The organism is Alteribacillus iranensis, assembly GCF_900113025.1.
Lineage (GTDB): Bacteria > Bacillota > Bacilli > Bacillales > Marinococcaceae > Alteribacillus_A > Alteribacillus_A iranensis.
In genome coordinates this window covers 1-461,373 of sequence record NZ_FONT01000001.1, presented here as the reverse complement: position 1 = coordinate 461,373, position 461,373 = coordinate 1, and the positions used below count along the sequence as shown (strand labels likewise).

General features: G+C 41.2%; 464 protein-coding genes, 8 tRNA genes, 1 other RNA gene, 2 pseudogenes, 6 riboswitches and 3 other annotated features (1 of these 484 only partly in view). Of the genes and pseudogenes, 84 read left to right on the top strand and 391 right to left on the bottom strand.

The features are described 5' to 3' along the window. From BM095_RS02335 to BM095_RS02310, 6 genes are all read right to left on the bottom strand, one after another. Positions 1-2,496, bottom strand: the 5' portion of a protein-coding gene (locus BM095_RS02335; RefSeq protein WP_091656857.1) for an AAA family ATPase. Its footprint begins 933 nt before the window's first position; 2,496 of the gene's 3,429 nt are visible here — the first part of the coding sequence; it begins with the start codon at positions 2,494-2,496; its stop codon lies off the left edge, out of view. Next, positions 2,496-3,662, bottom strand: coding sequence for an exonuclease SbcCD subunit D (locus BM095_RS02330; RefSeq protein ID WP_091656854.1), 1,167 nt, complete (start codon positions 3,660-3,662; stop codon positions 2,496-2,498). The genes BM095_RS02335 and BM095_RS02330 overlap by 1 nt, the downstream gene beginning before the upstream one ends. A gap of 11 nt (positions 3,663-3,673) precedes the next feature. Continuing rightward, positions 3,674-7,354 (bottom strand): helicase-exonuclease AddAB subunit AddA, encoded by a 3,681-nt coding sequence (gene addA, locus BM095_RS02325; RefSeq protein ID WP_245757777.1) that lies wholly within the window; start codon positions 7,352-7,354, stop codon positions 3,674-3,676. Then, the gene (gene addB, locus BM095_RS02320; RefSeq protein ID WP_091656851.1) at positions 7,351-10,839 is read right to left on the bottom strand and encodes a helicase-exonuclease AddAB subunit AddB; all 3,489 of its coding nucleotides are present in this window, start codon (positions 10,837-10,839) and stop codon (positions 7,351-7,353) included. Before addB ends, addA begins: the two co-directional genes overlap by 4 nt. Positions 10,840-11,518: 679 nt before the next feature. After that, positions 11,519-12,793, bottom strand: a complete 1,275-nt coding sequence (gene odhB, locus BM095_RS02315; RefSeq protein ID WP_091656848.1) for a 2-oxoglutarate dehydrogenase complex dihydrolipoyllysine-residue succinyltransferase — start codon at positions 12,791-12,793, stop codon at positions 11,519-11,521. Positions 12,794-12,807: 14 nt separating this feature from the next. Further along, positions 12,808-15,645, bottom strand: coding sequence for a 2-oxoglutarate dehydrogenase E1 component (locus BM095_RS02310; RefSeq protein WP_091656845.1), 2,838 nt, complete (start codon positions 15,643-15,645; stop codon positions 12,808-12,810). Positions 15,646-16,060: 415 nt separating this feature from the next. Here BM095_RS02310 and BM095_RS02305 point away from each other — a divergent pair, with 415 nt between their 5' ends. Further along, positions 16,061-16,837: an HAD family hydrolase gene (locus BM095_RS02305; protein WP_091656842.1), complete on the top strand. Its 777-nt coding sequence runs from the start codon at positions 16,061-16,063 to the stop codon at positions 16,835-16,837. Positions 16,838-17,369: 532 nt separating this feature from the next. Beyond that, entirely contained in the window at positions 17,370-18,701 is a 1,332-nt protein-coding gene (locus BM095_RS02300) for a YjiH family protein (protein WP_091656840.1), read from the top strand. A 53-nt stretch (positions 18,702-18,754) separates the two neighbouring features. On the opposite strand, the gene BM095_RS02295 is transcribed toward BM095_RS02300, so the two are convergent. The 5 genes from BM095_RS02295 to BM095_RS02275 all read right to left on the bottom strand — a co-directional run bounded on the left by BM095_RS02295 (position 18,755) and on the right by BM095_RS02275 (position 22,781). Beyond that, a complete protein-coding gene (locus BM095_RS02295; RefSeq protein WP_091656837.1) occupies positions 18,755-19,066 on the bottom strand; it encodes a hypothetical protein in 312 nt (103 codons plus the stop codon). Between the two features lie 334 nt (positions 19,067-19,400). Further along, positions 19,401-20,093: a hypothetical protein gene (locus BM095_RS02290; protein WP_091656834.1), complete on the bottom strand. Its 693-nt coding sequence runs from the start codon at positions 20,091-20,093 to the stop codon at positions 19,401-19,403. Positions 20,094-20,501: 408 nt separating this feature from the next. Next, positions 20,502-21,674, bottom strand: a complete 1,173-nt coding sequence (locus BM095_RS02285) for an alpha/beta hydrolase (protein WP_245757776.1) — start codon at positions 21,672-21,674, stop codon at positions 20,502-20,504. 389 nt (positions 21,675-22,063) lie between these two features. Then, positions 22,064-22,459 (bottom strand): type II toxin-antitoxin system PemK/MazF family toxin, encoded by a 396-nt coding sequence (locus tag BM095_RS02280; RefSeq protein WP_091656832.1) that lies wholly within the window; start codon positions 22,457-22,459, stop codon positions 22,064-22,066. A gap of 55 nt (positions 22,460-22,514) precedes the next feature. Next, positions 22,515-22,781, bottom strand: coding sequence for a hypothetical protein (locus BM095_RS02275; protein ID WP_091656829.1), 267 nt, complete (start codon positions 22,779-22,781; stop codon positions 22,515-22,517). A gap of 762 nt (positions 22,782-23,543) precedes the next feature. After that, positions 23,544-23,727: riboswitch (Lysine riboswitch) on the top strand. A gap of 154 nt (positions 23,728-23,881) precedes the next feature. Here BM095_RS02275 and dapA point away from each other — a divergent pair. Continuing rightward, positions 23,882-24,769, top strand: coding sequence for a 4-hydroxy-tetrahydrodipicolinate synthase (gene dapA / locus BM095_RS02270; RefSeq protein WP_091656827.1), 888 nt, complete (start codon positions 23,882-23,884; stop codon positions 24,767-24,769). Positions 24,770-25,027: 258 nt separating this feature from the next. Beyond that, positions 25,028-25,261, top strand: a complete 234-nt coding sequence (gene yidD, locus BM095_RS02265) for a membrane protein insertion efficiency factor YidD (RefSeq protein ID WP_091656824.1) — start codon at positions 25,028-25,030, stop codon at positions 25,259-25,261. On the opposite strand, the gene BM095_RS02260 is transcribed toward yidD, so the two are convergent. The 5 genes from BM095_RS02260 to BM095_RS02240 form a co-directional block, all read right to left on the bottom strand. Then, a complete protein-coding gene (locus BM095_RS02260) occupies positions 25,258-26,184 on the bottom strand; it encodes a DMT family transporter (protein ID WP_091656821.1) in 927 nt (308 codons plus the stop codon). The two genes, yidD and BM095_RS02260, sit on opposite strands and share 4 nt — an antisense overlap. Before the next feature lie 22 nt (positions 26,185-26,206). Further along, positions 26,207-27,568: a TRAP transporter large permease subunit gene (locus BM095_RS02255; RefSeq protein ID WP_091656819.1), complete on the bottom strand. Its 1,362-nt coding sequence runs from the start codon at positions 27,566-27,568 to the stop codon at positions 26,207-26,209. Between the two features lie 236 nt (positions 27,569-27,804). Next, complete coding sequence (locus BM095_RS02250; protein WP_091656816.1) at positions 27,805-29,022, bottom strand: M24 family metallopeptidase; 1,218 nt, start codon at positions 29,020-29,022, stop codon at positions 27,805-27,807. Between the two features lie 163 nt (positions 29,023-29,185). Beyond that, positions 29,186-30,628 (bottom strand): aldehyde dehydrogenase family protein, encoded by a 1,443-nt coding sequence (locus BM095_RS02245; RefSeq protein WP_091656814.1) that lies wholly within the window; start codon positions 30,626-30,628, stop codon positions 29,186-29,188. Between the two features lie 132 nt (positions 30,629-30,760). Continuing rightward, positions 30,761-31,951, bottom strand: a complete 1,191-nt coding sequence (locus BM095_RS02240; protein WP_091656811.1) for a M20 metallopeptidase family protein — start codon at positions 31,949-31,951, stop codon at positions 30,761-30,763. 313 nt (positions 31,952-32,264) lie between these two features. Here BM095_RS02240 and BM095_RS02235 point away from each other — a divergent pair, with 313 nt between their 5' ends. Next, the gene (locus BM095_RS02235) at positions 32,265-33,980 is read left to right on the top strand and encodes a PucR family transcriptional regulator (RefSeq protein WP_091656808.1); all 1,716 of its coding nucleotides are present in this window, start codon (positions 32,265-32,267) and stop codon (positions 33,978-33,980) included. A gap of 272 nt (positions 33,981-34,252) precedes the next feature. Here BM095_RS02235 and kapB read toward each other — a convergent pair whose 3' ends face one another. From kapB to BM095_RS02220, 3 genes are all read right to left on the bottom strand, one after another. Beyond that, a complete protein-coding gene (gene kapB / locus BM095_RS02230; protein WP_091656805.1) occupies positions 34,253-34,615 on the bottom strand; it encodes a sporulation phosphorelay system protein KapB in 363 nt (120 codons plus the stop codon). A 135-nt stretch (positions 34,616-34,750) separates the two neighbouring features. Further along, complete coding sequence (locus BM095_RS02225) at positions 34,751-35,530, bottom strand: NRDE family protein (RefSeq protein ID WP_091656802.1); 780 nt, start codon at positions 35,528-35,530, stop codon at positions 34,751-34,753. Between the two features lie 2 nt (positions 35,531-35,532). After that, a complete protein-coding gene (locus BM095_RS02220) occupies positions 35,533-35,964 on the bottom strand; it encodes a DUF2203 domain-containing protein (protein WP_218151602.1) in 432 nt (143 codons plus the stop codon). 300 nt (positions 35,965-36,264) lie between these two features. Between BM095_RS02220 and BM095_RS02215 the strand changes: the two genes are divergently transcribed. The 4 genes from BM095_RS02215 (at position 36,265) to BM095_RS02200 (ending at position 40,316) form a co-directional block, all read left to right on the top strand. After that, positions 36,265-37,239, top strand: a complete 975-nt coding sequence (locus BM095_RS02215; protein ID WP_407639132.1) for a toxic anion resistance protein — start codon at positions 36,265-36,267, stop codon at positions 37,237-37,239. A gap of 43 nt (positions 37,240-37,282) precedes the next feature. After that, positions 37,283-38,206: a hypothetical protein gene (locus BM095_RS02210; RefSeq protein ID WP_091656793.1), complete on the top strand. Its 924-nt coding sequence runs from the start codon at positions 37,283-37,285 to the stop codon at positions 38,204-38,206. Positions 38,207-38,311: 105 nt separating this feature from the next. Continuing rightward, on the top strand, positions 38,312-39,250 hold the full coding sequence (locus BM095_RS02205) for an MBL fold metallo-hydrolase (RefSeq protein WP_091656790.1): 939 nt from the start codon (positions 38,312-38,314) through the stop codon (positions 39,248-39,250). 79 nt (positions 39,251-39,329) lie between these two features. Beyond that, entirely contained in the window at positions 39,330-40,316 is a 987-nt protein-coding gene (locus BM095_RS02200) for a DUF2777 family protein (protein ID WP_091656787.1), read from the top strand. 827 nt (positions 40,317-41,143) lie between these two features. Here the strand turns inward: BM095_RS02200 and BM095_RS02195 are convergent. From BM095_RS02195 to BM095_RS02180, 5 genes are all read right to left on the bottom strand, one after another. Continuing rightward, positions 41,144-41,401, bottom strand: a complete 258-nt coding sequence (locus tag BM095_RS02195) for a hypothetical protein (RefSeq protein WP_091656784.1) — start codon at positions 41,399-41,401, stop codon at positions 41,144-41,146. Positions 41,402-42,414: 1,013 nt separating this feature from the next. Next, complete coding sequence (locus BM095_RS02190) at positions 42,415-42,666, bottom strand: hypothetical protein (protein ID WP_091656781.1); 252 nt, start codon at positions 42,664-42,666, stop codon at positions 42,415-42,417. 141 nt (positions 42,667-42,807) lie between these two features. Continuing rightward, the gene (locus BM095_RS16815; RefSeq protein WP_281243856.1) at positions 42,808-42,930 is read right to left on the bottom strand and encodes a hypothetical protein; all 123 of its coding nucleotides are present in this window, start codon (positions 42,928-42,930) and stop codon (positions 42,808-42,810) included. A gap of 142 nt (positions 42,931-43,072) precedes the next feature. Then, a complete protein-coding gene (locus BM095_RS02185) occupies positions 43,073-43,264 on the bottom strand; it encodes a hypothetical protein (RefSeq protein ID WP_245757775.1) in 192 nt (63 codons plus the stop codon). Between the two features lie 71 nt (positions 43,265-43,335). Next, a complete protein-coding gene (locus tag BM095_RS02180) occupies positions 43,336-44,613 on the bottom strand; it encodes a hypothetical protein (RefSeq protein WP_091656776.1) in 1,278 nt (425 codons plus the stop codon). A gap of 107 nt (positions 44,614-44,720) precedes the next feature. On the opposite strand from BM095_RS02180, the gene BM095_RS16810 reads away from it, so the two are divergent. Together BM095_RS16810 and BM095_RS02175 are read left to right on the top strand one after the other, a co-directional pair. After that, on the top strand, positions 44,721-44,846 hold the full coding sequence (locus BM095_RS16810) for a hypothetical protein (RefSeq protein WP_281243855.1): 126 nt from the start codon (positions 44,721-44,723) through the stop codon (positions 44,844-44,846). Further along, the gene (locus tag BM095_RS02175) at positions 44,843-45,520 is read left to right on the top strand and encodes a hypothetical protein (protein WP_091656773.1); all 678 of its coding nucleotides are present in this window, start codon (positions 44,843-44,845) and stop codon (positions 45,518-45,520) included. The genes BM095_RS16810 and BM095_RS02175 overlap by 4 nt, the downstream gene beginning before the upstream one ends. 91 nt (positions 45,521-45,611) lie before the next feature. On the opposite strand, the gene BM095_RS16465 is transcribed toward BM095_RS02175, so the two are convergent. The 9 genes from BM095_RS16465 to BM095_RS02135 all read right to left on the bottom strand — a co-directional run bounded on the left by BM095_RS16465 (position 45,612) and on the right by BM095_RS02135 (position 52,443). Next, on the bottom strand, positions 45,612-45,752 hold the full coding sequence (locus BM095_RS16465) for a hypothetical protein (protein WP_177194656.1): 141 nt from the start codon (positions 45,750-45,752) through the stop codon (positions 45,612-45,614). 162 nt (positions 45,753-45,914) lie between these two features. Further along, entirely contained in the window at positions 45,915-46,745 is an 831-nt protein-coding gene (locus tag BM095_RS02170) for a nucleotidyltransferase domain-containing protein (protein ID WP_090085136.1), read from the bottom strand. A 47-nt stretch (positions 46,746-46,792) separates the two neighbouring features. Beyond that, the gene (locus BM095_RS02165) at positions 46,793-47,143 is read right to left on the bottom strand and encodes a type II toxin-antitoxin system RelE/ParE family toxin (RefSeq protein WP_091656771.1); all 351 of its coding nucleotides are present in this window, start codon (positions 47,141-47,143) and stop codon (positions 46,793-46,795) included. After that, entirely contained in the window at positions 47,127-47,393 is a 267-nt protein-coding gene (locus BM095_RS02160) for a hypothetical protein (RefSeq protein WP_091656768.1), read from the bottom strand. The genes BM095_RS02165 and BM095_RS02160 overlap by 17 nt, the downstream gene beginning before the upstream one ends. A 90-nt stretch (positions 47,394-47,483) precedes the next feature. Then, positions 47,484-48,326: a site-specific tyrosine recombinase/integron integrase gene (xerA, locus tag BM095_RS02155; RefSeq protein WP_091656765.1), complete on the bottom strand. Its 843-nt coding sequence runs from the start codon at positions 48,324-48,326 to the stop codon at positions 47,484-47,486. A 243-nt stretch (positions 48,327-48,569) separates the two neighbouring features. After that, on the bottom strand, positions 48,570-48,932 hold the full coding sequence (locus BM095_RS02150; RefSeq protein WP_091656763.1) for a hypothetical protein: 363 nt from the start codon (positions 48,930-48,932) through the stop codon (positions 48,570-48,572). A 400-nt stretch (positions 48,933-49,332) separates the two neighbouring features. Next, complete coding sequence (locus tag BM095_RS02145) at positions 49,333-50,814, bottom strand: PH domain-containing protein (protein WP_091656760.1); 1,482 nt, start codon at positions 50,812-50,814, stop codon at positions 49,333-49,335. After that, positions 50,765-51,247, bottom strand: a complete 483-nt coding sequence (locus BM095_RS02140; RefSeq protein WP_091656757.1) for a PH domain-containing protein — start codon at positions 51,245-51,247, stop codon at positions 50,765-50,767. The genes BM095_RS02145 and BM095_RS02140 overlap by 50 nt, the downstream gene beginning before the upstream one ends. Before the next feature lie 44 nt (positions 51,248-51,291). Beyond that, entirely contained in the window at positions 51,292-52,443 is a 1,152-nt protein-coding gene (locus tag BM095_RS02135) for a conserved virulence factor C family protein (protein WP_091656754.1), read from the bottom strand. A gap of 157 nt (positions 52,444-52,600) precedes the next feature. On the opposite strand from BM095_RS02135, the gene BM095_RS02130 reads away from it, so the two are divergent. Further along, positions 52,601-53,329, top strand: coding sequence for a metallophosphoesterase family protein (locus BM095_RS02130; protein ID WP_091656751.1), 729 nt, complete (start codon positions 52,601-52,603; stop codon positions 53,327-53,329). A gap of 69 nt (positions 53,330-53,398) precedes the next feature. Here the strand turns inward: BM095_RS02130 and BM095_RS02125 are convergent, their stop codons facing one another. From BM095_RS02125 to ilvA, 3 genes are all read right to left on the bottom strand, one after another. Further along, entirely contained in the window at positions 53,399-53,719 is a 321-nt protein-coding gene (locus BM095_RS02125; RefSeq protein WP_091656749.1) for a thioredoxin family protein, read from the bottom strand. A gap of 76 nt (positions 53,720-53,795) precedes the next feature. Then, positions 53,796-54,557 (bottom strand): DUF3891 family protein, encoded by a 762-nt coding sequence (locus BM095_RS02120; RefSeq protein WP_091656746.1) that lies wholly within the window; start codon positions 54,555-54,557, stop codon positions 53,796-53,798. An 85-nt stretch (positions 54,558-54,642) separates the two neighbouring features. Further along, positions 54,643-55,890 carry a threonine ammonia-lyase IlvA gene (gene ilvA, locus BM095_RS02115; RefSeq protein WP_091656743.1) on the bottom strand — a complete coding sequence of 416 codons (1,248 nt, stop codon included), beginning with the start codon at positions 55,888-55,890 and terminating at the stop codon, positions 54,643-54,645. Between the two features lie 277 nt (positions 55,891-56,167). On the opposite strand from ilvA, the gene BM095_RS16460 reads away from it, so the two are divergent. From BM095_RS16460 to BM095_RS02095, 4 genes are all read left to right on the top strand, one after another. Next, positions 56,168-56,344, top strand: a complete 177-nt coding sequence (locus tag BM095_RS16460) for a hypothetical protein (protein ID WP_177194655.1) — start codon at positions 56,168-56,170, stop codon at positions 56,342-56,344. Positions 56,345-56,617: 273 nt separating this feature from the next. Continuing rightward, positions 56,618-56,923 (top strand): phasin family protein, encoded by a 306-nt coding sequence (locus BM095_RS02105; protein ID WP_091656737.1) that lies wholly within the window; start codon positions 56,618-56,620, stop codon positions 56,921-56,923. A 44-nt stretch (positions 56,924-56,967) separates the two neighbouring features. Further along, positions 56,968-58,644 (top strand): ABC1 kinase family protein, encoded by a 1,677-nt coding sequence (locus BM095_RS02100; protein WP_091656734.1) that lies wholly within the window; start codon positions 56,968-56,970, stop codon positions 58,642-58,644. Between the two features lie 36 nt (positions 58,645-58,680). Next, positions 58,681-59,283 carry a trimeric intracellular cation channel family protein gene (locus BM095_RS02095; RefSeq protein ID WP_091656732.1) on the top strand — a complete coding sequence of 201 codons (603 nt, stop codon included), beginning with the start codon at positions 58,681-58,683 and terminating at the stop codon, positions 59,281-59,283. A gap of 109 nt (positions 59,284-59,392) precedes the next feature. Here BM095_RS02095 and BM095_RS02090 read toward each other — a convergent pair whose 3' ends face one another. Together BM095_RS02090 and BM095_RS02085 are read right to left on the bottom strand one after the other, a co-directional pair. Next, positions 59,393-59,776, bottom strand: a complete 384-nt coding sequence (locus tag BM095_RS02090; RefSeq protein ID WP_091656729.1) for a DUF302 domain-containing protein — start codon at positions 59,774-59,776, stop codon at positions 59,393-59,395. Positions 59,777-59,838: 62 nt separating this feature from the next. Continuing rightward, positions 59,839-60,285, bottom strand: a complete 447-nt coding sequence (locus BM095_RS02085) for a VOC family protein (RefSeq protein ID WP_091656726.1) — start codon at positions 60,283-60,285, stop codon at positions 59,839-59,841. A gap of 183 nt (positions 60,286-60,468) precedes the next feature. Here BM095_RS02085 and BM095_RS02080 point away from each other — a divergent pair, with 183 nt between their 5' ends. Genes BM095_RS02080 through BM095_RS02070 form a run of 3 tightly spaced genes read left to right on the top strand, consistent with a single transcriptional unit; the run spans position 60,469 to position 63,352 of the window. Beyond that, on the top strand, positions 60,469-61,905 hold the full coding sequence (locus tag BM095_RS02080) for an MFS transporter (protein ID WP_091656722.1): 1,437 nt from the start codon (positions 60,469-60,471) through the stop codon (positions 61,903-61,905). Positions 61,906-61,964: 59 nt separating this feature from the next. Further along, positions 61,965-63,152, top strand: a complete 1,188-nt coding sequence (locus tag BM095_RS02075; RefSeq protein ID WP_091656719.1) for an amidohydrolase — start codon at positions 61,965-61,967, stop codon at positions 63,150-63,152. Then, positions 63,128-63,352, top strand: coding sequence for a hypothetical protein (locus tag BM095_RS02070; protein WP_091656717.1), 225 nt, complete (start codon positions 63,128-63,130; stop codon positions 63,350-63,352). Before BM095_RS02075 ends, BM095_RS02070 begins: the two co-directional genes overlap by 25 nt. Before the next feature lie 408 nt (positions 63,353-63,760). Here BM095_RS02070 and BM095_RS02065 read toward each other — a convergent pair whose 3' ends face one another. The 4 genes from BM095_RS02065 to BM095_RS02050 form a co-directional block, all read right to left on the bottom strand. Beyond that, positions 63,761-64,594: a sulfurtransferase gene (locus tag BM095_RS02065; protein WP_091656714.1), complete on the bottom strand. Its 834-nt coding sequence runs from the start codon at positions 64,592-64,594 to the stop codon at positions 63,761-63,763. 25 nt (positions 64,595-64,619) lie between these two features. Further along, a complete protein-coding gene (locus BM095_RS02060) occupies positions 64,620-64,988 on the bottom strand; it encodes a YppE family protein (protein ID WP_091656711.1) in 369 nt (122 codons plus the stop codon). Between the two features lie 46 nt (positions 64,989-65,034). After that, positions 65,035-65,520: a helix-turn-helix domain-containing protein gene (locus BM095_RS02055; protein WP_091656709.1), complete on the bottom strand. Its 486-nt coding sequence runs from the start codon at positions 65,518-65,520 to the stop codon at positions 65,035-65,037. 164 nt (positions 65,521-65,684) lie between these two features. Beyond that, complete coding sequence (locus BM095_RS02050) at positions 65,685-65,945, bottom strand: DUF370 domain-containing protein (RefSeq protein ID WP_091656706.1); 261 nt, start codon at positions 65,943-65,945, stop codon at positions 65,685-65,687. Between the two features lie 163 nt (positions 65,946-66,108). On the opposite strand from BM095_RS02050, the gene recU reads away from it, so the two are divergent. Together recU and BM095_RS02040 are read left to right on the top strand one after the other, a co-directional pair. Beyond that, positions 66,109-66,717: a Holliday junction resolvase RecU gene (gene recU / locus BM095_RS02045; protein WP_091656704.1), complete on the top strand. Its 609-nt coding sequence runs from the start codon at positions 66,109-66,111 to the stop codon at positions 66,715-66,717. A 63-nt stretch (positions 66,718-66,780) separates the two neighbouring features. Then, entirely contained in the window at positions 66,781-69,567 is a 2,787-nt protein-coding gene (locus BM095_RS02040; protein WP_091656701.1) for a PBP1A family penicillin-binding protein, read from the top strand. 170 nt (positions 69,568-69,737) lie between these two features. Here BM095_RS02040 and BM095_RS02035 read toward each other — a convergent pair whose 3' ends face one another. The 15 genes from BM095_RS02035 to BM095_RS01965 all read right to left on the bottom strand — a co-directional run bounded on the left by BM095_RS02035 (position 69,738) and on the right by BM095_RS01965 (position 87,295). Then, positions 69,738-73,310, bottom strand: coding sequence for a dynamin family protein (locus tag BM095_RS02035; RefSeq protein ID WP_177194654.1), 3,573 nt, complete (start codon positions 73,308-73,310; stop codon positions 69,738-69,740). A gap of 73 nt (positions 73,311-73,383) precedes the next feature. Continuing rightward, on the bottom strand, positions 73,384-74,046 hold the full coding sequence (gene nth, locus BM095_RS02030) for an endonuclease III (protein ID WP_091656695.1): 663 nt from the start codon (positions 74,044-74,046) through the stop codon (positions 73,384-73,386). Positions 74,047-74,061: 15 nt separating this feature from the next. Then, positions 74,062-74,754, bottom strand: coding sequence for a DnaD domain-containing protein (locus tag BM095_RS02025; protein WP_091656692.1), 693 nt, complete (start codon positions 74,752-74,754; stop codon positions 74,062-74,064). 142 nt (positions 74,755-74,896) lie between these two features. Then, positions 74,897-76,081, bottom strand: a complete 1,185-nt coding sequence (locus tag BM095_RS02020) for a pyridoxal phosphate-dependent aminotransferase (protein ID WP_091656689.1) — start codon at positions 76,079-76,081, stop codon at positions 74,897-74,899. A gap of 160 nt (positions 76,082-76,241) precedes the next feature. Then, positions 76,242-76,718, bottom strand: coding sequence for a hypothetical protein (locus tag BM095_RS02015; RefSeq protein WP_091656687.1), 477 nt, complete (start codon positions 76,716-76,718; stop codon positions 76,242-76,244). Positions 76,719-76,736: 18 nt separating this feature from the next. Beyond that, the gene (dinG, locus tag BM095_RS02010; RefSeq protein WP_091656684.1) at positions 76,737-79,535 is read right to left on the bottom strand and encodes an ATP-dependent DNA helicase DinG; all 2,799 of its coding nucleotides are present in this window, start codon (positions 79,533-79,535) and stop codon (positions 76,737-76,739) included. Between the two features lie 180 nt (positions 79,536-79,715). Next, complete coding sequence (gene panC / locus BM095_RS02005; RefSeq protein ID WP_091656682.1) at positions 79,716-80,558, bottom strand: pantoate--beta-alanine ligase; 843 nt, start codon at positions 80,556-80,558, stop codon at positions 79,716-79,718. Further along, on the bottom strand, positions 80,555-81,397 hold the full coding sequence (gene panB, locus BM095_RS02000; protein WP_091656679.1) for a 3-methyl-2-oxobutanoate hydroxymethyltransferase: 843 nt from the start codon (positions 81,395-81,397) through the stop codon (positions 80,555-80,557). The genes panC and panB overlap by 4 nt, the downstream gene beginning before the upstream one ends. A gap of 383 nt (positions 81,398-81,780) precedes the next feature. Beyond that, on the bottom strand, positions 81,781-82,740 hold the full coding sequence (locus tag BM095_RS01995) for a biotin--[acetyl-CoA-carboxylase] ligase (protein ID WP_091656677.1): 960 nt from the start codon (positions 82,738-82,740) through the stop codon (positions 81,781-81,783). Continuing rightward, positions 82,730-83,890 (bottom strand): CCA tRNA nucleotidyltransferase, encoded by a 1,161-nt coding sequence (locus tag BM095_RS01990; RefSeq protein WP_091656674.1) that lies wholly within the window; start codon positions 83,888-83,890, stop codon positions 82,730-82,732. Before BM095_RS01990 ends, BM095_RS01995 begins: the two co-directional genes overlap by 11 nt. 13 nt (positions 83,891-83,903) lie before the next feature. Continuing rightward, complete coding sequence (bshA, locus tag BM095_RS01985; RefSeq protein WP_091656672.1) at positions 83,904-85,022, bottom strand: N-acetyl-alpha-D-glucosaminyl L-malate synthase BshA; 1,119 nt, start codon at positions 85,020-85,022, stop codon at positions 83,904-83,906. Then, positions 85,019-85,723: a bacillithiol biosynthesis deacetylase BshB1 gene (bshB1, locus tag BM095_RS01980; RefSeq protein ID WP_091656669.1), complete on the bottom strand. Its 705-nt coding sequence runs from the start codon at positions 85,721-85,723 to the stop codon at positions 85,019-85,021. The genes bshA and bshB1 overlap by 4 nt, the downstream gene beginning before the upstream one ends. Continuing rightward, positions 85,720-86,133 (bottom strand): methylglyoxal synthase, encoded by a 414-nt coding sequence (gene mgsA, locus BM095_RS01975; protein WP_091656667.1) that lies wholly within the window; start codon positions 86,131-86,133, stop codon positions 85,720-85,722. Before mgsA ends, bshB1 begins: the two co-directional genes overlap by 4 nt. An 11-nt stretch (positions 86,134-86,144) precedes the next feature. Then, entirely contained in the window at positions 86,145-86,951 is an 807-nt protein-coding gene (gene dapB, locus BM095_RS01970; protein ID WP_091656664.1) for a 4-hydroxy-tetrahydrodipicolinate reductase, read from the bottom strand. Continuing rightward, positions 86,951-87,295 (bottom strand): nucleotide pyrophosphohydrolase, encoded by a 345-nt coding sequence (locus BM095_RS01965; protein ID WP_091656662.1) that lies wholly within the window; start codon positions 87,293-87,295, stop codon positions 86,951-86,953. The genes dapB and BM095_RS01965 overlap by 1 nt, the downstream gene beginning before the upstream one ends. A 126-nt stretch (positions 87,296-87,421) precedes the next feature. On the opposite strand from BM095_RS01965, the gene BM095_RS01960 reads away from it, so the two are divergent. Further along, positions 87,422-88,297, top strand: a complete 876-nt coding sequence (locus tag BM095_RS01960; RefSeq protein ID WP_091656659.1) for a YitT family protein — start codon at positions 87,422-87,424, stop codon at positions 88,295-88,297. A 219-nt stretch (positions 88,298-88,516) separates the two neighbouring features. Here BM095_RS01960 and BM095_RS01955 read toward each other — a convergent pair whose 3' ends face one another. The 42 genes from BM095_RS01955 to BM095_RS16450 form a co-directional block, all read right to left on the bottom strand. After that, a complete protein-coding gene (locus BM095_RS01955; protein WP_091656657.1) occupies positions 88,517-89,194 on the bottom strand; it encodes a zinc metallopeptidase in 678 nt (225 codons plus the stop codon). A 110-nt stretch (positions 89,195-89,304) separates the two neighbouring features. After that, positions 89,305-90,126 carry a sporulation protein YpjB gene (locus BM095_RS01950; protein ID WP_091656654.1) on the bottom strand — a complete coding sequence of 274 codons (822 nt, stop codon included), beginning with the start codon at positions 90,124-90,126 and terminating at the stop codon, positions 89,305-89,307. Positions 90,127-90,267: 141 nt separating this feature from the next. Next, a complete protein-coding gene (locus tag BM095_RS01945) occupies positions 90,268-90,876 on the bottom strand; it encodes a DUF1405 domain-containing protein (protein WP_091657835.1) in 609 nt (202 codons plus the stop codon). An 86-nt stretch (positions 90,877-90,962) separates the two neighbouring features. Further along, entirely contained in the window at positions 90,963-91,838 is an 876-nt protein-coding gene (locus BM095_RS01940; RefSeq protein ID WP_091656650.1) for a menaquinol-cytochrome c reductase cytochrome b/c subunit, read from the bottom strand. Positions 91,839-91,892: 54 nt separating this feature from the next. Further along, positions 91,893-92,567, bottom strand: coding sequence for a menaquinol-cytochrome c reductase cytochrome b subunit (qcrB, locus tag BM095_RS01935; protein WP_091656648.1), 675 nt, complete (start codon positions 92,565-92,567; stop codon positions 91,893-91,895). Between the two features lie 14 nt (positions 92,568-92,581). After that, positions 92,582-93,082: a QcrA and Rieske domain-containing protein gene (locus BM095_RS01930; RefSeq protein WP_091657832.1), complete on the bottom strand. Its 501-nt coding sequence runs from the start codon at positions 93,080-93,082 to the stop codon at positions 92,582-92,584. A gap of 143 nt (positions 93,083-93,225) precedes the next feature. After that, a complete protein-coding gene (locus BM095_RS01925) occupies positions 93,226-93,690 on the bottom strand; it encodes a YpiF family protein (protein WP_091656645.1) in 465 nt (154 codons plus the stop codon). A gap of 46 nt (positions 93,691-93,736) precedes the next feature. After that, positions 93,737-95,002, bottom strand: coding sequence for a tetratricopeptide repeat protein (locus tag BM095_RS01920; RefSeq protein WP_091656643.1), 1,266 nt, complete (start codon positions 95,000-95,002; stop codon positions 93,737-93,739). A gap of 929 nt (positions 95,003-95,931) precedes the next feature. Next, positions 95,932-97,032, bottom strand: coding sequence for a prephenate dehydrogenase (locus BM095_RS01915; protein WP_091656640.1), 1,101 nt, complete (start codon positions 97,030-97,032; stop codon positions 95,932-95,934). 48 nt (positions 97,033-97,080) lie between these two features. Then, entirely contained in the window at positions 97,081-98,187 is a 1,107-nt protein-coding gene (gene hisC, locus BM095_RS01910; protein ID WP_091656638.1) for a histidinol-phosphate transaminase, read from the bottom strand. A gap of 47 nt (positions 98,188-98,234) precedes the next feature. Then, positions 98,235-99,041, bottom strand: coding sequence for a tryptophan synthase subunit alpha (gene trpA / locus BM095_RS01905; RefSeq protein ID WP_091656635.1), 807 nt, complete (start codon positions 99,039-99,041; stop codon positions 98,235-98,237). After that, positions 99,038-100,237 (bottom strand): tryptophan synthase subunit beta, encoded by a 1,200-nt coding sequence (gene trpB / locus BM095_RS01900; RefSeq protein ID WP_091656632.1) that lies wholly within the window; start codon positions 100,235-100,237, stop codon positions 99,038-99,040. Before trpB (BM095_RS01900) ends, trpA begins: the two co-directional genes overlap by 4 nt. Continuing rightward, the gene (locus tag BM095_RS01895; RefSeq protein ID WP_091656629.1) at positions 100,230-100,874 is read right to left on the bottom strand and encodes a phosphoribosylanthranilate isomerase; all 645 of its coding nucleotides are present in this window, start codon (positions 100,872-100,874) and stop codon (positions 100,230-100,232) included. The genes trpB (BM095_RS01900) and BM095_RS01895 overlap by 8 nt, the downstream gene beginning before the upstream one ends. After that, on the bottom strand, positions 100,855-101,628 hold the full coding sequence (gene trpC, locus BM095_RS01890) for an indole-3-glycerol phosphate synthase TrpC (protein ID WP_091656626.1): 774 nt from the start codon (positions 101,626-101,628) through the stop codon (positions 100,855-100,857). Before trpC ends, BM095_RS01895 begins: the two co-directional genes overlap by 20 nt. Then, positions 101,621-102,646: an anthranilate phosphoribosyltransferase gene (gene trpD, locus BM095_RS01885; protein ID WP_091656624.1), complete on the bottom strand. Its 1,026-nt coding sequence runs from the start codon at positions 102,644-102,646 to the stop codon at positions 101,621-101,623. The genes trpC and trpD overlap by 8 nt, the downstream gene beginning before the upstream one ends. After that, on the bottom strand, positions 102,615-104,156 hold the full coding sequence (trpE, locus tag BM095_RS01880) for an anthranilate synthase component I (protein ID WP_091656621.1): 1,542 nt from the start codon (positions 104,154-104,156) through the stop codon (positions 102,615-102,617). Before trpE ends, trpD begins: the two co-directional genes overlap by 32 nt. Before the next feature lie 232 nt (positions 104,157-104,388). Then, positions 104,389-104,763 (bottom strand): chorismate mutase, encoded by a 375-nt coding sequence (gene aroH, locus BM095_RS01875; protein ID WP_091656618.1) that lies wholly within the window; start codon positions 104,761-104,763, stop codon positions 104,389-104,391. Continuing rightward, positions 104,760-105,851 carry a 3-dehydroquinate synthase gene (aroB, locus tag BM095_RS01870; RefSeq protein WP_091656615.1) on the bottom strand — a complete coding sequence of 364 codons (1,092 nt, stop codon included), beginning with the start codon at positions 105,849-105,851 and terminating at the stop codon, positions 104,760-104,762. Before aroB ends, aroH begins: the two co-directional genes overlap by 4 nt. Before the next feature lies 1 nt (position 105,852). After that, on the bottom strand, positions 105,853-107,025 hold the full coding sequence (aroC, locus tag BM095_RS01865; RefSeq protein ID WP_091656612.1) for a chorismate synthase: 1,173 nt from the start codon (positions 107,023-107,025) through the stop codon (positions 105,853-105,855). A 716-nt stretch (positions 107,026-107,741) separates the two neighbouring features. Next, entirely contained in the window at positions 107,742-108,185 is a 444-nt protein-coding gene (gene ndk / locus BM095_RS01860) for a nucleoside-diphosphate kinase (protein WP_091656609.1), read from the bottom strand. A 95-nt stretch (positions 108,186-108,280) separates the two neighbouring features. Next, on the bottom strand, positions 108,281-109,252 hold the full coding sequence (gene hepT, locus BM095_RS01855; protein ID WP_091657830.1) for a heptaprenyl diphosphate synthase component II: 972 nt from the start codon (positions 109,250-109,252) through the stop codon (positions 108,281-108,283). Positions 109,253-109,395: 143 nt separating this feature from the next. Further along, positions 109,396-110,097, bottom strand: coding sequence for a demethylmenaquinone methyltransferase (locus BM095_RS01850; RefSeq protein WP_091656607.1), 702 nt, complete (start codon positions 110,095-110,097; stop codon positions 109,396-109,398). Positions 110,098-110,120: 23 nt separating this feature from the next. After that, entirely contained in the window at positions 110,121-110,927 is an 807-nt protein-coding gene (locus BM095_RS01845; RefSeq protein WP_091656604.1) for a heptaprenyl diphosphate synthase component 1, read from the bottom strand. Between the two features lie 338 nt (positions 110,928-111,265). Beyond that, positions 111,266-111,484 (bottom strand): trp RNA-binding attenuation protein MtrB, encoded by a 219-nt coding sequence (mtrB, locus tag BM095_RS01840; protein ID WP_091656602.1) that lies wholly within the window; start codon positions 111,482-111,484, stop codon positions 111,266-111,268. A gap of 25 nt (positions 111,485-111,509) precedes the next feature. Beyond that, positions 111,510-112,079, bottom strand: coding sequence for a GTP cyclohydrolase I FolE (folE, locus tag BM095_RS01835; protein WP_091656599.1), 570 nt, complete (start codon positions 112,077-112,079; stop codon positions 111,510-111,512). A 570-nt stretch (positions 112,080-112,649) separates the two neighbouring features. Further along, positions 112,650-114,131 (bottom strand): stage IV sporulation protein A, encoded by a 1,482-nt coding sequence (gene spoIVA / locus BM095_RS01830; RefSeq protein ID WP_091656597.1) that lies wholly within the window; start codon positions 114,129-114,131, stop codon positions 112,650-112,652. 423 nt (positions 114,132-114,554) lie between these two features. After that, complete coding sequence (locus tag BM095_RS01825; RefSeq protein ID WP_091656594.1) at positions 114,555-115,283, bottom strand: hypothetical protein; 729 nt, start codon at positions 115,281-115,283, stop codon at positions 114,555-114,557. Between the two features lie 36 nt (positions 115,284-115,319). Then, entirely contained in the window at positions 115,320-115,514 is a 195-nt protein-coding gene (locus BM095_RS01820) for a DUF2768 domain-containing protein (protein WP_177194653.1), read from the bottom strand. A 277-nt stretch (positions 115,515-115,791) separates the two neighbouring features. Next, positions 115,792-116,049: a stage VI sporulation protein F gene (locus BM095_RS01815; RefSeq protein WP_091656589.1), complete on the bottom strand. Its 258-nt coding sequence runs from the start codon at positions 116,047-116,049 to the stop codon at positions 115,792-115,794. A gap of 70 nt (positions 116,050-116,119) precedes the next feature. Next, positions 116,120-117,163 (bottom strand): NAD(P)H-dependent glycerol-3-phosphate dehydrogenase, encoded by a 1,044-nt coding sequence (locus tag BM095_RS01810; protein ID WP_091656586.1) that lies wholly within the window; start codon positions 117,161-117,163, stop codon positions 116,120-116,122. Next, on the bottom strand, positions 117,163-117,825 hold the full coding sequence (gene plsY, locus BM095_RS01805) for a glycerol-3-phosphate 1-O-acyltransferase PlsY (protein ID WP_091656583.1): 663 nt from the start codon (positions 117,823-117,825) through the stop codon (positions 117,163-117,165). The genes BM095_RS01810 and plsY overlap by 1 nt, the downstream gene beginning before the upstream one ends. Positions 117,826-117,852: 27 nt before the next feature. After that, positions 117,853-119,166, bottom strand: a complete 1,314-nt coding sequence (gene der / locus BM095_RS01800; protein WP_091656581.1) for a ribosome biogenesis GTPase Der — start codon at positions 119,164-119,166, stop codon at positions 117,853-117,855. A gap of 274 nt (positions 119,167-119,440) precedes the next feature. Continuing rightward, positions 119,441-120,046, bottom strand: a complete 606-nt coding sequence (locus BM095_RS16925; protein ID WP_456061737.1) for a YphA family membrane protein — start codon at positions 120,044-120,046, stop codon at positions 119,441-119,443. Positions 120,047-120,394: 348 nt separating this feature from the next. Continuing rightward, the gene (rpsA, locus tag BM095_RS01795) at positions 120,395-121,549 is read right to left on the bottom strand and encodes a 30S ribosomal protein S1 (protein ID WP_091656578.1); all 1,155 of its coding nucleotides are present in this window, start codon (positions 121,547-121,549) and stop codon (positions 120,395-120,397) included. A 128-nt stretch (positions 121,550-121,677) separates the two neighbouring features. Beyond that, positions 121,678-122,271 (bottom strand): lysophospholipid acyltransferase family protein, encoded by a 594-nt coding sequence (locus BM095_RS01790; RefSeq protein WP_091656576.1) that lies wholly within the window; start codon positions 122,269-122,271, stop codon positions 121,678-121,680. Beyond that, entirely contained in the window at positions 122,268-122,945 is a 678-nt protein-coding gene (gene cmk / locus BM095_RS01785; protein ID WP_091656573.1) for a (d)CMP kinase, read from the bottom strand. The genes BM095_RS01790 and cmk overlap by 4 nt, the downstream gene beginning before the upstream one ends. A 377-nt stretch (positions 122,946-123,322) precedes the next feature. After that, positions 123,323-124,672: a germination protein YpeB gene (gene ypeB, locus BM095_RS01780; RefSeq protein ID WP_091656572.1), complete on the bottom strand. Its 1,350-nt coding sequence runs from the start codon at positions 124,670-124,672 to the stop codon at positions 123,323-123,325. 25 nt (positions 124,673-124,697) lie between these two features. After that, positions 124,698-125,714 carry a spore cortex-lytic enzyme gene (gene sleB / locus BM095_RS01775; RefSeq protein ID WP_091656569.1) on the bottom strand — a complete coding sequence of 339 codons (1,017 nt, stop codon included), beginning with the start codon at positions 125,712-125,714 and terminating at the stop codon, positions 124,698-124,700. A 173-nt stretch (positions 125,715-125,887) separates the two neighbouring features. Then, positions 125,888-129,337 (bottom strand): methionine synthase, encoded by a 3,450-nt coding sequence (gene metH / locus BM095_RS01770; protein WP_091656566.1) that lies wholly within the window; start codon positions 129,335-129,337, stop codon positions 125,888-125,890. A gap of 19 nt (positions 129,338-129,356) precedes the next feature. Continuing rightward, complete coding sequence (locus BM095_RS01765) at positions 129,357-131,186, bottom strand: bifunctional homocysteine S-methyltransferase/methylenetetrahydrofolate reductase (RefSeq protein WP_091656564.1); 1,830 nt, start codon at positions 131,184-131,186, stop codon at positions 129,357-129,359. A gap of 32 nt (positions 131,187-131,218) precedes the next feature. Beyond that, a complete protein-coding gene (locus tag BM095_RS01760) occupies positions 131,219-132,322 on the bottom strand; it encodes a methionine biosynthesis PLP-dependent protein (protein ID WP_091656561.1) in 1,104 nt (367 codons plus the stop codon). Between the two features lie 222 nt (positions 132,323-132,544). Beyond that, positions 132,545-132,651: riboswitch (SAM riboswitch) on the bottom strand. A gap of 61 nt (positions 132,652-132,712) precedes the next feature. After that, positions 132,713-132,880: a hypothetical protein gene (locus BM095_RS16450; protein ID WP_177194651.1), complete on the bottom strand. Its 168-nt coding sequence runs from the start codon at positions 132,878-132,880 to the stop codon at positions 132,713-132,715. Positions 132,881-133,207: 327 nt separating this feature from the next. Here BM095_RS16450 and BM095_RS01755 point away from each other — a divergent pair, with 327 nt between their 5' ends. Then, entirely contained in the window at positions 133,208-134,188 is a 981-nt protein-coding gene (locus tag BM095_RS01755; protein ID WP_091656558.1) for an asparaginase, read from the top strand. On the opposite strand, the gene BM095_RS01750 is transcribed toward BM095_RS01755, so the two are convergent. The 5 genes from BM095_RS01750 to yhfH form a co-directional block, all read right to left on the bottom strand. Then, on the bottom strand, positions 134,189-135,172 hold the full coding sequence (locus tag BM095_RS01750) for a YpdA family putative bacillithiol disulfide reductase (RefSeq protein WP_091656555.1): 984 nt from the start codon (positions 135,170-135,172) through the stop codon (positions 134,189-134,191). It abuts the gene before it with no gap. A 59-nt stretch (positions 135,173-135,231) separates the two neighbouring features. Beyond that, positions 135,232-136,509 (bottom strand): Glu/Leu/Phe/Val family dehydrogenase, encoded by a 1,278-nt coding sequence (locus tag BM095_RS01745; protein WP_091656552.1) that lies wholly within the window; start codon positions 136,507-136,509, stop codon positions 135,232-135,234. A 103-nt stretch (positions 136,510-136,612) separates the two neighbouring features. Next, a complete protein-coding gene (locus BM095_RS01740; RefSeq protein WP_091656550.1) occupies positions 136,613-137,164 on the bottom strand; it encodes a hypothetical protein in 552 nt (183 codons plus the stop codon). A 95-nt stretch (positions 137,165-137,259) separates the two neighbouring features. Beyond that, entirely contained in the window at positions 137,260-138,021 is a 762-nt protein-coding gene (locus tag BM095_RS01735; RefSeq protein WP_091656547.1) for a metallophosphoesterase, read from the bottom strand. Between the two features lie 198 nt (positions 138,022-138,219). Continuing rightward, a complete protein-coding gene (yhfH, locus tag BM095_RS01730; protein ID WP_407639116.1) occupies positions 138,220-138,351 on the bottom strand; it encodes a protein YhfH in 132 nt (43 codons plus the stop codon). A gap of 288 nt (positions 138,352-138,639) precedes the next feature. Here yhfH and BM095_RS01725 point away from each other — a divergent pair, with 288 nt between their 5' ends. Continuing rightward, on the top strand, positions 138,640-138,867 hold the full coding sequence (locus BM095_RS01725; protein ID WP_091656542.1) for a hypothetical protein: 228 nt from the start codon (positions 138,640-138,642) through the stop codon (positions 138,865-138,867). Here the strand turns inward: BM095_RS01725 and BM095_RS01720 are convergent. The 3 genes from BM095_RS01720 to BM095_RS01710 are packed head-to-tail and all read right to left on the bottom strand — an operon-like array spanning position 138,862 to position 141,685. Beyond that, a complete protein-coding gene (locus tag BM095_RS01720) occupies positions 138,862-139,116 on the bottom strand; it encodes a hypothetical protein (RefSeq protein ID WP_091656540.1) in 255 nt (84 codons plus the stop codon). The genes BM095_RS01725 and BM095_RS01720 overlap by 6 nt on opposite strands. A 27-nt stretch (positions 139,117-139,143) precedes the next feature. Further along, complete coding sequence (locus tag BM095_RS01715; RefSeq protein ID WP_091656537.1) at positions 139,144-140,637, bottom strand: RecQ family ATP-dependent DNA helicase; 1,494 nt, start codon at positions 140,635-140,637, stop codon at positions 139,144-139,146. Beyond that, entirely contained in the window at positions 140,621-141,685 is a 1,065-nt protein-coding gene (locus tag BM095_RS01710; RefSeq protein WP_177194650.1) for a helix-turn-helix domain-containing protein, read from the bottom strand. The genes BM095_RS01715 and BM095_RS01710 overlap by 17 nt, the downstream gene beginning before the upstream one ends. Positions 141,686-141,849: 164 nt before the next feature. Here BM095_RS01710 and BM095_RS01705 point away from each other — a divergent pair, with 164 nt between their 5' ends. Both BM095_RS01705 and BM095_RS01700 read left to right on the top strand, forming a co-directional pair. Further along, entirely contained in the window at positions 141,850-142,104 is a 255-nt protein-coding gene (locus tag BM095_RS01705) for a ferredoxin (protein ID WP_091656532.1), read from the top strand. A 120-nt stretch (positions 142,105-142,224) separates the two neighbouring features. Further along, on the top strand, positions 142,225-142,713 hold the full coding sequence (locus tag BM095_RS01700) for an inorganic diphosphatase (RefSeq protein ID WP_091656529.1): 489 nt from the start codon (positions 142,225-142,227) through the stop codon (positions 142,711-142,713). A 534-nt stretch (positions 142,714-143,247) separates the two neighbouring features. On the opposite strand, the gene BM095_RS01695 is transcribed toward BM095_RS01700, so the two are convergent. Further along, positions 143,248-144,315: a M14 family metallopeptidase gene (locus BM095_RS01695; protein ID WP_218151601.1), complete on the bottom strand. Its 1,068-nt coding sequence runs from the start codon at positions 144,313-144,315 to the stop codon at positions 143,248-143,250. Between the two features lie 337 nt (positions 144,316-144,652). Here BM095_RS01695 and serA point away from each other — a divergent pair, with 337 nt between their 5' ends. Then, positions 144,653-146,284 carry a phosphoglycerate dehydrogenase gene (serA, locus tag BM095_RS01690; RefSeq protein WP_245757774.1) on the top strand — a complete coding sequence of 544 codons (1,632 nt, stop codon included), beginning with the start codon at positions 144,653-144,655 and terminating at the stop codon, positions 146,282-146,284. Between the two features lie 171 nt (positions 146,285-146,455). Here serA and BM095_RS01685 read toward each other — a convergent pair whose 3' ends face one another. The 24 genes from BM095_RS01685 to BM095_RS01570 form a co-directional block, all read right to left on the bottom strand. Continuing rightward, positions 146,456-147,589 (bottom strand): DnaD domain-containing protein, encoded by a 1,134-nt coding sequence (locus BM095_RS01685; protein ID WP_091656523.1) that lies wholly within the window; start codon positions 147,587-147,589, stop codon positions 146,456-146,458. A 1,080-nt stretch (positions 147,590-148,669) separates the two neighbouring features. Next, complete coding sequence (locus BM095_RS01680; protein ID WP_091656520.1) at positions 148,670-149,245, bottom strand: cob(I)yrinic acid a,c-diamide adenosyltransferase; 576 nt, start codon at positions 149,243-149,245, stop codon at positions 148,670-148,672. Further along, entirely contained in the window at positions 149,220-149,693 is a 474-nt protein-coding gene (locus BM095_RS01675) for a bifunctional adenosylcobinamide kinase/adenosylcobinamide-phosphate guanylyltransferase (RefSeq protein WP_177194649.1), read from the bottom strand. Before BM095_RS01675 ends, BM095_RS01680 begins: the two co-directional genes overlap by 26 nt. After that, positions 149,645-150,253: a histidine phosphatase family protein gene (locus tag BM095_RS01670; RefSeq protein ID WP_177194648.1), complete on the bottom strand. Its 609-nt coding sequence runs from the start codon at positions 150,251-150,253 to the stop codon at positions 149,645-149,647. Before BM095_RS01670 ends, BM095_RS01675 begins: the two co-directional genes overlap by 49 nt. Then, positions 150,211-151,014 carry an adenosylcobinamide-GDP ribazoletransferase gene (locus BM095_RS01665; protein ID WP_091656510.1) on the bottom strand — a complete coding sequence of 268 codons (804 nt, stop codon included), beginning with the start codon at positions 151,012-151,014 and terminating at the stop codon, positions 150,211-150,213. The genes BM095_RS01670 and BM095_RS01665 overlap by 43 nt, the downstream gene beginning before the upstream one ends. Next, a complete protein-coding gene (locus BM095_RS01660) occupies positions 151,011-152,516 on the bottom strand; it encodes a cobyric acid synthase (protein WP_091656508.1) in 1,506 nt (501 codons plus the stop codon). The genes BM095_RS01665 and BM095_RS01660 overlap by 4 nt, the downstream gene beginning before the upstream one ends. After that, on the bottom strand, positions 152,482-153,084 hold the full coding sequence (locus BM095_RS01655; RefSeq protein WP_177194647.1) for a bifunctional adenosylcobinamide kinase/adenosylcobinamide-phosphate guanylyltransferase: 603 nt from the start codon (positions 153,082-153,084) through the stop codon (positions 152,482-152,484). The genes BM095_RS01660 and BM095_RS01655 overlap by 35 nt, the downstream gene beginning before the upstream one ends. Next, the gene (gene cbiB / locus BM095_RS01650; protein ID WP_091656502.1) at positions 153,057-154,031 is read right to left on the bottom strand and encodes an adenosylcobinamide-phosphate synthase CbiB; all 975 of its coding nucleotides are present in this window, start codon (positions 154,029-154,031) and stop codon (positions 153,057-153,059) included. Before cbiB ends, BM095_RS01655 begins: the two co-directional genes overlap by 28 nt. A gap of 14 nt (positions 154,032-154,045) precedes the next feature. Continuing rightward, positions 154,046-155,512, bottom strand: a complete 1,467-nt coding sequence (locus BM095_RS01645; protein WP_091656500.1) for a heme ABC transporter ATP-binding protein — start codon at positions 155,510-155,512, stop codon at positions 154,046-154,048. A gap of 16 nt (positions 155,513-155,528) precedes the next feature. Next, positions 155,529-156,572: a FecCD family ABC transporter permease gene (locus BM095_RS01640; RefSeq protein WP_091656497.1), complete on the bottom strand. Its 1,044-nt coding sequence runs from the start codon at positions 156,570-156,572 to the stop codon at positions 155,529-155,531. Next, positions 156,553-157,545, bottom strand: a complete 993-nt coding sequence (locus BM095_RS01635) for an ABC transporter substrate-binding protein (protein ID WP_091656495.1) — start codon at positions 157,543-157,545, stop codon at positions 156,553-156,555. The genes BM095_RS01640 and BM095_RS01635 overlap by 20 nt, the downstream gene beginning before the upstream one ends. Positions 157,546-157,723: 178 nt before the next feature. Then, positions 157,724-157,923: riboswitch (cobalamin riboswitch) on the bottom strand. Between the two features lie 55 nt (positions 157,924-157,978). Further along, positions 157,979-158,710 carry a class I SAM-dependent methyltransferase gene (locus BM095_RS01630; protein ID WP_091656492.1) on the bottom strand — a complete coding sequence of 244 codons (732 nt, stop codon included), beginning with the start codon at positions 158,708-158,710 and terminating at the stop codon, positions 157,979-157,981. A 109-nt stretch (positions 158,711-158,819) separates the two neighbouring features. After that, entirely contained in the window at positions 158,820-160,607 is a 1,788-nt protein-coding gene (locus tag BM095_RS01625) for an ATP-binding protein (protein WP_091656490.1), read from the bottom strand. Continuing rightward, a complete protein-coding gene (locus tag BM095_RS01620; RefSeq protein ID WP_091656488.1) occupies positions 160,607-161,323 on the bottom strand; it encodes a response regulator transcription factor in 717 nt (238 codons plus the stop codon). Before BM095_RS01620 ends, BM095_RS01625 begins: the two co-directional genes overlap by 1 nt. Before the next feature lie 338 nt (positions 161,324-161,661). Further along, positions 161,662-162,849 carry a cytochrome c biogenesis protein CcsA gene (ccsA, locus tag BM095_RS01615; protein ID WP_091656486.1) on the bottom strand — a complete coding sequence of 396 codons (1,188 nt, stop codon included), beginning with the start codon at positions 162,847-162,849 and terminating at the stop codon, positions 161,662-161,664. A gap of 21 nt (positions 162,850-162,870) precedes the next feature. Further along, positions 162,871-164,505: a cytochrome c biogenesis protein ResB gene (locus tag BM095_RS01610; protein ID WP_091656484.1), complete on the bottom strand. Its 1,635-nt coding sequence runs from the start codon at positions 164,503-164,505 to the stop codon at positions 162,871-162,873. A 100-nt stretch (positions 164,506-164,605) separates the two neighbouring features. Beyond that, complete coding sequence (locus BM095_RS01605) at positions 164,606-165,328, bottom strand: pseudouridine synthase (protein ID WP_091657825.1); 723 nt, start codon at positions 165,326-165,328, stop codon at positions 164,606-164,608. Positions 165,329-165,737: 409 nt separating this feature from the next. Beyond that, a complete protein-coding gene (locus BM095_RS01600) occupies positions 165,738-166,268 on the bottom strand; it encodes a spore maturation protein (RefSeq protein ID WP_091657822.1) in 531 nt (176 codons plus the stop codon). Next, positions 166,268-166,861, bottom strand: coding sequence for a nucleoside recognition domain-containing protein (locus tag BM095_RS01595; RefSeq protein WP_091656482.1), 594 nt, complete (start codon positions 166,859-166,861; stop codon positions 166,268-166,270). Before BM095_RS01595 ends, BM095_RS01600 begins: the two co-directional genes overlap by 1 nt. A gap of 1 nt (position 166,862) precedes the next feature. Beyond that, the gene (locus BM095_RS01590; RefSeq protein ID WP_245757773.1) at positions 166,863-167,993 is read right to left on the bottom strand and encodes a D-alanyl-D-alanine carboxypeptidase family protein; all 1,131 of its coding nucleotides are present in this window, start codon (positions 167,991-167,993) and stop codon (positions 166,863-166,865) included. 204 nt (positions 167,994-168,197) lie between these two features. Further along, positions 168,198-168,548, bottom strand: a complete 351-nt coding sequence (gene spoVAE, locus BM095_RS01585; RefSeq protein WP_091656480.1) for a stage V sporulation protein AE — start codon at positions 168,546-168,548, stop codon at positions 168,198-168,200. Next, positions 168,545-169,567 carry a stage V sporulation protein AD gene (gene spoVAD, locus BM095_RS01580; RefSeq protein ID WP_091656478.1) on the bottom strand — a complete coding sequence of 341 codons (1,023 nt, stop codon included), beginning with the start codon at positions 169,565-169,567 and terminating at the stop codon, positions 168,545-168,547. Before spoVAD ends, spoVAE begins: the two co-directional genes overlap by 4 nt. Before the next feature lies 1 nt (position 169,568). Further along, on the bottom strand, positions 169,569-170,039 hold the full coding sequence (spoVAC, locus tag BM095_RS01575; protein ID WP_091656476.1) for a stage V sporulation protein AC: 471 nt from the start codon (positions 170,037-170,039) through the stop codon (positions 169,569-169,571). A gap of 8 nt (positions 170,040-170,047) precedes the next feature. Beyond that, complete coding sequence (locus tag BM095_RS01570; protein WP_091656474.1) at positions 170,048-170,485, bottom strand: hypothetical protein; 438 nt, start codon at positions 170,483-170,485, stop codon at positions 170,048-170,050. Between the two features lie 194 nt (positions 170,486-170,679). On the opposite strand from BM095_RS01570, the gene BM095_RS01565 reads away from it, so the two are divergent. After that, positions 170,680-171,423 carry a DUF421 domain-containing protein gene (locus tag BM095_RS01565; RefSeq protein ID WP_091656471.1) on the top strand — a complete coding sequence of 248 codons (744 nt, stop codon included), beginning with the start codon at positions 170,680-170,682 and terminating at the stop codon, positions 171,421-171,423. Between the two features lie 424 nt (positions 171,424-171,847). Here the strand turns inward: BM095_RS01565 and scpB are convergent, their stop codons facing one another. Further along, complete coding sequence (gene scpB / locus BM095_RS01560) at positions 171,848-172,432, bottom strand: SMC-Scp complex subunit ScpB (protein ID WP_091656468.1); 585 nt, start codon at positions 172,430-172,432, stop codon at positions 171,848-171,850. Next, the gene (locus BM095_RS01555) at positions 172,429-173,175 is read right to left on the bottom strand and encodes a segregation and condensation protein A (protein WP_091656465.1); all 747 of its coding nucleotides are present in this window, start codon (positions 173,173-173,175) and stop codon (positions 172,429-172,431) included. The genes scpB and BM095_RS01555 overlap by 4 nt, the downstream gene beginning before the upstream one ends. 618 nt (positions 173,176-173,793) lie before the next feature. Between BM095_RS01555 and BM095_RS01550 the strand changes: the two genes are divergently transcribed. Then, a complete protein-coding gene (locus tag BM095_RS01550) occupies positions 173,794-174,288 on the top strand; it encodes a DUF309 domain-containing protein (protein ID WP_091656462.1) in 495 nt (164 codons plus the stop codon). 162 nt (positions 174,289-174,450) lie between these two features. Here the strand turns inward: BM095_RS01550 and BM095_RS01545 are convergent, their stop codons facing one another. From BM095_RS01545 to BM095_RS01425, 26 genes are all read right to left on the bottom strand, one after another. Beyond that, positions 174,451-174,840 carry a GNAT family N-acetyltransferase gene (locus tag BM095_RS01545; RefSeq protein ID WP_091657816.1) on the bottom strand — a complete coding sequence of 130 codons (390 nt, stop codon included), beginning with the start codon at positions 174,838-174,840 and terminating at the stop codon, positions 174,451-174,453. 240 nt (positions 174,841-175,080) lie between these two features. Beyond that, a complete protein-coding gene (ribH, locus tag BM095_RS01540; RefSeq protein ID WP_091656460.1) occupies positions 175,081-175,554 on the bottom strand; it encodes a 6,7-dimethyl-8-ribityllumazine synthase in 474 nt (157 codons plus the stop codon). 38 nt (positions 175,555-175,592) lie between these two features. Beyond that, the gene (locus tag BM095_RS01535) at positions 175,593-176,801 is read right to left on the bottom strand and encodes a bifunctional 3,4-dihydroxy-2-butanone-4-phosphate synthase/GTP cyclohydrolase II (protein WP_091656457.1); all 1,209 of its coding nucleotides are present in this window, start codon (positions 176,799-176,801) and stop codon (positions 175,593-175,595) included. Between the two features lie 33 nt (positions 176,802-176,834). Next, positions 176,835-177,485 (bottom strand): riboflavin synthase, encoded by a 651-nt coding sequence (ribE, locus tag BM095_RS01530; protein ID WP_091656454.1) that lies wholly within the window; start codon positions 177,483-177,485, stop codon positions 176,835-176,837. Further along, complete coding sequence (gene ribD / locus BM095_RS01525; protein ID WP_091656452.1) at positions 177,470-178,582, bottom strand: bifunctional diaminohydroxyphosphoribosylaminopyrimidine deaminase/5-amino-6-(5-phosphoribosylamino)uracil reductase RibD; 1,113 nt, start codon at positions 178,580-178,582, stop codon at positions 177,470-177,472. The genes ribE and ribD overlap by 16 nt, the downstream gene beginning before the upstream one ends. Before the next feature lie 436 nt (positions 178,583-179,018). Beyond that, positions 179,019-179,163, bottom strand: a riboswitch (FMN riboswitch). Between the two features lie 55 nt (positions 179,164-179,218). Then, a complete protein-coding gene (locus BM095_RS16805) occupies positions 179,219-179,350 on the bottom strand; it encodes a hypothetical protein (RefSeq protein ID WP_281243854.1) in 132 nt (43 codons plus the stop codon). After that, complete coding sequence (locus tag BM095_RS01520; protein WP_091656450.1) at positions 179,351-179,785, bottom strand: peptidylprolyl isomerase; 435 nt, start codon at positions 179,783-179,785, stop codon at positions 179,351-179,353. Positions 179,786-179,810: 25 nt separating this feature from the next. Next, the gene (lysA, locus tag BM095_RS01515) at positions 179,811-181,130 is read right to left on the bottom strand and encodes a diaminopimelate decarboxylase (protein WP_091656447.1); all 1,320 of its coding nucleotides are present in this window, start codon (positions 181,128-181,130) and stop codon (positions 179,811-179,813) included. 146 nt (positions 181,131-181,276) lie between these two features. Next, the gene (locus BM095_RS01510) at positions 181,277-182,797 is read right to left on the bottom strand and encodes a spore germination protein (protein ID WP_407639131.1); all 1,521 of its coding nucleotides are present in this window, start codon (positions 182,795-182,797) and stop codon (positions 181,277-181,279) included. A gap of 30 nt (positions 182,798-182,827) precedes the next feature. Next, positions 182,828-183,250: a stage V sporulation protein AB gene (locus tag BM095_RS01505; RefSeq protein ID WP_091656444.1), complete on the bottom strand. Its 423-nt coding sequence runs from the start codon at positions 183,248-183,250 to the stop codon at positions 182,828-182,830. Further along, the gene (locus BM095_RS01500) at positions 183,217-183,855 is read right to left on the bottom strand and encodes a stage V sporulation protein AA (protein WP_091656442.1); all 639 of its coding nucleotides are present in this window, start codon (positions 183,853-183,855) and stop codon (positions 183,217-183,219) included. The genes BM095_RS01505 and BM095_RS01500 overlap by 34 nt, the downstream gene beginning before the upstream one ends. A 288-nt stretch (positions 183,856-184,143) precedes the next feature. After that, the gene (sigF, locus tag BM095_RS01495) at positions 184,144-184,893 is read right to left on the bottom strand and encodes an RNA polymerase sporulation sigma factor SigF (protein ID WP_091656439.1); all 750 of its coding nucleotides are present in this window, start codon (positions 184,891-184,893) and stop codon (positions 184,144-184,146) included. 11 nt (positions 184,894-184,904) lie between these two features. Next, positions 184,905-185,345 (bottom strand): anti-sigma F factor, encoded by a 441-nt coding sequence (gene spoIIAB / locus BM095_RS01490; RefSeq protein ID WP_091656436.1) that lies wholly within the window; start codon positions 185,343-185,345, stop codon positions 184,905-184,907. Then, positions 185,346-185,696: an anti-sigma F factor antagonist gene (gene spoIIAA, locus BM095_RS01485; RefSeq protein WP_091656434.1), complete on the bottom strand. Its 351-nt coding sequence runs from the start codon at positions 185,694-185,696 to the stop codon at positions 185,346-185,348. Positions 185,697-185,826: 130 nt separating this feature from the next. Next, complete coding sequence (locus BM095_RS01480; protein WP_091656431.1) at positions 185,827-187,014, bottom strand: D-alanyl-D-alanine carboxypeptidase family protein; 1,188 nt, start codon at positions 187,012-187,014, stop codon at positions 185,827-185,829. Positions 187,015-187,392: 378 nt separating this feature from the next. Continuing rightward, a complete protein-coding gene (locus BM095_RS01475; protein ID WP_091656428.1) occupies positions 187,393-188,694 on the bottom strand; it encodes a pyrimidine-nucleoside phosphorylase in 1,302 nt (433 codons plus the stop codon). A gap of 36 nt (positions 188,695-188,730) precedes the next feature. After that, positions 188,731-189,552 carry a purine-nucleoside phosphorylase gene (locus BM095_RS01470; protein WP_091656426.1) on the bottom strand — a complete coding sequence of 274 codons (822 nt, stop codon included), beginning with the start codon at positions 189,550-189,552 and terminating at the stop codon, positions 188,731-188,733. Between the two features lie 4 nt (positions 189,553-189,556). Continuing rightward, positions 189,557-190,387 carry a purine-nucleoside phosphorylase gene (locus BM095_RS01465; RefSeq protein ID WP_091656423.1) on the bottom strand — a complete coding sequence of 277 codons (831 nt, stop codon included), beginning with the start codon at positions 190,385-190,387 and terminating at the stop codon, positions 189,557-189,559. Between the two features lie 5 nt (positions 190,388-190,392). Continuing rightward, entirely contained in the window at positions 190,393-191,586 is a 1,194-nt protein-coding gene (deoB, locus tag BM095_RS01460; protein ID WP_091656420.1) for a phosphopentomutase, read from the bottom strand. 53 nt (positions 191,587-191,639) lie between these two features. Next, entirely contained in the window at positions 191,640-192,527 is an 888-nt protein-coding gene (xerD, locus tag BM095_RS01455; RefSeq protein ID WP_091656417.1) for a site-specific tyrosine recombinase XerD, read from the bottom strand. Positions 192,528-192,553: 26 nt separating this feature from the next. After that, positions 192,554-192,760 (bottom strand): DUF4227 family protein, encoded by a 207-nt coding sequence (locus BM095_RS01450; protein WP_091656415.1) that lies wholly within the window; start codon positions 192,758-192,760, stop codon positions 192,554-192,556. A 174-nt stretch (positions 192,761-192,934) separates the two neighbouring features. Further along, a complete protein-coding gene (gene fur, locus BM095_RS01445) occupies positions 192,935-193,429 on the bottom strand; it encodes a ferric iron uptake transcriptional regulator (RefSeq protein ID WP_091656412.1) in 495 nt (164 codons plus the stop codon). 100 nt (positions 193,430-193,529) lie between these two features. Further along, on the bottom strand, positions 193,530-194,171 hold the full coding sequence (spoIIM, locus tag BM095_RS01440) for a stage II sporulation protein M (RefSeq protein WP_091656409.1): 642 nt from the start codon (positions 194,169-194,171) through the stop codon (positions 193,530-193,532). A gap of 68 nt (positions 194,172-194,239) precedes the next feature. Beyond that, positions 194,240-194,782, bottom strand: a complete 543-nt coding sequence (locus BM095_RS01435) for an NUDIX hydrolase (RefSeq protein WP_091656407.1) — start codon at positions 194,780-194,782, stop codon at positions 194,240-194,242. Positions 194,783-194,817: 35 nt separating this feature from the next. After that, complete coding sequence (locus BM095_RS01430; RefSeq protein ID WP_091656404.1) at positions 194,818-195,894, bottom strand: DUF3866 family protein; 1,077 nt, start codon at positions 195,892-195,894, stop codon at positions 194,818-194,820. Between the two features lie 145 nt (positions 195,895-196,039). Then, entirely contained in the window at positions 196,040-196,567 is a 528-nt protein-coding gene (locus BM095_RS01425; protein WP_245757771.1) for a TlpA family protein disulfide reductase, read from the bottom strand. Between the two features lie 170 nt (positions 196,568-196,737). Here BM095_RS01425 and uppP point away from each other — a divergent pair, with 170 nt between their 5' ends. After that, on the top strand, positions 196,738-197,571 hold the full coding sequence (gene uppP / locus BM095_RS01420; RefSeq protein ID WP_091656399.1) for an undecaprenyl-diphosphatase UppP: 834 nt from the start codon (positions 196,738-196,740) through the stop codon (positions 197,569-197,571). A gap of 251 nt (positions 197,572-197,822) precedes the next feature. Here uppP and trpB (BM095_RS01415) read toward each other — a convergent pair whose 3' ends face one another. The 11 genes from trpB (BM095_RS01415) to mce all read right to left on the bottom strand — a co-directional run bounded on the left by trpB (BM095_RS01415) (position 197,823) and on the right by mce (position 209,500). After that, complete coding sequence (gene trpB, locus BM095_RS01415; RefSeq protein ID WP_091656396.1) at positions 197,823-199,004, bottom strand: tryptophan synthase subunit beta; 1,182 nt, start codon at positions 199,002-199,004, stop codon at positions 197,823-197,825. Between the two features lie 24 nt (positions 199,005-199,028). Further along, positions 199,029-200,654 (bottom strand): citramalate synthase, encoded by a 1,626-nt coding sequence (gene cimA, locus BM095_RS01410; protein ID WP_177194646.1) that lies wholly within the window; start codon positions 200,652-200,654, stop codon positions 199,029-199,031. 134 nt (positions 200,655-200,788) lie between these two features. Then, complete coding sequence (locus BM095_RS01405; RefSeq protein WP_091656394.1) at positions 200,789-201,457, bottom strand: phosphatase PAP2 family protein; 669 nt, start codon at positions 201,455-201,457, stop codon at positions 200,789-200,791. A 213-nt stretch (positions 201,458-201,670) separates the two neighbouring features. Next, entirely contained in the window at positions 201,671-202,114 is a 444-nt protein-coding gene (locus BM095_RS01400) for a YaaR family protein (RefSeq protein WP_091656391.1), read from the bottom strand. Positions 202,115-202,210: 96 nt separating this feature from the next. After that, a complete protein-coding gene (locus BM095_RS01395) occupies positions 202,211-203,614 on the bottom strand; it encodes a flagellin N-terminal helical domain-containing protein (RefSeq protein WP_091656388.1) in 1,404 nt (467 codons plus the stop codon). Between the two features lie 17 nt (positions 203,615-203,631). Then, complete coding sequence (gene fliS / locus BM095_RS01390) at positions 203,632-204,054, bottom strand: flagellar export chaperone FliS (RefSeq protein WP_091656385.1); 423 nt, start codon at positions 204,052-204,054, stop codon at positions 203,632-203,634. Positions 204,055-204,070: 16 nt separating this feature from the next. Next, positions 204,071-204,364, bottom strand: a complete 294-nt coding sequence (locus BM095_RS01385; RefSeq protein WP_091656383.1) for an EscU/YscU/HrcU family type III secretion system export apparatus switch protein — start codon at positions 204,362-204,364, stop codon at positions 204,071-204,073. Next, positions 204,361-206,568 carry a hypothetical protein gene (locus BM095_RS01380; RefSeq protein WP_143083164.1) on the bottom strand — a complete coding sequence of 736 codons (2,208 nt, stop codon included), beginning with the start codon at positions 206,566-206,568 and terminating at the stop codon, positions 204,361-204,363. Before BM095_RS01380 ends, BM095_RS01385 begins: the two co-directional genes overlap by 4 nt. Positions 206,569-206,832: 264 nt before the next feature. Further along, positions 206,833-207,933 carry a DNA polymerase IV gene (locus BM095_RS01375; protein WP_245757770.1) on the bottom strand — a complete coding sequence of 367 codons (1,101 nt, stop codon included), beginning with the start codon at positions 207,931-207,933 and terminating at the stop codon, positions 206,833-206,835. A 16-nt stretch (positions 207,934-207,949) separates the two neighbouring features. Then, on the bottom strand, positions 207,950-209,071 hold the full coding sequence (locus BM095_RS01370) for a M20/M25/M40 family metallo-hydrolase (RefSeq protein WP_091656377.1): 1,122 nt from the start codon (positions 209,069-209,071) through the stop codon (positions 207,950-207,952). 18 nt (positions 209,072-209,089) lie between these two features. Continuing rightward, positions 209,090-209,500, bottom strand: coding sequence for a methylmalonyl-CoA epimerase (gene mce / locus BM095_RS01365; protein WP_091656374.1), 411 nt, complete (start codon positions 209,498-209,500; stop codon positions 209,090-209,092). Between the two features lie 137 nt (positions 209,501-209,637). On the opposite strand from mce, the gene prli42 reads away from it, so the two are divergent. Next, positions 209,638-209,730: a stressosome-associated protein Prli42 gene (gene prli42, locus BM095_RS16445; protein WP_177194645.1), complete on the top strand. Its 93-nt coding sequence runs from the start codon at positions 209,638-209,640 to the stop codon at positions 209,728-209,730. A 37-nt stretch (positions 209,731-209,767) separates the two neighbouring features. Here prli42 and BM095_RS01360 read toward each other — a convergent pair whose 3' ends face one another. The 12 genes and pseudogenes from BM095_RS01360 to BM095_RS01310 all read right to left on the bottom strand — a co-directional run bounded on the left by BM095_RS01360 (position 209,768) and on the right by BM095_RS01310 (position 220,299). Next, entirely contained in the window at positions 209,768-210,325 is a 558-nt protein-coding gene (locus BM095_RS01360; protein WP_245757769.1) for a L,D-transpeptidase, read from the bottom strand. A gap of 20 nt (positions 210,326-210,345) precedes the next feature. Then, on the bottom strand, positions 210,346-211,377 hold the full coding sequence (locus BM095_RS01355; protein ID WP_091656372.1) for an aromatic acid exporter family protein: 1,032 nt from the start codon (positions 211,375-211,377) through the stop codon (positions 210,346-210,348). 250 nt (positions 211,378-211,627) lie between these two features. Beyond that, positions 211,628-211,702 (bottom strand) — tRNA-Arg (locus tag BM095_RS01350). Between the two features lie 200 nt (positions 211,703-211,902). Next, a complete protein-coding gene (locus tag BM095_RS01345; RefSeq protein WP_091656369.1) occupies positions 211,903-212,259 on the bottom strand; it encodes a hypothetical protein in 357 nt (118 codons plus the stop codon). Between the two features lie 408 nt (positions 212,260-212,667). Next, on the bottom strand, positions 212,668-213,087 hold the full coding sequence (locus BM095_RS01340; RefSeq protein WP_091656366.1) for a BrxA/BrxB family bacilliredoxin: 420 nt from the start codon (positions 213,085-213,087) through the stop codon (positions 212,668-212,670). Between the two features lie 87 nt (positions 213,088-213,174). Then, positions 213,175-214,158, bottom strand: a complete 984-nt coding sequence (locus BM095_RS01335; protein WP_177194644.1) for a metal ABC transporter solute-binding protein, Zn/Mn family — start codon at positions 214,156-214,158, stop codon at positions 213,175-213,177. A gap of 285 nt (positions 214,159-214,443) precedes the next feature. Beyond that, the gene (locus tag BM095_RS16895; protein ID WP_407639130.1) at positions 214,444-215,262 is read right to left on the bottom strand and encodes a dihydrolipoamide acetyltransferase family protein; all 819 of its coding nucleotides are present in this window, start codon (positions 215,260-215,262) and stop codon (positions 214,444-214,446) included. 5 nt (positions 215,263-215,267) lie between these two features. After that, positions 215,268-215,709 (bottom strand): annotated as a pseudogene (locus BM095_RS16890) (biotin/lipoyl-containing protein); the annotation flags it as partial. Between the two features lie 14 nt (positions 215,710-215,723). After that, the gene (locus BM095_RS01325; RefSeq protein WP_091656357.1) at positions 215,724-216,707 is read right to left on the bottom strand and encodes an alpha-ketoacid dehydrogenase subunit beta; all 984 of its coding nucleotides are present in this window, start codon (positions 216,705-216,707) and stop codon (positions 215,724-215,726) included. Next, positions 216,707-217,711 (bottom strand): thiamine pyrophosphate-dependent dehydrogenase E1 component subunit alpha, encoded by a 1,005-nt coding sequence (locus BM095_RS01320; RefSeq protein ID WP_091656354.1) that lies wholly within the window; start codon positions 217,709-217,711, stop codon positions 216,707-216,709. The genes BM095_RS01325 and BM095_RS01320 overlap by 1 nt, the downstream gene beginning before the upstream one ends. A 31-nt stretch (positions 217,712-217,742) precedes the next feature. Continuing rightward, on the bottom strand, positions 217,743-219,164 hold the full coding sequence (gene lpdA, locus BM095_RS01315; protein ID WP_091656351.1) for a dihydrolipoyl dehydrogenase: 1,422 nt from the start codon (positions 219,162-219,164) through the stop codon (positions 217,743-217,745). A gap of 34 nt (positions 219,165-219,198) precedes the next feature. Continuing rightward, positions 219,199-220,299, bottom strand: a complete 1,101-nt coding sequence (locus BM095_RS01310; protein ID WP_091656348.1) for a Glu/Leu/Phe/Val family dehydrogenase — start codon at positions 220,297-220,299, stop codon at positions 219,199-219,201. A 348-nt stretch (positions 220,300-220,647) separates the two neighbouring features. Between BM095_RS01310 and BM095_RS01305 the strand changes: the two genes are divergently transcribed. Beyond that, positions 220,648-220,908: a DUF2627 domain-containing protein gene (locus BM095_RS01305; RefSeq protein WP_091656346.1), complete on the top strand. Its 261-nt coding sequence runs from the start codon at positions 220,648-220,650 to the stop codon at positions 220,906-220,908. 253 nt (positions 220,909-221,161) lie between these two features. Here BM095_RS01305 and BM095_RS01300 read toward each other — a convergent pair whose 3' ends face one another. The 31 genes from BM095_RS01300 to BM095_RS01145 form a co-directional block, all read right to left on the bottom strand. Continuing rightward, entirely contained in the window at positions 221,162-221,986 is an 825-nt protein-coding gene (locus tag BM095_RS01300; RefSeq protein WP_143083163.1) for a hypothetical protein, read from the bottom strand. Next, a complete protein-coding gene (locus tag BM095_RS01295; RefSeq protein ID WP_091656340.1) occupies positions 221,959-222,630 on the bottom strand; it encodes a glycosyltransferase family 2 protein in 672 nt (223 codons plus the stop codon). The genes BM095_RS01300 and BM095_RS01295 overlap by 28 nt, the downstream gene beginning before the upstream one ends. Beyond that, on the bottom strand, positions 222,627-223,721 hold the full coding sequence (gene steA / locus BM095_RS01290) for a putative cytokinetic ring protein SteA (protein WP_091656338.1): 1,095 nt from the start codon (positions 223,719-223,721) through the stop codon (positions 222,627-222,629). The genes BM095_RS01295 and steA overlap by 4 nt, the downstream gene beginning before the upstream one ends. 464 nt (positions 223,722-224,185) lie before the next feature. Further along, positions 224,186-225,160 carry an HNH endonuclease gene (locus BM095_RS16720; protein WP_245757768.1) on the bottom strand — a complete coding sequence of 325 codons (975 nt, stop codon included), beginning with the start codon at positions 225,158-225,160 and terminating at the stop codon, positions 224,186-224,188. A gap of 130 nt (positions 225,161-225,290) precedes the next feature. Further along, positions 225,291-225,698 (bottom strand): hypothetical protein, encoded by a 408-nt coding sequence (locus BM095_RS01280; protein ID WP_091656335.1) that lies wholly within the window; start codon positions 225,696-225,698, stop codon positions 225,291-225,293. Between the two features lie 431 nt (positions 225,699-226,129). Further along, positions 226,130-226,930, bottom strand: a complete 801-nt coding sequence (gene spo0A, locus BM095_RS01275; protein ID WP_091656333.1) for a sporulation transcription factor Spo0A — start codon at positions 226,928-226,930, stop codon at positions 226,130-226,132. Between the two features lie 383 nt (positions 226,931-227,313). Further along, the gene (gene spoIVB / locus BM095_RS01270; RefSeq protein ID WP_091656330.1) at positions 227,314-228,555 is read right to left on the bottom strand and encodes a SpoIVB peptidase; all 1,242 of its coding nucleotides are present in this window, start codon (positions 228,553-228,555) and stop codon (positions 227,314-227,316) included. Positions 228,556-228,674: 119 nt separating this feature from the next. Further along, on the bottom strand, positions 228,675-230,396 hold the full coding sequence (recN, locus tag BM095_RS01265; RefSeq protein ID WP_091656327.1) for a DNA repair protein RecN: 1,722 nt from the start codon (positions 230,394-230,396) through the stop codon (positions 228,675-228,677). A gap of 13 nt (positions 230,397-230,409) precedes the next feature. Next, on the bottom strand, positions 230,410-230,859 hold the full coding sequence (gene ahrC / locus BM095_RS01260) for a transcriptional regulator AhrC/ArgR (RefSeq protein ID WP_091656324.1): 450 nt from the start codon (positions 230,857-230,859) through the stop codon (positions 230,410-230,412). Between the two features lie 183 nt (positions 230,860-231,042). Next, complete coding sequence (locus BM095_RS01255; RefSeq protein WP_091656322.1) at positions 231,043-231,849, bottom strand: TlyA family RNA methyltransferase; 807 nt, start codon at positions 231,847-231,849, stop codon at positions 231,043-231,045. Positions 231,850-231,852: 3 nt separating this feature from the next. Then, the gene (dxs, locus tag BM095_RS01250; RefSeq protein ID WP_091656319.1) at positions 231,853-233,742 is read right to left on the bottom strand and encodes a 1-deoxy-D-xylulose-5-phosphate synthase; all 1,890 of its coding nucleotides are present in this window, start codon (positions 233,740-233,742) and stop codon (positions 231,853-231,855) included. Positions 233,743-233,768: 26 nt separating this feature from the next. Beyond that, positions 233,769-234,365, bottom strand: a complete 597-nt coding sequence (locus BM095_RS01245) for a hypothetical protein (protein WP_091657801.1) — start codon at positions 234,363-234,365, stop codon at positions 233,769-233,771. Positions 234,366-235,224: 859 nt separating this feature from the next. Next, on the bottom strand, positions 235,225-236,112 hold the full coding sequence (locus BM095_RS01235; protein WP_091656314.1) for a polyprenyl synthetase family protein: 888 nt from the start codon (positions 236,110-236,112) through the stop codon (positions 235,225-235,227). Continuing rightward, positions 236,109-236,351 carry an exodeoxyribonuclease VII small subunit gene (locus BM095_RS01230; protein WP_091656312.1) on the bottom strand — a complete coding sequence of 81 codons (243 nt, stop codon included), beginning with the start codon at positions 236,349-236,351 and terminating at the stop codon, positions 236,109-236,111. The genes BM095_RS01235 and BM095_RS01230 overlap by 4 nt, the downstream gene beginning before the upstream one ends. Beyond that, positions 236,351-237,739, bottom strand: coding sequence for an exodeoxyribonuclease VII large subunit (gene xseA / locus BM095_RS01225; protein ID WP_177194643.1), 1,389 nt, complete (start codon positions 237,737-237,739; stop codon positions 236,351-236,353). The genes BM095_RS01230 and xseA overlap by 1 nt, the downstream gene beginning before the upstream one ends. 2 nt (positions 237,740-237,741) lie before the next feature. Further along, entirely contained in the window at positions 237,742-238,602 is an 861-nt protein-coding gene (gene folD, locus BM095_RS01220; protein WP_091656309.1) for a bifunctional methylenetetrahydrofolate dehydrogenase/methenyltetrahydrofolate cyclohydrolase FolD, read from the bottom strand. Positions 238,603-238,618: 16 nt separating this feature from the next. Next, positions 238,619-239,014: a transcription antitermination factor NusB gene (gene nusB / locus BM095_RS01215; protein ID WP_091656306.1), complete on the bottom strand. Its 396-nt coding sequence runs from the start codon at positions 239,012-239,014 to the stop codon at positions 238,619-238,621. Between the two features lie 106 nt (positions 239,015-239,120). Further along, positions 239,121-239,513: an Asp23/Gls24 family envelope stress response protein gene (locus BM095_RS01210; RefSeq protein WP_091656303.1), complete on the bottom strand. Its 393-nt coding sequence runs from the start codon at positions 239,511-239,513 to the stop codon at positions 239,121-239,123. Positions 239,514-239,542: 29 nt separating this feature from the next. After that, entirely contained in the window at positions 239,543-239,944 is a 402-nt protein-coding gene (locus tag BM095_RS01205) for a hypothetical protein (protein ID WP_091656300.1), read from the bottom strand. 528 nt (positions 239,945-240,472) lie between these two features. Then, a complete protein-coding gene (locus BM095_RS01200) occupies positions 240,473-241,072 on the bottom strand; it encodes a SpoIIIAH-like family protein (protein ID WP_091656297.1) in 600 nt (199 codons plus the stop codon). 2 nt (positions 241,073-241,074) lie between these two features. Next, the gene (gene spoIIIAG / locus BM095_RS01195) at positions 241,075-241,725 is read right to left on the bottom strand and encodes a stage III sporulation protein AG (RefSeq protein WP_091656294.1); all 651 of its coding nucleotides are present in this window, start codon (positions 241,723-241,725) and stop codon (positions 241,075-241,077) included. After that, the gene (gene spoIIIAF, locus BM095_RS01190; RefSeq protein WP_091656292.1) at positions 241,722-242,357 is read right to left on the bottom strand and encodes a stage III sporulation protein AF; all 636 of its coding nucleotides are present in this window, start codon (positions 242,355-242,357) and stop codon (positions 241,722-241,724) included. Before spoIIIAF ends, spoIIIAG begins: the two co-directional genes overlap by 4 nt. Positions 242,358-242,360: 3 nt before the next feature. Continuing rightward, positions 242,361-243,563: a stage III sporulation protein AE gene (gene spoIIIAE, locus BM095_RS01185; protein ID WP_091656290.1), complete on the bottom strand. Its 1,203-nt coding sequence runs from the start codon at positions 243,561-243,563 to the stop codon at positions 242,361-242,363. A gap of 14 nt (positions 243,564-243,577) precedes the next feature. Further along, a complete protein-coding gene (spoIIIAD, locus tag BM095_RS01180; RefSeq protein WP_091657796.1) occupies positions 243,578-243,973 on the bottom strand; it encodes a stage III sporulation protein AD in 396 nt (131 codons plus the stop codon). A 12-nt stretch (positions 243,974-243,985) separates the two neighbouring features. Then, positions 243,986-244,192 (bottom strand): stage III sporulation protein AC, encoded by a 207-nt coding sequence (spoIIIAC, locus tag BM095_RS01175; RefSeq protein WP_091656288.1) that lies wholly within the window; start codon positions 244,190-244,192, stop codon positions 243,986-243,988. Between the two features lie 41 nt (positions 244,193-244,233). Beyond that, on the bottom strand, positions 244,234-244,746 hold the full coding sequence (spoIIIAB, locus tag BM095_RS01170; RefSeq protein WP_091656285.1) for a stage III sporulation protein SpoIIIAB: 513 nt from the start codon (positions 244,744-244,746) through the stop codon (positions 244,234-244,236). Continuing rightward, on the bottom strand, positions 244,743-245,660 hold the full coding sequence (gene spoIIIAA, locus BM095_RS01165; protein ID WP_091656282.1) for a stage III sporulation protein AA: 918 nt from the start codon (positions 245,658-245,660) through the stop codon (positions 244,743-244,745). The genes spoIIIAB and spoIIIAA overlap by 4 nt, the downstream gene beginning before the upstream one ends. A gap of 695 nt (positions 245,661-246,355) precedes the next feature. After that, positions 246,356-246,913, bottom strand: coding sequence for an elongation factor P (gene efp / locus BM095_RS01160; RefSeq protein ID WP_091656280.1), 558 nt, complete (start codon positions 246,911-246,913; stop codon positions 246,356-246,358). Between the two features lie 68 nt (positions 246,914-246,981). Next, positions 246,982-248,052 carry a M24 family metallopeptidase gene (locus tag BM095_RS01155; RefSeq protein ID WP_091656277.1) on the bottom strand — a complete coding sequence of 357 codons (1,071 nt, stop codon included), beginning with the start codon at positions 248,050-248,052 and terminating at the stop codon, positions 246,982-246,984. Beyond that, positions 248,045-248,485: a type II 3-dehydroquinate dehydratase gene (gene aroQ, locus BM095_RS01150; RefSeq protein ID WP_091656274.1), complete on the bottom strand. Its 441-nt coding sequence runs from the start codon at positions 248,483-248,485 to the stop codon at positions 248,045-248,047. The genes BM095_RS01155 and aroQ overlap by 8 nt, the downstream gene beginning before the upstream one ends. 78 nt (positions 248,486-248,563) lie before the next feature. Further along, positions 248,564-249,022: a YqhR family membrane protein gene (locus BM095_RS01145; RefSeq protein ID WP_091656271.1), complete on the bottom strand. Its 459-nt coding sequence runs from the start codon at positions 249,020-249,022 to the stop codon at positions 248,564-248,566. A 347-nt stretch (positions 249,023-249,369) separates the two neighbouring features. Here BM095_RS01145 and BM095_RS01140 point away from each other — a divergent pair, with 347 nt between their 5' ends. After that, complete coding sequence (locus tag BM095_RS01140) at positions 249,370-249,759, top strand: SA1362 family protein (protein WP_091656269.1); 390 nt, start codon at positions 249,370-249,372, stop codon at positions 249,757-249,759. 45 nt (positions 249,760-249,804) lie between these two features. Continuing rightward, entirely contained in the window at positions 249,805-250,587 is a 783-nt protein-coding gene (locus BM095_RS01135) for a phosphatase PAP2 family protein (protein WP_091656266.1), read from the top strand. A 7-nt stretch (positions 250,588-250,594) separates the two neighbouring features. Here the strand turns inward: BM095_RS01135 and BM095_RS01130 are convergent, their stop codons facing one another. The 3 genes from BM095_RS01130 to BM095_RS01120 all read right to left on the bottom strand — a co-directional run bounded on the left by BM095_RS01130 (position 250,595) and on the right by BM095_RS01120 (position 255,115). Continuing rightward, positions 250,595-251,485 (bottom strand): patatin-like phospholipase family protein, encoded by an 891-nt coding sequence (locus BM095_RS01130; protein ID WP_091656263.1) that lies wholly within the window; start codon positions 251,483-251,485, stop codon positions 250,595-250,597. Positions 251,486-251,723: 238 nt separating this feature from the next. Next, complete coding sequence (gene mntR / locus BM095_RS01125; protein WP_091656261.1) at positions 251,724-252,152, bottom strand: transcriptional regulator MntR; 429 nt, start codon at positions 252,150-252,152, stop codon at positions 251,724-251,726. Between the two features lie 395 nt (positions 252,153-252,547). Beyond that, complete coding sequence (locus BM095_RS01120) at positions 252,548-255,115, bottom strand: vitamin B12-dependent ribonucleotide reductase (protein ID WP_091656258.1); 2,568 nt, start codon at positions 255,113-255,115, stop codon at positions 252,548-252,550. Between the two features lie 406 nt (positions 255,116-255,521). On the opposite strand from BM095_RS01120, the gene dat reads away from it, so the two are divergent. Continuing rightward, positions 255,522-256,358, top strand: a complete 837-nt coding sequence (gene dat, locus BM095_RS01115; RefSeq protein WP_091656256.1) for a D-amino-acid transaminase — start codon at positions 255,522-255,524, stop codon at positions 256,356-256,358. Between the two features lie 292 nt (positions 256,359-256,650). On the opposite strand, the gene BM095_RS01110 is transcribed toward dat, so the two are convergent. After that, positions 256,651-257,487: a lipoate--protein ligase family protein gene (locus tag BM095_RS01110; RefSeq protein WP_091656254.1), complete on the bottom strand. Its 837-nt coding sequence runs from the start codon at positions 257,485-257,487 to the stop codon at positions 256,651-256,653. A gap of 210 nt (positions 257,488-257,697) precedes the next feature. Between BM095_RS01110 and BM095_RS01105 the strand changes: the two genes are divergently transcribed. After that, positions 257,698-258,075, top strand: coding sequence for a rhodanese-like domain-containing protein (locus BM095_RS01105; RefSeq protein WP_091656251.1), 378 nt, complete (start codon positions 257,698-257,700; stop codon positions 258,073-258,075). 190 nt (positions 258,076-258,265) lie between these two features. Next, on the top strand, positions 258,266-259,378 hold the full coding sequence (locus BM095_RS01100) for a polysaccharide deacetylase family protein (RefSeq protein WP_091656249.1): 1,113 nt from the start codon (positions 258,266-258,268) through the stop codon (positions 259,376-259,378). Positions 259,379-259,436: 58 nt separating this feature from the next. Here BM095_RS01100 and BM095_RS01095 read toward each other — a convergent pair whose 3' ends face one another. Beyond that, positions 259,437-260,090: a DNA-3-methyladenine glycosylase family protein gene (locus BM095_RS01095; protein ID WP_091656247.1), complete on the bottom strand. Its 654-nt coding sequence runs from the start codon at positions 260,088-260,090 to the stop codon at positions 259,437-259,439. 290 nt (positions 260,091-260,380) lie between these two features. On the opposite strand from BM095_RS01095, the gene BM095_RS16305 reads away from it, so the two are divergent. Then, on the top strand, positions 260,381-260,686 hold the full coding sequence (locus tag BM095_RS16305) for a YheC/YheD family protein (protein ID WP_143083162.1): 306 nt from the start codon (positions 260,381-260,383) through the stop codon (positions 260,684-260,686). Then, positions 260,673-262,010, top strand: coding sequence for a YheC/YheD family endospore coat-associated protein (locus BM095_RS01085; RefSeq protein WP_091656243.1), 1,338 nt, complete (start codon positions 260,673-260,675; stop codon positions 262,008-262,010). The genes BM095_RS16305 and BM095_RS01085 overlap by 14 nt, the downstream gene beginning before the upstream one ends. A 46-nt stretch (positions 262,011-262,056) precedes the next feature. Here the strand turns inward: BM095_RS01085 and BM095_RS01080 are convergent, their stop codons facing one another. The 5 genes from BM095_RS01080 to gcvT form a co-directional block, all read right to left on the bottom strand. After that, positions 262,057-262,518, bottom strand: a complete 462-nt coding sequence (locus BM095_RS01080) for a CotY/CotZ family spore coat protein (RefSeq protein WP_091656241.1) — start codon at positions 262,516-262,518, stop codon at positions 262,057-262,059. Positions 262,519-262,726: 208 nt separating this feature from the next. Further along, positions 262,727-263,941: an ATP-grasp domain-containing protein gene (locus BM095_RS01075; protein ID WP_091656240.1), complete on the bottom strand. Its 1,215-nt coding sequence runs from the start codon at positions 263,939-263,941 to the stop codon at positions 262,727-262,729. Between the two features lie 589 nt (positions 263,942-264,530). Further along, positions 264,531-266,003: an aminomethyl-transferring glycine dehydrogenase subunit GcvPB gene (gene gcvPB, locus BM095_RS01065; RefSeq protein ID WP_091656236.1), complete on the bottom strand. Its 1,473-nt coding sequence runs from the start codon at positions 266,001-266,003 to the stop codon at positions 264,531-264,533. Further along, positions 266,000-267,349: an aminomethyl-transferring glycine dehydrogenase subunit GcvPA gene (gcvPA, locus tag BM095_RS01060; protein WP_091656234.1), complete on the bottom strand. Its 1,350-nt coding sequence runs from the start codon at positions 267,347-267,349 to the stop codon at positions 266,000-266,002. Before gcvPA ends, gcvPB begins: the two co-directional genes overlap by 4 nt. Before the next feature lie 14 nt (positions 267,350-267,363). Next, positions 267,364-268,464, bottom strand: coding sequence for a glycine cleavage system aminomethyltransferase GcvT (gene gcvT, locus BM095_RS01055; protein WP_091656232.1), 1,101 nt, complete (start codon positions 268,462-268,464; stop codon positions 267,364-267,366). 138 nt (positions 268,465-268,602) lie between these two features. Further along, positions 268,603-268,702: riboswitch (glycine riboswitch) on the bottom strand. Positions 268,703-268,705: 3 nt separating this feature from the next. Continuing rightward, positions 268,706-268,799, bottom strand: a riboswitch (glycine riboswitch). A gap of 127 nt (positions 268,800-268,926) precedes the next feature. Here gcvT and BM095_RS01050 point away from each other — a divergent pair. Then, on the top strand, positions 268,927-270,522 hold the full coding sequence (locus BM095_RS01050) for a DEAD/DEAH box helicase (RefSeq protein ID WP_091656231.1): 1,596 nt from the start codon (positions 268,927-268,929) through the stop codon (positions 270,520-270,522). 16 nt (positions 270,523-270,538) lie between these two features. Then, positions 270,539-271,333, top strand: a complete 795-nt coding sequence (locus BM095_RS01045; protein WP_177194642.1) for a YqhG family protein — start codon at positions 270,539-270,541, stop codon at positions 271,331-271,333. 64 nt (positions 271,334-271,397) lie between these two features. Here the strand turns inward: BM095_RS01045 and BM095_RS01040 are convergent, their stop codons facing one another. Then, entirely contained in the window at positions 271,398-271,568 is a 171-nt protein-coding gene (locus BM095_RS01040) for a DUF2759 domain-containing protein (protein ID WP_091656228.1), read from the bottom strand. A gap of 191 nt (positions 271,569-271,759) precedes the next feature. On the opposite strand from BM095_RS01040, the gene BM095_RS01035 reads away from it, so the two are divergent. Next, positions 271,760-272,395 (top strand): MBL fold metallo-hydrolase, encoded by a 636-nt coding sequence (locus tag BM095_RS01035; protein ID WP_091656226.1) that lies wholly within the window; start codon positions 271,760-271,762, stop codon positions 272,393-272,395. A gap of 152 nt (positions 272,396-272,547) precedes the next feature. Here BM095_RS01035 and BM095_RS01030 read toward each other — a convergent pair whose 3' ends face one another. The 10 genes from BM095_RS01030 to comGA form a co-directional block, all read right to left on the bottom strand. Then, positions 272,548-272,787, bottom strand: coding sequence for a DUF2626 domain-containing protein (locus BM095_RS01030; RefSeq protein WP_091656225.1), 240 nt, complete (start codon positions 272,785-272,787; stop codon positions 272,548-272,550). Between the two features lie 183 nt (positions 272,788-272,970). Next, entirely contained in the window at positions 272,971-273,159 is a 189-nt protein-coding gene (locus BM095_RS01025) for a YqzE family protein (protein WP_091656223.1), read from the bottom strand. 30 nt (positions 273,160-273,189) lie between these two features. Beyond that, complete coding sequence (locus BM095_RS01020) at positions 273,190-273,567, bottom strand: hypothetical protein (RefSeq protein ID WP_143083160.1); 378 nt, start codon at positions 273,565-273,567, stop codon at positions 273,190-273,192. After that, positions 273,546-274,025, bottom strand: a complete 480-nt coding sequence (locus tag BM095_RS01015) for a competence type IV pilus minor pilin ComGF (RefSeq protein ID WP_091657793.1) — start codon at positions 274,023-274,025, stop codon at positions 273,546-273,548. The genes BM095_RS01020 and BM095_RS01015 overlap by 22 nt, the downstream gene beginning before the upstream one ends. Further along, on the bottom strand, positions 273,961-274,314 hold the full coding sequence (locus BM095_RS01010) for a prepilin-type N-terminal cleavage/methylation domain-containing protein (RefSeq protein ID WP_091656220.1): 354 nt from the start codon (positions 274,312-274,314) through the stop codon (positions 273,961-273,963). The genes BM095_RS01015 and BM095_RS01010 overlap by 65 nt, the downstream gene beginning before the upstream one ends. Then, on the bottom strand, positions 274,298-274,747 hold the full coding sequence (gene comGD / locus BM095_RS01005) for a competence type IV pilus minor pilin ComGD (RefSeq protein ID WP_091656218.1): 450 nt from the start codon (positions 274,745-274,747) through the stop codon (positions 274,298-274,300). The genes BM095_RS01010 and comGD overlap by 17 nt, the downstream gene beginning before the upstream one ends. Next, a complete protein-coding gene (comGC, locus tag BM095_RS01000) occupies positions 274,744-275,052 on the bottom strand; it encodes a competence type IV pilus major pilin ComGC (protein WP_091656216.1) in 309 nt (102 codons plus the stop codon). The genes comGD and comGC overlap by 4 nt, the downstream gene beginning before the upstream one ends. Continuing rightward, entirely contained in the window at positions 275,049-275,195 is a 147-nt protein-coding gene (locus BM095_RS16440) for a hypothetical protein (RefSeq protein ID WP_177194641.1), read from the bottom strand. The genes comGC and BM095_RS16440 overlap by 4 nt, the downstream gene beginning before the upstream one ends. 17 nt (positions 275,196-275,212) lie before the next feature. Further along, entirely contained in the window at positions 275,213-276,241 is a 1,029-nt protein-coding gene (comGB, locus tag BM095_RS00995) for a competence type IV pilus assembly protein ComGB (RefSeq protein WP_177194640.1), read from the bottom strand. Continuing rightward, complete coding sequence (comGA, locus tag BM095_RS00990) at positions 276,234-277,283, bottom strand: competence type IV pilus ATPase ComGA (RefSeq protein ID WP_091656212.1); 1,050 nt, start codon at positions 277,281-277,283, stop codon at positions 276,234-276,236. The genes comGB and comGA overlap by 8 nt, the downstream gene beginning before the upstream one ends. Positions 277,284-277,518: 235 nt before the next feature. Here comGA and BM095_RS00985 point away from each other — a divergent pair. Then, positions 277,519-277,593, top strand: a tRNA-Gln gene (locus BM095_RS00985). Positions 277,594-277,738: 145 nt separating this feature from the next. Here BM095_RS00985 and BM095_RS00980 read toward each other — a convergent pair. The 10 genes from BM095_RS00980 to rpmG form a co-directional block, all read right to left on the bottom strand. Then, the gene (locus BM095_RS00980; RefSeq protein WP_091656210.1) at positions 277,739-278,794 is read right to left on the bottom strand and encodes an MTH1187 family thiamine-binding protein; all 1,056 of its coding nucleotides are present in this window, start codon (positions 278,792-278,794) and stop codon (positions 277,739-277,741) included. Further along, complete coding sequence (locus tag BM095_RS00975) at positions 278,791-279,483, bottom strand: hypothetical protein (RefSeq protein ID WP_143083159.1); 693 nt, start codon at positions 279,481-279,483, stop codon at positions 278,791-278,793. The genes BM095_RS00980 and BM095_RS00975 overlap by 4 nt, the downstream gene beginning before the upstream one ends. Positions 279,484-279,579: 96 nt before the next feature. Continuing rightward, on the bottom strand, positions 279,580-280,998 hold the full coding sequence (gene aspA / locus BM095_RS00970; RefSeq protein WP_091656207.1) for an aspartate ammonia-lyase: 1,419 nt from the start codon (positions 280,996-280,998) through the stop codon (positions 279,580-279,582). 144 nt (positions 280,999-281,142) lie between these two features. Next, complete coding sequence (locus BM095_RS00965) at positions 281,143-282,114, bottom strand: ROK family glucokinase (RefSeq protein ID WP_091656206.1); 972 nt, start codon at positions 282,112-282,114, stop codon at positions 281,143-281,145. Between the two features lie 41 nt (positions 282,115-282,155). Further along, positions 282,156-282,344 (bottom strand): YqgQ family protein, encoded by a 189-nt coding sequence (locus BM095_RS00960; RefSeq protein ID WP_177194639.1) that lies wholly within the window; start codon positions 282,342-282,344, stop codon positions 282,156-282,158. 16 nt (positions 282,345-282,360) lie between these two features. Beyond that, positions 282,361-282,864, bottom strand: coding sequence for a hypothetical protein (locus BM095_RS00955; RefSeq protein WP_091656203.1), 504 nt, complete (start codon positions 282,862-282,864; stop codon positions 282,361-282,363). A 65-nt stretch (positions 282,865-282,929) separates the two neighbouring features. Continuing rightward, the gene (locus BM095_RS00950; protein WP_091656201.1) at positions 282,930-284,486 is read right to left on the bottom strand and encodes a rhomboid family intramembrane serine protease; all 1,557 of its coding nucleotides are present in this window, start codon (positions 284,484-284,486) and stop codon (positions 282,930-282,932) included. Positions 284,487-284,677: 191 nt separating this feature from the next. Continuing rightward, positions 284,678-284,860 (bottom strand): hypothetical protein, encoded by a 183-nt coding sequence (locus BM095_RS16300; protein ID WP_143083158.1) that lies wholly within the window; start codon positions 284,858-284,860, stop codon positions 284,678-284,680. Positions 284,861-285,227: 367 nt separating this feature from the next. Beyond that, positions 285,228-285,782, bottom strand: a complete 555-nt coding sequence (locus BM095_RS00945) for a 5-formyltetrahydrofolate cyclo-ligase (protein WP_091656199.1) — start codon at positions 285,780-285,782, stop codon at positions 285,228-285,230. A gap of 185 nt (positions 285,783-285,967) precedes the next feature. Then, the gene (gene rpmG / locus BM095_RS00940; RefSeq protein WP_091656198.1) at positions 285,968-286,117 is read right to left on the bottom strand and encodes a 50S ribosomal protein L33; all 150 of its coding nucleotides are present in this window, start codon (positions 286,115-286,117) and stop codon (positions 285,968-285,970) included. 271 nt (positions 286,118-286,388) lie between these two features. Between rpmG and BM095_RS00935 the strand changes: the two genes are divergently transcribed. Continuing rightward, positions 286,389-286,739, top strand: coding sequence for a hypothetical protein (locus BM095_RS00935; protein ID WP_091656196.1), 351 nt, complete (start codon positions 286,389-286,391; stop codon positions 286,737-286,739). 88 nt (positions 286,740-286,827) lie between these two features. Then, complete coding sequence (locus BM095_RS00930) at positions 286,828-287,277, top strand: endolytic transglycosylase MltG (protein ID WP_091656194.1); 450 nt, start codon at positions 286,828-286,830, stop codon at positions 287,275-287,277. A 341-nt stretch (positions 287,278-287,618) separates the two neighbouring features. Here BM095_RS00930 and BM095_RS00925 read toward each other — a convergent pair whose 3' ends face one another. From BM095_RS00925 to BM095_RS00870, 11 genes are all read right to left on the bottom strand, one after another. Next, positions 287,619-289,631, bottom strand: a complete 2,013-nt coding sequence (locus BM095_RS00925) for a peptidoglycan D,D-transpeptidase FtsI family protein (RefSeq protein ID WP_091656193.1) — start codon at positions 289,629-289,631, stop codon at positions 287,619-287,621. Positions 289,632-289,733: 102 nt separating this feature from the next. Continuing rightward, entirely contained in the window at positions 289,734-291,017 is a 1,284-nt protein-coding gene (locus BM095_RS00920; RefSeq protein WP_091656191.1) for an MFS transporter, read from the bottom strand. A 331-nt stretch (positions 291,018-291,348) separates the two neighbouring features. Next, on the bottom strand, positions 291,349-291,960 hold the full coding sequence (locus BM095_RS00915; protein ID WP_091656189.1) for a superoxide dismutase: 612 nt from the start codon (positions 291,958-291,960) through the stop codon (positions 291,349-291,351). 571 nt (positions 291,961-292,531) lie between these two features. Beyond that, positions 292,532-292,626, bottom strand: a tRNA-Ser gene (locus tag BM095_RS00905). Positions 292,627-292,679: 53 nt separating this feature from the next. After that, a tRNA-Ile gene (locus BM095_RS00900) sits at positions 292,680-292,756 on the bottom strand. 18 nt (positions 292,757-292,774) lie between these two features. Beyond that, positions 292,775-292,850 (bottom strand) — tRNA-His (locus BM095_RS00895). A 15-nt stretch (positions 292,851-292,865) separates the two neighbouring features. After that, positions 292,866-292,942, bottom strand: a tRNA-Met gene (locus tag BM095_RS00890). 3 nt (positions 292,943-292,945) lie between these two features. After that, positions 292,946-293,020: transfer RNA gene (locus BM095_RS00885), tRNA-Asn, on the bottom strand. Between the two features lie 155 nt (positions 293,021-293,175). Continuing rightward, positions 293,176-294,801 carry a Na/Pi cotransporter family protein gene (locus BM095_RS00880; RefSeq protein WP_091656185.1) on the bottom strand — a complete coding sequence of 542 codons (1,626 nt, stop codon included), beginning with the start codon at positions 294,799-294,801 and terminating at the stop codon, positions 293,176-293,178. Positions 294,802-295,086: 285 nt separating this feature from the next. Next, positions 295,087-295,725 (bottom strand): NfeD family protein, encoded by a 639-nt coding sequence (locus BM095_RS00875; protein WP_091656183.1) that lies wholly within the window; start codon positions 295,723-295,725, stop codon positions 295,087-295,089. 113 nt (positions 295,726-295,838) lie between these two features. Next, positions 295,839-296,732 carry a DUF1002 domain-containing protein gene (locus BM095_RS00870; RefSeq protein ID WP_091656181.1) on the bottom strand — a complete coding sequence of 298 codons (894 nt, stop codon included), beginning with the start codon at positions 296,730-296,732 and terminating at the stop codon, positions 295,839-295,841. 105 nt (positions 296,733-296,837) lie between these two features. On the opposite strand from BM095_RS00870, the gene BM095_RS00865 reads away from it, so the two are divergent. Further along, the gene (locus BM095_RS00865) at positions 296,838-297,218 is read left to right on the top strand and encodes a hypothetical protein (protein WP_091656179.1); all 381 of its coding nucleotides are present in this window, start codon (positions 296,838-296,840) and stop codon (positions 297,216-297,218) included. 802 nt (positions 297,219-298,020) lie between these two features. Beyond that, positions 298,021-299,124, top strand: coding sequence for a flavodoxin-dependent (E)-4-hydroxy-3-methylbut-2-enyl-diphosphate synthase (gene ispG / locus BM095_RS00860; RefSeq protein WP_177194681.1), 1,104 nt, complete (start codon positions 298,021-298,023; stop codon positions 299,122-299,124). Between the two features lie 55 nt (positions 299,125-299,179). Here ispG and BM095_RS00855 read toward each other — a convergent pair whose 3' ends face one another. The 7 genes from BM095_RS00855 to BM095_RS00825 all read right to left on the bottom strand — a co-directional run bounded on the left by BM095_RS00855 (position 299,180) and on the right by BM095_RS00825 (position 304,197). Continuing rightward, positions 299,180-299,569: a DUF4190 domain-containing protein gene (locus BM095_RS00855; protein WP_091656174.1), complete on the bottom strand. Its 390-nt coding sequence runs from the start codon at positions 299,567-299,569 to the stop codon at positions 299,180-299,182. Positions 299,570-299,685: 116 nt separating this feature from the next. Continuing rightward, positions 299,686-300,111, bottom strand: a complete 426-nt coding sequence (locus BM095_RS00850; protein ID WP_091656172.1) for a Fur family transcriptional regulator — start codon at positions 300,109-300,111, stop codon at positions 299,686-299,688. Between the two features lie 54 nt (positions 300,112-300,165). Further along, positions 300,166-300,999: a metal ABC transporter permease gene (locus BM095_RS00845; RefSeq protein WP_091656170.1), complete on the bottom strand. Its 834-nt coding sequence runs from the start codon at positions 300,997-300,999 to the stop codon at positions 300,166-300,168. A gap of 16 nt (positions 301,000-301,015) precedes the next feature. Continuing rightward, complete coding sequence (locus BM095_RS00840) at positions 301,016-301,861, bottom strand: metal ABC transporter permease (RefSeq protein WP_091656168.1); 846 nt, start codon at positions 301,859-301,861, stop codon at positions 301,016-301,018. Between the two features lie 3 nt (positions 301,862-301,864). Continuing rightward, on the bottom strand, positions 301,865-302,635 hold the full coding sequence (locus tag BM095_RS00835) for a metal ABC transporter ATP-binding protein (protein ID WP_091656166.1): 771 nt from the start codon (positions 302,633-302,635) through the stop codon (positions 301,865-301,867). Positions 302,636-302,829: 194 nt separating this feature from the next. Then, positions 302,830-303,051: an ATP-binding protein gene (locus BM095_RS00830; RefSeq protein WP_281243852.1), complete on the bottom strand. Its 222-nt coding sequence runs from the start codon at positions 303,049-303,051 to the stop codon at positions 302,830-302,832. A 12-nt stretch (positions 303,052-303,063) separates the two neighbouring features. Further along, a complete protein-coding gene (locus BM095_RS00825; RefSeq protein ID WP_177194638.1) occupies positions 303,064-304,197 on the bottom strand; it encodes a histidine kinase dimerization/phospho-acceptor domain-containing protein in 1,134 nt (377 codons plus the stop codon). A gap of 225 nt (positions 304,198-304,422) precedes the next feature. On the opposite strand from BM095_RS00825, the gene BM095_RS00820 reads away from it, so the two are divergent. Next, on the top strand, positions 304,423-304,680 hold the full coding sequence (locus BM095_RS00820) for a DUF2624 family protein (protein ID WP_091656161.1): 258 nt from the start codon (positions 304,423-304,425) through the stop codon (positions 304,678-304,680). 74 nt (positions 304,681-304,754) lie between these two features. Here the strand turns inward: BM095_RS00820 and BM095_RS00815 are convergent, their stop codons facing one another. Then, positions 304,755-305,651, bottom strand: a complete 897-nt coding sequence (locus tag BM095_RS00815) for a deoxyribonuclease IV (RefSeq protein WP_091656160.1) — start codon at positions 305,649-305,651, stop codon at positions 304,755-304,757. Positions 305,652-305,667: 16 nt separating this feature from the next. Continuing rightward, a complete protein-coding gene (locus BM095_RS00810; RefSeq protein ID WP_091657790.1) occupies positions 305,668-306,948 on the bottom strand; it encodes a DEAD/DEAH box helicase in 1,281 nt (426 codons plus the stop codon). A gap of 148 nt (positions 306,949-307,096) precedes the next feature. Between BM095_RS00810 and BM095_RS00805 the strand changes: the two genes are divergently transcribed. Together BM095_RS00805 and BM095_RS00800 are read left to right on the top strand one after the other, a co-directional pair. Next, the gene (locus BM095_RS00805) at positions 307,097-307,498 is read left to right on the top strand and encodes a YqfQ family protein (RefSeq protein ID WP_245757767.1); all 402 of its coding nucleotides are present in this window, start codon (positions 307,097-307,099) and stop codon (positions 307,496-307,498) included. A gap of 145 nt (positions 307,499-307,643) precedes the next feature. Beyond that, positions 307,644-308,588: a 4-hydroxy-3-methylbut-2-enyl diphosphate reductase gene (locus BM095_RS00800; protein WP_091656158.1), complete on the top strand. Its 945-nt coding sequence runs from the start codon at positions 307,644-307,646 to the stop codon at positions 308,586-308,588. A 226-nt stretch (positions 308,589-308,814) separates the two neighbouring features. Here the strand turns inward: BM095_RS00800 and BM095_RS00795 are convergent, their stop codons facing one another. The 36 genes from BM095_RS00795 to gpr form a co-directional block, all read right to left on the bottom strand. Beyond that, complete coding sequence (locus BM095_RS00795) at positions 308,815-309,936, bottom strand: Nif3-like dinuclear metal center hexameric protein (protein ID WP_091656156.1); 1,122 nt, start codon at positions 309,934-309,936, stop codon at positions 308,815-308,817. Then, on the bottom strand, positions 309,920-310,651 hold the full coding sequence (locus BM095_RS00790) for a tRNA (adenine(22)-N(1))-methyltransferase (protein WP_091656155.1): 732 nt from the start codon (positions 310,649-310,651) through the stop codon (positions 309,920-309,922). The genes BM095_RS00795 and BM095_RS00790 overlap by 17 nt, the downstream gene beginning before the upstream one ends. 97 nt (positions 310,652-310,748) lie before the next feature. After that, a complete protein-coding gene (locus BM095_RS00785; protein ID WP_091656153.1) occupies positions 310,749-311,102 on the bottom strand; it encodes a c-type cytochrome in 354 nt (117 codons plus the stop codon). A gap of 391 nt (positions 311,103-311,493) precedes the next feature. Next, positions 311,494-312,609 carry an RNA polymerase sigma factor RpoD gene (rpoD, locus tag BM095_RS00780; RefSeq protein WP_091656152.1) on the bottom strand — a complete coding sequence of 372 codons (1,116 nt, stop codon included), beginning with the start codon at positions 312,607-312,609 and terminating at the stop codon, positions 311,494-311,496. A 128-nt stretch (positions 312,610-312,737) separates the two neighbouring features. Beyond that, the gene (gene dnaG, locus BM095_RS00775; RefSeq protein ID WP_091656150.1) at positions 312,738-314,564 is read right to left on the bottom strand and encodes a DNA primase; all 1,827 of its coding nucleotides are present in this window, start codon (positions 314,562-314,564) and stop codon (positions 312,738-312,740) included. Positions 314,565-314,579: 15 nt separating this feature from the next. Then, positions 314,580-314,999, bottom strand: coding sequence for a DUF188 domain-containing protein (locus BM095_RS00770; RefSeq protein ID WP_177194637.1), 420 nt, complete (start codon positions 314,997-314,999; stop codon positions 314,580-314,582). A gap of 144 nt (positions 315,000-315,143) precedes the next feature. After that, positions 315,144-315,956 carry a pyruvate, water dikinase regulatory protein gene (locus tag BM095_RS00765; RefSeq protein ID WP_407639129.1) on the bottom strand — a complete coding sequence of 271 codons (813 nt, stop codon included), beginning with the start codon at positions 315,954-315,956 and terminating at the stop codon, positions 315,144-315,146. A gap of 46 nt (positions 315,957-316,002) precedes the next feature. After that, on the bottom strand, positions 316,003-316,641 hold the full coding sequence (locus BM095_RS00760; protein WP_091656145.1) for a helix-turn-helix transcriptional regulator: 639 nt from the start codon (positions 316,639-316,641) through the stop codon (positions 316,003-316,005). A gap of 177 nt (positions 316,642-316,818) precedes the next feature. Beyond that, on the bottom strand, positions 316,819-318,906 hold the full coding sequence (gene glyS, locus BM095_RS00755) for a glycine--tRNA ligase subunit beta (protein ID WP_091656143.1): 2,088 nt from the start codon (positions 318,904-318,906) through the stop codon (positions 316,819-316,821). Beyond that, positions 318,893-319,789, bottom strand: a complete 897-nt coding sequence (gene glyQ, locus BM095_RS00750) for a glycine--tRNA ligase subunit alpha (RefSeq protein ID WP_091656142.1) — start codon at positions 319,787-319,789, stop codon at positions 318,893-318,895. Before glyQ ends, glyS begins: the two co-directional genes overlap by 14 nt. 87 nt (positions 319,790-319,876) lie before the next feature. Then, positions 319,877-320,051, bottom strand: a binding site (T-box leader). A gap of 78 nt (positions 320,052-320,129) precedes the next feature. Continuing rightward, positions 320,130-320,876 (bottom strand): DNA repair protein RecO, encoded by a 747-nt coding sequence (recO, locus tag BM095_RS00745; protein WP_091656141.1) that lies wholly within the window; start codon positions 320,874-320,876, stop codon positions 320,130-320,132. Between the two features lie 30 nt (positions 320,877-320,906). Then, positions 320,907-321,047, bottom strand: coding sequence for a YqzL family protein (locus BM095_RS00740; protein WP_091656140.1), 141 nt, complete (start codon positions 321,045-321,047; stop codon positions 320,907-320,909). Positions 321,048-321,159: 112 nt separating this feature from the next. Further along, on the bottom strand, positions 321,160-322,062 hold the full coding sequence (era, locus tag BM095_RS00735; protein ID WP_091656138.1) for a GTPase Era: 903 nt from the start codon (positions 322,060-322,062) through the stop codon (positions 321,160-321,162). Then, positions 322,059-322,460: a cytidine deaminase gene (locus BM095_RS00730; protein ID WP_091656136.1), complete on the bottom strand. Its 402-nt coding sequence runs from the start codon at positions 322,458-322,460 to the stop codon at positions 322,059-322,061. Before BM095_RS00730 ends, era begins: the two co-directional genes overlap by 4 nt. Before the next feature lie 19 nt (positions 322,461-322,479). Beyond that, complete coding sequence (locus BM095_RS00725; RefSeq protein WP_091656134.1) at positions 322,480-322,872, bottom strand: diacylglycerol kinase family protein; 393 nt, start codon at positions 322,870-322,872, stop codon at positions 322,480-322,482. After that, positions 322,856-323,326 carry an rRNA maturation RNase YbeY gene (gene ybeY / locus BM095_RS00720; protein WP_091656133.1) on the bottom strand — a complete coding sequence of 157 codons (471 nt, stop codon included), beginning with the start codon at positions 323,324-323,326 and terminating at the stop codon, positions 322,856-322,858. Before ybeY ends, BM095_RS00725 begins: the two co-directional genes overlap by 17 nt. A gap of 50 nt (positions 323,327-323,376) precedes the next feature. Continuing rightward, positions 323,377-324,369 carry a PhoH family protein gene (locus BM095_RS00715; RefSeq protein ID WP_091656131.1) on the bottom strand — a complete coding sequence of 331 codons (993 nt, stop codon included), beginning with the start codon at positions 324,367-324,369 and terminating at the stop codon, positions 323,377-323,379. Beyond that, positions 324,366-325,556 (bottom strand): sporulation protein YqfD, encoded by a 1,191-nt coding sequence (gene yqfD, locus BM095_RS00710; RefSeq protein WP_091656130.1) that lies wholly within the window; start codon positions 325,554-325,556, stop codon positions 324,366-324,368. Before yqfD ends, BM095_RS00715 begins: the two co-directional genes overlap by 4 nt. Further along, the gene (gene yqfC, locus BM095_RS00705) at positions 325,549-325,857 is read right to left on the bottom strand and encodes a sporulation protein YqfC (protein WP_091656128.1); all 309 of its coding nucleotides are present in this window, start codon (positions 325,855-325,857) and stop codon (positions 325,549-325,551) included. Before yqfC ends, yqfD begins: the two co-directional genes overlap by 8 nt. 399 nt (positions 325,858-326,256) lie before the next feature. Next, positions 326,257-326,814: a hypothetical protein gene (locus BM095_RS00700; protein ID WP_091656127.1), complete on the bottom strand. Its 558-nt coding sequence runs from the start codon at positions 326,812-326,814 to the stop codon at positions 326,257-326,259. A 19-nt stretch (positions 326,815-326,833) separates the two neighbouring features. Then, positions 326,834-327,847 (bottom strand): flotillin-like protein FloA, encoded by a 1,014-nt coding sequence (gene floA, locus BM095_RS00695; protein WP_091656125.1) that lies wholly within the window; start codon positions 327,845-327,847, stop codon positions 326,834-326,836. A 27-nt stretch (positions 327,848-327,874) separates the two neighbouring features. Beyond that, the gene (locus BM095_RS00690) at positions 327,875-329,209 is read right to left on the bottom strand and encodes an NfeD family protein (protein WP_407639114.1); all 1,335 of its coding nucleotides are present in this window, start codon (positions 329,207-329,209) and stop codon (positions 327,875-327,877) included. A 120-nt stretch (positions 329,210-329,329) separates the two neighbouring features. Then, positions 329,330-329,503, bottom strand: coding sequence for a 30S ribosomal protein S21 (gene rpsU / locus BM095_RS00685; protein ID WP_091656122.1), 174 nt, complete (start codon positions 329,501-329,503; stop codon positions 329,330-329,332). Positions 329,504-329,616: 113 nt separating this feature from the next. Then, positions 329,617-330,276, bottom strand: a complete 660-nt coding sequence (gene deoC / locus BM095_RS00680) for a deoxyribose-phosphate aldolase (RefSeq protein WP_091656121.1) — start codon at positions 330,274-330,276, stop codon at positions 329,617-329,619. Positions 330,277-330,295: 19 nt separating this feature from the next. Further along, positions 330,296-331,630 carry a tRNA (N(6)-L-threonylcarbamoyladenosine(37)-C(2))-methylthiotransferase MtaB gene (gene mtaB, locus BM095_RS00675; protein WP_091656120.1) on the bottom strand — a complete coding sequence of 445 codons (1,335 nt, stop codon included), beginning with the start codon at positions 331,628-331,630 and terminating at the stop codon, positions 330,296-330,298. Positions 331,631-331,635: 5 nt separating this feature from the next. Next, entirely contained in the window at positions 331,636-332,379 is a 744-nt protein-coding gene (locus tag BM095_RS00670; protein WP_091656118.1) for an RsmE family RNA methyltransferase, read from the bottom strand. A gap of 15 nt (positions 332,380-332,394) precedes the next feature. Continuing rightward, on the bottom strand, positions 332,395-333,327 hold the full coding sequence (gene prmA, locus BM095_RS00665) for a 50S ribosomal protein L11 methyltransferase (RefSeq protein ID WP_091656116.1): 933 nt from the start codon (positions 333,325-333,327) through the stop codon (positions 332,395-332,397). A 36-nt stretch (positions 333,328-333,363) separates the two neighbouring features. Then, a complete protein-coding gene (gene dnaJ / locus BM095_RS00660) occupies positions 333,364-334,482 on the bottom strand; it encodes a molecular chaperone DnaJ (RefSeq protein ID WP_091657785.1) in 1,119 nt (372 codons plus the stop codon). 320 nt (positions 334,483-334,802) lie between these two features. Then, positions 334,803-336,638 carry a molecular chaperone DnaK gene (dnaK, locus tag BM095_RS00655; RefSeq protein WP_091656114.1) on the bottom strand — a complete coding sequence of 612 codons (1,836 nt, stop codon included), beginning with the start codon at positions 336,636-336,638 and terminating at the stop codon, positions 334,803-334,805. A gap of 34 nt (positions 336,639-336,672) precedes the next feature. After that, on the bottom strand, positions 336,673-337,254 hold the full coding sequence (gene grpE, locus BM095_RS00650) for a nucleotide exchange factor GrpE (RefSeq protein ID WP_091656111.1): 582 nt from the start codon (positions 337,252-337,254) through the stop codon (positions 336,673-336,675). Between the two features lie 42 nt (positions 337,255-337,296). Then, the gene (hrcA, locus tag BM095_RS00645) at positions 337,297-338,331 is read right to left on the bottom strand and encodes a heat-inducible transcriptional repressor HrcA (RefSeq protein WP_091656110.1); all 1,035 of its coding nucleotides are present in this window, start codon (positions 338,329-338,331) and stop codon (positions 337,297-337,299) included. A gap of 173 nt (positions 338,332-338,504) precedes the next feature. After that, entirely contained in the window at positions 338,505-339,656 is a 1,152-nt protein-coding gene (gene hemW, locus BM095_RS00640; protein ID WP_091656108.1) for a radical SAM family heme chaperone HemW, read from the bottom strand. Between the two features lie 28 nt (positions 339,657-339,684). Then, positions 339,685-341,508 carry a translation elongation factor 4 gene (lepA, locus tag BM095_RS00635; protein ID WP_091656106.1) on the bottom strand — a complete coding sequence of 608 codons (1,824 nt, stop codon included), beginning with the start codon at positions 341,506-341,508 and terminating at the stop codon, positions 339,685-339,687. A gap of 281 nt (positions 341,509-341,789) precedes the next feature. Continuing rightward, positions 341,790-342,068 carry a hypothetical protein gene (locus tag BM095_RS00630; RefSeq protein ID WP_091656105.1) on the bottom strand — a complete coding sequence of 93 codons (279 nt, stop codon included), beginning with the start codon at positions 342,066-342,068 and terminating at the stop codon, positions 341,790-341,792. Further along, complete coding sequence (gene spoIIP, locus BM095_RS00625) at positions 342,065-343,222, bottom strand: stage II sporulation protein P (protein WP_091656103.1); 1,158 nt, start codon at positions 343,220-343,222, stop codon at positions 342,065-342,067. Before spoIIP ends, BM095_RS00630 begins: the two co-directional genes overlap by 4 nt. Positions 343,223-343,342: 120 nt before the next feature. Then, positions 343,343-344,455: a GPR endopeptidase gene (gpr, locus tag BM095_RS00620; RefSeq protein WP_091656101.1), complete on the bottom strand. Its 1,113-nt coding sequence runs from the start codon at positions 344,453-344,455 to the stop codon at positions 343,343-343,345. Positions 344,456-344,615: 160 nt separating this feature from the next. Here gpr and rpsT point away from each other — a divergent pair, with 160 nt between their 5' ends. Beyond that, a complete protein-coding gene (gene rpsT / locus BM095_RS00615) occupies positions 344,616-344,882 on the top strand; it encodes a 30S ribosomal protein S20 (RefSeq protein WP_091656099.1) in 267 nt (88 codons plus the stop codon). A gap of 208 nt (positions 344,883-345,090) precedes the next feature. Here the strand turns inward: rpsT and holA are convergent, their stop codons facing one another. After that, positions 345,091-346,155, bottom strand: coding sequence for a DNA polymerase III subunit delta (holA, locus tag BM095_RS00610; RefSeq protein WP_177194635.1), 1,065 nt, complete (start codon positions 346,153-346,155; stop codon positions 345,091-345,093). 316 nt (positions 346,156-346,471) lie between these two features. Between holA and BM095_RS00605 the strand changes: the two genes are divergently transcribed. Beyond that, complete coding sequence (locus BM095_RS00605; protein ID WP_407639113.1) at positions 346,472-346,618, top strand: YqzM family protein; 147 nt, start codon at positions 346,472-346,474, stop codon at positions 346,616-346,618. A gap of 258 nt (positions 346,619-346,876) precedes the next feature. Here the strand turns inward: BM095_RS00605 and BM095_RS00600 are convergent, their stop codons facing one another. From BM095_RS00600 to BM095_RS00590, 3 genes are all read right to left on the bottom strand, one after another. Next, positions 346,877-349,147, bottom strand: a complete 2,271-nt coding sequence (locus tag BM095_RS00600) for a DNA internalization-related competence protein ComEC/Rec2 (RefSeq protein ID WP_177194634.1) — start codon at positions 349,145-349,147, stop codon at positions 346,877-346,879. A gap of 303 nt (positions 349,148-349,450) precedes the next feature. Further along, positions 349,451-350,737 (bottom strand): homocysteine synthase, encoded by a 1,287-nt coding sequence (locus tag BM095_RS00595; RefSeq protein ID WP_091656092.1) that lies wholly within the window; start codon positions 350,735-350,737, stop codon positions 349,451-349,453. Between the two features lie 91 nt (positions 350,738-350,828). Further along, complete coding sequence (locus tag BM095_RS00590) at positions 350,829-351,461, bottom strand: helix-hairpin-helix domain-containing protein (protein ID WP_091656090.1); 633 nt, start codon at positions 351,459-351,461, stop codon at positions 350,829-350,831. 99 nt (positions 351,462-351,560) lie between these two features. Here BM095_RS00590 and comER point away from each other — a divergent pair, with 99 nt between their 5' ends. Continuing rightward, positions 351,561-352,397 (top strand): late competence protein ComER, encoded by an 837-nt coding sequence (comER, locus tag BM095_RS00585; RefSeq protein WP_091656088.1) that lies wholly within the window; start codon positions 351,561-351,563, stop codon positions 352,395-352,397. 252 nt (positions 352,398-352,649) lie between these two features. Here comER and BM095_RS00580 read toward each other — a convergent pair whose 3' ends face one another. The 8 genes from BM095_RS00580 to BM095_RS00545 are packed head-to-tail and all read right to left on the bottom strand — an operon-like array spanning position 352,650 to position 357,725. Next, on the bottom strand, positions 352,650-353,405 hold the full coding sequence (locus BM095_RS00580; protein ID WP_091656087.1) for a class I SAM-dependent DNA methyltransferase: 756 nt from the start codon (positions 353,403-353,405) through the stop codon (positions 352,650-352,652). Between the two features lie 12 nt (positions 353,406-353,417). Further along, the gene (gene rsfS / locus BM095_RS00575; RefSeq protein WP_091656085.1) at positions 353,418-353,774 is read right to left on the bottom strand and encodes a ribosome silencing factor; all 357 of its coding nucleotides are present in this window, start codon (positions 353,772-353,774) and stop codon (positions 353,418-353,420) included. Between the two features lie 9 nt (positions 353,775-353,783). Further along, positions 353,784-354,365: a bis(5'-nucleosyl)-tetraphosphatase (symmetrical) YqeK gene (gene yqeK, locus BM095_RS00570; RefSeq protein WP_091657784.1), complete on the bottom strand. Its 582-nt coding sequence runs from the start codon at positions 354,363-354,365 to the stop codon at positions 353,784-353,786. Beyond that, positions 354,343-354,936 (bottom strand): nicotinate-nucleotide adenylyltransferase, encoded by a 594-nt coding sequence (locus tag BM095_RS00565; protein WP_091656084.1) that lies wholly within the window; start codon positions 354,934-354,936, stop codon positions 354,343-354,345. Before BM095_RS00565 ends, yqeK begins: the two co-directional genes overlap by 23 nt. A 12-nt stretch (positions 354,937-354,948) precedes the next feature. Then, the gene (gene yhbY, locus BM095_RS00560) at positions 354,949-355,242 is read right to left on the bottom strand and encodes a ribosome assembly RNA-binding protein YhbY (protein WP_091656082.1); all 294 of its coding nucleotides are present in this window, start codon (positions 355,240-355,242) and stop codon (positions 354,949-354,951) included. Continuing rightward, complete coding sequence (aroE, locus tag BM095_RS00555; RefSeq protein WP_091656081.1) at positions 355,229-356,098, bottom strand: shikimate dehydrogenase; 870 nt, start codon at positions 356,096-356,098, stop codon at positions 355,229-355,231. The genes yhbY and aroE overlap by 14 nt, the downstream gene beginning before the upstream one ends. Then, positions 356,098-357,204, bottom strand: a complete 1,107-nt coding sequence (yqeH, locus tag BM095_RS00550; protein WP_091656079.1) for a ribosome biogenesis GTPase YqeH — start codon at positions 357,202-357,204, stop codon at positions 356,098-356,100. Before yqeH ends, aroE begins: the two co-directional genes overlap by 1 nt. A gap of 5 nt (positions 357,205-357,209) precedes the next feature. Continuing rightward, on the bottom strand, positions 357,210-357,725 hold the full coding sequence (locus tag BM095_RS00545; RefSeq protein WP_091656077.1) for a YqeG family HAD IIIA-type phosphatase: 516 nt from the start codon (positions 357,723-357,725) through the stop codon (positions 357,210-357,212). A gap of 354 nt (positions 357,726-358,079) precedes the next feature. On the opposite strand from BM095_RS00545, the gene BM095_RS00540 reads away from it, so the two are divergent. Further along, positions 358,080-358,232 carry a sporulation histidine kinase inhibitor Sda gene (locus tag BM095_RS00540; RefSeq protein ID WP_091656075.1) on the top strand — a complete coding sequence of 51 codons (153 nt, stop codon included), beginning with the start codon at positions 358,080-358,082 and terminating at the stop codon, positions 358,230-358,232. Between the two features lie 37 nt (positions 358,233-358,269). Here the strand turns inward: BM095_RS00540 and BM095_RS00535 are convergent, their stop codons facing one another. Then, on the bottom strand, positions 358,270-358,476 hold the full coding sequence (locus BM095_RS00535) for a hypothetical protein (protein ID WP_091656073.1): 207 nt from the start codon (positions 358,474-358,476) through the stop codon (positions 358,270-358,272). Between the two features lie 204 nt (positions 358,477-358,680). On the opposite strand from BM095_RS00535, the gene BM095_RS00530 reads away from it, so the two are divergent. The 8 genes from BM095_RS00530 to BM095_RS00495 all read left to right on the top strand — a co-directional run bounded on the left by BM095_RS00530 (position 358,681) and on the right by BM095_RS00495 (position 364,888). Continuing rightward, positions 358,681-361,089, top strand: coding sequence for a Na+/H+ antiporter subunit A (locus BM095_RS00530; RefSeq protein ID WP_091656071.1), 2,409 nt, complete (start codon positions 358,681-358,683; stop codon positions 361,087-361,089). Further along, the gene (locus BM095_RS00525; protein WP_091656070.1) at positions 361,086-361,508 is read left to right on the top strand and encodes a Na(+)/H(+) antiporter subunit B; all 423 of its coding nucleotides are present in this window, start codon (positions 361,086-361,088) and stop codon (positions 361,506-361,508) included. The genes BM095_RS00530 and BM095_RS00525 overlap by 4 nt, the downstream gene beginning before the upstream one ends. Further along, on the top strand, positions 361,508-361,849 hold the full coding sequence (locus BM095_RS00520; RefSeq protein WP_091656068.1) for a Na(+)/H(+) antiporter subunit C: 342 nt from the start codon (positions 361,508-361,510) through the stop codon (positions 361,847-361,849). The genes BM095_RS00525 and BM095_RS00520 overlap by 1 nt, the downstream gene beginning before the upstream one ends. Next, positions 361,842-363,326, top strand: a complete 1,485-nt coding sequence (locus BM095_RS00515; protein WP_091656066.1) for a Na+/H+ antiporter subunit D — start codon at positions 361,842-361,844, stop codon at positions 363,324-363,326. Before BM095_RS00520 ends, BM095_RS00515 begins: the two co-directional genes overlap by 8 nt. 6 nt (positions 363,327-363,332) lie before the next feature. Beyond that, complete coding sequence (locus BM095_RS00510; protein ID WP_091656064.1) at positions 363,333-363,809, top strand: Na+/H+ antiporter subunit E; 477 nt, start codon at positions 363,333-363,335, stop codon at positions 363,807-363,809. An 8-nt stretch (positions 363,810-363,817) separates the two neighbouring features. Next, positions 363,818-364,090, top strand: coding sequence for a Na(+)/H(+) antiporter subunit F1 (locus BM095_RS00505; RefSeq protein WP_407639128.1), 273 nt, complete (start codon positions 363,818-363,820; stop codon positions 364,088-364,090). A gap of 7 nt (positions 364,091-364,097) precedes the next feature. Further along, positions 364,098-364,433 (top strand): monovalent cation/H(+) antiporter subunit G, encoded by a 336-nt coding sequence (gene mnhG, locus BM095_RS00500; protein ID WP_091656060.1) that lies wholly within the window; start codon positions 364,098-364,100, stop codon positions 364,431-364,433. Between the two features lie 182 nt (positions 364,434-364,615). Then, positions 364,616-364,888 (top strand): HU family DNA-binding protein, encoded by a 273-nt coding sequence (locus tag BM095_RS00495; RefSeq protein ID WP_091656058.1) that lies wholly within the window; start codon positions 364,616-364,618, stop codon positions 364,886-364,888. A gap of 128 nt (positions 364,889-365,016) precedes the next feature. Here BM095_RS00495 and sigK read toward each other — a convergent pair whose 3' ends face one another. From sigK to BM095_RS00485, 3 genes are all read right to left on the bottom strand, one after another. Further along, positions 365,017-365,727, bottom strand: coding sequence for an RNA polymerase sporulation sigma factor SigK (gene sigK, locus BM095_RS00490; protein WP_091656056.1), 711 nt, complete (start codon positions 365,725-365,727; stop codon positions 365,017-365,019). Between the two features lie 264 nt (positions 365,728-365,991). Continuing rightward, entirely contained in the window at positions 365,992-366,117 is a 126-nt protein-coding gene (locus BM095_RS16800) for a hypothetical protein (RefSeq protein WP_281243851.1), read from the bottom strand. A gap of 177 nt (positions 366,118-366,294) precedes the next feature. Then, complete coding sequence (locus BM095_RS00485; RefSeq protein ID WP_091656054.1) at positions 366,295-366,486, bottom strand: hypothetical protein; 192 nt, start codon at positions 366,484-366,486, stop codon at positions 366,295-366,297. Between the two features lie 187 nt (positions 366,487-366,673). On the opposite strand from BM095_RS00485, the gene BM095_RS00480 reads away from it, so the two are divergent. Continuing rightward, the gene (locus BM095_RS00480; RefSeq protein ID WP_245757766.1) at positions 366,674-367,297 is read left to right on the top strand and encodes an NUDIX hydrolase; all 624 of its coding nucleotides are present in this window, start codon (positions 366,674-366,676) and stop codon (positions 367,295-367,297) included. A gap of 295 nt (positions 367,298-367,592) precedes the next feature. Here BM095_RS00480 and mtnN read toward each other — a convergent pair whose 3' ends face one another. The 17 genes from mtnN to BM095_RS00395 form a co-directional block, all read right to left on the bottom strand. Beyond that, entirely contained in the window at positions 367,593-368,288 is a 696-nt protein-coding gene (mtnN, locus tag BM095_RS00475) for a 5'-methylthioadenosine/S-adenosylhomocysteine nucleosidase (RefSeq protein WP_091656053.1), read from the bottom strand. A 39-nt stretch (positions 368,289-368,327) separates the two neighbouring features. Beyond that, entirely contained in the window at positions 368,328-369,011 is a 684-nt protein-coding gene (locus BM095_RS00470; protein WP_091656051.1) for a YrrS family protein, read from the bottom strand. A 322-nt stretch (positions 369,012-369,333) separates the two neighbouring features. Then, the gene (greA, locus tag BM095_RS00465) at positions 369,334-369,810 is read right to left on the bottom strand and encodes a transcription elongation factor GreA (protein ID WP_091656049.1); all 477 of its coding nucleotides are present in this window, start codon (positions 369,808-369,810) and stop codon (positions 369,334-369,336) included. Between the two features lie 86 nt (positions 369,811-369,896). Then, entirely contained in the window at positions 369,897-370,538 is a 642-nt protein-coding gene (locus BM095_RS00460) for an O-methyltransferase (protein ID WP_091656047.1), read from the bottom strand. Between the two features lie 14 nt (positions 370,539-370,552). Then, positions 370,553-371,680 (bottom strand): endolytic transglycosylase MltG, encoded by a 1,128-nt coding sequence (gene mltG, locus BM095_RS00455; protein ID WP_091656045.1) that lies wholly within the window; start codon positions 371,678-371,680, stop codon positions 370,553-370,555. 180 nt (positions 371,681-371,860) lie between these two features. Then, entirely contained in the window at positions 371,861-372,148 is a 288-nt protein-coding gene (locus BM095_RS00450; RefSeq protein WP_091656044.1) for a DUF1292 domain-containing protein, read from the bottom strand. 14 nt (positions 372,149-372,162) lie between these two features. Beyond that, entirely contained in the window at positions 372,163-372,591 is a 429-nt protein-coding gene (gene ruvX / locus BM095_RS00445; protein ID WP_091656042.1) for a Holliday junction resolvase RuvX, read from the bottom strand. Then, entirely contained in the window at positions 372,588-372,860 is a 273-nt protein-coding gene (locus BM095_RS00440) for an IreB family regulatory phosphoprotein (RefSeq protein ID WP_091656040.1), read from the bottom strand. The genes ruvX and BM095_RS00440 overlap by 4 nt, the downstream gene beginning before the upstream one ends. Before the next feature lie 88 nt (positions 372,861-372,948). Then, positions 372,949-375,588 carry an alanine--tRNA ligase gene (alaS, locus tag BM095_RS00435; protein ID WP_091656038.1) on the bottom strand — a complete coding sequence of 880 codons (2,640 nt, stop codon included), beginning with the start codon at positions 375,586-375,588 and terminating at the stop codon, positions 372,949-372,951. 391 nt (positions 375,589-375,979) lie between these two features. Then, positions 375,980-376,186: a binding site (T-box leader), on the bottom strand. A 93-nt stretch (positions 376,187-376,279) separates the two neighbouring features. Further along, positions 376,280-377,341 (bottom strand): AI-2E family transporter, encoded by a 1,062-nt coding sequence (locus BM095_RS00430; protein WP_091656036.1) that lies wholly within the window; start codon positions 377,339-377,341, stop codon positions 376,280-376,282. Between the two features lie 193 nt (positions 377,342-377,534). Continuing rightward, positions 377,535-377,765: a hypothetical protein gene (locus BM095_RS00425; protein ID WP_245757765.1), complete on the bottom strand. Its 231-nt coding sequence runs from the start codon at positions 377,763-377,765 to the stop codon at positions 377,535-377,537. A gap of 37 nt (positions 377,766-377,802) precedes the next feature. Then, positions 377,803-380,088, bottom strand: a complete 2,286-nt coding sequence (gene recD2, locus BM095_RS00420) for an SF1B family DNA helicase RecD2 (protein WP_091656034.1) — start codon at positions 380,086-380,088, stop codon at positions 377,803-377,805. A gap of 14 nt (positions 380,089-380,102) precedes the next feature. After that, positions 380,103-380,762 carry a tetratricopeptide repeat protein gene (locus BM095_RS00415; RefSeq protein ID WP_091656032.1) on the bottom strand — a complete coding sequence of 220 codons (660 nt, stop codon included), beginning with the start codon at positions 380,760-380,762 and terminating at the stop codon, positions 380,103-380,105. 61 nt (positions 380,763-380,823) lie between these two features. Beyond that, positions 380,824-381,936: a tRNA 2-thiouridine(34) synthase MnmA gene (gene mnmA / locus BM095_RS00410; protein ID WP_091656031.1), complete on the bottom strand. Its 1,113-nt coding sequence runs from the start codon at positions 381,934-381,936 to the stop codon at positions 380,824-380,826. Between the two features lie 58 nt (positions 381,937-381,994). Next, positions 381,995-383,125, bottom strand: coding sequence for a cysteine desulfurase family protein (locus BM095_RS00405; RefSeq protein ID WP_091656029.1), 1,131 nt, complete (start codon positions 383,123-383,125; stop codon positions 381,995-381,997). A 13-nt stretch (positions 383,126-383,138) separates the two neighbouring features. Beyond that, a complete protein-coding gene (gene cymR, locus BM095_RS00400; RefSeq protein WP_091656027.1) occupies positions 383,139-383,558 on the bottom strand; it encodes a cysteine metabolism transcriptional regulator CymR in 420 nt (139 codons plus the stop codon). Next, a complete protein-coding gene (locus BM095_RS00395) occupies positions 383,491-384,192 on the bottom strand; it encodes a YczE/YyaS/YitT family protein (protein ID WP_091656026.1) in 702 nt (233 codons plus the stop codon). The genes cymR and BM095_RS00395 overlap by 68 nt, the downstream gene beginning before the upstream one ends. Positions 384,193-384,402: 210 nt before the next feature. On the opposite strand from BM095_RS00395, the gene BM095_RS00390 reads away from it, so the two are divergent. Then, the gene (locus BM095_RS00390; protein ID WP_091656024.1) at positions 384,403-385,674 is read left to right on the top strand and encodes a replication-associated recombination protein A; all 1,272 of its coding nucleotides are present in this window, start codon (positions 384,403-384,405) and stop codon (positions 385,672-385,674) included. A 74-nt stretch (positions 385,675-385,748) separates the two neighbouring features. Then, positions 385,749-386,324, top strand: coding sequence for an RsfA family transcriptional regulator (locus tag BM095_RS00385; RefSeq protein WP_091656022.1), 576 nt, complete (start codon positions 385,749-385,751; stop codon positions 386,322-386,324). A gap of 60 nt (positions 386,325-386,384) precedes the next feature. Here BM095_RS00385 and ssrS read toward each other — a convergent pair. Next, positions 386,385-386,567, bottom strand: a non-coding RNA gene (ssrS, locus tag BM095_RS00380) — 6S RNA. A gap of 155 nt (positions 386,568-386,722) precedes the next feature. Here ssrS and BM095_RS00375 point away from each other — a divergent pair. Next, positions 386,723-387,019 carry a hypothetical protein gene (locus BM095_RS00375; RefSeq protein ID WP_091656021.1) on the top strand — a complete coding sequence of 99 codons (297 nt, stop codon included), beginning with the start codon at positions 386,723-386,725 and terminating at the stop codon, positions 387,017-387,019. A 189-nt stretch (positions 387,020-387,208) separates the two neighbouring features. On the opposite strand, the gene aspS is transcribed toward BM095_RS00375, so the two are convergent. The 11 genes from aspS to BM095_RS00315 form a co-directional block, all read right to left on the bottom strand. After that, on the bottom strand, positions 387,209-388,993 hold the full coding sequence (gene aspS / locus BM095_RS00370; RefSeq protein ID WP_091656019.1) for an aspartate--tRNA ligase: 1,785 nt from the start codon (positions 388,991-388,993) through the stop codon (positions 387,209-387,211). Continuing rightward, positions 388,990-390,273: a histidine--tRNA ligase gene (hisS, locus tag BM095_RS00365; protein WP_091656018.1), complete on the bottom strand. Its 1,284-nt coding sequence runs from the start codon at positions 390,271-390,273 to the stop codon at positions 388,990-388,992. The genes aspS and hisS overlap by 4 nt, the downstream gene beginning before the upstream one ends. A 121-nt stretch (positions 390,274-390,394) precedes the next feature. Next, positions 390,395-390,633 (bottom strand) — a binding site (T-box leader). A gap of 48 nt (positions 390,634-390,681) precedes the next feature. After that, positions 390,682-391,128, bottom strand: coding sequence for a D-aminoacyl-tRNA deacylase (gene dtd, locus BM095_RS00360; protein ID WP_091656016.1), 447 nt, complete (start codon positions 391,126-391,128; stop codon positions 390,682-390,684). Between the two features lie 33 nt (positions 391,129-391,161). Further along, complete coding sequence (locus tag BM095_RS00355) at positions 391,162-393,366, bottom strand: RelA/SpoT family protein (protein WP_091656014.1); 2,205 nt, start codon at positions 393,364-393,366, stop codon at positions 391,162-391,164. A gap of 338 nt (positions 393,367-393,704) precedes the next feature. Then, complete coding sequence (locus BM095_RS00345; protein WP_091656011.1) at positions 393,705-394,220, bottom strand: adenine phosphoribosyltransferase; 516 nt, start codon at positions 394,218-394,220, stop codon at positions 393,705-393,707. Further along, positions 394,210-396,579: a single-stranded-DNA-specific exonuclease RecJ gene (gene recJ / locus BM095_RS00340; RefSeq protein ID WP_091656009.1), complete on the bottom strand. Its 2,370-nt coding sequence runs from the start codon at positions 396,577-396,579 to the stop codon at positions 394,210-394,212. The genes BM095_RS00345 and recJ overlap by 11 nt, the downstream gene beginning before the upstream one ends. A 111-nt stretch (positions 396,580-396,690) precedes the next feature. After that, positions 396,691-396,993: a LapA family protein gene (locus BM095_RS00335; RefSeq protein ID WP_091656008.1), complete on the bottom strand. Its 303-nt coding sequence runs from the start codon at positions 396,991-396,993 to the stop codon at positions 396,691-396,693. Next, positions 396,990-397,913 (bottom strand): cation diffusion facilitator family transporter, encoded by a 924-nt coding sequence (locus BM095_RS00330; RefSeq protein ID WP_091656006.1) that lies wholly within the window; start codon positions 397,911-397,913, stop codon positions 396,990-396,992. The genes BM095_RS00335 and BM095_RS00330 overlap by 4 nt, the downstream gene beginning before the upstream one ends. An 89-nt stretch (positions 397,914-398,002) precedes the next feature. Continuing rightward, positions 398,003-398,950 (bottom strand): protein translocase subunit SecF, encoded by a 948-nt coding sequence (gene secF, locus BM095_RS00325; protein WP_091656004.1) that lies wholly within the window; start codon positions 398,948-398,950, stop codon positions 398,003-398,005. Next, positions 398,940-400,241, bottom strand: coding sequence for a protein translocase subunit SecD (gene secD, locus BM095_RS00320; RefSeq protein ID WP_091656003.1), 1,302 nt, complete (start codon positions 400,239-400,241; stop codon positions 398,940-398,942). The genes secF and secD overlap by 11 nt, the downstream gene beginning before the upstream one ends. A 170-nt stretch (positions 400,242-400,411) precedes the next feature. After that, on the bottom strand, positions 400,412-400,738 hold the full coding sequence (locus BM095_RS00315) for a post-transcriptional regulator (RefSeq protein WP_091656001.1): 327 nt from the start codon (positions 400,736-400,738) through the stop codon (positions 400,412-400,414). A 376-nt stretch (positions 400,739-401,114) separates the two neighbouring features. Between BM095_RS00315 and spoVB the strand changes: the two genes are divergently transcribed. Continuing rightward, positions 401,115-402,659, top strand: coding sequence for a stage V sporulation protein B (gene spoVB, locus BM095_RS00310; RefSeq protein WP_091656000.1), 1,545 nt, complete (start codon positions 401,115-401,117; stop codon positions 402,657-402,659). Positions 402,660-402,662: 3 nt separating this feature from the next. Here spoVB and BM095_RS00305 read toward each other — a convergent pair whose 3' ends face one another. Further along, positions 402,663-403,319, bottom strand: a complete 657-nt coding sequence (locus BM095_RS00305) for a DUF421 domain-containing protein (protein ID WP_245757764.1) — start codon at positions 403,317-403,319, stop codon at positions 402,663-402,665. A gap of 156 nt (positions 403,320-403,475) precedes the next feature. Here BM095_RS00305 and BM095_RS00300 point away from each other — a divergent pair, with 156 nt between their 5' ends. Then, a complete protein-coding gene (locus BM095_RS00300) occupies positions 403,476-403,844 on the top strand; it encodes a TIGR04086 family membrane protein (RefSeq protein WP_177194633.1) in 369 nt (122 codons plus the stop codon). Positions 403,845-403,898: 54 nt separating this feature from the next. On the opposite strand, the gene yajC is transcribed toward BM095_RS00300, so the two are convergent. From yajC to safA, 10 genes are all read right to left on the bottom strand, one after another. Beyond that, complete coding sequence (gene yajC, locus BM095_RS00295) at positions 403,899-404,150, bottom strand: preprotein translocase subunit YajC (RefSeq protein WP_091655996.1); 252 nt, start codon at positions 404,148-404,150, stop codon at positions 403,899-403,901. Positions 404,151-404,230: 80 nt separating this feature from the next. Further along, entirely contained in the window at positions 404,231-405,370 is a 1,140-nt protein-coding gene (gene tgt / locus BM095_RS00290; protein WP_091655994.1) for a tRNA guanosine(34) transglycosylase Tgt, read from the bottom strand. Then, the gene (gene queA / locus BM095_RS00285; RefSeq protein WP_091655992.1) at positions 405,358-406,413 is read right to left on the bottom strand and encodes a tRNA preQ1(34) S-adenosylmethionine ribosyltransferase-isomerase QueA; all 1,056 of its coding nucleotides are present in this window, start codon (positions 406,411-406,413) and stop codon (positions 405,358-405,360) included. The genes tgt and queA overlap by 13 nt, the downstream gene beginning before the upstream one ends. A gap of 67 nt (positions 406,414-406,480) precedes the next feature. Further along, complete coding sequence (locus BM095_RS00280) at positions 406,481-406,699, bottom strand: DUF2905 domain-containing protein (protein ID WP_177194632.1); 219 nt, start codon at positions 406,697-406,699, stop codon at positions 406,481-406,483. Further along, on the bottom strand, positions 406,692-407,696 hold the full coding sequence (ruvB, locus tag BM095_RS00275; RefSeq protein WP_091655990.1) for a Holliday junction branch migration DNA helicase RuvB: 1,005 nt from the start codon (positions 407,694-407,696) through the stop codon (positions 406,692-406,694). The genes BM095_RS00280 and ruvB overlap by 8 nt, the downstream gene beginning before the upstream one ends. Before the next feature lie 37 nt (positions 407,697-407,733). Beyond that, positions 407,734-408,339, bottom strand: coding sequence for a Holliday junction branch migration protein RuvA (gene ruvA, locus BM095_RS00270; RefSeq protein ID WP_091655988.1), 606 nt, complete (start codon positions 408,337-408,339; stop codon positions 407,734-407,736). Between the two features lie 88 nt (positions 408,340-408,427). Next, complete coding sequence (locus BM095_RS00265) at positions 408,428-408,700, bottom strand: BofC N-terminal domain-containing protein (RefSeq protein WP_091655985.1); 273 nt, start codon at positions 408,698-408,700, stop codon at positions 408,428-408,430. A gap of 77 nt (positions 408,701-408,777) precedes the next feature. Continuing rightward, positions 408,778-409,530, bottom strand: a complete 753-nt coding sequence (locus BM095_RS00260) for a YebC/PmpR family DNA-binding transcriptional regulator (protein WP_091655983.1) — start codon at positions 409,528-409,530, stop codon at positions 408,778-408,780. Positions 409,531-409,663: 133 nt separating this feature from the next. Next, the gene (locus BM095_RS00255; RefSeq protein ID WP_177194631.1) at positions 409,664-410,446 is read right to left on the bottom strand and encodes a YhcN/YlaJ family sporulation lipoprotein; all 783 of its coding nucleotides are present in this window, start codon (positions 410,444-410,446) and stop codon (positions 409,664-409,666) included. A gap of 75 nt (positions 410,447-410,521) precedes the next feature. Then, positions 410,522-411,523: a SafA/ExsA family spore coat assembly protein gene (gene safA / locus BM095_RS00250; RefSeq protein WP_091655981.1), complete on the bottom strand. Its 1,002-nt coding sequence runs from the start codon at positions 411,521-411,523 to the stop codon at positions 410,522-410,524. A gap of 154 nt (positions 411,524-411,677) precedes the next feature. On the opposite strand from safA, the gene BM095_RS00245 reads away from it, so the two are divergent. Continuing rightward, positions 411,678-412,262 carry a transcription repressor NadR gene (locus tag BM095_RS00245; RefSeq protein WP_091655979.1) on the top strand — a complete coding sequence of 195 codons (585 nt, stop codon included), beginning with the start codon at positions 411,678-411,680 and terminating at the stop codon, positions 412,260-412,262. 11 nt (positions 412,263-412,273) lie between these two features. Here the strand turns inward: BM095_RS00245 and pheA are convergent, their stop codons facing one another. The 3 genes from pheA to obgE form a co-directional block, all read right to left on the bottom strand. Next, positions 412,274-413,146 (bottom strand): prephenate dehydratase, encoded by an 873-nt coding sequence (gene pheA / locus BM095_RS00240; protein WP_143083174.1) that lies wholly within the window; start codon positions 413,144-413,146, stop codon positions 412,274-412,276. 81 nt (positions 413,147-413,227) lie between these two features. Beyond that, complete coding sequence (locus BM095_RS00235; protein WP_091655977.1) at positions 413,228-413,680, bottom strand: ACT domain-containing protein; 453 nt, start codon at positions 413,678-413,680, stop codon at positions 413,228-413,230. 89 nt (positions 413,681-413,769) lie between these two features. Next, positions 413,770-415,053, bottom strand: coding sequence for a GTPase ObgE (gene obgE, locus BM095_RS00230; protein WP_091655975.1), 1,284 nt, complete (start codon positions 415,051-415,053; stop codon positions 413,770-413,772). Between the two features lie 219 nt (positions 415,054-415,272). Between obgE and BM095_RS00225 the strand changes: the two genes are divergently transcribed. Further along, the gene (locus BM095_RS00225; protein WP_091655974.1) at positions 415,273-415,521 is read left to right on the top strand and encodes a hypothetical protein; all 249 of its coding nucleotides are present in this window, start codon (positions 415,273-415,275) and stop codon (positions 415,519-415,521) included. Positions 415,522-415,564: 43 nt separating this feature from the next. Here BM095_RS00225 and hemY read toward each other — a convergent pair whose 3' ends face one another. The 5 genes from hemY to BM095_RS00200 form a co-directional block, all read right to left on the bottom strand. Further along, positions 415,565-416,959 carry a protoporphyrinogen oxidase gene (gene hemY, locus BM095_RS00220; RefSeq protein WP_091655972.1) on the bottom strand — a complete coding sequence of 465 codons (1,395 nt, stop codon included), beginning with the start codon at positions 416,957-416,959 and terminating at the stop codon, positions 415,565-415,567. A 20-nt stretch (positions 416,960-416,979) separates the two neighbouring features. Beyond that, positions 416,980-417,909, bottom strand: a complete 930-nt coding sequence (hemH, locus tag BM095_RS00215) for a ferrochelatase (RefSeq protein WP_091655970.1) — start codon at positions 417,907-417,909, stop codon at positions 416,980-416,982. 13 nt (positions 417,910-417,922) lie between these two features. Continuing rightward, positions 417,923-418,963, bottom strand: coding sequence for a uroporphyrinogen decarboxylase (gene hemE / locus BM095_RS00210; RefSeq protein WP_091655968.1), 1,041 nt, complete (start codon positions 418,961-418,963; stop codon positions 417,923-417,925). A gap of 371 nt (positions 418,964-419,334) precedes the next feature. Continuing rightward, complete coding sequence (locus BM095_RS00205) at positions 419,335-421,494, bottom strand: transglycosylase domain-containing protein (RefSeq protein WP_091655966.1); 2,160 nt, start codon at positions 421,492-421,494, stop codon at positions 419,335-419,337. 119 nt (positions 421,495-421,613) lie between these two features. Next, complete coding sequence (locus tag BM095_RS00200; RefSeq protein WP_091655964.1) at positions 421,614-421,967, bottom strand: hypothetical protein; 354 nt, start codon at positions 421,965-421,967, stop codon at positions 421,614-421,616. A 311-nt stretch (positions 421,968-422,278) separates the two neighbouring features. On the opposite strand from BM095_RS00200, the gene BM095_RS00195 reads away from it, so the two are divergent. After that, positions 422,279-422,995, top strand: coding sequence for a cytochrome c biogenesis CcdA family protein (locus BM095_RS00195; RefSeq protein WP_091655962.1), 717 nt, complete (start codon positions 422,279-422,281; stop codon positions 422,993-422,995). Between the two features lie 115 nt (positions 422,996-423,110). Next, positions 423,111-424,274, top strand: coding sequence for an amidohydrolase (locus BM095_RS00190; protein WP_091655961.1), 1,164 nt, complete (start codon positions 423,111-423,113; stop codon positions 424,272-424,274). Between the two features lie 106 nt (positions 424,275-424,380). Here BM095_RS00190 and BM095_RS00185 read toward each other — a convergent pair whose 3' ends face one another. The 3 genes from BM095_RS00185 to BM095_RS00175 are packed head-to-tail and all read right to left on the bottom strand — an operon-like array spanning position 424,381 to position 427,102. Beyond that, the gene (locus BM095_RS00185) at positions 424,381-425,130 is read right to left on the bottom strand and encodes an EcsC family protein (RefSeq protein ID WP_091655959.1); all 750 of its coding nucleotides are present in this window, start codon (positions 425,128-425,130) and stop codon (positions 424,381-424,383) included. A gap of 11 nt (positions 425,131-425,141) precedes the next feature. Next, the gene (locus tag BM095_RS00180; protein WP_091655958.1) at positions 425,142-426,362 is read right to left on the bottom strand and encodes an ABC transporter permease; all 1,221 of its coding nucleotides are present in this window, start codon (positions 426,360-426,362) and stop codon (positions 425,142-425,144) included. Continuing rightward, the gene (locus BM095_RS00175; protein ID WP_091655957.1) at positions 426,362-427,102 is read right to left on the bottom strand and encodes an ABC transporter ATP-binding protein; all 741 of its coding nucleotides are present in this window, start codon (positions 427,100-427,102) and stop codon (positions 426,362-426,364) included. The genes BM095_RS00180 and BM095_RS00175 overlap by 1 nt, the downstream gene beginning before the upstream one ends. 388 nt (positions 427,103-427,490) lie before the next feature. On the opposite strand from BM095_RS00175, the gene BM095_RS00170 reads away from it, so the two are divergent. The 5 genes from BM095_RS00170 to BM095_RS00150 all read left to right on the top strand — a co-directional run bounded on the left by BM095_RS00170 (position 427,491) and on the right by BM095_RS00150 (position 431,053). Next, positions 427,491-427,919 carry an HIT family protein gene (locus BM095_RS00170; RefSeq protein ID WP_091655955.1) on the top strand — a complete coding sequence of 143 codons (429 nt, stop codon included), beginning with the start codon at positions 427,491-427,493 and terminating at the stop codon, positions 427,917-427,919. Positions 427,920-427,947: 28 nt separating this feature from the next. Then, the gene (gene serC / locus BM095_RS00165; RefSeq protein WP_091655953.1) at positions 427,948-429,033 is read left to right on the top strand and encodes a 3-phosphoserine/phosphohydroxythreonine transaminase; all 1,086 of its coding nucleotides are present in this window, start codon (positions 427,948-427,950) and stop codon (positions 429,031-429,033) included. Positions 429,034-429,356: 323 nt separating this feature from the next. Next, positions 429,357-429,695 (top strand): YtxH domain-containing protein, encoded by a 339-nt coding sequence (locus BM095_RS00160; RefSeq protein ID WP_091655952.1) that lies wholly within the window; start codon positions 429,357-429,359, stop codon positions 429,693-429,695. Between the two features lie 72 nt (positions 429,696-429,767). Further along, positions 429,768-430,355, top strand: coding sequence for an HTH-type transcriptional regulator Hpr (locus BM095_RS00155; RefSeq protein WP_091655950.1), 588 nt, complete (start codon positions 429,768-429,770; stop codon positions 430,353-430,355). Between the two features lie 149 nt (positions 430,356-430,504). Continuing rightward, complete coding sequence (locus tag BM095_RS00150; RefSeq protein WP_091655948.1) at positions 430,505-431,053, top strand: DUF3267 domain-containing protein; 549 nt, start codon at positions 430,505-430,507, stop codon at positions 431,051-431,053. Between the two features lie 142 nt (positions 431,054-431,195). Here BM095_RS00150 and BM095_RS00145 read toward each other — a convergent pair whose 3' ends face one another. Then, a complete protein-coding gene (locus tag BM095_RS00145) occupies positions 431,196-431,774 on the bottom strand; it encodes a YpmS family protein (RefSeq protein ID WP_177194630.1) in 579 nt (192 codons plus the stop codon). A gap of 131 nt (positions 431,775-431,905) precedes the next feature. On the opposite strand from BM095_RS00145, the gene BM095_RS16710 reads away from it, so the two are divergent. Continuing rightward, complete coding sequence (locus BM095_RS16710; RefSeq protein ID WP_091657767.1) at positions 431,906-432,085, top strand: hypothetical protein; 180 nt, start codon at positions 431,906-431,908, stop codon at positions 432,083-432,085. Between the two features lie 71 nt (positions 432,086-432,156). Here the strand turns inward: BM095_RS16710 and BM095_RS00135 are convergent, their stop codons facing one another. Continuing rightward, a complete protein-coding gene (locus tag BM095_RS00135) occupies positions 432,157-432,240 on the bottom strand; it encodes a YjcZ family sporulation protein (protein ID WP_091655945.1) in 84 nt (27 codons plus the stop codon). 137 nt (positions 432,241-432,377) lie between these two features. Between BM095_RS00135 and BM095_RS00130 the strand changes: the two genes are divergently transcribed. Then, positions 432,378-433,262 (top strand): peptidylprolyl isomerase, encoded by an 885-nt coding sequence (locus BM095_RS00130; RefSeq protein WP_091655942.1) that lies wholly within the window; start codon positions 432,378-432,380, stop codon positions 433,260-433,262. 169 nt (positions 433,263-433,431) lie between these two features. Here BM095_RS00130 and BM095_RS00125 read toward each other — a convergent pair whose 3' ends face one another. The 10 genes from BM095_RS00125 to BM095_RS00080 form a co-directional block, all read right to left on the bottom strand. Then, positions 433,432-433,713 (bottom strand): sporulation YhaL family protein, encoded by a 282-nt coding sequence (locus BM095_RS00125; protein ID WP_091655939.1) that lies wholly within the window; start codon positions 433,711-433,713, stop codon positions 433,432-433,434. Between the two features lie 73 nt (positions 433,714-433,786). Then, positions 433,787-435,130, bottom strand: coding sequence for a sensor histidine kinase (locus BM095_RS00120; RefSeq protein ID WP_091655937.1), 1,344 nt, complete (start codon positions 435,128-435,130; stop codon positions 433,787-433,789). Beyond that, complete coding sequence (locus BM095_RS00115; protein WP_091657765.1) at positions 435,127-435,810, bottom strand: response regulator transcription factor; 684 nt, start codon at positions 435,808-435,810, stop codon at positions 435,127-435,129. The genes BM095_RS00120 and BM095_RS00115 overlap by 4 nt, the downstream gene beginning before the upstream one ends. Positions 435,811-435,850: 40 nt before the next feature. Further along, positions 435,851-438,679, bottom strand: coding sequence for an ATP-binding protein (locus tag BM095_RS00110; protein ID WP_177194629.1), 2,829 nt, complete (start codon positions 438,677-438,679; stop codon positions 435,851-435,853). Then, a complete protein-coding gene (locus BM095_RS00105; RefSeq protein ID WP_091655931.1) occupies positions 438,676-439,893 on the bottom strand; it encodes a metallophosphoesterase family protein in 1,218 nt (405 codons plus the stop codon). The genes BM095_RS00110 and BM095_RS00105 overlap by 4 nt, the downstream gene beginning before the upstream one ends. Positions 439,894-440,094: 201 nt before the next feature. Further along, positions 440,095-440,460, bottom strand: coding sequence for a hypothetical protein (locus BM095_RS00100; RefSeq protein ID WP_091657761.1), 366 nt, complete (start codon positions 440,458-440,460; stop codon positions 440,095-440,097). Positions 440,461-440,583: 123 nt separating this feature from the next. Then, entirely contained in the window at positions 440,584-442,092 is a 1,509-nt protein-coding gene (locus BM095_RS00095; protein WP_091655929.1) for a coproporphyrinogen III oxidase, read from the bottom strand. Between the two features lie 312 nt (positions 442,093-442,404). Continuing rightward, complete coding sequence (locus tag BM095_RS00090) at positions 442,405-443,244, bottom strand: HAD hydrolase family protein (protein WP_091655926.1); 840 nt, start codon at positions 443,242-443,244, stop codon at positions 442,405-442,407. 195 nt (positions 443,245-443,439) lie between these two features. Further along, positions 443,440-443,802 (bottom strand): YlbF family regulator, encoded by a 363-nt coding sequence (locus BM095_RS00085; RefSeq protein WP_091655923.1) that lies wholly within the window; start codon positions 443,800-443,802, stop codon positions 443,440-443,442. A gap of 76 nt (positions 443,803-443,878) precedes the next feature. Further along, on the bottom strand, positions 443,879-445,018 hold the full coding sequence (locus BM095_RS00080) for a DUF445 domain-containing protein (protein ID WP_091655920.1): 1,140 nt from the start codon (positions 445,016-445,018) through the stop codon (positions 443,879-443,881). Positions 445,019-445,235: 217 nt separating this feature from the next. Here BM095_RS00080 and BM095_RS16435 point away from each other — a divergent pair, with 217 nt between their 5' ends. Then, positions 445,236-445,403 (top strand): hypothetical protein, encoded by a 168-nt coding sequence (locus tag BM095_RS16435; protein ID WP_177194628.1) that lies wholly within the window; start codon positions 445,236-445,238, stop codon positions 445,401-445,403. A 210-nt stretch (positions 445,404-445,613) separates the two neighbouring features. Here BM095_RS16435 and BM095_RS00075 read toward each other — a convergent pair whose 3' ends face one another. Beyond that, positions 445,614-445,823, bottom strand: a complete 210-nt coding sequence (locus BM095_RS00075; RefSeq protein WP_091655918.1) for an alpha/beta-type small acid-soluble spore protein — start codon at positions 445,821-445,823, stop codon at positions 445,614-445,616. Positions 445,824-446,101: 278 nt separating this feature from the next. Between BM095_RS00075 and BM095_RS00070 the strand changes: the two genes are divergently transcribed. Further along, on the top strand, positions 446,102-446,647 hold the full coding sequence (locus BM095_RS00070; RefSeq protein WP_177194627.1) for a LemA family protein: 546 nt from the start codon (positions 446,102-446,104) through the stop codon (positions 446,645-446,647). 27 nt (positions 446,648-446,674) lie between these two features. On the opposite strand, the gene BM095_RS00065 is transcribed toward BM095_RS00070, so the two are convergent. Beyond that, entirely contained in the window at positions 446,675-447,226 is a 552-nt protein-coding gene (locus tag BM095_RS00065) for an LOG family protein (RefSeq protein WP_091655914.1), read from the bottom strand. A gap of 134 nt (positions 447,227-447,360) precedes the next feature. Between BM095_RS00065 and BM095_RS00060 the strand changes: the two genes are divergently transcribed. Then, the gene (locus tag BM095_RS00060; protein WP_091655913.1) at positions 447,361-448,584 is read left to right on the top strand and encodes an aminopeptidase; all 1,224 of its coding nucleotides are present in this window, start codon (positions 447,361-447,363) and stop codon (positions 448,582-448,584) included. A 103-nt stretch (positions 448,585-448,687) separates the two neighbouring features. Further along, complete coding sequence (gene pdxK / locus BM095_RS00055) at positions 448,688-449,506, top strand: pyridoxine/pyridoxal/pyridoxamine kinase (protein ID WP_091657759.1); 819 nt, start codon at positions 448,688-448,690, stop codon at positions 449,504-449,506. Between the two features lie 99 nt (positions 449,507-449,605). On the opposite strand, the gene BM095_RS00050 is transcribed toward pdxK, so the two are convergent. The 6 genes from BM095_RS00050 to glpK form a co-directional block, all read right to left on the bottom strand. Then, on the bottom strand, positions 449,606-450,328 hold the full coding sequence (locus BM095_RS00050) for an amino acid ABC transporter ATP-binding protein (protein ID WP_091655911.1): 723 nt from the start codon (positions 450,326-450,328) through the stop codon (positions 449,606-449,608). Continuing rightward, entirely contained in the window at positions 450,325-450,987 is a 663-nt protein-coding gene (locus tag BM095_RS00045; RefSeq protein ID WP_091655910.1) for an amino acid ABC transporter permease, read from the bottom strand. Before BM095_RS00045 ends, BM095_RS00050 begins: the two co-directional genes overlap by 4 nt. A gap of 262 nt (positions 450,988-451,249) precedes the next feature. Continuing rightward, a complete protein-coding gene (locus tag BM095_RS00040; protein ID WP_091655908.1) occupies positions 451,250-452,125 on the bottom strand; it encodes a transporter substrate-binding domain-containing protein in 876 nt (291 codons plus the stop codon). Positions 452,126-452,255: 130 nt separating this feature from the next. After that, complete coding sequence (locus BM095_RS00035) at positions 452,256-453,668, bottom strand: SpoVR family protein (RefSeq protein WP_091655906.1); 1,413 nt, start codon at positions 453,666-453,668, stop codon at positions 452,256-452,258. Between the two features lie 313 nt (positions 453,669-453,981). Continuing rightward, positions 453,982-455,721: a phospho-sugar mutase gene (locus BM095_RS00030; RefSeq protein ID WP_091655904.1), complete on the bottom strand. Its 1,740-nt coding sequence runs from the start codon at positions 455,719-455,721 to the stop codon at positions 453,982-453,984. Positions 455,722-455,751: 30 nt separating this feature from the next. Beyond that, the gene (gene glpK / locus BM095_RS00025) at positions 455,752-457,257 is read right to left on the bottom strand and encodes a glycerol kinase GlpK (protein ID WP_091655902.1); all 1,506 of its coding nucleotides are present in this window, start codon (positions 457,255-457,257) and stop codon (positions 455,752-455,754) included. A 123-nt stretch (positions 457,258-457,380) separates the two neighbouring features. Here glpK and BM095_RS00020 point away from each other — a divergent pair. Then, a tRNA-Pro gene (locus BM095_RS00020) sits at positions 457,381-457,457 on the top strand. Positions 457,458-457,729: 272 nt separating this feature from the next. On the opposite strand, the gene BM095_RS00015 is transcribed toward BM095_RS00020, so the two are convergent. The 3 genes and pseudogenes from BM095_RS00015 to BM095_RS00005 all read right to left on the bottom strand — a co-directional run. Next, on the bottom strand, positions 457,730-458,743 hold the full coding sequence (locus BM095_RS00015; RefSeq protein WP_091655900.1) for an HIT domain-containing protein: 1,014 nt from the start codon (positions 458,741-458,743) through the stop codon (positions 457,730-457,732). 310 nt (positions 458,744-459,053) lie between these two features. Beyond that, positions 459,054-460,220 carry a sporulation protein YhbH gene (yhbH, locus tag BM095_RS00010; RefSeq protein WP_091655898.1) on the bottom strand — a complete coding sequence of 389 codons (1,167 nt, stop codon included), beginning with the start codon at positions 460,218-460,220 and terminating at the stop codon, positions 459,054-459,056. 234 nt (positions 460,221-460,454) lie between these two features. Further along, positions 460,455-461,373, bottom strand: a pseudogene (locus BM095_RS00005) (transposase); the annotation flags it as partial.

The window sequence follows — 461,373 nt, the reverse complement described above, 5'->3', positions numbered from 1 at the left end:
ATTTTCCCATTTTTTTGTTGCTTCTTCTGCTCGTTCTGCACGCTTCGCTATTTCTTTTTCCTTATTCTGCCACTTCGAACGTTCCGTATGCATCCAATCTATTAAAACTTGAATATCTTTCTGTCCTAGTAATCGTTCCAGCTCTCCTTCTTTTTCTTTTACTAATGTCGAAAACTGTTTATATTTCGTATGGCATTCGGCATGCTGAACGGTTTTTGTTTGCAAGACTGTCTTCGTTTCTTCGCATTGTTGCTCTAGTTGATAAATGTGACGTTGACCTTCTTCCGCTCTTCGTTTGAAAGTCTCACATTGTTGTTCTCTGTCCCTTACTTTGTCATATTCAGCGTCTAGCGTATCGTACGTAAAGGAAGGAAACTGCATCTTCCAGTTTTCTAACTCACGTTGAAAGTTGGCTTCTTCCTCGGCAGTCTCCTGTCGCAGCCTCTCATAGTGGACGGTTAAATCTTCTACTTGATAGTTATATCTTTGTTTTTGTTCGTCTGCTTTTCTATAAGCGTCTATATCATCATTCACCAATTGGCTCAGTTTACTAATTGTCTCTTCTTCTTTTTTCCATTTGTTTAACGTATGATTTAATGTTTCCTGCCATGAATCTTCTGTGATGTCCACTTCCCTTTCTGGGGAGGTACGGTCTATGTTATCGTTTGTTATTACTTTGTCTGTTTTGTCTAAGTAACTGGTTATATGTTGAGACATTTGTTCAAGCTCTAACATTTTTTCTTTCGTTGAAAACTGTGTTTTTTGTAAAACAGTTAACCAATACTCCAGTGTCTTTTGATGGGTTTGATTATCTTCACTAGCTGCAGCCGCTTCTGAAAAATGTTCTGCCGGATATGGGTGGGAGGGGGATCCGCATACCGGGCAAGACGTCCCCTCTTTAAGTGATTTTGATAATACAGCTGCCATTTCATCGAGCTGTCGTTTCTTCTCTCTCTCTCTTTCCGCTTCGAGAGTCTTCTCAACATGTGAATACAAACCTTCTAACCATCTATTTAATTCTGCTGCTTCCTCGTACCAGTTAAAGACTTGATTAAAACGATTCTGCACGTTTTTTTCCGTTTTCTTGCACTTTTCCTCTGCCTCTCGGAGTTTTGTTTTCTCCGCTTCCAGCTCTGACTGTCGTTTTTTACACTCTTCCTTCCGTTTATCAATATTTGTTTCTAAATAACGTAAGTGTTGTTTCTCTTCTTTTGCTTTGATCAACCTATGTTTTTCTTCGGAGGAAACGTACATATGGTTGTATTGGGCGTGAAATTGCTCTACAGCATGTTTATATTTCTTTACATTGCTCTCTTCTTTCTCCAGGGAGGCATTCCACTTGTCTATTTCTTGCTCGATCTTATTCAAGTCATCTCTTGCTACATCTCGTTGTTGCCGATACTCTTGTTTTTCCCTCTTTACTTTTTGGGCCTGTTCCACAGATTTTTCCGTCTCGTGAAGGACATTCATTGCTTGTTCTTTTTCTTCTTTCAATTGTTCCATCTCTTGAGAGAGACTGTTATACTCCTGAACGGATTGCTCATAATTAGTTTGAGCGGCCACTAATGTTTTTTCCCATTTTTCAAGCTCATCCCGGTTGGTTATAAGTGAGTCCGCTAACGGCTTTACTTTCGCTGCCATGTCTGATTGTGCCAAGAATGTTTTATACTCTTCTATTTGATCATCTTTTTTCAAGTGATAATTTAAATGGTTTTCTGCATCGATTTTCTCTTGCTGCCACGTCCACAGTTGTCTCGTTTGCTCCCACTCTTCTTCAATCTTTTTTTTCTTATGCTGGTATTCCTTCAATCGTTCAGCCCAGTAATTACACGCTTCTTTCACTCGTTTATACGCATTCTCCGACGTGTCACCCATTCCATGCTGTTCGGCGGCAAGCCGATCTTTCTCATGATCGGCTTCTCGAAGCTTTAATTTTATATTGTTTAATAGTTGATCTCCATATTTTTCTAAGCGAAACAAACGCTGCAGCATTTTTTTCCTTTCATTTCCCCGGAGATGCAGGAATTCGGAAAATTTACCTTGAGGCAAAACGACAGCTCTCGTAAAATCATCAATGGAAAGACCTAGAAGAGATTCGATATATTTATCTACTTCTTGCTTCTTGTCTGCTATCACAACAGGGTCTCCTGTAGAATCCAGTAACCGGCAAACGGAGGTTTGAACATTATGTTCACTCGAGCGTTTAAACGTCCGCTCCACCGTATAACGTGCTGCATTTTTTTGTGGTCCCAATTCAAACGTTAAAGAAACAGATAACGTATTTTCGGAATGGTTCATTATTCCCTGTGTATTATTCAGAGCTCTTTCTACTTTTCCATAGAGGGCGAGGGTCATGGCATCTAACAGGGAAGATTTCCCACTTCCGGTCGGACCAAATATCCCAAAAACACCGCCTGAGCATATCATAGAAAAATCTACCGTCTGTTTTTCTCGAAAGCTATGTAACCCTTTTACTGTTAGACGAATTGGACGCATCAGTCTTCCTCACTTTCTTCTTCCTCTATTAATTCTAAGAAGAGACGGGTGAGCTCATCCGTTGGCTGGGCTCCCCCCGTTTGACGCTCATAAAACCGCTGGAATAAATCTTCCATTGATAATTCTTCTCTCTCTCTTGTAGATGAGCTTTGTTCCATTCCTAGAAACACAGGATGTATGTGAATAATACCTTCGTGGGCTTTTCTAATATGATGGATTTGTTCTAGAGAAGGAGTATCATGTAAATGAATTTCTACATCGACCCACGCCTGTTTATCTTTTTCTTCAGCTAACCATTGATACACTTCTTCTAATCCATGAACAGCTTTCCAGCGAACCAATGGTTTTCCAGAGGACAGAGGGATTTCCTCGATATGCGGCGTACTCCCGGGTTTTACATCCACAACTGTAACAGATTTAGCATATCCGCTCTCAGAGAAGCTAAAAGCTAAAGGAGAACCTGAATATCTTGCTATTCCTTTTGATCCTTTAAGTGTTTGTGGTCGATGTAAATGCCCTAACGCAGTGTATTGTACATTGTCTGGAAGGGCATCCACTGTGACAGTATACGCTCCCCCTACTTCAATAGGTCTTTCCGAATCACTGGCAGCCCCTCCCGCTACGAACAAATGACTCATTGCCATCCCTACATGATTTTTTTGGAATGATCGGGTCAACTCATGAAACATATAACGAATTTTTTCATTATATGCTTCCCTAAGCCCTTCTTCTTCTGGTTCTTTGCTAAATAAATCTCCCATTCTTGATTCTGATGGATACGGAAGAGCTCCTATTTCAAGTACTTCTTCACCTACCGGTATGCGAACAGGTGTCATGGTTGGATAACCTAAAATATAAATTCCTTGATTTTTAGCTATTGATCGAACTGCAGATATTCTTGCCGGGTGGTCGTGATTTCCGGCAATAATTACAACGGAGACATTGTACACTCTATTCAATCGAGCAATTGTTTCGTAAAACATCTCTTCTGCGGCTGCAGGAGGATTTACCGAATCAAACACGTCTCCTGCCATTAATAAAACATCGATAGCTTCACTTTTAATAATCTGTTCTAACTCTTGGAAAAAAGCAATATACTCTGGAATTCTGCTCCTTCCTTCTAACGTACGGCCTAAATGCCAATCTGCCGTGTGAAGCACTCGCATGATTATCTCTCCTATTTTTGCATGTTGATGGTATAGCCACCATCAAATGCGTATATATATGATTCATGAACTTTTTCTCCCCAAATGGTAGAGATCGCTTCTGTATATAGGTCTATTTGGGGTTGGTAGCGGGATTTTATCATTTTTTCGCCATACTCCCGATTACCAGGAAACCTGCTTTTTACAGCGTCTGTCTTATAATCCAGGAGAACGAGATTTCCAGCTCGGTCACGAAAGATACAATCCACAGTACCTTGTATGAACATCGTGTCCTTCCCGTTTTCTGAGGGTCGGTTTAAACTAAACGGTAATTCTCTATATACTTCTACCGCATGAAGCAGTCTATCTCCCAAAGAAGTACGGAAGAAATTAGAAATGTCCTCCCCTTCTATTAACTGCGCTTGTGGTTCTGTCAATAATTCCTTTTGGACCAACTCCTCCAAAAAGTCATCTAAAGCCTCAAAAACATACTTCGCTTCTAAAGGAATATGTTCTAAGACGGTATGCATCGCTGTTCCTTTTTCGACCGGACTCACGTTTTCTTTCTGTAAAAAGAGGGGGCGTTCTGCATAACTAGACGAAAATGAAAACCGTTGAGAGGGTTCACTGTATTCATCAGGGAGCTGGCGCTTAAACTCACTCACTGTTTGTTTCGAGCGTTGCGTCAGTGAGCTTGGGTAAGGATATTCCCATTCCAATTGCTTCTCTACGTCTGCATAATATGGACTTTCCTCTTGCACGGGAACCAGTTGAGTAAGAGCAAGCTTCTTACCTTCATCCAATACTTTTTCTTCCTCTTGTTTCTCTTGTAATTCCTCGGAATCAATGAAAGAGAAAGCCCACTTGGCGGGGTGAAAGTATATCTCTTTATTTCCATACGTCCCTTCTTCATTTCCCCACTCCTTTACGGAATGATGACGAAAAACGCTTGGACCGAGCCAGTCAGCAAACGATTTCGCTTTTAATCGGTCCATAACAGGCAGCTCGGTTTCTTCTAACTTATTAAAGCGCTGCCAGTTCTGAAATGTTTTCTCAGGTTTGGTTATTGTTCCAACCAAAATTATTTTCTCTTTCGCTCTCGTCATCGCAACATAGAGAGCTCGCATTTCTTCAGCAATCTGTTCTCGATATAAGCGATTTTTTACTGCTAAATAGGGAAGGGAATCTTTTATCACACGCAGGTCGGGTTGAATTGTTTTCACACCGATTCCTAAATCTTTATGGAAAATCATACGTTGTTTTAAATCCCTCATATTAAACTGTTTATTCATCCCAGCAATAAAAACGACAGGGAACTCTAAACCTTTGCTTTTATGAATAGTCATTAATCGGACAACATCTTCTTGCTCACCAAGTGCTCTCGCTGTCCCTAAGTCATCTCCGCGTTCTTGCATTCTCTCAATAAAACGAAGAAAACGAAACAACCCTCGAAACGATGTTTTTTCATAAGATCGTGCACGGTCATACAAAGCTAGTAGATTTGCTTGTCTTTGTTTTCCTCCGGGAAGCCCTCCTGCAAAATCATAATAACCCGTTTCTTGCATGACATCCCAAATGAAATCCGACAATGATTCGTGGCGGACTTTTTCTCTCCATTTACATAACCTCTGATAAAAAGTCTGAGCTTTATCCTGCCACGAAGACACAGGTCCTTCTTCAACTGCTAATTTTAGTGCGGAATAAAACGATCCATACTTGTCCATTAACCGAAGTTGAGCTAATTCTTCCTCATTCATTCCTGTAATAGGAGAACGGAGAACCGCTGCGAGAGGGAGATCCTGATATGGATTGTCGATCGTTTTGAGTAAAGATAACATGACATTAATTTCCACGGTTTCAAAATACCCTTCGGTTAAGTCTGCATATACAGGAAGACCTTCTTTATGAAATTCCTCAAGAAATGTGTTAGCCCATGGCATAGATCTCATGAGAATGACGATATCTCGATACGTTAAGAGTCGCATTTGCTTTAAATGTTTGTCATACACCTGATGCTTAGAGTCGATTAAGTCTTTAATTCTTCGGGCTATATAACGTGCCTCTAATTGGGCTGTATCACTGTCCTCTTCTTCTGTCTCCCTTGTTTCATCAGTGGTGTCTAACTTTTTACCTTTGTTAACGAAAACTGTTTCTAAGGCAGGCTCAGATATTTCTTCATAATCTTTATTTCCCGCTTTTAATTCTGCGTTTTCGTCATATTGAATTTCGCCCGCCGGCTCATCCATCAGCTGTTTAAAAATGAAGTTAACACCGTCCAAAACCTCTTTACGGCTACGAAAGTTTTGATCTAAATCTATTCTCCATCCCGGTGTACCATCATTTCGGTTATACGTTTTATATTTATTTAAAAAGATCCCCGGCTCTGCGAGACGAAAGCGATAGATACTCTGTTTAACATCACCTACAAAAAAGGATTGGCCTTTTTGAGTTACGAATTGGAGGATAGTTTCTTGAATATGATTAATATCTTGAAATTCATCGACAAGTACTTCCTTAAATCGTGATTGATAGTGAGACGCTGCTTCCCTTTGAGGGTCTGACAGGATTTGAAGACAAACATGCTCTAAATCAGAAAAGTCCATAAGAGCTAGTTCTTTCTTCTTCTCTTGATAGCGTAAAGAGAAAGTTTTTACCGTTTCTATCAATATTCGAACTGGCTTCCTCATCTGTTGCATATCCTTTAGAAAATCAGAAGGAGGCTGAAAAAAGACATCCGATTGTAACGCATTCATATCCTCTTTTACTGCTTTTCGAAGTTCCTTCACTCTTTCTTTTAGATCGTCACGCACCTCTTCACTTTTTTTAATTGATTTTAATCGTCCAAAAGAAAGAGATTGAAAGGTTTCATACATCGTTTCCCAGTCGGTACTATTCAATATGTTCCTTAGTTCCCATTCATCCGCTTCGATGGTTTCGTAATATGCTTGAGGTCCATGTTCTGATAGGCAAGTTTCTTTTGCTTCTTGAAGCAAGTCGAGAGCTGCATTCAGTCGTTCTGTAATATCTGCCATCACTTCCTGACCCCACGTCAATTGTTCAATAGATGTGTCTTCGTTGATTTCATATGCCCTTGCCATCTTTTCCAACCAAGCTTCTGGGTCCGGGTGGGATCTAGAAAACCGATGTACATCCAATACTGCCTTTCGAAATCCTTCGTCATTCCGATCATTCGTAAAACAATCGGCTGCTAACAGGAAATCATCGTTTCCTTCCTGACTGTATAACTCTTCTAGTAATGCTTCGAGTATTTCCTCTCTCATCAATTCGCCCTCTATGTCGTCTACTAAGCGAAACTGAGGATCTATATTCACCTTATAATAATATTTCTTAATAACAGCCATACAGAAAGCGTGAATAGTAGATATTTGAGCCTTGTTTAATAAAGCAAGCTGTCTTCTAACATGCAGGGAGCCAGGGCGTTTATTAATCTCTCTTTCTAATGCCTCTCCAATCCGATTTTTCATTTCAGCTGCTGCAGCATTCGTAAAAGTAACAATGAGTAATCTATCTACATCTAGAGGATCATCGCCTTCTGTGATGCGATGAATGATCCTTTCCACTAAGACAGCTGTTTTTCCACTCCCAGCTGCAGCCGAAACTAAAAAGTTCGTGCCCGTACTAGAAATTGCCTCCCATTGACCATCCGTCCACATCGCCCCTTCAGGCTTTGGGAGTTTTTTCACCGAAGTCATCTATCTTCCTCCTTTTCCTGCCCTTTAAATATCTGTTGCTCAGCTTCTTTCTCGTCCGCATGCAACACCCGGTACTGATTGGCTGCAAAAGAAGTATCAAATTGACAAACAGAGCGGAACGAACAAAAACTACATGGCACATTTTGTTTATACTTGTAGGGTTCAATACGAGTGGTTCCTTTCATAATTTCCCACCCTGTGTCTTGCAGCTTTTGACGAATATAGTTACGTAATTCATCAAATCGATCTGCTTCTAGGACAGACGATGATGAATAAAAGGATCCATCTTTCTTCCTGGCAACCGGAACAACTTGAGAATAACCGGTCTTTAATTGTTGATCCATGAAATGAACAGACTCTTCATCTGCAGAAAGTAACCCTTTCATTTTAAAACGTTTTAATAGTTCTTTTTCCATATTCCACTCATTGATCTGTTTCGCCTGAATGTATGGATTATGAACGTGAAAATAAAGAACACCCGCCGGCTTTGTCATGGCCCCCAGCCAACTCTCTGAATAGGTCAATACGACGTCTAGGTACACTAGCATTTGTAATGCTAAGCCATAATATATGTCCGCTAAGCTGACATTTTTTTCACTTGATTTATAGTCAATGACACGAACGTATACTCCATTTGTGCCTTCTGCTTTATCCACTCTGTCAATCCGGCCAGCGACTTCCATCATCGTTCCATCCGGCAGCGTAAATTGAAGAGGAGGTAATTCAGCTTCCGATCCAAATCCAAGTTCTATCCCTGCCGGTGAAAAGCCTGAGACTCTCGCTTGTTTACTTAAAATTTCAGAAGCCTTAATCACTGTATCTTCCAGTTTTTTATGGAGATACTTATACTTACTGGAACTCAAAAGAATTTCCCTTTGGATTTTGGGAGCGAGATGACTCACACATTCTTTCGCGAGGCTTGCACATTCTTCTGATGTAAGCGACCCCCAATTTTTTCCATGTCCCATCAGGTGAGCAGTCATTTCTTTTAATGCGGCGTGGAATAACTGGCCAATATCTGGTGCTTCTAACTTGTAAATATCTCTTTCTTTTAGTCGCAACCCATAGGAAGCGAACTGAGAAAACGCACATGATTCAAATTGTTCAATTCTCGATACACTTGCGTTGAGTTTTTCTCCGTACAACCGCTTGCTCGTATCTGGCTGAAGTGATACCGGTTCGTTTTTATAAAACAGACTGCTCATAGCGATAGGAAACGATGCTTTCTCACCTTTTTCCGCGTGCCAATTATATACATCCCACCAAACGGAAGAAATCGGATACCCTTTTTTCCATAGCTGAAGTTGATAGGTGAGAAAAGAAATCGTTTTCCGAAAGGGACCGATAAATTTAAGCTGAGATCTCTCATCGTACTCATTCGGTTCATTAAAAAGCAGTGATTCTTTTATATCCGGAAACACTTCTTTCATTTGATTAATAACAAGAGAAGGTTGTAAGGTTTTTCCTTCTTCATCAGCTAAAGGGTAATGGATATACAATTTATCATTTGCTAAACTCAACGCCCGATAAAGAAGGAATTGTTCATTTAAGAGCCTTCGACTTGAATTTTCTGCGAGTTCCATCCCTTCCTTCTCAAACCAGTCTCGATCGTCGTCGCCAAGAATACCGTCTTCCTCAAAGGTAGCGGGCAGAATTCCTTCATTCACGCCTAATAAAAATAAGACCTGTACATTAGCTAGACGTGAGCGTTCCAAGTCCGCAAATGTTACTTGATCAATCGCTGGAGGGACCAATTTAAATGACATAGACTCCAGTCCCGTCTCCATCACTTTCTGGAACATTTGCAAGGTCATCTTCTCTGTCCCGGCAACTTCAACAATTTGCTCAAGCAGCTCAACGATTGCTCCCCATACTTGCTCGTGCTCACTCACTTGTACAACATTATCATTCTCCGCTGCCTCATCTCTCATCTTTTCTATCTTTTGGGGAATCCTTTGTTCTTCTAGAAATTCAAATAAGATTCTAGCAAAGCCCTCGACCGTTTTTTGCTTTTTCAACCGTTTCTCAAACCTTAAAATAGGAGAAGCGAATTTATTACGCAAATGATTAATGATACGTTTCATGTCAGAATTATCAACGTAGCTAGCTTCGTCGTCTACAAGCGTTCGCTGGTTGTTATAGTCCCATGGTTCTTCTTGTTTCCAATGCTTTTCTTTTATTCCGTAGGCCAAAATGTAATTTTCTAATATATCCACTTCTTCTCTGCCCTCTTCCCAGTCATCCTCAATGGAAAAAAGCATATCTGTTTTCAAGGTACGAAACAGAGGTTCATACCTCCATCTTTCTGTTACCGTTTCTAACAGCGAACGAATAAATTCTATGACTGGATGGTGAATCATCGGTCTCTGTTGGTCTGTGAATACAGGGATATCGTAATCACGAAAAGAAGATTGAATCAGCTCTATGTAGTCACTCATATTTCGTGAAACTACAGCAATGTCTTTATAACGGTAGCCCTGTTCGCGAACAAGGCTCTTAATTTCACGCGCCACTGCTTCTATTTCTGTACGCCTATTTACTGCCGGCTGAATGGTAACCGCCCCCTGTGATTCCAAGGGTACCACTGGTCGTTGTTCAAACGTTTCTTCCAAATAACGAATAGAAGCGTGCTTCCTGTCATTTTGTCCCGCTTGAAACATGATGGTTTCTTCAATCTCACATTCCGTTTCTTCACACAGGTGAGTTAATTTATTATAAGTCTGACCGGTTTGGAAAAAAAGATCGAGAGGATTTAATTCCTCTTCCTTTGGTTTATCTAATGTTAAAGCAATGGTTGTGTGTCTCCCTTTTTTCATTAACGCTTGTAAAACGTTTAATTCCTGAGGTGTGAAAGAATGGAAGCCGTCAACAAAGATTTCAGCCTCTTCTAAGAAGGATGATTCACTTATTTTATTTGCCGAAACCATTAAATAATCTTCAATTCCCGCATAACGTCCGTCTAACGTGTGCTCTATTTGCTTCCAAACTGTTACAATATCGTGTAATTTATCGAAAAGTACATGGTTGCGAGTTTCCTCTTCATCAAGGAAAGCTAACTTATTGGACAGCGCATCAATCGTTATATCTTGCCTTTTTAATTCGGTAAGCAGTTTTTCAAACTGCTCCACAAAACCAAACTTGTCTGCAGATTTTTTATATACACGTAAATGATCCTTTTCTTCTTCTAGCACCTTTCGGATAAGCATGTTTATGGCATTTTTCTGCAGTTGTGTTCTAGTGATTCCGCCTGTCTCTTTTAGAGTTCGCCAGGCGAGTCTAGAGAAACTTAATACGTGGACACGCGTTAACCCAGTTTTAACTTTCGAGATGAGATCTAATTCTGCTTGAAAAGTCATCTGATCGGGAACTAAGTAAATAATAGATTTATGACTAGACGGGTTTTCCTTTTGCAGTTCTACCATTTTTTCTCTCATTGTCCGCGTCTTCCCTGTCCCTGTTCTACCTATATAAAATGTTACTCCCACAGTAAATACATCCTTTCAGAGAGACAAATAACAAACCATACGTTCGGTTTCTTTTCTTATATTGTATATAAACTAGACAAAAAGAAAAAGACTTGACTCTTATGTGATTCTTCTTGGTCTGACTGTGCATAGCATAAGCGTCCTGACTTGTCCGCTGGTGTCGTATAAGAAACGGAGACGATTTTTAGAGAAAAGATGAGTCTGTGAGTTCCGTGTGTGGCTGGGCGCTACACGATTTATAAGCGTTATATGTCTCTATCTTCTATACAAAAGAAGGTTCTGTAAAATTTGCTGGGGTTATTAAACATTTTGCTCTACGGGTTGGCTGACTCTACAGGCTCGCTTGCACCACAGGCACAAGGGCGACATCAGTTCAAGCTACGCTGCGCTTGCTTTCACTGTGTCTTCTTAGCCGCGGGCAACGCTTCAACTTCCTCGGCAGCGCACCGCTGCCTGCGGGATTTTCAGCTGTTGCTTCGACGCACACGACGTGCTAGTGTCGGCGTTGGCCACAGGACGTGGCCGTGTTTAGCCGACGTCCCGCAGGCGTCTCACCTGTTCGCCATCAACCTTATTTAAGAAATGGTAGAATTTAATCCTATTCACCCCAATATTTGTTTTAGAACCCAAAAGAAAAAGACTTTCCCCGATAATGTAATCAGGGAAAGCCGTATCTTTTTTATCCTTCGAGTAAGAGGGACTCTGGATCTTCGAGTAATTCTTTCATTTTTACTAAGAAGCTGACAGCCTCTTTGCCGTCTACAATTCTATGGTCATAAGATAGAGCCACATACATCATTGGACGGTTTTCCATTTTTTCTTGGTCGATAGCGACAGGGCGCCATTGTATTTTATGCATCCCAAGAATACCTACTTGAGGGCCGTTAAGAATTGGAGTAGATAATAAAGAACCAAACACACCACCGTTTGTAATAGTAAACGACCCACCTTGCAAGTCGTTCAACGTCAACTTGTTATCGCGAGCTTTTTTGGAAAGATTTACTACTTCCTGTTCCAGCTCTGCAAATGATTTTCTATCTGCATCGCGCACAACGGGCACGACAAGGCCATCATCTGTTGATACTGCCATACCAATGTCATAGAAGTTTTTCTGAATGATTTCGTTACCTTGAATCTCAGCATTGAGATAAGGAAAATGTTTTAACGCTGCAATGACTGCTTTCGTGAAGAAAGACATGAATCCTAGTCGAACATCATGCATTTCTTGGAAAGACTCTTTTCTTCTCTTCCTTACATCCATGACTGCTGTCATGTCAATTTCGTTGAAAGTAGTGAGCATGGCAGACGTTTGTTGTACATCCACTAATTTGTTTGCAATGGTTTGACGACGGCGGGACATACGAATACGTTCCACTGGTTTTCCAGCGAATTCATCCTTAGCTGGTGCAGTGTTTTCTTTTTTCTTTTCCGTCGTTTCGTTACTTTTTGCGGCTGCTTTATTGCTCTCATAATTTTCTACGTCTTCTTTTCTGACACGGCCTAACGGATCTCTAACCGGTACTTCTGTAAGGTCGATGCCTTTTTCTCTTGCCAGCTTTCTCGCAGCAGGGGAAGCTACCGGACGTTGAGCGGTGGATTCTTCCTCGTCCTTCTCTGCTGGCTCTGCTTTTTCTTCAGGTTCTGACTCTTGTTTTTGCTCTTTTTGTTCGGGCTTTTCTTTTTCTTCAGCCGGAGCTTCTGTGGATCCGCCACCTTCACCACTTTCATCAACTACAGCAATAACCTCTCCAACTTCAACTGTGTCTCCCGGCTCTTTCAACAATTCTTTGATCGTTCCAGATTCCTCTGAGGCAATTTCTACGTTAACTTTATCTGTTTCAAGTTCAGCTATATTTTCCCCTTTTTCGACCTGTTCACCTGGTTGCTTCAGCCACTCTGCAATAGTTCCCTCGGTAATCGATTCTGCAAGTTCTGGTACTTTTATCTCTGCCATGGAATAAATCCTCCTTATTCTTTCCCTGTAAGTGCTTCGTTAACAATGCGGCTTTGCTCAGCTCTGTGTGTTTTCGGATCCCCTTCTGAAGGACTGGAACGTCTCCGTCTTCCGATATATCTCGTTTTCACACCATCAGGCGCTACTTCGCGAAGCAAAGGCTGGATGTAATGCCACGCTCCCATATTTTGTGGTTCTTCTTGTACCCATTTAAATTCTTTTACATTCTTATATCTGCTGAGAATTTTCTTGATTTCCTTTTCAGGGAATGGATACAGTTCTTCAATCCGTACAATATGGAGCCATTCTGGCGTATTTTCCTCATCTAATGCTTCATGCATATCTATTGCCACTTTACCTGAAGCAAAAATAAGACGCGTTACTTTATCTGCCTCTTTTCCCGTTTTTGGTTCTTCTAACACCGCTTGAAAACGGTTACTAGAAAACTCTTCTGCATGGGATGCTACGTTTTGATTACGCAGTAAGCTCTTCGGCGTCATTAATACGAGAGGTCTGACTTCCTCCGTACCGAGAATTGCTGCTTGACGACGAAGTAAGTGGAAATATTGAGCAGAACTTGTCAAGTTAGCAACATTCCAATTGTTTTCCGCTGCTAGTGATAAGAAGCGTTCCAATCGAGCACTGGAATGTTCCGGACCCTGTCCTTCATAGCCGTGCGGCAGAAGCATAACCATACCAGATTTTTGCCCCCATTTCGCACGCCCGGCAGAGATAAATTGGTCAAATATCACTTGTGCTGCGTTTGCGAAGTCACCGAATTGCGCTTCCCACAATACAAGAGTGTCTTCTGCATGGACATTATACCCGTATTCAAACCCTACAATAGATGCTTCTGACAGTGGACTGTTATGGACTGCGAACGAAGCCTTTGCAGAGGAGAGCATATGGAGTGGAGAATAAATGTCCCCATTATTGTGGTCATGCAGTACGATATGTCGCTGGGCAAACGTTCCTCTTTGAGAATCCTGACCGGTCAGGCGTACCGGAGTACCATCCGAGACAATAGTAGCGAAAGCAAGTGTTTCTGCATGTGCCCAGTCAACTTTCCCATTGTCTTGAAACACATCCGCTCTACGCTCCAAGATCTTTTTCAACTTCGGAAAAACTGTAAACCCATCTGGCCAAGTAATCAATTCTTTGTTTATCTTCTTTAATTCCTCAGCCTCATAGCCTGTCTCCACCTCTGGAAGTCTTTTTTCGACTTCTTCAGGGATTTCTATTTTCTCCGGGCTTTCCGATTTATTCTTGGATACTTTCTCGTACTGCTCTCTAAGCTTTTTGTTTGCTTCTTCTTTCAGTTGTTCTGCTTCTTCGTTCGTTAAGACATTGTCTCCCGCTAACGCTTCTGCATAAATCTTACGAACGGTAGGGTGTTTTCTGATTATCTCATAAAGTTGAGGCTGGGTCGCAGCTGGTTCATCCATTTCATTATGCCCAAACCTTCTATAACCAATTAGATCAATAACAAAATCCTTACTAAAGCGCTTCCTGTACTCGTAAGCTAATTGAATCGCAGCCATACAGGATTCAGGATCATCCGCATTAACGTGGACAATTGGAATTTCATATCCCTTCGCAGGATCACTGGCATAAGTTGTTGACCGGGAATCATGTGTATCTGTCGTAAAGCCAAGTTGGTTATTTGCAATCACATGAAGCGTTCCGCCTGTTTGATATCCTTTAATACGGCTCATGTTCAACGTTTCAGTCACGATGCCCTCGCCAGGAAAAGCTGCATCCCCGTGTATAAGTACAGCAACCGACTTTGAGGTATCCTGTTGAGGAAAACCTGCTTGCGAACGATCCTCTTGTGCCGCACGTGAATAACCTTCAACCACAGGATTAACGAACTCAAGGTGACTTGGGTTGTTTGCAAGCGTAATCCTAGCATCGAAAGACTCTTGTTCTATTTTTTTGTCTGCACCTAGGTGATACTTCACGTCGCCTGTCCAGCCATAATTTATACCGATAGATCCTTCGGAAGGGACAAGTTTTTTATTAGGCGCATGTTGAAACTCAGAAAATATGAGGTCATACGGTTTTCCGAGAACGTGTGCCAGTACACTTAGGCGGCCTCTGTGAGCCATTCCGATCATCACATTTCGCGCCCCATCTTGAATCGATTCTTGCGCGAATTCGTCAAGCATTGGCACTAAGGAATCCAGACCTTCAATCGAAAATCTTTTTTGCCCCACAAATGTTTTGTGTAAAAATTGTTCGAACGTCTCAACGTCTGTCAAACTCTTAAGGAGCTTTCGGCGCTTCTCTTCTGATAAAGAGTTATATAAATTTCCGGATTCCACTTGCCGGTTCAACCAACGATGTTCGTCTACATCATGGACATGATCAAATTCAAAAGCTATCGATTTTGTATACATCTCTTTCAAATGATTGATAGCTTCAAGACCATTCTCAATATGACTTGGCGCATCCGGGCAAATAATATCGACAGGAAGTTGTTTTAAGTCCTCTTCCGTCAATCCATATTCGCTTATTTTTAAAAACGAACTAACATCACTTGGCTCCTGCAGCGGATTCATGTCTGCAGATAAATGTCCGTGAATACGTATATTTTCAGCAAGTTTTACTGCTGCTGCAATTTTATTAACAATAGTGGCATCTGGCTTTGCATCAGTTACCGTTGGGGCAGCTCCATTTATAGGCCTTTCCCTTTCACTCGGCGGACCATATTGATCAAACCACTCTCTAGTTTCTTGGTCTACCGACTCGGGATCTTCTTTATATTGTTCATACAGGTCCATTAAATAACCTAGGTTTGGACCATAAAATTCCTGCCATGGCTCTTCGTGCTTGGCTGAATTACTGCTCATCTGGTTTATACCTCCACCTGCATTGATATTGTCCTGGTTGAAATGTTATGTAACACTTTTCATTTAATCATAATGCTAACCCCTATGCGATGTGATCTACCAATCACTCCCCTCAGCCCTATATGTTAATTGAAATTAATGGAATGTATAAATTCACATTCTATCTTAACACGTTGGAAACGTGTTCTCAAAAAGGGTACTCAAAAAAATGTCGAGTGAAGTCATAGAAGTAATTTCCGGAAATAAATGACGATATTTTTTAGAGTACAAGTGTAAATGTGACAATTATGTGCCTTCTACTGTTATTGTACAACAATTTTAGCATAATTAAAGGGCTTCCATACATTTTCTTTAATGCTTTCCTTATCTTACAGCGTTATAATGTAACTGTTAAATATGAAAGGAGTTGGCGAAATTGAAAGCACTTTTCTTTGATTTAGATGATACTTTACTATGGGATAAAAAAAGTATAAAGGAATCATTGCGCGCAACTTGTTTAGAAGCCGAAGAACAAACAGGCATCCACCACAAAGAGTTAGAAAAAACAGTCCGCGAGGAAGCAGCGTCCTTGTATGCTTCCTATGATACATATGAATTTACTAAATCAATCGGTATTAATCCTTTTGAAGGGTTGTGGGGGGACTTTACGGACGATATAAATATCGGCTTTCGAAAAATGAATGAGATCATTTATGATTACCAAGAGAAAGCGTGGACTCATTCTCTATCAAAACACGGAGTATCTGACTCCCCACTCGGATCAACATTAGCCGAACGTTTTCGTTTTCATAGAAGAAAGCTTCCATTTATCTATGCGGACACGTTTGAAGTTTTGGCAGAACTAAAAGAAAACTACCGCCTCCTGTTATTGACTAATGGAGCTCCATCCCTCCAACAGGAGAAATTGAATATGACTCCCCAACTTGTTCCATTCTTCGAATATATCGTGGTCTCCGGAGCATACGGGATAGGGAAACCAGCACCTTCTATATTTGAACATTGTTTAGACTTAATGCAATTATCTTCAGATGATGCACTGATGATCGGGGATAATTTACATACTGATATTTTGGGCTCTAATCGTGCTGGCATGAAAAACATTTGGATAAACAGAGAAAAGAAGGAACCAAACAAAGACATTCCATTTACTTGGGAAGTACAATCCCTTTCTGAAATTCCTGGCTTATTGTAAACAGAGTTATCTTTACGGGGCTGTTGTCAAACTATATAGATTTTGACACAGCTTCCTTGCTTTCCTATCGCTTTCTTATTTCCATCACAAAGACATAGGTTACATTCTCATACGATTATTACCCTTAAGAAATTTAACAGGAACTCACGATTACTTTCATTTCATTACAACCCCATTTCATCCAAGTATTAACTTCGCCACGCTATTTTTCGTAACCAACCTTACTACCACTATGTCCAACTTCTCCGTCTGCTTTTTTCAATTAATTGCTAAAAGAAGTTCTTAGAAATACAGGGTTAATGTGCCCGGACGATCTTCTAACTTCTGTTATAACTATTTTTTGATTATTATTTATTTAATAATTACGGTACGTGAAATTTCAGTCTCTCTTTTTTCGTGTTTTTCTATTAAAAAGCTTTTATTTTTATTTAAAAGATGTTATTTTTATTCAGTCGAGATTTTATAAAAACCAGTTTTTTATGTACTGTCCATATTAATCACATACATTACTTATTCATTATGAGGTGACAACATGAGTTTTAAAATGTCTACGGAAGGAAGCGTCTTTCGCTTTATTATTCCTTCATTAGTCGGTGTCTTTCTGTTCATGATTCCTCTGTCCATAAATGACGAGATTACGATACCTGTTGCTTGGCTGGCCGGTTGGGTTCAAGGAGCAGCAGGACCTTACTTGCCAGCGATAGCCGTTTTATTTATGTTTATTTCTGCCATAGGTTCCTTCATCGTTAAAATAACAGGATCCTCCTCAAAGTTGGCAATGACTCTTTTCGATGTTTCTTGGTTTTGGGTTATTATACGTTTTGTCGGTTTTGTGATGTCCGCACTCGTTATATTCCAAATCGGTCCGGCAGCTGTTACGTCTGAAGCTACGGGAGGAATGTTGTTATTTGACTTGATTCCTCTTCTTATTACTGTATTTCTATTCGCAGGATTTTTACTGCCTCTCTTATTGAATTTTGGTTTGCTGGAATTTTGCGGGGCGCTATTAACACCTATTATGAGACCTTTATTTACGCTGCCTGGACGCGCGGCCATTGATAGTGCAGCTTCCTGGCTCGGGGATGGAACAATCGGTGTTTTATTAACAAATCAACAATATGAGGAAGGTCATTATTCAAAGCGTGAAGCTGCAGTGATAGGAACGACTTTTTCTGTTGTTTCTATTACTTTCAGCATTGTCATTTTAGCAGAAATGGACTTGATGTCTTATATCCTTCCTTACTATTTTGCCATTGTGGCTGCCGGTTTTGTAGCTGCGATTATAATGCCGCGTATTCCTCCTTTATCAAGGAAAAAAGACGATTACTATACAGGCGACCGCCAATCGGGAGAACAACGTCCTTCTCATATTAATGCCTTTTTATGGGGTGTGAGGCAAGCAACTATGCGAGCTGCAACTACTAGTTTCTCTACACTGGGCAAGGGAGGCCTTAAAAACGTCTTAGACATGTGGATCGGAGTGCTTCCGATTGTTATGGCTTTTGGTACAGGAGCCGTTATCGTTGCGGAAACAACTCCATTCTTTTCTATTATTGGGGCTCCGTTCGTTCCTATTTTAGAGTTGATGCAAGTACCTGAAGCGGTTTCTGCTTCGGAAACGATGCTTATTGGTTTTGCTGACATGTTTCTTCCAGCTATCTTAGGCTCTGGCATCGAAAGTGAGATGACCCGCTTTATTATCGCCGCTTTATCCGTAACCCAGCTAATTTATATGTCTGAAGTGGGTGGTTTACTATTAGCATCAAAAGTACCTGTTCATCTTTTGGATCTTATTTTGATTTTCCTAGAACGCACGGTTATTACGCTTCCTATTATTACTCTCATTGCTCATTTCGTATTTTAAAAAAGCTCTTAAGAACAAAAAAACTGGATGCCGCGCTTGGGCATCCAGTTTTTTTATGCTTCTGTACGCTTCTTCCCGTACCATTCATCCAGCACTTTCGCGTCCATTACTTTGTTTGTAATGAAATTTTGCTGTTGTTCCTTAAAATTCTCCTGCCACGGAACATCCAATTCCTCAGCTAATTTAACGATCGTTAACAGTTCCTGCCAGGCTACATAACGCTTATACCAGAAAAACTGTGGCTGTTCGTTCATATAAGGATATAAATCATCAAACTCGGTGTGCTTACAGTCTATCGTACGTTCGAATTGAGTTTTTGCGTCCTTCAGCTTCTCCTGAAAGAAATCAGGGATGTTCTTTTCCACCTTTATCTCCCTCCCAAAACCGCTTAAAGTCTATCAACTTTATTTATAATTCTATTTTGACACAAATTTCACGAAACGAAAAGTACTTTGCTTTCAATCACAGAAACTTCTAACACATTTATTATGTAAAAAATCCCATAGCGTGAAACTTGTGTTTTGTGTTTACTTACTTCTTGCATGCTTTGTTAAGACGGCATCCAAATGGCAGCGGAAGTGGAAAGGTTCTCACTAAGAAATTACATCCTCTCCATCGACACCCTGATATGACCGTAATGGAGAGGCTTCACACATCCCAATATTTATTTTCAGAATCTAGCCCGAACCTCTGATTTAATCAACCAATACCTTGCATTCTTTTTTCGAGTCGTACCAGTTTATAATCATCCTCGTGCAGTTTCCCAACTGTTTTAACGAGCTTTTTAAGTTTTTTATTCGTATAATCGGAAGCCAGCAATCCTTTGTTGATCAAATATTTATTTAAAAAATCGATACGGCCGCTTTCAAACTTATTATGGTCTTCTACGACTTCCAAATATTTAAGCAATGCCTCTTCGAGCGATTGACCTTCCATAGCAAAGTCTCCGTATCGATCCATATAACGACGATAATTGTTTTCAGACAATTTATTTAAAAGTGCAGATAAAAATTTATTTTCATTACCTCTCCATTTAAATCCTTTCTTTTCAAGCAAACGAATAAAAATAGACAAGTCTGAGTGATAAAAATCTAACGCCAGTCTCATTTCACTGGTCAAACTGAGAGAGATTGGTGTTCTGCCCTGCGAGCGTGCCAAAAGTCTTTGGTAAAGGGAACGCGACACATCAGGATTTAACAAAAATGAAGGATGAATGGTATCTAAATATTTGTCGATTTCATGATGAAGCATCGTGTTCATTTCTTCCTCTTCCTGCATTTTTTTCAATGTTTGAGCACGCGTTTGTTCGGCATATTCCTCTATACGCTGCTGGGTCTCCACCGCCCACTCCGCTCTTTTTTGATTGAATCTTTCTCTCATTGCCTTCAACATTTGAAAGCCTCCCTCCATATCTATATTCTTATATCCTTCTGCCAAGGATATTTTCTTTTTATCTCTAACTCCAAAAAAGAGTTTATCACATCATTATCAAAAAGAAAATAGAGTATTTTAAAGTTTTTCGTACAAATATAGACTTATATTGCTCTTATCTATAATCATTAAGTGTTAGAACGTTAAATAGCTCCTAAGGGTAAATAATCAGTGAATTTCACAGTGTATTTTTTGCTATTAGAATCATTCATTTTCTTATCTAAATAAAGGAGAACCACTGGAAAAGTGTAGTGTCACAAAAAAGAAATGCCCCTCCCTCGCCTGCATTGTTCAACAATTTCTATTGAACCCTGCAAGAGGAAAAGGCATTTCTCTTATCACCGTTTTCCACGTAACCAATTTTCCTTACTACATATCGCCCACGTAATGAAAGGTGCTTTTTCCGACCAAGAAAGCTGCAATCACAAAAGCTTCAGCTTCTTCTTTTACACGGTCCCACCCCGAAGGCGCATGTTTTACTGTAAGCTCATACTCTTCTTGAACAGATACCTTATTGTGCTCCGTCTCTTTTAAAAAGCGAACAGAATCTTGCAACGCAGAATCTCCGCTTTTCATAATTTGATATAATGATATAAATCCATGCATGACTCCGTTATAACGAACGGTTTGAACAGGTACTCCCGCTTCGTGCAATTTTTCTCCGTACAATTCCCCTTCGTCTCGAAGTGGGTCAAATTGAGCAGTAATGATGAGAGCTGGCGGTAGGTCATCCAAGCTTTCCGCTTCCAACGGAGAGGTATAAGGATGCTTCCACATGCTTGCTTCAGGTGTATATGTTTCTCTCGCCTCCATCATGACTTGCCTGGACAAGAAATAATAGCCGCTGTCAAAGGTTGCACGTGATTCAAACGGAGTATCTTGAAATGTTGTTAATGGATAGTATAAAATTTGTGCAAATAATTCCGGGCCGTTCTCATTTCTCGATTTCAATGCGGTCACAGTAGCCAAGTTACCACCTGCACTATCTCCGGCTATCGCTATTTTATCTGGATCTCCTCCGAACTTTTCCGCATTTTCGAAAGCCCAGACTAATGTTTGATAACTGTCATTAACGGCTGAAGGGAAGATATGATCCGGCGCTAAACGATACGATGGACTAATAACGACCGCACCTGTTCTAGCGGCCAGCGTTCGTATAATATTATCGTGTGTATCTACATTTCCGTAACCTTCCATGAAAGCCCCGCCGTGCAAATAGATAAGGACCGGCGCATTTTCCGTATTAGAATAGTGATATATCCGCACTGGTAACTTATTGTTATTAGCGCTTGAGGAAATGAACATATCCTTCTTAACCATTTCGACCCCTGTATTCCCTTTACTAGTCGGTGTTAAAAATTCAGGTATCGCTACGTCTATATCTACCGGTACTAAATTATTATTAACGGCATGTAAAATAACTGCTGTTTTTGAAGGCAGCTTACCGTGAGCGGTTCGCGACCAATCATCCACAGACAAAGCCACTGCAAGACTGAGGATTAACATGACAAGGATACTTATTTTAAATCCTTTTTTCCACACAGCTGTCTCCTCCTGATTGTCTATCTTTCTATGTATATTATATCAAACAAACCAATAGTTTTTGACACTCATTTGACATTTTCACATAATCATAGTCTCTGTCATGCAACAATAGGTACAGAGAAACTTAATGGATGGTTGTAGAAAATATTTCTATTCCCTAAAGGTGCCACTTCAGCAAGTGTAGAGCCATAAGAAAAGCGCAAGCGCTCTGGCTTGCACAGGACGTGCTGACTCTACATTGGCTGGTAACAACGTACTGACTTCTGCGTTGCAACCCCAGCAAATTTTACAGAACCACTATATAAAAAAAGAGACGACCAACATGGCCGTCTCTTTTTTACGTGTGAATATGTATGCAATGATTCATGAAGTTTTTCTACTACATGTTACACTTCTTTTAAGCCGAGACTGATTTCCAGTCCTTCTTTCACTCGTTCCATTGTTTCTTCGTCCAAATGGGTAATCTTGTCTGTAAGTCTCTGCTTGTCAATTGTACGTACTTGCTCAAGCAGTATCACGCTGTCCCGGTCAAATCGGTGCTTCGCCGCATCAATTTCCACATGGGTGGGCAGTTTTGCTTTTTTAATCTGCGCTGTGATAGCAGCTACAATAACGGTAGGGCTGAACCTGTTCCCGATATCATTTTGTATTACAAGAACAGGTCTCACACCGCCTTGCTCTGAACCGACTACCGGTGAAAGATCCGCAAAAAATACATCGCCGCGCTTTACAACTTTTTTGGATTGGTGATGATTGTGATTCGTATCACTCAACTCATCCATTCACCTCCTTCACCGGTTCCGTTAACAGGATATGCCGAAAAGGAGAATTATATTCCTATTCTGCAGCCAAGATTGCTCGTTCCCCTGTCTGCAGAGCTTCTTCTTCCGCTGCAGCAAACTCATTGCTAATCTCTGCATTAATTTGAGCCATCTCCAAATATCCTTGTTTCATCTCATTTCTTAACTCTGCTGATTTTTTTTGTTGAATTTGCTCTTGGAGTGCCTCACGGAATAACATATCCTTTTCTTCTTCTGTAAGGTTCTCGATTTCAGAATAAAGTTCTTCTGGAAGTTCTAATTCGATCTGCTGTACTTGAGACATACCTGGACGGCCCCCCATGCATGGTTAATATCCATCACTCATTATAAATGATTTCCTGACCGAAATAAATCATAAATTAAAATAAATTGTTTTTCCTTCTGTTGATTTTTGTCAATTTGTTTCTCAACCTCTCGAACGTCATCACTTTTTTTCAATCCCACTATCATTAAAAAGTTGAATGCGCTTCCTGATTCTGAACCAAGCAGTACCTCCCCAAACTCAAAAGATGTGCTGTTAACAGGCTTCTAGAAATCGGAGGGCATCTCTCTACTTGGAATATCTTCGACACAAAGCCAGTTTAACCTGCAAAAAATAAACTTTTTTATGGATAATTGAAAGAAAAACTATCTACTAAAATATTTTTCGACACAAAAAGAGACAATGAACATAATGCCATATTGCTATGGTGGTTTTCGATTATACTAAAATGTAGACATGTGTCGTTATTTCGTTAGGTCTGTATCAAAAGATCATACAAAATGACCTTTTGACTGCCTATTTTCAGTTCTATAAGCTTACTTAGTCCCTTTCGTATAAATGGCTCTTCAGGTATGCTTGCACCACGGGCACAAGGGCGACATCAGTTCAAACGACGCTACGCTTGTTTGTTTTTTATTAATGAAATGTTTATCAACCCTTGTTATGTGGAACACCTTTTGTACATCACAAAAAAAATTATTTCGTTTTTCAATTGCATTCTATACTTTTAAGTGATATGGTTAACATTAACAAGAAAAAATATTATCCTACTTCTTAAATAGAAGTGAGGTTAGAGGCGCGAAGACCATGAGTAAGTAATAGGAGGATGAATGAGGTCCGTTGAATATTACTGAAAGGGGAATTTGCCGAAGCATGCAGCTACTCATTAGTTGTAGGCTGGTTCCGTATTGAAGAAATGCGGAACTGTCATATAGCATGTGATGCTATATGGAGGGCTATCTCACGCATAACGGTTCTGCGTATAATCCAGAGCGTTCATGCAGCAATGAGGTCCCTCTCATTGCTGCGTTTTTGCGTTGAGGACTATGCAAAAGGAGAACCGGCCCTCATCCTTTTGAAAAAATATCAGAGAGAGATCTCTTAGCAGAGGGTGATGTAAAATGAATTTCGGAAGAATTAGTACAGCAATGGTAACTCCATTCAATGAGCAGGAAGAAATCGATTATAGTCAAGTGACAAAGCTAGTTAATCATCTCATCGCAAATGGGACTGAGAGTCTCGTGGTTGCTGGTACTACAGGTGAGTCCCCGACTCTATCGAATGAAGAAAAGCTGACGTTATTTGAACATGTTGTAAATATCGTTAACGGTCGTGTTCCTGTTATTGCCGGCACTGGCTGTAACAATACAAGAGCTTCTCTTGAGCTCACAAAACAAGTGGAGAAAATTGGCGTAGATGCTGTAATGCTAGTAACACCTTATTACAACAAACCTTCTCAAGAAGGCATGTTCATGCATTTTAAAACTGTAGCAGAAGCTACCCATCTCCCAGTTATGCTTTATAATATACCAGGACGCAGTGCCGCTGGCCTTACTCCTGAAACAGTTGTTCGTCTCGCTGAAATTGAAAACATTATCGCTGTTAAAGAAGCGAGCGGAGATTTAGAGGCTATGTCATATATTATTGAAAATACGGATGATAACTTCCTCTTATATAGCGGAGACGATAGTCTCACTCTCCCTATTTTATCGATTGGCGGAACAGGAATCGTGTCCGTTGCATCCCATGTAATAGGAAACCGTATGCAAGACATGGTCCAAAGCTTTTTCAACGGCTATCCAGAATATGCAGCTAAGCGACATAGAGAGCTGCTTCCCGTCATGAAAGCAATGTTTATGGCTCCGAACCCTGTTCCTGTAAAAGCAGCTCTTGAAATGGAAGGTATTATCTCTGGTGATGTAAGGCTGCCAATGATCCGTCTGTCCGAGGAAGAAACGAACAGTCTTAGAAGCACACTGAGACCAAAGAAAACTATTTTTGTCAGCTAAATATAAAAGACTTTCTTTTGTGAACGCCCCCACCTCCTTTCTTTCAAGGACGGGGGGCCTTTTCTTCTTACAATAAGGTCCTGAGGAGTATTCGTGAGCTGGTGGACAGCCGTCACGTTGGCTTGTTCTCTTCATGAAAAGTGAAGAATGATACTTTGTGATGGATCTCTAAACCGCTAAAACACTTCTAACAAAAAAGGACTGTTTCTTCTCGATTGGATGAAGAAGCCAGTCCTTTTCTTATGGAGGAATCCCTAAATGAAAAAAATAATTCTAGGGCATATTACATTTTACCGTAAATGGATCTCCCCTCTCACCCCGCCAAGCTGTCGCTTCTATCCTACATGTTCTCAATACGGGTTAGAAGCTGTGGAGAAATTCGGGGTATGGAAAGGAGGGTGGTTGACCATCAAACGAATTTGTAAATGCCATCCCTTCCATCCGGGAGGCGTAGATCCTGTTCCGGAAAAAGATGGGAAAGACCGCCCTTAACTTGCAATCTTTCTATGATGGAACCATTTCTGCTCGACGTACCCTGTTCCTAACAATACGCCGATCACAATGATAATAAACCCAATCCACTGGGCCGCTCCCACATTTTCGTTTAAAAGCACAGCTGAGCTGATTAGCCCAAAAAAAGGGACGAGATTGTTAAATACTGCTGTTTCTCCTGCTCCTATTTTTTGAATGGAGCGATTAAATAATTGATGGCCTAACGCTGTAGCAAAGACAGAAGAACCTAGAAACACGAGCCAAACATATAGAGGCGCTTCAAATACCCTTAAGAATCCCCCAGGTTCCGCCCATACGCTGTACATCCCTATCCCTAGAGCCCCTGCAATAAACATACATCCTGTTAACAATCGGGGCTGCACTGTGTTTGTCGCTTTCTTAATATAAATAAAACTTGCGGCCTGTACGAACATTGCCAGAAATACGATGATATCACCAATAGATAAAGCACCTATGCTGCTTCCAGTCCCTGCTGCATTAATAAAAAATACACCGATAAAACCAAGCAGCACTCCAAACAATCGCCATTTTGTCAATCGATCACCAAGGAACAGTACAGCAAGAATGGAAGTGGTTAAAGGAACTAACGCTAATATTAACGACGTATTCACCGCGGATGTCAGTGTCAGTCCATAAGCAAGCAGCAAGTGATGCGCCGTTACTCCCAGTCCAGCAGCAATAAGCATGTATTTCCATTCTGTGGCCTTGAGCTTTTTCCATTCTCTGTTCCACGTGATAATCACGACGATGACAAGCCCCGCCGCTAGTACGCGCAAAGCTTGCATACTTGCAGGAGGCATATGATCAACAAGCACTTTTAGTGCCACTACATTTAACCCCCATAAGATCATAACCGCTACAACGAAGAAATAATTTAACCACACACTGTCACGATTTATCATCTATATCCCTACTCTTCCTCTTCTACATGAAGGTGTTCATTACGGTGAGAACTCCTGTAAAAATAATTAATAAAACGAGAATAAAAGGTGCGTTATACTTCATGACTTGAAATGGTTTTTCGTTCATTAAGTGGGAAGCCATAAGAACAGACCCGGAAAAAGGAGTAACTTGGGTAGCCAATGTCCACGCGCACAACAGCAATACCCCCATAAAAGCAGATGATACTCCAAACGCTTCAGGTGTTAAAGAACTTCCAATCCCTAATATGATAATGACAGGGTGAATGCCTAAGAGAGCTAACAAAATCACACTGCCAATTAAAAAAAGGATAAATAAGGGGATCATGCCTTGAGACATCGTCCAAATCATGTGCGAGAGCCAATCTCCCGCTTTACTTCTCGACAAGGCCTCTCCGAAAAAACCAGCTGTAATAAATATTCCTATCTCATTATATATACGTGGAAACGAAGTGCGTACATATTCGGATGCCTCTTGTATATAAGAACGGAACTGTCTAATACACAGCGACCATACTAGCGGATAAACCACTGCGAGAATAGATACGACAGTAAGCATATTGACAGGAAGGATTGCTTCGAAAACGAACGAAAATAATAACAAAAGCACAATATATAATACGAATTTATGTAGTGATGATGATGTGGAATCGCTCATAGAATCTGCTGCAACCTGATTTGTGATCACTTCCTCCTCCTTAAAACGTGTCACAGGAAAGAAGCAAAGGACCACTAGTATGTATATCAGTGATATCGCAATCCCATACCCTCCTACTTGACTCCAAGTTAAATCGTAGAGAATTAAAATTAATCCTACATTCACGAAATAAGGAGACCAAAGCATACAAAATCCAAACCCTCTTAAAATCGTCATTCCTAATTTCTTGTTTTCAAAGGATGAAAAACTCTCCGCTCCAATCTTGTAGACGAGCGGCATCGATCCAAGATTTAAAAGCCACCCCATGGACGCTGTTAATAGAAATCCGAGTCGATAGGGGTGTGATTTTTTTCCCCTCTCTCGTTGAAGGAGTGTACGTTGTAAATCCTGTAAATAACCGGCTTCCGACATAAACGTTCCAAATAAAGGAATGAGAACAAACAATGCGATTAAGTTAAGATTTTCTCCGAAACTGAACAAAATTTCTCGTAAGGGGGGCCGATAAAATAAAAAAAGCACACTCCCTACCAACAATAGAAGCGTAACGACTATTTTATTTCCACTTTTCATCCGACGCCACGCAAAAAGAAGCAGTACGACTGCCAAACTACTATATAAAATAGCTAGAAAGTGAGCAGATACAAATACGTTCACCATATATAAAAGGACAGCAACAAATGAAGTTATTCCTAGGTATGTGTCTTTCATTTACTGGTCTTCCCTTCTGTCATTCTCTTCCATCATATCAAATGTGAAAGAAACTGAACAGGTAGAAACACGGATAGCACCACCGTCTGCCTATGACAAGCAAAGGTTGCCGAGTACAGTATGCTGACCGTCACCGCAGGAGGTAAAATGATTGGGAGAGGAAGTGTTCAAAATAAAGATAGAAACATTTTTCTTAAAAAAACCTTCCCTGCAGCGATATGCCGCAGAAAAGGTCACTAAGAGCCAGTTTGTTCGTGTTCCGTATTGATAACAGAAGAGATTTTCGAAGGTTTCTTGATATATAACTCTCTTGGAACGTTGGCAAAAGTTTCGCAGCCATTTTCCGTAATTCGAATGGATTCTGTAATTTCTACCCCATAATTATCAAGCCAAATTCCCGGCATGAGGTGGAATGTCATATTGGGCTGCATTATTGTCCGATCTCCTTTTCGAAAACTAACGGTGTGTTCTCCCCAATCAGGCGGAAAACTTAAACCGATAGAATATCCCAGCCGCGACTCTTTATAATAGCCTCGTTTTGCAATGGTTTTGCTCCAAACGGACTCCACTTCTTCCGCAGTTATTCCTGGTTTTATCGCATCTAATGTCGTTTCAATTCCTTCTTGCACGACATCTGCCAACTCTTTTACTTTAGACGGTGCCTCTCCAATCGCCATCGTCCGAGCAAGTGGTGTATGATACCGTCTATAACAACCCGCAATTTCTATCGTTAAATAATCTCCTTTTTTGTAACGCCTATCCGTCCATGTTAAATGAGGGCTTGCTGTGTTTTCACTAGTAGGAATCATCGGGACGATAGACGTATAATCTCCTCCAAATTCGGAGGTTCCACTTATTTGAGCTTGGTATATAGCGGCCGCGACATCGTTTTCACGAATACCTACATCTGCTGTGTAATAAGCAGCATGCGTGGCATTTTCGACGATACGGGCTGCTTTTTTCATACATTCAATTTCTTGATCAGATTTTATTAATCTCACCCAGTTGACGAGAGTGCTGAAGTTTCTAAATTCCGCATTAGGAAGTCCTTGAACGATTCGTTCGTAACACATAGCAGTAAAGTAAAATGAATCCATTTCAAGTCCAATTTTCCGATTGCCTTGCCCGATTTCATTCAAAATATTCGCGACAAAGTCCATCGGGTGTTTAATTGTGGATTGGACGAATTCATCCGGGTAAGGAATGATATGGCTTTCATCAAGCCATGTTGTCACTCTGGCGCTGTGAGCATCCATCTGTCTGCCAATCCAAATAGGCTGCTCCTCATCAATCATCACCACTAATATTTGATGAACGTAAAAGGACCAAGCATTATATCCGGTTAAATAATACATGTTTGATGGATTCGATATCAGAAGGACCTCGACACCATATTCCATCATCTTCTGCTTTGTGTGATTCATTCTCGTTAAATATTCTTCCTTAGTGAACATTCATTCCACCCCTTTCTTTGGTGTTCCACATACAAGGACTTAGTTATTCTTTTTGGGAATGTCGAGGCTGTATCAAAAGGTATGTTCCCGTTACCATACAGTATTTTTCCTGAAAGGGTGATCTTATCGTTTTGGTTTCAACCTTTGATACAGCCCCCGCTAATTATTCTTCCGTTATTTTAAAACAAACTAACCTTTCTTCTGACATTTCTCGGATGGCAAATTCGACTCCCTCTCTTCCTAATCCGGAGCCTTTCACCCCGCCGAATGGCATGGCGTCTATTCTGAAATCACTACTGTCATTTATCATAACGCCGCCCACATGGAGTTTTTTCGCGGCTTGTAATGCGGAGTTCACGTTATTCGTGAAAATCCCTGCTTGTAAGCCATAATTCACATCATTTGAGCGCTCAATCGCTTCTTCCAAGTCTTTCACTTTAAACAGAAGGACTACAGGGCCAAAGATTTCTTCTTTCACAAGAAGCGCATTTTCAGGTGCTTCCTCTACTACCGTAGGTTCATAGAAAGCACCGCGGCGAACGCCCCCTGTAAGAATGGAAGCACCTTGCTCCTTTGCTTCTTGCACCCAGCTTTCGATTCTGCGGGCTTCTTTTTCATTGATTAACGGTCCCATATCAGAACTGTCTGAGAGCTTATCTCCCATTTTCACATCCCTGACATGCTTTAAAAATTCTTCTCTCAATGAATCATAAACTTCTTCTTCCACATACATCCGTTGCACACTCAAACAGTTCTGGCCAGCTGCTGCAAATGCTCCGGAGGCGGCCGCTGCTGCTGCTAATTTTAAATCCGCATCTTTGCGCACGATAAAAGGCGAGTTCGATCCGAGTTCCATTGATATCTTTTTTAAGCCAGCTTTTTTCGAAATCATTTCACCCGTTTCATAACCGCCTGTGAAACTAATCATATTCACGTCTTTGCTTTCAATTAATGAATCTCCTATATCCCTGCTTCGACCCGTAATCACTGTCAATACTTTTTTCGGGAGTCCCGCTTTCATAAATGCATCTGCCATTTTTAATGCGCTTAAAGGCGTTTCTGTCGCCGGCTTTATAATGATCGCATTGCCGGCTGCAACGGCAGGCCCTAATTTATGAGCAACTAAGTTAAGGGGGTCATTAAAAGGAGTAATGGCCGCCACTACTCCAACAGGGAATCTAAAATAGTAGCCCATCCGATCCTTATTACCAGGCATTTGATCGAAGTTGACAGATTCTCCTGTCAGTCTTCTCGCTTCTTCTGCACTGAGGCGCAGCGTCTCCGCAGCTCTTGTCGTCTCCCCGCGTGCTTCATTAATTGTTTTTACTCCTTCTAGAGCTATGGTGCGGGCAAAGTCTTCATGGTGCTCTTCAATATAAGAAGCAGCTTTATTCAAAATGTCCATTCGTTCACGTACTGACATGTTAGCAGCAATGTCGGAGCCTTCTTTTGCTAATGTAATCGCTTTCTCAATATCTTTTTTAGAGGCAGCTGGGACGGAATCAATCCATTCATTGTTCTCGGGATTTAAGACGTCTATCTTATCTTCTCTTTCAACCCATTCTCCTGCCAGAAGCATCTTTTTTCCCGCTAGTTTCATTGCCATTCGTTCCGCCACCTTTCTGTAAAATAATCTATCCATGAAATGTTCAAGCGACTGTAACACTGTGTCCGCGTCTTTTGTACGAATTAGAAACTGTGGTGTGCTCCTTCCCTTTTACTCATTCTGTTAATCTCATCATTTCACAACTTTCAAGGCTGCGTTTGCCATAAGAGTGACACCGACTGGTAATATATCTTCCTGTATATCGAAACGTGGCATATGAAGCCCTCGATCCTCCTTCTGATCGAAACCCGCTCCTAAAAACAACATTGCTGACGGTACTTTTTCAGCCATATAACCGAAATCTTCTCCACCTAGTCCGTATGGTTCATTTCTAATCTCAAAGTCGGGAAAAGCGTCGGTAATGGCGTCATGAAAAATGCGCACCGCGTGCTTATCATTATTTAAGGCTGGTTCTCCTTTCTCGATTTCCAGCTCATAGGAACCACCCATTGACTCCACTAATGAAAAGGCATCTTCTAATTGTTTTCCCAGTTTATCTCTTGTTTCTTTTCCATAACTTCTTATGGTTCCTTGAATATAGACTTTGTCTGGGATAACATTCGTGGATGATCCCGCTTTTATTTCTCCCATGCTGATCACAGCCGGAGATAAAGGAGATGTCTGGCGGGAGACAATGCCTTGTACGGCTTGAATGACAAAAGAGAGCATCCAAATTGGATCTGTACCAATATGAGGATAAGCTCCATGCCCACCGCTCCCATGAATCGTTCCTTCAAATGTATCCACGTTTGCCATACTAGGACCTTCATGCAATTTCACTATCCCTGGTTTTTCTTCCGGATCCATGTGCAGCGCAAACGCTGTTTTCACATCATCCAGTAAACCTGATTCTATAAAATAAGGAGCTCCTGACTTCCCATGATCATCTGTATCTTCCTCGGCGGGTTGGAAAAGAAATTTAACAGTGCCGGAAAAGTCGGTTTGAGACAAAAGGTGAGCTGTCCCAAGAAGTATTGCCGTGTGGGCATCATGTCCGCAAGCATGCATCACACCGTTACAGGAAGAGGAGAACGCGTGCTCATTTTCTTCTTGTATAGGAAGAGCATCAATATCAGCTCGAAGCGCCACCACTGGACCTTCTCCTTTTTTCATTACTGCACAAACACCAGTGGTGAGCCCTACTTCTTCTCTTCCTGAATATAGTTGCAAACCTTCTATTTTTTGAAGTTCATTTATAATAAATGCCGTTGTGTGTTGTTCTTGAAAACTTAATTCTGGGTGGTGGTGTAAATGACGCCGCCATTGTTGTAATTGGTCGTATAATTGATTAGCCTTTTGATAAAGTGGATGTATTGAATACATTCTCATCTCCCTCCTTTTACAGAGATGTGAGGCCTTTTCATTCTTTTCCTCTACTTGTTATCTTATTAAACTGCAGATTTTTTTCCATTCATCATTTTGTATGAAACTAAACCTTCATTACCAGACAACATGAATAATGATTATCTCTTCAAAATAGTTGTTTGTGATAGAATATTAAGAAAAGCAGAAGGCGCCTGCATATCGGCGACAAGCGCTGGAGAAGGTGTTGTCATTCGGAATCCAGCGCCGCTAGACAATACGTCTTTTTAACGTTTGGGGTAATACATATAAGATATAGGGAAGGAGGATCACCATGTTTACCGTCTCTGATATGCTGAAGCTCCCAATTATGCAGCAATCCTTTCTCCACACAGAAGCACGAACTGGTTTACAAACACCCATTGAATGGGTTTCTATCATAGAGCTTCCCGTAGAGAATTTCGTAAGAAAAAACGAAGTTGTCTTAACGATGGGGTTAGGTTGCGAAGAAGACAGCACAAAGCTGTTAACGTTTGTGAAAGAAGTGATTGAGGCAGAAGCGGCTGCTCTCATCATAGCTACAGGGCGATATTTGCAGAAGCCGCCAGAACAAGTCATCGCTTTTTGTGAAGAACAAGGATTCCCATTGATTGAGCTCCCATGGGAAGTAAGGTTTGCTGACGTAAGCCATGCGATATCCAGCGCTCTTCATCAGCATGAAAAGAGCCTGGTCCACTACTCAGATAAAGTTCGCAAGGAAATGCTCGAATTCATTTTGAACGGGCAAGGTATGAAACAAATTACACTTTACCTAGAAAAGATGCTTCATATGCCAGTTCTCGTTACAGATCGGAGAGGAAACATCAAAACGAAAGGAAAACACGCAAAAGCACTTGAAGAAAAATGGCATTCCCATTTGCTTCAATATGGTGATCCACTTTATTTTGAACGGACTGATCAAAACGAAGAAATTGTATCTTTCCCTCATAACATGAACTGGATAGAAAGCGAGGACAACTGTGCCATTCTGCAATTGACTGTCCAAAGTGCTCGTGAAATCCAAGGTTTTATTCTGATCGAATGGCCGGCTCACTTAGCCGAGAATGACGTCTTTCAAGAAAAAATACTCATTCTGTTAGAACATGCTGTGACCTCCTCTGCTTTATGCTTCCTTCATGATCAGGCCGCTTTAGAAACAGAAATGAGGCTGAGGGATGATTTTGTTTGGAGCTTGGCGAAAGGAAAATTCGACTCAGACGATACTGCACTGTCACGAGCAAAATCACTTGGCTATAATTTAAACGTTCCTTATTTGTGTTTGATTGCGAAACCTGAGAACTTGCAAGCCCTTCATTCGCAAGAACCAGCCACGAACCTTTCCTATGAAAATTGGGTATCACAAATAGGGAACACGATGGAAGAAGAGGTGTATCACACAGGAAGGACCATGCATGTAGAAACCATGTCAACCTTCCAAAAAGAAGAGCTCGTTATTTACGTGGAAACCTTATCCGAAAAAACGATCGAAGCGGCCTATCCTTTTATTGAATTGCTTCAATACCGTTTAAATCAAAGGCTTCCTAAGCTCGTGATATCGTGGGGAGTCGCGAAAACCTACGGAAAGCATTTATTCCACACAGGTTTTCAGGAGGCTTCTTCCGCCTTAGATATAGGTCGGAGACAAAAAGGGAAAGGATATATTACAACGTTTGCTGATACCCGGTTTGACCGTGCGTTACTTGCACTCACCGAAAATGAAGAATTGAGAACGATTACCGATGTGATTATAGCTCCGCTTCTCCATTATTCAAGGAGTCGCGGAATTGATTTAGTTCACACTTTCACTGTATATAACCGGCACAAAGGGAACGTGAGTAAAACAGCGCGAGATTTAAGTTTGCATCGCCAGTCTTTGCTATATCGCCTTCGGAAAATCGAATCGTTGACAGGCTGTCGTTTGGATGACGCCGATGATTTGTTTCTCATTGATTTGTCGGTCAGACTTCACACTGTGACGAATGGAAATGTAATTGAAAACCATTCCTTTTGAGAATTTAGTTTCTCGTTGAAATCGCCTTTTTCACAAGAAACTTTTACTGTGTTTGCAAGGCAGAAGCTAATATATCCTGTACAAATTAATACCCGATGTCTTGTAGGAGAAACAGCCGAGACACACATAAAAACGGAAGCCGTCCCTCTACTCATAAGGGAGCACCGTTCAAAGAGGAACAGCGGAAAGTCCATACTCATGTTCCTCTTGTTCGGTGGTAAGCACGTTAGGTTTTTCTAATAAGACACGCCATGTATAGGCTGCCTTCCATTCTATAAGTGGTAGTCTTGCTTTAGTGTTTCGATGTTTTTCAATGCTTTTTCTCCGTACTCATTCTGTTCATTCTTTAATTTCTCCTCTAACCGATCGAGAGCCTCCCGTAAAGACGCTTTGTAATCAGGTACTTCCCCTTCGTACTCTTGTGCCAATGCTGTAGGCACCCACACCTTTTCGTTTTCAGCTAACGCTTTACGTTCATGAAACAAAGGGACATCCGTGCTTTTTGGATGGTGCAAATCCCCCTGATTCGGATGTTTAGAAACAGCAAGAACTTTTATTAGTGTTTTGTCGCCTTTTTCCTCCATTGGTTCTCCTATGTAGATCCCTGATTTATATGGAGCTTGTACTTTCTTCATTTTGGACCTCCTTGTTGATTAGATTTAGTATGTTACGCTTACTTGTCTCTTCTCTACCTTAACAAAAAATAGCTAATACTTTTATCATATTAAATACGGTACGTGAAATTTATAATACCACTGTGAGGAAAGATGTCATTCCTCACTAGTTTTTTCTCTTGTATTCCAAGTCAGTCTGTTTTTGAACAAAAACTCCCCGTTTTCCCCAAATGTTCTTTCTTCCATTAACGCAAACCCGTCATTTCTCACAGCGAACACCGTTTGTGCTCTTGTACCATACCCACTCATATTAATAAAAATAGGAGATAAGCTATGTTCCAACTCTTCCCCTACTCCTGTATCAGGAAGCTCATTTTTCGGGGCATTCTCTCTGTCAGAGAGCATATCAAATAATTCATTGACTTTTAACTCATGGCTTGAATGCTCGATAATCTCAGAAAAGCGTTTCTTTGCTTTGTTTACTTTTGGCCATGGGGTGTTGAGCGCTGCATTACTCACTCCGTAAATTCCAGGGGACACCGATGTCATTTCTTTTTGCTGATTGGTAGCATAAGATAACTCCTCGCTTCCCCCTGCAATAAAATTAAAGCCGGCATACCTGTCACCCCCAAGCTGGACGGATGTTAAATAATTGGCAGGCTCCTCTGCTTCTAAAAAACCTGTCACTAGTTCTCCTCGCGATCGTGAGAAGAATGCTTCTTCTCTTTTTCGTATATTTGTTACAGCCGCAAACCTTCCTTCTTTTGTTACTCCCATCCATGTGCCGCCTTTTTCTTCGTCTCTGCCCGCGATGATATTGCCTCCCTTCCATTGATGAAGAGGAGAAGCAGGGCGCTGATAAAATTCATCTCGATTCGCCGCAACGACGAGCGGGAATGTTTCTGAAGCTTGAAAGCTAAATACAATCAAACACATGCTTATTCCCCCAATTGATCATCATCTGTTGCAAATATTTTCTTTCTGTTTTCATAAGAGGTAGAAATTTCATGGTAATGCGTAACATATTCTTCTCCTTGCTTCCAACATAAAAATACTTCTTTCCCTTCCACAATAGCAGGAAAATCTACGAGTCCATGAGACACGCTTTTAATATAAATATTTTCATGTTCAAGCTGACGAATCAAGCTATCTGCTTCGATTTGCAGAAATTCAATGGATGATTCAAGGATAAAAATATCATCTTTTATTTTTCGGCTCTCTTCTAACTTTGATTTTTTTAACGTTTGCAGATGATTATAAGTAGATCGTAACTGACGCTGCAACAGTTGAAGATGAGCGAGTTCTTCTCTCACAGCTGGAAGCTGTTCATTCGCCTCTTCAATAGAAAAATACTTTTTAAACACAGCCACCTCTCCCCTTCTCATATCGTTTCACTCGTTACTTTTCTATCATCTAAAAATTTGCTTTATTCTTCTTTCTTTTCTAATAAGTTTTATTATTATATGATATCGCATTCTTTCATAAGAGGAAAGAAAAGACGAACGTCGTCAATAAATGCTATAATAAGGCTAACACTTGCTATTAATAGATTCATTTAATATAAATGAAGTTTCGAGACGAAAGGAGAGCTAGTTGTGGAAGAATACAACTATCCTCAAGAAGAAAATAAGGAGCAAACGAAACAAGCTGAAGAAAAAGCTAAACAATTTTTGGAAAGATTTAAATCCGCTTCTGATGCTGATGAATTGCTGTCAGCGTTAGGAGGTCTTGGTGAAACAGAGCAAAAACAGGCCGGTGATTCTCTCGAAGCTTTAAAAAAACCAGTCCGTGAAATGATGAACCAAAAAGATAATCAGCTTCCTGATAAACTGCATGAATTAAAAGAAATTGTCAGTGAACTGGAACCTGATGAATATTTGCGGAAAACGAAATGGAAAGAGACCTGGAATAAATTATTACGCCGTAACCCACTAGAACAGTATGCCAGGAAGTATGAAACGGTGGAAGCTCAAGTAGAGAATATTATTGAAGGATTGCTTGCAGGACGCGATCGAATCCAAGAAGATAATGTGATGCTTGAACAATTAAAAGATACGGCAAAAACACGAATAGCGGACTTAGAGCAACAAATTCAAACAGGAAAAACGTTAAATGATATGCTCGAGAGCGAAATGACGAAAGAAGAGTGGCGGGACAATCCCGTTTCTTTACAAAAAGGGCAACAAAAAGTTATTTCACGAATAAAAAATATGACGCAAGCTGTCATGGTTCTGCAGCAATCCCTTGCTTCTGTTGATCTCATCTTAGAAAACAATGAGAAACTAGAAGAAGCTATATTTAATGCCATTACTATGACTAAAAATATAATTACCGTAACAGCCTCCATTCAACTGGCGCTGGGTAATCAACGCAAGGTCATTCAGGCTGTTCAGAGTGTGAATGAGGCTACAGAAAATATGATATTGAACAACGCAGAAATGCTCAGAAGAAATACAGAAGACACACTTAAAACACTTGAAGAGCCTGCTGTTGCCATTGAGACATTCAGAAAAGCTTATGAAGATGTGTATTCAGCCATTCAAATGACAGAAGAATCGAATGAACGAATTGTTTCTTCGGGGAAACGATTCATTTCTGAGTTAGATGAACTGAATAAACAAATGCAAACAAAGCTGCTTGAATAATACGTGTTTAAATCGGTACCTTGCGAAAAAGAAGGTGTTCAGTATGGATAAAAGTTGGCTTAGTCATCCATGGATTGAACGATTTCTCCCTGATCATCTGCGTCCCGTGGATGATCATATTTTTTCAGATGCCCATGGAACGGAGATAATAACAGAAACAGAAGCTGCGCTAAATCGTTTAATCCAATACGGGGAGCAAGTAAAGGGCGCTCAAACCTTTAAGAAAAATGGAAAAACCTTTCAGTTTCGTCTGAAGATTAATCAAAAACGAATGAGATTGCTCTCTTATGAAACGCCAAAGTCGGAAGCGGCAATAAAAAAACGTATTATCATTGAGTATACTCGTAAGGCTTACGCTCCGAAAAACAGTCAAAAAAGATTTAAAGAAGCGACGGTACAATACATTAAAAATGGCCAAACCTATGTAAGAAGCATCCAGAAATCACATTTATTTCAAAACGTGTTTCATAAATTGGAAGAGCTCGATGATGCTTTACTAGGTAAATTAATGAAGCGAGATGACGCGCCGCTCTCCCCTCCTCCCGTCCGGTCTGAGGAAAAACCAGTGATCAATACAACCGAAGAACCTAAACAACTCTTACGCGCTATTGAAACGTTGTATCACGAAGAATGGAGAGGGCTGGACAGTATTCTGCTTAATCGCCTGGATCACCTCCTTCAAGAAAGTCGGCAAATAATAGAAATGTTTGATGAGCTTGATATTGAAGAGAGATATATGCTTAAGCGCATGCTTCAAAAGGATATTCCTTCTTTAATAGATACGTATCATTCCTTAACAAACGAACAAAAGCAAGTGAAAAAAGAACAATTATACGAAGCGCTGATTAAAATGGAATTAAAACTAAAAGCCATAAGAGAAAAGACAGAACAACAAAACGCAGAAAAGATGGAACAACTATTAAAATTAAACGATAAAAGGTATTCTAGCCGGAGTAAGCATCACTAAGAGAAGAGTGAAAGACACATGATTACCAGAAGCACGCAGTGAAGATCAGATGATGACTGATCAGGCGTGAGCGATCTCGATTCTTAAATCGAAAGGAGGATCTGAATGAGCCAGCACAAACCAACCGAGTTGATAGATGATATTTGGATATCAGATGGCTTCGATTTACACATGCCGGGACGGACAGGCACTTATATTATAAACGAAGAAGAATTAGCCATTATTGATACAGGACCAAGTCTATCAGTTCCCTACATTAAAGAATCTATTGAATTTCTAGGAAGAGATTTGACGGATGTTCGATATATTATCGTAACTCATGTTCACTTAGACCACGCGGGCGGAGCGGGGTTGCTCATAAAAGATTGCCCAAACGCCAAAGTAGTCGTCCATCCACGAGGAGCAAAACATCTTGCTCACCCTGAACGGCTCATTCAAGGTGCGAAGGCCGTTTACGGAAGTCAGTTTGATTCTTTTTTCGCTCCCGTCTATCCTGTAGATGAAGATAAAATAATGACCGCCTCTCATGAAGAGACAATTTCATTATCTAAAGAAAGAACCTTAACATTTTTAAATACACCGGGTCATGCTAATCATCACTTTAGTATGGTTGATTCGAAATCAAAAGGAATTTTCACGGGAGACACCATCGGTATTCAATATTATGAAGGAAAACGGCTAGGAAAGGAAATGTATGTTCCTACTACTTCCCCTAACCATTTTGATCCAGACAAAATGCTTGAATCTCTCTCCCTCCTTCTCTCTTATAAGCCGACTCGAATATTTTTCGGTCATTATGGAATGACAACTCATATTTCAGAGGTAAAGCGGCAAATAGAGAGCTGGATCCCTATCTTTATGGAGCTGGGATATGAGGCATACGAAAAAGGAGAAGATCATACATTTTTAGCAACCCGCATCCACCGTGCTGTGAGTAATCACTACGGTATTGATCATTTAACAGATGATCATTTGTTACATCAAATCATACAATTAGATGCACATATATCCGCTATGGGTATTATTGATTATATTAGGAAATAGAGTCCTATTGCCGGCTCGTATTGTTTTACGTATAATGTAATGAAATAGCGCAACAACCTATGTAAAAGTGAGGGTTTCCATGAATCGTACAGAAGCGTTAAAACACATTGGAAGTACTATACTTATTGATAAAGGAAAAGAAGGTACTTATTTTGGCCGTTTAGAAGAAGTATTTACTCCTCCCAAAAAGACATGGTCAGGAAAAGTCACTATATTGGGAGTCTCCGAACCTCCTGATTTAGAACATGCCCATTCCCTTCAGGAATTAAAAAATGCTACCGTAACCGTTCCTGGCTCCAAAATAAAAAAGTCAGAAATGGAATGGGATCTCTCTTATGAAGCATCGGCGTGTCAGGCTGTACAACAAGTGATTGATGATATACATAAACAGGTAGAAACGTATAACCAATCAGCAGCACAATGGAGAGAAATAGGTTCTCAATTTGGGGCTATGGACGTGGAAAAGACACCAACGGAAGAAAATACCCCACTTCCTGATGAGCCTTATGTATACTACCGTGTCCGTCAAAGTAAAGAGAGTGTGTATCTCGAAGAAGAAATTAATCGAGAAACATTAGAATTAGAAGGATGCCCGTTTGAATTTGAAATTCAATATAAAGGGAAGTGGATTGCAGCTTCTTATGCTTATGCTCTTACATTTGAAGACAAAAAAGGGAAGAAACATCAAGTGAAAGAATATGATTGGGTGCGTATTCATACGAATCAATTCGATCCTTTTACTATTCTGCTTAATGAATTAGAACAACCCGCTCGAGAAAGCTTTATGCGCGACTTACAAGCATTCGGCTTCACTACAAAACATATGGTCGACTGCCATAATCGGTTATTATATGAACTGTTGCAGGCAGAAGGGATGGCCTCATTCAAAGGCGTTAATTTCATCACTTTCAAAAAAACAGGGAAGACATTGTTTGTTCAGCATCACTATGAAAGAACATTATACGAAGATCAACCTGATTTTGTTTACGATCGGTTTGAATGTACGACAGACGAAGGGAAAAGAAGGATCGCCACCTATACGAACGCTTATACAAAAGGCCATTAAGAAAAGCGCAAGCGCCTGCTCAGACGCGACAGGTTCTGGAGGGGCAGCAAAGAAAGGTGCTTTTCCTTTCATTGTCTGCACCGAAGAAACCCAGAGCGTCTGGGCGCTGGAGCTAGACATTAAGAAAAGCGCAAGGCCCCGTCTAACGGTGACGAAGCGAGAGATGGGCCGAGTAAAAGTGTCGCCTCGGAGCGAGTTAAAACCGATCGCAAGAAAAAACAAGTACTTGAAAAGTAATGGGATCGGTTTCGGAGTACAAAACACCAAACAACAGCGAAATCACCACTCTTATTGTTTATAAAATAACACTGCAAGGTAAAGTGGAAATATCACAGTAAAAAGGAGCTTGAAAAACAAGCTCCTTTTGTTATTAATTACATGACCCTTCTTCCTTGTTAAAGAACAGCACCCTGTTGATTTAAAAATAAGAACCATTAGGAAAAAGAGTATTTACTATAATTAAGGCTATGACAAAGAAGGTGTATAACCAAGCAATTCGCTTATTACTCTTTGGCACCTTTTTGTTTTTAAAGACTATAGTAAATTTAGCATACCCAGTGGGTGACATAACACAGTACAGTATACAGAAAATACCATTTTACTTCGCCGTGGCCGTGTAAACACCACCACAATCATGGAATTTATTAGGCTTTACCTCATCCGATTATTTCAGAGAATTCATATGTACAATGAATTTATTCAACAAACTGGCCCATACATGGCAAATTTGGACTTGTCATTCATTCCGCAAGTGTGCCCGAATCTTTAGCATTATTTTAGAGTCTATTTCACAAAAAAGCACGGCGCCCGTTTCCTGAAGGTTCATGCTATTTTACTGAATCCACGATTTCCTTTGCATCTATCAAGGACAAACCGTACCTTTTTCTCAATGATTTAACGGTTTTGACTTCTGTTGAACTTTTTAATATTTCCTTTGCTTCATTTTTCATATCATCATATTCTCCAGTCTTCTCTAAAAGCCGAACGTTTTCTCTTTTCAGTACCCTATTTTGACGCATTAAACTGATACACCAACCTAAAAGTAAAAGCATAATTAGTATTGAGCTTACCTCTGACGAAAGCATTTAAAATACCTCCTTATAACATAATTCTAACAAATTCTTGTTCAACACATATTCCTTATTACGAAAAAGCGCCCGATTGCGGTATAATTTTTCTAACCTCTTTTGTTGTTTTTAAATCCAAACACCTCATTAAGAAGGATACAAAAAAGAGCAGTTACTCCTAAAATTATAAAGTTACTAGCTTTAGGTAAATCTAAGATAAATATCAGAAGTATGAGATTGGGTGCTTAACCTCATCCAAATATGCGTCCGTTAATTTAATAAGGACCATTAGGAAAATAGGATATTTACTATGACTAAGGCTATTACAGAGAAGCCGTATAATGACCAAGCGATTCTCCTATTACTCTTAGGTGCCTCTTTGTTTTTAAGGACCCTAGTAAGGTTATAGGTTAAAAATATAATTGCTATCATGGAGACCAAAACCAATCCACTCATTTTATTATCACCTCCAATTTGTTTGCCTTGTTATTAAACAATCCTGCCCGTTTACTTAATATCATCCGACCCAATTCCAGGTGTGTGCGTTAATTAATAAACGAAATAGACGCTTTTCTCCTTGAAAAACGCCGAAATAAAACATTTCGCATAAAAGAGTAAATTTCTTCCTCGTTTAGAGACTGCAAGATTTTATCTGTATTTAATTCCATGAATTGAACTCCCCTCTTTTTATCCCTTTTATAAACCTTGCTCCATAATCTGGCCCAACAATAGCGAATCGTGCGCCGCCTTTTCGGGAATGGCACCAGTTTTAGTTATTAGTTTTGGTAGCAAGTCTCATAATCGTCTTTCATTAGCAAACTTTTACAAGCCAAACCATTTCCGTAATAAATTTCTTTACCGATTTCTAATTCGATGCTTCTATTTGAAGTTGGATAATCAGGGGAATCATTTAGAGTGTACAGTGTATACTCATCCAGCCATTCCATTGAGAACTCTTTCTTTATCGGTCATACATGGTTAATCTTCTTTTCTGGCGCTGATGGGCTAAACACACTGGTTTACAAATCATGTCAAAAAGACTTAGATAGCCTCTCGAGAACGAATTGTACATGAAAGAATATGAAGGACGCGACAGCCCCTAGCAAGGTACCAAACCATATCCCCTCCATCACATGTGTGGAAGACATGGTATTAGGAAAAACAAACATACACAAAATTCCTGTAACGATGCCCGCTCCTTCTCTACAAACTACAAATACTGCAGTCATACCCGCTATTACAACAGGTAATAAAGTAAGCGCAATATCCAAAGCTAAACCCATATTAGAATCTCCTCCTTTCATTTTTTAATTGATTCAATTTCAACAATTTATTCCACAAAAAGGACCTTAAAAGCAGTGTTGACGCTAATACTCATTTCTGATTAGCACCAGTTAACCGATTAAATCAATAAGGAATACGTGTTATTCTTTATTCTCTAAATCATTAATTCTCATTTCAAGTTCTTTTACTTTTTTAGTGTTAGTCACTGCTGTAGTAAAGGCAATTACACCGAAAGTGAATCCAATAATTCCGAAAGTCTCCATACAATTCCCCTCCATTAAACAAAAGAAATAGCGCAATTCTCACTCTAGTAAAGCGCCCTTTTTGCTGGAAATAGAACTTATTTAGAACCAAAAATCCCAATTGATTATTTCTCCTATCAGTTCACAAAATAACATGGCATTTCTATTCTCTTTTTTCACGCTTTAATGCGTCCACGTACTCTTTACCCTCCGCTAGTGATAGACCTAAAGTGTCTCTTGCCTCTTTGACTGCTCGAACTTCCCGTCCTTTATGTATAAGTTTCCGCAGATTATCATTTATTGGATTCTCCTCCCCCACCATCTGGCGAGCCAGCTGATCTAAGGTAGATTTCATCCCTTTCATGCGTCCTTCCAGTCTTTGGACAGTTATATGTAAGTATAAGATGAGGAGTGATAACACTGCATTTAAAAAAGAGACAAGTTTTCCAATAAGAGTATCTTGCCGTTCGCTGCGTGCACACCGTAAGCACAGTCGATTTTTCCGCACAATATATACTGGCGTGTCTCAAAATCATAGACATACACCGGGGTAATCGTCACTTTCTGCTTCAGCGTCTCGTAAGCTACTTCTTCACTAATTGTTATTTTTTCAGGTTCCTCATAATCCTTATATAAGTCCATGAAGAACTCATTATCGATATAATTCACAGCGCACAGCCTATCTGAGTCGAGGATGACTTTCACCTTTCGCTCAAAAACCCGGTTGTCTGGATTGACAAGTTTTAGCGTGGCAAGAACATATCCTTGATCCCGATGTAGTGTCTTAAGAATCCATTTTCCACTTTCCTGTGGGAATTCTTGACTCATTAAGGTAATAACAGCATGAACAGCTCGTTCTTGTTCCTTGTCGGTAATTGGAAACGTATCAGGGTGTGGTTCACCGGAGAAGGCTTGTTCTTTGCTCACTTCTTCCTGTACACAAATGGTGGTACATTCAAAGGCCTCCTTTAATGGAGATTCCCATGCCAACAATTGATCTACCACCAAATAAGATCTCCTTTCAACAATAAACTCAAAAGGGATCGTCGTTTGAGCCTCATTCGTCACATAAAGTTCCTCTATGCCATACACGGGGATAACTCTCTCTTGCTCGGCTGAAGGAAACTCTATGAGTTGCAGCTGCTGTTTAGCAAACGACTCAACTTCCTCCCATTTTAATGAGAACGTTTCCTTCTGTATCTTTTCTTCTGATGGAAAATGACCGTCCACCGAAAATAGAGTCAGTTTCCCCTCCTCGTCAAAGCGGACCTCTATCGAACCGGAAGGAGAAACTTTTATTTCATCGATACATTCCTCAAATCGATACTCGTTTTCTTCTTCTTTGACAAGCTGAAACTGCCTCTTATATACCAAGCCTGTTTTTTGTTCCAGGCCCTTGATGATGGCCTGCCTATTTATATCTTTAAACTTAGCTCCATTCGCATAAGACTTACCGCCGACAAAAATAACACTTTTCAATTGATGTGTATGTATGTTGATATCAACGACAGCCGTTCCCTCCGGATTGAGTCCGTCTTCTTCGCGTTCTTTCACATAAGGTGGAAGCCACTCCATCCCTAATAGATAAATCGTTTCATTGAAAATATTTACCGATCGGCGAATGTCATAGGTAAGCAGGTTGTAATGATGTAAGCCAAGGGTTGTTTTCGTATATTCGATTAACTCTGCTATTCTTTCATCCAAAAAAAAGCCCTCCTATGTAATCAAGTCATATGTTGAAAACTTGTAGAATCTCAGTCAAACTTTTGAAGTACAACATAAATGATTGTAACATGCTTGGGGTTGATTCGATGATTGCCGCGATGTATGAGCGCAGAATGAAAGTAGCGGGGATTTTTGCAGCTGTCATCTTTTTTATCGGTTTGGTTGTGCTTTCGATCGATTGGCCCGATTCGTCGGAAATTGGTTCAATATGACTTCCATCGGTATAGTCGGCTTATTTATGGCGGGTATTGCAGTCTCCAGCTGGCAAAAATTCATGGAGATAAAAGATATTCACGTTTCTGAATCAAACAAGACCGTCATAGTATTAGACCACCTTGTTCTTAAAAAGGACGTTCACTTCTTTCCTCGTCTTCTTCTGTTTGAAAAGCAAGGATATTTCGTCGGTACCGTAAAGCCATTACCGATTCCTTTTCTTCTTTATCCTGTCAGCCTGTTGCTGCGTGACTCCCTTATGATGATGCTACCACTTACCTATGGAGTATTTTCTAATGAGGACAACTTGCTGTTAACCTTTAAGAGGAAAGGAATGAAGCAATCGAGAGTTACTATACATGCGCAAGAGGAAAGGCTCGGGAAATACAAAAAATTGAAGAGTCTGATCAAAGTGAAGGGGACTCTCAAAGATGCAATTGGAAAAGTCATTTTACCCACAGAAATTAAAGGGTTCTCCGGTGATTTTACCCTGCAAGACGAAGAAGGACAACGGGGGGGCCATTTTTACAATGGATATTTCCCGCACGAATACACGAAACTTTTTCGCGATGTAGACAACGATATCATGGATCTGAAAGACAATCTATCCCGTAATCATAAGATACTTTTAATAGCGATGATCTGTTTTATTTTCCTCGAGCGCAGCAGGTAATATTAACCCTTGTTGTCATACTTAGACAACACAATTTGTGTCAAGGGAATACACACCGTCTGAACGTTGCGGCCATGAATGGAAGAGGAAGCTAGCCCCAATGTTTAAACAGGCCAAAAATACCTCGAAACACGAGGCGAATGGGAATGATAATAAGCTCAGGGATAAACAAGAGGACATCAACCACCCAATCCCATTTTCCTTCTTTTCTTACCTTTTTGCTGTTTGTCATTTTCTTTTACCTCTCCCTTCTATCACTTTAAGGGCTTATTAACACGAGTAAAATTCCCAATACTTCCCATCCTACCGACACACAAGAATTTAAAAACCTTCATTGTAACCATAAATATGGCCCTTTACATTTACTACATCATTGCGCCCGTTTGCGGAATATTTATAATGCTTCAGTTTCAGAAATTAATTCTTTTAAGTTGTTTACAGCTTGGTTTGTTTTATCTTTATCCGTTGAAAGAAAGGAAACAATTTCATCAATACGTTTTTTATAGTTTATAGGTTTTATTGAAAAATCTTGAATCATGGCTACAGCTTTCTTTTCGTTGATGCAATACACCTTGTTTTTTGAAAAGATAACTTGATTCAAGCAAGAAATACTCCGAAAACAATGCCCCATCACGTATGAAATGTCGTCTTTATTCGCATTGGCTTCCATAAACATCAGGGAAAAAGAAGCTTCAAAGGAAAAATATTGAATCATCGCTTCTTGAAATTTCTCGGGATAAGGTTCTGTTTTCTTTTTTAATTCACTTAACGTACCTTCAGGGTCAGATAAAACATTACAAACAGCTAATTCCCCCATATACATGGCATTCAAATAACCGTGAGGATGTCCTGTTTGATAATGAATGGATACTAGACCTGATAAACAATCGTCAATAACTTTACTGACTCGTTTAATATCACGAAAGATAAGATCTACATGATAACCCTGTATAACTAACCAGCCACCTCCATTTATCCATTCGCCCCATTCACCTAAAGAAGTAATTAAATGCTCTTTTTTATCGTCATTAAGATTAAACGCTGCTTTTTCTATATCATTGGTATTAAACCCTTTTGATTCATCATAGTAAATTCCAATATCTATATCAGAATCTGGACTATGAGTTCCTCTTGCCCTAGACCCACCTAATACAACTCCTACTACACCTGGCAGTCCATCTAGTTCCTGTTTTATGTCTTGAATTATATTATCGACAGTTGCCATTATATTTCACTCCAATTTAAATTCAATAATCTGGCCCGTTTCTTGAATTATTTTATTCGTTTTCGTTTAGAACGAGATGGCAAAATGTTAATGACATCAATATCTTCTTCATTTTCGTTAACCGCATAAAAAACCACATAATTTAACATTCGATGCCGTCCCTTTCCATATGTAAGACAACGCAAACCTTTAAATGATCCCTGCTCAACCATCTTTCCGGCATATGGAAAAGAAGATAACAGACGTTCAATTTCGTCAATTATGTTATCTTCTTTGGAAAACCACCATTCAAGCACATCTTCGCCTTGCTCTGCAAAGAAGGCTTGAATTTGATCTAAACACCTATTAAATTCATCTGTAAAATAAACCGAAAATTTATGATTATTGTCTTTGGTCATACCGCCGCTCCTTTAATTCGTTTGCGGTATACCTTTTCATGTCTGGATTATCAAGATATCGTTGGAGCGATTCTTTTAATTCTGGATAGGATTCAATTTCCTTCTCCAAATTGCCGATATCTTCATCTGCCAAATCAGTATCATGAACTTCAAGCGAGAACAGTTTTCCATTAGCCACAAACATAGCCTCATCTTTATCATCTAATGCATTTGCAAGTTCCTTTTGTACATTTTTGCTTAATGCACCCATTTTTATCACCCCAAAAGATTCTTTTTTTAATTATAACATACGTAATGGTTGTCTCGGATATCATCAATAAATTTACTTTTCAGTTTCCATTTAAAAATACTTGTTATAGAAATCATATCTTAATTTTCCACTGAGATGGGCGTAAATTCTTGTCGTTTCACTCTTTTCATGACCAAGCAGGCTTTGGATCACTTCTAAAGGCGCACCATTGTCAATCATGTGTGTAGCATAACTATGACGTAATTGGTGCGGATGAATTGTTTTGTTTATTCCAGCACGTTTTGATATACGTTTAACAATATATCTCAAGGAATCTACACTCATACGTCTTTTCGGTTTACGCACTGTAACGAAAAGACAAGGCTCATCATCGTCCCGTTCATCCAGATATCTCTTCAGCCAAATTGCACAGCGTACATTAAAATATACTTCTCTTTCCTTATCGCCTTTACCATGCACAATTACTGAGTTCCCTATGAAATTAATATCATCTTGATTTAATTTCGCAACTTCTCCAATTCGGCATCCAGTAGAATAAAAAAATTCAAATAAGGCTTTCTCCATTGATGTATGGCATCCTTCACGGAGATGCTCAATTTCATGTTCTGAGAGAAACTTGGGAATCCGTTTGCCCAACTTGGGTTCTTTTAATTTTGCTGCAGGATTTTTTAAGATAAAGCCCTCTTCATGGGTCCATTTAAATAATGACTTAATGAACCGTACACGATGACCCAAACTAGATGGCTTTAAGTATTCTGCAGCTTCTCCCAAGTATAGTTTCAAATCTTCCGTTGTAATATCGTCCATCCTGCTATCATCAAAATATTGCTTCAAAAGATTACATTGAAAGCCATACATCTTAAGAGTAAGGGAAGAATAGCCTTCAATTCGTTTATCAGACTGATAATTTTCCCATGCTTCGGACAACAACATATTAACCACACTCCCATACTATGAATCAACCAATTTGATTTCCAGTATGTTCATTGGATCCAGCCTTTATTCAACAATCGATCTATAATGTGAAATTTGATCTCTTCCCTTTCCAGTCTATTACAGGGAAAAGAAATTTAGTGACAAAAAACCTAATCCTAAAAGTCGTTTTAGAAGGATTAGGCTGTGCAGTTATTCAAGAATTGCGCCCGTTTGTGGAACAGTGAGAATCGCCAAACAAAATTATTTAAGATGTTTATCCAAGGATTCAATTGCCAGTTTGAGTGCTATTAAACGTCGCTCATTTAATGTTTTTTGAGAGCTACCCTCTTTTGCCTTTGCTATCTGCTTTTCGATAGATGGAATGAGACCTTGTAGAACTTCTTTGGAGGTCAATGTAGTGTCTTCGTCATAGGAAAAGTCTTTCCCATACCAAGTACCATTAAGGCTATCCAATCCAACTTTTACAGCATTTTTTCTCTTTCTGACAAGGGTTGTATTTGACCCTTTCTCTGTCATACTTTTATAAGCGTTTGAAAGTTTATTAAAAGTTGATTCCAAGGATTTAATCGAAAAATCTTTGGTTTCTTGATTAACAATCTTCATCTCGAACCTCACTTTCGTTTTAAAGTAATTCAATAGTTAATATTAGACAATCTGGCCCGATTGTTGAACAACTTCATTCCTTAATTTTAACATATATATCCAGAAACCATTCTCAACAACATGAAAATCAACAATGCAATTGACCCTCTGTTTAACATACTAATCCGATAAGAGACAATAGGTTATTTCATCTTGCTCAATAGGGTGTTCTTCCTATGCTAACTATCGTTTATTTTAGAAGCGAATCGCTTTTTGGCAATAAAAATAAGCAGCCCCATTATTTCTAATTGGACTGCTTATTTGTGTATTATTCACCATGTGATAGCAAGTCTCACCTGCTCAACATCCCGAATAGTGATGAGAAAAAGGCAACCTGTATGAACAACATGATAAATAAATGTTATTCATTTTTAGACGAACGCAAGTTGCCGATATACCAGTCTACTGCATCGTCCCTCTGCCTCTCGTCAATATCCTTGATCAGGAATGTTTTTCCGCCACTTGTAGCTAGGATTTGAGCGGAAAGGGAATATAACTTCTTCGGTTCTTGAAAAAGGGACTGACTATTTGTTAACGATTGGATCCTTCGCTTCGGGAGGACATTGCAGGACAGGTTAACATGTCGAGTTTGCAAGATACAATGCGCGTCGTTAAACAAACAACCGCTGTCTTTATAACGTTGCCAGCCAAAATAAGTAAAAAAGATAGGTACAAGCAAGTATAGCCAGCCATTTGGCACCCAGAAGAGGAAAGGAACGGCTAGCACCCACCATAAAATCGAAGTGCGAAATATATATCGTCTAGCTGCCACTTTTGGCAGCTTATTTATGTGATCTGGAAATTGGGCTTCAGGCAGTAAGTGCTCCATTACGTAGGAAATATCTTTCTTTGTTCCCAAGGGTAACAAAATCGTTGAAAGGTTTTCCTCCTTCGAACCTCCGCCTGCGCTATCTACATAGATTGCCCACATCCCAAACAATTGACGAATGGGATTTGTGACATAACGTACACTCGTAATTCTTTCGAGTTGTAAGGTCAATTGACGCCTTTCTAATATGCCGCGCTCAATGGTTAATTCTTGTTCTGTTTTGCTGATTTCAAAATTACCATATTGGAAAAATGTGATAATAACAGAAATTCCCCAAGCGACAACTGCAATGGTTAGAAAAATAATAATAAGAGCTGCTGTGCTAAATGCCACCAGTGTGCCAACTGTCTTTTCATAGAATTGCTGAGGAATAAATTGGTCAACCTGACTTAACAAAGCTGCCGCCGCTGAGAAGACAAGACCAACTTTTCCAGAGGTCAGTCCAGAAGCGACAATCAATCTGCCCGGAACACGGTATCGAAAAGTAGATGTGAAGGGCTCTTCCTCTTGTTCCTCTTTGCTATCGTCTGTTCTTTCACCATTTCCGAGTCTTCTTTTAAGACTTTCTGCCTCCGTTAAAGAAATAGAAACAAGCTCTACTTCGGGTTCTGTTCCCCCTCCTGCTGTTTCTATTTTCACCTTACACACACCAAATAATCGATGAACGATTCCGGTGGTGATATCAACGGACTGCACCCGATCTTTTCTAATAAAACGGTTTTTCTTAACCAAAATGCCTTGCTTTATTCGCAATTCGTCATCTTCCATACGGTAACGGAAACTTAACCAATACACCACACTGTATATAAAGAGAGAGAGTAAAATGGCTGGGAATAACCACCGCGAGAACGAGAAAGAAGATCCTGCCCCACCTGCAAAAAAAGATAAAAATAAAGGAATAATAAACTCTTTGACTCTCGTAATAAATGTGATGGGTATAGAAGTAGCGTGAAGTTTTTTCCAATTACTCATGGTTGTTTTCATCCATTCCGGCCAATTCTGCAATTTGGTCACGAAGACTGCTCCCCAGTTCTTCTGTCAGCGCAGGGATCTCGTGGACACCAGCAGCCGTCGATATGGTGACAGCCGTCAACTGATACCTTTTGTAAATAGGCCCTTGTTCTGTGTCTACATGCTGGACACGTGTCATCGGAATGAGAGTGTGTTTCACGATAAAAATACCACGTAAGAGTTCTATTTCCTTTTCAAACACTTCGTACCTCCACGATTTCCACCGGAGTTGAGGCCAAATGATAACCCGGGCCACTCCATACAGCAAAACGACGGTTACGGCTCCCCACATCACCATATTTGCAAGAGGATGATCGTTCATAAAAAAATAGGCGATGACGAGTATAAAAAGTAAGAGGGATGTCTCTATCATCCCTTTTATACGCCATACGGAAAGCGCTTTTCGTGAAATTCGGTTTGCTGGCTTTCGTCTCACAGTACCTTTATCCTTTCCTTTTCCATCGCAATAACGTAAGGAGTTTAATTATTTTTCTTTGCCTTCTTCTTCTCTTCCAGCATATCAGTCATTTGTTTCCAAACGGATCCCTTGGCTTCTTCTCCACCTTCTATTCTCTCTAATGCCATTTTTGCCTGCATCGCCACTTCAAATTCAGGATCATCTGCTGCTTCCCTTAGCGCATCTACTGCTGTTTCATCTCCTACTTCATAAAGAAACATAGCGGCCCGCCAACGGACGAGCTTGCTCGAATCTTTTAAAGCTTCCACCATGGCCGGAACCCCTGCTTTATCCCCCAGGTCTGAAAAGCAGTCTCCTGCCGTCCGGCGTACGGTAACCGATTTATCTTGGAGGGCTTGGCGAAGTAATGGAAGAATAAGCGGTTTTTCAACCATTCCAATACAGACTACTGCTTGCCTTCTCACAGAAGCTTTTTCATCATGCAAGGCCTTTTCAAGAACAGGCAAGTCATCTTCACTAGGGTCCATTTGCTCCAAAGCTGCATACCGATTTCTCCAGTCCGGATCGTCCAGCATCTCAGCAGTTACTTTAATATATCGTGGTTGGTCTTGGGTTTCTTCATTCTTACCATGTTGTGCTTTATTTACAAGCCGATCCAGACGTTCATTGGAGTATGCAGCATCTACTTCTTCAGCTACCTCTTTTCCGATTGCGTCCAGGTCATTTCCATATCGAACACCGTGATCCACCCACTGCCGCTCCATGACAATGTTGTCGTCGTCTTTCTGTGCTTTAAACGCCGCGTCTTGAAAACGGGTGGGCAGCCCTTCTCTCTTCTCTTCTTCTCCAGCAACCAATTTCAACTGCATCGGGATTCCTTTAAACGTTTGCAGCTGAATTTGCACTTCACCAAAGGCTTCTTCTTTTTCGGTCGCTGCGCTAGAGGAATCAGTGTTTTCTTCACCAAATGCCGCTCTCACTTGAGGCAGAATAACTTTCCAGTCTACTTTGGAATGTCTTTCTACCGCCATAAAGTCAGCTACATGATATACCCCTTTTATTCCTTCAATGTCGAATAATGTTTGAATCATTTCTGGTGCTTCATCTTTATTTTTCAGTGAGTAATTGTTACTCGTTCCCGAAGGAAGTGTTGTATTTAACGTAAGCTTCATTGTATTTGGACTCGGGGTCGGTTCTATGGAGATAATTTTCATGAATAAGACTCCTTTCCATAAACTAGCTGAAGATATTGTAACACACCCCTTGTCGTTTACTAAACGAAACAGCACATGGGTTATATTGTGTCGAATGTATGTTGTATAATAGAATGATGGAATGTTCCAAACATACATACAATGAGGAGGGATTCTTGTGCAAATTGCTTTATTATCTGATATACACGGAAACGCCAGAGCATTAAAAGCGGTTTTAAAAGAGCTAAAAATGCAAAAAATTGATCAATTATATGTGTTAGGAGATCTGTGTTACCGGGGACCTGAGCCTAAAAATTCGTTGGAAACCGTCCGTTCTTATCCTGCAAAAGTTTTAAAAGGAAATGCAGATGAGTGGATCGTCCGCGGGGTAAAGAAAGGAGAAGTTCCTGACAAGGCTTTGGCTCTTATGAATCAAGAGAGAGAATGGGCATTGGAACGATTAACTTCTGATGATTTACATTATCTCGAGCAATTGCCGGAATTTTTTGTGGACGAGTTAAGTGACGAGGTTACAATGCATGCTTTTCATGCCACCCCGGACAGTTTATTTGATGTTGTTCCTGCAGATGCTTCGGATGACACCTTAGAAAACCAATTAAACACGCGCGAAGAAGCAAATTTAATCGTCTATAGTCATGTTCATACCCCGTTCATACGTAAGATTGGAGACAAGACGTATATTAATACAGGAAGCGTAGGCCTTCCTTTTGACGGCGACCCGCGGCCATCCTATGTTCTTGTAAACATTCATGAAGGGGACATTTCTGCTTCGATTGAAAGGGTAGAGTATGATAATGAAAAAGTCATGAGGCAGTATGATGCAAACGACTATCCGAATAGCGAACAAATGAAACATGTTATTCAAACAGGACAGAAACCAGGCTAGAATAGAGGATCCTGAAAAAAAGGGGAATTCTTTTAGAACCTACTAAAAGGTTCTGCCGGAATCCCCTTGTCATTTGTTTTGAAACAATGGGTAAATTCGTTCTATTAAAGAGGGCAGGGAATGAAAAGCATAAATCGTTTTAATATTTTCTCCATCTTGAAAAACCTTTAAACAAGGGACACTCGTTACTTTCTCCCGCTGCATAAATTCCGGAATGATATTCGCATTCACCTTCACCATCTGGACATCCCGCAGCACTTCTTCTAACGGGATCAGCATTTGCTCTGCTCTCTTGCATGTCCCACATAACGGCGTATATAAAAATAATAGGAGTGACTCTTCGTTTCGTATCAAGTCCATGAGTGATGATTCTTCTGTGATCTCTTTCATTAGTTAAACTTCCTTTACTTTCTTATAATGGTATGCTTACTACTGAGTGCAACACTGTTGTGTTTCCTACATTTCCTCAACAGAATGTTAGAACTCTCTCGCAGCTCTCAGCATTGGCAAAAGCAATCTCCAATCCATCTCGTTCTATCGTTCTTTTCCTTACTTTCTTTCCTTGTATGCTGACAGTGACTCGACGTTTGAGTGGGAACGGTTGTAACGTGATTTCCTGGTTCGTTCGGTATAATGGATAAATGACATCTTCATTCAAAAACGGAAAAGTATGACGGAAACCATGCTTGAACCAGTTTATTTCTTCCTCTTTCGCTGCCCCTGGTTTATTCATACAGGCGTACAATGATAAGTCATCACAAAACTGTAAGAGGGAGAGATGCCATTCCTCCTTTCTTCCTTCCATTTCTTCTTCTATTAATTCTTTTCGCAGCCATTTTTGTCGTTTTTCTTCAGATCGCAAAAATATCTGTCCTTCCTTCGACGAGCTTTCTCCGAAAAACGAAGAATAGTGCAAGCTGACAAGCAATCCACTGTACTTGTGCATCGCAGTCACTTCTTCTATCCCTTTTTGATAAGCGGCCAGTTTTTTTGTTTCAGGATAGTCCGTGAAGGAGTGAGGGGCCCCTTTTTCCATATTTATGGTTGGAGATTGATCTAATGGGATCCAGGCACGATCATGGTGACGTATCGCTTGTAACACTTCTTCATAAAGCGGTTCTTTTTCTAATGCAGCATCGCCCCATTCTTTAGCAAGACACCAGGATACACGTGCATGTTCGTGTTGATCTATCAATTCATAATAATCCCCAAAATCATTAACAATCACGAGCGATCCCTCCTCATCAAATCCATTGACTCCATTTTAACCACTCTCTTCTGATTTCTAAAAGAAAAACCCTCCGTATGGAAGGTTAAATTAAGAAATTGAATAGACTTTCTTCTTTATTGATCTCATGATAACGAAAACCTTTGCTTCTCATCCTGTCAATAAGCGGCCGATAATCTTTGCTATCTGCCAGTTCAATTCCAACTAAGGCAGGTCCCTTTGTTTTGTTATTCTTTTTATTATACTCAAACCGAGTGATGTCATCATTCGGTCCCAGCACTTCATGAAGAAACTCGCGAAGCGCCCCTGCACGCTGCGGGAAATCGACGATAAAATAGTGCTGCAGCCCTTCATATCTCAGTGATTTTTCTCTCATTTCTTCCATCCGTCCGATATCGTTATTGCCGCCGCTCACTACACATACGATGGTTTTTCCTTTGATCTCATCTTTGAAGAAATCTAACGCTGAAATTGGCATAGCCCCTGCCGGTTCTGCAACGAGCGCGTTTTCATTATATAATTGAAGAATGGTGGTACAAATTTTTCCTTCCGGCACGAGTGAAATATCGTCTACGACAGTTTGACAAACTTCAAAAGGAATATCTCCCACTCGTTTCACGGCAGCTCCATCGACAAATTTGTCAATATCCCCGAGTTCCACCACTTCATTTTTATCCAACGAAGCTTTCATACTAGCTGCTCCGGCAGGCTCTGTTCCAATGATTTTCGTATCAGGTGAGATAGACTTAATATATGTTCCGACTCCAGAGATTAATCCTCCCCCACCGATGGAACAGAAAACATAATCAATATGTTCTTCAATGTCATTCATGATTTCCATGCCGACTGTTCCTTGTCCAGCAATGATTTTTTCGTTATTAAAAGGATGAATAAAAGCCATTTCATTTTCTTCACAAAACGTAATTGCTTCTTGGTAGGAGTCATCAAATGTATCGCCCGTTAAAATAACATCGACATACTCTTTGCCAAATAGTTTCACCTGACTTACTTTTTGACGAGGTGTCGTCGTTGGCATAAATATTTTTCCTTTTACTTTTAAGGCCTTACAGGAATAAGCCACTCCTTGAGCATGGTTTCCTGCGCTTGCGCATACGACACCATTTTCCATTCGTTCTTCCGGGAGACTATGCATTAAATGGTAAGCCCCTCGTAACTTAAAGGAACGAACCACTTGTAGGTCTTCTCTTTTTAAATATACATTTGCACCGTATCGCTCAGATAACACTTGGTTTTTCTGTAGCGGTGTGTGTGTAACCACATCTTTTAATGTTTGATTGGCAATGATAATATCTTCGATGTGAATTTTACTCATATTTCATTTTCCTTTCCAATGATAAACTAACTAACGCCTACTCTGTGTTTCAAACGAAACGAGAAGATTTCTTTTCCAATTTAACCGATACCTAAGTAGTGGTACTTCAACAGTTAACAGTGTAACATACCCATTAACACTTCTACCTCTATTAGGATAACAAAAATTGAAGAACAATTGATAATTTATAGGTCAAACTATATAATAAATGGGGATAACATATTTGTTTGTATATTTATTGGTGTACATACTATTATAAAAGAAGAGGTGGTTAATGATGAATAAATGGTTGACTGCATTGTTTGCAGCTCTAGCTGTTGCACTAATCCCTTCCCAAGCGTTTGCCGCAGAAGCCAGCTGGGAAGACGCTGAACCATTGTTTCTTACGATTTTAATTGTACTTTCTATTGCTTCCCTTCTCTATTTCATCTATTCGATGATCCGGAATGTGTAATAGTAAGTAAAGTACAAGCATCCTGAAGAAGACCTTAACAGAACGGTTCACTATCTGTTAAGGTCTTTTTTCTAATATCAGAATTTATAAAATCACAAACGTCAACAGTGTCTGCTAAGTACGCGAACGTCCTGTTTGCAACGCAGAAGTCAGCCCTTCCCAGGGCGCTTGCGCTTTTCTCGTTTGCTCCTCTTAATGTTTAATCCCATACTATTTGGTAAAATAAAGTAAGGAAACATAGTATAGTAGAAACTTCTTAAAGGAGGAGTCTTCATGAATGACATGTTAAAAAAAGGATTTTTTCTTGGCCTTGGGGTAGCGGCGTATGGCCGGGAAAAAATACAAACCTATGTAGATGAGCTCGTATCAAAAGGTAAGCTAACTCCGAGAGAAGCAGAAGAATGGAAAGAAGAACTGATTCAAAAAGGACAGGATACAGAAAAAGAGTGGTCTCAGCAAACGAAAACGAAAATGCAGAAATCCTTTAAAGAAATGGGACTGGCTACAGAAGATGATATCAATCGATTAGAAGCGAAATTGATGGCAATAGAGAAGAAACTCGAAGAAGGAGAAAATTAAAGATTTCTTACATTCGAAAGCCGTCATAGGGAAAGGAATCCATTATGTCTCTTACACAAAGTTTAAAGCATGCCAACAGATACCGTAAAATAGCTGCAACTTTGGCTCGCCATGGTTTCGGTTATATCCTTCAAGAAGTAGGTCTATTTCATGTGTTATCCTTGCCGAAACGTCTTACCGCTGACCCTGGCGACACGAACCTGCATTCCATTGGGAGACGACTCCGACGTGTTTTGGAGGAATTGGGCCCCACCTTTATTAAACTCGGCCAGCTTATCAGCACAAGAAAAGATATATTTCCTCCTTCTATTATTGAAGAGTTAGAAAAACTCCAAGATGATGTCTCTTCTTTTCCTTTTGAACAAGTAAAACAAATTATTGAAAGTGATTTAGGCTATTCATTGGAGGACATATTTGCGGACTTTCAAGAAGTACCGTTAGCAGCGGCTTCGATCGGGCAAGTGCATGTGGCGACTCTTCACGACGGACGTAAGACAGCGGTCAAAGTCTCGAGACCTCATATTAAAGATACTATTGAAACAGATATCGATATTTTACGTGATCTTGCCAAGTTGTTTACACAGCGTTTTCACTGGGCACGGTTTTATCGGCTGCAAGATTTAGTGGAGGAATATGTGGACGCCATTCGCGATGAAACAGATTACTACGTAGAAGCGCGCAATACAGAAAAAATGAAAACGATTATGAAAGACTGTCCCCATATCGTTATTCCCGAAGTCATGAATGAATATTGCAGCCGACGTGTTTTAACGATGACATTTATCGATGGGATAAAATTGTCGCACATGGATGAGGAGCATACAGATATCAATAAACCGTTATTAGCCCGCTCTTTAATAAATGCCTTTTTGCATCAAGTCCTTATTCATGGGTTTTTTCACAGTGATCCTCACCCGGGAAACATCATATTTGTCGATCGAGAAACGGCATCTTTCATTGATTTCGGCCAAATTAGCCGTCTGAATAAGACGATGAGAGCCCAATTTATTGATTTCGTCATTGCTATGACTAGAAAGCAACCTTCCAAAGTCGCAAACTCTATTTTTGAAATGGCAGACGTGCCAAATGAGTTGGATAGCGATCAGTTAGAAGAAGATGTGGAATACCTACTAGAGAAATATTATGACAGACCCCTTCAAGACGTTCGCTTCGGCGAAGCAGTCAACGACATTTTTTTCACAGCTCAGCGTTATGAGCTGCAAATTTACAAAGAGTACACGATGCTTGCGAAAGCCCTTATTACACTTGAAAGTGTCATCGAATATCTTGATCCCGACTTAAGTATTGTGGAAGTAGCTGAGCCTTACGGAAAAATGCTAGCGAAAGAAAAATTAAACCCAAAAGATACTTTGCAAAAATGGTGGGAAGAGAGTCAAAAACAAAAAGAATATTTATTCGATCTTCCGCGAGAGCTGCGTGACACGCTAGCGAAGCTAAATAAAGGCCACGTCGGCGTAGAAATGCAGATTCCAAAAATTAATATATTTTTAAATAAATTGGATCGGATCAGCAACAGGCTTTCCTTCAGCATTATCTTGTTAGCTTTCAGCATTATCATGGTCGGTCTTATTATTGGATCCACCTTTGGAGATTCTTCATCCCCGCTTGTGCGCCTTCCCGTTATTGAAGTTGGCTTTATCGTCTCTTTCCTGCTGTTTTTATGGCTCCTTTATGCTATCTTCAAATCAGGAAGATTTTAGCCTTAACTGCTCGCGCAGCGGAAGGGGAATACACGTATGACATGGGATGTATTGAACATCATTGGTACCATTGCTTTTGCTCTAAGTGGAGTTTTTGTCGCCATGGAAGAAGAATATGATTTAATGGGAGTTTATATATTGGGGTTCGTCACGGCTTTCGGAGGCGGAGCCGTTCGTAACTTATTGATCGGAGTTCCGATTACGACGCTTTGGGACCAAGGTCTTTTATTTATTATCGCTTTTCTTATTATGACCATCGCCTTTCTTCTTCCTTCCTATCTCCTCGAAACATGGTCACGTTGGGGCGTCTTTTTTGACGCGATTGGTTTAGGGGCTTTCGCCGTCCAAGGCGCTATGTATGCGGCAGAAATGAACTTACCGTTAAGTGCTTCTATCGCGGCTGCCGCCTTAACTGGCACAGGTGGCGGAATGATACGTGATTTATTAGCCGGAAGGAGGCCATTAGTTTTAAAGAAAGAGGTTTATATCGCTTGGACGACACTAGCTGGAATTTTTGTAGGTGCCGGCTGGATACACTCCATGCCGGGGTACTTAATCATTTTAGCGTTAATTGTTATGTTCCGAATGTTATCTGTTCGCTATCATTGGAGTCTTCCCCGTCGGCGTATTAATATGTAAAAACAAGTTTTAGAAACAGACAACGGATAAATAACATAAACCCTCACATAAAAGACCCTTAAGACGAAGCATTCCTCGTCCAAGGGTCTTACCTTTCCCGCCGTTTTTGTTAAACGGAGCGATCCATACATTCCATTAAACGGTCTTCTATATCCTTTGCAAATTCTTTAAGAGAGTCATCGTTGACCATTTCAATTAATGATGTAGGCCTGGGCATGCCAATTTTTGTCGTCTCTTTATCTTGATACACAACGATTTTGCATGGAAGGAAATAACCTACCATTTGATTTTCGGATAATACACGCTGCGCTTCTTTCGGGTTGCAAACTTCCAGGACATGATAAGGTTGATCGAATTCAAACCCTTTGCTCTGTAATGTCTCCCTAATATCAAAATGCCAAAGCACCCCGAAGCTTTCTTCTTTTAAGCTTTTTTCTAAAGATGAGATCGTGTCTTCGATGGACTGATTGGTTTCCACTGTATAATGAAACATATCTTCACCTCCTGTTTCATTTCCATTCTATTTGTTCCCTGATCGCTATCCTTTCAATCCCCCTAATTTTCCCTGTTTTCCTTTTTTTGTTCCTCCCAAAGCCGGAGTCGCTCTTCCTGACTCACTTCTTTATGTATTTGATGCAGCATCCACATGTAACCGAAAGGGTCCAAGAAGATGGCATTCGACACACCATAGTCAGGCAGTTCTGTTACAGGCTGTATTTCTGTAGCACCTGCATCCATTGCCTTTCTAAATGTGTCTTTTATGTCTGGCACCATCACATTCACCCAACTTGTTTTTGGATCATCCGGTGTAGGTGCGATTAAATGAAACGCGGGGTTCTCATCTAATAGATGAAAGCGAACATCATATAAGGTAAAAATCACTTCACTTTCGCCGCGGGAGACATCGGAAACCTCTATTCGCTCGATATCAAATATACGTTCGTATAATTCCAATGCTTTCACACTATCTTTGACAACCATATCTATTTCTACTCCAACCATTACAAGTACACTCCTCTTCTAAGTACCATTTTGAACAGCGGTGCCTTTTACATTCTCGACAGCTTCATTTCCCACTTATCATTGTACAACAGGTCATCTTAACACAAGCCCATAAATTTCGAGAAAGAGGTACACAATAAACGTATACTTTTACTGCCAGTCATTTATATAAGGGGAGATACGATGAGTACCACAACTTATAAAGGCACCAATCAATTAATTATTGGAATCGTATTTGGAGTCATTACGTTCTGGCTCTTTGCCCAAGCGATGGTCAACATTGTTCCCGCTGTCCAAAATGATTTGGGAATTAATATGGGTACGTTAAATATTGCCATCAGTCTCACGTCTTTGTTTTCTGGTCTGTTTATCGTCGTAGCTGGTGGGTTAGCTGATCGATTAGGACGGAAGAAAATCACTTATATCGGCTTGATTTTAAGTGTAATTGGTTCTTTATTGCTCGTGTTGGCTCAAGGGGCCTTTCTTTTAATCATCGGACGTGTATTACAAGGGTTGTCGGCGGCATGTATCATGCCAGCAACCATTGCTTTAATGAAAGCTTTCTTTGAAGGCGAAGAACGTCAACGTGCACTAAGTTACTGGTCCATCGGGTCTTGGGGAGGGTCTGGTATCACTTCATTCGCCGGTGGTGCCATTGCCACCTATATGGGCTGGAGATGGATTTTCGTTTTTTCCATTATATTTTCTTTACTCGCTATGTGGTTGATTAGAGAAGTTCCAGAAAGTAAGGCAGAAACAAATCATGCCTTTAAATTTGACTTTGGCGGCTTAACCATATTTATTATCGCTGTCTTAGCATTGAACATTGTTATTACACAAGGTGAAAACTTGGGATGGACTAATCCCATTACTCTTTTATTAGCAGCTGTTGTCATTGTTGGCACTTTTATTTTCGTTCGTTATGAAAAAAATCGAGAATTGACGCCTCTTATTGATTTTAAGTTATTTAAAAACAAACCTTACACAGGTGCAACCATTTCAAACTTCTTTTTGAATGCGGTCGCAGGGACACTCATCGTTGCCAATACGTATGTCCAAGTCGGTCGAGGATTTACAGAGTTTCAATCAGGTATGCTGTCAATCGGGTATTTAGTAACCGTCCTCGCATTGATTCGTGTCGGGGAAAAAGTCATGCAGCGAGTGGGGGCAAGAAATCCGATGATTTTGGGGACGATTTTCACTTTAATTGGTGTCGCAATTATGGGACTCACTTTTCTACCCGATCTGTGGTACACCATTGTCGTGTTTCTTGGATTTATCCTATTCGGGTTAGGCCTTGGTTTATATGCCACACCTTCTACAGATACAGCTGTCGCATCGTCACCAGATAATAAAGTTGGGGAGGCCTCTGGTATTTATAAAATGGCCAGCTCCTTGGGGAATGCCTTTGGGATCGCGATTTCTGGCACCATTTATGGTGCGGTAGCTGCCTTCAGTTCCGTGGAAGTTGCGGCCACCGCAGGTATTATTACGAATGTTATTTTTGCTGTCGTGTCTTTGATCTCCATTATTGCTCTTGTTCCGAAAGAAACGGGCGGCCCCGAAACGACATCTCCACGGCAAAGTACAGCCCATTCTACTGATCCTGCGTTGGAGTAAGAAATCCTTTTGTTTATGCTCACCACAGGACTTAGTTACAGATAGAAAGGAATGAGACAATGAGAGAAAAGTTAATGGAAATGCTGGAAACCCGTAAAGACGAAATGGTGGAAATTCGTCGTTATTTACACGAAAATCCAGAGCTGTCATTTAAAGAGGAAAAGACAGCTCAATATATTGAGGATTTTTATAAAGATAAGGAAGTAGACATCGAAACGAATGTAGGGAATGGACATGGTATCATTGTTACCATTAAAGGCGGATCGGACGGTAAAACAATAGGAATTCGTGCTGATTTTGATGCATTGCCTATTAAAGAAGAAGCCGACGTACCATTTAAATCTAAACATGATGGTGTCATGCATGCCTGTGGACATGATGCCCATACCGCCTATTTGCTCATATTGGCTGATTCCCTTATCAAGTGTAAAGACGAAATAAAAGGCACAATAAAGATCATACACCAGCACGCTGAGGAAGTTCCTCCTGGTGGCGCAAAAAGCATCGTAGAAAGTGGGAAACTAGAAGACTTAGACGCCATATTTGGTATTCACGTTTTACCTTTGGATCAAGCAGGAACAGTCGGGTATCACAGTGGTTATTCATTTAATGGCCGGACGTATTTTAAATTAGTAATCAAAGGGAGAGGCGGGCATGGCTCTTCTCCCGACAAGGCCAATGATGCAATCGTTGCAGGCAGCCATTTTGTGACAGCGATCCAAACGATTATCAGCCGTAGAATAAATCCGATGACAGCTGGAGTCATCACGGTCGGTTCTTTTGATGGGAAAGGAAGCTTCAATGTTATCAAAGATACGATTGAAATAGAAGGAGATATTCGCTATTCCAATAATGAGGTACAACAGGTGATAAAAAAAGAATTTCATCGAATGGTACATGGGTTAGAAGAAATGTTTGATGTGTCTTGTGAACTAACCTATACGCCAGATTATCCGCCTTTATATAACGATCCTGAGTTAACAGAGTTTGTCGCAGAAGTGCTAAAACAAACAGAGGATAAAGACATTAAAGACGTAAAAGAATTTCCAAAAATGGCCCCCTCCGATGACTTTGCATATTACTTGGAGAACACACCTGGCTCTTATTTTTATATTGGCTGCACCCCAAAAGGTGTCGAGGAACCATACTTTAATCACCATCCAAAATTTGATATAGACGAAGACGCAATACTTGTAGCAGCAAAAGCTGTCGGCCATGTAACATGCAGCTATTTCGAGAGAAGCTAGGTTTTGTAGATGAAAGGGCTGTATTAAAAGGTCACAAAAATGACCTTTTGCGTCCTTTTTTCAATGATGTAAGAAAGAAGATTAGAGATGAGCGGCAGGCGGCCTCTCCAGCGGGAAAAGCAACAGCTGAAGATCCCACAGGAGCGGTCTTTGCTCATGAGGAAGCTGAAGCGTTGCCCGCGGAAAGCGTCCGCCGATAGCGAATCTCTTTTTCCATTAAAACGCCAAAACTTTTGAAGAAAACCTATACGAAGATGGTGGCGGCAAACCGCTGCAAAAAAGCCAACTGCCTAAGCTGTTTTAAAAAATGAGGCTGGGACAAAACTAGAATAGTCAACTCTAAAGACGAACGATCACATGTTGAAGGAGTCACCCGTTTCATAAACGCAGTGTATGAGCGTAGTCAAAATACGTAGACTCCAGCGGGAACAGCACGAGCTGAAGATCCCGCAGGAAAGCCGTTTTCGCTTTCCGAGGAAGCTGAAGCCGTGCCCGCGGAAAGCGAAGTATTTTGACAAAGCGACAACATAAGTTGTTCGGATTTATCTTTCATTTAAATACTTTTGTCCCAGCCTCTGTAACATGTAGAGCTTCTGACAGCCCCTCTTTTATTTACCATCTTCTACTGGTAAGTCATCATACGTAACCCAATCACTCCAGCTTCCTACGTACACGCGAGCATTGTCGTACCCCGCTTCTTTAAGAGCCAGCACGTTAACACAAGCTGTGACGCCGGAACCGCAATAGGAGATAATCTCTTTTTTGTCTAAAATATCTTGGAAATAATCTTTTAACATTTCATCTTTTTTCCAAACACCGTTTTCATCCAGAATATTTTTCCAAAAATAATGCTTTGCACCGGGAATATGTCCTGGTTTGCCATCCACTTCATCCTTCTTCCCGCTAAATCTCTCCTCATCCCGAGCATCAATAATCGCAACATCCTCGTCATGAAGCGCTAGTTTCACTTCTTCTAATGGTGCTTCTTGGTTTGCCTCAATATGTGGCTGGAACGTTTTCTTTGGTGGCGTTTTCATTTCTTGTTCTACTGGTTTTCCTTCGTTTTTCCACTTTGTAAAAGGCCGATCCAACACAAACACTTTCTCATGTCCTACGTATTGCAGCATCCACCAAAACCGGGCTGCCATCATTCCTCCTTGATCATCATAAGCAATGACGATTGTCTCATTATCAATACCCGCTTCAGACAATTTGTCCGTGAATGTTTCCATATCAGGGAGAGGATGTCTGCCGCCATGCGCTTCTTTTTTCCCTGACAAATCTTGCTCTAAGTCAAAATAAACAGCATTTGGAATATGACTCTCTTTGTACTCTTTGTACCCTCTCTCGCTGTTATCCAGGTAAAAACGACAATCTACGATACGGACATTGTTATCGTCTATCCGTCCTTCAAGCCAATCTGAAGACACAATATAACCCATCTCTATCTTCCCCTCTGTATGTCTTTTAGTATTTTTTGCGAATGTCATTTTGAATGCCGGACATGATGTATTCGATCGATTGTATCATTTCCCGAAAGCGCTTTTTCTTCGTGTCACTTTGAAAAGCCAAAACGGAGGAAATTAGCAAATTTTCATGCGTATCATCAATTTGTTTGATATAGAAGTAATCTGGCTTTTCCTCGACAATCCATTGTTCTGCAAGCGGCTTCCATTCATCGGCGCTTTCTTTAACTTTATCGGCAAACGGTTTTACTTCTGCAAAAAAATCAGGGGAGTAGTCTGGGTTTTCTGACACTTCCATATGGGTCTTCAGTGCTTGTTGATTATATTCCTGGAGCTCTTCCGTTATCTTCATTAATTTATTAATATCCATGTTGTGTCCCCCCTGTCTGTTATATTAACAGTGGGACGTGAACCAATCAAACGGAAAAGATTCCAGCCAGGAAATGCTTATCTTTCTTAGAGCTTTCCTTTTGTTTCTTTTTCCTGTCCCCTCCCTCTTCACGTTCGCTCTCCAGGTCGTCAAGCCGCGCTTCTATTTTCTCCAATTTTTTGTTTAACTCTCTGACTTCCCGTCGTTGCTCCATTAATTGAAAACCGATAATTTCATCTGCCTTGTTTGCTATCAATTTCTCCAGTATTTCTATTTTTTCTTCTACCTCATCCAATCGATTTATCGCTATGTGAGATGCCACGTTCGTCGTTTTTTTGTTATTTTCCATATTCTCTTGCATGTGTTGTTTGATTTCAGAAAATTGCTTTAACTGATCTTCTTGAAAATAGTAATGCCCATTGGCGTTCACAGAGTATGGCACTTCAAATTTGCGCACCCAATTCAATACAGTACCAGGAGAAACATTAAAATACTGAGCCACATCTTTCGTTTTGTACCACACTTTATCCATCCCTATTCCCCCTTACTGGATAAAGAATCATTGTTCCTAGAATACTGTTTCGACGGGCGTTTCGGAAAGCCTTTCCTCCTGACAGAACTAGTGGTTATTCGATGAAGTCAGTGCATCTACTATATATACTTACAAAAAAAGACCCCGGCTCAAGCTGCCGAGGTTTAATTGGAACTTTCTTCTATGTTTTCATGAAGCCGTTGTGCGACCGTTTCCGGTTGAATAGCAGATAAAAGAACATGGTCACTATCCGCTAAAATAATGCTTCTTGTTTTTCTTCCATTTGTAACATCAATCAGCATTTTTCTCTCACGGGCTTCTTGAATCAATCGTTTTGTTGGAGCTGAATCTGAACTGACAATCGATACAATTCGATCTGGAGGCATCATATTGCCAAATCCAAGATTAACTGGTTTTTGAGACATATTTATTCCTCCTTCCCCTCTATATCTAATCGTAACACGTTTATCCCTAGGATTGTCCAATAATTCGGTAGCATAGTTCTTTTTTCTGTTCTTTCCTAAATAAAATTATGCTAATATATAGTGATGGCATTTTGGAGAAAAGTACCGGAAGGACGGTGTTCATATGACGATACGCTATCCAGGCGGAAAAAAATACTCTCCCCGTTCTGATAAGTTAAACTCGAGGTTAGCTCAAAAAAAATCACTGCAATATGCCAATCGAGGAATGACACTTGAGGAAGATTTAAATGAAACTAACCTTTATTATAGACAGATAGGCCGTGCCGTTATTCATAAAAAACCTACGCCTGTTCAAGTTGTCCAAGTAGATTATCCGAAAAGAAGCGCTGCTAAAATTACCGAAGCTTATTTTAAACAGCCTTCTACGACTGATTTCAACGGTGTGTATAGAGGCAAATATATTGATTTCGAAGCAAAAGAAACAAAGAATAAAACATCATTTCCTTTTGGGAACATTCACGCACACCAAGCTGAGCACATGAAGAACGTACAAGAACATGGTGGGTTGTCGTTTTTGATTATACGATTTTCACAATTTGAAGAGACGTACTTATATGATGCTTCTCATTTTTTACAATGGTATTTCGAGCAATCCGAGCGTAAATCCATCCCGAAACGAGAGATTGAAAAGGCAGGTCATTTCATACCGACAACCTTCCGGCCTCGCCTGGACTATCTTTCTATCTTGGATCAATTTTATTTATCAATGTAACGTTTGCTTGAAATATGTCGACCAAAACATTGAAAGGCAGAAGTGCGGAAAGGAAGAAAGAGCATGAGCGACAATTATCGTTCACGAACTGAACGACGCAAGGCACAAGAAACTACTAAACGTAAAAATAAACCAAAAAAGACAAAATCAAATAAACCAATATGGAAGAAAATTGTTATTTCATTATTGATCGCCCTCGTTTTACTGATGGGAGCGGGTATCGCAGGAGCGGCTATTATTATAAGTGGAGCGCCTCCTCTCGACCCCGATGAACTCGTGTTTTCGCAGGCAGCTGAGATATACGACCAAAATGACGAAGAAGTAACAAGACTCCAATCAAGTGAAAATCGGGATTTAGTAGATATAGACAATGTACCGGAGCACGCGAAAGCTGCTTTTGTGGCGGTGGAGGATGTTCGATTTTACGATCATTTTGGAATCGATATAAAACGCTTATTCGGTGCCGTTGCAGCTAACTTTACAGAAGGTTTCGGCGCGGAAGGTGCAAGTACGATTACCCAACAGGTAGTAAAAAATGCGTTTCTATCACAAGAAAAAACAATTACCCGTAAAGTGCAAGAACAGTATCTTGCTGTCCGTCTGGAACAACAATACAGCAAAAATCAAATTCTGGAAATGTATTTGAACTTAATTTATTTCAACAAAGGTGCTCACGGAATCGGTGAAGCTGCCAGCGTTTATTTTAATAAATCCGACGTCTCTGAACTGACGATTGAAGATGCAGCGCTGCTCGCAGCCATTCCGAGACGCCCAAGCTATTATGACCCGACGATAAACCCACAAGAAGCTAAAGATCGCCGTGATATGATTATTAACCTCATGGTAGAGCATGGTTTTATATCAGAGCAAGACGGTGAGACAGCGAAACAGGTTACGATAGAACAACAAATAGATTTCAATCCTCCACAGAATGATCCTGTTTACGACTCCTTCATCAGTCAAGTACAAAGCGAGTTAGAACAAATAGATGGAATTACCACGAATGACTTGTATACAGCGGGTCTTAAAGTTTATACGACGTTGGATACGGATGCGCAGAAATATGCTGAGCAAGTGATCCAAACGAATGAATATATCAGCCATTATCCAGATAGTGAAGAGTTCCAAGTAGGTTTTACTTTGCTTGATACAGAGTCAGGGGCAATTAAAGCGATGGTCGGAAACAGGCAAAGCCAAGATGTTTCAAGAGGCTTTAATTACGCAGCCAGATCTTCCGCCCAGCCAGGCTCCACGATAAAGCCTATCCTTGACTATGGACCGGCCATCGAGTATAACAAGTGGTCGACGTACCACCAAATTGAAGATAGCCCCCATCAATATTCCAACGGGGGAGACATTCGAAACTATTCCGGTACTTACTCTGGAAATGTCAGTATGAGAGAAGCTTTAGTCCGTTCCCTAAATATACCTGCTGTAAAAGCTCTTCAGCAAACGGGACTTGAGCGTGCAGGTGATTTTGCAAGAAATCTGGGGATACCAGTTGAACAAGTGTATGAATCTTACGCTCTCGGCGGCTTCTCAAATGGCGTATCCAGTCTTGACATGGCTGGAGCTTATGCTGCATTTGGAAATGGCGGAATGTACACAGAGCCATACACCGTCCGCAAAATTGAATTTCCTGACGGCAGAGTGATGGAACTGGAGCCGTCTTCCGAACGAGTAATGCAAGATTACACCGCGTACATGATTACGGACGTCTTAAAAGACGTTGTAACGGACCCAAGAGGTACCGGACGCGCAGCCAACATTCCAGGCTTGCCACTCGCCGGTAAAACAGGAACGACTAATTTTACGAATGAAGAACATCAGAAATTTAACATTCCAGCTGGCGGCGATCCTGACGTTTGGTTTACAGGCTATACTACGCAATATACCGCTGCTGTCTGGACTGGTTTTAGCGGCAATCGCGGTGAAAACTATTTAATTAATAATGAAAGCAATATTGCTAAAGAGGTTTTTAGACTTATTATGAGTCATGTCTCTGAAAATGTGGAGACCCCGGACTTCACCAAGCCGGAATCGGTGGAAGAAATAGCGATTGACGTCAATACCGGAAGACGCGCTAGTGCGTTTACTCCTTCTAGTCAGACGGTTACTGAACTCTTTGTAAAAGGAACCGGACCAGAAGCCATTCCTCAACCAGAGGAGGAGGAAGAGGATCCTGAATCGGAACCAAATGAGATTACAGGGTTAAACGCTGTTTACGAGGAAGAGTCGGATACCATCCAAGTCACTTGGAACTACAATCAAGAGGAGTTAGAGGAACTTGCATTCCAAGTCGAGCATCAAGTAGACAATAGCGGCTATGAAACGATAAGTACGCAAAATGAAATGTCCTTTTCTTTAACAGGTCCAGAACAAGGTACGACTCACCGCTTCCGGGTTACCGTCATTGACGGGGAAGGACCAAATGCCAGTACCTCTGCTGAAGTACAAGTAAATGTACCTGACCCTGATGCTGAGGAAGAAACCGAGGAAGATGAAGAAGAAGGAAATGACGAAGAGGAAAATCTTGAAGATGAGAATCCGTCAAATGGGAACAATGAAGGAGACGACCCAGAAAACGGTCAAAACGAAAATGGGAATGATTCTCCTAATAACGGAATTAACAACCCCGGAAATTCTCCAGATGGTAATTCAGACAACGAGAACGATGATAATGATAATAACGGGGAGACGAATAATGGAAACAACGGACCATCCTCAGGAAATGGAAACAATGGAAATAACTCCAATCAAGAGGAAGAGGACGATACTAATATGAATTCAAATTCAGACTCCGAAGACGATGATGTTTCCACCAATGCGTTCCCCTCTCGTTCAGAATAAACAACAGCAAGAACCGGATCTATATCAAATAGCCTAACAGAAAAAGCCATGGCGCCATCCGTTGAGATGGTACCATGGCTTTTTCGATGTTGTGCATGATGCGTGTGTCTTTCCGTCTTGGTTGGTTGCTTGGTAACCGGTTTAGACGAGATCTCTCTCGTCCGGATTCTTTAACGTTGGCTTAAATACGAATACTCTTCTTCCAAATCAGAAGCCCGAGACGGATCAAGCATCCATTGCGCTTTTTCTAATTCTTTGTCTGCTTCTTTTGTCAATAACGTACGCCCTAACTCTGATATTTCTTTCACACTTGTTTCGATGGAAGCTTGCGCCTCTTGTTCGAACGTACTGACGAGTTGATGAGTCTTTCCCTGCACAAGTTCTGTAAGCTTTTCCTTAAAATCGAGGACTTTCCTGTTTTCAAAGAAATCTTTATTTGATTTAAACATGGACATCAAGGTGTCTTTATCGATCGATAAATCATCTTGGACCGTCCATGTTCCACTCAAATCCACAGGAAGGTCAGGAGCAAAAATGGATAATTCCTCGCTTCGATGGTTGGAAAGGAATGTTTCCATATATTTTGCCGTTTCCCGTTTTATGAGCTCTTCGAGACGAATGAAAATGGTTTCTTGTTCTTGTGAAATATATTGTCTCGTAAATCCTTCTATTTCTTGCAAGGCTCCTTCCAATTGTAACTTCTGCTGTTTTTTCGTCGTTCCCGAGAGAACAGCCGGATTGACCGCATGTGAAAAGTAATCTTGCATGATAAAGCCCGTGCGCTCCTTCAAGAATGAGCTCTGTTGCTCTATTTCTTCACGGAGAGAGGACAGCACAGACGACGTATCAAATGCAGCAATGCGTACTTTGAAAGCAGCAACTTCTTCTTCTTTGTTTTTCAAGATGCGCTCTACGTTCGCTTTATCACTTCGTAAGGCGGTGAGCATCTCTTTCATTTGTTTAGTTAAGCTATCCCAACGTGCCTGGATTTTCTGGAGATGATGAAGCTTTAATTCATCCCACGTTGTCATTCTGAAATATTCTTCAAAATCTAAAAAGGCCTGACCGGTTACGGATGCCTCTTCATCCTGTTGTTTCGCTCTTAATCCTTCTTTACTAGATAACGTGAATAGGCGCGGATCTTCTATTCCGTTTCTTACTAGTTGGTCGCGAACGTGTTGTTTCACGCCATTTCTTTCTTGAGCACTATTAGCTAAGTCTGCTGCATTAATGACGAAATAAAGTTTGTCCGATTCAAAGTTTTCATTAGCTCGCCCAAGTTGTTGTAAAAACACTTGATCGGCTTTCGAAAAAGCATGGTTGTAGTAAGTCAAGTAAATGATGGCATCTGATTTCCTTAAATGCTCAAATGCTACATTGGTGTGTCTTCCGTGAATGGAGTTCACACCTGGGGTATCAATAAGCTCTAACCCTTTTTTCGTCCATTCACAGTCATAAAACACCGTTACTTCCTGAATCATACAAGCTTTTTCTTCTTGTGCGACCCACTCTTTTAACTCTGTAAGAGACACTTTAATTTCTTTTCCTAGCTCAGCGACTCTTCGACGAATGCTTTGTTGCAACGTAAATAAATAATCGGTATACGTCTTTTGATAACTGTTCAATTGATTACCATTCGGTTTTTTCCAGTCTTCAATGGATGAGAGTGTTAATGAGCTACCCAATTCACGCGCAACGGCTTGAATTTCCTCATCTAAAAAGCTCTCACTTTTTGTTTGGATAATGACCGTACCGTCCGGATTCTCTTTGGTTCCTTTTTTAATACGATTCACGGCCGCTGTAGTAGGGTGCGGGGAAACGGGCAAAGTCATATCACCCAGCATAGCGTTAATAAAACTTGACTTCCCTGCACTAAACGCACCAAACAATGAAATGACAGCATGATTGTTGTCATACTGATCCAACAGACGCGAAAGCTCCTTTTTCTCTTCCATAAAAACAGGGCGATCTTGAAATTCTTTTATATACTTCCGAATGGATGATAAAAAAGAATCGTCGGTTTGGATCTCTTTTTCAGGCAGCACTACCGCATCCTCTTCTACTGCGATAACACTTTCCTCTTCTTGAGACACATAAATTTGTACAGACGAGTCTTCGGGATAACCATTGGTTGCTGCCTCTTCTAATGATTTTATAAAATCCTTCGTCCGCCCATGTGTTTTCAGCCATTCCTCACTGACTCGCTTTTTGTCCTCTAGTTTATCTTCTATCCGTTTCCATTCATCAAGGTAAGACTGATAAATAGAAGAATCTTCTAACTTATCTTCAAGCTCTTGTTTTCTTTCTTGAAATTTCTCAGTTATCGTATTTTCATATTCTTGAAACAGCTCCTCGGTCTGCTGTTTCACATTTTTAATTATTTCAGCACTTACATTCTCTGTAAACGTAAATACAAAATTTCTATCTATTTCTGACTCAGATGAAAAACGTTGTAATAATGCTTCATCTGCAGTGAAATCTATTTGCTGCGCTTGTTCTTCATATTTCTCTTTATCGGTTAGATAGGAGGGATCTGCCTCCATAAGCATAGAGCGTACATGGAACAATAATTGAGTTTTGATTTTTTCATTTAATTCTTCAAGCAGAGCCTCTGTTCTTCTTTGTTTTTCAGCTTCTGTTTTTCCTTTTGTAAAAAAAGTACCTACTTTGAATTTTTTCTGCTGGCTCTCCAACCATAAACGTGCTTTTTCTGTTGTTGTATATGGGAACAACTGAGCGTTTTGAAATAGTTGGTTTCTCTCTTTGTATATCTTTTGCACGGCTTCTTGTTTTTCTGATTCCACATTTTCAAGTGAGTGAGCCCACGTTTCACTTTGCTTTACATCGGCAGGATCAATTCCTTTTTGTTCGAGAGATGCTTCCCACTCCTCGTATGCCTCTAATCTTTCCTCTTCTATTTTATCGAGAAGATGAAGAACAGCTCCTTCTTCAAGCCGGTGTAAACTATCCGTACGCAACGTATCGCTATGATATATTAATGATTTCAAATAATACTCTAATTCTTCATACTGGTTAAATGGATGATCTTCATGCTTCATGGACGTAAAAAATATTTCAAGAGGCTTTATTCCATATTGAACGAGCATATTACGTACTGCATTTTCAAAGGACTGAAGTGTTAGTTCTTTGTCATCGTGCTTATCTATTTGATTAATCACTAGAAGGATCGGCTTGTTTTCGGTAGAAAGTTGTTGTAAAAATTGAATATTGGTTTCCGATTGGACATGGTTATAATCAGTGACATACACAATCATGTCAGTCGTTAACAATTGATCCATCGTGACACGTTGGTGATTGTCATCGGTTGAATCTACACCAGGTGTGTCTAAAATCTTGCCATGACTGGATAAAAAAGGAAGCGGAGCAGAAATAGTAATCCCATGTACTGCTTCTCCATCCATCCCCCAGCGTTTTGCTTGGTCCCAAGGGATTTCTTCTGACCAAGCCTGTGTTTCTCCATCGGCTTTTGTGATTTCTAGTCGCACTTCACCGTTAACAATAGAAATGATATTGGCACTGGTAGGTATTGGGCTTGTCGGCAGCAGTTCATTACCTAACAATCCATTTAACAATGTCGATTTCCCTGCTGAAAAGTGTCCGCAAAAAGCGACTTCGAAAAATGGATGCTCCGCTTTTTTATCGAGCATGTGCAATCGTTTCTCATCCTCTTCATAAAACGGTAACCTAGACAGAGAAGATGTCATTAATTCCGTTTTTTCCATCTTATTCCCTCTCCCTATTCGCTGCTTGCAAATGGAAAAACGCATGGTACCAGACTATTGCTCCGAAAAGCAATCATTCCATAGCAGCTTGTCTCTTTTTCATTCTTTTTTTCCCTTCCCGGCACATATCTAAAAGTGGACATACCGGGCATTGTGGTGACTGAGCTTTACAATGATAGCGTCCGAAAAAAATCAGGCGATGATGTGTGACCGACCATTCTTCTTTCGGAACCTTTTTCATTAAAGTGTTTTCTACCTCACGAACATTATCTTTCCAACGACATATTCCTAACCTTTTCGACACCCGTTCTACATGCGTATCTACAGCAATAGCTGGCACGCCAAAAGCAACCGATGCCACCACATTAGCTGTTTTCCTGCCGACACCGGCAAGTTCCATCAATTCTTCTTTTGATTCGGGTACTTCCCCATTATATTGCTCAATCAGTGATTTTGAAAGTTTTTTAATATTTTTTGCTTTATTCCGATATAAACCAATGGATCGAATGTCCTGTTCTAATTCCTCTTGAGACACCTCTACATAATCTTCAGGTGTTTTATATTTGTTGAATAAATCAGGTGTCACTTTATTAACAAGTGCGTCTGTACATTGGGCTGATAATACAACAGCAATTAATAACTCAAACGGATTGGAGTGATGAAGTTCACACTCTGCGTCAGGAAACATTTCTCCAATCATGGTAACAGCTTCAGAGACCTGTTTATTTGTGAGCATCTTTCTTCTCCTTCGTCACGTTTCATCTAACCAATTAATATTAGGATATTTTGGTATGGCTTCCTTTTTTTCACGGCGGCTAGCTTGCTGATGACGCCGAAATTTCTCACTATACTCTCTAGCATCGTGTGTCGTCCGGACTCCATTTTTATGCCACTCATGTAATATTCTATCCATATAGCGTAAGTTCAACTTGCCAGATAGAACGGTTTCCCGCAATGCTGCTTGAATGATATCAGGGTCATATTTGTCTTGGTCAAGCCATACTTTAATCGTTTCGCACTCCATCGGAGACAGCGGTCTTGAGAATTCCTGTTCAAATATTTCGTATAGCTCTCCGTCTCTCCTGACAGCTGCTTCTTCTTGTTCTGAGCCGATATACAACTGCAACACTCTTTCATACAGAGGGGACAGCGAATATGTCTCAAACATGACAGCATCGTCATCTTGGTTTTCATCCATTTTAAGAAAGTTTCTTTTGATGAGACTCATCAGTACTTCAGAACATTTACTTTCTGAAATAGACATACGATCCGCTAATTCCGCGGGAGTTGGAAAAGGATGGTTGTCTTCAATGAAACGATGGATGTGTAATAGAAGCATCATTTCACTGTCTTTTAAACCAATTTTGGCATAATGATCTAAAAGAAGTTTCGGTACCGTCGTGTGGCCATATTGTAACAGAGGAATAATGTTCGTGCTCTCCATTCCGTCGTTCTCCTTTCCAACCCTTTTCACAAATCATCATTTCTTATATAACACGAAGGAACTTCTGCTGCAGCAGAAGCCCCTTCTCCGTTCTAATCATTCTTCTCTATACACGAAGTAAAACCGAGTAATGTTTATTTAATTATTTCGCATGGGTTTTCACGAAGTTCGCTATTCTATCCAATGCTTTTTCCAGTAAATCTAACGAAGTTGCGTAAGATAAACGAATATTGTCTGGAGCTCCAAACCCGCTTCCAGGTACGACAGCTACTTTTTCTTCCTCTAACAGTGCTTTTACCCAGTCATCTACGGAGTTGAAGCCACAACGATCCGCTGCCTCTTTTACATTCGGGAATAAATAGAAGGCACCTTTCGGCTTCACACAAGCAACGCCAGGAATTTGAATGAGCTTTTCATATACCCGGTTTAAACGTTCTTCAAAGGACTCTCTCATTTTCTCCACTGAGCCATCGTCTTCTGTATAAGCTGCGATGGCACCATACTGAGAGCTTGTAGTTGGGTTTGATGTGGAGTGGCTCGCCAGACTAGTCATCGATTTGATTAGTTTTTGACTGCCTGCTGCGTACCCAATTCTCCACCCCGTCATGGAATGAGATTTAGATACACCGTTAATGACAACCGTGTTCTCTTTCAGATCTTCTGAAATCTCTGCAATGGTATAATGTTGTGCCCCGTCATAGACAAGCTTTTCGTATATTTCATCGGACACGATTACTAAATTATGTTTGAGCGCAGCTTCTCCAATCGCTTTCAATTCTTCTTTTTCATACATACTTCCAGTTGGATTGCTTGGAGAGTTAATAATAATAGCTTTGGTTCGGCTTGTGACTGCTTTTTCAAGTTGGTCCGGAGTAATTTTAAAATCATTTTCTTCCAATCCATTAATATATACAGGTTCTCCGCCAGCAAGCTTCACTTGTTCCGGGTAGCTGACCCAATATGGAGTTGGAATAATGACTTCATCCCCTTCGTCTAACAGGGCTTGGAACAACGTATATAATACGTGTTTCGCTCCTGTACCGACCATAATTTCTTCTCGACTATATTCGAGACCTTGATCTTCCTTAAATTTAGCGATGATGGCATCTTTTAATCCAGGGAGACCGCCGGAAGGAGTGTATTTTGTTAATCCGTCACGCATCGAAGCTACTGCGGCATCAATAATATAATCAGGTGTGTTAAAGTCAGGTTCACCTGCCCCCAAACCAATAATATCATGCCCTTCTTCTTTCAATGCTTTCGCTTTTGCTGTAATAGCAAGTGTTGGAGACGGGCTTAAAGTTGAGACTCTTTTTGATAATTGCATATGTTTGTTCCTCCTTGTATTTGAACGCTGGTGCTCCACTGCTCGTTAGTCAATATGCTAAGTGTAGTAAAACGATGAACTGAATTCAAGGTTGGTCTCCTTCTATATTTTATCATGGCGGGCGATTCTTATCGGTGACCACGTTGAACCAATGACTTCTTTACGTTTCCTTTATGCTATAGCGCTTTATAAAGGATCCATCTTTCATTTTAATATAGTAGAAATGTAAACGCTCGTCTTTCTCGAATGTCATTTCATAAATGGCTTCACCGTTTTCTATACCAGGCTTTACACTTCTGACTTGCTGTAGTGAAAATTGTTCTTTCACTTGTTGTACCGCATTCTCTACACTGATACCTTCCTCTTTATTCATGATGCGGACAACGTTGTCTTCTATGACAAATACCCAGGCCTCATTTCCCTCTGTCGTCACCGAAGACCCTGTGTATACCGCTTGATCACCGTAATAATAATATACTTGATGAACAGTGCTGATTTCATCGTTTTGCAGCATGATGTTTTCTGCTGTTTTCATTTCTTCAGCAATTACTGACCGGGCTGATATATAGAGAACGGTGACCAAACAAATCACCAAAACGATAGCAATCCCACCGCTCCACCATACCCACTTTTTCATAAAGGTCTTCCTTTCATATTAAGTCAAGTAAAAGTCCGCTAATTCATTTAATATAGTATCTGTCTGTTCGTAGCTAATTGGTAGTTGTGGAATCGAAGCCAAAAACTCTTTTCCGTAATTGGACTCCATTATCCGCTTATCTAAGACAATCACAGTGCCTTTATCTTGTTCATGCCTGATTAATCTTCCGAATCCTTGTTTAAAGCGAAGGATCGCATGAGGAAGCGACACATCCTGAAATGGTGAACCTCCTCGTTTTTTCACATTCTCCATCTTTGCTTCTATGAGTGGATCATCAGGCGGGGAAAATGGCAGCCGGACGACAATAATGCACCGTAAATCTTCACCGGGAATGTCTATTCCTTCCCAAAATGCATTGGTACCTAGTAAAATTGCATTTTCATTCTGTTTAAACGTTTTGATTAACTTAGAGCGGCTGCCAGACTTTACACCTTGCCCAATAATCGAAAACTCGCCAGTGTCATCCCAATGTTTTAGTTGGTAATACGTCTTTTTCAACATCTGAAAAGATGTAAAAAGCACTAACATTTTTCCTTGAGTAATAGAAGCAGCATGATAAATGAACTCTGCAGTTTCTTGAATAAACTCTTTTTCACCATCTTTAATGGCTGCGATATCTTGTGGGATGAGTAACTTAGCATTTTTTTCATAGTGGTACGGCGATGGAATTCGAAGCGTCATCGGAGCAAAATCGTTCAACCCCCACTCCTCTATCATATAACGGAATGAATTGTTTACTGTTAACGAGGCAGATGTTAACACGACACTATTTTTCTTTGCAAAAAAACGATCCGCTAACACTTCCGACACATCAAGCGGTCGAGCTAAAAGATAAGCAGCATTCGCCGCCCCTTTATAGTCACTTTCTATCCAGTATACTTCATTCGGGCGCTCTTCCAACAATAATGACTCAAGGGTCTCACACGCGCTCCATGCTGCTTCATAAGCGGTGTGGAATTCTGATAGAATTTCTTTCACGTTTTGATGGATATCTTCCTTGTTAGAAAGATAGTCGTGAAAGTGTTCCCACTCCATTCGTTCCTCATGTAAAAGGGCTGTGTATCGCTCCATAGATTCCCTAATATATACCCATTCCCTACTGTTCATTTTCGATGGGTAATACCGTAGAGAAAAACGCCCGACATCCGTTCGGCTCTTTTCTGTATTGTTTTTACAAGACTGGGCCACCAACCGGAACAACTCGTCTATTTCATATTTCATCAAGAGGAAATGATCTTGTCTTCTTTGATACCAGGATGTTGAAAAATGATGGTAATCGGTCTGTTCATACACCATTAAACGATGAAATAAACCTGATTCTTTTTGGACACCTATTTTATTTAGTATTTGGTTCATACTAAAATAGTCCATCCCTCTTCCAAGATAGACAGACGCTAACTCACCAAGATGATGAGCTTCATCTATAATCACATATTTGCTTCGAGGAAGCACCCCATTGTTGTTGGAGAGATCACTAAATAACAAGGCGTGATTTGTTATAATAACATCCGCATGTCTCGCTTTCTCTTTCGCGCGATGATAAAAGTTTTTTTCCAGCCAGGGACGGGAGGACTCCATATATATCGTTTCATCGCTTTTTACTTTTTCCCAAAAGGTGCTGCTTACCCCGCCGGCAATGTTAATTTCCTCGACATCGCCTGTGTCCGTCTCTAAAATCCAAACGAGCGATTGTGCAAGCCCTAACGCTTCCTCATACGTAGAGGGGGAGACGGTTAAGAGCTCTTTTAACTTTCTCAAACAAAGATAATGATGCCTCCCTTTCAGCAGTACGCTTCTGAATGGGAAAGGAAGCGTTTTTTGTAAGAGAGGAATCTCTTTGTACATGAGCTGATCTTGAAGAGTAATCGTATGAGTGGAGATGACAACTTTTTCTCCTGTTGATTTGGCAAAGTAAAGGGCCGGCACTAAATAAGACAATGTTTTTCCGGTACCTGTCCCCGCTTCTATCAGAGCATGTTCTTGATCATAAAAAGCAGTCTTTACCGCTTCCGCCATTTTTACTTGTCCATCTCTTTTTTCGTAATCTTCCCAGACGGAGGAAAGGAGACCTCCCTCCACAAAAAAAGAACTTTCTCCTTTTAACTCATAATGAGCCGGTGTCTCCCTCTCTTCCTGCCTTTTTATGGCCAATCCGCGAAATAGGTCATGTTCTCTTATCGCATAAGCTTGTTTTTGTTCATAAGAGGTGGATAGCAAAGGACCGATATCACTGTCCAACACATGGGCAATAGAATGTAACTGCTTCCGCGTCGTTTTTGGCAGCGACATGATTTTATGCTTCAATCTGAGCCAAAGCTCCGCTGTCACGAAAGCATCGCTGTCAGCCTGGTGAGGGTTATGGTGCTGAATGTCTAACCAATCAGCTAATTGAGAAAGCTGATATCCAGGAGCGGAAGGATATAAAATGCGTGCCCATTCTACGGTATCTATCACTGGACCGTGAAAAGCGGGAAACCCTGCTTGCTTAAACTCTTCATTTAAAAAATTTAAGTCAAACGACACATTATGTGCTACAAATACAGCATCTTTCAAAATGGAGAGGAGCTGAGGTGCAACCTCCGAAAAGACTGGCGCGTCTTCTACATCCTGTTGAGAAATACCAGTTAATTGCTGAATAAACACAGGTATATGTTGAAACGGTTGTATGTAAGTCGAAAAAGTATCGGTAATCTCATCTCCTTCGATGATGACTGCTCCGATCTGGATTATTTTGTCTCCTTTTTGTGGAGCATTTCCTGTTGTCTCTGTATCAATGATGACATATTTATTCAGCATGATTTCACCCCAGCTATTCCATAACTATTTGTACGTTTCCTCCTTAGAGGAAGGCAAACGACGTTGCTTCTTGCTAACATTAGGAAGATATGCTTTCTTACTACCAAAGAAGGATGCGTCTCTCGTGAGAAATGATACGGATCAAGGAATGAAGAGACACGTAACTTATGAGACATCCCTCTATATATCTATAATGATATTATCAATGAGGCGTGCTTTTGAAAACTGCAAAGCGGCCGCTATTATGACTTGCTTATCTTTCAGCTCTTTCGTTAAGGAGGGAAAAGATAATATCTCCAAATAATCGACTGTTCCTGAAGTAGCGTTATGTAAAGACCTCTTCATTTCTGCTTCCAATTCCGTAATATTCGTTTCACCGGAACGTAAACGGTCTTCTGCTATTTTTAGATGAGAGAATAACGTCGTTGCATCCTCTCTTTCCTCCGAAGTTAAATTTTTATTTCTAGAGCTCATGGCCAACCCGTCTTTTTCACGGATAGTGGGAGATGCTATTACTTCCACTGGTAAATGAAAATCGTTCACCATATTTTTTACGACAGCCACTTGCTGTGCATCTTTTTGACCAAAATAAGCCCGATTCGGTCGCGTTAACAAAAATAACTTCAGTACAACTGTAGCTACTCCATCAAAATGTCCTGGTCTTGATTTACCACATAACACATCTGTTCCTTTTATGACGCTGACCTTATTATAGGGTGGCTGAGGATACATTTCAGCTACTGGCGGTACAAAAAGGACATCGGTCCCTTCTTTTTCAGCCAGTGCTTTGTCCATGTCGATGGTACGAGGATACGCATCATAATCTTCGTCTGGGCCAAACTGCAGAGGATTTACAAATATACTCACAATGACCATGTCATTTTCCGTTCTCGCTTTCCTGATTAAGGAAAGGTGCCCTTCATGGAGGGCACCCATTGTCGGGACGAAACCAACTGTTTTGCCGTCTTTTTCCCAGTTCAGTCGTTCCGCCTCCAACTCTGCTTTCGTCGTTACATATTTCATTTTGCTGGTGTTCCTCCATAGAGCTTGACTGCAGTTTCCTCATCCATAGTAAATGCATGGCTCTCCTCTGGAAATGAACCACTTTTGACATCCTCTACATAGCCTTCTAATGCCTTTTTTATCACACTTTGAACATTTGCATACTGTTTTACAAATTTCGGTACAAATCCATCGGTGTAACCTACGACATCGTGGTAAACAAGCACTTGGCCGTCCGTCTTATGGCCGGCCCCGATCCCAATCACAGGAATGGTTAATATATTCGAAATATGATCAGCAAGCTGCCAAGGTACACATTCCAATACAAGAGCAAAAGCCCCGCTCTTCTCAGCTTCTATCGCTTCATCAATTAACTGGTTAGCGGCTTGCTCTGTTTTTCCTTGTACTTTATAGCCTCCTAGGACACCTACAGATTGAGGGGTGAGTCCTAAATGAGCCATAACCGGCACACCCGCTGCTGTTAAACGTTCTATGACCGTAAAGGTCTCCCCGCTTCCTTCTATTTTTACCGCCTGTACGCCCGCGTCTTGCAATAACTTCTTCACGGCAGCCAGCGTCTCAGAAAAATCACCGGCATACGTGAGAAAAGGCAGGTCGGTTACGATAAAAGTATCCGGAGCCCCTCGTCTGGCAGCACGCGAATGGAGTAACATATCCTCCAATGTCACAGGGATTGTCGAATCATACCCTTGAACGACCATGCCAGCGGAATCTCCTACGAGAATTAAGTCTACCCCTGCTTCTGCCGCCGCTTTTGCAGCAGGTGCATCATAAGCGGTCATCATAGCAATAGGGTCACTGTCCTGTTTCATTTTCAAAAATGAACCTACGTTTTTCATCCGTTTCCTCCTCCTCTCGGAGAAGCAGAAGATCATGCAGCAGATAGCTGTTTTCTCTTCCGTCTCCGTCCCTGTCCTTTCGGATCAAGGCGTTTTATCATTTATGTTTTTTCGTCAGTGCCATTCAAATGTGATATGGCCTGACTTCTTAAGTATAACAAAATTTTACTGTCCGCGTGAAACAGGTATCGTCTTTGTATGTGTCACGTTTTTCATGAAGTTCTTTTGCTTCCCCAACCAGCGATATGAATTTGACAATTCATCGGCTTCAGAACCGAAAAAATCATGAGTCCTTCAGCAAAGACTCATGTTTGATGTAGAAGAAGGAAGTCAAAGTTTCCTCATCCTATATGTTTCATGGAGAGATCATGAAAACATTTACTCTATAATGAAATGTCAGCGCTATAGATGTGTTCAATCTCTCCGTCCTCTTTTTTTAACAGAAGAACCCCATCATCGGTAATTCCTACAGCCGTGCCAATGAGGGTTTTCGTTACGGTGGTCGCTTTGATTTTTTTACCGATCGTAAATGTTAGAGCTTCCCATCTCTTTTTTACATCTAGAAATCCATGCTTTAGATAATGATGATACCAGTATTCATAACGGGATAATAGTATCGCGATGAAGTCAGCTCTTGAATACGTCGTACCTTCAGATTCTTGCTTTAAGGAAGTCGCAATGTCAGATAGCTCTTCTGGGAATTCCATTTGATTAATATTGATCCCAATTCCCACAATCACCGCTTGAATTCTATCAGGATCTGACTGCATCTCAGTAAGGATACCAGCCACTTTTTTCCCATTCAGCAAAATATCATTCGGCCATTTTATTTGCGGTTGCAAGCCTGTTGCTTCGGTTACCGCTTCTGTGACAGCCACGGCTGTTAGTAATGTTAGTTGAGGAGCTTCCTGTGGCGGAATAGGAGGGCGTAAAATCAAGCTAAACCAAAGCCCGCTTCCAGGGGGTGATTCCCATTTTCTTCCCAGTCTTCCTTTCCCCTTCAACTGACGGTCCGCTACAATGATCGTTCCTTCGGCTGCTCCTTTTCTTGCGGCTTCGTGTGCTTCCTCTTGGGTAGAGGTGACTTCATTTTTATAAATAATTTCTTGTCCTAATGTTTGCGTTTGTAACTTTGCTTTTATTTCATCTTCCCCCGCCCGGTTTGGGTCATTCAACAGCCGATAGCCTTTCCGTGGTACTGCTTCAAGCTCGTATCCATTTTTTCTCAATTCCTCCATATGCTTCCATACAGCTGTTCGGGATATACCGAGCTGTTTACTAATTTCTTGACCGGAGATATAACCATTTGTTTGTCTTAGCAACTGTAATAATTTACTTCTCATGTTCGCAGTTCTCCTTTAAATATTTCAGTAAAGCCGTCTTTTCATTCTTTACGATACCATGTACGACAGCTTTCTCGGCACAGTCCAGCAAGTGACCGATTTTTTCTTTTTTTATGAAATCAAAATGGTTGATAATATCTCTTCCATCCACAGCCATATCCCTTTTACTCCTGATAGGTAACTGCGAAAGAGCATGTGTCACATCTGTTATTCTATTTGTGTTTTCCTTGTTATGAAGCCACTGATGTACAGCTTCAGCATCCAAAGCGGCTTCCCCCATTTTGTAAATCATATACTGGCCCCAAGGAATCTCTTCCGAATATGTGAGAACCGTTTTCAAAATGGATTGCACGTTGCGTTTTTGATCATTGGAAAATCGCCATGCCGAAGTTTTGGCAACTGCCTCGTTTCCATACATACGAAGAAGGAATGCTGCCCATCTGGTATTTTCCGATCGTAAGCGAATCAAGTACCAAGTTGTCGATATGGTAGAAGGGGAAGAGGTCTTCATCGTTTCAGGTAAAAACGAAGCTACCTTTGCCTCTTCAAAATGAGTTAGGGCGGTTTTATGAAATTCTCCTAATAAAAGCTTCCCTACTTCCGCATGAATCCGTTCTTTGGCCACTTCCTGCAATTTTGTTAATCGCTGAATCATCGCCTTCCATGTCTTCTTTTCAATCGTATAACCGAACTCAGATTGAAACCGGAAGGCTCTTAATATACGCAGCGGATCATCTGTAAAAACCTTTTCCGGATCGTGAGCGTTGATCCGTTGACGTTCTAAATCCTGTAAACCATGAAGAGGATCAATGACTTCCCCATTTTTATCCATTGCCAATGAATTCATCGTAAAATCCCGCTTCGATAAATCCTCTATAAGAGTGACAGCCCCTTTCCGGAACGGCGTCACTTCAAACAGGCAATCATCCCAGCGGACAATGTAAATGGGGAAACGACGAGATGCCCGGATAGCTTTTGGAAAAAGTGCTTCAATCTCACATTCGGATGCTTTGGTCACCACATCAAAATCTTTCACTTCCCGCTCGAGGAGCAGGTCGCGGACAGCTCCTCCTACAATGTAAGAAGCAAACCCTTTCTCATCAAAATAGGAAATGAATTGCTGCGCGATTTTCCAGGCCTCTCTGTCCATATCCTAGACCACCTTATCGGTTATAGATGGATTCATACTGCTCCACGATCCGTTCTGAAGAAAACACTGTCTTTGCCCGTTTTACCGCGTTCGTGGAGAAGTATTTATACGTCTCTTCTTCATTTAACAGAGCAGCTCCCAGCTGTCCCGCTTGTTCTGCAGCACCTACAGGTACAATGTAACCATCTTCTTCATGGGTAATCACTTCAGGAATCCCACCAGCGTTCGAACCTATCACAGGCACCCCGCACGCCATCGCTTCGAGGGCCGCTAACCCGAAGCTTTCTTTTTCTGATAGGAGGAACATCAAATCGGAAATATGTAAATAATCCTCTATGTTCTTTTGATTGCCTAGAAAAAGGACTTGATCACTTATGCCTAATTCTTCAGCTTTTTGACAGGCTCTTAGCCGGTCCGGCCCATCCCCAACCATCAAAAGCACAGCCGGGCAATCTTTTTTCAAGACGGCAAAAGCTTCAATGACATCGAGCACTTTTTTGACAGGCCGAAAGTTAGAAATGTGAATGACTACTTTCTCTTGGTCGGTAATCCCATACGCTTTCTTTAAATCGGAGCCAACCGCTCGCGGGTAGTATATTCTATCGTCTATAAAGTTATATATCGTTTCGATAGGCTTCGTCGTTTGAAGCATGTCTTGTGTTTCTTGAACGAGTGCTTTCGACACTGCCGTTACTTCATCAGAACGATCGATCGCATAACGAATAATTTCCTGTAAAGACGGATCGTGTCCTAAAACAGTGATGTCTGTGCCATGCAAGGTTGTCACTACTTTCACTTCATCGTCCACCATATCTTTCGCAAGCAAAGCACAAACAGCATGAGGGACGGCATAATGGACATGCAAAACATCCAGCTTTTCCCGTTTAATCACTTCAGCCATTTTACTGGCAAGTGTTAGAGAGTATGGTGGATATTGAAAAATCTCATATTGATTTACTTCTACTTCATGATAATAGATATTAGGATAAGGTTTATTCAGCCGAAAAGGCAACGCTGTCGAAATAAAATGAATGTCGTGCCCTTTTTCTGCCAATAATTTTCCCAACTCAGTGGCTACTATACCTGAGCCGCCGACAGTTGGATAGCAAGTTATTCCTATTTTCATGATCAGCTTCTCCTTTGCGGAATCGACGAAAAAACAAATGGAGCATCAACTTTAAATCCTTCAGCAGCCTGCACTCCAGCTTCTCTGCCAAACAACATATCTCTTGATCTGACACGTTCTATATATCCATTCGTTAATGGCGTCTCTACACTGTTTTTATCTTTTACAAATTGACTTTGGTAACAGAGAAGAGCTTTTTCTTTATCGGTCTGCCACCTCGAGATATCTACATAAAAATCTGGCTGGTGAAATCCGTTCACAAAATAATAGTAAAACGATGGAGTTTTATGAGCAGGAACTTCTATATCAGGATACCTGCGAATGCCTGCGTCAAACAGCGCCTCTCTGACAAGCTGACCGCATTGTCCATGGTCTGGATGCCGATCTATTTCATAGGGAGCAAAAATAACGTCTGGTTTTAATTCCCTGATTAATTGGATCAAAGCGCGATAATCAGTATGATCTTTTGATAATCCACGGTCAGGAAAGGACAACTGGTATCTTTTAGCCACCTGTAAAATGGCAGCGGCATCTGAGGCCTCATTTTGTCTTTTTTCGACTGTGCCATTCGAGGAAAGCTCTGCTTTTGTTAAGTTACAAATATACACAGTATCCCTAGCTGCTGTGTGGGACGCGATGGTCCCTCCCATTCCTATTTCTACATCATCCGGATGGGCCCCGATAGCAAGTATCGTTCGCTTTGTCATGTCACATCTCCCTCGCTGCCATACAAATCTCTGAAGTCCATTAACCCTTGTTCCAAACCATTTACGAGTACTTCAGCTGTCGCCATATTGGTTGCCGCGGGTACATTATGTACATCACAAATACGCAATAGAGCTGTAATATCCGGTTCATGCGGCTGCGCTTCCAATGGATCTCTGAAAAAAATCAATAAATCTAGTTTCCCGCTAGCTGCAAGAGAACCGATTTGTTGATCGCCACCGAGAGGTCCTGACAAATGCTTATTTATCGAAAGACCTGTTTCTGTTTCCAGGCGCATACCTGTCGTTCCCGTCGCATGGAGAACGTGGTTTGAGAGAAGAGGTTTATAAGCTTGGACAAAACGGATCATGTCTTCTTTTTTTTTGTCATGTGCAATGAGTGCAATATTCAAAAGCCTCTCCCCTATTCCATAATGTTTTCTAAACCGTATACTAATGTTTTTAACCGCACCACATTATCCACGGCAAGCCTGACTCCAGGCATGAAAGATTGCCTGTTTATTGAATCATGACGGATGGTTAGCGTTTGACCGGCTCCCCCAAACAATACTTCCTGATGGGCTACTAAACCAGGTAAGCGGACACTGTGGATATGAAGGCCGTTCACTTCAGCACCTCTTGCTCCTTCCATGTCTTCTTTTTCATCCGGATGACCTTGTTGTTTCGGTGTTCTCACTTCATTAATCAAAGCGGCTGTTTTTGCGGCTGTACCGGATGGTGCATCTAGTTTGTTATCATGGTGCATTTCCAAGATTTCAACGTCTGGAAAGTATTTAGCCGCCATTTGTGAAAATTTCATCATTAACACAGCTCCGACAGCAAAGTTAGGAGCAATAATAGCACCTATTCCTTTTTCTTCTGCCTTTTTACGGGATTGTTCAATTTCTTCTTCGTTGAAGCCCGTAGTTCCGATAACAGGGCGGACACCATGATCAAGAGCGATACCGAGGTGTTTTTTTCCAGCTTCTGGTGTCGTTAAGTCTACGAGCACATCCGCCTCTACCTGATCTAAACATTTTTCCAAATCATCGAAAACAGGCGCTTTATCATCAGGCATTCCTTCCAAGTCTTTTATTTGGATACCATCGTTTTTAGAGTCTACTGCTGCTGCTAATTCAAAGTGGTCGGTTTCATTCACTAACTTGACCGCTTCCATTCCCATTTTCCCACGTGGTCCTGCCACCACGACTCGAATTATATTCTCTGCCATTACTCTTCATCTCCTTCTGTTTCTATCTTTGTCCAACGGTCTTTATCTCTCGTTCGAAATTTATCCATCACTAAGTCAAACGCTTCATCCAGGTCGATATGTAGAGAATTTGCAAAACAAATCAATACGAACAGGATGTCTCCCATCTCCTGTTCTAAGGATTTCTCTGATTCTGTTGATTTCTTTGGCTTTTCGCCATAATAATGATTAATTTCTCTAGCCAGTTCTCCTGTTTCTTCAGACAGTCTTGCAAGCATGGCAAGCGGGCTGAAATACCCTTCTTTAAACTGTCCAATATAATGATCTACTTCTTTTTGCATCTCTTGCATGGACTTTGAATTCATCTTATCCCCGCCTTCTTTCTTATCGTATCGAATTCTATTTCGTTTGACAATTGAAAGGAACAGTTGTTACGTCTTCTTCTTTTTTCTATAATAGCTCTACATAGATGGAAAAAAGGAGGATCCTGTATGTTGCTCTGGAAACATGCCAAAAACATAGCTTTTATCATCCTCGGTTCCGCCATTATGTCTTTTGGTCTCGTTTATTTTAACATGGAGAATAATTTGGCTGATGGCGGTTTTACAGGCATTACATTAATTTTATATTTTATATTCACTATAAATCCTGCCATATCTAACTTAGTATTAAACATCCCGCTGTTTTTCATCGGTTGGAAGCTACTTGGAAAAACGGTTTTCGTTTATACGGTAATCGGTACATTAAGCATTTCATTATTTTTATGGTTGTTCCAGGACTACCCGTTACTAAACCTTCCTTTGCATGAAGATATGACGCTGGCAGCACTATTTGCCGGTGCCTTTCTCGGTACAGGGTTAGGAATAGTATTCAGATACGGAGGAACGACCGGGGGTGTCGACATTATCGCTAAGCTTGGTTTTCATTACTTTGGCTGGAGCATGGGGCGTACCATGTTTGTCTTTGACTCCCTTGTCATCATAAGTTCTCTTATATATTTGGATTATCGAGAAATGATGTATACCATATTGGCGGTGTTTATCGCCTCTAAAGTGATCGATGTCATTCAGCAAGGTGCTTATTCTGCAAAAGCTGCCTTTATCATTTCAGAGAATACGGAAGAAATTTCGGAAGCGATCTTAAAAAAAATGGAACGAGGGGCTACTCTCTTGCAAGGAAAAGGGACGTTTACTGGGTCAGAAAAAGAAGTGCTGTACTGTGTCGTGGGCAGAAATGAATTAATTCGCCTGAAAAATGTAGTCGAACAGCTGGATCCTCATGCTTTCGTCACTGTCAATGATGTCCAAGACGTTATGGGAGAAGGGTTTACGATGGACGAAAACAAAAAGCCTTTGCGAGTTACGTAGATAATCATTCCAGAACCAAACAATAAAAAAACTGCTCGTCCTTTTATAGACCGAGCAGTTATTCCGGAAAGATAAGAAAGCATTCATGGAGTGATGTCTAGCTTCAGCGCCTACTCGCTCGAGGTCACTTCAGGCCTTTGCAGAAGCCGAAAAGCGACTTCTGTCAAAGTCCTTCCAGTGCTTGTCGCTCGTGAGCTAGGCGCTTTCGCTTTTCTTTTTTTATTCTTCGTTCATCAAGAAATACATATAAACAAACCGTACAAGCTCTAAGACAGCAACTAATGCGGCAGCTACATAAGTGAGTGCGGCAGCATCTAATACTTTTCGGGTTTCTCTCTCTTCTTCGTTACGGATGATACCGGTAGAGACGATTTGTTCCATCGCCCGATTTGAGGCATTGAATTCAACAGGTAAGGTAACAAGTTGAAACAGAACGGCTGCCGCCATGAATACGATACCAGCCAACAGCATACCGCTTGCCTGGAACAAAATCCCTCCTAAAATGAGGAAAAAGGAGAAGTTCGACCCTAAATTCGCGACTGGCACTAAAGCATGTCGGAAACGAAGAAAAGCATAATCCTCTGCGTCTTGAATAGCATGTCCAACTTCGTGGGCAGCCACTGCCTGCCCTGCTACACTATGACCATAATAGTTATCTTCAGACAGACGAACCACCTTAGCTCTAGGATCATAGTGGTCACTTAATTGACCTTTCACAGGTTCTACTGAAACATCAAAAATTCCATTATCTTGTAAAATTTTTCGTGCGACTTCCGCTCCTGTCATGCCGGAAGAATTCGTGACTTTCGAATATTTATTGTACGCTTTTTTTACTTTTACTTGTGCCCAAATGGGGATGATCAATAATGCGGCTATATACAAGATCCAAATTCCCATTTCCTGCCTCCTTGGAAATCTTTTTATTATCCTCTTCTATTATTTTATTTAGTACGTCAAAGAAAGTCAACGATGATGCCTCAACGATTTATGATCAAATATTGAAAATTTCAGTCTCTTAATTGCTGCCTGCTTTTCTCCCCTTTGTATTTTTTCCAACCCGTGTAAGTTAATGAAGAGACAATCACACTACCAATCGTAATAATAACCAGCCATAAAGATGGATCTACATTCGACTTCTCATAGTCCCCGTTAATTAATTGGGTTACCTTTTTTCTTAATTCTTTAATGTCTTGAGGGTCCTCTTTTTCTATCCATTTGGAGTGATTATCTAAATAGCTCAGGTACGATGCAAATGGAGCATATCCTTCTTCCTCACCAATGTACACAGCTGAACGGATCACTTCGAATTGACGGCGCCACTCCTGATAGGCTTGTAAAGCGGCTTCTTTCTGACCTTGCATGAGATGATCCTCTACTTTATCAAGTATCGTTAATGAGTGCTCGGCATATTTCTTCCATAATGGATGGTGTTCACTGATAGCAGCGTCTAAAGCTAAACGAAACGAAGTCGCATAACGGAGACGAATATGCTGGGCTGCATCCACACTAGTCACAGACTCACTCGTCCGTTCAAATGCCCTCAATAGCTCAGCCATTTGATGAACATTCAATTGATGGGCTTCAAAATTCACCGTTGGCCACTGTTCTTTCATCCAATTGTAAATCTGTTTCGCTTCTTCATATTCCCCGTCTTTTATTAGTTGCTCTAATACTTTCGCCTTTTCAGCAACCGTATTTAATTTCGTCGTTTCACTCGTCTCTTCAGCTATAGTTTGTCCTAATCCAAGCATAAATACTAGCCCGCCACAGACTAGGACACGACAAACGAATTTACAACTTTTCAACACACTGCAGCCGGTGTCATTCATAAAAAAACCCCTCCTATCTCCTTGTCCTATTCTATGATTTAGCGGACAAGAGTAGACCGGAAGGATGAGAGGGAAATTCTATTTATTGTGTCATTGTCTGTATAACGATGATGCCAAGCTATTCTCAAGTATCGTGTTCTGCTATGATAGCTTTCCTGGCTGATGAGGCAGAGAATACATCGTACGCTCTTTTTTAGCTCCAAGAAACCAAGTGACAGCGACGGAGAAAACACTCAGCCAAAACGTAAAATAACCGATGTGGGCAATAGAATCGACGATAGCAGAAGACACCCATGGATACATACCGTACACATAATCAATGATGTCATTATGAACAGTCCAAAGCGCCACAACGATCAGCTGCCAATTTTTAATTCTGTAATAAGGAGCGAAAAGTACTGCCTGTAAGGCCATACCAAAATGAGAAGCGATCAACATATAGTTTTGCCAACTCAGCTCCGCACCGGCTATCCCGGCAGAAATATTCATCGCAACAGCCCACAGACCATACTTTATGAGTGTAACAGAAGCCAATGCTTCGATCAGGCCATTGTTTTTTTTCAATAAAAATAAAAACAATACAATACAAAAAAACAGGCTTGCCGTTGGACTATCAGGAACGAAGATGAGAAACACAGGAGGAGTTATTTCTAGTTGCGCTTTATACCACCAATATCCGTAGATGGTACCAAGTACATTAACGATCAACAATGCCGCAATCATCGTTGGCATTCCTAAAAAGCGAATCATAAGGCCCAATTTTACTCACACCCATCTACATATTCATTCGTAAAAAAACAGCTGTCCCAATAAATGGAACAGCTACTTTTGAATGATTATTCTTCCGTTTCTTCTTCAGCTTCCCCGTCTTCGGCAGTCTCTTCACCTTCAGCGTCATCGCCTCCGGTTTCGTCTCCACCGTCAGGGCTGCCGCCGTTCGCAATATACTGTGCAAGAGTCTCCAGATCTTCTTCACTTCCATCATACTGACCTGGAGGCATCTCACCGATACCGTCAACAGCAATTTCTTTAATCGTTTCTACGTCATACTGAGTGTCAAATAGAGGTGGTCCTGCAGAGCCTGCTCCTTGAAGCTGATCCCCGTGACAAGCAATACAGCCTTGGTCCGAATAAATTTGATAACCATCTGCTTCTGTATCGACTTGATCTGCTAATTCAGCCTCTTCTTCATCAAGCATTTGACCCTGTTCTGCTGCTGCTTCCCAGTCATGGTTCTCCACTGATTCCCATGTCAAGTAAACAGTAGCCAGAACACCGATAAACATCAATGCAGAGGCAATAGGGCGGCGTGATGCCCGTCTTTCCGGGCCATTATCAAGCCATGGCGCTAATAATAAAGCACCAAAAGCAAGCCCTGGAATAACTACCGTCCCAATTACGTTAAAATCACCGGATGCATATTCATACTTCAACAATTGATACAAGAATAAAAAATACCAGTCCGGCAGTGGAATATAACCGGAGTCTGTTGGATCCGCCATCCGCTCAAGCGGTGATGGATGTGCAACAGTCAAGCATAAATAACCGACCAAAAATACGGCCCCGACCATCCATTCTTTCAGAAGAAAGTTTGGAAAAAAGGCTTCCGTTTTCCCGGGGTATTCCGAATAGTCTTTTGGTATGTTTGGTTTTCTTCCTTCAGCAGGAACACGGGAATCCCCGACAAATTTCATACCTTTTCCACGCTGCATCGGTTTCCCTCCTTATTTGTGTGCTAATCCGAATATGTTTACGTGCTGCTTCTATTATAGTGGTCCTGCGATACCTTGTCGGCGGATCATTATAAAGTGAACAGCCAACAATCCAAGCAAAGCTCCCGGAAGGAAGAATACGTGGATCGCAAAGAAGCGTGTGAGAGTTTGTGCACCAATGATTTCCGGATCCCCGGCTAGCAGAGTTTTTGCTAGGTCACCAATGACTGGCACACTTTCCGCAATCTGTAGTCCTACTACGGTTGCAAAGTAAGCTTTCATATCCCAAGGTAATAAATACCCTGTAAATCCTAGACCTAGTAATAAGAAAAACATAAGTACACCGACAACCCAGTTTAATTCCCTAGGCTTCTTATAAGCACCAGTGAAGAATACCCGTAATGTATGTAAAAATACCATTACTATGACCAAACTTGCCCCCCAATGGTGCATCCCGCGCACGATCATGCCAAATGCCACTTCACCTTGTAAGTATTTGACTGATTCGTAGGCGTTAACGATATCGGGTACGTAATACATTGTCAAAAACATCCCGGACAAAAACTGAATGACGATAATAAAGAAAGTCAATCCTCCAAAGCAGTAAACAAACGCTGAGAAATGATGTGCCGGATTGACGTGTTCCGGAACTTCATGATCAGCGATGTCACGCCACAAGGGAGTGATGTCCAGGCGTTCATCTACCCAATCATACAAACGTTGCAACATAAATGACGCCCCTCCTAAATTTGTGGATTCGCTTTTCCTAGGTAAACCGTTCCGTCACGCACTTCTATTTCGTATTTATGAAGCGGTTCTGTCGGCGGCGTTCCCGGTACGTTCGTTCCATTTTTTTCAAATCGGCCGCCGTGACAAGGACAGAAAAATTGATTCTGGTAACTTTCATTTGAATTCCAGTTCACCGTACAGCCTAAATGAGTGCATGTTGGTGATAGAGCTGTAATATTATCACCTTCTTGATAAATCCAAGCCGTTTCAGTTACTTCAGAAGTATACCAACCGTCTACTTGTTCATAAGAAAAGTCAAAACGCTGTGGTTCTTCTGTTAATTCTGAGACGTCAGCAACTGCGTTCATATCCCCTGCACCGGCTGACTGTAGTACGGGATCAATTGCAAATCTTGCCATCGGCAAAATCATTCCTGCTGCCATAAAACCGCCAACTCCTGTAAGCGTATATGTCAGAAATTGACGACGCGATACATTGTGATTTTTCTCACTCACCACGTTTCCCCCCCTGCTATATAAATTCAGTCCTCCCGGACAGCATTACACACACTTAACAAAACTAGGACATACTCATGATAGCCTAGCAAACGACAAACTGTCAATCTTTTGTAGAGGCATTTTATGAGCCAATTCGACTTTTAAGGATTTTCTTTCCATTTGTTTACGACCAAAGGCAACAGCTGTTTTATTTGCTCAGAAATAATTTGTTTTTTATACTCGCTGTCCATATTTTCAAAAGGAACGAGCGGCATCCAAATTAACATTTCGTCCAATTCATTTTCGACTTTTTTCCACTCTGAGTCCGCTGTTAAAAAAATGATATGTTTTATCTCTGCTCCTTTCATCTGCTGCTGCCAATGTTCTAACCGTTCCTTACTGGCTTGAACTCCTTCTTCCGAAAGATATGTGAATGGCGGAGTAAGCAGCATACGGCCGTGAAACTGCCTTTCAATTTCTGCAGCCATGACGGTAATAAATTCAGCCATCGCCGCGCTTTGCTTAATGCTGTTGTCAAAATTGATAGGTAATAGTGGAACAAGTGCCGTGTCGATGTATTGTTTCTCTGCCACAAATGAAGGTATATCTTCTGTTGTCCATTTCATAGTTTTACCGTCCCTCCCTATTTTATAACCGAGTCTTTCTTTAATTTTATAACTCTTCTTCAAGGTCAGCTATTAACATCGCCAAGTCTTCGTCCGGCGTTTCTAATCGGGCGGCTGCTTGTAAATAAGTCAGTGCCTTCTTTCGGTCACCAAGTTCAAGCAAAAGACGTCCATACTCTTCTAGAAAGTCTCTATCTTCGTTGTAGACACTGCTTGCACTATCAAAGGCTTCTTTCGCTTCTTCAAGCTCATCCTCTTCCCACAATGCCTTCCCGTAGAACCAATCGAATCTGGCATCCACCTCTCCGATTTCTCGAAGGTATGTAATCAAATCAATCATGGAATTATAGTCTTCTTGAGTATCCCACAGTTTTAAGAGTGTCAAGGAGGCTTCGATATTCCCAGGGTTTAATGATAAGGCCTCACGCAAACGATGTTCTCCTGTCTGTTCGTCTCCAGCGGTAATGTACAGCTTTCCTGATTCCGTATACAGGACATCGTTATACTCATCGACTGCTAGTCCATCCTCCGCGACCTTTAACGCTTGTTCGGTATTACCAATTTTTTCAAGGGACTGTATTAAGTAGGGATACAAGGAGACAAATTCGGGATCAAGATCTTTTAATTCTTCAAGTTTTCGAGCTGCTAATTCATAATCTTGTAGTTGGAGAGCAGTGAAGCCGTATCCAAATAACGCCTGTACATCCGTATGTTCTTTTAATCCTTTCTCGTAATAGCGCAACGCACTTTCAAATTCCCCTGTCGCGCTGTAAGCTTCCGCAAGACGCAGCTCCAAACTTCCTTCTGGGTATTCAAACCCGTCATGCTCGGCACGTTTTAAATAAGGAATGCTTTTTGAGAAGTCACCGCGTTCTAAGTAATACTCTCCTAATCCCGCAAGTAAAACAGGTTCGTCAGGAGCCGCTTCTAATGCTATTTTTAATCGGTTTTCGGCTGCTTCATCTAACCCTTGCAGTTGATACAAATCCGCTAGCAGCATCTGGGCTCTGACAAAGGAATCATCGTCTTCTTTTATTTCTAACAGCCATTCCATTGCTTCATCTTCACGATCCATATCAATTAAGTTTTCAGCAGCCAACGTATAAAGTTCCCCTTCATCGGGGTAATGACTTATTAATTCCTCAATCAGCGGCTGTGCTTTATCCGCACGGCCCAATTCATTATAAATCATAGCCAGATCATACATCTCCTGATGATCTGCATGTTTCTCTCGTTCTTGAAGCAAACGTAAGCCTTCTTCTGTGTTACCTTCTTGCAACATTGCTACGATTTGTTCTAAATTTCGTTCCATTTATTTTCCCTCCAATAGAGGTATACTCATACATTCCTTCATACTACAACGAACAGATTACGGGAGGCAAGCAAATACAAAAAATAAGAGCAAGGCGCTACTTGCACAGGACGTGCTGACTTCTGCGTTGGCTTACGCAGGAGGCGTTGACTTTTGCGTTGCAAACAGGTCGATTGCTAACTTAGCAAAAGATTTATACCTGACGTTTGCGTTTTTAGCAGAAGATCAACTGCTGGCGTTCGTGAACTTAGCAGTTGAACACTTAGCTGGACATTTCTTGAATGTTATACTACCTAATCTCACACAAAAAAAGACCCGGTAAAGTAAACGCTTACATACCGGGTTAGCAAATAGCTATTTGATTAAATTAAGAGTATGGATAGGAGTGGAGAGAAACCATACGCTACTTTTAGTATAGTCTACTTGTTTAAAATGTCAATATCTTTTTTGAATTTTAAAATTTTACGGGGCTGAATCAAAATCAAAAGGTGTTGCTCAGTTGAAAAACATTCCGCTTTCACCACGGGCACAAGTGCGACATCCGTTCAAGCTGCACTATGTTTGCTTTCACTGTGTCTTCTTAGCCGCAGGGTAACACTTCAACTTCTTCGGCAGCGCACCGCTGCCTGTGGGATTTTACTGCCACAGGATGTGGTGGCTTCTGCGCTGGCTTACGCAGGATGCGTTGACTTTTGCGTTAGCTAGTACACGATGTACTGACTTCTGCGTTGCAAACAGGACGTTTGCGTTTTTAGCAGAAGTTCAACTGCTGACGTTCGTGTACTTAGCAAAAGTTCCCTACCTGACGTGTGCGATTTTAGTAGAAGTTCCTCTGTTGCTTTTCCCGCAGGAGTCTTCATGTTTTTCAACTGCAAGGCACCTAAAGTAGATGTATACCTGCTTTTGATATAGCTCCACAAATCCTTTGATTAATCCATGATATATGTTTCATAGAGAGAATTCTCTAAATGACGGCGTCCTTCTTCCCTGTCTTCATGAGAACGGAAAGTAAGTCGCAGAACTCCCATAATATCAGCTCTTGTCTCAATAATACGTATGTTTGTGATGCTTATTCCTGCCTGTCCTAGTATTCCCGTAACATCGGAGATCACGCCGGGGTGGTCAGGAATATCTACAAATAGATCATAAAATGCAGGAAGTGCTCCTTTTTCTCTAGATGGCAAGCCATCTCTAAAGGCTTTCGCATCGGAAAAATACTGTAATATTTTTTCTTCATCATCTTCTTCAAGCATGGTTTCCATGCGGGTAACTTCCTCTTTAAAATGCTTAATTAATTCTAAAATGGTATCTTTGTTATGAAGGAGAATATCTCTCCACATTACCGGGTTTGAGGAAGCGATCCGTGTTATATCCCGAAAACCACCAGCTGCCAGCCGCGATACTAATTCATCTTCTTTTTCTACATGTCTTACCTGCTGGACAAGACTTGCCGCTACGACGTGAGGCAGGTGACTAATTAATCCTGCTAATTTATCATGCTGGCCAGGACTTAATTCAATAAAGCGAGCTTTCGTTCCTTTTAACCAATTTTGAAGTTGGATAATTTTATTGGCTTCTACTGATTTATCAGGTGTCAACACATAAAATGCATTCTCAAATAAATGAGACCGAGCCGCCTGTACGCCACTCTTATGGGAGCCTGCCATAGGGTGGCCGCCAATAAAGGAAATCCCTTTATGAGAAAGTTGGGCTGCTTTCTTTAAAATGCGGGTTTTCGTGCTACCTACGTCGGTTACTATGGTTCCTTCTTTCAGGGGGAGGTCTTTTAATTGATCTATGAGCTGCTCTGTCTTTGTTACCGGCGCGGCCAACACAATTAAATCCGCATCTTCTACGCCTTCCGAAAGATCTTCCGTCATACGATCAATGACACCTAATTTCAGGCCCAACTTTAATTGATTTTGATCAATATCTACCCCTGTAATAAAAGCATCATGTTCTTTTTTTATAGACAAGGCTATGGAACCTCCTATAAGTCCCATACCAATTACACAAACGTTTCGTGTCATCCCTCACGCCTCTCTTTCTCTTTTTTAGAGGCACATACCGAAAATATATTATTTTCCAATGGACTGGCGCTGTTCTTGTAATGACTCTTTCAACGCTTCTAGAAAGAGTTCATTTTGCCTTTCTGTGCCTACGGTAACCCGAATAGCTTGTGGAAAACCAAGGGCTTCTCCTGAACGTACAATAAAGCCTTTTTTCAACAAAGATTGAAACATGGCATTTCCAGGTATTCCGGTTTCAATCAGCATAAAATTCGTTTGAGAAGGTAAGTAGGATAATCCTTGTTCCTCACAAAATGCCGCAAACTTACTTAGACCCTTTTTGTTTTCACGTCTGCAACGTTCGATATATTCCTGGTCTTCCAATGCGGCCATCGCTGCAGAGTGGGCGATCGTACTCGTGTTGAAAGGCGGGCGCACAGGATCCAAAATGCTTATTAACTCCTCTGACCCTACCCCATAACCAATTCGGAACGCTGCCAATCCATAGGCCTTTGAAAAAGTACGCAAAACAAGAAGGTTTGGATACTCATCAAGATAAGAAATGGTATCCGGATAATCCTCTGCCGTAACATATTCTACATACGCTTCATCCGATACAACAAGCACATCATCTGGGATTTTCTTCAGGAACGTTTCAAAGTCTGCTTTTGTGGTGTACGTTCCGGATGGATTATTTGGATTACACACCCAGACGATTCGCGTATTATCGTCTATTTGTTCAGCCATACTATCCAAATCATGCACACCATTTTTCAATGGGACTTCTCTTATCTCTGCCCCTTCAATGAATGCGTTATGCTTATATTGAGAAAAGGAAGGTGTGGCCATTACCGTGTTCGTTTCAGGAGAAAGCATGGCACGGCAAAGCATAAGTATTACTTCATCAGAACCCGCTCCAAATAAAAGCTGGCTTCCTTTCACTCCTAAGTGGTCCGCCACAGCGTCACGCACTTCAGCTGCATAGCCGTCCGGGTAAATCTGAGGCTGGGACGCTCCTTGTTTCACTGCTTCAAAAACCTTTGGAGAAGCACCAAATGGGTTTTCATTCGATGCTAATTTATGAACTTCTGATAATCCCAGCTCTTTCTTCACTTCTTCGATAGGTTTACCTGGCTGATACGGTTCCATTCCTAATAATTGTTTCTTTACTTTCATTATTCGTGCACCTCTCATGATATATAATCAATCTCTATCTTTCCATGTTACGATGAAATGAGAGAAGACACAAACCCTTTTATTTGATCTAACGCATTTTGACGTGTGCTGCTATTAGCCAAATCATCTACATGAGCTTGAACTTGTTTCATAATTGCACTTCCTACAATCACGCCGTCACTTACATCTTTTAAACTTTCCACGTGCTCTCTTCTAGATATGCCAAATCCGACAGCAACAGGGACATGACTATGTTGTTTCACTTGATTTACAAAAGAATATACTTCTGGAGAAAAAGTATCTCTCGTCCCTGTGACGCCAACACTGGAGACGCAGTACAAAAATCCTTCTGCTTCTTTGGCGATCGTTTCGACACGCGTTGCCGATGTGGGAGCGACAAGAGAGATATTCGCCAACCCTCGTTCTTTTGCAGCTGCGCTTATATTTCTGCTCTCTTCATACGGGAGATCAGGAATTAAAATCCCATCCGCCCCAGCCTCTTTAGTAGCATGTAGAAATGTTTCTTCTTCCATTTGCAAAACAGGGTTATAATACGTGAATATAATAACAGGAATGGTTAAACCTCTTTGTCTCATAACCGGTACGAGGTCTATTGCTTTCTTTAAGTTCATTCCCCCAAGAAGAGCACGCTTTGCAGATTCCTGAAGTACTGGCCCATCAGCTAGCGGGTCAGAGTACGGTATGCCAAGTTCAAGAATATGAGCACCCGCATCTTCGAGTGACAAAGCCAGCTCAATCGTCGCTTCTTCATTAGGATCTCCGGCCATTATAAATGGAATAAACAAAGGGTATGTTGCAGATGAAGCTGCTTCCAATACGCGATTTTTACTCATTCGTGAGACTCCTTTTCCATAGCTGCTTTTATAGAATTTACATCTTTGTCTCCGCGGCCTGATAAACACACAACTAATATCTCATCAGAAGTCATTTGTTTCGCTTTTTCAAATGCCAAGTGGAGAGCATGGGCCGATTCGATAGCCGGAAGTATTCCTTCTGCCTTAGACAACAGAGTGAGTGCTTCCAATGCTTCTGCATCTGTCACTCCTTCATAACTAACACGTCCACTTTCGGCTAAGTGCGCATGTTCCGGTCCGATTCCAGGATAATCCAAGCCTGCAGAGATAGAATACGGTTCAATAATTTGACCATGCTCGTCTTGAATTAAATAAGTAAGAGAACCATGAATGACACCTTTTGTTCCTTTTGTGATCGTCGCCGCATGTTTTTCCGTCGAAAGCCCTTTACCTGCGGCTTCTGCGCCAAACAGCTTGACGTCATCTTCAAGAAAAGGATAGAACATCCCGATTGCATTACTACCGCCGCCGACACAAGCGGTAATTACATCCGGTAAAGATGATTCTATTTCCCTTAATTGCTCTTTTGTTTCATCACCGATAATTCGCTGGAAATCTCGAACCATGCGTGGATATGGGTGAGGGCCGACTACAGAACCGATTAAGTAAAACGTATCTTCAACGTTCGCCACCCAATAACGTATCGCTTCATTTGTGGCGTCTTTCAATGTTCTGCTTCCTGACGTAGCAGGTATGACTTCCGCTCCTAACAGTTCCATTCGAAAGACATTCAGTTCCTGACGGCGCATATCTTCTTCGCCCATGAAGACTTTGCATTCAAGACCGAGACGTGCGCAAACTGTTGCTGTTGCGACACCATGCTGGCCGGCACCCGTTTCGGCTACAATTTTCTTTTTTCCCATTCTTTGTGCAAGCAAGGCTTGTCCGACTGCATTGTTTAGTTTATGAGCGCCTGTATGAAGAAGATCTTCTCTTTTTAAGTATATTTTCGCACCGCCTAATTGCTCTGAAAGTCTGCTGGCATATGTCAACGGCGTGGGGCGACCTGCATATTCCATTAAAGTATGTTTGTACTCATTAATAAAACTGTCGTCGGCTAAAGCATCTTCTAACGATAATTCTAATTCATCAATAGCATACATCAGTGTTTCCGGAACGAATTTACCGCCAAATGAACCAAACCGTCCGTTTTCATCAGGATAAAAATTAGACATTTTTCATTAGCTCCTCTTCTAAATCTCTCAGTCGTTGTTTGTCTTTCCGTCCATCTTTTTCAGCTCCGCTCGAGAGATCGACTCCCCACGGCTCGTAAACGAGAAGTTTCTTTATATTCGTTGGGTTGATTCCGCCAGCAATAAGTACAGGGATGCCTGATTCCTTTCCAAATGTCACGTAGTCAGGAACATGCGACCAGTCGAACTGCTGTCCTGTTCCTCCCCAGGCCCCTTTTACTTTTGCATCAATCACAAAACCATCAACAATAGATGCATAATCTTTCATCTTTTCAAGAGTATAATCATTGTGGGGTAATGCTTTCCAGACATCTTCCGCCATGGCGTCTTTTATTTGCTGCACTTGTTCAGGAGATTCCGCTCCATGAAGCTGGATAATATCCGGGCGTAACACAGACGATGTCTGCTTTATTTCCTGCGGGCTGGCATTAACAAAAAGAGCTGCCACCTTCTTACCAGGCAGCTCGTGCCTTTCAAGCCAGGAAGCAGCATCTTCAGGTTTGACTTGTCTTTTACTTTCCGCAAAAACAAAACCGACGTAGTCAGCTTGTGAACTGCTTGCTGTTATAACATCTTGCTCTGACTGCAATCCACAGAGTTTAAAGCGTGGACGATTCATGACTTTCTTCACCCTTCAGCAATCGCACAGCCTGTTCTACATTTTCTTGCCGCATTAACGACTCTCCTACTAGTACTGCATTTGCTCCTTGTTTTTGAACATACTGAATATCCTGGTAAGAATAAATGCCGCTTTCACTGACAAACACACTGCCGGAAGGAATGTGTTTCTTTAGCTGTTCTGTCGTTTGGAGAGTCGTATGGAATGTGCGAAGGTCGCGATTGTTTACTCCAATTATATCAGGTTTAAACGCATGAAGCACACGTTCAAGTTCTTCTTCTGAATGAAATTCCACCAACACTTCCAACCCTTTTTCATAAGCCTCTTCGTAAAGCTCGTGTAGTTGATTCGTTTCTAAGGCGGCAGCGATTAATAATATAGCGTCAGCACCGATACGGACACTTTCTTCAACTTGCACCGAATCAATGATGAAGTCTTTTCTCAATACAGGAAGACCTACCTCCTGCTTCACCGAAGTTAAATAGTCTTTGCTGCCTTGAAAATACTCTACATCTGTCAACACAGACAAAGCAGCAGCACCGCCTCTTTCGTAAGATTTAGCAATCGTTACAGGATCAAAATCAGAACGAATTAACCCTTTCGATGGAGAGGCTTTTTTCACTTCGGCAATTACCTGTACTTCGTTCTCTTTCACTAACGCATCTCTTAACGAATACGTTGTAGTCGAAACTTGTTCAGGTAGTTTTATATTGTTAATTTCTGAGATTTTTGTTTGGAGTATTTTATCAAGCATGCTGTCTTTCCACCTTTGCTTTCTTTAAATCTGAGAGCTGTTGAAAAGGAATTCCTTTTTCTATAGCCGATTTCGCTTTATGAACACCTTCTTGAAGAGAAGAAACAGCATTGGCTACGTATAATCCCGCCGCCATATTTAACACGAGGATATCTTTTGCTGCGCCATCCCTCTTTCCAGCAAACATTTCTTCTATTAAGTTTGCACTTTCCGTAGACGTCTCCACTTGGACGTCGCGTAATGGAGCTCTTTCCAGCCCGAAATCTTCTGGCATAATCGTATATTGTTGGATTTCTCCATCTGTTAGTTCTGTAACATACGTCTTGCCGGATATCGTGATTTCATCTAAGCCATCTTCCCCAGTTACGAACATAGCTCTTTCAGTGCCGAGCCGCTGTAACGTTTGAGCCATTTTTAAACCGTAGTCTTTGTTAAACACACCAACGAGTTGTGCGTTAGCGTTTGCCGGGTTCGTTAATGGGCCGAGAATGTTAAAAATTGTTCGGAACCCAATTTCTTTACGTGGAGACACAGCATGCTTCATCGCCACATGGTAGAGCGGCGCATATAAAAACGCCATGTTCGTATCTTCTAAAGACAAAGCTGCATCTTCAGGGTTGGTTTGCACCGGGAGTCCTAGTTGTTCCAGTACATCCGCACTTCCGCTTTTCGAAGAAACCGAACGATTTCCATGCTTAGCTACTTTCACACCGAGAGAAGACAAACCAATCGCTGATGCTGTGGATATGTTATAGGTTGAACTTAAATCTCCACCTGTGCCGCACGTATCCACGACGAAATCTTCGCGATGGGGAATACTCACCGCATGCTCCCGCATTGAACGTGTAAAGCCGGTCATTTCATCTACGGTCTCTCCTCTGAACCGAAGAACAGTTAGCAGGCTTGCAATTTGGCTTTGCGTAGCATTTCCTCCCATGATCTCATCCATCACTTGTTTTGCTTCTTCTTCCGTTAGCGTTTTCCCTTCAATACACTCGTTCAACAGCTCTTTTATCATCTCTGCTCTCCTCCTCTAAGCTACCAAACATATTCTCAGCCGCTTCTATTGCTTTTAACAATGCAGCTGCTTTGTTTTGGGTCTCTTCATACTCTTTCTCCGGTACCGAGTCTGCTACAATTCCAGCTCCCGCCTGCACGCGGGCTTTATTTCCTTTCACAATCATCGTACGAATCGCAATGCATGAATCAATATTTCCGTCAAACCCAAGGTAACACACAGCCCCCGCATATATACCGCGCGGCTCTGGCTCTAGCTCTTTCAAGATTTCCATTGCCCGAAACTTAGGAGCCCCCGAAACAGTCCCTGCCGGAAATGAGGCTTGTAATGCTTCAATCGGTTGGATGCCTTTTGCCAGCCTGCCTGTAACCTTAGATATAATATGAATCACATGTGAAAACTTACCGATCTCTAATAATACAGGGGTTTCTACTGATCCATATTCTGCGGCCCGCCCCACGTCATTTCGTGCTAAGTCTACTAACATGTAATGTTCAGCAATTTCTTTTTCATCGTTTAATAAGTCAGCGCTTAATTCGTCATCTTCCTCTGCTGTCTCTCCGCGCTTTCTCGTTCCTGCAATTGGATGAATTTCCAAATGTTTATCCTGTACTTGGATTAAGCGTTCAGGTGAACTTCCTACCACTTCCGTATCCCCTAACTTTAAGTAAAACATATACGGGGAAGGATTAATCATACGGAGAGCTCTATAAATATCAAACGCGTCTACCGTAATCTCTTTTTCAAAACGCTGCGATAAAACAGCTTGGAAAACATCTCCTGCTTTAATGTACTCTTTAATTTTTTCTACGTCATTAATAAATTTATCTTTCGGATAATTTGAAGCAACTTTTTCATAATCATAGCCATGTGACAAAACCATCGGTGGTATAAAAGCTGAATCGGAATGTTTCGTTTTAGCCAATTGATTCATCAATCGGGCAACATGAATCTGTGCATGATCGTACCGAATGGAAGCGTCTGCCTCCCGATTCGATTCATAATAAATAAAAGTAAGTTCCTTTGTTTCATGGTCTAATGCAATCAAGGTTTGGCAAAACATCAAATGAACGCTTTCTTCTTTTGTAGATGCTCCGTCCTCTTTCAGTCCTGTCTCGAAATCTTCTACACTATCGTAAGGAATAACTCCAACTGCCCCGCCTTTAAAAGGAATGCTTACTTCTGGAGGCGCTGGGTGCAGATGGCGAATGGCCTTATCAAAGCTGATGGCAAGATCTTCACTTTCTATCAAGACCGTTCCGTCTTTATCTTGAAACTGGTATAAACCGTCTGTATCTGTAATCTGGTACTGTGGAGACAGCCCCAAAAAAGAATAGCGGGACCACGGCGATGCTTCATCTTTACTTTCTAAAAGAAACACTGCTTCCTCTTTAAAACATTGATACATCTCTATCGGCGTGATCGTATCCGTAAAAAAACGCCTCACGTAAGGGACCATATTGTAATGGGAAGATTGATATTGAAAGGATGCAAATGATGTCTCGGACATAGGCTCACCTCTTATCGAGAGAGCAGGGGGAAAGAGAGAGGTTTATTCGTTCAAACATTCAAAACTAAGCGTATATAATATATTAAAGCCTGAAACGACCAGTTTCAGGCTCAACGGACAAATGTAATGAAACTCCGCTCAGCTATTCTCTGCTCTCCTCAACTCACTGCGCTCTGCTCTATTTTCTCATTTTATTACTTCACTCAACTAATCTACTTTCATAGTACATCGTCTACTTCTTATTTGTCAATCCTAAATCAGGACGAAGGCGCACCGCTTCATTTAAATACACATGCTGAACGTCTTTTTGTGATTTATCCAGCTCCGCACTCAACATGATACGTACACACAGGGGTAAACTTCCCGGCACCGGGATTTCCTGAGCGCACATAACAGGAACAAACTGCCAGCCAGCAATTAAACGCGCTGCTTTTGCTGGAAATGCTGACTGAATGTCTGACGTCACGGTAAACCAAATATGCGACACTTTTTCTGGATCCAAATCATTGGCCGAAATCATTTCATCAAGCAATTCTTTCGTCGCCTGAACAACTTCTTCCTCTTGATCCTTCTTGATCGTTGTTGCTCCACGTACACCCCGAATCATATAACCCCTCCTTCTTTCGTTTCCTCCAATATATGAGCTAACGTGCGTTCATCTACCGTTTCTAAAAAAGGACTACCCGGCTTTTCTAACAGGACAAATGTGATGTTCCCTTTACTAGCCTTCTTGTCATTTTTCATTACCTCAATTAATTGATGAGAGGAATATTGCGAGGGGGCTTCAATTGGGTAGCCAAGCGCTTTTAGCCATTCTGCTTCTTGGGTTACGTCCCACTTTGAATAACCTAATCTATTGCTAACTTTCATAGCAAATATCATTCCAGCCGCCACTGCTTCCCCATGTGTCATGCCCCCGTACCCTGATTCTTTTTCGACTGCATGACCAAGAGTATGACCGAAATTAAGAAACGCTCTAACACCGCTTTCTTTTTCATCTTCCTTCACAATCTCTGCCTTAATCGCAATAGATCGTTTCAAAAAACGGAGAAGTTGGCTATCTTTTATATCCTCCAACGAATGAACATTTTCTTTCAGCCATGTTAGGAATTCAGGATCTTTGATATAAGCATGTTTGATCATTTCTGCAAAACCTGACCGCCACTCTTTATCAGGAAGAGTGTGTAAGGTCTCCGTGTCATATAAAACAGCTGCCGGCTGATGAAACGCGCCGATCAGGTTCTTGCCGAGCTCGTGATTAATACCTGTTTTCCCTCCGACACTGCTATCTTGTGCCAAAAGAGTGGTCGGCATCTGAATAAAAGGGATGCCTCTCATATACGTAGCGGCAGCAAAACCTGCTAAATCGCCAATCACTCCGCCACCTAAAGCTATAATTATTGATTGACGGTCCAAGCCTTCTTGAATACATGCTGTCATTACTTTATGATACACATCCATTGATTTGGATGTTTCTCCAGACGGCACTTTACATACCCCGGCTGAAAGGGCGTTAGACACACTTCTTACGACGTCATCGGCATAGAGTTCTGCTACTGTTTCATCTGTGATGATCAATACTTTGCTTCTCTCTTTCAATATATCGTATAAGAGAGATGAGCATTGGTGTCTTATTCCTTCTCCAATAAAAACAGGGTACGATGTATGATCTGTCGTCACCACCAGCTCTTCCATATTAAAACTCACGCGCCCAGCGGTTATGTTCTTCCAAATTCTTTGCTATCGCCTCTACCCGATCTGCCCCAAACGTTTCGAGTAATGCGGAAGCGACCTCAAAAGCGATGACATTTTCCATGACGACAGAAGCCGCTGGTACGGCACAGCTGTCGGAGCGTTCAATACTTGCAGCAAACGGTTCTTTCGTTTCGATATCTACACTTTGTAAAGGTTTATAAAGCGTCGGAATTGGTTTCATCACACCTTGCACAACGATGGGCATTCCATTTGTCATTCCGCCCTCAAATCCGCCAAGATTATTTGTTTTACGGGCGTATCCTGATTCCTTATCCCACGTAATTTCATCGTGTACTTGACTGCCCGGCATGCTCGCCGCATCAAATCCTATTCCGATTTCTACTCCTTTAAATGCATTGATACTGACGACAGAACGAGCTATTCTAGCGTCTAATTTCCGGTCGTATTGAACGTGACTGCCAAGTCCAATCGGCACGCCGGTGATTACCGTCTGCACAACACCGCCGATTGAATCTCCTTCTTTTTTCGCGTCGTCAATAGCTTTCATCATCTGTTCTGCTGCTTCCTCATCCAAACAACGTACTGGAGAGTTTTCGGAACGCTCTTGTAAATCATGAATATCGTTGTAAGTTACATTGTCAGCTTTTATGCCGCCAATTTCTAAAACCTGACCGCCTACTTCAATCCCGAATGTTTTGAGGACTTTTTTTGCAACGGCGCCAGCACATACTCTTGCTGTCGTTTCTCGGGCGGAAGAACGCTCTAATACGTTTCTCATATCACGATGCCCGTATTTTATCGCTCCGTTTAAATCAGCATGTCCAGGACGCGGTCGGCTTATTTTCCGTTTCACTTCTTTTTCTTCCTCTTCAGAAAGTGGCTCTGCTCCCATGATTTTCGTCCAATGTTTAAAATCATCGTTTTCCACTACAAGGGCGACAGGAGCTCCCGTAGTTTTTCCGTGACGAACACCACTAACAATTTGAACTTGGTCTTTTTCAATTTGCATTCTGCGGCCGCGGCCATACCCGCCTTGACGACGCTTCAATTCCTTATTTATATCTTCTTTCACCAATTCCATATTGGCAGGAAGGCCTTCAATAATCGTTGTTTGCTGAGGGCCATGTGACTCGCCTGCTGTTAAATACCTCATCATTTCCACTCCTCTGTTTCTATATCTTCATCTCTTTAACGCTTTTATGCATTAAATGATAACATACTTACACGGCTTTTGGGATAATAAAAAGAAAAGCGCAAGGCGCCCGCCTATCGGCGACAAGCGCTGGAGATCCGCCGAGGAGGCTTGCCGCCACAGTGCGGGTTGAAGCGACCTCGAGCCGATGGCGCCTGAAGCTAGACATCACTCCATGAATGCTTTCTTATTATTTTTGGTTCAAAAACAAATGTTGGGGTGAATAGAATTTAATTCTACCATTTCTTAAATAAGCTTGATGGCGAACAGGTGAGACGCCTGCGGGACGTCGGCTAAACACGGCCACGTCCTGTGGCCAACGCCGACACTAGCACGTCGTGTGCGTCGAAGCAACAGCTGAAAATCCCGCAGGCAGCGGTGCGCTGCCGAGGAAGTTGAAGCGTTGCCCGCGGCAAGCGAGCCTGTAGAGTCAGCCAACCCGTAGAGCAAAATGTTTAATAACCCCAGCAAATTTTACAGAACCTAATTTGTAAAAAAAGAAATGCCCTCTTTTTCCGCAGGACGAGATACGAGCTCCTTTGGGCGCCGCCCTTTAGGGACTCGCCTGGCTCGCTATTCCCGCAGGAGTGTCAGGCATTTCTTTATCATCATATTTATTTTTCTTGATCAGTTGATATCTGATGTTTGAAGGGTATCACGGTTAATAGTCCCGCAACCTACACCCACTCAGAAATTGTTTTTTTGTATTCTACTAAATCACCTTCGTTAAAGAAAAGGCCAATTTCACGCTCCGCACTTTCTGGAGAATCCGAACCATGAATGACGTTCATGCCAACTTGGACTGCATAGTCTCCACGAATTGTTCCCGGGTCAGCATCTGCAGGATTCGTTGCTCCCATCATTTTTCTTGCTGTGCTAATGACACCTTCACCTTCCCAAACCATAGCAAATACTGGTCCGGATGTAATGAAAGAAACGAGCTCACCAAAAAACGGCTTATCACTATGCTCTCCATAGTGCTCTTCCGCTAATTCTTTAGGAATTGTCATTAATTTACCAGCGCAGAGGGTAAATCCTTTTTGTTCGAAACGTTGGACAATTTCTCCGACAAGATTTCTTTGTACGCCGTCTGGCTTTACCATGATAAAAGTCTTTTCCATGTTTTCATCCCTCTTTCTTTATTATGTATGACACTATTTTTCCACCTACATGTAAACCTTCACGATTATACCAAAATAGGATAACGTTAGCAATATCAGTAGTTTCGGCCGCCAATATATTTTGCAATTTGGTGCAATGACTTCTTTGCCGGGATATCAGGAAGCATCTCTAATGCATCATATGCCTTTTGCAAATACCTCTTGCTTAACGAATGAGCATACTCAATCCCGCCTGATGACTTCACCCGGTCCAGAACGCTTGTAATATCTTGTTGCTCCCGTTCATTCGTCGATAAGAATTGATGGATTTCATGCTTCAGTGATTCATCTTCACACATAGCATACAAAACAGGAAGCGTAACATTTCCTTGCAGCAGATCACCGCCTGCCGGCTTTCCCAACTCTTCTTCTGTGCCGGTGAAGTCTAAAATGTCATCAATAATTTGATAAGACATGCCAACATTATAGCCGTAACGAAAGAGTCTTAATTGGTCTTGTCGCGAAGCATCGGCTGCAAGGGCACCAAGTTGACAGCTAATCGCTATTAAAGACGCTGTTTTCCGTTTAATCCTTCTTAAATACGTCTTTAAATGCTGATCCCAGTTATATTGGTCTCTGATTTGTTCGATCTCACCCACACAAATCTCTGCCATTGATTTGGACAATACGGTATGTATATCTTTGTCTTTGAAAAAGGAAGCCTGTTCGACCGCCTTGGCAAAAATATAATCCCCCGTAAACATAGCTGTACGGTTATCCCATTTTGCTTTAATCGTTTTCTTTCCTCTTCTCAATTCCGCGTCATCAATGACATCGTCGTGAACGAGAGAAGCCATATGTATTAGCTCTAAAGCTGCAGCAATGTGTTTCAGTCTATCAATATTATAATCGCCAAATTTCCCACTTAGCATAACAAAGATGGGGCGGATTCGTTTACCTCCTGCTTGCAACAGGTGAAGGGAAGCTTCTTTTAAAATAGGGTGATCTGCCTTTACAGACCTTTCAATTTCTTTTTCAATTTTTATCATATCTGTCTTCATGAGCATATAAACATCCGCCAACTTCATGATATCCACCTTCGAAATAATAATCGCATCTCTGCCGTCTTCATCCATCGGCTGTTTTTCTTCATCCATTGTATCATTTCTACCCTGTCCCCATTTGACTGCCTATGTCCATTTCTTTTTTCCGCCCTTCCTTTAAAAGGGTGCTATTTAAGCGCGAAATGACTCGCTGCAGCACCAAGTGAATATGGTTTCACACGTACTTTACGAAAACCGGCTTCCACGAACATAAAGGAAAGTAAATTTTTATTTGGAAACTGCATCGTTGATTGCTGAAGCCAGGAATACTCCTTATAACTTCCAGCCAAATATTTACCAAGTAATGGCATGACCCTCCCAAAATAGAAAGAGTACAATGTTTTGAATGATTTTCGCTCCGGTTGCGATGTCTCTAAACATACGGCCATCCCACCCGGCTTTAATACACGATACATCTCTTTCAAAACAGTGGCATAGTCAGGAACATTTCGGAGTCCAAAACCAATCGTCACATAGTCAAAAGATTCATTATCGAATGGAAGCTCCATCGCATTTCCTTCGATGAGCTCTACATCCGTCAACCCTTCTTGAAGTACTTTTTCTTTTCCTACCTTCAACATATTACGACTGAAGTCCAACCCTTTGACTACACCATTAGGTCCAGCTGCTTTCGCTAACTGAATAGTCCAGTCCGCTGTTCCACAGCATACGTCTAATGCCTTTGAACCGGGCGCAACATCCATGACTTTCATTGTGTGATTCCGCCAATTCTGATGAAGCTGGAAGCTGATCACTGAATTCATGTAGTCATACTTGTCATAAATGTTTTCAAATACATCATGAACCATTTCTTCCTTTTTCTTCTCCACCGCCCGTTTCCCCCTTTATTGTATTACTTCGTCCATAATCTATTATCTTCCAATGACCACTTCATCACACGGGGATAGAGCGCGGTACTTTTCATATAGGAAGATGACAGCTGAGTAGTTAATGTTTGCCGCAGTTCCATTATCTTTCTGTCCAAAAAGTTAGCAACATTTTCAGGAGGCCAGTTTTTTACGTCGTCTGCCTGCTCACCTTCTGTACATGTATATATCGCTGTGTGAATAGTCGATAACGCTGCATCCGTTGTCTCGTGTCGTACATTTACAAGCTTTTTTAAAAGAAAGAACGTTTCCGCTAATGTGCCCAGATGTGATTCGTTATAAAAGTCTGCAATGTTACGTAACAACGTGCCTTCTTCGGAGTATAAACGTTCCATTAATTCTCTCTCAGAGTCGCCTTCATAAAAATGGAGAGCCATTTTAGCTTCATTAATCTTTTGAATCGAATGACTGAATACAGGCAGGATCTCTACATGCCCATTATCTACCAGCATGGAATAATATAAGCTGCTAAAAAAATCACCCGCTAGTACTGTTAGTTGTCGAGGTTTTCTTTCACCCGTTTCAAGCATATCGTTGCATACTCTCTCATGAGTAAAAAAAGCAGCATTAATAAAAAGCGCCGCCAAAATTTGTTCTCGTCTTTCTTTTCCTGTGACCTGGTGAGAATGAATTATTTCCAGAAGAAATAAAATAACGTCGTAGTCGATACGGGGCTTTTCTATATATACATCCAAGTATGGGTGGGCCGTCTTCTCAGCAAAAATCTCCTCTATCACTTTCAACTCATCTGTATGATGTTTTACATTTATCATGTTTGACGTCCCCCATTACCTTTAAGCTCCTTATGTAGTGTAATCACGTGTAGAAATTTGACGATGTTATTATAGCATAGAAAACCAAACTGCAATACCACTTCGAACACGGAAATGGTTCATTGACATGAGAAGGGCTGACAATGAACAGCCACCCCTTTTACCAATGCCTTTATCGTTTAGGAGAAAAAAGATCTCTCTTCCACTTTGTACAGGACGTAACATAACCATAAAAAGGGATGACAAAGCAAATCATTCCTGCTATCCCAACCCGTCGGTTTCTTCTGAAAACAACGTGTTTCCGTCAATCCATCACTTCAAGTTTACATGTGGTCGTTTCAATCCTCTGTTCGTATTTCCCCGTGACCAGTCTGGATTGTAGCCTTTCCTCTCACTTTCACGGCAGAGGTATGTTCCGTAAACTGAGCAATCATGACTTCTCCTTTATCCAGCTTCTCTGAATGATGGAACCTGGTGTTTGTGCCACGTGTTAAACCAATGACGTTAACCCCGTCTTCTTCCGCACGTATAATAAAAAAATCATCTTTCTGACTCACAGAAATCACCTTCTCCCTCAAATGATTAAGAACGATTAATTAATGAAAGGACCTCCGCCCGAGCTGCTGCATCCTCTTCAAAAACTCCCCTAACAGCTGAAGTGACCGTTTCAGAACCTGGCTTTTTAATTCCTCTCATCGTCATGCACATATGCTCCGCTTCTACAACGACAATCACACCATGAGGTTCTAAAGTATCTAAAATCGTATTGGCGATCGTAGAGGTGATTCTCTCTTGTAATTGAGGTTTTCTAGCAACAGTCTCTACTGTACGCGCCAGCTTGCTGAGACCTGTTACTTTTCCTCCTTTTGGAATATATCCGACATGGGCCTTCCCATAAAAAGGAACGAGATGATGTTCACACATGGAATAAAAAGGAATATCTCTCACTAATACGAGTTCCTCGTGATCTTCTCCAAAAACAGTTTGCAAGTGTATGGCGGGATCTTCGTGAATTCCTGAAAATACTTCTTCATACATCCTCGCTACCCGTTTTGGAGTATCTAATAACCCTTCTCTATCTGGATCTTCTCCGATCGCTTCTAATATAAGTCGAACGGCGCTTTCTATTTTATCATGATCAAAGGTCGGCACACTGTTCTCCTCCAATCGACAAATTTAATGACCTTTGAAAAATTTTAGCACAAGGGTATTTATAAAGCAAAAAGGATTGCTTTTGTTGTTAACATAATAATATTATAGAGAAAATACCTGCTTTCTAAAATAACTTTAGAAACAGATATAGGACGCCGTGAGACACGACGTCCTGAAGGGTTTCTCTATTTTTTCGGAAAGGTTGTTGAATCGGTTAAGAAAAGCCAAGGCGCCTTCATATTAACCGGATAGCAGTGCTGAAGAGTCACCGAAGAGGCTTTCGTACATCGTTCTGGCTGCATGAAACACAAGTCGCTCGCGCCTGAAGCGGTACCTTAAAACGACATCAAACAACCTGGATCTGTATACATGCTGTTCTCTTCTTCCTTGTTTGACAGGTCGACGAACACACCGATTATGTCTCTGAGCTAACGAAGAAGTCGAAAACAGCTAAAATATAGAAATGCCTATTCTCTCATTGTTTTGCTCGTTTGGAGATCTAGGCATTTCTCTTTTACATCGCTAAAATGCGTACTCCTCGCACTTAGCTATATTTTCCGATACGTATAATTAAAGAATAATCGCAATCAATCCGCCTGATCCTTCATTAATAATACGTTCCAACGTTTCTTTTAGCTTATATCTAGCGTTCTCAGGCATGAGAGAGAGCTTCGCTTGAATTCCCTCACGCACAATTGAATTTAATGACCGGCCAAATATATCAGAGTTCCAAATCGATAATGGGTTTTCCTCAAAATCTTGCATCAAGTAACGCACTAATTCTTCACTCTGTTTTTCTGTGCCGATAATGGGAGCGAATTCTGATTCAACATCCACTTTTATCATGTGGATCGAAGGTGCGACCGCCCGCAGCCTGACTCCGAAACGAGAGCCTTGCTTAATAATTTCAGGTTCGTCAAGACTCATGTCTGTCAATGCAGGAGCAGCTATGCCGTAACCTGTTTGTTTGACCATTTTTAACGCATCGCTCACTTGATCGTACTCACTTTTAGCATGGGAAAAATCTTGCATCAGCTGTAACAGATGATCTTTCCCTCTTATTTCAACACCGACTACTTCTTTCAATATTTGATCATACAGCTGATCAGGTGCGTATAAGTCAATTTCCGCCACACCTTGCCCCATTTCAATGCCAGCTAACCCAGCTTCGTCAATAAACTCAAAATCGCGGGCGAACTGTTGAACGACGCGATCGACATCCCGAAGTCTCTTTATATCTTTTACGGTGTTTCGAACAGACTGTTCATATTCTTGACGAAGCCAATGGTCTTCCCGTAACACCATCACCCAGCTTGGCAAGTTGACATTGACTTCATGTACTGGGAACTCATATAACACTTCACGGAGAACATTATGAATATCGTGCTCTGTCATGCTTTCGACACTTAAAGCTAACACTGGAATATCATGTTGTTCTGAGAGCTCTTGACGCAAAGCTTCTGTATCAGGATGATGCGGCCTGACTGTGTTAACAATCATGATAAACGGTTTTCCTACTTCTTTTAACTCATCAACGACTCGATCTTCTGCTTCTACATAATCCATACGCGGTATGTCGCCAATGGTGCCATCGGAGGTAACCACCACTCCAAGTGTGGAATGTTCTTGTATTACTTTGCGAGTCCCAATTTCTGCAGCATCTTGAAACGGTATGGGCTCTTCATACCATGGTGTATTAATCATTCTCGGTCCGTTTTCATCTTCATAACCTTTTGCTCCTTCGACCGCATAACCTACGCAATCGACTAACCGGACATTGACTTCGAGCCCTTCTTCCACTTTTAAAGAAACCGCATTATTTGGGACAAATTTCGGTTCAGTTGTCATGATGGTCTTCCCGGCAGCACTTTGCGGTAATTCATCTTGAGCTCTCGCTTTATCAGTGTCACTTTCCATATTTGGAAGGACAACAAGCTCCATGAACTTCTTAATAAAAGTAGATTTACCGGTACGGACAGCACCGACGACTCCTAGATATATATCTCCCCCGGTCCGCTCTGCGATATCTTTAAAGATATCAACCTTTTCCACTGGATCCCCTCCTGTACATATATGAATTCCGATACCGGTCTTCTCATGCATGACATTATATATTTATGATGCTGTCCGATGGATATGACTTTCTCTCTAAAGAAATGCCTCATCCATGACGCAAGTTTTTGCAATTCATGTTTCGAATCCGTACAAATTTTGAGTGACCAAGATGGTTCTTTCTGTAAATATATGAATAGGCGCCGCAAGTTTTCGTAAAAGAAGAACTTAGATGATATCTATTCCGGCTTTCAACATTCTATAATGATTATATGGTCCTTTATTAAAAAAACAGGACTCTACTATCCATCTCTGGACAACAGAATCCTGTTTCGTTAATTACTGTATGTTGATAGAGGAATTCCTTTTCTGATTCCTTTGCTTCTTTCCCAATTTCGCTGACGTACCTTGAAAAGCCTATTCTCATTCCTTTATCACTGGTTCGCCTGATTCGTCGATCGTATAAGGGACAGAAAATGCTGGAGCAATCGGATAATGATCTGTTAATATAGACCGAATGTCTTCCCCTTCTTTGAAGGAATGATCAAATTCCTCTAATGCTATATTCAAATCGATAGAATAATCCACCAACACTTGTCCATTAGCATTCATAATGAGAGGCAAGTATGTATCATGGTGGTAAGGACTCGGCACTTTTAATTCACTGTTGCCATTTAATCGTTCTTGGTCTATTCTAAACAATCCTTTGCCAATTGGCTCTTTCACTGGAGAATACCCATTTTTTTGGATATATCGGTTAATTTCCATTTGAGCTTGTTGAATTTCATTCATCATTCTCAAATCAATCACTTTAATATGAGCGGTTGTTTCAGGATCAATAATAACATATTGATAGGCGCCTCCGTTTTCAAATGAATTACTAGGTGGTTCCTGGAGGTACCTCGGTATTAATTCTCTGAAATCAACGACGTACTTTTGATAAATTGGTGTGTCTTCCTCTTTTGTTTGAATCGGCAGCACCCCTGTATCTTCTCTATATTGATCAACAGCTTGTTGGACAACAGCTAGTTGTTCGTTATTCGATACTTGCTTCTCCGCCCGCTTTTCCTGCGGATACATGCAGCCGGACAACATGAATACAACAAGGAGTCCAACTATCATTTTCCCTATACTTTTCTTATTATTGATCATGCTCCGCCTCCCTATCGGTCCTTTCCCCATAAGTATCTATTCAGCGGTAGGTCCTCTAAATACGACAACAAATACGATTAAACCGGCTATGATAAGAAATATAAAAGCAACAAGAAGAAGCAATCCTCTCCAGAAAGATGGCAGCTTTTGAGCCAATACCGTCAGACCGGCTGAGGCAAACATTAAAAATATCCCAAAAAAAGAAAACCACATATTTTGCAGTGGAGTCATCATCACCCCTCCTAATCAGACCATATTATAACACAGCTTCCCAGCCTAAAAAGACCTGTCCTTCATGTTTTCAATGATTCTTCACCATTCTACATATGGCTGTCACTCGAAAAGTGCGTATAGCCTGTTGAAAGCCAGCATGGACAGGGGCCGGTCCAGCTGGCTTTTCTAACCATATTCTTTCCATCACAGCCTTAGTGTGGATTCTCTTTACTGTATTCACTAAGGGGTCTTTTAGAATGAGCAAGTGCCTGTTCTAAAGGCTATATATTTTTGGTTATTTAAACCACTTGCTAATGGAAGATAAATCCATAGGAATATTGCCACTTGTAATAGCGTCTACCAATTCATCCTCTTGTCTTTTGGATACATTTCGTCCTGCAAGTCTCGACACTTCATGAATCACTCGACGAACGGAATGTTCATTCTGCCAATCGACTCCATCTAACGATTGAACAAGTTTGAACAAGTCTTCTTTACTGACGTTCGTCTTTTTCTCGATCGAATCAAATAATGGATCCTGTTCATGCCGCATGGATAAGCCTCCCTTTCTCACTGTTCAACTTATCCTATGCATCATGGAAGAAAGGCGTTCCGTTCAGAACTTAACTTCTATCCGAGTCTCCTGTTCCTAAAAACAAAGAAGCGAGCTCCTCTTCATTCTTTCTGACGCGTCCCATCAGCTGTTTCGCTGCTTCGGGAGGCTTCTTCCCGTTAAACAACACATCGTATAAAGCCTCTGTTATTGGCATATCAACTTGAAGGCGCTTTGCCAATTCGTGGACCGCCTTTGTCGTGCGCACTCCTTCCACCACCATGCCCATCTCCTCTAGGACATCCTCTAGCTCGTAACCTGTTCCAAGCTTAAACCCCGCTCTCCAATTACGGCTGTGCTGACTGGTACAAGTGACGATTAAGTCTCCGAGTCCTGACAACCCTTTAAATGTCAAAGGGTTCGCTCCCAATTTCACTCCTAATCTAGCTATTTCAGCTAATCCTCTCGTCATTAAAGCAGCTTTTGCATTATCCCCATATCCCAATCCATCGTTCATCCCTATACCTAGAGCGATAATATTCTTTAAGGCTCCCCCGATCTCCACCCCAATGAGATCATGGTTCGTGTACACTCGAAATTGTTCATTCATAAACAATTCCTGCACCCGCTCTGCTGCTTCTTCTGTTTCAGAAGATACCGTTACCGTTGTCGGTTTTCGCTTGCACACTTCTTCTGCGTGACTTGGACCGGATAAGACAACGATAGATTGTACCTTTTTATCCCCGAGCTCCTCTTCTATCATCTCTGAAATACGTTTTGATGTTCCTGGCTCTATTCCCTTTGAAGCATGAATCAGCGTTGTATCTTCTCCAATGAATGGAAGTAGTCGCTGTACTGTTTCACGAATAGCTTTCGTAGGTACCACGAGAAGAATGACGTGTGTATTTTCCACGCATTCCGCAAAAGAATCCGTTGCTCGTATCGATTCAGGTACGGTGAAGCCAGGAAGATATTTATAATTCGAGCGCTCCTCATTTATCTCTCTAGCCTGTTCCTCACGACGTGTCCAAAGAACAACGTCATGATTGTTATCAGCAAGAACAGTGGAAAGGGCGGTTCCCCAACTCCCTGCTCCAATCACTGCAATTTTCATTAGGCGTTCCCTTCTTTCCGTACAGACTTCTCACCAATTTTACTTTCGTCCCCTTTTATTAATCGTTTGATATTCGTTCGGTGCTTCCAAAGCGACATGATACCAAGTAAGGCAGTTAAGTAAAAGTAAGGGTCAGGATGGCCGTAATAATCTTTCGTAAACCAAAGAATAACTGGAGTTCCTACTCCAAATATTAAGGAACCTAGGGAGACGTACCTTGTAATAACAATAGAAAGAATGGCGGTTATCCCAACATATACCGCTGGAAAAAAAACAAGACTTCCTATCACCCCTATTGCAGTGGCTACCCCTTTTCCGCCTTTAAATCCATAATAAATCGGCCAATTGTGGCCTAAGATGGCGGCCAATCCGGCTAGCGCCGGCGCCAGCCCCTCCACCTCTCCAAGTGGACTAAAGTGAGGTAACATGTTTGACCATTCCAACAGTTTTGCCAGCCAAACGGCAACGATTCCTTTTAAAATATCGAGTGCTAGAACGGTAATTGCAGGACCTTTTCCAAGCACTCTCAATATGTTTGTAGCGCCAGCATTTCCACTGCCATGCTGGCGTATATCAATTTTCTTAATATTCCATGCAACTACATAACTGAAGCTGATGGAACCAAGCAAATATGCTGCTACAACAGAAACGATGAGTTCCATTTTCTCCCCTCTTCTTTCCCACAGCCGCTAGTCGTTTTTCTTTCGTGCTATTATTTTTATCGGTGTACCTTCAAAATGAAAGGCTTCCCTTAATTTATTTTCCAAGTATCGTCTATAGGAGAAATGCATAAGTTCAGGCTCATTGACAAATAAAACAATGGTGGGCGGTGCGACCGCTACTTGAGTGGCGTAATTGATACGCAGCCTTTTGTTATTCTCCGTCGGTGTCGGATTCATTATGACGGCATCCATGATCACATCATTTAACACGTTCGTCGGAACACGTAAGTTATGATTGTCCGCTGCTTCTTTCACCGCTGGAAGCAAGTGTTGCAAACGCTGCTTTGTTTTAGCCGATAAAAATAAAACCGGTGCATAGGAAAGGAATTGAAATTCCTCTCTCACTTTCTCCGTAAATTGGGACATCGTTTTATCATCTTTTTCTACAGCGTCCCACTTGTTCACTACGATGAGAATGGCTCTTCCTGCATCATGAGCATATCCTGCGATCCGTTTATCCTGTTCACGAATACCCTCTTCCCCATTAATCACGACAAGTACCACATCGGACCGTTCGAGAGCACGCAGCGCTCGAAGAACACTGTATTTTTCTGTTGCTTCGTACACTTTTCCTCTTTTCCTCATACCGGCCGTATCAATCAGAACATATTCCTGACCTTCTTTTTCAAAAACAGTATCTACAGCATCCCGCGTCGTTCCTGCGATGTCACTAACAATGACTCTTTCTTCTCCGAGAACCGCATTGACAAGCGAAGATTTTCCGACATTCGGTCTGCCGATCACGGACATCCGAATGGTATCTTCCTCATATTCGGGCTCCCTCTCATCAGGAAGCAGGCTGACTACTTCATCCAATAAATCTCCAAGCCCCAGTCCATGCTCTCCAGAAACTCCAAAGACACTACCAAAGCCAAGCGAATAAAATTCATACACTTTTTCTTGCATTTCATAACTATCTATTTTATTAACACCAAGGACGACCGGCTTTTTAGAACGTCTGAGAATTGAAGCAACTTCTTCATCTGCTCCTGTCACACCATCTCTGCCATTCGTCAAAAAGAAAATAACATCTGCTTCGTCAATGGCCATCTGCGCTTGCTCTCTAATCTGTGTGAGAAGCGGTTCGTCCCCTATTTCAATCCCACCCGTATCGATAAGGTGAAATTCGCGATTCAACCATTCTGCCCTACTGTATAAACGATCGCGAGTGACTCCAGGGGTATCTTCAACGATAGCCAATCGCTCCCCGGTGATACGATTGAATATCGTCGATTTTCCAACATTTGGTCTGCCAACAATGGCAACTACCGGTTTAGACATATAACATTCTTTCCTTTCTCTTTAAGAAAAAACAACTAGACACTGTTTCATAAATGTGGATCATTTATTTTTTAGTATATCCGTTGAAACACATGGAGACTTCTCTAGGACGCCGGTGAAGACCAGCACATCCTGTCGTTAACGTGATATGTGCTTAGTCCTTGTGTTAGAACGGACGCGGCACTTTACCGCTGTGTTGAAGTCCGAATCTGTTTCAACGGACACCTTTTTTGATAACGCTCCTACTATAACGAATTTCATTTTAGCAGACAGTTCACGAACCGGGCAAGTGCAGGTGTGAGAAGGAGGTAGCGGGTTTTCGTGAAAATATAAGACTGGATATGATGTTGGTAACAAGCCCTACTGCTGCTATGCATACGACATAATTCAAGAAAAATGTCTCTCCTGCTACGTAGACAGAAGTGAAAGAAAAAATATGAGATTGATAAAGCAGTTCTCCCCCGCATCCAGAGAGTAAAGCACATGCCAGCCTTTCCCTGTTACTTCTGAAAAAAATAATAAAAACCAAACTAAAACTGACTACATATGTTGGTACCCGTCCGAACAAAAATATAACTGGTTCATACCATTCAGCTAGTCGAAACGAGGCAAACAAAAACGCAAAACTACAAGCCAATATATAGGTTCGTATACGAATTATACTGGACAACCTGCTTGTCACACCTATTCCTGCCAAAAAAAACAGAAACATCACTGGCCTAATGAGGATCTGACTGCCACTCCACTCAAGTGGAAGCAAGCAAATGACAAGGAGAATAAAAGCAGCCCCCGGCAATCGCCATGTATTTTGTTTCGAAGCAAAGAACGTGACACATATCCACATCATCCAACAGATAATGAAAGTAATTGATAAGTCCATTTTTTTCCTTTTTTATTTCCATGATTGCCAACTCAGCCATGTATTATTCGGCTCACTGTCAATGCCATGGTCTGTTTTCAAGCCTACTTCTCTATTTCAAAGGGTTTTTTAAACCAGAGGATGACTGAGAAGGCGCAGGAAAACATACTTCGTTCGCTCTCTTTTCCAAAACGTCTATATGCTTGTCTTTAATACTCACAACTCTCAGCTAAAACTCGTCCTGTTCCTTCTCCTCGTAAACGCAAAAAACTGATTTATCATAAGTGACAAATCAGTTTCACCGCAGATTCTTATTCCACATAGGAAAACGGCGAACTTCCCAGCTCACCGCATTCCAGGATACTATAATTACTGTTTATATTTCTTTAATTGGTCTCCAATCATGTCTCCGAGTGAAAAGCCGGAATGGTCTTCTTCCGGAGCTTCATACTCCTGTTGTACTTTTTTATCAGGAGTCTCCTCTTTTTCCAATTCGCGGATACTTAAAGAAATACGCTGTTCCGAAGGATTAATGTCGAGAACTTTAGCTTTTACCGCTTGGCCTTCTTCGAGTACTTCACCTGGAGTGCCAATATGACGGTTCGCTATTTGAGAGATATGAACAAGCCCTTCTACACCAGGCGCTACTTCAACAAACGCACCAAATGAAACAAGGCGCTTCACTTCACCTTCAATGATGTCACCTGGTTCGATTTGACCTTCAATCGTTGTCCAAGGTCCTGGCAGGGTTTCTTTAATGGAAAGAGAAACTCTTTCACTCTCTGAATCCACTGCTAAAATCTTAACATCAATCTCGTCTCCTTCATTGACAATTTCTCCTGGGCTCTCTACGCGGTGGTGCGCCATTTGAGAAATATGAACGAGACCGTCTACTCCGCCGATATCAACGAAAGCACCGAAGTCAGTCAGACGCTGAACGGTTCCTTTCACCGTATCGCCTACTTGTAAGTTTTCAAGTAATTCTTTTTTCTTGGAATCCGCTTCTTCGTCTAACACGGCACGCTGAGACAAAATTAATTTATTATCGTCAGAATCAATCTCTACTACTTTTAGTCTTAATGTTTTACCTTTATAGTCACTAAAGTCTTCTACAAAGTGACGTTCTACGAGAGATGCAGGGATAAAGCCGCGTACGCCTAAGTCAACGACAAGTCCGCCTTTGACGACTTCTGCAACCTCAGCTTCGATTACTTCGCCTGCTTCAAATTTCCCTTGAAGCTCATCCCAAGCTTTGTCCGCAAGCGCAGCACGTTTGGATAACACGAGCTCATCATCTTCAAGCTTAATCACTTTACATTCAATTTGATCGCCTTCCTGCAACACATCACTAACTTTTTCTACATGAAGACTGGATAGTTCACTGATAGGGATAACGGCATCTACTTTGTAGCCAGCATCCGCATAAGCGTGTTTATCCTCTACTTTTGTGATCGTAGCCGTCACTACATCACCTACCTGTAAATCTTTCATTCCTTCTAATTCATTATTCATTTCATCAACCATTGACAAATGCCTCCTTCACTGTGCTTAACATTTGACTAAATTATTATAAATTCTCTATAGGAAAAGAATTTATTTCATCATAACATGAAATACAAAGGATCCATATTTTCCCGATTTCCCCAACCTGCTCATCGGTACTGTTCTTCGTGATGATCTTTCAAGCGCTGAATCGTCTTCATTATGATGTCAGTTGCTTCCGCCGCGCTTTTCTTCTCCTCACGCAATTGTTGAAAATCAATCGGTTCTCCGTAAATAAGCGTTATTTTTCGAAATAGCTTATATTCACCGGTGATTAATGTAGGGATGACTACCGCATCGGACCGAAGTGCAAAAAAACCAGAACCTGACAGACCTTTTCTAATTTCGCCGGTCTTACTTCTTGTTCCTTCTGGGAATAAGCACATCACTTCTCCTTGATTCAATAAACCGAGCCCTTTGCGAAGAGCTTGTCTATCCCCGGCACCTCTTTTTACAGGAAATGCCCCTAAGTGTGGAAGTAACCGGCCTAGCAGAGCCACGTTAAATAGTTCTTCCTTTGCCATGAAGTTTAGTTTCCTCTTGATGAATGATCCTACGAGAGGGGGATCAAGATTGCTCATATGATTGGAGCAAATAAGTACTGAACCGTCTTCTGGAATGTTTTCTTTTCCCTTTATCTCTACCCGAAAAAAGACAGTAAAAAAAATACGGCATAACAATCTTCCAATTTTATAAAGTGTCATGACATGCTGATCCTCTCTCTGGCAAGCGCGCAGATTTTATCAGCAACTTCTTCTATGGTCAAACGGGTAGAGTCAATTTCAACAGCATCTGTTGCTTTGACTAAAGGAGATATTTCCCGGTTCATGTCTTTCTCATCTCTTACTTGAATGTCTTTTAAAATAGTTTGCAGTTCAGATGGCCTTCCATTATCAACATTCTCTCGGTGTCTGCGTTGTGCGCGCTCTTCGACAGAAGCAATGAGGAATATTTTCAATTCAGCATCTGGAAGAACTACGGTGCCAATATCCCGGCCGTCTAGTACTGCCCCTTTCTTCATTGCTAGACGTTGCTGCGTCGTTACCATTTGTTCTCTTACTCCGTAGTGAGCGGAAACGGCAGAAACAGAGGCCGTCACTTCGCTTGACCTTATCTCCTCTGTTACGTCTTGTGTATCAACAAACACCTTATTTCCCTCGTCACCTGGGTAAATCTCAATCGATGTATTTTCTAGTAATGATATGAGGGATGCTTCGTGTTCGATATCTGTATCTGTGTGTAGAGCTTTCCACGCTAACGCCCGGTACATCGCACCTGTGTCAATATATGTGTAATGCAGTTCTGATGCGACAATTTTTGCTACCGTACTTTTCCCTGCGCCAGCTGGGCCATCAATTGCAATGTTAATCTTATCCATAACGCACCCCATTGGCTTATATGTAATATCGTGGTGAAAAAAGGGCCAATATTTCACCCCATTTTAATTATTTCTCAGAATATCATACCATAAAACTTTCAACAAATCTAACGATTATGACAATGACAGTCCATCCCGGAAGGCCTTAAATGAATAGCAGCACCTACTCTTCACTGTACCACGTTTTTCGCCATTCAAAACAAGTAAGAAGAGTAGTACTTGTTTGTATTACTGTGCTGGAAGGCCACTGGCAGCAGCCGCTTTTGGGCTTCTGCCAGTTGCCTGAAGCAACCTCGAGCGAGTGGGCGCTGAAGCTAGACGACGATCGCTCAATTTTTTACCTTCCTAACAAAAAGAAGAAGCGGCTGCTTCCTCTTTTACATCGTATCATATACAGGTTCTGCATTATCAAGCTTCCCTACGTATTCTTCATCCCCATTCTCTGCATTAATATAGATCTGATACGTATCATTCTCGATGGTTCCATAGAATTCATAACACAGGACTTCTTCATCATCGTTGTTCTTGATAAGCGCAAGATGCTCTTCCATAACCTCTACTTCCGGATTTACTTTATCCATTGCTTCTTCGCTTCGAAGCTTTGGTTTAAATTCTTGCCGCTTTTTATGGTTTGTAATATATTCAGCCCCTTTGTAATTGACTATTTCTCCGTCGTCAAGGGCTACGTCAATATAGACTGTATCCGGGTATATGCGGACACCATTCTCGACAGGAACGAATTGAAACGATCCAATGGTATCGTACTGTTTCCCATTTACAACTTCCATGTTCTCAAAACCATTTCTCTCTAAAAATTCTTTCGCTTGATTGGTAGCTTCATTTAAGCTGATATTTGCTTCGTCTATAGGACGTGCTTGCATGAACCATAAAGGATGACCACCTTTTTTCGTCATATCCATGTGAATGGAAGCTTCTCCTTCTGGCTCTTGAATCGTTAACGTATATCCTTTAAATTTCAGACCCTTATCTAACTCTTCTACTTGCACTTCCATAGAATCAGGTACTCCTAAGAATTCCTTCGCAATCTTCGCAGCTTCTTCACGGCTTACTTCTTCCCCTTTAACTTTTTTAGCGATTTGTTCATCCAAATCTGCGGCAAATTCATTTTCAGGACCAAATTCTGTTTCTGTATATCCTTTTACTTTTTCATCAATCATCTGAAAGCCATTAACGATAGAATTATCCATTGGTTCCTCATTGGCATTCATCGCTTCTTCGGCGTCCATCCATTTCTGATGATCTTTCAACGCAGATGCTTGCAGTTTTCTCAGCTCGTGTTTAATTTCTCCTGATTCCTTATAGAACTGCTTCAATTTTTCATATTCTTCATCCGTTAAAGGCTTGTCACTAAGATCTCTTATGGTTGTTTTATAACTGAAATCTCCAATTTTATGAAGAAAAGCCTCCGTTTTATGAAGTGCCATCATGCCTAATGGCAGCTGGCCCAGCTCACTTTGTGCGAGAGACGTTACACGCCAAACATCTGCCATAGAGCTCGATAATTGTTCTTTTGAATTCATCGCAAGCGTAGATCCTACTTCATCTTCTAATTGATCCAAGTGAAAAGATAGGTCATGAAACGCTCGTTGATAGTTGTTTTCGTTTTGAACTAATAAAGCTTCCTTTTGGTTCGACTGGTTCATTCCCCACATTCCTGTACCTATTAGCCCTGCAACTAAGAGTCCGATAATACCCCATCGTAGCATTTATATTTCACCTCCATTATGATCATCATTTTGCAAATACATGTTTTCCAATCGTTTTAATAGTTGGTCGGGAATAAATCCAATTGGATGTTGTCTTTGCTGGATTATAGTAATACAAGGCCCCGTTTGAAGGATCTTGTCCGTTGATCGCATCTAAAACTGCTTTTCGGGCTTGTTCATTAGGTGTCAGGTAGATTTGACCGTCAGCTACCGCTGTAAAAGCACGAGGTTCAAAAATGACACCGCTTGCTGTATTTGGGAATTCAGGACTGCTGATCCGGTTAAGAATAACAGCTGCTACAGCAACCTGACCGACGAAGGGCTCTCCTCTTGCTTCCCCGTAGACAGCATTTGCCATAATTTGTATGTCATTTTCTGAGTATCCATCCGGAACGTTCATTGCCTTTTGGATATTCGCATCATTGGACTGGTTATCATCGACTTGACCTTCTTCTCCTTGGTTTGTGTCTGGTTGTTCCGTTCCTTGTCCTTGTTGACCTTGTCCTTGCTGATCTTGTCCTTGTTCATTTTGTTCTTGTTGATCCTGTCCTTGTTGTCCAGGCTGTGCTTGTTGACCACCCGGCTCTGCTTCTTTTTGTTGATCTGCCGTTCCTTGCTGTCTGTTCCCCTTCTGCTTATCAGCACTTCCTTTTGGACCTTTTTGTATTTCTTTGGGAGTATCCCCATAATGAGTGAATTCTCTTCCATTTTCGAGGGCATTTTTTACAAATGCTTCATCATATTCTGTGGAAGCTTCGAGCTTTCTTTTCATTTCCTCCCCCACAAGCCCGTCCACTTCTTCCAACCCAAACTCCTCTTGGAAATTTTTCACAGACCAGTATGTCCCCCAGCCAAACACCCCATCTATCGGTCCATTATAAAAACCGTTATACTGCAATCTGGCCTGCAGCTCAACGACGTCATCTCCTGTCGCTCCTTTCTGTATTACTTGATCAGAAAAAGCTTCTGTTACCGTAGCCGGTACGAAAACACTGGCGATAACAAAACTAATCAAAATTATCGTAAGCCTGTAAACGCTCATCTTAATGACCCTCCTTTTTTACCTGGCCGGATGTGGATTGAGGTTATGGTTATTTTCTTCCTGAATGTCTTTTTTATTCATAAAAATGAATGTACAACCATAAAAAAAGCTTTTTCCAGTTAAAAATACTGGAAAAAGCTGTGATTAGAACGTTAAAGTTTTAAGGATTGATTTTACAGAACACTAAAATATCTGCCTTCGGGATGAGCGAACACCATTGCCGTTACGGATGCTTCAGGCTCCATCATATACCCTTCTGTTAAGTGAATACCGATTTTCTCTGGTTCTAAAAGATTAAATAATTTCTCTTGGTCGGTTAAGTCCGGGCAAGCGGGATAACCAAAGGATACTCTTACTCCGCGATATTTTGCTGAGAATCTATCCTGCATGGTCATATCGGGTGAATCAGGGATTCCCCATTCGTCTCTCATCATTTGGTGGACTCTTTCGGCGAATCCTTCCGCGAGTTCAAGCGCGGTAGCTTGAATTAAATGACTGAACAGGTAATCTCCTTTTTCTTTCGCACGTTCTGCAAGCTCTCTTACTCCTTGGCCGGCTGTGACCGCAAGAAAACCGACATAATCCATTTCACCGCTGTCCACCGGTCGCAAAAAGTCTGCGAGACATAAGTGAGGCTCTCGCGGTTGACGAGGGAAAGAAAAGCGTGCTGCTTCTTCTTTACTTTCCGCATCTTTGTACACGATAATTTCATTCCCCTCCGACTGGGCTGGGAAGAATTGATACATGCCATGCGCTTCTAAGAGGCCTTCGTGCTTCGCTTGTTGTAACAATTGGTCCACTTGTTCTTTCAGCTTGACAGCCTTTTCTTGGTTTTCTTCTAAAAGACGACTGACTTTCCCTTGAAGACCTAAATGTTTCCCCATTAGCATCTGTAAATTAATATAAGGCTCAAGGTGTTTCACGCTGTAATGTTTTAGTATGCGTTTCTTAAAGTCTGGAGGTGTTTGAACCGGAACTTCAGTTGAAACAGAAGAACGAACTTCTTTCTTTGCTTCTTTCACAGGCGCAGCTTCCTTTTCACTTTGCTGACGTGATAAACGCATTTCTCTTTTTGCCGCTAATTCATCTTCGAGTTTTTTACGTTCTTCCGATACAATCAGCTTGTTAGCGATATCTAATCCGTTCATTGCGTCTTTTGCATAGAGAACCATTCCATCGTATTCTGCGCTAATTTTTTCATCCGTAAACTTTCTCGTTAAAGCGGCTCCACCAACAAGCATAGGAATAGAAATATCCTGATTTCTTAAATCTTGAGCAGTCAATACCATCTGCTGGGCGGACTTCACTAACAGCCCACTTAATCCAATAGCATGAGGTCTCTCTTTCTTTACGGCTTCAATCAATTCATTTGGGGTAACTTTAATTCCTAAATTAACAATCTTAAATCCATTGTTCGACAAGATAATATCCACTAAATTTTTCCCGATATCATGGACGTCCCCTTTTACAGTCGCTAAAAGGATTTTTCCTTTCCCGTCATCATCTTCTTTCTTTTCCATGTACGGTTCGAGGAAGGAAACAGATGCTTTCATCACTTCCGCACTTTGCAGCACTTCCGCCACGATCAATTCATTATTGTTAAATAATTTCCCTACTGTATCCATTCCATTCATTAAAGGTCCATTAATGATATCAAGAGGGTCATCAAATTTTTGAAGAGCCTCATCCAAATCTTTGTAGAGACCCTCTTTTGTTCCCTCCACAATATATTCCGCCAATCTTTCTTCTAACGAAAGATTTTTTTGTACTTTTTTCTTCTCTGGTTTCTTTCCACGATAATGAGCCGTAAACTCTGCTAACGTATCATCTGAAGTCTCAAACAATAACTTACGGCACAGCTCTTTTTCTTCTTCCGGGATACTCGCATATCTTTCAAGTTTTTCCGTATTAACGATGGCATAGTCTAACCCTGCATTCGTGCAATAATACATGTAGGCGGAGTTCAACACTTCCCGTCCCACAGGTGGCAATCCGAAAGACACATTACTCACACCAAGTATGGTTAGACACTCAGGGAGTGACTCCTTGATGAGTCGAATACCTTCAACGGTGGCTTCTGCGGAACCTATATACTGCTCATCTCCTGTTCCTACCGGAAAAACGAGCGGATCGAAAATAATATCTTTCGGTTCCATCCCATATTTGTTCACTAACAAATCATACGACCGTTTCGCCACTTCCAGTTTTCGTTCAGCTGTGACTGCCATTCCTGTTTCATCGATGGTCCCAACGACGACAGCAGCCCCAAATTGTTGGACAAGCGGTATAATTTGTTCGAACCGCTCTTCTCCGTCTTCTAAATTTATGGAGTTAATAATAGCTTTTCCTTGGCTGTATGTTAAAGCTTTATGGATAACATCCGCATCGGTGGAATCAATCATTAAAGGAACTTTTACTTTATTCACGACATAGCTGAGAAATTTAGTCATGTCTTCTTTTTCATCACTGTCAGGATCAGCCAGACAGACATCAATAATGTGTGCGCCTTTTTTCACTTGGGCTCTCGCTATTTCTGAAGCTTCTTCAAACGCCCCTTCTTTAATTAACCGTTTAAATTTCCTCGAACCAATGACGTTTGTTCGTTCCCCCACAAAAAGTGGTCTCATATCTTCACTGTAGATAAGCGGTTCGATTCCAGAAACAGTATGAGGATGAGAGTCAGCCGGTACTCTAGGTTTGTATTCTTCTAGCGTCTTTCTCATTACTCTTATGTGTTCGGGAGTAGTGCCGCAGCATCCGCCTACGACGTTCAACCATCCTTTTTCTCCAAATGACTTTAATTTTTCAGCCAGCGACTGAGGGGATTCATGATAATGGCCTTCTTCGTCAGGCAGACCGGCGTTCGGATAACAATGAACATATGTCGTAGCCAAATCGGATAACGACCGCAAATGATCTCTCATAAACTCTGGTCCCGTCGCACAGTTTAAACCAACAACAGTCGGTTTCATATGCTCTATCGAAATATAAAAGGATTCAATCGTTTGGCCGGCAAGTGTGGTCCCCATTGGTTCAATGGTTCCGGAGATCATTAACGGCAGTTCTTTCCCGCACTCTTTTTCCGCACGCTTTATTCCAATATATCCTGCTTTTACGTTACGCATATCCTGACTTGTTTCAAGCAGAAAGATGTCGACGCCGCCCTTTATCAATCCTCGTGCTTGTTCCTCATAAGCATCCGTTAATTCTTCAAATGTTGTGCCTCCTGTGACGGACAATGACTTTGTGGTAGGGCCCATCGCACCTGCAACATAGCGCGGCCATTCATCGGTCGAATATTCGTCCGCGGCTTCTCGAGCCAACTGAGCGGCTTTCACGTTTAATTCCTCAGCATGGTCTTCGAGGTCATAATCAGCCAGCACGATACTAGTGGCCCCAAATGTGTTGGTTTCAATAATATCTGCCCCTGCTTCTAAATAGTCGCGATGAATTTTCTCTAATACGTGAGGGGCTGTCACATTTAAATATTCATTACAGCCATCATAATGCTCTCCGCCGAAATCTTCTGGCGTTAAATCAGCATTTTGGAGCATCGTTCCCATGGCACCGTCAAGTATAAGAATTTTCTGCTTCAATCTTTCTTCTAATGAAACGTTTGTCATGCTACCACTTCCTTGTTAGTTACTGATTAATCGTATTCGTGGCTTGTCGTATGTAGGAGGTTAGCTCAGCTGTCGTGTCATAGTGTAGAAAAGGGGTAATTAAATAAATTCCTTTAAAGTATTTTATTGCTTCATCAATGAGTGATTTAGCGATTGCTATCCCTTCTTGCTTCGCTCTGTCCCGGTCTTCCCCACATTCTGCCATTCGTCTTCTTACTTCGTCTGTCAATGTAATTCCAGGTACTTCATTGTGTAAAAATTCGGCATTACGCCCACTCACAAGCGGCATAATCCCAATATAGACAGGCACTGATAAATGTTTTACAGATTCATAGATTTCCTTGAATTGCTCTTTGCCATAAACCGGCTGCGTAATAAAATAATCAGCCCCATATGCGATTTTCTTTTCTAATCTTTTCACGGCCCGGTCTAAGTTTCTCACATTCGGGTTGAATGCTGCTGCGACAGTAAAAGATGTTTTTTCACCAAGCGACTTTCCGGAAAATGACCTGCCTTCATTCATTTCTTTCAGAAGGGAGATAAGATGGAACGAATTCACGTCATACACAGACGCTGCTCCAGGAAAATCCCCTACTTTGGTGGGGTCACCGGTGATAGCTAAGATGTCTTGAATGCCGAGAGCATGAATACCTAACAAGTGAGACTGTAAGCCGATTAAATTTCGGTCCCTGCAGTTCACATGCAAGAGCGGCCTGGCTTGCGTTTTTGTTTTCATCAAGGCTCCCATTGCTACGTTATCAACTCTCGGGGAAGCTAATGAATTGTCTGCCATTGTAACAGCAGCGGCACCACTCTCGTGCAGCTTTTTTGCCCCTTCCAGAAATCTATCCGTTCCCAGTTTTTTTGGAGGGTCCAATTCAACTATTACTGTTGGCTCTTGTTTCACCAGGTCATCTAGCCTTGTGAGTGAAGAGCCGTTTGTGGCTTCCTTTTCTGGAGGGTGCTCTGTTACAACGGCCTTTTTCTTCAAAGGAGAAGACCCTTTCACTGCTCGAGAGATAGCATGAATATGTTCCGGTGTCGTGCCGCAACAGCCACCGATTAAGCGAACGCCTTGCTCTCGTAACTCCTTTGCTTTCTCGTAAAAGTAATCCGGATTCGATTGGAAAATAACGCGCCCGTCATCAAAAGCAGGCATACTCGCATTCGGATAGGCAGATAACACTCTTTGTTCGTTTAAAGAGACACCCTCCAATGATCGGATGATATGATAAGGCCCCATTCTGCAATTAACTCCGACGACATCAGCGCCAGCTTTTTCTAATGTATCGAAGGCCTCTGTTACAGGAGTCCCGCCGTGCATCACGCCTATTTCACCGAGTGCAAGCTGAGCTATGATTGGCAAGGTAGTCAAGCTCCTCACCATTTCAACCGTTGCTTCTGCTTCTTTTACATCATAAAATGTTTCAAGCATGATGCCGTCAGGGTTTTCTTCAAGGAGTGCTGTTGCTTGTTCTTCCAATGCCTCACGTATATCGCTCTCCGTCATGTCCAACCGCTGGACTCCCCGGACTCCTCCGATCGTCGCTAACACAAACGTACCTGGCCGAGCAGCCTGTTTCGCTATTTTAACTCCTTCTCTGTTAATAAGAGATACTTTATCTTCTAATCCGTATTTTTCAAGTTTTATTCGGTTCGCGGCATACGTGTTAGACTGAATGATATCAGCCCCCGCCTGTACATATTGTTCATGCACCGACTGAATAATATCAGGGGACGTAAGGTTCATCGCTTCAAAAGATTCTTTGTAGCCTTGTTCATACAAGAACGTACCGATAGCCCCGTCTCCAACTAGTATGCGCTCGTTTAATTCAGATAAGATATTCACCCTGGCCATCCTTTCATTTTTGGAAATGTTACTTACAAACGTTGTAACGCACCGTCAAGATCCGCTATTAAATCATCTGCATGCTCAATGCCTACGGAAAAACGAAGCAGATTGTTCGAAACGCCATTTGCTATCCGTACCTCTTCAGGGACATCAGCGTGGGTTTGAGTAGCGGGATAAGTGATAAAGCTTTCCACGCCCCCTAAGCTTTCCGCAAAAGTGATCAACTGAAGCCCTTTTAAGAAAGGATTGACCCATGTTTCATCCTTCACTAGGAAAGAAAGCATTCCACCTTTTCCAGGGTACAACACATCCGTTACTTTTTCATGGTTGGTCAGAAACTCTGCCACTTTTCGGGCGTTCTCTGTATGCTTTTCCATGCGGAGAGCCAATGTCTTCATTCCTCTCATCAATAGCCAGGAATCATGAGGCGAGAGAATGGCTCCCATTCCATTTTGATGGCTTTCTATCCTTTTCCCAAGCTCGTCATCGTTCACGACGATTAATCCTGCTATTATATCATTGTGACCTCCGAGATATTTAGAAGCACTATGCACGACAATATCTGCTCCTTCCCGTAAAGGCTGTTGCAGATACGGCGTGTAGAAAGTATTATCAACAACAAACAAGAGGCCTTCTTCCTTTGCAAATTGAGAAAGTTCTTCTATGTTCACTTCCTGCATTAATGGATTTGTTGGTGTCTCAATAAACAAAGCTTTGGTGCGTGAGCTTTTACAAGCCTTTAACTTTTCCATGTCTCTAGGATCACAGTATTGTATCGACAATCCCCACTGTTTCCAATTTTGTTCAAACAATCGGTACGTACCGCCATACAAGTCTAAAGAAGCAATGATTTCATCTCCTGGTTGAAACAAAGAAAAAAGTGTTTGGATCGCCGCCATGCCAGAACTGAAAGCAAATCCTTGTGTTCCGCCTTCTAATCGGGCAATGGCATTTTCGAGTACATCGCGTGTAGGGTTTTTTGTACGAGAATAATCATACCCTGTGGTTTCTCCAATACCTCCATGACGATAAGCAGTGGACATATAGATGGGAGCATTGACAGCTCCTGTTTTATCGTCTTGTCTGTTGCCAATCTGTGCTAAGTTCGTTTCCATATGAGACTCATGACTCATCTTAAACACCTCTTTCTAACGACATCTAAGCTGTTTCTATTTCTTACTCCGAGATTTCTTCGTATGAATCGGTTAAACACCCTGGCTTACACAGGGCATGCTGATTGCTGCGTTGGGTTACGCAGAAGGTGTTGAGGCTCACTGGTATACGACGAATACTTCTCTAATAAAAAAAACAGGCCCCCCTGATAAGAAGAAGGCCTGTTTATAAAAGAACGCTTCCTCTTATCTCCCAGACAGCATACTGCCTGACGGAATTAGCACCGGGCCTGATAAGGCTGGTTGCTGAGACTTCATCGGGCCTGTCCCTCCATCTCTCTTGATAAGAAGATCCTACGTATTCAGTTCTGAATATTAGATTACACCATGTGATGAATATTTGCAAACCCCTTATTCCGGAGTGGAATCAATGTTGAGGGTCGACTCATTTCCACATACACATCGTTTAAAACCTGTTTCCAGCTCGCCTTTTTCATTCGTACGGCCGCGAAGAATGTATTTTTCCCCGCATTTCGGACAGCGGACAATCACGCGGTAGCGCGTAGTTTCAGCAGCCATGGATGTCATCCTTTCTTTTCCAAACTACAATAGATGTTATTACATATAAATATTTCATCATTTTAAAGACTTTTGGGATGGATGGTTATAATACCAAATGATACGCTATGTGTAAAACAATGTACATACACCGGCTTATCCCTGCACAAGAAAAGCGCAAGGCGCCCGCCTATCGGCGACAAGCGCTGGAGACCCGCCGAGGAGGCTTGCCGCCAAGAGTAGGGTTGAAGCGACCCCGAGCGACTAGGAGCTGGAGCTAGACATCACTCCATGAATGCTTTTTACCTTTTAAAAAATAGTATTACCTAAAAGAGAGGATGCAAAACGATGAAAACAATCTTAGTCATTCATACAGGTGGTACAATCGCCATGCAAAAAAACCAACAAACAGGCGGTGTGTCTCTCAGTGCTGCCAATCCGCTTTCTGCCTGGGATCATTCTTTGCCTGAAGGGATTGACGTCATTACAGAACATTTTCTCGGTATCCCTTCACCTCATATGACTCCTGCTCACATGGTTGAGCTCTATCATTTCTTATCAAAGCGAATGAAGGAAACAAATGCGTATGGGGCAGTTATTACTCACGGCACGGATACGTTAGAAGAGACAGCATTCGTACTGGACTTATTACATGCTGACCGAGATACCCCTATTGTTATCACGGGCGCCATGAGATCGAGCAATGAGCTGATCTCTGACGGTCCTCATAATTTTATATCAGCCCTCCGAACAGCCCTATCTGATGCTTCAAGAGGTCGAGGGGTCCTTGCTGTGATGAATGATGAAATTCATGAAGCCCGTGAAGTGACGAAGACGCACACTACCAATCTGGCCGCTTTTTCGAGTCCCAATTCTGGTCCGGTGGGCGCGATTCGGAACAATTCTGTGATCTTTCACCATCCGCCTCATCAAACGAAGTCATTATTTACCGTTACACGTTTGAATAAAACGGTTCCATTACTTAAAACGTATAGCGGAATGGACCCTGCTATTCTTCAATATTTCCTTTCCCAGCCGATCGACGGCTTAGTGCTGGAAGCCATGGGAGCGGGAAACGTTCCCCCTGCGTTAACAAATGACATTCGAGCGTTCATCGAGCGAGACATACCGGTCACGTTAGCATCCCGTTGTCCGAGCGGAGCGGTACAACCGATTTATAGTTACGAAGGAGGAGGAAAATATTTAGAAGATCTCGGTGTCATACTATGTGGCAGCTTGAATGGAGTGAAAGCACGGTTAATAATAATGGCTGCCCTAGAAAGCGGGGCAGCCACAGACGAGATTCAATATATCATGCGAGATTTCTAATTAATTTTTTATTCTAGCGGCTATTGTCTTAGCAATACGACCACCATGAAAGCGACCGTTTTCTATAAATATCTCATTCGCTTCATTTCCTGCCGCTATCACGCCAGCTATAAATAAATCATCAATATTAGATTCCATTGTTTTTTTGTCATGAATGGGACGTCCGCTATCTTTTTCGATGGCGACCCCCATTTTCTTCAGAAGCGTATGGTCGGGATGATATCCTGTCATAGCAAATACAAAATCTGCTTCCACCGAGTGTTCTACTCCCTCTTTCACATAATGGACGTGAGAGGGGGTTATTTTTTGTACTTCGGCTTCATAATGCATGTCGACAATCCCTTGGCGTACTAACGAGTAAAAATCGGGGAGAATCCATGGTTTCACCGCTTTCGAAAACTCACTCCCTCGATACAGCACTGTCACTTCCGCACCGGCTTGTTCTAGAGCGAGTGCAGCGTCAACGGCTGAGTTTTTGCCTCCAATTACCGTGACTTTTTTACGGAAGAAGGGATGACTTTCCTTGAAATAATGGAAGACATGTCCTAGTTCTTCCCCTTCAATGTTCATGTAATTAGGGTTATCATAATAACCGGTAGCAACCACAATATAGTCTGCTATGTATTCTTTCTTTTGCCCATCATAAGTCGAGGAAACTACGTGAAACCCTTCCTTCGATTTTTCTACCGTATGAACTTCCTCATAAGATTGTATGCGAAGCTGGCTTCTTTCCGCCACTCGACGGTAATAAACAAGTGCCTCGTGTCTTTTCGGTTTTCTTTCTATTGTCGGAAAAGGATACTCCCCAATCTCTAGTTTCTCGCTAGAACTGAAAAACGTTTGATGAGGAGGATACCGGAAAATAGTATGAACGACATTTCCTTTTTCAATGAGCAGCGGATGTATGCCTTCCTTCTGAAGGGCAAGTCCTGCTGCTAATCCGCACGGACCTGCCCCGATGATGATAACAGATTCTTTAACCATCTCAGTCTGACTCCTTTATTTCCGTGATGAACGATGTTCTTTCTTTTCTGAATGTGGGATTACACCCAGCCACGATAGCGGGAAGCTTCAGCCATCTTTCGGACACCCGCCACATAAGCGGCTAAGCGCATATCTATTTTCCGCATAGAAGAAAGCCTATAAACATTCTCAAAGGCTTCCGAAATGACTTGTTCCAGCTTCTGTTCCACTTCTTCCTCCGTCCAATAGTAGCCTTGATTGTTTTGCACCCACTCAAAGTAAGAGACAGTGACTCCTCCTGTACTGGCTAATACATCTGGGACGAGAAGGATATCATTGTTAAAAAGCACTTCTGTCGCAGCTAAAGTAATTGAACCGCTCGCCGCTTCGACAACAATGCTAGCTTGGATATCCGACACATTTTTCTCCGTAATTTGGTTTTCTATCGCAGCCGGTACTAAAATATCACAATCTATTTCTAACACTTCTTGATTTGTCATTCGGTTTTTAAACAAGTTCGTGACTGATCCAAATGAATCTCTTCTATCTAATAAATAGTCGATATCTAGTCCGTCTGGATCGTGAAGAGCACCGTGAGCGTCCGCCACTCCTACTATTTTCGCTCCTTTGTCAAACAAATATTTCGCTAAATAACTCCCTGCGTTACCAAACCCTTGAATCGCTATTTTTGTTTCATCCATGCGAAGACCCTTTTTTCGCGCCGCTTGTTCTATACAAATGGCCACACCTTTTGCAGTGGCAAATTCACGCCCGTGTGAGCCACCAAGTGGCAAAGGCTTTCCTGTAATAAAACGCGGAGAGTCAAATTCCCGAATTTTACTATACTCATCCAGCATCCAGGCCATTACTTGTGAATTCGTAAAAATTTCTGGTGCCGGAATATCTTTCGTAGGTCCAATGATCTGGCTGACAGCACGGATGTATCCTCTACTCAGCCGCTCTAGTTCCTGATGGGACATCTTCCGTGGATCACACACAATTCCACCCTTACTGCCACCATAAGGAAGATCAATAATACCTGTCTTTAACGACATCCAAATAGAGAGTGCCTTCATTTCTTTCTCGGTAACATTCGGATGAAAACGGACTCCCCCTTTAGTCGGGCCGACTGCGTCATTGTGCTGCGCACGATAGCCGGTGAAGACCCGCGTAGATCCGTCATCCATTTTCACTGGAATACGTACCGTCAACATACGTAACGGCTCTTTTAATAGTTCATAAAGCTCATCCGGATATCCGAGTTGAGCTAGTGCATTTTTAATAACAGTTTGTGTTGATTCTAATATATCCATTTTGTCAGTTTCCTCTGACTTAGGCTTTTTTTCTTCTTCCGTCATCCCCAATTTCACCTCAGCAATAAAACGAGTAACTATCTTTGTGTGTTTGCGTGTAGTCCATATCTATCATAAAGAATAACTACTCGTATTTCCACTAGTGTGTTTAAATTTGCCGGGTGGCTAGTGTTTCAATCGCAGCTTCCGCTTTCAAAAGCTTGCCTCGTTTCGCAACTGTTTTCGGGTCCACACAAGCTTCTTCCCCGTACTCTCCAAGAAGCGCCGGAAGTTGTTGACTCCCATCATGCCTCATGAGCAAATAAAAAAAAGTGTCCCACTCCCACAGGGTTCCTCCGGTGAAAGCATTATTTTCCAATAGATCAGCCAGAGCCAACAAATCTTCCTTTTTCGAAAAACGGAATAATAATCCGTTGTGGGACCGTGGAGTTGACTGACAAATTCTTTTTTTCTCTCCCTTGTCATCTATAAACTGGATAGTTAACAAGAGCCCGCCATCGTCTCTCTCCGCCACTTCTGCATCAAGATACAACGTAGGCTTCATGCCATAATGAATTGCTACTTTCCTCAGCAGTGAAGCGAAAAATTTTTCGGCTTGATCTCCGTGTAATCCTTGAATCAGATCAACATTATGTTCACTCAGCTCTTCTTCACTGAGAATGACTTTTACAATTTCTCCTCCCAACGAATACATTTCCATCTTCCCCATCCTCCTGCTTCTGCACTCTCAGCTATCGCTGGAGCAGCTCTCGATACTACATCCTATTCAGGAGAAAGGAAGTGGTGAGAAGTTCATCAGGACTCTTCCGATGCTGATAAAGTGAGTAAATGGACTTGAGAAGGAGCGCCAAGACGTAAAGGCACAGCAGTAGTACCATACCCGTTACTAATGAGTACAGGCATGTTCCCTACTTTCTTCCAACCGCCCTTTTCCCCAATGCCAAAGGAGCCGATCCGAATCTGCCCTCCATGAGTATGTCCCGCTAAACCAAACGATATATTTCCTTTTTCTTTTATGCTACGGAATGCTGCCGGGTCATGAACGACTGCGATTCTACAACATTCATCTCCTTGTATACCAGCTACGCGCGAGTCCAGACGGCCATATTTATTTCCTAACCCAACAATGCCAACACTGTCTCCTTTTATCTTCCACTGATAGCTGTCATTTTCAAGTGAAATAATGTCCTCCTCTTCTAAAAGACGAGTGATCATTGTTCTTTCTTCCATATCGTTATTTCCCCACACGAAAAGGACCTCTCCCGCTTGTTTGAGGAGACGCAGGTTCTTTCTGACTCTTTCTTCAGGCACTCCTTTTTCCGCCAAATCGCCTCCTACAATAATGAGAGAAACGTCATTCTTCCATTCATTCACAAAACGTTGAGGTAATTGTCGCTTGTGGATATCCGAAATAAATAAGAGATTCTTTCCCTCAAAAGTTGGAGGGAGATCTTTTATAGTTACTTTTTCTTTTATTAATCGATTGCGCCTCGCTTCCCAAAACATATAAAGCGGCGCCATGAAAAACAACAGTCCGAATTTCACTAACATTTTCATAACATCAACCTACTTCACCTATTTATTGTCCTTATCTATTATATTCGAAAGTCCCTCCCACTCGCCAAACTTTTTGTCATTGTCTTTCTTTATGCGTCTTTCTCTCGGGGGGACTCCGCCTTCCGTGAAGCAGGAAAACACAAAAAAAGCTCAAAAAAAAAAGAACGGATAGCCCGTTCTAGCGTAAATGACGTATTTTTATAATTCTGTTTGTCTCAAACATTTGTCACATTGGTTCATATACGATTCATGCTGCTCTTCTATAACCTCTCCGCAATCTGTACATTGTTTAGGAGGCAAGTTCCGGAAAAATTCAGTTATTTTTTTCATTATGAAAACCCCTTTCGCTTTCTTTTCTACATTGTATTATAACAGTTATGTTTTCGTCAACTTGTTTTAGAACATTTTTTCAAAAAAAGATGCCTATTTTTTTATGATTGGTTCATAAACTTAGTTATGGTAGATATATTGGCAGGTTTTCTGTAACAGAAAGTCTATCTGTTATACGATAGTGAAATGAAGAGGTTATGAACTTTTCTGTTTTTCTAGAAAATATTTCACAAACTCCTCTATAATAGAGTCAATATGAATGATTCACTACTGGAGGAAAATGAAAAGATGGATTTAACAGTTTTCTTAATAGGGGCTGCTTTCTTTACAGGAGGGTTTTTCTTACTTCTTCTTTATTTATGGAGAAAGAAGAATATGGTCTTACCTTTTACACTCATGGGTATAGGAGTTATCGTATGTTTTATTGGACTGATTATGTCTTCTCCTTTAACAGAGGAAGAAAGGAGTGCGGAGAGGATCGAAGCGGAGAATGCCGTTTCTCCCCGCGAGTTATAGCCATTGAAAATAATACACGGCACCTGTCAGGACTGCCAATACAATCAGCAAAAACAGACCTAACAACAGATGGGGCAGAGAGAAATAAAAACGATAATTTCTCTTTTGCTCTTTCTTTCTGTGGGTTTCTTTCCGAGGAGGAAGAGAAGTAGCGTCGATGGGCTCCTCTTCCTTTTTGTTTATTTTGTCACCGTTGTTCGCTCGTCTGCGCAATGTGGCAGCCTGATCATTTGGAAAATCTTCTTTCATGAAACTACCGCCCTTTCCGATATACAGTTAATCGTGATCCAGGAAAAACAGTTTATGGAGTCTTGCTTTCCAATCCAATGATTCTTGTTTCTTCCTTTCCATCCTTTGTCCGGCCGGCAGCTCAGCGGTCCCGCAAATATCACAACAACGTTCCGGCCTCTTAGTTAACGTCTCTTCAAAACAATGAAGCAGCTTCTCTCTTCTACAAACTGTTGCATTGTGTAACCATTCTTCCATCTGCTTTAGCTTCCCGCGTTTCCATTGCTTCCTCTTCTCGGCAATAGAAGCAATGTACTCCGAAGCCTTAAGATCGCTATTTTCGAGGAGCCTCCACTCTTTCCAATAATAAACGAAAAACCGCGCATGCTGCTCTTCCCATCCACATTCGTCGATGAGCCTCTTTTCAAGTGTGTAGTCGCTCTCTTTGTCATCCATGCGAGTAATGGCAGCTTCTATATGTGGTGTATCAGGGAACTCCAACTCAATCACTTGACGCGGGAGAATGCCATCCCCTTCTGTATAAAGTAAAATAGCACTGCTCGGTAGACCGTCCCTTCCTGCCCTGCCAATTTCCTGAACATAAGACTCGATATCTTTCGGGTAATGGTAATGAATAATAAAGCGAATATTGGATTTATTAATCCCCATTCCAAACGCGTTTGTGCAACACATGACATCAATGTCTCCAGAAATGAATTGCTGTTGAATTAACTGACGATCTTCCGCACTCATACCGCCGTGATAGGAATAAGCGTGTGACTCTGTTTTCTCATTGATTAAGCGTGCGAGTTCTTCTGTTTTTCTCCGGCTGGATGCATAGATGATTCCTGGTTTTGGCAACTGTTTGATGTAGTGAACAACCGTTTCTTTTTTATTCCTTTCTGAATCGGTATCCACCACCTCTAATGAAATGTTCGTTCGGTCTATCGATTCATAAAAAAGGACGGGTTCCTGTAATTGTAACTTATTATTTATATCGGTTTGAATGGTTGGGGCGGCGGTCGCCGTTAACGCTAGACAAGGTGGGTTGCCTAGTAATTCACGCACGCGGCCTAATTTCAAGTAGTCGGTTCGAAACTCGTGCCCCCATTGAGAAATACAGTGAGCTTCATCCACAGCGAATAAATCGATTTGCTGTTTCCTCAATTCTTCCAAAACCACATCTTGTTGTATACTTTCCGGTGAAATGAATAATAATTTATACTTTTTCATGTTTCTTAAAATATATCTTTTTTCCTGATAGGAAAGAAAACTGTTATAGGCTGCGACTTTCTTAAATCCGGCCCACTTTAACTCTTGTACTTGATTATCCATCAAAGACAGCAGCGGCGAGATGACAACCGACAAACCGGAACAAATCAAAGCAGGCAATTGATAGCAAAGAGACTTGCCCGTACCGGTAGGAAGCATAGCCAGTACGTCTTTCCCGTCCAACACAGAGGTTATAATCTCTCGCTGGTATGTTCGAAAGGAAGGGTAGCCAAAATACTCGTAAAGATAAGACTCAAGTGTTTTGTTCATGATGACCTCCGTGCCAAGCCAACGTCAACCGGATAGAAAAGTAATCAATCGGTTGAGTCATTTGTTCTTTTATTATTTTCAGCCGGTATGTACCTGTCTGTTTTGCGACACGCAAGATTTCCGTTTGCACCTCTTGCGGTACATAGTGATGAATAGGAAAATCGGTATCTTCGGAGGCAATTTCAACGACATGGTCTTCAATGGTACTGTTTTTAAGCTGGCGGACGGATGCTATGTCCTGAAGAGTACGTCCTTGCTTTAAGTGAGCATATGTTTTAGCAGCCGTTGACGTTAGTGTTACGTCTTTCACTAACCCCTCTGAAAAAATGCTGAGAATGGGGGAACGGGACCTGTGATCCAGTAAATAGTGCAGCACCGATTGAAAACGGTAAAACACTTCATCGGCATCCATCGCGTGGATATGTTCAGCAATCTGTTGAAAGGTATAGCCATTTAGCTCGTACCCAGACAGACGACTCACAAAAATATGAGCATCCTCCTCGGGCAGTTCATGAAGGAGATGAAACAGTTCATTATGTATGGACGATGCCATGTCTATCTTGCTCGCTTTCGTTTTTGGCCAAAACTGTTTTACCCACATTTGTGTAGCTAAATCATGACTCACCGGTAAAAAAGTCTTATGTTCATACAAAGCGTGAGATAAGCTTTGGCTAAACAATGCCAGCCTTCTCCAAAATGGAATGGACGCATCCGCATATTTCCAACCATTAAAAAAAGAAGATCCATGAACTGGGATAAGGAATTGTTCAGCTTGTTCTTTCCCTTTTTCGGTCAGTAGAGCCCTGCCATCCTCTTCTTTATATAACCCGCACTCCCGTAAAAGAGACATGTCTTTATGAAAATGCTTCCCTTTCCAATCAGGGAACGCTTGAAAATAGGAATGTAACTTATACCATTTCGTATCTTGAATCGTTTGAGATGATTTTTTTCCAGTTAAAATATGAAACATGGAATTTGTCGTTCTTTCCCCGTGAAGGCGCCGAAGTAAGTTCAGGAGAACAAAGTGGCGAAAGGAGAGGTCGTGCATATCATCAGCCTCCATTATGAAGGTGCCGAATATACGTCCGTAACACGTTCTTATTGAAAATTTTATCATGAAAGCATAAAATGAGAAATAGACATTTGTCAAATACACACGACTTCCAACGAGTGAATGTCATTCGCTGAACAAGTTTCTTTGGGGGTACAAACATGGCTCAATACACCATAGTCGATAAGGATACATGCATCGCCTGCGGAGCATGCGGCGCTGCTGCTCCCGATATATTTGATTACGATGACGAAGGACTGGCCCATGTCATACTGGATGAAAATACAGGAAATGGCGTCATTCCAGAAGAGTTAGAAGAAGACGCATTAGATGCGTATGAGGGATGTCCTACCGATTCCATTAAAGTGGATGAACAACCATTTGAAGGAAATCCTTATAAGTATGTATCATCATGATACCGTCGAGCATGTCCTCGATGGTATTTTTTTAACCAAAACAAAGTTCGTTTGAATCTTTCCTTATTCCTGCTATAATTCAAATTGGATTTCTTATACATATACAAGGAGGCGAAACAAATGGCTGAAAATAAAGTAGTAGAAGCCTTGATTGAGATTCCAACGGGAAGCCAAAACAAATACGAATACGACAAAGAAAAAGGTGTTTTCAAATTAGACCGTGTTCTTTTTTCTCCTATGTTTTACCCGGCAGAATATGGATACATCGATGAAACTCTTGCGCTAGACGGAGATCCTCTCGATATTCTCGTTCTCGTCACTAACCCGACATTTCCTGGCTGTGTGATTGACTCCCGAGTTATTGGGTATTTGGAAATGATTGACGACGGCGATGAAGACCAAAAGCTGCTGGCTGTCCCTGTCGAAGATCCGCGTTTCAAAGATGTACATTCGATTAACGATATTCCTTCTCACAAATTGGACGAAATTGCCCACTTTTTCAAAACATACAAAGATCTGCAAAACAAAAAAACAGAGATCGGTGCATGGAAAGGTGCAGAAGAAGCTGCTCAATTAGTGGAAGAATGCATTGATCGCTACCAAAAGTAATCCTAAATGAGAAACTGGGACCTTTCTCCCGGTGAACAAAGAAGGGGCTGGGGCAAAACCCAGTTCATGAAGAAAGTCCTCACAATAAGTGGGGGCTTTCTGCGTCTAAGAATAGATTGTACAAAAATACATTCGCTTGCACCACAGGCACAAGGGCGACATCAGTTCAAGCGGCACTACGCTTGCTCTCACTGTGTCTTCTTAGCCGCGGGCAAGGCTTCAGCTAACCGACGGAAAATCACCGTCGGTGGATCTTCAGCTCTTGCTTTTCCCGCAGGCGTCTCATGATTTTTGACAATCCATGCGCTCATAGATAGGAAGTCTTCATTTTTTCACAAAAAAAGGATGATAACATGCATCAGGTAGTTTGCCGTTGGAATATCACATACATTACAGGAAAATGATATCGCTTTTTCGGCAAACAACCTACGTGTTCGTTTCGGTATCGACCACACGTCTCATAAGGATTGTCTATGCCAAACTGGTGGTAAATTATCGTTTTTTCCTTTATAGAATAGCTTTTTGTGACTCTCGCTATCCCCATGTTAACGTTTCTAGCAATAAAGGAACGGTTGTGATCCAGATGCGGGCAGCTGAGGTGATGGATAGTGGGTTTTGTCCGACCCCTGTTTCTATCGTGAAACCCGGTCTTCTAAACTCTTTAATGAACCAATCTTTATATCCCGCGCTGCTATCAGCCGTTTGAACAGCTCGAAAGGAACTGGCTTTCGCAAGCTTCTCCGCCATTGCACGGCTTTCTGGCGGCTCGAGATGTTGATAACCCCAGTAAATTTCCTCACCTTGCGAATGAAAGGCAAGGACAATATCAAATTCTTCTTCCATCGTTAACTGGTAAACCGCTCTTGTTTCCGGCTCCGTTAACGGGGCTTCTCCCCCGTAATGTCGTGGAAACGGTCTTTGTGGGCTTGTGTCACTTTCTCGCTTCCAGCCTGCTGGCCATTGATGATTTAAGTCGACTCCTGCTGCATTGGCAGACCAGTGCTTATAACAATGGAATCCTTCATTGATTGTATGAATCTCGTCAAAAAAAGAATGGGTACGCTGTAATCCTTCTTGTACTAATTCCGCCCCATCTGGATTCACTAAGGGGAGAAAATACAGCGTGACTTCTTCATCGAGTACAGCCCGAATGTTAACGTGATGCCACGATTCATGATTGCGATATTTCCTCTCTATCTCCATCAAAAATTTCATCAAAAGCCATGTGTTTAACCACTCATTTCCGTGCCACGTTCCTGAGTAACATATACGTTTCTTCCCTTTCCCAACCCGAAACAACCATATCGGCTTTCCGAGCCTGGACCAGCCTATTTTTTTCTGATATATGGAAACACCGAGCCGCTCTCGGTCGTCTTCTAATTCCCGCCATCCGTACTCGTTATGACATGCGATGTGATTCTCTTTTGAATGAATCTGTTTTGTCGTATGCGGTTCAGGGATGGAGAGGAAATCTCCTATGCTGAGATAGGAATCTTTAGACGGCAAATGATGATTGTTTCTAACAATGTCATCGATTCTAACGTTGTTCCGATAAGCTATTTTGGATAATGTATCTCCAGGTTGTATCACATACTTCCTCATCGTGTCCCCCTGCATCATCTCATCCTCCCTCACCCCTATTCCTATGCTAAAATTACGTTGCTAGAATTGACATTTTTGTCGAGATATGATAAATTTCTACCAATAAAGACCCTGTGATGCGTTATTGTTCGTGACATTTTCAACATGCATTGATTTCTCATGAAAAGTACAATCTATACATATGAGAATTGTATTGCGGGAACTTCCGCCTCTGACGAAACAATTCGATTGAGGCTGAAGTTTTTTTATTACATAGAGAGAGAAAGACACCGCAAGCGCCTAAATTCTTGGGCTTCATTGCAAAATTCTTATTCTTTAAAAAGGAGTGGAGTGCTGAATGATTCAACATCCGGCAACAGAAGAGACTGAAAAAGAGAACGAACAACAAGAAAACAAGCTGTATCGTATCCTCGTTTCTGATTCTATGAGTAATGAAGGTCTAGCACCACTGCTAGAGAGCAACACAACGGAATGTGTATTGAAAAACGTGAAAGAAGCAGATGATCTAGATTCCTACGATGCTCTTCTTGTCCGTAGTGGCACTACCGTTACGGAAGAAGTAATGGACCAAATGCCTCAATTAAAAATTATTGCGCGTGCAGGCGTAGGAGTAGACAATATCGATATTGATGCGGCAACGAAACGAGGAATTGTCGTTATTAATGCTCCTGACGGTAACACAATTTCTACTGCTGAGCATACGTTCGCGATGATGATTTCACTTGCTCGTAAAATTCCTCAAGCCAACGCATCGATTAAAGGTGGAGAATGGAACAGAAAAGCATTCCAAGGAACAGAATTACGCGGGAAGACACTTGGAATTATCGGTTTCGGGCGCATCGGTTCCGAACTCTCGAAACGCGCTCGCGGGTTCGAGATGTCACTGATCGTATTTGATCCCTTCCTTACCAAAGAAAGAGCGGAAGAACTCGGTGTACAAACAGGCGATTTGGATGAAGTGTTAAGCCAAGCTGATATCATTACCGTTCATACCCCGCTAACTAAAGACACAAAAGGGATGCTCGGTATGGAAAACATCAAGAAAACGAAAAAAGGTGTCTTCTTAATCAACTGTGCCCGCGGTGGAATTGTAGATGAGGAAGCATTGAAGCATTATCTCGAGAATGGACATGTTGGCGGGGCAGCCCTTGACGTGTACGAAGAAGAACCAGCTAATGAGAATGAATTGTTAGCTTTCGATAATGTGGTGGCTACTCCTCACATTGCGGCATCAACCAAAGAGGCGCAGTTAAATGTAGCTTCTCAAGTTTCAGAAGAAGTACTTCAGTTCCTTCAAGGCATGCCTGCATTGAATTCCATTAATTTGCCTGCCATTTCGAAAGAAGTATTTGAGACACTACAGCCTTATTACGAGCTGTCCCGTAAGATGGGGAATATCTTGTCTCAAAGTGTGAAAAGCCCAGTGCAGAGCATCGATGTTCATTACAGCGGAGAAGTTACAGACCTTGAGACATCTGTTCTCACTCGATCTCTGATTGCCGGTTTCTTACAGAGCCGTATTGATGCACCGGTGAATGATGTCAATGCCTCTCTCATCGCAAAAGAGCGCGGCATCTCAAGCGGCGAGAAACATGGTACCAACACACTCGGCTACTCCAATTTAATTCAAGCAGTGGTAGAAGCTGAAAGTTACACATTCACGATTCACGGAACGTACGTAAAAGAATACGGTCCTCGTATTGTTCGAATTAACGACTTTAATGTCGATTTCTACCCTACGGGCCATTTGATTTACATTCAGCACTCTGACAAGCCTGGCGTTATCGGTAAAATGGGACAGCTGCTTGGCAAACACGACGTCAATATTGCAACGATGCAAGTCGGACGGAAAGCAGAAGGCGGCGATGCGATTATGATGGTAGCCGTCGATAAAGAACCGTACGAAGATGTTCTCGAAGATTTGACATCGATTGAAGAAATTAAGCGCGCTGATAAAATCGAACTGTAAAAAGAACCGTTTCCAGTAATAACGTGGTATTTTAGCCGCACCTCCCATGAAGAAAACGCATGGGAGGTGTTTTTTTATCGGTTTTATGCGAGTATTTTAACCGACTAGAATTATTTTTTCGAACAAACAACCTTGGTGTTATTTCACCATACGTCTTCCTCTCCACATCCCTCACACATAAACCGACGAAGCACGTTCTCCTCGCAAAAAACTTCTTGCATGTTGTGCGAAAATAGCGTCCCAATTTCTTTCATTTTTCTTCCCTCCCTGGGTATTGGTGTGATGGAATGTGTCTGTCTGCCGAACCGTCGTGCAGCCACTTTTTCGCCAATTTTCAAGAATTCCTGTCACATAGCGCCAATGACGTTTCCCGCGACGAACCGCAATATTCATCGCATGCAAAAGCATCGATTCTGGTTCAGTGAAACTTGTTTCGTTTTGCCACTTGGTGATTTCTTTGGCGATGTAAGTCGACATTTTTCCAAACCCGCGTTCGACATACAGATCCATCGGACTGCTTGTCTTTTTCTGGTCGCTGCCTGTATTAGACTCATTACCTGATATATGCTTAACGCCTTTAAGGCTTTTAAAGCTTTTAGGTTTTTTAGGTTTTAAGATTTTATGTTTTTTAAGATCTTTAAAGCCTTTAAGATCTTTAGTGCTTATATTATTATTTATACTCATACCTGGAAAAGACTGTTCTGCAGCGTTTCCTGCAAACTCTTCTGCAACATTTGCAGTGTCATATCCCCATGGCTGTTCGACACGTTCTTCTGCAATACTTGCCACATCGTTTTCTGCAGACTTCTCTGCAATCATTGCAGAGCCATACCCCCATTGTTCTTCTGGGCATTCTTCTGTACGATTTCCAGCATAGTACTCTGCATCATTCTCCGCATTTATTGCGGTGTAATCTCCCCATGGTTGCGTGTGTTCATCTGCAATAGTTGCACTATCGTACCCCCATTGCTCTTCTGCAGACTTTCCTGCATGTATTGCAGTTTTTCTGTTTTCGTGTTCTGGTTGGGTCTCCTTGTTGTCCGTTACTAAAGAAAGAATCGTGTATTTGCCCTCCGAGTATTTGATAAATCCTCTTTTCATGAGCTTGCGACGTGCATAATAAAAGGTTCGTTCGCTTCCTCCTGTTCGCAACGTGAGACTCTTTACAGACATAGGGAACGATTGAGGAAACCCTGCTTTCTCATATGCATCCATCAGAGCATACCAAAGAGCCACAGCAGGACTGTTAAGGGGTTCTCTCTCTTGCCTCTCATAAAAGGCAGTTCTTTCTTGTTGAATATTCATGTTACAAACCTCCGATAAAATTTTGTAAGATGGGACCTAAACAAATGTAGGGGAAAACTGAAATAGGAAGGAATGTTCATTTCTGTTACGGTGGAGAATACTGGAACATCCAGGAAGGATATCAAGTGGAAATGAGTGGGAGAATGTTGTTGGTTTTCTATGTGGATTTGGTTACGTCCTCCACTCCATTCTCTCGATCTTATGTACTACTTTTTACATAAATTTGCTTTCATCTTACAATCTAATGTTAAAAAACTCAATCTTTTTACCTAAAATTAAAAAAGTTATTACTATTAGTAATATTCGTTGTGAAAAAAGAGGAAAATGAGAAAAGAATGTCGAATTATTTTCAGTTCGCTGCTTCTATTTTATATGAGATTCATCTGTCAAAGAGGTTCCTATTGAAAACAAGCAAAAACTGCCATGCTCCCTTCTTATCTAGGAGCATAGCAGTTTTTTAGATTCCGTTATAACGCTTTTAAGTAAAGACTGTTTTCTAAAAGATTGTTGTTTTAGAAAAGAAGATTATTGATAAGCGATAGGCGGCGTCTCCTGCGGGAACAGCACGAGCTGAAAATCAACCGAAACGAGCCCGATGAGTTTCGGGGAGTTGAAGCCGTGCCCGCGGAAAGTGTCCGCCGATAACGAATCTCTTTCTTCCTCCAAAGCAACAAAGTTTGCGAAGATAGCCTAAGTAAAAGAAGCTGATAATCCAATGAACAAAAAGATGGCCAGTAATACGGCTGAGAACAAAGTAACCACAAGGAAACGTCTGATGTAATCCACTCACTTTCGCCGCCTCTCTTTGCAATCCACTAGCCAGCTTATGCGTTCATTTTCGGTTCCATGCTTATGGTTTTTTGGTTCTGTAAAATTTGCTGGGGTTATTAAACATTTTGCTCTACGGGTTGACTGACTCTACAGGCTCGCTTGCCGCGGGCAACGCTTCAACTTCCTCGGCAGCGCACCGCTGCCTGCGGGATTTTCAGCTGTTGCTTTTCCCGCAGGCGTCTCACCTGTTCGCCATCAACCTTATTTAAGAAATGGTAGAATTTAATCCTATTCACCCCAACATTTGTTTTAGAACCGTTTTTTTGGAGAGCGAAATACGATGGCGCTTCGTTCGTATTCCACATCCTTCACTTGCTGACGGGCATTCGCCACTCTCGCTACCGCAAAGAAATAATCAGACAATCGGTTCAAATATTTAAATACGTGTTGATTGATTTCTTCTTCTTGCATGAGGGCTGCACAGACGCGTTCTGCACGTCGGGCTATCGTTCGGCATACATGCAGCTCTGCCGCAACCGTCGCTCCTCCAGGTAAGATGAATCGTTCCAATTCGGGAGCTTCTTCGATGTACTCATCCATTCGTTCTTCGAGAAACGTGATCATCGATTCCTTCACTTTGTATGTTGGATCTTTTCTGATCGTTGCTAAATCGCTGCCACAATCAAATAATTCATGTTGAATGTTAATGAGCTCCGGTTTAATGTCAGGAAATGTTTCATCCTCCATCAAGGAAACGGCCCGCCCTACAAATGCATTGAGTTCATCACACGTTCCATAGGCTTCCACGCGAATGTTATCTTTCGAGCGACGCCCTCCGATTAAGCTTGTTTTTCCTGTATCACCTGTTTTTGTATACAATCTCATCTTTATTTCCTCCCTCATATGTTGATGAAATACCGAACCAAATAAAATGAATGAATGTCGCCTCGTTCGTCAGCTTTTGATACAAGCGTCCTGTTTCGTCCCTCCAGTTTCTCATTTCTCTCTCTGTCGGAACAATTCCTTTGCTTATGTCAGAACCGATGAGGATTAATTCACGCTCCTCTTCTTGTTGTTCCCAATCCAGCCAAGGTGTGAGGTAATTTTCAATAAATGCATCTGCTTCTGTCTGTTGCTTGAGAAAACTGCGAAGTCCCTGTTCTACTCCTTCTATTACGACGAACTTTGAATCATCTTCTACTTTGGCAGGCAGCTTTTTAATATCCTGTTTATAACAGGAGAACCATAAATGCTCTTTTTGCAATTGGTCTGAAAATGCCTGGCTTACCCATTTCTTTTTTCCGTTATACGCACCTCCTGTAACGAATTGCACGTCCAGTCCCCCTTTCTTCGTGTAAATGTGCCTATCCAACCACCGCCAAAAGGTATGTTCCATAATGTCTGTTCTGGCACTATGCCAGGTGCATACAAATGACACCACTCTCGAATCCAGCCGCTATGAGTGACAACGGCCATGATACGGGAAGATTGTTGTTTCATCATGTCCCACCCTTTACTGACCCGCATTCGAAATTCATCAAACGATTCTCCTTCGGGGGGACCGCTCTCCGTCCAATGGTTCAGCCATTGACAATACGACCGATTGTTTTTTAATTCTTCATAGGTTTTCCCTTCAAATACCCCGAAATGAAACTCCCTTAAATAGCGGGATTCTACGATATCTACTGCGGGAAAATATAACGCAGCCGTCTGCCTTGCGCGGAGAAGGTCGCTCGAAAACACAGCATCCGGTTGATACGGCGTCGTATATTGCAGCAATCGTTCTTTCTCTTCTTCAAGCAATTCGGGATCTGACCAACCTGTATATTTCTTACTTTTATTTGGAGCTGTTATCCCATGCCGAATGAATAATACAGTACGCTGCTCATCCATAATACCGTTTCCATCCCTTCCGTCGTTGCCCCTGCCATGTCTCCATTCACTCCTCCAAAAATACGTGTATATATCGTTCGAAGGCATACGTACGTCACAGCACTTATAAGAAAAAGATATAGAGCGAAAGCATAAAATTCTCGTATCACCATAAGAGTCCCGAATAGGATGCCTACACTAATCAATAACACATAGATGGCGTCTCTTCTATACGTATGTTTTTGAAACCAGGCAGCCAAGCCTTCCGATTTCGCGAGTGGAGCGGCTATAATTAAATAACTCATCCACGTCCGCGAGACGACAGGTATGAAAAGGAGTAAAAAGAAGAGGGCCTCAGGTACGGCTTCTACCACATACATCATTCCGAGAAAACGTCCGCTTAACAGTAGGAAAGTGGACCACACCGCCGTCGAACCAACATGGCTGTCTTTCATGATCTCCAATTTCTTCTCCCGGCTGCGCCACGATCCGACCGCATCACTCACATCCATCCACCCATCCAAATGCAGTCCGCCGTATAAAAGCAAAGAAATAACAAAAATAATAAATGCTGTTATGTAAGCCGGCAGAGTAGACCAATGAGTGATCCCAAAGGAAAGGATCACAACCACCGTTCCCATAAGGAGGCCGCATACCGGGAAAAAGTATACAGACTTTCTCGTCGTTTGCCCGTCCCAGTTCACATGACGTGTTGGTAAAATGGTGAGAAAAGACAGCGCTAAATAGAAACCATATACGTAAGATTGGACGATTCTCATCATGATAATCCCTTCTCTATCATCTTCATGATGTGTGACATATCCACGTGCTTCTCAAACGCGTCCGCCAGTTTGTCTAAATTTTCATCTTTCCTTGCTTGAAACGCGGTGGAATCTTTTACAGGCAGATCTTTTTCTGTTCGCACTTTATTTAACCAGCTCGTTCTCCATTCGTCATTATGTAACAGGTGATGAATATGGGTGCCTATTAGGCGGTAATCTTTTGACTTGATTCCCTCGGGCTTGCCTTCTGTGTCATATACTAGCGGAAGCCACGTATCATCGTATGTTGCTTCTGTGATTCCATGATGGATTTCAAATCCGGATAACGATACATGCTGATCAGCTGCCAACTTGCCATATCCTGACCATTGGCTTGTCGTTTTTTCCTTATGAAAAGTGGTCATGACCGGAAGAAGACCAGCGCCTTCCATGACTACTCCCGGTTCCCCGGTATCGATACCCCACCGGTCTGTTAGCGTGCTGCCAAGCATTTGATAACCACCGCAAATCCCAATGACATGCCCGCCTTCGTTCGCATACTCCTTTATTTTATGAAGCAAACCATTCCTCTTTATCGACTGATAGGCATGAATCGTACTTTTCGTTCCGGGTAGAAGTACGACATCAGGGTGACCGAACTGGTCGGAGCGGTGTACTACTCGCAAGTTGATATCGTCTTCCGCTGTGAGAGGATCCATATCCGTATAATTCGAGACATAAGGAAGGGCGATGACAGCCACATCTATGACCCTCTCCTTTCCTTCTTGTCGTCGCTCCATCCCTGCAAAAGAGAGCGAATCTTCTTCCTCCATCGGAATATCGAGAGTTGGCATCACCCCAGTGACAGGAATGCCCGTTTTTTCATGCAGCCATGTTTCCCCGCTTTCAAATAAAGAAGGATCTCCACGGAATTTGTTGATGATTAGTCCTTTCACCCGTTTTTGATGGTGTAGCGGAAGGAGGTTTAAAGTCCCTGTAATACTGGCGAACACCCCTCCTCTTTCAATATCCGAAGTAAGAACTGCCGGCACGTTTGCGATCTCTGCGGTGGCAAGATTAGCCAAATCCTTATCCATTAAAATAATTTCTGCCGGACTTCCTGCTCCTTCCATTACAATGACATCGTAGTCTTTTTGTAAGTGCTCTAGTGATGTCTTCACAGCTTCTTTCGCTTTGTTATAGAAGTTCTGCCGATAGTCACTGGCTTCAGGCGAGCCAACAGATTGTCCCAAAATAAGTACTTCGGATGTCCGTTCTTTTTGCGGCTTTAATAAAACGGGGTTCATATATACAGTTGGAGTGGTACGTGCCGCCAACGCCTGCAATCCTTGTGACCTGCCAATTTCATGTCCTGACATCGTAACGTACGAATTGTTAGACATATTCTGACCTTTAAAAGGTGCTACTTTCCATCCTCGATTAGAAAGGGCTCGGCACAACCCTGTTACAATATAGCTTTTTCCAGAATTAGAGGACGTCCCCCATACGATGAGCCCTTTCACTTACTACCTCTCCTTTTTTTATGATTGGTAAGCCATGTTCCATACTGATTGCTGCGTTCGCTTGTGAGACAACATACTGGTGCAAGGCCCCTAATGTTTTTATATAATGTTTCGTCAACCTTTCCTGAGGAACTGGTTCATGAAACACGTCATTACTAATAATGATGACGTGTGAAGAAGCATCTCTCAGGTAGTCTATTGTTTTTATTATCTGATCGAACACATGATGCATTTGGTGTTCGACATTCTCCGTGAACATTTCATTGCTGAGCCAAGTCGTTAAGCAGTCGAGAAAAACAGTATCTTGCTTGTTCAAATGCTTGACGCACTCACTAAGATTTCGCTGCCTCTCGAGCGTCACCCATCCTTCTTGTTTTCGCTCACGGTCGTTTTGATGCTTAATAATACGTTTCTCCATCTCCGTGTCTGTTCGTTGCGCTGTTGCGATGTATACGAGTCGTCCCTTTTCCTTTCTCATGTCAGCAGCGAGGGTTTCCCCGACGGCATTTTTTCCGCTTCTTACACCGCCGCACACGAAAATTAACTTAGCACGCTCTGAGTAAGCCATGTTACCCCTCCAAACATCCATAAAAAGACGATAAAATGTACCAGGGTTACCCGCCAAACAAGTAAACCATCCTGCAAACAGGGAATATCAAGCTTCCGTTCTCCTCTTCCAAAGAAAGGTCGATCTATCATTTCCCCTCTATACTTGGTCGGCCCTCCTAAGCGCACATTCAAAATACCAGCCATTGCCGCTTCCCCGTATCCGGCGTTCGGACTTTCATGGAGCTTTGCATGTTCCCAAGTCACCTTGAAAGCTTGCAGCCATTTTGTCTGGTTCACATACCAGACAGCTGTCGTCATACATAGCGCCGTTATCCGAGAAGGGATAAGATTCAACACATCATCTATCCGCGCGGCCCCCCAGCCATATTGTTCATAGCGGGACGTCCGATAACCGATCATTGCGTCAGACGTGTTCATAAACCTGTAAAAAACCGCTAATGGCGCTCCTCCAATCAAGGCATATAACATCGGTGCAGTCACACTGTCGGATATGTTTTCCCCAATGCTTTCCAAAGAAGCCCGTACCATTTCTTCTTCTGATAGCTGAGTCGTATCCCGGGATACGATCATTGCAGTCTCCTGCCGAGCAGCCTTGATTTGTCTGTTTTCAAGGTGTTCATAAATATTCTCGATATGGCTTATCATGCTTTTTCCGCCGATACATCCCCAGAGAATACAGGCTTCCAGTAATACTCCTATAGCAAGGTGAACATGATATGCCACTGCCATGAAGAGAAATACAATCATAGCTATCGCTAATCCTGGTATGAGAGTGGCAATCAGTCCTTTCCATTTCCGGGCACGCCCTTTATTAAAAAGACGTTCGAATGTCGAGATCATGTTCCCCATCAGAACGACGGGATGATATTTCGTACGAGGATCTCCAAACAGTAAGTCCAGCAAATAAGCCAGTGTTAATGCAGTAACATGAGCTATAACCATCATGACTCATAATTCTCCTATTTACGACATATGTAATTATCAAGGGTTTGACAGACAGCATCGTAGACTGCTTTCGCGGTTTTTTTTCCTAAAACAGAGATCGTACCGCCGTAATCATACTTGCTTCCTTGTTGTGATGCTGCAATGAGGACACTATCTGTCGACGTTCCCGTTGCTGTCGTCTCTGTATCGGGATCTTTGATATTCTTATCGAATAGCGCTTTTACTTTCGCTTCCGTAGCTGTCATCATCAGTTGCGCGTATGCAGCTTCCGTTAATGTCCCGTGTATAAAAATCCAAATATTTATCGTTCCGACAGAGACCGGACTTGAACTTTTTTTGTACGCTCTCGATGCATCGACCGCGTTCGCCACACCAGCGGTAGCATAAACGAAAACATCGCCTTCTGCATCTGTCAGCCTCGCCGCTGCCCCGTCTTCGAGTCTCGCAGCTGTCATCATTCCTGCTGTGTCAGCAACATCCAGTTGTTGCGTCTGTAAGTAATGAGAGAATTCTTCTTCCGGATGTTCCGCATAATAGCTTTTATCGACGTGACGATTAATAAATAGACGGTGCCATCCAAACCCAGCCCCAATTACGGCTGAAGACAATGTTTTCCAGTAATCGGGAGACGAAATGAGAGTATGATCCTTATTCTCATGAATAGATAATTGATCAATGGCATCAGACGTAAAAGAATGATCGTTCTCTGAAGGGACCAATGAAATCAAAGGGCTTGGAACCGATGGATGTTCTCTTCGATACAGTTGCGTATGATACACATCTTCCAGCTTCTCTTTTTCCATGACGTACGCTGGTTTATCGATGGCTTGCTCGGTTCCGTCTTTTAATAGTAAAACGCGGTCGCTGTACATCGCTGCCATATTTAAATCATGTAAAACAGCTACAACTGTCAGTTTCTTGTCCAATGTCCATTTTTTCAACGTGTCTAATAAACTGATTTGAAAGGAAATGTCCAAATGATTGGTAGGTTCATCAAGCAGTAATATGTCTGCTTCTTGTGCCAGCGCTCTCGCAAGAAGGACACGTTGTTTTTCGCCTCCACTTAACATGTCCATCGGTAAGTGAGCAAAAGCTTCCACACCCGTGTCTTTCATTGCGTGTTGCACCATATCCTCATCATTTTTCGTATTGGTCGAAAACCACCCTTTTTGATGAGGATATCGCCCTAATTCCACCACTTCCCGAACTGTGAATGAAAAAGCCGTCTCTGTGTGCTGCGGGAGAACTGCTATTTTTCGGGCTAATTCCTTTTGAGAATAGGAGGAAAGAGAACGTTGGTCAATGTTCACTTCTCCCGTCATAGGCTCTAATGCACCGTATATGAATTTTAATAATGTAGATTTGCCGCTTCCATTAGGACCAACGATACTAAAAATCTCTCCTGCGTTCACATGAAAGCTAATATCTTTCACAATCGGTTCTTTTCCATATCCTCCTGAAATGCGCTGAATGTGAATCAAACTCTTCCCCTCCTTTCTATGTAACTTTTATCCGTCTGCGCCGCTCATGGAATAAAAGCAGCCCGAATACCGGAGCTCCCACGATAGCTGTTATCACTCCAATCGGAAGTTCTGTTGGTGCGATGAGCGTGCGAGCCGTTACGTCTGTGATTACGAGAAACCCTGCTCCAAAAATGGCTGAGAGCGGCACTAGAGATTGATGATCCGGTCCGAACAACAATCTCATTAGATGAGGAACCACGAGCCCGACGAAACCGATTGTTCCCGAAACTGCAACAGCAGACCCTGTTAAAAGGGAAGCTCCTGCCAAAATCATGACTCGTTTCCGCTCTGTATTCACTCCTAATGTTTTTGCGGTGTCCTCTCCGAATACGAGAGCATTTAATTCTTTTCGGCTTGCCATTAACAACAGAGCTCCGACGATAAAGAAGGGAAGCATGAGCCACACATAGTCCCAGCCCCGCATCGCTACACTTCCCATCAACCAAGAAATGATCTGCCGTAACTCTTCTCCTGTCAAAGCGATAAGGAGGGATATAACCGAGCCTAAAAAAGAGCTAATGATGATCCCTGCCAAAATGATAGTTTCTGTTGTTAGCTTTCTCTCGATAAATCGTACGAATCCCAATAGTACAAACAACGTCAGAAAGCCGGTAATAATGCTGACAACCGGTAAAGTAAAATCTCCAATGACGGGAAGAGTCCAACCTAGAAACAAAACGAGCACTGCTCCTAAAGCGGCACCTGAGGAAACTCCCAATGTGTAAGGATCAGCCAGCGGGTTTCGAAGCAATCCTTGGAAAGCAGCCCCCGCCATCGCTAAAGCTGCTCCTACCAAGGCAGCAAGCATCGCCCGCGGCAGTCTTATTTGTAACACAATGGTCTGGTATGTTTCGTCTATGTGTGTAGGAATGCCCCATATTGCATTCCACAATATTTGTGCACTTGCCCCCATAGGGATGGAGACACTGCCTAGGGACACTCCAACGATTATCGTTCCTAGTAAAAAAAGGAAGCCTGCTGTAAAAATAAGAAACTTTTTACTCTTCTTCAAAAACATCTGGATACACCGAAGCTGCTAACTCTTCTAATCCATCTACTAAACGAGGTCCAGGCCGGCTTACTATATCGTTATTGATGTCATAGACATTGTTATTTTTTACAGCAGGAATGCTTTCCCAGCCAGAGCGTTCAGCAATCATCTCACCGGCCCCATCTACGGACTCGCCATATGTAGTAATAATGATCTCAGGCTGCAACGAAACAACCTCTTCTTCACTAAATGGAACCCATCCTTCTTCTGTTTCTGCCACATTCTCTGCATGGATGATTTCTAACATTTCATGCATAAACGTACCTTTTCCTGTCGTATACAGATCAGGTGCTGGCTGTATTTCCACCCATACTTTTTTTCGTACTTCTTCCGGTATGTTTTCTGCCGTATCTTTGATTTCTGCCACACCAGCTTCCATATCATTTACGAGTTGTGTTGCAGCATCTTCTTCTCCTACCGCTTCCCCAATTAATTCAATCGAATCATATGTTTCCTCAAAAGATTCTGCGCTGTTAACGATGAACACATCTATTCCTGCGTCTTCCAATTGACTAAATGCTTCATTCGAGCCTCCAGGAGAAGATGACTCCCTGGCCAGTACGAGATCTGGCTGTAACGATAAAACAGTCTCCATATCGAAATCAAGACCGCCCACGGAAGTTTTTTCTGCCGCCTCTTCTGGATAATTGTCGAAATCCGTCACTCCTACGATTTCTTCTTCTAGGCCTAACGCAAAAGCGATCTCCGTGTTGCTTGGCACCACACTTACAATTCGGTCGGGCTTTTCTTCAATCGTTATTTCATTTCCCGCGGCATCTGTCACTTCCAACGGAAAGGCGTTTTCCTCCTGCTGACCTTCTTCCTGTTGTTGCTCCGTTTGATTCGCCTGCTCTTCAGAAGATGGCTCTTCCTCCACTCCTCCACAAGCGGAGATGATAAATAAACTCACTCCTGCCACTATACTTGTCATTTTTTTCATGATGATTTCTCCTTTCTGACCTTCAGTGCCTGCTCCTCGTTCTAGGTATAGAACTCCTCCTTGTAGTCCGGAAAAATAAAAAAGCTCTCCCTTCACAAAGGAGAGCAGGATTAACTATTTTGATAGGGACACACTTCGCCATACAAACAGATAATCCGGCTATACCCCTCCTCGAAGGCTCGCACCGTGCTAGAAGGCAGGTCTCCTGACTTACGCTTATGTTGTTCGCCTTCCCGTCTATGCGACAGTGGCATTTGAACAACAGTAAAATTCATCAACGAATTTTCGCGAATACAGTGGCGGGACCGTGCCGGATTCACACCGGCTTCCCTTTTAACATGCATAATTCCTTGCATGACCTTCTGCAAATTGTATTTTTCTCTTCTACATTTTATATCATACTTCTATTAAAAAAGAAATAGATGCACTTCTTTTAAACTTCTTTTTGGCAAATAAAAATTTGACGCGGAGAGTGCTCCCGGTGGAAAGGACTCGCGTTATAATTACCAAACAGATGACGAACGTACAGATGATTTCGTTCCAACATCTGAATGAGCGTGTCTTGTGTATATAACTTCACTCGCTCCACGTACTCTCTTTTTGAATCGTTTTCTTCCAACGTTATATGTTTATACACGTAGTCATCTTTTATTTGCCTTTCCTGGACAATGGTTAAGCCATTCTTTTCGGTCACATCTTTCGGAACAAGGTTTTGCTTGACGTAATCCGGATTCAAGTAGTCAAACAGAAACCAGCCGTTGTGTTTTAATCCTTCCGATGCCCGGGTGAATACTAGTTCATTTTCCGAATCTGATGAGAAATAACCGAAGCTCGTAAATAAGTTAAATGCCGCTTCATATTCTTGCAATAAAGGAACATCACGAATATCGGCCCGCATGTATTGGACAGGCAGTCCTGCTGTCAATTCAATAGCTTTTTTTAATAGAGCCGGCGACAAATCTACCCCTGTCACATGCAGTCCTCTTCTCGCGAGCCAGCGGGCGTGACGGCCGTTCCCGCAGCATAGATCCACAGCTTTCATGCCTGGCTCGAGCGGCATATATTTCATAATCTCCGTTAGTTCGTTGGCTGCTTTTTCCTCATCCCGATGATCATACACCCGTAAATAATCATCTTGAAAGTGTTCCTCAAACCATGCCTTCATCCAATCTCCCCCTCCGAATACCAATCGTCTCTCTTTCTATGAGACTGTGACAAAGAGCGTAACGGGAGCTATCTATTCTGACCTCATGCTCTCCCTATCCGCTCCCGATTTATGAACGTTCTTCTGGTGTCGGCAATGTAAATCGGAAGGTAGTCCCTTCATCGAGTATACTTTGCACTGATATTTCTCCACCGTGAGCATCAACGATGTTTTTGGCTATAGCAAGTCCTAACCCTGTGCCGCCTTTGCTTCTCGTACGCGCTTTATCTGCTTTATAAAACCGTTCAAATACGTACGGTAGATCTTCTTCAGGAATTCCTGAACCGTTATCCACAATTTCTACTGTAACATCCCGTTTGTTCATCATCACTCGTAAGGAGACTTCCCCTTTTGTATCCGTATGCCGTATCGCGTTATGAACTAAATTAGTGATCACTTGTTCAACTCGATCGGCATCGACGAATGCATCCTCATATTCACCCGATTGCGTGAGTGTTAACTGGACATCTGCTTCTTTTGCCAAACCTTGAAATTTTTTATAAATTCTCTTGCTTAATTCATTAATATTCGTCCATTGCCTGTCAAGCTGGATGTGCCCCGCTTCCATTCTTGCCAGGTCTAACAATTCATTGACAAGCCGGCCCATTCTCATCGATTCGTCATAAATAATTTGAGCAATTTCTTTTTTCTCTTCTTCGCTGGCTGCGATGTCATCAATGATAGCTTCACTATACCCTTGCAACATCGATATAGGTGTTCGCAATTCATGAGAGACGTTGGCGATAAAATCTTTTCTAAGCTTATCGTGCTGTCTCTCTTCTGTCATGTCACGAATCACCGCCACCACTCCTCTTACAAATTCACTGTCATAGAGAGGTGTCATCAGCACGGCAAAGCTGCGACCTTGTAAATCTATTTCTTGCATCTGCTCTTCTTCTAAGGCCACAACTTGTTGAAATAATTTTTTCATTTCTTTAGGAAGCCTGTTAGTATCATCTTGGATGTCATTTTGGAAACGATATAATTCTAGAAATCGTTCCGCTGGCGGATTCGTTACGACAATTTCTCCTTTACGATTGATGGTAACCACACCATCGGCCATACTGCTCAAAATTCTGCTAAACTGCTCTTTTTCGCGATTAAGGGCGGTAATATTCTGATTAAGTGCCCGCCTCATTTTATTGAACGCAATCCCTAACTGGCCGATTTCATCATGGCTCACAATAGGAAGTTTCGTCTCAAAGTCCCCTTTCGCTACATCTAACGCGAGCTGCCTCATTTTACGAAGAGGCGCAGTAATTCGCGAAGATAGGAAAAAGGCGAAGATCGTAGTTAGAATGACGCCAATCCCGGCGGATAATAATATAATTTTCTTCGTTTCTCCGGTGGTATCTTCAATAATGTTAAGAGATTGATAAAGATAAAGAGAGCCACGTTCGTTATCTTGTGTTTCAAATGGCATCCCGACTACAAAGATTTCGTTCTCAATTTCTTCTCCCTCTTCATACAAAGGGAAGTTACCATGCATAATTACTTCTTCTCCATTGCTCTGTACCTTTTCTAGTCGGTCATCCTCTTCGAACACAGTGAGCGGGAGATGGACTTCTTCCTGTTGATTGCTATTCGATTCCCAATAATCTTCGCCATTAAAAATAACTACGTTGGTGTTATAAGACCCTGCAATTTTATCGATGGTGTCAAGTCCGATGGCGGTATCCCGATGTTCTTCCAACACAGAGACAATCACATTCGCATGATTGGTGAGTTGTTCCTCTGCTTCTGAAATATGAAACTGCTCAAAAAATTGAAGAAGAAGAAATGTTAAACATAAAAGTACTGCAATAACAAGGAGAAGAATCGTCCCCCATAGTTTACCTACAACACTTCTCCATAACATTAATCGTCCACTGCCTCAAATTTGTATCCGACTCCCCACACCGTTGAAATCATTTCTGCGGCATCTTGAGATACTTTGCTTAGCTTTTCTCGCAGCCTTTTAATATGGGTGTCCACGGTACGTAAATCTCCGAAGAAATCATAATTCCACACATCTTTAAGGAGCTGCTCTCTCGTAAATACTTTATCCGGAGCTTGCGCTAAATAAAGAAGCAATTCGTATTCTTTTGGAGTTAAATTGATGACCTCCTCATTTACTGTGACACGATGAGCGTCATTGTCTATGGTTAAATGCGGGAAGACATATACGTCTTTCGCTTGCGTCTCGGTTTGGAGAAATTTCGTACTAGAGGCTCTGCGTAAAATAGCCTTCACACGTAAAACCACTTCTCTCGGGCTGAATGGCTTCACAATATAATCGTCTGCTCCAGCTTCAAACCCTTGGACGCGGTTGGACTCTTCTCCTTTTGCTGTTAGCATGATGATTGGAGTAGCTTTTACTTTGCGTAGTTCTTCGCACACTTCCATTCCATCCATTCCAGGCATCATGAGATCCAGCAAAATGACATCAAAATCTTTATTAACGGCTAAGTCTAACGCTTCTTCTCCATTCTCTGCCTCTGTAACTTGGTACTTTTCTCTTTCTAAATACATTTTTAACAACCTGCGGATTCTTTCCTCATCGTCGACGATTAAAACTTTTGTATCTTCATTCATTTTCATACCTCCATACGTATGGTTGTTCTCATGTTACATACAAGAAAAGCGCAAGGCGCCCGAACTTGCACAGGATGTGCTGACTTTTGCGTTGGCTTACGCAGGATGCGTTGACTTTTGCGTTGCAAACAGGACGTTTGCGAAGTTAGCAAAAGATCCATACCTGACGTTTGCGCTTTTAGCAAAAGAACATCCATCTGTGGGCCTGAGGAGGCTTGCCGCCAAGAGTAGGGTTGAAGCGACCTCGAGCCGATGGCGCCTGAAGCTAGACATCACTTAATGAATGCTTCTAAACTTGTAAGAAAACGAGCTGTCCCCGCAGGAACAGCTCCTTTTCATCAGGCATAGGAATGAAGCCCTGCTATAACTAAATTGACAAACACTAAGTTGAACATAATAATAGCAAAGCCTATGACACACAGCCATGCTGACTTTTCTCCGTGCCATCCTCGCGATAAACGTAAGTGTAAATAGGCGGCGTAAAAGAGGAAAGTAATTAAAGCCCATACTTCCTTCGGATCCCATCCCCAGAACCTCGTCCAGGCGATCTGAGCCCAAATCATGGCGAAAATCAATCCGCCCAATGTAAACACCGGGAACCCTATCGCAATAGCTCGATAGCTTACTTCATCGATTGTCTCAGGGTTAATGCCCTTTAAGACTGGCTGCAGTGATCCGCCAATAGGCTTTCTCAAAATGAGACGCAGCAGCACATAAAGAACAACACCTGTAAGCAGTGACCAGACTACCGTGTTCGCGTCATCGCTTCGTAACCAGGATGGTAAATGAATCAAAGGTTCCATCACACCGGATGTTAACAACTGTCCTTCATTCGGACCTAGGATAGCCGGCAAGTGATACACTAATTCAGCTTCATTACCCGTTTCATCCACGTATTGAAACACTGCTTCATAATTTAACAATTGGAACAAGTACCGTACGACGATAAATCCAGCTAAACTCACAAGGGAGTACATAATGAACTCCAGCCAAAACACTTTTTTGTCTCTCTTCGTAAAATCCAACGTACGAATTAAGTAAATAAGCCCTGCTGCAAACCCAATGGATAATATCCCTTGACCGATCGCTGTTGTCGTAACGTGTATTTTGAGCCAATTACTTTGAAGCGATGGTATCAATGGTTCAATTTCCGATGGAAAAATAGAAGCGTAAGCGATAATGAGCATAACCACCGGCATGGTGAACATACCCAACACGTTTGTTTTATAAATGGCGTATATAATGAGGAATGCAAAGCTAAGAGCAATCCCCAGGAACGTCATATATTCAAACATATTACTTACCGGAGCACGTCCCGCTTCCACCCATCTCGTAATAAAGTAACCGAGCGCAAATACGAAACCGGCAATCGCTGTAATGAAGCCTAACGTGCCCCACCTGTTTCCTGTCATATCGCCTTCTTTATCACGCCACTTTCTCCCCGTCACGGAGACAGAAAATAAGATAGTAGACAGTAAATATAAAAAGAAGGCAATCAATAAAAAGGTTTCATTTATGGTATCCATATCGTCACCCCTTCCGTATTCCTATTCCTTTTGTTGGTTTGTGACCAATGCTTCGTTTTCTTTTGCCTCAAACTCTGTCTTTTCAGCTAGTACTTTAAAGTCTTGCTTTATCGAATGGAGATGTTTATTGGTATGTCCAGCGATCCAAAGCTTCTTTCCTGATTTCTGGATCCAAATTCTGCGGTGGGACCAGTATGACCCTTGTATTAAGCCAATCATAAAGATTGAACCGCCTGTAATGAGGAAAGGAAGCGTTAAGTCTTTTCGAACCGTCAAACCGGTGACGTGATTCATCTCTACATCCGCAAAGCTCATTTCATAATCGTTTTCTTTAAAAATATCTTCATTCGTTCGAATTCCTACAAAGCTATACTCCCCTTCATCTGGATGCTCGGGAGAAATAATTTGGAAGATAAAAGCAGGGTTATCCGGCACACTTGAAATGGTGGTTGGTTCCCCTTCTTCATTGAATTCAAAATTAGGGAAATAGGAATGAACGATAACTTTATAGCCATCCCCTAAATCATATTCACTTTTCGGGTCATGTAAATCAATCTCAAGGTTTCCAATGCTTTCTCCTGTTTCTCGGCTGTCGAGAGTAAACGCCATTTTACTTAACTCATTTAATTTATAATCACTTTGATAAAGACCGAAATTATTAAATCGCAGTGGATGGTTCACACGGATCTCGTCTTCTTTCCATACTTCAAGTTCTGGCTCCGTTCCAACCGTCCCTGCATCTTTTCTCTGATATAGCACTGCATCCGTTTGGAAGTTCTCCACGACGGGTTCCCCCGTGCGTTCCATTGCTTCTCCGTATTTTTCATCATTCTCATCATACAATTCCATGAGGAAGCGTTCATTTTTGATAAAATATTCGCCATCTGTTCCGGGGACCACTTTTGTTTCTCCTTCTCGTACCCAAACAGAATCATCGACGTACATTCCCGGGAAAAAGCGAAGTAACGCTCCTGTAAGAAAAATAATAAGTCCTAAATGGTTTACATATGGACCCCATCTTGAAAAACGACCTTTTTCCGCAAGGATGTTTCCATCTTCTTCTCTCACTTTGTACTTTCTTTGTTGCAGCACTTCTTTTGCTTCGGCGATCGCTCTTTCCTGATCGTCCGTCTCTACCTGTCCAACAAACCGTTGACGTTTTAAGAACGCTTCATTTTTCTTAACACGCTGGTTTTTTAACGAACGATAAAGAGGAACTACCCGGTCGATACTTGCAATCACTAAAGAAATACCAAGTGACGCGACTAATGCCATATACCACCACGAACCATAGAGATTGTGAAACCCGAGTTCGTAATAAATTTGTCCAGCAATGCCGTATTCTTCTCTGTAATAGTCGGATGGGGTCACTCCCCCTGGAATGTACATTTCCTGAGGAAATAATGTCCCTAGTGCAGAAGCAGACAGCACTAAAATAATAATCCACACACCGACTTTCACGGAGGAGAAGAAGTTCCATATCTTGTCAATGATCGTCTTGTTATAGGTTTGTGACCTTCTCGCGGTTCCTTCATAACGCATGTCCAAAACGGTAGCTTTTTTATCCTTTTCATCAAGCGGATTCCCGCATGATTGACATAGGCGGGTACCGTAAGGATTGAGATGACCGCACTGTTCGCACTTTTCCTTCTCCATAAAAACACCTCTATTGTGTCTAAACCATCCACCTAGTAGTTATTCCAACCCTAATTATAACGCTAATAGCAAAAGGTTTACATCGTGTTCTTTATGACACTTATGTGACAGCACTGTCGATCAATCTTTTGACTTCAATAGGTTTCAATGGCCGTTTGTCACCTGGTTTTAAATTTTCTAGCGTGAGAAAACTATACTTTTCTCGTTTCAGTTTCATCACGGGGTGGCCAATGGCGTCGAACATCTTTCTTACCTGTTGGTTTCTTCCTTCATGGATCACTAGTTCGACGATGGACGAGTTCGTTTTAATATTAGCTGACTTGATTCTAGCTTTCGCAGGCGCTGTTTTTTTTCCTTCTATCGGGAGGCCTCTCTGTAATGCTTTCAGTTCGTCTTTTCCAGGCTTACCTTTCACTTTTGCGATATACGTTTTATTAATTTTATTTTTAGGATGCATCATTAAATTGGCAAATTCACCATCGTTGGTCAAGAGCAACAGACCGGAAGTTTCGTAATCCAGCCGGCCTACAGGAAATATTCGCTGCTCGACTTCCTTAAAATAATCGGTTACAACCTTGCGGCCACGATCATCTTGAACGGCCGAAATTACTTGCTTTGGCTTATAGAATAAAAAATAAACAGGTTCTTCTTTATCGAGCGGAATACCGTCTACTTCCACGGTGTCTTTCTGAGGGGATACCTTTACACCAAGTTCACGAATTACTTTACCGTTAACTTTTACTCGGCCTTCTTCTATTAATTTCTCTGCTTTACGCCTTGATGTAACCCCTGCATTTGCGATTACTTTTTGTACTCGTTCCATCATGTTCACCTCATGTTCCATCATAACCATCCCAACACCTTTTCACAACCTTAAACTAAGAAAAGCGCAAGCGCCCTGGCTTGCACAGGACGTGCTGACTTCTGCGTTGCGAACAGGACGTTCGCGTACTTAGCAGAAGAACACTAATACGACAAGCGCTGGAGACCCGCCGAGGAGGCTCTGCCGCCGCAGAGCGGGTTGAAGCGACCTCGAGCCGATGGCGCCTGAAGCTAGACAATAAGAAAAGCGCAATCATGTAAGGATGTTCGACTAAGAGCGTCACGTCCTGTGGGGCTAGGAGGCTTGTCGCCACTGTAATCAGGTTTTGAGAGAATAATACTATGTAATTGCTCACAATCGAATAGCTTTTGTCATTTCACAAACAAAAAAAAGAGCTGCCCACCGCAGCTCACCCAAAAACGAGGGTAACAATGAAAATAGAAGCTATAATACCTACTAAATCAGCGAGAAGTCCTACTTTTAAAGCTCCTCCCATATACCTGATACCTGCAGCCCCAAAATAAACCGTTAATACATAAAGCGTCGTATCAGTGCTCCCTTGCATGGTCGACGCTAAACGTCCTATAAAAGAATCAGGGCCATATTCTGCAATTAAGTTGCTGGCCATTCCTAAAGCCCCGCTTCCCGAGATGGGACGCAATATCGCCAGCGGTACAATCTCTGCCGGGATGCCTAAGAACACTAACAATGGCTTTAGAGTCTCAAGCAATAAGTCCATCGCCCCTGATGCCCTAAATACAGAAATCGCTGTCATCATACCGACTAAATAGGGAATGAGTGTGACAGCCAACTGAAAACCGTCTTTTCCTCCTTCCACAAAGCAATCATAAGCAGGCACTTTTTTCACAACAGCATGTAAGAGAATAATCAGGAGTAACAGAGGGATCGTCCATAATGACACAGTTTCAAGCCAATTCATCATATTCTGCCCTTTTTCAGTTTTCGGTGATAGAAGTAGCGATCAATACATAAGGCAGCGATTGTCGAACAGCCTGTTGCAAATATGGTGGTTCCTACAATTTCTGCGGGTGACGCGGAACCATAATTCATACGAATCGCGATGATAGTAGTAGGAATCAACGTGAGACTGGCAGTGTTTAATGCCATTAAAGTAATCATCGAACGGCTCGCTTCTTCTTTATCCCCGTTTAACCTCCTTAATTCTTTGACAGCTTTTATCCCCATAGGAGTAGCAGCATTGCCTAGTCCCATGATGTTAGCAGAGATGTTTGATAAAATATATCCCATGGCGGGATGATTGGCAGGTACATCTGGAAATAACTTTACTGCAATCGGCCGCAGCATATTCGTGAAAGACTTTAACAGACCGCTTGATTTCATAATATTCATAATTCCAAGCCAAAAAACCATCACACTAATTAAACCAAAGCATAAAACGACTGCTTCTTCCGCCCCGGTGAATATCGCTTCCGTGACTTCTTCCATGCGTCCGGTGAACATGGCTGTCACGATCCCTGCGATTAGCATGAACATCCAGATAAGATGTATCAATCTAATCCCCTCCAGTCCATGAACGAAAGAGGTTACCAATTTTCCGAATGATGCCTTCGTTTGTGTTACTGTCTCTCTCAAAAATGACAGACATTTCGTGCGCTACCTCATCTTCCAGCAACCACGTTATTTTCCCTGCTATCGTTTTCTCATCGTGACCATCTATTAATGATCGCTTGATCGATAGTTTCCTCGTTAGTTTCTCATCACTGCTTAATGGGTAACGGAAATCTTCTGGTAAATAAAATGTTCCTTGTTCTACCTCGTTCATCGTAATTTCTTCCTCTTCTTCCGCTATTTGTTTCATGTGAAAGGAAGAAAACGCCCACTCATACATGGAAATGTGATCATCCCAATCCGAGGGAGCATCTAATGTAACAGCAATTAGAGTCATATCTCCCTTTTCTGCTGCACTTACTAATGTCCGACCGGCACTTTTCGTATAGCCTGTCTTTCCTCCGATACAGTATTCGTAAAGAGATGTTAACAGTTTATTTTTGTTACTCCATATACGATCCCAGTCCTCTCCTTCTTGAGGGGCCCTGTATCGTTCTGTTTTGCTAACTTCATTAAATGTGTCATTTGACATCGCGTATTGCATGAGAAGAGCCATATCATAAGCTGTAGAGTAATGATTATCTCCGTCATCTAATCCATGAGGATTCGTAAATTGCGAATTTTTCATCCCAATTTCTTTAGCTTTCTCATTCATTAAATACGTGAATCCTTCCACACTTCCTCCCACATGTTCCGCTATTGCGACTGCCGCATCGTTGCCTGACCTCATCATTAAACCATACGTTAGATTTTCGAGTGAGATGTGCTCTCCTGGCCTTAAGTATAATGAAGAACCTTCCACACCGGCGGCTCGTGTGCTTACCTCTACAGTCTCTCTCCATTTCCCTGATTCAATCGCAAGAATAGCCGTCATGATTTTAGTAATGCTTGCAATTTTTCTTTGCTCATGTTCCTCTTTGCCGTATAAAACGCGTCCACTCTCCTGCTCTATCAAAACTCCCGATCTTCCCGAAATGTGGACGGTATCATCTTGATGGTTAGCATAGACTTCAATGACTGGCAGTACAACCAAAACAGCGCTTAAATAAATGATCATACAAGTTATTTTCTTCATCGGGCACCCCGGCTCCCTTTATCAAATCTCGTCCAACTTGTTAAATTGTATGTACTTGTCCGTTGTTTATGCCCCCTTCGCATAAGTTGGAAAAGCGGTGGGTACAAGTCTGTACTAACAATCGCTCAAAGAAGCCTCTATAAGGGCGATAACAAAAAAATCTGCAAGAACGGACAAAAGTGCGCTCTTGCAGATGTTGTTAAATTAACCTTTTGGTTTAAATACAAGTGCGGCTAAGAAAGAGAATATAATAGCTGCAGAAATACCTGCACTTGTCACTTCAAATATTCCCGTAATTACTCCTATTATTCCTCTTTGCTCTGCCTCGGCCATGGCCCCGTGGACTAATGAATTACCAAAGCTGGTAATCGGGACAGTTGCTCCGGCACCTGCAAAATCAATGAGGGGTTCGTAAAGGCCGAGACCATCTAAAATAGCTCCTGAGACCACAAGCGTTGTCATCGTATGTCCTGGCGTCAACTTTGCTTTATCCATCAATAGTTGTCCGATGGTACAAATGATTCCTCCCACTACAAAGGCCCAGAAATATATCACAGGTTTCCTACCCCTTTCATCTCAATGGACACAGCATGCGCAATACATGGAATTGTCTCATCTTGCTGAACGGATAAAGGACTATGCAATGCACCGGTTGCTACGACAAGCATTCGTGTGAATTCTTGATTTTTTAAGCGATTCAATAGATGTCCGTACACTACAACGGCAGAACAACCTGTCCCACTCCCGCCAGCTTGTACTTCCTCTTGTTCACTTTTGTAAATGAGCAGACCGCAATCAAGACATTGAGCATCCGTGACCATGATGCCCCGCTGCTGAAGAAGATCTTTCATTAATGGTAAGCCGATTTCTCCTAAATCCCCTGTAACGATGTAATCGTAATAAGAAGGATCCAGATCAAAATCAGTAAAGTGGGCTTCAATTGTATCGGCTGCCGCCGGAGCCATCGCTGCCCCCATATTAAATGGATCCGTGACACCTAAATCCATAATTTTTCCGATGGTCGCAGATGTAACGACAGGGCCGGCACCGCTTTTTCCGATAACTGCTGTACCAGAGCCAGTAACTGTCCATTGAGCCGTCGGCGGCTTTTGTGCCCCGTATTCGTTAGGATATCTAAATTGCTTTTCAGTAGCAGCGTTATGGCTTGCTGTGCCGGTTAAAATGTAATCAGCTCCCCCTTTATCCACGATGAAGCTGCTTAAAGCGAGACCTTCCATAGAAGTAGAACATGCCCCAAATAAACCAAAATAGGGAATCGACAATGTACGGCATGCAAAGCTTGTAGCTGTTATTTGGTTAATCAGATCACCTGCAAATAAAAATTGCATATCTTGAGGTTTTTTATTGATCTTGGACAAAGCTGTATAAGAAGCCTCTTCAAATAATCGAGTTTGGGCTTTTTCAAAGGTTGTCTCTGCCATCCAAACATCAGAAAAGAGGTGATCAAAATCTTTTGTTACATTTCCTTTTGCTTCAAACGGCCCGCCTACAACCCCAGTGGACAGGATGACAGGTTCATTTACGAACTTCCAAGATTGACTGCCCTGAAGCATACTATCCCCCCCATTGCATCCATAGTGTTTTTATAAGTGCGATTAAAAAAGCGGAGGTGGTACCGTACACAATGACTGGCCCCGCGAGCTTAAACATATTACCACCTACACCTAGTACATATCCTTCCGTCCGGTATTCAATCGCAGCACTAGACATCGAGTTCGCAAAACCGGTAACAGGCACTGCTACTCCGGCACCTGCAAATTGAGCCAATTTGTCATATACACCAAAACCCGTTAATAACACGGAAATTAAGATTAATACGGCAATCGTAGGATCTCCTGCCGTTTGTTCGTTAAAATCGAAATTATACAGAAAAAAATCTTGTATCAGCTGCCCAAACGTACATACAAGACCACCTATAATAAACGCTTTGAGGCAGTTTAATAAAATGGGAGGTTTCGGTTCTTTTTTGGCTGCGTAATCTTGATATATTTTTTGTTCATTGGTTTGTTGCTGATTTTTTTTCATCCCCTTTCTCACCCTTTCATATGCTCTTCAATCTTCGTTAATCTTTTTTTCAATTCTTCTTCTCCCATCTTCTTGGCTGCCAAATCTTTATTTAATTTACGAAGCTCAATCAGCGCTTTTTTATCCGTTGAAAAATGAACCGTTTCGTTAGGCCATTCCTCTGACAATTTTTTATGTGCCTCTTTTCTAATTTTATCTAAGCGGAGTCTGTCCATGTGCCTCACTTCCGCAGCAGCATATATCTCTTTTTCTTTATCGTCATAGATGGCTACAGATGACGTTATCGGTTCCATTTCCTCCATGATCGACTCGGACTTCGTCATCGCTTCATTCAAATGTTCTGTCTCTGAAGAAGTGTTTTGGTCCTGACAGCCGCCTAAAACAGAGAAAAGTAAACAAAGAATACATATTTGCTTACATAATATTTTTGTCTTCTGCGCTTTCATTTAGCTCCTTCCTTCCTGAGGTTTCTATACCTTTCCTTCCCGTCTGTATGGATTGAGGTCTCGCACGTTTAGTATGAAATAAGGATGAATGTTTTATGTACCGTTAGGAAAAGTGACATTAGAAGAAAACGGTGGGATAAAATACGGAAAAATGTTCACCATACTGTAATGAAAGATAGACGAACTCTGTATGAATGTCTGCAAGCACACATAACGGAGAAGGACTAGAAGGGGGATGGAGTCTAGTGCCGTTCAATTTTTTACACTTAACGTTAGAACTAATTGTCGGTTTCGTCGCTTTATTATTTATAACGAAAGCACTGGGCAAAACACAGATCAGCCAAATTACTCCCTTTGACTTCATTTCAGCACTCATTTTAGGTGAATTAGTCGGAAATGCGATTTATGATAAGGAAATAGGCATCCACTACGTGTTATACGCCGTCATTTTATGGGCGCTGCTAATCATTATTATTGAAAAAATTACGCAAAAGAAAAAAGCCTCCCGAAGCTTTTTAGAAGGCAGGCCGACTATTGTCATACGTGAAGGAAAAATTGACTATGAGGCGTTAAGACATAATAAGCTGGACTTAAACCAGCTCCAGCATCTATTGAGAGATAAGGATGTATTTTCCTTCCAAGACGTTCATTATGCAATTCTTGAAGCGAATGGTACGGTGAATGTGATGAAGACGCCCTCTTCCTCACCAACAACAAATAAAGATTGGATGGCCGCTGTTCCTGCACCTTCTCCCATGCCGCTCTCTGTTATTCTAGATGGAGAATGGATAGAGGATAATATAAACGAAGCGAATTTAAACAAAGGAGACATTTTAGCGGATATTCATGATCAGAATATTCCCGCTCTCGAAAAAGTGCTGTATGCAGAATGGAATGGTTCTTATCCACTTTATATTCAAACGTATGAAACAAAATGAACAAGAAAAAGTGAGGCTGGGACAAAACTAGAATAGTCAACTCTAAAGACGAACGATCACATGTTGAAGGAGTCACCCGTTTCATAAACGCAGTGTATCAGCGTAGTCAAAATACGTAGACTCCAGCGGGAACAGCACGAGCTGAAGATCCCGCAGGAAAGCCGTTTTCGCTTTCCGAGGAAGCTGAAGCCGTGCCCGCGGAAAGCGAAGTATTTTGACAAAGCGACAACATAAGTTGTTCGGATTTATCTTTCATTTAAATACTTTTGTCCCAGCCTCTGCCAAGAGAAGAGTTGAGTGACCTCGAGCCGATAACGTCTGAAGCAGAGATCACTCCATTAAAAAAACAGCGCGCGCCAGAGAAGAGCCCCCATATAGAGGGGAGGCTGACTCCCGAGCATGGGCCATCCTTATATATGACAGATCAGAGCTGATTGTTGATCGATTGAAAGAACAATTCAGCCTCTTCTCCATGTGACCCGTCTTCCTCTTCAGAAGTGACATCTTCTAAATCGGGAAGGTCTTCGAGAGAGGATAAGTGAAAATGCTCTAAAAAACGTTCCGTTGTTTTATATAAAATGGGGCGGCCTATGCTTGCTGCCCTTCCTGCTTCCTGAATGAATTCTTTATTCACTAATGTAGACAGCGCGGCCTCTGACTTCACTCCTCGAATTTCTTCAATCTCCGTCCGGCTTACCGGCTGGTTGTAAGCAACAATAGCTAACGTTTCTAACGCGGCTTGTGAGAGTTTTCCCTTTGAAGCTGGCCGCATTAGCTTTTGAATATAAGGTGCAATCTCATCCTTTGTCACTAAACGGTATGTATCTTCAATGCGTATGATTTGTAAGCCCGGAACGTATAGATCGGTATATTCTTTACATGTCTCAAGCTGATGTTCTGCCTCCTCTACTGTTATATCAAGCAATTCAGCTGTTTCTTTAAGAAGCAGTCCTTCTTGCCCGCGTACATATAACATGCCAAGAATAATGGCGTGTATGTTTTGGCTCATCCCTCTTCCTCCTCACGCAGGTGTAATAGGATATCCCCAAAGTTATCTGATTGTTTACAGACTATTTTTCGCTCTTTCATTAATTCTAAAACAGCTAAAAACGTGACTACTTTCTTTGGCTTATCCATCGACGTAAATAATTCTTGAAACGTGACATCACCTTTTTGAGACGAGAGCTTCGTTACTATGTTGTCCATGCTCTCTTCCATCGAAAAATCCTCAGATGGTATAGAATGAATGGTTTCGTCCACCTTCTCAGTCGTATTACTTTTCAATGAAAGGTAAGCCTCCAGCATATCAAATAACGTGACATCCGGTGAAACCTCTTTCCCTCTCTCGACTTCTTCCAACTCATCCGGCTCTTTGCTGTAGCGAGTCACTTCCTGGGTATCACGACTTTTTAATTCTTCGGCTGCACTTTTATATTTTTTGTATTCGACTAACTTCGTTAAAAGTTCGTCTCTTATCTCTTCTTCCGTTTCGCTGTCTTCTTCCATATCTAAACTAGTGTCACGGGGCAGCAGCATCGTACTCTTTATTTCCAATAAGGTTGCTGCCATGACTAAATATTCGCTAGCTATATTTAATTCGAGTTCTTGCATCGTACGGACATATTTTAAGTACTGATTTGTTATTTCTGCAAGGGGGATGTGATAGATATCCATCTCTGATTGTTGTACTAAATGGAGAAGTAAATCTAATGGCCCTTCAAAGCTGTCTATCTTGACACTGTACCGTTTCATTCATTTCCACCCCAGCCATTATAGTTGTTAAAGCAAAGTAAATTATATCATACCTTGCCCATTCCAGTGTTAGATGGGAGGGTAAGGTATGCGTCAAGTTTTCCTCGAGAAGGTTATTGCACTAACATTTCCAGCACTCGATTTTTGTACACCGTTTATCTCTTAAGGGGAGGGTTGACTTCCACTCGCTCTGGGCGAATGCTTTCCGCGGGCATGGCTTGAGCCTCCTCGACCCGCTAAAGCGTGTCTGCGGGGTCTCAAGACTCATGCTTCTCCCGCTGGAGTCATCGCCCAACGCTCCTTCCAGTCAATAAACACACTAGAAAATTATAAATAGCTATAGGATATATAAACATCAATAAAACACAGATATTGCCTACTTTGTCACCTTCACCCTTTTCCCCTGGGTGGTTCTTCCTGGATGAAGATCCTTTCAAGGGTTTGACGTTGTCCTCACTACATTCGCTCTTGACGAAACCTTCCTCCATAAGATGTTTTTTGCGATAATTAGCTCAAATAATCTTGAGAAATATTTTACACATACGAGAGGAAGGTAAGACCGTTCTATCATCTATGTTACACTGAGCATTACCGATACTACTGGAAAGGAAGAAAATCATGGATAAGTATCCAGAGGCTTACATTCAATTTCTCATTCACTTTCACGGCAGCCGTGATTTCTTTGAATGCCATGAAATCCTGGAGGAGCATTGGAAAAGAAAAAAAAGAGGAAACAGAGACGCCTATTGGACGGGGCTCATTCAACTGGCTGTCGCCTTATATCATCACAGAAGAGCGAATCACACCGGCGCTCTCAAATTGTTTCGTAACAGTGAGAAGATTATCCAAGCACATGCTGAAAAGGTCGAACGTTTAGCGATCGATACAGGTTCATTACTTCATTTGATCGATGAGAAGATAAGTGACGTTCTCGAAGAAAAACCATACGCGGATATGAACCTTCCTTTAACAGATGAATCGCTGATAGAAGCTTGTAAAAAGCGCTGCCGTGCCCAACAGATCGAATGGCAAAGAAAAAGTGATCTAGACAACCCTTATCTCGTACACAAACATATGTTGCGTGATGACTCGACGTTTAAAATAGAAAAGTGAAACAAAGGAAAGCTGTCCCGGCAACGACTTGCACGGTACAGCTTTCTTCAGAAATATATCAATGGGTTGTTTTCAAGCGTTCGCTTCCATAAAAGAAGACCTGTTTCGGGGCAAAGATCACTTGCCCTCCATCAGTTAACTTCCTGTAGAAATAGCCCTCATTTAACCGCTCACTTTGCTCGGCTGTTCCGGCGAAGGCTGTTCTTTATCACGCTGACACGTGCCTAAAAAAGCAGCCGTTTCCTCACAAGGAATCAGTTCAGCATCGAGTCTTTCTTTAATAGTGTGGACCATTTCTTTCCCTATTCCTTCTTCTCGATAGGACGGGTTCACACATATATGCTTTAATTCCACCACGTCAGGGCCACGATGATACAGCCCTAATACGCCAATAATATCCTCGTTCTCTTTCCACAAATAAAGCTGCCAATCGTTATTCTCTTCGTAACAGGCAATTGTGTCTTGAAGATCCTTTACGTCTTTCTGTTCCGGCATGTAAGAAAGGAGCCCCATCGCTATTTTTTTATAAGCAGGTTTATACTTAATAAACATGTGAATCATCCCTTATTTCTCTCGAAATTTCAAACGAACGTGCACCCTGATCAGAATAAAATTAAACATTCCAGTACCAGAACTGCGTAACAGATCATCGAGATAACATGCAGCACTGACTATATACATTCTATACAAAGAGGTTATCATATTTCGCCCAAATCTTCACTCACGAATTTTTTATTCGCAAAGTGAAACATGACGGTCATCCGTCATGTTTTTATGATCGCGTATAGTAGTTTACCCTTTTTTGAACTTTTTATCAAGGTTAGCCATTTCAATAGCGGTTATAGCAGCATCTGCCCCTTTATTGCCTGCTTTCGTTCCTGCTCTTTCAATTGCTTGTTCAATTGTATTCGTGGTGAGGACACCAAAAATAACAGGCAATCCTTTATCAAGAGACAGACGCCCTATCCCTTTCGCCGCTTCCCCGCATACATAGTCAAAATGAGGGGTAGACCCTTTAATCACCGCTCCCAGCGTAATGATCGCGTCGTACCTTCCACTATCGGCCATTAACTTTGCAGCATAAGGAAGTTCGAAAGCACCAGGCACCCACGTTATATCTATGTCTTCCTCTGCTACGCCATGACGCTTTAACGTATTTTCTGCTCCTTCCAAAAGCTTGGAAGTAATAAAGTCATTAAAACGACCAGCTGCAATTCCTATTTTTAAACCTGTTCCCACTAATTCGCCTTCATATACGTTAGACATTACAACGACTCCTTTTTCTCTCATTGGCTTTCCTCGCTCTAAAAGTGAAGCATATGACCGAGTTTTGAATGTTTGGTTCGTAAATATTTCTCATTATCTTTGTTATACGGAAGCTGTAAAGGTACTCTCTCTACTACTTCTAGCCCGTACCCCTTTAAACCTGTGATTTTACGAGGGTTATTTGTTAACAGCTTCATTTTCGTGATGCCCACATCTCTCAACACTTGCGCTCCAATACCATAATCTCGTAAATCAGGTTTAAAACCTAATTTCTCATTGGCTTCCACGGTATCATAGCCTTCTTCTTGCAGTTGGTAAGCCCGCAGCTTATTAATTAAACCAATGCCGCGCCCTTCTTGTCTCATATATAATAAAACGCCTTTTCCTTCTTCTTCAATCTGCTCAAGGGCTGCTTGAAGCTGAGGTCCGCAATCACAGCGATGAGAACCAAACACATCACCTGTCAAACATTCGGAGTGTACACGCACGAGTGTCGGTTCCTCTGGATCAATGTCGCCTTTCACAAGGGCGATGATTTCTTTGTCGTCAACGATAGAAGTATAACCATACGCTTTAAACTCGCCAAAGTCTGTTGGAAGTTTAATTTCAGCTTCTCTCTTCACTAGCTTGTCTTTTTTATGACGGTAATGGATGAGATCTTTAATGGTGATCATTTTTAGACCATGTTCATCTGCGATTTTTCTTAAATCGGGTACCCGAGCCATTTCCCCGTTATCTTTAATAATTTCACAAATGACTCCGGCAGGCTCAGAACCTGACAGTCTCGCTAAGTCAATTGCCGCTTCTGTGTGGCCTGCACGCCGCAGGACGCCTCCGTTTTTAGCTACGAGCGGGAACACGTGACCGGGACGTTTGAATTCATGACTTGTAGCATTTGGGCGAAGAAGCGCTCGTATCGTGTCCGCTCGTTCGCTGGCCGATATTCCAGTAGTGGTGGACTCATGATCGATGCTCACAGTAAAAGCTGTTCCATGTGGATCTGTATTGTTTTCTACCATAGGAACAAGCCCAAGATTCCGGGCACGGTCTTCTAAAATAGGAGTACAAACTAACCCGCGTCCGTACGTAATCATGAAATTAATCGTTTCTGGCGTCACTTGATCTGCTAAAGCAACAAAGTCACCTTCATTTTCTCTATCCTCATCATCACATACAATAACCACTTTACCCTGCATTAACTCATATATAGCCTCTTCAATTGGGTCAAAAACTTGTTTTTCGTTCATTGTTGATCACTTCTTTCCCCTATATTCAGTTCATTACATATAGCCATTTTCCGACAACGTTTCTCTCGTTATCCCCGCTGAATGATTTTTCTGGGAGTTCATTAATCGTTCTGTATATTTCATTAACATATCCGTCTCAATATTAACAGGGTCCCCGACTTTTTTACTGCTTAAAATAGTTTCTTCCCATGTATGGGGGATAATGGAGATCGTAAGCGTATTTTTCTCATCATCTACACCAAAAATGGTTAAGCTGATACCATCGATCGCCACGGAACCTTTTAACACCACATAAGGCATGAATGTCTCTGGTATAGAAATGTCAATGTAATAAGCATTTTCGTAGGGAGTGATCGATTGAATACGACCAGCGGCATCTACGTGTCCGGATACAAAGTGACCTCCGAATCTCCCATTAGCAGACATGGCCCGCTCCACGTTCACTTCTGATCCTGGCTTTATCATTCTCAAACTCGTTGCTTTCACTGTTTCAGGCATGACGTCTACTTTAAACGATAAGTCGTGGATGGATGTTACGGTTAAACATACTCCGTTCACAGAAATACTGTCACCTAGTTGGATATCTTCCATAATTTTATTTGCTTGAATAGTAAGCACCATTGCTTCTGATGTTTCGTCGATATTTTGAATAACCGCTTTTTCCTCAATTATTCCTGTAAACATGTATATCTCTCCTTCTTACGGGGCAAAGCAGTTATTTTTAGATCTTTTCCTACATGCTCCGTTGAAACAATTTCTAGATCTACTGTGTCCTCCATGTGGGCGAAACCTTCTCCTCCTATCACCGGGGGAGCATTCACACCGCCAATTAGTTTAGGTGCCACGTAGCAAACGATTTCCTGAAATGCTTTTTCTTCTAAAAAGCTGCCATGGACGGAGGATCCGCCTTCCACGTATAAAGAAGTTATCCCTTTTTCTCCTAATATTGAGAGAACTTCATGAATATCGATGTGAGTGCGTGACGTCGGCAGAATAACAGCACCTTTATATCTTAATGCTTCCCGCTTTTCTTGATCCGCATCCTTTCCACATATAATCCATACCGGGGCTTGATGGTCCTCCAGCATTTTCGCTTCCGGTGATGTCTTCAAATGGGTATCTAATATCACTCTGCAAGGAGATAACCCGCCATTTGGGAGGCGAACCGTGAGAGAAGGATCATCGGATAAAACGGTTCCGCTGCCAACTAAGATAGCATCGTTCTGGTGGCGCAGGCGGTGGCCGTCTTCTCTCGCGTCCGGCCCTGTTATCCATTGGCTTTCCTTAAGTGTGGTAGCTGTCTTGCCATCCAGGGAAGAAGCTGTTTTTAACGTGACATACGGAAGACCCGTGTTTATATAATGAAAGAAGTGACGATTTAACCAATCTGCTTCGTCTTTCAGAACACCAAATGTTACTTCAATGCCTGCCTCTTCTAATTTTTTTATTCCATTTCCCGCCACTTCCGGGTTAGGATCTTTTGTAGCAACAACCGCCCTCTTAATTTGTTTCTCTATAATTAAATCCGCACAAGGGGGCGTCTTTCCATAATGACTGCACGGTTCAAGCGTTACATAAATCGTTGCCCCTTTTGCTTCCTCACCAGCCATGGTCAGGGCATTCACTTCCGCATGGGCTTCCCCCGCTTTAAGATGAGCAGCGACCCCTAACAATCTGCCATTTTTTACAACAGCAGCGCCCACGACTGGATTAGGCGAGGTTTGACCTTTGGTGGCCTGTGCAACTTGTAATGCAAGCTCCATATATTCTTCGTCTGTCATATAGCATCCTCTTTTCCAAGGCAATGAAATTAAGAAAAGCGCAAGGCGCCTGCCTATCGGCGATAAGCGCTGGAGACCCGCCGAGGAGGCCACGCCGCCGCAGTGCGGGTTGAAGCGACCTCGAGCCGATGGCGCCTGGAGCTAGACAATAGAAAAGCGCAAGGCGCCCTCTTGCACAGGATGTGCTGGCTTCTGCGTTAGCTCGTACACGATGTACTGACTTCTGTGTTGCAAACAGGACGTTTGCGGTCTTAGCAGAAGATCTACTGTTGACGTTCGTGAATTTAGCAGAAAAAACCCTGAAGAAACGTATCTTCAGGGTTTAAAAATCGTGCTCAAATAGACCTTATTCCGAGTTAGGATATAAGATGAATGCCGATAGGCTATCCAGTTTGAGATATACTGGTCCTATGGTTTGATATCATGATGAACACGGTTGTTCCTTCTCCCATCCAGACTGTACTGTCGGTTCCGGAATTTCACCGGATCCACCGTAAGGATTACCCCCTACGGGTCACGGACTAAAAAACAAATGTTTTATCACCGCCGGTTGGGAATTTCACCCTACCCCGAAGGTACCGTTTATTGAAATTATTCTATTATAAATAGTTTATCTTGTTGATATCAAACCGTCAACTAATTTGTCGGTTGATCTGCGCATTCGAAACAAAATAGGTTTTTTTCTTCATCCAACACGCCATTCAAAAAGCCATCAAGACAAAAAACTTCTTTTCCGCAGCGTGAGCAATGACCTACTTTTTCCTTCATTTACTCCTCCCAGACACGAACTTCTTTCATCACATCGCCAGGTTGAATCCGATCGACGGACTCCATTCCACTTGTTACTTTACCAAATACCGTATGAACGCCATCCAAATGTGGCTGCGGTTCAAAAACGATAAAAAATTGACTGCCACCCGTGTCTTTTCCTGCGTGTGCCATAGATAAAGATCCACGCTCGTGCTTATGAGGATTCCCTTCTGTTTCACATTTAATGGTATAACCAGGGCCACCTGTACCTGTCCCGTTCGGACAACCGCCTTGTGCTACAAAGCCAGGTATAACCCGATGAAATGTAAGCCCATCATAAAAACCTTTATTGGCGAGAGACTCAAAATTTTCTACTGTTCCTGGAGCTTCTTCCGGATAAAATTCCAATTCTACTTTTTCTCCATTTTCAAATGCGATGCTTCCTTTTTTCATGACTATTTCACCTTCTTATATTTGATTAAATTCTTTCCTTCGAACGAAGAGGTAAATCATTTCTTAAGAGATCCTCAAAAGATTCTCGTTTTACTACTAAATTCGCTTCGCCGTCTTCGACAAAGACAACAGGTGGCTTGGTAATCCGGTTATAGTTATTGGCCATGGCGTATCCGTAAGCACCTGTACAAGATACAGCCAATATATCGCCCGCTTTCACTTCAGGAAGCGGCAAATCCCAAATTAGCATATCTCCGCTTTCGCAACATTTTCCTGCAATCGAAAACGTATCGTTTGTAGGTTCATTTGCACGGTTTGCGAGCATGCCCTCATACTTTGACTGATATAATGCCGGTCGAATATTATCCGTCATTCCGCCGTCAACCGCTACATAGCGTCGTACCCCATCAATATCTTTTGCCGACCCAATGGTGTAAAGCGTAGTTCCCGCATCACCAGTTATTGACCGTCCCGGTTCTATCCAGACTTCCGGTACGTCCATTCCCGCAGCTTCCGATTGCTTTTTAACCGTATCCGCGATGTCATTCACATATTCGGCTGGCTCTAAAGGTTCATCTCCTTCTGCATATCGAATACCAAATCCGCCTCCTACATTTAAAACAGTAGGTTCAAAGCTGTATTCTTTTTTCCAGCGGGCAAATTCAGAAAATAACTTCTCAATGGCCATGACAAAGCCACTTGTCTCAAATATTTGTGACCCGATATGGCTATGAACCCCAAGAAGTTGGATATGAGAATCATCTATTAACATGTTGATCGCTTTATCTACTTGGCCGCTTTGAAGATCGAAACCAAACTTGGAATCTTCTTGACCTGTAGAAATATACTCATGCGTGTGCGCTTCTACTCCTGGAGTCGTACGGAGAAGAACCTTGACTTTCTGTTTTCTTTTTTCCGTTTCTGATTGCAGCAGCTTTATTTCATGAAAATTATCTACAACAAAACAGCCGACCCCTAAATCGAGTGCAAGGGCTATTTCTTCAAGACTTTTATTGTTACCATGGAAATGTACGCGATCCATCGGAAAACCTGCTTGTTTCGCAGTCATCATTTCCCCGCCGGATACAACATCTAAGCTTAATCCTAACTCATCAGCCAATTGAATCATAGCAACACAACTAAATGCTTTGCTTGCATAAGCTACTTGGTAAGACAGTCCTGCGTCTTCAAAAGCTTTCTGATACCCCTTTCCTCTCTCTTTCATCAAAGCGACATCATAAACATATACGGGCGTGCCATAATCTTTCACAATCTCTACAGTATCTACTCCTCCGATCTCTAAACGACCGGCTTCGTTTATCTTGCTCGTGCCATGTAAATACATTCGTTGTCTCCCCTCAGCTCACAATAATCTCTCAAAAATGAATGGTTACATTTTATCATTTATTGTCGTAGATAAAAAGTATTTTCACCTGTCATCTCACAGCTCCATAAGCAACAAAAAAGAGAGAGGACTATTTATGAGTCCCCTCACTCTGATGATTGTCGCAGAGAATCTTGCGGGTGTACAATTCTTGGACGATAGCGCATGCTTGGTACTGTAGCTCTTATGAATATTTGCCAAAGCGCTTGCCCATCGAATGGAAGAAACGGCCATAGATAAGGTTTGTTCAATGCTCGAACCTTAGCTATCATTAAAAAGAAAATAGTAGTAGCAACAACAAAACCTATGCTTCCGAAGCTCACTACCGAAATTAAGAGAGCTAATCTTAATATCTTTAAGGCCACTCCTAATTCATAGCTTGGTGTGGCAAAGATGCCAATCGCAGCTAACGAGACATACAATATCACTTCTGCTGTAAAAAGACCGACTTCAATAGCAATTTCTCCAATTAACAGAGCTGCTACTAAACCGAGCGCGGTAGCCAGTGGAGACGGAGTATGGATCGCTGCCATCCTTAATAATTCTATCCCTATTTCCGCCATTAAAATCTGCATGAATTCTGATACGTTCGAGTCCTCCGTCGGCCCTATATATTGAAGCTGTTCCGGAAGTAAATTAGGTTCTAACACAACAAGCAGCCATAGCGGCAAAATAAACAAGGAAGCTATAATCCCAAAAAAACGCACCCATCGTAAAAACGTTCCTACAAACGGAGACTGCCGATACTCTTCCGCATGTTGAACGTGATGAAACAGAGTGGTTGGTGTAATGATGACACTTGGAGACGCGTCCACCGTCACAATGACATGCCCTTCAAATAAATGTATAGCAGCCACATCCGGTCTTTCTGTATACCTGACTAGCGGGAAAGGATTTAATCCTTGATCTACCATGTATTCTTCTATAGCTTTATCCGCCATAGGCAATCCATCGATGTTAATTGACTTTAACTCTTTTTTTACAATTTCAACCATTTTTGGATCAGCGATTCCGTCTATATATGAAATACTAATATCTGTTTTCGATCGAACCCCAACTCGTAAAATTTCATTACGCAGCCTTTCATCTCTGATCCTTCTTCTTGTCAAGGCCGTATTTTCAATAATATTCTCTGTATAGCCATCACGGGCTCCCCGCACTACTTTTTCATTATCAGGCTCTTCTGGTGAACGTCCCGGATAATTTCTGACATCAATGACAAAAGCCTGGTCTTCCCCCTCGACTAATATAAAGACAAGACCAGATAACATTTCCGTGATGCAATCCTCAAGGTTATCTTTATATTCGACTTGTAAATGAGCTAAATGATCATAAATAGCTTCACGGACATGAGGCTTTTCTTCATCGTCTTCATCCAATTCAAAAAGGACATGTAAAATCTCAATGATGTTATCCATGTTGCAAAGGCCATTCACATAGTAAATCTGAATCTCTTTTCCTAAAATGTGAAGCTTCCTGACCCCTACATCAAAACTGACTCCAATTCCGAGACGTTCTTTTAATTCTTTCTCATTCTCAGTTATCTTTTTAGAGATGGGCGTTTTCTCAGGATTGTCAGCTTTTTTTCCTAACGCTTCCTCTCGATGTTTCAGCCTTTTTCGACGAATCAAAGTAACACCTCCGGCTTAATGAGCCTACTAATAACCTTCAAAGATTAACCATTGAAAGAGAGACCCTGTAATTTTTCCTAACACGATCGCCATGATCAATAACTTGAGGTGATGCTCTTGCCCAATTCGTTTCGTAAGAATTGGAAACACATTTAACACTTCCGTTAAAGCAGCTGCAAGCATTCCGACAAATATACCAGCAGCCAGACCAATGGGAACGGTTACGACTCCAGGCAAGGAGCTCGTAAACATATGCAGGGTCCCTACGGAGCCTGCAATAGCTCCTGTAATGACTGACATTTCATAGGCTTGAACCGCCTTATATGTTTTTGTTAATTGGACTAGTCTTGGTATGATTCCCAGGACAGTAATAAATGCTACAAACCCGCCCCCTACTGCAATACCTCCACTTAATCCTATGAGGATGGAGACGATGTGTTTGAATTCCATGTCTTTGAACTCCGGTCTGATTCTGTTTCAGCTAAATACCGGTTAATTTCCTGGTTGTATTGATGCATTTCTAACTCGAGCGGGCTTGGTTCTTCATTCAGACGCTTTTTGAAAATGTGATTAAAAAATAAAATCATGCCAATTCCTAAGCCAAAGGAATAGGGGATTTGGATGAATAACGGCTGCTTATTCTCCGTACCGGTGATGAGAAAATGAAGTTTTTGATGAACTTCAAGCATGCTGACATCCTCGTGAAAATTCATGATTGTTAAGCCAGCCCCTACAAAAAGGAGGATCCATACGAATACTAGCAATACAGATGTTTTTGAACTCCTGGGTGTCTCAATTTCCGTTACTGTTTGTGTAGGGCCTACGACATCAATTTCTATGTCCGGAAACCAATGATGAATCGATTGCAACACCGTTAATATATCAATCACAACGTGACTTTTATCCCCAGGGCCTATCGTATAAATTGGAATTTCGGCCAATTCTGTGACCAGCGTATCTTTTCCTTCTAGTCTCGCAACATCCGATAATAGCAATGTCTGCCCCATTTCAGCCTTTTGGACAGGGAAAAGCTGCAAATAAATACGGTGATTCATAGCTAGCCGTCCCTCCTTTTTTGTAGTATGAGCGAAATTGAATTTTACATACTAAAATTATTTAGATGACAGAAGTTTTGGAGGAAGAAAACGAGAAGCGTTGCCCGCGGCTAAGAAGACACAGTGAAAGCAAGCGCAGCGTAGCTTGAACTGATGTCGCCCTTGTGCCTATGGTGCAAGCGAGCCTGTCAGCCAACCCGTAGAGCAAAATGATTAATAATCCCCACATGTTTTACAGAACCGAAATTCATAACCTACTGATTTAGCCCCCCAAAAAAACCAGCTGTCTTATTCAGACAACTGGTTTCTCATTTTATCGAGTATTCTTTTTTCCAACCGTGACACTTGGACTTGGGAAATACCTAGTCGGGAGGCTACGTCAGATTGTGTTTTATCCTTATAGTATCTTAAGTATACAATTAGTCGTTCTCGGTCCTCGAGTTGTTCAACAATGTCTTTCAAAACGATTTGCTCAAACCACTTAGAGTCCCCTTTATCAGCAATTTGGTCCATTAACGTAATAGGATCTCCGTCGTTTTCATAGACGGTTTCATGTAAGGAAGAAAGACTTTTGGCAGCTTCTGTGGCAAACACTACTTCTTCCATTGGTAACTCGAGTGTCTCCGCTATTTCTTGAAGAGAAGGTACTCTGTTTAACTCGTTTGTCAACTGCTCTTTTACTCGTCTAATTTTATTGTTCAATTCTTTTAATGAACGACTCACTTTAACGGTCCCGTCGTCACGTATAAACCGCTGAATTTCTCCGATAATCATTGGAACAGCATAGGTAGAAAATTTCACGTCATAGGAGAGATCGAACTTATCCACTGATTTGATTAGCCCTATTACTCCGATTTGAAACAAATCTTCCGCTTCGTAACCACGGTTTATAAAACGCTGAACTACCGACCAGACCAATCTCGTATTTCTACTGACGATTTCGTCACGAGCTTGTTTATCGCCTTTTTGGCTCTTATTAATTAAATCTCTTACGACGTCATCCTGTAAAGGTTGTTCCTTTTTCAATTTTACGTCCATACAGAGTCTCCTTAATTACAAAGTGATCTGCTTCTGGCCAGCCGCTTTTTCAAATAAACAGTGGTTCCTGTTTTCGGCTCAGAGGTTACCTCAACTTCATCCATAAAATTCTCCATGATCGTAAAGCCCATACCAGAGCGTTCTAGTTCAGGCTTTGTCGTATACAATGGTTCACGTGCTTTGTTAATATTATCAATGCCTTCGCCGTGATCCTTTACTGTTAATTCAACCGTATCTGTATCAATTTTCACCATAATAACGATCGAACCAGCAGGGTTTTCATGATATCCGTGAATAATAGCGTTCGTCACTGCTTCAGAAACGACGGTTTTTATCTCAGTTAGTTCATCCATGTTCGGGTCAAGCTGTGCAACGAAGGCACCTACACTTACACGAGCAAAAGCTTCATTTTCACTAACCGCGGAAAATTCCAGTTTCATTTCGTTTTTCATTTAAGCCACCCCCAACTTTCGTAATGCATCGGCTTCCCGGCTTTCTAAACGTAAAATTTTAAAGAGACCCGATAACTCAAAAATCCTTTTCACGGGAGAAGAAATGGAACAAACTACCATCTCTCCCCCTTGTTTGCTGATCTGCTGATATCTTCCTAAAATCACCCCTATCCCCGAACTGTCCATAAAAGTCAGCTCTTCTAAATTTAGGACGATATGTTTGATTCCTTTTTCTTGCAGCACATTGTCCACTTGCTGGCGAAGCTTCCCTGCGGCGTGATGGTCTAGTTCACCTTCTAAACGAATACAAAGAACGTTCCCCTTTGTTTCTAAGTTTACGGATAAACTCATCTATTTTCTCCCCTTCTTCTGTAGTTAATTTCATTCATGATTATACGGTTCGTTCTCCGTGTTGAACTTCCTTTCGACTAGACAAAACTAGTGGCCTTTCGTTAAAAAAAGAGGCTCTTTTTTTCTATCTTTATTTTTCTGACATTCCTCCAGTCATGGCAGCCATGACTCGCTTAAATAAACCAAACCAACTCGCTGAGTCAATGTCTTCTGTGAGGACAAGAGATTGTTCCGCAATTTTTTTCTCGCCATCATAATATTCAATTTTCCCTGCAGGTGTATGTTGTTCTGCTGGCGCTTGTATTTTCTCCGATAAGATGATTTTCTCTTTTACTTCTTCCATATTCTTTCCTTTAGGCAGCACGACCGCTGCGTTCTCCTCTAGCATGACCCCTGCTTTTTTCTGCTTCCCTTTTTCCACAGCGATCTCATCTATTTCTGTTCCTTTTTCACCAAGTAAATGATATTCAAAGTTCTGGAAGGAGTAGTCTAACAGTTCTGCAGTCTGCTTATTTCTTTCTTTCGGTGTTTCTGCCCCCATGAGGACAGTGATGACACGCATGTCATTTTTCTTCGCTGTTGCCGTTAAATTATACTTTGCCTCTTTAGTGAATCCTGTCTTAATCCCGTCGACTCCGTCATAATGCTTGACGAGACGGTTCGTATTCACGAGCCAGAATTCTTTGTCGGTTCCTTTACGAAGGTAATCCTCGTATACGCTTGTGTATTCTAAAATTTTTTCATGCTTGAGTAATGACTGGCTCATAACAGCAAGGTCTTTCGCGGTAGTATAATGATCTTCCGCTGGGAGGCCGGTAGTGTTTTGAAACTTCGTATGTTCTAATCCTAATTCTTTTGCTTTTTCATTCATTTGTTTGACAAATTTTTCTTCAGAACCTGCGATATGTTCTGCGAGCGCCACAGAAGCATCGTTACCCGAAGCGATGGCAACACCTTTCAACAATTCGTCTACTGTCATTTGTTCGCCTTCTTCGAGAAAGATTTGCGATCCTCCCATGGAAGCCGCTTTTTCACTTGCCGTCACTTCCTCTTGAAGGCTTATAGCGTCTTCTTCAATCGCTTCCATCACTAACAGCATGGTCATAATTTTAGTCATGCTGGCTGGGGGAAGAACTTCATTTTCATTCTTTTTATACAGAACGTCACCTGTATCTGCTTCCATGATATAAGCAGAAACCGAACCTTCGGCCGGAACCTCTTCGTCCGTCGCTGTCGTTATTTTTGCGCCAATTGTTAATGAAATAACTACTGCCAGGATAGTTATAATTATTTTTACGTTGAGACCTATTTTTTCCATCAATGTTAGACACCTCCCACTATGATACATTTATTTTTTCCAGTATTTACATCGTTTATACGGGGTCTTGAAAAAGCATAGTAAAAAGAGGTATATGTTTTGAACGATCTCATTCATCGCTTTCGAGTGGCATCCCTCAATAGAGAGACAGCACTTTTGTATAATCGCAAGGCGTCCGCGACAAGCGCTGGATACCCGCCAAAGAGGCTTTGCCGCCGCAGAGCGTGTTGAAGCGAGCTCGACCCGAAGGCGCCTGAAGCTAGACGCAGCTAATCCTTTCACAGAAATTATCCACAAGTGAATTGCTTTTAAAATTTCCTGAACAACAAAAAAACACTTGAACAGCGGAGGAACTGTTCAAGTGTTCATTCGTCATATTTAGTAAATGGTGCCGTGTACTAATTCTGGTTTTTCTACTGGTTGTCCAGTAAGAGAATAGGCTTCTTCTACTAACTTTTTCGCCTCCGTTGGTTGTAGGGTATTACTGTGAAGTACCGCCAACGGCTCTCCCATTTCTACCTTTTCGCCGACTTTTTTCTTAAGTTCAATCCCTACACTATGGTCTATAGTATCTGTTTTCGTAGACCTTCCTGCTCCCAGCCACATGGCTGCGCGTCCAATTAACTCTGTTTCCATTTTTCTCACATAACCGGTAGAGGTCGCTTTTACTTCTATTTTATATTCCGCTTCTTTGAGCAGATCTGGACGGTCCACCATCGTTGGATCTCCGCCCTGATTCCCTATAAACTCTCTCATCTTTTCTAGAGCTGCGCCGCTGCGAATCGCATCTTCAATGAGACGTCTTCCTTCTTCGGGCTCTGTCACTTTTCCACCTAACACTGCCATATGTGCGGCTAAGAGAACACTTAATTCGTAGATATCTTCAGGTCCTTCTCCACGTAAAACGTCCAGCGATTCTTTCACTTCCAATGTGTTTCCAATCATCCGTCCTAACGGTTGATCCATATTTGTGATTAAGGCCATAGTACGTCTGTTTAATGATTTTCCGATTCCTACCATAGATTCTGCCAACTCAGCTGCCTCTTCTACCGTTGACATAAATGCCCCTGATCCTGCTTTCACATCCAGGACGATAGCATCAGCCCCTGCAGCTATTTTTTTACTCATGACTGAACTGGCAATAAGCGGAGTAGAATTAACGGTAGCTGTAACATCTCTAAGGGAATATAACTTTTTATCAGCTGGTGTCAAATTACCACTTTGACCCGCTAACGCCAGCTTGTGTGTGTTCACGAGTTCTATAAACTTCTTTTGAGAAATCTCGGTTTGAAAACCAGTAAAAGCTTCAAGTTTGTCTATCGTTCCACCCGTATGTCCTAATCCGCGTCCAGACATCTTAGCTACCGGGATACCTAACGCAGCTACAAGAGGAGCTAATATTAATGTTGTTTTATCGCCCACTCCGCCTGTGGAGTGCTTATCTACTTTTATTCCTTCAATGGACGATAAATCCAACTGTTCCCCGGATTCGGCCATTGCTCTCGTAAGTACAGAGGCTTCTTCTTGAGTCATTCCTTGAAAATAGATAGCCATTAAAAGGGCTGATACTTGATAATCAGGAATACTGTCTTTTGTATATCCATCGATGAACCAGCGAATTTCTGATTCTGACAGTCGTTCTCCATCTCTTTTTTTTGCAATGATATCTGGCATTCTCATGAACCGCACACTCCTTCATGGAACCTAATCGTAACGTTATATGTCAGCTAATATTTCCTTCACTAAAGAAATAAACCGGGGCTTTGTCTTTGCTGCCGTGGCCATCACTTCCTCGTGTGAAATACCTTCCATTTCTTCACCGACGGCCATGTCCGTAATACATGATATACCAAGCACGCGTAGTCCGGTGTGGCGTGCAACAATCACTTCTGGCACCGTGGACATACCGACCACGTCTCCTCCTAGTTTTCGTAACATAATAAGCTCTGCTGATGACATAAAGTTCGGCCCCGTGATCCCGGTATATATGCCATTTTTTAAATCAATGCCCAGCTCTTTCCCTGCCCGGAAAGCCGTCTCTTTTAGTTCAGCGTCATAAGCTTGACTCATATCAGGAAACCGTGGTCCTAATGATTCGTCATTTCTGCCAATTAACGGATTGGTTCCTGTCATGTTTAAATGGTCATCAATCACCATCAGATCTCCAGGACGGAAGGAAGAATTCATAGCCCCGCATGCATTTGTCACTATCAATACCTCTACACCCAGCTCTTTCATAACCCTGATTGGAAAAGTTACTTCCTTCATACTATAGCCTTCATAATAGTGAAAACGCCCCTGCATCGCGATCACGTTTTGATTTTGAAGTTTTCCTGTCACTAACCGACCAGCATGCCCTTCTACGGTTGAAACAGGAAAATGAGGAATGGACGAATAATCTGCTGTAACACTCTCCTCCACTTCTTCCGCTAAATCCCCAAGTCCGGACCCTAAAATAAGACCAATCTTCGGCTCAGCTTTCATCCCTTTTTTCAAGTATTCCGCCGCTTCCTTTGCTTTTTGAGCCATTTGCTCCATTTCGTTATCTCCCTTCTCCCATTTTCTTGATTATCTCCTTCATCAACTGAAGAAAATCGGACTGCACTCTTTTCGTTGTTTCGATAACTTCTTGGTGACTTAATGGCTGATCTAAAATTCCGGCTGCCATGTTAGACAGGCAAGAAATTCCCAACACATCCATTCCGCTATGAACCGCTGTAATGACTTCCGGCACCGTCGACATTCCAACCGCATCAGCGCCTAACGTCCTTATCATTTTAATTTCGGCAGGCGTTTCATAACTAGGACCGGTGGCAGCGGCATACACTCCTTCTTGAAGTGAGATAGAAAGTTGCCTTGCCGCTTCTTTTGCAATGTTCATCAGTTGCGCAGAATATGCGGACGACATATCAGGAAAACGCGGCCCCCATGTTTCTTCATTTTTACCAATCAACGGATTATCCCCTAACAGATTGATGTGATCGTTTATCACCATTAACTCTCCAGGTTGAAACGACTCATTCACACTTCCCGCCGCATTCGTTACTACTACATTTTTTACCCCTAACGCCCGCATAACTCTAACCGGAAAGGTCACTTCCTGCATTGTATAACCTTCATAAAAATGAAAGCGGCCTTGCATCGCAACAACGGGCACGTTGTGTAAACTTCCGAACACTAACTGGCCTGCATGCCCTTCCACGGTTGATACCGGAAAACCTGGAATATCCTCATAATGAATTTTCACTTTATCTTCGAGATCTTCTGCTAACACTCCGAGACCGGACCCTAATATTAACCCTGTTTGCGGAGTTGTTGGAATCTTGGATTTCAGAAATTTACAAGCATCTTCAAGCAATCGTTTGGTTGTCATTCACGTCACCTGCCATTTATTATTTCTTTCATAAAACTTTTACCGTTTTCAGGAGAAGGCACATCAAAGTTATCCGCAATCGTAGCACCGATATCAGCAAACGTGTTGCGATGGCCGAGCTGACTGCCGGGTGTATGGGAAGGGCTGTAAGCTAACAGCGGGACCAGCTCTCTCGTATGATCCGTGCCTTCGTGTACCGGGTCATTTCCGTGATCCGCCGTGATCATTAACAAATCATCTTCTTTTAGTTTTCTAAGCAATCTCGGCAATGCTGTATCAAACTCTTCCAATGCTTTCCCATAGCCGATAGGATCCCGACGATGTCCAAATTTCGCGTCAAAATCTACTAAATTTAAAAAACTGAGACCAATAAAATCCCGTTCAGCTGTTTGGACTATTTTATCCATACCGTCTGCGTTAGATGACGTTCTTAACGACTCTGTAATACCTTCTCCGTCATAAATATCGCTAATTTTTCCGATCGCCAGACTGTCCAAACCAGCATCTTTCAACTCATTCATCACGGTACGTCCAAACGGCTTTAACGCATAATCATGGCGGTTAGCTGTTCTCTCGAAAGCTCCAGGCTGGCCGACAAATGGCCGCGCAATGACACGTCCAATCATATAGGGAGCTTCGTACGTCAATTTTCGAGCTTCCTCGCATATGTGATAAAGTTCTTTCAATGGGACAGTGTCTTCGTGGGCCGCAATTTGCAATACCGAGTCTGCAGAAGTATAGACGATCAGATCTCCTGTTTCCATGTGGCTCGGACCTAACTCTTTAATAATTTCTGTCCCCGACGCGACTTTATTGCCAATCACTTTTCTCCCGCTGATTGCTTCTAATTTTTGAATGAGATCGTCCGGAAAACCATCAGGAAACGTACGGAATGGTTCTTTAATATGAAGACCCATAATCTCCCAGTGACCTGTCATCGTGTCTTTACTATGAGAGGCTTCCTGCATGATCCCATGATGAGCCTGCGGATCTGCTACCGAACGCAGGCCTTTTGTGCTTTTTATATTGCCGAGGCCAAGCCGCTCCATATGAGGCATGTCCAGTCCGTTCATTTTCTCTGCTATGTGACCTAACGTATCAGCTCCTGTATCTCCATATAACTCTGCATCAGGTGCCTCACCGATACCAACCGAGTCCATCACAATAAGGAAAACCCGGCGAAATGGATAACGTGACATTATGTGTTCCTCCTCATTTTCTACTTCTTATACAACAAATGTGCCTAGAACTCCTAAGCCCGCGGGTGGTAATTTACGTATACATCCTTTAACTTATGATTGGAAACGTGCGTATAAATTTGGGTAGTTGAGATATCAGAATGACCGAGCATTTCCTGTACGGCTCTTAAATCTGCTCCGTTCTCTAATAAATGCGTGGCAAAAGAGTGTCGCAACGTATGGGGGGTTAGCTTCTTATCTATGGATGCTTTCTGGGCAGCAGATTTTAGTATTTTCCAAAACCCCTGTCTTGACAACTGATTCCCTAAATGATTGACAAACAAAACATCATGTCTTTTGTTTTTCATCAATAGAAGACGCCCCTTGTTGATATAGCGTTCGAGGGCATCGGAGGCTTCTTTGCCCAGCGGTATGATCCTTTCTTTATTTCCTTTCCCCACACAATGAATAAAGCCCATGTGAAGGTGAATATCCCGTGTCGTCAGGGAGCACAATTCACTCACGCGCAGGCCCGTAGCATACATCAGTTCCAGCATCGCTTTATTCCGAAGAGCGAATGGCGTCGTTCCATCACTTGCCTCTAATAACCTCTCTACTTCCGTAACGGATAATACCTCTGGCAGCCTCTTTTCTCCTCTGGGGATTTCTAACAATTCAGAAGGATCTTTTTTTGACCGCTGCTCCCTAAGTAGAAATTGGTGAAACGCCCGTATGGAAGATATGCTTCGAGCTATCGTCGAGACAGACCTGCCTTGCTCCTTCAAAAAATATAAATATTGAATAATATGAGACCGCTCAATTTGAGATGTTTCCGTTATGTTTTCATTTTCTAGATGGTGAACATACTTGTTCAAATCACGTTGATAAGAGTGGACCGTGTTATCTGAGAGTCCTTTCTCCACTTGGCAGTAATGTATAAAGTCTAATACATCTGTTTCCAAACTAGTCCTCTCCCTTATTGTCTATCTTATAAATCTTTCGTAGTTATATGTAATTCGTCCATTGGTACTTGAACGTTAACTTGATGATAATTCTTTTCCGGTGGCTGCAATCGCTCATCCCCTCTGTAACTATCACTTAACCATAGAATACCATAATAAAAAATAATCAAACATATGCTAAATGTGATCATTACCTTGACAGCCTCTAAACAAAATGTCACCCATTTGATCATTTTTCCTTCCTCCTATTTGGTTACTAGGAGTTATCTATGACAATTTCTGCGTGTAATATACGTTCCCGCCTTTCTTCGTTCTATATAACTAGTGGGACCGCTCCTCCTTCTTCTTTTGAACTCTCAACTCCTTCTAAACAACAAAAAAACCTCTTCATAACAGATGAAAAGGTTTTATTTCACTTTATTCATTTCTTTTTCTTCTGGCTCCGTTTTATTATGTTTATCTTCTTTGTTCTGGCATCGGTGACAAATACCGTGGAAAGTTAAGCGGTGGTCCTTAATTTTAAAGTTCCAGTCTTTTTCTACCACTCTTTCAACGTCACCTAATAAGTCCTCTTGTATTTCATCAACAGATCCGCATTCAATACAAACTAAATGATGATGAAAGTGATCGGCTCCTTCTTTCCTAAGATCGTACCGTGATACCCCATCTCCAAAGTTTATTTTATCAACAACTTCGAGTTCATTAAGTAATTCCAGCGTTCGATATACAGTAGCCAAACCTATTTCCGGAGCTTTTTCTTTTACTAACAAATAAACATCCTCTGCGCTTAAGTGATCTTCTTCATGTTCTAGAAGCACCTTCACGGTTGCTTCCCTTTGGGGTGTAAGCTTATAGCTTTGAGAATGAAGTTGTTTTTTAATCCGATCAATTCTTTGCTCCATTAATACTCCCCCCATCTTTAACCGCTGTTTTAATTATAAACACGGATGGGGCGAGTGTCAAATGATAATTATAACTATGATCAAATTAGAATAATTATAATTAACTAAATGTCCAACTAATAATCCCTCTCATCATCACAGGCGATAAGTAACCTTCAATAGCCGCAGCCCCCGTCAAAAAAACAAGAACGGTACCAGCAATAAGGAGCGATCGTAATATAACGGCGGGCACCGGCGTGTACCGACTTTGTTTAAAAAGGTGTTTAATAATGCTTAATGAAATACTAATTGAGATCACAGCCATAATAATGTAAGCCGGCACAATAATAAGATTTTGCGGAAGGACGGATGTAAACGCCAAAAAGAAACCTTTGCTTCCCATCTGCTGAACGAGAAAACCAATCGTGAAGCCGGAAATAACTCCTTTTAAAAACAATAAAATAAGGATAAACGGCACTCCCGCTACGGAAAGTCCAAGCACCCACATTAATCCGATATACGTCGTATGATGAGAAATGCTCTGCAAAAATATCTCCCTGGAAGTAATATCGGTACCTGTCTCGAAATGGACAAGAAACTGCTCCACATAGCCATACAAATCATTTTTCAAAGGGAGCGACAAACTATTAACAAGTACAGCTCCGAAAATAACCCCCATAAACAAAAGAATGAGAGTAAAACAATAAAGCGATCGATATTCGTTCCAATGTTTATGTCCTAGTGTGGCGATGGATTCTATCATTTTTTGCTGCCCCCTTGCTAATAGAATGTGTATAACACTCTATGAAAAAAAAGGGCTTTCTATTACTGTTAACTGTTTTGAATTCTTTTTAATTTCACGTGCTGAATGGCAAACATCGTTTTTGCATCATGAATGTCACCTGATTCTATTAATTTATCGGCTTCGTCTAACGTTACTTCGATTAATTCAACAAACTCATCATCATCTGTAGCGACAGTCCCTGCATAAAGCGTGTGAGCTTCATAGACATGTACAATTTCATCTGAAAAGCCAGGAGACGTATAAAATGAGCCGATTTTAGTTAACTGATCTGTTTTATACCCAGTTTCCTCTTCTAACTCCCGTTTCGCTGTCTCTTCAGGTTGTTCCCCTGTTTCAAGTTTCCCGGCAGGAATTTCGATAATTTCTTTTTCCAATGCTTTTCGGAACTGCCGCACCATGATTATTTTATCATCAGCAGTGTAAGCAATAATGGCAACCGCACCTGGATGATTCACGATCTCTCGTTTGCTCACTTCTCCATTCGGCAGCCGCACATCATGAAGATTCAAATCTACAATTTTGCCTTCGTACAACGTTTCTTTATCAATGGTTTCTTCCTTGAATTTCACGTCTGTCTCTCTCCTCTCTTTCCCCCGTTAGTTTATCATGTATTATTCCCTGACAAAACATGTTTCACCGCAGCTAAAACTCCTAACACGTAGCTCTCATCTGTTTTCGTATTTCTTCCCATGGTAGTCACAGATAAAGGATAAGTGACAGCCCACTTTTTCCAATCTTCTAACAAGCTTTTACTATGTTCATATATGATGACATGTTGCTTTGACATCGATACAGACTTCAGCTGTGCTCTAAGATACTTTTCTTTCTCCGAATCCAAATGAGGTAAAATAAGTAAAGAGGGTGCATAAGTAAATGTACACAAAGCTGTAGTCGTATGGTGGCTGATTCCGTAATGACGTGTTCTGCCCTCCCGAAAAGAAATTCTCGTCACCCAGCACGGTTTCCCTTCTAAGGCTCCGACAATATTTGCCCATTCCGCAAGTGCAATTCCGCTAAAACCATATGGGGTAGAGGTGCCTACCGTGCCCGGCCCCATAGAAATCACAAGGACATCCACTTCTTTCTTCATCGTTAACCATTGAAGGGCATTGGGTATGGTTACTGCTTCTTCATTTCCGCCAAAAGCCTGACCGGTTGTCACGACAAAAACATTCGGATCTGTTTTCCATATTCGCATATGATCACTCCATCCAGCTGGCAATGAAGCTTGATCCGACAAAATAACTCCTATTTTTTTGTTCTTATCCCTCATTCTTACGGCCCCTAATATAATTGGCAGCATGCTATGAAGTTCTGCCAATAAAACGTTCCTGTCTTTCAGTGAGAAAGGTTGCTCAAAGAGAGTATAATCAGGGTGTTCCGGATCATCGACAGACATAACACTATGTTGACTGGAAGTATAGCGCGCTTTCATGATATGGCCGTTTGTTTTGTTTCCTGTCTGTTTGGCACAGGCAGCCACTACAATATCCCATCCGCCTGTCCCAAGACCAAGCCTTCCCGCAGTTACATTCACTCTTATTCTGTCTCCTACACTCACACGAGAACAGGTGAGTTTGTATAAGATGGCCTGCCCGATACCACCGTTCGTTTTTAATTTTTGGATCGAATGATCTTCTTCCAAAATTTCTTCCACTACTACATCTTCTTCTGCATACATCCCACTCACCTCATTTCAGCTTACGTCCTGTCCAGGAAGAACATGCTCATTCTCGGGAGGAGATTACCATTGTCCTACTCCATGAATGCTTTCTTAACTTTTATAAAAAAAGACAGCTGTCTTCAGGAAACAGCTGCCTTACCGATTATTGAATCAAAGGTTGAATTTTTTCTTCTAATTGTTCATAGCTCGTCTCGCCTGATATTTTCTCAACAATTCTTCGATTTTCATCGAAAATATATGTTGTTGGGAGTAGTTGTAAATTGTACATATCAGCTACTTCCCCATCTACGTCTATCATCGCGGGAGTAGACATCATCCCAAACTCTTCTACGAATTTTTCAGCCTCTTCCTGGTTCTTTTCGTAAGAGTTCATATTAACGGTAACCACATTGACTCCACTATCTTCATAATCCTCATGCAACCTTATGAGATCAGGCATTTCTCTTGTACAAGGTTCGCACCAGGATGCCCACATATTCATAATGACGATGCTATCTTCATAGGAAGATAAAGAACGTTCTTCCCCATTGTACATAGGCAGCGTATAGTCGGGAGCGAGATCCCCTTCATTCGTTCCCACTTTCGGTACGGCAATATTAGTAATAATCACATAACCGAGAGCGATAAACGTAAGTCCTAATACTATCGCAGTTGTTACTTTCCGATTCACACTGCATCTCCCTCTCATACATTTTATACTACAAACATACTATCACAAATATGTGAACAACCTTTGAATGTTTCCATCATTTATGTAAGGCCAGGAAACTTGTATCTATCCGGCAGAAATGCAGGTTTGACTTAGAGTTAGTAAAGAGATTGGCAGGAGGAGTGGGGCTAATGAGCGTTATTGAGGCTTTTATATTTGGTGTTGTTCAGGGAATTGCTGAATTTCTTCCCATTTCAAGTACCGCCCATATTATCATTGTGCAGCTGGTATTTGGCTATTCTTTCCCTGGGTTGACCTTTGAAGTGATTCTTCATCTAGGATCCATTTTAGCCGTCATATTATATTTCCGGCAAGATATTATCCAATTAATCCAAGCTTTTTTTCGCTACCTTTCCCAAAGAAACGCAGAAGATCGTTTGGAATTTATGTTTGCTATTTATATCGCAGCCGCAACCCTCATTACAGGGGTACTAGGGATGGTACTCGAAGATATCTTGGCGGATTCTATAAAAACCCCTGTCTTTATTGCTTCTGCCCTTGTGTTAACAGGTTTCTTCCTCATCTTGATTGAAAGATTCCATAAAATTGGTCATCGTACTGAAGAAAACATGACATTTTTCGATTCCGTTGTAGTCGGGTTAGCTCAAACGCTGGCCGTCCTTCCAGGGGTTTCACGTTCAGGCAGTACATTGATTGCGGCATTGTACGCAGGCCTCAACCGCGAAACAGCTGTACGCTATTCCTTTTTATTATCGATTCCTGTCATATTAGGCTCTTCTGTCTTGGCGTTCGGTGATATTAGCGGGGGGGCGCTTGAGGCGATGGGAACGTCAGCTTTGATTACTGCATTCATTGCTTCCTTCTTCACTTCCTGGATTGGGATTGTATGGCTCATTCATTTTCTAAACAAAGGACGTCTTATTTATTTTGCTCTGTACTGCTTCGTATTAGCTATTGTCGTCGTCACCTTCCTTGAGAACACTCAACCGGTGGCCGCCTTATAACATTCCTTGCATGCTCAAAACATAGCTGATCACCCCGTGTGTTAATCATCTCGATTTCGTTTCCGGCAATATGAATCTTCAGAACTTAAACTGAGAGAAATCCAGAAAGAACAGTTGGATCATGGTAAGAGATTCGCTATCGGCGGACGCTTTCCCCGGGTGCAAGCGATTTCACTTCAAATCTTATAGAATTGAAAAAAAGGCTGTCAAAAGGTCATTTTTTATGACCTTTTGAAGCAGCCTTTCCTCGTTTAGGATGATTTCTTTTCAAGCAGTCTTTTTACTTCTGCTACGTCTTTGTCTCCTCTGCCTGATAAGTTTATGATAATAATTTTATCTTTGCTCATTTCCGGAGCCAGTTTCATTGCTAAGGCTACCGCATGGGCGCTTTCCAATGCAGGGATGATTCCTTCTGTGCGGGAAAGCTCTTCAAATGCTTCTAACACTTCTTCTTTCGACACAGCCATGTATTCTCCACGTCCCGATGTTTTTAAATGGCTGTGTTCCGGACCAACGCTAGGGTAGTCCAATCCTGCTGCAATAGAATAAGTAGGCAGAGGTGTTCCTTCCTCATCTTGTAAACAAAGGCTTTTAAATCCGTGCAGGACAGCAGCTGTTCCTTCTTTCATCGTAGCTGCTTCTAGTGGCTCGGCGCCGATGAGCCGTACGCCCTCTTCCTCTATGTAATGAGAAAACGAGCCAATGGCATTGCTTCCTCCGCCGACACAAGCGATAACAGCATCTGGAAGCCTGCCTTCTATCTCCTGAATTTGTCGTTTGGACTCTTTACTTATGATCGACTGGAAATAATGGACGATCGTTGGATAAGGATGTGGCCCGACTGCCGAACCAATTAAGTAAAAAGTTGTTTCATAGTTTTCAATGAGATCCTCTAGCGCAACGTCAACCGCATCTTTTAATCTTCCTTCTCCCTTTTCCACAGGAACGACTGTCGCACCTAACAGCTCCATACGGAAAACATTAAGCTCTTGTCTTCTCGTATCTTCTTTTCCCATGTAAATGGTGCAATCGATATTCATCATCGCACAAGTGGTTGCTGTCGCTACTCCATGTTGACCGGCCCCTGTCTCTGCAATGACTCGTTTCGCTCCCATTTTCTTTGCCAATAATATTTGGCCGACTACATTATTTATTTTATGAGCACCTGTATGGTTCAAATCTTCGCGTTTTAAGTAAATTTTTGCGCCACCCAATTTATTGGTTAATCTCTCTGCGTAGGTTAAAGGGTTTTCACGCCCAACATACTCTTTTAGAATCGCATGATATTCTTGGATAAACGCTTCGTCGTTTTTGTATTCTTGAAAAGCGTCATCCAGTCTTTCGAGAACCGATTGCAACTGCTCCGGTACGAAACATCCGCCAAATTCTCCAAAAAAACCTTTTCCTTCTGTCTGTACGTATTCTTGGCTCATCTCTACTCATCCTCCATGATGTAATTAATGGTTTTTGACGCTCGCTTCTGGCATTGCAGCCACTGGCTCTACAGCTGTAAGGCGATCGGAATGCTTCATAAAGTAGTAACGGATACTATCAACTAATGCATGCCAACTTGCCTCAATGACATTCGGGGAAACACCAATGGTACTCCATGTTTCTTGACCATCTGATGATTCGATTAAAACTCTTACTGTAGATGCTGTAGCTTCTGCTTCATCCAGTACGCGTACTTTGTAATCAGACAAGTACATTTCATGAACAAGTGGATAATACTCGCCTATCGCTTTTCGTAATGCATAGTCTAAGGCGTTAACCGGACCATTTCCTTCTGCTGCCGTCATGACGGTTTGGCCTTGTATTTTCATTTTTACGACCGCTTCTGATTTGAAGCCGTTTTCTCTCTCTTTATGAGTGATAATATTAAAATGCTCGAACTCAAAGTAATCATGGCTCTCACCAAGACCATTGCGGATTAATAGTTCAAAAGAAGCTTCTGCCGCTTCGTATTGATATCCTTTATGCTCCATCTCTTTGATGGTTTCGATCGTTTCCTTGATGGCCGGACTCCCTTTATCAAGTGAAATACCAAGCTCTTCCGCTTTGAATAATAAATTGCTTTGACCAGAAAGCTCAGATACTAGTACTCTTCTTTCATTGCCAATTTTCTCGGGAGGAATGTGCTCGTACGTTTCTGGGTGCTTCAAAACAGCACTCACATGCATTCCGCCTTTATGAGCAAACGCACTTTTCCCGGTAAAGGGCTGGCCATTCGGTGGTGTTTGATTAGCCAGTTCGTGAATATACTTCGAAACTTCTGTTAATTGTTGTAATTGTTCGTTCGCTACACACGGAATCCCCATTTTCAACTGCAGATTGGGAATAATAGAAATGAGATTCGCGTTCCCGCATCTCTCTCCGTAACCGTTCGTTGTCCCTTGAATATGTACAGCCCCGGCTTTCACAGCTTCAAGAGTGTTAGCTACTGCCAGTTCGCCATCATTATGGCAATGAATGCCTACATCGATCGTGACCTGCTTTTTCACCTCTGTAATGATATCAGCAATTTCTGTAGGAAGAGAACCCCCATTTGTATCACACAAGGCAACGCAATCTGCCCCTGCATTCTCTGCAGCAACAATTGTCTTTATGGCATACTCCGGGTTGTGTTTATACCCATCAAAGAAATGCTCTGCGTCAAAGATGACTTCTAAGCCTTTTTCTTTAAGAAAACGAACGGAGTCATAAATCATGGAAACATTTTCCTCTAATGTCGTTTGCAATGCCTCCGTCACATGAAAGTCCCATGTTTTCCCGAATATAGCAGCAGCTTCAGCTCCACTTTCAATGATACGGTTCAGATTTGGATCCTTTTCCGCTGTCACTCCCGGTCGGCGTGTACTGCCAAATGCCGTTACAACGGAATGTTTTAATTTCAAATCTTTAACACGCTCAAAAAAATTCATATCTTTCGGATTACTTCCAGGCCATCCGCCTTCAATATAATGTATACCTAACTGATCCAGTTTTGCTGCAATTTTCAGTTTATCATCCACAGATAAGCTGATTCCTTCTCCTTGCGTCCCATCACGCAAAGTTGTATCAAACAATTTTACTTGTGACACCACAGCAATTCCCCCACTTTTATATGCTTATTTCTCCCATTAATACGCAAAAAAAATAGTTAAATATTGTCCTTTAGTATAGCATAAGGTTGCGGTTTTTGTCAGTGTTCTTCTAACAACACAAAGGGAAGACACCATCACATTTTTTGTGCCTTCCCGATCATTTGCTTATTCCTTTCGTACAAGCGGAGAAGAATGTGCATAAGCCCGAGCCAAGCCCCTCCACATAAAAAACCAGCCGTCACGTCACTAGGATAGTGCACGCCTAAAAATATACGGCTAATGCCAATAGCTACAATCAGGAAAACGCTAATGAGGACAACGGCTACTTGCAGAAGCGTATTTGCAGAGGAAAAATGTAAGAACAATATCATCAAAACACCATAGAGTAACATGGCATTCATTGCATGACCGCTCGGAAAACTGTATCCCGAAACTTCAATGACCCGGGAGATATCCGGACGTTCTCTCTCATAAATAGACTTGACTATATAATTGAGAAGCCCTCCTCCTCCTACGGTTGCTATCACCAATAGTCCTTGCTTCACTTTGCCAAAGAGTAGAAGAAGCGCACTTACAAAAGCGGTCATAAAACTCGTAAAGTTCACAGAAGCAAGAGATGTAATGAAAGAGAAGAAAGCAATGCCCCATTCATATTGATAAGACGGAATATAGGATGCAATAAAATAATCGATTTGGGTAACAAATGGAGTGTCTGCCACCACTAACATGACAAAAAATAAAGTGCTGCATCCCAATGTCCATAGGATGAGTATCCACGGGATGTTCTCATTCTCCTTGTCCATATGAAACCACCCTCCATTGCAAGCTGTTTACCACATCCTCTCTCTCATGAAACATTGCGAGTAAGAAATACGCAGCTGCTCTGTTGGCTCACCATATGCTAACTTTTGCATTTCTTACCAAGATACATTTCTACGGGATAATGAAAAGCTTCCTTGGCCTGGAAGCGGGAAGGAAGCTTGTCTTTTATATATCATTAAACGTAGATCAAAAAACTAGGCGTATATATTAACGAGCATCCCTTTTATTTCACCTACGAGATCCAGGACTGCAAGTCCTTTGCTTTCTTTCGAGAGAACAGCGTTCGTTAAATCTAACAGTTTACGGTCGACTTCCTCTACAATCTTATAGAGTTTCGTGCGTCCTCTCCGGTTAAATCCTCGTCTTTCTTCAAGATTCAACCCTTGTTTAACCGCATCTTCCATAAATTCTTTCACAAGCTGCTTATACTTTCTCAAGTCTTCGACCGTGCGGGACTCAGCTAGTATTTTTCCTTGATCTTCAATATTATCGATCATTTTGGTAAATCGTTCGTACGCCTTTTCTTCTCGGCGTTGTTTGATTATCTCTGTAAATGACACACTAGGCTCGGTTCCTGTTGACTTTGGTTTAGCAGATGGGGGTTGAATCCCTGTCTGCATCACTTTTTGAATATCCAATGATCTCACATTCCTTTACAGCTCACTCTCAAGCCCCAAACTAATAATTTTTATCATAGCATACATCGTGTTGTAAATAAATTTACCATCTATCTATTATTGCAGGAGTTGCAATACCCCTTGAGGAAGCTGATTGGCTTGGGCCAGCATCGCCGTAGCGGATTGGTTAATAATATTGTTACGTGTAAACTCCGTCATTTCTAAAGCCATGTCTGCATCACGTATTCTAGACTCTGCAGAGGTTAAATTTTCATGAGTAACTTGTAAATTAGTGATCGTATGTTCTAAGCGGTTTTGTACTGCTCCAAGATTAGCACGTGCATCTGAAGCTTTATGAATGGCTTCATCTATTTTTGAGATAGCTTCTTTAGCCTTTTGGTGAGTTCGCACCTCTATATTTTCGAGTCCAAGTTCCTTTGCATCCATTTTTGGGATCGCAATTTGTATTTGTTGCTCACTATTTGGTCCAATTTGGAAGGCTTGTTCATTATTTGCGATTTCGAATGTAGAAGTGTCTCCTGCCTTTGCGTTGTTATCTATATGAAATTCCATATGACTGGCGGAAAACTTACCTTCATCGAAAATAAAGGAACCATCTTTATAAATAAACCCACCATCAGAGATCGACGTAGTAACCGATTCCGTTGTCTCTTCTTTTGACAACAACACTTCTACTTCCGCACTTAATGTAACTTTCAAATTTACTTCTTCATTTATATCATCAATATCCCGGACGACAAATCCAGTTTCTCTCGCTTCACCGTGATAAGCGCCGTTTTGTGAAGAAACTTCTTCCCCATCTGGATCATATACCGTGATTGTTTTTTCATTAGTCTCTTCATTCACTTGAATATTAATTGTATATTCTCCAAGTTTATGAATGTTGTTTTCTTGAATTTTAGCAGAATCTAATTCGATAATCTCTTTCTCGTTGCTATCTCCATTACTTATCTCTATTTCAGTTGGAGCACTGACAACCTCTAATTCATACTTTCCTGATTCAGCAAGATAATTCTCAGGAACAGGTGCAGTTAATAGGTTAGCCTCGTTTTGATCATCAATTAGCCGAGAATAATAAGAACTTGAACCATCAAGTAACTTTTTTGTATTAAACTCGGTTTTTTCTGATATGCTATCAATTTCATCACGAAGAGCTGACATTTCTTTTTGAATTTGATCTCTATCTTCAGGTGTATTCGTATCATTAGAGGCCTGCACTGCCAGCTCTCTCATACGTTGGAGCATGGAATGGATCTCCTGCATAGCTCCTTCCGCAGTTTGGATTAAAGAAATACCATCCATAGCGTTGCGTTCTGCCTGTTTTAAACCACGGATCTGTGAACGCATTTTTTCAGAAATGGCAAGACCTGCTGCATCATCTGCCGCTCGGTTAATCCGTAAACCGGATGATAGTTTCTCCAAATTTTTAGAAACAGCGTTTTGATTATTGTTTAAATTTCGATATGCATTCAATGCTTGTATATTATTGTTAATTTTCATGGTAAAAGCTCCTTTTTCTAGTCACCATATGCGGTATTTTTTTCATAGGCATTTAAGTAAGATGCTTTACGAGTGGACATACTATCTTTTTGTGAGCGTATCGCTTCGTTCCAAGCCGAGGAAAGTTCTTTGAGAATCGTCAGTGCTTCCTTAGCAAGTGATGCGTCCTTTTCAAAGTTAGCTTTAAACAAGATATCGTTAATATAGTTATAGAGACTATCCAGTTCGTCCGCAATAATCCCTGCTTCATAATTTAAGCCAACTCCCAATCGCTCAACGATATCAATAGCCTTCTGAAACTTTTCATTCGCTTCTCCAAAATCCTTATGATGAATAGCGCTTATCGCTTCCTCAATATTACGCTCTCCCGCTTCATACAAAAGCAACGTTAATTCCTGAGAAGATTTTTGATAAATTAACTCTTTCGTTAAAAAAGACATCGACATCTTCCTTCCTTTATAACTCCTCTTCCATTTCTTCAATGAGTAATAAAACCTCAGCGATAACAGAGTACAGCTGGGGCGGCACACTTTCTCCCAGATCCATATCAAGAAGACTAGCTGCAAGAGAAGCATCCTTTTGCATATGAATTCCATTTTCCTCTGCAAGAGAAATAATGTTCTGGGCCACTTCACCTGTCCCTTGCGCCGTTACTGTCGGTGTTTCTCCATCTTCATATTTCACTGCTGCCGCTCTTGGACCATTCTTTTCCCGGCGTTGTTTTTGATTATAATGATGGGTAATTCTCATATTTTATAATCAAATCCTTCCTCTGTAAAAATAGCTCGTTTTTGTTCCGCTTTCTCTTCTACTTCCTTATCGCTAGTCTTGATGGGAGAAAAAGGTCGGAAGCGGATATCCTGTATGTGATAGCCGAGCTCACTAATAGAATGAACTGCTTTTTCGACAAGAGGTTTCATTCGACTATCGAACCCTTGTTGATCATTATTCAAAGTGATCGATAACTGTCTGTTTTGCACTTGTATCGCAATTCCTGTCTCGCCTAAGGACGGTGTATCTATTAAAAAATAAAGACTGCAATTTTCCCAGTCTACTCTCTCCCCGGATTGCCGCGACTGCACATATACTTGTAATGAAGCAGATTCATTGTCTTTTAGGGGAACTGGTAAATTGAACAATAATTGAGGCTGAGAGGTCGGATGATCTGCTTTGCTTAACAGCTGCTGCCCGCTTAAATTGGAGAGAGCCTGGTTTGCCTGCTGTATCCGACTGTTTCCCTCTTCTACCTTCACTGCTTGTAAAAGCGCCTCTTTCAAATTGTGCTGCTGCATCGCTTGGCTCTCCCCATCTGCGCTCTTCCTTCCAGCTAAAAGCATAGAGCCAAGTTCACCTTCTCGATTTAAACCAAGACTGCGAATCAATTCAAAGACTGGCCGGGCTCCTGGCTCGTGTTGAATAAGCTGAGCTTGCTGCATCACTTGCTTTGCTGCTGTTGGGACAGTGATTTCTGAGGCCTTGGTTACTTGTCCCGCCACTATATGTCGCACCTTTCGTTCGGACATTTGTACGCTCCAAGTATCTACTTGCTGTTTTACTTTTTGAAGGATGGATCGTGCTGCTTCGATATTTCCTTTCTGAAGAAGATTGTGTGCTTCTCTCAGCTGAGAACTGGCAGCCAACATACTTTTTTCTGTTTTCATATCTGCATAGAGCATCATTTCGCTTTTTAAAATCGTTCGGTCTAGCTGTTTGATAGCCCCTTCTAGTATCTGTTTCGCTTGTGGAGCGGATGGCTTTTGCTCTAATAATCGAACCGATTGGTCTAATATTTTTGCTGTATCTTTTTTGACTGACTGAAATTCATTCGTTATTTCAATGAGTTTATTCGTCACACGAGTCTCAAGTATAAGTTTGGATTTCGCCTGCCCTGTATTCACCGGTCCGGTATAAACCTCCGCAGGCACGCGATCCGCTGCAAGGTTAGGTTCCGAGTGACTCATTCGCTTCTCCATATCTACTAATACGTGGTGCAGCTGTTGCCTGGATGCTAATTCTTTTCCATCCCGTAGTAATTTCGCCGCTTCTTCCGTTCCTTTTAAGAGTTCTTCACGCATTGGTTGGGAGAGACCTTGCATCATTTCTTTGCGAGTATCTTGGTAAGGCGAAGATGTTTCCGTGTTCGTCTGTTTTCCCGCTGACAGAGAGGATTGAAGGTCTTTTTCAAGTTGATCTATAAAGGATTGTAAATTTGGCTCTGACTTGACTGTTTGAAGTAATGTCCGAAGCAACTCCACTCGTCTGTCTGTGGTCTTTGCGTTACTCTCTTCCGTCTCTGCTCCGCGTTTATCTATCGAGGCTGCTGCTTGCTGGACAGCTTGTTGAATCATCTTTTCCATTTGGCCGGCATTGATATTCTCTTTATTTTCTCCCGCATACGTAGCAATAACATCTTTCAATCCGCTGCCATGTAAACTTTCGTTGACGAATCGTAAATTCTGTTCTGTGATAGGTATTTTTTTCGCTGCAGCTGCCTGGACAGACACCATTTTTTCATTATTAACCCTGCCATCGGCACTACTCAAGAAAGCCTTCAATTCTTGAACCGTTTCTTTCGTTAAGGGGATATGGTGATGGCGAAGCGTTTTCACCGCTTTTATAAAATCAGGGCTTGGTTTCTCGACGCCGGCTTGCTTTAAAGCTTGTGTGATCGATTCGTTTTGTGGTGAGGGTTTAGTTGCCTCCCGTGAAGCTGATTCAACGGCTCGCACGCGAACCGTATCCCCGTCTTTTCCAGTAATTTGAAGAGTTACTTTATCTTCCTTAGGAATACCCTCCTCAAATTGGACATTAACCTGCTTGCCGTTCACACGTACTACCGCTTCTTGGTTTTCGCCTCTTTTTACAATCTGACCTCGGAGCACGTCTCCTTTTTTTATTGTGTCTTGAGGATGTTGTGGCTGTTGTTTCATCCAAGTATTTGCAATTTGTTCCATCGCTTTCAACCCCGTTCTTCCGCTCTCTTCTTTATATCGGTAATTTTACTCTCTTTTTTACGAGACCGTAGTCCTGAAATTAATGTTTTTTTGGTAGGAAGGACCTATCCATTCATCGTTGGGAGGATGATGTCTTTTGATACATCTGGCAGTGTATCCACAAGCGAGTAGCTTGTAATTTCCTAAACAACAAAAAAAGCCTTTCTCCACGGTGAGAGAAAGACTAATCCTAATGGAAAGCTGTGATTGGAACAAGAAGAACAGTTACTCATATTCATGGGAGAACAAGCTAAGCTGCTGATACGCCTCATGGATAGGAGTGACGTGAAGAGCAGTGATTCCAAGCAATCGGACTGGTTCTCCATTCCAATACCTCTCAAGAAGCTGCTTTGCCTGTTGTTCGATATCATCAGCAGAAAACATTGGATTCAATACTTGTTTGCTGCGAGTAATCGTTTTCCGGTCTCTATAGCGGATCATAAGTTGAATCGTTTTCGAGCAGACGTCTTTTCGCTTCAACCGGCCCTCTACTTTATGAGACAGGAATTCAATGACTTGAAGCAGTTCTGCTCTGTTTGTCGTATCCGTTGATAACGTGGTAGAGCTTCCAACACTCTTTACCTCTTTCGCCGATTCAGGGTCTACCGGTCGATAATCAATTCCATTTGCACGCTGATAGAGCTTTTTTCCTTTAATTCCAAAACGAGCCGATAACTCGGCTTCGGAAAACGCAGCAAGATCTCCAATAGTATGGATGTCCAACAGTTTTAATTTATCCGCTGTTTTTTGGCCGATCCCATGCATTTCTCTTATAGGGAGCGGCCATAACATCGTATCCAGTTGACGTTTCCTAAGGATGGTGATTCCCATCGGTTTTTTCATGTCACTGGCCATTTTAGCAAGAAATTTATTTGGCGCGACTCCAATACTACAAGACAGGCCAAGCTCATGTTTTATACGTGATTGTATTTCTTCGGCCAGCTTCGCAGGGTTTTTCTTTGGATAGTATGCTGTCACATCCATATAGCCCTCATCGATGGAAACCGGTTCAACCAATGATGTATATTCTTCGAGCAATTGAAACATCTCTCCTGAAGCTGCGCGATACTTATCAAAATCAGGAGGCCGGATAATAAGGGAAGGGCATTTTTTTCTCGCTTCCCAGACCGGCATCGTTGTCTTTACTCCATACGCGCGCGCTTCATAACTTGCAGTGACCACAATCCCACGTCTTTCTTTTGGGTTACCTGCGATTGCCACGGGTTTTCCTTCTAACGATGGATCGTGCACTCTTTCGACGGAAGCATAAAAACTATTCATATCAACATGAAAAATAACTTTCCCCCGCCAGTTGTTATTGGTCACTGTTCTTATCCTTTCCTTATTTTGCTATGGTTTCAGCAATAATTGCCTGAACGAGCTTGGTTAAATCAACCATCTTATCAATAGCAATCCGTTCTTTTGTGGTGTGGATATTTTCGTAGCCCACAGCTAAATTAACAGTTGGAATGCCATACCCGCTAATGATATTGGCATCACTGCCACCGCCGCTTTCTAAGAGACGCGGTTTCTTTCCTATTGCTTCGCTTGCTTTCATTGCAGTTTTCACTACGAGATCGTCTTCATTTAATTTGTATCCAGGATATACAACGTCAATATCCACTTCAGCAGAAGCACCCATACTTTCTGCTGTCTCCACAAAAGCTTTTCTCATTTTTTCCGTTTGTTCTTCCATTTTGTGGGCAACTAATGACCGGGCTTCCGCTTGAATGCGCACTTCATCACATACGATATTCGTTTGGGATCCACCTTCAAAGCGTCCGATATTGGCTGTTGTTTCTTTATCAATGCGACCAAGCGGCATCTTTGCGATAGCTTTTGCCGCAACCGTAATAGCGGAAACCCCTTTTTCCGGTTCCACTCCTGCGTGCGCTGTTTTCCCATACACCGTCACTGCGATTTGAGATTGAGTCGGCGCCGCAACAATAATATTACCGATGTCCCCGTCACTGTCGAGCGCATAGCCATAGTCAGCCTCTAACAGACTCTCATCTAATGCCTTCGCTCCGACAAGACCTGACTCTTCGCCTACGGTGATAACGAACTGGATCTGACCGTGAGGAAGTTCCTGCTCTTGAATGCTGCGAATGGTTTCAAGCATGACTGCCAGACCTGCTTTATCATCCGCTCCTAAAATGGTCGTACCGTCCGATTGTATATAACCATCTTGAATAGATGGTTTCACGCCCGCTCCGGGTACTACCGTATCCATGTGAGAAGTAAAATAAATAGAGTCTGCATTCTCCTCTGTAGCTTCCCACGTGCAAATTAAATTCCCAGCTTCATGATCCGTAATTTGAGCAGCATTGTCTTCCTTAACATCTAAGCCAAGGTCTTCAAACTTTTGTTTCAACACCCCGGCAATCTTTTTCTCTTTTGTCGTCTCTGAATCAATTTGAACCAATTCCATAAATTCTTGAACGAGTCTGTCCTGGTTCACCATAGGATTTTTCTCCCTTCCTTATTTCTTCTCACAAAATTCATAAAGAACTCGACCAGTAGAACGAGGGTGTAGAAATGCTACATCTGCTCCTCCCGCTCCTTTATATGGTTTTTCACTTAATGTTTCGATGCCGTCTTCACGAATTTCCTGGAGGCGATCCTCGATGTCTTTCACACCTAGAGCGATATGGTGGATTCCTTCTCCTTTTTTTTCAATAAAGGAAGCGATCGGGCTTGTATCTGCGAGTGGCTCTAATAATTCCAGTTTAGAAGAACCTATTTCAATAAACGCCACTTTCACTTTTTGAGACTCTACCACTTCGGTCTTAAGTAAAGTTAGTCCTAATACATTTTCGTAAAAAGGTAGGTGGTCCTCAATCGATTTCACAGCAATTCCAATGTGGTCAATTTTTTTAGGGGCTTCTTTCATGTTTCCTCATCCTCACTTATGTAAATTTTAAAGGAACGAAATAGCGCACTCTCTGATCCCGGGAGGAAATAACAGTTGAGAGTTACGTTCATACCACGTAAAATAGATGGTAAAGTAACAATCTTGGAGGGAAGAGCGTGCCTAAAAAGTTCCAAAAAACAATCATTTATATTATGATCATAACATTAGTTGTAGGAAGTTTGCTTACAGGAGCAGCAACTTTTTTCTAATTTACACAGTAAAAACTCGCCAGTCGGCGAGTTTTTTTCAGAGTAATTTTCCTAAATCTTCCTCTATATATACCGGTTTACGATCAAATAGAAGATTTCTGGATCTAGCTATTTGGTGTAAAGATTTTGGAGAACTTTCAATCCACACTTTCGTTCCCATCTCCACTTCCTCAAACAATTGATTTACTTCTTCATTAAACATGCGCACGCATCCATTCGAGACATAGGAACCAATAGAGCTTGGCCGGTTTGTTCCATGAATACCGTAAACACGTCCATTTGTGTTTTCAGCGTCGAATCCAATCCAGCGACTTCCTAACGGATTTTTCGGATCGCCGCCTTTTATGTCTGATTTGCGATAATACGGACGAATAGCTTTAACTATTACTGTAAATTCACCTTCTGGAGTTAACGTTTCCTTTTTGCCAGTCGCTACTTTATACTTTCTTTTAAGTTCTCCGTCTTCCACATACCCCAGCTCATTTGATTGTTTGTTAATAATCACATAGGGATCTCCAGGCTCAGGGGATGGGTTTAACGGCCAAATGACGTTGGACACCGTAATGGATAACATAACAGCCAGTAACGTTTTCATATCGTAACGCCCTTTTCAGGTTAGTGATAATTGTTTTTATTATCTCCTTTCTCTTGATCTCTATACAACCGTTTTCCCGACACCGTATGGGTTCGCTTTGGGTCCGGCTTAAACATTTTCTTTATGATTAAATACTGCTCTAGTTCATGCAATATATAAAAAAGAGACGAACGAATTTCAAACTCTTCTCTTGTTTTCGGAAGGTCCATCGCTTTTATTTCATGGTACAGCTCATCTAAACGGACAAGAAAATAACCAGCTGTGTATCCCGGTGACACTGCATCACTCAGCTCCTCCATAAAGACAGCTATTTTTTTCCCTTGAATGACTGTGTCATCCAATGTAGAAATAAATGGAAGCATTCGTTCAATCACATTTAATTGTTTGTCACGCATCGTAAAGTAATGATAAAAGTAATCATCATTTCTTGAAAACTGGTTTTCCATGTTGATGAGCGCCAGTCCTTTTGCCTCTTCAATTGTAGAGGCAGCTCGAGATATTTCCCGCCCATCCCAAGAGATGTTGGCATCTCTTAAGTAAGAGGCAAATTCCTTCCATATTTTTCTAATATCGTCCTCAAGCTCTACTTGTTTCCACGTTAATTCTCGTTCTGAGTTGGGCATATATGAATTCATCAAAAGAGCAACGCCAACACCAATCGTTATCAGTATTAATTCATTGAACAATAGCTGCAGGGTGATGTCTTGACTTAAATACAAATGAAAAATAATGACGATGCTTGTCACAATTCCTTTTTTCAAACCTAATGTTACGGCGGTAGGAATAAATAATAAAATAATGATAGCTATCGATAACGGATGATATCCGAGAAAGGTAAATAATACACTTCCTATTGCTATGCCGATCATACAAGCCGCAATTCTCTCCCATGAAACTCGTATGGATTCTTTTCTAGTAACAGATATACAAAGGACAGTAATAATTCCTGCTGAAATATAAAAATCTAGTTGGAAAAGCTGTGCAATAAATACAGCAAGCGCTGCACCTAAGGCTGTTTTTACTGTTCTATATCCTAAGCGCCATTTAGCCATTGAATGCTCCTTATCTACGTTCTATCCATACGATGGAAATCATTTCATTCCACCGTTTTAAGCTACATATTTTTATCAGACGATCGTTTCTAACATAATCTTTTCGAAGCGTCGACTCATGCGTACTCCTTCTCTTTTACAACTGCGTTCAGGCGCCCCTCCATTCGGTGAGAGCCATAGACATCCGCCAATTCTTCTCATAAAAAAACTGCACATGTATGTATGCGCAGTCGTTTGTTTCATCTTATGTTGGCGCGCCTACCAGGATTCGAACCTGGAATACGAGAACCGGAATCTCGCGTGATATCCCTTTCACCATAGGCGCTTATTGTGTTTTGCTAGCAAGCATTGCTGCGTTGACAAGACATATTCTATCTTATCTAAACTGGGACGTAGTGTCAATATATTTTTCAACAAGGGCGACAGATCGTTTTTCATAGAAAGCAGTTGAAATACACATGTGTGTTTATTTCTTGAGTCATGCATGCCCATTTCAACTGCTGGGAGGAATGCGGGTTTTTAAGATTATTTTTCTTCTGGTCCTTCTTCAAGCATTTCCTCGAACTTGGAACCGATTTGTTCTTCATCGTACCCCAAATCAGAAAGACGCTTTGTGAAGTTTTGGGCATATAATTTAGTACGTGTAGCCATTTTATTATATTTCTTTGCCTCTGCTTTTTTCGCTGTCTTCGCTCTATTTTCTGCGTTAGACATAATGCTTTCAACGACAAACAAAGCTTTCCATAGATCATCTTCGTGGAGATCGGAGCTGTATTCATCGAGATATTTGAGTACTTGTTGATAATAAGCTTGAAATTCTTTAAAGTCTATCTCTTCATCCATATTTAAATATATCTGTACTTGATTGTATAATTTATCCATTACTAGCTTCCGTCCTTTTTTATGTAGATTTTACCTTCCCATTATAACATATTTTTATTTCGTTGATGCGGGTTAAGGTATTTTGATAAATACTCTATCGTCTCGTCTATCCTACTCCTCAAAAACCGGAACACTTTCCTACGAGCGGTTCCTCACGTTTCATATCTCAGTTTGAGCTATTTTCACCACTTTATCCCTTCCATGTTCGCTTCTTTCCCACCTGTTTACACGGCTCCTCATCATTTACCTATTTCACAAAAAAGAAATGCCCTCTCCTCCAACGTGATCAGCGAGCGCTTAGCATTCTCTATTACAAGAGAATCTTGTCGCTTTTCCCGTGAAAGTATCCGGCATTTCTTTTTATTTCATGTATTTATGGCATTCTTTTTCTTTGAGAGAGACTCGCTCTTACAAAGAGTCGAGTGCCTCCTCTAACTTCTGAACAACTTCGATCGGTTCATGTCCTTCAATCTCGTGTCTTTCTACCATCCGATGCAGTTTGCCATCTTTCAAAACTGCAAACGATGGGGAGGATGGTGGATATCCTGTGAAATATGAACGAGCTTGTTCGGTTGCTTCTTTATCTTGACCAGCAAACACGGTGACATAACGATCTGGCTTCGTCTCATAATTTCTCATATAAGCCGCAGCTGGGCGTGCAATTCCTCCTGCACATCCACAGACTGAATTGACCATTACAAGCACGGAACCTTCCCCGTTTAAAGCCTCATCTACTTCTTCTGGAGACGTTAAAGACGTGTATCCAGCTTCTTCCATCTCTTTTCTTGATTCTTGCACTACGTCATTGACGTAAAAGCTGAAATCCATTCCCTTCATTCCTTTCCTTGTGTGATGATGGGTTCATTTCCATTGTACCGAAAATGGAGGAGACCATACAAGTATGGTGACTTGTGATTACTTTGCTTTTAAAGCGATCGATAAGCTTTCTAGGTTTTGCTCCATTAAACTAAAATAATCCTCCTCTGCTTGAACCTCTTCCTCCGTTCTCGATTCTAAATTGTGAAGTCTTAATGATTCCGCTCCTAGCTCTTCTATAATGACGTCTGCTGATTTGGATGAAATGTTTTGTTCAATTAATACATGTTCCATTCCACGTTCTTTTGCTGTCTTGATTAACGCTTGCAACTCTTTTTGAGAAGGCTCGACAGCAGTTGATACACCTGCAATGCTCATTTGTTGTAAATCATATCTTTGCTCCCAATATCCGTAACCGGCATGAGAAACTAAAAATTGATTCATTTTAGCAGAAGCAGCTATGTCTTCAAATTGTTCGTGCAAAGCTTGCAATCGGCTTTCAAGTTCACTGAAGTTCTCCTCGAATATCTCCTCTTTTTCAGGACGGATATCAACGAGTGCATTTTTAATTTTCTCAGCACCTGTTACTGCTCGTAATGGATCAAGCCATACGTGAGGATCCACATCCCCGTGGTGGTGCTCACTCTCGTTTCCTTGGCTATCATGGTCGTGCCCTTCATGATGGCCTGCTTCAAGAGATGTTAGCTCCATCCCCTCTGTAACATTCACTAATTTTACGTCCTCATCACTTAATGAATCTTTTACAGCGTCGGCAAATCCTTCCATTCCCGAACCATTATATAAAAATATATCACCTTCTGCGATGTCGATCATCGTTCTTGCCGAAGGTTCAAATGTATGAGCATCACTTCCGGCTGGAATAACATTTTCCACGTGTACATGTTCGCCGCCGATAAGCTTAGCAAATTCCTCCCACGCGTATACAGTCGTAAAAACCGTTACTTGATTTTCGTTTTGCCCTTCTCCGTTCTTTTCAGGATTAGCTTCAGAACCATTTCCACAAGCGGTTAATATTACCATTACGCTTATCATGAATAAAAAAAGCTGTCCTTTTCTCTTCATACTCGCCACCCCGTCCATCTCTCATAGTCACCTGCAAAAACTCTTGTTAAATCATATCGTAATCATTACGATTTGTAAATAAGAAGAGTTCTGATTTATTTCCATCACCGTCACTTTTACATCAGAAAGAAAAGCCACGATAAGCACAATTGGCGTACCGTGGCTTCTTGGAAAAAACCCAAGTCTTGAATGAGGCTCGTTGATTCCTATCATGGGGGCGGCACTATTATTAGATAAATAAAATGCGCACATGTAGCATGTTGAAAGAAGCGTTAGATATCTTAATCAATAAATATGTCCTTTGAAATGTTGGACATCTTCCAGCTTTTCTTTAATTCTCGCTAAAAACCTGCCGACTGTTAATCCATCAAGCATCCGATGATCAAGAGATAAACAGAGATACACCATGCTTCGGATAGCAATCATATCCCCTTCCATCACAACGGGTTTTTTAATGATCGATTCAAGCGACATGATTGCTGCTTGCGGATGATTGATAATCGGGACAGATTGGACAGAGCCAAAAGATCCCGTATTATTTACTGTAAAAGTTCCGCCTTGCATATCTTCAATAGTAAGTTGACCGTTTCTTCCTTTTTTGGCGAGTTCACTCACTGCTTTCGCTATTCCTTTAATGCTTTTCTCATCGGCATCACGTATCACCGGGACATACAGTCCGTCGTCTGCCGCTACGGCAATCGATATATGGACGCTGTTTTTTCTAATAATATGATCACCGCCCCATACTGCGTTCACATCCGGAAACTCTTTTAACGCTTCTGCCGCTGCCTTAATCACGAACGCCAGTATGGTTATAGAAAAACCTTCTTTTTTCTTGAAGTCTTCTTTTATGCTGTTTCTATAATTAACAAGATCCGTGACATCCGCTTCTACCATCGTCCATGCGTGCGGGATCTCTTGTTTACTCTTGACCATGTTAGCGGCTGTTGCTTTTCTAACCCCTCTCACCGGGATTTTTTCATCGTTTGTCCCCACAGATATATTGTGACTGTGTTGGGTATTCACATGCTGCGGCGGCGATGGGGCGACGCTCTCTGTTCGCTCATCCTCTACCTTTTTAGGAATCTCTTTGTTTTGCTGAATAATATTTTCTACATCTTTCCGGGTAATTCTACCACTGCGCCCGGTGCCTTGCACAGATTTCAGGTCAATGTCATGCTCCTGCGCAAGCCTGACAACAGCTGGAGAGTATCGGTTCTTCATGGAAGGTTCATGTTTCGCTTGTTCTGACACTTCCTTTTCCTGTGTTGGTGCTTTATGTTGCGAGTCCGAAGAATAGTTCTCTTCTGTATCCCCTACATCAATGTAGCAAATTAATTCTCCGACCTCGATCGTTTCATCTTCTTTAGCAATCAATTCAGTAATGGTTCCTGTATAGGATGAAGGTATTTCTGCATTGACTTTATCTGATGTTACATCGGCAATCGGGTCGTATTTTTTTACTTTGTCTCCTGGCTGAACAAGCCATTTTGATATAGTTCCCTCTGTCACGCTTTCCCCAAGTTGGGGCATCGTTATTGCTTTGGCCATCGTTCTCTCTCCTCCTAAAATTCTGCTAAATCACGAATGGCGCTCTCAATTGTATCAAGATCGATCATAAATTCTTTTTCAAGCGGCGGTGCATAAGGCATTGCCGGTACATCCGGACCTGCAAGTCGTTGCACCGGGGCGTCAAGATCAAATAAACACCTCTCTGCGATAATAGCCGCAACTTCCCCCATCACACTTCCTTCTTTATTATCCTCTGTGATCAGCAGTACCTTTCCTGTTTTAGAAGCGGCTTCTTCAATCGCTTCCTTATCCAATGGATAGACTGTTCGTAAATCAAGCACATGAACAGAGAAGCCTTCCTTTTCTAATTTCTCTGCTGCTTGCAGAGCTAGATGCAAACATAGACCATAACTGATAACGGTAACATCATTGCCTTCTTTTTTTACATCTGCTTTTCCAATAGGAAGTGTGTATTCTTCGTCAGGTACCTCTCCTTTGACGAGGCGATACGCTTTTTTGTGCTCCAAAAATAACACTGGATCCTCATCACGTATAGAAGCTTTCAGCAAGCCTTTCACATCGTAAGGTGTTGATGGCATGACAATTTTTAATCCTGGAACATTAGCAAACATCGCTTCAATGGATTGAGAGTGATACAACGCTCCGTGTACTCCCCCTCCATAAGGCGCCCGTATCGTAATGGGGCAGTTCCAGTCATTATTCGATCGATACCTAGTCTTCGCTGCTTCAGAAATAATTTGATTAACAGCCGGCATAATAAAATCGGCGAATTGCATCTCAGCCACAGGACGCATGCCATACATCGCAGCCCCAATACCTACACCAGCAATGGCTGATTCAGCTAACGGGGTGTCTAACACTCTTTCCTCACCGAATTCTTCGTATAATCCATCGGTCGCCCGAAAGACACCGCCTTTTGGTCCGACATCTTCACCTAAAATAAAGACTTTATCGTCACGCTTCATTTCTTCTTTTAAAGCCTCGGTTACCGCTTGAATATAGGACAACACCGCCATTAGTTGTCACCGTCCTTTTCTGCGTACACATACTTATAAATAGAGGATGGATCTGCATAAGGTGCTTGTTCAGCTGCATCTGTAGCCTCATCAATTACTTCTGTAATTTTCTTATTCATTGCATTCTCATTTTCTTCCGTAAGAATTTGAGCATCTTTTAAATACGACGCAAAGGTACGGAGAGGATCATTCTTTTTGGCTTCTTCGACTTCCTCTTTGGACCGGTACGTGCTATCATCATCGTCACTCGAATGAGGGGTAAAACGATAAAAAGTAGTTTCTATGAGAGATGGCCCTTCCCCGTCTCGTGCTCGGTCTGCTGCTTGTTTCACAGCTTCATATACTGCAAGCGGGTCATTGCCATCGACCGTTATCCCTGGCATACCATAACCTGCTGCACGATCTGAAACTCGTTCACAAGCTAACTGTTTATCTAATGGAACGGAAATGGCGTATTGGTTGTTTTCACACAGGAAAATAACAGGTAAGTTATGCACACCTGCAAAATTCAATCCTTCGTGAAAATCCCCTTGATTCGAAGAGCCTTCCCCAAAAGTGACTAAAGTTACAAAGTCTTTTTTCTCCATTTTTGCGGCTAGAGCTATTCCTACAGCATGAGGAACTTGAGTTGTAACCGGCGAGGAACTAGTTACAATTCTGTTTTTCTTTTGACCAAAATGACCTGGCATCTGGCGCCCTCCAGAGTTTGGGTCCCCTGCTCTTGCGAAGCTGAATAGCATTAACTCTTCACAAGTCATCCCAAAGGAAAGAACAATTCCTACATCCCGGTAATAAGGCAAAACATAATCGATTTCCGTATCAAGAGCCATAGCTGCACCTACTTGAGCTGCTTCCTGTCCCTGACAAGAGACTACAAACGGAATCTTTCCCGCTCTGTTCAACAACCATAATCGTTCATCTATCTTTCTTGCTAACAGCATTTTCTCGTACATCAACAATACATCTTCGTCTGACAACCCTAATTGTTCATGTTTTACGGCCATCCTCGCGCCTCCTTTTCTCACACTACCGTTATTAAGAATGAATGGCTTTTCCTTCTACTGCTAAAGCTCCCTCTCCTAACACTTCTGACAAGGCTGGATGCGGGTGTATGATTTCACTCATTTCAAAATTAGAAGCATCTACTAACTTGGCAAGCGCTGCTTCAGAAATAAGCTCTGTTACTTGAGGTCCTATCATATGTATGCCTAATAAATCATCATTTTCTTCATTAGCAATGAACTTAACAAAGCCACTTCCATCCCCATGCACTAACGCCTTTCCGTTCGCTCGAAAAGAAAAGCTTCCTGTTTTGATTGTATAACCTTGTTCCTTTGCTTCCGCTTCTGTTAGTCCGATACTTGCTACTTCCGGCCTGCTGTACGTACATTTAGGGACGGATGTGTAGGAAAGAGGAGCCGGGTCTAATCCGCACATATGTTCAACAGCAATTATGCCTTCTTTTGCGGCTACGTGTGCAAGCTGCATCCCCCCAATAACGTCCCCTACCGCATAAATATGGGATTCCTGCGTTTGGTACACATCGTTCACTGCTATAGCTCCATTGGTCAACGTGATATTCGTATTGTCTAATCCAATATCGTCCACGATGGCTTCACGACCGACGGATAATAAAACTTTTTCCGCTTGAATTGTTTTTTCTTCACCTTTTTGGTTGATTGCAAGTGACAAACTATCTGATCTACCAGTTTTTTCTGGCATCACTTTCGCATCCGTTAAGACTTGAACTCCTCGCTCTTTCAATCTCTTCGTTAATTCCCGTGCAATCTCTGCTTCCTCATGAGGAAGGAGTTGAGAGGCAGATTCCACGACCGTGACGTCCACACCAAAGTCGGATAAGAGAGAGGCCCACTCTACTCCAATCACACCCCCGCCAATAATAATCATGGAAGAGGGTAATTCCTCCATATTCAACGCTTCATCCGAAGTTAATACCGTTTTGCCGTCCGGCTCTAGGCCTTGTAATATGCGAGGACGAGAACCGGTAGCAATAATAACGTTCTTTGGAACGAGAAGTTCATTTTCTGAGCCATCATTATTCTCTACGGAAATCGTTCCGGCACTCGGAGAAAAAATGGATGGACCCAAAATTCTGCCAAGGCCCTGGTATACATCAATTTTTCTCTTATTCATAAGGTGTTGGACACCGGTATATAGATCGTTAACAATCGCTTCCTTGCGATCCTGAACCGCTCCGAAATCAATGGAAGGGTCTTTTACCGAGATCCCGTATTTACTGCTGTCTTTCACCTCTGAGAATACTTCTGCACTACGTAGGAGCGACTTGCTTGGAATACACCCTTTATGCAAGCAAGTGCCACCAAGTTTATCTTTTTCTACAATAGCGGTTGTAAGCCCTTCTTGTGCTGCACGAATAGCAGCAGTATAACCGCCTATTCCGCCTCCTAGTATGACCAGGTCATAATCGTTAGCCATAATGTCCCCTCTCTTTCCTTCATGCTGACTGTCGTCAGCGGGAAATCTTGCGTAGAATGTGCTGTTCTTCTCGTAAAAACTGCCGCCGGGAGTTTTTTAATTTCTCCAGTCTTTCTTCCGCCAATGTATCGGCAGCTTTATACGTAGGGATCTTGTCTCGTTTCGAAATCGCAAAAACGTTTTGAACCGTATTATAAATATTTTTTACTTTTTCTTGTACCTTCTCTTTGTTACCGCCTGTTAATTCAACTTCTATCTGAATCACTCCACCGGCATTAATAATATAATCCGGAGCGTAGATGATGCCTTTCTGAAATAAAAGGTCTCCATCTTCATTCGTGTGAAGTTGATTATTCGCAGACCCGGCAATTACTTTCGCTTTCAATTTCTTTATTGTATCATTTTTTATAATTCCACCGAGCGCACAAGGACAAAAAATATCGCAATCCACTTCATATATTTCATCAGGAGCAACTTTTACGGCGTTAAAATCTCTGACTGCTCTCTGAACCGCGTCCTCATGAATATCTGTTACTACTAAGGAAGCCCCTTCTTCGTATAAATGTTGACATAAAGGATAGGATACACTACCTACTCCTTGAACAGCAACCGTTTTGCCTAATAAATCACTTGTCCCAAAAGCCTCGTTAGCAGCTGCTTTCATACCATGATACACACCGAGCGCTGTCATGGGAGACGGATCCCCACTTTTTCCGCTCTCATCTGTTATCCCCGTTACGTAATTTGTTTCTTCAAAAATTACATCCATGTCTTTGGAGCTCGTGCCGACATCTTCTGCTGTAATATACCTGCCGTTCAACCCTTCAATGAAACGTCCAAAAGCACGGAACAGTTCTTCCTTTTTATCGTGTCTCGGATCGCCGATAATGACGGCTTTTCCTCCGCCAAGGCTTAACCCTGCAGCCGCATTTTTATATGTCATCCCTTTCGCCAAACGAAGAACATCTGTAAATGCCTCTTCTTCGCTGTGGTAGTTCCACATCCTCGTGCCGCCTAGAGCCGGTCCGAGAGTGGTGTCATGAATAGCAATAATGCCTTTTAATCCTGAAGCTTTATCTTGGCAAACAACTACTTGTTCATAGTCATCCGTTACCATTCTATCAAAAATTTGCATAAATCAATAATCCTCCTTTGCACCAAAAATGAAGTTAGGAAAAACTTTTTTACGAACGATGAAGCCATTTGGACATCCCGTGGAAAATAAAGTACAATAATGATCGAGCTGATAATACAGTTTATGCGTAAAAATCGTTTTTAGAAATACAAACAAAGCCGCTGGACAATAGAAAAGCGCAAGGCGCTCGAACTTGCACAATAAGTGCTGGCTTCTGCGTTACGAACAGAGGACACTTGATTTTGCAAAGTCTGTCCATCACAAACTTGGTTGCTTCCGCCTAAAGCTCGTTCTTAAGAACGCCAGCGTTATAGATGTATGTCTTCTTAGATAGGGGTGTTTACGGTTATGCGTTTAATCGCTTTATCCATTCTCGTCATTCCAGGGATCTTATCGATGGTCGGGATTAAGTTAATAAGAGACGTTATGTTTCAAGAGTTACTCCAGCCATTTCCTTTTTTATGGATGCAATTCCTTGCCGGCGCGGGACTGTTAGTTTTTGGCATTTGGTTCATCGCAGGCTTTATTCGATATAGGGATAAAAAAAATAGAAAAGTCGTCATTCAAGTACCAGAACAATCCAACGAGCCTCCTTCCAATAAAGGCTAGACTCCGTTGGGAAGAGGCTGGGACAAAACTAGAATAGTCAACTCTAAAGACGAACGATCACATGTTGAAGGAGTCACCCGTTTCATAAACGCAGTGTATCAGCGTAGTCAGAATACGTAGACTCCAGCGGGAACAGCACGAGCTGAAGATCCCGCAGGAAAGCCGTTTTCGCTTTCCGAGGAAGCTGAAGCCGTGCCCGCGGAAAGCGAAGTATTTTGACAAAGCGACAACATAAGTTGTTCGGATTTATCTTTCATTTAAATACTTTTGTCCCAGCCTCTTCTTTATTTCCCCACTCCCCCAAGACAACCACTTTTCTTAGCTTCTCAAAAATGGTATTTAATGATACCTTTTCAGCCGTCCCCGTCAACAATACATAGAAGAAAATCATAACGAACTGGAAGACTGTGGAGGTTGTATGAACCAAGATCCACGCTAATATACCTCCAGCTGCTGCGGCACCATTGTCCCCAAGCATCGCTCTTTTATTCCCTTCAATATATCCCCATAGCATATGAATAATTATGATAGCCAATACCAAGGAAAGAGGAGCCTTATAATAGCCAACAACAGCTATAATAGAGAGATGAAGCAGTCCCCACGACCAAACACGTAAAGGGCGGGTATCTAATAAGTTACACACATGAGGAGATAACACCATGACGGAAAATGCTGCTATGGCGGCAAGTCCCCCATTTACTTCACTAAACAGTAACCCTAGGAGGGCTGCTGCGGAAATGAGAATGATCTTTGTTAAACCTGTTGTCCATTTTCCATAGGTGAGGAAATAAGTGAAATGCCCTTTCAGTCCTTTCGGAAATGGTGTTCCATATCGGTCGTCTAACCAGCCGGCAAACCAAGTGAAAATTAAATAGAACATCAACCCGGCAGATGGTGTAGATATCCAAAGAGAGTCCATCAATATGATGAGGAACAGTAATAAGATCCCGAATGTGTAGGGAATCGATTTATTTTCATAGTTGTATACCATCCATCCTTTATTTTTCGAGGCATGTTTTAGGAGGTACCATCCTAACAGAGCACAGACGGTTAGGAATACGATTTTCCATATTTCCACAAGCACCTTTCCACCTCCAGCCATTGCCGGCCTCTGTGACAAATACCTTCGATTCCCCATCCTTTTCCTATATGCTTGAAAGGTGCCTCTACTTCAGTAATACGCAGTCCTTGATTGATAGCTTGAAGAGTCATCATTGTTTCTAAACCGTAACCGTCCGCTTGTAAATTTTCATAATAGGAAATATGGTTTCTCGGAAAAGCGCGCTGTCCGGAAAGTGGAGTCCGCAATAGCAATCCACTCTTTTTTTCAATGAGCCGTTGTACTCTTCGTTTTACGAGACCGAATCCGTTTTGACCAATCCCTTCCACTGACCCAATAACGAGATCTGCTTTTTTCTGAAATAAAGGGGAAAGCAAATAATGGCCAAACGCCGCACTCTCTTTTAAATCCGCGTCCAATATAACAATGTATTCTCCTTTGCTGGCTAACCATCCTGCTTTAGCTGCTGCTGTCTTTCCGTGATTTTTTATAAATGAGATAGACGTATCACAATATTTTTCCATAATCCTTCCAGTTGAATCGGAGCTTCCGTCATTTACTCCGACTATTTCACTGACCCAATCCGTTTGTCGCAAGGCGTGTAACGTCGTTTTAATATGCTTTTCTTCATTGTACGCTGGGATAACAACACTTACTTTCATGCTTTAAGCTCCCTCATTTCTTTATTAGGTTTTTCATGTGTAAAAGGGAATCTTATGTGAAGTTTTCCTATCCAATCTTTTATTTTTTGGTTATGCTTTTTGTTTTCTAAGGAATGAATTCCTTTAAGGTCAATGATTTGACCTCCTGCAAACATTCTCATGATTAAAGAAGATCCCATTCCTGACCTTCCCTTGCTCCTGTACTCTGTCATATCTCGGTGGCCGCCTAGTAAATAAATATTGTTTGCTCCCTCTTTTAACGCGAATGCCAAAGCTGCATCTTCACTCATTCCTACAAAAGTGATGGTATCAGCCTTCAAATTTAGCTCTTTCATTCTCAAGAGACCAGGGGCTTCCCCATTCACATTTTGATGGACCATTAATTGAGCCCCACATCGAAGAGAGCGATAACTGCATGAATCCATGTCCCCGATGATAAAATCGGGCAAAATACCGTGCTCGAGCATACTATCAGCAGCTCCGTCTACTGCAATGGTAGACACATCGCTCGGAAGATGACGCTTCACCCATTTCAAGTCTTTCTCAAACTGAGAACCGCGTACGACTATAAGAATATCCCGCTGACGTAACGCGTCTCCTGATTTCCAATTATGCCAGCACTGAATCATTTCACTTAGATCTTTTTCTGCATGAAGAAGGCTATTACGGCAAAATTGCTCAAATGCTGGTATGTTATTTTCTCTCGCTTTGTTTTCCAACGCTTGAATGGTTTCTAACGTGTAAGGAACAACTTTTACTACTCGTTTTTTTTCCAAGGATCGTGTATGAATCGTCAGTGTTGTTTCTGATAGAGACACATGGCAGCTATTCACTTCACTTCCTATCCGATCTCTCACTACGTCGTATACAGAAATACCGTGACGTAACAGCTTTTTCACACCGTCATGTAAAAACTGTCCCGTCATCGAGCATTTATTGTTCACCACAGCTTTCACTTGCTTTTTAATCAAACTCTCAGCTGCCGTGTCATCAATGTCTTCATGGGATATAACAGCAACGTCTCGAGAAGAAATATAGTGAGCAAGTACTTTCGTTTTATCGTGAAAAAAGGCTTGACCATAAATATCCATGTGCGCGGTTCTCCCTTCTTCTGTCCTTTCCTTAGTATGGTCAAGACTCACTCCATTACATTCATTGGAATGGGAAAACATCATATCCCATCTCTAGATTTTCACCATTTCTCTCCCGCTAAACATATTTCAGGCCACTAGCACAAAAAACGATTCATGAGAATCCTTGTCCGTCGTCCCATCTTTATCGTGTCCTCATCACGCGGTGAGAGTTTTACCGCAAAAAAAAACACTCACTTCTGTTATTTACAGAATGTAAGCGCTTGTCATGAAAGACATGTAGGAACTTTGTTCGATAGTTACTAAATATCCAGATAAGTCTTCTTACCATGAAGAATCATTAATAGTGTAACCTAAAAGACAAATACTAAAAAAGCATTCACCGACTTAATAATTGAGCGTTGTTGTAAAGTTGTGGGTAAATTTAAATGACTATTTTATTTAATGTAAAATCTGAATCTCTTTTAGCCTAGTTTCTTTTTTAATTCTTTAATAGATATTGAAGGACTTCTGTGTACCATGCGGTGGCAGTTCGAACATAACAGAGTTATATCTTCTATTTTGGTCTTCTCTCCTTCTTTCATTTCAGACACAGGTTTTGTATGATGTGCCTCTATAAAATCCTTCCCCCGTCCTCCATATATTTTTTCAAAGTTAAAACCACATGCTTCACAGAAGAGCTCTCCATATTTGTCTTTAAATGCTTTCTTTGCTTCAGTCGTTACTTTACTGTTACGCTCCCTAAACCTATGTATGCGGTAAGCTTCTTTCCCTTCAGGGTATTCCTCACTTTCTTTACCGCCCTCTTCATACCTTTGAACATAAGCTAGTTCAATAGAATATGACAATGTTTTCACAATGTATTGAATGTTTCTATCCTTGTTGGGTAATAAGATATTTATAGCTTCCTCAATACTGATCCCATTAAATATTCCCCTGTGAGTGTCTCGCAAGCCTATGTAATGCAAGATCCCCATGGATTGAAAGCCTCTACTGTATTCTGGAGAAATATTAATCACATTTTCGTCAAGCCATCTATGACTACGTTTGTTAAATAAGTATTCAAAGACCACTTTTGAGTGTATGTCCATATCATAAAGCTCAAATTCTCTTTTTCTTTTGCCAGGGATAAGCGCTGGGAAGTTGATTGTTTCTTCGTTTAAGTAAGTATTGATGTATCCCTGTAATTCATTACGATCATCTTTATGCCATGGTTTTCCGCTAGGTCTGTCCTCTTTATAATGAACCATACAGACTTTATTTACATTTAGAGCTGTTGAATCATGCTTGTATAACTTGCCCAAGGCAGCGTATTTAGCTACAGTTAGTCCATGTTGATGACTTTCGTCAATTACTAAGCCATCTTGTAAGATAATCAGCTTGTAATTATTTTTCTCCAATTTTACAGTTAAGATATAGTACTCTGTTTTTTTTTCCAAAAACGTATTCTTTCCTTGCAAAACTTTCATTGTATTTATTCATACCAATACTCAAACTCTAACCCCCCTTTTCCTCCTACAGCTTACCGCCTCTACGTGTCTCATAAATAGTCTGGATGGAGTAGCTATCTTATTTGTCACGCGATTTTATAAACAAAAAATAGATTAAGAAAATAAAGATAGTCCCAATCATCAAGGTACATAAAGCTACAATTAGAATAACATTGTATTGATGTGTTGCTTGTCGTTGTTCTTTGGATACAAGCTCTCTTTCATTTCTTAAATCACCCTCTAAGTTATTTATTTCATCATTAATACCAGCCATTTGTCCAAGTACAAAGGCGCAGTTCTCATTCTTTTCTTCCCATGAGAGATTATCACAGTTGTTTTTGTACCACATGGTTTTTTCTCTGTGTGCATCTTCTAATTGAGTTATTTGCTGTTCTAGTTCATTAACTTGACTAGCAATGGTATTTCCATCTACATACAATAATGAAAAAATTAGAACGGAAAAAATAATAAAATAACAATTCCTCATACTTATCTCATCTTTCTCTCTATTTGTTAAATTGCACTAAGTAAGGATCGTTCGATCAATTTTAGATCATCTTTTATGGGAAGGTGTATTCCCTCCGTCTGGACAACTTACAAAATAAACTATCCTGTAAATGTCCCCCGCCGTTATTTTAAAATCTAATAATATTATAATGTGTAAATTATGTAAAACATAGATCACAAACCATGAGGTTACTGTCTCTGTCTAGAAAAAACCTCCTTACCCCTTCATCTGTAAATCCAGCTCTCTAGACAAAAGAATCCCTCCTACACATGATTTGGACCAATGAATAGGAGGTGAAAAATTTGTTGACTTATTTGTCCATTATTTGTTGGTTCAGCTTTGATATTTGTTGGTAACTAGCATTAGCAATGATTCATGCTAAAAACCTTCTAACTCATGATATACCAACTTTAACTTACTTTATGCTCGAGTCTCAGCTTATCTGCAACCATAGCTATAAACTCACTGTTCGTAGGCTTTGCTTTGGAAACATTAATAGTGTAACCAAACATTCTTGAAATCGATTCATAATTTCCTCTGCTCCATGCCACTTCAATTGCGTGACGAATCGCTCGTTCCACCCGACTGGACGTTGTGTTAAATTTTTTGGCAATATCCGGGTACAAAATTTTTGTAATCGAACCTAATAATTCAATGTCATGGTAGACCATCGTTATCGCTTCTCTCAAATACATATAACCTTTAATATGGGCAGGCACCCCGATCTCATGAATAATGTTTGTGATACTTTGACTAAGATTAATTTCAGGTTCTTTTTTCAATTCCGTTCTCTCCGACAAGGTTGATTGCTGCTGATTTTGAATTAAAGTTGGTTCTTCTCCACTTACTTCTCGTATGTTTGCAATTAATGTCTCCATATCAAATGGCTTTAACACATAATACGAAGCACCCAAATTCACTGCTTTTTTTGTTACGTCTTCTTGACCAAAAGCTGTTAGCATAATCACTTTTGGACGCGGTCTCAATTCACTTGCATTTAATTTCTGAAGGACGGCTAGCCCGTCTAGATGAGGCATAATAATATCAAGGACAACGACATCTGGTTTCGTATCTTTCACTATATTTAAACATTCTTGTCCGTTATAAGCTTGACCAGTGACCTCCATGTCTTCTTGCGCACCAATATATTCACTCAACAGGCCTACCAATTCCCTATTATCATCTGCTATGCATACTTTGATTTTCCCCACAATGTAAACCTCCTTCGAAAACTGATTCGTCTATTTACGTTTTCGACAAGACGAGCTAATACCCTTTATTTTGTTCAAATTTATCCAAAAATTATAAACAAGCCCCATATGATCTTCCTATCTAAACATAACGACCTTTTTCGACTGATTTCGCGAAAATTAGCAAAAAAGCGCAAGGCGCCCGAACTTGCACAGGACGTTTGCGTTCTTAGCGGAAGTTCGACTAAGTACAGGCCATCCTGATGGCTGCAGTACATATATGTCAACAAAAGCAAAGCACTATTGATCGATAACAATTTCAAGAAGTCAGGTTGACGGACAATGGAAAGAGATTAGACGATTGTACCGACAATTGGTCTTACAAGCCAATAAAAAAGAAACTGCTATGCAGCAGCTTCTTTCCTTTCTTTTTGTAACGTATCAATGCCCGCTTCATCAAGCATCCATTCAATATGACATCCATACCCTGACGTAGAATCATTGACAAATACATGAGTGACAGCACCGACTAATTTCCCGTTTTGGATAATGGGGCTTCCGCTCATGCCTTGAATAATCCCATTTGTTTTTTCAAGAAGCCTTTCATCCGTAACTTTGATGACCATCCCTTTCGAAGCTGCTTGAATTTGTGGAATGGTCTGTACAATTTCAATATCAAATGTTTCTATTTCTTCTCCTTCTAACACAGTTAATATTTCTGCCGGTCCTTTTTCTACTTCATCGGCAAAAGCAATCGGTAAAGGTTCCACTTCTCCATGACTCTTCAATTTTCCAGGTTGTAGCTTACCAAATACTCCAAATGGAGTGTTTTTCGTAACTTCACCTAATGATTGCTTTTCTGTAGACAGGCTCGCTTGCTTTTCCCCAGGAGTTCCGTTTGCTCCTCTATCGATAGAGGTGACAGAAGATCTGACAATTTCCCCATTCTCTACCACTACCGGTTTCTTTGTTGTTGCATCAGCGATGACATGACCGAGAGCACCAAACTTTCCAGTATTCGGTTCATAAAAAGTAAGAGTTCCAACGCCGGATGCGGCACTTCTAATGTAGGCTCCCATCACATTTTTGTCTCTATTGTTATAGAGCTTAACATTTGTCTTCTTTTCTTCATTCTCCCTTTTGTATTTCATTTCAATCGTGTCTTTGCTTTGATCTAAAACATCAATCACATCAGCCGGCTTTTCGACTTTCTGTCCATTTATCTCTATGATGCGATCTCCTGCTTTCAGTCCAGCTTTCTTAGCAGGAGAATACCTTTCCTTCTCTCCATTTACTTCGTGAAATCCAACGATCATAACCCCATTTGATTGCAGCTTCACACCGATGGAATCACCACCCGGTATCACTTTTATATCAGGCAGTGTCTGTATGGAAGTCTTTTTTTTCGGAAGGGCAGCTACTTTTACTACCGCTGAACTATCTTCTGCATCCACTTGAATGTGATTGTTCTCCTCTAATTGCAGCTTGTTTTTTATGACGGATTCTTTATCGTCTGAAGACCACTCGGATTCAAACACAGTTAACGTGTCAGGAATATTTATATATGAATAAAAGGATTGATTAGTTAAAAGAAAAATACACACTATAAACAAAATGAATCCTGTTACTTTTCTCCCCCATTCCATTCACTCACTCCTCCTCGTCCCCAATTAATCAACTTTCTTTCGTATTCATAATGTTGCCTCCTCAAGCCCCATTTATAAGCGGACAAAACTAAAAAAGCTGACCTGTTTTGGTCAGCTTTTCATGAATTGGATTTAATTTTTTCCGCCATCTGTAATAATTCACGGGCATTTTGTTTTGTTAACTCTGTCACTTCTACTCCTGAAATCATTCGTGCAATTTCTTCCGTTTTGCGTTCGTGTTCTAATGGGACCACATTTGTGATAACGCGGTCGCTTTTTTCCTTTTTTTCAATATATAAATGTTGATCGGCCATCGCAGCTACTTGTGGTAAATGAGTGATACAAAGAACTTGTGACCCTTCTGAGACTTTATAGATTTTTTCTCCTATAGACTGGGCAACACGTCCACTCACTCCTGTATCCACTTCATCGAATATCAAAGAGGTTACATCTTGAAAACCAGAAAGAATGGTTTTCATGGCTAACATGATTCTTGAAATTTCACCACCGGATGCGATTTTTGCCAGCGGTTTTAACGGTTCTCCTGCATTAGGGGATAAAAGAAATTCAATTTTATCCTGTCCGTTTTCATTAAACGTTATGGTTTTTTGTCCGATTTGAACACTTATCCCTCTGCTGATTTGATGAACATCTGCTTTCATTACAGCTTTTTTCATATGAAGTTCTTTTAGCTCTTTTTCAACGGAGTCTGTTAATTTGTCAGCCGCCTGTTTTCGCAAGTCAGTCAGCGTATCAGCTTCCGTTTGTAAGTCTAAAGCTAAGCTCTCGAGTTCTCTTTCCAATTGTTCAATTTTTTCGTCTTTGTTTGTCAGAGATTCCATTTCCTCTTCAAGCTGTGCCGCAAATTCAAGGATTTCCGTTACAGATTGTCCGTATTTCCTTTTTAATTTCTTGATTTCGTCCAAACGAGTCTCTACCTCATTTAACCGTTCCGGGTCAAATGTAAGGGAATCCACTTTTTCTCTTAAAGCAAACGTCACTTCTTCGAGCGTATAGTAAGCGCCTTGGAGCGATTCTGTGATTTTCGATAGCTCCTCATCGATCCCGGCCGCTTCTTCGCCATGAGCCATCGCTTGTCCCGCCCAGTCTAATGCTTTTCTCTCTCCATATAAGCTGTCATACGCTCGAGTTAATTCAGTGAACAACTTTTCACTATTTGCTAACAAAAAACTTTCTTTTTCTAATTCTTCATCCTCGCCAGGAGTGAGACGCGCCTGCTCAATTTCACGTAATTGAAATTGAATGAAATCTAAGCGACTGGCAGCTTCTTTGTCATTCTCTTTATACTTCTCTAATTCATTTTTCCGTTTGGTAAAGGTCTCGTATCGTTTCCTGTAATCCTGTAACGTGTCTTTTAATGAGGGACCGGCAAAACGATCAAGCATAGAAAGGTGCTTTTCTGTCTGCATTAAGTCCTGGTGCTCATGCTGTCCATGTATATCGACCAAGGAGCGACCAGTTTCCCTCAAAATAGCAAGAGTGACCAACTTACCGTTAATTCGACAAATACTTTTTCCGTGGTTTGTAATGTCACGTCGTAACACAACCATTTCATCTTCAACTTCTATCCCCGTTTCCTCCAATTTTTTCCTGACCGGATGATGGGGAGTGACATGAAATAATCCTTCTATTTCCGCACGTTTCTTTCCATGACGGACAAATTCCACGGAGCCACGTCCGCCAATTAAGAGACCAATCGCATCAATGATAATGGATTTCCCTGCACCCGTTTCTCCGGTTAACACAGTTAATCCCATATTAAACGAAATGGTTAGTTCATCGATGATAGCAAAATTTTTAATTGACAGTTCTTCTAGCATAGAAGCACCCCTGTTACAACATTTCAAGAAAACGATTGACTAATGTATCCGTTTGGTCTTTTTCCCTGCAAATAATTAAAATCGTGTCATCTCCGCAAATCGTACCCATAATTTCATCCCAATTTAGATTATCAATGAGAGCACCTACTGCGTTAGCATTACCTGGCAATGTTTTCATCACAATAAGGTGATCCGTTTGATCAATTCCGACAAAGCTGTCAATCAAAGATCTTTTCAGCTTTTGCAATGGATTGAAACGCTGGTCTGCTGGTAAGCTGTATTTATAACGCCCGTCCACTGTTGGTACCTTTATCAAATGAAGTTCCTTAATATCCCTTGAAATCGTCGCTTGTGTCACGTTGTATCCGGCTTTCTTCAACCGATCCACTAATTCGTCTTGTGTTTCTATATCATGATCAGAAATGAACTCCCTGATTTTAATATGTCTCTGTCCTTTATTCATTCTTTTTCCTTTCCTCCTGTCACTTCTACACGTAACCCTGCAAATAAAGATACTTGTATCATACATGATTTTTTATATTTATACAATTATATGATTAAAAATTAGATGTGAAAAGGTGGAAGGAAAAGAATTCATCAGCAGTGAACTCCTGCTGATGAAAAGAAGGGAAAAGCGTGGGTAGCGTTAAAAGTGGGCATGAGCAGTTTGAATGACCGAATCGATCCGTGCATCCGTGATGTCGGATCGTTTTTCAACGGGCTCCCAAAGAAGATGTAGTAAAAACTCTATATTTCCATCTCCTCCTGTAATCGGGGAATAATCGATATCAACAGGGTGAAATCCTTGAGATGCAGAGAACGAAATAATATCTTCAATGACTTCGCGGTGAACGTTTGGGTCCCGTACAATCCCTTTTTTTCCCACTTTTTCCCGCCCCGCTTCGAATTGTGGTTTGATAAGTAGGCAGATGTCACTATTTTCCGCTAAGATGTTGGTAAGAGGTGGCAGCAACAATTTTAAGGAAATAAAAGATACATCTGCCACAGCCACCTCGGGCTTTTCATTGAAATCCTCCGGAGAAGCGTGGCGAAAATTATAACGCTCCATCACTTCTACTTGACTATGGTTGCGAAGCTTCCATGCGAGTTGGTTATATCCTACGTCGACAGCAAAAACTCGTCTCGCTCCGTGCTGGAGAGAGCAGTCCGTAAATCCACCGGTAGAGGAACCAATATCAAGCACGATTTTTCCTTCTACATGAAAGTGAAACACGCGTAACGCTTTTTCTAATTTTAAACCGCCTCGGCTAACGTAAGGCATTTTTTTCCCTTTCACCTGCAAAGATGCAGTACGGTCGATCTTCGTGCCAGGTTTATCTACTCGTTCCTCTTCCATGTAGACTTGTCCAGCCATAATAGAACGCTTCGCTTGTTCTCTCGTTTCAAAAAATCCTTGTTCTACTAATAAAATATCTACTCGTTCTTTTTTCATGCTTCAAGCCCTTTGTCTTTTTCTTGGAAACAATGAGCGGAGCTTAGTCACCACTTCCTCTGACGTTAACCCGATTTCTTCATACAGCTCAGGCACACTGCCATGTTCGATATAACGATCAGGAATGCCCATCCGTTCAACAACAACGTTATGATGACCATGATCATGGAAATGTTCAAGCACCGCACTGCCAAAGCTGCCTTGTAACGCTGCTTCTTCTAATGTCAACACAGGACGGTTCTCTTTTGCTAATTCTTCAAGAAGATTGTCATCTAAAGGTTTTGCAGAATTAGCATTTACAATACGGATGTCAATGTTTTGTTCCGCTAATTGATGGGCGGCTTCTTCGGCGACTGGAAGCATCGTGCCGAATGACAAAATCGTTGCATCACTGCCTTCTCGTAATACTTCCCACTTCCCGATTTCTAGCTCGCGAAGTTCTTCATCCATCGTCACACCGTAGCCAGTTCCTCGCGGATATCTAACAGCAATAGGGCCTCCGTCATATTGGATTGCTGTGTATATCATATGTTGTAACTGGTTTTCGTCTTTCGGCATCAAAATTTTCATATTTGGTAAATGGCGTAAATAAGCAATATCAAACACACCTTGGTGCGTTTCACCATCTGCTCCAACTAGTCCAGCGCGGTCAATCGCAAAAAACACGTTTAAGTTTTGACGGCAAACATCGTGTACCAACTGATCATAGCCTCTTTGAAGGAAAGTGGAGTACACGGCAAATACTGGTTTCATCCCTTGATCTGCCAGACCGCCAGCCATAGTCGTTGCGTGCTGTTCCGCTATCCCTACATCAAACATTCGATTCGGAAACTCGGCAGCAAACTGATCAAGCTTCGTTCCTCCTGGCATAGCAGCCGTAATGGCTACGACTCGATCATCTTCACGAGCTATTTTTTGTAAAGTGGAGCTGAATATCCCGCTATAAGAAGGAGGTCCAGGTTTTTTCACCACTTCTCCTGATTCTATTTTATACGGACCGAGTCCGTGCCAAGTGCCTTTTGCATCGTTTTCAGCCGGAGCGTAGCCCTTGCCTTTCTTAGTAATGACATGGACTAAAACCGGGCCTTTTGTATCGCGTGCATATTGAATATTGGATTTTAAATCTTCCAGATCATGTCCGTCTACCGGGCCAAGGTAAGTGAAGCCTAATTCTTCAAAAAACATGCCGGAGACGAATAAATATTTAAGGCTGTCTTTCACACGCTCTGCCGTCGCGGCTAAACGTCCGCCAAAAGCTGGTATTTTCTTAATGAGGTATTCTACATCATCTTTTGCCTTTTGATACTTGCCGGCAGTACGCAATCTTCCAAGAACACTGTGCAAAGCACCAACATTGGGAGCGATTGACATTTCATTGTCATTCAAAATGATGGTCAAGTCTGTCTGTTCATGTCCGATATGGTTTAAAGCCTCCAGCGCCATACCACCCGTCAAAGCACCGTCACCAATAATAGCTGCTACTTTTTCGTCCGTTTTTTTCAAATCACGGGCGGTTGCCATCCCCATTGCAGCTGACAAAGAAGTCGAACTGTGGCCCGTCTCCCATACGTCATGGTCACTTTCATTTCTCTTAGGAAAACCGCACAATCCTTGATATTTACGAAGCGTATCAAATTGGCCTGCACGCCCGGTCAATATTTTGTGAACATACGCTTGATGGCCCACGTCCCAAATGAGTTTATCCTTCGGTGTTTGATATAAACTATGCAGGACAAGTGTCAATTCAACTACTCCTAAGTTAGGTCCTAAATGACCGCCTGTCACTGATAACCTTTGAATTAAAAAGTCCCTAATATCTGCAGCTAAGTCCTCTAATTCCTTCTGACTGCAATTTTTAAGAAAATCAGGGCTGTTAATTAATTTTAAATCCATGAAGCGGAGCCTCACTTTCAGTCTATTTACGCTTTAGTTTTCTTCGTCGCTCGTTTGTTCAGCAAAGTAATTTTTAATTTCTTTTCTAAAAGATGTAAAAAACGGCCCACTTGATAAATAATCGCTGTGGCCTTCGCAATAGCAATTGTTTTACCTAACGCTTTGCCACCGACCGTAAGCGCAGCCACGACAGCTGTGAAAATTACACTTATCACAAAATGAAACGCGGAACCGTCTTGTGCACCAGCGGCAAAAGCAAGATGCAAGACTACTGTCGAAGCCGCGGTTCCACTTACAACACCGGAAATGTCACCGATCACATCAGCACAGAAATTAGCTACCTTGTCTGCATTCTTACTAATGAGCATAGCTTCGTATGCACCGTTCACTTTCTTAGCAGCCATCGCATGAAACGGTTGTTCCGGTGCAGCAGTAGCTGCCACTCCAATAATATCAAAAATCACACCGATACACACAATAAAAAAGACCACGAACATACCAAATGCCCATCCGGCTCCTGAAAGTATCGCCGTTGAAATAATTGTAAAAATAGCCGCTAACACCAAGGTGATAACGGCAATTAAAACACTCCAGCGTATTGAGTTTTTCCAAAGATTATTCATTACGTTTATTCGCACCTTATATAATGGAGAACTTCCGTCCATAATATTAATATGTACAATACGGATGGCCGATAATAGCGTAAACATTGTGCCTTAGGTCCAGTAGGTTTTCCCAACTGTCTGCCGAAGTGTCGCCACCCTGGCGGTTTCCCTTTAAAGACAGCTTGATGTCGTCACCGAACACCAGACTGGATTGCCACTTAGTACACACTGCAATCCGCTATTATCGTCGCACCGAACAGTCTAGGAGCTTTCCTCAGCAATTCCGTGCCACTCTCTTAGCCTCTTTTGCAGAGCAGGTTTCAGGGTCGAAGGAGGTATCCGTTGGCCGACGAACAACCCCTTTACACTCAGCCCTTCCCCTCTGCTCCACTCAAGGCAGGCTACGCTGCAGCCAGACCTCCCATTGGCCTGCCTAGCAGGTCTTACCTCTCACTCTGCGCAGTCAATTGCAAAATAGCCTTGCAATTAAAAGGAGCAAAAGGCCTCCGCGGCGAAAGGGTTCACGCCCACATGCCTTTGTGGATCGCCCTTAACGCCTTTACTCCCAACATCGACCCAAGGCTGGGCGCCTCGAGCCAACACCAGGAACTTCATCGATGTGCCCTTTAGCGGATTTTTAGGCCCGCCCTCGAGAATGGAGAATTGACTAGAATACTGCACCATCCGTTTGTTTGTAACATAATTATAACACGCATTCCCCTTAAAACACAAACGTATGATCAGCTTGGTATGCGTCAAGTTTTCCACGAGAAGGTTATTGCACTAATATTTCCAGCACGCGATTTTTGTACACCGTTTATCTCTTAAGGGGCGGTTTGACTTCCATGCTTCTCGGTTCTGAACTTACACTTATCCATTAGTTTGTACGATTCATGATATAATCCACGAAACCGTGCAGCAGAGTCGTGTCCATTCGGATAGAATTCAGAGAAGCTATCGCCATATCCGCGTGATGGTGCAGTTTACGTTTTGCTCCATCCATTTCCAGAAGCCGAGGATAGGTGCTTTTATTTTTCCCTTCATCGCTTCCTGCCGCTTTTCCCATTTCCTCTGAATCACCTTCCACGTCTAGTATGTCATCTTTAATCTGGAATAAGAGACCTAGATGTTGAGAAAAAGTGCGGAGCTGTGCTTTTTCATCTTCCGTAACGTTTCCTAAATGAGCTCCTGCCATGACTGCAAAACTCATAAGAGCTCCCGTTTTATGCTGATGAATATATTCTAACTCTTCTAGGGATACTGACTTTCCTTCCGCTTGTAAATCGGCAACCTGACCGCCAACCATTCCCTCGGCACCGCTCGCCTGAGACAATTCACGGATTAACTGAATTTTAGTCTCTGAAGACACATCTTCCATTAAGCTAATCAACTCAAAAGATCTAGTTAACAGCCCGTCTCCTGCAAGTATCGCAACAGCCTCGCCAAATACTTTATGATTGGTAGGCTTTCCACGCCGGTAATCATCATTATCCATCGCTGGCAAATCGTCATGGATGAGAGAATATGTGTGGATCATTTCCAGTGCACATGCTGCTTTAAAGTCGCTCTCCTTAATATCCCGGTTAGAATCGATCACTGAGAGCAATAAAAGCGGTCGCACTCGCTTCCCGCCAGCATGTAAAGAGTAAATCATAGCCTCTTTTAATGCATCCGGACAGTTCAAATTATCTATGAATAAAGGCAGTCGTTCGTCTACTTTCTTTCTGTACTCATCAATAAACTGTTCAAATGATTGTCGGGTCACTCTTCTTCCTCCTCTGGGAAGAGAGGTTTCATTTCGCCATCCTCATCCATAATTTGGTCCATTTGTTTTTCAACTTTTTGTAGCTTATCATGACATACTTGTGATAGTGACATGCCCTCTTGGTACATCGTGATAGCTTTCTCAAGAGGGACTTCACCTTCCTCAAGCTTTTCCACGATTTGTTCAAGTTTCTCCATCGCCTCTTCAAACGAGACTTCATTCGTCTTCTCTTCTTCCATCAATCCCGACTCCCTCCTCTTTCCACACGCTCACGAAATGTGTTTTCTGATGTCTCTTTTACGGTCGCGTGTATCGTTCCGTCTTGAACAAAGACGGTCAAATCTTCATCTTTCTCAATTTCTTGTATGGACTTTACTAATCCTTTTTCCTCATTGTACACGACGGAATATCCTCTTTGAATTACTTCAAGAGGGTTTAGCAATTGCAGCTTCTGCAGGACATGTGAAAAATTATTTTTACGATCACCAACTAAACGTTCCATCGTCTTCTCGGCCTTCTCTATTACGTGTTCTAAATTGCGCTTTTCCGCTTCTACTCTCTGCGCCGGGTGGAATTGCAATAGACGCTTGTACATATAGTTTAATTGTTCTTCGCGCTTTTCTCTGCTACGCTTCACAGACTGAGAAAGTCTTTCTATCATACGGTCTAGTTCTTGCTCTTTCTGCTCAAGAAGATGAGTAGGATACCGAAAAGCATAGGAACGCTTCATGCGTGCAAGTTTCTCTTGTTCTTTGGCCACTTTCTCTTTCATCGCTCGATATAACCTATTTTTTAACTGCCCCTGACGCGTTACAATCTCCTCAAGAACAGGAACAGCTAACTCAGCAGCAGCCGTCGGTGTAGCCGCCCGTAAATCAGCAGTAAAGTCCGCTATCGTGAAGTCCGTTTCATGTCCAACTGCTGAAATGATTGGAATCGGCAAAGACGCAATTTTTCGTGCGACCGGCTCTTCATTAAAAGCCCATAACTCTTCGATGGAACCGCCGCCACGTCCACAAATAACGACATCAAAGCTTCCCATGCTTTCTACTTTGTCTAATGCCGAAACAATAGAGTAAGGGGCATCTCTGCCTTGGACTAAGACTGGAAATAAAGTAATTCTACCTATGGGGAAACGCCGTTTTAAAGTAGTTACAATATCCCGGATTGCCGCTCCCGTTGGTGATGTAATGACAGCTATTTCCTTTGGAAAAAAAGGGATGGCCTGTTTTCTGCGTTCATCAAACAGACCTTCTTGTTCTAATTTTTTCTTTAATTGCTCATATTGGATATATAATTGGCCTATACCATCCGGCTCCATATCATTCACGTAGAGCTGGTACTGTCCGAATGGTTCGTAAACGGAAACATAGCCTCTTATTAATACTTTCATGCCGTTTTCAGGTTCAAAGTTAAGGAAACGGTTTTTTCCAGCAAACATCACAGCTGAAATTCTTGATCGCTCATCCTTTAATGTGAAATACATATGACCGCGGCTGTGCCTTTTAAAGTTAGAGATTTCAGCTCGCAGCCATACATTTTGCAGACCTCTATCCAGCTCAAGTGTTTTCTTGATTTGGGTAGTTAGCTGGGAGACCGTTGTCCATCTCTCCTGCCCTATCGACATCGTTATGCACGTTCTCTTTCTAGATGTTTTTTAGCGGACTGCAATGTATTATATAAAAGCATGGTAATCGTCATAGGACCGACACCGCCGGGTACTGGGGTTATGTATGAAGCTTTTTCTTTCACTCGCTCAAAATCTACGTCTCCGCACAGTTTTCCGTTTTCCTTACGATTCATGCCCACATCGATAACGACTGCGCCCTCTTTGACATGGTCCGGTTGAATAAATTCCGCACGCCCAATGGCCGCTATTAATATATCTGCTTGCGAAGTCATATGTTTTAAATCAGTTGTGCGTGAATGACAGTATGTAACCGTTGCATTTTCATTTAATAATAACTGACCGGCAGGCTTTCCGACGATATTGCTTCTTCCTACAATAACAGCATGTTTGCCTTCCATGGATATGTTTTTATACCGAAGCATTTGTATAATTCCATAAGGCGTGCATGGGAGAAATGCATCTTGCCCTGTCATCATTCTGCCTATATTAATGGGATGAAAACCATCTACGTCTTTTTCCGGGGAAATACTTTCGATAACTTTTTTTTCAGAGATATGATCCGGCAGAGGCAGCTGGACAAGGATTCCATGGATGGAAGGGTTATCGTTATAATTTCTAACGATATCCAACAATTCTTCTTCGGATACACTTTCAGGCAGCTCTTTTAGCTCAGAGTATATTCCTGCTTCTCCGGATGCTTTTTCTTTTCCTTTTACATAAGATCTTGAAGCTGGGTTATCACCAACAAGAATGACAGCCAGCCCCGGTGTGATTTGGCTTTTCAATTCGAGGACTTCCGATTTGATCTGTTCCCGTAAACTTGCTGCTACTTCTTTTCCGCTAATTAACTCTGCTGTCACTTCGACCTCTCCTTTTTTATGCTTCGTGCTTTTTTAAAATACTAGACAGTACCCCATTTACGAATTTCCCAGACTCGTCTCCACCAAAAGCTTTCGCTAATTCAATAGCTTCGTTCACACTGACATGAAGAGGCACGTCTTCCATATACATCATTTCATGAACCGCTTTTCTCAGAACGGCCCGGTCTACGTTGCCGACCCGATCTAATGACCAATTCTCTAAGTGTTCTTTTATTTGTTCATCAATTGTTTCCACATCATGAAGCGTCCCTCGAACCGATTCGATCAAGAAGTCATCAGCTTCTTCCTCTTTTTCTAATGTGTTTTGGAGCGCTTCTTCCCAATCAATGCCTGTTAAATCCACCTGAAATAAGGTTTGGACGGCTCTTAATCTTGCTAAGCGTCGATTCATACATTTGTCTCCTTTATTTTGAATCGAAAAAGCCTGCACAAGACAGCTGCTCATGCCGCCATCTTGTCAGGTTCGGTTTTTCCCGTAATTTGTTCTGAATCTATCATTATTCCGTAGCTTCTTCTGTATGTTCAAATTGAATCCCGAGTACGTGGACATTAATTGCTTCTATGGAAATAGAAGTCATATTTTGGAGGGCTTGTTGAATGCCGGTTTGAATGCTGCGAGCAACTTCAGGAACCGACACACCATAGTTCAGAGTGACAGAGATCTCAATTTTCACTCCGTCTTCTCCCATTTCCACTTTTACGCCTTTTCCGTGGTTTTTTTTGCCAAGACGTTCTACAACATCTGTGGCAAAGTTTCCGCGAAGGGCATATACTCCTTCCACCTCTGTCGCTGCAAGGCCGGCTATCACTTCTATCACTTCTGGAGAAATTTCTATTTTGCCTAATTCATTTTTTTCTTCCTCTAGATCAACCGCACGATACTCGCTCATTCTCCCACCTCCACAGCCAGGATTTATAATTATTCATCACTTTCTGATTGATAGGATTCAGCCTCTTCAGCTGCTTCTTGCTCCGCTTTTTTAGCTTCCTCCTGCTTCTGGACATATTCAAATTTGTACTGACGGAACACCGGAAATTCGGAAAGATTATCTGGTATTTTGCCGTTCTCTAACAGGATAATCTTAACGACATTTTTATTTCTTGCCATGTGATACTTCTCACCGTATTCATTTTCCTTAGTAAATTGTTTTAAATTTTGATAGTCTTCCTCTTGGATGGAAACAGTGTAAGCTTTATCACCTTCACCGTACTCGTGTTTAAAACCTACTTCAAATTCAACAATTTGAATTTGGTCGTTTTTCATGTTTCGTGTTTGTTCTAATACGGCTTTTGCGCCTTCCGTTAAGTCATTCCATTCCACAATAATCGCTCCTCATTACCTGTTGGCTCAAGTTACATGGTTAAATTATAGCACGCCAGCCTCTATTTTTCATTATGTCCTTTGACAGCCGTGTCTATGTGATAACTAAACGGGAAGAAGGATGTCCTTATATCTAGGACACCCCTTCTTTGTAGGCCGTATATATGAAATGGTTCTTTCAGCCGCTGTCTCTATTTATCATATAGGGCGCTTTCGCTTTTCTTATTGTCTAGCTCCAGCGCCCAGCCGCTCGGGAGGCCCACACGATGTGGGTCAGGTCGGCGTTGTCTCAGGACGAGACGGTTTTAGCCGATCTTCCATCGGACGGTGCAGACAATGAAAGGAAGAGCACCTTTCTTTGCTGCCCCTCCAGAACCTGTCGCGGGCCCACAGGACGTGGGTCAGTTCGACGTTGTCACAAGAACTTCCGCAGGAGGCGGTGGCTTCTACGTTGCCCACACGATGTGGGCGGTTTTAGTAGAAGTTCCTTTTTCTTTAGTCGAACTTCCTTATACGCTTACGCTTTTCTTATTTACTTCCTGCCGACTGATGGCCAATCACAACATCCGTAGTTCCGAGCTGCTCCTTGGCCAATCTATTTAGATTCACTGCCTCGTCAGGGTCAAGCTGTTCCGCTTCCACTATAATGCGCGTTGTACCTTCATCGCTCAGTACAACAGCATCTGAATATCCTTCCGATTGAATAAGATTTTCAAGTAAACTTTCTTTTTGCTGCATGGACTCCAACTCTTCTCGCTTATCAAACGCTTCACTCTTTTCAGCTGCCGTGAAATCCTCTGAAGCGATGGCCTCCGTATACTCCTCCCGTAACCTGCTTCTTGTTTCTTCACGCTCTAAACGCAGTTCACTGAACAAGTTGCTGCTTCCTTCACTTACTGTAGCAGCTTGTTCTTCTCCTTCAGTCGGTTCTGTTTCTTCGATGGTCGCTTCCATTTCTTCATCGGACAACCATTCCACCCACTCTTCTTCACTCGCCGCGGTTGGAGCACCTTCCTCTGTCGCTTGGTCTTCAGCCATCTCATTAGGTGACGTAATGTAATACACCGCTAGAACCAATGTCAAACTTAACATCGTCATCAACCAAACCGTTTGTTTTTTTAATAACATTCTTATTCTCCTTCCTCCCTTTCTCGAGGCAATACGGATACTTTATGCGGGGGCACATCAAGAGATCTGGTTACTGCTTCTACCACCCACTCTTTTACTTTCAAATCACTTACTCCTTCCGCCACAACGAGTACCCCTCTTGCCTCTGGCTTTTTCGTATGCAAAAGAATTGGTTTTTCTTGATCTCCCTGCCTGACAATGACAATTTGCTCTTCCTTTGTCCCATCTTCTACTTCTCTGCTCCCTCCCTGGTGCTCTTCTTCTCTCGTTGTCTGTTGACGAAAAATTGTGTTTTTTTCATAGACTTTCTCCTCGCTTCCTTGCAAATTTACCATCACTTCGACCCGTGATACACCAGATATATTTTCAAGCATAATGGCTAGTCTATCTTGAATGGCTTTTTCTTTGTCAGGTATTTTTTCTAATTCGGTTGGAGTCGCTTTTGTTTCCACAATCTCTTGCTGGTTTTTATTATCACGAAGCCACTCTTTCTCCGTTTCATCTTTTTCTTTACCTATCGTCCCTGCAATCATCAAAAAAATTCCAAACAAGAGGATGACAATCAAATAAACAGGAACCGTCTTTTGTGCAGAGCCCTTATTTTTTTTCGATAACAAACCTTTTAAAAAGTTTTTATTATTGTTTTCCGTCACCAGCCTCCCTCCTCATCCACTTCCAATTGTATTTGTTCAGAGGGAATTCCCCATGTTTGCTCTAAGAAAATAAGTATTTCCTTTGTCGTATGATTGGAAGTCTCTTTCTTTTCAATATTTTCTTCAATTTGGATGTTCACGGGCTCAATGGGACCTTCTTTCTCCACTTCTTCCGATCGTGCCAATTGAACAGAAACAGAGACATCCTCGAGTTGTTTGACATTCTTATCCCGGTTTTCCTCCCACTGGAGTGCTACCTCCTTCACTTCCCACCCCCAACGCTTTTTCACAGTATCTTCGGCTTGTTCTTTCAACTGATCAGTTACTTGTTCAGAAATATATGCATCTTGTCCCATTTCTATTTCGTTTTTCTTCATTTTTATTTTTTCTTCCATATTCTCCGATGAGTAAGACGCTGCAAATATTTGATTCATTTGCCGCTCCCACTCCGCTTCATAATTCTCGTTCGTAAGCTGAACAAGCGGCTCAATGATGATGAGCATTAAAATAAAGGAAAGGACAACTCGTGTATATTTTTGAAATACAGAGGAGGGCAATAACAGTTCTAATAAAAACGCAGCCAGCAAAAAAATAACCAGGTTGCTTACCCAGCCGCCTAATACTTCCAACACTCCTCACCTCACCATAAGAGACAAATTTCCCGAAACAATAATAATCGTAAGGGCTAAAAAAAACATAAATGATACCGCTGCAAGGGCTGCGAACATGGAAAACACATTTCTCCCGAGAGTTGACAAGGCATCAATAAGCTCCTCTTCTGCCAGTGGCTGAACCACCGCCGCTGTTGCTTGAAATATAAAACCAATAGCTAACACTTTGAGAGCGGGAAAAGCACAAATAATGACGAGAATCCCAACACCGGCAATACCTACCGTATTTTTTAACAGGATAGAAGCTCCTAATGCAGTATCTGCTGCATCTGTAAACATTCTCCCTATAACTGGAATGAAATTTCCTGCTAAAAATTTAGCCGTCCGTATTGTAAGACCATCCGCTACAGCAGCGGCTGTACCTTGCACTGATATGATGCCTAAAAAAACTGTCAGAAAAGCGGCCAGTGAGCCCATGGCTACATGGCGAAGTAACTCGGCTAACTTCGTGACACGTATATGTTCATTTAACTGGCTGGCAATGCTGAGCACAGCAGAAAAAAACAACAAAGGAAGCACAATATTCTGAACAAAAATACCACTTACTTGTACAAGCATAATCACAAGTGGATGAAATATCCCAGCAGATGCAATGGAACCACTGGCAGCTAAAAGTCCTAAAAGCAGAGGCAACAACGCAATAATGAAATGAGACATTAAAGAGACAGCTTCTCGTACGTAATCCATTGCTACGTAAAAACTGTTTAAGGCGATAACAATTAAAATGATAAAAATAACGGCATATGCTACCTTACCGACCGCCTCTTTTTCAAAAGCATTTTGAATTGCTTTTAATATGGCACTAAATACTGTTAAGAGAAGCAGGGTTCCCATTAACTGTCCATTAGCAATAACTTCATGAAGCAAATAACGGAGTAAAGCTTTCCCCCATTCTCCGGGCGCGAACTTCTTCTCTCCTTTTATAAAATCAGTCAGTGAGCCTTTTTGCGATTCTGGCAGGAATGTACCGTATTCTCTTACAACGTTTTCCCAATAAGCAGTAATGCTTTCTATATCCAACTGTTTTAACTGTTCTTCCTTTAATGACTCTACCGACATTCCTTCTGTATCACTCGTCTCTTCTGCTTGGATAGATCCATGATGTATAAAAAAAACACAAGCTGCTGATAAAACAAGTAATAGTAGCAACCATTTCTTTTCGTACATATACCGCACACCTTTTAGGCAGCTCCCGGGATGAGAGAGAGTACCGTTTCTATTAATACTTGAAAGATAGGAATAGCCAGCATAATGATAATCATTTTCCCTGCTAATTCCACTTTTGCTGCGATTGCTTCTTGATCAGCGTCCCGTGCGATATGAGCCCCAAACTCCGCGAGATATGCAATCCCTATGATTTTCAGTAACGTTTCCATATACATATTGTTAATCCCGGCTTGTCCCGACAAAGTCCGGATCAACTCGAGCGCAGATTCCACAGGTGTAAGGATAAATAAAAATATGATGGCCCCGGCACCTAACGTGAGAGAGAGGGAAATGACCGGCTTTTGTTCTTTCAAGAGAATGATTAAAAAAGTGGCGATGAGAGCGAAACCGACTAATTGTACGATTTCAATGGACACCGCCTCCTAACCTTGGAATAAAAATACACTTTTAATTTTTTGAAACAGGTCATCAATGATAGTCGCGATCATATAAAGGACGACAACAAAACCAATTAATGTGACCCAGTGCGCCCAATCTTCTTTTCCCATTTGTTTTAATACGGTATGGATCATTGCTACGATGATACCGATACCAGCTATTTGAAAAATTGTATTAACATCATAGGCCACCTCATCACCCCTTCAGTCACTTTTCATTTATCAGCGTGGCATTAAATCAATATAATGATCAACAATAAACCTGTTAAAAAGCCCATTGTTTTCGCTATTTTTTCGTATTTCATTTTTTTCTCTTTTGCTTCTTGTTCTTCTTTTTCTAAATGAACCAGGGCCAGTCTAATATGCTTTTGTTGTTGCATTTTCTCGTGTTTCCCCATTGTCATGCCAAATTGTTTTAATACTTCTTTTTCTTGCGGCCCCATTGCTGTACGAGGCCATGTTTTGTCGAGGCTTTGATTCCATGCTTCTGAGGCCTCGCATTCTCCTTTTTTTAATTGACTGGAAAAATATCGAAACAAGTGAGCCACTGGATCAGGAAGCTGCTTGCTTATTTTTTCACTGACTTCAGCAAGAGGACTCATGCCATACATGATTTCTGCCTCAAAACTTTGCAGTGCCACTTTTAACTGTCGCAGCTGCCTCGGTCTCTCGGTTAGTTTTTTTGCTACTTCAAACCCTGTCCATGTACAAGCCGTTAAAATAAATATCGCGCCGAACCAACTCATTTCGAAAATTCCATTCCCTGCGTAGACTCTTCCCATTGAATCTGAAATACGCCATTTATTCTTTGTAAGGTGACAATATGACGAAATACTGAATCAATTACTAAGTGCTGAAAGGCCGGACGTTGTTTTACCGTGGCAACGGAGTGACCATGTGCGGTACAAATAACAGTAACCCCAGCGTGTATCGCTTCCATGATTGCTTCAGCATCCTCTCTTCTGCCAATTTCGTCTACGATGATTACTTCAGGGCTCATTGCTCGTATCATCATCATCATTCCTTCCGCTTTCGGACAACGATCTAACACATCGGTACGCTGCCCTATTTGAAAAGAAGGAGCTCCATGATAACAAGCTGCAATTTCTGAGCGTTCATCTACAATCGCTACTTTTTTACCCGCAATGTCTTTTTCGGGAATGCCGCTACTAATCGTTCGGGCAATATCACGTAAAAATGTCGTTTTTCCCGTTTGAGGTGCCCCAATAATTAACGTGTTATCATAATTACCCTTGTATAACCTTTCCACATATGCACGAGCCGTGCCAATGTGATCAGATGCCACTCTTATGTTCATAAACCGAATATGCTTTACCGTCTGGATACCGCCATTTTCATATACGACTTGTCCTCCAATACCTACGCGATGTCCCCCTCGTGTTGTGATGTAACCTTGCTTTAGTTCTTCTTGAAAGGCATACATCGAAAATTCACTTAGCTGATTAAATATATATTCGATATCCCTTTCTGTAATGACATAGAAGCGGTCGTCCGGGGTTGTCATATAGAAGAAGGTACGAGTTGTTATAATTTCAACCGGTGAGTGAATTCGTATTCTAATTTCCTCAATATCTCTGTCATCTACGGCTCGCAGTATCTTCTGAATGTGAGGAGGAAACATATTATAGATGATTTCCATCTTCCATCATCCTCCCTTTTATCTGTTTGTACACTTTATTCAACTTTTCAAAAGATAGAACACCACCATGGCCGAACCCCCCTAAAAACAAAGTGTCCGACTGCCGGCAACGAACACTAAAAAAGCCACAGAAAATACCTGTGGCCACGAAACGAATAGCTATGTCATTCAATCCTACTTTTCAGAAAACAATTTAAAAGCATAAAAAAGGGTTCAAATGTTTGGGTGAATAGGATTAGATTCTTCCATTTCTTAAATAAGGTTGGTGGCGAACAGGGGAGACGCCTGCGGGACGTCGGCTAAGATAAATGAACTTCTACTAAGACCGCAAACGTCCTGTTTACAACGCAAAAGTCAACGCGTCCTGCGTAAGTCAACGTAGAAGTCACCGCATCCTGCGGAAGTCCGTCCTGTGGCCAATGCCGACACTAGCACGTCGTGTGCGTTGAAGCAACAGCTGAAGATCCATCGGGGCGAATTGCCCCGATTAGCTGAAGCGTTGCCCGCGGCTAAGAAGACACAGTGAAAGCAAGCGTAGTAGCGTAGCTTGAACTGATGTCGCCCTTGTGCCTGTGGTGCAAGCGAGCCTAGAGAGCCATCCAACCCGTACAGCAAAATGATTAATAACCCCAACAAATTTCACAGAACATAAAAAAAAGAAAAGGGCTTTACTTTGCCCTTTTCCACGTTATCGATTATGCTCTTGACACATATTCACCTTTTCTCGTATCAATTACTAGCTTGTCGCCTTCATTCACGAAAAATGGCACCTGTACCGTAAAACCTGTTTGCAGAGTAGCCGGCTTCGTACCTCCAGAAGCCGTATCCCCTTTAATACCCGGTTCTGTTTCTGTGACTTCCAGTTCTACTGTGTTAGGCAAGTCTACTCCTAACGTTTCTGAACCATAGGAAATAATGTGCACTTCCATGTTTTCTATTAAGTAATTTAATTCATTTTCTATTTGTTTGCTTGTTAATTCCAGTTGATCAAACGTCTCATTATCCATAAATGTATGAGTATCCCCGCTTGAATACAAATACTGCATTTTTCTTCTTTCAATGTGGGCTCTGTTTACTTTTTCACCTGCTCGGAATGTCTTTTCTTGAATTGCACCAGAGCGCAGGCTTCTCAATTTAGAGCGTACGAAAGCTGCTCCCTTCCCCGGTTTAACATGTTGGAAGTCAACCACCTGCCAAATGTCGTTGTCTACTTCAATAGTCAGTCCCGTTTTAAATTCATTTACTGATACCATTTAACCGCCTCCATTTCTCTCATTTTGTACTGTTTCACTATAACATAGCTGGGCGTACGATTTAGGTGTTATTCGCCAACTATTGTTAATTCTTTTGGGGAATGAGTCAGCCGTTCGTTCCCGTTCTCGGTGAGGACAATATCATCTTCAATACGGGTTCCCCCTACCCCAGACACATAGATACCAGGTTCAACGGTGACTACCATACCTTTCTCCAAGGTGTTTTTTCCTTTTGGAGACAGTCTCGGCCCTTCATGTACTTCCATACCGAGTCCGTGACCGAGGCCATGACCAAAATGATCACCATATCCTTCTTGTTCGATGTACTCTCTAGCAATACGATCTGCTTCCACACCGCTCATTCCGGGTTTAATCGCATCCACGGCTCTGATTTGAGCCTCATAGACACACTGATAAATTTTCTTTAATTCATTTGTTGGCTCTCCCACCGCCACCGTTCTCGTGATATCTGAACAATATCCTTTATAATAGGCGCCATAATCCATCGTGACTAGCTCTCCACTCTCAATCACTTTATCTGACGCAACGCCGTGCGGCAGAGCACCTCTCCAGCCGGAAGCTACTATGATGTCAAAGGAAGATGATACGGCACCTTTGTTCCTCATAAAAAATTCAAGTTCATTACTAATTTCCATTTCAGTTACGCCCGGCTTTAACTTTTTGATGATGTGTTCAAAGGCATTATCAGCAATTTGTGCTGCTTCTTTCAATACCTCGATTTCGTTTGCTTCTTTATACAGTCTGATATTTTCGACTAATCCGGCGCTTGGGATCAGTTCCGCCTGTATATATTTTTGTAACAATTCATACACTGCGTACGTCGTATGCTCTTTTTCGAACAATAAACGACTGACTCCTGATTTTTTTACAAGAATGCCCACTTCATTATAAATAGACGAAGTCTGCTCAATGATGTGAAATCCATCACATTGGTCTTGCGCTTGTTCCACATAGCGAAAGTCAGTAATAAAATAGGCTTCTTCTTCTGTTATCAGCATTGCTCCTGAGGTTCCTGTAAACCCTGATACATATCTTCTATTGGTAGGACTTTCAATAAATATTCCATCTGCACGTTTTGTATGTAATGTCTCTCGCAGCTTTTGTATACGCTTATTCATTATTATCCTCTCCCGCTATAGCCTCTAATGCCAGAATGTAGCCTTTCGACCCGAATCCGGATATTTGACCAGCAACTACTGGCGCGATAACCGACTCATGCCTGAATGTTTCGCGTTTATAAATATTAGAGAGATGGACTTCAATAATTGTCTTGTTAATAGAAGCAGCCGCATCCCGTATCGCGTAACTGTAATGAGTGAACGCCCCAGGATTAATAATAATGGCGTCTGCTTCTTCCTCCGCTCGATGAATCCACTCGATGATCTCTCCCTCATAGTTTGACTGTCTGCACTCTAACTGCACGTTTCGCTGGTCCGCTGCTTTATACAGCTTCTCATTCAAGTCAGTAAGTGTTTCACCTCCGTATACCTCCGGTTCTCTTTTACCAAGCATATTCAAATTCGGTCCATGGATCACTAACACTCGTTTCATATCGCTTCCCCACCTGTTCTCCGTCACGGATAACCTTAGAGTAACATTTTACCATATGAAAAATAAAGCTGAACAGCGTTACGATGCCTTATGTGTCATCTCATTATATTCGTAGGATATCGAATAACCGACGAACACTCCGTACAGGAGATAAATACATATAGTAGTAGTGAGTGTTTTGTTATCCATTGCTGTAATTTGATCCAATCCCGGAAATATAGGGTGCAAGATAAAAAAGACGAGAAACCATAACCCTATTCCGAATAACGCTCCAATCCACATCGACTCCCAGCGAGACAATAAGATACTATAAAGAAATGCAATAGCTAATGAAAGGATCGAAATGGCTACGATACCAGTTAAATGACCTATATATGTGTTCTTCCATTCAGGTAGTGCCCAAGGTAACATCACGAGAGCTGGTCCCACTTTCGTTAAGTTAATTAAATATAACAAATAATTGATACTCGACCAAAAAAAACCTGCAAATAAGCCAATGCTTGCCACTCGTTGAAAGTACGTCCACTCTTTCTGCATATTATCCCTCCTAGTTGTAGTATGAAAAAAAGCGTACAGAATATACTTCTTAGAAATTCTATTTATGTTTAAGGTGTATTTTTTATCCAAATGGGGAATGGTTTATTACTAGAAAGGGACGTATGACTTTTTACTATTTTTGTTAATTCGGAGCCTTTACTATAGAGAATATCAACGAATTCATGTAGAATAGAAGTAAACTTTAATTTCGCAACAATTTTTTGAAGAATATCTTCTACGATCTAATCACATACAAAATAATCATTGTGTTACTACTTGCAGCCACTTTCGTTTCACAGTCTCTTTTTCGAGCCTTTTGATTGGTTATTAATTCGGAGGTGAAACCTATGGCCGGTCGTTCAATGAATCTGTTTTTGATTGTCATTCTTGGTTTAGCTGCATTAGGAGTAGGTTATCAGCTTGTGACTGATCCACTTGGTCTTCTCACCTACCTGCTCGTTGGTGCCGCAATAGCCATCGGAATTTACTTTTTATTTACCCGCGTCATCATGAAACGGATGACGATGAGTCAATACCAAGGTGCGTCCCGTTCCTCTATGCAAAAGAAAAAAATAAATTCCGCGCAGTCCAAATACCAACAAGCAGCCAAACAACAAGCGAAAAGCAAACCTTTAAAAAAACGCCCCTCTCGAGCTATAAACAAACGTCGAGAAGACCATAATCTAACAGTGATTGAGGGGAAAAAGAACCGGAAAAAGAACCGGGCTCTTTTCTAACCTGAGCCCGGTTCTTTTTTTTCTATGGAAAAGGGGGAGGAAGAGATGCTAACCCAATTGGCGGGGGATACTTTAGCTTTGCTAGCTAACAACTGGTTTTTATTAGCCATATTAGCTCTCATTTTTTGGGTTGTCGATAAACATATCGGTTTTCGAATGCTCGTTGTGTTCGCACTCACCCTTTATGTCCATGGGTTGATAGCTTTCACGCTGGCTCCTGACACCTCTTCCCTTTCCCAACAAGGATTTAATTTTCCAGCTGGAAGTGTACAGATCACTACAGCAGTGTGGGGATACTTAGTCCCTGAAATACGAGACCGCCGTTTTACCCTTATCGCGATTGGAGTCATTCTTCTTACCTCATTTTTGTCCTATTATTATACAGGACACTCTCTTCAAGACATTGCCGCTGCTCTATTCATCGGTTTGTTTATCTTGTATGTCGTTTACCGGTCGTTGGATTGGATAGGAAGTGTCCCTGAGCCTATTATATTCTCCTTTTCTCTCGTACTTCCGTCGGCGATGCTTTTAATTTATCCTGAAGGAGCACCTCATGCCGGACTCCTTCTAGGAGTAGGAGCCGGACATAGTATGGAGCAGCTAAAAGTCCGTATGATAACGGCAGAGAAGGAAATAAAACGCGCCTTTTCAGGACTTTTAGGTGTAGTTGGTTTACTTTTTATTATTTATATAGGCGGACTGCTTCCCGAAACATTAGTCATACATTTTCTGTATACAGGGTTTTTAGGATTGTGGATTACTATCCTGCAACCTTTGTTAGCCAGTAAGATGGGGCTTTGTGAGCAAGAAGGGCATTCGCGTGTGTAAGCGGCGGCTAGCACCATTTCTTTAAAAATGTTTCTGTTGCTTTCCTACCTTTGCAGATCAACTCTTGCCTTTGCTCGTCGCTCACATCAAATTGAGTGCTTTTAATGTGATCTGCTGGTAAAAACACGACATTCTTAGCCTCGTTCTTGTCAATGTATCGTAAATCATGGGCTTTTCTCATTGTTTCAAATAACGATTGGTATAATTGAATGCCATTATGAATATCTTTACTGCCTTGTTCTTCGGTAAGTTTCGGGGATAATTGGAAACCGATAACAGGTCGTTTATATTTAGAAACGTTCCCCTCTTTAAATAACCAAATGGGGAAATTGCTTAAGATACCGCCATCTACGATAAGGCTGCTTTTCTTTTTTCCCGTCTTCAGCTTATCGGGCTGAAAAACGTAAGGTAACATGCAACTCATTTTCACGGCTCTAGCAATCGAAAATGACTCCGGATGTCGCCCATACTTTGGGAGATCATCCGGCAATATGAAAATCCTCCCCCCTGTCACGTCAGAAGCAACTATTTTCAATGTGCCTTCAGGAAGATCTCCAAAACGATAAATTTTCTTTCTTGCCAGCAGCTCTCGAAGCCAATATTCTAGTTTGTCTCCTTTATATAAACCAAGCTTCCAATAAATCGAAAACCAGGAGAGCCAAGGAAAGTACGTAGTCATCCGGTTTTTCTCCAGCAATGTATCCAGTTGAAGGGGCATAAATATGGAGTACAACTCCTCTGCCGTGTATCCCGCTTTAATGAGAGCGGCCATGATAGAGCCAGCACTCGTTCCTGCCACTCGTTCAAAAGAGTAGCCTTTCTTTTCGATCACCTGCAATGCACCAATAAAAGCAAATGCCTTGACCCCGCCACCTGCAAAAACTCCGTCCAATCTCATGGGCTTCGCCTCTCTTATTTCCCATTTATCATTATTATATAGCCCATGTTTATACATGTGACTAACGACCACAAATGTATTTTTATCTGTGAGAACAAAAAACCGGACTTAAAAGGGCTTAAGTCCGGCAAAACATTTTTATCTGTCATATTCGTTTAGTAAGTTCATTTTTTGTTAACATAATTTTTATTATGTTGACTGTTTGGGCATTTGCATTTGAAAAGAAGGCTGTTACCCGTTATGTCTGTTCAAGCTCATTTTTCTTTTGAATGTCACGAAGAGTGTGCACCCTCTCTTCCTTCTCTTCAAAATATTGGACAACATCCCCGATCCGGTCGATCGCATCCCAACTCAGGTGATGCTCAATTCCTTCGACATCATTATAAATATACTCCTGTTCCACTCCAATTAATTTCAAAAAGTCTTCTAGCAACTCGTGACGATACACTAAACGCTTGCCGACTTTTTTTCCTTTAGCCGTTAAAACGAATCCCCGGTATTTTTCGTATACAAGGTATTCCTTTTGGTCGAGCTTTTGCACCATTTTCGTCACCGACGAGGGGTGAACCCCTAAAGCTTCCGCGATATCTGAAACTCTTGCATATCCTTTATCCTCAATTAATGTATAAATTCGTTCTAAATAATCTTCCATGCTGGGAGTTGGCATACGTGATCCTCCAATGCTGTTGATATATGACAAGTTATTTGCTGTAGCTTAGAGTAATAAAGAGCACTCAAAAAAATTGCATTAGTTCTAGTGTATCGTATTTCAAGGTGTACGACAAACAGGGATTCCCTTTTCCAAACAGCTTTATGATAACTTTCCCTTAGGAAAAAGAGTTCACATAATCATTCATCCTTCTTTACTCTTCATGTATTTTTGGTTCTCTCTCAAATGTGGCGGTGTGACCTCCCCCCCTGCAAAAAGAAGCGAGCTGCATAAGCTGGCTTTAAAAAATACCATGGTCACCATCTAGATGGATGGCGTCCATGGTATTTTAACATTCAGGGCTTTTATACAGCCTCTACTTCTTCATCAGGGCTATAAAGAATATCAGCTTGTTACAATCCACATTTAAGCTGAGCTCCGCAATTTGTGCAAGTATTACATCCTCCAGCTTCTTCGACGGTCCCTTCCCGGCAAACAGGACATGTATCTCCAATTTCATTCCCAAAGTTTACAGTCGTTGACCGGATGTCTCTGATCGTATCCACAAGCATGACTTTATTCTTTTCTTTTGGTTCATTCATCTCTGTTCCCGCTTCTTCTGTACCAAAAGTGTTTTCTTCCGCTTCTAAAGAAAGAACTTGGGCGTCTCTGCTTCCATCTACGTACACCGTTCCTCCTTTTGCTCCTCCACGGTACAATCTTTCATACACTTTTTGTACCTGCTCCACTGTATAACCACGTGGGGCATTCACCGTTTTTGATAAAGAACTATCTACCCAGCGTTGTATAATACATTGGACATCCGCGTGAGCTTCCGGAGATAGATCCATGGATGAAACAAAGAACTCTGGCAAGTGATCAGGGTCTGCTTCTGGATGGGAATCCAAATACTCTTGGACGATATCTGCATTTACTTCAATAAATTTCCCCAGTCTTCCACTTCTGTAATACTTAAAGGAGAAGTACGGTTCAAGCCCTGTGCTCACTCCGACCATAGTTCCTGTACTGCCTGTTGGTGCCACCGTTAAAAGATGGGAATTACGGATACCATACTTCAACACACCTTCTCGAATATCTGCCGGCATTTTTCTCATGTACCCTGTTTCGATAAATGCCTGACGCTTTTCTTGGGTTTCTTCTTCCGTTTCCCCTCTGAGAAACGGGAAGCTTCCCTTTTCCTTTGCTAATTCTATGCTTGTTCTGTATGCTGTCGTGGCAATTGTTTCAAAGATCTTATCGATCAGTTCGTTCCCTTCTTCGGAGCCATACGTCGTTTCAGCATAGATGAGCAAGTCATGAAGACCCATTACACCGAGACCTATTCGTCTCTCGCCCTTGGCCTGTTCTGTATTTTCTTCTAAGAAGTAAGGGGTAGCATCGATCACATTATCCTGCATACGAACGCCGGTTTCTACTGTTTTACGAAGCTTGTCAAAATCGACTTGATTGGACTTTTTATCAGCCATTTCTGCTAAGTTAACAGCTGCCAGATTACATACAGAAAACGGAGCCAGCGGCTGCTCCCCACATGGATTCGTCGCTACCACTTTTTGTCCGTAACTTTGTGCGTTCGTTTGTTCATTGGCATTATCGATAAAAAAGATACCTGGTTCTGCAGAATAAGTGGCACATATATTTATCAAATTCCATAGTTCTTTTGCTTTAATGGTTCGATACGTTCGAACAGCAAACCCTTTGGCTTCCCATTCCCTCACATCTCCGCATTCTTGCCATTCTTCATTGTACATTTTCATTTCTTCTTCGGAATAATTTTCTACATCCGGGAACCGCAGTTCGTAATTTGCATCATTTTCGACGGCTTCCATGAAGTCATTTGTCAAACATACAGAAATATTAGCACCCGTTAAGAATTCAGGTGAGTTCACCGCATACGTTCCGCCCGTTTGTAATTTTTCCTCTGCTTCACGGATGACTTTATGATCGAAACCACCTTGTCCCGGTATGTCTTTGTAATTTACAATCCCTTGATACATGGCTTCTTCCGTTGCTGTTAAAGGAGTAAACTTCAGTTTCTCTTTTACCAGACTTTTTATTTGTTCATCCTCTGAGTTTTCATACAAGTAACGGAGAATACGGGGGTTCTGCATCTTAGAAATAATGAACTCTAAAATATCGGGATGCCAATCAGCGAGCATAATCATTTGCGCGCCTCTTCTCGACCCTCCCTGTTCTACAAGATGAGTCAGCTTCGCAATATCATCAAGCCAGGAAACAGATCCAGAAGACTTACCGTTTACTCCTTTTGCTAACGTGTTACGTGGACGAAGCGTCGAACCATTCGTGCCGACACCGCCCCCTCGGCTCATAATCTCCATCACTTGCTTGCGGTGTTCTGAAATACCTTCGCGGGAATCCTCTACAAATGGCATGACATAACAATTAAAATATGTCACATCCGTTTCAGCACCAGCTCCATACAAAACGCGGCCGGCTGGAATAAAATTCATGCTGGACAATTCTTTATAAAAACGCTCAAATGATTCTTTGCGTCTTTCTTCAGTTGTCTCTACAGATGCCAAGCCTGCAGCATTTCGTTTAGCAATCTGTTCATAATAAATTTCAAGAGGTTTCTCGATAACGTCTAACGAACGAGTCACTATCCCTTCTTCCGCTTCTTCCGGGTCCAGCACAGACAAAAAATCACTGTCCACTTGTACCGTGGCTTTGTTGTTTTCCATATCTAGTGCCGTGATAAAACCGTAACCACGAGCTGGAAATTTCGGGTCATCTTTTACAGTTAAAACTACAAAGTCTCCGATTTTTAATGTTTTTTTCTCCGTATCTTTAAATGTATAGCGATCAAGCATTACCAGACGAGAAACACCCTGTTGTGTTATATGCATATCATCTGTCACTGGAAATACTTGGGGAAATTGTTTAATATCTTGGTTTAATCTTTCCTTATCGATCGTTCTCAACTGTTGCATAGTAATTCCCATCATTCATCCTCCCCATCAATAACTGTTAAAGTTCAAGTTACCACATGCTCGTTTGTAAATCAATATATAGTGTTTAATTATTTATACCTCATACAACATATTGTAAAACTAGATATTTTATAGAAATTTGTCAACTTCAGAATCGTGAGTTTACAGCCGTACGATGAAGCATACTAGTTTTATGATGCGCTCTTCTTTTCTTTTACATGAAATTACTTCTTGCGTTTCGTAAAGGTTTGCTAATACAAATATGTAACCTATTGGATTCGATCTACAGCCTGTTGTATGTGCTGTATGCCCTTCCGATTGACAGCCTTTATGATGTGATTGCCCTTTTTATTTTCCTCTTATGTGCTAAAATTTTCATAGAAATAACATACTTCACCATTCTAAAGGAGAGATAACAGTGGAATACGTATGGCTAGATGACAAAATGATAAAACGCCGAGATGCCAAAATTTCCTTTGATGACCGAGGATATTATTTTGGGGACGGCATATATGAAGTGATTCGCATATACGAAAGTAAACCGTTTTTATGGAAAGAACACATGGAGCGTTTTTCACGCAGTGCAAAAGAAATGGACCTCTCTCTTCCTTACTCCCCAGAAGAAACAGAAACCATTGTCACGGATTTGATTCACCGAAATAATCTCCAAGACGGATTTGTGTATTTTCAAGTAACCCGGGGGATACAGCCACGTGATCATTTATACACCCGTGATTTAAAGCCAGTTCTCACTGCTTTCACGCGGGAAGCTGAAGTTCCTGTCCAAAACCAGAAGAACGGAATTCACTTATGGGTGCTTGAGGATATACGCTGGCTTCGTTGCGATATAAAAACAATTAACTTGCTCGGAAATATTATGGCAAAAAGAAAAGCCGAAGATAACAGCTGTCAAGAAGCTCTTCAACATCGAGAGGGCGTGATAACAGAAGGTTCATCAAGCAATATCTTTTTTGTAAAAGATGGGACGCTCTATACACACCCGGCTAATCATTATATTTTAAACGGAATTACAAGACAACATGTTGTTCATCTAGCAAATGCAAGACATATCCCTGTGGAAGAAAAAGCATTTACTCTTCAAGAAGCTTCTGAAGCAGACGAAATCTTTATCACAAGTACAGTACAAGAAATTATACCGGTCACTGAGCTGAAAGGAGAGATGGAAGCTTCTTTTTCACCTGGCCCCATTACGAGGGAACTGCAAGATGACTTCCGCCAATCAGTTCAAAAATAAGAAAAGCGAAAGCTCCTTGTTTAGTCGCGACAGGTTCATCTGTCATCGCCGCAGGCCATCCTGATGGCCGCAGGTGATGACGATGAAACCCCGAGCGACTAGGAGCTGGAGCTAGACATCACTCCGTGAATGTTATACTCTCCTATCTTTTAAGAAAAGCGAGTCAAACATGATACGCTAACCAGACAGCCATAAACATCGGTAGCTAGAAACCCAATAACGAACCAGCTATGTTATCTGCACACAGCTGGTTCGTCCCTATCACTTTATACACCGTCCGTTATTTCTACTACTATCTACGAAAATTCCACTCATCCGATTCATATTTCGACTTAGCCAAGTCCCATACTTCCTTCTCTTGTTCTTCATCCAGCTCAAATGACTCAGCTGTTACGTTTAACCCTGTTGCAAACCCTTTATGAAATGCTTCAGAAACGTCTGCGAGCGTCACAGATTGGTCCATTAGTTCATTGATGGCCACAGCTTTATTTTTAAAACGATCTTGCATCCGTTTTCGTACACGTTCACTCGGATAACGGAATAAATCAAACAATGCATCCTCATCGATATCCAAAATAATGGAGCCATGCTGGAGGATTACTCCCTTTTGACGGGTTTGTGCACTCCCGGCTATCTTTCTACCTTCTACTACCAATTCATACCAAGAAGGTGCATCAAAACAAACAGCAGAACGCGGGCTTTTTAATGCCTGTTCTTCTTCTTTCGTCCTAGGTATCGAAAAGTCTGCTTGTAACCCTAAGTAACGAAATCCTTGTAATATCCCTTCCGAAATGACCCGGTATGCTTCTGTTACTGTAGCCGGCATATTGGGGTGGTCCTCGGAAACAATGACACTGTATGTTAACTCTTTATCATGAAGAACGCCACGTCCTCCTGTTGGCCTTCTCACGAATCCGAAGCCATGCTTTTTTACGGCATCCATATCAATTTCTTTATGTACTTTTTGAAAATAGCCGATGGATAATGTAGCAGGGTCCCAGCCATAGAATCTAACAACAGGTGGGATTTTCCCTTTACTGTGCCACTCCAATAACTTTTCATCGAGCGCCATATTGTATGAAGGGGCTTTATTTCCTGAGTCTATAAAATACCATGATTCCTTTCCCATGCATTTCACCTGACTCTCCATATTTTATTCACTGCAAAAAATAGTCTATCAAACCTTTAAGAAAAACAAAAGTTTCTTGTTTACGACAATAACGACCATTATAATATGTTCTAGAGGCATCCCTCGCCATTGCATAACAAAATAGGACAAAGCTTTCATACTGCTTCGTTCCATATAAGAAATAGACAGAGAGAAAAGGAGAGAACAAGCATGCTTACGTGGATTTTGTGGGGTATCGTTCTGGCCATTATCGTGTTTATGATTGTACGCCGCTTTGTTAGCCCTAAGTTTTTAACAGAATTGGACCAAGAAGAATTTAAGAAAGGATATCGAAAAGCTCAACTTATTGATGTGAGAGAGCCGCGCGAATTTAATGGAGGCCACATTTTAGGAGCGAGAAATATTCCCTTAACTCAATTAAAACAGAGATCCAATGAAATTAGAAACGACCAGCCCGTTTATTTATACTGCCAGTCGGGAGCTAGAAGCCGTCAAGCTGCGCGCCTTATAAAAAAACACCGTAACACGGAAGACATTTATCATCTAAAAAAAGGCTTTCGAAAATGGTCGGGAAAAATAAAAAAATAAAAATGTTACGAAGGAAGAGAGGCTGTATCAAAAAGTCATAAAAATGGCTTTTTGACAGCCTTTTTTTACTTTTAGTAGCAACGAAATTGTATGAAAGGGAACAGACACTAAAGTCCTGTTCATGAATAACGTCCATTTGGGACAAACTACTATCACCTATATTTCTGTATGTGAGGGTGAATAAAATACCATGAACATCACAAGGACGAGCTACTTTTTTCAACGAAAGCTATTTTATATGATACCTCTCTTTATTTGTTTTACGTTGATCTCTCCATTCTTGACAAACGCACAGGAATCTCAGCCAGAGGAAGCTCCTATTTATGTTGATAACAAACCGATTGATACCACCTACCTTATTCAAGACGGCCATTTACTTGTACCTGCTGTATTCTTCAAAAACGCCGGAGTGAAAGTGGACCGAAGTGAAAAATATCACTCCATTTTTATTAGAAACAAAACACATGCCTTATCTTTACCCATCGGAAAAAATTACTCTGATGAATTCATCTCCAAGAAAAACAATTGGGAACGTTTCGCGCTTTCTACCAAGACAGTAGAAGCCTTTGACCAGATTTTCGTTCCATTTCTGGATGTTGCTAAAAAATTCGAAATGGACGTCCGTTATGACCAGAAACGTCTACGCACTTATGTAACTACCCATTCACAAGACGCACCTAATATTGTGAATAAAGGTTCCGATAAAAAGAAACTAGTCGCTTTAACGTTCGACGACGGACCGAGCGAAAGCAACACATCCAAAATCCTTGATATTTTGGAAGAAAAAAATGCAAAAGCTACATTTTTTGTGATGGGTGACCACGTGGAATCGCATCCTCAATTGTTGAAGCGAATCGTAAAGGAAGGACACGGCATCGGCAATCATACGAAAACCCACCCTTCCTTACCTGATAAAATGACTGCGGATGTCATCAAGGAAGTGTCTTCTACGCAAGATATTATAGAAAAAACTACAGGCCGCAAGCCTGATATTTTCCGGCCTCCTTATGGAGCAATTACAAAGTCGGATGCATGGCTTCTTCATAATATGGGCCTTCGAATAGTAACTTGGTCGGTAGATACAAAAGATTGGTCAGGAAAAACAGCTGAAGAAATTATTACTACGGTTGAAAATAATATTTCACCTGGAGGCATTGTCTTACAGCATGATTTCCCATCCACGGATGAAAACACGCTAGAAGGTTCCTTAGAGGCTTTACCTGAGATGATCGATCAGCTGCGTAGAGAAGAATATACATTTGTCACCGTTCAAACCATGCTTGATGAAAATAATAACCTTTGAAGGTAGACAAGCGAAAGCTTATGTATGAAAAGAGTATTCTGTCATACATAAGCTTTTTTTATGGAAATTTCACGAGTTCTTCCATATCACTATATTGTTTTTCATACTTTCTGTTTACCAGTTCCCACATGTACAAGGTGGCGATAGTACAATATGGTGACCATTTTTTATAGATGAATTCGAAATCGATGTTCTCTGCTTTTTGTTGATATAACCAGCGGATTCCTCGTTGCAGCCCGATATCAGCAGCTGGCAGTATGTTTAACCGGCCTAGCGAAAAAATCAAAAACATCTGGGCTGTCCATACTCCAATTCCTTTCACTTGCATTAATTCTCTCATCACTTCTTCATCGCTTTGGTGTGGCAACCTTTCTAAACAAAGATTGCCATTGTTCACTTTGTCAATAAAATCCCTTATATAACTAATTTTAGATGTCGATAACCCAGCTGCCCGCAAATCACGATCCTGTGTGAGTGATAACGAAGCCGGAGTCATATCAGGACAAAGGTCTCGTACTCTTTTTCTAATAGCATCGGCGGCTTGCACAGATAAAAGCTGACCGATCATTTTTTCAATGATCGTCTCAAAATAATTCTCTTGAAGCTCGATGGAATAGTCACCAATGACATGAATCAATGAACAGAGCTTCTCGTCATTTTGACATAAGACCTGGACCCTATCATCGTCTGCCGTTAGTCGTAATTTTCTCATAAACTCTCCCTCGTTTTTATGTAATGGTGGAAATGTACGTACCGCCTCTCCCTACTTTTGTGTCAAACCTCCCCTTTAGCCGTGCACACCTTGCTCCCAGCTTTCATATGACTAATAGGAAACAAGTTCACGTTCAGAAGGGAGGGGTATCATGGACAAAGATGTATACGAAAAAATTCTCTCTCTCCATGAAAACAACCAAAAGATAAAAGATTTATTGGAAAAGGAGGCGAACGAATTAAAAGAATTCTACAGCAAAGTATCCCCCTTTTCAAGAACAGCTTTCCTGGGTGCTAACAAAGCAATACCCAGAAAAACGAAAAGATATAATCGATCTTCTTTCTGAAGTAAGTACAAATACTAGTAAATATTTAAATTATTATATTTCAGGCTTAGGCAGTCTCACGATCGACTTTATCATGGATCCCCATGGAAAGATTTATTTGTTTTACGTAAAAGGCTGGGAAAATAAAACCTTCTTAAGAAAAGTGCATCGACAATCATGGAATAGGTATGTCACGAATAGTATTCATTACTTATATTATTTGTATCACCGTGCTTTAGAGGCGAAGGAGGAAATCAATGGTATGGATTAAAATAAAAACTTCCCAACAAGACGGCCATGCGCTCTACATTCCTTCTATGCTGATTGATGTTATTCCTTCCACGATTCACCTCACCTTTGGCAAACGAACGGCCGAAATCACTGTAAAAACAATGGAGGATTTCAGTCAGAAGACCCATTCGTTCAACCACCCTACGATTGTTTATATGACCCAATCATTGCTAAATCAACTGCTCATTATTAAAGATATTCCTTATCAGCTACGTTTCAAAAAAGAACAATGGATCATTGGCCCGGTAATAGGTCTATTACTAGGAGAGCAACAAGATTTTCTACATCCCCAACTCATGAATCGCTTTACAAATCGACTTACAGCATACAGTCAAATTGGCGGATTGATTATCGCGTTTAAAGATCAGCCCCTCCACTTAGAAAAGGAATGTATATATGGGCTATATTATTCACCGAACGAAAAGACATGGCTCCCTGGAAAATTCCCTCTCCCATCTGCCGTTTATCGTAGAACTTTTCGAAAAAACCACTTCTTTGTAAACCAACTTCATACAATAGTGGATGGAAATATTTTTAATTCTGTCAGGCTTACAAAATGGGAAACATACCAGTTGCTGCGGAAAGAGCCAATGTTTGAAAAATACTTGCCAGAAACGGTGAAAATCACAAGCATGACAAATATCAAAAAGTTTGTTTCGAAACATAGGGACGTCATTCTGAAACCTGCAAATTCATCACAAGCACGCGGGATCCTTATCATAAAGCGCATTTCCAAAGACTCTTTTTATTTACTAGACTACAGGAGAAAAAAAGACTCAGAAGCCATGCGTGTGACAGATCTCCAATTATGGGAACTTCTAAGGAGAGAACATATTATTCACAACACGTATATTGCACAGCCTTATATCAAGTTAGCCAACATTCACGGTACGCCGTGGGATATTCGTGTGGTGATGCAAAGGAACCGGAAAAAACAGTGGGAATGCCATGGTATTGAATGCAGACTTGCGAAGAAAAACCAGTTCATTACCAATATTTCACGAGGGGGAACGGGTCTAACTATAAAAGAAGCAGTAACTTTCTCTTTCGGCGAACCTTTTTACCCTATAATTAAAGAAAATGTTAAAAAAGCAGCTTATGCCTTTTGCCAAGTTTTAGACAAAACAAATGAGCACTTTGCAGAAATTGGACTTGATTTTGCTTGTGACACCGACAAAAATGTATGGTTTATAGAAGTGAATACAAAACCTTCTTTCCAAGGCTTTCAATCCATCAGCGAAAAAAACTACTCATATTTATCAACGGCGCCGCTTCACTATGCCGCATCGTTAGCCGGTTTTTAGCTCCACTTTATGTAACCAGCAAAAACGGACTGCTGGTTTCTCATATTTACCATTTAGGTTCTATTATCGGCAGCTTTCTGTTCATCAGTCGGGGATCCAGGCATTGGATCGCGCAGAAACACGAAAGGTCTACTTCAAGACAGAAAGAAGTTTTTTCTAAACGAAATAATTCTTTTAGGTCCGTCGTTTCATACCCGTCTATATCCAACGGACGAAGCAAAATGACCGTTGCACAATGGCTTTCTTTTCTTATCTCTTTCACGGCTAAAAAAGGTGTCGTGAACCAGTCTCGTTTTTCCATGGCGACAAATTCGGAGACTTCTTGGTTACCTTTCTTCTGATACAGAATGAAAGGAACCAACCCTTCACCGGTGTGGTCAAGAAGCATATGGCGGTAATATTTGCTGTGGAGAAAGTTTTTAAATTCTTTTTGAGATGCAACCAAATCTTCCAGCACTTCTTGAACACACGATTCCTCTTCACTCTTCAGAATAATTGCTTTTTTCATTTACCTCCCCTCCCCGTCTCCTCTTGCTTATTGTATTATATTACCGATAAGCGGAGGGCGTTATGACACATACCTAATTTCATGAAAAATACCTCACTTTTTTTCATAAAACCTACACATTTGAACCGTGCTTCATGGAATCTCAACAGGATCCCGCCTCCACTGTCATATCCATTCTTCACGCCACATCCCAAACTTCTTTAGTTGGTTACAGGGGGACGATATGAAACTTAATTTTTTTTGCTGCTACTATTGCATTCTCTTTCGCTTGCTCGATGTTATTTCCCGCTGCCATCACGTAAGCATAACGATGTCCCATAGAGGAAGGATAGCGAATGGTCATTCCTTTCCTCGGTTTAATATATACCTCTCTCACCCCCTCACTTTCTAATGCCGCTTCCTTCCCTGTCACTTTTAATACAGATCCTGCTGTTTGAACCGTTACGTAATAAGTGTGGATGAATGATTCGCGTTTCTTTGCCACATCTATGTCTTGGCCCAAATAAAGTTTTAATGTTTCGAGAGCAGGATTCACGCCAGAATAATGATAAATTATACGATTCATGGCCCCGCCAGATATCCTCGGATTCACTTCTATCAGCTTCCATTCGTTGTTAACATGTCTCATTTCAATGTGAAACGTTCCATTTTCCATTTGAAACATATTCACTACAGACCATACTACTTCCTTAATGGCTGGGTCCTTATGTCTCTCAGGAAGGGTCGTATAGCCAGTTACAATAAATGGGTCGTTATCACGTATCTCTTGATGAATAACGGCTAAAATGTATGGCTGCTTTTTCTTAACGATGACCTCTACTACATATTGTACTCCCTCTAAATAAGGCTCTACTATTACCGGAAGACGAGGTTCTTTCTTTTGTAAATATGTTATCTTCTTTTTCAAATCTGTTTTGTTGTCCACCCGGAAAACACCTTTTGATCCTGTCGACCGGGATGGTTTCACTATAACCGGGAAAGATTGGTTTATTTTGTCAACCAGGGAACTCACCTTTGTGTTTCCTGAAATGACGTCGTAGGGTGAAATTATAGAAGAATACTTCAACCTCTCTTTTGTTTGAATTTTATCTTCCATTTCTTCTATCGCTTTCGTTGAAAAAGCAGAGATCCCATATTCTTCTGAAAGCTTCGCTGCTGTGGATACATAGGGATCAATGAAACTAAGTATCCCTTTTATTTTGTAATTATCTTTTTTTAACTCGTTTATATACTTTTTCATTTCATCTAGCCGACTCAGATCCATCCATTTTATTTCATCTATTTCAGCAAATTCCTCTCTTTGAGCTGCAAGCTTTTCTTTATCAGTTACTACGATAGTGCGAAATTGTAACTCTTTTGCTGCTTTTATTGCTTCCCAACTCGCTCCTGACTTGTTCGTGCCAATGAAAAGTATCGAGTCCACCCGTATCCCTCTTCCAACATTCCATTATTGTCACAAGGTAAGCCGCACATGCGTTAGCTCCCCCGCTTTCATACTATAGTATGAATCCAGAATAAGGGGGTGATCAAAGTGGCAAAAAAGAAAAATAGAAAAAAACGTAACACTTGTGATCATTATCATCGTCATTGTCACTGCCGTTCTTTCTGTCATCCTTTCAGATGCAGGCCTATTCGTGGATTGTGCCACAACCACTGCCATTGCTCCCGTCATAGCAAATGTCATTCTCGTTGTTTTCACCACCGCAAAGTCCAATCATGGGAGCCATAGACCCCATCATTATTCCTTTCATGAATCCGGTAAGGAAAGTCTTTGTTCGTTCCCTATGTCTTATCTATATGCTAATCCCTTCGTATCCGTCTATTTTCTACATTTTGAATGATGTCGTTTATCAAGCGCTCTCTACCTTTCATGAAACTTGATTCATACAGTCTGGAAAAAAGCGGTGAGGAGAGGTATGATAATACATAAAAAAGCAGCGGACGATCCGATCATTCGGAAATCCGCTGCTTGATATTGGTTTTGGAATGAAGAAAGGATGAGATTCTTCATTCTAATCCTGATTGCTGTCCCCATATTTCAGAACTGGCTTTCTAGCTGCCAGTGCCTCATCTAACCTTTTTACTACGGTGTGGTGTGGGGCTTCTTGAACAATCTCTGGGTTTTCTTCCACTTCTTGCGCAATTTGAATCATAGCATCTGCAAATTCGTCCAATGTTTCTTTTGTTTCTGTTTCCGTTGGTTCCATCATCATACATTCTTCTATATTAATTGGAAAATAAATAGTCGGTGGATGATAGCCATAATCCAGGAGACGTTTCGCCATATCCAGCGTTTTTACCCCTAGCTTTTTCTGACGCTTACCAGATAAAACAAATTCATGTTTGCAATGTCGGTTGTACGGAAGATCAAAATAAGGCTCGAGACGTCTCATCAAATAGTTAGCATTCAACACGGCATATTCGGATACTTTTCTTAACCCTTCTGCACCCATTGTTCGTATATACGTATACGCCCGTAAGTTGATCCCGAAATTTCCATAATACGGTTTTACCCTTCCAATGGATTGTGGACGTTCACTATCCCAAGTGAATCCTTTTTCTGTTTTTTGCAGCACAGGCTTTGGCAAGAATGGAATAAGCTCTTTTTTAACACCGACCGGTCCGCTTCCTGGACCACCACCGCCATGAGGGCCGGTAAAAGTTTTATGCAGGTTTAAATGAACAACATCAAAGCCCATATCTCCTGGCCTGCTAATGCCTAAAATCGCATTTGAGTTGGCTCCATCATAATATAATCTCCCGCCCGCTTCATGAATAATGGCTGCCATTTCAACAATATCTTCTTCAAAAAGTCCCAACGTATTAGGGTTTGTCAACATTAATGCTGCTGTATCACTACCTGCTAATTCTCGCAAATGATCGAGATCGACAAGTCCTCTCTCATCTGTTTTTACAGTGACCGGTGTAAAGCCGGCAACTGCCGCAGAGGCAGGGTTTGTTCCGTGGGCGGAATCGGGCACAATAACTTTATCACGCCCTTTTTCTCCGTTCGCTTCGTGAAAAGCGCGTATCATCATCAAACCCGTCCATTCCCCTTGCGCTCCTGCTGCCGGTTGCAGCGTGACTTCATCCATCCCTGTAATTTCTGCAAGTGACTGCTGCAGATGATACATCACTTCTAAAGCACCTTGCACTTGCTCTTCAGGCTGGTAAGGATGGACATGAGCGAAACCGGGCATGCGTGCAACATCTTCATTCATCTTAGGGTTATATTTCATCGTACAAGAACCAAGAGGATAAAAGCCGGAGTCTACCCCGTAATTTCTCGTAGAAAGAGAGGTATAGTGTCTAATTAACTGTAACTCTGAAACTTCAGGAAGCTCTGGTTCTTCTTCTCGTATATAATCGGCAGGTAGTATATCCTCTACCTTTTCATTGGTATGATCGATATCTCCAAGACCATGACCGACACGGCCAGGACGACTCCTTTCGAATATGAGCGGCTGTTCTTTGTTTTGTATCATACGAGTCCCTCCAATGTCTTCACGAAGTGATCCATTTCCTCTTCTGTGCGCAGTTCGGTTACGCAAACTAGCATGTGACCCTCTTTTGTATGGTCTGACATCGCCAAGTCATAGCCACCAATAATCCCTTGTTGATATAACTTTTGATTCACTTCTCTGACAGGTTGTTTCATGTCAATGACAAATTCATTGAAAACCGGCTGCTCATGGACAATAGTAAGTCCAGCCTTTTTGCATTTCTCTTTCAAGAGGTGTGCTTTTTTTACATTGGCAGATGCCATGGTGCGGATGCCTTTTTTGCCAAGCGCACTCATTGTAACTGAAGCAGCAAGTGCATTGAGCGCCTGATTGGAACATATATTCGATGTCGCTTTATCACGGCGAATATGCTGTTCTCTCGTCTGCAATGTTAATACAAAACCACGAGTGCCTTCTTTATCTCTTGTCTGGCCAACGAGACGGCCAGGTATTTTTCTCATTAATTTTTTGGAGACAGCAAAATAGCCACAGTGCGGACCTCCCATTTGTGCCGGGATACCAAATACTTGGCAATCTCCAACGACAATGTCAGCACCGAAGTTTCCTGGCGGGGCTAAAATGCCCAATGCGAGTGGATTGCTCGATACGATAAACAAAGCTTTATGTTCATGAATAATAGCTTCGGCTTCTTTTAAGTCTTCAATGGAGCCGACAAAGTTCGGATACTGCAAAATTACAGCCGCCGTGTCATCATCAATCTCTTGTTTTAAATGCTCAAGATCTGTTTTTCCTTCTTGAAGCGGTATTCGTTCGACTACTAAGCCGAGACCGTCCGTATATGTCTCTAACACTTCAAATCCTTCGGGATGAAGCCCTTCTGAAACGAGGATTTTTTTCTTTTTCATTCTGCTTTCGCTGGCGGCAAGGACAGCCGCTTCCGCCAAGGCGGTGAGACCATCATACATAGAAGAATTAGCTACTTCCATATTCGTCAATTCACAAATCATAGACTGAAATTCAAAGATTGCTTGCAGCTCACCTTGCGATATTTCCGCTTGATAGGGAGTGTATGCTGTATAAAATTCAGAACGACGCAGCACATGGTCAACGACAGACGGAATGTAATGATCGTACACTCCTGCTCCTAAAAAGGAAGGATAATCTTTGACATTCATGTTCCGGCTGCTTAATGTTTGCAGCTCTTTCATAAGATCGTGTTCCGAGGCAGGAGGGGCTATGTTCATTTCCCCCTTAAATTGGATACTTTCAGGTATATCTGAAAATAATTCCTCTATTTCTTGGATGCCGATGGATTCCATCATTTCTTTTTTGTCTTCCGGTGTCATTGGTAAATAGCGAAAATCCATAACTTCATCCCTCTCTATCCTTTTTTGTAAAATGGTGTAGGTACAACGACCGCATGTAACGTCTTTTTGCGAACTTTCACATAAAGATCAGTGTCCTGCTCTGCATAAGGAGTTTTTACTAGTGCTAATCCTACGTTTTTCCGCAACGTAGGTGACTGGGTACCTGAAGTTATCACTCCAATGACTTCCCCTTCTTTGTTCAGAACGTCATAGCCTGTTCGCGGTATTCCTTTATCTATCATTTCAATCCCGCATAATTTCCGTTTAGGACCTGCTTCCTTTTCTTTCGTTAACGCCTGCTTACCAATAAAGTCACAATCTTTCTTTACTTTCACAGCGAAACCTAATCCGGCTTCTAACGGACTAATTGTTTCGTCAATTTCCTGACCGTACAATGGAAGTCTCGCTTCAAAACGCAACGTATCCCGTGCACCGAGTCCACAAGGGATCAGTCCGTCTTTTTCTCCTTCTTCTAACAACCGCTTCCATAGAGAAGGTGCCTCTTTCATATCGCAATAGATTTCAAAACCGTCTTCTCCAGTATATCCTGTACGGGAAACAAGGGCCGACGCGCCATCAATCGACACATTGTTTTCAAACCGAAAGAATCCGATACTGGATAAATCGGTGTTCGTCAGCCGAGACAAGATTCGTTCAGCGGACGGTCCTTGCAATGCAAGAAGCCCGTACTGAGACGATTTATCAGTGATGGTGACCTGTGAGAATGCGTGCTCTTTCAACCACTGAATGTCTTTTTCTGTATTGGACGCGTTCAAAATTAACAAGTAATGATTGTCCTTCAATTGATAAATGAGCAAATCATCGATGACACCACCTTGCTCATTACACATCATGGTATACATCGCTTTACCGGGCTCAAGCCTGGTTAAATCATTCGTGACAATGTATTGAAGAAAGGAAAATGCTTCATCTCCTGTAACTTCAGCCTCTCCCATATGAGATACATCAAAAAGCCCTGCCTTCTCGCGGACAGCTTGGTGCTCTTTTTTTATCCCCTCAAACTGGACAGGCATTTCCCATCCTCCAAATTCGACAAGTTTCCCGCCATACTCTTCATAAAGAGGATAAATAGACGTTCGTTTCAAACTACTCAAAGAATTTCAACTCCTTTTTTTGCATTACTGAAAAGCGTAAGGTGCCCGACTTGCACAGGACGTGTTGCCTTCTGCGAAATTTTATACTTTCCTTACAATACAAAAAAACAGAGAAACCCCTTCTTACCGAAAAGGTTTCTCTGTCCTGCAACCAGAAAGTTTCTTCTCCTGCTCAAGAAATGATACTGCCAGGAAGAATGTCTTCGTGGGTGGCTCTCAATAAGAGCTCTCTCCAGAGGTGCGTCCGACAAAAGTCTTTTTGCCTGAGAGATTCACTGCGAGTACAGCTTGCTCCTTCGGCGTCGTTCGTAAACGATCTCTCCCTTTGTCATCTTCCGCCCATATTCAATTATTCTATGTTATGTATGCCATATTACTTTTTGAACCATACTAATAAGAAACTAACACATTATTATATTAGCATGCTCTGGCGTGAAAGACAATCGTTTGGAGGGACACCAGATGACATTGAACATAACATTTGAGCAAGAGTGGGATACGATATGCGATGACTTGAATACCACTGCCTCTTGGGATCAATTTTTTCTTGCCTATGATGCAGAACACTGGATGTCTTCTCCTTCTTTTGAAGGATTGATGTGCGAAAAACATCTCCCTCATTTAGAATTATTTCCCCATCAAGAAAAAACAGCAAAAAGAGTAATCGAAGAAATGGATGGAAAAGCCATTTTAGCAGATGAAGTAGGGCTAGGAAAAACAATCGAAGCCGGTTTAATATTAAAAGAATACATGGTTCGCGGGCTAGTAAAATCAGCATTAATTCTTGTCCCCGCTTCTCTTACTGGACAATGGGCGAAAGAACTGAATGAAAAGTTTTACATTCCTGCAGTTGCACAGAAAAAAACATATGTCTGGAAGCAATCCGACATTGTCGTGGCATCAATTGATACAGCAAAACGTCCACCCCATCGAGATCTCGTTTTCGACCGGGAATATGACATGATTATATTCGATGAAGCGCATAAATTAAAAAACTCCAAAACAAAGAACTATGAGTTTGCAAGATCACTCAAAAAAAAGTTTTGTCTTATGCTTACAGCGACTCCTGTTCAAAACCATCCATCCGAACTTTATCATCTTATCAACTTGTTAAAGCCGGGCCTTTTAGGGAGTATGAAAGAGTTTCAGTCACTGTTTAAAGATAAAGGAGAAGAAGCAGTAAAGCATGTCATTCAGCAAATTATGGTACGTAACAAAAGAGAGGAAACGGGTCTCACATGGACGAACAGGAATGTTCACTCCACGTATGTCCGATTTACTGATGAGGAGCAAGCGTTCTATAATCAGCTCGAGGAGTTAAAAGCTTCGAAAGCCTCTGGAATTCATGGATTTACCGGTCTCACTCTATTAAGAGAAGCATGCAGCAGCAAAGAAGCTGCCTACTTAACGTTAAAAAACTTATACAATAAAAAAGAAATAGCGAAAGAAGAATATGAGAAGCTCTTGCAGACGCTTCAACATATTCAGACAAACAGTAAAGCACAAAAAGCATTAGAGATTATCCAAAATACAGAAGATAAAGTAGTGTTATTTACTGAGTACCGCGCTACTCAATTATACTTACAATGGTATTTCCAACAGCATGGCATCATTTCTGTCCCCTTCCGAGGGGGTTTTAAACGCAGTAAAAAAGAGTGGATGCAAGATCTATTTAAAAGCAGGGCGAAGGTGATGATCGCGACGGAAGCTGCCGGTGAAGGTATTAACTTACAATTTAGCAGTACTATTATCAATTATGATTTGCCGTGGAATCCAATGAGACTTGAGCAACGGATTGGTCGCTTACACCGACTCGGGCAAACGAAAGACGTGGAAGTATATAACTTTGGGGTGGCAGGCACTGTCGATGAACATATCCTCGCGCTCTTATATGAAAAAATTACTTTATTTGAAAATGTGATTGGAGAGCTCGATACCATTCTTGCTTCCACCGCTTACTCATCGATTGAAGGGTATATTGCAGATGCTTTGGATACTTCGGATTCTAGAAGAGAAGTGGAAGTAAAACTCCATCACCTTTCTGAACTAATCCAATAAGCACGGGAGGTGCATGATGGAACAAAAGGCAATCCATTCCTTTGTTAAAGATTATTTTCGAATATACGGAGCCGATATATTATTTGAGGATAATCGAAAACTCCAAATTCAACTGACAGAAGAATTGGACCAAGAGCTGATGAATCGACCTTTCTACTGGCAATATATTAAAAAGCTGAATCAACAACCTCAACCATTACAGCTAACTTTGTACACGGACGGAATGAAAGGGCCGAAAGAACAAGGAGAACCCCTTCATTTTGGATCTCCCCGCCTCCATCAGTTGTTCCAATCGGCAAAATCAAAGGGCAAAACAGCTTGGCTGTACGAACAACCAGAACTGGGCAAGACGCATCAGCCAGTCCCTTTATACCCCTGGCTCGTAGTAAATATCAAAGTGTCCTATTTATCTCATCAACAAAAAGACGTACTGCTTTCGTTTGGGCTTCAATTAATTCATGGACAAATCGTCGAGGACATGATGGAACATCTTCGTTCCAAAACGCTCCATCCTGTCATATCAGAAAGAACGTTTCCTATGAAGTCATTAATTCAATTAAAAAGCGGCCTATTGCGAATCAAAAAGCATGTAGAGGGTCATATCGCAAAAGAACCGTCAGAGTGGGCAGACCTGGCTTATCAACGGATGGCAGAAGAGTTACACGTCCTCGAGGTGTATTATGAGAATTCCAGCCAAAGTGAAGAGGAATATGAGCAGGAGAAAGCAGCAATAGAAGCAAGGTACAAGCCTAACATAGGCGTACAGATTATTAATTGTGGGCTATTTTATTTAAAAGACACGGCGTTATAACGGCATACAAAAACGAGGTTTCTCTCAAGGAAGAAAAACCTCGTTGTCTTTTGCCCAACAGTATTTACACTTCTGGAGCTCCACTGATAAAAATCGTCATAATGGAGAAAAAACCAAAAACGATAACAGAAATTCCCGCAAAGCCTACTGCGAAGAAGTTTCTCCGTTTTACTTCACGTACTACGGCAAACGCGCACAGGATAGTAGCTACGAGAAACATTATACCAATAGCCATGGAATGCTTCCCTCCTTTTTATGTAATCTCACTTTTTTTCATATGTTATTTAACAAAATAAATTTATTTCGTTTATATTATACCCTTTTTCGTCTGTTTATGCACTATCAATTTTAACTCATCCTGCTCCCCTGTTATAATAGAAGCGCCCCATGAATTTAATTATAATTATAAATAGGAGGACTTCTTTCATGAATTGGGAACAGATACCTTTAGGTCCGTTGCAAACAAATTGTTACGTTTTATACAACCACCAACGTGAGGCCGTCATCTTTGATCCAGGCGGGGATGCAGGTGTATTGGAACGTTGGCTGCAAGACAATGAGATCACACCTGTCGCCATTCTTCTCACCCATGCCCACTTTGATCATATAGGGGCTGTAGATGATATAAAACGTACATACAATGTCGATGTGTATCTCCATAAGAATGAAGAAGACTGGCTCGGAGATCCTGAGAAAAACGGTTCCGCGCGCTTTCTTGGCGGATCATCCATTACAATCGATAAAGCGAATCATTTGTTGAGCGGGGAGACCGTACTATCCGTCGGTTCTTTTCAATTTACTATGTATGAGACACCAGGACACTCTCCAGGAAGTATTTCCTTTTACCACCAAGAAAGCAGCACTGTGTTCTCCGGTGACGCTTTATTCTTTGGCGGCATCGGCCGGACCGACTTGCCCGGTGGAGACCATCAGTTACTATTAAACTCCATTCACGAGAAGCTCCTTCAACTTCCAGAGGATACTGTAGTCGCTTGTGGTCATGGTCCAACGACTACCATCGGAAATGAGATGGACAGCAACCCGTTTCTTCACGGCTTCTAGTGGCTAAGGGAGTCTTGTCGTCACCGCGCAGGTTATGGCAGATTCCAACCGAAGGCTTTGCAGGGACAATCCGTCATCCTATACTTTCTTGCCTTATGAAAAAAAGAGCGGCTGCCGCTCTTTTTTTATACATGCATATGTAAATAAATGCATTAAGAAAATGTAGGGTTCATAAAGAATGTAGTATAATAGCTGAAACCAACAAAGAATACTGCTAAATATGCACCGAAGATATAAAGATACATACGCTCTGTCAGCTTCATAAACCCAAGCCCTACAAATAAAGCAGTTTGGGCAAAAAACAGTACGGCCATGCTGAACATGTCACCCACAAAGAATAAAACCGCGAACACCGCTGTCCAGAATCCAATCATACGAAACATGCGATCCATATCATTTCCCTCCTCTTCACTCTAAAATATACACGCAAATGCCAGGAAAAACAAGGGGAGCCATTAGGGGAAACGGCGCCTTGTCTTATTCCTGAAAACGTTGCTTTTTTTGCTCTAAATTCATTATAAGAAATCTATTCTAAACGTCAACCCTTGCTACTAAACCATCACAATGTGGCCTAACTATTTTTTTAGCATCCGTCTTCTTTGTTTCCAGCTCATTTTGACAGAATAAGGAACCATCCCAAACCATTTTGACCAAAACCCTTCTTTCGTTGTGGTTGACTTGGTTTTTTTTGATCTGTCATTTTTTTGGTCAATGGCTCCTACAATCTCCTCTGTTATAAACTTAACAAATGGATGAGGTTTCATGATACCACTCTTCCTCATTAACTTTTGTTTCTACTTTTCCCTCTTTTCCTCTGTTTCATTCTCTATTTCTTCAATATTCCCCGCATACACTCGATGTTTCCTCACCTTGCCTTCTTTGTTAACCGCTTTAAATTCGATTTGATACGATTCGTTTTGGTGGAGCAGCGTCACTTTTACATCAACCTTTCCATCAGGAAAAGAAAACGAGTGATCCCTGAATCCATGTTTCGTGGACTCCAACCACTTCGTCTCTCCATTACGCAATAACCATTCCAGTGCTAAGACATTTTCTTCCTGCCGCACATTTTGCTTACTATTCAAGTACACATGAAGTTGAAAAAGGAGAATACTCGTTATTAAAAAACAGATCATTAGAATGACAGGCATTATGGCTCCCCTCTGACCCATATGTTCTCCCTCCCTGTCATAGATGGCCGATATCCAAGGGATGTTTTCCAAATAACTCCATGCAAATCAGTTACTTGAATATCCGCGCCATAATCGGTAGAGGAAACGTTAAAATGGTTGATATTCTGAAGTGTTATTTCGTATCCTCTTCCGTCCTTTGTTCTAATAATATTTTCTCCGGAACGACGGTATTGTATTTCGGTTGTTTCTGTCTGTATCGTTAGTCGATTATTGTTATCATTTAACCGCCGAGCGTAGTCCATATCATCTTTGATTTGTTGAAAAAACATGTGGATGTCTTGCCGTACGGGGTCAGAGGGAGGAGTGAAAAGGGGAATAAAAAAAATGACGACAGATACACAAATGGTAAAAATACTGAAAGCAACGAGCGTCTCAATGAGAGTCATTCCCTTCTGTTTTCGGAATAACATATAAACATTTTTCATATTCTCTTTCATTCGTTCCCTCCCAGACGATACATGTTTCGAATCCCTCTCCTTTCTTCTTGGAAGTTGATGTGTAACCTTTTAATTCTTTGGCAGGCAAGGACGTATTTTTTCCCTTTTTCCAAATGTGGAGAGCTGTCTTTTCTACTAAATATAACGCTTTTCTCTCTTGTGTAATGGATTGCTTTTCTTGAACTACTTTCTGAAAAATAGGCAGGAGCAGGGAAAAAATAATCAGTAAAATACTTAGTGCCGTCACAACCTCTATTAACGTCATTCCTTTTTCAAGTTTCCTCCACATAAAATCTCCCCCTGCCAACAAGGAAAACAAAACGATACCTTCCTGCTGGAGTGATCATATAGAATGTTCCAGGCTTTCTAATATTCCCTCTCGTGTTAAAGAAGATCTCACTTAAATGGACCGTTGAGCGCTCAATTGACAAATTGGCAGGGATTTTCCGTGTTATCAAGGGATCCTCTCCTATCCCTTCAGGCTTCACATAATAATGATCCCCTGCAACTTGAATCAACACTCCTTTGCTGTTCGCGTAAGCATATTGTTGAGCAAAGCGAAGATCTTCCGAAACCAACTCAATGAAATGACGGTATACCTGTTTTGTGTGAATGGAATGATAAGATAAAATGGGGATTCCAAGCGTCACAGTGATCACCATTAATACAACGACCATTTCACTTAAGGTATGACCGCTCTCCGCTTTCACTATCTGTTTCACTCTTCCTCCTTCTTCACCTTACCATCGACGAGTTCTAATGGTGTATTATCCGGACATTCAATTCGATCCACATAGTTTTCAGTCACTAAATCATCAAGCGACGCCGGCCATTCATTAAATTCAACTTGATAAGCTGCTGCTTGCGCCTCGAGCAATTGAATCGTTGCGTCACACCCCTTCGTTTGGGCTACATTGTTATTCGTTACCATGTTAGGGATAGCAATTAACAAAAGGACAGTAATAATAAGTAAAACTATCATCATTTCAATCATCGTGAATGCTTTCTCGTTATAAATAAACTTCATTTTCGTTCTCCTTTTCTTTTACTAGCGTGTACTTTCAACAAGTGTATAACGTCTAATTCTTTGCTTTCTTCAAGCCTGGTAAGTCGATTATCTATTTCCTGTAAACACTCGAGTATCGTTAGGACCTCTTTCGTTTTTTCCACATCTCTGTCTCCTTCCATTAAAGAGAAGTCATTAGCTGAAACATAGGCAAGAAAATAGACAAAAACATTGCTAAAATAACGATACCTATGAGGCAAAAAAGGATCGGTTGAATCGTCATTACTGCTTTTTTAATTTTACGATCGAGGACTTGCATGATGCGTTCACTATAATAGTACAGGTCTTCTTCCAACTTTCCCGTGGACTGTCCGTGCTGTACGACGAATTTTAATTCTTGTCGATACCACCCTGCTGCCTCGAGCGCTGTCGACAAGGAAGATCCTTCTCTTAATTGCTCCTTTAAAAACGTTCCTTCACTTTGAAAAAACATGAAATGTTGCTGCTTCTCGAGTACGGTACATGCTTCATAAATGGAGAGACCTCCTCGAAGCATGGCACTTAATTGTAATGAAAAATAATAAGTAATAAATAGTTGTAAAAAGTAGGATAGGAGCGGGACTTTACAGAGTAGTTTCCATTGCTTGGCGGAGGAATAGTGGCGAAATTTCATATAGTAGTACAGGCCAAGAACAAGAATGATAGGGATGAGGAGAAAACCAAGGAAAGGGGAGTAACGAAACACTTGAATCATGAAGACGGTAAAGAAAGGAAATTCCATATTTAGAGAGGAAAACAGCTGGCTAAATTGAGGAAATAAAACGTGCAGCATAATGACAGAGACAACAATCAATAGCCATAATAATAAAAGAGGATAACGCAGAAAACGCCGTATACTTAAAACAGCTTCGATTCTTTTTAAATATAATTTCCCCGCACCTTGTAACCCGGCAGGAAGATCGCCGCACGCTTCTGCAAAGAAAACATAGGCAGCAATATCAGCAGGAAAATCATGACTAGCTAGTACATCGTGAACGGGGATTCCTTTTCTTAAATCTTCCTGGATACGGATCACTTTTTCTTTTACGTCGCCTGATTGTTCCCATGTTAATATTTCCAGTGCGTGATCGAGTGAATATCCTTGTTCCAACAACTCCCCTATTTTCACTAGAAATCCGGCTGCTTCTTGCTTTTTCCATACGTTACCCATAGGCATATCTCATTTCTTCCGAGAAAAGTCCCAGTGCCAACCCTTTCCACCACTGATTTTGACGGGAAAATGTCAATGGGTGATCGTTGGATGTATGTTCGGATAACGCCTCTTGCAGTTCCTTTTTTGCAAGAATATCAAATAATGCTATACGGGACATTCGCTTGTATATTTGACAATACGGTGAGCATCCAGATCGTTGACAAAATGGACAATACCGAGGAAAAAGACCTTGAGAGGATATGCACAGTAATGTTTCTTCTAAGTCTAACAAAGACAAGTTGTAGTCTAATAACCGTCTAATTGCTCCAAATGGGGAGTTAGCGTGCATCGTTGTTAATACAAGATGTCCGGTCAGGGCAGCTCGGATGGCAAGCTGAGCGGTATCCTCATCTCTAATCTCTCCAATCATTAAAACATCTGGATCATGACGTAGAGAGGACCTCAACATTTCTGTATAAGACAATCCTGCCTTTTCATTTATTTCCGTTTGGATAAACTGATCGTTTTGTATTTCGATGGGATCTTCTATGCTGACAATTCGATTGTTTCGGTAAGAAATTTCATTCATAAACGTATACAAGGTGGAGGTTTTCCCAGAGCCCGTTGGACCGGTTAAAATAACCAACCCTTGACGTTCTGTTAGTAAGTAACGAAAAAAGGAGGCGAGGTTTGTATCAAATGTAATCCTTGAAAGAGTGAAGGCTTCATACTGGGGAAGAAGACGAATGGATAAACTTTCTCGCAGTTGTGAAGGCATTGTAGAAAAACGGAGGTTTACTGGAAGAAATGATCTTTTTTCAAAGACGGAGGCATTTTGGGGTCGACGCTTTTCACCGATATCCATGCCGGATCGAAATTTAAAGTGGGCAATCAATCGTTCTGAATCTCTTTTGTTCATCACTCCCATCTTATGCAATCTTCCGTGAATTCGATAAAACAGTATGGTTCTTGTCTCTAGCGGGTGAAAGTGGATGTCTGTTGCCTGCAGGCGCAGCGCCTGATCAATCAACTGTCTACTTTCCCAATCTGTCGTTCTCAATGAATCACCATCCTTTCTTTGACTCTATTACTTATTCTCTGTTCATTCATAAAATCCTCCCCTATATTTAATTATTTTTTGGAGACCGAGAATCGATGTTTTTCATTGGAATATTAAATGTGAAGCAATGGGAATTGCAAAAGATGTGTAAAAACCTGAGGAGGTTCAGGAGCATTATTTATTTATTTTTTGATGAATAGATAAGCGCACTATAGGTAAGAATGAAAAAGGACATTGGGCTATAGCCAAGCGGTAAGGCAACGGACTTTGACTCCGTGATGCGCTGGTTCGAATCCAGCTAGCCCAGCCACACATACATACAACCCGGAAGATCACATCACACACCATACTTCTTACCTTAAGAAGCCCCGGCGTGTTAGATGTATAGATCTAACACGCGGGGGCGTTTCACAGAGAGAATGGGGAATATCTCGACCTGGTACTCCATGTCTTCGTTATATTTTATTTTTTACAGAAGACACTTTTTCATCCATTCCTCCTTTATCCGAATCCCGGCGGTCATCAATACGGATGTTGGTTGACACTCGCTTAGCCCCTCGGTTGAATGGTATTTCATGGAGCTCTTGAACAATGGGGAAAAGATCTTTTAATTCGCCCTCGATGATCGTACTCATGGAAGTAAGCTGATAATCAATGTGCTCGGAATGCTTGTCCAGCACTTTCTGAATCTCTGCTACATCTTCACTCATGCTAGTAGATTCTGTTCCAATAGGGACAACTGTTAAATCAATAATAGCCATACGATGTTCCTCCTTTTTACGTCCGTGCGCTTTACTATCGTGAAGAAGATGAGGATTTTCTCTCTTAGCTAACGTTCGATAGGCTTCAAGTGCGGTAAGCAGATGAATTCTTTCCGGTGGAGAACACGTAACACGTCGCTGTAAAAGATAGGAAACTTGTAGCATGAGCTTTCTGATTGGTGTCATGGGTTTCATTTGTAAGATGCGATGCAAAATAGGAGCTGCTGCCACAGCGCTATAGGATACAACCATCGCTGCTTGAGAGAATGAAAGCCATATTGTCATGATGGGGATAAAAAGGACTACTAGTAAAAAGTACAATACTACCGTGTTTGTCGAACAATAACGATTCGTTATCTTTGCTCTTGTAATACGCGGCAAATTACGTCTGTTTTTTACCCCTTTAAAGCTGAAAATCTTATGCTCCGCGCCATGAAATTTTCTTAATTCTGCCGGAAAAATGAAGTGAGTGCCTAATAGTAAATAAAAGAATGTAAACACCGGCAAAAGGTGCGGCCAGCCAAATAGTATGCTTCCCAATAGAGAACTCAAAGAGCCTATTCCCCAACTAAAGACTAACAGTTTATACCAAAATGGCATGGAAAAAAATACGTCTTTTCCTATTCTTAGCAGGGAAGATGCTTCTAATGGCAGTGCCATACTACTCGTTCTGTTCCCCTCTGCGTAGGCCCAGCCTATATTTTCTTCACCGATAAATATTACACCTTTTTGATAGGAGAGTCCCTTCATGAACTATACAAGCTTCCTTTTTTAAGGTCTACAAATCGTTCAGCCACCCAGAAGAAAGATTCATCTTTATGTTCTTTACCCTTAAATTCCCGTTCAAAAAACCTGGCATCATAAGTTTTTAAACCATCATGCTCTTCCCATGTATGTAAATAACTAATAATCGCACGCTCCGGCTGGGTGTCTCCTTGTGTGACCACTTTAAATTCGCCTTTGCTGCCGATTACGTCATTTTCCTTCATCTCTGTGGTGAAAGGAAAAACGACACCATTATCTACCACTTCACCATCTATGCTTATTTTTTCAGATCGTGTTTCTAAATGAAGCGAATAAGAATCTATCATTTCAGGAGACACCGTTTTATCGTTCTCATCCAGGAAGGTGATCCCTAAATAATCTACACCTTCTACTCCGTCTTCAGGAGACGCTTCCCACGTCCAAGTACCATGTAACACAGAACCGTCCTCCGACGGATTAAATACCGAGTCCCAGCTTATTTCCTGATTCAATGTCTCATTTGTCACTACTTCGGACTGCCCTATATAATACATACCGCTTCCAAATAAAAATAACATCAATATAACAGGTAAAACCAATACTAATTTATTCCCCGAAAACATTCTCTCTCTTCCTTTCAACAGGCCTGCCGTCCGCTCGAGGTGGTTGTCGCCTTGCGTTCTAATGTATGGCATTGACTCACTCAAGTTCTCCGTACACGTCGAAAAACAAATGAAACGGTCTTTATGAGTGAAGAGAGCCTGATTCCTTTTTATGGAATCAGGCATATCTTATTCCAGATTCATAAAACGGGCACCAGCAATCCCGGGTCTGGTCATTTCCTTCGCATCGAGTATTTCATCTAATTCTTCTTCGGATAATATACCGCGTTCTAAGCAAATTTCTCTAACACTTCGTCCTGTTTCAATTGCCTCTTTTGCAATACGTGACGCTGTTTCATAACCTACATGAGGATTGATGGCTGTTATGATACCAACACTTTTCTCGACTAATTCTTTGCAACGCTCCACATTTGCAGTTATTCCGTTGACTGCATGCTCTCTGAACACGTTAAGTCCGTTTTGAAGGACAGACAAAGATTGAAGCAGATTAAACACAAGAACCGGTTCCATAACATTTAACTCCAGCTGTCCTGCTTCCGAAGCGAGGCTGATTGTATGGTCATTTCCGATCACTTGGAAAGATATTTGGTTCATTACTTCTGCCATAACAGGGTTAACTTTCCCTGGCATAATAGATGACCCCGGCTGTCTTGCTGGTAAGTTTATTTCATTTAATCCTGTACGTGGACCAGAACTCATTAATCGAAGGTCATTGGCCATCTTCGATAAATTAATGGCATGAACTTTGAGGGCTGCGGATAATTCTGTATAAGCATCGGTATTTTGGGTAGCATCCACTAAATTTTCAGCACTGTGGAATGGCATTTCTGTAAGATCTGCTAAATACTGAGCTACTTTTTCAATGTATTCCGGCTTTGCATTTAAGCCTGTCCCCACGGCTGTAGCTCCCATATTTATCTCATGAAGAGATTCAACTGACCTGCTGATTCTCGAAAAATCACGCTTTAATACACGTTTATAGGCTCCAAACTCTTGTCCAAGTCGAATAGGCACCGCATCCTGCAAATGAGTGCGTCCCATTTTGATGACTGTATCAAACTCTTTTTCTTTATCTTCAAGAGATACAATTAGCTCATCTAATACTTTTGTTAATCCTTGAGCGAGATGCAGGGATGCGATGTGAATCGCAGTTGGAAATGAATCATTTGTTGATTGTGCCATATTGACGTGAGTGTTCGGACTCACAACCATATAATTCCCTTTTTTATCTCCAAGAATTTCAATAGCCCGATTTGCGATGACCTCATTTGCATTCATATTAAACGAGGTACCGGCTCCTCCTTGTATCGCATCAACGATAAATTGATCATTGAATTTACCTTCAATGACTTCGTCAGACGCTTGGATGACTGCTTCAGCTATACGTTGATTTAATACTCCAACGTCTCGATTCGCCATCGCAGCTGCCTTCTTTACATATCCAAAAGCTTTTATTAATTCAGGGTGTGGAGGGTAACCGGTGATTGGAAAGTTTTCTTTTGCTCGTATCGTCTGAATACCATAATATGCCTCTGCCGGCACTTGTTTTTCCCCTAGAAAGTCACGTTCTGTTCTATATTCAGCCATGTTGCCATTCTCTCCTTCGTTACCATATTTCCTACTATAGTTACTACATAAAGTAGTATTTATCGTACTGTAACTTCATCTATTCTTTATCATAACCCAAAGTATTTATTCTTTCCACGGAATCTTCTTTTTCTTGCCCTCCATTTAATTATGCTTTCCGTACTGTTTCAGAGCTAGCCAAGCCCCTCCTGTGACACCAGCATCATTTCCTAATTCAGCCAATTTAACTTTTGCCACTTGTTTTATTCTCTGTAGAGCATGGAAGTTGAAATGTTTTTCCAAAGGCCTTATTAAACTGTTGCCAGCTGCCGCTAAGCCACCGCCAATAATTAAATATTGAGGTTGTAATACGTTAGCAGTGTTCGCTAGAGCTATTCCAAGATACTTCATTGCTTTTTCAACGACGACACGAGCCTCGTTATCTCCTTCATCCATGCTCCTGAAAACATCTTCTGCAGTTAGCTCCCGTTGTCTCATTAAGTCGTATAGCTTCGAGTTTTTGTTTAATAGAGCGTTTTCCTTTGCCAGTCTGGCAATCCCGGTAGCAGATGATATCGTTTCTAAGCAACCATATTTTCCGCATTTACATGGAGATCCTCCTTGTGGAAGCACTGTGACATGACCTATCTCACCTGCAGCATGGCCTGCTCCTCGAAAAATTTCTCCATTCAACAAAATACCGCTGCCCACGCCTGTCCCTAATGTAATAAATATTAAATCAGAGACATGGCGTCCGGCTCCTTTCCACTTCTCTCCTGCAGCCGCCAGATTAGCATCATTATCCACACAAACAGGAAAACCTAGTTCTTTCTCTAACAGAGGAGCGATAAGGTAATTTTCCAACCCTAAATTCACTGAAGAAATAACCATCCCTTGATCGGCAAGAACAAAGCCGGGTATTCCCACCCCGGCAGCTAACATTTGACTATTTTTTATGGCGTACTCTTCTAATGTCTTCTTAACAGATATACTAATATCCACTGGGAGATTCAAGCTCGTATTTGTCCTATTTGTCGAAATAGCCCATTTCGCTACCATTTCACCGGCCAATGAAAAAATAGCCATTTTTGTTGATGTACCTCCAACATCTATTCCTAAAACATATTGTTTATCCATATGTACAGCTCCTCTATGATGAAACCCTACATTCGTGCCAGCTATAATTCCCGTCTTTCCTTCTGAATGGTAAGGAGAGCTTTCATATACATTTCCTTTTCTAAAAGCCCGACTTCAAACGCCTGTCTTATTTCTTCTTCCATAATATCCAAGTCCAACTGTCTATCTTTCGTATAGATCACTGTACGAAATTGCATGAGCCATTTGCGTATCCCTGCTATAGTATCCATATTATCCATGACCCTATTATAGCAATAGGAGAATAGAAAATAAAAGAAGAGCGCCATATGGGGCGTGTGGTGTGTAAGAACGTTGCTTCCAGTTCGTTGCAATAGCTGTCCAAGCGATACGCCCTGCCACTAAAAATAGGATAAACAAGCAAAAGGACGTTAGAAGAGCCGGCATACTCTTAAGCCAGTGCCCCGCATGCCAGCCAATAAAAAATGAAAAAAAAGACGTCGCCATCCAGATATATCTGCTTCTTTGGTGATAAAATCCATGGAGAGGCATGAAACATACCCATCCAGACAATACAAGACCAAGCGCTGCAATAACTCTCAGTGAATCAATGAACCAATAATGGGTCTCTACATACACCCACCCATTCGAAGAAAGGAGATACCCCACATAGGAACAAAAGAGAAAGAGAAGTACAACAATAAAAGAGAGGGTTGATTGATTTCTTGAATAAGAGATGCTAGCACCTAGAATCGTTCCAGCAACGAGAAGATCAGCTAAACTTTCAATCACGTGACGTCCTCCTCTATCCGCAATTGCTACAGTTTATGCGAATGAGAGTAGAGACATACGAAACGTTATTCAGATTTTTCACGAAGTAACGTTTCCAACCGCTCCATATCCAGCTGCTCAGCTGTTCGAGGATCACTTGTTTGTTTCACTTTCCTGAATGATTCTTGGGCTTCTTCTACTCGCCCTAGCTCTAAATATAGAATGGTTAAATTATAATAAGCCTCGGGAAATTCTTCATCTAACGTTACCGCTTTCTGAAATTGGACGAGAGCTTCTTCCGTATTTCCTTTCTGAATCAAAGCATTCCCAAGCAAAAAACGGGCTTGAGCATGTTCTTGATTCTCTAATATACCTAGAAGAATGTCTTCAGCTTCTTCTGTTTCATTTTCTTGCAGCAACTCTTGGGCAATTTGCAGGTCTAACAAGGGAGAGTCACTTTTATTATCATTCGTTATTCCTAACCCAAACATCCCAGCGGCTAGGACAAAGGTGAAAGGTAAGATGAACGCTTGCCTTCTATTCAGTTTGTGGCGAGGTAAATGCACGATAGCAGAAGCTAAAAAACCACCTACAAGCCCGCCAATATGTGCCCCGTTGTCTACGGCCGGAACCGCAAAACCAAAAGCTAAATTGATCGCCAGAATGAATATGACATTGAAACCCATCGTACGGAAAAATAACTGGCGGTGGATCAAACCGAAATACAACAATGCCCCAAAACAGCCAAAAATAGCCCCAGAGGCACCAGCTGAAACTTGTTCATTAAATGCGAAGCTCGCAAGCGATCCAAACAATCCAGCTATAAAGTAAATGAAAATAAAACGTAAGCTGCCGTACATTCTTTCAACAGCTGTCCCTAAATAAAAAAGCGCCAGAGAATTCATGAATAAATGGAAAAAGCCAATATGGAGGAACATCGACGTAAAAAACCGCCACCATTCACCATCTAAAATGGCTGGATTGTATTTAGCTCCATATTCGATAAGAGTTAAAATATCTGTACTTCCGCCCGCCTGTTCTATTAAAAAAAACATGAGTGCAATGAACATTAATAAAAGATAAGTGATACGGGTTTTTCCATACAAAAGCAAAGAACGGTCTCGGTCCTCTAAACTTTCTTGTTTTCGTTTTGTCTCTCTCCTGTAGAAGGACTCATATTGTTCATGTCCATCATCCGTTATATTCTCTTCTATTTCCTCCCAAGACCACTTGGTACCAAGCTGCTTTAGAACCTCTTCAGGAAGATCGGTCACGTCTCGGACGGGGTCTTCCGCTACAAAGAAATGTTGGATAGGAGTATTTTCCTTATTCTCCATTAAAGACATCCGGTCATACAGATCCACTGGAGGAAAAGTCGATACATAAATATTGTAAAAGACAAGATTTCTCGAAGGGATCATTCTCTTTATTCGCTTCATTGACTGTATCGCCTTTGATTGATCCTCTTCTATTTCTCTCATCCAGTCGTGTTCCACGCGCGCTACTCGAATCGCTTGTTTTTGCCCGTTGTTTTCATGTTCGAGCCAGATTCTTTTTTTATCCGGACTCGCATCAATTATACGTGCATTTTCTTTTATGACTAAATGATAGACGAATTTCCAAAAAAGGTGGTTTGCCTTCACTCTTTCACCCCTTCAGCCGGCGAGAACTCCTCCCCATTATAGCAAGGAGAAATTTTATGTTCGACTATTAAGCATCATGATCGCTTGTAGAAACAAAGCGACTAGGTGCTGGAGCTAGACCTCACTCCATGAATGTAATACTTTCATATCTATCACGAAAAACCGCCAGTCCCACAGGACGGCGGTTGCGTTTATAGAGCTGCTCGGAAAGAAGAAAGTAAGTTATCTCGCAAATAAGGGATTCTTAACGCAAATGTGATAGCTGCTCTTCTTAACATTCTGTTCCCCATAATATAACGGACAACATTCCCTCTCATGGTTAACCAAATCATTAAAAACATAACAGTAAACAAAAGCCATCTCCAACTGATCAAGGTGCTCACCTTCTTTTTACCTTATTGTTTGCTGAACGTTTAACAGATATACAGATAAGAAAAGCGAAAGCGCCTTGCTCACGAGCGACTAGCACTGGAAGGTCTTTGACTGATGCCGCTTTTTGGCTTCGGCAAAGGCCTGAAGTGATCTCGAGCGAGTAGGCGCTGATGCTAGACAATAAAGAAAAGCGGAGGCGTGAAAGATGTTCGACTTAAGAAAAAGGAACTTCTACTAAAACCGCCCACATCGTGTGGGCCTGAGGAGGCTTGCCGCCAAGAGAAGGGTTGAAGCGACCTCGAGCCGATGGCGCCTGGAGTTAGACATTACTCCGTACATGTAATACATTCCTATCTTTTAAAAATATGGCTAGATGATACCATTTTCGGTGACGATAGCATCTAAAGGTATGTCATGCGCTTCCCTTGGGACTTCGTCAAATAACTGGAAATCAAGGGACAAACCACAAGTTAACACGGATAAACGGCTTAATAAGCGGTCATAGTATCCCCCGCCGAACCCTAACCGATATTTATCTTTGTCGAAGGCAAGCCCTGGTACGATGATCAGCTCGAGTGCGGAATGATCGAGTAACTCCGTACGGGCTGGATCCGGCTCCCTAATGCCTGCAAACTCTTTTTTTGTATCTTCTACTGCTGTGATCTTATAAAAATGAAGCTTTCTATTTATAGGATCTACCCTTGGAACCGCCATATTTTTTCGCTCTTGCCATCCCTTTTCTATAATTGGCAAAGTATCTATTTCATTATCTGTTGACATAGTGATGGCTATGTTTGTTGCATTTTCCCAACCATACCAGTCGAATAAATGATGGTAAATCTTTTGGGATGCTGAAGAAAGTTGCAGCTGTGACTTATTTTTAAACTGGTCTCTAATATGTATGCGCATGTCATGTTTATTCATCACTCATTATCCTTTCTTGTCAGGAAACCAATTGTCCGCTTGTTAGCGGCAAGTGCTGAAGAACTACTGGAGGTTCAGGTTGGCGTCATGATAACGATAGCAATAAACGATCACGTCTCTTCAAAGAAGACTCTAATTATGACTATTTTTCGTACAAAAAAAGCAGAGGAGCTGAGTCCCTCTGCTTATTTCGTCTCCCGGTGAAGCGTGTGTCTTTTCAGACGCGGGCAATATTTTTTTAATTCAATACGCTCTGGATTCGTACGTTTGTTTTTGGTCGTAATATAATTACGGTCTCCCGTTTCAGTACAGGCAAGTGTCACTTGTACGCGCATCGTTATCCCTCCCATGTTTCAGCATCATTCATACTTTTCAATGATAGCAAATCCCATCCTTTGTCGCAAGATTTATTTAACACACGTATGCGTCAAGTTCTCTTTCATTCGTTTATAACATAACGGTAGAAGTTCTTTTTTCAACATCCTCCAAGAGTTTCTGACTATTTTTTTACCTCGTCACTTCAAAAACACGGAGGCAAACATTCCTCTCTTTCTAATGAACATGTATAATTATGGTACATACAGAGATAGGGAGGGCCAAAAAAGCATGGAATGGGTACTAGTTTCACTTACAGGTTTCGGAGTATTATTACTCCTTGTTTCTTTTTTCGTTAACGACGAGGGGAAAGAAACAAAAGAAGAAATCGATGAGTTATCCCTGCAAATGATGGGGGATGTTTACGAAATGAAAAAACGACTCAGCTTCCTAGAAGAGGAACTTCTCACCGTTCAAACAACTCATACATCCACACCACGGCAGAGCGGCAGTACTAAACTTCGTCAAGAAGCTTATCAGTTATTCGAGCAAGGTCTTGAGTTAGAGACCATTGCAAAAAAAATGAACCTCACCACAAATGAAGTCAAGTCCCTTTTAGGGGGATTGTCATCCGATCGATAGGCTTGAAGACATCATTATAGCCTTTGCCCTGTTTTCAAAAACGGGATAAACATATTCATCTTGATAAAACCTAGGAGGAAAAAGTGTTGTGAGTAGACAATCCATTCGATTATTTGCAGCGGGCTGGTTTCTTTCAGCTTGCCTTTCGACTGCAGCTTACTATATCATCCCCTCAGAACCGTCCTCCGAGAATACACAAGTGCCGGAGAGAATACCACCTGAGACGGAGAGCACTCCCGACATAGAGACTGCTGTCCATTTCTTAGAGGATGAAGGATATAAAGTGGTAGAAGCCGAGGAATTTGATGAAATAAAAAATACAGAAGGAAACAAAGTAAGGAGTATTTTACATATTGAAGAGGGAATGAGCAGTGATGACGTTGCGGACTTGTTACAAGAATTGGAAATTATCGAAGATGCCGGTGACTTCGCTAATAAATTGGAAAATAGCGGAAAAACAACAGCTATAAAAACAGGCACTTATAAACTACATAATCAAATGAATCACCAAGAGGTCATTGCTCAGATTACCAATTAAGTAGGTGCTGCAGTGCCACTCTTCCGTCTTCAAATGACTGAGCCGATAACGATAGTATCCATACCGACCACACAGCCCCTGGCAATGATGAACGAGGCTGGGACAAAAGTATTTAAATGAAAGATAAATCCGAACAACTTATGTTGTCGCTTTGTCAAAATACTTCGCTTTCCGCGGGCACGGCTTCAGCTTCCTCGGAAAGCGAAAACGGCTTTCCTGCGGGATCTTCAGCTCGTGCTGTTCCCGCTGGAGTCTACGTATTTTGACTACGCTGATACACTGCGTTTATGAAACGGGTGACTCCTTCAACATGTGATCGTTCGTCTTTAGAGTTGACTATTCTAGTTTTGTCCCAGCCTCGTTTCTTCTTCTTTCCCCGGTCGTTTTTCTTTCAAATCAAAATATGCATCCAGTGCTCTTTTCGCTATTGTGTTAGCCATTCCGCTCTGACCGCTTTTATATACACCAGGAACAATAACAGCCACTGCGACTTCTGGGTTTTCATATGGTGCATATCCAACAAAAGCTTGGTTGTTCCCATCGATGAGATGATTCGTGCTTTCTTGGCGAATTTTTATTTGAGCCGTCCCCGTCTTACCCGCAGAAGTGTACTCTGTGTCAGCAAAATAAGACCTGGCTGTTCCCCGGCTACCGTTCGTTACGCGCCACAATCCTTGTTGAACCATGTCAATATACTGTGGATCAATTTCAATTCTGTTTAATACGTTTGGCATGAATTGTTTTTTCACAGGACCCATCGCATCTTTATTCGTATTCGGTTCATGAATCTCTTTTACTAGGCGAGGCTGCATCCGGTAGCCATCATTGGCAATAGTCGCGATATACTGAGCAAGTTGCATCGGAGTGTACGTATCAAACTGACCAAAGCTTAGATATAACAAGTTACCCGGATTCGCTTTACCTCCATTTATTCCCGTTGACTCTGATGGTAAATCAACACCTGTTTTTACACCTAGCCCAAATTGGCTGTAGTAGTATCTCATTATTTCATAAGCTTCGTGATACTTTTCCGTGTTCCACGTTTGACTGCTTCCGTAATGATAACCAGCCAATCTCATCGCAATGTGTGCCATATATACGTTAGAAGAGCGTTCAAGCGCTGTTAAGTAATTCACGTTTCCTAAATTCACAACCGAACTGATTTCCGGAGTGTACGGCAAATTAATGGGAGCATCGTATATATAAGTACCCGGTGTGACTACTCCTGTTTCAAGTCCGACCAAAACAGTTGCGGCCTTGACAGTGGATCCCATCTCGAAAGAGCTAGAAACCGTACCAAGATGGTCTGAATATCCCGACACTGCTAAAATATCCCCGGTATCTGGTTCGATCACTACAGCATAAGCTTCCGGATCGTTTATAAAACTTCCCGTATTGCCTCCAACCACTTGATCAATAATGCTCTCTACGTCCTGTTGAAGGTCTATATCAATAGTCAGTACTAAGTCATTCCCCCTGCTTCCGTTCGTTTCTTCCCCTGTATTTTCCTCTTCTGAAGAAATCTCCGCCTTCTTTCCTCGAAGGGTGCTCTCATAATACTCTTCTAAAAAGCTCGTCCCAACTTCATCGGAACGATTGTATCCTTTTGCAAGGTACTCCTGTAAGTTTTCACGAGGGATAGCTCCCGTCTGGCCAAAAAACCTTGGAAAAGCATCTTCGTACAAATATTGCCTATCTGCATCACGAAGTATATCGACACCCGGCATCTTGTCTAACCGTTCGCTTATCGTGTGAGCCTCTTCTCTCGTGAGACCTTTCTTAATTCGTTGGGGTGCATTGTAATAGCCGCTTATCATTTCTCCCCATATGTACACCGTTTTTAATTCATCATTAAGGTCACGTAAATGTTCGTCTGTAATCCGTGCTAGTTGCAAGTCGTAAAGCTCATCTTCATCCTCCGCCTGTTCTTCATCCGCTTCTGTGATTAGTTCTTTTGCTTCCTCGGGATGAGTTGTTAGCCAAAAATCCTTCTTATTCCTCTCCGGTATTTTCTCTAGTTCATCCTTATCCACTTCTATAATAGTCGCCAATTTCGACGCTATGTCCACTCTTTCTTCCTCACTTACATCCCGTTTATTCGTATAAGTGAGGGACAGAGTCAGCTTATTATCAACAAGAAGCTCTCCATTACGGTCATACATGAGACCGCGAGGAGCATCGACCCTTGTTACTTCGCTCGCCGTCTGTTCCAAATCCCTCTCGAAGTCGTCCCCTTGGACGATCTGGATGTACCCCAGCCGGAGAATGAGAGTAGAGAACAGAAGAAAAATCGCGAAGAATAATACATTTAGACGGAAAGGAATATGGTTCTTTCCATTTTTTGATTGTGACATTCCCTTTCCTCTCCCTTTCCCATACAAATTACTACTTTATTCTATCATAAAATGGTAAGCAGCAGATATGAACATTTATTCACTCTAAAAAGGAGAAAATCCTCAACTAAGAGAATCTCCTCCTTCCTGTTCTGGTATGCTGCTTTTTGCTTCTCGTTTATTTAATAGCAAGGTTAAATCGATATCTCTTATAAACCAATACATGACAAAAGACCCGGCACCTAATATAACCATTAGTACTGGTACGATCTGTTCTTCTTTAAATAAAGAAATCCCAACTAATAGCAGCAGAATAGATACAATCCGTCCGCCATTCAAAAACCATTCTTTCGTGATCAAATACTCTATTCTCATCATTCCAGCGTTCGACGCCTTTCCCAATACATCGTAAGTGAGCGATACATACGGTACGAGCAGTAACGGATAAGCAGCTGAAATAATAATTCCATACGTGATAAGAAGAGGATACGTGGGATGGAAGATAATGAGAAACACAGCTCCGAACAGTAAGGCTCCTCCTATTAGGATGGCCCGCTTTCTTTGTAAAGGTTTTAAAAAACGGCTTACCATAAAATAACCCAAAAAGGACACAGCCGATGTGATGAACCCATAGCCTCCCAATGCGAGTTCACTTTGAGTAGCAGTATAAACCCAGACAATGATAATAAAAACAAAGATACCTTCCCGCGATCCTTGAAGAAAATGAGAAAAAAGCACTTTTCTCCAATCGGTATTCCTCTTTATTTCCATCGTAGCTTTTGCAACTCTCAACGGTCCTTCTGCATGTCGGTGGTTCATTCGAAAACTGAGAATAACCGCTAAAATAAACATAAAAAAAGAGACGAAAAAGATAATGTGATAACCTGTGGTTTCTGGCATCCAAGTGATGACAGCACCTGCTGTTAAAGGACCGATCATACCTGCAAAGGAGGTCAACAACCCTGCAAATCCATTAAAAAAATCACGTGTGTCCGGTTCTGTGATTTCAAATGTTAATACATTGTAACCGAGCCAGTAAAAACCGAATCCCATACCAAGTAAAATACCTAAGACGATTAATATTTCACCTGCAGATTCACCTGAAAACAATACCGTTAAATAAAATGATGTCAAAACAAATACACCTAATCGCAATGCAATGATCCGATCAAATCGTTTTGCGATATATCCCGCAACTAAAAAAGCAACAGGCTGAGACACAACCGAAGCGAGCTGATACAAAGCAATATCTCTTATTTCTCCCGATTGCTTCCATAAATATATATTCACAAACGTATTCGACAACGCTACAGAGATAGCGTACAGCCCTCCAATAATTAACAGCAGAACGAGGTTTCTCGTGATACGCACGTTACCGAGAATGATTTGTACGAATGATTTTGCCATTTGCTCCACCGCCTTGCACTATATTGTGCCGCAATAGCAATTCAGCTATGCACCGTGCAAAGCTACGTATTCTAACTAACAAACAATGGATCAAATGGCCCTCTGAATGAGAAATGAAGCTTATTGGATAATTTTGGTAGGTCTCTGTCATATGAGGCGGGCTAATTTCATGCTCCGTTTTTCCGCCGGAGTCTTTGCATTTTTTCTAAGCTCTTATCAAAAGACGAGAGGAATGAGTGTATTTGGCTTCTTCCACGGTGTCATTTACAACACGAAAAAAGACTGGATTAGAAAGGTTAAGCCTTCCTATCCAGTCTTGTATTTAACATATTTACTTTGCGTTTTTGTAGCGCTTTTCTACTTCGTCCCAATTTACAACATTCCAAAACGCATCAATATACTCTGGACGACGGTTTTGGTATTTAAGGTAATAAGCATGCTCCCAAACATCGAGTCCAAGAATTGGTGTCTTCCCTTCCATGAGTGGGGAGTCTTGGTTAAGAGTATCTTGAATTTCCAACTCGCCATTGTTTACAACAAGCCATGCCCAACCAGAACCAAAACGTCCAGTAGCTGTGTTCTTAAATTCTTCTTTAAACCTGTCAAAGCTTCCCCATTTACTAGAGATAGCGTCACCAATTTCTCCGCTTGGTTCGCCGCCGCCATTCGGGCTTAGGATCTGCCAGAAAAGAGAATGGTTGGAATGTCCGCCGCCGTTGTTTCTCACTGCATTACGGATATCTTCAGGGAGAGCGTTCAAGTCTTTAATCAATTCATCCACGTCTTTGCTTGCAAGGTCGTCGTGACCTTCAAGTGCTGCATTTAACTTTGTCACATAAGTATTGTGGTGTTTCCCGTGGTGAATTTTCATTGTTTCTTCATCGATGTGCGGTTCTAATGCGTTTGGTGCATAAGGTAATTCTGGTAGTTGATGATTTGCCATAATTAATCTCCTCCTAAAATAAGTATTCTCTTTGTCCAGCAGTCTAATTTAGACCTCCAGACTAAAAGGAATTTCCTGTATACAATCTCACATTACCAAAACGTTTCAAGTATTTCAACAAATATGAAAGACAGGAGATTTTGGTCTAATTTATAATGTACCCCTCCTGTATTTATTTTAAACTTATTATAGAAAAGCGAAAGCTCCCTGGCTTGCACAGGACGTGCTGACTTCTGCGTGGCGAACAGGACCGTTCGCGTATTTAGCAGAAGAACCACTACCGTGACAGGTTCATCTGTCATCGCCGCAGACCATTCTGATGGCCGCAGGTGAGGACGATGAAACCCCGAACGACTAGGAGCTGTAGCTAGACAATAAGAAAAGCGAAAGCTCCCTGACTTGCACAGGACGTGCGGACTTCTGCGTTGGCTTACGCTTCTTATCTTATTAGAAAGACAATTGAAGTCTTTTGTTATCCTTATTCAAGCCTTTTTTACTTATCGCCTGTTTTAACATGTGTATGGCCAAACAGGGGGACTCCTCATAGATAGTGTCTTTTTGTTCTTATGTATGGCGGAGGAAGAGGGATTCGAACCCCCGCGAGCCCGTAAAGACTCCTGGCGGTTTTCGAGACCGCTCCCTTCAGCCAGACTTGGGTATTCCTCCAAAATAATTTTTTGCAACAAAAAAAGCACGTCTAGAGCACATGCTTAATTAAATGGTGGACCCTGTAGGACTCGAACCTACGACCGGACGGTTATGAGCCGTCAGCTCTGACCAACTGAGCTAAGGGTCCATTCATGTAGTTTTAAAATGGGGCGATTGGTGGGAATCGAACCCACGAATGCCGGAGCCACAATCCGGTGCGTTAACCACTTCGCCACAACCGCCATAACATATAAAATTGGTAGCGGCGGAGGGGATCGAACCCCCGACCTCACGGGTATGAACCGTACGCTCTAGCCAGCTGAGCTACACCGCCACATGGCTCCACAGGCAGGATTCGAACCTGCGACCGATCGGTTAACAGCCGATAGCTCTACCACTGAGCTACTGTGGAATATGTATGTGATATATCATTACGTTTCGTAACGACAATAATTATAATAACACTACCACATGGAGTAGTCAACAACCAATCCGAAGTTTTTAGTAGAAAAATTGATATCTATAGAGAAGAGAAGACTCATGGAGAGTCCTCTCCTCCCTGTTACATTAAATATATTCATCCAATACAGCTTGAGCAATGTTAACAGAATGATCACCAATTCTTTCTAAGTTGCTTACGATATCCACAAACACAATTCCAGCGGAACCTGAACATTTCCCTTCATTTAAACGGAGAATATGTTTCTTTCGTAACTTCCGCTCCATCTTATCGATTTCATTCTCTTGACTTAACACTTCATGAGCTTCTTCTGTATCGTCATTGTCAAGCGCACTAATGGCTTTCTGAAGCGTCCCTACAGTTAAATCAAACATTTCATTCAAATCATCATATGCTTCATCTGATAATGATACTTTATTAGTAAGCTTATAGTCCACTAATTCAACCACGTTTTCCATATGATCTCCCACTCGTTCTATATCTCTGACAGTATCCATAAGAACAGAATGCGTCCGTGAATTTTCATCCGATAGGGACCTTTCTGATATAAGTACTAAGTAATCCGTGATTTTACGGTCTAAATTATTTATCGCCTCTTCATACTGCGTAGACAGTTCAGCATGTCTTTTGTGATTTGTTTTTAAATACAAGTGAGATTCCGTCAACGCTTTCTCGGCAAATTCCGCCATTCGTAATGTTTCACTTTTTGCCTGTCCTAAAGCTATGGCAGGTGAACGACGGATAAATGTAGGGTCTAAATGCTTCGGCTTAAATTCAATTTCCGTATCTTTACCCGGAATGAGTTTTGTTACTATTATCGCCAGCAACGCTATAAAAGGAAGTTGAATCAACGTATTAGAAACATTAAAAATCCCGTGAGCAAAAGCCACTGTCATGGGCCTATTTAAGTTAAGTACACCTTGTAAATATTCGATTAAATTTGTATAAGGAATAAGTAATATTAAAACGACCGTAGTCCCTAACAAGTTAAATATAACGTGTGTTAGTGCTGCCCGTTTAGCAGCTATAGAAGCTCCAATCGAAGCGAGCACAGCTGTAATCGTTGTTCCAATATTGTCGCCAAACAGTACCGGCAAAACAGCATCAAGCATCATGGCACCCTGGTCATAGAGTTCTTGCAACAAACCAATGGATGCACTAGAGCTTTGAACAGCAACTGTAAACACCATTCCTATGATAACGCCAAGAATCGGGTTATCACTCATGCTGATCGTCAAACTCCGAAAAGCCTCTAATCCTTCGAGAGGTTCCACTCCATCCCCCATTAATGCTAACCCGAAAAACAGAGCGCCGAATCCAAAGAAAACTTGTCCAATGTTGTTTACTTTCTTGTTCTTAAAGAAGAAAATTAGTACGGTACCGATAAACAAAATGGGAAGGGCATACTCCTCGAGCTTAATACCAATTATAAAAGCCGTTACAGTAGTACCAATATTAGCCCCCATGATTACCCCGATAGCCTGGTGCAGTGTCATAAATCCAGCATTCACGAGACCGACAGTCAACACGGTAGTCCCTGAACTAGACTGAATGAGTACCGTTACAATGATACCTGCAATAACCCCCATTACGGGGTTACTCGTGAACTTGTCCAGAATATCCCGCAACCGATCTCCTGCAACCTTCTGAAGGCCGTCTCCCATAAACTTGATCCCGAATAGAAAGATACCGAGACCGCCTAAAAATGTGAATAAGATAGATTGAAGATCCACACTCTGTCATCCCTTCGAATAAAAATAATAAGTCCTCGTCGACAAACCTCTTACATCATACTTGTATAATATTGAGCAATTATTATCTTTTTGTAAAGATTTTATTAAGTTTTTAATGAAATCGTTAAATAATTGTTTAGTTTATGTTCTATTCCCACTCCAGCATCTAAACATACTTCCGTTTTTAAAGTGTGATCAATATTTTATGTTCGTTTGAATGTTATCTTTCCTAAGACCCCTCTGAACACAGAAAGAGGAACTGGCAGTTCCAGATCCTCTGTATTTCTATTTAGAGTTATCTAACCGGCGTACTAATATACGCGTGCCATCTACCGCTGTGACGATCACTTCTTCTCCGGCTTCTAACCATTGATTTTCACTTGTGGCGCTATATTGATTCCCATCGATAACTACTGTACCAATCGGGCGGAAGGCAGTCATCGTTTTTCCTATCTTTCCTTCAAGCTCTTTGTATGTTTCATTCATGGAATTATAACCCAAGTCTCCGCTCATCCTGTCTCGTAACGTAATTTTCGACCATAAGTTTCGGCGCGGAAACACTTTTAAAAATAAAGCAGACCCAAATAAACCAAGTAAAAAACCGAATATCACTAAGATGCCATAAACAATCGACGGAGTTGGAACTGCTAGTCCTAATCCCATTAAAAAAGCACCTAGTAATGCGATCGTTCCGTCACTTATTACTTTTCCATCCAGCACAATTAAGCCCACACCTGCTGCATACAACACAATCACCCAAATGCTGGACGTCGAGTCAATATGAAAAGAGAAAAAGATACTCATGAAGGCGATTCCCAGTATAGCAAAAATGCCTTTTGCTTTCACTAACATTTCTCCTAGTAAAAATACCGTTCCTAAGAAAACAACGACAAAGCCGACACTAGCTAATTGAAGCCATTCCATCTAAAATCTCTCCTTCCTCCTCTTATATATTCTAACTATTTCTGCTTCTGTTTCACAGAAAAAGCTGCCCATAAGAAATTTTTTCTTAGGCAGCTTCTCTATCATACTCCCCTTTACGAAGTTTCCCCTTCGTTACCAAACCATCCTCGTAAGGAGTCAATCAATTGGTTAATAAAATCTAAAAAGCTTTGTATAAAAGACTGTGTATCCTCACGATTCAAAAACTCATCCAGATTATCCCTGAATTTAGTAATTTGATTTTGGACTTGGTCCCAGTCAATATTTAAATTTTTCATGCGGTTAAAAAGAGACACAAGTCCATCTAATTCCTCTTCTGTTAATTCAATTCCCAAATCATTCGCAATCCGCTGGATTAAATCTCGTAAATCTTCTTCTGTTTCGATTTGTTCTTCCCCTAGTTGCTCTTTAATACGGGTAATTAATTCAGTAGCTTCCTCCGTACCGATGCGCTCTCCTAACTCGGAAGTTTTTACCATTTCTTCGTTTGCTACTTTCTTTTGTTCCTCTGGTATGTTTATATCATTTTGTACTTCGTAGGCCTTGATGATGCCGGTTAACGCTGCAGTACCAGACACTGCGAATGGTGCTGTAATATATACTTCTGCATCTTCCACTCCTGCCGTAACCAATGTATTGGCATACATTCCTTCTGTCACTTTATTTATATTGTTTGTCTCTACGGCAATGCCCTCACCTTGTTCTCTTAAGGTGATCTTTGCCGAGGAAAGAGCATTACTTCCAATGTCGGCGGCACTCATATAATCTCCTAAGTACTCATGTTCCTCTTCATTTGTGACTGTAACAATTTGTTCCTCTTCCGTTACTTCCATTTCATTTAATAAGTTTTGCCGTTGGTCATTGTTTAGATCTTCCCCTAAAGTTACAATAACATCCCCTGGTGCCGCATCAGCCGCCACATAAAGAGGCATTGTTAAAAAAACGGCAGCAGCAGTACATCCTGCTAGTACTTTTTTCAATGATTTCATATGATACTCTCCTTCTTTCGCTCTTTGTTTGAGTGGACGAGAATATTATAGCTTTTCCATACGTATACATTATAACGTGAATGTCTACGTATGGAGGAATGTAAAATGAAAAGATTGTTATTATTTATTGTGATAGTTGTAATTGGTATTGCTGTTTATTATGATTTTTCTGAAGGGACCCTCTCCCAGCAATCTTCGGGAGTTCAAACCAACTCCTCTCCTTCTGAGGATAACACAAACATAGATAATCATATCTCAGAATTAAATGGCAATTCCTCGGTATTAGACGGCCAAAAGACGGCAGAGGTTACAGTCGAGCGCGGACAAACTGTATTAACGATTGTGGAAAAATTACATAGCGGACCTGTCCCTGCATCTATTCAACAAATTAGCGACGACTTTCAAAAATTAAATGATGGCTTATCTCCTAATGAAATTAAAGCTGATGCAACTTATATTTTCCCTCTATATACCACATCTCCTTAATATTCGTGACCTTTTATTCAGCGTGTTACTCATGATTACTGCTCCTATTCAAACCGTTATCCTCCTTGCCAGTATGCGTCAAGCTTTCCTAGAGCAGGTTATTGCACTAATATTTCCAGCACCCGATTTTTGACACCGTTTATTACCTAAGGGGGGGTTTGACTTCCACTCGCTCTGGGCGAATGCTTTCACCACAGGCACAAGTGCGACATCCGTTCAAGCTGCACTACGTTTGCTTTCACTGTGTCTTCTTTGCCGCGGGCATGGCTTGAGCCTCCTCGACCCTCTAAAGCGGGTCTGCGGAGTCTCAAGACTCATGCATTTCCCGCAGGAGTCATCGCCCGACGCTCCTTCCAGTCAATAAATACGCTAGAAAATTATATAGCTAAAAGGTATAACATAGGTATTACACATTACTCTGGCCACTTTCTCCCTCGTTCTTCATGGGTGAAGAACCTTTCAAGGGTTTGACGTAGTCCTCGCTACGTTCACTCATGACGAAACCACCCTCCATAAGATGTTTTTCGCGATAATTAGCTCCAATAATCTCGAGGATTATTTTTACACATACACGTTGCCACAGTTGAATGCGATCAATGACTTCTCATGAATAAGTCCCGTGCTTGCCAAACTAATTAAGACACTGATACAATGTTCTCGTGAGAATTTTTTGCTGATATCGCATTGTATTGTGATAAGCAAGGAAAAACTACTAGGATCGCCGCACATTTAAACGGCGTAAGTTTTTTCGAACCCACACAGTTATCAACTTACAAAAGGGGCGAATGGATATATGACCCAAATCACCCACCGCAAAGATACTAGACCTGTCAAAGTCGGGGATGTTGTTATTGGTGGCAATAATGAAGTTGTTGTACAAAGCATGACAACAACAAAAACACACGATATAGAAGCAACCGTAGCGGAGATTGGACGCTTAGAAGAGGCTGGATGTCAAATTGTCCGTGTAGCTTGTCCTAATATGGAGGCAGCCGAGGCCATCCCTGAAATCAAAAAGCGTATTAACATCCCGCTAGTAGTAGACATTCACTTTGATTATCGTCTTGCTTTAAAAGCGATTGAAGGCGGGGCGGATAAGATTCGAATAAATCCCGGTAATATCGGAAAGAGAGACAAAGTAGAAGCCGTCGTTCAAGCGGCAAAAGATAAAAATATCCCCATCCGTATCGGGGTAAATGCAGGTTCATTAGAGAAGAGAATCTTAGATAAATACGGCTATCCTACTGCAGATGGTATGGTGGAGAGCGCTCTCCATCATATAAAGATATTGGAAGACCTGGATTTCTATGACATCGTTGTTTCCATGAAAGCTTCGGATGTTAACCTGGCGATTGAGGCGTACGAAAAAGCAGCAAAGGCTTTTTCTTATCCTCTACATCTTGGTATCACAGAATCAGGAACTCAATTTGCCGGTACCGTAAAAAGTGCAGCAGGTCTTGGGGCCATATTAAGCAAAGGAATTGGAAATACCCTACGTATTTCATTGAGTGCGGATTCAATCGAAGAAGTGAAAGTAGGACGCGAACTTCTAAAAACATTTGGTCTTGCCTCCAATGCAGCCACACTCATCTCATGTCCTACATGCGGCCGCATCGAAATAGACCTCATCAGTATTGCAAATGAAGTAGAGGAATATATTTCCACGATTAAAGCACCTATTAAAGTAGCGGTTTTGGGCTGTGCTGTTAATGGACCAGGCGAGGCAAGGGAAGCGGATATCGGGATAGCAGGTGCTCGTGGGGAAGGTCTTCTCTTCCGTCACGGGGAGATTATTCGAAAAGTACCGGAAGAAACAATGGTGGAAGAACTGAAAAAAGAAGTCGATGCTATTGCTGAAGAATATTTTCAGGAAGAAAAAGAGAAGTCCCAATCAACACCTCTATAAATGAATGAATGAAAAGCTGTTCCGAATCAGCTCGGAACAGCTTTTTCTCATGCCGTCACATAAATGGATTAAAGAATAGTGTCATCATAATGGATATAGCACCAATAACAATCGCACTGTATCCCATTCCTCTCGTTTCACGTCTGATCGCGAGAATACCGAGAATAATTCCCGCGGCCCCCGTAATAATCGGCAGAAAGAATAGCGAACATATACTCAGTACGATAGCCGCTATCCCTATTCCTCTACCCATTGATTCGTCCCCAGTATCCGTTTCTATTTCATTTCGTTCCTCATCTCTTGTATGGCGTTCTCCTACTCCTGGTGTTGCGATTTCAGAGGCAGCCTCTACATCATATGCATCAGCCAAAGTCTCTTCAGCTCTAGGCTCATCCGTCAAACGCGACTCATTTTCTTCTCTTGATCGCTTCTCGAATTCGTCCATGCTGCTTCCCCCCTCCCTGCTCTTCTTCCTCTCTGAAAGAGCATTTTTATTATCACCGGTACCTATTCGTTTCAATCTGGTAATTAGGAGAAAGGGAACCAAGATTAACTACTTACTTAGAGAGAAGCTTGGCAGTCTGCACAGCATCCATAAATTTCAAATTTATGACCAGTTACTGTAAAATCATCATTCTTTACGTTTTCTGTCATCCAGTCCATCGGGCAAACCGAAATTTGCTTTGTTTTCCCGCACTCCATACAAATGACGTGATGATGATGATGGGTGAATGAACAGTTAAACCGGAAGCGTTTTTCCCCTTCTAATTCAGTTACTTCCACAATATTTAACTCTTCAAATAGAGAAAGATTCCGATACACAGTGTCAAAGCTGATCCCCGGGTAAGAACCCTTCATCGAAGCCAGGATCTCTTTTGCAGACATGTATCTCTTTTCAGTGGCAAATAGCTCTAATAAGGTTTTACGTTTTCCAGTATATTTATATCCAGCCTTTTTTAATTTTTCTAGTGCTTCTTGTACATTCATTATAACCCTCCTAACAAAATAATACACACAACGTACAAGAGGGAGAAATTACGATCATCTATTTAATAAACGGTATAGCATGCTGTTTTTTCGCAATACAACTGCTGCTAACATGATAACAGCTAAGATCACGACAATCATGCCACCAGTGGCTATGTTAAAATGATAGGAGGTATACACCCCAATCAAAACAGCAAATTCTCCAAACAAAACACTCCAACCTAACAGTTGCTTGAAACTTTTTGCGAATTGCATGGCACTTGCTACAGGCAGGGAAATAAGGGCCCCCACTAGTAAGACACCAACGACTTTCATCGACATGGAAATAACAAGAGCGACCAACAAGGAAAAAATAAAATTAATGTGTGAAGTCGAGATTCCTGAAACTCGTGCAAATTCTTGATCAAACGAAACCGATTTAATCTCTTTCGAATAAAGAGAAAATATAAGTAATATCACGCCTGCCGTCACACTGATAAATATAAGATCCTCTTTGGTAACAGATACAATACTTCCAAAGAGATAATCATACCATTCACCGTAACCCGATGGCGATATGCTCATGAGTACGGCACTAACTCCTACTCCTGCTGATAAAATAATCGGAGATGCCAATTCCTGAAAATGAGAATAGGTTTGTCTTAATTTCTCAATGATCAGTGAGCCTGCTAATGCAAAAACAAAACCTGTATATAAAGGGTTAATGGAGACCATGTTTACCGTTTGGCTGAGTAACACACCGGCAGATATGCCAGTTAGTGTAACATGTGACAATGATTCAGAAATTATGGAAGAACGTCGCACGGCTAATACAGCACCAACAAGAGGGGCAATCAAGCCAATAATTAATGCAGCCGTGAAGCCTCTTTCTATAAATGTCCATTCCATTAATGGTCCCTCCCTTCTATCTTAGCCGCCGTATTTTATCATATTTCTTTCCTGAAAGAACAAGCAGGAGAAGAATGAGAGCAAAAATAGCAATCATTCCGCCAGGTGCCACATCTAAGTAAAAAGCAGTAATCAAACCGGCGATCACTGAAATTTCCCCGAATAACACAGCATACAAAAACGTCTGTTTAAAACTTTTTGCTACTTGCATAGCTGCCGCTACAGGAAGAATACTTAAGGAAGAAACGAGTAAAATCCCTAAAATTCTCATAGACGACGCAATGACCAAAGCGGCCATTACAGAAAATAAAAGGTTTACGGAACGAACAGGAATGCTGCTGATCTTCGCTTGTTCCTCATCAAATGACATAAAAAACAACTCTTTATAAAAAAAGAAAAGCAGCAAAACCACTACCAGGGCAACCACACTAATTAACCACACATCACCTTGTGATACGGCAATAATACTTCCAAATAAATATTGGAATAAATCATTATTGAAGCCATCGGCTAATGATAAAAACACAACCCCAAGTCCAATACCAATAGACAAAATAATAGGAACTGCTAATTCTTTGTAAGCAGAATACACATTTCTAAGCCTTTCCATAATAATGGAGCCAGCAACAGCAAATCCCATCCCCATATATAAGGGATGAACAGTTTGCAGAAATGTCGCAGATTGAGCCAAATAAAGATGAAAAGCAATTCCAGTCAAGGTGATATGCGATAAGGCATCTGCTATCATTGCCTGCCTTCTTACCACAATAAAAACCCCAAGAACAGGGGCAAGGAAACCGATAACAATACCTACAAAAAAGGCATACTGTAGAAAATCATACTTCCACATCACTTCTAGCATTTGCTATGCCCCTCCGTGGTCATGTTCATGTGTAATCATCGTTACATCATGCCCATATAATGAAGATAATTCACTCTCTTCGAAGTCATGGGAGGAACCGTGAAAGTGAAGCCGTTTATTTAAACAAGCAACATGCGTAACATATTTAGTCATCGCTCCAATATCGTGGGTAACCAGCAAAAGCGTGATCTTTTTCTCTCGGTTTAAATGGCTCATTAAATGATAAAATTGTTGGACAGATTGTGTATCCACCCCTACGGTTGGTTCATCTAATATTAAAACCTCCGGCTCGCTCACTAACGCTCTAGCTATAAACACACGCTGCTGCTGCCCTCCTGACAGTTCACCAATTGATCGGTGCTTAAATTCCCTCATCCCTACCAACTGTAATGTCTCATCAATTTTTTTCTTATGTTTCTTATTTAAAAATCGGAATAACCCGATTTTCCCATAAAGACCCATGGACACTACTTCATAGACAGTAGCAGGAAATCCGGTGTTAAAACTATTCGCTTTCTGTGAAACGTATCCTATTTTTTCCCAGTTTTTAAATTTTGAGACCGGAACATGAAACAAAGTGACACGTCCCATATCTGGCGTCTCAAATCCAAGAATAATTTTTATGAGAGTCGATTTTCCAGAGCCGTTTGGGCCGGCCAGCCCTAAAAAAGACCCTTGCTCTATTGTTAAATTTACTTTTTCCAGTACGTTCTGTGTACCATACCGAAAGGAGACATTCTCAATTTGTATAACTCCATTTTCCTGTGTTGACATTACTCTCCCCCCTTACAGGACATCTCAATCAGAACAATTACGATTTGTGCTTTTTGAGTATACAAAAGAACGCTGGCAAAGTAAAGGAAAGTAATTCATCATGGTGCGAAAATGCGTTCACATTCTCTTTCATCCACCCTTACACGTATACATAAAAACCAGCAGAACGTCTCTGTTCTGCTGGTTTCGAATGGTTATGCTTCTTTATCACTTAAAGGGAATGCCACCGTTATTACAGTACCCTCTCCTGTACTGCTTTCGATATTAAATATACCGTCATGTTCCTCCATAATTTTTTTACATAACGGAATACCTACTCCTGTACCTTTTTCTTTGGTCGTATAAAATGGTTTCCCTAAACTTTCTAATACATCTTGCGGGATTCCTTGACCATTGTCACTCATTTGGATAACCAAATAATTGTCATTTTAGTAGCTGTTTAATGAAAAAGTATGCTTTTTGTTTTCCGAAGAAAACGCTTCAATAGAATTACGCAAAACATTCAATACAATTTGTTTAAATGAAGATTCGTTAACTTCTAACTTTTTCGATACTGGTTTTACTCTATAATCAAAGTGGATATCTTGCATGAGACATTCTGATTTAATTATATCAATCACACTGTTCAATAAATATTTTGGAGATCGCAGTTCTTTTTTCGTTTTCTTGCGAGCAACAGATAAAAAATTATCAATAATTTCATTCATTCTATTAGTCTCCGATAAAATGGTATCTGAGTATTTATGAAAGCTATCTGTTAAAGATGACAATTGAAGAAATCCTTTAATGACTGATAATGGATTACGTAATTCATGTGCGACACCAGCCGCTAGATATGAAACAGATTCCATTTGATCCTGATAAGTGAGCAGTCTCGTATATTTTTTCTCAATGGAGAGATCATACAGCATAAATAAGACACAGCCAGAATTTTTTAAATATATTCCTTTCAGCCGAAGGTGCTCCCCACTTTGATCATTTTTCACTTCCAGCTGAAGGTTTGTCTTTTTTCTAAGTACGTCTTGTACCAGCCGCGGTATGCAAGCCATCCCATCTTCTCGATTGGCAAGCAGAAGCATATTTTGACTGTTTGTAATATCATCATCCATATATTCTTCAAAGGTGTGATTATATTGAATAACATTTAAATGAGAATCCATAATTGCGCAAGCATGCTCGAAATGAGGCATCAAAGCAGATATGTCCTCAGAAAAAACTGGTTCTGGTAAAAGAGGGCGTCCATTCAATAAAATATACCCATCAACTTGTTTTCCTCGATAATGGATGTTTTCATACTCTTCACCAAAGTGATGACTTAGCGTTACATCTAAATCGGTTCCGGAACTTGTTAATTGGCTGATATACCCAAATGCGCGTTCTTTTTCTTCATCCTCCAGATAATCATAGAAATAACGGCTTTCTTCTTGGAAATATCTTTCACCGTATTCATTAAGTGCTATGATATATCCTTCTAAATCGAGAATAAGCTCTATATCAGTCCTTAAATTGTCGAATTCCCTCCGAAACTCAGCGCTATGAAGAGTGCCTAATAGCTCGTACATAAAACCCCTCCTTAAATAGCCAATCCAATCTCCTCTTGGTGCTGCCATTTCCTATCCAGCCTATTAATACTTCATCCCCAATTTCATTATACTAGATTTTTCAGAAAACGCACTCTCTTTTTATGGAGGGCTCCATATAATTGTTAATAAAATCACGCCTCCTTACTTTATTCATATGATGAGTATGGTATTTCATACATCCGTTCTTAAAAGGGGGGTAAGGTTGTGAACCATTTTAAAGATCAGTGGATAAAATATAAAATATCAGAATTGCATCCGAAAGATATTACCCACTATGGTTCGCTTTATGGAATTGACGTTTCTCATGAGGAAGCTGTTGCACTATTGCACCTTGTGAAGACAAACCAATGGTCATTAGACGACAAGGATTCACTGTTACACTTATTACACAACGCTAAGAAAGCTGTTACGCCGAAGACATACCAACTTCTTGAGAAACTATTTCATGAATATATTCGTTAACAAATACACCAGGGTTTCACGCGGCCCTGGTGTATGTTCAAGTTGCTAGTAATATTAATAATTCTTCATTCATGTTAGATTTCCTGCAACAAAAGTTCCTTTTTCATATTTTCATTAAAGGATTTATCACGAAACATGGTGATCTCATGTTTATAAGGAGGTTTTTTATTTTTCTTATCCGTTCCTACATACGGAGTCTCAAGGATCTTCGGTATTTTCGTAAATTCAGGATGGTGAACTATTGTATTCAGGGCTTCAAAACCGATATGACCAAATCCGATGTTTTCGTGTCTGTCTTTTGCTGCCCCTTTTTCATTCTTACTATCATTCACATGAAGTACTTTTAAACGTTCTATTCCAATGACTTTGTCGAATGAATTTAATACGTTATCGAAATCTCCAATAATATCATACCCCGCATCATGCGTATGGCATGTGTCAAAGCATACTGATAACTTTTCGTTATAAGTAACCCCATCTATAATTGCAGCAAGTTCTTCAAACGTACGACCTATTTCGGATCCTTTACCAGCCATTGTCTCGAGTGCGATTTGAACGTCCTGGTCAGGGCGAATGACTTCATTTAAACCTTCGATGATCTTTTTTATCCCTGCTTCAGCGCCGGCACCTACATGTGCGCCCGGGTGCAGAACGATTTGCTTCGCCCCCAAAGCTTCTGTTCGTTCAATTTCAGATTGAAGGAATTCGACACCTAATTGAAATGTCTCTGGTTTTGATGTATTCGCTATATTAATGATATACGGGGCGTGGACCACTACTTCTTCGATACCGTTTTCTTCCATATGGGCACTGCCAGCTTCTATATTTAATTCTTCTATTGGTTTTCTTCGTGTATTTTGAGGAGCACCCGTATAAATCATCATAGTAGTTGCTCCGTAAGAGGCTGCTTCCTCACTGGAACCTAGCAGCATTTTTTTACCATTCATGGAAACATGCGAGCCTAACAACACTGTTACTTCCCCCTTATTATTTCCTCTTGTTTCTTTTTCTCTGTTCTTGTTCCATCATTCTTTTCGCTTTCTTTTTATATCCAGGCTTTATTTTCTTTGGTCTTTTCGGAATTTGAGGTGAGAATTCACTTCCTTTTTGCCACGATCGATTTCTCCAAGGTATATCAGCCGCTGATAAACCATCTTTCTTCAATTCCGAGAAAGTTAAAGGTATACCCTTGTCTTTTAATTTGCGAACTACAGGATATTCATCCTTCTCGACAAATGTAAATGCTTCACCTGTTTCACCAGCACGCGCTGATCTTCCCACCCGGTGTATATAGTACTCTAATTCAGAAGGTAGAGAATGGTTGATCACATGTGACACACCCTCGATGTCCATCCCCCGTGCAGCCAAATCTGTCGCCACAAGATACTGCACTTCGAGGGATCTCAGCCGACGCATTACTTGCTTGCGCTGGCGAGGCGGAAGACCGCCATGCAACACTTCTGCTTGAAATCCTGCTTTGATCATCTCATCGAATACCAAATCGGCATCTTCTTTGGTGCTTGTAAAAATGATTGCCAGGTAAGGACGTATCATTCCAGACAATTGAACAGTAACCTCTGTGCGATCCCTATGTTTTAAAGGGATGAAATGATGAGTGATGCTGGCTGGAGTCGCTTCCCTCGGTTTAACATGTGCATGTTTTGGCGCATTCATATATTTTTGCAGAAACGGTTGCAAACTCTCAGGAATCGTAGCCGAAAATACTAGCATTTGAAGATCATCTGGCATGAGAGCAGCTATTGGATCAATATCTTCAATAAATCCCATGTCCAGCATTTGATCTGCTTCATCAACTACTAACATTTTCGCTTGATGGACATCTAGCATCTGGCTTTGAGCGACATCTTTCAACCGGCCTGGCGTTGCTACGATCACATGAGGGGAGAAAGCACCGGTAACTGTACGACTTCGTTCTATTCCACCTGTAACACGCTTTACTCTAATAGAAGGAGTGTCCTCTCCTCCCAGCAGTTTTTGGGATTCTTGATAAATTTGCTCTGCAAGTTCCCGTGTCGGTGCAGTAATAATAGCTTGAATATAATTTTTTTCAGGGTCAATTTTTGTCAAGATAGGTAAAAGATAAGCCAATGTCTTTCCGGAACCTGTTTGTGATTGACCAATCACATCCTTGCCGTTGAGGATGGCAGGGATTAATCGTTCCTGAATCTCCATAGGTTTAGCGATATTTTGTGTTTGTAATGACTTTATTAAAAAAGGTGAGAGGTTAAAGCGTGTGAAACCGCTCATTTCTCCACCGCCTTCCACTGTAATCTCTCGTTTTGTGTAAGATACTTTTAAATAACTTCACATTAGGCTAATTGCTATCATATTTTATCATAAACGCTCTAGAAAGACAGCTATTCTTGTTCAAAGAATAAAGAGAGGATGATCAAGTGTGTTTCCTTTTGTTCCCCCTCCAGCGAGTCCGCCTGTGCCGAGGCCGCCCATGCCGCCTCAAAGCTATGCTCCTGGTTTTTTCGGTGCAGCCTCTAGTCCAGTGGGTCAAGGGTTTAATCCTGGTACGTTATCTAACATATTGCCCACCATTCAAAAAGCAGCAGGTGTTGCGCAAACAGTAACGCCCATGATAAAACAATATTATCCACTCGTAAAACAACTGCCAACTATTATTAAATTGTTGTCTTCTACAACTTCTCCATTAAAAAGTCCAAGCGACACAACTGACAGTAAAAAGGAAGTTACATTAGATCTAGAAACTTCTAAGCTAATGTCACACGAAGAACCTGCTACATCTGCTTATTTTTCTGATGCTCCTCCTCCTAAATTATACGTGTAGCGTGTCGAAATTAGCTTCTTTTACATTTCATCAGTGAAATAGTATAATGACCCTAGTATTTCAATGCTTACCATTCATGTTCCAATGCATACATCGACATGAATGTAAATTATGTATTATCGACCGAGGGTCAGAGGAGGCTGCTATGGAAGTCGTTAAAATATCCCCGCGGGGTTATTGTTATGGAGTCGTAGATGCCATGGTGATGGCAAAGCAAGCTGCCAGTAACCCGGATTTACCACGTCCTATTTATATTTTAGGTATGATTGTTCACAATAAACATGTAACAGATGCTTTTGAGGAAGACGGGATTATTTCTTTGGACGGGCCAAATCGCTTGGAAATATTGGAAAATGTAAATAAGGGTACCGTGATATTCACTGCTCACGGGGTATCTCCTGAAGTTCGTCAATTGGCAAAAGAAAAAGGATTAACGACAGTGGATGCAACATGCCCAGATGTGACTCGTACCCATGATCTAATTAGCGAAAAAAAAGAAGAAGATTACCACATTATATATATAGGCAAAAAAGGTCATCCCGAGCCTGAAGGAGCCATTGGGGTGGCACCAGATAAAGTGCATTTAGTCGAGACGGAAGACGATGTGAATAAGTTAGATCTAAATGAACAAAAAATAATCATTACAAACCAAACGACTATGAGTCAATGGGATGTATCAAATATCGTTGATGCTGCGGTTAAACGATTTCCGCACGCAGAAGTCCACAATGAAATATGCATGGCCACTCAAGTTCGTCAAGAAGCGGTCGCAGATCAAGCCCGTGACGCCGATGTCATGATAGTGGTCGGGGATCCTAAAAGCAACAACTCCAACCGACTTGCACAAGTATCTAAAGAAGTTGCGGATACACCGGCTTACCGCATTGCCGATGTTTCAGAAATACAGCTTGACTGGTTAAAAGGGGTAAAGAAAGTTGCTGTGACGGCCGGTGCTTCTACACCTACCCCTATTACGAAAGAAGTCATATTGTATTTAGACCAATTTGATGAAAACGATCCTTCTACATGGGAAGCAGAGCGCAAAGTAAAAAGCTCTAAAATTCTTCCTAAAGTAAAAGTAAAAAAATAATAGGGGTTCCTAATGAAGAAAACAGAAATGCCTCATTTCTGCATGGGACTGAGCCTCCTTATGACGGACCAGTTCACTTGCAGAAGGCATTTCTTTTTTATTGCTTTTTTACTTTTTCCCATATGTTAACTACCGTTATTACACTGTGGTTGTCTCAACATATGAGAAACAAGTTCTGTGATTTCCTGTCTAATGTGTAGGGACGATTAGGTACAGTCACGTTTGTTTAGAAAAAAGTAAATGGTTCGGTTGAGACTTCAGAGGCCATCACATTGGCTTGGAATTTTTTCTCTTCCATTCTTTTCTCTAATTCTTTCTTTACTCCCTCTTTCATCACTTTTTCCACGTGATGACCGGGATCTATTATACATTGTCCTCCCATTTGGGCATCGTGAGCGGTATGATAATATAAATCACCTGTTATATAGACATCTGCGCCTTGCCGATTAGCATACTGCCAGTATTTATTCCCATCCCCTCCAAGTACAGCGACTTTCCGGACCTGCTGTGGAAATGGCTTTGTGGCACGAATGTCTTCTACAGAGAAAGCTTTTTTCACTTGTTCAATAAATTCCTCAAAAGGAAGTTCCTTCTTTAATTCACCGATCCGCCCGAGACCCATTTTCTCTCCCTCTAAGTCAAGGGAATACAAATCATATGCTGGTTCTTCATAGGGGTGAGCTTTTTCTAATGCGTTCGTTACTTTTCGGACAAGTGGCTGCGGCACAATCGTTTCGATTCTTTTTTCTGAGGCAAACTCCATTTCTCTACGCTTTCCTAAATAAGGATTCGTGTCATCCCCAGGAATGAAAGTACCAGTACCAGCGGAAGAAAAAGTACAGTGACTATATCCGCCGATGTAACCAGCTCCAGCATCACCAAGTGCCTGTCTGACCTCTTCGACATGATTTTCTGGTACGAAGGCAACTAGTTTTTTTAATGGAATTTCTGTGGTAGGGACGAGGACACGTGTGTTTTGAAGATCTAGCTTGTCTGCCAACATGTCATTTACACCCCCATCCGCAATATCCAAGTTCGTGTGGGCTGCGTATACAGTAATGTCATGCTTTATACATTTCTCAATAATTGGTCCCTGACCTGATTCGGTATCAATTTTTTTTAGAGGTCTAAACAGTAATGGATGATGCGCAATAATCAAATCTACTTTCTTTTCAATCGCTTCATCGACTACTTCCTCCAATACATCCAATGCTATCATCACATGGCGTACCGGCTTATTTAACGTACCTATCATTAAGCCGACTTTGTCTCCTTCTACAGCTAGAGATTTTGGAGCCCACTCTTCAAAAAGTTGTATAATGGCTTGTCCATTAACGGCTTTCATCATTACATACCTCCTCAAATAATTGGATGTTTGTTAATAGTTCCGCTCGTTTTTTCTCAGTGTCCTGATCAGTAGAAGCTTTCTCAAGCTCCTGTAAAATTCGCTGCCATATTTCTTTTTCCCTTTTCCACTTTTTCATAAAAGCAGGAGACCGTTTTTGGATTAAGAAAGGTCCGAACAAAATACTGGCTTCTGTGCGGGCAGAGACATTTTGATAAGGGCGGTCTCCCTCTCCCGGTTTCGCCACCAGAATCTCATAAATCCTTTCGTCTTCTTCCAGGATGTGTTCTTGTACTAGTTCCCACTTATGATCAATCATCCATCGTCGAATAACACTTGCGTGGATATTAGGCTGAAGAATTAACTGTTCTACGTTTTCTAATTGTTCTTTGCCGCTATTCAAGATCTCACAAATCAACGAACCGCCCATTCCAGCAATGACTATGGTATCGATGTGGTCTGCCTCATCAATAACCGATAAACCGTGCCCAAGTCGCGTCTCAATATAATCTTCCAAGTTTTCACTTTTTATATTTTTTTTCGCTGATTCCAATGGTCCGGCATTGACATCGGATGCAAGAGCCCAATTAATTTTTCCTTGTTTCATTAAATACATGGGCAAGTATCCATGATCTGTTCCAATGTCTGCTAATCGGGAGGCAGCTGGAACTTCTTCTGCAATCCTTTTTAAGCGCTTGGATAATATATTTTCGTTCATGTGGTTATCCTCTCTCCCCCATCGCGAATGGTGACTTTTCAAAAAGCCGATGGATATAAAAGAAGAAGAGGGCCAGCCCCTCTCCTTCCATTCTGCCTTATTCAGCTATAGATGTTAAGTATTCAGCAATGGCTTCTGCTTCTTCGGGACTGGCGATACCACCTGGCATGCTTCCGACACCATTTACAGCGATATCAGCAATCTCTTCATTAGACATTTCAGCACCCACATTTTCAATAGCAGGGCCACTTGCACCTTCCAAATTCTCACCGTGACAGGAAGTACAGTTTGACGTTACGACTTCTTCTCCCAGCTCTACCGGATCCATGTCAGCCCCTTCCTCTTCAGTTTCACCTGTAGAGACATAAAAGCCGACTAGTGATAATCCGAGCATGAGCATTAACGCTCCAATACCTATTAAGTAAAATGGAATGAGCGGTTTAGCTCTCACGTTGTTTCCCCCTTTGTTCTATGTAGTTCCAATTAATACGGGATATAAATCCTCACTCCTCCTATATTTTACTCGATTATGATGGAATAGAAAAGATAAATCCCTATTTTTGTAGTTTTGTCACTTTCCGTTCAATTATACACTTTGAAGCATATTGACCAGGGGATGGTTACATGTTAAAGCCTACCTCTCGGACCCATTAGAAAAACGCATACGAGGGGGCTTTTCGATTCAATGCAGGTACTGTAACCTCGCTTCGGTGGTGCGCTTGGAACTGAATCTAAGAGTTTAAGACTCCGCGTTTGGCCCAATCAATACGCATGACAACATATAGAATAAAATCTAAGCAGTATTTAAGGATTGCCTCGCGGTGCGAGACAACCCTTATCTATCAGTCCAAAAAGTCTTTTAAACGTTTGCTGCGGCTCGGATGGCGAAGTTTCCGCAGTGCCTTGGCTTCGATTTGACGAATTCTTTCTCTTGTGACGCCAAATACTTTCCCTACTTCTTCCAAAGTACGGGTTCTGCCGTCATCAAGGCCGAAGCGAAGCCGCAATACATTTTCCTCACGATCGGTCAATGTATCCAGCACATCCTCGAGCTGCTCTTTAAGAAGTTCATAAGCAGCAGCATCGGAAGGAGCTAACGCTTCTTGATCTTCAATGAAGTCGCCTAAATGAGAATCATCTTCCTCACCAATTGGAGTTTCTAAAGAAACAGGCTCCTGAGCAATCTTAAGGATTTCTCTGACCTTATCAGGGGTTAAATCCATTTCTTTTGATACTTCTTCAGGCGTTGGTTCACGACCTAAATCCTGTAAAAGTTGGCGCTGTACGCGAATCAATTTATTAATGGTTTCTACCATATGCACCGGGATCCGAATGGTCCGAGCCTGGTCAGCGATAGCTCTTGTAATCGCCTGGCGTATCCACCATGTTGCATACGTACTAAATTTATATCCTTTATTGTAGTCAAATTTCTCTACTGCTTTAATAAGCCCCATGTTTCCTTCTTGAATCAAGTCAAGGAAAAGCATTCCCCGCCCAACGTATCTCTTTGCAATGGAAACGACGAGACGCAAGTTCGCTTCAGCCAGACGCCTTTTCGCTTCCTCATCTCCTTCTTCTATACGCTTGGCATAGTCTACTTCTTCCTCAGCAGATAAGAGAGGAACCCTTCCGATTTCCTTCAAGTACATACGAACAGGATCATTTATTTTTATACCTGGAGGTACACTTAAATCATTAAGATCAAGCTCTTCTTCTTTTTCTACTTGATCCATACTTGGAACTTCTTCCCCTTCGTTGAGTAAATCAATACCTTGCTCACCGAGATACTCAAAGAACTCGTCCATTTGTTCTGAGTCTTGGTCATAAGGAGCAAGCTTTTCTGTTATCTCCGCGTAGGAAAGAACCCCACGTTTTTTACCCGTTTCAATTAATTGCTCTTTTACTTGATCGATTGACGCTTCACCTTCCGCTAGTGGGCGGATTGGTTTCTCTGCCACACGATCCCCTCCTTCCAATCTTCACACACACCGTTACTCCTACATCAAACTCCATTTATAAACAAAGGAAAAGGGCTCTTAGCGCCCGAAGTATTTCATTTGATTGAATTTTGACCGTCTTAAAGAGTCTATTTTTTAAGTGCTCTTTTCATGTCAACTATTTCTGAAGCTAATTTAACTGCCAGTGTCATGTCACTGCGTTTTTCTGCCTCTTTCATTTTTTGCTCTTTTTGTTCTATTTCTACCCATTTTGGGTAGTTCTTAATCTGTCGAATATAATCAACCAATTCATTTTCCGATAAGTGTTGAGAAATGTCAAGCATTGCAATTTCAGAAGCTGTTTTGATTAAATCATTATCCTGAAGATAAGGAATAAAAGCCCCTGGGTCGGCTGAATGGCCTTCCGCGTAGTAGGAGTAGAGGTAAGCTGCAATCGCAATATGTTGCTCAACGTTAAAGTCCCCTCCCAGCTTTTCCTGAACCTCCAGACACACATCCCTATCCTGCATCATGTGCGCTAATAACATTCTCTCAGCGTTTTGAAAGGCAGGAAGTAATCTCTGATTCATATACGATACAGAAGTTAATTTCCTTGTATTTTGACTGGATGGGCGATTATTTCTCTTCTCTTGATAGAACCGCCTGGACTCTTTATACAATCGATACTGTTCTTGTTTTAACGCTTCGAAGGAGAGTGAAAATTCATCTGCAAGCTGTCTTAAATAAAAATCTCGTTCTACCGCTCTACCCAAGGTAGTAATTTCTTTTAATACTTCTTCTATATATTCGAGTTTTTCTCCTTCAACCTGCAAATTTTTATTTCGTTTGAGTGCTTGCATTTTGAATGACATGATTGGAACAGCCGTATCGATAATTTCTTTCCGAAAACGTTCCCCGCCATTTTCCCGAATATAGTCGTCCGGGTCATTGTTGTCAGGAAGCATCGCTATTAGTACATGAAGCCCTTCCTGCTCAAGAATTTCAGCTGATTTTTCCGTAGACTCCTGTCCCGCATTATCGCCATCAAAACAGATTATAATACGTTCCGCATTTCTCCGTAATATTTGAGCTTGTCTTTTTGTTAAAGATGTGCCAAGAGAGGCGACTCCATTATCAACTCCCGCACGGTATGCAGCGATAACATCCATGTATCCTTCAAATAACACAGCTGTGTTTTGTTTTCGAATCGACTTTTTGGCAATGTCCATACCATACAAAATTTCACCTTTATTAAATATAGAGGTTTCCGGACTGTTCAAATATTTAGGGTCACCTGTCCCTAATACTCTTCCTCCAAACCCCACAGTATATCCGCGTAAATCTCGTATTGGGAACATTACCCTATTTCTGAAGCGGTCATATACGTCCCATGTAGACTCTTGTCTGCCTATGAGTCCCGCTTCTTCCATATCTCCTAAGTCGAATCCCCTTTTTTCAAGAAGGCTGCTCAACATATCACTTTGTCCGGGTGAGAACCCTATTTGAAAACGACTGATAATGTCGTCATCTAAGCCGCGCTGACGTATATATTCATATGCCTCTTTCCCTTGTTCCGTACTGATCAATAAATGGTGGTAAAATCTTGCCGCCAAATCATGAGCTTCGATTTTGGCAGACGTTGTTTTATCGGTTGCCGTTTCTCTAGCTGGTAAAACATTATCCGGTACGGCGATACCTTTTTTATCAGCTAGCATTTTGAGAGTTTCCATAAAAGAAAGCTGCTCCACTTCCATGACGAACGTAATAACATTTCCTCCGGCTCCGCAACCAAAACAATGATAAAGCTGTTTATCTTCAGAAACGGAAAAAGAAGGCGTTTTTTCTCCATGAAAAGGACATAAACCCATGTAGTGCTTTCCTTGTTTTTTTAATTGAATGTACTCCCCTATCACTTCTACGATGTCTGCCGCATCACGAATTTCAGCAATGGTTTCTTTTGGAATATATTCTGCCATGTTCAATCACCTTCATCATCTGCGCCATTGCTCATTCTCTGATAATAGTTTTTCTAATGCATGTGAAAAGTTTTCTCTATCCTGCCTTCGAAATGGCTTGGTATTTCTTGGTTTTATTTTTTTGCGCTTTATTTCTAAACCGGTAAACCTCCCTAATAAGAGCTGCTGTATATCTGCTCTGTTGTATACGTTACCTCGGGGACTCACGACATGCCCGCCTTTTTCTAACACGACAGCAGCCAAGCCATTATCTTGTGTAATAATGACGTCGTTTTTCTCCATATGGTTAATAATATATAGATCGACTGCTTCTGGATCAGCGTCAAGGGTGACCACCTTGGAATAATACTCATTCCCACTCACGTGAGAAGTGGTACTTATAAAGTAAGACAATATTCCATATTTCTTAGCAATACTGTCTATTTCTGTTTTCACCGGACAAGCATCTGCGTCAGTATATAGTAAGATAACTTATCGTCTCCTTCATTATTCGACAGAATAACTCAAAATCCTTCTCAACTATTTCCTTTACTTGAATAGGTCACTCAGAAAAAAGGCTGCTCCTATTAGAGCAGCTTCTCAGTGCTGGTGCCGAAACATATTTGAGATTAGGTTTGCTGTTTCTTCGACGGCTTTATTCGATACGTCAATGACAGTACACCCAATATTTTGCATTACTTTCTCAGAATATTCCAGTTCGTCTTTGATGCGATCTAACTTTGCATAATTCGCTCCCGCTTTAAGCCCAAGTGCTTTTAACCGTTCTGTTCGGATTTCATTTAATTTCTCCGGGCTAATCTTTAATCCGATACATTTTTCAGGCGGGATTTTAAAAAGCTCTTCAGGGGGTTCTACTTCTGGAACGAGTGGCACATTTGCCACTTTTAAACGTTTGTGCGCTAAGTACTGAGATAACGGTGTTTTGGAAGTTCTCGAAACCCCGATAAGAACGATATCTGCTCTCATGATTCCACGTGGGTCTCTACCATCATCATACTTCACAGCAAATTCAATCGCCTCTACTTTTCTGAAATAATCCTCATCGAGACGATAAACAAGACCGGGCTCATACTTCGGCTTCCTTCCCGTTATGCTTACCAACTTATCTAACATTGGACCGATAATATTGACCGTTTCCACACCGGCTTCTTGTGCTTTTTTTAACAAATAATCATTTTTTTCAGGGATAACAAGTGTGAATGCGATAAAAGCATTTGCTTCTTTCGCCAATTCTATGACCTCATCAATCGTCGCCTCATCTTCCACATATGGGATACGGCGAATTTCCACTCCCTGGTCTCCAAATTGGCTTGCCGCTGCTTTTGCAACCAATTCAGCTGTTTCCCCTACCGAATCAGATACGACATAAATAATGGGGTGTTGATGATCCATTTTCGCCATTCCTCTCCTCTCTAATATCTGATTGCGTTACGAACAATCAGATAAGCTGGTCATGTGAAAGATCGACAAGTAATTTGGTTATATTCGTTTTCGTCACTCTTCCAATAACCTCGTAATCTCCTGACTTTCTTTTCTTCACTACCGGTAGAGCATCTATCTGCTTTTCAATTAATTTGTTCGCGACTTCCATAATTAAATCATCTTTTTCACAAACTGTAATATTCGGCATCCGCGTCATAATAATACTAACCGGCAGAGACTCCAGATCTTGTTTACCAATACTAGCTCTCAACAAATCTTTTCTAGATAAAACGCCTACTAAAGCAGATTTTTTATTCACCACAAATAACGTCCCAACATCTTCTAAAAACATGCTTGATATCGCGTCATACACGGAACTTTCTTCATGAACGACTACTGGAATCGATTGATATTCCTGCACCGTTATCTTTTTTAACTTCTCTGTCAGAAGTTGTGATCCTGACTTTCCTGTGTAAAAATATCCGACGCGGGGGCGTGCATCTAGAAATCCGGCCATTGTTAAAATGGAGAGATCAGGCCGTAAGGTAGCTCTCGTTAATGATAACTTTTCAGCGATTTTCTCTCCGGTAATCGGTCCGCTGTCTTTAACAATATTTAATATTTGCTCCTGTCTCCCCGTAAGTTCGATTGTCATCACCGCCTTAAGACTATCTTCTTACAACGAAGTCCATTCTAACGGCGTCCCTGGCTTCACAGGCTATTAACGTCGTCCGTTTATTCTTCCCTAATTATACCTTAGCGTACGCTCATTGGCTATCAATTAGTGACAGTGCCTGTATTGCTTATGATTGGATGAACAACGATCGGTGATTTAAGATGGAAAAACAATATGTTGGAAGTTAGCAAAACGTCGTATTTCTCTCGATAACAATATCATTTGATGGAGGCGGTTTTGTTTCACCTGCTCATCCTCAGCCATCACCATTACATGTTCAAAATAATCATGGATGTACGGGACTAACTGTTGAAGTGACTCCCAAGCCAGTGCTACTTCTCCCTTGTCAAGCGACTCCGAAAGCTCTTTTCTCATTTGATGATAAGCTCGAAACAATTCTTTCTCAGGTTGTTCGCTAAATAAATCTTCTTCTACCTTCACGTCTGGAACGGTCGTATCCTTCGCTATATTTGTCACCCTGCTCAATGCTTCCACTGTATTTTTAAATTCTTGATCTTGTAACTTTTCTTGTAAGAACGTTGCTTTATTGACCAATACTTCCACTTGTCCTGAAAAACCTTCGAGCACGGCATCTACAATATCATAACGAACAGAATGATCAGAGAGAAGATGTTTCAAACGTGCTCTAAAGAAAGAAATCACTTCATTTTTAACAGTAGCTGGTTCTTCTTTTAATACATGTTTTTCCTTTAATACATGCAGTGTTTCATCGATGAGCTCCTCTAGAGGTAGTGGGTAGCCTTTCTCTAACAGAATTTGTACAATCCCTGCTGCTTGTCTTCGCAACCCATACGGGTCTTGGGATCCAGTTGGTATTAGTCCAATACCAAAACAAGCTATAATAGTGTCCAGTTTATCAGAAATGGAAAGAACTGCTCCCACGTCTGTAGCTGGAATCGCATCTGACGCAGATTTAGGCTGGTAATGCTCCTTAATAGCAGTGGCTACCTCTTCTTCTTCCCCTGAAATTAAGGCATATTTCTCTCCCATTAACCCTTGTAATTCTGTAAACTCATCAACCATTAACGTGACGAGGTCAAATTTAGAAAGCTTGGCCGCTCTGTTCACACTTGCGACTTTTTCCGTCGCAAAGTCCAATTGCTCGGCTAGACGTTGTGACAACGTTTGGATTCGACAAACTTTATCACCAATCGTACCTAATTCTTCCTGGAATACAATAGAATCGAGTTTTTCAGCCGCTTTTTCAGGTTGAACTTTCTGGTCTTCCTCGAAGAAGAATTGGGCATCAGATAATCGTGCACGTAATACCTTTTCGTTTCCTTTTCTTACATTATCTAAGTAATCTTTATTCCCATTTCTTATTGTCACAAAATGTGGAAGTAATTTTCCATTACGGTCTTCTACTGGAAAATAGCGTTGGTGTTCTCTCATGGATGTCACCAATACTTCATCAGGCAACCGCAAAAACTCGTCGCTAAAGTCCCCATATAGAACCGTTGGATATTCAACTAAGTTATTTACTTCTTCCAGAAGATCTTCATTAATTGGGATGGACCACCCTTGTTCACTGGCGAGCTCCTTCAGTTGTCTTCGGATTTCTTCTTTTCTTTGTTTTGGTTCTGCGATCACATACTCTTCACGAAGTTTCTCTTCATACGAATCCGGACTGAAGATTTCAATCGTTTCCCCTAGAAACCGATGTCCTCTCGTATGACGCCCGCTTGTCACTCCAGCAATCTCTAATGGGATGACTTCATTATCTAATAGTGCAATCATCCAGTGGATAGGACGGACGTATCTTAATGAGAAGGTGCCCCAGCGCATGTTTTTCGGAAAATTCATCTCCGTAATAATGGTCTCTACCTGTGGAAGTAAATCAATGGTCTCTTTACCTAATACTTCTTTTTTAGCGAATACGTAGTCGGTCCCGTTTTTTTCTTGAAAGAACAGTTCTTCCAGATCGATTCCTTGTCCCTTCGCAAACCCACGAGCGGCTTTCGTCCACTCTCCATTCTCATCTACCGCTATTTGCTTGGACGGGCCTCTCGACTCTTCTACCACATCTTCTTGTTTTTGGGCTATGCCATTAATCCGTACTGCCAATCGTCTTGGCGTTGAAAATGCCTCTGCTGATTCGTAGGCGATACGATTTTCATCTAACCAATCAGTAATTTTATATTTCAACTGCTCCATGGCGTCTGTAACAAATCTTGCCGGCATCTCTTCTAAACCAATTTCTAATAAGAAATTACTGCTGCCCATTATGCTCACGCTCCTCTTCCCCAAGCATTGAGAAACCAAGTTCTTCTCGTTTTTCATAGTATGTCTTTGCACATTTTCTAGCTAAATTACGTACACGCGCGATATAACCAGTTCTTTCTGTTACAGAAATGGCGCCGCCCGCATCAAGTAAATTAAAAATGTGAGAGCATTTCAAAACGTAATCATAGGCCGGAAAAACAAGATTTTGCGCAATTGCACGATCGGCCTCTTTTTCGTAAGTAGCGAACTCATTGAAAAGCATAGCTTGATCTGCGACTTCGAAAGCATATTTAGAGTGCTCATACTCAGGCTGTTTAAACACATCGCCATAAGTGAATCCATCCACCCAGACGAGATCAAAAACATTTTCTTTATCTTGAATATAGGAAGCTAGACGTTCTATCCCATATGTAATTTCCACAGCCACTGGATTTGCATCAATACCTCCTACTTGCTGAAAATAAGTAAACTGTGTAATTTCCATTCCATCAAGCCAAACTTCCCAACCTAGCCCCCAAGCACTTAACGTTGGAGCTTCCCAATTATCTTCTACAAAGCGTATGTCATGCTTCTTTGGATCAATACCCAGTTCCCTTAAGCTGTCCAAGTATAGCTCTTGAATATTAGCAGGTGATGGTTTCATAATGACTTGAAATTGATGATGCTGATATAGACGATTTGGATTTTCTCCATACCTTCCATCGGCAGGTCTTCGAGAAGGCTCTACATAAGCAACATTCCAAGGCTCAGGGCCAATGGATCGTAGAAAAGTCATAGGGTTCATGGTGCCTGCTCCTTTTTCTACGTCATAAGCTTGCATGATTAAGCAATTTTGTTTCGCCCAGAAATTTTGGAGAGTGAGAATCATGTTTTGCACGTTCATTTTATTTACCTCCTGTATATAGAGTAGGATGCCATAGGTTATCTCCTCCACACACCAAAAAACCCGTCCCTATACCACTATCTATGGTATAGGGACGGGCTGATCAACCCGCGGTTCCACCCTATTTGCCCGTCATCCGGGCCTCTTTTATTAACCGTTATACTCCGGAACGCCTTCATTGCCATGTTTTATGCAGCTTTCACCATCCTGCACTCGCTATTAAAACAGAGGAACAACTACTACTTTCCATCAACGTATTCATTACTCTTCATGTATAGAAATAATACTGAATTACAGATAACGTGTCAAGTTGTGAGGGATCGGAACTTTGTATGTTTTATCAAATATCCCATTTCTCCATTTGATCGAGAAACCGCTTTGATTTCAAAGAAAATCCTCCATATTCCTCATAATAGGATTCCAGCACTTGCTTTAATTCTTGTTTTGTTCGGCTGGTTAACGATATGCTGCCCAAGCGTTTGATATCTAAGTAGAAAAATGTTCGGAGCAATTGTACGCTTTTCGGATGAATGGTTAAACGATAAGGGTCAATTTCTTTACAGTTTTCACACAAAAATCCTCCCTCGCGCACCGAAAAACTAAAGGTCCCTTCTTGACGTCCACAGCTGGTACATTGATCCAGCTGTGGCTTAATACCAGCTTGAGCAAGCATTTTTACTTCAAAGATTCTCGTTAATACTTCAGGGTCCGAATCTTCATTCATACGCTGAAGTATCTGTAAAAATAACTCAAATAAAAATGGGTTTTTTTCTCTTTCTTCTGTGACTCGATCTAAAAGTTCTGCAATATATGAAGCATATGCTGTCTTCATGATGTCACTACGAATGTGCCGGAAAGCGTCGATCGTATCTCCTTGATTTAACGTGCTCATTCCCCGGCTTTTATAAAATAAATATATCCCATGAACGAATGGTTGTGAAGCAGCTGCAAATCTGCTTTTTGGCTTTCTTGCCCCTCTCGCCATTACGGAGACCTTTCCTGCTTCCCGTGTATACAGTCTTAGTATCACATTGGTCTCTCCATAAGGTATGATTTTTAATACAATACCCTCTGCTTTAACTAACATGTCTATTCTGTCCTTAACTCATCACCAGATTTACCAATTATCCTCTTCTAAAGAGATATCTTGATCGTTTTCTGACTGGTGATGTTGTTCTAATTGTTTTGAAATTAAATAGGCATCAATATTCCCAGTAAGAAAAAAGTAATCCCAATATGCATCTGGTTGTTGAAACATAGTCAGCCATCCTTTCTTAGACAATCTAAGTTATAGACTGCTTAATCTTAGGATGGCTCAGGACCCCACAGAGCATGTCCTGTAAATTTTGCCTGTATGAATGCCTGCTTTATCAGTACTCACTTCTATTATAGCCATGCTCATCCAGTTGAAATTGATTATTTCTCCAATCTTTTTGGACTTTAACAAATAAATCCAAAAACACTTTCGAACCGAGCAATGCTTCAATATCTATACGGGCACGCTGGCCAATATCTTTAAGCATCCGGCCTTGTTTTCCAATAATAATCCCTTTTTGTGACGATCGCTCCACGATGATCACTGCAGAAACATATACCGCTCCTCCTGATCGTTCCTTCATTTCCTCAATGGACACAGCGATGGAGTGTGGAATTTCATCTTTTGTCAAATGAAGAACTTTTTCGCGAATTAATTCACTGACAATAAATCGTTCCGGGTGATCCGTAATTTGATCAGCTGGGTAAAATTGCGGACCTTCTTCTAAATACTGTTTAATTTGCTGCAGTAGTGTTTGAACGTTATTACCTTTTAAAGCAGAGACAGGAATAATTTCAGCAAAATCAAAATGCTCCCTGTATTTATCTATTTTCTCTAAAAGCTTGTCGGGGTGAATCTTGTCAATTTTGTTCATAACAAGAAACACAGGGGTGGATGTTTCACTTAGTTTAGATAAAATATATTCTTCTCCCGGTCCATAACTTTCACTAACGTCTACCAAAAATAAAATCAAATCCACTTCTTTCAGGGACTGGACTGCTGTGCGAACCATAAAGTCACCAAGCTTATGCTTTGGCTTGTGGATCCCTGGTGTGTCAATAAAAACGATCTGTGCATCATCTGTCGTATAAACCCCTTGTATTTTATTTCTTGTGGTTTGGGGCTTATCACTCATAATTGCTATTTTTTCACCGATTACTTCATTCATTAAAGTTGATTTTCCGGCGTTCGGCCTGCCTACTAGTGCCGCAAATCCTGATTTAAATGGTGTGCTCATGTCTCTAGATCCTCCGGTTTGAAAGCTCCTGGTAATAGTTCAGAAACGGTTGTTTCAAGAATATCCCCTTTCGTGTTACTAAGGACTATTCTTCCTTCAGGGGGCATAAACTCTGAAATAACTTGGCGGCACGCACCGCACGGAGCAGTCGGGCCTTCTGTATCAGCAACAACTGCTATTTCTGTTATTTCTTTATCCCCCTCACTGACCGCTTTAAAAATCGCCGTCCGTTCCGCACAATTCGTCAACCCATAAGAAGCGTTTTCAATGTTACTTCCCATGTATACACGGTCACTTCCCACTCGAACAGCTGCTCCTACCGGAAATGTGGAATAGGGGACATATGCATTCTCCCGTGCTTTTAATGCTGCATTCACTAATTCATTTATTTTGCTCATAAACTCTCCTTTTCATCTCTTATTTCATGAATAGCTCTGAAACTGGATGATAAAATATAAGAACGCCAATAATGAAGGCTGTAATACTAAAAATAAACACAGCTCCTGCTGCGATATCTTTGACGAGACCTGCTAATGGGTGATATTCCTCTGAAATGTAATCTATTGCTCGTTCAATCGCGGTGTTGATTGTTTCAAAAGCTAACATTCCCCCGATGACAAGAATTAAAACAAGCCAATGTACTAGCGGAATACCAAAAATAAACCCCATCCCAATCGTACATAAGGCGGCCAGAAAATGAAGACGCATATTTTGCTCGTAACGGAAGACATGAAATAAGCCGCGGGAAGCAAATAGAAATGACCGAAAGAAGCGGCGTCGGCCCTTTTCCCCTCTATCTTGTAAGCCCATATTCCGTTAAAATCATTTCCTGGCGTCCGAACATGCTCCGTTCTGACTCACTGGTATCGTGGTCATACCCTAAAAGATGGAGCAATCCATGTACGGCAAGAAACCCCAGTTCTCTCTCCAGACTGTGTCCATAGGTTTCTGCCTGTTCCTTCGCCTTGTCTATACTAATAATGATATCGCCTAGTAAATTTGGTACAGCCTCCATCTCCGCCATTTGAAACTCTTCTTCCCCTTCATTCAAAGCAAAAGAAATCACATCCGTAGCGGCGTCTTTCCCTCGATATTCCTTATTTATTATTTGAATTCTTTTGTTATCCGTAATGGTGAGGGATAGCTCAGAATCTTCGCGCACGTCCTCTGTTGTACAGGCAAGTTGCAACAACTGAGTGATCCACTCGTTATCTTCTTTTGTTAAACTGTTCGTTTCGTCGATTATATCAATAGTGACACTCATCGCTAACCTCCCAGAAATACTTAGCATCATGATGATCAGACAACCATCTGCTATTTCTGCTGCCTGTGTTGTCCGGGTACGCGGTTTACTTCTCCCTCTTCATACGCATCAAGAATTTGCTGAACAAGGGTATGGCGAACTACATCTGAAGACTCTAAATAAACAAAACCTATACTCTTTATATTCTTCAGTATTTGAACCGCTGTTCTTAGTCCTGATTGTTGGCCTTTCGGCAGGTCGATTTGGGTTAAGTCTCCGTTCACCACCATTTTAGAGCCGAAGCCTAATCTTGTAAGAAACATTTTTATTTGTTCTTTTGTTGTATTCTGCGCTTCATCTAGAATAACGAATGCATCGTCCAGTGTACGTCCGCGCATATAAGCGAGAGGCGCTACCTCAATGGTTCCTCTTTCCATTAAGCGTGCCGTATGCTCCACTCCAAAAATGTCATGCAATGCATCGTATAATGGCCGCAAATAAGGATCCACCTTTTCCTTCAGATCCCCTGGAAGAAAACCTAAACTTTCCCCTGCTTCTACCGCTGGCCGTGTTAAAACAATTCGCTTCACCTGTCCATCTTTCAATGCATTCACAGCCATCACCACGGAAAGATACGTTTTCCCGGTACCGGCCGGCCCTATCCCAAAAATTAAGTCTTTTTTTCGGATAGCATCAATGTAATGTTTTTGTCCAAGCGTTTTGACTACAACAGGCTTTCCTTTTGTGTTTACTGCGATTTTTTCCTGATACAAATCTTCCAATTGATCGAGCTTACCCTCTTCTGCCAGCTGAATGGCATAGACAATATCTCGTTCGGATATTTTCATACCATTGCGAAGGAGACGAATAAGTGTGTCTAACACATTTTCAATGATCGTGGCAGCAGTGTCGGAGCCTGAAATAATAAGTGAACCTCCGCGGGTTACAATCGAAACATTTAACTTTTCTTCTATACGATGAAGATGCTTATCGTTTGGCCCGAATAGAGCCTGAATTTCACCAGTATCTTTTGCATCAATAGAGATGACTTGTTTATCGGTCATTCTTTCATTTCTCCTTGGATGATCGGTGCTTCCGATGTAATATCTTCTATAACTTGGTAATGCATTTCTAATTTTACTTTACCATCACGAGACTCGCTGTGCAAAATTTTTTCTTCATCAATATATGCTTCTCCTGATAAGTGGGAGTTCATTTTAAAACGAGCTACTTCTTTAGCTTCTTCTAATCCCTCTTCTACTGATAAATCAATAGGAACTTCATTCACTTTCTCATACGTTTTTGTCAGCCACGCCAGTGGTAATTGATAATCCCTCCAGCTGATTTGTCTAAGATCTTCTTCTACGTGAAAGTTTTGAAACGCATCTGCAGCGGTAAATCCCCATACAGGCAGTTTCAGTCCAAAAATATATAAGACATGCTGCTTTTCATACGCTCCTGTTAGTGTCGTCACCTTTCGTTTCATTGGTACCTCTACCACTACTTTGTACCATGTCTCTCCTAAAATTTCACCGGTTGCGGGAACTGCTTTCGCATACTTTCCTTTCCCTATAAAACCTGATATTAACATATCTCCTTCATGAACAAGGTCATTTCTTTTTACGACAGCTTGGCCTTTTTCTGCATACACTGAATGTATGACAGCTTTTTTCTTAGCCGTAATGTGACGAGGGGGTGGCTGCGATTCTTTTTCAGGAAGCGTTTGTTCTGCGACATTCAAGTAATAGGCTGTCCCTTTTTTGTCCACACCAACCCATGTTACTCCGTTAGTATGGTCAAGAATTTCTTTTTGAATCATTTCTGGTGGAGGCAGTGTAATTTGAAAGGCACCTGGCTTTAATCCAAGTTTCTCTAAATTCTCCGTGATCGTTCGTTCAATTTCTGGATTTGCTCCTTGCACTTCCACTTTCCACACCATTTGCGAGAGGACGATGAGTAAACAACAAAACAAGGCTGCTCCTACAAAAAAGCCGGCTCTCTTTTTCAACATACGTATATAGCGTTCAAATAATGAATCACGAATTACCTCTATATGACACTCATAATCATTTGCTAACTCTCTTACTTGAGAGGTATCCGTTGACGCAATATACAAGGTAGCAGTAAAGGGGTCTTGCCTTATGATATTTTTTAACATCACGCCGTCTTTTAAACATTCATTTAGGCAAGTTTCTATTGCATTCCCTGTTATTCTGATCATCACATCAGAAGGTCCTCTTTTTTTATTCATGAGCCCCTCCTCTACTTTCGCTGTTTACATAACGTATCTCATCTATTCTTCCTTCCAACAATAGTTCATCAGGTAATATATTTTTAATGACAAATTGCTTACCTTCTACGATAAGCTCTCCATTTGACAGCTTTAACCGAACTTGGTCCTTAGAAAAATGCAGGATACCTCGATGATTTTCTACATGAAGATGAAGCTGTCCAATCATGGTTAGACGCGGTACCTCCAGGAGGACATCCTCCGGTATATTCATTTTCCCGGTAATCCAATATTTAGCTGATTTTTTGAAGCGATCGAACATACCTGCTCCTCCTCTCTTTTTAAATCTATGAGGAAATTTGAACAGGTATCACTTTTAGTTCTCTACGAAATTTTTTCTTTCCTTTGTCACTCTTTTTCGAATAACGCTAGACAAAAAGGTCCTAAAACAAATGTACCATTTCTTAAATAAGGTTGATGGCGAACAGGTGAGACGCCTGCGGGAAAAGCAACAGCTGAAAATCCCGCAGGCAGCGGTGCGCTGCCGAGGAAGTTGAAGCGTTGCCCGCGGCAAGCGAGCCTGTAGAGTCAGTCAACCCGTAGAGCAAAATGTTTAATAACCCCAGCAAATTTTACAGAACTGACAAAAAAATGACGTACCTTGAGATCACAGCCCCATCAGTCCTTCCTAGTACCACAAAAAAAGCTGAGTAGGAGCTACTCAGCTTTTCTTCCGATATACAGCTTGCGGTGTTGTATACTTATTTCGAGACATTTGCTTCGATTTAGGCGGTCCTAACACTTCAGACCAGATGAAACCATCCCTTACTTGTTTTTTAGAGATAGAGGAGAATCGTGAACTAGTTTCCTTGTGCTGTCTTCTCGAAGGAAGCATCGCTTCTCCGGAACCAATTTCCTCGTCTAACAAAGAGGTTGCTCCTAACTTCTCTACTTGCTCTTGTGCTTTTTGTTTCTGAGCTCTCAGCTCCTCACGCTGTTCTTCATACCTGTTGATCTCAGCGCTTCTCTTTGGAGCCGTTGATTCTTCTTCTCTATTGGCAGATGGCACACGACTTGTCGGATGTTGATTCTCTTCACTTTCCTCACTTTTGTTTTCAAAGATGGTCTCCCAATCAATCTTACGAGGTCTTTGCGGATTTTCATCTCCTGTCTTCTCTGATTGGGACTGTTTCGTTCTATTGAGAGCAGAAAGTAATCCCCCAATTAAGAGAACAATGATAAATATATTTGACAAGATAAACTCAAATATTGCCTCCACAGGAATTCACCCTTTCCTCTTACGTACGGCGGGTATAACCTGAGTCATCATGATCCTCATCATCAGATTGAGCCGTATCCTCTCCAATAGATTTTCTCATATCTGTATCCGCCATGACATTCTGGATATTCATGTAATCCATTACACCGAGATTTCCTGACTTAAGGGCATCCGACATAGCAAGTGGAACTTCAGCTTCCGCTTCCACTACTTTTGCACGCATTTCCTCTACCCGGGCCTTCATTTCTTGTTCATGTGCAACAGCCATCGCACGGCGCTCTTCTGCTTTCGCCTGAGCAATCTTCTTATCGGCTTCTGCCTGGTCCGTTTGAAGACCGGCGCCGATGTTTTTCCCAATGTCAATATCCGCGATATCAATGGACAGAATTTCGAAAGCGGTACCTGCATCCAGACCTTTTTTCAATACCGTTTGAGAAATGCTGTCTGGATTCTCCAATACCTGTTTATGATCATGAGAAGAACCGATTGTAGATACAATTCCTTCGCCGACACGGGCAATAACCGTATCTTCTCCCGCACCACCAACAAGACGATCAATGTTGGCTCGTACCGTTATTCTCGCTTTTGCTTTCACTTCAATACCATCCATTGCCACACCGGCAATAAAAGGTGTTTCAATGACTTTAGGGTTGACGCTCATTTGTACAGCTTCTAGTACATTTCGGCCAGCAAGGTCGATAGCAGCACAACGTTCAAAAGTTAATTCGATATTTGCGCGCTGAGCAGCAATTAAAGCATTTACCACACGGTCAACATTACCACCAGCCAAATAATGACCTTCCAACTTGTTCAGTTCTACATCAAGACCTGCTTTCTCTGCCTTAATGAGAGGGTTTACTACTCTCGCCGGAATCACTCGTCTTAATCTCATTCCAACCAGTTGAAAAATACCGACTTTTACCCCTGCTGCTAAAGCGGAGATCCACAGCATGACCGGGACAAATGTAAAAAGCACAGCTAATGCGATCACAACTAATGCTAATATAATAATTAACGTTAAATCTACAGGCATGCTTCTTTTTCCTCCTTTAAGTTAATGTCATTCTGACTTTCTTACAATAATACGAGCACCTTGTACCTCAATAATTTTCACTTTTTGGTTCTCTTCTATGTAACCCCCTTCTGAAACGGCATCCAATCGCTCTTCTTCTACTAAGATGGATCCCGATGGTCGCAATGGTGTCAAACTGCTTCCCACTTTCCCGATAAGTTCATCTCGGGAAGTATGAGACACATATCCTTCGTCTGACGAAAAAGAGTCTTGGAGAACAAGTTTTTTCATTGGGCCTTTTTTTCCGAATGTCTTAAATAACATTGCGATAGCAACAATGGAAAGAAGCGCTGCTATCAAAATGGATATAATCATATGAACAGCTGAAAAAGAAGCAAAGAACATACTTGCAATAATGGCTCCTATGCCGAGAATACCAAAAACACCAAACCCTGGCACAAAAATTTCAATAAGAATAAGAACCAATCCGGCAATAAACATAATGATCGATTCTATTCCAGCAAAACCAGCAATGGTATGACCGAAGAAAAATAGAAACAACGCAGAAGCTCCCATTATTCCGGGTATACCAAAACCTGGAGAGTAGAGCTCTAAAATAAGGCCGAGACTACCCAGACTAAGTAATATAGGAATAACGACCGGGTGGGTAACGATTCGTGCAATATGTTCTGCAATGGAGATATCCGCTTCTTGTATGTGTGCATCCTCAAACCCTAAAACGGATAACAACTCTTCTCGATTCTCAACTACGTATTCTGCATACCCTACTTCATATGCTTCTGAAGCCGTCAACGATAAAAGTTCTCCTTCTCCAGCCCTATATTCCGCCAGATCCACGGTAGGATCAGCCATAGCAATAGCGTAAATGGGATCTCTATCATTTAACTCAGCAGCACCTTTCATGTTAGCAACCCAAGCAGATTGTGCTTTATCGCCAGCTGCATTTCCACTCCCATCGATAACTTGTGCAGCTCCCATTTCCGTACCGGGTGCCATCGCAATTTCATCTGCATTTAAGGCAAGAAAAGCGCCAGCAGACATCGCTTGATTTGTCACAAAAGCAGTAGTATGAATATCGGTGTTCCTAAAGATAGATGCAATATTTCCAGCAGCATCCACGGCGCCACCGGGAGTATCAATTTCAAATATAATATGATCGGCTCCCTCGTCCTCTGCATCTTGAACAGAACGTTCAAGAAATGCCTCTAAACCTCTTTCAACGGTTTGCTCAACAGGGACGATGTAAACCACATCTCCAGGAGGAGCGGTAGTATCAGCTGATACGTTAATTGCATTATTCAGAAAAAATAACAGAGCAAAAACACATGCTAGAGTAGATGCTAGCAGTCGAGTTTGGAACATCTTCATTCCCTCTTTCTCGAGATTACTCCTTGTTGCTTTAAAAAAGCACCTCCAATCATGGAGATGCTTTTTAAATAATTATGGAGGGAATCTATACGTTACTCCGCTTATTACCCTCGCTTAGAACTTACGTTTTCTAGCCGCTTCTGATTTCTTCTTACGTTTCACACTCGGCTTTTCATAATGCTTACGTTTACGAACTTCCGCGAGCGTCCCTTCTTTAGAAAGCGAACGCTTGAAACGGCGAAGAGCAGTGTCAATGTTTTCGTTTTTACGAACACGGGTCTCAGCCATAATGATTCCCTCCCTCCGAACAACCAGTAAAACTAAAATGCATGAGAACATATTAGCTTTTGTTCAAAATTATAAAGCAAATGGTCAGGAAATGCAATCATTCATTTCGTTTTTTAGTCAAGCTTGGCACCACAAATGACGGTACCGGAGCTTGTGCCGATTCGATCAGCACCGGCTTCAACCATAGCTTTCGCAGTGTCATAATCCCGAATTCCACCACTAGCCTTCACTTTCAGTTTATCTCCAACAACTTTTTTCATGATAGAAATATCCTCTGTTTGTGCTCCAGCTCCAGCAAAGCCGGTGGATGTTTTTACGAAATGAGCGTCTGCTTCCTTGGCAATTTCACAAGCTTTTACTAATTCTTCTCTGTTCAATAAGGCTGTTTCTACAATCACTTTTACAAGTGCTTTATTTTTAGCTGCTTCCACTACAGCATCTATATCTGCCTTTACTGTTTCATATTCTCTACTTTTTAAAGCACCAATATTTATTACCATATCTACTTCAGTTGCTCCATTTGCAATAACGTTCTTTGTTTCAAAAGCTTTCACTTCCGGAAGTGTAGCGCCTAGTGGGAAACCGATCACAGAACATACTTTAACATTTGTACCTTTTACTATGTCATATGCCGTCTGAACCATAGCGGGATGAACACAGACGGAAGCAAATTGACATTCTATTGCTTCTCGGGAAAGCTGTTCTATTTGATCATAAGAGGCGTCAGGTTTTAATAAAGTATGGTCAATAATCCGGGCCATTGCTGCATCCATTCTTCTCCCTCCAATACTTTTACGCCATTATGACATCTTCATGTTCATCCGCAATTCTTACGAATTCTCCTTCATTGTACGGGTAACCCGGCACGCTTACTTTTACTTTCACAATCTTACCAATGAGGTCATCTGAACCCTCAAACTGCACTCGCATATAGTTAGAAGTATACCCGGTCAGTTTGCCAGTTTCTTTATCCCTCTCTTCAGGAATAACATCCAGTACTTTTTCGTGGTAATGAGAAGCATATTCCTTAGCCAGTTGATTAGAAAGCTCGATAAGACGACGCACTCGATTATGCTTTACCTCGTCATCTACTTGCTCTTTCATTTTTGAAGCAGGGGTACCCGTCCTTTTAGAGTAAGGAAAAACGTGCAGTTCAGAGAATTTATTTTCTGCAACAAACTTGTACGTCTCCAAAAACTCTTCCTCTGATTCACCTGGAAAACCGACTATCACGTCCGATGTTACGGCCAAACCTGGCAGAGCTTGCTTCAGCTTTTGAAGCCGCTGTGCAAAAAACTCTGTCGTATATTTTCTTCTCATTCTCTTAAGAACGGTGTCTGAACCAGATTGCAGCGGAATATGAAGGTGATTAACAATCTTTTTAGATTGGTCAATTACTTCAATCACTTCATCAGTAATTTGGCTTGCTTCAATCGATGAGATACGGATACGCTTCAAACCTTCTACCTTTTCGAGCTCTCTTAGCAAATCAGCGAATGTGTAATCTTTCATATCTTCACCGTACCCGCCCGTATGGATCCCTGTCAAAACAATTTCTTTATATCCTGCTTCCGTAAGCTGTTTTGCTTGAGCTAACACATCTTCTGGTTTTCTAGAACGAAGCAGACCTCGAGCCCAAGGGATGATACAAAACGTACAAAAGTTATTGCAGCCTTCCTGGATTTTCAACGAAGCTCTTGTCCGATCAGTAAAAGCCGGAACATCCAGTTCCTCATAAACCCTCGTTTTCATAATGTTGCCGACCCCGTTAATTGGTTCCCGCTCTTCTCTATATTGCTCAATATACCCAAGCATTTTTTCGCGATCTTGTGTACCTACGACAATATCTACTCCTGGAATATCCATAATTTCTCCAGGAGAGGTTTGGGCATAGCAGCCTGTTACACAAATGACAGCCTCCGGATTTTTTCGTATCGCTCTGCGGATGACTTGTCTACTCTTTTTATCGCCGGTATTTGTGACGGTACATGTATTTATGACATAAACGTCTGCTTGCTTTTCAAAGTCAGTCTTTTCATAACCCTCTTTTTTAAAAAGCTGCCAGATCGCCTCTGTTTCATAATGATTTACTTTACAACCTAATGTATGAAAGGCAACCGTTGCCATTGCATTCACCTCGATAGTTCATATTGATAGGATAGGGCAGCCAACAAATATAAAGCAGCTGATTCACTACGTAATATCCTTGGGCCTAAACTGACCATGTTCACTTGATAGTCGTGCATCCAGTTCGCTTCCTTCTCGCTGAATCCTCCTTCCGGTCCAACGAGGACAAAGAGTGAACGCAAATGACTGTTAAACAATTCACGAAGCCCTTTATGTTTTCCACTTCTCGCCGTATCTTCGTGAAGCGCTATTACAGGCCCAGAATCATGATCAGCTATCAGCTGCTCTAAGCTAGTGCAATAATTGATTTCAGGAATAAAGAGACGTTCTGATTGTTCTGCTGCCTCTTTTGCAATTTTTTTCAGCCTGTCTAACTTTTTTCGGCTTTTTCCCCTGTCCCATTTTACCACAGATCGTTCAGCAGCGTAGAGAGTAAATGAAGAAGCGCCAAACTCCGTCCCTTTTTGGATAACATAATCAAGTTTATCACCCTTAATGAGCGCTTGTGCTATAGTTACTTTTATTGGCAGCTCTGGATGATGATCGAGCTCTTTTTTTATGTTCGCCTTTACTAACCCTTGTGCTACCTCAGTGATGACACATAACGCTTGTCTCCCTTTGTTATCCAGACAAATAATTTGGTCCCCTTCCTCCATTCTCATCACTTTGCTAATATGCTTAGCCTCTTCTCCTTCTAGATAGACCTCAGCACTAGTAAACTGCTCAGGATCGAGGAAATATCTTTGCATCACGGCCTCATTCCTTTACTTTTTAGCGGCTATCGATACCCAATCGTCCATTTCTTTTACTTCAACTATTTCGAAGCCAGCTTGCAACAACGCTGTTTCTACCTCTTCTCTCTTACGGCTGATAATGCCGGAAGTGATAAAAATTCCATTAGAATGTAATACTTGGTATGCTTCATTGATCATATCCAGTATAATTTCAGCTAAAATGTTTGCTACAATAATATCTGCTTTTTCTTCCGTATAATCAAGCAAATTATTCTTTCTTACGTGTATTCTATTTGACTCATTATTTAAATCGATATTTTCCTCAGCTACTTGCACCGCTTTATCGTCGACATCTAAAGCGAGAATCTGTTCCGCCCCAAATTTTGCCGAAGCTATCGAGAGGATCCCTGAGCCAGTGCCTACGTCGATTACTGCTTCACCACCATGGATTCTCTCTTCTAACATGGTGAGACACAAAACAGTCGTTGGATGGGTTCCCGTTCCAAACGCCATTCCCGGGTCTAACTCAATGACTTTTTCGCCTGGTTTTGGTTGATAATCTTCCCAACTAGGAGAGATGGTTAATGTTTTCGTTACCTGAACTGGCTTGTAATATTTCTTCCAGGAATCTGCCCAATCCTCTTCGTGTACTTCCTTTAGCGTCACGTAATTACGGCCAAGATTGATATGATAAAGTCGTAAGTCGCTTATTTTTTTTGTGATGTTTTCAGCTGCTTTCTCACCAAATGATTCTATTGGAAAGTAGGCATTGATCACCACTCCATCCTCTGGATAATCTTGAGGAGATAATGCAAAGATTTGATCCGCGGTTACTTCCCAATCTTTCTCCAAATCACTGGAATCTACAATCGCTACCCCGCTCGCTCCTGCCTCATGAAGAATGTTTGAAATAGGCTCCGTCGCTTCTTGTGTTGTGTGAATACTGAACTCGATCCAATCCACTGCTTCTCCACCAGCCCTATGATGTTATTAGAGAATTTACTCTCCTTTAAATGCGCGTTTCACTTTGTCAAAAAAATTATGATGCTGCTCATCCACTTGATCGTCTCCACTGGTAGCCGCAAACTCACGCAGTAATTCTTTTTGTCGTTCATCGAGTTTTTTAGGGGTGATAATACGAACTACAATATGCTGATCTCCCTGTCCTCGGCCGTGGACATTTGCGATTCCTTTTCCGCGCAAACGGAAACTAGTCCCCGTTTGTGTACCGGCAGGAACTTTTAATTTAACTTTACCTCGTAATGTAGGAACTTCAATCTCGTCCCCTAATGCAGCTTGAACAAATGTAATAGGCATTTCACAGAATACATCATCCCCATCACGCTCGAAAAATTCATGAGGTCTCACACTAAATACTACGTATAAATCTCCGTTTGGGCCTCCATTAACACCAGGTTCCCCTTGACCGGCAACACGAATCCTTTGTCCATGATCGACACCTTCCGGAACTCTGATACTAATTTTTTTGTTTTTCTGGATTTTTCCGTCACCGCCGCAAGTACGGCATTTGTCTTTTATAATTTGCCCCGAACCTTGACAACGGTCACAAACTCTCCGGTTCACAACCCGTCCAAAAGGTGTATTCTGCTCTATATTTAATTGCCCTGAACCACCGCAAGTAGTACAAGTTTCTGGACTCGTTCCTGGTTTTGCGCCTGAACCGCTGCAAGTATCACAATTTTCTTCACGTGGGATCTCTATCTCTGTCTCCTTCCCAAAGGCTGCTTCCTTAAAGGAAAGAGTCATGGTGTATTGTAAGTCGGCTCCTTGTCGTGGGGCGTTTGGATCTCTGCGCCCTCCTCCGCCGAAAAACATATCGAAAATATCACTGAAGCCCCCAAAGTCAGCCCCAGCTCCAGCGCCGCCAAACCCTTGATTAGGATCTGCATGCCCAAACCTGTCGTAGTTTGATTTTTTCTGAGGGTCGCTAAGTACGTCATACGCCTCTTTGACTTCCTTAAATTTCTCCTCTGCATCGTCCGCTTTGTTTACATCCGGGTGATATTTTCGAGCTAGTTTTCTGTAAGCTTTTTTTATTTCATCAGTAGATGAGTCTTTGTCTACACCTAATGTCTCGTAATAATCTCGTTTACTCATGATTTCCTCACTCCCGTTCCCTGATCCATAACGATAATGATACCATTTAATAAAAAACTGATTCAACCATAACTCTCATGCAAGACTTTTATAAACAGCAGTCAACCCGGACAGTTATATCGTAAAAATCCAGCCTTCCCCGGATGTAAACCAAAATTAAGGCTGTCCCCGGAATGAAGCAAAGCATTATCTTCGTTCTGGGACAGCCTTTATTTGTCTGTATCTATTCGATTGCCTATCATTCAGTTTTGAAGGCAGATGCCAACATGACTGTCAGTAACTGAATTTCAGGGTGTAAGACAACACAACAATTTTACCTATTAGTTATCTTTTTTTTCATCATCTACTTCTTCATAATCTGCATCAACAACATCATCTCCAGCATTATCTGCGCCTTCTTGGGCACCTCCGTCTTGCTGAGCTTGTTGAGCAGCCTGTTCATACAGCTTTGTGGATAATTGCTGTACAATTTCCTGAAGTTCATCTTTTGCTGTTTTAATTGCTTCTATATCTTCACCTTCAAGAGCTTCCTTCACTTTATCCTTTGCCTGCTCTGCTTTGTCTTTCTCAGACTGGTCGACGTTGTCACCTAAATCGCTTAGTGTCTTTTCTGTTGTAAATACAAGTTGATCTGCTTCGTTTCTTATCTCTACTTCTTCTTTACGCTTTTGGTCTTCCTCAGCATGCTCTTCTGCTTCTTTTACCATGCGATCTACTTCCTCATCTGAAAGACCAGAAGAAGACGTAATAGTAATGGATTGTTCTTTATTCGTACCTAAATCTTTAGCACGCACGTTAACAATCCCGTTTGCATCAATGTCGAATGTTACTTCGATTTGAGGCACGCCACGAGGAGCTGGCGGAATATCGGTTAATTGGAAACGTCCAAGTGTTTTGTTATCCGCAGCCATTTCCCTCTCGCCTTGCAGCACGTGTATATCTACAGACGGCTGATTATCCGCGGCAGTAGAGAATACTTGCGATTTGCTTGTTGGTATTGTTGTGTTTCGCTCGATAAGCTTAGTCGCTACTCCACCCATTGTTTCAATACCAAGAGATAATGGGGTAACGTCTAACAATACAACGTCTTTTACATCCCCGGAAAGGACACCTGCTTGAACCGCTGCACCTAATGCCACTACCTCATCCGGGTTTACACCTTTATGAGGGTCTTTGCCGGTAAGCTTTTTAATTTCTTCCTGTACAGCCGGTATACGTGTGGAACCACCAACCAAGATGACTTTGTCAATCTCAGAAGCATTCAATCCTGCATCCTTCAAAGCTTGCCGGGTTGGCTGCATCGTTTTCTCCACTAAATGAGCGGAGATTTCTTCAAATTTCGCGCGTGTTAATGTAAGCTCCAAATGCTTCGGACCCGTGGAGTCGGCTGTGATAAACGGGAGCGAAATTTGAGCCTGTGTCACACCGGAAAGGTCTTTTTTAGCTTTCTCAGCCGCATCTTTCAAACGTTGTAAAGCCATTTTATCTTGAGACAGGTCGATACCGTTCTCTTTTTTGAATTCTTGAACGAGATGATCAATGATTACTTGGTCAAAGTCATCTCCGCCAAGTTTGTTATCCCCAGAAGTGGATTTTACTTCAAAGAAGCCATCTCCAAGTTCAAGGATAGATACGTCAAAGGTACCTCCACCAAGGTCATACACAAGGATGGTTTGATCATCTTCTTTTTCCAAACCATAAGCCAAAGCAGCGGCAGTAGGCTCATTGACAATACGTTCAACTTCCAAACCAGCAATTTTCCCTGCATCTTTTGTAGCTTGGCGCTGGGAGTCGTTAAAATATGCCGGCACTGTGATAACTGCTTTTGTAACCGTTTCTCCTAGATAACTCTCTGCATCACTTTTAAGCTTCTGTAGAATGATAGCGGAAATTTCTTGCGGAGTATATTCTTTCCCTTCCGCCTCTACCTTATAATCTGTGCCCATGTGTCTTTTAATCGATTGAATGGTGTTAGGGTTTGTGATTGCTTGGCGCTTCGCTACTTCACCAACTTGACGTTCACCATCTTTAAAAGCCACTACAGATGGAGTCGTACGGTTACCTTCCGGATTAGGGATAACTTCCGCTTCTCCACCTTCCATTACCGCAACACATGAATTTGTTGTTCCAAGGTCTATACCAATCACTCTGCTCATTATCTTGTCAGCCTCCTCTTTTCGTCTTATGTAACTATGCGTTTACCTTCACCATAGCTGGTCTAATTACTTTATCCTTAAGCATGTACCCTTTTTGCAGCTCTTCTACAATTTGGTTGGATTCGTATCCATCTTCTTCTACTTGCATCACTGCTTGATGTAGATGAGGGTCGAAAGGTTCTCCCTCCGTCTTTATAACTTCTACCCCTTCGGATTGAAGAGCGTCTAAAAACTGAGAATAAACCATGTTAACCCCTTCCAATAAAGAAGCTGCCTCTTCACTTTCCGTTTCTACTTGTAAAGCACGTTCAAAGTTGTCTACAACAGGGAGAAGAGATTGCACTAAATCTTGGGCTCTGTATTTTGCATCTCTCTCTCTTTCTTCCCGGTTTCGCCTTCTTACATTCTCTAAATCAGCTTGAACACGCAAAGTACGATTTTTCCATTCTTCTGCTTCTTGTTTTAACTTTTTAATATCTTCCGGGATTACATCCATAACCTCTTCTTCATCTGTAGCTTGATCAGCCGCACTTTCATTTGCCACTGTCTCCTGCTCTTCATCGGGGAATGACTCTTCTTGGGTTACTTCTTCTGTATTTTTGTTTTCATCGTTCATCCCTTTCACCTCCCGTCTGCTTTCCAATGTTACATAATATCACTATGAGCCTTTTTTATACAAGTTTGTTAACGCGTTTGATAACCCTTTTGATAAATGGTCAATAATCCCAATAACACGAGGATACTCCATTCTAGTAGGCCCAACAATACCGACTGTTCCTACTGGCCTTCCATTAAAAGAATAGGCAGCTGATATAATGGTGCAATTCTCGAACGCTACATTGTCGTTTTCTTGACCAATACGGATAGTCAATCCGTCATGTTCAGGCTTCAACAATTCCTGAACAGTATCATCCTCTTCCAGGAGCGTAAATATGGTTCTCACTTTCTCTATATCTCGAAACTCCGGCTGAAATAGGAGGTTTGTCTTTCCACCATAAAAAACTTTCTCCTGGCTGCTCTTTTGGAGAGTTTCCTCTGTAAAAAACATCGCGTCCTTATAGCTTTTTATATGGCGTTTTAATAAAGCACCTACTTCTTCTTCCATCTTCTTTTGCACTTGATATAGAGGGACGTTTTTCAACTTATCATTCAGGATGTTGGTTATCTTTTCCAAATCACTACCATCTAAAGTGTCCGGAAGCGAAACGGTCTGATTTTCAACATGACCTGTATTCGTTACAAGAATGGCGACAGCTGTCTGGTTATTAAGTGGGATAATTTGAACTTGCTTTAATTTGGATTCAAATATCTCCGGACCAAGGACGATAGAAGCATAGCTAGTCAACTCGGATAAAATAGTTGCCGATTGCTTCACAACTTCCTCTACCTGCAAAAAGTCCTTAGCAAATAAAGACTTCATGTTTTCAATTTCTTTACTAGATAGACGGTGAGGTAGAAGGAGATGGTCGACATAATGACGATACCCTTTCTCAGATGGAATTCTTCCTGAAGAACTGTGGGGTTTTTCCAAGTAACCCATTTCTTCTAAATCTGCCATATCGTTCCGTATTGTAGCCGGGCTATAATTCACATCTTGACGCTTTGATATACTGCGCGAACCTACTGGCTCTGCCGACTGTATATACCCATCTATGATTGCTTGTAATATAAATAGCTGACGCTCAGTAAGCATCCAACATCACCCCTGTTAGCACTCCTTGAATGCGAGTGCTAAATCTACTGTAAAGTTATCAAACAGCAGAAAATTTGTCAATAAATAAGAGACACTGCCAAACCCTGAGAAAAGGCATAAAGAAGGCGCTTTACGTCATAATAAGTTCTTCCTTTTTGCTTAATATCAGGGACTTATACCATAATAAATTTCTCAAACACTTCATTCCCTAATAAGCGCCCCTTGTCAGTTAAATAAATGATCTCTTTGTTTTTTTCTAAAAGTCCATTCTCCGTAAGCTCTTCTACCGCTTCACCGAAGACTTCCATATAAGATAACCCGTATTTGCTCTTGAACACTCGGTCTGATACCCCTTCTCTCATACGGAGACCCATAAACATTTCTTCTTCCATTTGCTCTTGACTCGTTACTGTATGAGAATCTTTCCTCGCATGAGTCTGCTTTTTTAAGATATCTATATAATGAGGAAGAGGACCGACATTCGCATAACGGACACTTTGAAGATATCCATGAGCTCCCGCACCAAATCCATAGTACTCTTCATTTTTCCAATAGGTCTTGTTATGTTTACTCTCATAGCCATTCCTAGCAAAATTACTAATCTCATAAGCTGAAAAACCTGCTTTTTCCAATTTGCTCATCAATAGATCATACATCTCGGCTTCCGTATCTTCTGATAACAAATTGAGTTGGCCACGCTGGTACCAATTATAAAACATTGTCTTCTTTTCAATTTTAAGAGAGTATGCCGAAACGTGAGTCACGTCAAGAGCTACTGCTTTGTCGATGGACTGTTCCCATAACTGAATGGTTTGGTCAGGAAGTCCAAACATAAGGTCAATGGAAATATTGGTAAATCCTGCTTGTTTTGCTAAAGCAATGGTTCGTTCCGCTTCTCCCGCTGTGTGAGCTCTCCCGATTTTTTTCAGTAAATGATCATCAAAGCTTTGTACACCAATACTCAGGCGGTTCACTCCTAGCTCCCTCATAGCTTGTAGCTTTTCAACATCTGCTTCCCCAGGATTTACTTCTACCGTAAATTCGAAACCGTTCTTTTCTACGTCCGGTACATGACGAGTAACATTTTTTATTACTCGTCGTAATTGAGCAGTCGTTAAGGCTGTCGGTGTGCCTCCACCTATGTAGATAGAATGGAGCGACGAATGGTTATCTTCGTCTCCCTTAAAAGCTTCATCTACTTCTTTATTTAACATATCTATATATTCATCCACCGGCTGATCTTTTATAAAAAACTTATTAAAGTCGCAATAATAGCAGATGTGTGTACAAAAAGGAATATGGACATATACCGCTCTTGCTGTCATCTTTACCCTTCTTTCATTTCATGCCTACTTAATTATCATCCATGCGAAGAACGGACATAAAGGCTTCTTGTGGAACGTCAACTTTTCCGACACTTTTCATGCGGCGCTTACCTTCCTTTTGTTTCTCCAGTAATTTACGCTTTCTTGAAATGTCACCACCGTAACATTTTGACAATACATTCTTTCTCATTGCTTTAATGTTAGAACGTGCGATAATTTTTTGGCCGATACTAGCTTGAACAGGGACCTCAAATTGTTGTCTTGGTATGAGTTCCTTTAACTTTTCTACGATTGCTTTTCCTCTTTCATATGCAGCATCACGGTGAACAATCACTGAAAGAGCATCTACTTTTTCTCCATTTAGTAAAATATCCATTTTTACGAGTTTGGACTCTTTAAAGCCCATGAATTCATAATCAAAAGAAGCATACCCTTTTGTGTTTGATTTCAATTGATCAAAAAAGTCATACACAATTTCTGTTAGCGGTAGATCATAAATAATATTGACACGATTTTCGTCCATATACTGCATGTCAATGAATTCACCACGCTTTTTCTGGCAAAGCTCCATCACTGCACCTACAAAATCGTTTGGAACCATCACTGTTGCTTTGACAAATGGTTCTTCAACCGTTTCGATTTTTTGTTGGTCAGGCATATGTGATGGATTATCAATCTCTAATACTTCCCCGTCAGTAAGGTATACATTGTAGATAACACTTGGAGCTGTCGTTATCAATTCAATCCCATACTCTCTTTCAATCCGTTCTTGAAGAATTTCCATATGGAGCAGTCCAAGAAACCCGCAGCGAAAGCCAAAACCAAGGGCTTGAGATGTTTCTGGTTCGTATTGCAGGGAACTGTCATTCAATTCAAGTCGTTCTAACGCATCTCTTAATCCATTGTAATCATTAGAATCTACTGGATATAAACCACAAAACACCATCGGATTCATTTTCTTATAGCCAGGCAGCGGTTCCGGAGCAGGATTATTAGCGTGAGTAATTGTATCACCTACACGTGTATCACCAACTGTTTTTATGGAAGCAGTTAAGAAACCTACATCTCCTACTGTTAATTCATCGCAAGACACAGGATTAGGGGTAAAAATGCCTACTTCTGATACTTCGAATTCCTTTCCTGTTGCCATCATTCGAATCTTCTGTCCTGGCTTAACTGTTCCTTCTTTCACTCGAATATAAGCAACTACACCTCGGTAGGTATCATACAGAGAGTCAAAAATCAAAGCTTGCAGCGGTGCTTCTGGGTCACCATTTGGTGCAGGGATCTTTTCAACAATTTGATTTAGAATCTCATCGATCCCGATCCCGTTTTTCGCCGATGCGAGAACCGCGTCTGACGTATCTAGCCCAATGACATCTTCAACCTCTTGTTTAGCTCTCTCTGGGTCTGCGCTTGGTAGATCTATTTTGTTTACCACTGGAATGATTTCTAAGTCATTATCCAAAGCCAGATAAACGTTAGCAAGCGTTTGCGCTTCAATTCCTTGAGCAGCGTCTACTATTAACAGCGCTCCTTCACATGCTGCCAAACTTCTGGAAACTTCATAAGAAAAGTCGACGTGTCCAGGCGTATCGATTAAATGAAAGATATATTCTTCTCCATCTTTGTGTTGATGTTTGATCTGAACGGAGTTAAGTTTTATAGTGATACCGCGTTCACGCTCAAGATCCATAGCATCTAACATTTGGTCTTTCATTTCCCGTTGCGTTAAAGCACTAGTGGCTTCAAGAAGGCGGTCAGCTAGAGTGGATTTCCCGTGATCAATGTGGGCAACAATAGAGAAATTCCTAATTCTACGCTGTCTTTCAAGTCTTTCTTTATTGTTCATATGTGTAATCCTCCTGCCAATATATGTACTGAAACAGTACTAACTGTATAACAATCAGGGTTTCTAAGCATTTTCGTTTGAACTCTCTCCCTAGTATAACGTAATAAATCGTTGCAGCTACGTGACTGCAACGATTTTCCCGCTCAAAAAACTATCTTTCATTATATCAATGGTAAGTGTGATCTTCAATATTTCCCTTATGTCAACTTGACTTAACAGCTTCTCGAGTTATTTATTGAATATTTTCACTGCTACCTTTTGTCTATATTACCCGGGCCTATTCATTCATTTAATTTTGGTTTAAAGACATCTAAAGCTTCTCCAATCGTTGAAAAAATATTTTCATTTCCTTCTTCTTGCATTTGAGTTTGCCTTTGCAGCAAATCCTCGGATAACGTTGCACTACTAGTGTTTTTCTTGTCCTTATCTTTTTTAGGTTGTGGTTCATCAACTTGGACGTCAGGTGCTGAATACCAATGGCTTTGAGCATAATGATAACCTGTGATGAGGCCGCTCAGAAAAATAACCGACACTGTTAACAAGCTAAGGAGCATTTTCATTTGTCTCCCTCACCTCCTACCGGTTCTGCCTGTCTTTCCATATAATATTCACTGATGACTTCTGCCATAATATCTGCCGTTTTATACACTTCATCAAGGGTATTGTCCTTCCCCCCCATCTCAATCAGCACTGATTGTTCTGATAAATCTTGATTGTAGCGACCGTTAGATCGAGTTCCTCCTTTTGTGATAATCCCTCTGCTAAGACCTGGGTATTGCTCGTCCAGCTTGTTGTTTAATGCTGTGGCCATCGCTAAATTTTGTTCATAGCTTGCGTGATTTTCACCGATCACGAACATGGTTCTTGCAAGTTTTTCATCATTTATAGTTACAGTTGTAACATCGCGGGGTTGAGAGTCTCGATGAAGATCAAAAAACAATTCAAGTTTGTCGTTTTCAGACATAGCGGTTTGAACTACTTCTCTCGAGATATCATACGAATCAGAAAAATCTTTTCCCGATTCATGCAATTTTTTTTCAATATCTGTTTTATCTACTTTCGTAGCGATTCCTTTCTCTTCCAGTTTTTTCCCTAATCTTTCCCCTACTAATGTGACGTTGACATCTGGGTGAAACGCCACGTTTGTACCGTCTTCTAGTTCCGGCAAGTAAGATTCACGACTATGTGAATGAACAATGTGTACGACAGGTTCGCCGGATACCGCTTTTTCCTTTTGATCCTCAAGGAGTTCCAGTCTGTTCGTAGTAGCTTCCCTCTTTTCTAGAAGGATTTCTAGCGGAGGAGCTGACTCTACTGGCATCGTCGTGAAGTCCGTCCCATCCCCTGCCACTACGATCCGGCCATCAAATGCAGCAAAACCCGGCAATTCATTTCTCAGTAACGTTCTCGGATCTTCCACATTCAGATTGGTCATGAATTCAAAAACCATGCTTGACACATTTGGTTTTTCTAACCCTTCTCCTGCTAAAAAGTGTCGATTTTCATATGAAAAAAAAGCCCCCAACAACTCTTTTTGAACATGTGAACTCCACGTATGTAAATAACGAGAAGAAAAATACTTATCCTGCTCTATTGTGGTAATTATTGTAATAATAAACATAAGAAATAAGGATCCTGCAAGCAGCGCCAAACCAAACCTACTAAAGCTTGTACGATATCTGTCACTCCATTGATTCTTGTTATTTTTCTTCATAACGAATCCCCCTCATTCTCAATCTATGAGAAGAATCTAATAGATTAGAACGGGGAAATGAAAAAACCCGGCAACATAAGCCGAGTTTCTCAACATCCTGCAAAGAGGAATGGGGCGTTTTTATTTTGTATAACTGCCCGAATCTTCTTGTGTAATACTCTCATGTAAGGCTGCATTTAAACCTTCTGCTATCACATTCGCCATATCTTGCATAAACACATCTACTTCTTTTGGGGTCACCATTAAATTATGTCCCATAGGAGCTAAAACTTCTTTGATTAACTGTCTTTTTTCTTGTTCCTGTAAACCGCCAACCATTCCTAGAAGAGCTTCACGTTCCTGCTCACCTGGTAAATCCTCGTCCGTCAAACGAGTTTTTTCACCGAAAACCAGCCCTGCCGGTGCCAATGCTCTCCTGGCATCTGTATTGTTCATTTCTTTCCCTAAATGTTTTAATATAAAATCGATAGTATCACTCGTAATAGAAACGGCATCTACTACTGTAGGAATTCCTATAGCAAAGACGGGTATTCCTAACGTCTCTTTACTTAGCTCTTTTCTCTTATTCCCGATTCCAGACCCGGGATGTATGCCAGTATCGGAAATTTGTATGGTCGTGTTCACTCTCTCGATAGACCGGGAAGCGAGAGCGTCAATTGCTATCACGAAGTCTGGCTGTGTCTTTTCTATCACTGCGCTGATTGTGTCGCTCGTTTCCACTCCGGTCATCCCCATTACCCCGGGAGCAAAAGCACTAACTGACCGAAACCCCTCGTCTACATGTTCTGGAGCTTCTTTAAATAAGTGCCTCGTAACTAATATTTTTTCCACAACCATCGGGCCGAGTGCATCAGGAGTAATATTCCAATTTCCCAGCCCGGTGATGAGACAAGATGCATCATGTTTTATACCAGCCTGTTCGATATAGGATGAAAACTCATTAGCAAATACTCGTTTCACTTCTTTTTGAAGTTCCGTATCTTGTTTCCTAATTCCTTGCACTTCAAACGTTATATAATTTCCTGGTTTTTTCCCCGTTTGTCCGGCCCCTGTTTTATTTATTTTTACTTTCGTAATTTTAATTCCGTTCTCTTCTTTCTCCTTTATAATGATCCCATTGTCGGTTTGTTTGTTGTTTTTTTCCTTGATTTCCTTCTCATCCATCAGTTCTTTTTCTTCGATTGCCAGGTCGGTTCGCACCTTATACAACTCAAGGTCCTGTTGTTCATCCATTGCCTGCACCTGCCTTTCATGATTAGTTACTTTACCTGCTCCTATTATTAGGAATGTGAGTTGTTTTATTCTTATCTTGCGAAGCCCTTTGTTTTTTGATAGAATCCTCTTGTGTTGATATTAGTGTGAACTGGTATGAACTCTTAAGGAGGTGACAGGTATGGCGAATATAAAATCAGCGAAAAAGCGTGTACTCACAAATGAAACAAAGCGTGTGAAGCAACAAGCTTTTAAATCAGCTATGCGTTCTGCAGTAAAAGAATTTTATAAAAAAGCGGACAGCAATGACCAAGCTGGAGCGAAAGAACTACTTGTTCTTGCTGAAAAGAAATTAGATAAAGCAGCTGGAAAAAATATCATCCATAAAAACTCAGCAGCTCGTGAAAAATCTAGAATGCATGAGCGTTTAAATGAAATAGCTCAATAATGAAGGAAACGACTCTATATAAGAGTCGTTTTTAATTTTGTACAAAGATTGTTTTTTTAAATCTCTTGGGAACAAAATTCCGTAAAACTTATAACTTTGAAAGGTTGTTGTTGTGGTTGTGGAAAAGATGAGTAGAGATGAGCGTTAGACGGCGTCTTTCGCGGGAAGCATACAATAGCGATCTCTTCCTGTGTGCTTTGATTGGAAGTCATTTCACTAATTTGCTGATATTTAGCTCTAAACAAAGAGACTTATCTATTTTTCCTGTTTTTATCGCATAATCAGCATCAGCTAAATCGGATAATATTCCCGCCAATGTCCTTTCGTTAAAATGAGCAGACTGTCCTTCCGCAATTTTCACAGCATACGGATGAAGCTTTAATTTCGAAGCCATTTTTTGACGTGAATACCCTTTTTGTTTTAACCGAAGGACATGTAAAATGATGCGGAACTGACGAGCAAGCAAGTTAAGTATTTTAATGGGCTCTTCGTTTTGCTTTAATAAATCAAAGTAAACACGGAATGCCTTTTCTCTTCTACGGTTCACTACGTGATCGACGAGGTCAAATATATTGTCTTCTAACGTACGAGCGATCATGGTGTCTACGACGTCTTCATTTACCTCTTTCCCTCCCGCCGCAAACAAGGCAAGTTTTTGACTTTCTGAGACGAGATTGTTCATATCCCGACCTGCTAGTTGAATGAACCTGGATTTTGCGTTTTGAGTGATGTTTACGTCGGTTTCTTTAATAAAATCATCCAGCCACTCTTTCATATTCTCTTCCTTGAATGGGGAAGCTTCCATGACAACCGCTTGCTTTTTTAGTTTTTTTACTACTTTTTTTCGTTCATCCAGCTTTTCATTATTTACCGTAACAATCAAGATTGTTTGCGAAAGTGGCTGCTCTGCGTATTTTTCCAACTTGGTTACATCATGTTCCACGTCTTCTTTTCGTTTACTTCCTGTCAGAAAATAACTGTTTTTTAAAAGGATAACTCGTTTTTCTCCAAAAAACGGTAATGTTTCTGCTTCTTCCACAGCAGCGTCCACAGGCGTCTCCTTCATGTCATATATCGAATAATTGAAGTCATGCTCTTCTGTCGGGAGAGCCAGATCCACGATCCGATCAACAACATCTTTTATGAAAAAACCTTCATTTCCATACAGTAGATACAAAGAGTGTAGCTTTTTCTTTTTTAATTCGTTGGATAGTTGTAAGTAGTTCATTTGCATGCAACTCCAATATGTTTGATCTAATCCTGTCTTTATCATCCTATCCTCCGTCATTATTTTTTTCAATAGAGAAAAGGAAAGCACTCTTCCGTACGGGGTGCTTTCCATTTATGATAAACGTTGATGAAACGGCCTAGGAACCCCTCTCATCAACGGTATTTGTTTTCTCTTTTAGGATATCCTATGACAGCGGCCGTTATAGGTGACAACTCTTTACAGTACTGTCAGAACGCTCCCTGTTCCTGTTTCAGAATACAAAAAAGTTATAAATTGTTGGCGAACAATTACGAAACAAAGTGGATTTTTAACATGGCTTGTCTTATACTAATAATGGATTGCATTCAGCAAGGAGGGAATGGTTGTGAACCAATTTGAAAAAGACGTCCAATGTAAGCGTAATGACTTTAATGATGCCGTAGTGGCGTTTGTCGCTTCATTTGTATTTTTTACTCTTATATTCTTAGTAGCAACAATTGTGGACGTGGCCGGAAGCTTTTCCTAAACGGGCATATGCAAAAGAGCAGGTGCCCGTCAATCAGTGACCATGTCTGACAACCTGATAAGGAGGCTTGTCGCGTCCATCCGGTTAATAGTGCCTACCGGTGGATTCGAACCACCAACTTACTATATTCTCCACTTCTAAGGAAAACTTGGCTTTTCGTCAAGTTCCAGGCGAAAGCCTTTGTTTTTCCTACATCTTACATAATAAAAACCTTGCAGCTTAAGCTGCAAGGTTTTTAGCATGTTATCCTACTCCATGCTATTCACAGTCCTTTTTATCGCCATTTTCTAGCGCTTTCTGTATACGCAATATTTCATTTTTTAAGAACGTGACTTCAATAGCCCCTTGTAAATCAGTTCGATAAATCGTCACCTCCTCTTCCTCAAGCCGGTCCAATGTTTCCTCGTGCGGATGTCCAAATTGATTACATTTTCCTGCGGAAATGAATGCTGCTTTTGGTTTTATACGCTGCAATAACTCTTTTGTAGAGGATGTATTACTGCCGTGATGACCTGCTTTTAAAAAGTCAGCACGCAACCCTTTGTATTGTTGGACTATATCGCCTTCTCCTTCTTTTTCTAAATCACCCATAAATAACCAGCCGGTCCCACCTATTTCGGCCCATAGCACGACCGACCGATGATTTCCAGGCTCCTCATTTCCTACCGGCCATAACACGTGGAAAGTCATCCCTTCCTGCTCCCAGTAATCTCCTTGCTCTACCCAGTCAATTGGTATATTTTGTTGATGTGCCTTCATCAAAAAATCTAATTCACTTTCTTTGAAGGTGTCCCCTTTTCCATATATCACTTCTTTTACATGTAACTCTTCTATCACTTGGTACAAACCTCCGAAATGATCTATATCCCCATGGCTTACAATCAACTTATCGATGGTGCTGATTCCTTTAGCTCTCAGAAGTGGTATGACAGCGCGCTCCCCGGGATCGTAGTTCTTTCTTCTTTTTGCCCATTCTTCTTTCGGAAAAGATAGAGCCCCTCCCCCATCAATTAAATACACGGCTTTTCGGTAAGGAAATTCAATTAAAATGCTATCTCCTTGTCCTACATCTATGAATGTCACATATCCTTTTTGGTTAAGATGCGGCTGGACCATGGGAAAGAGCAGCAAGAAAATAATACACGCTAAACCCCATATTATCTTTCTATATCCATATTTATCTACGTAATACATACCACTGCATAACACAATACTTAAGATCCCAATATAGACAGGCCCTGGTTTACCCGGATTGTAATAAAAAAATCCCCATTTCTCTATAGCGTGTAAGCACTCATGAATTTTTAATACGAGTATATGGAAAGGGGTCGACAGCAGTAAGAAAACAGAAGAGGGGAGAAATGATATAAAATATAGCACAAAGATGGAAGGTAGTATGATACCAGCAATAATGGGGATAAAAAAGAAGTTTAGCAACAAGCTCAGCCCCGATATTTCATAAAAATGAAAAAGCAGTATTGGCAGCGCTGAGACTTGGGCAATAATAGTTACGCTTATGGTGGTCAGAATGGAAGGTAATTTCCCTAGGATTCTAAAGGATAAAAGTAAACTACCGCTTACTACAAAGGAAAGTTGGAAACCTACGTGAAATAAATAGAAAGGAGAAACAAACAATAAAAATAAAGCAAGGAATAGTAAAAGTTGGAAGGGGCAAATATTCACTCTCCATTTCCTTAATAATAGATATATTCCCAGTGCAGATGACGCTCTTATTACAGAAGGAGCTCCTCCTGCAATAATTATATAAAAAGGAAGGAACAGTAGAAGAATAGTCTCCGACGTTTCTCTTGTTACTCCAAAACGGATAAACACAAAGAAAATCAGCCCAGTTACTAACCCAACATGCAATCCAGAAACTGCTAACAGATGAATAAGACCTAATCTTTGGTAAGCATTTTCTGTATCAGGGTGAAGAAATTCCCGTTCCCCAAATATTAAAGCAGCGGCAATTCCTTTTAGTTCGTTAGGAAAATGTTTGTCGATATGTTGGAGACCATAGAAACGGATGAGCTTTGTAAGCGTGAGGGGAGAAGGGGTTGGAGAAACACATGAAATATCTCTCATCGATTGGACTTCAAAGAGCCAATAAGACTTGTTTCTCTTCAGGTATGTTGCATAATCAAAAGCATGGAAATTCCTAGCCGCTGAAGGCTGTTTGAGTGTGCCGGCAATGGAGCAGTAAAGACCAGGTTTCAATAGAGGGACATCCGCTACTTCTGAAGCTTCTTTAAGGTACATGGTGACTGGCACTTTTTCAGACGAAGGCAGAGTTAACTGCATGTGAACTACATCTCCATCGCGAGAGGGACCGTCATCAATGTAACCTTGTATCTTTGTCTCTTCGCCCGTTAATTCAGAAGCTTGCCGCTTTTCCTCCCATTCTGTACGGAAAAAGAAAATACAAAAGCACAAGAAACAAATTGTGATAAACCGCCATTTCTTAGAGAAAAGTAAAGCAATCCATATAAATGTTAAAAACATTAAAACCTGTGCCAGATTCTCCGCCACTGAAACACTAATTCCTGAAATGGCTGATAGTAGAAGGAAGATACTCATATTCTTCTTTGAAACAGAAAATATTATTTTTTATACGCCTCCTCTTATATGGATTGAGGCTGAGAAGCGTGAAAACAGCCTAAAGTCAGATTCTTTTTATGAAATCTGTACTCGCAACCTTTGTTGTTTGAACACTCAGAAAGAGCTTCGCTATCGGCGAGAGAAGCACTTATCGCTCCCTCAGTACTCGTTTTCAATTTTTTAGAAATTAACCTTTATGAAAAACAGCGGGCGGGCCCGCTGTTTTTATAGTTATTATTGTTGACTTTTTTCCAACGCCTGATCAATGTCTGCAATGATATCATCCACATGTTCAATACCAACAGATAGACGAACAAGCTCAGGATTTACACCGGCTGCTTTCTGATCCTCTTCGCTCAGTTGCTGGTGAGTGGTGCTTGCCGGGTGAATAACTAGAGATTTGGCATCCCCAATATTTGCTAAATGAGAGTGAAGTTCTAATGCATTAATGAACTTCTTCCCTTCTTCAATGCCACCCTTAATACCAAATGTCAATATAGCCCCTTTTCCGTTTGGTAGGTATTTCTCTGCCTTTTCGAAACTTTGATGGGAACTCAAACCAGGGTAATTAACCCATTCCACTTTCGGATGTTCTTCAAGGTACTTCGCCACTTGTAATGCATTATCACAATGACGCTCCATACGTAAATGCAATGTTTCTAAGCCTTGCAGAAGTAAAAATGTGTTCAAAGGAGCAATGGTTGGCCCCAAGTCTCTCATTAACTGAACTCTTGCTTTCATAATATAAGCGAGTTCTCCTAAGGCTTCTGTATAGACAAGTCCGTGATAACTAGGATCCGGCTCTGTCATGGAAGGAAACTTGCCGTTCGTCCAATCAAATTTACCAGAGTCAATCAGTATTCCACCCATAGAAGTTCCGTGACCGCCAATAAACTTCGTCGCAGAATGCACAACGATGTCTGCTCCGTGTTCAATCGGGCGACAAAGTGCAGGAGTAACTACCGTCGCGTCTACCATTAATGGTACACCGTTTCGATGAGCAACTTCAGCGATTTTTTCAATATCAAGAACTTCGCCGTTAGGGTTACCAATCATCTCACCATACACTAATTTCGTTTTTTCAGTTATTTTTTCTTCAAAAGCTTCCGGAGTATTCCCTTCTACGAGATGTACCTTAATCCCCATCTTAGGAAGGGTATGTACAAACATATTGTAGGTGCCGCCGTATAAACCACTTGAAGCTACAATTTCATCCCCTGCTTCACAAATATTGAGGATACCCAAGTGAATGGCAGAACTTCCGCTGGCTGTGGCTAGCGCACCAACTCCACCTTCAAGCTCAGTCATGCGAGCTTCAAAAACACTTTGGGTTGGGTTCATAATTCTTGAATAAATATTTCCTTCTTCCGCAAGAGAGAATAATCCTGCGGCATGGTCGGTATCTTTAAATCCGTAAGACGTCGTTTGATATATTGGTACGGCTCTCGCCTGAGTTGAAGGATCAATCTCTTGTCCCGCATGAACCGCTTTTGTTTCAAGCTTCCAGTTTTTTTCTGACACTGTCCATTTCCCCTTTCGATTTAACCTCTCTTTAAGATTATCAAAACATCGTCGTATTGGGAACTATTTTTATCGAATTACTTTCTCTTTATCAATCAACAGTAATTAAATCTTTCAGTTTTTCCCATGACTTTTCTCCAATTCCAGACACGTTGGTTAATTCTTCCCCCGTTGTAAATAAACCATTTTCTTCTCTGTATGAAATAATGGCTTCAGCTTTTGCCGGACCGATGCCTGGCAACGTTTCCAACTCATTTTCAGAAGCATAGTTAATTCTTACTTTGTCATCCCCGTTTGTCACTCCTCCTGCTGTCACGATAGGCGCCTCCATCTCTTCATCCTCGGAAGGGACATAAATTACCATTTCATCTCTGATTTTCTCCGCGAAATTCACTTGGTTAGGGTTTGCTTTCTCTGTCATACCTCCTGCTTTATCAATAGCATCGATCACACGCTTATCTTCTGTTAAACGGTAAACACCTGGCTGGTTTACTTCCCCTTTCACATCAATGATTATGTTTATTGGTTTTTCTTTGTTTTCTTCCATCCTGCTCTCGTCGTTTTTTCCCTCATCTGCCCCCTGCAGGATTTCTAGTAACTCCTCTTCTTCTGATAAAGACTCCACATCTTTATGCTTCTCTCCTAAATATAGAAAAACCAGGGTACCTGCAATCATTATGGAAATAAAACTCAAGGTTAGGATAGTTGTTTTTTTCATCTTCATATATGCAGCTCCTTTTTAGAGTGACTCATATATTTATACTGGTGAACATAATGTAAATGGGGAAGTCATTTTTGAACGGAAATATAGGAGGGATAATGCGTGAAAAAGATAGGTGTAATCGGTACGGGGAACATGGGAGGAATGCTGACAGAGATACTAATTGAAAGTGGTGCATCTGACGAAAGCAACGTATGGATTTATAACCGAACGAAAGAACGCAGTGAATATTTTCAAACGAAATTTCCTCGCATCACAGCAGCCTCTCAGTTATCCGATCTCCTTTTACACACAGATATTATATTTGTGTGTGTGCGACCCGGACAGTATGAATCATTACTCGAATCGTTTAGGACGCATTTATCAAAAAAACAAATTTTGGCTACCATCACTAGCCCGGTGCTTCTCGAGGACTTAGAGACACTACCGCCTCAACGTGTGGTACGAACTGTCCCTAGTATTGTAAACAAAACAATGCAAGGACCATTACTACTAACGTTTGGCAATGGGTGGAAAGCAGAGGAGAGAAAAGAATTCAAGCATTGGATTAGTCATTTTTCAGATCCTATGGAAGTTTCTGATAACGTATTAAGAGCATCTAGCGACATCGTTAGCTGTGGTCCTGCCTTCATGAGTCTCTTGTTGGAGCGTTTTATCTATGCTGCGGTGACTGAAACAGCCATTACACTAGAAGAAGCAGAGCAGCTTGCTGAAAAAATGATGATTTCGTACGGTCACCTGCTGCAACAAGGTCATTTTGATTTGAGAAGCTTAAGAGAAAAAGTAAATGTTCCAGGAGGCATTACAGGAGAAGGAATTAAAGTAATAAAAAGGTATAGTGAAGGGATGTTCGAAGAGGTATTTCAACAAACTCACCGTAAGTTTGCTGTCGACAAACAAGAGATGATTAAATTACTTCAGCACGAAGAGAAAAGTTAACTTGATAATAGGGGAAGGGAAAGAGGAAGAATATAGTGTATGACAGAGCTCAACCTTCACCGAGTACCTGTCTTTTAAGCGACAATCGCTGGAGAACCGCCGGGCAGGCCCACCCCACAATGTAAGGAATCGACCTCACACCACGACGGTGACTTAACCTCGAAAACCCGATAAAATGATATATTTTCCAACTTCAAAAAGACGGTATTAATTCCGTCTTTTTTATAGAGATTATCATTATCTTACCCTCTCCTAAGGGTTTTGTAAAATCTTTTCTACATTGAAAAAAAGACGTTCGCTTGTTTCTACTGGTGCTTCACTGGTGAAATCTGCAGTTATCCTTTTTATTGAAAACCCGCATTCTTTTATTACAGAACGGTAATCATTCATGGAATAAGCCCGCTGACGATGGAGTTCGTCATACCTTATATATAAGCTGTCTTGACGTTGAGTAAAAATTGACAACTCATGCTCCACTTCTCCCGGGGCATCCGTCGGAAATACATTCCATATATAAGATATATCTTCTGCTGCATCTGCAACAGAATAGTAAGATAAAACGTTATTCACATAATAAAGAGAATGGACGTCAAACAGGAGTTTCCCACCTGGACGCAAGTGGTCCCAAATCGTCTTTAGAGCTTTCTCCATATCATTTATAGAAGTGAGATAATTTAATGAGTCACACAACACGATAATTACGTCAAATTGCTTGCCCATGTCGAAATAACGCATATCTTGACATGTCAATAACGCCTGAAGTCCCTTATTTTTCAGCTTTTGATCTGCAACCGCCAGCATATCTTCCGACACATCCAAGCCTTCTGCCTGGTAGCCTTTTTCACACAAGCTTGCTAAAATGGTTCCTGTTCCACACCCTACTTCTAGTATTTTCGGTTCTTGAAGCTGTTCTTCTTTAAGTGTCGTCTCTACCCATGTCAGCCAGCTTGAATAGGGGGCATCGGCCATTAATTCGTCATAAACATTTGCAAACCCTTTATACATCATTTTTTCGAACCCCTAATAGGATAAAACAGTTTCTAGTTCAACTACTCCTGCGTCTCCCCATAATTTTTCTAAATTGTAATAATGCCGTTCGTCTTTGTGGAAAACATGGACGATGACGTCTCCTAAGTCGATCAGCACCCATTTTGCCTCATCATAGCCTTCAAGACGCTTTACTTCATACCCCTCCTCCTGAGCTTTCTTCTTTATTTCCTGGGCAATAGCTTGAACTTGTTTATAAGAATTACCATGTCCAATCAAGAAGAAGTCAGCGATAAGAGAGATACCTCTCATATCAAGTGCTATAAGGTGTTCCGCTTTCTTCTCATCAGCCGCACGAGCTGCCAAAGTTAACAGGGGTTTCTCTTCCATCCTATATTTTCATCCTTTCTTATTTTGTTTAGATATTTCCAAAACCAGGTCATTATAAGCATGAAGTGTCTCTGGGAATACCGGTTCTTCCTTGCTCATCAAAAAAAGAACAGTGTTATGAAGTGCCATTAATACGGCCCGGTCTAAATCAACTTCAGCTTGTTCTCTAACTTCCTTGACTCCCGGGAAATTTCGATTCGGTTCGATATAATCTGCTAAAAAAATGACCTTCTCTAAAGGATCCATATTTGCTTTACCCGTAGTATGCCAGAAGATTGCCGATAATATCTCACTGTCTTTAATTCCAATTTCCTTCTCCACCAGATAGGAACCAGCAGGAGCATGTAATAACTCATTGTTAAACTGAATGAACCTTTCATCCCAGCCGTTCTTTTGAATAATTTCTCGCATTTCCTCCACAGAACGGTACTTGGCATAATCATGAAAGATGGCCGCCATTTTCGCTTTATTGGTGTTTACTTCATACCGATGAGCTAGGTTGACCGCAGTGTTCATGACCCCAACGGTATGGATATATCGTTTATTTGTTAAATGAGGTTTTACTAATTTAAGTGCTGTTTTTTGGTCGATATCCATATAGCTCTCTCTCCCTAATCCAATCCCTAACATCCTCTGGTACAAAATACCGTATATTTTCACCTTTCCTGCATCTCTCACGAATCAGAGTGGATGAAATATCAAGCTGGGGCACCTTTATATGTTCTATACCCTCTATTTCACATTTTCCAGCATAATAACCGGGGCGTTCTGCAACAACAAATGTTACTAATGTATTTAATGTGGAAATATCCTTCCATGTGTGGAGCTGTTCCGCCATATCTCCACCGATAATAAAATAGTAGTCAGCTGGATGTCTTCTTTTTAACTCCTTTACTGTATCGATGGTATAAGAAGGGCCTGACCGATCAAACTCTATGTCACACACATGAAACTTCGTATTGCTATTCACCGCTCTTTGCGTCATCTGCAAACGATCTTCAGACGTAGTGAGATGGTTTCTCGTCTTATGCGGGGGGATATTGGCGGGAATAAACCAAATTTCATCCAAACCAAGACTGGATAACGTCTCCTGTGCGATTAGTAAGTGGGCGACATGAGGAGGATCAAATGTCCCTCCCATAAGACCTATTTTCTCCGTCATTCTTTCTCCCCTTTAATTCGGTAATTCAATTCTCTTATTTTCTGTTGATTCTTTGTACAAAATGATAGTACTCCCAATAATTTGCACTATATCTGCTTTTGCCCCTTCAGCTATTGCCTCTGCAACGAAATGCTTGTCTTCGGCGCAATTTTGAAGCACGTTTAATTTTATCAATTCTCTCGCTTCAAGAGCATCTAACGTCTGTTTAATTAAATTATCGTTCACCCCTGCTTTCCCAATTTGAAATACAGGCTTTAAATGGTGAGCTTTTTTACGCAAATACCGTTTTTGTTTACCGGTAAGCATCTGATTTCTTTCCTCCTAACTCTTCTACAACAACCTCTGTCATCCTATCTGTATCCGGTTCGATCCCTGTCCACTTTTGAAAAGCAAGTGCCCCCTGACCAACAAACATGCCTACTCCATTTATTGTGTTTGCTCCATTTGCCGCCGCTTCTTCCAGCCATCTCGTTTGGAGAGGGTTGTAAATGAGATCACTGCACAGACAACCTCTCTTTAGCCCTTCTGATACCCAAGGAGTTTCATTTACGTGGGGGTACATCCCAACGGAAGTCGTGTTAACAATTACATCGTACGTAGACGTTTGTGATTCAGCATCCGTTTTATTAAGCACATTTATATGATAGTTCTCCGGCAGCATGCGGCGAATTTCTTCCGCCTTGGCAACGGTACGGTTCGTGATTGTTATGGACGCTACTCCGTACAAGGCTAATGCAGTAACAACGGCCCGGGAAGCTCCCCCAGCTCCTACTACAAGAATATCGCTCTCTTTTAACTGGTCACCAATTACCCGTTTCAGAGAATCTACATACCCACGGCCATCTGTGTTATATCCAACCCATTGTCCGTTTTCATTTACGACTGTATTCACCGCTCCTATAATCTCTGCTTCTTCATCTATTTTATCTAAGTAATCCATAACAGCTACTTTATGAGGAACAGTTACATTGAAGCCCGACACACCTAAAGCTTTCATTCCATCTACTGCTTCTTTTAAATGGTCGGGATGTACGTTAAAAGCGTGATAATAATACGGAAGCTCTTTCACTCGAAACTGTTCATTATGCATAGTTGGTGACATAGAGTGACCAGTTGGATATCCAATAAGTCCAAATAATTTCTCAGCTTTTTTTGTCCACATTAAATAATCGCCTCTCTTATAGAAACACCTACACCTTTAGGGAGATAAACAGTCACTTCTGCTCCACTCTCTGTTACAGATAACCACCCTAATCCAGCAATTACGATATCTGTCTTTGGCTTTTTAATTGTAAACTCATGTTTAATGAGCGGGGGCATAGTCTTCAGGGTCTCCGGTCCTGGAGGGGACAATAACTCACCAGAATGCTTTTCATATAATTCATCAGCATTTTCTAATTTTGTCCGATGGATTGGTAATTCATTTGAAAAATATCCAACAAAGGAATTTGAACTCCCTTGTTTAAAGTCAAAGCGCGCTAATGCTCCTACAAATAATGATTGCCCTTCATTCAACTGAAAAATCCTCGGTTTAATTTCTTTAGCAGGGGTTACCTGCTGCAGTTCCTTTTTACTTACAAAATGTGCTATTTGTTTATTATTTATTATTCCTGGCGTATCGTAAAGATTACTTCCATCGTCAAGAGGAATATTAATCATATCAAGCGTAGTACCAGGAAAGTGTGAGGTAGTAATAATCGATTGATCTTCGCCACTGACATTTTGAATAATTTTATTGATGAACGTCGATTTCCCTACATTCGTACAACCAGTAACATAGACGTCTCGACCGTCTCTGATCTTATCAATCGCAGCCGCTGCCTCTTGTATCCCCTGATTTTTACTAGCACTGATTAACATAATACTTTCCGTACGTAATCCATGTTCTTTTGCTTCTCGTGCAATCCACCTTTTTAATTTCGAATGGTTTGTTGATTTGGGTAGAAGATCTACTTTATTCGCCAGTATAAGTACATCATTATTTCCGACATACCTTTGAAAGCCTGGAATCCAACTGCCTTCAAAATCAAAGAGATCAACAACTTTTACTACTAACACATCTCTTTGCCCCAGCTTATGCAGCTTGTTAGTAAAGTCTTTATTATCCAATGGTACGTCTTGTACTTCATTATAATGCTTTAACCGAAAACAACGTTGGCAAATGACAGTCTCGCGGTTTAAAGCAGAAGGTGGTGTGTATCCGGCGCCTTCTTTATTTTCAGTTTGAATTTCTGTCCCGCACCCAGAACAAACAATAGTCTCATTCATTTAGGTTATTCCTCCCATTGAATCAGCCCTTTATCTCGCAAACGCTTAAGGACCCTTCTTTCCACTTTTCTGTTCACTCTCGTTAAAAATCCGTCTGTCGAGGCAATAGGTACTACTAGAACCGTATAAAAACCAGCTCTGTTCCCTCCGAATACGTCTGTTAGTACTTGATCTCCGACCACCACGACTTCATCTTTTGCAAGCCCCATACGTTTACATGCTTTGAGAAAGGCTCTCCGAAGTGGTTTTCTAGCCGAATGAATGAACTGGATGCCCGTTGGTTCTGAGAATGAGCTCACTCGTTCCTTGTTATTATTCGAAACGATGGTAACTTGGAAGCCTTCCGTACGCATGAGCTTCAGCCATTCCAATAACTTGGGAGTCGCATCCGGCCGGTCCCATTCTACCAAAGTGTTATCTAAATCTGTAATAATTCCTTTAATATTTCTAGCACGTAATTCCTCAAGATCTAAATCAAAAACTGAAGGTATATATTCATTTGGAATAAAATACTTTAGCACCTTAGACACCCTTTAATTTAATATATTTCCGATCGTCCCGCTAAACTGAAAGTATATCGTTTATGCCGTTTTTTTTCAATTAGTAGCAGGAAAAGGGTTATCTTTATTATTCCTAAAACTTTTCGACAAATTTTTACACACTCTTATTTGTGGATAACTTTTTCAACACTATTAACACGTATGTAATTAACTTTATTGCTAATTATCCTAAATGTATAAACAGTTTATCCACTAACAATTGTGGATAAACGAACGATTGTTCTCTCAACACTAAAATGCTAAACTAAATGTGTGTTAAACCGTACATATTCCATATTGGAGTGCGCGGTTATAGTAAGGAGGTGTTTTTCTTAAATGGAACAGCTGTCAGATGATTTGCTGGTAGAAGCCTATGAAAAAGCCATTCAATTGGAACTGGAAGATGATTTTGTAACTTTGATTGAAAAAGAATTAAGAAAACGCTCTTTACTGATGGGTAACTATCGACCCGTATCGATTAGCCGATAATAAAATGTAAATTGAAAAATATCGCCTTTCCAGTGGTTTAACTGGAAAGGCTTTTTATTGTTGCATATTCGCGTGGTTCTAAGTTGATGGTTTTTCCTTCATAAGAATTTGCCAAGGGAACGAGCGGATCACTTGTTGAATGAAACTTATCCAAACGTTTTTGTTCTACATATTCATTCATAAATGCTCCACACGTAAACACCATGGAGATGACAAACAAAGAACCAATGATTTTTTTCGTCATTCCCTACACTCCTTTATATAATTAGTGTCGGGAATCGACAATTTTTTTATTCATTAAATATTCTAATTCCGGCTCTCTACCTATATATAATAATCCTTTCATCCCCTTCATTCTCAAGGTTTTTCAAGGTGCATCCTCATTTATTTTAAGTTATAATGTGAAAAGACTACATAAAGATACGGAAAATGACAAAGGAGGCCTTACATGTTCACAGCCTTGCATTTCGCTATTATAGCTCCTTTTTTAGCTGCTATATTAGTGCCCATTTTATACAAACTTGTTTCACGAATACATACGGGGTGGTTTGTCTTACTCGTCCCCTTTCTGTTATTCATTTATTTTATTCAGTTTTTGCCTATCACTTCGAACAATGAGTCCGTTACTGCCGTATTTGATTGGATTCCCTCCTTGGGGATTAGCTTCGCGGCATATGTAGATGGACTTGGGTTACTATTTGCTTTATTAATAACAGGGATTGGATCGTTAGTCGTTTTATATTCCATCTATTATCTTTCAAAAGAGAAAGAATCTCTCAATAATTTTTATGTTTATTTATTAATGTTTATGGGTGCAATGCTTGGGGTTGTTTTATCTGATAATTTGATTGTTCTTTATACGTTTTGGGAAATCACAAGCATTTCTTCATTTCTACTTATTTCGTACTGGTACGAACGAGAAAAATCCCGTTATGGCGCTTTAAAATCGATGCTAATCACGATGCTTGGCGGTTTTGCCATGCTTGTAGGGATTGTGCTTCTGTATCAAATGACGAATACGTTCAGCATTCAAGAAATAGCTGCCTCTTCCAGTGAAATATTAAACCATCCATTATTTTTGCCGGCTATGCTGCTCATATTGCTGGGAGCGTTTACAAAATCAGCTCAATTCCCATTTCATATATGGTTACCCGACGCTATGGAAGCACCGACTCCAGTCAGCGCCTACTTACACTCTGCTACTATGGTAAAGGCAGGTATTTATTTAGTGGCCCGCCTTAGTCCTGTTTTTGCTTTTAGTGGAGAATGGCTTTGGCTCGTGGCAGGGTTTGGAATAACTACCCTGTTTTGGGGTTCTTTTTCAGCAGTACGTCACACTGACTTGAAAGCAATTCTTGCATATTCTACTGTCAGTCAGCTGGGAATGATACTATCGATGCTAGGCGTAGGGGCAGCTGCTTTACACTTTGATAGTATCGATAATAACTTATACATAGGAGCTACAGCTGCCGCTTTATTTCATTTGATAAACCATGCTACTTTCAAAGGCAGTCTGTTTATGATGGTTGGTATCGTTGACCATGAGACAGGCACTCGTGATATCCGTCATCTCGGAGGTTTAATGACGGTTATGCCGATTACGTTCACCATTGCCGTCATCGGCAGTTTTTCTATGGCCGGCTTGCCACCTTTTAATGGGTTTTTAAGTAAAGAAATGTTTTTTACGGCAATGCTAAATATTACGACGTTCAACTTGTTTAGTGTGGATACAATTGGAATTGTCTTTCCAATTGTAGCTTGGATAGCAAGCATATTTACATTTATATACAGCATGATTATTGTGTTTAAAACCTTTGGCGGGAAGCTGCAGCTTAACAAACTGCCTTCTAAGCCTCATGAAGCACCGTTTGGAATGCTAATTTCACCTCTTGTGTTAATTAGTCTGGTTATTGTGTTTGGATTTTTTCCAAACATATTATCTTATACAGTCATCGCCCCGGCTATGGCGTCCATTCTCCCGTCTGTATTGGCCAATGGAGAACAATTTCACGTGGACATCTACTTTTGGCATGGCTGGACCCTAGAGTTATTTATGACATTGGGTGTCGTAGCGTTAGGGTCATTATTGTATTTGAGCATTCGGAAATGGTCAGGTGTCTACAGCCTCTTCCCCGAAACGTTGTCTTTTAACAAGCTGTATGACCAAACTCTTTTTACTGGAGAGAGAGCTGCGAGCCGTATAACAGGCTTGTATATGACGGGGTCGATAAGACATTACCTCGTGTATATATTTATTTTCTTTACAGCTATCCTAATTGCTACGTTATTTGGTAAGGATGCCTTAACGTTAACTACAGACAACACAGCTCCCGTAAGCGTGCATGAACTTATCCTTGCAGCGATGCTGATTTTCTCAGCCCTGACTGTTATGTTTGCATCAAAGCGGATGACTGTGCTCATTAGTCTTGGTGTTACAGGTTATACAGTTGCACTGTTTTTTGTCATTTTCCGCGCCCCGGATTTAGCTTTAACCCAGCTTATTATTGAAACTGTTTCGGTCGCGCTGTTTTTACTGTGCTTCTATCACTTACCTAACATTACAAAAGACTTAAAAAAAGTGCGCTTTCAAACAGGAAACTTTATTGTTTCATTGGCAGTCGGTATCACTATCACATTAATTGGTATTTCAGCTAATGGGACTCGTTTATTCGAATCAATATCTGGATTTTTCCCTGAAGCTAGTTATGATCTTGCTGGTGGAAAAAACATGGTGAATGTCATCCTTGTAGATTTCCGGGGTACAGATACGTTATTTGAAATTTTAGTACTAGGGATTGCTGCACTAGGAATCTTTACAATGATTAAATTAAGGCTTGCTGGGAGAGATCGCTTATGAGACCGAATGATGTCGTAGTTCAAACAGCAACCAAAGTATTGGTGTTTATTATTCTGGTATTTTCTGTTTTTATGTTCTTTAATGGACATCATAACCCGGGAGGAGGCTTCATTGGAGGTCTGATGACTAGTTCTGCCGTTGTCCTCCTCATGCTGGCTTTTGATTTGGATACAGTAAAGCGGATCCTGCCTATCGACTATAAAATTTTAATAGCAGTCGGGCTGCTCATCGCTGTCTTGACTGCTGTGGGATCTTTCTTATTTGGCGTCCCATTTTTATCCCACACTTTTGGATACTTTACGCTTCCTATATTGGGAGAAGTAGAGTTGGCTACTGCCTTACTGTTTGATCTTGGTGTCTATTTGGTCGTAGTTGCCGTAACGCTTACCATCATTCAAACAATAGGGGAGGATCGATAATGGAAATTGTTATGTCTATTGTGGCTGGTGTTTTATTCATGGCCGGAACCTATTTGGTTCTGTCCAAAAATATGATTCGTATTATTGTTGGCACCAGTGTAATTAGTCACGGAGCCCACCTCCTTCTCTTAACCATGGCTGGCTTAAAAACAGGGGCACCGCCACTGCTCGGACTCGAAGCTTCTAATTATACGGATCCGCTTCCACAAGCGTTAATCCTAACTGCAATTGTAATTAGTTTTGGTGTTACATCTTTTTTCCTCGTGCTTGGCTACAGAGCTTATAAAGTGACAGGGACGGACGACACCGATGGATTGAGAGGGCCTGATGCACATGATTAACATCTTAATAGCACCTATATTAATACCATTGTTGACCGGAACCATTTTGTTGCTTATTCCTAAAAAAATAACAGCGCAACGTACTATTAGTATCATCGCAGGCATCGTCCTCATTGCTGTTAATATCTTCCTTGTTCTGGATGTGTATCAAAATGGTATCCGAACGTTAGAATTGGGAGGCTGGACTCCCCCCTTTGGCATCGTGCTTGTGGGAGATATGCTTGCTCTCTTATTAGTAACAACTACGTCAGTCCTTAGTCTTCCCGTTCTTTTGTACTCCTTTCGTTCCATTGGCAGAGAAAGAGAGAAATTTTATTATTATTCCTTTTATTATTTCCTGATAACAGGGGTGTCAGGGGCTTTTATAACAGGAGACATATTTAACCTTTTTGTATTTTTTGAAGTAATGCTTATTGCTTCCTACATACTTATCGTTCATGGCGGTACGAAGGTACAATTACGTGAATCGTTTAAATATGTATTGGTGAATGTTATTTCTTCTGCTTTATTTGTAGGAGCAGTGGCTTATTTATACGCCGTGACAGGAACGTTGAACATGGCTCATTTATCAGAAAGAATTGGCAGTCTTGATGAGACCGTTCCTATTCTTACCGTGATTGCGGTCATGTTTTTAATTGTGTTCGGTCTCAAAGGGGCATTGTTTCCTCTATACTTTTGGCTTCCCGGCTCTTATGCTGCGCCTCCTCCTGCGATTGCAGCTATATTTGGAGCCTTGTTAACAAAGGTAGGTATATATTCATTGTTTCGGACCTATTCCCTTATCTTTGTGAACGACACCGCATTTACTCATACTTTGCTTGGTATATTAGCTGGGATTACTATGATTGCTGGTGTGATCGGAGCGATTGCCCACCAAGATGTTTTCAAAATACTTGTCTACAATGTTATTGTAGCAGTGGGTTATGTTCTGTTCGGCGTATCTGTATTAAATGACAGTGGATTCAATGGAGCTATCTTTTATCTGATTCATGACATGATCATTAAAGCGGCCCTATTTCTCTTAGTCGGTACTTTGGTATTTGTTGCAGGGACAAGCAAGCTGAAGAAAATGGGAGGAATTATTAAATATTACCCGGCGCTGGGATGGATGTTTTTTGTTGCTGTTATGTCATTAGTAGGTGTTCCTCCGTTAAGTGGATTTATAGGCAAACTTCTATTAATCCAAGGTGGTGCAAATGCTGGGGACTATTGGCTTGTTGCGACGATGATGATATCAAGTCTTCTCGTTCTTTATTCCATGATCCGTATCTTCTTAAACGGTTTTTTTGGGAAACCGACGCTGGAGAGACCTGACCAATTTTCTACCGCAAAAGGATTGCTATGGCCGAGCGCGCTTTTAATAGCACTATCCGTACTTGTCGGTCTAGGAGCAGAGCTGCTTTATCCTTTGGTTGACATCGCGGCAACCACACTGCTTCAACCAGAAATTTATATTGAAGCCGTTTTAAAGGAGTAGAATCATATGGCGATACAAATAATTATCAACTTAATCATGGCTTTCACGTGGATGTTTCTCAATAACAGTTGGACATTCGTCTCTTTTCTAAGCGGTTATGTCATCGGGCTTGGTATTCTATATTTGGTGAGAGGTTTCTTTCCCAAACGTTTTTACTTTATTACATTCATAGCGATTATTAAGCTAATCCTGATCTTTATTAAAGAATTATTTTTGTCAACTATTCAAGTCGTTAGTCAAGTATTACGTCCCCGACTAGACATCCGACCTGGTATATTTGCTATGGATATAGATTTAAAAGACGATTGGGAAGTCACTTTGTTGTCATGTCTAATCACCTTAACACCAGGAACATTGGTCGTAGACGTCTCTCCGGACAGCAAGACATTATATATCCACTCCCTTGACTTAGAAGACGTGAATGACGAAAAACGACAAATCGAGAATTCCTTTATCAAGGCTATTCAGGAGGTGAGAGCGTAATGTTTCACATGCTAATTAATATATCCGCCGCAATTATTGCTCTCTCCATCTTAATAACTCTGTATAGAGTAATAACAGGTCCTTCTGCTCCCGATCGGGTAGTAGCCCTTGACATGATAGGGATTAACCTCATCAGCCTGGCTGCTGTCATGTCTTTAATATTAAATACAACCGCGTTCTTAGAAGTTATACTTCTACTTGCTATACTAGCTTTTATTGGTACAGTGGGTTTCTCCAAATTCATAGAAAAGGGTGTTGTGATTGAGCGTAAACGAGATTAGCAATATAATGATAGGAGTTCTCGTTCTTATTGGCGCCCTCTTAAGCTTAATTAGTGCTATAGGGGTCATTAGGCTCCCTGATGTATACACACGTCTCCATGCTTCTACAAAGGCTGCCACATTGGGAGTGATGTGTATTTTGTTAGCTCTCTTCTTATTCTTTGGTCTAGTGGATGGATATGTTAGTGCCCGCATTCTTTTAGCCATTCTCTTTGTTTTTGCAACAGCACCAGTTGGAGGCCATCTTATTTCGAGAGCTGCACATAACACAGGCGTCTCTCTTTGGGAGTCAAGTACACAAGATGACTTAAGAAAGAAAAAAACAAAAAAAGACTTATCTTAAATCACTCATTCTAGCTGAAAATTCATCTGTCATCCGTTTTAAATTTTTGTTATTCGGAAATAATGGTAAGAAATAAGCTTACACATTAGTCAAATTACCCGCCAACACTTGACATATCAAGGATTTCATGAGTAAATTTGTATTGTACAGTCTCTATATTAGGAATGAAAGGGAGTTTTTTCATGAACAAGACAGATCTAATCAATTCTGTAGCAGAGCAAGCAGATATCTCTAAAAAAGACGCTTCTAAAGCAGTAGATGCTGTATTCGACAGCATTACAGAGACATTGAAAAAAGGCGACAAAATTCAATTAGTTGGCTTCGGAAGCTTTGAAGTACGTGAACGTGCGGCAAGAAAAGGTCGTAACCCGCAAACAGGGGATGAAATTGAAATCCCTGCAACAAAAAACCCTGCTTTCCGTCCAGGAAAGCAACTTAAGGATGCTGTCAACTAAAAACATAATATTTTCTATACGGGGGAAACGATTAATACCGATCGTAGGAAAGAGACGCAGATTACACGATAATCTGCGTCTCTTCCCCAGTTTATTTACATGTTGTTCTTCACGAAAGTAATCTTTTTTTATGATCCCATTTTTCTCTGATGTTTATAAAATTCCTGAAAGAGTTTAAAAAGTGCCCTTTTTTCTATACGGGAAACATAGCTTCGCGAAATACCGAGTTCCTTTGCTATTTCTCTCTGTGTTTTTTCTTTTTTCTTTTCGAGACCAAACCTGCTAACAATTACTCCTTTTTCTCTCTCATCTAACACGCCCATAAATTGATACATTTGCGACTTTTCCATCTTTAATTGAATGATATCTGCGACTTCCGGCCCCTCTTCTTGCAATACGTCCATTAAAGAAATTTCATTTCCCTCTTTATCGCTCCCAATAGGATCATATAAAGAAATATCTTTCTTTACTTTTTTCAATGCCCGAAGATGCATAAGTATTTCATTTTCTACACACCGTGCTGCGTAGGTAGCTAGTTTCGTACCTTTATCTGGAGAATAACTTTCAATCCCTTTGATAAGCCCAATGGTTCCGATAGAAATGAGATCTTCCGTATCTTCTCTCGTGTTTTCGAATTTTTTTACGATGTGTGCTACTAACCGCAAATTATGTTCAATTAATATATTTCTTGATTCTTGACTACCTTGCTGCAATTTTTTTAGATGTTTTTTCTCTTCTTCTTTCGACAAGGGCTGCGGAAACGCGTTATTTTTAACATAGGATACAAACAAGGCCAGTTCTTTAATGAAATAAACAGCTGCAGCCAAAATGCCGGACAATTCGCATCTCCCCTTTCAAACCTTCCTGCTCTATTTATCATATGCTTGAAGAGGAGATGTGTTGTTTGTCCAACATCACTTTCATAAGAAAAGCGAAAGCGATCTGGCTTGCACAGGATGCGCTGCCTTTTGCGTTAGCTAGTACACGGTGTTCTGACTTCTGCGTTGGCTTACGAAGGATGCGTTGACTTTTGCATTGCAAACAGGACGTTTGCGTTTCTAGCAGAAGAACCGCTATATGGAATGTTAAACTTTCCAATCTTTTTAATGAAGACCTCTTTCATTTTCCTCCAACTGTTTACGAAGCATTTCATTAATTAATTGCTCTTCTTCTCGTTTTAACTCACGCCCAAGTTCTTTTTCAAACTTTTGTTTCATTGAATAATACATTTCGTATGTCTCCACTCCTAGATAACCTACCCTCTTTGGTGTTGTAGTTAAATCTTACCATATAGAAGATTATCTTTGAATAACTCATACATTCATTAGCTATATTAAAAAAATGGAGTGGACAAAATGCCACTCCATTCGAAGAAGGATCCTACAATGATGAACGAAATCGTTCCGTTAATCTACTTCTTTCCTCTGTGTGGAAGAAGTATTTTTTGTGTTCTCTTTTTTTCTATTTTCAATTTCGTCATCTTTTAATTCTTCTAGCGGAATATGATCTTCATAAGCTGAAGGGGGTGTGTCATTTAACTTATCCTTTACGGAACGAGATTTTTCACTAACATACTCTTTTTTATTAAATTTAGGCATATTATGATAGCCTCCTTTTATCACTTCTATTATTCCTTACCACATTTCATCCTTTTACAAACACTACGCTCATGTGAAACACCTGCATCGAGAGAACTCGGAGCCTATCCACTCTGCATAACAGATGAGTTTATACAAAATCTCTGTTATGATTAACTTAGCAAAGAATAAAGGTGGAATACTCGCCGTGAGAATTAGTAAAGAAACCGTTATCCAACGATTAAAGAATAGAGAACAAGGGATAATAGAGGAACGCTATATGAGAAAATATGCGGTTATTATACCTATCATAGAGAAAAAAGAGGGCTTGGAAGTTCTGTTTGAAGTTAGAGCTAAACATATGAAACGCCAACCGGGAGAGATTTGTTTTCCAGGAGGGAAGATAGATAGACAAGACGCCTCTCCTCAAGCAGCAGCTATTCGGGAATTATGCGAGGAAGTAGGTATTTCTGAAAATCAAGTGACGTTGCTCGGAAAATTAGATCGTATCGTCTCCCCTTTCAATCAAGTAATATTTCCTTTTTCCGGGGTTTTAAACACGACTGCTTTTTCACCAAATAAGGAAGAAGTCGATGAATTGTTCTCTGTTCCATTGTCTTTCTTTCTCTCTCATGATCCCGAACGATATGATGTTGAGTTATCCGTACAACCAGGTGAGGACTTCCCATATGGAAGCATCCCAGGTGGAAAAAATTATCCGTGGAATAAAGGATTTGTACCGGAATATTTTTATTATTATCAAAACTATATTATATGGGGTATCACCGCCCGGATCATTAAGCACTTCGCCGAAGAGATTTATGAAAGTTGAGCGCTCAATCATCTTTCGTATGTCTCCTATACAAGTAACAGAAACAGCTGATTGTCCATCCAGTGTTCAGCCGACTCACCATCTGAGCGCCCAAGATTTCCGAAATAAGTAAATCTCACCATATAAAAATCGCCAGCTTTCGTATAGGTAGGAATAGCACATCCTCATACGATAGCGGCGATTTTTATATAATATACGATGAAATAATCCAGCAAGAAGAGGAAACGTTATTCAAACACCCTTCTATTTGGCACATGTTGTAACGTCTTGTTACTATGAACAAGCGCGTTTCAACTTAGGAATGCAATTTATCAATCATAGCCAACACTAAATTAGCGGAGTGGACAGAGGCTTTTTCTAAAAACTGATCATATGTCTCTTTTGCTTCTTTTCCTGCTATATCGCTGAGGGCACGAATTATAACGAATGGCTGGTCAAAACGGTAACAGACCTGAGCAATAGCCCCTGCCTCCATTTCAGCGCACCGAGGTTCTGTGAAGGTATTTTTCAAAAAATCTATTCTCTTTTCATCACTCATAAAGGAGTCTCCAGAAAGAATAAGTCCTTCTGTTGCATGAACCGTTCCATTCTGAGCACATGTTAATGCTACATCCAGCAATTCCTTATCAGCAGGAAACTTCGCAGGGAGCTGTGGAACTTGCCCATATTCATACCCAAACACCGTCGCATCCACGTCATTGTACCTGACTTCATTTGAGATCACCACATCACCAACTTCCAGTTCAGGGTCTAGTCCCCCTGCAGATCCGGTATTAATAACAGCATCCGTTTTGTATTGATGTAATAGGAGAGCAGTGCTGATTGCTGCATTCACTTTCCCTATACCTGATTTTACAAGCACTGCTTCCTGACCTTGAAGAGTACCGGAGTGAAAATAGCATCCTCCTATTTCTTCATCTTTTCTGTCATCGAGCTTGGATTTTAATAACTCTACTTCTTTATCCATTGCGCCAATTATTCCTATTTTCATGTCTATGATTCCTTTCTTATCCTGTATTTCTTCTAGTCATTACCGATAAGGATTGGAGTCTAATACCTCTACCTTTGTCGGTTTCCATCCTTCATTCTCCACGAACTCCATTGTTACTTCATATGGTCGAGACTGGTTCTGATGATCACTCACTGTCCCTATAGCTACATTTCCACCGCCGTTTTCCAACCACCAAATAATCATGTTGTTTTCATTCAAACCAGTAGCATATTGAAGAGCGTTTTCCATCTCGTTCCAATTTTGACTTCCTTTTGAAAAGTCAGGTTGATATGCTCCTGATTGTTCTGTCCCAACAGGTTCCCATTTGCCTTCTCCTGTCGGGTCACCTACATCGGACTCATTGTTCGATTCTTCATCTTGTTGCTCGTCTTCACTTGTCTCATTCGAGTTTTCGTTTTGAGATTCCTCTTGCTGCGCATCTTGTTCGTTTGTCTCATTTTCTACATTCGTATTTTCGTTGTCAGGTTGATTATCAGGACCCGCTATGGAATCCTCCTCATTTGCTGGTTCAGTCTCCTCTTGACTATCGTTCATTTGGTCTTCTTCGCTTGCTTGATCCTCACCAGTAAAGAAGAGTTGGGCAGCAAAAAATAAAATAAGACCTCCTACCACAACGATTGAAATGTTAAGAATTCGGTTCATGTTTCTTTTTCTTCTCATGTCATATCGCGTTTTCTCGCCAAATTCATTGTTATCCTTCATACGTATTCACCTGCCATCTGCTCCAATATCGATTCTTCTTTATTATAATATAGTGGATTGGAAGGAAACAGAGCAAAAAAGTAACGATTTTTAAGATTTCACATAACAATTAAATGGTATAAGCTGCTTTTAAAAATTTCAAAAGTCCTACCGTTTTGCGCATGTGCTTCATAACATAGCTGTAAGGTTAATTAACGGTGTTTGCGCACTTAGGAAGCTCTTATTGAAACGAGGCTGTCTACAGTTTGTCTCACACTTAATATGTAAATGAAAAACAAGCAGCATCCAGGAGAGCTGCTTGTTTCTCGCTCGTTTTCAAACGTTACTTGACTTCCATGATTTCCACTTCAATATCTCCACCAGGTGTACTCACGGTAACCAACTCTCCTACTTGTCGTCCAAGGAGAGACTTAGCCATCGGTGAGTCATTGGAAATTTTACCTTCTAGAGGATCGGATTCTGCACTTCCCACAATGGTATACTCTTCCTCTTCCCCGTCAGGTAACTCTTTAAACTTTACAGATTTTCCTAAAGCCACTTCCGTATTATTCGTGTTGTCTTCTTCAATAATAGAAGCATTTTTTAACATTTTTTCGATTTGACTAATGCGTCCTTCTACGAATGCTTGCTCATCTTTCGCCGCATCGTATTCGGAGTTCTCCGAGAGATCACCAAAACTTCTTGCTATCTTAATACGTTCTACAACCTCTTGACGTCGTTCTGTTTTTAAGTACTCAAGCTCCTCTTCTAACTTCTTTTTCCCATCTTCTGTCATGTAATGTTGTTTTTCTTCTGCCATTTTATCGCCACTCCTCTTTTTCTAAGTGCTGCCAGTTCGTCCTTTGTCATTTTTAAACTATGACCAAAACTACTGGTACATGCATGCTATATTTTTTTGCTGACTGCTATGCCATCACCAACCGCTAGAAAGCGGGTTTGGAACTCCTCGTGATTTCTCAACCATTCATTATAATCCCTTAATTTCCTTACCATCGGAAGGAATCTTTTTGGAATCTCCACTCCTCCGGCCACCATTCCTTTGAAAAATACGTTATCCGTAATAACGAGGGCATTTTCTGTGAGCAAAGGTAAATACTTTGTGAGAAATTCTTTATTTTTTCCCTTCGCTGCATCAATAAATAATACATCAAACTCCTGGTTATTTTCAAACATAAGTTCATTTTCCAAGGCATCTGTTAAATAAAATGTTGTTTGATTACTTAAAGACGTTTGGTGTCGGAACTCCTGGGCTTTTTCATAGCGAGCCGCGTCCCTTTCTAGGGAAACAACATGGGCATCAGGTAGAGCAGAAGCCATTTTTAAAGCAGAATACCCAATAGCCGTCCCAATTTCGAGAATTCGCTTGCTATTATGGAGTTGTAATAGTTGAAGCATCACATCTAACGCCTCTTTTTCCATAATAGGAATTTTATTTTCCGCGGCGTATGCTTCCATCGCTAAGAACAGAGGGTTGCTTTCCTGGTTCATGTATTGAAGATACTTTTTCAATTCTTCCTGATTATACATATATCAATCTCCTGTTAATTATCCATACCTTCTTCCCATTCACTTCTATATTTCTCCTGGATCTCTACATGATCTTCATACTCTTTGTTGTAAATGACTTCTCCATTCGGGCGAGCATAAAAGTATAGATACTCATTATCATCTGGGGTTAACACTGCCTCTATAGAAGGTAGACCTGGGCTTGCTATGGGGCCAGGAGGCATTCCTTCATAACGGTAGGTGTTATATGGTGATTCTGCTTCTAAATCCTCATAGGATGTCATATAGCGGTGTTCCCCAATTGCATATGCAACCGTAGGATCAACTTCTAACCTCATACCCTCTTCCAGTCGATTGAAAAGGACACCAGCAATGATAGGACGATCTTCCTCATTTCGCGCTTCTCTTTCCACGATAGAAGCCAGTGTAAGAAGCTCATGAACCGATAAATCCGATTCTTCCAGTTCCTCAGATAAAGGCTTTAACTCACTTTCCATACGCTCTATCATTTTTTCTATTATAGCCGGCAGCTCAGTGTTTTCTTCATAATAATCATACCTGGCCGGAAATATATATCCTTCTAACGGATAGCGAATATCGTCTTTTAATATGGCTTCGTTTATAAAGTCATATTTATCTATTAATTTTTCCAAATAAGAAGGATCGTTCAACAATTCCATAATATCCTCTTCTTCGTAAGAGGATGATTCTGCGATGGTCTCTACAATACCTTCCAACCAAGTTCCTTCAGGGATCGTAAATGTGAGTTCCGCTTCTTGGATGACCTTTCCTTCTTTTAAGGACTGGATAATTTCATCTATTTCCATGGATGGGGACAATTCATACTCTCCTGCTTGAAGTCCTTGTTCATTTTTATACGTAACATAATACCTAAAAATTGTACCATTTCTAATAATTTCTTTTTCTTCAAGCAATTCACCAATCGAAGCGGGACTTGAGCCTATCGGAATATCTACTGTTACCGTTTGCTCGCTTTCTTCATCAACCGGCTGTAACGCAGAATGTATGTATAAATAACCACCTACACCTACAACAATAACTACTAATACAAGTACACTAATAATAATAGCAACTACTTTTCTAACAACTTTTGCTTGTCTCGCTCTTTCATGAAACGTGTCATTGGATTGATTCTCTGACATAAAGCCCTCCTTTCCCCTATACCGTCTATATTATACAATATTTCATCGAATCGTAAGTTATATATTCCTATCTTAGAACATACGTGAGAGAGCTTCCTATCCTTAACAGAAATAAAGCCATTAAAGAGATTTCCCCTTTAATGGCAATATCCATTCATTATTCCAGCGCATATGCCGGGATCATTCCATTTCTCCTGCACTGAATGTCTCTACCATCTCTTCTACCATGTCCCATTCTTCGTCTGTCTCGATTGGAAATAAGGAAATGTCCGAGTCCTCTTCTCCATCATCTTCAAAACGAAAAGCAAATACTTCTGTTTCTTCTTCGTTTTCCTCTTCTCCTGCTTCCGTTAGGACAATATACGATTTTCCGGTCTCATCCACATCAAATGTAAATAACACATCAAAGAGGTGCTCGTTGCCTTCCTCATCTGGAATGACAATTCTTTCATTTTCTTCCTGAGCCATCGATTCACCCTCCGTTACTTCATCTTAGACTGATTTTGTTCAAGAAAGCCTTGAAGAATCATGACAGCTGCCATTTTATCCACGACTTTTTTGCGTTTTTTCCTGCTCACATCCGCTTCGATTAATGTTCGCTCTGCTGCTTGTGTCGTCAATCTCTCATCGTACATGTGAACGGTCGCACCTAGTTCGCTTTCTAATTGAGCAGCAAATTCTTGACATTGTTCTCCACGCGGGCCAATGGTTCCATCCATGTTTTTAGGCAGACCGATTACAATTTCATCAGTGCTTTGTTCTTTCATTAATTCGTTAATCCTGCCAAATGCTTCAAGCGGTGAATCACCTTTCACATGAATTGTTTCAAGCCCTTGGGCCGTCCATCCTAATTCATCAGAAACAGCGACACCGATTCTTTTCATTCCTACATCCAACGCTAAAATTTTCATCCATGATCCTTCCCATTACGCTTTAGGTATGACCTCACTAATTCCTCAATGAGTTCATCCCTTTCCAATTTTCGAATCAGCGTACGTGCTTCTCTATGTCTGGGAATGTATGCAGGATCACCGGACAACAAGTAGCCTACAATCTGATTTATAGGATTGTATCCTTTTTCTTCAAGTGCATCGTAAACGGTAAACATCACTTCTTGAGCATTAGCAGCTACGTTTTCTTCTTGAACATTAAATTTCATAGTGTTGTCGTTAGAACCCATCCCATACACCTCCTCAAGTGAGCGAATGAAGGAAAAGAACCGCCATTACTTTCCACATCTTGCCCTTATTGTACATCAATTATTCCTATTAGGAAATGGATTTTATCATATCCTTCACGGAACTCAAAGCTTCAGGTAGCTTATCTGCATTTTTCCCGCCAGCTTGGGCCATGTCAGGACGGCCACCACCGCCTCCTCCGCAAATGGAGGCAGCCTCTTTCACGATATCTCCTGCTTTGTAGCCTTTTTCTATGAGATCTTTTGTCACTCCTGCCGCGAGGTTTACTTTTCCGTTATTCACCGTGCCAAGTACAACAATTCCAGAGCCAATCTGCTGTTTTAATTCATCCACTGTGTTACGAAGGGCATCCATGTCAGCTGCTTCTATTTCTCTTGCAATGAGCTTTATCCCTTCTACTTCTTCCACTTCAGCGGAAAGATTTTTTGCTTCTATATTACCAAGTTTCGCTGCAAGAGACTCATTTTCCTGCTGAACTTCCCGAAGTTGTCGCTGCAATGCATCCACACGATTCGGTACTTCTTGTACTGATTTTACTTTTAGTTTTTCCCCTGCTTCTTTCAATAATTCAAGTTGATCATTCATATATTCATAAGCTTGTTTCCCTGTAACCGCTTCTATTCTGCGGATACCCGCACCTATTCCAGCCTCCGTTACTATTTTAAACATTCCGATCTCTGCTGTGTTCCTCACGTGGCAACCGCCGCATAGTTCAATACTATAATCACCTACTTGTACGACACGGACATCATCCCCATATTTTTCACCAAACAGAGCTGTAGCCCCCATCGCTTTTGCTTCCTCTAATTTCTTCTCCTCAATAACAACCGGGATAGCGCGCCATACTTTTTCATTGACAATGGTCTCAATTTCATATATTTCTTCTTCTTTCACTTGTCCAAAATGAGAAAAGTCAAAGCGTAAGCGATCACCGGAGACTAATGAACCCGATTGGTTTACATGATCTCCCAATACATCTTTTAATGCCTGGTGTAATAAATGAGTCGCAGTATGGTTTTTCACAATATCAACACGTCCGCTCTCTTCTACCAGAGCCCTTACTGCAGCCCCTTTTCTGAGGGTCCCATCTATTACCTCAATAGTATGGAGATGCTGTCCGTTCGGAGCTCGTTGCACATCGATAACTTTGGCGTTTGCTTTCTCACTTTTTAACGTTCCTTGATCTGCGACTTGTCCCCCGCTTTCTGCATAAAACGGTGTTTTATCCAAAATAACTTGTGCCGTCATACCAGCCGATACGGTGTCCACTAATTCTTGATCATGAATCATAACTACAACGCTAGACTCTGTCTCCAAATGATCATACCCTACAAACTCACTGTTTTCCGTTATATCAGAGAGAATCGTATTTTGAACCTGCATGGAGCCTTCGTCTTTTCTAGCTGCTCTAGCCCTGTCTCTTTGAGCCTGCATTTCCTTTTCAAAGGCTTCATGGTCAATAGAAAAGCCTTGCTCTGTCACATATTCCTCTGTCAAGTCGACTGGAAATCCATAGGTATCATACAGAGTAAAAACATCTTTACCGGAAATCACGGTTTCACGATTTGCTTTAGCTTTCTCCATCACTTGTGACAAAATAGCTAATCCATCACTTAACGTCTCATGGAAACGTTCTTCTTCATTTTTTATTACCTTCTGGATGAATGCTTCTTTCCTTTGTACTTCAGGGTAGTAATCTTCCATTATATTACCAACTGTTGGCACTAATTCATACATGAATGGACGCTCAATCCCTAACTGTTTCGCATACCGTACCGCACGCCGAAGAAGCCTTCTTAATACATAGCCTCTTCCTTCATTCGATGGTAAGGCACCATCCCCTATAGCAAAGCTAACTGTCCTGATATGGTCGGCTATTACCTTAAATGCCACATCTTTGTTATCCTCCGAACCATATTTAACTTCTGATATGTCTTCTACTTTTTTTATGATGGGTATAAACAGATCTGTATCGTAATTCGTTTTCGCATCTTGTATGACTGACACGATTCGTTCAAGTCCCATTCCTGTATCTATATTTTTCTTAGGAAGTGGTGTATAAGTACCATCCGCATTATGGTTATATTGAGAGAATACTAAATTCCATATTTCTAAATATCTTTCGTTCTCTCCTCCTGGGAACAACTCCGGATCATTTGGATCGTCCCCATAAGACGGTCCTCGGTCGTAAAATATCTCCGTATTAGGACCACTTGGCCCTTCCCCTATGTCCCAAAAATTTTCCTTTAGATGTATAATTCGATTTTCTGGTACTCCTACGAGGTTTTTCCATAAATCAAAGGCTTCATCATCATCAGGATGAATCGTGACAGACAGACGCTCTTTATCAAACCCAATCCATTTTTCATCTGTCAAAAATTCCCACGCCCATTCAATTGCTTCTTTTTTAAAATAGTCGCCTATCGAAAAGTTACCAAGCATTTCAAAAAAGGTATGATGTCTCGCAGTTTTTCCGACATTGTCAATATCGTTCGTCCGAATGGATTTTTGCGCATTCACTATACGTGGATTATCAGGTACTACCCTGCCATCAAAATACTTCTTTAACGTGGCAACACCACTATTAATCCATAGCAAAGTAGGATCATCCTGTGGTACTAATGAAGCGCTGGGTTCGATGGCATGTCCTTTTTCTTTAAAAAAATCTAAAAACATCTGTCTTACTTGTTGAGAAGCTAATTTTTTCATCGTATTTTCCCTCCAACTTTGTACAAATGAACAACTTAACGTGATAAAAAGGTTCTAAAGAAAATGTTGGGGTGAAAAGGATTAGATTCTTCCATTTCTTAAATAAGGTTGATGGCGATTAGGTGAGACGCCTGCGGGAAAAGCAACAGAGGAACTTCTACTAAAATCGCACACGTCCTGTGTGCAACGTAGAAGCCACCACATCCTGTGGCAGTAAAATCCCGCAGGCAGCGGTGTGCGCTGCCGAGGAAGTTGAAGCGTTGCCCGCGGCAAGCGAGCCTAGAGAGCCATCCAACCCGTAGAAAAATGATTAAGAACCCAACAAATTTTACAGAACCGATAAAAACAAATTCCTATAAAGTAACGTGCAATACAAAAAACCCCCTCCCCTGTCAGGGACGAGGTTCACTCGCGGTACCACCCTGTTTACAAGCAGGCTTAACTGCTTGTCAACTTATCCCTTTAACGCAGGTAGACGGCGGTTTTCACCCGCACTCCAGGCTAGCTTTCTGTTGAACTTCTCCGCCGTTTCCTCTCAGCTTTGGAAACAGTCTCTGTACAGAGGGCCCCAACATACTTTTCCTATCACTGTTTTACCTTATTAAAATAGTAGAAGAATGGATATCTTTCGCCATAGTATTTTCTTTTACATTATAAAAAAAGTACTGTCGTGTCAAACCCTATTCCTATATTAATTTTCCTGTCTCTCCCGAAAAGAATGAAAAACATTATTTCCTACGACAAATAAAGGAACAGCAACAAGCAAGCCGACGATGCCTGCTATTTCAAAACCTAATATTAAAGCAAAAACAATCACTAGCGGATGTAAGCGAACATTCCTTCCTACCACGTAAGGAGATAAGAAGTTACCCTCCAACTGTTGAATAATTAGGAGCAGCAGAAGGACAGCTATCATTTTATTTGTCGAGACGGAAGCTGCTACCATTAACGCTGGTACCGCGCCTAATATCGGGCCAAAATACGGAATAATATCGGTGACTCCGATAAAAATCCCTAATAATATAGCATTTGGAATATCAAGAAACCAAAGTCCAAAGAGAGACAAAAGACCAACCGAACCCGCAACCATAAATTGACCTCGAATATAGTCCCCTAACGCTTGGTCGGTCGCTACTCCTAATAATTCCCCTTCATCCTGCCATTTTTTCGGAATCATTTTCTTAACGAGTCGTTCAATGGCCTGTACGTCTTTTAGTAAATAAAAGACAAGGAAAGGAAGTAATAGAAGCAATACGATGATGTCAATGATATTCCGCCATTTATTTATAAGCTCATTCAGACTGTTCGTTAACTTCACTTCTAATTGTTCGAGAGCCGTGACGATACTATCATGGACCGCGGGAGGCATATGGTCGAGCTGATAATGAAAGTCTGAAAACAGAATGTAAGCCTGATTGAAGTAATAAGGAAGCTGATTTATGAACCTCTGCGTCTCTAAGTACAGAACTGGGCTAAAGTACCAAAATAACCAACCAGCTCCTCCAAAAAAAACAATATATACTAGTAAAATCGATAGGGATCTTGGTATGTGAGCTCGTTGAAAAAGAGTGACGAGAGGGTGCAGTAAATAAGAAATGAAGGCCGCCACAATAAAGGGCAGCAACACCTTCCACGCAAGTGTAAATACATATACCCAGAGAGGCTTTAACAAACTAATTAAATATAAGACAGATAGTGCTATCATAAGGATTAACAAACGTCGAAACCAATCCCATTCCTTCTCCCTTATCAATCAACATCCCCCTTGTTCCATCGCATCGGTACAGACATAGAAAGCAATGTTTTTCTCACTGTCTCCTATAGAGTGAAACACTTCGTAGCAACGATCCTACTATTAAGATGAGTTACTTCCGAACAATTTATGTGCTTCTCTCCAACTAACCTTTAAGATGTTCATTAGGGGGTTTGATCTAAATAGTTCTCCATCAACTTCCTTTTTCTAGATAAAACTTTTCTCCAAATAAATCATTTAGGCAACAAAGAGAACCATCCTCTTCCACTTGGTAAAGTGTAATTTTTTCTCCTTCATATGTCCACTCTACAAAGCATTCCCAACAATAATAATGTTCAGTTCCAATCTTTCCGGTCGTTTTTGATTGACAATATGGACAATTCATAATGGATAACCTACCCTTTTCCAGATGATTGTTATCCATTCTGTCCTTTCCTTACAGTGTCTATACTTTCATATTTTCACGAAGGGCTTTCCCCCGCAGCATGGAGAAACTTCTCCACCAACGTGGTGAAACGGCCATCTCGATTATCTTTGTCTACAGCAAACTGAATAGCTTCTCTTTCCCCGCAAAGAATTAAATAGTCTTGCGCTCTTGTTATTGCTGTATATAATAAGTTTCGTTGCAACATCCTGCGATACGACATAAGCATAGGTACGATCACAATCGGAAATTCACTGCCCTGGGCTTTGTGAATAGATGAACAATACGCAAGCATAATTTGCTTCAGCTCTTGTCTTGAATATGTTACTTCCTTGCCTTCAAACGAAATGACAATCTGCATTTGTTTATCGACTGTTTCTTTCGCCTCAAAGATAGCTTCAATTACCCCTCTGTCTCCATTGTATACTTCCTTTTCCGGGTCATTTACAAGTTGTAACACGACATCCCCTTTTGAATAAGTGGTATCTCCAAAACTAACTTTCCTTTTTTTCTCTTCATGAGGATTAAATAGCTTCTGGAGCGTTTCATTTAAGAGATTGACCCCTGCTGACCCACGATACATCGGGGCAAGTACTTGAATGTCGAGCGGAGAATATCCCTTTTTTAAAGCTCCTGCACAAACTTGCTCAATCACTTGTGCAGTTTGCAGTTTCGAGCACGGAAAGAAGCGTCTGTCAGAATAAGGCGTTTGCATATCATCTGGTAAATATCCTTTTTTAATAGTGTGTGCCAAATCAATAATTGAAGAACCTTCTGCCTGCCTGTACACAACAGAAAGCTCTACGGTCGGAATCAACTTCGTTTGTAAAAGGTCTCTTAGTACTTGTCCGGGCCCTACGGAAGGAAGTTGATCTTCATCTCCAACGATTATAACTTTCATTTCATCGGGGACAGCACGCAATAACTGATTGGCAAGCCACATGTCTACCATCGACACTTCGTCCACAATTAAAAGACTACCTTCAAGAGGCTGCTGTTCATTTTTCTCAAAAGGATCTTCTTCCTCTTCTCCATTGAAACCTAATAATTTATGTATGGTAGAAGCTTCCAAACCCGTTGACTCTTTCATCCTTTTTGCTGCTCGACCGGTTGGAGCAGCCAGTAACACAGGAAATCTTTCTCCTTTGCGATACGTCGAACGATCTAAAGAAAAACCGTTCAGCTTGGCATAAATATCCACTATCGCACGTATTACAGTGGTTTTCCCAGTCCCAGGACCTCCGGTTAAAATCATAATGTTAGAATGAATAGCCTTATAAATAGCTTCACGCTGTTGTTCCGCATATTCAATGCCGAATTCTTCTTCCGTTTCACCAAGAGCCTGCAAAAATTCTGACTCAGAAAATACATCTCTCTGATCCTCTTCTAACATTTTCGTAACTTTCGTAACTACTCCTTTTTCAGCAAAGTAGAGAGAGGGGATATATATCCGTTCCTCTTCCTCTATTAATTTATCTTCTTCTACTAACTGAAGAACAGCAGTGTCCAAATCAGTTACATCTACCTGATTGTTTCCTTCATTCAGCAACGCCTGTGCTTCTTTTAACACTTCTCTTCTCGGGAAATAAACATGGCCCTCCTGCATTGTTTTTTCATATAATACATAAAGCAGGCCTGCTTTCACACGTTCCTGGTCATTTGGTTGAATACCAAGGCTTTTTCCCAGCCTGTCAGCTTTATAAAAGCCAACTCCCTCTACATCCCATACAAGTTGATAAGGGGTATGCTGAATAATATCAATTGTCTCTTCCTTGTACGTATTATAGATTTTGACCGATAATTCCATCCCAAAGCCAAACCGCGAAAGCATGGTCATGGCATGTTCCATTCCTTGATTTTCCATCAGTTCCCGATATAATGTCTTACGTTTTTCTTCATTCAGCCCAGGTATTTCTTTTAATTTATCCGGTTGATTCAGGACGCCGGAGATAACATTCGTGCCATAAGTATCAATGAGACGCTCTGCTGTCTTTTTGCCGATACCTGTGAAGCGCTCACTGGAAAGATATGAAATTAAGGCTTCCCTCTCTGTAGGCAAATCTTTTTTATAAATATAGGCCTGATACTGCTTACCATAACGAGGATGTTCTTTTAACTCTCCCTCGAAACGGTACCGCTCTTCTTTTTCAATGGCTGGAAAATGGCCAACAACAGTGACTTTCTTCTCGTCCAGGGCAGGTTCTGACTCCTTCACCTTTACTTTTATCACTGTATAACCATTTTCTTCATTCCTGAAAATAATGTGAAGCACCGTTCCGATTAGGTAAGACTCGGATAGCCTGTCCTCTTCAAATGAATTCATGATAAACCTCCGGATTATTCCTCGAGCATGCTTTTTGCCATTTCTTTACCGTTTAATGCTAACATGTGATCCGGTTGAATCGATATCGCTTTCTCAAAATATGGGATTGCTTTTTCTGCCCCATCTTTATACATATATGCGACACCTAAATTATAGTACGCATCAGCGTGTTGGTCATCTTGCTTTATTACTTCGAGAAATTGAGGAACCGCTTCTTCTACTTGTTCCAACTGAGCAAGACAAAGACCATAATAAAAGCGAGCTTCTGTGTCATCAGGATTCATTTCGAGCGCCCTCTGTAACGAGGCCATAGCATGAGGGAGCCTTCCCGACTGATAGTACGTCAACCCCATCATATAATGAAGACTCTCATCGTCAAGCCCTGCTTTATGAGACTGTTGATACATCGTCAGTGCTTCCGCATATTTTTCAGCGTTATATAAGACGTTTCCTGCTCCATAGTAAGCTGCTGCAGCTTCGCTATCTAGCTCTAATGCTTTTTGATAAAAATTTAATGCTTTTTCGCTCTCATTCATTTCTGCTAGTAAATTGCCGAAATTAATATACGGCAAGGGATTTTCAGGTTCTGATTCTATCGCTTTATTTAATAGTTCCGCTGCTTTCTCCAATTCCCCGTTTTTCAGTGCTTCTACAGCTTGTTCATTAATATCCATGGTAACCCTCTCCTTTTTTTCGTGTTCCTCAGGACTGTCTATATAAAAAAGGGAAAACGCACTACATCCCTACGCTCTCCCTTGTTTTTAGTGCTTTTTCAATTGTACCTCCGCCCAGACAAGTGTCGCCATCATAAAGAACAACTGATTGTCCCGGTGTAATAGCGCGTTGTGGCTCAGAGAATATTATTCTAGTTTCCCCATTTTCTTCCGGATAGACAGTAACTTCTTGATCTGGCTGACGGTAACGAAACTTAGCAGTACAAGTTATTGGTTCATTCATTGATTGACCAGATATCAAGTGAAGCCCGGAAGCTACCAAACCTTCTGAGTATAGACGAGGATGATGATACCCTTGTCCGACGATAAGAGTATTACTTTCCAAGTCTTTATCTAACACGAACCATGGTTCTCCAGCTCCTCCGATGCCGAGTCCTTGGCGCTGGCCAATCGTATAATACATTAAACCATCATGTTGACCTTTTACCTCTCCCTCGGGAGTCACCATCTGTCCTGATTGTGCGGGCAGGTAATTTTTAAGAAACTCTTTAAAGTTTCTTTCTCCAATAAAGCAAATACCTGTACTGTCTTTTTTTCTGGCAGTAGCTAAGTTTTTTTCTTCCGCTATCTTCCGTACTTCTTTTTTATCTAGATGTCCAAGTGGAAACATAACGTGGCTTAGCTGCTCCTGATTCAATTGATGAAGAAAATACGTCTGATCTTTATTCGTATCTGTTCCGCGCACTAATTCAACGAAGCCATCTTCCTGTCGACGTACTTGAGCATAATGACCAGTAGCTAAATAATCTGCACCAAGTGAAAGGGCATGGTCTAAAAATGCCTTAAATTTTATTTCTTTATTACACATGACGTCCGGGTTAGGCGTTCTTCCTGCTTTATACTCATCAAGAAAATAAGTGAATACATGATCCCAATATTTTTCTTCGAAGTTAACGGCATAATAAGGAATATCGAGTTGGTTACAAACTTTGATAACATCATCATAATCCTCAGTCGCCGTGCATACCCCGTTTTCATCCGTATCATCCCAGTTTTTCATGAAGATACCAATCACTTCATATCCTTGATCTTTTAAAAGTGCGGCTGTAACTGAAGAATCGACTCCTCCCGACATACCGACGATAACTCTTGTTTCTTCAGGTCTTTTTGTCATTATATTTCCCCCTTTCCTATAAACAAATGTGGGATAAAACTCTAACATAGTAACTCGTCTATCTCTGTATTATATTTTTTATTTCACGAGCGATATATTCCATTTCTTCTAGCGTATTATTCGTTCCAAAACTGAACCTTACAGAAGATAGTGCCCTATCTCTATCTTTGAACATGGCCTCAAGTACATGAGATGGTTCTACTGAGCCCGCAGTACAAGCAGAACCACTGGAAGCAGCAATACCTTTAAAGTCGAGTTGTACGAGAAAGGATTCTACTTGTATACCAGGCAAATATACATTAACGATATGAGGGAGCCTTCTTTCCTCTGTTCCGTTTATTTCATACTCCACTTCTTCCGCTCGAAGCCTCTCCAAAAAGTAGTTGGTTAACTGTTGGGAAGCTTCCGCACGTTCCGTAAAATGACGGTGAGTGATTTCTGCAGCTTTTGCAAAACCCGCGATGGCTGCTAAATTTTCCGTACCTGCCCGTCTTTTTCTTTCTTGTTCCCCGCCAGTGAAAGACGGAGTTAATCGTGTACCTTTTTTCACATACAAAAAACCTGCACCATTTGGCCCATTTATTTTATGGGATGAGACAGATAAAAGTGTTATACCAATTTCGGTTACATCGATAGGAATGTGTCCGTAGGTTTGGACTGCATCTGTATGAAACGCCACGTGGTTCTCATTAGCTATTCGTGCCAGTTCTTCCACTGGTTGTACAGTTCCCGTCTCATTATTCCCATGCATAATGGAGACCAAAATGGTATCTTCTGTTATAGCCGATTCCAAATCACTGGCACTCACCATTCCCTTCTCATCTACTGGCAAGTAAGTGACCTGAAATCCCTCTTTTTCGAGTCTCTCACACGTATGCAGCACAGCATGGTGTTCAACAGCACTTGTAATAATGTGGGTTCCAGTATCACGGTAGGCTTTAGCAAAGCCAATGATGGCTAAGTTGTCTGCTTCTGTTCCGCCACTGGTTAGGATCAATTCATCAGGCGACGCCCCTATGGTAGAAGCCAGCTGTGCTCGTGACTCATCCAATTGTTTTCTCGCCTGCCGACCGAAGTGGTGGATGCTTGATGGATTTCCAAAGTTGTTCGTTAATACATCGATCATCGTATCCCTCACTTCGGGATGAATAGGGGTGGTTGCCGCATGATCAGCATATATTTTTTGCACATTCTCACCTCGGTTAGATATAGAACATATAACTTTCTTGGTCCGAATCTCCTTCATAAGAAGCTAAATACTCTAAGGTAGTGTTATCAAGCACATCCTTAACAGCATCTCGTATTTTAATCCACAGATCCCGTTTTGCCGGTTCTTCATCTTCCACAACTTCCACCGGGCTAATCGGACCTTCCAATACTCTTATAATGTCCCCCGCCGTTATATCTGACGGTTCTCTTGAGAGCATATAACCGCCGTATGCACCTCTAACACTTTTCACTAATGTGGCATTACGCAAAGGAGCGATAAGCTGTTCTAAATAATGCTCCGAGAGATTGTGTTCTTTTGCAATTGATTTTAAAGATATCGGACCTTCACCGTACTTTTTCGCCAGCGCGATCATAATAGTCAGCCCGTACCTTCCTTTGGTTGATATCTTCATCCATTCCACCTCTTTCTATCAATCGACGGACAAGACGATGCGTTTGAGGAACTGCAAACCCAACGACTTGACCTATTCCAAAACAGAATAACAATGTTCCAATGAAGACTGTTCCGCCCAAAAGCCAACCTGTTGTTAAAACAATAATTTCCATAAGACCCCGTACTCTAGATAGTTTCCAGCCAGTCTTTTCCTGTAGTATAAGCATGAGACTATCACGCGGTCCTGCGCCGCATTCCGGCGCGATATAAATACCGATGCCATACCCGATAATTAGTATACCGCTCAGCAGCATAAAAAGTTTCATGAGAAACGAATCGGGTGTCGATAATAACAGTAAAAATATATCAATAAATACTCCCACGAGAAGCATATTAATAACGCTTCCTAACTGTGGAAGTTCTTTTTTCATTATAGCAGAACTCCCTATAATGAGGATTCCAATAATAATACTCCACGTGCCTACTGTCAAACCAAATTGTCTTGCTAAACCTACGTGCAGAACATCCCACGGTGCACTGCCAAGTTCAGCCGTAATCATTAAGGAAATTCCAAAAGACATAATGATTAACCCAATGGTAAAAATGGTCCACCTTGAAAAAAGGTGTTCGCCTTTTTCATATGTTCTCTCCATTATCTCCCTGCTTTCAAACAAAACCGTTCCTGTAATCCTTAGCCATTATAGCATGAAAAAAGCCACATTTCATGTAGTGAGACTGGAATCAGCCTATTAGGCAATTATCTGTTTCTACATTTATAAGAAGTGATTTGTTACAATGGAACTAACGTTCTAGCTACAACACACTTCAAGATAGCGATAAATGAAAAGGAGCTTTCTCTTAAAATGAAAAAACAGCAACCATTAGCATATCGATTACGTCCGACGTCCATTGACGATATTATTGGGCAAGAACACATACTTTCAGAAGGGAAACTGCTGAGACGCATGGTAGAAACGAGGAAGTTATCCTCCATGATCTTATACGGCCCACCGGGTATTGGAAAAACTTCGATTGCCTCAGCTATTGCTGGCAGTACTGACAAACCTTATAAAATGATGAACGCTGTCGTGAACAATAAAAAAGACATGGAAATCGCTGTAGAAGAGGCTAAAATTTCAAATGAACTTATCGTAATTATGGACGAGATTCATCGTCTGGATAAAGCGAAACAAGATTTTCTTTTACCATATTTAGAACGAGGCTTAATTATCCTTATAGGCGCTACAACAGCAAACCCTTACCACTCCATTAATCCGGCAATTCGAAGTCGCTGTCACATATTCGAACTCCACCGTTTAACAGAGGAAGAGATCAGCTCTGCTTTGTACCGTGCCTTACAGAATGAAAAGCAAGGACTAGGACATTATCCCGTACACCTCGAAGAAGAGGCTGCAAATCATCTAGCCACAGCATGTGGCGGAGACATGCGGTCCGCCTTAAACGCTCTCGAACTTGCTGTATTGTCTACTTCCAAAAATGAGGAAGGGACGATTGTGATTGATTTACCAACAGCAGAAGAATGTATTCAAAAAAAGAGTTTCCAACACGACAAAGATGGCGATCACCATTATGATGTACTCTCCGCCTTTCAAAAGTCTATTAGAGGAAGCGATGTAAATGCGGCACTTCACTATTTAGCCAGGCTTATTGAAGCGGGGGACCTTATCAGTATAGGAAGACGATTGATCGTAACTGCATACGAGGATATCGGCTTAGCAAGCCCACAAGCTGGACCTAGGGCGATTGCAGCTGTTGAAGCCGCAGAACGACTTGGATTTCCAGAAGCGCGGATTCCTCTCGCATCTTCCGTCATCGAATTATGTCTTTCTCCTAAATCAAATAGCGCATACAAGGCACTTGATGCAGCTCGGTCTGCTTTATTAGAGAAAGGAACACCAGACGTCCCCGTCCATTTAAAAGATACACACTACAAAGGGGCTGAAAAGCTCGGCAGAGGATTATCATATAAGTATCCACATCATGACGAGAGAGGCTGGGTGCCTCAACAATATTTGCCGGATTCATTAAAGAAAGACCGTTACTACATACCTAAGGAAACAAGTAAATTTGAACGCTCTCTTTCAGAAATTTATAGTAAAATCTCAGACTACTGAACTTACGTATAAAAGAATAGGCAAGGGTCAAAAATGGTCATAACACATCCACTTATTTAAAGGAGAGATGAACCATGACCTTGAGACAAGACGCATGGTCTGATCAAGACGATCGACTTTTGGCGACAACGGTGTTAAAGCATATTAAAGAAGGAAGTACCCAATTGAAGGCATTCGATGAAACGGGGGATTTATTAGACAGAACTTCTGCCGCGTGCGGGTTCCGTTGGAATGCTATCGTAAGACAGGACTATGAACAAGATGTCAAAGAAGCGAAACGGGAAAGAAAACGAAAAATGCGTTTGTCAGCAAAGAGAGCCGCGGATCAAATAAACCCGACTCCGGTAGTATCTTCCCCTTCTTCTCTAGAAGGTGTGATCACACAGTTAGAACAGCTTACCTCACAATTAGATCAGGAAGAAAACCTGGAAGATACTGAAAAGACAATTCAGGAACTCCAAAAAGAAAATATGATCCTTCATCAAGAAATCAACCGTGTGAAACAAGAATATGAAACGATGAGACATGATTATGACACCATTGTAACGATGATGAATCGTGCTAGAGAGCTAGCTGTGACGGAAGAAACCGCCCTGTCTCCTTACGCCTTTAAAATGGAACAGAACGGGAACTTAGAAAAGATCAACTAAATACAGAGAAACCCCCTCAGGTCATCACCTAAGGGGGATAATTTCATTTAAATAATCTGGAAGAGTCCCGATGTGCCGTCAAACTAACTTAGTTTTGAAGCCTGCTCTCGGCAGGTGGGTGCCCTGCTCAATCTTTCAGACGTCCACTCGTAAGAGGCTTGCCCTCCAAATTGAAACCTCAGGCTCCCTAGGTAAAACTGTTGGCTCAAAACGATGAGTGTCCCACGAACACCTCAGGACTCTTCAAATTTTGTTGTATTTATAGTAGCATGACTCGTAGATGTGGTCAAGATAATATTTAAAAATTGACAGGCCCATTTTAATTTTTTAGTTGTGAAAAAGAGGAGAACACCCTTCTTCTTATCCAACCGACACACGAAAAGGGGAGTACATAAAAAATGATCTATGACCAGTCTTGGACAGTGAGGCAAAAAGTCATTTATAGAGAACAAACCATTGAATGGCTTGGAAAAAAAGTTGTCGAACAGGAGGACTGGTTGTATCTTTATCAAGACTACATAGCCAGCCCTGAATATCACTACCCTCTTCATGATGTGTTTGATATTTCCTACAAGTGGCAGCCAGGACAAATCGGCTATTTATACTTGCATACTTCTTCTGGCGTTCGGACTTTTTATATAAAAAATGATCCTTCTTTATTTATTGAGTATTTTAAAAAAGGAAACCACTTATAAGAAAAAGCGCAAGCGCCATGACTTACACAGAACGCGCTGACTTCTTCGTTAGCTAATACCACGTACTGATTTCTGCGTTGGCTTACGCAGGAAGCGTTGACTTTTGCGAGCTTAGCAAAAGATCCACTAGCTAAAAAAGAAGGGCTGTTTCAAAAGGTCGTAAAAACGCCTCTTTGACAGCCCTTCTTTCTATTCTTCGTCTTCTTCTTCGAAAGAAACTATTTCAAGATTTAATTCATCTAACTGTTTTTCGCTTACTTTTCCGGGTGCCCCAGTTAATGGGTCACTTGCGCTTGCTGTTTTCGGGAAGAGAATCGTATCCCGAAGATTAGATCTTCCTGCCAAAATCATAATGAACCTATCTAACCCAAGGGCGATCCCGCCATGAGGAGGGGTTCCGTACTCAAAGGCATCCAATAAGAAACCAAATTGAGATCTCGCTTCTTCTTCACTAAAACCAAGTGCTTTAAACATTTTTTCTTGAAGCTCTCTCTCATAAATACGCTGAGATCCGCCGCCTAATTCATATCCATTTAATACTAAGTCGTATGCCTCGGCGCGTACCTCTTCCGGGTTATTATCAAGCTTGTCGATATCTTCGCGTATTGGACTTGTGAATGGATGGTGCATTGCGGTATATCTTCCTTCTTCCTCGTCGTATTCCATAAGAGGAAATTCTGTAACCCACAGGAAGTTGAATGCCTCTTCATCAATCAAGCCCAATTCTTTACCAAACTTCAGACGCAGAGCGCCTAATGCGCTAAAGACGACATCTTTTTTATCTGCTCCAAAGAAGAGTAAATCTCCTGCTTCAGCTTGAAGTGCTTCTCGCAAGCGTGCCGTCTCCTCTTCAGTGAAAAATTTAGCAATTGGTCCTTTTAAGCTGTCTTCCTCTACCTTTAGCCAAGCGAGACCTTTCGCACCATACACGGCGACAAAGTCAGCAAGATCGTCGATTTCTTTTCTAGACATTTTATCAGCGGTACCTTTTACGTTTAAACCTTTCACAATACCGCCTTTTTTCACAGCGTCGGCAAATACTTTAAAATCACTGTCCTTCACTATGTCTGACAGTTCTACCAATTCCATACCAAACCGTGTGTCAGGTTTATCAGAACCATAACGGTTCATTGCTTCTTCATACGTGAGTCTTGGAAATGGTGTTTCTATGTCCAAACCATGGACTTCTTTCATAATTTTTTTCATCATTTCTTCCATCATAGACAAGAAGTCTTCTTTATGCATAAAAGAAGTCTCGATATCAACTTGTGTAAATTCTGGTTGCCGATCTGCACGTAAGTCTTCATCTCTAAAACAGCGGACAATTTGGTAATATCGCTCGAATCCCGAAACCATTAACAGTTGCTTGAACAGTTGCGGGGACTGCGGAAGGGCATAAAACTCACCGTGATGGACACGACTTGGTACGAGGTAATCCCTGGCACCTTCAGGAGTGCTCTTCGTTAACATTGGCGTTTCCATATCCAAAAAATCTTTTTCATCAAGATAGTCACGAATCAATTTAGTGACACGATGACGGAGCTTAAAGGTCTCCCTCATTTCCGGACGTCTCAAATCGAGATAACGATATTTCAAGCGCACATCTTCTGATACATCCGTCTCTCCGTCTACTTGAAAAGGTAACGGCTTGGAAGGATTGAGGATAGTCAACTCATCCACTCTTATTTCTACTGTCCCTGTTGGGATTTTCTCATTGTACGTTTCTTCGTCACGTTTTACCACTGTTCCTGTTACGCTTAAAACATATTCACTTCTCACTCGATCGGCTATTTCAAACGCTTCTTTCGAAAATTCAGGGTTCGCTACAATTTGAACAATTCCTGAACGATCTCGCAAATCTATAAATATTACTTGGCCCAAGTCTCTTCTCGTCTGAGCCCAGCCTTTTAACTCTACCTTTTCACCAATGAGTGATTCAGAAATTTCTCCGCAGTAATGGGTACGTCCTCTCATTCTGATTCTACCTCCAATTTATGCTTAATGTAACTTACAAATTGTTCTAAAGATACTTCTTGTTGTTCACCACTGCTCATCTCTTTTACATTAATGACACCTTTTTCTAACTCATTGTCCCCTAATATAGCAGTATAAGAAGCACCGAAACGATCTGCCACTTTAAACTGTCCTTTCATCTTCTTGAAAGTATAGTCTTTATCCGCCGACACTCCTGCTCTTCGAAGTTCTGTAACAATGGCAGCCGCTTTGTTTGCAGGTTCCTTCCCAAGTGCTACTACATAACAGTCCAAATTCTGAACAACAGGTAAATCAATATTCTGTGTTTCCAGAGCCATGATGAGTCGCTCAATACTTAAAGCAAAGCCAATTCCTGGCGATTCAGGTCCTCCCATCTCTTCCACAAGCCCATTATATCGGCCCCCCCCCATCAATGTAGTGATGGAGCCAAATCCTTTGCCTTCAATCATAATCTCAAAGGCAGTATTGTTATAGTAATCGAGCCCGCGTACGAGTCCAGGGTCCACTTCATAATCAATTCCCATTTGATTTAGGCATTCTTTCACCGATTCAAAATAGGACTGTGAGCTTTCATTTAAGTATTCAAGGATAGATGGAGCTGTTTCCATTAAAGGATGATCTTGATCTTTCTTACAATCAAGAATTCGAAGGGGGTTTCTCTCCAGACGACTTTGGCAATCCTCACAAAATTCATCAATACGAGGTTGAAAATGCTGAATTAGAGCTTGGCGGTGAGAAGAACGACTTTCTTGATCACCGAGACTGTTTAAAACAAGTTTAATCCCTGTCAAGCCTAATTCCTTATAAAAATCCATCGCTAATGCAATGACTTCGGCATCCAATGTAGGATCTGCACTTCCTATGGCTTCCACTCCGAATTGCACAAATTGACGCATACGTCCAGACTGAGGACGCTCGTAACGGAACATGGGACCTACATAATAGAGTTTCTGAGGTTGAGATACATGGCCGTATAGCTTATTCTCGACATAAGAACGAACAACTGCCGCAGTCCCTTCTGGACGTAAGGTTAAGCTCCGTCCTCCTCTGTCTTCAAACGTATACATCTCTTTTTGGACGATATCGGTAGTATCACCAACTCCTCTTTGAAAAAGCTCTGTTTGTTCAAAAATCGGAGTGCGGATCTCAGAATAATTATAGCGGCGACAAATATCATGGATAACAGACTCGATATATTGCCACTGTTCCGAGGTGCCCGGTAATATATCCTGTGTCCCTCTCGGAATTCGTATGTTCATATTATCGCTCCTTTCTTATATTGAAGCATTGTTGAAACAATTGATAAACAGGAAACAGAACACTTTTCATTTTCCAAAGGCTTTCACTCTAAAAAGACAAAAAAATCCATCTCTCGCATAAACGAGGGACGGATTATAACAGCCGTGGTGCCACCCTTTTTGAAACAACGGAAATGAAGAATGCCATTGTTCCCACTTAAACAGTTAACGCCTGTGTACGTCCACGCCTACTAGCCCTATGCTTTCGGTGAGGAACCTCCGGAGTGTTTTTCAGCAGGGGATTTACAGAACCGCTCTCAGCTGTGCAGCTCCTCTCTGTCTAAATCAATTCCCGCTTACTCTCTCCATCGCCGGTCCATATTTTCCTTATTCATCATACGAATACCTGTCAAGCTTGTCAAGATATACTCAGCTCTTTGGATTCTCCAGTATCAATGTGACAGGGCCATCATTCGTGAAGCTGATTTTCATCATAGCACCGAAAGTACCCGTCTCCACATGAACTCCATGTTCGCTAAGGATTTCATTAAACCGATTATACAATTCCTTAGCTACTTCTGGCTTTGCAGCATCCATGAAATTTGGGCGTCTGCCTTTCTGACAATTCCCGTACAAAGTAAACTGAGAAATCGAGAGAATGGATCCATTTTGATCTACAAGTGACTCGTTCATCTTCCCTTCCTCATCTTCAAAGATGCGAAGATGAACTATTTTACGTGCCATCCATTGCAAATCCTCTTCCGTATCATCGTGGGTAAAACCCACTAATGCCACTAAGCCATGCTCGATGGCCCCTGTGATTTCACCCTCGACTAGGCATTCTCCATACTGCGAACGTTGAATAACTGCTCTCATTGCTAGATATGTCTCCTTTTAACATAGATTATTCTAATGAATGATCCGATGAACAGAATAAATATCTGGTACTTTTTTTATTTTTTCAACGATCCGATGCAAATGGTCTATATTATGAATGGTAATGGTCATATCGATAATCGCTACTTTATTTTTATCCGTACGCCCACTCACAGCAGCTACATTTGTTCTCGTTTCGGTAACTGCTTGTAATATTTCATTAAACAATCCTCTTCTATCGTAACCTGTTATTTCTATATCAACATTATAATTTTTCCTCTGCTCATTGGAAACTTCCCATTCTACAGGGAGCAGCCTATTTTTAGCCTCTTCTCTGTTGACATTCGGGCAGTCTTTTCGGTGAATCGACACGCCTCTTCCTTTTGTAATATACCCAATTATTTCGTCTCCTGGGACAGGATTACAGCATTTTGACAACCGAATTAAGAGGTTTTCCACTCCTCTAACGCTTACACCTGAGCTTGTTCGTTTGCGAGGCCCGCTTGTCCCAACATCCTTGACATCTTTCACTGCTTCTGTAACTGTTTTTGCCTCGTCTTTTTCTTTCTCCTGCCTCCACTTATCTGTTAAACGTGTAACAATTTGTTTCGGGCTGATGCCTCCATAACCGACAGCGGCAAACATATCCTCTGCTCCGTGGAAACTAAACTTTTCAGCAGTATCTAAGATATTCTCATCCGTCCATATATCTTTTGTCTCAAAACCTTGTTCCTTCAGTTCCTTTTCTACCAGTTCTCTGCCTTTTTCAATGTTTTCTTCCCGGCGCTCTTTCTTATAGAATTGCTTAATTTTATTTCTGGCATGAGAACTTTGAGCTAATTTTTCCCAATCCTTACTCGGTCCATACGAATGCTTAGAAGTTAAAATCTCAACAATATCTCCCGTCTTAAGAGGGTGATCGAGAGGAACCATTTTGTTATTTACTTTCGCTCCAATCGTTCGGTTCCCAATCTCTGTGTGGATTCGGTAAGCAAAATCAATAGGAACCGATCCTCTTGGCAGTTCTATGACATCCCCTTTAGGAGTGAAGACGAATACAGTATCAGAAAATAAATCAATTTTTAGAAGCTCCATAAATTCTTGAGCATCCGAAGCCTCGTTTTGCCATTCGATAATTTCACGAAACCAGGTTAATTTGTCCTCTAATGTTTTTTTACCGGCTGCACTTTTCCCTTCTTTATATGCCCAGTGTGCTGCCACCCCGTATTCCGCGACTCGATGCATCTCCTCGGAGCGTATTTGTACTTCCAACGGTTCTCCCTTAGGACCAATAACCGTCGTATGCAAAGATTGGTACATGTTTGCTTTTGGCATAGCAATGTAATCTTTAAAACGACCAGGCATAGGCTTCCAGCACGTATGAATGACACCAAGAACTGCATAACAGTCCTTAATACTTTTTACAATAATTCGCACTGCTAGTAAGTCATAAATTTCATTAAATTGTTTTTTTCGGTTGACCATCTTTCGATAAATGCTATAGATGTGTTTTGGTCTGCCATATATATCCAACGGCTCTACGTTGATATCTTTCATGCTTTTCTTTATATCATCGATAACTTCTTCGATATACTTTTCACGTTGAGCCCGTTTTTGTTTCATTAAATTAACGATCCGATAGTATTGTTGAGGGTCCATATAGCGAAGAGCCGTATCTTCAAGCTCCCATTTAATCGTCGAAATACCAAGTCTATGCGCAAGCGGTGCGAAAATCTCAAGTGTCTCATTCGAAATCCTGCGTTGTTTCTCAGGCGGAAGATGTTTTAAAGTTCTCATATTATGAAGACGGTCTGCTAACTTAATAAGTATGACGCGAATATCTCTCGCCATCGCGACTACCATTTTCCGGTGGTTTTCCGCCTGTTGTTCTTCTTTTGATTTATATTTTATTTTCTTTAACTTCGTTACACCGTCAACCAGCATCGCAACTTCTGCATTAAAATTCTCTTCTATTTCTTCTACGGTCACTTCCGTATCTTCCACAACATCATGCAGAAACCCACCTGCTATTGTGTCCGAGTCCATCCCAAGCCCTACAAGAATTCCTGCTACTTCTACCGGATGTAAAATATAAGGTTCTCCGGATTTACGAAACTGTCCCTCATGTGCAGATTCAGCAAACCGGTAAGCACGTTTTAAAAAAGCAACGTCATTATCCGACAAATAGTTTTCAGCTTTCACTAATACTTCATCGATGGTCATCAAATCACCTTGCATACCTTTCTAAAAAAGAGCGTGTTTCTCTATATTATCGTTAAGTTTAACACTACTGTAAAGCAAAAGAAATTTGTCGATAGGAAAAGCGCAAGGCGCACGTCTATCGGCGACAAGTGCTGGAAGGCCGCTGGCAGCAACCGCTTTTTGGCTTCTGCTTGCGGCCTGAAGCAACATCGAGCGAGTTGGCGCTGAAGCTAGACAACGATCGCTCAATTTTATACCTTCCTAACTGTTAAAAGAAACAAACGGAGTCTCAAAAATTCTTTCGTTCCTTCCATTGCTGTCGTTTTCGTACAACAAAAAGTGCCCGCTGGACGGAGCACTTTCTTTGTTATTTATTAATCGTATGTCATAAGGGAGAAAATATCGAAATTACCAAGATCTTTCCTTCCATCCAAATATAGCAGCTCTATTAAAAATGCAAGACCCGCTACCTGACCTCCAAGCTGCTCTACAAGGTTAACAGTTGCTTTTATCGTACCCCCGGTTGCTAATAAATCATCTGTAATGAGGACTTTCTGTCCTGGTTTTATAGCATCTTTGTGTATGGACAACGTGTCTTTTCCATATTCAAGTCCGTAATCAGCATCTACCGTCTCTCTTGGAAGCTTTCCTTTCTTTCTTACAGGAACAAACCCTTTACCAAGGGAATAGGCAATAGGGCACCCCACGACAAATCCTCTTGCTTCAGGACCTACGACAACATCTATATCATGGTCATTAGCAAAAGCAGCCATTTCTTCAATTGCTTTCTTGTAAACATCCCCATCCTGCATAAGAGTCGTAATATCTTTAAACCGTACGCCATCTTGCGGATAGTCTTGTACTACTGTTATATAGTCTTTATAATCCATTACCAACCTTCTCCTTCGTATCATTATTATGCCCGCTGTTCACGATGAGAGAGTCCAATGTGTTCTTTAACTGGTTGTATGTAGAAAACAGCAGCTCCTGCTCTAATAACTTTTTTTGTTCAAAGGTTTTATAACTTCGAGATTCAGCTAGATCTTTTTTAAGGGGAGATTCAGTAAGTTCAACTTTTCCGTCTTTCATTTTAACAAAATCAAGTTCAAAAAACACTTTCGTCATAAAAGAAATACTTGCAGGCAGCCATCCTCTCCGCCTTGCCAATTCCTCACCTTGACGGGTAATGTCAAAGATCCCTCTCTTTTTTAAAAAGGCATAATACCATTTAAAATCCTCTCGACTTGGAAGAGGTTGAAAATATACTTGATTTTCCTCTTCGAAGAAAGCATGAACCCTCTCCATGTTCGTAAAAGACATAAGAGCGTTTTCTAATTCCTCCATCGATGAGGGAAGATCAGCCAGTATGATATCTTTTGCATCAACTGTTCCTGTTACACGATCGCATAAATATACTTGATCACTCTCAAGGCTAGCTTTGTAATGCGTATGATTTTTTTCTTTAAAGGTAAGGAGAGCCCAATCGTTTGAAGGAAGCGACTTCACATAGGAGATGATACTTTTATGCTGTCTCTTATCGAAGAGCTGCCATTCATGAATGGCCAAATCTTTAAGGAACAGCTGCGGTTTTCGAAACCCGTTCCATTCATTCACCGCTAATTCTCCTACAACGGATGCCGTTGCCTGTTCTGTCAATTGATCCGCAATATGTCCCAGATAAAACCCAACACAATCCAAGCGTTTCCCATTTCGTTCCCATTCCGCTTTCAAGTGGTTTTTTTCACTACCTATCTTTCTTTTTGAAGCGACTTGAACATCTTCAAGCAAAAAGACAGGCTTAGGATGCCCCACACCAAAAGGGGCAAGCTGCTTTAATTCTTCAAGAGATTGTAAGGAAACTTCTTCTAAAGGGATGGCAGCATCGATCGGAGTCACCGGGATTAATGAGGTCTCACTAAGCGTGTCATCTGCCTGTGCCAATAACCGTTTTCTTAACTCCTCTATATCATCCGCGTTCATCGTTAGACCTGCTGCCATAGGATGCCCCCCAAAATGCGGGAGCAGGTCTCTGTTTTTTGATAACTCTTCAAACATATTAAACCCTTCAATGCTTCGAGCGGATCCTTTGGCTTCTCTTTTTTCTTTATCTATCGAAAGGACAATAACAGGCCGGTAAAACTTCTCGACCAATCTAGAAGCAGCGATCCCAATCACTCCGGGGTTCCAATCCTCTTTTGCTATAATCAGAAATTTATTGTCTTCAGGCGGGTATACGTTTTCTACCAATTCTATTGCTTCTTCTGTGATTTGGTTAACAACTGTTTGTCTTTCTTTATTTAACTGATCTATTAACATCGCCCATTCACTAGCTTCCTCTGTACTATCAGACAGCAATAAGTGTACAGCTGGATCAGCTGAATCCATTCTTCCAGCCGCATTTATACGCGGTCCCATCGAGAAGCCCACGTGATCTTCCTCTATATGTTCACTAGTAATCCCGCAGATTTCTTTCAATGCTCGAATACCAGGTCTCTGTGATTGAGCCAGCTTTTTAAGACCTTCTTTAACAAGTGATCTATTTTCATCCAATAAAGGTACTAAATCGCTTACAGTACCGATTGTAAAAATATCAAGCAACTGTTCCGGAAACGCCTCAAGAAGGGCATGGGATAGCTTCAAAGCCACTCCTGCACCCGCCAATTCTTTAAAAGGGTACGGACAGCCTGGCTTTTTAGGGTTAATAACAGCAAATGCTTTTGGCAGCTCTGGGGGTGGTTCATGATGGTCTGTAATAATAACATCAAGTCCCATTTCATTCGCTGCTTCTATTTCACCAACAGCAGCAATCCCGGTATCTACTGTAATAACCAAGGAAGCTCCTTCATCTTTCGCCGTTTGTAATGCAGGAATATTTGGACCATATCCTTCCGTAAACCTATTCGGTATGTACCACCCAAAATCAGCCCCTAACTCCTTCAGGGTCTCAATCATAATGGTCGTGCTCGAGACACCATCAGCATCATAGTCACCAAAAATGAGGATTTTTTCATTATTACTAACAGCATCGCGAATCCTTTGAACCGCTTTATCCATCCCGTCCATTAAAAATGGATCATGTATATCTGCCATGTTAGCCTGCATAAATGAAGCGGCTGACATTTTCTCTCGGTAGCCGCGTTTCCAAAGAAGTTTTGCCGTGAGTGTGGACAGGCTCAATTCCTCTTGAAGCATCTCCCACCCATCCCAAGACATCTCTTCCATTTTCCATCTTGTTTTCGATTGAAGCATATTTAACACCCCTGACCCAATTATTATACTAAAGGGGAGCAGGGGTTACAATCACGGCTATAGGCAAATACAACTTATACTCCCATATATGAACGCAACCATGCCATTTTATTATTTTTCTGTCCTTAATCGCTCAGCTCTGCTGTTTGTCTCTTCAGACTGACGTTCACGTTGTTGCTCTGCCTCATGTTTCCACTGCTTTACTTCTTGATTCATCCTATACATCCGGACCATACCTAATGAACCGACAATTACAGCCCCCATTAAAACCGAGCCTAAAATGACTAATATAAGCGGCCATTCTGCAGTGCCAAATAGATAGTTCACTTCGACAGAATCCACATTTATTACAGCAAAGACTGCGATAATAAGAGCAGCTGCCAAGCCTAATATCAGTAAGGTTTGAGTTTTCATTTTTCTTGCTCCTTTCCATCCCCCTTATCCTCATACGGATTAATATGCACAAATACATTCCTAATGTCTTTTTCTTTTAACAACTCTGCTTTTACCTTCTTGCCGATGGCATGGCCTTCTTCCACAGTAATATAGGGATCAACAGCAACTCTGATATCGACGATGACATAATATCCATGCTCTCTTGCAAGGAATTCGTCAATTTGAATAACACCTTCTACACTTTTTGCTCTGTTTCTCATCTCAACGGTATCTTCATCATGCATGACGTGATCTAATGCATTGTGTATTGATTCTCTTCCTAACTTCCACGCCATCCTCATTACTAATAGTGAAACAAAAACCCCGGCTATCAAGTCACCATACAACAGCCAAGAAATATTGGAGCTGGCTCCAACAAGCGATGCGGCGATCCCTAGTAATGCAGCAAATGAAGAGAATACATCGGAACGATGATGCCAAGCATCCGTAATCAATGCTTCACTTTTATACTTCTTACCCAAATAGTATTTAAACTGAAACATGCCTTCCTTTAGGATGATAGAAACAATAACAGCATACAAGGCAGCAGTTCCTGGGACCGACACAGGCTCACCAAAATCTTTTACCGCATTTAAACCAATCTCGAATCCTACTATAAACAAAAGGACTGCTACAATAATGGCGGTTACCGTTTCCGCTTTTCCATGGCCGTACGGATGGTCATTGTCTGGTGGAATCTTAGCCGCTCGCACCCCTATAAGTACTGCAAATGAACCAACCATATCGGATGCAGAATGTACGGCATCCGCAAGTAAAGCTCGACTTCCAGATAACCACCCCACCACCCCTTTTAGAAGAGCTAGCAATATATTTCCTGATATACCGACTATGGCGCCTAACCTGACCATTTTGTATCTTTGCTGTTCATACTCTTCCATTTTGTCACCACCATTTCGAACTACACCGCTTCCCCTTTTAAAATTATACCTATTAAAAGGCCATGGTATGTACCATGACCTTTTCTGCCTTATACTTCCGGTTCTAGTTCATCCGGTTCTTCTTTTTTAGGTTTTTTGCGGTCTCTTTCCATTTGTTTCCATTTCCATACAACCCAAAGCTGAGCCGCCAAAAATAGAGAAGAATAAGTCCCGGCAATCAAACCGATTAATAAAGCTAAAGAAAATGACCGGATGGCTTCTCCTCCTAAGATAAACAAGGCCGCCGCAGCAAATACAACCGTTAACACTGTATTGATCGAACGTGTCAATGTCTGGTTCAAACTTAAATCGACGACATAGGAGAGATCATCAAATGTTTTTAGTCGATCCGTATATTTGATATTTTCCCGGATCCGGTCAAAAGTTACAATCGTATCGTTGATTGAATAACCTACAATAGTTAATACAGCAGCTATGAAAGGTATATTTACTTCGAACTGCAAAATAGAAAACACGACAAGGATAAAAAAAGCATCATGAGCGAGAGATACGATAGCGGCCAGGCCGTACCAAAATTGAAAGCGTATAGATACATATATAATAATGCCTAAGGACGCTATCAAAACAGAAATGAAGGCATTTTTTGCAAGTTCTTGTCCAACCTGAGGGGACACCGTACTTACGCTAGGTTCTTGTCCGTAAAGTTCATCAAAATGCGTTTGTACTTCTGCAATTTCTTCTCTCGATAAAGTACCAATGAACGTAGCTGACGCCATGTTGTTATTATCTCCCGCAAGTGTTACGTCATCAGGCTCATATCCACCCGCTTCCGCAAACTGTTCGTACACTTCTTCCTCTGTCAGGGTGTCATCTGCGAGTATATCTACTCTCGATCCACTTTCAAAATCTATGCCAAGGTTCAGGCCCAAGGTGGAAAGCAGGATGACCCCCACTAAAGTCATTACAAGGGAAAGCATAAAAAACTTTTTGCGGTGCTTGACGAAGTGAATAAATCGTTTATCTGTATTAAAGTTCACTGATTTCACTCTCCTTCACACCAAATACCTGAGGCTTCTTATTAAATATCCGGCTTTTCACCCATAATCCAAGCAATAATCTTGAACCATACACGGATGTTAAGAAGCTCGTCAAAATACTGACGATCAACATTACAGCAAAGCCTTGCACAGAGCTGGTTCCATAATAGAATAATACTCCTGCGGCTAATAATGTTGTTATGTTGGCGTCTAGAATGGTGGAGAGTGACCGTCTAGAACCTGCTTTAAATGCGGACATAATAGTTTTACCTGAGCGAATTTCTTCCTTCACCCGTTCGTACGTAATTATATTCGCATCCACAGCCATACCTACACCTAATACTAAGGCTGCAATCCCAGGAAGAGTAAGAACCCCTTCCATCCAGTTGAAAATAACCAACACGATATAGATATAAGCAGACAAGGATATACATGCGACGAAACCCATAAAACGATAATATATGAGCATGTAGAGGAAAATGAGGCCAATCCCTATAAACCCTGCAAATATCGTCTTTTGCATGGCATCTTCCCCTAATGAAGCACCAACTGCATTAGAATATACCTCTGTTAATTCCACAGGTAAAGAACCTGAATTTAACACTTCTGCTAAAAACTCAGCTTCCTGAAGTTCAAAGTTCCCTTCTATTTGTATGTTTTTGTGATATAAAGGACTACTTACCATTGGAGCAGACAAAAATTTAGGGTCCTCTTTTTGAACCTCTTCCGTGAAAGAATCCCCTTCCTCATAATCAAGCCAGATGACGAGTCGGTTATTAGGTTGACTATATTCGTTAATAATATTTTCTGTTACTTCACCAAACTCATTTGCATCTTTTAAGGTGACCGTTACCACTGGTTGATTTGATTGATCAAATCCAACACTCGCTCCGTTCTCCTCTAAATCTTCACCAGAAAGGCGTTCATTATCATCAACATCGCGAAAACTAAGATCTGCTTCTGTAGCCAGCAATTCACGCGCCGTTTGTTGATCTTCTACCCCAGCGAGCTGTACTCTTATTCTGTTTTCACCTTCAATCGTAATATTCGGTTCTGATACGCCTAAAACGTTAACTCGCTGGTTTAAGGCACTAACCGTTGCCTGCATCGTCTCTTCGGTTATTTCTTCTTCATCGTCCGCTGCCTCGACCTCATACAAAATTTCAAAACCGCCTTGTAAGTCCAAGCCTAATTTAATACCCTGCGCCACATTCATTACGGTGGGCGTAATAAGGGCACCTAATAAAATGACGATCAAAAAGAAAATAAAAATTCTCGATTTCTTTACCATTAGTGTGTTTCATCCTCCTAACCTCCCGATTAAAGCGATGAACCTTACCCTAAATATGTAGAAGAATTAACCATATGTAAGTGTCTTTCGTAAAAAAACGGGCTTGGAACTGTGTGGTTACGTTGATATCGGGAGAAAGCAACATTTCAATTATACTGAGGGGCTCAAATTCATGTCAAATGACGTTTGTTTGACACGTGTGTATCAATTTCCCCAATTAAGTCATCAAGATCCGACTTTTCAGATAGCCGAGCACTGTCTTTATACGAAGCAATCGTGATTTTGTTCATATACTCATTCAATCTAATCTTTAAAATTTCATTAATTAATTCATGGAGCCTGACAGGAGTTTCTTTTTTCTTAATTTTTTCTACGGTGAACTTCCATATTTCTTCCTTATCCGCCTTCGTGTAGCCTAACAATTCAAATTCATCAAGCTTGCTTTGTAAAGCCGGGTCTGCCTCTTCTTTCCACACTTCGAACTGTTGCTCTGCCATTATTGCTTCCTCCTCTACCTTCTCATATTTAAGAAAATCGCAAGCGCCCTGGCTTGTACAAGACGTGCTGACGTTTGTGTACTTAGCAAAAGTTCCCTACCTGGCGTTTGCGTTCTTAGCATAAGATCCACTATTGACGTGTATGTTTTTAGCAAAAGATCATTCAACGATGGGCCTCCTAGCTACTAGGAGCTGCAACTAGACATCGCTCCACGAATGCTTTTAAAAAAAAGACGCTGTGTTAACAGGACGGGCTATGCCCACATATTTGACTTATTTTAGAAAGCTGATTTATTTCATTAAATAAGTCATGCTTGTCCTCGATCCTGGCATATATATATCTTATCATCCGATCATATAAAAGGCGGGACTGGCTATGAGTAAACAAACCTTTATACAAGGAACAATAATATTAATTGCGGCAGGTTTATTAACTCGAATTCTAGGATTTGTTAATCGGATTATTACGGCTAACATTTTAGGAGCGGAAGGCGTCGGTCTATATATGATGGCCTTTCCAGTCCTCTTGCTTATTATAACATTAACACAATTAGGCCTCCCTGTAGCGATATCTAAGCTCATTGCAGAGGCAGATATTCAACAAGACAAAACAAAAATGAAAAAAGTCCTTGTTGTCTCTCTCTCTATTACTGGAACATTGAGTGTGGCCTTCACGATTTTGTTACTTTTCCTTGCTCCTCTATTCTCTAAATACTTCTTAACAGACAGCCGTGCTTTATATCCATTAATCGCTATTACACCTATCATACCAATTGTAGCGGTGTCAGCGGTACTTAGAGGGTATTTTCAAGGTCGCCAAAACATGAAGCCGACAGCCATATCTCAAGTCGTTGAACAAGTCGTTCGCATCTCCTTGGTCGCTGCCTGTACAACTTTACTTCTACCTTACGGGCTTGAATACGCAGCAGCGGGTGCCATGCTTGCAAGCGTCGCCGGAGAATTTGCGTCTCTGCTTTTTATGATGAAAATATTTAACAAAAACAAACCGATACAAGTTAGAACGCGATTTTGGTCTGTATTAAAAAACGGAAAAGGGGTCTTAGACGAATTAATGTCCATCGCACTTCCTGCCACTGGAAGCCGTATGATTGGCTCTTTATCTCTTTTTTTTGAGCCTGTCATTATATCTCACAGTTTAGCTATTGCAGGCGTCGCTACAGCTGTAGCAACTGCACAATACGGAGAATTGACGGGTTTTGTCATTCCTATTTTATTCTTACCAACATTTATTACGTATTCTTTTTCTGTCTCTTTAGTTCCCGCCGTGAGCGAAGCAGCAGCCAGGCAGGACTATATATCTGTCAGAAAAAGATTAAGACAAACATTGCATACAGCTGTTATTGCTGGAGGTTTTTCTGCTGTATTTCTCTATATTTTTGCGGAACTCGTGATGACTGTTATGTATGACGCTGCTCATACGGCCTACTATTTAAAAATATTAGCCCCGTTTTCTATATTTCTTTACTTGCAGGGTCCGCTGCAAGCTGTTCTGCAAGGTTTAGATTTAGCAAGAGCCGCCATGTTCAACACTCTCTACGGGGCCATCATTAAACTTTCCGCACTTTTTTTATTAACATCACAACCAGCACTAGGCATAAAAGGCGCTGCACTTGCTATTGCTGTCAACATGGTATTAGTGACACTTCTTCATTTACGTGTAGTATCCAAAGCATCCGGATTCTCTTTAAATGTTCGGTTTTGTATTTTTACCGTCTTAGGAGCCATACTTGCGGTAGTTTCATCGTTTCTCCTATTACAGCATTACTTGCAGTCTTCCCATTTATTGATACAAGTCGTAGTAGCAGCTATATTTTCTGTTATTTTTTATTTAATATTTCTAAGCATATCAGGGGTAATAAAATGGAACCAGCTCAAAAAGCTCGTTCCTACAATAAAATAATTGTTATTCATCTTTTATATCCACATACAAGACACCGTCTTCTTGCAAAGCGCAGTATGATACTTGTTTGATGCTCACAATTCCAGCTTTTCTAAGTTCTCTTCTTAACCATAGTTCGTCTTTCTTAGCATCTTGGAGATGCTCTACAATTAATTCACCGTCAATAATTAAGGGAAGGGGGTAAGAAAGACTCTCTCCTTCTTCCTCTTCTTGTTGCTTTTCAAAAACAGAGAGATCACCAGAAGGCTCTAATATAGCGAATTCAACATCTGACACATCTTTTATGCTATTCTGCCTAATTTGCATGAGCAGATCGTCAAAATTATAGCGTTGTTTTTTCATTTCTTTTTCATCAATTTTTCCATCTCTTACTAATATGGTAGGTTTTCCATCTAATAGAAATCGTATTCTTCTGCTTTTTAAAGATAAAAAAGCTAAAGAAACTTGGATGATAAGCAGCAGTAAAATTGGTATAAATGTAACTACCATTGGGTTATCCGGATCCTCAATAGAAATAACTGCGAGCTCAGCGAACATTATCGAAACCACAAAATCTAAAACAGATATATCACCGATTTCTCGTTTTCCCATTAAACGTAAGGTGAGGAGCAGAAAGAAATATACAATAACGGTGCGTAGGGAAATCGTTAATAAATCCACATTGAACACCTGCTTTTAAAGGACATCGCTATTACTTTCTCCGGAGTTCGTTCGTAGTATGTATAGTTTCTATTTTATTTTTGGACAACATGTATTCTAATTATTGGTTGCAATCATATAGTTATAGAAATAATGGAATGGGAGGGAATAAGAGGAATGCAGACTGGTGGTCGGATGTACAGCGTAGGAAGCGGTATCATTGTTACCGTCGGACTTTTGATTATTTTTAGTGTTGCATTTTCTTTAATTCTACGGTTTAGCTCAGTAACAGAAGCATCTCTTCAATGGTTATTAATTGTTTTGGCATTCCTAGGCTTCGGTATCGGGGGTTTTTCAGCGGGAAATCGCTCACAAGATAAAGGACTATTCACAGGTAGTTTGACAGCGATCGGTGTTATTATCATTATTTTACTCTGTCAGTACTTGGGATACGATCATACAATGAGTGCAATACAAGGTATTTTTTTCGTCGGGTTTCTTATTGTGTCTGCGCTCGGCGCGGCGATAGGAGTAAACAGAGGCTAGTATATCCTCAGAAAAAGACTGCTCCATCTAGGAAGCAGTCTTCTTATGTAAGTACTAGTCTTCGTTAACCACTTCGCGAATTGAATTACGATCAAACGTAAGCTTATCGCTGCCTGTATCGAGGACAACTTTGTCTTCATCTAAAGCTTCGATCTTTCCATGAAGACCACCAATGGTGATGATACGGTCTCCCTTTTGCAAATTGGAATGCATCTCACGAATTTGTTTTTGACGTTTTTGTTGAGGTCGAATCAACAAAAAGTAAAAAATCGCAAACATGAGGACCAGCATGATAATCGCTTCCATTAAATTCCCTCCTTCCTAAATTTTAACGTTCAGTTTGAAACTAGCCGCTTATCGAATAGAGTAACATAATCAAATCTAAGTTAGAAATTTTTTGCATTCTCCTTATTAAATCCATATTGCTCAAAAAATTCTTCTCTATAATCAAGCAGCCGGTCATTTTGAATAGCCTCACGGACATTCTCCATTAATTTTAACAGGAAATACAAGTTATGGTAAGAAGTAAGTCTAAAACCAAACGTTTCATTGCATTTGACTAAATGACGAATATACGCACGAGAATAATTCTTACAAGTGTAGCAATCACATTCTTCATCAATTGGCCTGAAGTCACGAGCATACTTTGCGTTTCGAACAACCAGTCTTCCACTGCTGGTCATACATGTTCCGTTGCGGCCAATCCGTGTCGGTAATACACAATCAAACATATCAATCCCACGGATCGCTCCATCTATTAATGAATCTGCAGAGCCTACACCCATTAAATATCTAGGTTTATTACTAGGCAGCATCGGTGTCGTAAATTCGAGTACTTCATTCATAACCGTTTTGGGTTCACCTACTGACAAACCTCCGACCGCATATCCTGGAAAATCAAGGGATACTAAGTCCTGAGCAGACTGCTTGCGGAGTGATTCATACTCCCCGCCTTGTACAATGCCAAACAAACCTTGCTCGTCAGGTCTCCCATGTGCTTCCAAACACCGCTCTGCCCAACGACTTGTCCGTTCCACGGAGGCTTTCATGTAAGACTCTTCCGCAGGGTAAGGAGGGCACTCATCAAACGCCATCATAATATCAGACCCAAGCGCATTTTGGATAGCCATGGCCTTTTCTGGAGAAAGAAATAACTTTTCGCCGCTTATATGATTCCGAAAATGTACCCCCTCTTCTTGTATATCCCTCAACTTGCTAAGACTGAATACCTGGAACCCGCCTGAATCGGTTAATATGGGCTTATCCCAATTCATGAACGTATGCAATCCACCTGCTTCATGAATAATATCTTCTCCTGGACGAAGCCATAAGTGATACGTGTTACTTAATATGATTTGTGCCGCCATATCATTTAACTCGTCCGGGCTAATCGTTTTCACCGTGGCTAACGTTCCTACGGGCATAAAAATAGGTGTTTCAATGGAACCGTGCGGTGTATGAATTTTACCAAGTCTTGCCCCCGATTGTTGACACGTTTTAATCAACTCATACTCTATTGCTGCCATCGATGATGACTTCCTTTCATAATTAGCATTGCATCCCCAAAGCTAAAAAATCTATATCGTTCTTTTACTGCTTCCTCATAGGAAGATAACAAAAAGTCTTGTCCGGCTATAGCGCTCACCAGCATAACTAAAGTGGATTTAGGCAAATGAAAATTGGTCAGCATACCATCAATTCCAAAAAATTCATATCCTGGATAAATAAAAATATCCGTCCATCCTGATTCTTTATCAAACTTTCCTTTCCGCTTTCTTGCAACGGATTCCAGTGTTCTAGCTGATGTGGTGCCAACCGCGACAATCTTTTTCCCTTTTGTTCGAGTGTCATTTAGCATGTCTGCTGTCACTTGATCCATTTCGTAAAACTCTTCATGCATGTTATGGTCTTCTACTGTGTCAACAGAAACCGGGCGAAATGTGCCTAGACCGACATGAAGAGTTATGTACGCAACATTTACTCCTCGTTGCTTTATTTCTTGAAGAAGATCTTCCGTAAAATGTAATCCTGCTGTTGGGGCAGCCGCAGAGCCATCGTGCTTAGCATAAACGGTCTGATAGCGGTCTTTCTCCTGCAATTTCTCTTTAATATAAGGAGGTAGAGGCATTTCACCCAGATCTTCAAGAATTTCCAGAAAAACTCCTTCGTAAAAAAACTTTAACATCCTTCCCCCATGTTCGAGAGTACTTATGCATTCTGCTTTTAATTTCCCGTTTCCGAAAGTAAGGACATTACCAGGTTTTACCCTTTTAGCAGGTTTTACTAATGTTTCCCATTCATCATTTCCTTCCTCGTTCAAAAGTAAAACTTCCACTTGGGCACCCGTTTCTTCTTTTATTCCATACAGTCGTGCCGGCAGCACCTTTGTATTATTCAAGACGAGACAATCGCCTTCTTCTAAATAATGGAGCAGTCCCGGAAACGTATCGTGCTTACGTTCTTTCACCTCTGGGTCTAACACCATTAATCGGGAGGCATCTCTTTTTTTTAATGGGGTTTGTGCGATTAACTCATCCGGTAAGTAAAAATCAAATTCATCAACATTCATAGCTGTCTACCTCTTTTCTATTGATTCCTTACTAGTGTACATGTATACCTATAACCTCAGCAAGAAATCAACGAAAACGACCAATAATATAAAATATTAAGGATAGGACTACACTAATTACAATGGAAGTAACAATCGGAAAATAGAATGTAGTGTTTTCTTTTTTTATGATGATATCACCGGGTAAACGACCTAGGGACAAAAATTTCCCACCCACTTGCCATATTAGCCCAAATATGATGAGAGCAATCCCTATTCCAATTAATAATTTTGGAATATCAGTCATTATAAGGAACCTCCAATTGTAAGTAATCATAGACTTGAGGTGTCACTACTCGTCCTCGCGGAGTTCTCGCCAAAAACCCGATTTGCATAAGATAAGGCTCATACACGTCCTCTATTGTATTGGACTCTTCCCCTATAGAGGCAGCCACTGTTTCTACACCTACTGGCCCACCCTTAAACTTATGGATAATTGTCTTTAAGAGTTTGTGATCAATCTCATCTAAACCACGCTTATCCACTTGGAGTCTGTCCAATGCAACTTGCGCAAGCGAAAGCGAAATGATATCCGTACCTTCCACTTGGGCAAAATCACGAACTCTTCTTAACAGCCTGTTAGCGATCCGTGGTGTCCCTCGCGACCGCTTAGCCAGTTCATGTGCAGCCTCTTTTTCAAGCATTACATGTAATAAATCGCCGCTTCGTGTCACTATCTCTGCTAGTTCAGCCTCTGTATAATACTCCAATCGAGAGTGAACACCAAAACGATCTCTTAGAGGAGAAGATAGCATCCCGGCCCTGGTAGTAGCTCCGATTAAAGTGAAAGGCGGCAGGTCAAGTCGTACAGAACGAGCTGTTGTTTCCTTACCTATCACGATATCGATACAAAAATCCTCCATAGCCGGGTACAATACTTCCTCTACGGATCGGGGCAATCGGTGGATTTCGTCGATAAACAACACATCTCCCGGTTCTAATCCCGTTAAAATAGCTGCTAGATCACCGGGTCGCTCTATGGCTGGGCCCGAGGTTGTTCGGAGGTTAACACCCATTTCATTGGCAATAATCATAGCTAAGGTAGTTTTCCCTAATCCTGGAGGGCCGTGTAATAATACATGGTCTAAACACTCTTCTCTTAATTTGGCTGCCTTGATAAATACCTCTAAATTATCTTTTACTTTCTCCTGTCCAATGTACTGAGAAAAATCAACAGGCCTAATTCCCGTTTCTATACTTTGTTCTGTATCATGCGCTTCTTGAGAAACGATACGCTCCTCCATAACATACACCACCCGCTTTTCTCACTTACATATCGCTTTATGACAACATGAGCTGTAATGCTTTTTTTACATATTCGTCCGCATTCATATCCAGCTTTTCAATGTGTGGTTTCACTTTTTTAATTTCGTTTTCTCCGTACCCTAAGGCTCTCAGTGCTTCCAATGCTTCTTCAAGCGGACCGTCTTCTCCCACAATTGCAGGTTGTCCTTCTGTTTCCGGGTTTCTTATGAATTCATCGCCTAACAATTCTTTTAAGCTTCCTTTTAAATCCAAGATCATTTGGCGGGCAGTCTTCTTACCTACCCCTGGAAACTTCATTAAAAACTTCTCATTCTCTTCTTCAATGGCCTGCATAACTTGATGAGGAGCGCCAGAGGCTAAAATTGCCAGAGCCCCTTTCGGCCCAATCCCTGATACTTGAAGCAGCTGCTCAAACAACATTCTCTCTTTCCGGGTTGAAAATCCATATAAACGAATCGCATCTTCTCTTACATAATAATATGTATAAATGGTTACTTCGTCAGCTTCCTGGTCAAATACAAATGGATTCGGACAATAAATTAAATAACCGATATGTCCAGCTTCCAAGGTGACTGTCTCTTTTTCAGTATGCACTATTGATCCTCTGAGAAATTCAATCAACTTCCCTCTCCCTTTCTATCGGTCCCTCCAACACACACGAACATGCTTTCTTCTATGATAGCAAATGTAACCTAAAGTTGAAACTGTATCATGACCGCTTGTGTGATTTTCTCAGTATGATCCGTGATTGATTTTGATCGATAATTTCCCAATCCCTATATTCACTCCAAAAGTCTTCTACCGCCCAAACCGTTATTTTCTTTCGTTCCGTTTTTATGTTACCATCTTTATCCTCCTGTTGTAGGATAAGTTCATATTCTGCGGGATTACCATCATTCGTCGTCGGCGCTTGATGGGTGGAAAATGTTAAAACACTGCTACAGACAAATAGAAGAGTACACCATCGTATCATCACAGCCATGTCATCTACTCCTTACAAAAGAAATAAAAACCTTTTTTAGGAGTCTTCTCCATAAAAAAAGGTTTTTATTCCAAGGGTTAGTTCACAAATTGGTGTAATTGTTCTTCTGTCATTTCGAAATTGTGGTAAACGTATTGCACATCATCATTGTCTTCAAGCTTTTCAATTAACTGAATCAATGTCTCGGCATCCTCATTAGACAAGTTTGTTGTCGTTTGCGGGATCATTGTAACTTCAGCTTTCGTGAAAAGATAGCCTTTTTGTTCAAGATTATTTTTTACATCTTCAAAATCCTCCGTCTCCGTCTCGATGAGATAGATGTCTTCCTCACTTTCAATTTCCTCTGCTCCTGCTTCCGCTGCATCAAGCATGACTTCGTCCTCGTCCATCTCTTCATTCCGTTCAATAATTAACTGTCCCTTCCTATCAAATAGGAACGACACACAGCCATTTTCACCAAGATTGCCACCATTCCTGCTGAAGGCATGTCGAATTTCCGCAGCCGTTCTATTTCTATTATCTGTCAGGGCTTTTACCATTACAGCCACTCCACCTGGTCCATATCCTTCATATGTTATTTCTTCATATTGTATATTCTCTGAGTTGCCTGCTGCTTTTTTTATGGTTCTCTCAATATTATCACTAGGTATATTCTCTGCTCTTGCTTTAGTTAGAGCCATACGAAGTCGCAAATTGGTAGTAGGATCTTCTCCTCCGCTTCGGACAGCGGCATAAATCTCCTTCGATAATTTGGTAAATATTTTCGCTTTCTTAGCGTCTTGGCTCTCTTTTCTGCGTTTTATGTTATTCCATTTAGAATGTCCTGCCATGGTTTCCGCCTCCTCTTCTTTTTAAAATATAGCACAATAAAAAGACTTTCGAAAAGTGTGCGGATAACCTTGATATTCATATATAAAAGCATTCTACAGAGGATATGTATCCTCTGCAGAACGCTCTGGTTCATTAACTGTCTCTAAATGGTTGGCTTGCTGCGCTTCCCAAGTCACTAATCATGGAGTCAATCGTTTCTCCCACTTCATTCATTCCAAGCCCATTTTGTAAGTCCTTTCCGACGTCTTCAATATTGCCAAATTGCTCTTCGTCATCTGTGACATACACTTGGGCATCTTCGTTATCAAATGTTTGTTTTACTTTGTTTTCAACCTTACTCACCAAATCACTTGATTTGTTGTTATTTTCTCCATTACTGTGATTCCCATTTTTGTTTCCGTTGTTCCCTTCACCCTCATACGTGTCAATACCTACGATCACATCTTGACCTCTTACTATTACGCTGGCATCATCAATACCATCAATACTTTCCACTTCATTTGCGATTCTTCGTGACATGTTCAAGTCACCATCGCCAGCATTATTTTGTCCTGCATTGTTGTTCATATTTGTGTTTCGTGTCATTCCTGTATTTCCCGCCAAGCCTGTGTTTCTTGCATGAGTCCCTTCTCTCATATCTGTTGTACCGCTTCCATTACCAATTTGCATCTGCTGGCTGCCATTACGATTGTTATTTCGGTCATCAACAGACATCATATCTGTCAAAGGACCTTCGCCACGGTAATTACGATTGTAGTTTGTTGTATTCCTTGTGCCCATATTGTTGGCATCCTGGGTATCATTATAGCGTGTCGGAGCAGCACCCATTTCGTTACCTTCATCGCCAGCACCACATCCAGCTAATCCACCCGCGATAACAGTAAATGCTGTTAAGCTCATAGCAAATTTTTTCATTTGAAAACCTCCTTTCGTCATTATGTTGACTCAAGGAGGCTTTTTTTAAGCTGTTATTTGAAGGTAAGTGTGGTGTTATTTTTCCTCATTTTCTCTTTTGTACCCACTCATCCAAGGTGAATATACTCCGCCATCGTGATAAGAAGGGTTATCATGTTTATTTCCATCATAATGATTTTCATAAAAGTTTCCATATTTATTTTTGTTATTAAATTGGTCATGATATGGATTACTGTAAGTCTCTGGACTATTGTAAGTCTCCTTACCAGCACTTAAGGAATTTGGCAGGTGATTGCTAGGATGTACTGATTTAGGCATAGCTTTTCCATATTGGTTATCCATATAATGATGAGGCATGGACGGCATATTCATCTCTTGATGTTGTACAGGAGGATACATCATATTGCCCGGCATGGAATACGGTGCCATGTGATGAGGATGTGTCGGGCAACCGCAAGAGCAGCCTGGCATCATTGGAGATACTGGAACAACATGGCACGGCCCCGGAGCAGGCATCATATAAGGCATAACAGGCGGGTGCTGATATTCCGGCATAATCGGCGGTGCTGGCGGTTGAGGGATATTGTCCTTCGGAGCCTTCACTTTTTCATCATTGGCGTCCTCCATTTTTGGAAAGGTAGTACTTGGTTTTTTAGCTTTTATTTCATCTGCCTTCGGTTCTTTAGGTGACTGAGGCTCTGACTGAGGCTTTTTAGGCGGTTGTGGCTTATAAATATTTGTGTTGATGTTAATATGTTGTTCTTGTTGTTGGGGTTTCATAACAGGCGGTTTCGGCTGCTGCGGCATGGGCTGATACATTGGAGGGATTTGTGGCTTTGAAGGAGCCGGCTCCTCCTTCACTTCCTTCTCCTTTGGCTGAACAGACTGAGGAGCTTCCTTTTGGCTTTCCTTTTTCACGGGTACACCTTTAGCAGGTATTTTTATTTTCATACCAGGCATGATTTTATCTGGATCTGCTAGGTGCGTATTTGCTTTTTTGAGTTCCTCGAAATTTACGCCGTATTGCTGAGAAAGATTCCATAAAGTGTCTCCTTTTTGTACGATATGAATTTGCATACTGATCCTCCTCTGTAGAATGATCGAAATCGGGAAAGAGAATGTTTCCTCTCGTAATTCATCTTCCGTTCCCCATCGTCTACCGCAAGCATATGCGAAGAGGAATCTATATATTCCTTGCTATTACGTTCAACTGTTCATTCCTTCGTGAATCATGTATATTAAAATAATAAGGGTTATTAATGGAGGATCTAAATTGGATAAAAATAATAAAAAAATACTGGGAGAAGAACGTAGAGAATTAATAATGAAATGGCTTGTGGAAGAAGATGAACCAATCACTGGCAGTGACTTGGCAGCACGTACGAAAGTGAGCAGACAGGTAATCGTACAGGACATTTCTCTGTTAAAGGCAAAAAGTTATCCCATTTTAGCTACATCACGCGGCTACATGTTGTTGAAAGATCGCCAGGAAAAAAAGCTAAGAAGACAAATCCCTTGTTTTCATCCCTCTGATATTGAGATCACAGAAATGGAGTTAAATATTTTTGTGGATCATGGTGCTAAAGTCATTGATGTTTCTATTGAACACCCTATATACGGAGATTTGACCGCCTCTTTAATGATTGAAACGAGACGAGACGTTCAACAATTCGTAAAGAACTTGCGAGACACCAATGCTCCCCTGTTGTCAGAATTGACAGATGGCACCCATATTCATACAGTGGAAGTAGACTCAGAACGTGCTCTTCGAGAGATAGAGTCGGAATTGGAAAAGAAAGGCATGTTGTTAACGTAAAAATCCTGCCCCTATTTAGAAGGGACAGGATTTTTTAATGGTGTATTCTCAGGGAGAAAACAGGGATAGCTTCCCAACACTCGGACGCCGCATCCTAATGCTTCTAATTCAGCCTGGACCCCCGGGATTAAAACATCATCCATTTCTTGTTCCACATCAATAATGAAAAAGTAATTACCGATTCCTGTTTTCATCGGTCTTGATTCTATTTTAGATAAATTTAACTTTCTCCAGGCAAAGGCAGACAACACCTGATGCAACGCTCCCGAGTAATCGGATGGGAGAGTAACCATAAGTGTCGTTTTTTGTTTTTCATCTTGAAAGGGCATCGTTTTTGAATGTGATAACAGGACAAAACGAGTATGATTGTTGTCATAATCATGTATGTCCTCTTTTACTTTGGTTAATCCATACTTCTCTGCAGCGAGTGAATTAGCAATGGCAGCTGCATTTTTTTCTGGATTTTCCTTTAAATCTTTCGCTGCTGAGCTCGTTGAGTCTGTGTAGTGAATGGTAGCGTCTGGGAGCTCATTCATAATAAATTCATGACACTGAGCGATAGCCTGAGGGTGAGAATAAACATCATGAATTTGTCTCCATGAGGAAACCCTGTCAGGATGGACCAGTAAATGCTGTTTGATCGGTATAGTAACTTCCCCAACAATAGGAATAGTATGTTTATGAATGAGATAGTCTAAGGTTAAATTAACCGACCCTTCAATGGCATTTTCTACAGGCACAATAGCAACATCTACTTTCTCATCAACGACTGCTTCCATACAGCCCGGAATAGTGGGAAAAGGGATGTGATTGCTGGTTGGTAACACTGATTTCGCTGCAGCCTCCGTGAAGCTCCCCTCTGGTCCTAGGAACCCTACTCTAATTGACATTCTCTCCACTCCTTTAATATATGAAAACGAAAAATCCTGTAAATATGCGCTGAGCTTTCATGGTCTGCTATATATCTACAAGGAACCCGATCCCACCATTTCTGCTCGCTCGACGGTTTCCATTGTTTGTATAGTATATATAAGCTCTTGTAATTTTACTAACGAAGAGGATATATCTAATGTCAATGTCACATTAGCTCGCCCCTCAAGCGGGATAGACTGATTAATTGTTAAAATATTTGTGTTGGTAGAAGCTACCGCTGTTAATAATTCCGATAGTGCTCCAGACTTATCTTTCAACTGAATAGATAAAGTAATGATTTGTTCTTTTACAACGGTGTGAAAGGGATAGACGGCATCTTTATATTTATAATAAGCACTTCGACTAAGCCCCGCCATTTGTACAGCTTTTGCAACCTTTTCTGTTTTTCCGCTTTCTAAGATAGACTTCACTTCTAATGTTTTTTGCATTGCCTCTGTAAGCATATCCTGGCGTACTAAATAAAATTGATCAATTTTCTCCTTCATCTTTATCACCGCCGAACTTCGAAAAAGAAGTTCTGTTGTCTCCGTCATTTCTTTTCATTATAATGATGTGTTTTTATTTTCACAACTAGTTACTCAATAAACTCAAACTCAAAATCCAGAAGTCTCACTGTGTCCCCATCCACAGCTCCTTTTTTCCTTAAAGCTTCATCTATTCCGAGGTGCCTCATCTTCCTGGAAAATCTGCGTACTGATTCGTCTCTACTGAAATCAGTCATTTTAAACATTTTTTCTATCTCAGGCCCTGACAAGACATATGCTCCATCATCATCACGACTGATGACAAAAGGCTCTTCACGTTTCTCGTATTTATATACCACTCCTTGCTCCTCTTCTTCATCTTCGTAAAGAGGAAACTCTGGCGTGGTCTCAACCAAATTGGCTACTTCTCTAAGCATCGGTTCAAGCCCTTTTTTAGTGTAAGCGGAAATTGGAAAAACAGGAACTTCTTCTGACAACTGTTCTTGAAATGCTTGCAGTCGCTCTTCAGCTCCAGGGATATCCATTTTATTAGCTACAATTACTTGAGGCCGTTCTAATAACCTTAAATTATATTGGCGTAATTCCTCATTAATCTTTACATAATCGTCCCATGGATCTCGGCCTTCCAGTCCAGACATATCAATTACATGAAGAATAACTCTTGTTCGTTCAATATGTCGTAAAAATTGATGTCCTAGCCCCACTCCCTCGTGAGCTCCTTCAATGAGTCCAGGCAAATCTGCCATAACAAAACTCCGCCCATCCTCCGTCGAAACCATGCCGAGATTAGGAGATAATGTCGTAAAGTGGTAATCTGCAATTTTCGGACGAGCAGCGGACACCACAGATAACAATGTTGACTTTCCAACACTTGGAAAACCAACAAGACCAACGTCAGCTAGCACTTTTAGTTCTAGGTTTATATACCTTTCAACTCCAGGCTCACCTTTTTCACTTAGTTCTGGAGCAGGATTTGCGGGAGTAGCAAAACGTGTGTTACCTCTTCCACCTCTTCCACCGCTGGCTATAACTGCCCTTTCGCCATGTGTAGTAAGATCGGCAATCACTTCTCCTGTATCATCATCGGTTACCGTGGTGCCTGGAGGAACTCTAACAATAAAATCTTCAGCCCCTCGTCCATGCTGGTTTTTAGGTTTTCCATTCTCTCCTCTTTGACCTTTAAAATGGCGTTGGTACCGAAAATCCATTAACGTTCGCAGTCCTTCATCAACTTCAAATATAACGCTGGCTCCTTTGCCGCCGTCCCCGCCTGCGGGACCACCGTCCGGCACGTACTTTTCTCGCCGAAAAGCCACCATACCGTCACCGCCGTCTCCAGCTTTTACATAGACTTTTACATTATCTACAAACAAAAAAATTCACCTCATTTTATAGCTCGGATGAAAACAAGTCATTCTTTCCTTTCAAGATCTGTGCTTAAAGGTAAGCTTTATTGTATCACAAAGCAAGAAATTCTTACTAATTTTGGTCTGGCTTCTAGAAAATTAGAAAATACGTTATGAATAGTCTTGTCTTTTCCGGAAAAGATATATACCGTTACACTAATTTCTTCTTACCATGGAGGGGTTTTTATGCCTAATCAAAACCAACAGGTTATGCAGGCACAACAAGCAATTCAACAAGCTCAGCAAAATATGCAGAATGCGGCTAATGATCCTCAAAAGCTGCAGCAGGCTCAGCAACAGCTCCAACAGGCTCAGCAAGGACTGCAGCAAATGCAGCAGCAAGGCGCTTCCCAAAACCAACAACAACTTCAACAGGCCCAACAAGAACTGCAGCAAGCTCAACAACAGTTACAGCAAATACAGCAGCAAGGATAAACGAATAAAAAACGGAGCGTGGTTGAACCATGCTCCGTTCCATTTACGTTTGCAAATTCTTTATTGTTGTCAAGGATTTATGTGCCGCTTCTTCACCTTGCGTAATACAATCAGGCAAACCTACACCTTCAAAGGCTGCCCCAGATAATATCACTCCCGGAAAGACGTTTTCTAATCTCTCACGTAAGCTTTCTAAGTGCTTTTTGTGGTGAATTTCGTACTGAGGCATGGCTTGATGCCAGCGAGTTACTTTGAAATGCTCCGGCTGACCGTGTACAGACATGACTCTATTTAAGTCTTTCAGTACGACGTCTACAATATACTCATCCGGTTTATTGACGATTTCCTCCCCGCCAGGCTTACCCACATAACAGCGAAGGAGAGCTTTCCCCTCAGGTGTGGAGTGTTCCCACTTTCGATGCGTCCACGTACAAGCGGTGATCGTATAGTCACCCTTTTTAGAAACGACAAAACCGGTTCCGTCAAAATCCATAGTGAGCTGGCTCTCGTCAAAAGCCATAGCTACAGTCGCGACAGATGTGGAGGGAATGGAACGTAAGTGGTCTTGAATCTCCTCATCCCCAAGTAGAGATGCAGTGATGTGAGGAGGTGTCGTTATAATGATCTTATCAAAATAACGTTTGGATCCATCTTGAAACTCGAGTTCATATTGGTCGCTTTTTCGAGTTATTTTCTGCAAAGTACAATCCTTTTGAACGGCATCTTCGTCCAAATGATTTTCAATAGCATCCACCAGTGATTGCAAGCCACGACGCAGTGTTAAAAATCCTCCTGTTTGCTTTCCCTGTGCCGTCGGAGGCCTTGTTCCTTTCATCCCAAGAATTAAACTTCGATGGGATTTTTCCACCTCTTGAAATTGAGGGAAAGTGGATTGAAGACTTAATCGATCAATATCACCTGCGTATATTCCTGATAGTAACGGATCAATTAAGTTATCAACAACTTCACTTCCCAATCTTCTTCTGAAAAAGCGTCCAAGGGACTGGTCCCCATCTGCTTTACTTTTAGGAAGAATTAAATCAGCACTCGCCCTCACTTTAGCAGCCGGTGAAAATAAATTCGTTGTCAAAAAAGGACCTAATTTGGTTGGAATTCCCATTACGGCTCCCATGGGTATAGGATGAAGTTCTTCTTTACTCAAGACATAAGCTTGTCCTGTTCGATTTGTTACGAGTTCCTCTTCTAAACCAACTTCCTTCACTAATTTATAAGCACTTGTCTTCCGTGCAAGGAAAGAGTCTGGCCCTTTTTCAATAACAAAATCTTTATAGTAATGAGTTTGTATCTTGCCGCCTAAATGAGGACTTCCTTCAAATAACTGATACTCTACATCAAGCTGGTTAGCAAGTATTTCTTTTTGTAAATAATAGGCGGCTGAAAGTCCTGTAATTCCTCCACCTATAATAGCTACTCTCATATTGATTCCTCGCTTACATCCTAACTCTTTTCATTCATTTTCTTTATAATAACATCGGCAAGAGCGTCGATAAATTCAGTTTTTGCATTGGGCATCTCAGGGCGGTAATAAGAGGCACCCACTTCTTCACAGGCTTCTTTACACTCGACATCGTTGTCATACAGCACTTCTAAGTGGTCTGCAGTAAACCCTACAGGGCAATATACAAACGCATTATAGCCTTCTTCACGTGCTAAATCTTTTGTTAAATCCTGTACATCTGGGCCAAGCCATGGATCAGGCGTATTTCCTTCACTTTGCCACCCAATTTCATAATTTTTTATACCTGCTTTTTCTGCGATCAATTGGGCTGTTTCTTTCAATTGTTCAGGATAGGGATCTCCATACTGAAGTATCTTTTCAGGCAAACTATGTGCCGAGAAAATAACACAGGCTTTTTCATCTTCAGGAATATCATTCATTACTTTTTTTAATTGACCAACCCAGTAGTCGATAAATTTAGGCTCGTCATACCAGCTTTCAACGGAATGAATTTCTGGTCCATTGATTTTGTTTACGGCGTCCTGAACTCTGCCATTATATGACTTAATACTGAAGGTAGAGTAGTGGGGAGCCAATACAATACTATAGGCCTCTTCCACCCCGTCATTTTTCATATTTTGAACCGCATCCTCGATAAATGGGTCAATGTGTTTCAACCCAAGATACCAGTCAAATTCCACGTCACTTACACGTTCATTCAATCTGTTTTTCAAATTTTCCCCTTGCTGTTCGGTTATTTTAGCAAGAGGGGAAATACCTCCAATTGCTTCATACCTTGAAATGAGATCTTGAAGGGCTTCTTCTGAAGGTTTTCTCCCACGGCGAATGTGAGTGTAATATGGTTCAACCTCATCTAATGACCGAGGTGTTCCATAAGCCATAACCAATAAGCCTTTTTTTTGCTTCAATGCCCTTCACCTCCTATATATTTTTCTTAGTATAGTCATGTACGAAAGCCGTTAGCCGTTTTAGTGTTTCCGGATTAACGTCTGGAAACACTCCATGTCCTAAATTAAAGATATACCCATTATCTTTCATTCCCTCGTCTAAAATCGGCTTTACGTTCTCTTCAATTACTTCCCACGGGGCAAGCAGCAGGGAAGGATCAAGATTTCCTTGCAGAGCTTTATCTACACCACGATTTCTTGCTTCTCTTATAGTCGTACGCCAATCCAATCCGATAACTTGCAGCGAGAGATCGTTCCATTCTTCAAGTAAGTGACCAGCCCCCACTCCAAACATAGTGAGCGGTACATTTTCTTTTTGGATTTCATTACAAATTCGCTCCATGATAGGTTTCACAAATATCCGGTAGTCATGTGCATTCAATGCACCTACCCAGGAATCGAAAATTTGTATAGCTTGGGCTCCTGCCTTTATTTGTGACTTCACATATTGGATCGTCATTGCCCCAAGCTTATCCATTAATGTAAACCAAGCTTCCGGTTGGGCGTGCATAAATGCTTTTGTCTTATGATAATTTTTTGAAGGACCGCCTTCAATCATATAGCTAGCTAAAGTGAAAGGAGCTCCAGAGAAGCTGATCAAAGGTACAGTTAATTGCTCCCTCAGTAACTTGATCGTATCTAGAACATATGAGACATCGTTTTCCGGGTTAATTTCACCCAGTTTCTCCACATCAGCTATCCCTTTAATTGGGTTATTAATGACCGGTCCTACTCCCGCTTTGATCTCTACATCAATTCCTATTACCGCAAGCGGAGTCATAATGTCTTTATATAATATAGCAGCATCGTTGTTATATTGGTCTACTGGTAGCTTTGTAACATATGCACACAGCTCAGGATCCTTTGTTATTTCAAATAAAGAATGTGTCTCTTTAATTTTTCGGTACTCGGGCTGTGAACGACCAGCTTGTCTCATATACCAAACTGGCACATGTTCTACCTGCTCCCCTCTTGCTGCTCTTAAAAAATTGTCATTAAAAACTTTCCCGGCCATTTTAAGCACTCCTTTTAACATTACACGGTTCAAACTAATGGTGCATGTCCAAACCATTATTCTATAACCTGCGTTTTTTCTTTTATTAATTAGGTAAGAGCATTCCCACTTTGCAAACTACCGAGACTCCAACATAGAGGAAATGAAACCACCTTTTGTGCAGGAAAAACAAGTGTTTTCAGAAGCCGCCACTCCCGATAAGTTATGGCAGTTCTATGTTTTAACGATTGTTACGTTGTCGATTGCTGTAGACTAATTCCCTATTCACCATACCCCTTCACAGCTTATCTGTACATACTTTCGCTCTATTGTTCATAAATTTGATAAAGCTTCCTAAGTGTAGATGATAAGCCCGTAACATCTGTTTATGATCAAGAATTTCCGGCTCCGAATAAGGAACCGACACTTACATCCGCGACATTTGAAGGCTCTCCCTCTCTGTTTGTCTGCGGGTTATAAGGGACAATTAAGTAGTCTTTTAAGCTAAAAATATTCGCTCCTTCAATCACATATTGCCCTGTTCCTTCTATTTCTCCTATTTTATTACTTTTCCCATTTTCGACTTCATACACGTAGTATTTCACACGACTATCATTGCTCGGCGTCCAGTTCAATTGAATATTTAATAAACCAGCTCCTTTAAAACTAAGAGATGCAGTTAAATCATTAACTGGAGACATCTCGATAGGAGATTCAAGATCCTTTACATTTTCGGGTTTTTGAAATGCCACCTGACTATTTTCTGGTTGAGGCGTTTGATTTAATATCTCTTTAAACAACTGTGTGGGATACGAACTTCCCGCTTGTAAGTAACGATCTTCTGTGGTTTTGTCGTAGCCCATCCATAAGGCTCCCGTCCATTGGGGGGTAAATCCAACAAACCAAGCGTCACGTGTTGCCCCCTCTACATCTATGAAGGAAGTAGTCCCCGTCTTACCGGCTAGTGGGTAGTGAGTGTTGCCTTTTGTTCCCGTTCCTTCTTTCACTACATTCTCTAACATTCTGGTCATATACCAGGCGTTCTGAGAGCTCATCACTTCAGTTGTTTGCTTTTCTGCCTCTCCAACCGTTTCTCCATTACGATTTGTAATGGACTCTATAAAATATGGACTAACTCTTTTTCCTTGGTTGGAAAAAGCCGTATAAGCAGTAGAAAGTTCTATAGGAGAGACTCCATTTGACAAGCCACCAAGAGCCACTGCCAGGCCATTATCTTCTATTTGAAGTCCTGCGCGCTCCATCCATTTCTCGCTTATCTCTCTCCCAATTTGATCATACAACCATACTGCTGCCGTATTTGTCGAATCCGTGATTGCCTCCGACATCGTAATTTCACCTTGGTACTGGTCATTATAATTCCGAGGAGAATACCCATCGAAATCCATCTTTTCATCCTTTAGAAGTGAATAAGGATCATATTTACCTGTTTCTAGAGCAGGAGCATAGACAGCTAAGGGCTTTAACACAGATCCTGGCTGACGTTTTACTGTAACTCTGTTCAGACCTCTTCTTACATATTCTCTCCCACCTTGAACCGCAAGTACTCCGCCGTTTTTGTGGTTCATCATGACGAATGCTGCCTCTGTATCTTCGGACCCTTCCGGAAATAACGTGTTATCTTGAAATAATTCGTAAGAAGCTTTTTGCATTTCTATGTTTACAGGGACTGTTATTTCATATCCGCCTTTGTATATTTGTTCAGAGGAGATGTTGTACTTTGTTTCCGCTTCTTCTAATACCATGTCAATATACGTGAAATAGGCTTTGTTCTCTTCAGGTTGGCGAATCGTATCAGGTACCGTCTTCCCTTGGTAGGTAATCGTTTCTTCTGCTGTTAAAAATCCATGTCTTTCCATAATAGCGAGAACGGTGTTTCTTCTACTTACAGAGCGTTCCGGATCTTCCACAGGAGAATAATGAGAGGGTGCTTTCGGAATTCCTGCTAAAAGAGCCGCTTCATCGACGGTTAAATCATTTACTTCTTTTCCAAAGTATAGTTCGGCTGCAGATTGGATTCCATAGGCACCATGGCCAAAATAAATCTGATTGAGATACAAACCGAGTATTTCATCCTTGCTGAATTTACGTTCTAGTCCCATAGCGATTAATACTTCTTTTGTTTTTCTAAGGATCGTCTTATCACTGGTTAAAAATGCATTTTTAGCTAACTGCTGGGTAATTGTACTTCCGCCTTCCACCTTTGCCCCCGCCGCAATATCACGATACAAAGCTCGAAGAATGGCACGTGGGTCAATACCTTGGTGGTCATAGAAACGGATATCTTCAATCGCTATAAAAGCTTGTTTCACATGATCTGGTACTTCTTCAATGTCTATCATTTCTCGATCTTCTATATAAAGGTCAGCAAACTTCTGGCCATTTGTATCATATATCTCTGTCGTTTCACTCATGATAAGCTTTTTCTCATCGATAGCGGCGGCACCGATGACTACAGATGAAAGGTATACCCCAGTACTAACCAAAAAGAAAGCTAGGAATACTAGCCCCCATCTGATATATTTATTTCTCATTGTCACATCTCCTTACACCCATCGAACAAGTTATAAGACTGTTTTTATGCCTTATATAGGAACGAAACAAAATATAACACTTTTTGGTAGTATTCGTATAGTTGATATTTTTATTATGTTCAGAGCTTATTATTCTCTTCCGCATTGCCGGCTATAGGAGGAAGATCCATATCAATATCAATTTCTTTAACAGCCGGACGTTGAATAAGTTTGTTCAGCACATACAAAATAAAAAGTGTTACAAGAAGACTTGTCCAATTCATTGAAAAAACTGCAGGTGATAAGAAAATAACACCTAAGACGGCAAACAACCATTTTAGAGGCTTTTTCTTTTTATGGAGATAGATGGCAACCGTTAAAAAGATGACAGATAAAACCTCGTCATTCATAGAAATTGTCGTCATCCGTGTTATTAATATCACGCTCAAAATAAAAATAAATAAGAGAAGCAGCGTATCACCTTTATTTTTCATACAAACCTTCCTTTTCAGCTAATAAAATGGACAGCTAGCGCTGCTGCATGAGATGACCTTGAGCCGCCGCCCATGAGCTGGATCTTGAAAACACCGACATGATATAATTTCCTAACCTTTATTTAATGAATATAGTACACTTTATAGTAAACGAATGAATCCACATATATAGTTTAATACGCTTCAGAAAAAGATGCGAATATCGACATGCTTCTCAAGCGTAAATTCACCGATTTTTCATATATTCTTTGTATAATGTAGTGTAGATTTTGCAGGCAGGATATTGATAAAAGAAAAAAGGAGGGATCCTCTTGGAAGATATAAGTATTTGGCTGGCATTCGGTGCTGGGGTCATATCTTTTTTGTCCCCATGTATTTTCCCTTTAGTCCCCGCTTATTTAGCGCAATTAACGGGGACGACCGTATCAAACAATCAAGTAAACGCACATCGCAGTATGATCCTCACGAGAAGTATTGGTTTTATTATAGGTTTCACAATCATTTTCTTATTACTTGGTGCGTCTTCTACATTTATCGGTCAACAATTTGCAAGATGGAGTACTTTGATTGAGCAGGTTGGCGGTATTATCATTGTAGTATTCGGCCTTCAGATGGCAGGCATTATTTCTATTCGTTCTTTACTAACCGAAAAGAAAGTCAGCCATGCTCCCAAACAATCTACTAGTTTTGCAAGCTCCGTACTGCTCGGTTTACTTTTTGCAGCTGGCTGGTCGCCTTGTATAGGGCTTGTCCTCGGAGGAATATTAGCCCTTGCGAGTCAAGCGGAAACGATGTATTCCGGTATGTTTATGCTTCTCATCTATTCATTAGGCTTAGGCATCCCTTTTCTTATCGTAGCCCTTATTTATTCAAAATCGCTTAATAAGCTAAGAAAGATTAATAAATGGATCCCGCTTATTCAAAAAATAAGTGGCTGGGTAATGATTATACTAGGGGTTTTACTATTCACCGGTTATTTCCAAATGATTTCAAGTTATTTAGCAAGGTTTATTCCTTTCGGTATTTAAATCCTTTCTGCTCGTCCTATGGTAAAATAAAAGCAGCAACGTTTATTGCCGAGCTTTAAGCGGATAGATGTGACGGATAGATAATATAGGGTTAGCGGGAGAGAAGGAGGGGACTATGGAGAAATTATTTCACTTACTAGATGAGATGTATGAAGAAATGGTGGAAATCAGACGGTACCTTCACCAATATCCAGAACTTTCATTTCAAGAAAAGCATACTCCCGCATACATAGCGGAGTATCATCATCAATTAGGGCATGATGTAAAAACAAATGTAGGTGGCCGCGGTGTAACCGCTCGTTTAAAAGGGGAAAAGCCGGGCCCTGTTATTGCCCTGCGCGCTGACTTCGATGCACTTCCTATCCATGAGGAAACCGGGCTGCCTTTTTCCTCAACATATGACGGTATTATGCACGCCTGCGGACATGACGGCCATACTGCAACGCTGTTAGTCCTGGCAAAGGCATTAAACCGCTTAAAAAATCAGATAAATGGCACGATTGTTTTTATTCATCAACACGCCGAGGAGTACGCCCCAGGTGGTGCAATTGATATGATTAATGATGGCTGCTTAGATGATATCGACGTTATTTTCGGCACTCATCTCTGGGCTACGGTCCCGTATGGAACAGTGCAGTATAAGTATGGACCGATGATGTCAGCTGCTGATCGCTTCGCCATAAACATTACAGGCAAAGGCGGGCATGGTGGAACACCTCACCTGACAAAAGATGCCATCGTGATTGGTTCCCAGCTTGTTATGAACATCCAGCAAATTGTGAGCCGCAGGATCGACCCTATTCAACCGGCTGTTGTATCTATCGGTACGTTCGAGGCTTCTAACGCCTTTAACGTTATCGCGGACCACGCAAAAATCATTGGTACCGTCCGAGCTTTTGATGAGAATGTAAGAAGCTTCATAGAGAAAGAATTAGAGACGATCACGATGACAACAGTTCAAGGTGCCAATGCAGACGCCGAATTTCATTATTCACGGGGCTACCCGCCTGTGGTTAATCATCAAAAGGAAACGCAGCTCATCTCATCGATAGCTCCACAAGTGCCTGGTGTCCAGCACACAGAAGAAATGGATCCTATTATGGGCGGGGAGGATTTTGCTCGATATCTTGAGCGTGTTCGCGGCGCTTTCTTCTTCACAGGAGCAATGAATCCAAAATGGAAAGTTGCTTATCCTCATCATCATCCAAAGTTCGATATCGATGAAAGGGCTATGCTCATTGCTGCCAAAGTGATGGGGAAAACAGTGCTTAGTTACTGAGAACATGCAAGGAAATATTCCCTATACGAAGAAGAAATGCCTAACCTTATGAAATAAGGACAAGGCATTTCTTTTTGAGGTGTGTGATAGTTTGCTTCCGACTTATTCATCTGTTAAGATCGTATGTTTCTGATAGCCACTTTAAGCGATACCCTTGTTTCGCTGCCTCTCCAAGCTGGCCTAGCAAATGATAATTGGCCGCAGCCCCAACTACAGCCCCAAACCCGGGCATCAACTGTAGCATTTTCACTAAATCAATGTGATCTCTATATTCTTGTTGAAAGACTACCCAATCCACTTCTTTCGCCAAGGAGAGTTTCCTCGGTTTATCACTTACATACTCATCCCAGCTTTCTAGTAGTTCTGCCGTTTCCCGTCGTTTAGTGGAACTTGAAAATGCCGCTTGAAAGATATGCAATAAATACAGTCTGTCTCGAAAATCCGAGACATCTAACCCATAAAGTGCAGCGCCAGAAAATAAAAATCGCATTTTAAAAGCAAGCAAAAGAGGGAAATCAACGGCACCTAGAAATATACCTCCTGCTCCTGTTCCCGCTCCTTCTGCAGCGGCCCCCTTTTTAAAAACGGATAAGAGATCTTCTAATTGCTTGTCAGCTTCTCTTAAAGATGGGGCTTTTTCGTACTTTTTATCAGGAAAATACTCTGAACCGTTGATGACACTTTCAGTCATATTCTTTACTGCTGCCCCCATAGCTTGATGCACCTTTTTCGGCATATAGTGATTTAATTTCGTTTGCACGTTTTTAGTAAATGACTGAGTTAAGGTAGATGGCTTTTTCAGTTTTCTTATCCATAGTAACACTTCTTCATATGCTTCTTTCTCATACGAATCCAACATTCGACCTCCTAATGGGAAGTTGTTGTATGACGTCCTCTGCCTTTTCTTGGATAATAAAGACTTAGGGCTATCCCTCCTAGCAAGATAACAACCGCTAATATATATAAACTGCCCACTAACCAATACACAAAAAAGAACATAACTGTTTGGGTGACTAACAAAATTTTTACAATTTGTTGGAACGATCGTTCTTTTTCTTTCAAGGAGGTAGGATACAAGTCAGGCCATATCGTTGTATCTAAGTGATGCCAGAGCGTTTTTAGTTGAACACCAGTCATATAAATGAATAATAATGCAGTAGCTATCTTTACCCAATCGGAAGGGAACGCGTACATCACCAATCCCCCTGCAAACAGTAAGCGGATGTACATCCCAAAATACTCCCCTGATCGAATAAACGCTTTCGTAAATAAGACCGTATATGTTGAATGTTGATTCCATATAACACGATCTGTCAGCTTTGAAATCACGCGTCGCCGTTTCACGGAAGGTTTCACATAGGGTACGTCTGTAAACGACTGAACGAACCGATAAAAGGCCGATAGTCTCTCCGCTTCCATTGAGAGTAAAAGCTCCCAATTCAATAGATGTTGTGTCGGGATACGAGAGTAATATGCTACATAAAGACATAACATAATGACAAGGACGGCCCCGGTAAACCACAATGGAGCATCAATGAATAAAAAGTAAGTTAACACTAGGTTTATGACAGCTCTTCCCCATTGATGTCTCTTTCTGCTTCTCTCATCCCGTATGTGAGTCTCCCCCCACTTTGCTCCATTGTTCCAGAAGTTGGCAGCGAGTAATACAAGCCACGCCGTGAGCATATAACCACTCGCAGTTGAAACTCTATCTTGGAATAGAGGCCCTAGTAATAAAAATAGAACAGATATACCAACTGACTGCATAACAGCAGAATACACAATGCTGCGACGAAAATAGGATGTTAATGCCTTTTCTAATGGCAGCAAAAATACAAGGTCCCCTTCTTTTAAAAAAGTTCTTATCGGGCTTCTTGTTAATAAGTATGTAAATAATAGTATAAACACAACATGGACTGGAAAAGACGCCGGTAGCCACTCTATAAAGGAAGGGTAGAAATACCCCCCTGCTAAAAATAGCGCATACAAGCTAAACATAAACCCACTGTTTCCTATTAAACGCAAGTATCGAATAGCTTCATTCCAAAAATGCTGGACGCGATTTCCCCACAAGCTTTTCCCACTCATTATAGTGCTCCTTTAGTAACTTCAATGTATAGATCATCAAGTCTTGCATGCGGCATACCAGACTGTCTTTGTAATTCTTCCATTGTCCCGTGTAACTTAACTTTACCTTCGTGTAGTAAAACGAAACGGTCACAATATCTTTCTGCCGTCGCCAATATGTGAGTAGACATCAAAATCCCTGCTCCATTTTCCTTCATATCTACCATCATATCAAGAAGAGACTTAATGGCGACTGGATCAAGACCAACGAATGGTTCATCAACGATATACAGTTCTGGCTGTACAAGGAACGCACACATTATCATCACTTTCTGACGCATCCCTTTAGAGAAATTACTTGGAAACCAATCTTTCATTTTTTCCATACGGTACTCTCTTAATAAGGGATACACTCTCTCTTCAAAGGTATTGTTAGATAATCTATAAGCGGTCGCCGTTAATTTTAAATGCTCCCATAACGTCAGTTCATCATATAAAATAGGCGTTTCTGGTATATATGTGAATGTTTTACGGTATAACTCCGGGTCCTCATGTATCGACTGATTATTTATATAAATATCACCTTTAGTCGGTTCCATTAAACCAAGTACATGTTTGATTGTCGTACTCTTTCCGGCCCCATTTAATCCAATCAGTCCTACAATTTCCCCTCTCTCTACAGTAAAATCAAGATCATGAAGCACTGGCTTATGAACGTTATATCCACCGCTAACTCCTTTTAATTTAAGCAGGTTTGACATGAAACTTCCCCTTTGACATGTATTTTCATTGTAATGACTTTTCGTCGTGTGATTTATATCGTTCTTTAAGCGGGAAGACTCCCTATCCGTTCTATTCAGGGTTCAAAACATAAGGACGATAATCACTGAGTTACGTTGTCTCTTTTTGTATCGTTTCCTTTTCCCGTCCTTATATTTATAAAATGATTTCTTACCAGATCCCGCTTTTTCCCTTATATTGTTTTACGACTATGGTACTGATAAAATAAAGTTGAGTCCTATTCGGTTGTCGTCTATTCTTTTTGACGTCCCATAAATCCTTCCAATTCTATAGTCGCCTATGGAAACGGCTTGAAATCTGTGCCCACATTAATACTATATTACATTACAATTTGAAGGAAGTGATACCATGAGCCATGATGAAAATTGTATTTTTTGTAAGATTGTAAAGGAGGAAATCCCGGCATCAGTTATTTATGAAGATGATGTCGTCATGGCGTTTGCTGATATCAGCCAGACCACAAAAGGACACACCCTCTTAATACCAAAAGAACATCAGGAAGACATTTATCACTTAAAAGAAGAAACAGCCTCTCATTTATTTCGGATAGCTCCCAAACTGGCAAACGCAATAAAAGAGGAATTTCAACCAGACGGGCTTAACCTTGTAAATAACAATGGGAAAGCTGCATCGCAGGCTGTCTTTCATTACCACCTCCATTTCATTCCTCGATATGGAAGCGACGATGGCTTTAAACACACTTTCAAAGATAACAGCAGTGATTACTCAGGAGAAGCTCTCCAACAGATCGCGGACCGATTAAAGAAACATTTATAATGATACTAACCACAAAGGAGTGAAGACAATGAATAGAGCACATAATTTTAACGCCGGCCCTGCCGCTTTACCAACAGAAGTCTTAGAAACCGCACAAAAAGAATTACTTAACTTTAATGACACTGGTATGTCCGTTATGGAATTAAGTCACAGGAGTACTGATTATGAGGAAGTGCATAACGAGGCTATCACTTTAGTGAAAGACCTCTTAGAAGTGCCTGAAGACTATGAAGTTCTGCTGTTACAAGGAGGAGCAAGCCTCCAGTTTTCAATGATACCTATGAATTTCCTTGAAAAGGGGAAAGCCGCTAATTATATTCTGACAGGCTCATGGTCAGAAAAAGCACTGAAAGAAGCGAAGTACTTCGGTGAAACAAAAATAGGCGCATCTTCTAAAGATAGTAATTATAAGCATATCCCTGCGTTAAGTGATTTGGATGTTAGTGAAGAAGACGCATATGTACATATCACTTCCAACAATACGATCTTCGGTACTCAGTGGCAGGACCTGAATGTTGCGTCTGAGGTTCCTGTTATCGCTGATATGTCTAGTGACATTTTAAGCCGTCCTATCCCAGTAGATAAATTCTCATTAATTTATGCAGGGGCACAAAAAAACCTCGGTCCTTCCGGTGTCACTCTAGTCATTATTAAGAAGGATTTGTTGTCTAATAAAAAAGAAGATATTCCGACATTATTACGTTATACCACTCACGCGGAAAAAAATTCACTTTATCATACCCCTCCGACGTTTGCCATCTATATGTTAAACCAAGTGCTTCGTTGGGTGAAAGATAACGGAGGAGCCGCTGGAATGGCATCTCGGAACAAAGAAAAAGCTTCCTTACTTTACGAGGTGATAGATCAAAGTGACGGATTTTACACAGGACACGCTGATACTAACAGCCGTTCTCTCATGAATGTCACCTTTAATTTACCAACTGATGAATTAAATAAACAATTTTTAGACGAAGCGAAGAAAGCTGGCTTTATAGGATTAAATGGCCACCGTTCTGTAGGCGGATGCCGCGCTTCTATTTATAATGCTGTATCTCTAGAATCTGTGAAAGCTCTTCAGGAATTTATGATTTCATTTAGGGACAAACATCAATAAATAACTAAACCAGGTGGCCAGTAAGTAAATAGCAGGTCTTCTACTGATAGGGGGGATTGTCTCTTTCCCCATATCATGGTGCAGGGACAAATGTAATCACATGAGTAATGGTCCTGTCTAGATTGAGTTGCTTCTGAGACAACTCCTTTTGTAGAGACCTGCCCCTTACTGTTTACACCCGCTATCCTGTTCTTCTGCCGTTAAACAGTTTCTAACTCCCCTAAGAATGGTCTTTTCAGTTGATCATCTTTTCCCTATACTATTATTAAGGTATAATATTCTAAAATACTTACTCATTGCGATGATGAAAGGATAGGTGGAAGATGGATTCCAAATCATTATTTACAGGTATTTTTGCCGGAGCTCTGCTTGGAAGTCTGTCTGCGCTTCTGTTTGCTCCAGCTTCAGGCCAAGAAACACGAGCAACTGTCAGGAATTTTGATTGGCAGTCATTGAAAAATAAACCTGCAACGGAAGAATGGCAGTACGCGGCCTTGGAAGGTTTTGAAGCAGTGGAGAATTTGACGCAGGAAATGAAGAAAACGTACAGCCGTTACAAAGAAGAAGTAGAACCGGAAGTAGCAGCTATTCAGCATCAAGTTCGTGATATTTCAGATGCGATTTCAGAATTAAATGAGCGCATACGTAAAGGAACCTCATGATTCCTTTACGTAGTAAATAGTTAGAAAAATTTTTAAATTTACACTCATTTGTATTAGGGAAGGGGAAATAAAATGGATCCTTCATTAACGTCAACAAAGCAGTCGATCATCTTTAGTCACAGAATGGCACAACTAACAAAAGCCATGTGGAAGTCGATCGAAAAAGATTGGCAAGATTGGATCAAACCATATGGCCTAAATATCAATGAACATCAAATCCTTTGGATCGCTTACCATAAAAAAGAGGCTTCTATCTCAGATATAGCTAAATTTGGAGTGATGCACGTTTCTACAGCTTTTAATTTTTCAAAAAAACTTGAAGAAAGAGGTCTGCTTAAGTTTTCAAAAAATGCTACGGATAAAAGAAATACTTACATTGCTTTGACCAAGGAAGGGGATGAGCTTTTTCTTAAATCACTCCAAAACTACCGTCCCGACACGTATAGTGTTTACAACGGTGCCTTACCAATGAAAGATTTATATGGGAAATTTCCAGAGTTTGTAGAATTTTCAACGATCATACGACATATTTATGGGGACGATTTCATGGAAATGTTTGAAAAATCTATGCAGAGCTTTGAGACAGAATTCACGGAAGAAGAAGGAACATTAATGCCAGTATCTTCTCAACCATCTGACAAAAATTCTGCTGGGGTGTAGTTTATTAGCACTTCTAGCGTTCTTCCATAGATATGTCGTGTCAGACATTGGCGAAAATAAAATTCTTTTGCCTATTTTTCTATTATCTATTGATTTTTCTCCTTGAAGCCCTTAAATTATTCTTTTAGAAGCGGAAAGGGGGAATATGGATGAACTGTTGGAAGTCCATCAATGTGAAAAAGGAATATAACACCTTTAGACTCTTGCTACTTTCTATTCTCAGCATGATACTCTCTTTTATTTTCAGTTATCTCATTTTTAGTCTGTCTCACCCAGGTATTGTATTTGCAGAGATAGGAATGGCAAATACCATTCTCTTTTTCCTATTATTATTCCCTCTTCACTTAGTGTTAGACACCATTCCTCTCTGGTTAGCAGGGGTGCGGATGAAGCTCCGCCGTCATCAACCTAATAAATCAAAAATCTTGGTTGTAACGATGGAATCTAAGAAACCGATCGGCAGAAATATGTATATGTTAGCGGTTCTATTTCCTACATTTTTTGTTGGAATATTGTCTGTCTGGGGGGCCCTTCTATTCCCTTCATATGCCCATTTATTTATCGTCCTCTTTTCTTTTAATATGGGACTGAGTGTGTATGATTTCGTTTATGTAAAACCTTTATTTTCTGCTCCTAAGCACTCCTATATTGAACAGAAACAAAATGGTCTTGATATATTACTAAAGCAGCCAATGTAATGGCTGCTTTTTTACTCATAGTACGAAGGTAAAACTACAAACATTTTTTTCTATGCGGCTTATACGCATCCCTCGTGTTAATAATGAAGTGCTTTTGAAAAAGAAAAAGGTGTGATATCACACTACCATTGACAGAGGACCGTTACTTTCCAACCCATAGAGTAATATGATCTTGTTGCAAATCAAATGTTTCTGCTTTCACCCGATACTCTTTGCCAAAATCTATATGGTGTAACTCAACAAGAACCTGTTCTCTAGAAGGATTTACTGTAATATACGTCGGCAATTCTGCTTGAGACGCTACTAAAGCTAACGCTTCTGACGCGGGAAGAGGTAAATTTCCAACAGAAAAATTGTTTTGATGCAAGATTATGTTTCCGTCGTCCGTTACTTCGGGACGAAAATCCATCGATGCCTCCACTTTTTGACCAAGAACATGATACGTAGCGTTTAATTGGATTTTACCGCTTGCAGCTTTTACTGAATAGGGCTGATCCTTCAAGTGGTCTTTCAGAATGTTATTTAACTGTTCTTCTGTTAATTGTACTTTCATGTAAGGAGTGAACTCATTCTGGTCTTCGACGGTGCCATTATCGTTTTGAGTCTGTGTTCTTGTGTCTGAAGTTGTGATTAACATATACAAAGAAATGAATACTATTACATTTAACCCTAACAAGAGAAGAAATAATATTTTCCATTTGTTTCTTTTTCTTGCTGCCATTCGTTCACCTGCTCTCTCTACATCTGGGCTCATTAGCACCTTTTACTAATATTCTATTGGCAAAAAACTATCATTTTATTAAAATTTTTGCTAAGGTGAAATAGACACATGGTATTGGAGGAAAGAGTATGATCGTTGTTCTGTTCATTCTATTTTCGGCAGCTTACTTTTTTATAATTAATTCAATGATTAATGCCCTTTGTATAAAAAAAGAAATCCCCGACGAACGCCATCCTAAAATATTCCGCACGATTAATATACTTATAACCATATTATGTACTTCTACCTTCATTGAATTACTACTTATATAACGGGAAATCAGCATATATACTCCAATGCCTGACAGAGACATTGGAGATATGTGTGACTCTCTTCCACCCTCTTAATACCAGATAGCCCCGACAATAATTAGTAAGATAAATACTATGATTGTTAAAATAAATCCCCCATAATATCCACCATACATCTATATTCCCCCTAAAGTCATCTCTCTTTTATTTCCTTCATATTAAATTTGTATTAAATTTTTTTTTTATGACTTTCTATGATATGATATGTGTTGTTCATATTAATGGTTATTACATGTAAGGGGTTGGGTGTGAAATGAAAAGATTTTGTCTTTCAGCTGCCAGCTTATGTGCGGTTTTCCTTATTACCGCATGCAGTAATGAGCAAGGCGCCGATGAGAGCAAAACAATAGCAGAAATTAATCAAACGAACGTGACAGAAGATGAGTTCGTTGGGGAGCTTAAAGAGCGATTTGGACAACAAGTGTTAAACGATATAGTCAGCGGTATCATTATTGATGACAAAGCAGAAGAGTTAAATATAGACAGTGAACAAATAGATAAAGAGTTTGAGAATTTCAAAAGCGAATACGGTGTAGAGGAAGACGAACAATTACTTTCCATGCTGCAAATGCAATTTCAGCTTCCGGTTGATTCCATTGAGGAATTAAAAGAAGAAGTCATTAAACCGCAGCTGGTCCTAGAACAGCTCGCCACAGCAGAGGTAGAAGTCACAGAAGAGGATAAGAAACAACACTTTGAGGATAATAAAGAAGATTTGGTGACAGTGAACGCCCGCCATATCCTAGTCGAAGATGAAAAAACCGCTAATGAGGTTATCGAAAAACTGGAGGATGGCGAAGATTTTTCCAAGCTTGCTGAGGAATATTCCCAGGACCCTGGCTCTGCTGATAACGGAGGAGAACTTGGGGAATTTCAACGTGGTACAATGGTAGAAGAATTTGAGAAAACAGCTTTTTCTTTAGAGCCTGAAAAAGTAAGTGATCCTGTAGAATCAGTTCATGGCTTCCACATTATAGAAGTTCTCGAGAAAAAAGATTCGTATGAGGAATTAGAGAGCAGTATAGAAGAGTCATTGACTCAAGAACAGGCAAAGTCTGGCGAAGAGGTTATGCAAGAGCTGCGAGAAGGAGCGAAAATCAACATAAAAGAATCTTCTTATGAAGATTGGATTCAATAAGGAAATTGTAAGCGTCTTGCTTTGCAGTCAGGTGAGAGACGGCGACGAGGCCATGCTCAAAAAATAGTTAGTAAAACAACCAGTAGTCACTCGACCACTGGTTGTTTATCATTGGAAGCAAAGAATACTCCCTTATTCCCTTTGGTTAGATTGGGAAGATAGCTTTTCTTTAAGAGGAAGCTCGTCCTCGTTCCTCTTCTCGCCGTTTTCTCTCCGCTTCCATCCTCCGAATAAATATACGCCCCTCTTGTTCAATCCAATTTTCTTCTTCCTTTTTTTCACTTTTACTCGTTTGCCTCCACATATATCCGCTAAATATAATACCCAGAACCGCTAACAACACCCAAGCAGGTGCTTGCACAGGACTAGTTTCCATAAAACGCTGCCAAACTACGAGACCAAAAAATAGGACTACTAGCGTCATTAACAGCTTCTTGGAACGGTTATTCATGAAAGCCCTCCCTTATTAATTATTGTCCTATCCCATTCATATGCACGGCTCGCTTTTAATATTCTGTTGGTAGCTATTTAGGAAACGTTATTAAAAATTCCACTCCGTCTGTTACATTGTTTACCTCATAATCTCCATGATGTAATTCGCAAATTCTTTTCACGATAGCCAGGCCTAAACCAAATTGTCCCTTGTTCCCTTTGTGGAAAGGATTAAATAAATAAGGCAGGTCTTCTGGTTCAATAGAACCTCCATTATTCATCACTCGTATTTCTACTTTTTTTTCCTTTTCCTTTGCAGAAATCCATATCGTGTCACGGGCATAACGCATTGCATTTTCCACAAGGTTTTCGAGCAGCACTTCCATATGCTCTAAGTCTACCTTGAGCCTGACATCTGCTCCTTCAATAATAAAAGTGACATCCTCTCTCTGCATACGAAACCGTTCCTCAATCTTGAATGCTAAATGACCGAATAAAGTCTCCTCTATATTGATCGTTTCATTCTCCATCGTACCTAACTTTGTAAAGTACAGCATATCTTTTACTCTATGTTCCATACGATCTGCTTCCTCTATAATCACATTCATTGTTTGTTCTAAATCTTTTTTTGGTAAGATACCGTCTTTCACAGATTGAGCATATGTTTTCACAACCATAATTGGTGTTTTCAATTCATGAGAGGCATGTTGAATAAACGTTTTTTGTGAATTATCATATCGTATTAAATTTTGACGCATGCTTTCAAATTGGTCAGATAACTTCTGGAAATCATCATCACCTTCCCAATGAAACGGTTCCTGCCAATTTCTTTTTGCTATTTGTTCAAAATGGTTTCCTAATACTCTTAAAGGGTGTCTTAAGTATCTTTTTAGCCATATAGCTGGGAGCAAACTAAGCAAACTAGCAATCACGAATAAATAGACAAGTCGTTCCCATAAGCGATTGACCATCAAATCACGGTATGTATCCCACATGTATGAGATTTGATAAGCCTCTTCATCCCCTGATTCAATGCGGGTAATAACATAAAATAAGGTGGCGTTATTATAAGTCAGTTCATGACGTGCTCTCTCTTCCGTTTGATTTACGGCTTTGGATACCATTTCTTTTAATACATTATCAGGAGGAACGGGTTCTCCTCTGAGTGTAGTTAAATCATTAAATAGAAAGAGATGGCCGATAGAACGTTCTGCCTCTCTTCTTTCAATGAAATCAAGCTCTGATTGCGGGGGGGTAAAATAATCACTAAACGGATTTGCCATGCGGGCCTGTTCTTGTTCAATCATCCTGTACGTTTCTTCCGTTAAAGTCCCTTTTATGGAGATCGGGTAAATAATGGTCACGGTGAGCCCCACGAGAAAAACGAGGAGTATAAAAGAGAGCCAAATACGTTGCGTTAAATTCACTTTCATCATGACGATAGTACTCGGTATCCAAAGCCATACAATGTCTCAAGGTGAATACGAGGCAGTTTTTTCCTCACACGGCGAACCACATCATCAACAGCCCGTTCTGATCCAAAGTAATTTTCTCCCCATACACTTTCAATAATATCTTCCCGCGAAAATGCTTTTCCAACTTCCTCTGTTAAAAGCAATACAAGATCCATCTCTTTCGTTGTTAAATCTACATATGTGTCTTTGTTGTCGGCATCTATGATGGTTCTAGCTTCCGGATCAATAATGTAATCATTGATCTCCACCTTTTTCGTCTCTTTTGTTTGCTCTCCGTATACTCTGGAAAGAAGTTTTTTGGCCCGAATAATTAATTCCTGAGGAAGAAACGGTTTCGCCAGATAATCATCACTCCCCATTTCCAGCCCGAGAACCCGGTCCAAATCTTGATCTCTGGCAGAGATGAATATCACTGGTATGTTTCCCTGCTTATTCCGAATTTCCTTTAATATTTGATACCCATCTGTTCCAGGCAGCATAATATCCAGAACCCACAGGTGAGGAGGGTGTTCGATGGCCTGTATTGCATCATTTCCATTATCGAAAACAGTAACGTGCCATTGCTCTTTTTCCATGTACGCCTTAATCACTTCTGACAAATTCTGTTCGTCTTCCACGAGATAAATATGAAAATCAGTCATATCTTCCATCCCTTTCTCAGCCCCTGTCTAGGAGAAGTCCTCATCCTTGAAGAAAGCTAACATTATGAGGACTTTTTAGAAAATCAGGTACCTCATGACAGGTGAAATAAATAACTTGTCTATTCTTTGTGAGTTGATTTATTAATGAAAAAGCTTGATGTCGACGTGTGCTGTCAAAATTCACAAAGGGATCATCCATGATTAGCGGGAATCCCTCCGCACGTGTAAATGATTCTGCAAGTGCTAATCTTAATGATAAGTATAATTGTTCGGCTGTTCCGCGGCTCAATTCTTCAGGGGTAAACCGATCTCCGTTTCCATATTCAATAATAAGTTGATCTTTCCCTGCCGGAACGAGTAAGCGACGTCCTTCACCCGATGTAATATAAGAAAAATATTCTGACGCTTTCCGTATCACATAGGGCTGCTTCTCTTTTTCATATACAGATTTTGCTCTATTAATCATTTGCTTCGCTGTTGTGAGAGCCAGCCACTCATGAATGTTATCTTGTAAATCAGCTTTTTCCTCCTCTACTTGTTGGAGAATATCCTCATAGGTGCCATCCTTTTCGAGTTTTTCTATTTCCTGCCCCACTTTTGCAAAAGTTTTGTGTAATTCTTCTTCCTTTTTGTCTATTTCCTCTGATTCATTGATAGACCAGTCATCCTCTATTCTCTTCATCTCTTCTTTCCACTCTCGTTCGGATTCACCAGGAAGCAGTTGTGCTTTTATTTGTTCGTTAAGCCATTCTAGCTTTTGTTGGCAATTTTCATATTCATACCTAGCCTCTATGGCCCTTTCTGCCTCTTCTCGTGTGTTTATGTGAAAGTGGTTATATATTCTGTGAATGTGGTCGTTCGCATGGATCATTGTCTGTTCCAACCCAGATTTTTGGTCATACAAATAATGAATAGTCGAAGCATCTTCTAACGTATCGTCATTTAATCGTACTTCGGCTTTGCATGTTTCATGAATGTCTCTTATAGTTTCCTCCACACTGCTTTTTACAGGAATCTTTAAAACATCAGCTAGTTCTTCTACCTCGGCTTCTATCCTGTGTAACATATTCTTTTTGGATTTTATGTCATAGTGAAGAGTGTATACTTTATGATTCATGTCTTGCCATTTTTTCACTTGGTGAAAATAATATTCAACAGATTGATAAGAAGGTAATGCTGGAAATTTGTAAAGCTGTCTCCAATCCTCTAACTCTTTCTCTATTTGGATCCAGTTTTGAATTTCTCTTTCAAGCGTTTCCTCCATCATTATTATCTTGCGAGACGTTCGTTTCATTTGCCATTGTACTTCCTTTAATCGATGGATGACACGTTCCTCTTCCTCCATCTCCTGTTCATGTAAAATGCTCTCTCTCTTATGAACAAACGTCTTTTTATTAGCTTCAACCTTCATTCTATTCACTACGAAACTAATGACACCGGCTATGAGAATGATAACGCCTCGCAACTGATTCCCCATAACTATTTCCCAGCTGCCAATAGAAAGCAATATGGCTGTAATTAGAAGCAGATATAATGTTCCTTTGCTATGCGAAGACTGATTATGTTTCTCTATCAATTCTTTCCTTTGCAATCGTTCCTTCTCAGGTCTAACTTCCGATTCCAATTCATTTACTTCTGCTTGCATCTGCTGTAGTTCTCGTTCTTCTTGATTCTTTTGTTCTTCTAAAGCTCTCATCTTATCTCTAATATCTTTCCCCCGCTCCTCGATGGCCTTCAATTCTTCTTCGGACTGAAGAGAAGTATCTGCATTAGCGAGGGTCATTTTATCTCCATTTATTCTTTTCAGCCAGGCATCAGCTTCCATCTTTCTTTTAGCTATGTCGTCATTTACACGAATAATATCTTCTCGCAAACTTTGATATAAGAGCGTTTTTTCCTTCAACGCATAACTCTTGTCTGTATTAGTATACTTCGGCCAGTTCACACTAACTCCTTGATAACGAGCGGATATTTTCCATATGTCTAACTCGATATCATTCCATTCGAATTCGGCATCTTCTTTTCTTTTAGTATATTGCCGCCACGTTTTCTCCGCATCTTCTGTGAAGAGCGGTAACATTAAAATTTGCTGAAGTTGTTTTTCCACTTTCTCTTTATCATTTAGCAATTGACGGAATACTTTCTTTCTCTGTATTTTTTCTTTTTTCTGTTCCGTAACGCGTTTCTCTACTAGTAGTTTCTTTAATTGTTGATTGATTTGCTCTTTCTCTTCTAGCAATTGATTGTACTTTTCAAAATTTCTCTCCCAACTTTTTACTTCAAGCACTCTCTGGTGCACATGTTTCACTTTTGAATTTATGATTGGCTTCTTCCCTTTTGGCCGAAATAACTGGTCGGTTCTATCAGCTAACTCTTTTTCTAGTCGTGCGAGCTCTCGAGTCCCCGTGACGCCCGCTTCATAAATATACTGATTTAATTCTTCTCCTTTTAACTCATGCAGTGCCTGAATTCCGTCCACTCCAAACGAAAAGATGCCTTGATATGTATGCCGATCCATCTTTCCTAATTGAACATGTAGCCATTCCTCTCCATGAATCTCTCCATTGTCAAGTGTGACTGTCACATCTCCGGCTGCCTTGCTTTTTAATATTCGCTCAATCATTACTTCTCTACCGTCGTCCATGCGAATCGTAATGCTTCCTCCATAGTTACTTGAATGTTTCGGCTCATAACGCAGTAATTTTTCTTTTCTTGTAGGAAACCCAAATAAGACAGCTTGTATAAAAGCTCGTATGGTTGATTTACCCGCTTCGTTTTCTCCGACGATAAAGTGAAGAGTAGACTCCATTCTGATGGTAGTATGAATTAATTTACCAAATCCATGTATGTGGATTTTTTCAATTCTCACGAGTCGTCTCCTTTCCATAATAATCTTATCCACTGTTTCGCCTCAGCCATTACTTCCGACTTGTCAATCGAATGACTACTAAGGAGTGGTCTCAATGAAGGATGCTGCAACAAAACATCCCATTCTTTTTCAAGAATGTCGGGATTATTCGAAAGATAATCTGCGGACTCCAAAATATCCTTTACAAAATGATTGTTCTCCGTACGCATCAAAGGCTCTATTCCATTTATAATGCTGAATATATAAAAAAAGGTTTGTTCCGATTCACCGATTTCATTTAGGGCTGCCACCCATTCATTCATTTCTTCCTGGATATAATAGTATAATGGCCCTGCTCCTACTAATTCTACTTCCACACAAATACCTTTGATTGCATCTCGTTTTTTTGTCGCAATGGCTGCTAACAACTTATCCGTTACACTGTCGATAGTATCGTTATCTTCTATCCTTACCTTTACTTTCGTAATAAGAATGGGTGCCGTTGACTGAAAAGAAACACTTGGGGAGTGTCCTCCTTCTAATTCGACGAGGAGGTACCCTTTCTTACCGACTTCTTTCCTGTGACGTCCTTGAATATTTCCTGGATAATGAATCCGCTCAGAGAGAGAAGACCGACGGTGGATGTGACCTAAAGCCCAGTAATCCATATTTTTTTCTAATAAGTCTCTTTTTGTAAAAGGAGCATAGGAGTGACTTTCAAGTCCTTGTCCCTCTTGACCGTGCAGGACTCCTATATGATAATGTGCCCCTGCTTTCTTCTCATACGATTTTGCTAAATTCTCATGAACCACTTTTCCTTTATAGCTGCAGCCATACAAGTGAACAATTGTATCATTTTTGCAAAACCTCTTGCACTCCGGAGAAGATGAAAATATATGTACATTTGCCGGCCAATTCATTGGAGCGTACTGAACGTCCACCGGATCATGGTTACCAAAAACAATGTAAACAGGAATTTGCTTCGCTTCTAAACGTAAAAACTGCTTTCTAAGAAACAACTGACTGCGAATCCCTCTATTTGTTTGGTCAAATAAATCTCCTGCCAAAATAACAAAATCCACGTCATAATCAATGGCATCTCTTACTAAGTTAGTAAACGCTATATATATACTGTCTTGTAACAGTTCCTTAATATAATAGGGGGACCCTTTGGCAACTGATATGGGAGAGCCTATATGCATATCAGCTGCGTGAATAAATCGCACGTGTTCCATAACCAGTCTCCTTTCTTCATTTATTATACTAAATTCAGCGATTACACGCTTTTTCCTTTCCGGGCTCCTATGTAAGCAAAAGGCTTTTTTTCTTCAATCTAAAAAAGAAAAGAAGAGGCAGTCTCAGAAAGACAAAGACAAGCTCAATCTTTTCCGGCGCCCCTTTACAAGGATAATAAACATTGGTAAGGATACTTGTTTTTAAAAGTAGGGAAGAGTGGATAATGCTACTAACGCAGTTAGAGGAAGCACAAGTCGCCTAAAACCCGAGTAAGGCGCAGGGCCATATCCCCATCCCGGATACCCACCATAATAACCATAATACTGTCTATTGTGAGGATAGGGCTTCGTAGAATCATCCGTCATGTTTCCATGTGGAGAAGTCATGGGGTGCATGGGGTTTGATGGTCCAGTTGGATAATTATTATCTGGTACCACCATATATACATGGTCATCATCTACGTCCTCAACAAATCCATGGATCTGTTCTTGATTTACAGTTTGAACCGCCACATATTTCCCTACATGTTGTTTACACAAATGGTGCATATGCATTTTATTCCACATTACCATTCCCGCCTCCTTTTCAAGCTATCCTATTCCATACCAGAGATACTCGTGCATAGCTACGCATGCATATGTTAGCAAGGAATGGCAATGTGATACATTCATAAAAGAAGCTGTTCCCCTTTATTTTGGAACAGCTTTGTTTGTATATATGTTATTTAACGCCATCAACTTTTTATCTGTGCATTCTTTATAGCGGTTCTTATACGATACAGGATCTTTTGGATTTGCATACCTGGTGATTTTCTTCGTATGCGGATCTACGTACTTGCTCGCAGCACCACATCCTAAACCTAAGATCGTTTGTACTTCTTCCATGATAATAATATTATAGAGACTTTCTTTTCCTTCCATCGAATACCCGATGTTTTCTAAATTACCGAGTATATTTTTTTGGCGATAAAGATAATAGGGATAGTATTCGTTCTCCTCCATCCAGTCCGCTGTGAGCCCCATCATCTTACTAACTTCATTCCCATCCGCCACTTGATATTTTTCTTTCTCTTTTGTCATTTTGGAGGCTCTTTTGAAAGACAGCGTATGGACTGTGAGGGATTCAGGCATAAGGCTTTTCGTTTCCTGTAAGGTACGCTCCATTTCCGGAACTCCTTCATTTGGCAGCCCAATAATTAAATCCATATTTATATTTTTCATTCCCATTTCTCTGGATAAATGATATTTTTTTATCGTTTCTTCTACCGAATGATGTCGGCCGATTGTCTCTAATGTTTGGTTCTCGAATGTTTGTGGGTTGATACTAATACGATCTATATTCCATTTTCTTAACACTTGGAGCTTATCAGGGGTAATCGTGTCAGGTCGTCCGGCTTCTACTGTTACTTCTCTCACACGTTCCATCGGGATCACTTCATACATTTTGGCATATAATTGGTCCATCTCTTCTGCACTGATACTAGTCGGTGTACCTCCACCAAAATAGATAGTAGTTACTGGAATGTTATTTCTTTTCAAATAGCCTCCTATTTCTTCCATTTCATAATGAAGCCCCTTCAGAAAGGTAGCGACCGGGCCATTTTTACCTGGGATAGCATACGCTGGAAAAGTACAGTATGCACACTTTGTGGGGCAAAACGGAATCCCTATGTAGATGCTAACCCCTTCAGCCAAAGCATACAGATCAGGAAGAACTTGCTGTTGCCGTTTAGCAATACTCCTAACCAAATTCGCTTTCTCATCAGAAACTAAAAATTCATTGACGAGGTAACGATGAATGTTGTCGGATGACATTCCTTCTTGATATAACTTATGCCATAATTTCACAGGACGAATTCCTGTCAACGTTCCCCATGGCTGTTTTGTATTTGTCCATTCATTTAGTATTAATACTAACACATGGGCTCGAGCTTGTTTCGCTAAAGCCACTCTATCTTTTTCTGTGGCCATGGCAGGAGCATGTTTTTGAAATGATTTGACAACCTTTTCTCCGTGTTTATGATCAAAAACACCAGTAACATTCAGATAATTGCTCTTCTCCTCTTCTGAAAATGTAATGGAAACTGTGCTCTCTGATTCCGGTTCTAAATGGAGAGTAGCACTCATATTGTATAAGTCAACAATATGTTGCATGCTTTGAAGTTCTTTTTCAAGTGCTCCTTTTATATGTATTCTCATGTTCTTCCCTACCTCTTTCTTCCTAAATCAGATTAAGTGTACAAAATCCACCTCTTGAGGTCAAATTACCTCATACGACAAGAATAGTGCGGAAATTGTTATTTGTCTATTTATGCCGTAACCTTCTCTGTTTTTCTGTACAAGAAAAGCGCAAGGCGCCCGCCGAGGAGGCTGCCGCCAAGAGAAGGGTTGAAGCGACCTCGAGCCGATGGCGCCTGAAGCTAGACATCACTCCATGCATGTTATCATTTAAAAAAAGCCATACGTCCCCAACGAAATCAAAGATTTTGAAGGGGAGTTCTGGCCCTCACATCAAACTTCTACTCTCATTTGTTTACGGAATACTTCTTTTATCATGTAAGCCATGCCATCTTGATCATTGGAGCGAGTCACCCAATCTGCCTTTCGTCTGATGCTTTCCGGAGACTGTCCCATTGCAACTCCTAACCCTGCCATTTCAATAACTGCTTCGTCCGTTGAGCCGGAACCGATATAGATCATTTCATCATCCGTGATATCAAGCTCATTCATAAGAAAGCTTAAGGCATATTCCTTGGATGCCTGTTCCTTTTTAATTGTCAACCTGTTGTCTTTCTGCTCTATCCTTATTCCCGGGATCGTTTCTAATAGAATATCTCGACATTTTCCTGCATCTGCTTCAGTATCAAATTCACCAAAAATACGCAAGGCACTCAACTGTCGATCATACACTGACTTTGAAATAGCATCAGTAAATGACTTAGACTGGAACAATCCCTCTGTTAAACTGTACTGTAATCGCCCTAGCATATTTTTTGGCTGACTAGGTTTGTTTTCCAGTTCATAGTCTTGCCCTTCCAGCTGTATACGACAATGATGGAGTTCCATTATCTCTGTAATATCGTAAAGAACGTCAGGCGGCAGTTTATTCTCTAAAATGGGACGATCCACCGCTCCTGCTAATAATGCTCCTCCATGTGTGATCATTTCATGTTCCATTTTCAACTGTCTTGCGATTTTTCTAGCTGAGCTAAAGCTGCGATTTGTCACTAGGAGGGTATACACTCCTTTACTTCTTGCTAGATCCATCGCTTCTTTCGTTTCTTTACTGATTCGCTCATTTGATTTTAACAGAACACCGTCTATGCTCATCGCAAGTAGTCTGTAAGCCATGATGCATCCCCTTCCTCTTGCTATGTTTTCTCTTCTTTCATCCTATGATGGCTTGGCATGCAATAGAACACATCCATATGGTCTGAAGATGTTCGTTAAATAAGGATGGGGAGGAGAGATGAGGAAAACGGCCATATATAAAAAGAACTGTCCACGCGAAGATAATACGCATAAGACAGTTCTATACATTAGGTCTTATTCACTTTTATTGTCTTCCGGAGTTCCGTAAATTTCTTCAAGAGGCTCTGTAACGATTTTATTAATATCACTAATGACAGTGCTAAGGCGCTGTTCTTCCGCCATCAACTTGGAGATGACTTCATGCTGTTGTACCATTTCAAATTGCTTTTGAGCTTGTGTGATTTCCTCTTCCGATGGTTGTTGTCCTTGCATTTGCATTTGTTGAAGTTCAATTTGAATGTTGCGGAAATTATCAAGCATCCGTTTAGCTACCTCATCATTCTCTACTTCAACATGCAAATCTTTCAGTTTTTGGAATTCGTCACTGTCTTTTAACGCAGAAGACAGTTCATGAGCCTTGTCATAAACATTGGACATAAGTGGTCCTCCTTTTTAATAGCTTCCACGAGCATAACATGGATCATCTTTAAAAATCATCCCCAAGCACTTACTTTTATAAAAAAATCTGGACAAAAAGGGCTTGAACGAATCCAACAAATCCCCCTAATAAGGCTCCTAGATACGTAATCATTTTGAATTCCCGCCTTGATATACCCAGTACAAGGGCTTCTAAACGTTCAACAGAAAATGTATCTACTTGTTCTCGAACAATTTGTTCTAACTTAAGCTGTTCAAATAAAAAGCCAAGCCTGTCCATTAAAAATGTGTGAACTTCGTGCATGATGGCAGGGACCCACTCTTTTTCCAATTTTTCTTCAAATACCGGTGCCCACTCTTTCATAGGTTTATCAGTGTAATGATAAAGTGGTATCTCCTGTTCTAACATATCAGCGGCTTTTTGAGACGTCCGCTCCACATCCAGCCACGATGTCATATCGGATAGAGGCTTTTCTTGTAAGTTCTCCCACTCTTTTCTAATGAGATTGCGAATAAACGTTTCGGAGGCCGGATCTTCAAAGAAACGTATAATTTCAGGCTGTAACTTCTCTACAATTCGATCGTTTCCAAACATACTGCCAAGGAAATTAAGAACTGACCCTTTTCCGGATAGAAATTTATCTATAAAAATTTCTATTTGTTTACGTCCTCCTTCTCCTCTAAAAAAAGAGGCACCTTTTTTTGTAATCATTTGAGCTATTTCAGGAATTAATTCATCCCCTTTACGCAAAATATCGGCAGGTAAAATCTGCTTTATTTCTTTGTCTTTATTTTCCGTGATAAGCTCTTTTAACTTACTCGCGATAAAATCACTTGTTCGTTGATTTAATTCTCGTTTGCTTACAGATATATGAAATAAACGATGTAACACTTCAGATAGTGTTACGGAGCTATGCATAAACTTTTTTAACTCCTCGGTCATCCAATGTGTAATCTTGTCGTAAAATCGTTGATCCATTAATTTATTCTTTATGCTCTCAGGTGTCAACAAGTGAGTACTCACCATTTTCCCCAATTGCACCGCTAAGTCCTTGCGGCGTTTCGGAATTAAACCGGGGGTAAAGGGAAGACGATAAGACTTAATATATATCGGCTTATAAGGTCGGAATAACATTTTTATGGCTAATGAATTTGTCACACCGCCAATCAGTGCTCCAACAACAATCATTAATAGGACAAGATATAATCCTTCCATCTCTTTTTCTCCTTTAGTTCTTATATCATACACTAAACAGACAATCTTACTTTATCAGCCCTTGTCTCAATGGGCAAGCTATCCTACCCGTTTTTCTGCAGTTATACAGGTTATCCGCTGTTCTGTCATTCTTATTTACAACACCTTGTGACCAACAAAATATTGGCACTTATTCAAATGAAAATATAGGACAAATTAATAGGAAAGGAGGGTGGATATGAATAAAAAACAAAGAGGTCAAGTAAAGGACACCAACTATGCCATGGATGTAGACCGAATGATAAGTGAAGGGTTAGCCGGAGGAACAGTGAATCTAAAGTATGAGGAACAACAAATTGACGAAGCGAGAGAGTTAGATAAGGAAGAACCTCCGAATCACAATTAAATGTGTAGAAAGCCTGGTTAAAGTAAGAACAACCAGGCGCTTTTTTTATCCCTGTTTATTAAAAAAATCTTCTATGTACCCCAGATTAAAAGCAGATATTAAACAGCCATTTCATGAACATACTTTTTTCAATGCTTAAAAATAAAGGAGGCTGCCGCAGTGGTGGTAAAACCACTGCTTGTGGCAGCCTCACTATCCATGGTTATTTAATTATTGCTGAGGGTTTTGGCCATTCATTTGCTGCTGCGCCATAGAAACCAAACGTTTTGTGATTTCTCCACCAACAGATCCGTTAGCACGAGAAGCAGTTTCAGCACCAAGGTTAACCCCAAATTCATTTGCAATTTCAAATTTCATTTGGTCAAGAGCTTGCTCAACCCCTGGCACTAAAAGCTGGTTGGAGTTGTTTCTGTTTGCCATGTGTCTCACCTCCCTTTGTACCCATAGTTTGTATCGAAATTAGAACACTATGCCTCCAACTTTCTAGTAAATTTAGGTAATCGATCAGAAAAGAAGAAACATTGATCTGTTAATGCAGAGTAAAAAGGGGTATAGGCTAACATATACATTCAGTTCATCATAATCTTTGTTTACATCCACATAACAAAAAGAAACATGCTATACTTTTTATAGCGCTTTACTCTATTCCACTAAGCAGGAAGCTGCTCAACGGTTACCGTAAAGGAGGTTTTTTTCTCTTGACTTTGTTCAGTGCCATACTCGGTATTTTTATTATTGTCCTGTTAATTAGCTGGATTGTAGGTTATAACGCTCTCATTAAATACTTGAGCTGGGTTGAGGAAGCCTGGACGGATATTGATGTCCAACTGAAGCGGAAAGTGGATTTAGTGCCGCCATTTATAGACACTATCCAACCATATGCAAGGCAAGAACAGTATGCGTTAGAGAAATTAGTTGAAGTGAGGAGCCGATTAACATCAAATCATGCGAACAGGACAGACTTAATGATCGCTAACGAGGAAATGAACGGAGCCTTGAAACAAGTGTTTGATTATGCGCAGGATAATACAGAGTTACAGGAAGAACAGGAATTTCATTCACTGAAAAATCAGTTTCAAGAGACAGAAACGAAGATAAAAAAAGCTTTACGGATATATGATAATACGGTGACAAAATACAATACAAAAATCCAGTCACCACCGACCAGTTTTGTAGCAAACATTCACGGTTTTTATAAAAGAAAACCAATTGGAGAAGCAGTGCCTCAGGAGGCCAGTCGGTAAAGACGGTATGCTCCTGAGCGGGCTCTCTCAGTTTTCTTCTTTTATACCAATGAGTTTCGACAGTAACAAATCTGGATCGTCCTCTATAATGATATTTTCTTTAACGGTTCTTGCCAAAAACCCTTGTTCTACCATATGTTCAAGTAAATCTTTTAAAGGATCATAATAATGATCTACATTGTAAAGAGCGCAAGGTTTGTGATGATGTCCTACGGCGCCCCATGTCAGGACTTCCATAAATTCTTCTAGCGTTCCTATCCCTCCTGGCAACGCAACAAAGGCATGTCCTCGTTCATACATACACATTTTTCGTTCATGCATGGATTTTACGGAAATTAATTGAGTGAGATTCTGATGAGCAATCTCTCTTGGCATTAAGTCTTCAGGTATAATTCCCGTCACTTTGCCTCCCGCATTCAAGGCTCCGTCTGCTATCGCTCCCATTAAACCAGTACTTGAGCCGCCATATACAATCTCAACCCCATAGCTTGCGGCTATTTGTCCAAATTTCTTTGCCGCTCTCACGTGCCCTAATTCATTCCCTTCACTTGACCCGCAAAATACAGTTAATGATTTCATTCCGTGCCTCCTTATCAGACAAGTCGTTCTACAGAAAGATTCCTTGTTTAAGTATATGTTACACTAACTTCTAGACATGTATCGAATTCCTACTTTTTGCTGATTATAAACAGATAAAGGAGTAATGAGGACATATGAATTTTCAGGAAAAGCTAGAAAATTACGCAGAACTTGCTGTAAAAAAAGGTGTGAACATTCAACCGAATCAAACGTTATTTATTTCAGCCCCAATCACGTCAGCCGATTTTATTCGGCTTCTTGCGGAAAAAGCATACGATATGGGGGCAAAACATGTATATGTAGATTGGGTAGACGAAGAGCTCACTCGCTTAAAGTATGACAAAGCCCCTGAAGACGCCTTTAAAGAATTCCCAAAGTGGGCAGCTTCCACGAGAGAAGAGCTCGCAAAAGAAGGAGCTGCTTTCCTTACAGTGAAGTCTACAGACCCTGACTTATTAAAAGGGGTGGAACCGAATCGCATTGCTGAAGCAAACAAAGCTGCTGGTCATGCCCTTGGTACCTTCCGTTCTTATATCCAATCAGACAAAGTAAGCTGGCTTGTCATCGCTGCCCCGTCTCCAGGATGGGCTAATAAAGTATTTCCAGATGAAAACAATGCCGAACAATTGCTTTGGGAAGCTATATTCAAAGCGGTCCGTGCGGATGTGAGCGATCCGCTTTCTGCATGGGATCATCATGACAAAAACCTTCAAAACAAAGCGGCTTTTTTAACAGAAAAAAAATATGATTACCTTCATTATCAAGGCCCTGGTACAGACTTAACAATCAAGCTCCCGGAAGACCATATATGGGTAGGCGGCGGCAGTCCAAATAAAGAGGGAGTTCATTTTATCGCAAACATGCCTACGGAGGAAGTCTTTACGGTTCCACATAAGTATGGGGTAAATGGATATGTAACAAATACCAAGCCCCTAAATTATGGAGGAAATATCATCGATCAGTTCACCTTGCACTTTAAAGATGGAAAAATTACGCATGCAGAAGCGGAAACAGGGGAAAACACTTTACACAACTTGATTGCTATGGATGAGGGGGCCCACTATTTAGGTGAAGTCGCTCTTGTGCCGCACAGCTCCCCAATTTCTCAGTCCGATATCCTTTTTTATAACACCTTATATGACGAGAATGCGTCAAGTCATCTCGCCATTGGCAGTGCTTACGCTTTTTGTGTAAAAGGCGGGACAGAAATGGATGAAGCCGCGAAAGAAAAGCATGGTATTAATTCCAGTCTCACCCACGTTGATTTTATGATTGGAAGTGAGAAGATGGACATTGACGGGGTAACGGAAGATGAGAGAAGAGAGCCGTTAATGAGAAATGGAGAATGGATAGAGTAAAAGTGAACATAGACCAGTAAATATAGAATTTTCGCTTCCACTCGCTTATGGTATGATTATTTTATCTCATCATAAGAGGCAATACGTGAAAGAGGTGAAAAATATGTCATTAAAAAAAGTTCTGACTATCGCAGGTTCTGATACTAGCGGAGGTGCTGGTATTCAAGCTGACCTGAAAACATTTGAGGAATTGGATGTCTATGGCATGACATCCTTAACGACTATTGTAGCGCAAGACCCCCATCGCGATTGGTTTCATGCCGTGTACCCTCAAGACACTTCCGTGTTAGAAGCACAATTGGAAACGGTACTTGCCGGGATAGGTGTCGATGCCGCTAAAACAGGGATGCTCGGGTCTATGGAAACCGTTGAACTGGTGGCAAAAAAGGTAGAAGAATACAATGTCGAGAAGCTTGTAGTCGATCCTGTCATGGTATGTAAGGGTGCAGATGAGGCATTAAATCCTGAATTGGACCAATATTTACGTGACGCTCTCGTCCCGAAAGCTCTCGTCGTGACACCGAATTTGTTTGAAGCATCCCAGCTTGCAGGAACTGGTCCTGTCCGAACCATTGACGACATGAAAGAAGCTGCAGCGAAGATTTATGATTTAGGTCCTTCTTTTGTAATTGTTAAAGGAGGAGGAGAAACAGGTGACGACAAGTCTATAGACGTCCTTTACGATGGAAAAACATTTGAACTCATCGAATCTGACAAAGTCAACACGGAGTTCACCCACGGAGCAGGCTGTACTTTTTCAGCAGCTATTACCGCTGAACTTGCCCACGGTAAGCCTGTTAGAGAAGCAATTGAAACAGCCAAACAGTTTATCCAAGCGGCGATATCTGACTCTTTCCGTCTAAATCAATTTATTGGACCCGTTAATCATACAGCATACCGTCACCAAAAAGTGGAAAGATAACAAAAAGGCCGATCAGCTTTTTAAGCTTTCCGGCCTCTTTTCATTAAGGAGTAGACAAAAAAGCCTCCATTTTTAAGCTTTAGCTAAGCGGTAAGTAGTTCAAAGCACTTTGCTTAAAAAACCTTGTGTACGTTCATTTTGAGGGTTATCAAAAATTTGTTCCGGCGGCCCTTCCTCGACAAAAATACCCTCGTCGATAAAAAATACACGATCTCCAACCTCTTTGGCAAATCCCATCTCATGAGTTACTACTACCATGGTCATTCCTTCCTGCGCTAAGTCTTTCATCACCCCAAGAACCTCACCGACTAGTTCGGGGTCTAAAGCTGACGTCGGTTCATCAAACAACATCACTTTTGGATTCATCGCTAATGCCCGTGCGATAGCTACCCGCTGCTTTTGTCCTCCTGATAAGCTATCAGGATATGCTTGTGCCTTATCTTTCAGCCCTACTTTCCCAAGTAACGGAAGAGCGTTTTTTTCTGCCTCCCCTTTTGTTAGTCCTCTTACTTTCTGCGGGGCAAGGATTATGTTTTCAAGCACCGTCATATGTGGGAATAAATTGAAATGTTGAAACACCATGCCAACTTCAGACCGTACTAAGTTAATATCCGTTTTGGAATCGGTTAAGTCATATCCGTCGATGATCACTTGTCCGCTCGTAATGTCTTCAAGCATGTTTAAGCATCGAAGGAACGTACTTTTTCCTGACCCTGAAGGCCCTATCACACAAACTACTTCTTTTTCTTCAATTGTAGTTGAAAGCCCCTTTAATACTTCTGTCTCTCCAAAAGACTTATGCAAATCTCTTACTTCGATCATTCTCGCTCAAACCTCCGTTCATACTGTCTTAAAATGAGCATAGAAGGAATAGTAATAATGAGATAGAAGACACCAACCATTAAATAAGACTCAAAGTAGGCAAACGTAGAGCTAGCATATTGTCGCCCTTGATACATGATATCTGTGACGGCTATAGCTGAGAAAAGAGAAGTATCTTTTAAACTAATAATAAATTGGTTCCCTAAAGGAGGGATCATACGACGGAGTGCTTGGGGCCATATTATGTAACGCATCGTCTGGCGCGAGGATAATCCTAATGAGCGGCCAGCTTCCATTTGTCCTTTTTCTACGGATTGAATGGCACCGCGTACAATTTCTGCTATGTAAGCTCCTGCATTTGCAGCGATGGCCAGGATAGATGCTGTTAATTTGTCTAAATTAATTCCAGTCAAATCAGAAAGTCCATAATAGATAAAAAATATCTGAACGAGCAAAGGGGTTCCTCTGACAATTTCTATATATACCGTAGCAATACCATAAATTACTTTGTTTTTTGAAATGCGCATCAATCCAAATAGGGCGCCTAACACAAATCCAATAAGAACGCCTACAATCGTAATTAACAAGGTATATAGAAATCCTATCCATAAGTCCGGCAAAATTTGTATGTAGTTGTTCGTCGTGGTAAATACATACATTTCCCTTCACCTCCTAATCATCTGTAACCATACTATGAATAATGCAAGGAGCCCGTCTATCGGGAGCGAGCATAGAAGGGCCGTCGCGGATGGTACCCCGTTGAGGGTAGACACCCCCTCGAGTCGATGGTTTGAAAATCAGGTTATCGATAACACCAAATCAACTGAAACGATATTTTGATAACTTTTACTTTTTTAACAAGCAAAAATAGTGAGCAAGGGAGAGGTTATTTTAACCTTCCCTTGCAAATGCTTAAAGAAATTATTCGCTTCCACCAAACCATTTGTTATATATTTCGTCAAATTCTCCACTTTCTTTTAAGTTGTCCATCGCTTCATCTACTTCATCACGGAGTTCAGATCCTTTTGGAAATGCAATACCATATTGCTCCCCTTGTAGAAGATCACCTACTGTTACGAGCTCTCCACCGCCTTCAGTTTCAGCATAATACTCAACGTTAGGTTTATCATATAGCACAGCATCTGCACGACCAGTCAGCACACTTTGATAAGCTTCCGTAATCTCTGGAAACGCCTCAATATTGGCGTCAGTGTTTTCCTCAAGATATGCTTCGCTCGTTGAACCTACGCGAGTAGCTACTGTCTTACCGTCAACGTCATCTATGGAGGAGATTTCTTCCTCACTTCCCTCTAAAACAGCAAGGATAAGGCCAGCATCGTAGTAAGGCTGGGAAAAATCAATGTTTTCTTTTCGTTCCTCTGTTATTGTCATTCCTGCAATTCCGATATCAAAACGGCCAGATGGGATGGCTGAAACAATTCCTGAAAATTCCATCTGTTCAATTTCAATATCGAAACCTGCCTCTTCCGCTATAGCATTAATTAAATCAATATCAAAGCCAACTAATTCATCCGTTTCCTGATCAATAAATTCAAAAGGTACATAATTGTTGTCTGTTGCTACAGAGTATGTAGGACGTTCCCCATCTTCCGTAGCGCTTTCTTCAGAATTAGTATTTTCATTAGTTTCTTCTTCTGACTCCTCCGTTCCCGCGGTCTCTTCTGTGTCAGTTCCCGTGTCAGAAGAGGATTCTTCTGTTCCTTCTTCTCCTCCCCCGCAGGCAGCCAGCATGAACAATAGAAGAACGAGCACTGCAAACAACCATACTTTCCTCATTCCTTTTCCCCCTTTTTATTTCCCTTTTTATTTTTGGGCCTTAATACGGGCAGAACCCGTATTAAGTATGGGAAAATTATAACACAAAAGTGTCTTTATTTAAAATTTTCTCAATAAACTCTGAATGAAATTAAATCGTTTTTCGATGTATTTTTCTTCCATTGTAGCTGAATTGTACGTTTCGATTTTCGATCACAGTCTCTATATGCACGGTCCTCCCCCACAGTTGATACAAATAAGGGAGAGTCTTTTCTAAATAATTAATGTCTAGCTCTTCCTCTTCGAAATGATGGGTGATATATAATTCACCCGCTTTTGCAAAGTCCCCATCTGTCACTGTAAGATATGGAAAACCTCCATTCACTCTAGAACGTATCAATTGGTCTCTGACATTTTGCCAATGCTTATCAACGATCGTATAGTCACGCCCTTGCTTCTGAAACAGATACATGTCCTCTTCTTGTACTAGTTCTTTTGTTACGTAATTACGGATAAAAGAAGTATCGGACTCCAACTCTCTCACTTCAAATAGTTTTTCTCGACCGCTTCCGGGCTTAACGCCTAATTCTTGAAGTCTCTCATTTGGATGATCATACTCTTTTTCAATGCTTTCAAATATTTTTAAACCGAGGTGGTAGGGATTAACGCTTGTACGAGAAGGTTGAATGACACCAGCATTTAACTTCGCAAATTCTATACTCTCCTCTGTCGTTAAATCCATTTCACGTAATATTCGGGCATGCCAATAGGAAGCCCATCCTTCATTCATAATTTTTGTTTCAAGTTGAGGCCAGAAATAGAGCATTTCCTCTCGAAGCATGGTTAATATATCTCGTTGCCAATTTTCTAGATCTCTGCTATATTCCTCAATAAAAAGTAGGATATCTTTTTCAGGGTGTGGGGGAAACGATTTCTTTTTTCTTATCTCTTGTTCTGGCCCCTTCTTATCTAGCTCCCATAAATCATCATAGGGACTACTGGGTGAATGGTGACTCTCTTCTATTTCCTCTTCTGACTCTAACGACCAATCTAGCTTGGGACGAACTAAACTTGGATCAATGTGCTCCTGAACCGCTAACACGGCATCTAAAAATTTCTCTACCTCTTTTTTACCATATACCATCTCATAGTTTGAAATTCTTTCAGCGGCAGCTGACATACTCTCCACCATATCTTCTCTTGTGTTAGAAAAGCGAATATTATTTTTGAAGAAGTCGCTGTGAGCTAAGACGTGGGCCACTATTAATTTATTTTGGATAAGAGAGTTCGTATCTAATAAGAAGGCATAACAGGGATTGGAGTTTATTACCAATTCATATATCTTACTTAATCCAAGATCATAGTGTAGTTTCATCTTATGAAATTGTTTACCAAAGCTCCAGTGAGAATATCGGGTTGGCATGCCATACGCACCGAATGTATAGATAATATCAGCAGGGCAGATTTCATAACGCATAGGATAAAAGTCGAGCCCGAATCCCTCTGCTATTTCAGTGATTTCATCAATAGCCCGTCTCAGTTTTTTTTCTTCCTCTATCTTCACACCATTTCCCTCCTCGTTAACTTCTTATCCCTACTATATGAAAACGAGCGCAAACAATGATAAGAAGTTATCGATGAAAGGGGTAGTATCCATAAAGGTGCTGAGGTGACAAAACACATTTTTCGCTCTTTTCAACGGCTTTTCACATCGCGTCTAACTAGAAAGACAACGTGCCCCTTTTTGTCTTTTGCAAAAAAATACCATGGTCACCATCTAGATGGATGGCGTCCCATGGTATTTAACATTAAGAGCTTTTGATACATTCCCGTTTCCTTTGCCAGATATGATTATTATTCAGACTCTCCTCAGCATATTAGTTAAGATATCGTTGAACTTTTGTCATGACGTCCATTTTTAATTGGAGAATGGCTTCTTCTGCTAGCTTTCTGTTAGCGTCTTGAACCCCAAAGTAAAATTTAATCTTCGGTTCGGTTCCAGAGGGCCTTATACAAAACCAAGATTCGTCCTCTCGGATGAATTTTAATACATCTGATACAGGGAGTTCTATTTTTTCTACATTTCCATTTACCAAGAAAGTTCGTTCGGATGTATGGTAATCTTCCATTACTTTAATTTTTTTACCGCTTATGGCTTTAGGGGGATGAGATCTGAATTCTTGTATAATATCTTGCATCTTTTGAATCCCATCTTTCCCTGTTAATGTAACCGAGGATAAATCTTCTTGATAATAGCCATACTTCTGATAGATTTCCTCCAATACTTCATATAAATGCTTGCCTTGCTGTTTGTACCAAAGAGCCATTTCAGATGCTGTTAATGCAGCTTGTACCGCATCTTTATCTCTGACAAAATCACTGATTAAACACCCATATGACTCTTCATAACCGAATTGAAACGTATACGATCCATTCTTGTTATACTCTTTTATCTTTTCCGCAATAAACTTAAAGCCCGTTAAGGTATCAACCACGTGAAGACCGTAATCTTCCGCTATTTTTCTACCTAATTCTGACGTTACGATCGTTTTTAATACAACTCCATTCTTCGGAAGGATGCCTTTATGTTTTCGTTCAGCCAACAAGTAATTCAGCAACAGAGCTCCTGTTTGATTTCCTGTTAACACTTGGTAACGGTTATCCATATCTTTTACTGCGAGGCCGAGACGATCCGCGTCAGGATCAGTTGCTATTAAAAGGTCTGCGTCTTTACTTTCACCAACATTCATTGCCATTTGAAAAGCCTCTTTTTCCTCGGGATTAGGGCTTTTAACTGTACTAAATTCTGGATCTGGAAGAGCTTGTTCTTTCACGACCGTCACTTTTGTAAAACCGCTTGTCTGCAAAGCTCTTGTTACTGGAATATTTGCCGTTCCATGAAGTGGCGTAAATACAATGGAAATCTCACTGCCTTTTTCTTGAATCAACTGAGGGTGCAAACAAATGGTTTGTAGCTCGTCATTGTAAGCTTTATCTATATCTTCGCCTACTATAATCAGTTTGCGGTTGGCTTTCATGTCATTTTCATCTGCGATCGGGATGGTTAACTCGTTTTTCACCCCTTCCACTTTTTCCATCAATTCACGAGACGGGCTAGGCGGAAATTGCCCGCCATCTTCCCCGTAAACTTTAAAGCCATTATATTCTGGCGGGTTGTGGCTGGCCGTAATCATAATACCCGCGTAAGCATTCAACTGACGGACTGCAAAAGACAAAACAGGGGTAGGACGCAGTTCTTGAAACATATAGACTTGTATATTATGTGCTCCCAAGGTTAACGCAGCTTCCAGCGCAAAATCATAAGAACGGTGTCGAGAATCAAAAGCTATTACGGTACCTCTTCTTTTTGCATCCTCGCCCCTCTCTTCTATTAAGCGAGCTAACCCCTCTGCAGCTCTTCTCACGGTAAACCGGTTCATTCTATTCGTGCCAGGCCCCATGACCCCGCGCATGCCACCTGTTCCAAACTCTAAATATTTATAAAAGCTATCTTCTAATTGTGCTTCGTCTTTTGTGATGACATCTAACTGGTCTTTCAGTTCCTGATCCCACCATACGTGTTCCTTCCATCGTTCCCAATGTTGTTTCCACTCCATTGCTTTCTCTCCTTTACCTCTGTCTCCCAGCTAATCATGATTGGGCTTAAAAGTCCTAGCTGCAATTACTGCCTTTTTCCAATTATTGTAATATAAATTGCGCTTCTCGATATTCATTTGCGACGTGAATGTCTGATCTAGTTCCCATTTTTTCGTTATTTGAGACGTGTCTTTCCAATATTGGACGGCTAATCCAGCTAGATAAGCCGCTCCAAGCGCTGTTGTCTCTTGGACAACAGGACGTTCCACGGGTACACGAATAATGTCACTTTGAAATTGCATCAGAAAATTATTTTCCACGGCGCCGCCATCAACCCGAAGCGATTTAATAGGCATTCCAGCATCCTCTGCCATCACATCGATCACATCTTTAGTTTGGTATGCCAAAGACTCTAAAGTAGCACGGATTAAATGTTTTTTTTCAGACCCTCGTGTAAGTCCGAACACAGCACCTCTCGTGTTACTATCCCAATACGGCGTCCCGAGTCCAACGAAGGCAGGAACCACGTAGACTCCACTATTGTCTCCTGCTTTTAAGGCATAGAGTTCGGAATCACTTGATTTTTCAAGCAAGCGAAGACCATCTCTGAGCCACTGGACTGCAGAACCAGCTACAAATACACTTCCTTCTAAGGCATATTCCACTTTACCGCCTATTCCCCAAGCTATCGTAGTTAAAAGGCCGTGGTTGGATTGGACTGCTTTCTCACCGGTATTCATTAATATAAAACAACCTGTTCCATACGTATTTTTTACCATGCCTTTTTCGAAACAATTTTGGCCAAATAGTGCAGCTTGCTGATCTCCAGACGCACCAGCTATTGGAATTTCATATCCAAAAAAATGATAATCTGCTGTTTTCGTATAAACCTCGGATGAGGAACGCACTTCCGGAAGCATCTTCCTAGGGACGTCCAGCATGTCCAACAGTTCCTCATCCCACTCCAGTGTATGAATGTTATACATCAACGTACGGGAAGCATTGGAAAAATCCGTAACATGGGCACGTCCGCCTGATAACTTCCAAATGATCCAAGTTTCCATCGTACCGAACAATAAGTCGCCTTTCGCTGCTCTTTCCCGGGCACCGTCCACCCGGTCCAGTATCCATTTCACTTTTGTCCCTGAGAAATAAGGGTCAATAAGCAATCCGGTCTTCTTATGTATCGTTGTTTCCCAGCCTTTTTCTTTTAATTCATCACAAATTTGATCCGTCTGTCGTGACTGCCAGACAATCGCATGATGAATTGGTTTTCCGGTGTGTTTATCCCAAATCACGGTCGTTTCTCTCTGATTTGTTATTCCGATAGCGACAATGTCTTGAGGTTGTGTTTCGTTTTTTTCCAGTACACCCGCAATGACACTAAGTACACTAGCCCAAATCTCATTGGCATTATGCTCTACCCATCCAGGTTTTGGATAATATTGCTTAAACTCTTTCTGTTCCATTGCAACAGGAGAACCACTTTCATCAAATAAAATTGCTCGTGAAGTAGTTGTACCTTGATCTATCGCCAGTATAAATTTTTCGCGCAAATATCCCACCTGCCTGTCTATTATATTAATATGTTACCACGAAGATTCATATTAAAACACTGACTGTTAGGACTCTCCATACCTTGCCACTGCAAGAGCATTGTTATAGAATAAAAATATATGCGGGATGTAGCTCAGCTTGGTAGAGCACAGGCATGGGGTGTCTGGAGTCGCAGGTTCAAATCCTGTCATCCCGACCAAAGTGGTATTATCGAATATAAGAAAAGCATAAGCGCCTTGCTCACGAGCGACAAGCACTGGAAGGACTTTAACAGACGTCGGCAAAGCCCTGAAGTTTCCTCGAACGAGTAGGCGCTGAAGCTAGATTGTTATACTAACTTATGCTTTTAAATAAAAAGACACAGTGTAAGCAAACGAAGCTTGAACTGTGTCTTGTTTGTCTTTAGAAGTAAGATAGATTTGCAGACAAAGGCTTATAAAAATTGGAGTTTCCCATCTATTCATAAACCTCTTATTTCTTATTAAAGTAACGATTCGCAGCCGTTGCAATGTCTTCCGGACTTTTATAGGACAATGGTTCATGGTGAAGAGAATGAAAGAAGTTGATATCACTAGTTCCAGCTTCCCCTAACGTTACCCTCGGAATTAACCGAGCATGGACTGTGTTATCCATTCCCGTTCCTTCTTTTAATGATAAGTTAAAACTGGCAAGCCCTTGATCTTCCAAGTTCTTGAATATAACTTGAAGGGTTGTTGCAAAGTCTTCCCATTCTGTCTCTGTGATATCTAAAATGGAATGACTTCCTCTAAAAAGACCAATATAGTCATTATGACTTTTTGGTGCATAAGCATGTATCCATGCTATCCCCCCTTGTTCTCCTATCCAACGCTCCCTTTCTTTTTTCTCTATGTCATATAATGCGGAGAAATAATCTTTTCCATATGTAGCTTTAAAATTTTGCAATTTCTCTGCTTCTATCCTTTGCGTATTTGTTTCCGTTTCTGACAAGATTACATGCAAGTGGGGATGAAGAATGCTTCCACCTGATTCCGGCAAATAGTTCCAGTTAATCGATAAATGAAGATGTTGTTTCTCGTTCTCTTGAACCTGCCTTGCATATCTTTGCGCTGCTAAAAAGGCGTTGGCTATTTCTTCTTTCGAAAATTCTTCTAATCTTATGTAGTGTCTCTCTGAGAACACTACTACCCCATTATACTTACTGTATGGAAATAAGTTAGGAAAAACGACTGCTTCCCCTTGCTGGATATTACCATGTTGGTTCTTTGAAAAAACGGGCGTCATTTTCTCTACATTCTCTGGACAAAACGGACAGTTTTTTCCTTTTGTCTTTTTAGATAGTTCCGAGTAATCTGGTGCTGTAAAAACAATGCCGGGATCAAAGACAAGACGTGAAGTTTCACCAGTCAGCGGGTCAAAGCGAACCTCTGTTACCCTATCTATCTGCTCTCCTTCTCTGTTGTAAAAAGTAAAAGTCTCTTCCTTTTTTTGAAAAAACCTCTCCATGTTCATCACTCCTCACACATCATTCTGGACTTTTTCTCCATCCCTGCAGCTCAATGTATGTATGTATTTACGACTCTTCTTTCTTTATTATCCTCCTTTTTTCTAAATATTTCAATCATTCAACCTCCTATCACCTATGACGTGGAAGTGAAAGTAATTGACCAGCCCTCCGTTCACCGTTGAGTCGATTCAACTTTGATCACATCGAAATAGCTAACGTCTCAACAACTTTAATAGAAACGAAAAAAGAGCTGTCAAGAGATCATTTTTACGATCTCTTGATACAGCTCTTTTATCATCGTCTTTCCTTTCACGAAAGGAGCGGTTCTTCTTGTGAAAAAAAGAATTTTAAGGCATGGAATACATCGCTCTTTTGTTTCAAGGTATACCGTCTAAAGCGTATGTCATCTATTTTTCTATAAGCTTGAGAAAGAGTTGAATGACGTTGATATTGATTCACTTCTGCATACCCAACCATGCTAGAAAGGTCCATTAATTGATTAATTAATCGAAGGCATTTTTTATTATCCGACGATAAGTTGTCTCCATCAGAGAAGTGAAATGGATAAATGTTATATAAGTTAGATGGATACTTTTTTTCTATGACCTCTAGTGCCTTCTCATAAGCGGAGGAGCATATCGTCCCTCCACTCTCCCCTTTTGAGAAAAAGTCATCTTCATTGACTACTTTCGCTTCCGTATGGTGAGCAATAAATTCTATATCTACTGTTTCGTATTTTGTTCGCAGGAAGCGTACCATCCAAAAGAAAAAACTTCTAGCCATAAACTTTTCCCATCTTCCCATGGAACCAGACGTGTCCATCATGGCCAGTACGACTGCTTTTGATTCCGGTTTCATTTTTTCATTCCATGTTTTAAACCGTAAGTCTTCATTAAATATCGGATTAATCCGTGGTTTTCCTTCCATGGCGTTACGCTTAAACGCAGATAATATGGTACGTTTTTTATCGATGTTCCCCATTAATCCCTTTTTACGAATGTCATTAAATTCAATATCCTCTATAACAAGCTCATCCCGTTCTTTTTTCTGTAAGTTAGGCAATGTCATCTCATTAAATAATATTTTTTCCAGTTCTAATACAGATACTTCTGCCTCGTAATAATCCTCCCCTGCTTGGTCTCCCGGCTTTCTTCCCGCTGCGCCTTTTTTTTGTTTTCCTCCCGGTTCTCTGGCAATCACATCTCCTTCTTGACTATCACCGTCCCCTTGACCGGTGTACTTATTGTTATCCGAGTTATATCGAATTTTATATTCATCTACTGAACGTATTGGGATACGCACGACATCTTTACCATTTGACATAATGATATTTTCTTCACTAATAAGGTCAGGCAGATTCTGTTTTATGGCTTCCTGCACTTTTTCTTGGTGACGGCGTTGATCTTGATGGCCTTTTCGATGCAGGGACCAGTCTTCTTGAGACAATATAAAATTCGACTTTCTTTCTCCTGTCATCATGGGCCCCCTTTCCCTGCTCGTTACCCATCATTTTAGTGGTTATTCTATCCTATGCAGAGAAGACAAGATAATTGCTAATAAATAATAAAAGCGCAAGCGGTCCTGGCTTGCACTGGACGTGCTGACTTCTGCGTTGGCTGGTACACGACGTACTGACTTTTATACGTTCCTGCCTGTTAAGAAAAGGGGCTGTATCAAAAGCCCTTAATGTTAAAATACAGCTTATGCAGCTGGCTTCTTTTTGCGGCGTTTTGCCACCGCCATCTTACGTATATTGTGAGCGAGAGCCACCCAACCGAACTCCACCTGAACTTTTCCCAACCCTCTCAGGTGGAATCGCTGGAAGCCAAGATTTTGTTTGACATGACCAAATACACTCTCCATGTCCGTTTTTCGGCGCGCGTAGAGTGTTCGTCCGAACTCACTTTTCAGTTTGATCGCTTCTTTCGCTTTGAGTTCCTCGTAGACCGGATTATAATAGACCTTCCGGTTTCCTTTGGCGGTGGTGCAGTCCGCTTTGAATGGGCATTCTTCGCAGGATTCACATTCATAGATTTTAAAGTCCCGCCTGTATCCGTATTTATCTGTACGGCGGCGGTAGTGACGGAAGGTGACCTTTCGCTGATTTGGGCACCAATACAGGTCGTCTTTCTCATCGTACGTCCAGTTGTGTGGGTGATATGCTTTTTTCGAAAACGGCCGTTTCTGTTCCTGTTCGTAGGTGTTGTACGGGATCAGCGTGTGAAGGTCTTCCTGTTCGCTAAGATATGTGTAGTTCGGTTCACTTCCATACCCGGCGTCCGCAACCAGGCATTTTGGCAACTTGCGACCGGTTTCTTTCAGACTCTCCCAATGAGACGCAAGCAGCCGTGCATCCGTTGGACTCTGATGGATAGAGTAATGGAGGATAAATTGGTCTTGCGTGCCGGCCTGGATATTGTATCCGGCTTTAAGTTGTCCGTTCATCATATGGTCGTCTTTCATGCGCATAAACGTGGCATCGACATCCGTCTTCGAGTAACTATTGCGCTCCCCAAATAAACCCATCTGGGTTTCATATGTCTCCAGCCGGGGAAGGTAATCTTTCGTTAACGCACGATGAAACTGGCGTAGTGGCTTGACCGCCTGTTTTTTCGTCTGTTTTTCTGTG

Coding starts and splice junctions, on each gene's coding strand:
- BM095_RS02330 (WP_091656854.1), bottom strand. CDS start 3,662: ATGCGAGTGCTTCACACGGCAGATTGGCATTTAGGCCGTACGTTAGAA.
- addA (WP_245757777.1), bottom strand. CDS start 7,354: ATGACTTCGGTGAAAAAACTCCCAAAGCCTGAAGGGGCGATGTGGACG.
- odhB (WP_091656848.1), bottom strand. CDS start 12,793: ATGGCAGAGATAAAAGTACCAGAACTTGCAGAATCGATTACCGAGGGA.
- BM095_RS02310 (WP_091656845.1), bottom strand. CDS start 15,645: ATGAGCAGTAATTCAGCCAAGCACGAAGAGCCATGGCAGGAATTTTAT.
- BM095_RS02300 (WP_091656840.1), top strand. CDS start 17,370: ATGAGTTTTAAAATGTCTACGGAAGGAAGCGTCTTTCGCTTTATTATT.
- BM095_RS02290 (WP_091656834.1), bottom strand. CDS start 20,093: ATGTTGAAGGCAATGAGAGAAAGATTCAATCAAAAAAGAGCGGAGTGG.
- BM095_RS02280 (WP_091656832.1), bottom strand. CDS start 22,459: ATGGATGAGTTGAGTGATACGAATCACAATCATCACCAATCCAAAAAA.
- BM095_RS02275 (WP_091656829.1), bottom strand. CDS start 22,781: ATGTCTCAAGTACAGCAGATCGAATTAGAACTTCCAGAAGAACTTTAT.
- dapA (WP_091656827.1), top strand. CDS start 23,882: ATGAATTTCGGAAGAATTAGTACAGCAATGGTAACTCCATTCAATGAG.
- yidD (WP_091656824.1), top strand. CDS start 25,028: ATGAAAAAAATAATTCTAGGGCATATTACATTTTACCGTAAATGGATC.
- BM095_RS02260 (WP_091656821.1), bottom strand. CDS start 26,184: ATGATAAATCGTGACAGTGTGTGGTTAAATTATTTCTTCGTTGTAGCG.
- BM095_RS02255 (WP_091656819.1), bottom strand. CDS start 27,568: ATGAAAGACACATACCTAGGAATAACTTCATTTGTTGCTGTCCTTTTA.
- BM095_RS02250 (WP_091656816.1), bottom strand. CDS start 29,022: ATGTTCACTAAGGAAGAATATTTAACGAGAATGAATCACACAAAGCAG.
- BM095_RS02245 (WP_091656814.1), bottom strand. CDS start 30,628: ATGGCAATGAAACTAGCGGGAAAAAAGATGCTTCTGGCAGGAGAATGG.
- BM095_RS02240 (WP_091656811.1), bottom strand. CDS start 31,951: ATGTATTCAATACATCCACTTTATCAAAAGGCTAATCAATTATACGAC.
- BM095_RS02235 (WP_091656808.1), top strand. CDS start 32,265: ATGTTTACCGTCTCTGATATGCTGAAGCTCCCAATTATGCAGCAATCC.
- kapB (WP_091656805.1), bottom strand. CDS start 34,615: ATGAAGAAAGTACAAGCTCCATATAAATCAGGGATCTACATAGGAGAA.
- BM095_RS02225 (WP_091656802.1), bottom strand. CDS start 35,530: ATGTGTTTGATTGTATTTAGCTTTCAAGCTTCAGAAACATTCCCGCTC.
- BM095_RS02210 (WP_091656793.1), top strand. CDS start 37,283: ATGGATAAAAGTTGGCTTAGTCATCCATGGATTGAACGATTTCTCCCT.
- BM095_RS02205 (WP_091656790.1), top strand. CDS start 38,312: ATGAGCCAGCACAAACCAACCGAGTTGATAGATGATATTTGGATATCA.
- BM095_RS02200 (WP_091656787.1), top strand. CDS start 39,330: ATGAATCGTACAGAAGCGTTAAAACACATTGGAAGTACTATACTTATT.
- BM095_RS02195 (WP_091656784.1), bottom strand. CDS start 41,401: ATGCTTTCGTCAGAGGTAAGCTCAATACTAATTATGCTTTTACTTTTA.
- BM095_RS02190 (WP_091656781.1), bottom strand. CDS start 42,666: ATGGGTTTAGCTTTGGATATTGCGCTTACTTTATTACCTGTTGTAATA.
- BM095_RS16815 (WP_281243856.1), bottom strand. CDS start 42,930: ATGGAGACTTTCGGAATTATTGGATTCACTTTCGGTGTAATTGCCTTT.
- BM095_RS02185 (WP_245757775.1), bottom strand. CDS start 43,264: ATGAAATCTACCTTAGATCAGCTGGCTCGCCAGATGGTGGGGGAGGAG.
- BM095_RS16810 (WP_281243855.1), top strand. CDS start 44,721: ATGATTGCCGCGATGTATGAGCGCAGAATGAAAGTAGCGGGGATTTTT.
- BM095_RS02175 (WP_091656773.1), top strand. CDS start 44,843: ATGACTTCCATCGGTATAGTCGGCTTATTTATGGCGGGTATTGCAGTC.
- BM095_RS16465 (WP_177194656.1), bottom strand. CDS start 45,752: ATGACAAACAGCAAAAAGGTAAGAAAAGAAGGAAAATGGGATTGGGTG.
- BM095_RS02170 (WP_090085136.1), bottom strand. CDS start 46,745: ATGGCAACTGTCGATAATATAATTCAAGACATAAAACAGGAACTAGAT.
- BM095_RS02165 (WP_091656771.1), bottom strand. CDS start 47,143: ATGACCAAAGACAATAATCATAAATTTTCGGTTTATTTTACAGATGAA.
- BM095_RS02160 (WP_091656768.1), bottom strand. CDS start 47,393: ATGGGTGCATTAAGCAAAAATGTACAAAAGGAACTTGCAAATGCATTA.
- xerA (WP_091656765.1), bottom strand. CDS start 48,326: ATGTTGTTGTCCGAAGCATGGGAAAATTATCAGTCTGATAAACGAATT.
- BM095_RS02150 (WP_091656763.1), bottom strand. CDS start 48,932: ATGAAGATTGTTAATCAAGAAACCAAAGATTTTTCGATTAAATCCTTG.
- BM095_RS02135 (WP_091656754.1), bottom strand. CDS start 52,443: ATGAAAATTATCTCCATAGAACCGACCCCGAGTCCAAATACAATGAAG.
- BM095_RS02125 (WP_091656749.1), bottom strand. CDS start 53,719: ATGAAAGAGATCACAGAAGAATCATCACTCATGGACTTGATACGAAAC.
- ilvA (WP_091656743.1), bottom strand. CDS start 55,890: ATGAGTAAAATTCACATCGAAGATATTATCATTGCCAATCAAACATTA.
- BM095_RS16460 (WP_177194655.1), top strand. CDS start 56,168: ATGAATAAATGGTTGACTGCATTGTTTGCAGCTCTAGCTGTTGCACTA.
- BM095_RS02105 (WP_091656737.1), top strand. CDS start 56,618: ATGAATGACATGTTAAAAAAAGGATTTTTTCTTGGCCTTGGGGTAGCG.
- BM095_RS02100 (WP_091656734.1), top strand. CDS start 56,968: ATGTCTCTTACACAAAGTTTAAAGCATGCCAACAGATACCGTAAAATA.
- BM095_RS02095 (WP_091656732.1), top strand. CDS start 58,681: ATGACATGGGATGTATTGAACATCATTGGTACCATTGCTTTTGCTCTA.
- BM095_RS02090 (WP_091656729.1), bottom strand. CDS start 59,776: ATGTTTCATTATACAGTGGAAACCAATCAGTCCATCGAAGACACGATC.
- BM095_RS02085 (WP_091656726.1), bottom strand. CDS start 60,285: ATGGTTGGAGTAGAAATAGATATGGTTGTCAAAGATAGTGTGAAAGCA.
- BM095_RS02080 (WP_091656722.1), top strand. CDS start 60,469: ATGAGTACCACAACTTATAAAGGCACCAATCAATTAATTATTGGAATC.
- BM095_RS02075 (WP_091656719.1), top strand. CDS start 61,965: ATGAGAGAAAAGTTAATGGAAATGCTGGAAACCCGTAAAGACGAAATG.
- BM095_RS02070 (WP_091656717.1), top strand. CDS start 63,128: ATGCAGCTATTTCGAGAGAAGCTAGGTTTTGTAGATGAAAGGGCTGTA.
- BM095_RS02065 (WP_091656714.1), bottom strand. CDS start 64,594: ATGGGTTATATTGTGTCTTCAGATTGGCTTGAAGGACGGATAGACGAT.
- BM095_RS02060 (WP_091656711.1), bottom strand. CDS start 64,988: ATGGATATTAATAAATTAATGAAGATAACGGAAGAGCTCCAGGAATAT.
- BM095_RS02055 (WP_091656709.1), bottom strand. CDS start 65,520: ATGGATAAAGTGTGGTACAAAACGAAAGATGTGGCTCAGTATTTTAAT.
- BM095_RS02050 (WP_091656706.1), bottom strand. CDS start 65,945: ATGTCTCAAAAACCAGTTAATCTTGGATTTGGCAATATGATGCCTCCA.
- recU (WP_091656704.1), top strand. CDS start 66,109: ATGACGATACGCTATCCAGGCGGAAAAAAATACTCTCCCCGTTCTGAT.
- BM095_RS02040 (WP_091656701.1), top strand. CDS start 66,781: ATGAGCGACAATTATCGTTCACGAACTGAACGACGCAAGGCACAAGAA.
- BM095_RS02035 (WP_177194654.1), bottom strand. CDS start 73,310: ATGGAAAAAACGGAATTAATGACATCTTCTCTGTCTAGGTTACCGTTT.
- nth (WP_091656695.1), bottom strand. CDS start 74,046: ATGCTCACAAATAAACAGGTCTCTGAAGCTGTTACCATGATTGGAGAA.
- BM095_RS02025 (WP_091656692.1), bottom strand. CDS start 74,754: ATGGAGAGCACGAACATTATTCCTCTGTTACAATATGGCCACACGACG.
- BM095_RS02020 (WP_091656689.1), bottom strand. CDS start 76,081: ATGCAATTATCAAAAAGAGTCTCAACTTTAAGCCCGTCTCCAACACTT.
- BM095_RS02015 (WP_091656687.1), bottom strand. CDS start 76,718: ATGAAAAAGTGGGTATGGTGGAGCGGTGGGATTGCTATCGTTTTGGTG.
- dinG (WP_091656684.1), bottom strand. CDS start 79,535: ATGCTGAATAAATATGTCATCATTGATACAGAGACAACAGGAAATGCT.
- panC (WP_091656682.1), bottom strand. CDS start 80,558: ATGAAATATGTAACGACGAAAGCAGAGTTGGAGGCGGAACGACTGAAC.
- panB (WP_091656679.1), bottom strand. CDS start 81,397: ATGAAAAACGTAGGTTCATTTTTGAAAATGAAACAGGACAGTGACCCT.
- BM095_RS01995 (WP_091656677.1), bottom strand. CDS start 82,740: ATGAGAAGTAAATTATTACAGTTGCTAAGACAAACAAATGGTTATATC.
- BM095_RS01990 (WP_091656674.1), bottom strand. CDS start 83,890: ATGGACAGAGAGGCCTGGAAAATCGCGCAGCAATTCATTTCCTATTTT.
- bshB1 (WP_091656669.1), bottom strand. CDS start 85,723: ATGACAAAGCGAACGATACTTGCTATCGGGGCCCATCCGGATGATGTA.
- dapB (WP_091656664.1), bottom strand. CDS start 86,951: ATGGCAGAGAATATAATTCGAGTCGTGGTGGCAGGACCACGTGGGAAA.
- BM095_RS01965 (WP_091656662.1), bottom strand. CDS start 87,295: ATGAATTCAAAGTCCATGCAAGAGATGCAAAAAGAAGTAGATCATTAT.
- BM095_RS01960 (WP_091656659.1), top strand. CDS start 87,422: ATGTTGCTCTGGAAACATGCCAAAAACATAGCTTTTATCATCCTCGGT.
- BM095_RS01955 (WP_091656657.1), bottom strand. CDS start 89,194: ATGGGAATTTGGATCTTGTATATAGCCGCATTATTGATCATCCCCATT.
- BM095_RS01950 (WP_091656654.1), bottom strand. CDS start 90,126: ATGAATGACACCGGCTGCAGTGTGTTGAAAAGTTGTAAATTCGTTTGT.
- BM095_RS01945 (WP_091657835.1), bottom strand. CDS start 90,876: ATGATTCGCTTTTTAGGAATGCCAACGATGATTGCGGCATTGTTGATC.
- BM095_RS01940 (WP_091656650.1), bottom strand. CDS start 91,838: ATGCAGCGTGGAAAAGGTATGAAATTTGTCGGGGATTCCCGTGTTCCT.
- qcrB (WP_091656648.1), bottom strand. CDS start 92,567: ATGTTGCAACGTTTGTATGATTGGGTAGATGAACGCCTGGACATCACT.
- BM095_RS01925 (WP_091656645.1), bottom strand. CDS start 93,690: ATGAAATGGACAACAGAAGATATACCTTCATTTGTGGCAGAGAAACAA.
- BM095_RS01920 (WP_091656643.1), bottom strand. CDS start 95,002: ATGGAACGAAATTTAGAACAAATCGTAGCAATGTTGCAAGAAGGTAAC.
- BM095_RS01915 (WP_091656640.1), bottom strand. CDS start 97,032: ATGACACGAAACGTTTGTGTAATTGGTATGGGACTTATAGGAGGTTCC.
- hisC (WP_091656638.1), bottom strand. CDS start 98,187: ATGAAAGTAAAGAAACAATTATTAGGAATGGAACCGTATCAGCCAGGT.
- trpA (WP_091656635.1), bottom strand. CDS start 99,041: ATGAGTAAAAATCGCGTATTGGAAGCAGCTTCATCTGCAACATACCCT.
- trpB (WP_091656632.1), bottom strand. CDS start 100,237: ATGTCTAATTTTTATCCTGATGAAAACGGACGGTTTGGTTCATTTGGC.
- BM095_RS01895 (WP_091656629.1), bottom strand. CDS start 100,874: ATGAATCGTCCACGCTTTAAACTCTGTGGATTGCAGTCAGAGCAAGAT.
- trpC (WP_091656626.1), bottom strand. CDS start 101,628: ATGCTTGATAAAATACTCCAAACAAAAATCTCAGAAATTAACAATATA.
- trpD (WP_091656624.1), bottom strand. CDS start 102,646: ATGATAAAAGAGCTGTTGAACGAGTGTATTGAAGGGAAAACGCTAACG.
- trpE (WP_091656621.1), bottom strand. CDS start 104,156: ATGTCCGAGACATCATTTGCATCCTTTCAATATCAATCTTCCCATTAC.
- aroH (WP_091656618.1), bottom strand. CDS start 104,763: ATGATTCGGGGTGTACGTGGAGCAACAACGATCAAGAAGGATCAAGAG.
- aroB (WP_091656615.1), bottom strand. CDS start 105,851: ATGGAAGAGCTGGTGGTGACGACAGATCATACATCGTACCCTGTTTTT.
- aroC (WP_091656612.1), bottom strand. CDS start 107,025: ATGAGGTATTTAACAGCAGGCGAGTCACATGGCCCTCAGCAAACAACG.
- ndk (WP_091656609.1), bottom strand. CDS start 108,185: ATGGAAAAGACTTTTATCATGGTAAAGCCAGACGGCGTACAAAGAAAT.
- hepT (WP_091657830.1), bottom strand. CDS start 109,252: ATGAAGTTGGCGGATGTTTATATGCTCATGAAGACAGATATGATAAAA.
- BM095_RS01845 (WP_091656604.1), bottom strand. CDS start 110,927: ATGATAAATGTAAAACATCATACAGATGAGTTGAAAGTGATAGAGGAG.
- BM095_RS01825 (WP_091656594.1), bottom strand. CDS start 115,283: ATGATCAATAATAAGAAAAGTATAGGGAAAATGATAGTTGGACTCCTT.
- BM095_RS01820 (WP_177194653.1), bottom strand. CDS start 115,514: ATGACTCCACTGCAAAATATGTGGTTTTCTTTTTTTGGGATATTTTTA.
- BM095_RS01815 (WP_091656589.1), bottom strand. CDS start 116,049: ATGCGGCATGAACAGGATCCATTATTTGATTCGATCGAGAAAAAGACG.
- BM095_RS01810 (WP_091656586.1), bottom strand. CDS start 117,163: ATGAAAATTGCAGTGATTGGAGCAGGGAGTTGGGGAACCGCCCTTTCC.
- plsY (WP_091656583.1), bottom strand. CDS start 117,825: ATGGAACTCATCGTTTCTGTTGTAGCAGCATATTTGCTTGGTTCCATC.
- der (WP_091656581.1), bottom strand. CDS start 119,166: ATGTCTAAACCGGTAGTTGCCATTGTTGGCAGACCAAATGTTGGAAAA.
- BM095_RS16925 (WP_456061737.1), bottom strand. CDS start 120,046: ATGGACTTATCAATTACTTTCATTATCTGTTGGATGATGTGGATATGT.
- rpsA (WP_091656578.1), bottom strand. CDS start 121,549: ATGGTTGATGAAATGAATAATGAATTAGAAGGAATGAAAGATTTACAG.
- BM095_RS01790 (WP_091656576.1), bottom strand. CDS start 122,271: ATGACACTTTATAAAATTGGAAGATTGTTATGCCGTATTTTTTTTACT.
- cmk (WP_091656573.1), bottom strand. CDS start 122,945: ATGGATAAGATTAACATTGCAATTGATGGCCCAGCTGGCGCAGGGAAA.
- ypeB (WP_091656572.1), bottom strand. CDS start 124,672: ATGCTACGATGGGGTATTATCGGACTCTTAGTTGCAGGGCTAATAGGT.
- sleB (WP_091656569.1), bottom strand. CDS start 125,714: ATGAGCGTTTACAGGCTTACGATAATTTTGATTAGTTTTGTTATCGCC.
- metH (WP_091656566.1), bottom strand. CDS start 129,337: ATGACAAACGTTTCATTAGAAGAAAGATTGAAGCAGAAAATTCTTATA.
- BM095_RS01760 (WP_091656561.1), bottom strand. CDS start 132,322: ATGAGTCATGAGTCTCATATGGAAACGAACTTAGCACAGATTGGCAAC.
- BM095_RS16450 (WP_177194651.1), bottom strand. CDS start 132,880: ATGGCTGCTGAAACTACGCGCTACCGCGTGATTGTCCGCTGTCCGAAA.
- BM095_RS01755 (WP_091656558.1), top strand. CDS start 133,208: ATGAAAACAATCTTAGTCATTCATACAGGTGGTACAATCGCCATGCAA.
- BM095_RS01750 (WP_091656555.1), bottom strand. CDS start 135,172: ATGGTTAAAGAATCTGTTATCATCATCGGGGCAGGTCCGTGCGGATTA.
- BM095_RS01745 (WP_091656552.1), bottom strand. CDS start 136,509: ATGACGGAAGAAGAAAAAAAGCCTAAGTCAGAGGAAACTGACAAAATG.
- BM095_RS01740 (WP_091656550.1), bottom strand. CDS start 137,164: ATGGAAATGTATTCGTTGGGAGGAGAAATTGTAAAAGTCATTCTCAGT.
- BM095_RS01735 (WP_091656547.1), bottom strand. CDS start 138,021: ATGAAAATGTTAGTGAAATTCGGACTGTTGTTTTTCATGGCGCCGCTT.
- yhfH (WP_407639116.1), bottom strand. CDS start 138,351: ATGAAAAAAATAACTGAATTTTTCCGGAACTTGCCTCCTAAACAATGT.
- BM095_RS01725 (WP_091656542.1), top strand. CDS start 138,640: ATGGATTTAACAGTTTTCTTAATAGGGGCTGCTTTCTTTACAGGAGGG.
- BM095_RS01720 (WP_091656540.1), bottom strand. CDS start 139,116: ATGAAAGAAGATTTTCCAAATGATCAGGCTGCCACATTGCGCAGACGA.
- BM095_RS01715 (WP_091656537.1), bottom strand. CDS start 140,637: ATGAACAAAACACTTGAGTCTTATCTTTACGAGTATTTTGGCTACCCT.
- BM095_RS01710 (WP_177194650.1), bottom strand. CDS start 141,685: ATGCACGACCTCTCCTTTCGCCACTTTGTTCTCCTGAACTTACTTCGG.
- BM095_RS01705 (WP_091656532.1), top strand. CDS start 141,850: ATGGCTCAATACACCATAGTCGATAAGGATACATGCATCGCCTGCGGA.
- BM095_RS01700 (WP_091656529.1), top strand. CDS start 142,225: ATGGCTGAAAATAAAGTAGTAGAAGCCTTGATTGAGATTCCAACGGGA.
- BM095_RS01695 (WP_218151601.1), bottom strand. CDS start 144,315: ATGAGGAAGTATGTGATACAACCTGGAGATACATTATCCAAAATAGCT.
- serA (WP_245757774.1), top strand. CDS start 144,653: ATGATTCAACATCCGGCAACAGAAGAGACTGAAAAAGAGAACGAACAA.
- BM095_RS01685 (WP_091656523.1), bottom strand. CDS start 147,589: ATGAATATTCAACAAGAAAGAACTGCCTTTTATGAGAGGCAAGAGAGA.
- BM095_RS01680 (WP_091656520.1), bottom strand. CDS start 149,245: ATGAGATTGTATACAAAAACAGGTGATACAGGAAAAACAAGCTTAATC.
- BM095_RS01670 (WP_177194648.1), bottom strand. CDS start 150,253: ATGGATGAGCAGCGTACTGTATTATTCATTCGGCATGGGATAACAGCT.
- BM095_RS01665 (WP_091656510.1), bottom strand. CDS start 151,014: ATGATGAGAATCGTCCAATCTTACGTATATGGTTTCTATTTAGCGCTG.
- BM095_RS01655 (WP_177194647.1), bottom strand. CDS start 153,084: ATGGCTTACTCAGAGCGTGCTAAGTTAATTTTCGTGTGCGGCGGTGTA.
- cbiB (WP_091656502.1), bottom strand. CDS start 154,031: ATGATGGTTATAGCTCATGTTACTGCATTAACACTGGCTTATTTGCTG.
- BM095_RS01640 (WP_091656497.1), bottom strand. CDS start 156,572: ATGTTTTTGAAGAAGAGTAAAAAGTTTCTTATTTTTACAGCAGGCTTC.
- BM095_RS01635 (WP_091656495.1), bottom strand. CDS start 157,545: ATGAAAAAAATGACAAGTATAGTGGCAGGAGTGAGTTTATTTATCATC.
- BM095_RS01630 (WP_091656492.1), bottom strand. CDS start 158,710: ATGAAGGCATGGTTTGAGGAACACTTTCAAGATGATTATTTACGGGTG.
- BM095_RS01625 (WP_091656490.1), bottom strand. CDS start 160,607: ATGTTATGGAGAAGTGTTGTAGGTAAACTATGGGGGACGATTCTTCTC.
- BM095_RS01620 (WP_091656488.1), bottom strand. CDS start 161,323: ATGAATGAAGATACAAAAGTTTTAATCGTCGACGATGAGGAAAGAATC.
- ccsA (WP_091656486.1), bottom strand. CDS start 162,849: ATGGATACCATAAATGAAACCTTTTTATTGATTGCCTTCTTTTTATAT.
- BM095_RS01610 (WP_091656484.1), bottom strand. CDS start 164,505: ATGGAGAAGGAAAAGTGCGAACAGTGCGGTCATCTCAATCCTTACGGT.
- BM095_RS01605 (WP_091657825.1), bottom strand. CDS start 165,328: ATGGAACGAGTACAAAAAGTAATCGCAAATGCAGGGGTTACATCAAGG.
- BM095_RS01600 (WP_091657822.1), bottom strand. CDS start 166,268: ATGAATTGGCTTGAAACTGTGTCATTATGGACGATCCCTCTGTTACTC.
- BM095_RS01590 (WP_245757773.1), bottom strand. CDS start 167,993: ATGAAGAAAATAACTTGTATGATCATTTATTTAAGCGCTGTTTTGGTT.
- spoVAD (WP_091656478.1), bottom strand. CDS start 169,567: ATGCTTCAGGGCAGTCAATCTTGGAAGTTCGTAAATGAACCTGTCATC.
- spoVAC (WP_091656476.1), bottom strand. CDS start 170,039: ATGAAAAAAAATCAGCAACAAACCAATGAACAAAAAATATATCAAGAT.
- BM095_RS01570 (WP_091656474.1), bottom strand. CDS start 170,485: ATGAAAGCGCAGAAGACAAAAATATTATGTAAGCAAATATGTATTCTT.
- BM095_RS01565 (WP_091656471.1), top strand. CDS start 170,680: ATGTCTGCAAGCACACATAACGGAGAAGGACTAGAAGGGGGATGGAGT.
- scpB (WP_091656468.1), bottom strand. CDS start 172,432: ATGAGCCAAAACATACACGCCATTATTCTTGGCATGTTATATGTACGC.
- BM095_RS01555 (WP_091656465.1), bottom strand. CDS start 173,175: ATGAAACGGTACAGTGTCAAGATAGACAGCTTTGAAGGGCCATTAGAT.
- BM095_RS01550 (WP_091656462.1), top strand. CDS start 173,794: ATGGATAAGTATCCAGAGGCTTACATTCAATTTCTCATTCACTTTCAC.
- BM095_RS01545 (WP_091657816.1), bottom strand. CDS start 174,840: ATGTTTATTAAGTATAAACCTGCTTATAAAAAAATAGCGATGGGGCTC.
- ribH (WP_091656460.1), bottom strand. CDS start 175,554: ATGTCTAACGTATATGAAGGCGAATTAGTGGGAACAGGTTTAAAAATA.
- BM095_RS01535 (WP_091656457.1), bottom strand. CDS start 176,801: ATGAACGAAAAACAAGTTTTTGACCCAATTGAAGAGGCTATATATGAG.
- ribE (WP_091656454.1), bottom strand. CDS start 177,485: ATGTTTACAGGAATAATTGAGGAAAAAGCGGTTATTCAAAATATCGAC.
- ribD (WP_091656452.1), bottom strand. CDS start 178,582: ATGACAGACGAAGAATATATGGAGCTTGCATTACAAGTTGCACAGGCC.
- BM095_RS16805 (WP_281243854.1), bottom strand. CDS start 179,350: ATGAAGGAAAAAGTAGGTCATTGCTCACGCTGCGGAAAAGAAGTTTTT.
- BM095_RS01520 (WP_091656450.1), bottom strand. CDS start 179,785: ATGAAAAAAGGAAGCATCGCATTTGAAAATGGAGAAAAAGTAGAATTG.
- lysA (WP_091656447.1), bottom strand. CDS start 181,130: ATGTATTTACATGGCACGAGCAAGATAAACGAAGCCGGTCGTTTAGAG.
- BM095_RS01505 (WP_091656444.1), bottom strand. CDS start 183,250: ATGGAATTCAAACACATCGTCTCCATCCTCATAGGATTAAGTGGAGGT.
- BM095_RS01500 (WP_091656442.1), bottom strand. CDS start 183,855: ATGAATCACCGTATTTATTTGCAGCTTTTCCCTGTCCAAAAGGCTGAA.
- sigF (WP_091656439.1), bottom strand. CDS start 184,893: ATGGACGTAAAATTGAAAAAGGAACAACCTTTACAGGATGACGTCGTA.
- spoIIAB (WP_091656436.1), bottom strand. CDS start 185,345: ATGAAAAACGAAATGAAACTGGAATTTTCCGCGGTTAGTGAAAATGAA.
- spoIIAA (WP_091656434.1), bottom strand. CDS start 185,696: ATGAGTTTATCCGTAAACTTAGAAACAAAGGGGAACGTTCTTTGTATT.
- BM095_RS01480 (WP_091656431.1), bottom strand. CDS start 187,014: ATGGAAAAAATAGGTCTCAACGTAAAAATAATTATAACTATCCTGGCA.
- BM095_RS01475 (WP_091656428.1), bottom strand. CDS start 188,694: ATGAGAATGCCAGATATCATTGCAAAAAAAAGAGATGGAGAACGACTG.
- BM095_RS01470 (WP_091656426.1), bottom strand. CDS start 189,552: ATGGAGCAAATGGCTCAAAAAGCAAAGGAAGCGGCGGAATACTTGAAA.
- BM095_RS01465 (WP_091656423.1), bottom strand. CDS start 190,387: ATGACAACCAAACGATTGCTTGAAGATGCTTGTAAATTTCTGAAATCC.
- deoB (WP_091656420.1), bottom strand. CDS start 191,586: ATGTCACGTTATCCATTTCGCCGGGTTTTCCTTATTGTGATGGACTCG.
- BM095_RS01450 (WP_091656415.1), bottom strand. CDS start 192,760: ATGATCAAATGGGTGACATTTTGTTTAGAGGCTGTCAAGGTAATGATC.
- fur (WP_091656412.1), bottom strand. CDS start 193,429: ATGGAGCAAAGAATTGATCGGATTAAAAAACAACTTCATTCTCAAAGC.
- spoIIM (WP_091656409.1), bottom strand. CDS start 194,171: ATGATAGAATCCATCGCCACACTAGGACATAAACATTGGAACGAATAT.
- BM095_RS01430 (WP_091656404.1), bottom strand. CDS start 195,894: ATGTATGCAGAAGAAGATGTAGTAGTGGAAGAAATTTTGGAAGAAGAT.
- uppP (WP_091656399.1), top strand. CDS start 196,738: ATGAGCGTTATTGAGGCTTTTATATTTGGTGTTGTTCAGGGAATTGCT.
- trpB (WP_091656396.1), bottom strand. CDS start 199,004: ATGAGCCAAGAATACGTACAGACAGAAGGAAAAGGTTTTTTTGGAGAA.
- BM095_RS01405 (WP_091656394.1), bottom strand. CDS start 201,457: ATGGACAAGGAGAATGAGAACATCCCGTGGATACTCATCCTATGGACA.
- BM095_RS01395 (WP_091656388.1), bottom strand. CDS start 203,614: ATGAAAATTAACAATAATATACAAGCATTGAATGCATATCGAAATTTA.
- fliS (WP_091656385.1), bottom strand. CDS start 204,054: ATGTCTTTTTTAACGAAAGAGTTAATTTATCAAAAATCTTCTCAGGAA.
- BM095_RS01385 (WP_091656383.1), bottom strand. CDS start 204,364: ATGAGAATTACCCATCATTATAATCAAAAACAACGCCGGGAAAAGAAT.
- BM095_RS01380 (WP_143083164.1), bottom strand. CDS start 206,568: ATGGAACAAATTGCAAATACTTGGATGAAACAACAGCCACAACATCCT.
- BM095_RS01370 (WP_091656377.1), bottom strand. CDS start 209,071: ATGGTGAACCAGGACAGACTCGTTCAAGAATTTATGGAATTGGTTCAA.
- mce (WP_091656374.1), bottom strand. CDS start 209,500: ATGAAAGAAGCCCCTAAAAAAATTGACCACATTGGAATTGCTGTGAAA.
- BM095_RS01360 (WP_245757769.1), bottom strand. CDS start 210,325: ATGAAAACGTTACTGGCTGTTATGTTATCCATTACGGTGTCCAACGTC.
- BM095_RS01355 (WP_091656372.1), bottom strand. CDS start 211,377: ATGGCTAAATGGCGCTTAGGATATAGAACAGTAAAAACAGCCTTAGGT.
- BM095_RS01345 (WP_091656369.1), bottom strand. CDS start 212,259: ATGGATAAATTATACAATCAAGTACAGATATATTTAAATATGGATGAA.
- BM095_RS01340 (WP_091656366.1), bottom strand. CDS start 213,087: ATGGATTTCAGCTTTTACGTCAATGACGTAGTGCAAGAATCAAGAAAA.
- BM095_RS01335 (WP_177194644.1), bottom strand. CDS start 214,158: ATGAAGAGAAAAGGACAGCTTTTTTTATTCATGATAAGCGTAATGGTA.
- BM095_RS01325 (WP_091656357.1), bottom strand. CDS start 216,707: ATGGCGGTGTTGTCCTATATTCAAGCGGTAACCGAGGCTTTAAAAGAA.
- BM095_RS01320 (WP_091656354.1), bottom strand. CDS start 217,711: ATGGCCGTAAAACATGAACAATTAGGGTTGTCAGACGAAGATGTATTG.
- lpdA (WP_091656351.1), bottom strand. CDS start 219,164: ATGGCTAACGATTATGACCTGGTCATACTAGGAGGCGGAATAGGCGGT.
- BM095_RS01310 (WP_091656348.1), bottom strand. CDS start 220,299: ATGCAAATTTTTGATAGAATGGTAACGGATGACTATGAACAAGTAGTT.
- BM095_RS01305 (WP_091656346.1), top strand. CDS start 220,648: ATGCGTTTAATCGCTTTATCCATTCTCGTCATTCCAGGGATCTTATCG.
- BM095_RS01295 (WP_091656340.1), bottom strand. CDS start 222,630: ATGAAAGTAAGTGTTGTTATCCCAGCGTACAATGAAGAAAAGCATATT.
- steA (WP_091656338.1), bottom strand. CDS start 223,721: ATGGATATTTATGGTCAAGCCTTTTTTCACGATAAAACGAAAGTACTT.
- BM095_RS01280 (WP_091656335.1), bottom strand. CDS start 225,698: ATGAGGAATTGTTATTTTATTATTTTTTCCGTTCTAATTTTTTCATTA.
- spoIVB (WP_091656330.1), bottom strand. CDS start 228,555: ATGGAATGGGGGAGAAAAGTAACAGGATTCATTTTGTTTATAGTGTGT.
- recN (WP_091656327.1), bottom strand. CDS start 230,396: ATGCTAGAAGAACTGTCAATTAAAAATTTTGCTATCATCGATGAACTA.
- ahrC (WP_091656324.1), bottom strand. CDS start 230,859: ATGAATAAAGGACAGAGACATATTAAAATCAGGGAGTTCATTTCTGAT.
- BM095_RS01255 (WP_091656322.1), bottom strand. CDS start 231,849: ATGAAAAAAGAACGAGTAGATATTTTATTAGTAGAACAAGGATTTTTT.
- dxs (WP_091656319.1), bottom strand. CDS start 233,742: ATGGATTTAAAATTAATTAACAGCCCTGATTTTCTTAAAAATTGCAGT.
- BM095_RS01245 (WP_091657801.1), bottom strand. CDS start 234,365: ATGAATAATCTTTGGAAAAACTCAATACGCTGGAGTGTTTTAATTGCC.
- BM095_RS01230 (WP_091656312.1), bottom strand. CDS start 236,351: ATGGAAGAAGAGAAGACGAATGAAGTCTCGTTTGAAGAGGCGATGGAG.
- xseA (WP_177194643.1), bottom strand. CDS start 237,739: ATGTCGATAGGGCAGGAGAGATGGACAACGGTCTCCCAGCTAACTACC.
- nusB (WP_091656306.1), bottom strand. CDS start 239,014: ATGAATCGACGCTTAGCAAGATTAAGAGCCGTCCAAACCTTATTTCAG.
- BM095_RS01210 (WP_091656303.1), bottom strand. CDS start 239,513: ATGAGCGAGTATCGTGCGGTTGATCTAGAGGAAGAAAAAAATGAATTA.
- BM095_RS01200 (WP_091656297.1), bottom strand. CDS start 241,072: ATGTTATTAAAAAAACAAACGGTTTGGTTGATGACGATGTTAAGTTTG.
- spoIIIAE (WP_091656290.1), bottom strand. CDS start 243,563: ATGTACGAAAAGAAATGGTTGCTACTATTACTTGTTTTATCAGCAGCT.
- spoIIIAB (WP_091656285.1), bottom strand. CDS start 244,746: ATGAGTTGGTTCGGCGCGATATTTATTTTAACGGCTTGTACATGGACA.
- spoIIIAA (WP_091656282.1), bottom strand. CDS start 245,660: ATGGAAATCATCTATAATATGTTTCCTCCTCACATTCAGAAGATACTG.
- efp (WP_091656280.1), bottom strand. CDS start 246,913: ATGGTATCAGTAAATGAATTTAAAACGGGACTGACTATTGAAGTAGAC.
- BM095_RS01155 (WP_091656277.1), bottom strand. CDS start 248,052: ATGAATAAGCGTATACAAAAGCTGCGAGAGACATTACATACAAAACGT.
- aroQ (WP_091656274.1), bottom strand. CDS start 248,485: ATGAAACGAGTGTTAGTGATCCATGGACCGAATTTGAATATGCTTGGT.
- BM095_RS01145 (WP_091656271.1), bottom strand. CDS start 249,022: ATGCAGAAAGAGTGGACGTACTTTCAACGAGTGGCAAGCATTGGCTTA.
- BM095_RS01140 (WP_091656269.1), top strand. CDS start 249,370: ATGGCCGGTCGTTCAATGAATCTGTTTTTGATTGTCATTCTTGGTTTA.
- BM095_RS01135 (WP_091656266.1), top strand. CDS start 249,805: ATGCTAACCCAATTGGCGGGGGATACTTTAGCTTTGCTAGCTAACAAC.
- BM095_RS01130 (WP_091656263.1), bottom strand. CDS start 251,485: ATGAGATTGGACGGAGTTTTTGCAGGTGGCGGGGTCAAGGCATTTGCT.
- mntR (WP_091656261.1), bottom strand. CDS start 252,152: ATGCCAACTCCCAGCATGGAAGATTATTTAGAACGAATTTATACATTA.
- BM095_RS01120 (WP_091656258.1), bottom strand. CDS start 255,115: ATGGGAATTACTATGCAACAGTTGAGAACGATCGATAAGGAAAGATTA.
- BM095_RS01110 (WP_091656254.1), bottom strand. CDS start 257,487: ATGGGAAAGGAATCATGGTATTTTATAGACTCAGGAAATAAAGCCCCT.
- BM095_RS01105 (WP_091656251.1), top strand. CDS start 257,698: ATGCTTACGTGGATTTTGTGGGGTATCGTTCTGGCCATTATCGTGTTT.
- BM095_RS01100 (WP_091656249.1), top strand. CDS start 258,266: ATGAACATCACAAGGACGAGCTACTTTTTTCAACGAAAGCTATTTTAT.
- BM095_RS01095 (WP_091656247.1), bottom strand. CDS start 260,090: ATGAGAAAATTACGACTAACGGCAGACGATGATAGGGTCCAGGTCTTA.
- BM095_RS01085 (WP_091656243.1), top strand. CDS start 260,673: ATGGTATGGATTAAAATAAAAACTTCCCAACAAGACGGCCATGCGCTC.
- BM095_RS01080 (WP_091656241.1), bottom strand. CDS start 262,518: ATGAAAAAAGCAATTATTCTGAAGAGTGAAGAGGAATCGTGTGTTCAA.
- gcvPB (WP_091656236.1), bottom strand. CDS start 266,003: ATGATACAAAACAAAGAACAGCCGCTCATATTCGAAAGGAGTCGTCCT.
- gcvPA (WP_091656234.1), bottom strand. CDS start 267,349: ATGGATTTTCGCTATTTACCAATGACACCGGAAGACAAAAAAGAAATG.
- BM095_RS01050 (WP_091656231.1), top strand. CDS start 268,927: ATGACATTGAACATAACATTTGAGCAAGAGTGGGATACGATATGCGAT.
- BM095_RS01045 (WP_177194642.1), top strand. CDS start 270,539: ATGGAACAAAAGGCAATCCATTCCTTTGTTAAAGATTATTTTCGAATA.
- BM095_RS01040 (WP_091656228.1), bottom strand. CDS start 271,568: ATGGCTATTGGTATAATGTTTCTCGTAGCTACTATCCTGTGCGCGTTT.
- BM095_RS01035 (WP_091656226.1), top strand. CDS start 271,760: ATGAATTGGGAACAGATACCTTTAGGTCCGTTGCAAACAAATTGTTAC.
- BM095_RS01030 (WP_091656225.1), bottom strand. CDS start 272,787: ATGGATCGCATGTTTCGTATGATTGGATTCTGGACAGCGGTGTTCGCG.
- BM095_RS01025 (WP_091656223.1), bottom strand. CDS start 273,159: ATGAAACCTCATCCATTTGTTAAGTTTATAACAGAGGAGATTGTAGGA.
- BM095_RS01020 (WP_143083160.1), bottom strand. CDS start 273,567: ATGGGTCAGAGGGGAGCCATAATGCCTGTCATTCTAATGATCTGTTTT.
- BM095_RS01015 (WP_091657793.1), bottom strand. CDS start 274,025: ATGAAAGAGAATATGAAAAATGTTTATATGTTATTCCGAAAACAGAAG.
- BM095_RS01010 (WP_091656220.1), bottom strand. CDS start 274,314: ATGTGGAGGAAACTTGAAAAAGGAATGACGTTAATAGAGGTTGTGACG.
- comGC (WP_091656216.1), bottom strand. CDS start 275,052: ATGAAGTTTATTTATAACGAGAAAGCATTCACGATGATTGAAATGATG.
- comGB (WP_177194640.1), bottom strand. CDS start 276,241: ATGGGTAACGTATGGAAAAAGCAAGAAGCAGCCGGATTTCTAGTGAAA.
- BM095_RS00980 (WP_091656210.1), bottom strand. CDS start 278,794: ATGAAGGGACTCTCCTATCAAAAAGGTGTAATATTTATCGGTGAAGAA.
- BM095_RS00975 (WP_143083159.1), bottom strand. CDS start 279,483: ATGCCATACATTAGAACGCAAGGCGACAACCACCTCGAGCGGACGGCA.
- aspA (WP_091656207.1), bottom strand. CDS start 280,998: ATGGCTGAATATAGAACAGAACGTGACTTTCTAGGGGAAAAACAAGTG.
- BM095_RS00965 (WP_091656206.1), bottom strand. CDS start 282,114: ATGGATAAACAATATGTTTTAGGAATAGATGTTGGAGGTACATCAACA.
- BM095_RS00960 (WP_177194639.1), bottom strand. CDS start 282,344: ATGGATACTATAGCAGGGATACGCAAATGGCTCATGCAATTTCGTACA.
- BM095_RS00945 (WP_091656199.1), bottom strand. CDS start 285,782: ATGAATAAACATGACATGCGCATACATATTAGAGACCAGTTTAAAAAT.
- rpmG (WP_091656198.1), bottom strand. CDS start 286,117: ATGCGCGTACAAGTGACACTTGCCTGTACTGAAACGGGAGACCGTAAT.
- BM095_RS00935 (WP_091656196.1), top strand. CDS start 286,389: ATGGAATGGGTACTAGTTTCACTTACAGGTTTCGGAGTATTATTACTC.
- BM095_RS00925 (WP_091656193.1), bottom strand. CDS start 289,631: ATGTCACAATCAAAAAATGGAAAGAACCATATTCCTTTCCGTCTAAAT.
- BM095_RS00920 (WP_091656191.1), bottom strand. CDS start 291,017: ATGGCAAAATCATTCGTACAAATCATTCTCGGTAACGTGCGTATCACG.
- BM095_RS00915 (WP_091656189.1), bottom strand. CDS start 291,960: ATGGCAAATCATCAACTACCAGAATTACCTTATGCACCAAACGCATTA.
- BM095_RS00875 (WP_091656183.1), bottom strand. CDS start 295,725: ATGGAATGGCTTCAATTAGCTAGTGTCGGCTTTGTCGTTGTTTTCTTA.
- BM095_RS00870 (WP_091656181.1), bottom strand. CDS start 296,732: ATGAAATCATTGAAAAAAGTACTAGCAGGATGTACTGCTGCTGCCGTT.
- BM095_RS00865 (WP_091656179.1), top strand. CDS start 296,838: ATGAAAAGATTGTTATTATTTATTGTGATAGTTGTAATTGGTATTGCT.
- BM095_RS00855 (WP_091656174.1), bottom strand. CDS start 299,569: ATGGACGAATTCGAGAAGCGATCAAGAGAAGAAAATGAGTCGCGTTTG.
- BM095_RS00850 (WP_091656172.1), bottom strand. CDS start 300,111: ATGAATGTACAAGAAGCACTAGAAAAATTAAAAAAGGCTGGATATAAA.
- BM095_RS00845 (WP_091656170.1), bottom strand. CDS start 300,999: ATGGAATGGACATTTATAGAAAGAGGCTTCACGGCTGCATTAATTATT.
- BM095_RS00840 (WP_091656168.1), bottom strand. CDS start 301,861: ATGCTAGAAGTGATGTGGAAGTATGATTTTCTACAGTATGCCTTTTTT.
- BM095_RS00835 (WP_091656166.1), bottom strand. CDS start 302,635: ATGTCAACACAGGAAAATGGAGTTATACAAATTGAGAATGTCTCCTTT.
- BM095_RS00825 (WP_177194638.1), bottom strand. CDS start 304,197: ATGTACGAGCTATTAGGCACTCTTCATAGCGCTGAGTTTCGGAGGGAA.
- BM095_RS00810 (WP_091657790.1), bottom strand. CDS start 306,948: ATGAGCGGTTTCACACGCTTTAACCTCTCACCTTTTTTAATAAAGTCA.
- BM095_RS00800 (WP_091656158.1), top strand. CDS start 307,644: ATGGAAGTCGTTAAAATATCCCCGCGGGGTTATTGTTATGGAGTCGTA.
- BM095_RS00795 (WP_091656156.1), bottom strand. CDS start 309,936: ATGATGAAAGCCGTTAATGGACAAGCCATTATACAACTTTTTGAAGAG.
- BM095_RS00790 (WP_091656155.1), bottom strand. CDS start 310,651: ATGAACGAAAATATATTATCCAAGCGCTTAAAAAGGATTGCAGAAGAA.
- dnaG (WP_091656150.1), bottom strand. CDS start 314,564: ATGGCAGAATATATTCCAAAAGAAACCATTGCTGAAATTCGTGATGCG.
- BM095_RS00765 (WP_407639129.1), bottom strand. CDS start 315,956: ATGGATCATCAACACCCCATTATTTATGTCGTATCTGATTCGGTAGGG.
- BM095_RS00760 (WP_091656145.1), bottom strand. CDS start 316,641: ATGACAATCGAACTTACGGGGAGACAGGAGCAAATATTAAATATTGTT.
- glyS (WP_091656143.1), bottom strand. CDS start 318,906: ATGGGCAGCAGTAATTTCTTATTAGAAATTGGTTTAGAAGAGATGCCG.
- glyQ (WP_091656142.1), bottom strand. CDS start 319,789: ATGAACGTGCAAAACATGATTCTCACTCTCCAAAATTTCTGGGCGAAA.
- recO (WP_091656141.1), bottom strand. CDS start 320,876: ATGTTAGTTAAAGCAGAGGGTATTGTATTAAAAATCATACCTTATGGA.
- BM095_RS00740 (WP_091656140.1), bottom strand. CDS start 321,047: ATGTTTCAACAACCAGATGCATATTGGGATTACTTTTTTCTTACTGGG.
- era (WP_091656138.1), bottom strand. CDS start 322,062: ATGAGCACACCATTTAAATCAGGATTTGCGGCACTAGTAGGCAGGCCG.
- BM095_RS00730 (WP_091656136.1), bottom strand. CDS start 322,460: ATGAGCAAAATAAATGAATTAGTGAATGCAGCATTAAAAGCACGGGAG.
- BM095_RS00725 (WP_091656134.1), bottom strand. CDS start 322,872: ATGGGCTTACAAGATAGAGGGGAAAAGGGCCGACGCCGCTTCTTTCGG.
- ybeY (WP_091656133.1), bottom strand. CDS start 323,326: ATGAGTGTCACTATTGATATAATCGACGAAACGAACAGTTTAACAAAA.
- BM095_RS00715 (WP_091656131.1), bottom strand. CDS start 324,369: ATGACCGATAAACAAGTCATCTCTATTGATGCAAAAGATACTGGTGAA.
- yqfD (WP_091656130.1), bottom strand. CDS start 325,556: ATGAATAAAAAAAGAGGACCTTCTGATGTGATGATCAGAATAACAGGG.
- yqfC (WP_091656128.1), bottom strand. CDS start 325,857: ATGTTCGATCGCTTCAAAAAATCAGCTAAATATTGGATTACCGGGAAA.
- floA (WP_091656125.1), bottom strand. CDS start 327,847: ATGCCTGTAGATTTAACGTTAATTATTATATTAGCATTAGTTGTGATC.
- BM095_RS00690 (WP_407639114.1), bottom strand. CDS start 329,209: ATGTTCCAAACTCGACTGCTAGCATCTACTCTAGCATGTGTTTTTGCT.
- rpsU (WP_091656122.1), bottom strand. CDS start 329,503: ATGGCTGAGACCCGTGTTCGTAAAAACGAAAACATTGACACTGCTCTT.
- deoC (WP_091656121.1), bottom strand. CDS start 330,276: ATGGATGCAGCAATGGCCCGGATTATTGACCATACTTTATTAAAACCT.
- mtaB (WP_091656120.1), bottom strand. CDS start 331,630: ATGGCAACGGTTGCCTTTCATACATTAGGTTGTAAAGTAAATCATTAT.
- BM095_RS00670 (WP_091656118.1), bottom strand. CDS start 332,379: ATGCAAAGATATTTCCTCGATCCTGAGCAGTTTACTAGTGCTGAGGTC.
- dnaJ (WP_091657785.1), bottom strand. CDS start 334,482: ATGAGTAAACGAGATTATTACGAGACATTAGGTGTAGACAAAGACTCA.
- dnaK (WP_091656114.1), bottom strand. CDS start 336,638: ATGAGCAGAGTGATTGGTATAGACCTTGGAACAACAAATTCATGTGTT.
- grpE (WP_091656111.1), bottom strand. CDS start 337,254: ATGAACGATGAAAACAAAAATACAGAAGAAGTAACCCAAGAAGAGTCA.
- hrcA (WP_091656110.1), bottom strand. CDS start 338,331: ATGCTTACTGAGCGTCAGCTATTTATATTACAAGCAATCATAGATGGG.
- hemW (WP_091656108.1), bottom strand. CDS start 339,656: ATGACAGCAAGAGCGGTATATGTCCATATTCCTTTTTGTACACACATC.
- lepA (WP_091656106.1), bottom strand. CDS start 341,508: ATGAACAATAAAGAAAGACTTGAAAGACAGCGTAGAATTAGGAATTTC.
- BM095_RS00630 (WP_091656105.1), bottom strand. CDS start 342,068: ATGAAAATGCTCCTTAGCTTGTTAACAGTGTCGGTTATTTTTCTGAGC.
- spoIIP (WP_091656103.1), bottom strand. CDS start 343,222: ATGAAGAAAAATAACAAGAATCAATGGAGTGACAGATATCGTACAAGC.
- gpr (WP_091656101.1), bottom strand. CDS start 344,455: ATGGATGAACAACAGGACCTTGAGTTGTATAAGGTGCGAACCGACCTG.
- rpsT (WP_091656099.1), top strand. CDS start 344,616: ATGGCGAATATAAAATCAGCGAAAAAGCGTGTACTCACAAATGAAACA.
- holA (WP_177194635.1), bottom strand. CDS start 346,155: ATGATAAAGACAGGATTAGATCAAACATATTGGAGTTGCATGCAAATG.
- BM095_RS00605 (WP_407639113.1), top strand. CDS start 346,472: ATGGTTGTGAACCAATTTGAAAAAGACGTCCAATGTAAGCGTAATGAC.
- BM095_RS00590 (WP_091656090.1), bottom strand. CDS start 351,461: ATGAAGATGAAAAAAACAACTATCCTAACCTTGAGTTTTATTTCCATA.
- BM095_RS00580 (WP_091656087.1), bottom strand. CDS start 353,405: ATGATGTATAAAGGGTTTGCAAATGTTTATGACGAATTAATGGCCGAT.
- rsfS (WP_091656085.1), bottom strand. CDS start 353,774: ATGGAAGAGAAACCCCTGTTAACTTTGGCAGCTCGTGCGGCTGATGAG.
- BM095_RS00565 (WP_091656084.1), bottom strand. CDS start 354,936: ATGACGGAGAAAATAGGTCTTATGGGAGGGACATTTGATCCTCCTCAT.
- yhbY (WP_091656082.1), bottom strand. CDS start 355,242: ATGCTTACCGGTAAACAAAAACGGTATTTGCGTAAAAAAGCTCACCAT.
- aroE (WP_091656081.1), bottom strand. CDS start 356,098: ATGTGGACAAAAAAAGCTGAGAAATTATTTGGACTTATTGGATATCCA.
- yqeH (WP_091656079.1), bottom strand. CDS start 357,204: ATGAATGAGACTATTGTTTGTTCTGGGTGCGGGACAGAAATTCAAACT.
- BM095_RS00540 (WP_091656075.1), top strand. CDS start 358,080: ATGGAACAGCTGTCAGATGATTTGCTGGTAGAAGCCTATGAAAAAGCC.
- BM095_RS00535 (WP_091656073.1), bottom strand. CDS start 358,476: ATGACGAAAAAAATCATTGGTTCTTTGTTTGTCATCTCCATGGTGTTT.
- BM095_RS00530 (WP_091656071.1), top strand. CDS start 358,681: ATGTTCACAGCCTTGCATTTCGCTATTATAGCTCCTTTTTTAGCTGCT.
- BM095_RS00525 (WP_091656070.1), top strand. CDS start 361,086: ATGAGACCGAATGATGTCGTAGTTCAAACAGCAACCAAAGTATTGGTG.
- BM095_RS00520 (WP_091656068.1), top strand. CDS start 361,508: ATGGAAATTGTTATGTCTATTGTGGCTGGTGTTTTATTCATGGCCGGA.
- BM095_RS00515 (WP_091656066.1), top strand. CDS start 361,842: ATGATTAACATCTTAATAGCACCTATATTAATACCATTGTTGACCGGA.
- BM095_RS00510 (WP_091656064.1), top strand. CDS start 363,333: ATGGCGATACAAATAATTATCAACTTAATCATGGCTTTCACGTGGATG.
- BM095_RS00505 (WP_407639128.1), top strand. CDS start 363,818: ATGCTAATTAATATATCCGCCGCAATTATTGCTCTCTCCATCTTAATA.
- mnhG (WP_091656060.1), top strand. CDS start 364,098: ATGATAGGAGTTCTCGTTCTTATTGGCGCCCTCTTAAGCTTAATTAGT.
- BM095_RS00495 (WP_091656058.1), top strand. CDS start 364,616: ATGAACAAGACAGATCTAATCAATTCTGTAGCAGAGCAAGCAGATATC.
- BM095_RS16800 (WP_281243851.1), bottom strand. CDS start 366,117: ATGTATTATTCAATGAAACAAAAGTTTGAAAAAGAACTTGGGCGTGAG.
- BM095_RS00485 (WP_091656054.1), bottom strand. CDS start 366,486: ATGCCTAAATTTAATAAAAAAGAGTATGTTAGTGAAAAATCTCGTTCC.
- mtnN (WP_091656053.1), bottom strand. CDS start 368,288: ATGAAAATAGGAATAATTGGCGCAATGGATAAAGAAGTAGAGTTATTA.
- BM095_RS00470 (WP_091656051.1), bottom strand. CDS start 369,011: ATGAAGGATAACAATGAATTTGGCGAGAAAACGCGATATGACATGAGA.
- greA (WP_091656049.1), bottom strand. CDS start 369,810: ATGGCAGAAGAAAAACAACATTACATGACAGAAGATGGGAAAAAGAAG.
- BM095_RS00460 (WP_091656047.1), bottom strand. CDS start 370,538: ATGTATAATCAGGAAGAATTGAAAAAGTATCTTCAATACATGAACCAG.
- mltG (WP_091656045.1), bottom strand. CDS start 371,680: ATGTCAGAGAATCAATCCAATGACACGTTTCATGAAAGAGCGAGACAA.
- BM095_RS00450 (WP_091656044.1), bottom strand. CDS start 372,148: ATGGCTCAGGAAGAAAATGAAAGAATTGTCATTCCAGATGAGGAAGGC.
- ruvX (WP_091656042.1), bottom strand. CDS start 372,591: ATGAAAATTTTAGCGTTGGATGTAGGAATGAAAAGAATCGGTGTCGCT.
- BM095_RS00440 (WP_091656040.1), bottom strand. CDS start 372,860: ATGGGTTCTAACGACAACACTATGAAATTTAATGTTCAAGAAGAAAAC.
- alaS (WP_091656038.1), bottom strand. CDS start 375,588: ATGAAAAAATTAGCTTCTCAACAAGTAAGACAGATGTTTTTAGATTTT.
- BM095_RS00425 (WP_245757765.1), bottom strand. CDS start 377,765: ATGGATAACAATCATCTGGAAAAGGGTAGGTTATCCATTATGAATTGT.
- recD2 (WP_091656034.1), bottom strand. CDS start 380,088: ATGAATTCATTTGAAGAGGACAGGCTATCCGAGTCTTACCTAATCGGA.
- BM095_RS00415 (WP_091656032.1), bottom strand. CDS start 380,762: ATGGATATTAATGAACAAGCTGTAGAAGCACTGAAAAACGGGGAATTG.
- mnmA (WP_091656031.1), bottom strand. CDS start 381,936: ATGACAAAAAGACCTGAAGAAACAAGAGTTATCGTCGGTATGTCGGGA.
- cymR (WP_091656027.1), bottom strand. CDS start 383,558: ATGAAGATATCAACCAAAGGAAGGTACGGGCTGACTATTATGATCGCG.
- BM095_RS00395 (WP_091656026.1), bottom strand. CDS start 384,192: ATGGAGAGAACATATGAAAAAGGCGAACACCTTTTTTCAAGGTGGACC.
- BM095_RS00390 (WP_091656024.1), top strand. CDS start 384,403: ATGAAAAAACAGCAACCATTAGCATATCGATTACGTCCGACGTCCATT.
- BM095_RS00385 (WP_091656022.1), top strand. CDS start 385,749: ATGACCTTGAGACAAGACGCATGGTCTGATCAAGACGATCGACTTTTG.
- BM095_RS00375 (WP_091656021.1), top strand. CDS start 386,723: ATGATCTATGACCAGTCTTGGACAGTGAGGCAAAAAGTCATTTATAGA.
- aspS (WP_091656019.1), bottom strand. CDS start 388,993: ATGAGAGGACGTACCCATTACTGCGGAGAAATTTCTGAATCACTCATT.
- hisS (WP_091656018.1), bottom strand. CDS start 390,273: ATGAACATACGAATTCCGAGAGGGACACAGGATATATTACCGGGCACC.
- dtd (WP_091656016.1), bottom strand. CDS start 391,128: ATGAGAGCAGTTATTCAACGTTCGCAGTATGGAGAATGCCTAGTCGAG.
- BM095_RS00355 (WP_091656014.1), bottom strand. CDS start 393,366: ATGCAAGGTGATTTGATGACCATCGATGAAGTATTAGTGAAAGCTGAA.
- BM095_RS00345 (WP_091656011.1), bottom strand. CDS start 394,220: ATGGATTATAAAGACTATATAACAGTAGTACAAGACTATCCGCAAGAT.
- recJ (WP_091656009.1), bottom strand. CDS start 396,579: ATGCTTCAATCGAAAACAAGATGGAAAATGGAAGAGATGTCTTGGGAT.
- BM095_RS00335 (WP_091656008.1), bottom strand. CDS start 396,993: ATGAAAACTCAAACCTTACTGATATTAGGCTTGGCAGCTGCTCTTATT.
- BM095_RS00330 (WP_091656006.1), bottom strand. CDS start 397,913: ATGGAAGAGTATGAACAGCAAAGATACAAAATGGTCAGGTTAGGCGCC.
- secD (WP_091656003.1), bottom strand. CDS start 400,241: ATGGTAAAGAAATCGAGAATTTTTATTTTCTTTTTGATCGTCATTTTA.
- BM095_RS00315 (WP_091656001.1), bottom strand. CDS start 400,738: ATGGCAGAGCAACAGTTCGAAGTGTGGAAAGAAGAGGCAGACCCGGCT.
- spoVB (WP_091656000.1), top strand. CDS start 401,115: ATGAGTAAACAAACCTTTATACAAGGAACAATAATATTAATTGCGGCA.
- BM095_RS00300 (WP_177194633.1), top strand. CDS start 403,476: ATGCAGACTGGTGGTCGGATGTACAGCGTAGGAAGCGGTATCATTGTT.
- yajC (WP_091655996.1), bottom strand. CDS start 404,150: ATGGAAGCGATTATCATGCTGGTCCTCATGTTTGCGATTTTTTACTTT.
- tgt (WP_091655994.1), bottom strand. CDS start 405,370: ATGGCAGCAATAGAGTATGAGTTGATTAAAACGTGTCAACAATCGGGG.
- queA (WP_091655992.1), bottom strand. CDS start 406,413: ATGAATGTTGATGAATTTGATTTTTACTTACCGGATGAGTTAATCGCA.
- BM095_RS00280 (WP_177194632.1), bottom strand. CDS start 406,699: ATGACTGATATTCCAAAATTATTAATTGGAATAGGGATTGCTCTCATC.
- ruvB (WP_091655990.1), bottom strand. CDS start 407,696: ATGGAGGAGCGTATCGTTTCTCAAGAAGCGCATGATACAGAACAAAGT.
- BM095_RS00265 (WP_091655985.1), bottom strand. CDS start 408,700: ATGGCTGTGATGATACGATGGTGTACTCTTCTATTTGTCTGTAGCAGT.
- BM095_RS00260 (WP_091655983.1), bottom strand. CDS start 409,530: ATGGCAGGACATTCTAAATGGAATAACATAAAACGCAGAAAAGAGAGC.
- BM095_RS00255 (WP_177194631.1), bottom strand. CDS start 410,446: ATGAAAAAATTTGCTATGAGCTTAACAGCATTTACTGTTATCGCGGGT.
- safA (WP_091655981.1), bottom strand. CDS start 411,523: ATGCAAATTCATATCGTACAAAAAGGAGACACTTTATGGAATCTTTCT.
- BM095_RS00245 (WP_091655979.1), top strand. CDS start 411,678: ATGTATATTAAAATAATAAGGGTTATTAATGGAGGATCTAAATTGGAT.
- BM095_RS00235 (WP_091655977.1), bottom strand. CDS start 413,680: ATGAAGGAGAAAATTGATCAATTTTATTTAGTACGCCAGGATATGCTT.
- BM095_RS00225 (WP_091655974.1), top strand. CDS start 415,273: ATGCCTAATCAAAACCAACAGGTTATGCAGGCACAACAAGCAATTCAA.
- hemY (WP_091655972.1), bottom strand. CDS start 416,959: ATGAGAGTAGCTATTATAGGTGGAGGAATTACAGGACTTTCAGCCGCC.
- hemE (WP_091655968.1), bottom strand. CDS start 418,963: ATGGCCGGGAAAGTTTTTAATGACAATTTTTTAAGAGCAGCAAGAGGG.
- BM095_RS00205 (WP_091655966.1), bottom strand. CDS start 421,494: ATGAGAAATAAATATATCAGATGGGGGCTAGTATTCCTAGCTTTCTTT.
- BM095_RS00200 (WP_091655964.1), bottom strand. CDS start 421,967: ATGAAAAATAAAGGTGATACGCTGCTTCTCTTATTTATTTTTATTTTG.
- BM095_RS00190 (WP_091655961.1), top strand. CDS start 423,111: ATGGAGAAATTATTTCACTTACTAGATGAGATGTATGAAGAAATGGTG.
- BM095_RS00180 (WP_091655958.1), bottom strand. CDS start 426,362: ATGAGTGGGAAAAGCTTGTGGGGAAATCGCGTCCAGCATTTTTGGAAT.
- BM095_RS00175 (WP_091655957.1), bottom strand. CDS start 427,102: ATGTCAAACCTGCTTAAATTAAAAGGAGTTAGCGGTGGATATAACGTT.
- BM095_RS00170 (WP_091655955.1), top strand. CDS start 427,491: ATGAGCCATGATGAAAATTGTATTTTTTGTAAGATTGTAAAGGAGGAA.
- serC (WP_091655953.1), top strand. CDS start 427,948: ATGAATAGAGCACATAATTTTAACGCCGGCCCTGCCGCTTTACCAACA.
- BM095_RS00160 (WP_091655952.1), top strand. CDS start 429,357: ATGGATTCCAAATCATTATTTACAGGTATTTTTGCCGGAGCTCTGCTT.
- BM095_RS00155 (WP_091655950.1), top strand. CDS start 429,768: ATGGATCCTTCATTAACGTCAACAAAGCAGTCGATCATCTTTAGTCAC.
- BM095_RS00150 (WP_091655948.1), top strand. CDS start 430,505: ATGAACTGTTGGAAGTCCATCAATGTGAAAAAGGAATATAACACCTTT.
- BM095_RS00145 (WP_177194630.1), bottom strand. CDS start 431,774: ATGGCAGCAAGAAAAAGAAACAAATGGAAAATATTATTTCTTCTCTTG.
- BM095_RS00135 (WP_091655945.1), bottom strand. CDS start 432,240: ATGTATGGTGGATATTATGGGGGATTTATTTTAACAATCATAGTATTT.
- BM095_RS00130 (WP_091655942.1), top strand. CDS start 432,378: ATGAAAAGATTTTGTCTTTCAGCTGCCAGCTTATGTGCGGTTTTCCTT.
- BM095_RS00125 (WP_091655939.1), bottom strand. CDS start 433,713: ATGAATAACCGTTCCAAGAAGCTGTTAATGACGCTAGTAGTCCTATTT.
- BM095_RS00120 (WP_091655937.1), bottom strand. CDS start 435,130: ATGATGAAAGTGAATTTAACGCAACGTATTTGGCTCTCTTTTATACTC.
- BM095_RS00115 (WP_091657765.1), bottom strand. CDS start 435,810: ATGACTGATTTTCATATTTATCTCGTGGAAGACGAACAGAATTTGTCA.
- BM095_RS00105 (WP_091655931.1), bottom strand. CDS start 439,893: ATGGAACACGTGCGATTTATTCACGCAGCTGATATGCATATAGGCTCT.
- BM095_RS00100 (WP_091657761.1), bottom strand. CDS start 440,460: ATGTGGAATAAAATGCATATGCACCATTTGTGTAAACAACATGTAGGG.
- BM095_RS00095 (WP_091655929.1), bottom strand. CDS start 442,092: ATGAGAATACATATAAAAGGAGCACTTGAAAAAGAACTTCAAAGCATG.
- BM095_RS00090 (WP_091655926.1), bottom strand. CDS start 443,244: ATGGCTTACAGACTACTTGCGATGAGCATAGACGGTGTTCTGTTAAAA.
- BM095_RS00085 (WP_091655923.1), bottom strand. CDS start 443,802: ATGTCCAATGTTTATGACAAGGCTCATGAACTGTCTTCTGCGTTAAAA.
- BM095_RS00080 (WP_091655920.1), bottom strand. CDS start 445,018: ATGGAAGGATTATATCTTGTCCTATTAATGATTGTTGTTGGAGCACTG.
- BM095_RS16435 (WP_177194628.1), top strand. CDS start 445,236: ATGAATAAAAAACAAAGAGGTCAAGTAAAGGACACCAACTATGCCATG.
- BM095_RS00075 (WP_091655918.1), bottom strand. CDS start 445,823: ATGGCAAACAGAAACAACTCCAACCAGCTTTTAGTGCCAGGGGTTGAG.
- BM095_RS00065 (WP_091655914.1), bottom strand. CDS start 447,226: ATGAAATCATTAACTGTATTTTGCGGGTCAAGTGAAGGGAATGAATTA.
- BM095_RS00060 (WP_091655913.1), top strand. CDS start 447,361: ATGAATTTTCAGGAAAAGCTAGAAAATTACGCAGAACTTGCTGTAAAA.
- pdxK (WP_091657759.1), top strand. CDS start 448,688: ATGTCATTAAAAAAAGTTCTGACTATCGCAGGTTCTGATACTAGCGGA.
- BM095_RS00050 (WP_091655911.1), bottom strand. CDS start 450,328: ATGATCGAAGTAAGAGATTTGCATAAGTCTTTTGGAGAGACAGAAGTA.
- BM095_RS00045 (WP_091655910.1), bottom strand. CDS start 450,987: ATGTATGTATTTACCACGACGAACAACTACATACAAATTTTGCCGGAC.
- BM095_RS00040 (WP_091655908.1), bottom strand. CDS start 452,125: ATGAGGAAAGTATGGTTGTTTGCAGTGCTCGTTCTTCTATTGTTCATG.
- BM095_RS00030 (WP_091655904.1), bottom strand. CDS start 455,721: ATGGAGTGGAAACAACATTGGGAACGATGGAAGGAACACGTATGGTGG.
- BM095_RS00015 (WP_091655900.1), bottom strand. CDS start 458,743: ATGGAGAGGTTTTTTCAAAAAAAGGAAGAGACTTTTACTTTTTACAAC.
- yhbH (WP_091655898.1), bottom strand. CDS start 460,220: ATGACAGGAGAAAGAAAGTCGAATTTTATATTGTCTCAAGAAGACTGG.